The organism is Streptomyces sp. enrichment culture, from assembly GCF_964273255.1.
Taxonomy (GTDB): Bacteria; Actinomycetota; Actinomycetes; order Streptomycetales; family Streptomycetaceae; genus Streptomyces.
In genome coordinates this window covers 4328145-4785662 of the sequence record NZ_OZ186835.1, presented here as the reverse complement: position 1 = coordinate 4785662, position 457518 = coordinate 4328145, and the positions used below count along the sequence as shown (strand labels likewise).

Genomic DNA, 457518 nt, shown 5'->3' with positions numbered 1-457518 from the left:
AGAGGTTCATCCTCCGCCTGGCCCTGATCGGTTCCCGGGGTCCGGATCGGTCGGCCGTGTCCCCCGCGTGCCCCTCGGGCTCTCGATCCTTCTCGGTCCTGCCTTCCCCGGCCTCCTCCTTCTTCCGGCCCTCATCCGGCCCTGCCGACGAGGCCGGACGCGGCATCCGCGAAGGCCGGACGCGGCATCGACGACAGGGCCGTCACCGGCGACAGGGCCGTCACCGCCACGCTTCGGCCGGGCGGTTCGGTCACCGGGCAGGTCCCGGCCGGCCGGCCGTGGGGCTCGTGCTCGTGCTCGTGCTCCCGGTCGGACGGTAGCGGCCGCGGGCCCTGCGCTCAGCCGGTGGGGAGGGAGGCTGCTCAGCCGTTGGGGAGGGAGGCGCGCAGGGCGCGGGCGGTGGTGGCCGGGTCGTAGCCGTCGGGGACGCCCTCGACCAGGATGATGTCGCCGTCGATGTGGCGGGTGCGCAGGGGGGCGATGGCGCGGTAGACGGGCGAGTCCCACCAGGCGCGGGCCTCGGCGGGGCCGGGGAAGCCGATCATGACCACGTGACCGGGCCAGGCGCCCTCCTTCACCTCGTGCGCGGTGCCGTGCACCAGGAAGCGCCCGCCGTACGGTTCGAAGGTCGCCGGGATGCGCTCGATGTACTCGGCGATCTCCGGGTGCGGAGCGGCCTCCTGGAGACGGGCGATGACGTAGGCGGGCATGGGCCGGGTCCTTCCGGTCGGTCGGCTGCGTACGGCCGAGCGTGCCGGTCCGGCGCCTGCCGCGTCGATGACCCCGGAGGTAAGGACGGCGGCGGGGCCCGCGCCGCGGCGGGCCGCCGGTGACCGTCCGTGGGCCGTCGGGCCGTCCGTCACCGCGGGGCGGGGGTCCGCGCCACGGGCCGGGTCAGAAGCTGATGGAGTTGATCGTCTCGGCTATCGAGTTGAGGAACCGGTTGATGGACGGGGCCATGCCGGTGGAGGCGAGGAAGAAGCCGAAGAGGATCGCCACGATCGCCGGGCCCGCCTTGATGGAGCCGCCTCTCATCAGCACCACAAGGATGATTGCCAACAGCAGCACCACTGACAGTGAAATGGCCACAACTGATCACACCCTCGATCGGTCCGCACACTCCCGGCCCGGGGCACGCGACCCCGCGCACCCCGCCAGAACCATCGTGCCACCAACCAGGCCGCCCTATGCGGCAGGTGACGCATCATCCGCCCCGCGGGGGCCACGGACGCCCGGAGGGACCGCCCGCAGGGGCCGGACGACGGGGCGGGCGGCCACGTGAACGGCGCGGCGTCGCACGGTAATTCGAAGGCCCACCCGGACCGGGAATTCGGCAGCATCGTTTCACATTCCCCACACCTCGTTCGCAGTCAATTCGAATTGCGGTCACGCGTGTTCCCGCTCGTCCGCCGAAAGGTCGGGAAGTGGACCGAAGCGATCGTTCCGTTGGGGGCGGTCTGCCCCACCTGTGCCCCCTTCGACCCGGATGAATCCAGACAAGAGGGGCGCAGGTGGTGCACAGGTCCCGTACCGGAACGGCCCGTTGAGGATGTGTCGGCCGTCACGCGTCCGGGGGCGTCGGCATTACCGAATCCGGGGTACCCGGAGTGATTACCGGTAATGACGTCGGGCGTTTTACGAGTACGAGCGGACAACGCTAGGGTGCCTCAGATGTTTCACGCTGCCTCGTCCCCCGCAAGCGCAGCGAGCTTCCCGTTCCTGACCCCGAGTTCTCCCAGGGAGGGTCAGTGACGACCTCGCCGCGACCGAACGGCAACCATCGCGGTACGCCACTCCCCCCGGACCGGTCCCCGGCGTCCGGGGTGCCGAGCCCGCCCTCCGTGCCCGAGGCCGAGCGGACCGCGCACCGCACGGCCGCCCCCGCGGGCAAACGGCGTGACGCGTTCTTCGACAACGCCAAGTACCTGGCCATCGTGCTGGTGGCGGTCGGACACGCCTGGGAGCCCCTGAAGGGCGACAGCCGGTCCCTCGAGGCCGCCTACATGGTCGTGTACGCCTTCCACATGCCGGCGTTCATCCTCATCTCCGGCTTCTTCTCGCGCAGTTTCGACATGCGCCCCGACCGGCTGCGCCGGCTCATCACCGGTGTCGCCGTGCCGTACATCGTCTTCGAGACGGCGTACCCGCTGTTCAAGCGGTTCGTGGACAACGACCCGCAGCAGGAGATCAGCCTGCTCGACCCCTGGTACCTGACCTGGTTCCTGTGCGCCCTGTTCATCTGGCGGCTCACCACGCCGATCTGGAAGATGGTGCGGTACCCGCTGCCGCTGGCCCTGCTGGTGGCGGCGCTGGCGAGCGTCACCCCGGAGATCGGGGACGACCTGGACCTCCAGCGGGTGCTGCAGTTCCTGCCGTTCTTCGTGCTGGGGCTGTGCCTGAAGCCGGAGCACTTCCACCTGGTGCGCCGCCGGTCGGTGCGGATCGCCGCGGTGCCGGTGTTCGCGGCCGCGCTGGCCTTCGCCTGGTGGGCGGCTCCGCGGATGAACACCGGCTGGTTCTACCACCGTGACTCCGCGCAGGAGCTGGGTGCGCCCTGGTGGGCGGGCCCGGTGATGGTGCTCGCCCTCTTCGGGTGCTCGCTGGTGCTGACCGCCTGCTTCTTCGCCTGGGTGCCGGGCCGGCGCACCTGGTTCACCGCGCTCGGCGCGGGCACCCTGTGCGGCTACCTGCTGCACGGGTTCGTGGTGAAGGCCGGCGACTACCGCGGCTGGTTCGAGGTGTCCGTGCTGCAGGGGCCGACCGGTGCGATCCTCGTCACCGTGCTGGCCGCCGCGATGGTGACGCTGCTGTGCACCGCTCCGGTGCGGCGGGTCTTCCGGCCCGTGATGGAGCCCGCCATGGACTGGGCGTTCAAGCGGGACCGGGCCGAGCCGGCGCGCGAGCGGGGGCAGGACGCGCCCCGGGAGACGCGCGAGAAGGTCTCCGCCTGAGCCGGGCCGTCACCGGCCCACGCTTCGTCCGGCCCCTGCGCTCGGCCCGTCCGGCCGCCCGAGCGCGGGGGCCGCGTCACGCGGTGCCCCGTGTCACGGGCGGTTGCCCGCCAGGCCGAGGAGTGCGCGCATGCGCGCGTACTTCTCGGTCAGCCGTGTGCGGGTGGGCCCGTCCAGCACCGCCAGCCGGGCCGGGTCGGCGTTGTGGGCCAGGTCCGCCTCCTTGACCAGCAGCGCGCCGGGGGTGGCCAGGATGCGGGCCGCGTACGCCTCCGGGGGCTCCCCCGCGCGCTTGGTGACCGCGCGCACGATGTCCTTGGTCCGCTCGCTCAGGGCGGCCCAGGCCAGCCACTCCCGCGACAGCCGGTCGTCCTCGACCGCGTCGTGCAGCCAGGCCGCCGCGATCTGCGCGGTGTCGCCGCCGCGCGTGCGGACGCCGTCGGCGACGGCCGCCAGGTGCTCGGCGTAGGGGCGGCCCGCCTTGTCGGTCTGGCCGTCGTGCGCGGCGCGGGCGACGGCCTCGACCTCGGCCAGGGACAGGTACGGCGACGGGCTGCTGCGCGGTGTCTCGGTCACGCGATCAGTGTGCACCGCTCCCGGCGCCCCGCGGCGGGCGGCCGCCCGGCCGGCCCTGCGCGTCCGCGGGCGAACCGCCCGGCCCGGCGGGGCCGGCGGCCGCCGACCGGTGGGCGGCGGTGGCCGGCCGGTGGTCAGCGGTGGGCGGCCGTGGGGCCCTCGCGGCAGATCAGCAGCAGGGCGCGGTCGTCGTTGACGTCCTTGGCGACGGCCTCGATGAGGTGCCAGGCCGCGCCGTGGAAGCCGCCGGCGACGTAGCGGTCGGCCTCGCCGGTGAGGCGGTCGATGCCTTCGACGATGTCCCGGTCGGAGGTCTCCACCAGGCCGTCGGTGAACAGCATCAGCACGTCACCGGGGCGCAGGGAGCCCTTCACCGGGTCGAACTGGGCACCGTCGTACACGCCCAGCAGCGGGCCGTCGGCGGCCTTCTCCTCCCAGCGGCCGGTGCCCGCGCTGAGCTGGAGGCCCGGCGGGTGACCGGCGGTGTACAGCTCGTAGTCGCCGGAGTCCAGGTCCAGGACGAGGTGGATGGAGGTGGCGAAGCCCTCGTCCCACTCCTGGCGCAGGAGGTAGCCGTTGGCGGCCGGGAGGAAGGCGTGCGGGGGCAGGCTGCCCAGGAGGCCGCCGAAGGCGCCGGAGAGCAGCAGGGCGCGGGAGCCGGCGTCCATGCCCTTGCCGGAGACGTCGGTGAGGACGACCTCCAGGGTGCGGCCGCCGTTGGTGCGGGCCGCGACGACGAAGTCGCCGGAGAAGGACTGGCCGCCCGCGGGCCGCAGGGCCATCTCCTGGTGCCAGCCGCCGGGCAGGGCCGGGAGCTGGCTCTGCACCCTGATGCGCTCGCGCAGGTCGAACAGCATGGTGCCGCCGCGCCGCCAGGGCACGCCGACGCGGCTGCGGAACTGCGCGACGAGCAGGCCGAAGAACCCGCAGGCCGCGACGGTCAGGACGACGCCCGGGGTGACCCGGGCCGCGCCCTCGGTGTACGGGCCCAGCTGGACGGCCTCCACGATGAGCGCGGTGGCCGCGACGGCGTACAGGCCGAGCAGGCTGGCCGGGCGGAGCAGCAGCCCGCCCGCGACGATCGGCAGGACCAGGGCGGCCGGCGGGCACCAGACGGAGTTGGCGAGCGTGCCGGCCGTGAACAGCGGGATGGTCAGGAGCAGGCCCGCCAGGGCGACCCAGTCCGACCCGTTGCCGCGGAAGTAGTCCACGGCGGCCCGGCGCACGCCGACGCGGGCCCGGTGCCACTGCTTCTTGCACCGTGCCGTGAACGTCTCGGCGGCCGCGCGCCGTTCTCGTCCTGCTGCCATTGGTTCGGGACCCTATCGATCGGACCGGCCGCTTGGCACGGGAGGTCCTGGTTGTCCCCCGTAGCGGGGACCGCTTCACAGTGAACTTCACCGGACGGCGTCGCGGGGCCGCCGGGCGGAAATTGCCTCGCTCCGCCGTCGTCGCGGCTGGTAGGCATGGCGCATGCAAAGCGAACGGACGAGCACGGCGGACACGGCGGACACGGCGGGCGGACCGCGGGTGCTGCGGCAGGACGAGTGGGACCGGTGGTACGGCACCCTCGTCCTCGCCTTCGGCGGAGCGCCCGAGTCCGACGAGGAGACGGAGCTGTGGAAGGCGCTGACCGAGGTCGACCGGTCCATCGGCCTGTGGGACGGCGAGGCGTGCGTGGCCACGGCCGGCGCGTTCTCGTTCCGGATGACCGTGCCCGGTGGGACGGCCGTGCCGGCCGCGGGCGTCACCATGGTCGGCGTGGCACCCACGCACCGGCGGCGGGGACTGCTCACGCGGATGATGCGGCGGCAGCTGGACGACGTGCGGGCCTGGGGCGAGCCGCTGGCGGTGCTCACGGCCTCCGAGCCGCCGATCTACGGCCGGTTCGGCTACGCGGCGGCGACCCAGCAGCTGGGCGCCACGATCGACACCAGCAGGGTCAGGCTGTCCGTTCCGGACGGCACGGACGGCGTACGGCTGCGCTACGCGGATCCCGTCGGTGTCCTGGACGCCTGTGAGGCGCTCTACGCCCGGCTGGTGCCGCTGCGGCCGGGCATGCTGGCCCGCGGACCCGGCTGGGAGCGGTTGCCGGTGCTGGACCCGCCGGGCGACCGGGCGGGCGGTTCGCCCCTGCAGTGCGTCGTCGCCGAGCGGGACGGGGAGACGGTCGGCTACGCGCGCTTCCACGTGAAGCCGGAGTGGGCTCCGGCCGGGCCCGCCGGCACGGTGGTGCTGCGGGACGTGGCCGCCCTGGACCCGGCGGCCGACGCGGCGCTGTGGCGGTTCCTGTTCGACATCGACCTGACCTCGTCGCTGGTGGTGCGGAACCGGCCGGTCGACGACGCCTGGCAGTACCTGGTGTCCGACACCCGGCGCTGCCTGCCGACACTGCGCGACGGGCTGTACGTGCGGCTGGTGGAGGTGGGGGACGCGCTGGCGGCGCGGACCTACCAGGCGCCGGTGGACGTCGTGTTCGAGGTCGAGGACGACTTCTGCCCGTGGAACGCGGGGCGCTGGCGGCTCAGTGGGGACGCCAAGGGGGCGTCCTGCGAGCGGACCCAGGACGCCGCGGATCTCGCCCTGTCGGTACGGGAGTTGGGAGCGGCGTACCTGGGTGGCGTGAGCCTGGCGGCGTTGGCGCGTGCCGGCCGGGTGCGGGAGCTGCGGCAGGGCGCGCTGGCGGAGGCGTCCGTCGCGTTCGGCGCCACCACCCCCTGGCTGCCGCACGGCTTCTGAGCGGCGGCGGGGGCCGGACCGGGGCGCCGCACGGCTTCTGAGCGGCGCCCGTGTGGCGAGGTCCGGGGCGGGGCACGGCCCGGGCCCGCCCCCTTGCCGGGGAAGCCGGGCACACCGGGTCTTCCAGGGCCTCCCGGGCCGTCGGGGCCGCGTCGGGGCGGCCGGGCTGTCCGAGGGCGGGACGGGAGCCGGAGGGCGCCGTCAGGCCCGTTGGCAGCCCGGGCACCAGAAGAGGTTGCGGGCGGCCAGTCCGGCCGTGCGGATCTCCTCGCCGCAGACGTGGCAGGGCCGGGCGGCCCGGCGGTAGACGTAGACCTCGCCGCCGTGGTCGTCGACGCGCGGCGGGCGTCCCATGGCCTCCGGGGTGTGTTCCGGGCGCACGGTGTCGATGCGGTTGGTGCGCACGCCCTCCCGCATCAGCACGGCCAGGTCGGCCCAGAGCGCGTCCCACTCGGCCGGGGTGATGTCCCGGCCCGCGCGGTAGGGGTCGATGCCGTGCCGGAAGAGGACCTCGGCGCGGTAGACGTTGCCCACGCCCGCGATGACCTTCTGGTCCATCAGCAGCGCGGCGATCGTCGTACGGCTGCGGCTGATCCTGCGGTACGCGGCGGCCGGGTCGGCGTCCGGGCGGAGCGGGTCGGGCCCGAGGCGGTCGTGTATCGCGCGCTTCTCGGCGTCCGTGACGAGGGCGCAGGTGGTGGGGCCGCGCAGGTCCACGAAGCCGCGGTCGTCGGCGAGACGCAGGCGCACGGTGTCGGTGGGCGGCGGCGCGGGGGCCGGCCCGAAGGCGACCTTGCCGAACAGGCCGAGGTGGATGTGGACCCAGTCGGTGTGCTCCGGCGCTGGGTCGCGGAAGCCGAGGAAGAGGTGCTTGCCATGGGCGTCGGCCGAGTGCAGGGGGCTGCCGTCGAGCAGGGCGGCCGCGTCGCTGAACTTGCCCTGGGGACTGGTGACCCGGAGCGGGCCGCGGCCCGCGAAGGCGGCCGCGTAGTCCTCGGCCAGCCGGTGAATGGTGTGGCCCTCCGGCACGGCGTCCTCTCTCTCGGCCGGTTCCGTCTCGACCGGACGGCTGGTGGCCGGCCCGCCCGTCCGCCCCGCCGGAGCCTGCTGTCCCCGGCGGGCGGCACGCGGCCCGGCTGCTGCTCGGTTACTGCTGCGGGTGGTGGGCGGGGATCGGGGGGAGGTCGCCGGTGGTCTCGTAGGCGGAGAGCATGTCGATCCGGCGGATGTGGCGCTCGTCGCCCGAGAACGGCGTCCCCAGGAACACCTCGACGAACTTCACGGCCTCGTCGAGGCTGTGCATGCGCGCCCCGACCGCGACGACGTTGGCGTTGTTGTGCTGGCGGCCCAGAGCGGCCGTCTCCTCGCTCCACGCCAGGGCTGCCCGCACGCCCTTGACCTTGTTGGCGGCGATCTGCTCGCCGTTGCCCGAGCCGCCGATCACGATGCCGAGGGCGTCGGGGTCCGCGGCCGTGCGCTCGGCGGCGCGCAGGCAGAAGGGCGGGTAGTCGTCCTGGGCGTCGTGGATGTGGGGCCCGCAGTCGACGGGCTCGTGGCCGGCGCCCTTGAGCCACTCGACGAGGTGGTTCTTGAGTTCGTATCCGGCATGGTCGGAACCGAGGTACACGCGCATGGACAGAGTGTGACACGGCGACCGCCGAGGGGCGGCGCGGGGTGGATACGCCGGCCGCGCACGGAGGCGCGCAGGGGCCTCACGGGGAGCGGCATTCGCCGGCCTCGGCGGACCCGGCCGGCCCCCTTGCCCTCGCCGGCCCGCGCGGCCAGCACGGGCCGGGTGGCACGACGAAGGCCCGTCGGCCGTACCCGGCCCACCGGGTACGGCCGACGGGCCTTCACACCTCGCGGCGGTCGCCGCGGCGAGCGCACGGCCTGGCGGTCGTGGCCCTCGGCGGCGGTGGCGGGCGGCGCGGTGGACGGGCCGCCGTGGCCGTCGGTCAGCGCTTGTCGGCGAACTTCCAGGCGGTGGGCAGCAGGCCCATGGCCAGGGCGGCCTTCAGGGCGTCGCCGATGAGGAAGGGGGTGAGGCCGGCCGCGATGGCGGCGGAGGCGGACATGCCGGTGGCGAGGGCCAGGTAGGGCACGCCGACGGCGTAGATGACGGCGGAGCCGAGCAGCATCGAGCCGGCCGTGCGCCACACGGAGCGGTCGGCGCCGCGCCGGGCGAGGGCGCCGACCAGGGCGGCGGCGAGCACCATGCCGAGCACGTAGCCGAAGGACGGCATGCCGAAGCCGGAGGCGCCCTGGGCGAACCACGGCACGCCCGCGAGGCCGGCCAGCGCGTAGAAGGCGAGCGAGAGCACGCCGCGGCGGGCGCCGAGGGCGGTGCCGACGAGCAGCGCGGCGAAGGTCTGGCCGGTCACCGGAACCGGGGAGCCGGGGACGGGCACGGCGATCTGCGCGGCGACGCCGGTGAGGGCGGCACCGCCGAGGACCAGGGCGGCGTCCCGGACACGGGAGGCCGGGAGCAGGTCGGCGAGGACCAGTCCGGGGCGGGCGGGGGTGGCGGCGGCTGTGCTCATCGGGACTCCGCGGGGTGAGGGCAGTTGGGGACACCGTGACGCTATCCCGGCCCGCTCGCGCCGATCACCGTCAGCGGTCGACAAAGGCGGGACCACGGGGTTGGTGGGCTCCTGACAAAGTAGGCGGGTCACACCTCACGGGAGGTGACCCCGGTCACTGAGGCACCGAGGCTTCTCTCACCCCCGCGCGGGGCGCGGGCGTCTGTAGGGTTTCGCCAATCGGGCCGCCGGGGGCCGGACGGTACCGGGCGGGACCGGCCCGCGCCGCCGCCCGCGGTCCCCGCACGGCAGGTCATGGGGCGGGTACCGAGCGTGCGCCGGGTGTCCGTATCGTGGGCGGTCGCCGCCCGGCGGGTGTCCCGGCACCCAGACTGGCGGCGTTTTGCCGGGCGCCGTCCACGCGGGAAGCCGCACGTCCCGCCGCACACGCGGAGGGACCCCACGCCTCGCCGCGCACGCGGGAAGGCGGGGCAGTCCCGCCGCCCGCCGCGGAGGGGCCGTACCGTCCCGCCCGCGGCCGGCCGCCCGTTCCGCACGCCCCCCACGTCTACGCATTGGACGAACCACGTGTCCAACACCTCCCTGACCAAGCCGCCGCAGCCGGACGGCACCTCCCTGTCGCACGGCCTGAAGCAGCGTCATCTGTCGATGATCGCCCTCGGCGGAGTGATCGGCGCCGGGCTGTTCGTCGGCTCCGGCGCGGGCATCGCCGCCGCGGGGCCGTCGATCGTCCTCGCCTACACCCTCTCCGGCCTGCTGGTGATGCTGGTGATGCGGATGCTGGGCGAGATGTCGGCCGCGTATCCGTCGTCGGGTTCGTTCTCGGCGCACGCCGAGCGGGCGATCGGTCCGTGGGCGGGGTTCACGGCGGGCTGGTCGTTCTGGGTGCTGCTGTGCACGGCGGTCGGCCTGGAGGGCATCGGCGCGGCGAAGATCGTCACCGGCTGGCTGCCCGGGACGCCCGAGTGGGCGTGGGTGGCGCTGTTCATGGTGGTGTTCTGCGCGACGAACCTCGCGGCCGTGAAGAACTTCGGCGAGTTCGAGTTCTGGTTCGCGGCCCTGAAGGTCGGCGCCATCACGCTGTTCCTGGTGCTGGGCGTGCTGGCCGTGGCGGGCGTGCTGCCGGGCACTGACTCGCCGGGCGGCTCGAACCTCACCGAGCTGCTGCCGAACGGCGCCGAGGGGCTGGTGATCGGGCTGCTGGCGTCGGTGTTCGCATACGGCGGCCTGGAGACGGTGACGATCGCGGCGGCCGAGTCGGAGAACCCGGTGCGGGGCGTGGCGAGCGCCGTGCGGACGGCGATGTGGCGGATCGCGCTGTTCTACATCGGCTCCATGGCGGTCATCGTCACCCTGGTCCCCTGGGACTCCCCGGCGGTGGTCGAGCACGGCCCGTACGTCGCCGCCCTGGACCGGCTGGGCATTCCGGGCGCCGGTCAGCTGATGAACGTGGTGGTGCTGGTCGCGCTGCTGTCGGCGATGAACGCGAACATCTACGGCGCCTCCCGGATCGGCTACTCGCTGGTGGAGCGCGGGCAGGGCCCGAAGGTGCTCGGCCGGGTGTCGGGCGGAGTGCCGCGGGTGGCGGTGCTGGCGTCCTCGGTCTTCGGTTTCCTGTGCGTGCTGCTGAGCTACTGGCGGCCCGACGACGTGTTCTCCTGGCTGCTGAACATGATCGGCGCGGTGATCCTCATCGTCTGGATCTTCATCGCGGTGTCGCAGCTGCGGCTGCGGCGCCGGACGGAGCGGGAGGCTCCGGAGCGGCTGGTCGTGCGAATGTGGGCGTTCCCGCTGCTGACGTGGGTGGCGCTGGCCGGTATGGCGGCGGTGTTCGTGCTGATGGCCCGGGAGCCGGACACCCGCGTGCAGTTGTACTCGACGGGCGGCATGACGCTGTTCCTGTCGGCCGTGGGCTACGCCTGGCAACGGGCGCGCGCCCGCGCCTGAGCGCTCCCCCTCCGACCGAAGCCCTCGCGGACACGCGGGGCACGCCGCAGGCCCTCGCGACCCGACGGCCTGCCGAGGCCCTCGCACCCGGGGGCCCGGCGAAGGCCCTCGCGGACACGCGGGGGCCTTTTCCTGTGCCCGGGGACACACGCGGACCCTTCTGCTGTTAGCGTGCAGTTGCAAGCTCTTTGCAATAAGAGGTTCGGAGGGGAACCCCACATGCCCGTGTACACGCTGCCCGACCTGCCCTACGACTACGCCGCGCTGGCCCCCGTCATCAGCCCCGAGATCATCGAGCTGCACCACGACAAGCACCACGCCGGCTACGTCAAGGGCGCCAACGACACGCTGGAGCAGCTCGCCGAGGCCCGGGACAAGGAGTCCTGGGGCTCGGTCAACGGGCTGGAGAAGAACCTGGCGTTCCACCTCTCCGGGCACATCCTGCATTCGATCTACTGGCAGAACATGACCGGCCCGAAGGAGGGCGGCGGCGAGCCCCTGGCGCAGGACGGCGTGGGCGAGCTGGCCGACGCGATCACCGAGTCCTTCGGCTCCTTCGCCGGTTTCAAGGCGCAGCTGTCCAAGGCGGCGGCGACCACGCAGGGCTCCGGCTGGGGCGTGCTGGCGTACGAGCCGCTGAGCGGGCGCCTGATCGTGGAGCAGGTCTACGACCACCAGGGCAACGTCGGCCAGGGCGCCACCCCGATCCTGGTCTTCGACGCCTGGGAGCACGCCTTCTACCTCCAGTACCGGAACCAGAAGGTCGACTTCATCGAGGCCATGTGGCAGGTCGTCAACTGGCAGGACGTGGCCCGGCGCTACGAGGCCGCCAGGTCCCGCACCGACGTCCTGCTGCTCGCTCCCTGAACGGACGGCGCCGCCGCCCGTCCCCCGACGGGAGCCACGAGCGTCCTGCCTCGTGATCGTCTTCTCACCGTTCACCCGGCAGGCGGAAAAGAGGGAAGCCCCCGCGACGACGTGAGTCGCGGGGGCTTCCTGCTGCGGGCATCCCGGGGCAGAGTGGGGCGATGCCGACACCGAGAACCATGAAACTGCCCTGCTGGACGTGCGGAACGGAGCAGCGGCACCGTCAGCTGACCCGTACGGAGCAGGACTGGCTGAAGGAGCGGCTGGGCCGCGCGGGGGTCAACGAGTTCTGGCTCTGCGAGAACGTCCTCGACGCGGACACCGGCCGGCAGTGCCGCAACCTGCGCACCGGATTCGTCATGAAGCCGTTCCCCAAGGCCGTCCGCGCGCCCGTCCCGGAGTGACCGGAGCAGGGCGGGGCGGCCTCCGGGCGGCGCCGTCGCGCCGTGCGCGCCCCGCCCGGACGCCGGCCGCGCTCCGGGGCGACGGGGTCACAGGTTGCTGAAGTCGGGCCCCTTGGTGCGCGAGCGCTTGATCTCGTAGAAGCCGGGGACCGAGGCGACCGCGACGGTGCCGTCCCACAGGCGGCCGGCCTCCTCGCCCTGCGGCGCCGGGGTGACGACCGGGCCGAAGAAGGCGATCTGCTCGCCATCGGGGCCGGGCACCGCGATGACCGGGGTGCCGACGTCCTGGCCGACCTTCTCGATGCCCTCCTTGTGGGAGGCGCGCAGCTGCGCCTCGTACGGGGTGGCGTCCCAGTGCTCCATCAGCGACCCGGGCAGGCCGACGTCCTCCAGGGCGGCGGCGACGGTCTCCTTGCCGGGGCCCTCGTCACGGTTGTGGATGCGGGTGCCGAGCGCGGTGTACAGGTCGCCGAGGACGCCGGCCCCGTGCTCCTCCTGCGCGGCGATCACGATCCGGACCGGGCCCCACGCCTTGGTCTCGAGCAGCTCCCGGTACTCCTCCGGCAGCTCGTCCAGCCGGTCCTCGTTCAGCACGGCGAGGCTCATCAGGTGCCAGCGCACCTCGATGTTCCGTACCTTCTCCACCTCCAGCACCCAGCGCGAGGTCATCCAGGCCCAGGGGCACAGCGGGTCGAACCAGAAGTCGACGGGGGTGGGGGTGGACTGCTCGGACATGTCGCTCCTCACTGCGAAGGGGGTGCTTCCCCGGGGAACACCGGGGCGGCCCCCGGGCATTCCCGGCTGCCCGGCGACAGGGGCGCATGGCAGGATCGGTCCTGTTCAGCCATGTCGACGACGCATGAGGAGTGCCACCCGTGCCCGGTGAGAATCTGACCCGCGACGAGGCCCGGGAGCGGGCCGCCCTGCTCTCGGTCGACGGGTACGAGGTGTCCCTCGACCTGCGCTCGGCGACCGGGGACGCGGGCGGCGACGGCCCCCGGACCTTCCGCTCGGTCACCACCCTGCGGTTCCGCTGCGCCGAGCCGGGCGCGAGCAGCTTCGCGGACCTGATCGCCCCCCGGGTGACGGCCGTGTCGCTCAACGGGCGGGACCTGGACCCGGGCGAGGTCTTCGACGGCACCCGGATCCTGCTGGAGGACCTGGACGCCGACAACGAGCTGATCGTCGACGCGCAGTGCGCCTACTCCCGCACCGGCGAGGGCATGCACCGCTTCGTCGACCCCGAGGACGGCGAGGTGTACCTGTACACCCAGTACGAGCCGGCCGACGCCCGCCGGGTCTTCGCCAACTTCGAGCAGCCCGACCTGAAGGCCCCGTACCGCTTCGAGGTGCGCGCGCCGGAGGGCTGGACGGTGTGGAGCAACGGCGCCGGCGAACAGACCGACGGGGTGTGGCGGTTCGCCGAGACCAAGCCGATCCCGACGTACATCACCTGCGTCGTCGCCGGCCCGTACCACTACGTCACGGACTCCTACGAGCGGGTCTTCGACGACGGCACCCGCCTTCGGATCCCGCTCGGCGCGATGTGCCGCAAGGCGCTGGCACCGCACTTCGACGCCGACGACGTGTTCCTGGTGACCAAGCAGGGCCTGGACTTCTTCCACGACCACGTCGACTACCCGTACCCGTTCGGCAAGTACGACCAGGCGTTCGTGCCCGAGTACAACCTGGGCGCCATGGAGAACCCGGGGATGGTGACCTTCCGCGAGGAGTTCATCTTCCGCGGCAAGGTCACCCAGGCGTCGTACGAGGGCCGGGCCAACGTCGTCCTGCACGAGATGGCGCACATGTGGTTCGGCGACCTGGTCACCATGGAGTGGTGGGACGACCTGTGGCTGAAGGAGTCCTTCGCGGACTTCATGGGCGCGTTCGCGCTGGTCGGCGCCACCCGCTTCACGGACGGGTGGATCACCTTCGCCAACCGCCGCAAGGCGTGGGCCTACCGCGCCGACCAGCTGCCCTCCACCCATCCGGTCACCGCCGACATCCGCGACCTGCAGGACGCCAAGCTCAACTTCGACGGCATCACCTACGCCAAGGGCGCCTCCGTGCTGAAGCAGCTGGTGGCGTACGTCGGCCAGGACGCGTTCCTGGAGGGCGCCCGGCGCTACTTCAAGCGGCACGCGTACGGCAACACGCGCCTGAACGACCTGCTGTCGGTGCTGGAGGAGACCAGCGGCCGGGACATGGCGGCCTGGTCGCGCGGCTGGCTGCAGACGGCCGGCGTCAACTCCCTCACCCCGCAGGTGCTGCTGACCGCCGACGGCCGGATCGACGAGCTGGCCGTGGTGCAGGAGGCCGCCGAGTCCCACCCCGAACTGCGCCCGCACCGGGTGGCGATCGGCCTGTACCGGCGCACCGGCTCCGGCACGCTGGAGCGGTACGCCCGCGCCGAGGCGGACGTGGACGGCGCCCGCACGGTCGTCGGTGAACTCGCCGGGGCCGAGGCGCCGGAGCTGGTCCTGGTCAACGACGACGACCTCACCTACTGCAAGATCCGCTTCGACGCGACCTCGCTGGCCACCCTGCGCGAGCACCTCGGCGCGCTCACCGACCCGCTGGCCCGTGCCCTGTGCTGGTCGGCGCTGTGGAACATGACCCGCGACGCGCTGCTGCCCGCGCGGGACTTCATCGGCCTGATGCTGCGCTTCGCCGGGCGGGAGACCGACATCGGCGTGCTCCAGATGCTGCACGCCTGGGCCGAGTCGGCCCTCGTCCACTACACGGCGCCGGCCCGGCGGGAGGAGGCCGGTCTGCGCCTCGCCGAGGGGGCCCGGCGCGAGCTGCAGAGCGCGGGGGCGGGCAGTGAGCAGCAGCTGGCCTGGGCGCGCTTCTTCGCCTCGGTGGCCTCCTCGCCGGGTGACCTGCAGCTGCTCCAGGACCTGCTGTCCGGCACGGCCACGGTCGACGGGCTGGACGTCGACCAGGAGCTGCGCTGGGCGTTCCTGGAGCCGTTGGCCGCGCACGGCGTCGCGGACGAGAAGGCGCTGGCCGAGGAGCTGGCCCGGGACGACACCGCCTCCGGCAAGCGGCACCAGGTCCGCTGCCTGGCGGCCCGGCCGTCGGCGGAGGTCAAGGCGCGCTGCTGGGAGCAGGTCGTGGAGTCCGACGCGCTGTCCAACGCGCTGGTGGAGGCCACGATCGCGGGCTTCGCCCGGCCGTCCCAGCGCGACCTGCTCGCCCCGTACGCGTCGAAGTACTTCGCGGCGATCGAGCGGGTGTGGGCGGAGCGGTCGATCCAGATCGGCATGGACGTGGTGCGGGGGCTGTTCCCGTCGTACCAGGACTCGCCGGAGACGCTGGCCGCGACGGACGCCTGGCTCGCCGCCCACGAGGACGCCCCGCCCGCCCTGCGGCGCCTGGTCCTGGAGGCCCGGGACGACCTGGCACGGGGCCTGCGGGGCCAGCGGCGGGACGCGGAGGCCGGCTCCGGGTCCGACGGGGACGGTGCGGAGGTCTGACGAGGATCGCGTGGAGGCCTGACGAGGACCGGGCTATGGGCCGGACCTCGCTCTGCGCGACCGTTACGAACTTCAGGCAATCATGGCCGTAACCCCTGGTCCGCACCCGAATGGACCAGGGGTTTTCGGCATCCGAACACGCGTCCTTTAGTGCAGGCTTGTCCCTGTTTGTCGACGGACGTGTAACACGCGTTCGCAGGCCGCCGGGGCACGGGAAATTGCCGGGCATGACCCACAACACCCCGCTCTCCCCCCGCCCCCTGCACCACCTCGCTGACGTCCGCCGCCGGGTGCTGACCACCGCCCAGCTCCGCGCGCACGGCGTGTCCGCCGCCGAGACGAACGAGCAGTGCCGTCCCGGCGGTTCCTGGCAGCAGCTCCTCCCCGGTGTCGTCCTGCTCCACCCCGGGCCGCCGACCAGCGAGGAGCGGCTGCACGCGGTGCTGCTGTACACGGCGCGGGAGCGGTCCGTGAGTGTCCCCGTCCAGCCCGGCCGGGACACCGCGCCCGCCTCCCCCTACGGCGAGGCGATGATCACCGGACTGGCCGCGCTCACCCTGCACGGCTTCTGCAGCACCCCTCCGCTGCCCTCGCTGGACGCCTTCGACGTCCTGGTGCCCCGGTTGCGCCGCCTGCGCTCCACGGGCTTCGTCCGCATCGTCCGCACCTCCGTGCTGCCGGCCGCCGAGCAGGTCACGGGCCTGCCGGTGGCCCCGGTGGCGCGGGCGCTGGCCGACGCGGTGTCCCGGCTGGACGACGCCGTGGCGGTGCGCCGACTGCTGACCGAGGCGGTGCGCGGCGGCCACTGCGACGCTGCGTCGGTGGTGCGGGAGCTGACGCGGGCGCGGCTGCTGAACCGGCCCCACGTGGTCGACGCGGTGGACACCCTGGTGGCGGAGGGCCGGGCGGTCGCGGAGGACCGCCTGTACGCGATGGTGCGCGAGCAGAGCCTGCCCGACCCGCTGTGGAACGTCGACCTGCGGCTGCCCGGCGGCCCCCACCTCGGTGGTCTCGACGCCTACTGGCCGGACCAGGCGGTCGCGGTCGAACTGGACACCCGCACTCCCCGCCACGACGACGACGTCCTGTGGTCGGAGCACGCCCGCAAGCGCGAGGTCCTGGAACGCCTCGGCATCACGGTGGTGCACGTCACCCCGCGCAAGCTGCGCGACGCCCCGGACCAGCAGGCGGCCGTGGTCCGCACCGCCCTGATGGCGGCGCCGGACCGCGAGCCGGCCGCCTATGTCGTGGTGCTGCCCCGGTAGGGGGCCGGAGCAGCACCCGCGAGGAGGGGAGCGGAGGGGCCGCCGGACACACGGCGGCCCCTCCGCGCGTCCGGGGGCGCGAACCCCCGGCACGCGCAGGGCGCTCCGGCCTGACGCGCAGAGGGGCGCGGGCCTGGTCCGCGGAGGAGACGCGTGCCCGGCACGGATGGGCAACGGCCCCGGCGGAGGGAGGCGGGGCGCGGGGCCCGGGGCCCGGTCAGTCAGTCGAGGGCGGGGGTGACCCGTCCCGCCGCCGGGCGTTCCCGCCACAGGTCCAGGGCGATGTCGACCATGGGGACGTGGACCAGTCCGGGGACGGCGTCCAGGGGGTGCCAGGCGGCGAGTTCGGTGCTGCCGCCGACCTCGTTGCGCAGGTCACCGCCGGTGATCCGCCCCTCGTAGACCAGCTGGACGGCGTGGTGGTCGGCGGGGCGGCCGAGACGGCGGGCCGGGAGCGTGCGGCGGAAGGACTGCACGCCGAGCAGGCCGGTGACCTCGATGAGGTAGCCGGTCTCCTCCTCGACCTCCCGGCGCACGGTGTCGTAGGGGTCCTCGCCGTGCTCCATGCCGCCGCCCGGCATGACCCACTCGGAGGGCCCGCCGGGCACGGGAGAGCGGGCGAGCAGGAGCTGTCCGTCGCGTACCACCACGGCGTAGGCCGCCACCCTCAACGTCTTGCGCACTCAGGGACATTAGCGCCGGACCGGGCGATTCGGCAGGTGGATTTCCGGGCGGTCCGCGCGCCGGGGCGGTGCTGCGGAGGCGAGGGCGACTTGCCCGCTTGAGGGGACAACACCCCATAAGCGCATCGGGGGTTTTCCCCATACATCCATTTCGTTTTCGGTCAACCCTCCCCAAACACCAGCCCCTTGCGACAGGCTCTGCGATCGTCCGGGTTCCTGTTCCGGACGTTCGCGACCAGGGCGGATCGGCTCGGGTCGCTCCACGATCGTTCCTTTACTTACAAGGGATGCCGATGACCCATTCCCCTCAGCGCGACTCGATATCGGGCGCACGACGCGTCGCCCGCATCGCCGTGGCAGCCGGCCTGGTCGCCGCGCTGTCCGCGGCCGGGCCGATCCCCCTGGCCCTCGCCGCCGACGCGCCGCCCGCCGCCCCGGTCGACGGGGACGTCAAGTCCGCGCCCGACAAGCTGGGGTCGAAGGACGCCGACCTGCTCGCCGAGGCGAAGGCCGAGGGCGCCAAGCACGTCACGATGATGATCGCCACCGCCCCCGGCAAGACCCAGCAGGTCGCCGAGAAGCTGGACGCGGTCAAGGGCGGCTCGGTCGGCGTGACCCACGACAAGCTGGGCTACGTCCGGGCCACCGTCCCCACCGCCAAGGCGGACGCGGCCATCGCCGCCGCGGCCAAGCTCTCCACCGTGCACGGCATCGACCTGCGCGAGGAGATCCCGCTGGACGACCCGACCCCGAGCGCCGACACCACCAAGGGCGCCAAGGGCAAGGGCGGCAAGGGCACCTACCGGGCACCGGACAAGCGGACCCCGGCCAAGAACCCGTACAACCCGTCCTTCGAGACCGGTGCGGTCGACTTCGTCAAGGACAACCGCAAGGCGGACGGCCGCGGCGTCACCATCGGCATCCTGGACTCCGGCGTGGACCTCGGCCACCCGGCGCTGCAGAAGACCACCACCGGCGAGCGCAAGATCGTCGACTGGGTGACGGCGACCGACCCGATCGTGGACAACGACCGGACCTGGCGCCCGATGGTGTCGTCCGTGTCCGGGCCGAGCTTCAGCTACGACGGCAAGTCCTGGAAGGCCCCCGCCGGGGACTACCGGATCAGCACCTTCCTGGAGTCGTACACCATCGGCGGTGACGCGAACGGCGACACCAACCTCGACGGCGACACCACCGACTCCTGGGGCGTCCTCTACGACGCCGAGGCCGGCACGGTCCGCGTCGACCTGAACAACAACCAGGACTTCTCGGACGACACCCCGATGAAGCCCTACAAGGACAAGTTCCACGTCGGGTACTTCGGCACCGACGACCCGAAGACCGACGTCGCCGAGCGCCAGCCGTTCGTCGTGGAGATCCGCAAGGACGTCCCGATGGACCCCTACGGCGGCGACTGGGTCGGCAAGAAGGCCGACTTCGTCAACATCGGCCTCATCGAGGGCTCCCACGGCTCGCACGTGGCCGGCATCACCGCCGCCAACGGCCTGTTCGGCGGCAAGATGAACGGTGCCGCGCCCGGCGCGAAGCTGGTCTCCTCCCGCGCCTGCACCTGGTCCGGCGGCTGCACCAACGTGGCGCTCACCGAGGGCATGATCGACCTCGTCGCCAACCGCGGCGTCGACATCGTCAACATGTCCATCGGCGGCCTGCCGGCGCTCAACGACGGCAACAACGCCCGCGCCGAGCTGTACAGCCGGCTCATCGACACCTACGGCGTCCAGATCGTCATCTCCGCCGGCAACTCCGGCCCCGGCGCCAACACCATCGGCGACCCGGCCCTGGCCGACAAGGTCATCTCCGTCGGCGCCTCCGTCTCCCGCGAGACCTGGGCCGCCAACTACGGCTCCGTGGTGCGGAAGAAGTACGGCATGATGCCCTTCTCCTCGCGCGGTCCGCGTGAGGACGGCGGCTTCACGCCGACGCTGGTCGCCCCCGGCGCCGCGGTCAACACCATCCAGACGTGGTCCGCGGGCGCCCCGGTCGCCGAGGCGGGCTACGACCTCCCCGCCGGCTACGGCATGCTCCAGGGCACCTCGATGGCCTCCCCGCAGGCCGCCGGCGCCGCCGCGCTGCTGCTGTCCGCCGCGAAGCAGAAGCGCATCGACCTGACGCCCGCGAAGCTGCGCACCGCCCTCACCTCCACGGCCGAGCGCATCAAGGACGTACAGGCCTACGAGCAGGGCGCCGGCCTCATCGACATCGAGGAGGCCTGGGACGCCATCCGGGACGGTGCCACCGCGCACACGTACACGGTGAAGGCGCCGGTCGACACCGCGATCGACCAGTTCCTGAAGACCCCCGGCTTCGGCACCGGCCTCTACGACCGCGAGGGCGGCCTGAAGGTCCGCCAGAAGAAGACGTACGACATCACGATCACCCGTACGTCCGGCCCGGACCGTGCGATCAAGCACGAGCTCGACCTGGAGAACAACGCCGACCGCACCTTCCGCATCGTCGGTGACGACGAGGTGCGGCTGCCGCTGAACAAGCCGGTGACCGTCAAGGTCCAGGCGCACCCGAAGTCGGCCGGCCTGAAGAGCGCCATCCTCGAGGTCGACGACCCGCGCACCGAGGGCGTGGACCACCAGGTCCTCAACACCGTCGTCGTCTCGGCGCCGCTGAAGTACACCTTCGCGGCGTCCGGCAAGGCCCAGCGCAACGACACCACGTCGTACTTCGTCACCGTGCCCGAGGGCGCGAAGACGCTGGAGATCGCGATGAGCGGCCTGAAGGCCGACAGCCAGACCCGGTTCATCGCCATCCACCCGTACGGGGTCCCGGCCGACCCGACGTCGACGATCAACTGCTACCCGAACTACAGCAACCCGGCCAACACCTGCCGCCCCGACGTGCGCTCCTACGCGGACCCGCAGCCGGGTGTCTGGGAGATCGAGGTCGAGTCGCGCCGTACCTCGCCGCTGCTCGACAACCCGTACAAGCTGGACGTCGCCGTCCTCGGCGCGGCCTTCGACCCGGAGACCGTGACCCTGCCCGAGGCCAAGGCCGGCGAGCCGACCGACGCCTCCTGGAAGGTGACGAACCGCTTCGCCGCCCTGGACGGCAAGCTGGTCGGGGGCCCGCTCGGCTCCGCCAACACCGACCGGCCGTCCATCAAGACCGGTGACACGCACACCACCACGGTCGAGGTGCCCGCGGGCGCCGCGTCCCTGGACGTCGCCATCGGCAACGTCACCGACACCGCCGCCGACCTGGACCTGGCGGTCTACAAGGACGGCGTCCGCGTCGCCCAGTCCGCCGACGGCGACTCCGAGGAGTCGGTGTCCATCGCCGAGCCGGCCGCCGGCACGTACACCGTCGAGGTCGTGGGCTACTCCGTCCCGGCCGGCACCGCGGAGTACGACTACCGGGACGTGTTCTTCTCCGACACGCTCGGCACCGTCACGGTCGACGGCTCCGCGCCGGTGAAGCTGGGCACGGGCGGCACCGCCACCGTCTCCGGCACCGTCACGGCCGAGGCCGAGGCGCCGGAGGGCCGCGAGTTCTTCGGCCGCGTCCAGCTGGTCAACGCCCGCGGCACGGTCGCGGGTGCGGGCAGCGTGACGATCGAGAAGGTCATCCCGTAACGGCGGTACGCCGCCACGGGTGAGGGGCGGGTGTCCGGGACCACCGGGCACCCGCCCCTTCGTCGTGGGCGCCCTTGCTCCCGGGCCCGCCGTTCCCCGGTCCTCTGCTCGCCGTTTCCTGCCCGGCGCCGCCTACTCGCACGCCAGGCGGTTCGCCTCCGGCAGCGCGCTGGTGATCCAGGTCCGGGTGAGGGCGATGTTCTGGACGCCGGTGACGACGAGATCCGGCCGGTCGCCCTCCCGGGGCAGGCCGACGAGCAGCCGGTCGCCCACGGCGGGGGCCGACGACCCGGCCGTCCCGTGGAGGAACGTGACGGTCGTCGCCTCCTCCCCCGCGTGGACCCGGGTCACGGTGAGCGTGATCCGCTGCTCCTCCGATCCCGGCACCGGCCGGGTCGCCGTGACGACGCCCTCGGCCACGAGCCGGGCGCAGGCCAGCCACCGGGGATCGCCGATGGGGGCCCTCTCATCGGCCCTCTCGGACTTCGCACCGTCCTCACCGGCACCCGCGTCGTCCCGGCCCGCCGCGGGGGCCCCGGCGTCGGCACTCGACGTCTCCTGGCCCGCACCGGGCTGGACCACGAGCCACCCCAGCCCCGTCACGACGGTCGCCGCGGCGGCCACTGCCAGCGTTCCCAGGGCGACCCGGAGGGACCGCCGACGGCGCCCGGGGCCGTCGCCCCGGCCGGGTCCACGCGATCCGCGGGGCACGCGCGAGCGGCCCGGCCCGGTGCTTCCGCCGGGGCCGGCGGGGGTGGAGAGCCCGGCGGGTCTGGTGGGGGTGGGCGCTGGGCCGACCGGGACCGTGTCCTCGGCGACCGTGTTCTCCGCGTTCCCGGCCGCTGCCCCGTCGCCCGTTCCGGTGTCCGGTACCGCGTCGGACGGCTCGGCTACCGCGTCGGACGGCGCGGCGAGCGCCTCCCCGAGGAACGCCAGCTGCTCCCGGAGCACCGCCAGGTCGGCCACGGCCGCCTCGTGTTCCGCCATGAACGCCGGGTCCCGCCGGTCGTCCTCGGACGGCGCCTCGGCCAGGATCGCGGCCATGAGGGGGTCGGCGGAGCCGTGCCGGAGGGCGCCTCCGTGTCCAGCGGCGTCGCGGGCGGTCTGGTCGTGGCCCGCCTGAAAGCCGCCGTCGGCGTCCACCCGGTCCTCGGGGGGACGGTCCTCGTACGTCCGGTCGTCGCAGGGGCCCTGACCGTGAGTGCCGTCCGGGCGAACGGCGTCCCCGTGGATGTCATCCCCGCGCTTGCCGTCGTCGTGGGCGGTCATGTCACACCACCTCGTCCTCGTGCAGGCGGGCGCGCAGGGCCCGTACCGCCGTGTGCAGCCTGCTCTTGACCGTGCCCTCGGGGACGCCGAGCTGGTCGGCGATCGACCGCACCGGCAGGTCCGCGTAGAAGCGCAGCACGACGACCTGACGCTGGGCGTCGGTCAGCGCGTCCAGGCCGCGGGCGACGGCGAGGGAGAGCAGGCTGTTCTCCTCACCGGAGGGCGCTTCCGCCGGGCGCAGCGCGGCCAGGCGTTCGCCGAGGCGTTCCTGGCGCCGCTTGGCCCGGTGCCAGTCCATGGCGAGGTTGGAGGCGACCACGGCCGCCCACGCCGACACGTCCCGGGGGGCCTCCCGTCCGCTCGCGGCCCGTTCCAGCAGCCGCAGGCGGACCTGCTGCACCCCGTCCGGCAGGTCTGCCTGCGGCACCCCGCCCAGGGCGAGCACCGCCCGTACCCGGCGCTCCTGCGCGGCGTCCAGCGGATCGTCGCCCGCGGCGGGGTCCGTCCCCCGCCCGCGCCGGGCCCCTGTGCGCAGCACTGCCCCACCCCCCTCACGCTGTTTCCCCTACGACGCCGCTGCCGCCCGGAACGTTCGCCCGGACCCGCGGGAGCCGGCCGAGGCGTACGTCACACCGCACCGAGGCGTACGTCACACCTTCGTGTGGGCCGGGCCGGGTTGGGCAGGGGACCTTGCGGCCCATGCCCTCCGGCGGCTGAATTCCTGCAGTTCAGGAGGGTGGCGGCCGGAGGTCCGCAACCGGTCGCCGACCGGGTCCACCGCCGGAGCCGTCCCAAAGGGCGGGCAGAACGGCAAAGAATTGGACAGTCGGGCCGGGGTCGGCCGCATGATGGATGAGCCTCGGCCAGGCATTCAGGTACGCAACAGGACGCAGTAGGGAGTCGTCGTGAGGGTCGGAATCGTCGGAGCCACCGGACAGGTGGGCACGGTCATGCGCGGGATCCTCAAGGAGCGCGACTTCCCGGTCACCGAGCTGCGGCTGTTCGCGTCGGCCCGTTCGGCGGGCACCGAGCTGGACGGCGTCACGGTGGAGGACGCGTCCACCGCCGACTACTCCGGCCTCGACATCGTGCTGTTCTCCGCGGGCGGCGCGACCTCCAGGGCGCTGGCCGAAAAGGTCGCCTCGCAGGGCGCCGTGGTGATCGACAACTCCTCCGCCTGGCGCAAGGACCCCGAGGTCCCGCTGGTCGTCTCCGAGGTGAACCCGCAGGCGATCGCCGACCGTCCCAAGGGCATCATCGCCAACCCGAACTGCACCACCATGGCCGCCATGCCGGTCCTGCGTCCGCTGCACGCCGAGGCGGGCCTGGAAGCACTGGTCGTCGCCACGTACCAGGCCGTGTCCGGCTCCGGTGTCGCGGGCGTCGAGGAGCTGCACGGCCAGGCGCGGAAGGTGATCGACGAGGCCGACAAGCTCGCCCACGACGGCGCGGCGGTCGACTTCCCCGAACCGTCCGTCTACGCGCGCCCCATCGCCTTCAACGTGCTGCCCCTCGCCGGGAGCATCGTCGACGACGGCCTGAACGAGACCGACGAGGAGCAGAAGCTCCGCAACGAGTCCCGCAAGATCCTGGACATCCCGGAGCTGAAGGTCTCCGGCACCTGCGTCCGCGTCCCGGTCTTCTCCGGTCACTCCCTGCAGATCAACGCCCGCTTCGCCCGCCCGATCAGCCCGGAGCGCGCCACCGAGCTGCTGGGCGACGCACCCGGCGTCGTCCTCAGCGACATCCCGACGCCGCTCCAGGCCGCCGGCCAGGACCCGTCGTTCGTCGGCCGCATCCGCCGCGACGAGACGGTGGACAACGGCCTGTCGCTGTTCGTCTCCAACGACAACCTCCGCAAGGGCGCCGCGCTGAACGCCGTCCAGATCGCGGAGCTGGTGGCTGCCGAGCTGAAGGGCTGAGCACCGCACCGGCGTGAGCGGCGGGCGCGTCCCCTCGGGGGCGCGCCCGCCGCTGTCGTCCGGGGCTCCCGCCGCCCCACGGGCTGTCGTCCGGGGCTTCCGCCGCCCCACGGGCAGGGTCCCGTCCCGCCCCGCGGACCGGGCACGCACGCCTCCGTGGGCCGGGAACGCACGCCTCCGTGGGCCGGACACGCACGCCTCCTCCGACCGGGAAGGCAGGCGTCCTCCCGACCTGGAACGCAGGCGTCCGGGAACCGGTTCCGCCCTCCCCGGCACATCATCCGATCAGCAGACCCCCGTCCCGTCCGCCATGGCCGGACCCGGCCCCGCGCCGTACCCTCACGTCCGAGGAGTGCGTCCCGCCCGGCCGGCCGGTGAGACCGCCGGGCACCGCCCGACGGAGACGAGCACCGCCATGCCGACCGCCAAGAACCTCCAGGCCAACCGTGCCGCCCTCGCCCACCGCCTCTCCTACGCGCTGCGTCACCCGGACCGCATACCCCGGCACCTGCGCCGCGCCGCCCGCGACACCTGGCTGCGGTACCGCTCCCCCGACCACATCGCCTACTACCGGGCCGTGATGCGCTCCGACACGCGCCGCGACCCGGACGCCGCCGTGGGCAGCCACAGCCGCGAACGCTGGCACGCCCTGGGCGCCCTGCAATTCGACTACCTGCTGGACCACGGGCTGCGGCCCGAGCACCGGATGCTGGAGATCGGCTGCGGCAACCTGCGGGCCGGGCGCCACTTCATCGCCCACCTGCACCCCGGCCACTACTACGGCATCGACATCTCCCCGGACATCCTCTTCGCCGCCCAGGACACCCTGGTCGCCCACGGGCTCCAGGACCGGATGCCCACCCTCACCCCCGTCCGCGACCTCACGCTGCGCTTCCTGCCCCCGGCGCACTTCGACGTCGTCCACGCCCACAGCGTCTTCTCGCACTCCCCGCTGCCGGTCATCGAGCAGTGCCTGGCGAACGTCGGGCGGGTGCTCGCCCCGGGCGGCTGGTTCGACTTCACCTTCGACCGCACCGAGGGCGAGGAGCACCACGTCCTGCGGGAGGACTTCTACTACCGCACCGAGACCCTGACCGCGCTGGCCGCCCGCCACGGGCTGACGGCCCGCCTCATGGAGGACTGGGAACGCCTGCCGCACGGCCAGTCCAAGATCCGCGTCACTCACGGCGACGGCACGGCGCCGCCGGGACCGCCGGGACCACCGGGACCGCCGACGCCGCCGGGACGGCAGCCCTCCGGGACGTGACTCAGCCCCGGCCGCTGTCCGGGCCCGCCGCCGCGTGGTCCTCCCGCCGCACCTCGTACAGGAAGCAGCCGTGCTCCACGGCCCGTACGTGCACCAGGGCCACCCCCGGTTCGGCGAACGCCTCCGCCAGCGCGGCCGCCAGGTCCTCCGCCGCCCCCACCAGCCGCCCGCCCACGATGCGGCCCTCGGCCGAGTAGCGGCGCACGGTGCGGTGCGCTCCCGTGAAGGGCAGTCCCGCGCCGTCCGCGGGCCCCGCGCACTCCCGCGCGTGCACGAACACCGGGCCCTGCTCGTCGTAGGCCCCCGGGTCGGCGCCCGTGGCGGCCGCCCACCGCCGCAGCGGCGCGTACGAGACGAGGGCGATCGACTCACCGGGCCGGCTGCGCCGCAGACAGCACCGCAGCGGCGCGCCGCCCTCCTCGTCGGTGAACGGAACCGGCGGACGCCCCGCGTCGTCCACCCGTCGGAGTTCCTTCAGCACGAGGGCCGGTACCGGGCGTGCGACGAGGGCTGTCGTGGAGGGCCCCATGGAGGTCGTCGTGGAGGTCGTCATGCCCCCAGCGTCCCGCCCCCGCCCCACGCGCCACCGGCGGAATCCGGACATCGCGTTCCCGCAGGTCCCGTGGAAGGATGGCGCAACCCACACATCACGAGGAGATGACCGCGTGCCTGGCACAAACCTGACTCGCGAAGAGGCACGGCAGCGGGCGGAGCTGCTGACCGTTGACTCCTACGAGATCGACCTCGATCTCTCCGGCGCGCAAGAGGGCGGCACCTACAGGTCCGTGACCACGGTGCGCTTCGACGTCGCCGAGCACGGCGACGGCGCGCAGTCCTTCATCGACCTGGTGGCTCCCACTGTGCACGAGGTCACCCTGAACGGGGACGCCCTCGACCCCGCCGAGGTCTTCGCCGACTCCCGCATCGCCCTGCCCGGGCTGCTCAAGGGCCGCAACGTGCTGCGGGTGAGCGCCGACTGCGCGTACACCAACACCGGTGAGGGCCTGCACCGGTTCGTCGACCCCGTCGACGACCAGGCCTACCTGTACACCCAGTTCGAAGTGCCGGACGCCCGCCGCGTCTTCGCCAGCTTCGAACAGCCGGACCTCAAGGCGACCTTCCAGTTCACCGTGAAGGCGCCGGAGGGCTGGACCGTCATCTCGAACTCCCCGACGCCCGAACCCCGGGACAACGTCTGGACGTTCGAGCCGACGCCGCGCATCTCGACGTACATCACCGCGCTGATCGTCGGCCCGTACCACAGCGTCCACAGCGTCTACGAGAAGGACGGCCAGTCCGTCCCGCTCGGCATCTACTGCCGGCCCTCGCTCGCCGAGTACCTCGACGCCGACGCCATCTTCGAGGTCACCCGGCAGGGCTTCGACTGGTTCCAGGAGAAGTTCGACTACGCCTACCCGTTCGCCAAGTACGACCAGCTGTTCGTCCCGGAGTTCAACGCGGGCGCCATGGAGAACGCGGGCGCGGTCACCATCCGCGACCAGTACGTCTTCCGCTCCAAGGTGACGGACGCGGCGTACGAGGTGCGGGCCGAGACCATCCTGCACGAGCTGGCCCACATGTGGTTCGGCGACCTGGTCACCATGGAGTGGTGGAACGACCTCTGGCTGAACGAGTCGTTCGCCACCTACACCTCCATCGCCTGCATGGCCGCGGCGCCCGGCTCCCGCTGGCCCCACTCGTGGACCACCTTCGCCAACTCCATGAAGACCTGGGCGTACCGCCAGGACCAGCTGCCGTCGACCCACCCGATCATGGCCGACATCAGCGACCTGGACGACGTGCTCGTCAACTTCGACGGCATCACGTACGCCAAGGGCGCCTCCGTCCTCAAGCAGCTCGTGGCCTACGTCGGTGAGGACGCCTTCTTCCGCGGCGTCCAGGCGTACTTCAAGCGCCACGCCTACGGCAACACCCGCCTCTCCGACCTGCTCGGCGCCCTGGAGGAGACCTCCGGCCGCGACCTGAGGACCTGGTCGAAGAAGTGGCTGGAGACGGCCGGCATCAACATCCTGCGCCCCCGCATCGAGACGGACGCCGACGGCGTCATCACCTCCTTCGCCGTCCAGCAGGAGGCCCCCGCCCTCCCCGCCGGCGCCAAGGGCGAGCCCACCCTGCGCCCCCACCGCATCGCGGTCGGCCTGTACGACCTCGACGAGGGCAGCGGCAAGCTGGTGCGCACCGAGCGCGTCGAACTCGACGTCGACGGTGAGCTGACCCAGGTCCCGCAGCTCACCGGCAAGCGGCGCCCGGCCGTCGTCCTCCTCAACGACGACGACCTCTCCTACGCCAAGGTCCGCCTCGACGAGCAGTCCCTCGCCTTCGTCACCGAGCACCTCGGCGACTTCGAGGCGTCCCTGCCGCGCGCCCTGTGCTGGGCCTCCGCCTGGGACATGACCCGGGACGCGGAACTCGCCGCCCGCGACTACCTCTCCCTGGTCCTGTCGGGCATCGGCAAGGAGTCCGACATCGGCGTCGTGCAGTCCCTGCACCGCCAGGTCAAGCTGGCCATCGACCTGTACGCCGACCCGGCCGCCCGCGAGACCCTGCTCGGCCGCTGGACCGACGCCACCCTCGCCCAGCTGCGTGCCGCCGCCCCCGGCAGCGACCACCAGCTCGCCTGGGCCCGCGCCTTCGCCGCCACGGCCCGCACGCCCGAGCAGCTGGACCTCCTGGAGGCCCTGCTCACCGGCGAGAAGACCGTCGAGGGCCTCGCCGTCGACACCGAGCTGCGCTGGACCTTCGTCCAGCGGCTGGCCGCGGTGGGCCGCTACGACGAGACGGAGATCGCCGGCGAGTACGAGCGCGACCGCACGGCGGCCGGCGAACGCCACGCCGCCACCGCCCGCGCGGCCCGCCCCACGGAGGAGGCCAAGGCGGAGGCGTGGGCCTCGGTCGTCGACTCCGACAAGCTGCCGAACGCCGTCCAGGAAGCCGTCATCGCCGGCTTCGTCCAGACCGACCAGCGGGAACTGCTCGCGCCGTACACCGAGCGCTACTTCGAGGTCCTCGCGGACGTCTGGGACTCCCGCTCGCACGAGATGGCCCAGCAGATCGCCGTCGGCCTCTACCCGGCCGTCCAGGTCTCCCGCGACACCCTCGACCGCACGGACGCCTGGCTGGCCTCCGCCGACCCGAGCGCGGCCCTGCGCCGCCTGGTCTCGGAATCCCGCGCCGGCATCGAACGCGCCCTCCGCGCCCAGGCCGCGGACGCTGCGGCAGCGGGGGCGTAGCCTCCGGCGGTACGTGTTCTGGGGCGCCCGGTGCTATGCCGGGCGCCCTTCGCGTTGCCCCTTGAGCCCGTCGACGAACGCGGCGAAGGCGGGGGCGGGGACGGAGAGGGTGGCGCGGGCGGGGTACTTGGAATCGCGGATGGCTATGCGTGCGCCTGCTGCCTGGGCTATCTCCACGCACGCGTTGCCGTCACCACTGCCCGAGTGGGAAGACTTCCGCCAGGCGTCAGGATCGGTCGCCGGGTGCCTCCAGGTCCGTCGTCAGTCCGTGGATGAAGTCGCGTGAGCGCTCGGGCTCGAGTGCTACCGCCTCCACCCTACGGAAGAGCGTTCTGAACACTTCAAGCTGAGTTTCGGAATCCACCAGGAAGGTGCCGTGCGGGCCGTCTCGCACCACGGTGTCCAGCTTCGGTACGGGGCCACCGACGTACACCATGGCTGCCGACATGTCGGCGAAGTCCTCCAGCGAAGGGAATGACGCGCACCGTCACGTGCGGGAGGTCGGACAGCTTCAGGATGTGGTCGAGCTGCGCACGCCAAGTGTCTTTGCCACCCTCTCTGATGCGCAGGGCGGCTTCATGAATCACTGCCCCATAGGGCACCTCCTCGGCACCTTCGAGGATTCGGCGCCGCTGCATGCGATGGCGCACTCGCACGTCCAGCTCATCGCAGGGCAGTTGAGGGATCCGCCGGGAGAACAGAGCCGCGCATAGCTCTCGGTCTGCAGGAGTCCGGGGACGTGCAGGAAATCGACGTCCCACCGGAAGGTCGCGTGGTGCTCCAGCTCCGACAGGTCAAGGAACGCTGTGGGCAGGTCTCCACGGTACGTCTCTCACCAGCCACGGTGGCGATCGGTCGCCATCACCGCCAAAGCGTGCACCAATCTGGCGTCGGCGCAGGCGTAATGAGCCGCGAGGCTTCGGTGGTCATAGCATCAGGGAAACGCCCGGTTACATTCCGAACCCGGAAGCTAAGCCTGACTGCGCCGATGGTACTGCGAGGGGGACCTCGTGGGGGAGTAGGTCGCTGCCGGGAAGTTTTGGAAGGGGTGCTGCCTCAACGAGGCAGCACCCCTTTCTCGTTCATTTGTATCCTCAGTCCGCGAATCGCCTTTCTCAACTGGCAAGGCAGCCTAAGGCAGCCCGTCGTGGTGTGTTCGCGAGACCTTGGGGGAATGAAGCCAGACATGGCCAATCTGACCACGAAATGGGCGACGCAGGTAGCAGAATCCGAACTCGCTGCTGAGCTTCCGCGTAGGTGGGCGCATACACAAGGAGTGGCCGAGCGTGCCGCCGAAGTCCGGCGGCTTCTCCGGGAGAGCAGCGACCTTCTCGTCGCTGCCGCCACGCTCCACGACGTCGGATACGCACCTCGGCTGGCCCTGACCGGGTTCCATCCGCTGGACGGGGCAAGGTTCCTTCGCGACGAGCATGGGGCCGACGAGCGGCTGGTGCGGCTGGTCGCGAACCACTCTTACGCCCTGCTGGAGGCTGAGGAGCGCGGGCTGCGGAACGAGTTGGCGTCGGAGTTTCCGTTGCTGGAGGAGCCGTTGCTGGTGGACGCTCTCGTGTACTGCGACATGACGACGACGCCCGACGGCGCCCGGACCAGTGCGCGGGAGCGTATCGCGGAGATCATCAGCCGGTATGGCGCGGACAGTGTGGTCGGCCGGTTCATCCGCCGCGCGGCGCCGGAGATCCTCTCTTCTGTACAGAGGATCGAGGCGGCGTTGGCGGCTCAGCCGAGGTAGGGGTAGGTGCCGGCCAGGTAGTCCCCGATCTGCTGGCGCATGCTGGGGTGGATGTCGTACTGGTCGAGGTCGGCCGTCTGGACGAAGCGGACCCCGTCGGCCTCGTCGTTGATCGTGGGCGCGCCGCCGATGGGGCGGCCGATGTAGGTGTTCTCGTACTGCTGGCGGATCTCGCCGTCGGTGTAGGCGACGATGTGGTTCGGGTTGGTGTAGACGCCGAGGAAGCCAGTGATCTCGGCGATGACGCCGGTCTCCTCCAGGCACTCGCGTACAGCGCACTCGGCCGCAGTCTCGCCGATGTCCTGGGCGCCACCGGGGAGTGCCCACTGGCCCGTGTCGCGGCGGCGCTGGAGGAGGATGGCGCCGGTCTCGTCGACGACGAGCAGGTTGCTGGCCGGGATGAGGGTGTTCGCCTTCGGGGCGGCCGGGTCGTTGTAGTACTCAGTCCTGCCCATGGTCGGCGGTCCTCTCCTGGTCGGGTGTCCATGGCCGCGCGGCGGCCCAGACGGCGTCGAAGCTCTGAGCGTAGTTGTCGAACCACCCGGTGCCGTCCGTCCTCTTGAGGTGGAGCAGGGGGTTGGCGCTGGCCGGTTGTCCCCAGATGTGCGGGTTGACCAGCAAGTTGTCGTCGTAACGGAACATGGACGTGTAGAGCGTGGTGTCGTGGAGCCGTACGGCGCATCCGGCTTCATCCAGCAGGGGGCGGTAGTACGTCAGCGAAGCGCGGATCTTGGCGGCCAAGGTGTCGCCGATGCCCTCTTCGCGGCCCCGGACGGCCACTGCCTGACCGTCCGGGTCACCGAAGCACAGGCGCACCCGGACGCCCTGAGCAACGCGCTCGGAGAGCATCTTGGCGACATGCGGGTTGGACTGCGCGAAGAACGTGCCGGAGAAGACGAGGACACCGATCTCGTGCTGCGCCTCTCGCAGCAGCGAGAGCCAGACGTCCCGCGGCACGCTGGCCCGGTTCTGATAGGTGCCGACCAGCTCGGCGCCTAACCCCTCACGCGACCGGCCGGATCGTCGAGGCGGCGCCGGCCAGAGGAAGGTCTCTTCCACGCGCAGGTGGCGGGCGACGCGGAAGCGATGCCGTGCGTGTGGAACCCGCCCGCCCAGCCATCGGCTCACCGTCTTGGGGTCCACCTCGCAGAGTTCAGCAAGCAATTCGGGCGAGACACCGCGTTGTGCGAGCACGGAGTGCAGTCGGTCGTTCACAGAAATAATGGAAGCGGCGCACTGCGTGATCGCGCAAGGACGTTACGGGACGTTGTCACGGAAGCCCAGCGCCGCCGACTGCCTACGCTGGCGCCATGGAGCTCATCGTCCTGTGGGACATCGACCACACCCTCATCGAGAACGCGGGGGTGAGCAAGGAAATCTACGCCGCTGCTTTCTCGACCCTGTCGGGACGCGCGCCGACGGGGCCGGCGCGCACCGAGGGGCGTACGGATCGACTGATCATGCGCGACATGTTCCTTCGCGACGGGCTGCCCGTACCTGAATGGCCCTCCATCGAGGCCGCCCTTGCCCAGGCGGGGCAGGAGCGCTTGGGCGACCTGCGCTTGCGCGGGACGACCTTGCCAGGAGTCCATGAGGCGCTGAAGGCCGCTTCCGTGCAGAGCGGTTGGGTTTCCTCTGTCTTGACCGGCAACATCGCCGCCAACGCACGTGTGAAGCTGTCCGCCTTCGGCCTCGACCCCCTCTTGGACCTGTCGGTCGGCGCTTACGGAGCGGACGCCGAGCTCCGACCTGAGCTTGTCGCGGTCGCCCGCGAGCGCCTACAGCGGCTTCGTGGCGTTCCGGCCGACGTGCCCGCCGTCCTGGTGGGGGACACTCCCCGCGATGTGGAGGCCGCCCTGGCCACGAGTTCCGGGATCGTCGCGGTCGCCTCCGGCATCCACAGTCCTGAGGAACTGGCCGCCGCCGGCGCCCCCGAGGTCCTGCCCAGCCTGTCGGACACGAAGCGGGTTCTCAGCGTCCTGGAGTCGTTCGCAGGTCGCGGAAAACGTCCCAGGACGTCCTCGGATCGTCTCCGAACGCGGTGACGAGGTCCCGGGGAAGGCGGCCACCATCGGGTTCCCACCAGGCAACCGGCCGAAGGAGCCCATGTGATCGGGGAAGTCACCGGGATCAGGAAGATCCGAATGCTCTACCTGCAGTTGCTGTACCGCTGCAACTTCACGTGCCTGCATTGCTTCCACGGCAAGCGGCTTCAATACGCGGATGCCTTCACCGCCGACGAAGCCGCAAGCCTGCTCACCCTGATGCGAGACGAGTACGGCACGGAGGCCGTCACCCTGCTCGGCGGGGAGCCGTTCGTCCACCGGGATCTCCCTCAGGTCGTTCGCCACGCCAAGGAGGAACTGGGCCAGCGCGTCGAGATCTGCACCAACGGGTACCGGATCGAGCGCCGTCTGACCGAGATCGCTCCACACCTGGACCTGCTCCGGGTCTCCCTGGAGGGTGTCGGCTCGACCAACGACGGCATCCGCAAGCACGGCAGCTATCAGAGCGCCCTCAGCTCGCTCAGTCTGGCGCGGGACCTCGGGGTTCCGACAGGCGCGACCATGACCGTGACCTCACGGAACATCGGCGAGGTACTCCCCCTCTCCCGCATCCTGGCGCAGTTCGGCGTCCAGCAACTGAAGCTCCACCACCTGCGTCCGGTCGGCAACGCCGCCGAGCACCCCGAGCTGCTGGTCACCGACCCGGCCGCCTACGGCCGGCTCCGCGAAGAGCTCGCGGCGGCCGAGCTGCCCCTTGAGGTGATCGTCGACGAGGACCTCTCCGGGCACGGCGCCCCGGAGGTCTGCGCACCGTCCGGTGGGCCTCGCGAGATCGACCGGATCGAGGCCGACCCACGCGGTGCGCTGACCATGTCCTGCAAGGCCGTGGGCAAGGACTCCCACGCGTTCTGGTACGAGAAGACTGAGAACCGCATCGTCCACAGCCCCTCCGCCACGGACGAACTCACGCGCCCGGTACCGGACGTGGTGTACGTCCGTGCCTGACCACCCGCGCTTCGAGAGCCTGGAAGGCTTACGGGGCACCGGCAAGTCGACCATCGCACCGATGCTCGCCGCTGCCCGCGAAGCCGTCCTCGTCCCCACCGTGCCTGCCCTGTACCAGCCCCTCAGACACGAGGTGGACAAGCGGACCAACGTCGATGCACGGATGTGCCTGTACCTCTCCGCACTGTTCACCGCGGCCGACGAGATCCAGCACCACCTCGAAGACGGCGTCCCGGTCGTCGTGGAGAGCTACTTCGCTCGGTGCCTGGCCAGCCACCGCGCTCTGGGCGCCCGCCTCGGCGTCACTCTGCCGGCCTGGCTCCCCAAGCCCGTCGCCTACCACCTCGTCTGCGCCGACGACGAACGCCGGCGCCGCCTCGCCGCGCGGAACAAGCCGACATCGCGATGGGACGCGCTGGTCGAAACCGTCACGGACCACGTGATGGACGCCTACGCCGCGTTCCCGATGCATCGCATCGACACCACGGGGCTCAGCCCCGGAGAGGTCCTCCGCGTGATCACCGCCACCGATACGCAAGGAGCGCACTCCCATGCAGACACGGAGCCTGTGGGAGCACACCCTCACCTTCTTCCCTCAGTTCCTCGCCACCCTGCGGGAACGCGTCGCCCCTGACGCCACCGTCGCGGTCGTCGGCGCGAGCGACGGCAAGTTCGTCCTGCCTCTCGCCGCCGCCGGATACCGCGTCGTCGCCATCGAACGCGACGCGCTCGCCCTGCACGGAGGGGATGTCCGTCTCCCGGGTGACAGCGAGGCGCACGCGATGGGCCTGATTGATCGACTGAAGCTCGAAGAACTTCATGCCCGTGTCCAGGTGGTGGAGGTGGACTTCCTTGAGGGCGAGCCTCTGGACGTGCCGTGCGAGGCGGTCTGGACGAGCTGCTCATGGCATTACAGTGCCAACCACCACCGCCCGCTCGCCGAGTTCGTCGACCGCATGCAGCGCCTGGTCCGTCCGGGCGGTGTGTTCGGCGCGGAGTTCATGATGCCCGTCGAAAGACGCCACCACCTGGTGGAGCACTACACCTCCCCTGAGCGCCTGCGCCCTCACTTCCTCGGTGACTGGGATGTCCTGCTCACCCTGCGCACGAACGAGTTCACCGAACGGCCCCACGTCGGCCAGCTGCACGACCACACCCACCGCATGGGCCTGCTCTTGGCAGCCCGTTCGTCCACCCCCATCCACCGTTTCTGAGAGAAGGGCCCATGAAGCACGAGTACGAGGCGAAGTTCCTGGCCGTCGACGCCGCCGGCCTGCAGGCCAAGCTGACCGCCCTCGGCGCCGTCCAGGCGCTGCCCCGCACCCTTCTCACCCGCAAGATCTTCGAGAACGACGCCCTCGACGGAGGGACATGGCTCCGCCTGCGGAACGAGGGCAACCGCTCGACGATCACCCTCAAGCAGGTCACCGACGCCACCACGATCGACGGCACCAAGGAGATCGAGACCGAGGTCACCGACCTGCACGCCATGGCCGACATTCTGCGCCGGGTCGGCCTCACCGAGGTCCGCTACCAGGAGAACTACCGCGAGGAGTGGCGCCTGGGAGAAGTCGCCTTCGACTTCGACACCTGGCCCGACCTCCCCACCTTCCTGGAGATCGAGGGGCCCGACGAGGCGTCGGTCCGACAGGCCGCCGCCCTTCTGGACCTTGACTACTCCGAAGCCCGGTTCGGCAGCGTCGACGAGATCTACAAGAGCGAGACCGGCCGCAACATCCTCGCCGAGCCCACCCTCCTGTTCTCCGACGCCGAGAAGCAGGGGGACGCGTCCTCGGCGGCCCAGGGCCGTTGATCAGGAAGGCGGACAAGCCATGCTACGGAAGTCGCCTTACAGCACAGGGTGATCCCCGGGATCGCCGAGTTCGCCCGCGGAGGGCTGCCCGCACCAGCAGCCACGGACGACGGCAACGAATGGGTCGACGGGGTCTGCTGGCTCTACTGCGGGCAGCAGTGGACTCGCGTCCTGTGGATCGGCCCCGCGAGTGTCGCCGGCGCCCAGGCACCCATGTACGCGTGCGGGCCCTGTATCCGCGTGCTTCAGGAACGGGTCTGGCAGTCCCTCCTCAGCAAGGACGAACCGGCCCGCTCCGACCGGCCGAGCAAGGCCACCGCCGTGGGACCACCCCCGGCCCGGCGCACCGGCAGGCACCGCGGCCAGAGCAGATTCCTCCGCCGAGGTTGAGCCCCTGCCCTGGTCACGAAAGAGCCTGCCGTCCAAGGCCCTGGCCAGCCGAAGCTGGCCGGGGCCCTTCTTCGCAAGTCAGAGGCTTTTTGCCTCCCCCGCCACCGGTAGGCCCTGTGGGACTCGAACCCACAACCAATGGATTAAAAGTCCGCTGCTCCAGCACGTAGGCGCAGCATCGGCTACGGAAGGGAGCGCGCACACCAAAAAGGCGCCGCTCCCACCCTCAGGCAGGAGCGGCGCCCCGGAAGTCACAGGTCGTCCCCGGGGCGATGCCCCCGGGACGGCAGCCGTCGGTCGGGCCGTCAGGCCTTGGCTTCGGTCTGCGTCGCGGTGTCGATGTTGGAGCTCGTCACGTCCTTCTGCTTGTGCGACTTGTCCAGGACCATCACCAGGCCGGCGATGACGAGGAAGAGCACGATCGGAGCGGCGACGTAGAGGCCCAGCGTCTCGATGACGCTCAGGCCCGTGCCGGGGTCGTCACCGTCGTCGCGGGTGAGCGCGAGCGCGGGGGACGTCATGAGCAGCATCATCAGCGTCGTACCGGCTGCCAGGGCGCCGGCGCGCAGGGCGTTCGTCTTGTCCACGGTGCAAAAGGTAGCGAACGCGTTCCGGGGCCGCGCGCCCGGGGTGCCATACGGGGCTGCGGGGCTGGTGGGAGCGGTGGAGGCGGTGCGCGCCGGGGTCATGGGCGGGCCCCGCCGGTGTCGGTGCCGGACGCGACACCGGCACCGGCATCCGCAGCGGCACCGGAACCGGCATCCGCATCCGCAGCGGCACCCATGTCCGTGCGCACCACGTCGATCAGCGCCCGCAGGCGCGGGGAGGCCGTGAGGTCCTCCAGGGTGGCCGGGTGGCCGGTGGCGTCGGCGATGGGGAGGCGCCAGTTGGGGTACTGGTCCCAGGTGCCGGGGAGGTTCTGGGGGCGGCGGTCGCCGATGCCGTCCGGGAGCCAGACGCCGATCATGCGGGCCGGGGTGCGGACCAGGTAGCGGTGCAGGGCCTGGATGCGGGCTTCCTCGGAGGAGGGGTCGCCGCTGCCGGCCGCGCCCTGGAGGAGGCCGAGGCGGGCGAGGAGGTCGAGCCATTCGGAGACGTCGGCGGCGGCCTCGGAGCGCTCCACGGCGAGGGGGCGGGTGAGGAGGCCGAGTCGGTCGCGGAGTTCGACGTGGTCGCCGGTGAGGCGGGAGGCGGTGGGCGGGAGGTCGTGGGTGGTGGCGGTGGCGAGGCAGTCGGCGCGCCACTGTTCCGGGGGGAGGGGGCGGCCGTCGCCCTCCCAGTCCCGTTCGAACCAGAGGACGGAGGTGCCGAGGACGCCACGGCTGCGGAGTTCCTCGCGGACGCCGGGTTCCACGGTGCCGAGGTCCTCGCCGATGACGGGTGCGCCGGCGCGGGAGGCCTCCAGGACGAGGACGGCGAGCATGGCGTCGGCGTCGTAGTGGACGTAGGTGCCCTCGGTGGGCGGGTGGCCCTCGGGGACCCACCACAGGCGGAAGAGGCCCATGACGTGGTCGATGCGCAGGGCGCCGGCGTAGCGGAAGAGGGCGCGCAGCAGGTCGCGGAAGAGGGCGTAGCCGGAGGCGGCGAGGCGGTCGGGGCGCCAGGGGGGCAGGCCCCAGTCCTGGCCGCGGGCGTTGAAGGCGTCGGGGGGCGCTCCGGCGGACATGCCGGTGGCGAAGTGGTCCTGCTGGGCCCAGGCGTCGGCACCGCCCGGGTGCACACCGACGGCGAGGTCGTGGACGATGCCGAGGGGCATGCCGGCCTCGCGGGCGGTGCGCTGGGCGGTGGTGAGCTGTTCGTCGGTGAGCCAGGCGAGCCAGGTGTGGAAGTCGACGCGGTCCATGAGGTCGCGCCGGGCGCGGTCGGTCTCGGGTGAGCGGGGGTCGCGCAGGGCCGTGGGCCAGCGCTGCATGTCGGGGCCGTGCTGTTCGGCGAGGGCGCACCAGGTGGCGTGGTCCTCCAGGGGGCGGCCCTGGGCGGCGAGGAAGTCGCAGTAGGCGGCGCGGCGGCCGGGGCCGAGGGGGACGCGGCGGACGAGTTCGAGGGCTTCGCGCTTGGTGTCCCAGACGGCGTCGCGGTCGATGTGCGCGTCCTGGTGGAGGACGGCGTCGCGCAGGTGGGCGGCGCGGTCGAGGAGGGGGCGGAGCCGGTCCCGGTCCTGGTCGTCGAGGTGGGCGTACTCGGGGATGTCCTCGACGTGCAGGTGGACGGGGTCGGGGAAGCGGCGGGAGGAGGGGCGGTAGGGGGAAGGGTCGGTGGGGGTGCCGGGGACGGCCGCGTGGAGGGGGTTGACCTGGAGGAAGCCGGTGCCGAGGGTGCGGCCGGCCCAGCCGGCGAGTTCGCGGAGGTCGCCGAGGTCGCCCATGCCCCAGGACCGCCGGGAGAGAAGGGAGTAGACCTGAACCATGAGGCCGTGGGTGCGGCCGGGGGGTGTGGGCAGCCGGGGCGGGGCGACGATCAGGTGGGCGTGGGCGGTGCGGCCGTCGGGGGCGGTGGCGGTGACGTGGTGCACGCCGGGCGGGAGCCCGTCGGCGTCGGTGCGGGTGTCGCCCTGTTCGGTGGTGATGTGCAGGCGGGTGCCGTCGGGCAGGGCGGCGAGGGCGGGCGGGGTGGCGGTGCCGCGGCCGACGACGGTCGAGGGCAGGAGCCGGGTCCGCAGTTCCTCCTCGCGGGCGGTGAGCGCGGCGCGCACGGCGTCGGGGGTGCGGGCGTCGATGTCGAGGGCGGCCAGCGCGCGGACCACGGCGGTCGCCGAGGCGGTGACGGTGCGGTCCGGTGAGGGCCGGTAGGAGGTGGCGACGCCGTGCAGGGCGGCGAGCCGGGCGAGCTCCTCGGACGGGTGGTCGGCCGGTCCGGGCGCGCCCATCTACGCCTCCGGGCGGTACTGGGCCGGGAACGCGTCGAGTCCGGAGTCGAGTCCGGAGGGGTCCGTGCTGTCGAGACCGGAGGGGTCCGTGCTGTCGAGTCCGGACGGATCGGGGGCGTCGAGTCCGGAGGGGTCGGTGCTGTCGTCGGTCTCGTTGGAGAGGGGGCCGACGTCGGCGAGCGGGGGCTCGCTGGTGAAGGGTTCGGCGTCGGGGAGCGGGGGCTCGCTGGTCAGCGGGAGTTCGGTGCTGGTGGTCTCGGCGCTGAAGACGCAGGGTTCCTCGTCCCAGGGGTCGTCCCAGGAATCCCAGGGATCCATGAGGTCGGCGGATGCGGCGGGCCGGTCCGCCCCGGGTTTGGACAGGGCGGGGGAGGGAGCGGGGACATAGGCGGGTGCGGGCACGGAAAACCTCCTGGTCGGGCGTGGGCGTGCGGTCGTTCTTCCTGCCGGAGGACGCCGGCGCGGGGTGGTCGTCCCGCAGCCCCTACCCAGGGGCCGCGAAAGCAGACGCACCAATCCGTTCAACGTGGTCCTGCTCACATTTTGTTTCCGTACCCCGCCGCGAGCGGCGGACAAACTCGGCACATCGCCCCCCGTCGTTGACACCTTCACCACGGGAATGGTGGGCTCGGGCTGCTTCACAACGAATTGGTCACGGTCGCGGTGGCCGGGCAACGCGTGCGGTGGTGGGCGCGTGGACGGTCGCCGTGCGGTCGGGGTGTCGGAGCCGACGGGACGGCGGTGGGGTGGTGACCGGGCGGCCGGGTGCCGGGGTGCGCGTGGCGGCCGGTTCCCGTCGGCCGCCGGGGCGGGCCCGGCCCGGTCCGTGGGTCGGCCCCGGGTCCGTGGCCCGTCGGCCGGGTCCGTCGAGCACAACAGGAGGAGTCTGTGCAGCTGCGGCGTGGGAGGTCGGCGCTCGCCCTCGCGGTCGCCGTCGTGGCCGGATCCCTGGGGGGTGCGCTTCCCGCGGGGGCGGCTCCGCCGGTTCCCGTGACGACCTCGGTGCCGGATGCCGACGGGGACACGGAGGCCGCGGAGCCGTCGGTCTGGCCGCGCCCGCAGGAGCTGCGGGCGAACGGGGCTCCGGTGGCGGTCACCGAGGAGGTCGCCGTGATCGCCGGGGCGGGCACGGACGGCGCGACGCTCGACGCGGTGCGGGCGCTGTTGCGGCGCGCGGGCGCGAGCCGGTTCACCGCCCCCGGCGCACCGGTGCCCGAGGGGGCGCTCGTGGTGCGGCTGGGCGCGCACCGGCAGTCCGACGACCCGCTGCGCTCCCTCCCTTCGGGCGGCTACACCTTGACCGTCGGTGACGGCCGGGTGACGGCCACCGGGGCGGGGCCGGACGGGCTGTTCCACGCCGTGCAGACACTGCGCACGCTGCTCCGCCCCGACGGCCGGTTCCGTGCGGCCGTCGTGCGGGACTGGCCGGCGACCGCGGTGCGCGGGGTCACGGAGGGCTTCTACGGCACCCCGTGGACGCACGGGCAGCGGCTGGCCCAGCTCGACTTCATGGGCCGCACCAAGCTGAACCGGTACCTGTACGCGCCGGGCGAGGACCCCTACCGGCAGGCGCGCTGGCGGGAGCCGTACCCGGCCGAGCGGCGGGCGGAGTTCCGGGAGCTGACCGAGCGGGCCCGGCGCAATCACGTCACGCCCGCCTGGGCGGTGGCTCCGGGACAGGCGATGTGCTTCGCCTCGGACTCCGACCTGCGGGCGCTGACGCGCAAGCTGGACGCGATGTGGGCACTGGGCTTCAGGGCGTTCCAGCTCCAGTTCCAGGACGTGAGCTACACCGAGTGGCACTGCGGGGAGGACGCCGACCGGTTCGGTTCCGGCCCCGAGGCCGCGGCGCGGGCGCAGGCGCACGTGGCGAACGCGGTGGCCCGTCACCTGGCGGACCGCCACCCCGAGGCGGCCCCCCTGTCGTTGATGCCGACCGAGTTCTACGAGGACGGCTCGACCGCCTACCGCCGGGCGCTGGCCGACCGGCTGGCGTCGGGGGTGGAGGTGGCGTGGACCGGGGTCGGGGTGGTCCCGCGCACCATCACCGGGAGCGAACTGGCCGAGGCGAAGAGCGTGTTCGAGCGCCCGCTGGTGACGATGGACAACTACCCGGTCAACGACTACGCCCCGGGCCGGATCTTCCTCGGCCCCTACCAGGGCCGTGAACCGGCCGTCGCCTCCGGTTCGGCCGCGCTGCTGGCCAACGCGATGGAGCAGCCGCAGGCGTCCCGGATCCCGTTGTTCACCGCCGCCGACTTCGCCTGGAACCCGCGCGCCTACCGCCCGCAGGAGTCGTGGCGGGCCGCGATCGCCGATCTGGCGGGCGGTGACCCGGACCGCGAGGAGGCGGTGGCGGCGCTCGCGCGCAACGGCGCGTCGTCGGTGCTCGGCGCCGAGGAGTCGGCGTATCTGCGGCCGCTGCTGAAGGAGTTCTGGGACTCCCGGGCCGAGGGCGGTGAGCGGGGCGCCCGGGCGCAGCAGCGGCTGCGCGACGCCTTCGCGCTGCTGCGTGAGGTGCCGGAGCGGCTGGCCGGCACGCCGCTCGGGGCGGAGACCGGGCCGTGGACGGAGAAGCTGGCCCGCTACGGCGCGGCCGGCACGGCGGCGCTGGACATGCTGCGGGCGCAGGACGCCGGGGACACGGGGGCCGCCTGGGCCGCGTACCGGGAGCTGGGCCGGGAGCGGGCCCGCCTGGAGGCGGCGCGGGTGACGGTCGGCAAGGGGGTGCTCGACCCGTTCCTGAGCCGGGCGCAGAAGGCGTACGGGACGTGGGCGGGGATCGGCCACGAGCCGCCGGCCCAGCCCGGGGAGGCGTCCGGTGACCGCGTGCTGCGGCTGCCCCGCGCCCGCGCGGTGAGCACCGTGACGGTCCTGGCCGACCCCGGTACCGAGGGTTCGGTGGAGCTGCGCGTCCCCGGGGAGGGCTGGCGGCGGATCGGGCCGCTCGACCGGTCGGGCGCCACGGAGCTGCGCGCGGACCGGCGGGCCGACGCCGTGCGGGTCACCGGGGCGGACGGGAACCGCGTGCAGCATCTGGTGCCCTGGTACGCGGACGCGCCCGCCGTGTCCCTGGAGCTGCCCGGCGACCGGGCCGACGCCGACATCGGCGGCACCCAGCGGCTCACGGCCACCCTCGGTTCGCTGCGCCCGGCCGACGTGCGGGGGCGGGTGACGGTGGAGGCGCCGGAGGGCGTCCGGGTGACGGTTCCCGAGGGCACGCTGCGGGTGCCGCGCGGCGGGACCGTGGCGGTGCCGGTCGAGGTGCGGGTGCCGTCCGGCACGCCGTCCCGCTCGTTCGAGGTCCGGCTGGGCTTCGGCGGGGTCAGCCGCACGCTGACGGTGCGGGCGGTGCCGCCCACGTCGGGGCCGGACCTCGCGCGCACGGGCCGGGCGCGGTCCTCGGCCGACGAGACGCCCGACTTCCCGGCGTCGGCGGCGAACGACGGTGACCCCAGAACGCGCTGGTCCTCGCCGGTGGAGGACGGCGCGTGGTGGCAGGTCGACCTGGAGCGGCCGGTGCGGCTGGGCCGGGTCGAGCTGCACTGGCAGGACGCGTACCCGTCGGCGTACCGGATCCAGGTCTCCCCGGACGGCCGCCGGTGGCGCACGGCGGCCACGGAGCGCGACGGGCGCGGCGGCCGGGAGACGGTCCGGATGGACGAGCGGGACGTGCGTCACATCCGCGTCCAGGGCGACAAGCGGGCGACGCCGTACGGGTATTCGCTGTGGTCGGTGGAGGCGTACGCGGTCGCGGAGCAGGACGGCCGCGCGGACGGTGAGGACCGAGCGGACCGCTCGGGCCGGGCCGATCGCGGGGACCGCGAGGGCGGTGCCCCTCGCCGGGGCAGGGAGGACCGTCAGGTCCGCGAGGGGCCCGGGGCCGCGTCCGGGGCGGACCGCGCGGGCGGGGGCGACTGACGCTCCCGGGGGCCGGGCCGGGCCGGGGCCCGTGGCACCGGCGAGGCGCCGTGACCGGTGGTCACGGGGCCGGTGGACGCGCGGGGTTGGCGCGTGACGTCCGCTCCGTGGGCGGGCGGGCGGGCCGGATCGGGCCGACCGGGTCGGATGGGTCGGACAAGCCGGACGGGCCAGACGGGCCGCCGGGTCGGACGGGTGTGCGCCTGCGCGTCGGGGTGGCGAGCCTCCCCCGGCCTCGGCTGCTGACCTCGCATTCTCCCCGGCGTCGGCGCGGTGTCCCGCGGCTCCCCCGCGCGGTCCTTGGGCCTGGGCCGTGCTCACGCTGGGCATGGGCCCGGGCCGTGTAGGCGGTCCTCGCGCACCGCTCCGCCACGCGGCTCTCCTCCGTAGTCCCGGCTCCCCTCCGTAGTCCCGGCTCGCCCCGCGCGCTCGCGGCGGTCACCTCTTCCGCACGTACCGCTGCCCCGCGGGGCTTCCGTACGTCTCGGCCCGTGCTCGGCCCGTGCTCGGCCCGGCGGTGCGTCGTCCGCACAGTTTTTCCCCGCCACTATTCACTCAGTACATGTACGTCGTACATACTGGTCCGCATGAGCACCCGTCACATCCTGTTGGGGCTGCTCGCCTCAGGGCCGACCCACGGGTACGAGCTGAAGCGGCGGCACGACGAACGTTTCCCGCAGGCCCGGCAGTTGGCCTATGGGCAGGTCTACACGACCCTGCAGCGGCTGGTCCGCGACGGGCTGGCCGAGGTCGAGGGCACCGAGTCGGACGGCGGTCCGGAGCGGACCATGTACCGGGCGACGGAGCGCGGTGAGCGCGAACTGGCCCTCTGGGCAGGGCAGGTGGCCCCGCCCGCGCCGTTCGTGACGAACGAGATCTTCGCCAAGGTCGTGGTGTCGATCCTGTCGGGCGGCGACCCTGCCGCCTACCTGCGTGCCCAGCGGGCCGCGCACATGGAGCGCATGCGGCAGCTCACGGCCGTGAAGACGGCTCCGGGCGCGGACCTCTCGACCGTGCTTTCGGCGGACTTCGCCCTCAACCACCTGGATGCCGACCTCCGTTGGATGACCACCACGGCGGCCCGGCTCACCACCCTGACCGCGGAGGTCGACGCAGCATGAATCACGGGGACGACGACAGGACCGGCGCGGGCGGCGGCGGTCACGGCAGTCACGCGCCGGGGAGTGAACCGCTCCTCGCGGCCCGCGGCCTGGTCAGGACGTACGGCACCACCGAGGCCCTGCGCGGTGCCTCCGTCGAGCTGCGGGCCGGCGAGATCGTCGCGGTGACCGGGCCGAGCGGGAGCGGCAAGTCAACGCTGCTGCACTGCCTTTCGGGCATCATCCGCCCGGACGCGGGCTCGGTGACGTACGCCGGGGACCGCCTGGAGGAAGCACCGGAGGAGCGGCTGAGCGAGCTGCGGCGCACCCAGTTCGGTGTGGTGTTCCAGTTCGGGCAGCTCATCCCGGAACTGACCGCGCTGGACAACGTGGCCCTGCCGCTGATGCTCGGGGGCGCCACCCGCGCGGAGGCGCGCGAGACGGCCGGGGCGTGGCTGGAACGCTTCGGGGTGCGCGGGCAGGGTGACCTGCGGCCCGGTGGGATGAGCGGCGGTCAGGCCCAGCGGGCCGCGCTGGCCCGGGCCCTGGTGACCGGCCCGAAGGTGGTCTTCGCCGACGAGCCGACCGGTGCCCTGGACTCGCTCGCGGCCGAGCAGGTGATGACGTCCCTGGTCGGCACCGCGCGCGAGGCGGGCACGGCGGTGCTGCTGGTCACGCACGACGCCCGGGTGGCCGCGTACGCGGACCGCGAGGTGCAGCTGCGCGACGGCGCCGTGGTCCCGCTGGGGGTGACGGCGTGAGCGGCGGCTCCCTGCGCTCCGATCTGCGTCTGGCCTGGATGCTGACCAGCGGCTCCGACCGCGGGGAGGGCCGGCGGATCGCGCTCACCGCGGTCGGCGCCGCCCTGGCGGCCGGGTGCGCGCTGGCGGCGGGCGTCCTGGCGTCCCTGGGTGACGGCCGCTATGCAGTCCCCGTGGCCTCGGGGGTGCTGGACGAGCCGGGCACCCGCTCGGGGGTGGTCGTCGCCCTGCTGCTCCTGCTGGTGCCGGTGCTGGGCTTCCTGGGGCAGTGCGCGCGGATCGGGGCCGTGCACCGCGACCGGCGGCTGGCCGGGCTGCGGCTGGCGGGGGCGACGCCCGCCCAGGTGCGGCGGATCGCCGCGCTGGAGACGGGCCTGGCCTGTGCGGTGGGCTCGGTGGTGGCGACCGTGTGCGCCGTGGTGGTCCTGCTGCGCTTCGGGGAGCGGCCGACGGCCGGGGCCTGGGTCGCGGTCGTCGTGGTCGCGGTGGCGGTGCCGGTGCTGGGCGCGGTGGCCGGCGGGCTGGCGCTGCGCCGGGTGGTGGCCTCGCCGCTGGGCCAGGTGCGCCGGGTGACCACCCGTTCGGGCCGGGGCCCGGCCCGGCTGTTCCTGGTGTCGCTGCTGGCGACGGCGGCGGTGGCGCTGTTCGCGGCCGTCACGTCGCCGCCCGCACCCGGCCGCATGGTGTCGGCCTGGAAAGCACCCCTGGAGGTGGCCGTCGCCCTGTTGACGGTGGGTGCGGGGGCGGTGTGGCTGTCCGGGACCGTGGCCGCGGTCGTGGGCCGGACGCTGGCCCGGCGGGCCCGGTCGGCCGCCACGCTGATCGCCGCCGAGCGGCTGAGCGACGACCCGTGGGCACCGGCGCGTACTCACGCCGCGGTGCTGCTGGTGACGGTCGTCGGCACCGGGTTCGTCGGGGTGCGGCAGTCGATGCTGGAGCTGCTGCACCAGGAGGGCCGTGACGCGCAGGACATGGCGTTCTACCAGGCCGGCCTGGATCTGACGGCGGTGGCGATCGCGGTGGCTCTGGCGATCACCCTGAGCGGCCTCGCCGTGGGGACGGCCGAGTCGCTCTCCAGCCGCCGCAGGGCCCTGGCCGCGCAGGCCGCCGCCGGTGTGCCGCGGGCGGTGCTGAACCGGGCGCTGCTGCTGGAGACGGCGCTGCCCCTCGCGCCCGCCCTGCTGCTGGCCGGGATCGGCGGCCTGGTCATCGGCGTGGGCTACTCGGTGCTGACGGCGTCCGTCGTGCCGTGGGCGGCCCTGCTGGTGCCGATCGGGATCTACGCGGCGTGCCTGCTGGCCGCGGCCACCGCCCTCCCCCTGCACCACCGCAGTCTCGCACCGGGAGCGCTGCGCCACGGGTGACCCGGGGCGGACGGGTTCCGGCCATGTTCTCCGCCGTGTTCTCGGCCGGGTGACGGCCGAGGCGGGCGTCCGGTTGACGGCCGTGGTGGCCGGCCGGCGCCCGCCGTGTCCGTGCCGGGCGCCGGCCGGGTCGGGCCCCTCCCGGGGGTACGGGGGTGCCTCGGGGCCGGGTCCGGCCGGGCGTCGAGGCGGGCAGGGGGGCGCCCGCCCGGTGCGGGGCGGACGGGCCGTCGACCGGACGGCGGATGACCGGTCCCCTCCCCGGGGCCCGGTCATCCCTCACCGGAACCCTTACCGGAACCCGACACCTCGCCGGAACCACGCCCCTCGCCGGGTGCGTACCGGTGAACCGGGCCCGTACCGGTGAACCCGGGCCCGCCGGTACAGGTCCGGCTGCGTGGCGCCGCTCGGCACGGCAGCCGACCGCTCGGGAGCAACCTGTGGGCCGGGGCGGCAGGGGCCGCCTCGCCGCCTCACCCGCGTCCCCCGCACCCGGTCCAGTCGGTCCAGTCGGTCCAGTCGGTCCAGTCGGTCCGGTCAACCTCACCGGGCCGCGTCCGCGGGCCCGTCAGGCCGAGATGCCGTCGATGCGCGCCATCGCGTCGTCCGCGCCGTACGGCTGGAGGTACGGCAGCCAGCGCGGATCACGGTGACCGGTGCCGATGATGCGCCAGGCGAGGCCGGTCGGCGGAGCCGGCTTGTGGCGCAGCCGCCAGCCCAGCTCGAACAGGTGACGGTCCGCCTTCACGTGGTTGCAGCGGCGGCAGGACGCCACCACGTTGTCCCAGACGTGCTGTCCCCCGCGACTGCGCGGGATGACGTGGTCGACGCTGGTGGCGACCCCGCCGCAGTACATGCAGCGGCCGCCGTCGCGGGCGAACAGGGCGCGGCGGGTGAGTGGAACGGGCCCCCGGTAGGGGACCCGGACGAAACGCTTGAGCCGGACCACGCTGGGGGCGGGGACGGTGACGGTGGTGCTGTGCAGGTAGGCGCCGGACTCCTCGAGGCACACGGCCTTGTTCTCGAGGACGAGCACGAGCGCGCGGCGGAGCGGTACGACGCCGAGTGGCTCGTACGACGCGTTGAGAACCAGGACATGCGGCACGGATGCCTCCTTGTACGCCGGCGACGCGTGGCTCGCGCCGGGACGATCCGTAGTCAGTTTCCCCTCATGCCTGGTGAATGCGCCACCATGTCCCGGTAACGGGCTGAGAGTGTTTTCGACCACACTCCGGAGCATCCCCACGATCATGGCCGGTTCAAGCGCAGGTGAGGCCCGTCTCTCCTTCACGCAACCGCCGGATCCACCCACAATGCCCCGTTAGTGTGGTGCTTCTGCACCCGCCGGTGACCTTTCCGTGATCTCGGACCCCGCCCGGCAGCAGATCGTGCATCTGGAGGTACCTGCCGTGTCCGTGCCCGCCGTCCTCAAGGCCGACGGCCCGTCGCCGACTCCCACGGAGAGTCCGTCGCCGGCCGTGCCCTCGCTCAGGGACGCCCAGGAACAGGCGACGAACGCCGCCAGCTGGGTCGAGCAGAACTGGTCGACCTGGCTCGCGATCGGTCTGCGCGTGCTGCTCATCCTGGTGATCGCGGCGGTGCTGAGAGTGGTGGTGCGGCGGGCGATCACCAAGCTGATCGACCGCATGTCCCGCACGGGCGACCAGCCCGTGAGCGGCACCTCGCTGGGCGGCCTGCTGGTCAACGCCGAGCGGCGGCGCCAGCGGTCGCAGGCGATCGGCTCGGTGCTGCGCTCGGTGGCCTCGTTCCTGATCCTGGGGACGGCCGCGCTGATGATCCTCGGCACCTTCCAGATCAACCTGGCGCCGCTGCTCGCCTCGGCCGGTGTCGCCGGTGTGGCGATCGGCTTCGGGGCGCGCAACCTGGTGACGGACTTCCTCTCCGGCGTCTTCATGATCCTGGAGGACCAGTACGGCGTCGGCGACACCGTGGACGCGGGCGTGGCCTCCGGTGAGGTGATCGAGGTCGGGCTGCGGGTGACCAAGCTGCGCGGCGACAACGGCGAGATCTGGTACGTGCGCAACGGCGAGGTCAAGCGGATAGGGAACCTCTCCCAGGGCTGGGCGACCGCCAACGTCGACGTCACCGTCCGCTCCGACGAGGACCTGGACCGGGTGAAGGACGTCCTGAGCGACGTCGCCGGGAAGATGAGCAAGGAGGAGCCCTGGAACGAGCTCCTGTGGAGCCCGATCGAGGTGCTCGGCCTGGACTCCGTGCTGCTGGACTCGATGGTCGTGCGAATCTCGGCGAAGACGATGCCCGGCAAGTCCCTCACCGTGGAGCGCGAGGCGCGCTGGCGCATCAAGCGGGCCTTCGACGAGGCCGGCATCCGCATCGTGGGCGGTGCCACCACCCCGGTGGACGCGGCGCCGGGCCCCGATCCGGCCGCGGCCGTCGCGCCCCCGTCGGCGTACGCCAGCTCCGTCTCCCCGCAGTCGATAGCGGCCTCCCCGCTGACCCCGCCGAGCACCACCAAGTGACGCCGGGGGCGCCCGCACGGCGCGCCCCTCCCCCGCTCGCACATGACAGGGCGGCATCCGGGAACCTCGGGTGCCGCCCTGTCGCGTGCGGGGGTGCGCGCCCTTCGCACGCCCCCCTTGACGCCCCTGCGCCGGGGTCGTACGTTTCCCTCCGTCGACAGGAAAGTTTCCTAACAGTGGACGGGCGTCCGCCCGCCGGGCGGCTCGCCCTGGATGGACGTCCCGCCGCGACCGCTGAGAAGCTGGCGGCCCAGGAAGGGCAGGTGTGGCACCCCATGGCAGGAACCGCCGGTACGCCGGGCACCCCGCGTGTGCTGCGGGCCATGAACGACCGTGCGGCCCTGGACCTCCTGCTGGAGCACGGGCCGCTGTCCCGCACCCGGATCGGCAAGCTGACCGGGCTGTCCAAGCCCACGGCCTCCCAGTTGCTGGCGCGGCTGGAGGCGGCCGGGCTGGTGCTGGCCGGCGGCACCACCGAGGGGCGCCCGGGGCCCGGCGCCCAGCTGTACGAGGTGAACCCTGCCGCCGCGTACGCCGCCGGGCTCGACGTCACCCCCGAGCGGATCCGCGCCGCCGTCGCCGACCTGACCGGCCGTGTCGTCGGCGAGCACGACGTGCCCGCCCCGGGGCGCCGTTCCGGCGTCCCCGTCGTGCGGCAGGTCACCGACGCGCTGGACGGTGCGGCGAAGGCGGCGGGGCTGACCCGCGCCGACGTCCACCGGCTGGTCATCGGCACGCCCGGGGCTTTCGACCCCACGACCGGCCGGCTGCGCTACGCCTCCCACCTGCCGGGCTGGCACTCCCCCGCGCTGCTCGACGAACTGGCCGCGGCCCTGCCGATGCCCGTCGAGTACGAGAACGACGTCAACCTCGTCGCCCTGGCCGAGCAGCGGCTGGGCGCGGCGCGCGGCCACACGGACTTCGTCCTGCTCTGGAACGAGGCCGGGCTCGGCGCCGCCCTCGTGCTGGGCGGCCGGCTGCACCGGGGGTGGACCGGCGGTGCGGGCGAGGTCGGCTTCCTGCCCGTGCCGGGGACGCCCCTGGTCCGTCAGGTCACCCGGGCCAACAGCGGCGGCTTCCAGGAACTCGCCGGTTCCCAGGCGGTTCCCGCCCTGGCCCGCGAGGCCGGCCTGCAGGACGTACCGGACGGCTCGTACGCCGAGGTGGCCACCGCACTGCTGGCCCGGGCCGCCGCCGCCCCCGGCCACCCGGGCCACCAGCGCCTGCTGCGGGCCTACGCCACCCGGCTGGCCACCGGTCTGGCCTCGCTCGTCTCCGTCCTCGACCCCGAACTCGTCGTGCTGAGCGGCGGCTCCCTCACCGCCGGCGGTGAGGTGCTGCGCGCGCTCGTCCAGTCCGAACTGGAGGAACTGGCCGCCTCCCGGCCCCGCCTCGTGGTGGGAGACGTGCGGGAACAGCCCGTGCTGCGCGGCGCGTTGGAGAGCGCGCTGACCGCCACCCGCGACGAGGTCTTCGACACGTCCCGCTGACCCCCGCCCCGTCCGGGTTCCGCACCTCCTTGCCCTCTCCCCGTCCAGAGTCCGTGGCCTCCTGACCCTCTCCCGTCCGGGGCCCATGCCCTCCCCGCCCTCTCCCGTCCGAAGTCCATGCCCTCCCCGCCCTCTCCCGTCCGGGGTCCGTGCCCCCCGGCACTGCCCTCCGGGGTGGGCGGCCTCCGATCCCTGCCCCCTACCCCCTCCGGGCCCCGCGGCCTCCGCGGCCTTCCCCCCTCCCCGCCTTCTCGTCCCGTCGGCCGGAAGGCGTTCATCGGGGCGTCACCCGCGACGGCGTGAAGAGGGGAGCCGCACCGGCCGCACTCCCCCGGGACCGCCCGGACAGACCCCGGACCACGACGGCACCCCCGTGTGCCCGGCACCGAAAGCGAGGCAATCCGCTGTGAAACTCACCGTGGTCGGCGGAGGCTCGACCTACACCCCCGAACTCGTCGACGGCTTCGCCCGGTTGAGGGAGACCCTCCCCGTCACCGAGCTGGTCCTCGTCGACCCCGCCGCCGACCGCCTGGAGCCGGTCGGCGCCCTGTCGCGCCGCATCCTCGCCCGTCAGGGACACCCCGGCACCGTCACCACCACCGCCGACCTGGACGCCGCCGTGGACGGTGCCGACGCCGTGCTGCTGCAACTGCGGGTGGGCGGCCAGGCCGCCAGGATGCGGGACGAGACGTGGCCCCTGGAGTGCGGCTGCGTGGGCCAGGAGACCACCGGCGCGGGCGGTCTCGCCAAGGCGCTGCGCACCGTGCCGGTCGTCCTGGACATCGCCGACCGGGTCCGCCGGGCCAACCCGGCCGCCTGGATCATCGACTTCACCAACCCGGTGGGCATCGTCACCCGGGCCCTGCTGCGCGCCGGCCACAAGGCGGTCGGGCTGTGCAACGTGGCCATCGGGCTCCAGCGCAGGTTCGCCGCCCACCTGGGCACCGACCCCGGCCTGCTGCACCTGGAGCACGTGGGCCTGAACCACCTCACCTGGGAGTTCGGCGTGCGCCTCGGCGGCCCGGAGGGCGAGGACGTGCTGCCCCGCCTGCTGGCCGGGCACGGCGACGCCATCGCCGCCGACCTCCGGCTGCCCGCCGCCCTGCTGCACCGGCTGGGCGTGGTCCCCTCCTACTACCTGCGCTACTACTACGCCCACGACGAGGTGGTGCGGGAACAGCGCACCGGGCCCTCCCGCGCGGCCGAGGTCGCCGACATGGAGCGCCGCCTGCTCGCCCTCTACGCCGACCCGGCGCTCGACCGGAAACCGGAACTGCTGGCCCGGCGCGGGGGTGCCTATTACTCGGAGGCCGCCGTGGACCTGGCGGCCGCCCTGCTGGGCGGCGCGGGCAGCCGCTACCAGGCCGTCAACACGTTCAACGAGGGCACGCTCCCCTTCCTGCCCGACGACGCGGTGATCGAGGTGCAGGCGACGGTGGGCCCGAAGGGGCCGGTACCGCTGCCGGTGCCGCCCGTGGACCCGCTGTTCGCGGGCCTGATGGCCGGCGTCACCGCGTACGAGGAACTCGCCCTGGAGGCCGCCCTCGACGGCTCCCGGGAACGGGTCTTCCGCGCGCTCCTCGCCCACCCGCTGGTCGGGCAGTACGACCATGCCGAGCGGCTCACCGGCGACCTGATCGCCCACAACCGGGAGCACCTCGCGTGGGCCTGAACGCGGGCGCCCGGACCGGCACGGACGGGGGCGCCGTGGCCTGCCGCCCGGGTGCGGACGCCCGGGCCGGCGCGCTCGGCGACGTGCGGGCCGCCGTCCTCGCCGTCGACGCCGGCAACAGCAAGACGGACGTGGCCGTCGTGACCGGCCGCGGGGAGGTGCCGGCCACGGCCCGGGGAGGGGGGTTCCGCCCGGCGGCCGTGGGCGTGACCGCCGCCGTGGACGCGCTCGCCGAGACGGTCGGCCGGGCCCTCGCCGCGGCGGGCCTGCCCGCGGTGTCCCACGTGTCGGCCTGCCTGGCCAACGCCGATCTCCCGGCGGAGGAGGAGCAGTTGACCGCCGCGCTGAGCGCACGGGCGTGGGGCGGCTCCGTCGAGGTCCGCAACGACACCTTCGCGGTGCTGCGTGCCGGGGTCGCCGAGCCCCGGGGCGTGGCCGTGGTCTGCGGCGCGGGGATCAACTGCGTCGGCATGCTGCCCGACGGCCGCACCGCCCGCTTCCCGGCGCTGGGCCGCGTCTCCGGTGACTGGGGCGGCGGTTGGGGACTGGCGGAGGAGGCGCTGTGGCACGCGGCGCGGGCCCACGACGGCCGCGGCGCCCCCACCGTCCTGGCCGAGGCCCTGCCCGCCCGCTTCGGGCTGCCCGGCATGCCGGAGCTCATCGAGGCCCTGCACCTGGGGGACCTGCCGCCGTCACGACGGCACGAGATGACACCCGTGCTGTTCACCGCGGCGGCCGGCGGCGACGCCGTCGCGGGGGCGATCGTCGACCGGCAGGCCGACGAGGTGGTGACGATGGCGACCGTGGCGCTGGACCGGCTCGGCCTCCTCGGCGAGGAGGCGCCCGTGGTCCTCGGCGGCAGCGTGCTGGCCGCCCGGCACCCCCGGCTCGACGACCGGGTCCACGCCCTGCTCGCCGTCCGGGCCCCGAAGGCGGTCCCCCGGGTCGTCACCGCGCCCCCGGTGCTGGGCGCCGCCCTCCTGGCCCTGGACCGGCTCGGTGCCCCGCCCTCGGCCCGGCAGCGCCTGCGGAAGCACTACGGGGCGCGGGGGACCTCGGCGGCTCGGCGGACTCAGGGGGCGTAGTCGGCCCAGGGAGCGTAGTGGGGCGTAGTGGGGCGCAGAGGGCGTGCGGTGGTGCGCGGGGTGGTGTGGGGTGGGCCTCCGGGTCGGCCGTCGGCTGCATCACGGGCCTCCTGCCCGGCCTTGCCCCTGGGGCCCGGCCCCTGGCTCCACCCCCGGGCCCTCCCCCCGCCTCCGCCGGGCGTCCGCCGACGGTTTCTGTCTCCGTGCCGCGTGTCGCGGGAACCATGGCGCGTTCCCGGACGTGTTTCCGAGAAGGGGAGAAAAGGACCGCGACCGGGCCGGGGCGCCGGGGGAATATCCGGCAACAGTGCTGCAATCACATCAAGATCGCGTCACACCCGGTGCGAAGGACGGTCCCGGCAGCGATACTTGCCGCGACGGATGACCATGGGGGAGGTCAGCAGTGACACCGAGGCCGGACAGCGGCACGGCACCGCCGGGCACTTCGCTGCCCGCCGTACCCTCCCCGCCCACGCCCGGTCTCCCCGCCGTCCCCGGTCAGCCCGCGCCCCCGGGCGGTGTCCGGCCCCGCCCGGCGGCGCCCGCGCCGGACGTGCGGCGCTCCGCGTTCGCCGAGGGCGCCGAGCAGCTGCGCAGGGCCGCCACCACCGAGCCCGGACGGCTGCGCATCATCGGTGCCGTGCTGGCCGCGCTCGTCCTCGCCTTCGGCGCGGTCTCGGCCTGGCAGATGACCGACCGGGCGGCCGCCGCGGACGACGTCCTGCACCGCAGCCAGCCCCTCAGTTCGGACGCCGCCGACATCTACCGCTCGCTCGCCGACGCCAACACCGCCGCCTCCAGCGGCTTCCTGGCGGGCGGGCAGGAGACCGCCGGCACCCGCGAGCGCTACGAGCGGGACATCCGCACGGCGGCGGCCAAACTGGTCAACGCGGCGGCGAGCTCCGACCCCGACTCCCCGTCGGCCGCCACGATCACCGAACTCAACCGGCTGCTGCCCGAGTACAAGGGCCTGGTGGAGCGCGCCCGCACCTACAACCGCCAGGGCTATCCCGTGGGCGGCGCCTACCTGCGGTACGCGAACGAGAAGATGCAGAAGGAGATGCTCCCGGCCGCGGAGGACCTGTACCGGACGGAGAACCAGCGGCTGCGGGCCGACTACGCGGACGCGACGCCGTACCCCTGGGCGGCCATCGCGCTGGGCGTGGTCGCGCTGTCGGCGCTCGCCTGGGCCCAGCACCGCACGTACCGGCGCACCAACCGGCTGCTCAACCACGGGCTGGTCGCGGCGACGGCGGCCGCCTCGGTGATTCTGCTGTGGCTGGCCGTCGGCCACACCCTGGCCCGTTCCGGACTCCACGACTCCCGCGACCAGGGCGTCCGTTCGCTCGAAGTGCTGCACGACGCCCGGATCGCCTCCCTGAAGGCCCGCGGCAACGAGAACCTCACGCTGGTGGCCCGGGGCGCCGAGACCCGCAAGGTCGGCGACGACACCGTCGACGCCTACGACCACGACTTCGGGCGCGAGATGGACGCCCTCGGCAAGGGACTCGCCCACGCGCGGCGCCTCGCGGACGACGACGCCGGGGCCCGGCCGGTCACGGCGGCCCTCGCCAACATGCAGGAGTGGAAGAAGCGGCACGGGGCCGCCCGCGAGCAGGACGAGAACGGCAACTACCAGCAGGCCCTGGACATGGTCATCGGCGCCGAGGGCGCGACCGGCGAGTGCTTCGACGGCGTCGACGAGCAACTGGCCGCCGCGCTCGCGCACGAGGAGTCGGAGTTCCAACAGGCGGCCGGTGACGGCCGGGACGCGCTGACGGGGCTGCCCGCGGGCGCGGCGGTGCTCGCTGTGCTCGGGGCAGCCGGTGCGGTCCTGGGCATCGGGCGCAGGCTGTCGGAGTACCGGTGAGAGGGGGCGTGATGCGTACCGCACAGCGGGTGCGGGCCGGGCTGAGGGGCTGGGGCGGAGTCGGCGCGATGGCGACGGCCTGCGCCGTCGCACTGGTCTTCGCGTTCCTGCTGACCTGCACGGGTTCCGCCGCCCGTCAGCCGGCCCGGTCCGGGGCGACGGCGGGCCCGTCCGGCGGCGGGGTGGCCGAGGCCGGGCAGGCCGTGGCCGCCGACGACTGCACGGACCCGGAGAAGCAGACCCTGGCCCCCTCCGGCGACGACGGCCCGGCCATCGAGGCGATCAAGAACCGGCCGGGCGAGAAGCGCAAGCTCGTCGTCGGCATCGACCAGAGCAGCTACCGGTGGGGCTACCGGGACGTCAACGGCCCGGACACCGCCCGGCTGGAGGGCTTCGACATCGACCTGGTGCACCGGATAGCCGAGGACATCCTCGGCGACCCGGACGCCGTGCAGTTCAAGGCGATCCCCACCGACCAGCGCATACCGGCGATCCAGGACGGTCGCGTGGACATGGTGGTGCGGACGATGACCATCAACTGCGCGCGCATCCGGGACGTGGCCTTCTCCGCCCCGTACTTCAAGACCGGCCAGCAGGTCCTCGCCCCCAAGTCCTCGCCCGTGAAGGGGTATGCGACGCTCGCGGACCGCAAGATCTGCACGGCGGCCGGCTCCACGGCCCACGCGAAGCTCACGGCGGACCAGGAGGCGGGTCTGCTCCCGCGGTCCGCGGACATCGGCACCACGGTCCCCAATCAGCTCGACTGCCTGGTGCGGTTGCAGCTCGGCGAGGTCGACGCGGTGGTCACCGACGGGGCGCTCGCGGCGAGTCAGGCCGCGCAGGACCCGACGGTCGAGCTCAAGGGCGACGCCTTCACGACCGAGTATTACGGCGTGGCGATGAAGAAGGACGCGGACGATCTGGTGCGCCGGGTCAACAGGATCCTGGTGGACTTCCGCGAGGACACGGCCGGGGGATGGCAGAAGTCCTACGACACATGGTTGTCGGCGACACTGGGCGGGGATTCATCGAAGTCGGAGCCCCCGGCACCGGCGTACCTGCGCACGGACTGAGGCTCCCCGGGACCGGCAGCGGTCCCGGACGAAGCCGCGCCCCGGACCGCCCGGCCGCCCGGCCGCACCACGAGAACCGCCCGCACGACCGCACGAACGCACGACCGGAGGACCGACCCGACCGGAGGACGAGACCGACCGCAGGACGAGACCGACCGCACCGCATCCGGCCGACCCACCCCTCAGGCCACGACCGACCCACAGCGAAAGGTGATCGATGGGCGACTCGGAGTCCGCCGGACCGGTGCTGGACCGGGACGAGGTGGACCGTGCGCTGGCCCGGCTCGGCGCGGAGCACGAGGCGATCGAGACCTCGCTCCTCGCCCTGCAGGACCACGCGGGCAGACGGCTCCTGGAGGGCGCCCGGCTGACCGGTCTGACCGCGGAGCGCTGGGCGGCCACCGAGGCGGCGATCACGCTGCTGTGGACGTACTTCGACGCGTACACGGACGCCCTGCGCACCGCCCGCGACATCCGGGCCCGCCGCCGCTGGTCCAGCCGCGAGGACCTGGTGGACCTCAGCCACCTGCTGCGCGGCGAGTGCGTGACGCTCGCCGGGTCGGCGGCGGCCGTCGCGGGCGCCGCCGGGCCGTCCGGCGGGGGCGGAGTGCTGAGCGAGCGCTATTCGCTCGCCACGCTGGTGGACCGGATGAACGAGCTGTACGCGTCCTCCCTGGACATCGTGGTCACCGCGGACGCGGTCTGGTCGGCGCTGCCCGCCCGGATCGACCTGCTGGCCGCCGAACTGGGCCGCACCCGCAAGCTGGCGCACTCCGTGGGCGTGCGCCCCGGCGAGCATCCGGCGGGCGACGACCTGGAACGGATCACCCGCACCCTGACGCGCCTGCGCGAGCAGGTGGTGTCGGATCCGCTGGCGTTCTGGACGCCCGCCGAGGGCAGCTCCGCCCCGGGCGGCGGACGGCCGGACACCACGGTGTACGACCGGGAGGCGCGGGCCCTGGAGGACGTACGGCGCGAGATCGACGCGGTGCTGACGGTGCGGCAGGACGCGGAGCAGCGCATCGTGCGGCTGCGGGACGTGCTGTCCCGCGCCGACCGCACGCTGGCCGAGGCGCGCACCGCGCGCGGCGAGGTGCTGGCGAAGATCGCGGCGACGGAGGTGCCCGTGGTCAGCGGCCCGCCGACGGCCCTGCAGGAGCAGTTGGCGGCGGCCGCCGAGTACCGCCGGCACGCGCAGTGGCACCGCCTGTCCCCGCTGCTGGAGTCGCTGGAGCAGAAGGCCGAGGACGAACTGCTGCGCGCCCGTGAGTCGTTGACCGCGGTCACCGCGCCGCTCGCGGTCCGCGCCGAGCTGCGCGGCCGGCTGGACGCGTACCGGGCCAAGGTGGCCCGGCACGGCCTGGCGGAGGACCCGCTGCTGGTCGAACGGTACGAGAAGGCGCGCCGGATGCTGTGGAGCGCGCCCTGCGATCTGCGCGCCGCCGAACAGGCGGTGCTGCGCTACCAGCAGGCCGCGGCCGAACTGTTCGCCGCGGCTCCCCGGGTGCCGGGCCAGGCGGGCCCCGGGCGCGGGATGTCCGACGACCGGACGGGGCCGGGCGCGTGAGGGTCAACGGGGAGGCGGCGTCGTGAGCGAGGCGCGGAACGAGGAGGAAACCGGGGTGCAGGGCGCGGGGCCGGGCGCCTGCCAGCGGCCCGACTGCGGGGGCGCGTACGAGGACGTCGGCGGCGGCGAACTGTACTGCGACACCTGCGGTCTGGCCCCGGTGGTGTCACCGACCGGCTCGGTCGTCTCGCCGCCGACCGGGGTCACCGCCGGCGGCCGGGACCCGCACGGCACGTCGGGCAGCGGCACCTCCGGCAGCGGCACCGGCGGCGGTACGGGCGGCAGCGGCGCGGGGGCGGCGTCCCCGTCGTCCCGCCCGTCGCCCTCGTCGGCCGGCTCGCCGCACTCGCCGTACGCACCGCACTCGTCGCAGTCGTCCCGCTCGTCCCGCTCGTCCCGCTCGTCGCAGTCGTCGAAGTCCCGGCGTTCGGTGTCGGGGCGGCTGTCGCGGTCGCTGTCCGGGCGGTCCTCGGCCCGTTCGGTGTCGGTGCGCAGCTCGGGCTCCGGCGCGGGATCCTCCGGCCGGAGCCGGCTGGGCGCCGGCCTGGTGCAGGTGCCCCCGATCCCGCGCCCCGATCCGCGGGCGATGGTGCTGGACCGTGCCGAGGTGCCCGAGCGCAAGCGGTTCTGCTCGCGCGCGGACTGCGGCGCCCCGGTCGGCCGGGCGCGGGGTGACCGGCCGGGCCGGACCGAGGGGTTCTGCACCAAGTGCGGCCACCCGTACTCGTTCGTGCCGAAGCTGTCGGCCGGGGACGTGGTGCACGGCCAGTACGAGGTCGTCGGCTGCCTGGCGCACGGCGGTCTGGGCTGGATCTACCTCGCCGTCGACCGGGCCGTCTCCGACCGGTGGGTGGTCCTCAAGGGCCTGCTGGACACCGGTGACCAGGACGCGATGGCGGCGGCGATCTCCGAGCGGCGCTTCCTGGCGGAGATCGAGCACGCCAACATCGTGCGGATCTACAACTTCGTGGAGCACCTGGACCAGCGCACCGGCTCCCTCGACGGCTACATCGTCATGGAGTACGTGGGCGGCAAGTCGCTCAAGGAGATCGCCAACGCCCGCCGCACCCCGCAGGGCAGACGGGACCCGCTGCCGGTGGAACAGGCGTGCGCGTACGGCATCGAGGCGCTGGAGGCGCTCGGGCACCTGCACAGCCGCAACCTGCTGTACTGCGACTTCAAGGTCGACAACGCCATCCAGACCGAGGACGAGCTGAAGCTGATCGACATGGGCGCGGTGCGCCGCATGGACGACGACGAGTCGGCCATCTACGGCACCGTCGGCTACCAGGCCCCCGAAGTGGCCGAGGTGGGCCCGTCGGTGGCGTCCGACCTGTACACGGTCGCGCGGACCCTCGCCGTGCTCACCTTCGACTTCCAGGGCTACACCACCGTCTTCACCGACTCGCTGCCCGACCCCGACACCATCGAGGTGTTCCGGCGGTACGAGTCCTTCTACCGCTTCCTGGTGCGCGCCACCGACCCCGACCCGGACCGCAGGTTCGCCTCCGCCCAGGAGATGGGCGAGCAGCTGACGGGCGTCCTGCGCGAGGTGGTGTCGCTCCAGACGGGCCGTGCCCGCCCGGCGCTGTCCACGCTGTTCGGACCGGAACTGCGGGTGACCGACACCGAGTTGTTCCCGGCGCTCGACGGTGACGTGACCCGGCTCGGCGGACGCGTGCCCCGGCCGCGCAGACGGCCCGGCGCCCCGGCCCCGGCCGCGCCCCCTCGGGCCGCCCTCTCCCCGGCACTCGTCAGGCCCGTCGGCACGGCCGCCGCCGCTCTGGCCCTGCCGGTCCCGCTGGTCGACCCGGGCGACCCCAACGCCGGTTTCCTGGCCGGTCTGTCGGCCTCCGCGCCCGGAGACCTGCTGCACGCGCTCGCCGCCGCGCCCGCACCGTCCACCGAGACCCGGCTGCGTGAGGTCCGGGCACGGCTGGAGACCGGCGACGCGCCGGCCGCGCTGGCGGTGCTGGGCGCCCTGGAGGAACGGGACCCGGACGACTGGCGGGTGGTCTGGTACCGGGGCGTGACGTCCCTGGCGACCGGCGACCACGAGGGCGCGGCCCTCGCGTTCGACGCGATCTACGACGCCTTCCCGGGCGAGATCGCGCCGAAGCTGGCGCTCGGGCTGTGCGCGGAGGTGCTGGGGCAGCTCGACAACGCCGCCGAGTACTACCGCCTGGTGTGGTCCACCGACCCGAGCCACGTCAGCGCCGCGTTCGCCCTCGCCCGGGTCCGGCTCGCCTCCGGCGACCGGCGCGGTGCGGTGGGGGCGCTGGAGTCGGTGCCGGAGTCGTCGATCCACTACACGGCGGCCCGGGTGGCGGCGGTACGCGCCCGGCTGCGTGGGCGGACGGCGGCCGAGGGTGACGTACCGTTCCTCGACGACCTGTCGGCCGCGGCCGGGCAGGTGGAGGCCCTGGAGGCGTACGGTCTGGATCCGGCGCGCCGCGAGCAGTTGGCGGCCGAGGTCCTCGGCTCGGCGCTGGACTGGGTACTCTCCGGGGGCCGGGGTTCCGCTCCGGCTCCGGTGCCGGCCGCGGCCGGGACCGGAGCGGTGAACTCCGGTGCCGCCGGGGGACGGACACTGCTCGGCAGCGGGCTGGACGAGCGGGGGCTGCGTTTCGGTCTGGAGCGTGCGTACCGCACGCTGGCCCGGCTGGCCCGCAGTGGTGAGGAGAGGATCGACCTGGTGGAACGTGCCAACCGTTACCGCCCCCGGACGTGGGTGTAGTTCATGTCGCAGATGCCCCAGCAGGCCGCTTCGCCGAGGTGCCCGAGCTGCGAGGAGCCCCTCGAGTCGGGTGATCGTTTCTGCGGTGCGTGCGGACACGATCTGTCCGCGGTTCCCGCGCGCCCGGCCGACCATCCGACCATCGCCATGAACGGCGCCGCCGCGCGCCCGGCGCAGCACGGCCGTCCGCCGGCCCCGGCGGCACCGCCCGCCCCGGTGGCCCCTCCGGCCCGGCCCGGGGTTCCGCCGGCGTCCGGACCGGTTCCGCCGCCGGCCGCCGCTGCGAACGGCGTCCAGGGACCCGGCGGGGCCCAGCCGCCAGGAGCGGCCCAGGTGCCCCCGCCGCCCACGGCACCGCCCGCAGCACCAGCACCGGTGCCGGCACCGGCACCGGCACCCACGGTCCCGGCTCCCGCTCCGCCGGTCGCGCCCCCGCCGGTGGCATCCCCGCCGGCCGCGCCCCCGCCGGCTGCGGCTGCCGCACCTGCGCCGGCCGGTCCGGCTGCGGCGGCGGCTGCCCCGGCGGCGTCCGGCGTGCGTCTCGACCGGCGTGCGCAGGCGTCCGGGGACACCCCGGCGGCCGGCGACGACCGCACGCCCCGAGCGGCCGGAGCCGTGTGGGACGACCGCACGCCCCAAGGGGCCGGAGCCGCCTGGGAGGGCCGCACGCCCGAGGCGGCCGGAACCGGCTGGGAGGGCCCCCCGTCCGCAGACGCCCCCGCCGCCCGGGAGCCGCAGGCGTCCGGCGCGGCGCAGGCACCGGCCGGCACGGCCCCCGGCGGCGACGCGCACCGGCCCGCACAGCCCGACGAGTACCCCCTGCAGGCCCCGGACCCGCGGGTGGCGCCCGAGCCGGCCCCGGCCGCCGCAGCCGCGGTCTGCGTGGCCTGCCGCGCGGGCCGGGTGGACGACGACGGCTACTGCGAGAACTGCGGCCACGCCCAGCCGCGCGAACGGGACCACATGGAACAGGAATGCGGCCCGCTCGCCGCGGTCAGCGACCGCGGCCTGCGCCACCACCGCAACGAGGACGCCTTCGCCGTCGGCACCACCACGCTGCCCGACGGCTCCCCGGCGTCCGTCGCCCTCGTCTGCGACGGCGTCTCCTCGGCGACCCGTCCCGACGAGGCGTCGCTGGCCGCGTCCCGGACGGCCGGGGACGTGCTGCTCGCCGCCCTGCCGCGCGGGACGCACCCGCAGCAGGCGATGCACGAGGCGATCCTCGCCGCCGCCGACGCGGTCAACGCGCTGGCCGACGAGCCCGCCGCGGGCCAGGAACGCGGCCCGCACCAGAACGCCCCCGCCTGCACCCTCGTCGGCGCGGTGGTCACCGACGGTCTGCTGGTCGTCGGCTGGGTCGGCGACAGCCGCGTCTACTGGGTGCCGGTGGACCGCTCCGCGCCCCCGGCCCGGCTCACCGAGGACGACTCCTGGGCCGCGCAGATGGTCGCCGCCGGCCTGATGGGCGAGGCGGAGGCGTACGCCGACCAGCGGGCCCACGCGATCACCGGCTGGCTGGGCGCCGACGCCTACGAGGTGGAGCCGCACACCGCGTCCTTCAAACCGGACCGGCCCGGTGTGGTCGTGGTCTGCACGGACGGACTGTGGAACTACGCCGAGTCGGCCGACGAGATGGCACGTGTCGTCCCCCTCGACGCCGCCGCCCGCCCGCTGCACGCGGCCCGGGTGCTGGTCGGCCACGCCCTCGACGGCGGGGGCCACGACAACGTAACAGTGGCGCTCGTGCCGTTCCCGGCCGTCCCGCAGGGGGCAGGATCGGCCTGAGGCCGAGTACGGAAGAGGCGGGGGCGGCGACAGGAGCGCCGGCGGGAGGAGTACGGCCGGCGTCCGGCGGGGAAGCCTCAACGGGCCGGAGGGGACCGGCCCGTCAGCCGCGCCGTCCCGCGTCACCGGGGCATCGGAGGGGGATCGAAGCAGGCATGGCCAACTTCGCGAAATCGAACGTGCCGCAGTTCTCGCTGGACGTGTACCAGAACGAGTACCTGCCGGAGGGCGGCACCGAGGTCAACGCCATCGTCACGGTGACCGCGACCGGCGGCGGCACCATCGGCAGCGCGGTGACCGCCCCGCACCTGTACGCGCCCGGGGAGGGCCCGTCGGCGGCCGTCGTCCTGATGGTCGACTGCTCCGGCTCGATGGACTACCCGCCGACGAAGATGCGCCACGCGCGCGACGCCACGGCCGCCGCGATCGACGCGCTGCGCGACGGCGTGCACTTCGCGGTGGTCGGCGGCACGCACGTGGCCAAGGAGGTCTACCCGGGCGCCGGACGGCTCGCCGTTGCGGATGCCACCACCCGGGAGCAGGCGAAGCAGGCGCTGCGCGCGCTGAGCGCGGGGGGCGGCACGGCCATCGGCACCTGGCTGCGGCTGGCCGACCGGCTGCTGGCGTCGGCGGACGTGGCGATCCGGCACGGCATCCTGCTCACCGACGGGCGCAACGAGCACGAGTCGCCCGACGCGCTGCGGGCCGCCCTGGAGGCGTGCGCGGGCCGTTTCACCTGCGACGCCCGCGGGGTGGGCACCGACTGGGAAGTGAAAGAAGTCACAGCGGTCGCCTCCGCCCTGCTCGGCAGCGCCGACATCGTCGCCGATCCGGCCGGTCTCGCCGACGACTTCACGCGCATGATGGAGGCGGCGATGGGCAAGGAGGTCGCCGACGTCGCGCTGCGGCTGTGGACACCGGCCGGGGCGACTGTGAGATTCGTCAAGCAGGTCGCGCCGAGCGTCGAGGAACTCACCGGCCGCCGCACCGAGGCGGGCCCGCGCGCGGGCGACTACCCGCTGGGGTCCTGGGGCGACGAGTCCCGCGACTACCACCTGTGCGTCGAGGTCCCGCCCGCCGCCGTCGGCCGGGAGATGCTGGCGGCCCGGCTGTCCCTGGTGATTCCCGGGCCCGCGGGCCCCGGCGGGGAGGGCGCGGGCGCCGCCGAGAGCCTCGGCGCGCAGGGTCTGGTGCGCGCCGTGTGGACGGACGACATGGCCGCCTCGACGGCCATCGATCCCCAGGTCGCCCACTACACGGGACAGGCCGAACTGGCACAGGTCATCCGACAGGGGCTGGATCTGCGCAAAGCGGGAGACAACGACGGGGCGACGGCCAAACTGGGCCGGGCGGTCCAGCTCGCGAGTGCCTCGGGCAACGCCGATACTGCGAAACTGCTTGCGAAGGTGGTGGACGTGGTCGACGCCGCGACCGGTACTGTGCGACTGAAGACGAAGGTCGAGGAGGTCGACGAGATGACTCTCGAGACCCGGTCCACCAAGACCGTCCGCGTGAAGAAGTGACCACAGCCAGACGAGCCTGACCCCCCGGGGTCGGAGAAAACCGGCCGACCCGGCCGGACAAGGAGAGGGGGAAGCGCCGACATGCCGACCTGCCCGAACGGACACCAGTCGGGTTCCGACGACTGGTGCGAGGTGTGCGGTCACCGCATGGCCGGTGCCGTGCCCCCACCGCCTCCCCCGCCGCCCGCGCCCGGCGGCGGCTACGGCTTCCCGCCTCCCGGCCCCGCGGGCCGGCCCGGCCCGGGCGGACCCGGTGGTCCGGGCGGGTACGGCGGCGGGCCGGAGCTGTGCCCCCAGTGCCGCACGCCGCGGGAGGGCGCCGCGCCCTTCTGCGAGGAGTGCCGGTGGAACTTCCTGACCAACACGGCCACCTCCTACACCCCGGCCGCGCCCCCGCCGCCCCAGGGCCACGGCCAGGGGCACAACCCGGGTCAGGGCCAGGGGCACGGTCAGGGACACGGCCAGGGTCAGGGTCAGGGCGGGCCGTTCGGGCAGCAGCCCGGCCCGTCGTACGGCGGTGCCGACTCCTTCGACTACCAGGGCTCGCGTCCGTCCCAGGTGAACCGCCCCGCCGAGCCGATCCCGCCGGGCCCGCACGGCTTCGGCGGCGACCCCTCGCGGCAGGCCCCGCCGCCCCCCGGTCCGGGCGGGCACGGCGGCCCGGGCGGCCACGGTGGTCCGGGCGGCCACGGCGGACAGGGTGGTCCCGGTGCCCCGCAGGGGTTCCAGGGCGGACCCCCGGCGCCGCCCGCGTACCCGCAGGACACCGGCCGGCCCCAGCAGGGCGGCCCGTCCTTCGGCGGCGGTGACGACGACTGGGTCATCTCCCCGCCCTCCGGCGGCCCCGGCGGCGGTGGTCCCGGCGGCCCGAACGGCCCCGGCGGGCGCGGTGGTTACGGCTACCCGCAGCCCGGCGCGACCCAGGCCCCGCCCGGTCCCGGCTACCCGCAGCAGCCGCAGGGACCGACGACCTGGATCGCGACCATCGGCCCGGACCGCGAGTACTTCATGGCGATGATGCACCGCTCGGGTCCCGAGGCCGCGGGGCTGAACCTGCCCGCGTACTCGCCCGAGCAGCAGCGCACGCTGACCGGCAACCAGATCACGATCGGCCGCCGCCGGCACTCCACCGGCGACACCCCCGACATCGACCTGTCGACGCCTCCGGAGGACCCGGGCGTCTCGCACCAGCACGCGGTGCTGGTGCAGCAGCCGGACGGCAGCTGGGCGGTCGTGGACCAGAACTCGACCAACGGCACGACGGTCAACGGCGGCGAGGAGCCCATCCAGCCCTTCGTCCCCGTCCCGCTCCAGGACGGCGACCGGGTGCACGTGGGCGCCTGGACGACGATCACCATCCGCCGCGCCTGACGGATCCGCCGGGCCAGGGCCGCGGGGTCACGGGGCCGCTGAGCTGAGCCGGGGTCGCGCGGCCCGGGTCCACCGGTCCTGCCGGTCGCTCCGATCCCGCCGCGCTCGGCGTTTGAGGCCCTGCGCCCGGGCGACGTCGTGGGTCCACGGACTCCGTGGGCCCGCCGACACCGTGGGCCCACTGCGGCGGTGCGGGCGGCGCGGGGTGCCAACGGACTGCCGGGCCGCCCTGCGCGGCGGGCCCTCAGCAGGGCGGCAGGGTCCAGACGTGCGGCCCCGCGGGGTCGTCCAGCCACGCCCGGGTGCCGTCCTCGCCGACGGTGAGGCCGTAGCGCTCGCGGCCGGGGCCGCCCTCGCGCTCCCACAGCGCGTACGCCTCCCGGGGGTCGACGGCTCCGGCGGTCAGCGCCAGCAGGAACCGGAACAGTTCGCGCCGGGTGGCCCGGCGGGGCAGTCCGCTCGTGTCGGGCAGCACCGGCCGGGCCCGGCTCACACCGCGCAGCGGCACGAAGTAGGCGGGCGTGGACAGGAACCGGCCCTCGGCGTGGTCCGCGTCGCGCACCGTGAGGGCGATCAGTCCGGTGGCGTACGGCGCCAGGATGCGGGCTCCCGGCCGGCACTGGCCGAGCCACGGGAGCGGCACCCCGGGCAGGGCGCAGGTGGCGATGATCCGGTCGAAGGGAGCGCGCGCGGGCACTCCGCGCGCCCCGTCGGCGGTGACGACGGCCGGGCGGTACCCGGCGGCGGCGAGGTGCCGGCGGGCCGACTCGGTGATCTCCGGGTCGAGGTCGACGGTCGTGACCAGCTCGTGCGTGTCCGGGTCGTGGCCGCCGAGCCGGTGGGCGAGGAGGGCGGCGTTGTAGCCGCTGCCGGTGCCGATCTCCAGCACCCGCTGCCCGTCCCGCACGGCCAGCGCGGCGAGCATCAGGGCCATCAGGGAGGGCTGGCTGCTGGAGGAGAGCAGTTCCCCGTCGCGCAGCCGGGTCGCCAGCGGCATGTCCTCGTAGGCGCCGTGCAGCCACCGCTCCCGCTCCCGGGGGTCCGGGCTCTCGCCCCAGCGCCGTTCGTGGCCGCCGACGACGCCGACGTAGTAGTACGGCAGGAACAGGTGGCGCGGCACCGCCGCGAACACCTCCCGCCACACCGGGTCGGCGGCGAAGGCGCCGCTCGCGTCGATCACGCGCACCAGCGCCGCCCGCGCCGTGACGGCGGGATCGTCCCCGTCGGCCCGGCCGCCGGCGTCCTGCCGCCCCGCGTGCCCGCCCATCCCTCCACGGTACGGGCGGCGGGCCCAGGAGGGCGGTCGGCGGCACGTCCGGCGCCCGGCCGGGGCGGGGGCGGCAGGACCTAGGGCCGAAGTCCTATGCCGTGCCGTCTGAGAGCATGGACGGCGTGACAGAGATTCGGCGCGGCACGCTTCAGGAGCAGACGTTCTACGAGCAGGTCGGCGGGGAGGAGACCTTCCGCCGGCTGGTCCACCGTTTCTACCAGGGGGTGGCCGAGGACCCGCTGCTGCGGCCCATGTACCCGGAGGAGGACCTCGGCCCGGCGGAGGACCGGCTGCGGCTGTTCCTCATGCAGTACTGGGGCGGCCCCCGGACGTACAGCGAGAACCGCGGTCACCCGCGACTGCGGATGCGGCACGTCCCGTTCAAGGTCGACCGGGCGGCGCACGACGCGTGGCTGAAGCACATGCGGGACGCCGTCGACGAGCTGGACCTCTCCGAGGAGCACGAGCGCACCCTGTGGGACTACCTGACGTACGCCGCGGCCTCCATGATCAACTCGCCGGACTGACCGTCACGGGCCGGCCGGGCCCGGCCCGGTGAACCGACCGGCCCCGTGAGCCGGCCGGCCGCCTTCGGCCCCCGACCGGTCGCCGCCGACCGGTCGCCCTGGTCCGGTCACCGCCGACCGGTTGCCGCCGACCGGGTCCCGCTGAGCGCCGGCGGAAGCGGAGCCGCCCCGACCGTACGTTTTCAGCCACGGACGTACGCATTCCGGTCCCCCGGCACCGCATTCCGGTCACGATCCGGTCAAGGCCGGTCCGACAGCGCTTACTTCCGACCGGTCGCCTCTGACACCATCCCCCGGGGATCGGATGACACGGGGGGTACGGGTGGGAAGCGCCGGGGGGTTCGCGCGGTTCGTCCTCGCCCGGGCACGTGCCCGTCGTCCCCTGCTCGCCGCCGCCCTGCTGACCGTCCTGCTGACCACGGCGGTGCTGGCGACCCTCACCGCCTACTCCGGGGCGATCGGCGACGCCGCCCTGCGGCACGCCCTGCGCGACCCGCGCAACGCCGCCGACACCGCGCTCGTCGTCCGGTCCCAGGTGCCCGCGGGAGAGCGGGAGGCCGCCGAGCAGGCCGTGCGCGACCGGGCCCGCGCGTCCTTCGACGGCCTGCCGGTCACCCTCGGCACCCTGACCCGCTCCGGCGCGTACGCGCTGCCCTCCACCGCGGGCCGGACCGACGGGCGCGAGGCCCCGGCCGGGGAGGCGGACGCACCGGCCGACGGCGGCTCCCCGGACGCCGCGCAGCCCGACCTCACGCACTTCGCCGCGCTGGAACGCGACCGGGTCCGCATCACCGCCGGCCGGATGCCCGCCGCGCCGGCCGGCGGCACGGTCGAGGCGGCGCTGCCCGAGGCCGCCGCCGGCCGGCTCGGTCTGGAACCCGGCGCTCGGCTGCGCCTGACCGACCGCCTCGGCGGACCGGCGGTCGACGTGCGCATCACCGGCGTGTACCGGCCGGTGGACGCCACCGCCGCCTACTGGCAGCTCGACGACCTGCGCGGCCGCGGCGCCGTCGAGGTCGACTTCACGACGTACGGTCCGCTGCTCGCCGACCCCGCCGTCCTCACCGGGGGGCGGGTCAGCGACGGCGGGACGGCCTGGCTGGCGTCGGCGGACTTCTCGGCGGCCCGCACCGGCCGGATCGACGCCCTGCGCACCGCCGTACGGGACGGCGCCGCCGCCCTGCGCGAGGACCGGGCCCTCGGCGGCTCCGCCGAGGCCACCAGCGCGCTGCCCACCGTCCTGGACCGGATCGAACGGTCGCTGCTGGTGTCCCGCACCACGCTGCTCGTCGTCGGGCTACAGCTCGCCCTCCTCGCCACCTGCACCCTGTTCCTGGTGGCCCGGCTGCTCAGCGCCGAACGCGCCGGCGAGAACCGGCTGCTGCGGGCCCGCGGCGCGTCCCGCGCCCAGCTGGCCCGCTTCGCGGCCCTGGAGGCACTGCTGCTGGCGCTGCCGGCCGCGGCCGTGGCCCCCCTGCTGGCCGGCCCGCTCACCGGACTGCTGGCCGGGCGCGGCGCGCTGGCCCGGATCGGTCTGCACCTGGACACCACGGTCGGCGCGGTGGCCGGACGGGGCGCGGTGTGGCTGGTGGCGGCGGGCGTGGCCCTGGGCTGCGCGCTGGCCGTGACGGTGCCGGCGCTCACCTCGTCGTTCGCGGCCGGCCGGGCCCGGCCGCTGCCCGGGGCGGTGCGGGCGGGCGCGGACGTGGGGCTGCTGGCGGTGGCCGCCGTCGCGTTCTGGCAGCTGAGCCGGCAGCCGTCCGGGGCCGTCGGCCGCGACCTGGAGGTCGACCCGCTGCTCGTCACCGCGCCCGCCCTGGCCCTGCTGGCGGGTACGGTGCTGACCCTGCGGCTGCTGCCGCCGGTGGCGCGGCTCGCCGAGCGCCGGGCGGCCCGCGGACGCGGGCTGCCGGGGGCGCTGGCGGGCTGGCAGCTCAGCCGCCGCCCGATGCGCGGGGCGGGCCCGGTCCTGCTGCTGGTGCTGGCGGTGGCGCTGGGCATGCTGGCGATCGGCCAGGGGTCGTCGTGGGAACGCTCGCAGAGCGACCAGGCGGACTTCCGCGCGGGCGCCGAGGTGCGGGTGCTGGGCGCCGGGGAGAGCGAGCCGGGCCACACCCAGGCGTACGCGGCCGTGCCCGGCGTCGAGACCGTCGCGCCCGCCCACCGCGCGTCGGTCCCGCTGTCGGGCAACCGGTCCGCGACCGTGCTGGCCCTGGACACCGCGTCCGCGTCCGGCACCCTGCTGCTGCGCTCCGACCTCGCCGACCGCCCCGGAGCGCGCCTGCTGGACGCCCTGGCGCCGAAGGGCCCGACGGCGGGCGTGCCGGTGCCGGCGGACACCGCGCGGCTGGCGCTGACCGCGCGCATCCGGGGTGCGGGCACCGCGGCCGGGGACGGGGACGCCGCGGACGGCGGGGCGGGCACCCCGGCGGCCACCGTGCTGGCCACGCTGGTCGACTCCCACGGCACCCCCTACAAGCTCCCCCTGGGCCGCCTCGCCGCCGACGGCCGGCCCCACACCCTCGTGCTGGACCTCGCCGCGGCCTCCGCCGCCCCGCCCGGGGCGATGACGCTCACCGCGCTGCAGCTCGACCTCACCCAGCCGGCCGGGGCGTCCGAGGAGCACCGGTTCACGGTCTCCCGGCTGGTGACGACCGACACCGCCGGCCGGGACCACCGGGCGGACCTGCCCGCCACCTGGACGGCGACCGCGCGGGCGGGCACCGCGGAGCCGTCCGCCGGCCCCGGCACCGCCCCCACCCGGCCGCGCGTCACCGCCACCGGCCCGCTGACCCTCACCTACGGCACCGGCCACGCCCCCCGGGACTCCTCCGGGACGCCCTCGCCGCTCACCGTGCGGATGCAGGTCCCCCAGCCCGCCGTGCCCGAGGTCGCCGCCGTCGCCACGGACCGGTTCCTCGAGTCCGCGGGCGCCCGCCCCGGGCAGCGGGTGGACGTCACCGTCGACGGCTCCACCGTCCCGGTGCGCCTGGTCCGCTCGGTGCGGGAACTGCCGTCCACGGCGACCGGGGGCGCGGGCGACGGCGGGGCGCTGCTGCTGGACCTGCGGGCGGTCAACCGGTACCTCCAGACCCGTCACGGCGAGGGCGTGCCGCCCACCGAGTGGTGGCTGCGGACCGCGTCCGGCGCCACGGACCGGGTGGCCGCCGCGCTGCGGGACCGGCCCGACGTCGAACCGTCCCGGGTCGTGGTGCGCGACGAGATCGCCGAACAGTTGCGTGACGACCCGTTCGGCGCCGGACCCGAGGCGGCCTTCGGCGCGACGGCCCTGGCGGCGGCGGCACTGACCGCGGTCGGCTTCGCGGTGAGCGCGGCGGGCGCGCTGCGCGAGCGGACGGCGGAGTTCGCGGTGCTGCGCGCCCTGGGCACGTCCCGGCGCCGGCTGGCCCGGGTGGTGATCGTCGAGCACGGGGTGCTGGTGGGTCTGGCGCTCGCCGTGGGCGTCGTGCTCGGCGCGGTCCTCGCCCGGGCCGTGATCCCGCTGGTCATGCTGACCTCGGAGGCGGCCCGGCCGGTGCCGCAGGTGCTCGTGGAACTGCCCGCCGGCCGGGTGCTCGTCCTGCTGGCGGCGGTCGCGGCCGTCCCGCTGGCGGTGACGGCCGTACTGGCGCTGCGCCGCGCCGACCCGGTGACGTCGCTGCGGGAACGGGGAGGTGAGTGAGGTGACCGTCCGGTCCCCGCGGCCGAGGGTGGCCGCGCCCTGGGTGCGCACCCGCCTGCGGGCCGCGCCCGGCACCGCATTGGCGCTGGCGCTGCTGGTGGCGGTGACCGCGTTCCTGGCCGCCGCACTGCCCCGGGCGGTCGACCGCTCCGGCGACGGCGGCCTGCGCCGGGCCGTGACGTCGGCGGGGGCCGGACGCACCGTCCTGCAGTTCGCCGCCCCACCGGAGGCCGAAGGGGCCGGTCAGGAGGCCGCGGCGAGCCTGCGCGGGGCGGCGCTGGAGGAGTACCGCGCCGCCATCGTCGGCGCGGCCGACCCTTCCCTGCCCCTCGACCCGGGCCAGTCGGCGTCCGGGGTGCGCAGCACCGAGCCGCAGGAGATGCGGGAGCCCTGGCTGCCCCGCCCCGACGGGCTGCCCCCGCGGCTCGACCTGATCGCCCAGAGCGGGCTCGACGAGCACGCCCGGCTGGAGGCGGGGCGGTGGCCGCGCGCCGCAGGGGACGTCACCGCCGGCACCCCCCGGGTGGAGGCCGCCGTCAGCTCCGCGACCGCCCGGCGCCTGAACATCGAGGTCGGCTCCGTCCTGCGCTTCGCCGGGGAGCGGCGGGGCCCGCTCACCGTGCGGATCACCGGCATCGTCGCGCCCCGCGACCCCCAGGGGTCCTACTGGTCCGTCGAGCCCCTGATGCGCACCCCGGCGCTGACGGTCCTCCACGGCGACCCGGAACTGCGGCAGTACTGGAAGGCCGCGCTGCTGCTGCCGCCGGACGCCGCCCCCGCCCTGCTGGGCACCGCCACGGACCCGCACCGCTTCTGGAACCTCGCCCCCGCCGTCGACGGCTTCCACGCCCACGACGTGTCCCGGCTGCAGACCGCGGTGGCGGCCACGGAGTCCGGCCCGGTGCTCCAGCGGGTGCGCGAGGAGACCTCGTCCGCCGTGTCGGCGCGCACCGACCTGGACGAGGTGCTCATCCACTACGAACAGCTGCGCGCGGCCATCGGCCCGCTCGTCTCGGTCGCCGCGTTCGGCACCGGCACCGTCGCCACCGTCGTCCTGCTGATGGCGGGCGGGCTGGCCGCCGGCCGGAGGCGGGCCGAGCTGACGCTGCTGCGGGCCCGCGGCGGTTCACTGACCGGCCTCGGCGGCCGGCTGCTGGCCGAGACCGCGGTGGTGGCGCTGCCCTCGGCGGCCCTGGGCCTGGCCGCGGCCTGCCTCGCCGTCCCCGGGGCCCGGCTGCCGTACGCGGTCGCCGCCGCCGGTGCCGTCGCCCTCCTCGGCTGCCTGGCCCTGCCGCTGCGGGCCGTCGCCGCCCACCGCGCCGTGCGGGTCCACACCGGCCGGGAGGACCTCACCGCGGTCCGGCCGTCCCGACGGCGCACCGTCGCCGAGCTGACCCTGCTCGTCCTCGCCGTGGGCGCCGTCGTGGCACTGCGCACGCGCGGCGCCACGGACGGGTCCGGCGCGTCCGGCGACCACCTGGTGTCGCTCGCCCCGGTGCTGGTCGGCTTGATCGCCGCGCTGGTCCTGGTGCGCCTCCACCCGCTGCCGCTGCGCGCCCTGGCGCGGCCCGCCCGCAGGCTCCGGGGGGTCGTCGGCCCGCTGTCGCTGGCCCGGGCGGGCCGCGGCTCCGGCTCCGCCGTCCTGCCCCTGCTCGCCCTGCTGACCGCGCTGACCACCGCCGCGTTCGGCGGGTCCGTCCTCACCGGCGTGGCGGACGCCCGCGACCGCACGGCCCTGCTGGCCGTGGGCGCCGACGCCCGTGTGGAGTCCCTGCACGTCCTCCCGGCGGACCTGGCCGACCGGGTGCGCCGCACGGCGGGCGTCGAGGACGTCACCGTGGCGGGCGTCTCCCACTACGCCCGTCCGCAGGACGGCTGGGACGTGGTGCCGGTGGTCGCCGTCGACCCCGCCCCCTACGCCGCACACACCCGGCGCACGGACATGGGCGCCTTCGACGCGCGCGTGCTGCGCGCGCCCGGCGCACCGTCGGGGGCGAGCGCCTCCCCGGGAACCGGCGGCGGGAGCGGGACCGGCGCCGGTGACGGCGACGACGACCGCGCCGGCTCCGCGCCGCTGACGGACGCCCCGGCAGCGAGCGCGGCGGATCCGCTGCCCGCCGTGGCGTCGCCCAAGGTGGCCAAGCGGTTCGGCACCCGGCCCTTCCCGGTGCGCATGGAGGACCGGAGCATCGTCACCCTGCGGATCGTCGAGGTCCGGGACCGGACACCGGCGGTCGTCGGGGACCAGTTCCTGGTGGTGGACCGGTCCGGGCTCAGCGCCCGCGCCGCGCGTCCCACGACGCTGCTCGTCACCGGCGACGCCCTCGACCCGGCGGCGCTGCGCCGGACCGCGGGCGACGACACACTGGTGCAGATCCGGGCGGAGGAACGCGCCGGCTACGTCGACTCCCCGCTCCAGTCCGGCGCCGAGCGCGTCTACACCGCCGCCGTGACCGCGGGCGCCGGGTACGCCGTCCTCGCCCTGCTGCTGACCCTGGTGCGCGCGGCCCCCGAACGCGCCGCCCTGCTGGCCCGGCTGCGCACCATGGGCCTCACCCGCGCCCAGGGCCGCCGCCTGCTCGTGCTGGAGTCCCTCCCGCAGGCCCTGCTCGCGGCGGTCGGCGGCACCCTCACGGCGTGGGCCACCATCGTCCTGCTCTCCCCCGGCATCGACCTCACGACGATGGCCGTCCCGGACACCGTCACCTCCCCCGGCCGCGCCGTCCTGCGCACCGACCCGGTGGCCCTGCTGGTCCCGGCCGTGGTGGTGGTCGCCCTGACCGTCGGCGTCGCCGTCGCCCAGGCATGGTGGACGGGCCGGCGGGGCTCGGTGCGGGAACTACGGGCAGGAGACGCGAGATGACCCCTGACGGACAGCACCGCACCGGCACCTGCCCCGAGCCGCAGTCCGAGCCGCAGCCCGCCCCGCGCACCGCACCCGCGCGGCGGGCCCGCCCTGCGCACCGCCCTGCGCTCCACCCCCGTCCCGCATCCCGTCCGCCACGGACCGCACCCCGGCCGCGACCGGCCGGCTCCCGTCCAGGAGACCGCCGATGACGACCCAGCCCACGCTCGCCGACCTCGCCCGTCGCGTCTCGGCCGACCGCGACCGCCCGGCCTTCGGCCACGACGCGCTGATCACCTGCGACCGGCTGGTCCGGGTCTTCACCGCCGACGGCGTGGAGGTCCAGGCACTCCAGGGCCTCGACCTCCTCGTGCGGGACGGCGAGCTGATGGCCCTGGTGGGCGCCTCCGGCAGCGGCAAGTCCACGCTGATGAACATCCTCGCCGGACTCGACACCCCGACGGCGGGAGCGGCCCGGGTCGCCGGGCGGGACCTGCTCACGATGACCGCGAAGGACCGCCTCGCCTACCGCCGCGAGGTCGTCGGCTTCGTCTGGCAGCAGACCTCGCGCAACCTCCTGCCGTACCTGACGGCCGCCCAGAACGTCGCGCTGCCCATACGGCTGCGCGGCGGGCGAGGCCGGGCGGCACGCCGGGCGGGCACCGAACGCGCGCTGGAACTGCTGGAGTTGCTGGAGGTCGCCGACTGCCGCGACCGCCGCCCGCACGAGATGTCCGGCGGGCAGCAGCAACGCGTCGCCATCGCGGTGGCCCTGGCCAACGAGCCGTCGGTCCTGCTCGCCGACGAGCCCACCGGCGAACTCGACTCCCACACCGCGGAACAGATCTTCGCCGCGTTCCGCACCGCGAACGAACGCCTCGGCACGACCATCGTCATCGTCACCCACGACCAGGCCGTCGCGAGCGAGGTCCGCCGCACGGTCGCCATCCGCGACGGCCGCACCTCCACCGAGGTGCTGCGCCGCAGCGAGGTCGACGAGGCCACCGGTCACGAGACCCTGGTCGCCCGCGAGTACGCGATGCTCGACCGCGCGGGCCGCCTCCAGCTCCCCGCCGAGTACACGCAGGCCCTGGGCATGCGGGACCGGGTGGCCCTGGAACTGGAGCCCGACCACATCGCCGTCCGCCCGGACGACAGCGAACGGAACTGAGCGCACCGCTCAGGTGAGCGGGCGCACCTGAGCGACGTCGTACTCGGCCACCGCGGCGGCGAGGATCGCCCCGCCCTGCTCGCCGCCGGGACCAGCGCCCCGGAACGCCTCCACGGCCGCCTGCGTCTCCCACCGCTCGAAGACGTTGACGCGCCCGGCGTCCACCGGGTCCGCGGTGACGGCGAAGTCGAGGCAGCCCGGCGCGCGGCGGGCCTGTTCGACGACGGGCACACAGCCCGCCACATAGGACTCACGCTGCTGGGGGTCCACGACGATGTGCCCCGCGACGATCACCACGTGCTGCTCCCTGCTTCGGTCCGAACCGGCTGTCACCGACTACGACCGTCGGCCGGGTCCAAACTCATCGGCCGGGGCTGTAGTGGTAGTCGCCGGCCGGGTCCGGACTCATCGGCCAGGGGCGAGGCTCCTCGATCGAGGCGGGGCTCGTCGGTCGAAGTGAGGCTCGTCGGTCGAAGTGAGGCTCGTCGGTCGAAGTGAGGCTCGGAGGCCGAAGCCGGGCCCCGTCGACGCCGGGGGCCGGGAAAGGGGGACGGAGGCTGGCACCGGTCCGGGCTCCCGGCGGACGGGCCGACTCGGCGCGCTCTGAGAGCCCCTGGTGGACCGGACCGGCTCAGCGCACGCTGAGTCCCAGTCCCGCGCCGAGGCCCGCGCTCCGCACGGCGATCGACCCGTACGGGGTCCGCAGACGCAGCCAGGCCCCCGAGGCGAGGAGGGCGGCGGGTTCGGCGCCGCGGAGGAAGCCCAGCGACTGCGCGGCGTGCACGGCACGGACCGGCAGGCCGGTGTCGCCGACCGTACGGGACCAGATCTCCCGTCCGATCGTGTCGAGTTGGGCGCGGGTGCGCGCCTCGGGCGCCAACTCCCCCGCCCGCGTACGGAATTCCGCGACCGCGGCGGAGACGAGCGCGCGCAGGGCGTCCGGTTCCGGCAGCCCCGGTTCGGCGGCCCGCCAGCCCGTGCGCGGCGGCAGCACCCCGGCCCAGGGCGGGCCGGTCACCGCCGCCGGGACGTCCGCCGTGGCAGCCGCGAGGTCCAGCGACTCCAGCAGCTCACCGGCGGACACGGTCACGTCGAGGGTGACGTCGAGCCCGTTCTCGTACGGCTTGGCCAGCCGCACCGCGCGGATGGCCAGCACCTCGAAGGACGGCGGCCGCCCGAACACGGCGAGGGCGGTGCCGGCCGCCTGGAGCCGCACCGCCGCCGCACGGTCGTAGTGGAGCAGCCGCGAGAGGAAGGCCGCGAGGTCCGCCGCCTCCCTCTCGTCGGCGAGCTGGAGTGCCGTCATGCCGCGACGGCCTCCTCCTCGGCGTCGTCCGTGTACTCGCGCAGGAACTCCCGCTCCTCCTCGGTGAGGCGGCGCGGGCGCTGCGCCGCGAAGTCGAACGGCACGATCACCGTCGACGCTCGGACGTAGACGAGGTCGTCGTCCTTCACCTCGTAGGTGAGGGTGAAGGACGCCGCCCTTATCTCGGTGACCCACAGCTCGATGTCGACCGGCGTGTGCCGGTGGACAAGCTGGCGCTTGTAGTCGATCTCGTGGCGCGCCACCACGGACCCCTGCTGGAAATCCTTCTCCGGGCGGAACAGGAAGTCGATACGGGCCTCCTCCAGGTAGCGGAGGAACACCACGTTGTTGACGTGGCCGTACGCGTCCATGTCCGCCCAGCGCAGCGGGCAGCGGTAGATGTGCCGCAAGACCGATCAGCCCCGGGTCAGCTTCTTGTAGGTGGCGCGGTGCGGACGCGAGGCGTCCGGGCCGAGCCGCTCGATCTTGTTCTTCTCGTACGACTCGAAGTTGCCCTCGAACCAGAACCACTTCGACTCACCCTCGTAGGCGAGGATGTGCGTGGCGACGCGGTCCAGGAACCACCGGTCGTGGGAGATGACCACGGCGCAGCCGGGGAACTCCAGCAGGGCGTTCTCCAGGCTGCTGAGGGTCTCGACGTCCAGGTCGTTGGTCGGCTCGTCGAGGAGCAGCAGGTTGCCGCCCTGCTTGAGGGTGAGCGCCAGGTTCAGGCGGTTGCGCTCACCGCCGGACAGGACACCGGCCGGCTTCTGCTGGTCGGGGCCCTTGAAGCCGAACGCCGACACGTAGGCGCGCGACGGCATCTCGACCTGGCCCACGTTGATGTAGTCCAGCTCGTCGGAGACGACGGCCCACAGCGTCTTCTTGGGGTCGATGTTGGCGCGGTTCTGGTCGACGTAGGAGATCTTGACCGTGTCGCCGACCTTGATGGTCCCGGAGTCGGGCTCCTCGAGGCCCTGGATCATCTTGAACAGCGTCGTCTTGCCGGCGCCGTTGGGGCCGATGACACCGACGATGCCGTTGCGCGGCAGCGTGAAGCTGAGGTCGTCGATCAGCAGCTTGTCGCCGAAGCCCTTGCTGAGGTTGTTCACCTCGACGACGACGTTGCCCAGGCGCGGGCCCGGCGGGATCTGGATCTCCTCGAAGTCCAGCTTCCGCATCTTCTCGGCCTCGGCGGCCATCTCCTCGTAGCGCGCCAGACGCGCCTTGGACTTGGCCTGCCGCCCCTTGGCGTTCGACCGCACCCACTCCAGCTCGTCCTTCAGGCGCTTCTGCCGCTTGGCGTCCTTCGCGCCCTCGACCTTCAGGCGGGCCGCCTTGGTCTCCAGGTACTTCGAGTAGTTGCCCTCGTAGCCGTGCAGGCGGCCGCGGTCGACCTCGCAGATCCAGCCGGCCACGTTGTCCAGGAAGTACCGGTCGTGGGTGACGGCGACGACGGTGCCCTCGTACTTGGCGAGGTGCTGCTCCAGCCAGTTCACGGACTCGGCGTCCAGGTGGTTGGTGGGCTCGTCGAGGAGCAGCAGGTCGGGCGCCTCCAGCAGCAGCTTGCACAACGCGACGCGGCGCTTCTCACCACCGGAGAGGTTGCTGACGGGCCAGTCGCCGGGCGGGCAGCCCAGCGCGTCCATGGCCTGCTCCAGCTGCGCGTCGAGGTCCCAGGCGTTGGCGTGGTCGAGCTGCTCCTGCAGCTTGCCCATCTCGTCCATGAGCTCGTCGGTGTACTCGGTCGCCATCTGCTCGGCGATCTCGTTGAACCGGTCGAGCTTGCCCTTGACCTCGGCGACACCCTCCTGGACGTTCTCCAGGACGGTCTTGTCCTCGTTCAGCGGCGGTTCCTGCAGCAGGATGCCGACGGTGTAGCCGGGCGTGAGGAAGGCGTCACCGTTCGACGGCTGCTCCAGCCCGGCCATGATCTTGAGAACGGTCGACTTACCGGCACCGTTCGGGCCGACGACTCCGATCTTCGCTCCCGGCAGGAAGCTCAGGGTGACGTCGTCGAGGATCACCTTGTCGCCGTGCGCCTTACGCGCCTTGCGCATGGTGTAAATGAACTCAGCCAAGAGAAACCGTCCGGCAGCTTGAAACAGGCAGTGGGCAGATACACCCCATCTTGCCGCACCGCCACCCCTGGGAGGAAACGCGTTCGGCGCGACGCCTCTGACCTGGGACTTCGTCCGAGGCTACGGTGCGCGCCCCGTCACTGTCCGTCGCCGTCGAGTGCCCGGGGCCGTCTCCCACCGTCCGGGCCGCCACGGATGCCTCCCGGGCTCCGCGCCGTCTCCCACCGTCCGGACGGCCACGGGTGCCTCCCGGACTCCGCGCCCGGGCGCGGGCGGTGGTCACCCTCATGGGAGGTCGCGGCGGCTCTCGCCGACCGGCCCCGCGAGGCCCCGCCCGGGGCGGCCTTCCGGGCCCCGGTAGGCTGCGGCGACGCCCGGGAGCCGGGCCGGCACACGCCGGAGGGAAGTGTCCCGCCCGGCCGGCCCGACATCAGGAGTACCGTCCGTGAACGCAAGACGCCGCCGACTGCTGCTGGCCACCGTCGGCCCCCTGCTCGAGCCCGACGAGCGGGTCGAGGTCGCGACCATCGTGAACCTGACGTCCGTGTCGGTGGGCCGGACCGCTGCGTTCGCGGCAGCCTCGGTCGTCATGAGCGGCGGCATGGCGGTGATTCCCACGCCCGCTCCCATGTACCTCACCATGACCGACCGTCGCCTCCTCGTCTTCCGGGCCGATCCGATGTTCGCCCGGCCTCGGGAGCATGTGATGACGGTCGCGCGCGCGGGGCTCGTCCGCTCGGAGATCAGGGAGCGTCTGCTCAACTCGTTCTTCGTCGTCTCCGTGCCGGGCGCCGGACAGAGCCTGAAAATCATCTTCCCGCTGGCCGGCCGCCGTGACCGGAACGCGGTAGCGGCTGCCCTACCACTCGCCGGGTGACCCTCCCCGACCGGACGGGAACCTGACGGCCGCCCGGGACGAGCGGAACGGCCGTTCGCCGCCCCCCTCCGCCGAAAACGTCATGCGGGAAACCGAGGGCCGAACGCGCCCCCCACGGTCCGGGGGCCTGATCCGCCTGGGACGCCCCTCGTCGGGTCGGCGGGGAGAACCGCTGGCGAGGACGCCAACGACGCCATCGCTCCGCGCCTCGGGCTGCCTCGGCTGCCCGTCGTACCGTGGCCGGACGACTGGGCCGCCGCCGGGCCGAGCGGGCTCCACTGGAAGACGCGGCCGCTCGTGGAGTGGGCCGGCCGTCGGCCGTTCCTCTGGGTGGACGACGAGATCGGCCCGACGGACCGCCTCTGGGCCGAGGCCGGGCATCCCGGGCCCGCCCTGCTCCACCGCGTCGACCCGGCCCGGGGCCTCACCGACGCCGACTTCCGCGCCCTCACCGCCTGGCTCGGTGCCCTGGCCGTATGACGCCCCTCCCGCCGCAATCGCCTTGAGGAGGGATGGGGGCCTCGGGATCATGGTCGTATGCATCCCGCATTACGCCGCGCCGCCGGCATCACTGCCGTCCTTCTCGCCTTCGCCCTCGCCTTCTGGCTGGCGCTCGGTCCGTCGCGGGACTGGGAGGGCGGCACGAGATGGCTTCGGCACGGGCTCGCCCTCGGCTCCCTCGGACTCCTGAGCCTCGGCGCCCGCCTGTCCGTCCCTGCGCGCAGCCGCGCGACGACGGACACGGCACCTCGGTAGCCGTCCTGCTCGCGTGTCTCCGGAACCGCTGGAACCACATGAACCGCTTGGATTTCGGGGGTGACCGCACGCTTGCCGCCCCACCGGTGGTGTGATGGCCGCATGCGACCCGGGGCATGTGTGACCAGTAACCACATCGAGGCGTGGCACGGCGGCTCGCTCCCGGCCGGGGCCCGGATCGGGCTCTGGACGGTCCTGCGCTGCTCGCTGCTGCCGATCCTCGTCTGGACGGGCATCGCGTGCTTCACCTTCTTCGTCTACAGCCCCGTCGTGCCCGTGGTTCTCGGTGGGCTCTTCGTTCTGTCGTTCGCCGTGTCGTTCGGACGGCGCCGCAGGGCACGGCACACGCTTCGCTGCAGCGCCTACGGGGCGCTGGGCGGCGTGCTCGACGCATCCATGGCCGGGTTCTGAGGGGCGGGCCCGCCCCGGCCGGTGGCGGACCCGCGCCGTCAGACATCAGAAGGCGGGGCGGAACCTTCCCCGGTCAGTCGCCGGGCGGGGTTTCGCGACGGCGGGCGACGAGGAGTCCGGCGCCGCCGAGGACGACCAGGCCGATGGCCGTGCCGGCGATCCAGGGGGTGGCGCTGGAGGAGCCGGTCGCGGCGAGGTTGGTGTCGGACGGCGTGCCGCCCAGCGGGGTGGGGCTCGGAGCGCTGTAGGTGCGCGCGGCGTTGCCGGTCTCGGCGGCCCGGGTCAGACAGTCGAGCATGCCGGTGAAGCGCTGCTGGAAGCCGTCAGGCCCCTGGACGGTGAAGTCGTAGGGAGCGTCCTCGCTGAGCGCGACGGTCACCGTGCGGGACTCTCCCGGCGCCACCGTGTGCTTCTGGCCGACCACTTCGAAGGTGAAGGGTTCGTCCCCCTGGTTGGACGCGGTGACGTCCACACCGCCCTTCGCGCAGTTCTCGCGCGCGGACACGGCCGGGACGGCGCCCTCCTCCGCCCACGTGACGCTCGCCGACGCGGAGACGGTCGACTCGCTGGAGCCGGCCAGGATCTGGGTCTGGCTACGGCTCACGGAGGAGAAGGCCCGGCCGACCGGGACGGTGGTGGCAGCCTGCGCGGTGAGGCGAGCCGTGCCGGCCTCCGTGTCCTCGGGCACCTCGAAGAAGATCTGGCTGCCGTTGACGGCCTCGGTGACGGGCTCGCCGTTCTTGTCGACGAGGCGCACCTCGTCCCGGGCGGCGTTCGCCTGCGGCGCGACCGTCACGCTGCGGGCGTCCGTGCGGACCGTCACCGGACCCACCAGCTCTCCCGGGCGCCCGGACACGACCGGCGGGTCGAGGGTGAGTGACGCCCTGGGCTCCTTCAGGTTCCGGGCGTTCTTCTCCAGATAGTCGGCGAGCTGCTCGGCCTGCGGGTCGACGGCGTCCACGGTGACGTCGTCGGCGTACCGCCAGATGGCGACCTGGGTTCCGGCCGCCGCGTCCTCCTCGGTGAGCGGGCCGCGCACGCCGGCCTTCTTCGCGAGCGCCGCCAGGTCGTTGACCTGGGGGTAGGAGTTCTGCAGGATCCAACGGATCCGTCCCGCGTCGTCGTTGACGCCGAGGGACGTGCTGCTCCACGCGGCCTCGTGGTACTTGGCGTCCTTCTGCGTGGGCGTGTGGACGTCGACGCAGTAGGTCTGGAGCATGCCCCCGCCGTCGACGGACATCTCGAACAGGCCCGCCGACACCTGCTGGTCGCTGCCGTCCTCCATGCGTATGACGGCCGCCCCGAAGGTCTTCAGTCCGCCTATGGTCGCCGTTGCCCCTCCCTGTTGCGGCGCCGTCTCACCGGCGGCGGCCGGGCTCGCACCCACCGCCATCACGCCCGTGGCGGCGAGTCCGCACACCAGCGTCCCGGCGGCGAGACGCACCGGTCCACGCCCGCGCACGGACCACGCAGAGAACGAAGCAAACACCGAATTCCCTTCCGAGCAGGACCCGTTGACGTGGGGGGCACGGTCCCACCAGCAGAATCACCGGCCCCGAGAGTCCCGGTGGCCATGCCCGGCATCCTAAGGAGGCCACGGACCGCCCCTGCCGGTGATCGCTTCGGACGACTGATCCGATCCGCAATCGTTATCGCCAGGACTCCCGTGGGCAGGGATTGTCGACAAATCTCCTTGGGAGCCTTCGGTATGCAGCCTCCGATAAGCCGCACTTCGGTCGGCGCCGGGAGAGCAGCGGCAGCAGGGCAGCCGTCGGGTGGACGGGGTGAGGGCGGAGAGAGCGGTTACCTCAAGCATGGGCGCGCCCGCACCCGACGGCGCGTCACCTTGGCCTCCCACTTGATCAGTTGCCGGCTCCGATCGCTGCGGGCAGGGGACCAGGGGGTGTCGGTGCCGCAGTCGCCGGCGGGACCGTGGACGAGGCTGCGGAGCCGTTGGCAGGCGCCCAGCCGGCCATCGCGTCCGGACCGCCCCCGGCCGCGGCAGACGGAGCAGGCGCCACAGCCGATGCGACCGGATGAGAGGCCACAGGTTCGGCGGACGGAAGAGATGCCTCGGGTGCGGCGGGTGGCGCGGGTGTTCCGGCAGGCGCCGAGGGCGGAGCGGGATCGGCCGGCCGCGTCTCCCAGGTGGGTTCGGGGCGCTCGTCGGCGGTGGCGGCGGCCCCCGGCTGTTCCGGGCGCCCCGAGCGCCGGAACGCGGATGTCCCCCGCCCGAGGTCGTGGCCGATGGTCACGGCGTCGATGTCGGCGGAGACGCGATGGTGCTGTCCCTCCCGTTGCTCCGTGCGCACCTTCAGACGGCCCTGGACGACGACCGGGTCACCCACCGAGAGGGAGGCCACGGCGTTCGCGGCGAGCTGGCGCCTCGCCCACACCGTGAAGAAGTTGGTGTGCCCGTCCGTCCACATGCCCTTCTCACGGTCCCAGTACCGCGAGGTCACCGCGAGCCGGAACCGCGCCGACGGCCCCGACGCCAGGTCCCGGTACACCGGTGACGTCGCCACGTTGCCCACCGCGCAGATCATCGTCTCGTTCATCGCGTCTCCTCCCCGGCCCGGCGCCGCTCGCGGCTCGGGCGGATACGCGTACGGGCCCCTCCCGTACGGCTCTGTCCGGTGCGCCGGCCGGGCGTCGTGCCGCGGCCACCGCGAGAGCCAGACTGCCGTGAACGGGAAGAGCCCGCTGAACGCTGTGGACACCTCCGGAACTGTGGAAAACCCGGCCACCCGTGCGAGTGAACCGGGGTCTCAGCGGGTCGAGGCCGTCCCCACCACGCGTACGTACTGCTCCCGCACCTCCAGGTACCGCAGCAGTTCCGCCGCCACCGGGTCCAGCACCCGGGCCCGGCCGCACCCGGCCGCCGCCTCCCGCAGCCGTCTCTCCGCCTCCTGCCCGTAGCGCCGTGCCGGGCCGCGGGCCGCCATGCGGCAGCTCCATTCGATGAGCGGGCCGCCGATGATGCCGATCAGCATCAGCAGCACCGGCACCCCCAGGTTGGGCGACATGAACCCGATGATCTGGCCCAGCAGCCACAGTCCGCCCAGGAACTGCAGGATCGTCATGGACGCCTGTGCCAGGACGGCCGCCGGCCACCATCCGGGCCGCGGCGGCTTCCCCGGGGGGAGCCCCGCGCGCACCGTCAGCTCGTCCAGGGCCTCCGGCAGCCCCTGCGCTCCCCGCACCGCGGCCTCGCGCACCGCCTGCGCCCAGGGCACCGGCAGTCCGGCCGAGGCGCGCTCGGCCACCGTCCGGACCGCCTGCTCCACGCGCTGGCGGGCCGTGGCCTCCTCGTCGGGCTGCTGCAGGCGCAGCGAATGGCGTCCCGTGGGCGGTTCGCGCCGGTCGTTGTACCAGCGCCACAACCGCAGCCAGGGTGTGCCGCACGCGCGGTTGGCGTTGCGCAGCCACGCGCGTTCGGCCGCCTCGCCCGCCGCGGTGGCGCCCACGGCGTCCGCGAGCCGGGCGGAGAACTCGTCCCGCGCCTCCTCGCTCAACCCGCAGCGCCGGCGCGTCGCGTACACGGGCCACAGCCGGGCGGCGGCGATGTCCACGTCGGCACCGATCCGGCGGCCGGGCGCCCCACGCTCGGACACGAACTGGCCGAGCGCCTCCCGCAGTTCGCCCACACCGTCCCCGGTGAGCGCGGAGAGCGCCATCACCGTCGTGCCGGGTTCGCCGTACTCCCCCAGGGCGACGCCGTCCTCGTCGAGCAGCCGTCGCAGATCGTCCAGGACCTGCTCGGCGGCGTCACCGGGCAGCCGGTCGATCTGATTGAGGACCACGAACATGACCTCGGCGTGGGCCGCCATCGGCCGCAGATACCGCTCGTGCAGCATGGCGTCGGCGTACTTCTCGGGGTCGACGACCCAGATGACGGCGTCGACCAACGACAGGACGCGGTCCACCTGTTCACGGTGTCGCACGGCTGCGGAGTCGTGATCGGGCAGGTCCACCAGGACCAGCCCGCGCAGCTGGTCGTTCCCGTCGGCCATGGCCTGGGACGGGCGGCGGCGCAGCCGGGGCGGGATGCCGAGGCGTTCGATGAGGCCGGCCGCGCCGTCGCTCCAGCTGCACGCGATGGGCGCGGCCGTGGTCGGGCGTCGCACCCCGGTCTCCGAGATGGGCACCCCGGCCAGCGCGTTGAACAGTTGCGACTTGCCGCTGCCGGTCGCCCCCGCGATCGCGACGACGGTGTGCTGCCCCGACAGGCGGTGCCGGGCGGCGGCCTCCTCCAGGACCCGGCCCGCCTCGGCGAGGGTTCCGCTGTCGAGCCGCGTCCGGGACAGCCCCACCAGTTCGCGCAGCGCCTCCAGCCGTGACCTCAGCGGCGGGTCGTACGTCAGGGGGGTGACGGTCTGCGGTGCGGGTGCCCGCGTCTCCGGCGGCGGCACCGTCGCGTGCGGCTCGGCCGCGAGGGCCGCCCCGTTCACCCGCCGCGCGATGAGCCCGTCGTCCCACGGCCCCTGGGCGGAGTTGCGCTCCTCGGCGTCCGCGCGCGCGGGCCTGCCATCGCCCGCGACAGCCCGCCCGGCCCGTCCGGCCGCGCTCTTCCGCGCTCCCCTGCGTCCGCCGTCACCGCTGCCCCGGCCCTGGTGGCCGCTGCCGTGGCCGCCCTTGGCGCCACGCTCGTCATGGCGGCCATCGTCACGGCTGTCGCCACCGTTGCCGTCCCGTTCGTCGCCGCGGTTGTCGTCGTGACCGCCGCGGCCGTCCCGACGGTCACGCCGCCCGTCGGCTCCGGACCGGCCGAAGCGTCCGAACCGGGCCAGCCGGCCGGCCCGTTCGACGGGACGGGAGCCTTCGACACCGCCGGAGCCCGCGGCGCCCTCGCGTGCCTCAGCACTGCCGGATTCCGCCCCGTTCGAGCCGTCCTTCGAGATGCCGGAAGCGCTGCCGCGGCCGGCTTCCCCGGAAGCCCCGGGGCCGTCGGAGCCCGCGGAGCCGCGGGAACCGCTGGAGTCCTCGCCTGGGCCGGCATCTCCCGGTGACCCGCCCGGTTCCTCGGGACGCTCCTCACGCCCAGAAGCCCCAGAAAGCCCAGAAGACCCAGAAGGCCCAGCGTGCTCGGAACGCCCGGAGTCCTCAGGGTTCCCGAGGTGTCCGGCGCGCTCGGGGTTCTCCGAATACTCGGAGTTATCGGCGTTGTCGGCGTTCTCGGCGTTGACGGGGTTCTCGGAGTCTGCGAGGTTCTCGGGGTGCTCGGTGTGGTCGGGGTGCTCGGTGTGGTCCTGGTCAGTGACGGCGGTCACCGGTCACCTCTCCTTCTGCAGTACGGACAACGCGGCGATGAGCTCGGCCTGGGGTTCCGCGTGCACGTCGAGTCCGTCGAGCGGGGCGAGACGGCGCTCACGCTCGGCGTGCATGATCCGGTCCATGTGCTCCAGGAGCAGCCGCCCGCCCTTGTCGCGGAGCCGCAGCGCGCCGTGCGCGCCGATCCACTCGGCGAGCCGCTCCCCCGCGGTCCGGGTGCGCCGGCCACCCAGCAGAACCGTGGCCACCAGCGCGGCGACCGTCTCGGGCTCGGGGGCGAGATTGCGGTCGAGCTCGCGCACCTCCTCCTCCGCGTACTCCTCCAGCTCCCGCCGCCAGCGCCGGACGGCGAGGCCGATGCGGTGCTCGGCGCTCTCGGCGGGTTCGTCCTCGGCGGGGCCGTGGCGGTGGGCGCCGAGCTCCGGGGCCTCGGCCGCCGGTTCGCGCCGCCAGGCGTCGTCGACGCGCTCGTCGGCCGCAGTGACCGCGCAGAGCAGCAGGGCACCGAGGCTCTCCACGAGGGTGTCGAGCAGCTCGCCGGCCGTGCAGTCGAGGGGGAAGGCACGCCACCGTTTCAGGGCGTCCCCGGCGAGCACGGCCCCGGCCTGGAGCCGTCCGCGCACCCGCGTGTACTCACTGTCGTAGGCGCTCTCGACGGCCGCGGTGAGACGCAGCGCCGCGGCGTACTGCGCGGCGGCGGCGCCGGCCAGCTCGGGCATCCTGGAGTTGAGGGAGTCGAGGATCCCGTAGGCGGTGCGGGCCATGACCTGCTGGCGGGCGGCGGGGTCCTGCGTCTGGTGGACGAGCCAGGTGCGCAGGGACGCCACCGCGCTGGCGGGCAGCAGGCCGCCACCCCAGGCCGACTCGGGCAGCTCGGGCACCGTGAATCGGGGCACGTGGCCGAGTCCGGCCTTGGTGAGCAGGGCGCCGTACTGTCGCGAGACCTCGGCCACGACCTGGTGGGGTACCCGGTCCAGGACGGTGACGAGGGTGACGTCGTACTCCTTGGCGGTGCGCAGCATGTGCCAGGGCACGGCGTCGGCGTAGCGGGCGGCGGTGGTCACCATGATCCAGATGTCGGCCGCGCAGATGAGCTCGGCGGCGAGGACCCGGTTGTCGGTGACGAGGGAGTCGATGTCGGGCGCGTCCAGCAGCGCGAGGCCGGGCGGCAGGGACTCCGCCGTCTCGATGCGCAAGACGCGGGTGGGGTTCTCGCCCGGGAGGAGCAGGTCGTCCGTCGGCTCCTGCTGGGGCACCCACACGCGTGTGAGGTCGGGCAGCACCCGCATGCCGCTGAACCAGTGCTGATCCTCCGGATGGCAGACGAGCACCGGGGTGCGTGTCGTGGGCCGCAGCACCCCGGCCTCGCTGACCCGGCGCCCCACGAGCGAGTTCACCAGCGTGGACTTCCCGGCACCGGTGGAACCGCCGACGACGGCGAGCAGCGGGGCCTGCGGCTCTCTCAGCCGGGGCACCAGATAGTCGTCGAGCTGCGCGAGCAGTTCGTCGCGGTTGGCACGCGCGCGTGGCGCGCCCGTCAGGGGCAGCGGGAAGCGTGCGGCGGCGACACGCTCGCGCAGGGCGGAGAGTGCGTCGAGCAGCTGAGGCCGTACGTCCAAGGTCACCACATGGGAAGAATGCCCAATTTTAGGGGAATTCTGAAGCATATGAGCATGCCTGCGCGCCGATCGAACACATCGGGCGCAAGGGACGACTGGGACATGGGCACGCTGGAGGCATAACGAGTGCACAACACCCGATGCACAGGGCACCAAAAAGCGATGCACGATTCGCACCTGCCTGCGATTATCGTGACCGCTTCACTCAACCTCCACATCGAGCCACGGAGGCGAGGCGACAGGGACGAGGATGCGGGAGCCCTATCCTTGTCCCCGGCACCGTCGTGGACCGCTCCCGCCAGGGCACCACGACGCCAGGCCACCCACACCGGCCCCCGTAGCTCAGTGGATAGAGCAGGCGCCTTCTAAGCGCTTGGCCGCAGGTTCGAGTCCTGCCGGGGGCGCAAACACCCTCTCCCTGCGGGAACGCGTGGGGGGTTCTTCAGTGCCCGGACGCACATCACTGTGAGGCCAAGCGTTAGGCTTCCCCGCCGGGCGAAGCCGTAGCGCAGAGGTCGTCGCGCGCGGTCTCCAAAACCGCGAGGACGCCGGTTCGAATCCGGCCGGTTTCGTCCGTGCCCGCCTCACTCCTCGGACACGGTGCTCCCCCGACGCAGGAATCGACGCGGTGTCGGCAGCGGCCCCCGTGACCCGTCGGTCGGCAGGCTCCCCAGCCGCTGGGAGCGCCCCGTTTCTTCGTGGTGCCGGTGTGGGCGTCGCGTCCAGGACGCGCGCCACGGTCGGGGGGCCGCGTACTTCCTGACGTCCGGCGGCATGGCGTGCGGGCTCATCCGCGGCCGCCGGTGCAGGACACGGACCCGGGTGGCGGGTGGCTAGGCTCCGGATCATGTGGAGACAGGCAGCGGCAGAGATCTTCCCCGGCGTTGGTTTCCGAGAGCCCGTTCAGACATCCGATCTCGTCGGGGCGGAGAAGCGGCTCGGGCGGACGCTGCCCGCGGAGCTACGGGAATTGCTCCTCGAGAGCAACGGCGTCGTCGGGCAGGGTCATGTGGACACCGTCTGGTCGATGGATCAGATCGTCGAGACGAACCTGCTCTTCTGGTCGGATCCGTCGTTCGCGCAGCTCTACATGCCGTTCGACGCCCTGTTCTTCTTCGGGGACAACGGAGGCGGAGACCAGTTCGCCTTCGTTCAGCAGCCGGCGCGTCCCGACATCTTCGTCTGGGAGCACGAGAGCGACAGTCGTCGGTGGGTCGCCAACAACCTGCGGGACTACCTCGACCGTTCACTCCGAACCGGCGGTGACGACTGGTATCAGGGGTGACGCGGGACGGCTCCGTCCGTGAGCCGGGACGGGACACCCGCGCATCGTCCGTGGATCTCCTCCGCTCGCCGAGCCGCGGTCCCAGCCCAGAGCACCGGCGCAGACACAGACGCAGCCATAGGATTTCCCGCATGGTGGCTGCGACGGTCCGCGAGTGGCACGACGAGGAAGGGTGGGGCGTGCTCGACTCGCCCGAGACTCCTGGCGGCTGTTGGGCACACTCTCCGACGTCCAGGTGGAGGGTTTCCGGACGCTGTCGCCTGGGCAGCACGTGGACCTCGAGTGGGAAGCCCCCGGCTTCGAACAGGACGGGTACAGCTATCGAGCCGTGAGCATCGCGCCCCGACCCGCCTGACGGGCCGGTACCGCGCGTTGCCGGTTGCCACTCCCCTGCGGCGGCACCCCCGTGGGTACGGCGCCCCGCTCAGCGTCGACGCCGGACGTACCAGCCGACCAGCAGCACGATGAGGACGGCGACCACGAAGGCCCACACGGTCGTGGCGCCGTGGTACGACCGGTAGGACACTGCTGCGAGCATGCTCCGACGGATGCCCCCGGCGGACAGCTCCAAGCCGGCGAAGCCGGCGGCATCCGTCTCCGCTGCCTTCGTCCGTCCTTCGCGGAAGGCGGCTCCGGCCCGCCCACGGCTACGGCTACGGCAACGGCAACGGCAACGGCAACGGCAACGGCTTCAAAGGCTCGCCCACGCCCCGCCTCACAGCGCCGGCACCACCATCGGGGTTCCCTTGACCGGGTCCGGGACGACGATGTTGGGGAGGTCGAAGACCTTCTCGATCAGGTGGGAGTCGACGATCCCGGACGGGGGCCCCTCCGCGACGACGGTACCGGCGCGCATGGCGCTGAGGTGGTCGGCGTAGCGGCAGGCCTGGTTGATGTCGTGGAGGACGGCGACGACGGTGCGGCCCTCGTCTCGCAGGCGGGCGAGGAGGGCGAGCAGTAGGTACTGGTGGGTGATGTCCAGGAAGGTGGTGGGCTCGTCCAGGAGGAGGTACGCGGTCTCCTGGGCCAGGACCATCGCCACCCGGACGCGCTGCCGCTGCCCGCCGGAGAGGTCCCCGACCCGGCAGCGGACCACCATGTTCTCCGGGGCCTCGGCATGTCGTTCTCCCGGTGGCGCACCAGGCTGCGGCTGCGTCCCGCGCGGGTGCTGCCGGAGGAGTCCCACGGCGTCGTGGAGGTCGCCCACCGGGTGGACTACGCCAGTCCGTCGGCCTTCATCCAGGCGTTCAGGAAGGAGTGCGGCCGGACCCCCGGGCAGTGTCTGCGGCAGGGCGTGGGGTCAGCACCGCGGTGACCACCCCGGCCGACGAGGCCAGGACGTCGGAGACGAAACGGCGGCGGCCCGGGCCCAGTCGGCGCAGGGCCCGGCCGTGTCCCGCGGCGACCACGACGGCGGCGGCCAGCAGCAGCAGACGCCACAGGGCCATCACCGGGCGGCGCAGCGGCCGGGGGAGGCCGGCCAGGGAGGCGTGCAGCCGGTCGCAGTGGAAGGGCACGTGGCGTTCCTCGTCGGCGAGGATGCGGCCCGCGACCTCGGTGGTCAGGGGGTCGGTGGTGCCGTCGCGCAGGGCGCGGTAGTACCGCAGGGCGACCACTTCCGCGACCATCAGGACGAGCAGTTCCGTGCGCAGGCCCATCAGGCGCCGCAGCCGGACGAAGACCGCGTCGCTCCAGTGACCGCGCAGCGTCGGCGCGCCGGCGGCGGCCAGCAGCCGGGCCAGGAGGCGGGCGTGGTTCTGCTCCTCGGCGACGAAGAGGCGGACCGCCCGCGCGTAGTCGGCATCGCCCGCCCGGTCCGCCTTGCCGACGAGGTTGGCGCCGTCGCCGTCCTCGCCCACCTGGAACCGCTGGATGCCGGCCCGGACGGCGGGATGCAGCGTCGCACCGCGGCTCCAGTCGGGGTCGCCCAGGGCGTCCCGGCGTGCGCGTTCGTCCTCGAACCGTACGACCCACCGGGCGTAGTCCGCCGCAGGCACCTGGCCCCCTCTCCGCGGGCCCGACCCTCGCGCCCCCAGCCACAGAGGGGGACGCCCGGGAGGCGTTCGCCGTTCCCCGGGCACCCCGTCCGGAGCGGGGCGGTTCCGGCTGCGCCGGAGCCGGACGGGGCACGGCAGACACACAGGAGCACGACGGACAGGGGCACGACGGACAGGGGCACGACGGACAGGGGCACGGCGGGCCCAACCCGTTCAAAAAGGGTGATCCCCTCCGGAACCCCCGTGACCCACCGGGTCCCCCCGCGTTGAACGGGGCGTGCGGCAGCGTCCTGTGCCGCCGCGCTCAACGAACCAGAAGGAGAACGTGATGTCGCGCATCGCGAAGGTGGCCGGTGTCGCTCTCGGCACGGGTGCCGTGGTGCTGGCCGGTGCCGGTGGAGCCATGGCGGACGCGGGCGCCCAGGGCAAGGCGGTCGGCTCGCCCGGCGTCCTGTCGGGCAACGCCATCCAGGTTCCGGTCCACGTGCCGGTCAACCTGTGCGGGAACACCATCAACGTGGTCGGTCTGCTGAACCCGGCCTTCGGCAACACCTGCGCCAACGTCGACGGCGACAACCACCAGGGCAACCCCGGCCCCGGCCACGACGGCGGTTACGGCTACGGGAACTGACCCCCGTACCCGCACCACGAGCGGAGCCCCGGCACCTCGAGCGCCGGGGCTCCGCCCTTTGGTCCACGCGGCCGCCTGGTTCCCGCGAGCGTCCGGTCCACGCGCCCGTCTGCTCCACACGACCGCCTGGGCCACGCGGCCGCCTCGTCCACGCGGCCCTCGGGTCCGGGAGCGTGGGCTTCGGGTCCAGGACCGCGACCCTCGGGTCCAGGACCGCGACCCTCGGGTCCAGGACCGCGGCCCTCGGGTCCGGGAGCGCGGGCGTCGGGTCCGGGAGCGCGGGCGTCGGGGAGCCCGGTTCCCGCCGCTCTCCATCCGCGCGCGGCTGCCTCAGGCGTACCGGTAGATCCGCTCGTGGCTGTCCAGGGAGTCCGGGGTCACGTTCCACGGCGGCATCCGCTCGTGGCGGGCCACGACGCGACGGTACTGCGCGTCCTTCCGCCCCGGGGGCTCGGCCGGCAGGTAGCGGTGCGTGCGGTGGCGTTCCTGCCAGCGGGACCACTGCAGGTCGATGAAGGCGTGGTGCAGCCAGAAGACCGGGTCGTTGACGGAGGCGCCGCCGACCATGGCACCGCCGACCCAGCGGTGCACGCGGTTGTGGTTGCGCCAGGAGACGCTGCCGCGCCCGCTCCCCCAGCCCTCCAGCTTGTTGCGGAAACCCTTCGTGGCCGTCGAGTCCCAGGGCGGGGCGTCGTAGACCGGGTCCTTCAGGGCCGCTTCCAGATCGCTCCGGGTGGGCAGGTCGATCGGGTCGCGGGCCCGGCCCAGGTCCCGGGTGAGGTAGTTCTCGTCGGTGACGTTCTCCCGCAGCGTCCAGTTGCCCCCGGCGAACGCGAACGGGCCCGTCGTCACCATGCGGTCCGGGCGCCGGCCGTTGCCGCCGAGCAGGTCGTCGGTCCAGGGCGGCCCATCGGGGCTGCGGTCTCGGGTCCAGTCCCAGTACGGCACGGTCACCGAGTCGTCGACCCGGCGCAGCGCGTTCTCCAGGTCCAGCAGGAAGCGGCGGTGCCAGGGCAGGAAGGACGGCGTCATGTGCGCGGCGCGCAGCCCGCGTTCACCGTCGGCCGTGTAGTAGTCGATGTGCATCCGCACGAACTCGTCGTACTCGCCGCGTCGTTTGACCGCCAGCAGCGCGTCGACGAACCGCCGCTTCTCGGTGCGGGTCAGCGCGGTGACGTTCTTACGCGTGTACGCCACGGTCGCTGCCTCCTCCCGGTCCGTGGCCCGTGCCGGGGTCGCGCAGCCGCCGCCCGGGGCCCAGTTCGTCGACGGCCGCGCGGGCCGCGGCCAGCGGGGTGGGGTAGGACGCGTAGTGGTCGACCATCGTGAGCCAGGTGCCATCGGCCCGGCGCATCAGGTGCAGGGGGCGGTCGTCCACGGTGACCCGCCAGGTGCCCCCGCCCGCGTCCCCGTCGGCCGCGCGGTCGGTCGTCGACCGGATCCCGCGCAGCCGGCGGCCCCGGTAGACCTCGTCGAAGACGACCTGGCCGGAGGCGTCACCGGGCGGCGGGTCGCCGGGGCGCCCGTCGTCGGCGGGGTGGCGGCCGGCGTGGTCGGTGGTGGTTCCGGAGCCGCACGACGCGACGGCCGGGGCGAGCACCGCCGCGAGCCCGGCGCCCAGCAGCCCGCGCGCCATTTGCCGTCTGGTCCCGCCGGCACCAGGCTCCCCGTGTCTCGTCGGCGTGTCACCGCTGACCCGGCCACGACCGCTGCCCGTGACGACCATGTTCTGCTCCTCCCTCGAGTGGGTGCGTCCACAGCGGTAACCGCGCGGAGGCCCCCGTGGTCACCGCCGCGGGGCCGTACGAGTCACGGGGACCCGGACGTGCCGCCTGCGGTACGGGTCGTGGCCTCCGGGCGCCGGGCAGCCGGAACCCGCCCGTCGTGCGGGCCGCGACAGCCGTGCGCCGCCGGAACCCGCACGCCCCGCCACCGTGCGGCGCCCCCCGCTCCCCGCCCCGGTGCGACGCGCCCGCGCTACCGCTCCGTACCGAGCGCCAGGCCCAGCGCCGGCACGGTCCGCACCGTCGGAGTCAGGACGCCGGCCTCCGGCAGCTTCACCTGCGGCAGTCCGGGGCTCTCGGCTGCCGGCCGGGTGAGCGGCGCGTCCACGGCCAGGCCGGGGGTGAGGGTGCGCAGGTCGGCGGCGGGGGCGTCGACGCCGATCCGGTCGGAGCCGTCCCCGAGGAGGTGCGGCAGCGGGGACCGCACGTCCAGGCCGGGGAGGCCGCCGTCGAGCGGGAGCTGCGGAAGCGTCTCCTCCGGCATGATGCGGCCCTCGGTGAACCGCGGCCCCTCCGGCGTGCCCGCCGTGGGCACCGGGATCGCCCCGCCGACCTCGGGCAGTTCGACGCCCAGCGCCTGCTCGGCCCCGCCCAGCGGCACGGGCACGGGAACCGTGCCGACCGCGGCGGCGGGCGTCGCCGCGAGCGCGCCGGCCGCCGCCGCCATCGTCGTGAGCACGGCAGCGAGGGTTCCTCGGGTGGTCGACTTCATCTCCGACACGGTCCCTTTCCATGGTTCGGGGCTCGGCATGCGTACCGAGTAACGAGCCGGGAAACCCCGCGACGCACAATTCCCCCGGGTGCCGCAGTAGTACGAGCAGTACGACTGGTGCGGCCGGCACGACGTGCGCCGGGTGAACCCGCCCGGGCGCGCCTGCGAAGCCGGACGGGGCGACGGGACGGCTCAGCTCGGCAGCGGCAGGCCGCCGAGGAGGCCACCGGTGGAGTTCAGAGCGTCGGTCGCGTCGTTCACGGTGCTCAGCGGCGAGCTCTCGTTCTCGGTGTTGAGCGCGTCGGACTGGTGCTTGAGCGGCATGACGTCGATCGGCCCCTGGGTCAGGGTGTTGACGGCACCGTTGAGGCTGGTGGGGGTGAGGTCGGAGGTGCTGTCGTAGGCGAACGCGGGCGCCGCCGCTCCGGCGACGACGAGGGAACCGGCAACGACGGCGGCGGCCTTGAGGGACTTCATCACGGTCCTTTCTGCGGTGACCGCGACTCCGCCGATCCTTCGATCCTCGGGGTGCCGTCACCAGGGAAGCGGTCTGACGCCCTGCCCAACGACCCCCGGCCGCTGGGGAAACCCCGAACGGCGAAAACACCGCCGGAAGGAGGCTTTAGGTGTGGGCCGGAGGGAGGGAGAGCAGAGGCAGAAGGGCGCAGGACCGACGCCGAGGCGGGGGACGGCCGGCAGAGCCCGAAGGCGGAGGGCATCAGACGGCACGGCCGTCGCCCCGGTCACGGGGACCGGGGCGACGGCCAGGGGGCTGGCAACGGCCCTACGGGCACGGCCCCTTCGCGCGTGCGTGCCGCTGGTTCAGGCGGGCGGCTGTGCCACCGTCTCCGGGGCGGCCGGCACGGCAGCCGACGGGGCGGTGGCCGAGGGAGCCGTGGTGGAGGACTCCGAGGTGGAGGACTCCGGGGCGGCGGGCTGCGCCTGCAGGCCCTCCAGGGTCGGGGCGGGCAGGCCGCTGCCGACGAGGGTGGCGGCGATGACGTTGACGAGACCGTTCACCGCCTCGGTGACCGCGGGGGTGACCTGGGCGGCGTCGTCACCCGTGGCGGCGGCGACCACCGCGTCGACGGCCTTCTGGAGGGCGGCGAGCGCCTCGGTGGTGAGGTCGGCCGGGGCCTGCGCCCTGGCCGCCGCCGGGGCCTTGGCATCGCCGGCCGCGGTGCCGGCCGGTGTCACCGGGGCCGCGGGCACCGCCGGGGCGGGCAGCGTCGACGCCTCCGGCACCGTCACGCCGGGCGTGGCCGCACCGGGAGTCGCGGTGTCGGGGACAGCGGCACTCGGGGCCGTGGAGTCCGGGGTCGTGGTGCCCGGAGTGGCGGTGCCCGGAGTCGTCGTGGACGGGGTCGTGGCGCTCGGAGTCGTGGTGGAGGGCGTCGTCGTGGAGGGCGTCGTCGTGGAGGGCTGGGCGGCCGGGGCGTTGGCGGTCGCCTCGGCGATGGCCTCCTTGACCGCGGTGCTCAGTTCGGCCGCCTGCGCGTCCGGGAGCTGGCCGTTGTCCGACTTCAGCACGGTGTCGAGGAGTTGGGTGACGGGCGTGAGGACGCCGCCGAGTCCGGCCACGCTGCCGACCTGGCCGAGCAGCGCGTCGGCTTCCGGTACGGGCGCCTGGGCGGTCACGTGGGCGCGTTCCCGGTGCGCGTCGCCGTGGGCCGCGACGGCGGCCGGTCCGGTGACACCCAGGACGAGTGCGGCACCGAGAGCGGTGGTCGCGATACGGCGGGCGGGCAGACGCATGGGAGGTCCTTTCGATGGTGCGTCGGGTCTTCAGCCCACCGTGGGAGCACCGACCACGCTCCGCAACCGTTCGAATACTCCCCGCCTCCCCCGTCCGGCGGAGGCCGTCTCGTCACCGCTGGTCGGGGGCCTGCCGCACGTCCCCGGACGCACCGTCCACCCACCCCCGATCGGGGGCCACGCGAACCGGCCGCCCGCCCGCGGGAAGCCCACGGACGGACGGCCGGATGCGGATGAGCCGTGACGACGTCAGTCGTTCACGCACGTGTTGCCGAACGCCGGGTTCAGCAGGCCGATGACGTCGATGGTGTTGCCGCAGAGGTTGACCGGAACGTGGACCGGCACCTGGATGACGTTGCCCGACAGCACGCCCGGGGAGTGGGCGGCGGCGGCCTGCGCGCCACTGTCGGCGGCGGCGACACCGGCGGTGCCGGCGACGGCGGCGGCGGCAACGGAGGTCAGGGCCAGGCCCTTCGCAATACGCGACATGGAGAGGTGCTCCTTGGGAGTTGACACAAACATCCGGGCGGATACCCGGCGTTGTGTCAACGCGTGGCGCCCGCTCGGGTTGTGCCGCCAAAGGAGTGATCTCGCGCGGCGCGGCGCCCTCGCCGACCGCACGCCCCCTTCGGGCGCCCTCCGCCGACCGGCACTCCGACGCACGCCCGGCCCTCACCCGACCCTCACCCGCCCTCACCCGAGGGCCGCCCCGTCCCTGCCGGCCCCCCGCCGGACAGCCACACCCATCCGCACGTACGTCCGGTTTACGACACACTCCGCCCGATATGTGAGGGTCCATCCGCATTGGGGCTAGAGTTGCGGCGCTCCCGACGCCCTGCCGGCGCGGGCGCACCGCACTCATGACGGCCCCCTGACCCACCGCCGGACGCCGCTCGGGACATCGTCCGGTCGGCCGGACGGCCGGGGGGCGCTCTCCGAAAGGGTGACGCCGGTCGTGTGCATTCCCCCGGTTCCGCTGCCCCGCCGTGACCGCGCGGGGGCGGGCGGCGCGGTCCGCCGCCTCCGTCGCGCACCGGCCGCCGCAGCCGGCACCCGCTGCCCCGGCGCTCGGACGACCGGCCGCGGCCACCTCCGGTCGGGCGGTCGCGATGTGCCCCTCACCGGACCGGAGGGGGCGGCCGCCGGGCCCGTCCCGTCGGATGCGGACAACCCCGGCCACGACCCGAACGGGTTCGGTCGCGCCCGGGTGCCGGGGGTCACGGGTGACCAGGTGGCCGTCCTGATCGTTGCCCAGCCGGACGCGGCAGGGCACGGCGCGCTCCGTGCCGCCGCCGACACCCACGAGTGAGGCGCGTTCCCGCCCGTCCCGAGCACCGTCCGTGAGCGAGGAATCCGCGCATGCACCAGTCACCGACCGACCCCCGGCCGCGGGTCCTGCACCTGACCCAGCCCGTGGACGGCGGCGTCGCCCGGGTCGTGACGGACCTGACCCGGGCTCAGCTGGCCGCCGGATGGCGGGTGACGGTCGCCTGCCCGGGCGGGACCCCCCTCGCCGGCGCACTGGACGCGCTCGGGGCCGACGTGCGGCCATGGTCCGCCACCCGCTCGCCCGGGCCGTCCCTGGCCGGTGAGGTGCGGCGGCTGGCCCGGCTGGTGGCGGAGGTGGCACCGGACCTGGTGCACGCCCACAGTGCGAAGGCCGGGCTCGCCGGACGGCTCGCGATCAGGGGCCGGATCCCGACCGTGTTCCAGCCGCACGCCTGGTCGTTCGAGGCGGTCGGCGGGGTCACCGGCGCGCTGGCCGTGCGCTGGGAACGGTGGGCGGTGCGCTGGACGGCGCGGACCGTGTGCGTCAGCGAGGCGGAACGGCTGCGCGGCACGCGAGCCGGGATCCGCGGCCCGGCCGACGTCGTCCCCAACGGCGTCGACACCGCCCGCTTCCACCCGACGGCAGCCGTGCCCCCCGCCCCGGACACGGCCACCACCCCACCCCCGGCTTCCGCCCGTGCCACCCCGTCCGCGTCCTCAGCCCCCTCCGCTTGCTCCGTCTCCTCGGTCTCATCCGTCTCGTCCGCCCGGGCCAGCGTCCTGGCCGGCGTGCCCGGCGCCGACCCGGCGGCCCCGCTGGTGGTGTGCGTGGGCCGGCTGTGCCCCCAGAAGGGCCAGGATCTGCTCGTGCACGCCTGGGACACGGTGCTGCGGCGGGTGCCCGGCGCCCGGCTGGTGCTGGTCGGAGACGGCCCGGACCGCGACCGGCTGCGCGCCCTGGCACCGGAGTCCGTGCTGTTCGCGGGTGCCGTCGCCGACCCCGCGCCCTGGTACCGGGCGGCCGACCTGGTCGTCCTGCCGTCGCGCTGGGAGGGCATGGCGCTCGCGCCGCTGGAGGCGATGGCGTGCGGGCGTCCGGTGGTGCTGAGCGACGTGGACGGCGCCCGGGAGAGCCTGCCGCCGTCCCTCGCGCCGCACTGCCTGGTGCCGCCGCGGGACCCGGCCGCGCTGGCCGCCGCCGTCACCGCTCTGCTGCTCGACCCGCCGCTGCGCGCCTCGCTGGGCGAGCGGGGGCGCCGGCACGTCCTGTCCACGCACGACGTACGGCACACCACGCGGGCGGTCGCGGCCCTGTACCGCGACCTCCTCGGCGCGGTGCCCGTGACGTCCGTCGAGCCCACCGAGTGCAGGGAGCCGATCCCCTCGTGACCGCGGAAAGCACCGTCCCCACCCCCGCCACCCCTGCCGCCCGGCCCCGGGACGCCGGGGGGCACCCGGCCGTCTCGGTGATGCCGCCGCGCGGCCCGGCCGGCTTCCGCTTCCCCGCCCGGCGGCCACCGGCCCGGCCGGAGTCCCCGCTGCCGCTGCTGGCCGCGGACGGCTCCGCCGCGCTGCTGGGGGCGCTCACCCTCACCGGCGACCGGCGCGGACCGCTGGTCGTGGCGGGACTCCTGGCGGCGCTGGTCACCGCCTCCCTGCTGCTCGTCCCGCACCGGCGCCGCCGGGTGACCGGGGTGCTGGACGAACTGCCCGCCGTCTGCGGGCGGATCGCCGTGGTGTGGCTGGCGCTCGGGGCGCTGGTCGCCGCGTACGCACCGCAGCAGGCGCTGGCCGCGCCGACCCTGCTGCTGGGGTTCGCCGTCCAGTCCGCGGCGGGCTGCGCGGGCCGGGGGCTGGTCCACCGCCGGCGGCGGGTCCGGCTGCTGCGCCGGCCGCGCGCCGCACTCGTCGTGGGCCCGGCGCCCCTCGCACGCCGGGTGGCCGCGGCCCTGCTGCGCCATCCGGCGTGCGGGGTGCGGCCGGTGGGGATCGTCACGGAGGAACCGGACGGCGTCGACGGACTGCCCGTGCTCACCAGCGGCGAGGAGGTCGAGCGCGCCCTCATCCAGAACGGGGTGCGTGAGGTCGTCGTCGTGCACCCCTCGGTCCGGCTGCGGCAGGGGCCGCTGCTGCGGGCACTCGACGAGTCGGGGTGCGCGGTCCGCGAGGTCGACGCGGACAGTCCCTCGCCCGGCTCGCCCGAGCGGCTCGCCGGGTTCTCCTGCCGCCGCCTGTTCCCGGGCTCCGCGCACCCGGGCGGCGCGGGCAAGCGGGCCCTGGACGTGACGGTGTCGGCGGTACTGCTGCTGCTCGTCAGCCCGCTGCTGCTGGTGTGCGCGGCGGTGCTGCGAGCCACCGGCGGCCCCGGGGTGGTGTTCCGGCAGGAGCGGATCGGACGGGACGGGCGGCCGTTCACGCTGCTGAAGTTCCGCACCCACCGGCCGGCCGACGCGCACGAGGCGGCGACCCGGTGGAGCGTCGCGGACGAACGCCGGATGCCGTGGTTCTGCCGCTTCCTGCGCCGCACCTCCCTGGACGAACTGCTCCAGCTGTGGAACGTGCTGCGCGGCGACATGAGCCTGGTCGGGCCGCGTCCCGAACGGCCTTACTTCGTCGCCCAGTTCAGCCAGACCTATCCCGGCTACGCGGCCCGGCACCGCATGCGGACCGGCATCACCGGGCTCGCGCAGGTGCACGGGCTGCGCGGGGACACCTCGATCGAGGACCGGGCGCGGTTCGACAACGCCTACATCGACAACTGGTCGCTGTGGCAGGACGTCTGCATCCTGCTGCGCACCGCCGCCACGCTCGTCCGGCCGACGGGGAGCTGACCCCATGACCCACCCGGTGCCCGCGCCCGGCGGGCGGGGCGTCACGCCGGTGCTGCCCGTGGTGGCGGTGGTCGTCGTCCTCGCCCTGCCGTTCGGCCAGAGCGGCGGGGACGGCCCGGGTCCCGCCGACGCGGTGTCCGCGCTGGCGGTGCTCGTCTGCGCCGTCCGGCTGCTGCGGGACCGGCGCCGGCCCCTGCCGCGCACGGCCGCCGTGGTGTTCGGGCTGCCGGTGCTGGGCCTGGCGGTGGCCGCGGTCACCGCGGTGTCACCGGCGGCCGGGCTGTCGGGGATGGGCCGCTACCTCCAGGTGTTCGTGCTGGTGCCGCTGGCCGTGCTGCTGCTGATCCGCGACCGGCGCGACTTCCGGCTGCCCGCCTGGGCGATGGTGGGGCTCGCCGTGTGGCAGGGGGCCGTCGGGGTGCACCAGTACGTGACCCGCACCGGCGCCTCCTACCAGGGCCAGCCGGTGCGGGCGGTGGGCACGTTCGGCCCGCAGGACGTGATGGGCATGGCGACGGTGGTGTCGCTGGGCCTGGTGTGCGCCCTCGGTCTCGCGCTGGGCCGGTCGCCGCTGCGGGAGCGGCTGGTGGCCGCCGGGTTCGTACTGGTGCTGCTGCCGCCGCTGGCCCTGTCGTTCAGCCGGGGCGCGTGGATCGCGACGGCGGTGGCGTGCACGGCGCAGCTGGTGCTCGCCGGGCTGCGGCGGGCGGTGACGGCGGGGGCGGTGGCCGTGGCGGCGGCGGTCGTCCTGGCCGGCGGGTTCGGGGTGGGCACGTCGATGCTCCAGGAGCGCGTCGGCAGCATCACCCGGGTCACCGACGCGCCGGACCAGTCGGTGACCGACCGGTACACGATGTGGGCGGCGGCGACCGCGATGTGGCGCGAACAGCCGCTCACCGGCGTCGGCCTGAAGGGTTTCCCGGAGCACCGGGACACGCACGCCTCGCTCGCGCTGTCCTCGGGCAGCGACACGGAGGGCGCGGGCGCGGCGTTCCGCCGGCAGCCCCTGCTGTCCCCGCACAACATGTACCTGCTGGTGCTCGCCGAACAGGGGCTGCTCGGGCTGCTCGCCCTCGCGGGCGGCTGGCTGGCCCTGCTGGGCTGCGCGGTGCGCAGGGTGTGGCGGGTCCGCCGGAGCGGCGGGCCGGGTCTGGACTGCGGGCTGATCGCCTGCGGCCTGCTGGTCCGGCTGCTGACGGACTTCTCCTACGCGGACATCGGGGGTCCGTCCACCGTGCTGACGGCGGTGTGCCTGGGCCTGGCGGCCTGGTGGGCGCTGACCGGGAGCACCGTGCCGCGCCCTGTCGGGCCGGGTCCCGCCCCGGCGGCACGCGGCACGGCCGAGGGGGCGGGGGCGCGATGACGGCGACACCGCCGCGCTCCCTGGCGGCCGCCCCGCCCTCGCCCTGGGGCACCACCCGCGCGGCCTCGGGCACCGCCCGCTGGCACGCGACCGTCGGCGGGACGCCGCCCGCCGGTCCCCGGACCGGGACGGCGGGCCCGGCGGGCTCCGGTCCGGCCCCGGGAGGCCGGGTGACTCCGGGAGGCCGGGTGACTCCGGGGGGTCCGGTGGCCGCGGGCGGCCCGGTGACTCCGGGCGGCCCGGAGGGTGCGGGCGGCCCCGCGACCCCGCGAGTCCGCGTGATCCCGCGAGGTCCGATGGGCCGGGCAGCCTCGGCAGCCGCGGCAGTCGCGCCAGCCGCGGCGGAAGCGGCAGCCCCGGCCGTCGGCACGGGCCGCGCCGCCCGCCTGACCACGAGCCGGGCCACGGGCACCGCGCCGAGCGGGAGCATCGCCACCGGCGGCGGCACGCCCGCCTCCGCGCAGGCCACCACACCCCCCTCCGCGCCCGCCTCCCCGCAGTCCACGGTGACCGGCTGCGGCACGCCCGCCTCCGGGCGGGGCGGCCCTCCGTCGCCCCCGGCGGACCGTCCCCGGGGCACCGGCGGGCACCTCCCCCGGGGGTTCCTCGGCCGGGCGGCGCTGGTCACGGCCGTGCTGTCGGTGGCCGGGGCGCTGCTCGGGCTGCTGCGGGACCAGGCGCTGGCCCGGCTGTTCGGGGCCGGGAGCGAGACCGACGCGTTCCTGGTGGCGTGGACCGTGCCGGAGTTCGGGGCGACGCTGCTGATCGAGGACGGGCTGGCCATCGCGCTGATCCCGGCGTTCAGCCTGGCGCTCGCCCGGCAGGCACGGGGTGCCTCCGGTGACCCGGTCCGCGCCCTGGTGGCCACCACGCTGCCCCGGCTGTCGCTGGCGTTCGTGGCGGCCGGCGCGCTGCTGGTGGCCGCCGCCCCGCTGGTCGTCGCGGTGCTCGCGCCCGGACTGTCCGACCCCGGTCTCGCCGTGGACTGCACCCGGCTCACCGCGACCTGCGTGCTGAGCTTCGGACTCGCCGGGTACTGCAGCGCGGCCCTGCGCGCGCACCACCGCTACCTCGCCCCGGCGGCCGTCTACGTCGTCTACAACACCGGCATCATCGCGGTGATGCTCACCCTCGGTGAGCGTTGGGGGGTGCGGTCGGCGGCCGTCGGGGTGGCCGTCGGCGGCTGCCTGATGGCGGCGGTGCAACTGCCCGGCCTGGTGCGCCAGTTGCGGAAGGGGGCGGCGCGGGCGACGGCGGCGGTGGCCGGCGGGCCGGGGCCGTCGATGGGCCTGGGGCTGCTGCTCGCCGTCCTGCTGTTCGCGCTGTGCCGCCAGTCGCAGGTGCTGGTCGAGCGTTTCCTCGGCTCGTCGCTGCCCGCCGGTTCCATCTCGCACCTCAACTACGCCCAGAAGGTGGCCCAGGTGCCGATGACCTGGTCGCTGATGCTGGTCACCGTCACCTTCCCGGTGGTGGCCCGCGCGCTGGCCGACGGGGACACCGAGCGGGCGCGGGCGCGGGTGGAGCGCGACCTGGCGCTGGCCGCCGCGGTCGTCCTGCTGGGGACGGCCACCGTCGTCGCCTGCGCCCCGCAGGTCGTCGCACTCCTCTTCCAGCGTGGCGCGTTCACGGCCGCCGACACGGCGGCCACGGCCGGTGTGCTGCGGGTGTACGCGCTCGGGCTGCTCGCCCAGACGCTGGTCGGCGCGCTGATCCGCTCCTACTTCTCGGCCGGCCGCGTCACCTGGTACCCGCTCGCCGCGATGGCCGTGGGGCTGGCGGTCACCGCCGGGGCCGGCGCCTGGGCGGTGGGCCCCTGGGGGGTGGCGGGGATCGCCGCCGCCAACGCCGCCGGGATCACCGTCACCGCCGTGCTGCTGCTGCGCGGCCTGGGGCGGCGCGGCATCCCGGTGCACACCCGCCGGGTGGTGGCCGGGCTGCTGCGGCCGGTGGCCGCCGCGACGGCCGCCACGGCGGCCGGCCTGACCGTCGCCCAGCGGTTCGGCTCTCCCGTCCTCGCCCTGTCCGCCGGAGTCCTCACCGTGGCCGCCGTGTTCCTGCTGTGCGGCCGGGCCCTGGGCGACCAGGGCTGTGTCACCGCCTGCTCCGCCGCCCGCGCCGTCGCGCGCCGGGCGGCCCGGCCCCCTGCCCGCACGCTCACTCGAAGGTGACGCCATGCCCGCACCCGTGTCCGCATCCGCACCCGTGTCCGCAGACCGCCCGGCACCCGCCGACCGCCCGGCCGGGCCCGTGCCGTGGGTGGCGATGTACCACTCCGTCGGCGACTGCGCCGACGACCCGTACCGCGTCACCGTCACGCCCGAACGGCTGGACCGCCAGCTGGCGTGGCTGCGGCGGCGCGGGCTGCGGGGCGTGTCCATGGCCGAGCTGCTCGCCGCCCGCGCCCGGGGCGGGGGCGGCGGCCTGGTCGGCCTCACCTTCGACGACGGGTACGCCGACTTCCTCACCGGCGCCCTGCCGGTGCTCACGGAACACGGGTGCACGGCCACCCTGTTCGTCCTGCCGGGCCGGCTCGGCGGCGACAACGCCTGGGACCCGCTCGGTCCGCGCAAGCCGCTGCTCAGCGCCGACGGCGTCCGGCGTGCGGCCGCCGCGGGCGTGGAGATCGGCTCGCACGGGCTGACCCACGTCGACCTGACCCGCGCCGACGACCCCACGCTCACCGCCGAGGTCGCCGACAGCAGAGCACTGCTGACGAAGCTGACGGGTGCTCCGGTGGAGGGCTTCTGCTACCCGTACGGCACCCTGGACCGCCGCGCCGTGGACGCGGTGCGCGACGCCGGGTACGCCTACGCCTGCGCCATCGACCCCGGCGCGCTGACCGGCCCGCACGCCCTGCCCCGCGTCCACGTCGGCCAGCGGGACACCTCCGCGCGGCTGTACCTGAAGTACCGGCTGCACCGGTTGCGCCGCCGTCCGGCGGAGGGCGCGCGGTGAGGGCGCTGCACGTCATCACCGGCCTGGGGGTGGGCGGCGCCGAGCAGCAACTGCGGCTGCTGCTGCGGCACCTGCCCGCCGACTGCGACGTGGTGACCCTGACCAACCCGGGCGCGGTCGCCGACGGCCTGGCGGCCGACGGGGTGCGGGTCACCCACCTCGGGATGGCCGGCAACCGTGACGTGGGCGCGCTGCCCCGGCTGGTGCGGCTGATCCGCGCGGGCGGCTACGACCTGGTGCACACCCACCTCTACCGGGCCTGCCTGTACGGCAGGATCGCCGCGCGGCTCGCGGGCGTCCGCGCCGTCGTCGCCACCGAGCACTCCCTCGGGACGACGCAGATGGAGGGGCGCCCGCTCACGCCGGGCGTGCGGGCCCTGTACCTGGCCGGGGAGCGGCTGGGCCGGACGACCGTCGCCGTGTCCGCCACCGTCGCCGCCCGGCTGGAGGAGTGGGGGGTGCCCGCGTCGCGGATCGCGGTGGTCCCCAACGGCGTGGACGCGGACCGTTTCCGCTTCGACCCGGCCGGCCGGGAGCGCACCCGGCGCCGCCTCGGACTGCCCGACGGGGCGTTCGTCGTCGGCGGGGTCGGCCGGCTCGTGCCGGGCAAGCGCTTCGACGTCCTGATCCGCGCCCTGGCCCTGCTGCCCGCCGACACCTGGCTGCTGCTGGTCGGCGGCGGGGAGCAGGAGAGCGTGCTGCGGCGCACCGCGCGGGAGGCGGGGGTGGCCGGCCGGGTGCTGTTCGCCGGCGAGCGGCCGGGGGTGCCGGACGGTTCCCCGGGGCCCGGCCTGCCCTCGCTGACCGCCGCGATGGACGTGTTCGCCTCGCCGTCCCCGCAGGAGGCGTTCGGGCTGGCCGTCGTGGAGGCCCTGGCGTCCGGCCTGCCGGTGCTGTACGCCTCCTGCCCGGCGCTGGAGGACCTGCCCGCGTCCGCCGCGCCCCGGGCCCGCCGGATCGAGGGCGGACCGGAGGCGTTCGCGCGCGCCCTGTCGGACGTGCGCGCCCTGTCGGACGTACGGGCCCTGTCGGACGCGCGGGTCCGGCCGGACGGGAGCGCCCCGCCGGGCGCGCGGGGACGGGTCCCGCTCTCCCGGGAGGTGCCCGAGGCCGTCCGGCACTACTCCGTCACCCGCACCGCCGGCCTGCTCATGGACGTCTACACGGCCGCCCTGACCGGTGCGGCCGCACCGTCGTCGCCCTCACCGGCACCCCCGGTGCCGTCGCCGTCGTCCCCGTCACCCGAGGGAGTCAGTTCGACATGACCGAGAACCCCGCCGGGCGGCGCCGCCCGGCCGCCGCCCTGGTCCGGCTGCGGGCCCTGCCGCCCTGGTCGCTGCCCGCGGCCGGTGTCGTCGCCGGAGCGCTGCTCGGCACCGCCTACGGGCTGACCGCCACCCCCACGTACACGGCCACCAGTTACGTGGTGGCGGTGCCGAAGGAGAACTCCGACCCGGGCACCGCGCTCGGCTTCGCCCAGGCGTACGGCCGGGTGGCGGGCCAGCTTGCGGTGCTCGGCGACGCCCAGGTGTGGGCAGGCGTGCCGGTGAGCACGCTGCGGGACGGCGTGCGCACGGCGACCTCGCCGGACGCGCCGATGGTGTCGGTCACCGCGACCTCGTCCCGCCCGGACGTGGCCGCCGACATGGCCAACGCCGTCTCGCGCGCGCTGACCCGGCACGCGGCGGGCGCCGAGGACGCCACCCGCGTGGAGCTGCGCCAGTTCGCGCGGGCCACCGCGCCCGCCGAGCCGTCGTCGGCGCCGTGGACGGTGACCGGGGCGGTCGGGGCGAGCGCCGGGGGTCTGCTGGGCGGCCTGGCGCTGCTCGCGCGCCCCCGGCGTGCGGTGCCGGGGCCGGTGCCCGCGGCGTCGGTGCCGGGTCCGGCGCCCGCCGCCGACGTGCACGGGCAGCTGTGACGTACCGCGTCGAACGGGTCACCGACGACGACGCCTTCGCCTCCCTCGGTGACGCCTGGACCCGGCTGTACCGCCGGTGCCGGGAGGCCACCCCGTTCCAGAGCCATGCCTGGCTGTCGTCCTGGTGGCACGCCTACGGCCGCCCGGGGGACCTGCGGCTGCTGCTGGTGCGCGAGGGCGGTGCGCTCGTCGCCGCGGCCCCGCTGATGCGGGTGCGGCGGCCGTGGCCGGCGCTGGTGACGCTCGGCGGGGCGATCTCCGACTACGGCGACGTGCTGCTGGACGGCACGTGCGGGCAGGGGGCGGTGGACGCGCTCACGGACGCGCTGGCCGGGGCCGCCCGGACCGCGCTGGTCGACCTGCGGGAGGTGCGGCCCGGCGCCGCCGCCGAACGGGTCCTCGCCCGCTGGCCGGGCCCCCGGCAGCGGCTGGAGGACTCGCTGTGCCTGGAGCTGCCCGCCGTGCCGATGGACGAACTGGTCGCCCGGCTGCCGTCGGCGAAGTCACAGCAGCGGGTGCGGGCCAAGCTGCGCAAGCTGGACCGGCTGGGCGTGCAGCGGCACGTGGTCCCGCCCCACGGGGTGGACGCGGCGCTGGCCCGGCTGCTGGAGCTGCACCGGCTGCAGTGGGCGGGCCGCCGTGTCACCCCCGAGCACCTGCGGCCGCGCTTCCGCGCGCACCTGGTCGGCGCCGTCGGCCCGATGGTGCGGGCCGGGGACGCGGTGGTCACCGAGTTCCGGCTGGACGGGGAGGTGGTCGCCGTGGACGTGACGCTGATGTCGCCGCGGGTGGCGGGCGGTTACCTGTACGGGGCGCATCCGCGGCTGCGGGAACTCCGGGCGGACGTGGCGGTGATGCTGCTGGACGCGTGCACCACGCACACCAAGGACGGTGCCCACGCGACGCTGAGCCTGCTGCGCGGCGACGAGCCGTACAAGCACCACTGGCGGCCGGAACCGGTGCGCAACGGCCGGCTGCTGCTCGCCCGGCGGCGCACCGCACCGCTGCTCGCGGCGGCGCTCGGGGACGCGGCGGCCCGGCGGCGCGGCCGGGAGCTGCGGCGGCGCGGACCCGACGCGGGCGGCGGACCCTGACCGGGTCCGCCGCCGCGCCCGGGGCGGGGCTACCGGGCGGCCCGCGACCACCAGTCGAGGCGCAGGCAGAGCCGGCCGCCCATCCAGTACTCGACCCACTGCCCCAGGTCCAGCGGCGTGCAGCCGGCCGGTACGGCGGCCGCCGGCGGGACGGACGGCACCGGCTGCGGGGTGGCCGACGGGGCGGGGCCGGAGCCGCGGCCGGACAGCACGGACCGGTAGACGGCGGAGGACTCGGGGTTGTGGCCGCACTGCCACACGCCGTGCGGGCAGTAGTCGGTGAGCGTGTTGTAGAGGGGTTTGTGCTCGTCCATCCAGGCGAGCATGCCCTTCATGTACTCCGCGTTGTCGCCGTTGCGGAACAGTCCCCATTCGGGATAGGAGATGGGCTTGCCGCGGGCTTTCGCGAATTCGACGTGGTGCCGCAGGCCGTAGGGTTCCGTCACCTGTTCGTCGAACGGCATGCCGCGCGGCTGGTCGTAGGAGTCCATGCCGATGATGTCGACCGTGTCGTCGCCCGGGTAGCACTCGGTCCACGGGATCGCGTCCCGCCCCCGGCTCGGGGTGAAGTCGAACCGGAACTCCTGGCCGGGGACCGCGCGCATGGTGGTGACGATGCGGTTCCAGTACGTCTTCCAGGCCTCCGGGTCGGGCCCGCAGCGGTGGGTGTAGGTGATGCCGTTCATCTCCCAGCCGAGCACCAGGACCGTGTCCGGCACCCTCAGCTCCACCAGCCGCTCGGCGAGCGCGCGGAAGTGGTGGTCGTAGCGGCCGGCGGCGCCCTCCCGCAGCAGCCGACGCACCTCGTGGTCGTCCAGGCCCTCCTCGTTGCGCTCCAGCATGGGCACGTTGAGGACGAGCATCCGGTCGTCGGCGCCGCGCCGCCAGTTCGCCCAGACGTCGAGGAAGCCGGGGCGGCCCTCGATGTTGCTCCAGCGGTCACCGGGCAGGTACGTGTGGCCGACCCGCAGGCGGGCGCCGCCCAGCCACTGGCTGAGCTCGGCCATGCGGGTGACGCCGCGGGGGCCGTAGTCGAGGTAGGCGCCGAAGGCGGGCTCGGGCTGTCCGGATGCCGGGGGTGCCGGGGACGCCGAGGGTGCCGACGGGGCGGGCGACTCCGGGACCGTCGGGGACGGCGTGGCCGTTCCGGGGGCGGGGTCCGTGCTTCCGCCGGCGGCGAAACCGGGTCCGGCGGCCAGGGTGGCGGCCGCGGTGACCGCCGCGGCGACACATGCCAGCCGTCGCAGCCGGGGCCGTCGCTGCTGTGGGGCCATGCCTGCTCCTCAGATTCGTCGCCGCGGTGCCGCCGCGCCCGGTGTGCGCCGCTGTCCCCACGTCTCCTGGTCGTCCTGCCGTACTGACACCCAGTCATATGAAATGCCATCACGCCACCGCCGCTACGGCTTTCGAGTGCTGCCGTCGCCCGCACCGGTGACCGAATCGAAGGAAATGAACCCGTGTCCCTGCTCGACGCCCGTGTCCCCGCCGTGCTGCTGCGGATCGACCGGAACCCCTTTCACCACGGAACGCTGGGAGCCGTGCGGTCGCTCGGCCGGGCGGGCGTGGAGGTGCACGTGGTCGCCGACTGCGGGGGCAGCCCGGTCCGCGCCTCCCGCTTCGTGACGGCGCTGCACACCCCTCCCCCGCCCGGTGCGGACCCGGCCGAGGTGGCGGCGGTCCTGCTGCGGGTGGCGGCGCGCATCGCCCGGCCGGCCGTGCTGATCCCGATGGACGACGCGGGCGCGCTCGCGGTGAGCCGTGCCCGGCGGGAGCTGGCGCCGGCCTACCTGCTGCCGGACCGGTCCGGGGCCCTGCCCGAGCAGGTGGCCGACAAGGCCGGACTGTCCCGGCTGTGCGGGACGCTCGACGTCCCGCACCCGTCGACCGTCGCCCCGGACAGCGCCGGCGAGGCCGCCGCCGCGGCGTGGCGGCTGGGGCTGCCGGTGGTGGCGAAGTGGAGCAGGCCGTGGCTGCTGCCGCCGGGCAGCGGGCTGCGGAGCACCGTGCTGCTGCGCAGTGCCGGGGAGGCGCGGGAGCTGTACGGGCGGCGCGCGGAGGCGGGCAGCCCGCTGCTGTTGCAGGCGTTCCTGCCGCCGGGCCCGGACCGGGACTGGTTCTTCCACGGGTACGCCGACCGGTCCGGCGGCGTGCGGGCGGGCGGGGCCGGGCTCAAGCTGCGGTCCCGGCCGCGCGGGGCGGGGCTGACGGCGGTCGGCCGGTGGGAGCCGAACCCGAGGGTGCGGGCCCTGGCCGAGCGGCTCACCGTCGAGCTGGGCTACCGCGGCATCCTCGACCTGGACTTCCGCCGGTGCGCCGGCACCGGTGACTACCACCTGCTCGACTTCAACCCCCGCCCCGGGGCCCAGTTCCGGCTGTTCACGGACACGGCCGGACTGGACGTCGTGCGGGCACAGCACCTGGACCTGACGCACCGTCGGCTGCCGGAGGGGGAGCCGGTGCCGGGGCGGGCGTTCGTGGTGGAGAACTACGCCCCGCTCGGCGCGCTGCGGCGGGCGCCGGGCGGGCGGGAGCTGGCCTGGTGGGCGCCGGACGACCGGGCGCCGGGGCGGGCGATGTGGGGGCTGTGGGCCCGGCACGCGGCGGGGCGGCTGCCGGCGCGGCTGCGCCGGACGGGCGGCCGGGCGGTGCCGCAGCCCGCGGTCCGGGTGGTGCGGCAGGGGGCGGCACCGGAGGGCGCGGGACACGCCGACGAGCGGGCGGGCCGCCGCTGACACGCGCGGGCCCCCGCTCCGGGGCACGCGCGGCGGCGGGTGCCCGGCAACGGGGGCTGCGGGGGCGTCGGGGTCAGTGGCGGGAGGCCGTGCGGGACCGACGGTAGAGGACGGCACCGCCCGCGATGAGGGCGAGGCTCGCGGCCGCGGCACCGGCCATGTTCTCGCTGCCGGTCTCCGGCAGGCTGGGCGGGGTGGACGGCGGCGTGGTGGGCGGCGTCGTCGGCGGAGTGGTGGGAGGCGTGGTCGGCGGCGTCGTGGGAGGCGTCGTCGGCGGAGTGGTGGGGGGCGTGGTCGGCGGCGTCGTCGGCGGGGTGGTGGGCGGCGGGGTCTCGCCGTAGCCGGGAGGCTCCTCGTTGGCGCAGGAGTTGCCGAAGACCGGGTTGAGCAGGCCGATCACGTTCACCGAGTTGCCACAGGCGTTGACGGGCACGTCGACCGGGAGCTGGGCGTTGTTGCCGGAGCCGACGCCGGGCGAGCCCTCGGTGTACCCGTCGGCGGAGGCGCCGCCGCCGGGGCCGTACCCCTCGTCGCCGCCGGGGCCGTGACCGTGGTGGCCGGAGTCGCCGTTCCCGTGGTGACCGGAGCCGTGTCCGGAGTCGCCGTTCCCGTGGTGACCGGAGCCGTGTCCGGAGTCGCCTTCGGGGCCGCGGTGGCCGGAGTCGCCGCCGGGCCCGTGGCCGGAGTCGTGGTGGCTGCCGGAGTCGTGGTGGCCGCCGGGGGCACCGGGGGTGCCGTGGTCCGGTGAGCCGCTGTCCCGGTGCTGCTCCGACACGTTGGCGCACTCGTTGCCGAACGCCGGGTTCAGCGCGGCGGCCACGTCGACCGTGTTGCCGCAGACGTTGACCGGGACGTGCACCGGAACCTGGATGTCGTTGCCGGACACGACGCCCGGCGAGCCGTGCGCGGCGCCTTCCGCCTGCGAGTCGGCGAGGGCGGTGCCGCCGCACAGGGACAGAATGCCCGTCGCGGCGGCCGCCGCGACCATTCCCTTGCTCAGGGTCTGTCGCATTGTCGTTGTCTTCCTGCTTGAAGAATGGTGGAGAAGCGGTACGGCCGACCCGGGAACGATCACTGTTCGCCGGGCCGGCCGTGACGCCCGGCCGTGACGGCCGAGCGGGACATCGTCAGTCGTTCACGCACACGTTGCCGAAGGCCGGGTTCAGCAGGCCGATCACGTTGACGGTGTTGCCGCAGACGTTGACCGGGACGTGGACCGGGACCTGGATCACGTTGCCGGAGAGGACACCGGGGGAACCGATCGCGGCACCCTGGGCGCCCGAGTCGGCGACGGCCGGGGCGGCCATGCCCAGGGCCATGAGTGCGCCCGCGACGAGAGCAGCGCTCTTCTTCATGAAGTTTCCCTTCTCTGCGGTCATGCCCGTGTGACGGCCTAAACCGAGCGAGCGCAGCTGGACGGCTCGCACCATGACCTGCAGCCTGCAAACGAGGAATTGACGGTCGAAGAAACGACGGAACGGGCAGGACCCGGGAATTCACCCGGATGCTCCACGCCACGTCGGTGACATACCTCCGAGCGGGCGGTGTCCACCGCCCGGCCGGCCCCGCACAAGCCCGCGCGCGGCCGGGCGGCCCGTCCTCCGTCGACGGGAGCGGGCCGCCCGGGCCGCGTGCGGTGCGGCTCAGTCCTCGACGTTGGCCGACAGGACCGACAGGTCCTCCAGGATGTGCGACAGGGCGGCGTCGCCCTTCGCCTGGGTGGAGTTGTCGGCGCACTGCTGGTTCAGCTCGTCCGACAGGATCGGCACGTCCTGGACCGGGACCAGGTTGATGACGGCGACGTTGACGTCCTCGACGCCCAGGCACGGCTTGTTCAGCGTGCCGTCGACCAGCGAGAGCTGCGGGCTCATGTCGCCCTCGGTCGACGAGTTGCCGAACGCCGAGGAGGCGCCGTTGCCGTTGGCGACGTTGGGGCCGGAGTCGTCACCGATGGCCAGCGCCGTGGGAGCGGCCGCCACCGACATACCGATGACCGCCGCGGCGACCATAGCCTTCTTGAGCACTTCGCGTTCCTTTCCTCGTAGCGACGCATGTCGTAGCGACGCAAGTCCTACGGCTGCATCAACAGGCGTCGCGGGTTTTGGTTGCGGGCGTTCACCCGGTTGGCCCGCATGACTTTCCCCGGACCTGGGAAAAAGGGGCCTCCGCCGCCCATCGGTTCATTTCTCATATGGGCCGACAACACACTCCGGTGTCCGCCGACGGGGTGAAGGGGAGAAACCCTTGCGGGCACGGGCAGTTGACCAGGTCGCCTCGGTGGACGGGGTTTCGTCAGAAAGGACTTGGCCAATGATCAAGAAGGCTATTGCCGTTGCGGCGATCGCCGCTTCCGCCATGGGCACCGGTGTCGCCATGGCGCCGCAGGCGCTGGCGATCGGGGACGACTCCGGTCCGAGCGTGGCCAACGGCAACGGAGCGATGCAGAGCTTCGGCAACTCCTCCACGTACGGCAACATGAGCCCGCAGATGGCGCTGATCCAGGGCTCGTTCAACAAGCCCTGCATCGCGGTCGACGACATCCCGGTCTCGGTGCTCAACCTGGTTCCGCTGCAGGGTCTGAACATCCTGTCGGACGAGTCGAACCAGCAGTGCACCGAGAACTCCACGCAGGCCAAGCGCGACGGTGCCCTGTCGCACCTGCTGGAGGACGTGTCGATCCTGTCGGCCAACGGCGAGAGCTGAGCGGTTCACGACGCGCCGGGAGAAGGCGCGCGCGAGGGCGGGGTCACCGGTACGGCCGGTGGCCCCGCCCTCGTCATGGGTCCGGGCGGCCGGACCCCGCCGGTGCCCCGGCGGCGGGGCCCGGGACCGCTCAGGAGTAGAGCTTGTCGATGTCCGCCGCGAACGCCTGCTGCGCGGCCTGCCGCTTGACCTTCAGGGACGGGGTCAGCAGTCCGTTCTCCTCGGTGAACTCGCCTTCCACCAGCCGGAAGGCGCGGATCGACTCCGCCCGGGACACCGCCTCGTTGGCGTAGTCGACGGCCTTCTGCACATCGGCCCGCATCCGCGGGTCGTCGATCACCTCGGACATCGGCGTCCCGGCGGGCAGCCCCCGCACGGACAGCCAGTGGGCCACCGTCTCCGGGTCCAGGGTGATCAGCGCGCCGACGAAGGGCCGGTTGTCACCGACGACGAGGCACTGGCCGACGGGAGGGCGGCTGCGCAGCCGGTCCTCCAGGACGGCCGGGGAGACGTTCTTCCCCCCGGTGGTGACGAGGATGTCCTTCTTGCGCCCGGTGATGGTGAGGTAGCCGTCCGCGTCGAGGGAGCCGAGGTCGCCGGTGGCGAACCAGCCGTCGTCGAGCACCTGCCGGCTCGCCTCGGGGTTGTTCCAGTAGGAGCCGAAGACGATGCCGCCCTTGATGTGGACCTCCCCGTCGTCGGCGATGCGCACGGCGGTGCCGGGCACCGGGAGGCCGACGGTGCCGGGGCGCGGGCCGAGCGGCGGGACGACGGTGGCGGCGGCGGTCGTCTCGGTCAGGCCGTAGCCCTCGTAGATGAGGATGCCGGCGGCGTAGAAGAAGAGGTTGAGGTCGCGTTCCAGCGGGGAGCCGCCGCTGATGGCGTACCGCAGGCGGCCGCCGAGCTCCTTGCGGACGCGGCGGTAGACCAGCAGGTCGTAGAGGGCCCGCGCCGCGTGCAGGCCGGGTCCGGGCCCCTTGCCGCCGTGCAGGAGCTTGTCGAGGTGGGCCGCGCCGAAGCGGACGGCGATGCGGTGGGCGCGTTCGAAGGAGGAGCCGCGGCCGATCTTCTCGGCGGTGGCGCGGCCGGTGTCGTGGATCTTCTCGAAGAGGTAGGGCACGCCGACGAGGAAGGTCGGCCGGAACGCCTTGAGCGCCGGGCGCAGTTCGTCCGGTCTGATGCTCGGGAAGTGGCCCACCTCGATGCGCGCCGACAGGCAGGCGATCTGGATCGTGCGGCCGAGGATGTGGGCGAGCGGGAGGAACAGCAGGGTGGAGGCGGTCTGGTCGGTCACCTCCTTGAAGATGGGGTGCAGCAGCTCGACCGTGTTGGCGGCCTCGGCGTGCAGGTTGGCGTGGGTGAGGACGCAGCCCTTGGGTCGGCCGGTGGTGCCGGAGGTGTAGCACAGGGTCGCGACGGTGTCCGGGGTGAGGGCGGCGCGGCGGCCGGTGACCTCCTCGTCGGGGACGTCCCGGCCGAGGGAGGTCAGCTCGTCCAGGGCCCCGGCGTCGAGTTCCCGGACGCGCGGCCGTTCGGCGTGGTCCGCGGTGGCGGTGGTGACGGTGGCGGTGTTCTGCGGGGTCTCGGTGACGACGTGGCGGGCCCCGGAGTCCCGGACGATCCATTCCACCTGGTCGGCGGAGGACGTGGCGTACACGGGCACGGTGACGCCGCCCGCCGACCAGACGGCGAAGTCCAGGACCGCCCACTCGTAGCGGGTGCGGGACATCACCGCGACCCGGTCGCCGGGCTCCACGCCGTCCGCGATCAGGCCCTTGGCGACGGCGGTGACCTCCCGGGTGAACTCCGCCGCTGTGACGGGGTGCCAGACGCCGTCGCGCTCGCGGCGCAGCACGACGTCGTCCGGCGCCTCGGCGGCGTTGGTGTACGGGATGTCGGCGGTGCTGCCGGAGGCCGGCCGCGCCGCCAGGGGGGCCGCGCGGACCTCGCGGACGACGCCGTCGCCGTCCACGGTGGTCTCGACGCCGGCCCCTCCCGCCGGGCCGGTGCGTCGTGTGGCTCGTTTCAGGTCCCTGCGTACGCCCATGGCGGCTCCCGGTCGCGGCTGGCGGCTCTCGTGCTGGTGCTGGCGTGCTCTGCGAGTCCGTTACTTACTCCGGAGTAAACTTACCGGTGCGTAGCAGCCAGTCAATGGGCGGGGCGGACGGGGCGGACGCCAGGGGCCCGGCGGGGGACGGACGGGCGCGGGCCGGCGGGGGCGGCGGGCCGGGTGCCGCGTCCGCACACCTGGCGTACGCACGGCCGTACGCCGGATCGGGTCAGGGCGGGCCGATGCGGGTCGGGCCCGGGCGGATCGGGGCCGGTCAGGTCAGCCGGTCCGCCGTGCGGATCGCCTCGGCCAGGCCGCGGACGGCGTCGTCCTCGGTCCGGGCCGCCAGGTCCGCCGCGCGTTCGGCGAGCAGGCCCAGGGCGGGCGCGCCCGGCAGGGCGCCCGGGCGGCCGGGGTGGCGCGAGCGCAGGGCGTCGGCGAAGTAGGCCGCGGTCGCGGTGACGGCGAGGCCGTCACCGGAGCGCCACACGGAGGTGCCGAGGGCGTCGGTCTCCAGGTCGCCGGTCTCCTCGTGCGGGGCCCGGCTGTCGGGGTCGAGCCAGCGGACCGTGGCGGTGGCCAGGTGCCCCTCGGCGCCGGGCCGGGTGCGGACCGCGTACAGCGCGGTGACGGTGTGACCGGGGCCGACCTCGCCGCCGTCGACCCGGTCGTCGCGGAAGTCCTCGTCGGCGACCCGGCGGTTGTCGTAGCCGACGAGCCGGAACTCGGCGACCGTCTCCGGGTCGAAGGCGACCTGGGCCTTGGCGTCCCGCGCGGTCAGGTCGATGGAACGGGGGAGGTCCTCGCAGAACACCTCGCGGGCCTCCTCCTCGTCGGAGACGTACACCGTGTGGCCGTCGCCCCGGTCGGCGAGGCGTTCCATCAGCGCGTCGCCGTAGTCGCTGCCCACGCCGACGCCGAAGAGGGTGATGCCGTGTTCGCGGCGGGAGCCGGAGATGCGTTCCAGGATGGCGTCGGCGTCCGTCTCACCGGTGTTGGCGAGCGCGTCGGAGACCAGCACGACCCGGTTGGTGGCACCCTTGCGCAGGCCCTCGACGGCGGTCTCGTAGCCGGTCTCGACGCCCGCGCCCAGGTTGGTGGACTGCGCGGGCCGCAGGCTGTCGACGGCGTCGTGGACCCGGCCGCGGTGGCCGCCCAGACGGGTCATGGGCAGGACCGTCTCGGCCTCGTCGCTGAAGGTGACGAGGGCCACCGCGTCGTCGTCGCGCAGCCGGTCGGTCATGGTGGCCAGGGAACTCCTGGCGAGGTCCAGACGGCCGGGTTCGGCCATGGAGCCCGAGATGTCGACGACGAAGGTGAGGGAGGCGGGCGGCCGGTCGCCGGAGTCCTCGGCGGGCCGGGTGGCCAGGCCGACCCGGACCAGGGACCAGTCCTCCTCGGGGGTGCGGGCGCCGTCCACGGTGACCGTGAAGCCGTCCCCGCCGGGGCGTTCGTAGTCCTGCCGGAAGCTGTTGACGAACTCCTCGGGACGCACCGTCGACGGGTCGGGCAGCCGGCCGTCGGCCAGGGTGCGGCGGGCGTAGCCGTAGGAGGCGGTGTCGACGTCGAGGGCGAAGGTGGACAGGTGGTCGGGGTCCGGCTCGGGGGCGACGTCCCGGGAGTCCTGCTCGCCCTCGCGCTGCCGGTCGGTGGCCCGGGGGCCGTCGGGTGCGGGGTGCGGCGCCCGGTGGCCGCCGCCCCGGTCGTAGGACGAGTCCGCCGCCGACTTCCCGCCGGAGTCGTCCCCCGCGGAGCAGCCGGCGAGCAGGAGACTGCCCGCCGCCGTGAGGGCGAGGAGCGCACCGCCCCACCTCCGCCCGCCCCGGCCCCGCCTGCCGTGCCCGTGGTCCGTGTGTGCCCCGTGCCGCTCCATCGCCCGTGTCCCCTCCGCCGGTTGACGTCGACTTCCTTGACTGTGACGGCCGGGCGGGCCGGAACGTGCGGTACGGGGTGTTGCGGGTGCGTTGCGAAGAGGGCACGGAAACCGCCCGCCGAGACCGGTGGGTGACCTTCCGTTGACCGGGGAGGGGCGGGCGGCGGCCGGCCGGACGGGTCAGGAGACCACGTCCTTCCTGGTGAAGTGCCGGAAGGCCAGCGCGAACAGCACCAGGGCGTACGTGACCGAGACGGCGGAGCCCTGGATCATGCCGGACCACTCCGGGGTGGGCTGGACCGCGTCCGCCCAGGCGAACTGCCAGTGCGCGGGCAGGAAGTCGCGCCAGTCGCCGAGCGCGGTCACCGCGTCGAGGACGTTGCCGACGATGGTCAGGCCGACCGCGCCGCCGACCGCGCCCAGGGGTGCGTCGGTGCGGGTCGACAGCCAGAACGCGAGCCCGGCGGTCACCAGGTTGGAGACGAACAGGTACGCCACGACCACCACGAGCCGCTGGGCCGCCGTGCCGGGGTCGAGCGAGCCGCCGGTGGGGATCTGCAACGGCCCCCAGCCGTAGGCGGCGGTGCCGACGGCGAACGCGACCACCGGCAGCAGCACCATCGCGGCCAGGCTCAGCCCGAGTCCGACGGCCAGCTTCGACCACAGCAGCCGCATCCGGGGCACCGGCGCGGCGAGCAGGTAGCGCAGCGACGACCAGCCCGCCTCGGAGGCGACCGTGTCCCCGCAGAACAGGGCGACGGGGATGACGAGGAGGAACCCGGCCGACACGAACAGGTTCACGGCGACGAAGTTGGCGCCGGACGCGGTGGCCGTGTCCATCAGGGTCACGCGGCCGTCCCGGCCGTCCGGCTCGCCCCCGATGGCGAACGCGACGACCAGCACGAACGGCAGGGCGGCGAGGATCCCGCCCATGACCAGCGTGCGGCGGCGCTTGACCTGGCGGACCAGTTCGACGCGCAGCGGCAGGGTGCGGCCGGCGCGGTAGCCGTCGGCGACGGCGGTTGCGGTGGCGGGCCCGGGGCCCGCCTCCCCGTCGCGCTCGTCCCGCTCGGTGAGCGTGCTCATGCGGAACCTCCGATCAGGGTGAGGAAGGCGTCCTCCAGGCGGCCGTGCGGGCCCACCGACTCCACCGGCACGTCCAGCCGCACGAGGTCGGCGACCAGGCGGGCGGCGGTGCCGTCCGCGTCCAGCCGCACCAGCAGCCCGTCCTCGGCGCGCACGGCCGAGGCGACGCCGGGCAGCGCGGCCACCTTCTCGGCGAGCGGCTCGTCCACGGGGGCGGCGGTGCCGACCAGCAGGGTGTCGCCGGTGCCGACGATCTCGTGCACCGGGCCCGCCTGGACGAGCCGTCCGCGGTCCATGACGACGAGGTGCGTGCAGGACTGCTCGACCTCCGCGAGGAGGTGGCTGGAGACGATCACGGTGCGCCCGTCGGCCGCGTAACGGATCATCACCTCCCGCATCTCGCGGATCTGGGGCGGGTCCAGGCCGTTGGTGGGTTCGTCCAGGATGAGCAGGTCGGGCAGGCCGAGCATGGCCTGGGCGATGGCGAGGCGCTGGCGCATGCCCTGGGAGTAGGTGCGCACCGCACGGGAGAGGGCGTCGCCGAGGCCCGCGATGCGCAGGGCCTCGTCGAGGTGGGCGTCCTCGGCCGGACGGCCGGTGGCACGCCAGTACAGTTCCAGGTTCTCCCGGCCGGACAGGTGCGGCAGGAAGCCCGCGCCCTCGACGAAGGCCCCGACCCGGGACAGCACCGGCGCGCCGGGCCGCACGGCGTGGCCGAAGACCCGGATCTCGCCGGCGTCCGGCTTGATCAGGCCCATCAGCATCCGCAGGGTGGTGGTCTTGCCCGCGCCGTTCGGGCCGAGGAGCCCCAGGACCTGGCCCCGCTCGACGCGGAAGGAGAGGTCCCGCACGGCGTACCGATCGGCGGAGCGGGCGTAGCGCTTGCTCAGGCCGGTGATCTCCAGCGGCAGGCCGGCCCGTTCGGGGTCGGGGGCCGGGGCGGTGGTGCGGCGGCGGCCGGTGAGGACCAGGACCAGGGCGGCGACGGCTCCGGCGATCGGCAGCCACCACACCCAGGCGGGCAGCGGGGCCGCCGCGGTGGTCACGGCGGGCGCGGTCGGCACCGTCAGGTGGCCTTCGAGGTCGACGGTGTAGGTGGCGGGGGCGGCCGGGGAGGCGTAGCCGAGGTCGGTCGAGGCGATGACCAGGCGGAGGCGGTGGCCCTTGCGCACCTCGTGGTCGACGGCGGGCAGCGTGATCGTCACGTCCTGGCCCGCCTTGGCGTTCTCGACCCGCAGCGGGGTGACGAGCTGGGAGGGCAGCACCTGCTGCCGGCCGTCGGGGCCGACGTCGTAGAGCTTGCCGAACAGCACCGCGTCGTCGCTGGTCGAGGTGACGCGCGCGGTGATCTGCGGGGAGCCGGTGATGCGCAGGTCGCGGTTCAGGGGCTCCGACTGGAAGCGGGCGTGCTGGCCGGGGAAGTCCAGCGAGACGCCGACGCCGAGCGAGAACAGCTGGGAGAGCCCGCCGCCTGCTCCGGAGAGGCCCGGGAGGGCGGACACGGCGGGCGGGTTGGCTCCCGCCGGGTTGTCGAAGCGCTGCGCGAGACCGGTGAGGCGGACGGTCTGCGGCCCGCTGCTCAGCCCGGGGTACCGGTCGGCGCTCGCGCCGCGCAACTGGGCCTGCCCGTCGGTGGAGTCGACGCCGCCGGTGCGGCTGACGCGGAAGGCGGGGCCGGTGTCGGCGTTCTCGTCGCCCTTGAGGTGGCGGTCGAACCAGGCGCGGACGCGCCGCTCGACGCGGTCGGTCTCGGGGGCGCCGCCGTCGTGGCCACCCGCGATCCAGTCGACGCTCACGGGGGCGCCGTTGGCGCGGATCGTCCGCGCGGCGGCGTCGGCGTGGCCGAGCGGGAACAGTGAGTCGGACTGGCCCTGCACGAGGAGCGCGGGCACGTCGATGCGGTCGGCGACCGCCGCCGGCGAGCGTGCCTCCAGCAGCGTGCGGGCCTCGTCGTCCGGCACCCCGGACTCGGCGACCCGCTCGTACATCGCGCACAGGGCGGGCTCGAACCGGTCGCAGCCGCCGCCGGAGGTGACGAACATGCCGGCCCACAGCTTCTTGAACACGCCGTTCGGGAACAGCGCGTCGGCCAGGTCGAAGTAGGTGATGGAGGGGGCGATCGCGTCGACCCGGTCGTCGTGTCCGGCGGCGAGCAGGGCGATCGCCCCGCCGTAGGACCTGCCGGCCATGCCGACGCGCGGGTCGCCGTCCTCGTCGAGCCGGACCTCGGGCTGCTCGGCCAGCCAGTCGAGCAGCCGGGACACGTCGGCGACCTCGCCCTCGGGGTCGTTCAGCCCGATCTTCCCGGTGGACTTCCCGAAACCGCGGGCGGACCAGGTGAGGACCGCGTACCCGTCCCGGGCGAGGTCCTCGGCCTGCTGCCGCACGTCCTCCTTGCTCCCGCCGAAGCCGTGCCCGAGCAGGACGGCGGGCCGGCGGCCCTCCGGGCCGGACGTGAAGTACGAGGTGTCGATGCGTACTCCGTCGGCCGTGGTCAGGGCCCGGTCGGCGCGCTCGACGGGGGCGGCCCCGTCCTCCGAGGCGACGGCGGTCCACGTCCCGGCACCGGCGAGCACGACGACGGCGGCCGCCGCGGCGGCCCATCGCCGGCGGCTCCCGCCGCCTCGTGCGCGGGCCCGCGGACGGAACTTTCGGAGGTCCATCCTGGAACCCTAAGGGAGACCGCCGGGCCCGCCGGTTGCCCCCAGGGGGATACCGGTCCCCACCCCTGGTCGTACACCGGCCCGCCGCGTACACCGGACGCGGTACGGCGGGGGCGGGGAGGGGGCGGGGGCGGGGGCCCGGTGGGGCTTGGAGTTGGGGTGGGCCGTAGGCGGGGGCCCGGTGGGGCTTGAAGTTCAGGTGGGCCGGGGGAAGGCCGGAACCCCGGATCGGTGGTGGCCGGGCCGGGGCTCCTGCGTTCGGGGGCGGGCCGTGCAGGTCAGCCCACGCGACGCGCCCTGACTCCGTCGGCCTCGAAGTCGTAGACGCGGTTGTTGATGCGCAGACCGTCGACGGCGCCGATCCACATGTGGTCACGTCCCTTGCCGACCGCGGCCGTGAGAATCGTGGCCTCGTCGCCGCCGTCGTTGAGCGATGCCTTCAGCTGGTCGAACGTGCACTGGGCCGCCTGGTTGCACGAGGTCTCGTTGCCCGTCAGGTACCAGTAGCCGGTCTTCGTGGCGTCGAGGAACGGGCTCCAGCGGTTCGTCACCGGGGAGGCGTCCGGCACCCACACCATCGTGGAGTAGTTGTCCATCGGGTGGGCGCTCAGGTTCGGGTCGATCTCGAACCTGATGTTCGGCATGTTCTCCGGGCCGCCGTAGGTGACGTTCTCACCGGTCTGGAAGACGTGGAAGCCGAGCTTGTTCAGGTCGCGGACCCGGTCGCCGAAGAAGTCGACCTCATTGCCGAAGTCGACCTTCTCGCTGGGCGGGTTCAGCGTGGTGGAGTTGTCGGCCACCTCGATGCCCAGGCTGCCCTGGCCGTAGGGCGGGCGGGCGGACGGGCCCGTCACGCCGAACGAGCCGAACGGGCCGTCCCGGAGCGCGGCGACGGGCGAGCCGATCGTGTTGCGGGTGATCACGCCCCAGTGGTCCGCGCGGGTGGCGTTCCCGTTGCCGTTCTGGTTCCCGTTCGGGTCTCCGTCCGCGGTGGCGGGGGCCGCTCCCAGCAGGGTCGCGGCGGCGATCGCGGCCACGGCCGTGGCCACCGCCGTCCTGCCGCGTCTCATGCCAAAGCGCATGTTCACACTCACTCCTTGCCTGTGGTCGAGGGCCGGGCGACCGCCCGGCCGACGGATCGGTCACACGCCGACGTCCGGTCGAACGCGCGCCCGCCACAGCGTCCAGGTGAAGGAAGGGTGAAGATGCGGCGACATGCTTGCGTTTCGCCCAATTGCTCCGATCAACACATCGGATGGACGGACAGGCCGCCGGCGGAGTGCTCCCGGCTCGGTCCGGGGAACAACCCCGAGGGCCGGGGCCGCGGCGGTGAGCCCGGCCCCGGCCCTCGGGGTGTCGGTGGGGCGGGTGGGGGTGAGTTGGGTGGGGGGGTCGGGTGTGAGTGGGTCGGGTGTGAGTGGGTTGCCGGGCCGGCGGATGGGGTGCCGGTGGGCCGGGTGCCGGGCCGGAGTCGGTCGGGAGTCCGGATGTCGCGCGTCGGGTGCGGGACGGCGACGGGATGGGCGGGACTCCGGCCGGGCGGCGGGCGGTCAGTGGTTGCGCGGGAAGCCGAGGTCGACGCCCGCCGGCGCGTCGGCCGGGTCGGGCCAGCGGGTGGTGACGACCTTGCCCCGGGTGTAGAAGTGCGTGCCGTCGTTGCCGTAGATGTGGTGGTCGCCGAAGAGCGAGTCCTTCCAGCCGCCGAAGCTGTGGTAGCCGACGGGCACCGGGATCGGCACGTTGACGCCGACCATGCCCGCCTCCACCTCCAGCTGGAAGCGGCGGGCGGCGCCGCCGTCCCGGGTGAAGATCGCGGTGCCGTTGCCGTACGGGGAGGCGTTGATGAGGTCGACGGCCTCCTCGTAGGTCTCGGTGCGCAACACGCACAGGACCGGGCCGAAGATCTCGTCCTGGTAGGCCTTGGCGGACGTCGGCACCTTGTCCAGGAGCGAGATGCCGATCCAGTGGCCGTCCTCGTACCCGTCGACGGTGTGACCGGTGCCGTCCAGGACGACCTCGGCGCCCTCGGCGGCGGCGTTCTCCACGTAGGAGGCGACCTTGTCGCGGTGGGCCTTGGTGATGAGGGGGCCCATCTCGGACGTGGGGTCGTCGCCGGGACCGATCTTGATCTTCTCGGCACGCTCGCGGATCTTCTCCACCAGGGTGTCGCCGATCGCGCCGACGGCGACGACCGCGGAGATCGCCATGCAGCGCTCGCCGGCGGAGCCGTAGGCCGCCGAGACGACCGCGTCGGCCGCCGCGTCGAGGTCGGCGTCGGGCAGCACCAGCATGTGGTTCTTGGCGCCGCCGAGGGCCTGAACGCGCTTGCCGTTGGCCGAGGCCGTGGTGTGGATGTAGCGGGCGATCGGGGTGGAGCCGACGAAGGACACCGCCTTGACGTCGGGGTGGGTCAGGAGGCGGTCGACGGCCAGCTTGTCGCCGTGGACGACGTTGAAGACGCCGTCGGGGAGCCCGGCCTCGGCCATCAGCTCGGCGAGCCGGACCGCGGCCGACGGGTCCTTCTCCGACGGCTTCAGGACGAAGGTGTTGCCGCAGGCGATGGCCAGCGGGAACATCCACATCGGCACCATGGCCGGGAAGTTGAACGGGGTGATGCCGGCCACCACGCCCAGCGGCTGACGGATGGACGCCACGTCGACGCGGCTGGCGACCTGGGTGGACAGCTCGCCCTTGAGCTGGACGTTGATGCCGCAGGCCAGGTCGACGATCTCCATGCCCCGCGCGACCTCGCCGAGGGCGTCGGAGTGCACCTTGCCGTGCTCGGCGGTGATCAGCTCGGCGATCTCGTCGCGGTGGGCGTCCACCAGCGCGCGGAACCGGAACAGGATCGAGGTCCGGGTGGCCAGCGACGACTGGCTCCACGACCGGTAGGCGTCCTTGGCGGCGGCGACCGCCGCGTCGACCTCCTCGACGGAGGCGAAGGCGACCTTCGTGGTGACCTCGCCGGTCGCCGGATTCGTCACCGGCCCGTGCGTACCCGAGGCGCCTTCGGCGGTCTTCCCGCCGATCCAGTGGTTGACGATCTTCGTCATGACCGAGAACTCCTTCGCAAGGGACGGCGTCGGGTGGGACGTGCCGGGTGTACGGCTCGCGTGCCCCTGACCGGGGGCGGCCGCACCTCCGGCGGCGCCGCGGTTCCGGGCACGGTTCCATCCCAGCAGGTGCGGACGGGCGGCGCTCCCGACACAGTGTCGGCCGTTGCGGTCCCCTTGTAGACACATGTGCGGCGGCAGGTACGGCACGCGTGCGGCCATGCCTGCGCCGCCCTGCCCCGACCTGTGCGGGCCCGTGCGGGCCTGTGCGCGTGGGCGTACGGAGGTACGGACGTGCGGAGGTACGGAGGTACGGAGGTACGGAGGTACCCGGGCCCTGAAGTCGGGAGGTACGGGAGCGCGGGAGTTCGTGCATCCGGGAGTGCGGCCGCTTCGCAGGTGAGCAGGGGCGAGGGTGACGGCGGTGAGGGCCGGGGGCGCGGGCGGAAGCCGGGGACCTCCGGCGCGCGGCCTTGGCGGGCGGGGAGTCTTCGCACGCCTCTTCACTCCTGCCAAAGCGAAGGGGCCGTTCGCGCCGGAGGCGATCGGTGCCCGGGATGCGGGCGCTCTACCGCACGGCTCTCCGGGCTTTCTATCCGTGGCGCATCGCCCTGTCAATGTTTTGTCCGGACATACTGACGATTTCGCGTCGGCCGGACGCTCACCCCTCTTCCGCGGGGCACCCGGTGCACCCCCGACACCACGGCGCAGGGGACCGTCAGCCATGGGCGGCGTGGCCCGGCCCGTGTCCATGCGCCCCGCCGGGGTGACCGGCGTACGCCTTTGCGTCACGATCGTCACAGTTGCCCCGGTCGTGTCACGCCTGTCACGCCTACGCGGGCCTTCCGTCACATCCGCACCACAGCCCCCGTCCCAGCCCCGGTCGGCGTCGTTGACCGGGCACAACGCTTGGTGATCGCCAGCGCAGCACCCGGCTCCCCCTGACGGCCGCCCCTCGGCCGCCGCCGCGGTGCGCGCGGGGAGGTGCAATTCATGACCGACCGACGGCTGTGGTCGTACAAGGACATCGCGGCCCACATCAAGGTGCAGCCGGACACCGTGCGCTCCTACCGCAAGCACGGCCTGCTGCCCCCGCCGGACCACGTGGAGGCGGGCAAGCCCTACTGGTACGCGGACACCGTCCGCTCCTGGGTGGCGTCCCGCCCCGGCAACCGGGGTGGCCGCAGGTGAGCTCACCTGCGGCCACGGGTGACCTGACCGGGCTCCGGCACCCGTAAATCCGCTGTGCCCCACCCGGGTGGTGGGGCACAGTGCTGCCATGAGTTTCGCCGTCAAGCCCACGCTGACCGGGGAACGCACCGTACTGCGCCCCTTCACCGCCGACGACGCCGCCGGCATGTGGGAGATCCTGCAGGATCCCGAGGTGGTCCGCTTCACCTTCGACCCGTCCACCGAGCTGACGCCCGGGCAGGTGCGCTCCTGGTACGCCTCCCGGTCCGCGCAGGCCGACCGGCTGGATCTCGCCGTCACCGACCGGGCCACCGGCGAACTCGTCGGGGAGGTCGTGCTCAACACCTACGACCCGGACGCCCGGAGCTGTGTCTTCCGCACGCTGATCGGGCCGCGCGGCAGGGGCCGGGGGCTCGGCACGGAGGCCACGCGGCTGATCGTCGGGTACGGCTTCGAGCACCTGGGGCTGCACCGGGTCGAGCTGGAGGCGCACGGCGACAACCCCCGCGCCCTGCGCGCCTACGAGAAGGCCGGCTTCGTGGTGGAAGGGGTGCGGCGGGAGTCGCGGTGCCGGGACGGCGTGTGGGTGGACGAGGTGATCATGGCGCTGCTGGACCGGGAGTGGGCGGCGCTCACGTCGTCCACGGTGCGATGACCGTGACGCCCGCGCCCGGTGCCGTGTCCATGGCCGCGAGGGCGGCCGGGGCCGCGTCCAGGCCGATGGTCCGGGTGACCAGCAGGTCGGGACGGAGCCGCCCGGTGCGGACCAGGTCCAGCATCGGCGGGTAGGCGTGGGCGGCCATGCCGTGGCTGCCGAGGAGTTCCAGTTCCAGGGCGACGGCCCGGGCCATGGGTACCGGGGTGGTGCCGGTGGCCGAGGGAAGCAGGCCTACCTGCACGTGCCGGCCGCGTCGGCGCAGGCCGTTCACGGAGGCTGCGCAGGTGGCGGGCGAGCCGAGGGCGTCCAGGGAGAGGTGGGCGCCCCCGCCGGTGAGGTCGCGGACCGCTTCCGCCGGGTCGTCGACGGACGAGGCGTCCAGGCATGTCTCGGCGCCGAACCGCCGGGCCATCTCCAGGGCGCCCGGTGCCACGTCGACGGCGACGACGCGCGCACCGGAGGCCGCCGCGATCATCACGGCCGACAGCCCCACCCCTCCGCAGCCGTGCACGGCCACCCACTCCCCCGCCGCCAGGCGGCCCTGCTGCACGACCGCGCGATAGGCGGTGGCGAACCGGCAGCCGAGGGAGGCGGCCGTCGCGAAGGACATGTCCCCGGGGACGGCGACCAGGTTGACGTCGGCGTGGTCCAGGGCCACGTACTGGGCGAAGGAACCCCAGTGGGTGAAGCCGGGCTGGGTCTGCCGCTCGCACACCTGCTGGTCGCCCGCCGCACAGGCGTCGCAGGTGCCGCAGGCGCAGACGAACGGCACCGTGACCCGGTCCCCCGGCTGCCAGCGCGTGACCCGGTCGCCGGTCGCCTCGACCACGCCCGCGAGTTCGTGGCCCGGGACGTGCGGCAGGGCGATGCCGGGATCGTGACCCTGCCAGCCGTGCCAGTCGCTGCGGCACAGCCCCGTCGCCTCGACGCGCACCACGACCCCGTGCCCGGCCGGTTCCGGGTCGGGCACCTGCCGCACCTCGGCCGGTTCCCCGTACCGTTCGAACACCACCGCCCGCATGGCCGCCCGCCTTCCGTCGGCGCCGGCGGCGGGCCCGGGCCGCGGCGGGCGCGCCCGGGTTCCCCGCCTCTCCGGCGAACACCGCGTTTCGGCGGAACGCTATCCGCGGGCCCGGACCGTGCCGCGCCCGGCCCCGGCCGCGGTGCCGGTTCCGTCCTCGGCGCCGCCGCCGTCCTCGGTGCCGGTCCGGCCCTCCGTGCCGCTGCCGCCGGGCGGTTCCGGGGCGGCGGGGGCGGGTCCGGCGCCGTGCGGTGCGGAGGCGGCACCGGTGCCGGGAGGGGCAGCGCCGTCGGCGGCGGCTCCGGCAGGTGCGTCGGCAGCGGCGGCGGCACCGGTGCCGGGAGGGGCAGCGCCGTCGGCGGCGGCTCCGGCAGGTGCGTCGGCAGCGGCGGCGGCTCCGGTGGGCGTGCGCGGCGGCGCGGACTCGCCCTCGCTCAGGCCGAACCGGGTGTGGAACCGGCGCAGCGGTGCCGGCGCCCACCAGGTGGCCCAGCCGGTGAGGCGCATGACGGACGGGACGAGGAGGCTGCGGACGATCATCGCGTCCATCAGCACCGCCAGGGCGATGCCCAGGCCCAGCATCTTGGTGTTGGTGACCCGCGAGGTACCGATCGCGACCATGACCACCGCGAGGATGACCGCCGCCGCGGTGATCAGCCCGCCCGTGCGCTGCAGGCCGTGGCGGACGGAGCCCTCGTGGTCGCCGGTCCGGTCGTACTCCTCCTTGATGCGGGAGAGCAGGAAGACGCCGTAGTCCATGGAGAGCCCGAAGGCGACGCAGAACATCAGGACGGGCAGCGTCGTCTCGATGTTGCCCGGGGCGGTGAAGGCCAGCAGGCCGGAGAGGTGGCCGTCCTGGAAGACCCAGACCACGGCGCCGAACATGGCGGTCAGACTGAGCGCGTTGAGCACCACCGCCTGGACGGGTATCAGCACGCTGCCGGTGAGCAGGAACACCAGGAAGAGCGTGACGACGACGATGAAGACGGCCGCCGCGGGCAGTTGTTCCGCTATGGCGTCCTTGGAGTCGACCAGCACCGCCGCCGCGCCGGTGACCTTGGTGTCGAAGGAGGCGTCCAGCGCCCGCAGGTCACCCACCAGGGCCTGCGCCGCGTCGTCGACGGCCTCGCCCTTCGGCAGCACCGTGAAGTAGGCGGCGTCGCCCTCGACCAGCGGCCCGTCGACGCGCACCACCTCGGGCAGGGCGGCCACGCGCTCCTTGTAGGCGGCGTACTCGGCCTCGGTCGCGGGGCCCTCGGCGAGGACGTCCAGTCCGCCACCCGGGCTGCCCGGGAAACCGTCGCGGATGTGCTGCTGCACGACGTGGGACTCGGCGTCGGCGGGCAGTTGGCGGTCGTCGGCGGTGCCGAACTTCACGCCGAGGAAGGGCAGTCCGAGCAGCACCAGCACGGCCGTGGTGCCCAGGGCGAAGAACGGGGCGCGGCGCATGACCACCGTCGCCGCGCGGCCCCACGCGGCCCCCTCCTCCCGGCCCGCACCCACTGCCGGGCCGGGCTTCGCCGCACCGTCCGTCCGCGCACGCCCCGTCCGCGCACGGCCCGTCCGCTCCGCTCCGCCCGGTTGCTCCGCTCCCTCCGGCTGCTCCGCCTTGCGGCGCCGGCGGCGGCGGAAGAGGCGGCGCAGGTCGAGCGCGTCGACGCGGTGGCCGAGGAGGACCAGGGCGGCCGGCAGGAGGATCAGGGCCGCCGCCGCGGCCAGCAGCACCACCGCGATCCCGGCGTAGGCGAAGGACCGCAGGAAGTACTGCGGAAAGAGCAGCATGGCCGCCAGCGACACCGCGACCGTGAGGGCGGAGAAGAGCACCGTGCGTCCGGCGGTGCGCAGGGTGGTGCCGACGGCCGTCCGGGGGTCGGCGCCCGCGGACAGTTCCTCGCGGAAGCGGCGGACGATGAACAGGGCGTAGTCGATCGCCAGGCCGAGGCCGAGCGCGGTGGTGAGGTTCATCGCGAAGACGGAGACGTCGGTGATCTCGGTGAGGCCGCGCAGGACGGCATTGGTGCCGAGGATCGCGACGATGCCGATGCCCAGCGGGAGCAGGGCGGCGACGGCGCTGCCGAAGACCATCACCAGCAGCACGAGCGTGACCGGCAGGGCGATGAGCTCGGCCCGCAGCAGGTCCTCCTGGATGATCGTCTGCATCTCGTGCCGCACGGCGACCGGGCCGCCGATGCCGACCTCCACCACGCCCTGCTCGCCCCGGAAGGACGGCGCCATGCGTTCCAGCGTCTCGTTCATGGTCGTCTCGTCGCCGGTGATGCGGGCGGCGATCAGCGCCTCGTGTCCGTCCTCGGCGCGCAGGGCGGGCGAGCGGGTCTGCCAGTAGGAGCCGACGCCGGTGATGCCGGGCTCGCCGGCCAGGCGCTCGGTCAGCCGCGTGGCTTCGGCGACCACCGCGGGGTCGTCGACGGAGGCGTCCCCGGCGTCGACGAGCAGCAGGAGGTTGGGCTGCGAGGCGGGGAAGGCGTTCTCCAGGGCACGGGTGGCGTAGGTGGACTCGGCGTCCGGGTCCTCCCAGCCGCCGCTGCCCATGCGGTCGGCGACCCCGCTGCCGGCCAGCACCGCGAGCACGGTCAGGACGAGGCCGGCCAGCAGGGCCAGTCTCGGGCGGGCCGTGACGAAGCGGGTCCAGCCTCCGACGCGTGGTGGATCGTTGACTTCGGTCATCCTGCGGTGTCCCCTTCACCGTGAACCGCGCCCCGCACCCCCACGCGCCCCGGGCCCTGGCGGTCCACGCGGTGCAAACGGGCAGGCGGCATGGTTGTGCCGTTGCCATAGACTGGCAAACACGAGAGATCGCTCGCGTTTCACAAGAATGCGAGCGACCACTCGCGTTTGTCAATCGCGTGCCGAAAGCTGGGGATGACACGTGCCGGACCAGACCGGAAAGCCCGAGAGGGAGCTCGCGCCCGACAGGGACCGGGCGGACGCCGAGGCGAGGGAGGCGACCGCCGAGGCGAGGGAGGCGACCGCCGACCAGGCCCGCAGGCCCTCCGGCGGCACCGGCGCGGGCGCCGCACGGACGGGCGCCGGGAAAACCGGGGCGGCGGCGGAGGAGCGGCCCCGCCGCCGGCAGGCGCGCGGCGAGCGGCGCATCGCCCAGCTGCTGGAGGCGGCCGCCTCCGTCTTCAGCACGAACGGCTACACCGCCGCCAGCGCCAACTCCATCGCCCGGGAGGCGGGCGTCTCCCCCGGGACGCTGTACCAGTTCTTCCCGAACAAGGAAGCGATCGCGATCGAACTGGGCAGCCGCCTGATGCACGAGATGCGGCAGACCTACGGCGAGGCCCTGGCCCCGGTCGACCCGGCCACCCCGCTGGAGCAGGTGGTCGCCGCGGCCGTGGACCGCTTCATCGACTTCAACTGCCGCCACCCGGTCTTCTTCGCCCTGATGCACGGCCCGGACGTCCCCGGCCGGATCGCCGAGGAGCACGACGCCCTGCACGCCACGCTGGTCGCCCGGGTCGAGTCGATGCTCCTCCCGTACCTCCCGGACATGCCCGCGGACGAGGTGAGCCGCACCGCGCGGATGAGCGTGGGCATCTACATGTCCGGCCTGGAACTGGTGCTCGCCCACGAGGGCGCCGAGCGGGAGGCCTACGTCCGGGAACTGAAGAACGTCCTGTACCGCTATCTCGCCCCGCTGGTCGGCGATTAGTACCCCTGGGGGGTATAGAGTGAAGGGAGACGCGGGGCCCCGCGGGCCCCGGCGACCCCACCCACCCCGAGGAGCAACGACATGAGCACGCAGGCCGACACCGACACCCAGGGTTCCGTCACCACCACCTACAAGGTGAGCGGCATGAGCTGCGGGCACTGCGAGGGCGCCGTCTCCGGCGAGATCTCCAAGATCGAGGGCGTCGGCTCGGTGCGGGCGACCGCCTCCACCGGCGAGGTCGTCGTCACCTCCGCCGCCCCGCTCGACGAGGAAGCGGTGCGCGCGGCGGTCGACGAGGCGGGCTTCGAGCTGACCGGTTCCGCCTGAAACGGATTCCATTGAGATCTCAAGTGGGGATACTCGGCAGTACCCCTGGAGTCCGGTACGACCTTTCACATAAGCTCTACACAAGGCTCGCGCCTCATCCTTACGCGTGAGCCGCGCCAGCACCAAACGGTCTCTTGCGTACCTAACGGACATAAGCAAGAGACGCAGATCACAGTGATGTGAACGTAACCATCGAAGGGGTTCGAAGGTCTAAGTTGGCGATGTCAGGCAGCGTCTTGGGGGGCGCTTCCTGACATCTGGGGATGTCTTGGGGGACGTCTCCAGGTAGTAGGGATACCTCCCTGCTCGCACCTAGTGGAGAGCTCGGAGAGCGTTGCCGGGGCACGTACACGGGGAGCTTTGAGCGGCCCTCCCGACCGTGCGTTGTCCCGGCAGACCGCACACCGCACGAGTGCGGCGGGTCCGCTCGCCGCACTCGCACAGCGATTCAGGCGCTGTCCTCACAGACGCCCGGCCGGATCCCGTGGGGGGAATCCGTACCGGGACATGGGAAGGCGCCCTGGTTCGTCGGCCCGTGGGGGGACTGGCGCCAGGGCGCCTTCTCCCATGCTCGCGAACGTGCCCGGTGCGCCGCGGACTCGTCCGGACGGATCTCTGGACTCGTCCGGACGGATCTCTCCGGTGCGGCGGACGGGTTCGGTGCGGCGGACGGGTTCGGTGCGGCGCCTGCCCGGTGCGAGCGGCAGCCCGCCGGGGTCCTCCGACGCAGGTCCTCCCGACGCGGGCATCCTGCGGGGTCTCTCTCCCCACGCATCCGTCCGCGGGCCGCCGCGCGCTCCGCTCCTCTCGCGAAGCCCTGCGCACCCTTCTCTGCCCCGGCGAGCACCAGCACCCTTCTCTGCCCCGGCGAGCAGCAGGCCACCACACCGCGAGGCCGGCAGGCGCCGGGCGCCGGGCGCCGGCGTCGCCGGGCTCACGACCCCCGGCGTGTCCGGTCACGTGACCGTCGCCGTGCGGAGGGGTACGGAGACGTGCGGCGTGGTGCGGAGCGGTGCAGAGCCGTGCAGAGTCGTGCGGAAACGACCGGGCCCCGTCCACGGCCGGCGTGGACGGGGCCCGGCACGAACGGTGCCGTACGAGCGCCGCGGCTCGTACGGCGGTCCGGCTGTGCGGCGCCGCTCTCGGTGCCGCCGGTCAGCGCTCCTCGACGGGCACGAAGTCCCGCTCGACGACGCCGGTGTAGATCTGGCGCGGACGGCCGATGCGGGAGCCCGGCTCCTTGATCATCTCGTGCCACTGGGCGATCCAGCCCGGCAGGCGGCCGAGGGCGAACAGGACCGTGAACATCTCGGTGGGGAAGCCCATGGCCCGGTAGATCAGGCCGGTGTAGAAGTCCACGTTCGGGTAGAGGCTGCGCGAGACGAAGTAGTCGTCGGAGAGCGCGTGCTCCTCGAGCTTCAGCGCGATGTCGAGCAGCTCGTCGGACTTGCCGAGAGCGGACAGCACGTCGTGCGCGGCGGCCTTGATGATCTTGGCTCGCGGGTCGAAGTTCTTGTAGACCCGGTGGCCGAAGCCCATCAGGCGGACGCCGTCCTCCTTGTTCTTCACCTTGCGGATGAAGGAGTCGACGTCGCCGCCGGAGTCGCGGATGCCCTCGAGCATCTCCAGCACCGACTGGTTGGCACCGCCGTGCAGCGGGCCCCAGAGGGCGGAGATGCCCGCGGAGATCGAGGCGAACATGTTCGCCTGCGAGGAGCCCACCAGGCGGACGGTGGAGGTCGAACAGTTCTGCTCGTGGTCCGCGTGCAGGATGAGCAGCTTGTCCAGGGCGGCCACGACGACCGGGTCGAGCTCGTACTCCTGGGCGGGGACCGAGAAGGTCATGCGCAGGAAGTTCTCGACGTAGTTCAGGTCGTTGCGCGGGAAGACGAACGGGTGACCGACCGACTTCTTGTACGCGTACGCGGCGATCGTCGGCAGCTTGGCGAGCAGCCGGATGGTGGAGAGGTTGCGCTGTTCCTCGTCGAAGGGGTTGTGGCTGTCCTGGTAGAACGTGGACAGCGCGGAGACCACCGACGACAGCATGGCCATCGGGTGGGCGTCGCGCGGGAAGCCCTTGTAGAAGTTCTTGACGTCCTCGTGCAGCAGGGTGTGCTGCGTGATGTTGTGCTGGAACGTGCCGAGCTGGTCGACGGTCGGCAGCTCACCATTGATCAGCAGGTAGGCGACCTCCAGGAAGGTGGAGCGCTCCGCCAGCTGTTCGATGGGGTAGCCGCGGTACCGGAGGATGCCGGCCTCGCCGTCCAGGTAGGTGATCCCGGATTTGTAGGCGGCGGTGTTGCCGTAGCCGCTGTCCAGTGTCACCAGACCCGACTGGGCGCGGAGCTTCCCGATGTCGAAGCCCTTGTCACCGACAGTGCTGTCGATCACCGGGTAGGTGTACTCGCTGCCGTCGTACCGCAGTACTACAGAGTTGTCGCTCACGTCTTCCCTCACCGACGTTGTGCCTCATCTTCGAGGTGCCCTGACTGTCTCTACCATCCCCCACTTGGCCCAGGAGAGTGCACTCGGGGTCGACCATCGGGCCTATTGACGGCACTCAGTGCCGCCAACTTGCCCATCCTGCCCCCTGAGTACCCCATCCGGAAGTGCTCTGTGACCTTCACGACTCATTTGATCGATCATTTTTCTCGCAGAGCCCGTTTCGGCGGCTTTGCCGCCGCCCAGGAGGACCCCGGCGGCCATCTCGACGGCGGGCCATCGAAGACCATCGGCGGGCCACTCCGGCCCCTCGGCCCCATCGGCCCCATCGGCCCCATCGGCGCCCGGCCTCAGAGGGCGGCCGGGCCGCGAGGGCCCGAGAGGCGGAAGTCGAGTGCCGTGCAGCGGCGGCCGGCGGAGACGGTGCGCACCGCCTGCCCGATCGCCTTCCGGGAGCCGACGAGGACGACCAGCCGCTTGGCCCGGGTGACGGCGGTGTAGAGCAGGTTGCGCTGGAGCATCATCCACGCGCCGGTGGTCACCGGGATCACGACCGCCGGGTACTCGCTGCCCTGGGAGCGGTGGATGGTCACCGCGTAGGCGTGGGCCAGCTCGTCCAGTTCGTCGAAGTCGTACGGCACCTCCTCGTCCTCGTCGGTCAGGACCGTCAGCCGCTGCTCGACCGGGTCGAGCGAGGTGACCACGCCGACGGTGCCGTTGAAGACGCCGTTGGCGCCCTTGTCGTAGTTGTTGCGGATCTGGGTCACCTTGTCGCCGACGCGGAAGACCCGGCCGCCGAACCGCTTCTCCGGGACATCGGGCCGGCCGGGGGTGACCACCTGCTGGAGCAGGCCGTTCAGGGTGCCCGCACCGGCCGGGCCCCGGTGCATGGGGGCCAGCACCTGAACGTCCCGGCGCGGGTCCAGGCCGAAGCGTGCCGGGATGCGGCGGGCCGCCACGTCCACGGTGAGACGGCCGGCCTCCTCGGTGTCGTCCTCGACGAACAGGAAGAAGTCCTTCAGGTTGTCGGTGAGCGGATGCTGCCCGGCGTTGATCCGGTGCGCGTTGGTGACCACGCCCGACTGCTGGGCCTGCCGGAAGATCCGGGTCAGCCGCACGGCCGGGACGGGACTGCCGTCCGCGAGCAGGTCCCGCAGCACCTCCCCCGCGCCGACGCTGGGCAGCTGGTCGACGTCCCCGACGAGAAGCAGGTGCGCCCCCGGCGGCACGGCCTTGACCAGCTTGTTCGCCAGCAGCAGGTCCAGCATGGACGCCTCGTCGACCACCACCAGGTCGGCGTCCAGGGGCCGGTCCCGGTCGTAGGCGGCGTCACCGCCCGGCTTGAGCTCCAGCAGGCGGTGCACGGTGGACGCCTCGGCACCGGTGAGCTCGGCCAGGCGCTTGGCGGCCCGGCCGGTGGGCGCGGCCAGGACGACCTTCGCCTTCTTGGCCCGGGCCAGCTCCACGATCGAGCGGACCGTGAAGGACTTGCCGCAGCCGGGGCCGCCGGTGAGGACGGCCACCTTCCGGGTCAGGGCCAGCTTCACGGCGGCCTCCTGCTCCGGGGCGAGGTCGGCGCCGGTCCGGCCGCGCAGCCAGCCGAGCGCCTTGTCCCAGTCCACGTCGCCGAAGCCCGGCAGGCGGTCCTCGTCGGTGCGCAGCAGGCGCAGCAGCTGGGCGGAGAGGGAGAGTTCGGCGCGGTGGAAGGGGACGAGGTAGATCGCGGTCACCGGTTCGCCGCCGTCCGGCCCGGGCACCTTCTCGCGCACGACACCGGGGTCCTCGCCGTCCTCCGGTTCGGCGGCCAGTTCGGCGAGGCACTCGATGACCAGGCCGGTGTCCACCTGGAGCAGCTTCACCGCGTCGGCGATGAGCTTCTCCTCCGGCAGGTAGCAGTGGCCCTGGTCGGCCGACTGCGACAGGGCGTACTGCAGGCCCGCCTTCACCCGTTCCGGGCTGTCGTGCGGGATGCCGACGGACTGGGCGATCTTGTCGGCGGTGAGGAAACCGATGCCCCAGACATCGGCGGCCAGCCGGTAGGGCTGGTTCTTCACCACGGAGATCGAGGCGTCCCCGTACTTCTTGTAGATGCGCACGGCGATCGACGTCGACACCTCGACCGTCTGGAGGAAGAGCATGACCTCCTTGATCGCCTTCTGCTCCTCCCAGGCGTCGGCGATCTTCCTGGTCCGCTTGGGACCGAGGCCCGGTACCTCGATCAGCCGCTTCGGCTCCTCCTCGATGATCCTCAGCGTGTCCAGCCCGAAGTGCTGCGTGATCCGGTCGGCGAACGCCGGCCCGATGCCCTTGACCAGCCCGGAGCCGAGGTAGCGCCGGATGCCCTGCACGGTGGCCGGGAGCAGCGTCGTGTAGTTCTCCACGTGGAACTGCTTGCCGTACTGGCGGTGCGACCCCCAACGGCCCTCCATCCGCAGGGACTCCCCCACCTGGGCACCGAGCAGCGCCCCGACGACGGTGAGCAGATCCCCGGCCCCGCGGCCGGTGTCGACGCGGGCGACCGTGTAGCCGTTCTCCTCGTTGGCGTAGGTGATGCGCTCCAGGACGCCTTCGAGCACGGCGAGGCGCGGCCCCCCGGACGCCGCTGCGGACTGGTTGGACATGATCCGACGGTACCGGTGGGGTGTGACAGGGGGCAGGGCCCCGAGCTCACGGGAGGCGCTCGGCATCCGCCGCGCCGCGGGGAGCGGGCAGCCGGTGAATGATCGGAGGCGGGGCGTTGTTACCCACTTTCGGGTGACGTCGCTGCGAGGGCCGGGGTGGCGTGGTGTGGCGCAATCGGGTTGGGGGCCAGCGCCCCCAAGGCCTCAATGTCCCCTTGGTCGTCAATCTGATGCATTTGCCCGGTAAATGGACATTACAGGCGACATTCACGGCGATGTGGCCAGACCGTAACGACCCTTCACGCCTCCTCCATCAGCCGCACGCGGGTGGGCAAGGTGTGCGTGGGCAGCCGACCGGCCGCCCTTCGCACCAGGCACAGCCCCCTTCGCCGGCACGCCGGACCGGGAGGCTGCGCCCGCACCGAGCAGGGGGATCCTGTGTCCAAGTCCACGTCAGTCAACGCTCGCCGCCTCACCGCCGCCGCGCTGAGCGTCGGTGCCCTGACGGCAGTTCTGACGGCGCCGGCCTCGGCGGCCGAGCACCGGCCGCACCGGCCGGCCGTGCAGATCACCGACGTGCAGTACAACGCCCCGGGTCCCGACACCCGTAACAACCGCTCCGTGAACGGTGAGTGGGTGCGGATCACCAACACCACCCGCCACGCGGTCAACCTGAGGGGATGGACGCTGCGCAACGAGGACGGCCAGCGCTACCGCTTCAACAACGTCCGCCTCGCCGGCCGCAGCTCGATCCACGTCCACACCGGCATCGGCCGTGACACCCGCACCCGGGTGTTCCAGGACCGCCGCAACCACATCTGGGACAACCGCTCCGACACGGCCACCCTGCGCAACGACCGCGGGCGCGTCGTCGACACCGAGTCGTGGGGGCGCGGCCGCTTCGACCGTGACGACCGCCGCGACGACCGTCGTGACCGTGACGACCGCCGCGACAACCGCGACAACCGCAACCGCCGCTGACCCAGGGTGCTGAGGCCGCCGGAGGTCCACTTCACCGGCAGCCTCGGCACTCCTGGAGACGACCGCGTGTGCCGGGCAGCCCTGCGCTGCCCGGCACACGCGCGTGCACGCGGCCCGAAGCGACCACCGGACCCGGTCGGCCCCCGCGACAGGGCATGCTTCGCATCACCCCGGGCGCTTCACCGTGTCTGCGCCGGCTCCTTCAGCGCGTCGAGGAAAACGGCACAGACGGAGGCGGTGAAGGAGAGAGTGGCCCGGGCGGGGGCCTTGGAGTCCCGGACGGATATGCGGGTGGGCGCGTTCGCGATCTCTACGCATTCGTTGCCGTCGCCCGGGCCGGAGTAGGACGACTTCCGCCAGTTCTCCATGAGGTCCTACGGCTCCTCTTTCGTCAGGCTGTGGACGTCACCACGTCCGGCGCACCGTCGCCTTGCCACCGGTCCCAGGCTTGCCGACTCACCGGGCCGGGTTCGTGCTGTCGCGGACGGGTGTGTGGGCGGGGCAAGTCGCGCTCAGGACACAGCCGCTGCCATCCCGTCCGCGCGGCAGGACGGCTCACGTCAGTCGTCAGGTGAAGGAGCGGTGTGCGTCATGATCCGCTCGTAGGCCTCTTCAGCTCCTCGACGAACACCGCGAAGGCAGGGACGGAGAAGGTGAGGGTGGCCCGGGCGGGGGCCTTGGAGTCGCGGACGGCTATGCGGGTGGGGACGTTCGCGATCTCGACGCAGTTGTTGCCGTCGCCGCCACCGGAGTAGGACGACCTGCGCCAGTTGTCAGGGGTGGACACGGAGCCTCACAGTTCCTTGGCCAGTCTCTGGATGAAGTCACGCGATCGGCTGGGGTCGAGTGACACATCCTTCACTCTACGGAAGACCGCGCGGAAAACGCCGAGTTGGGCCTCGGAATCGATGAAACCAGTGCCATGCGGTGCATCGCGAACCGCCGTGTCCAGCTTGGGCACCCTCCCCTGGTGTCCAACGCCGTGCGCCACACCAAGGGCCCGGCCGCACTGCGCGTGCACTGGTTGGTCGCCGCCGGGCACGTTGCGCATCGGGGCCTTGGACGCGGCCCCCCGGCCGCCGGAGCCGCCCCAGCCGCTCGCGCCGGCGGCCGGGCGGGAGGACGGGCGAGGGCTGGCGCTGGTGCGGACCTGTGCCGACGTGTGGGGGTGGCAGCCGCTGGCCAGAGACGGCAGCCGAGGCAAATACGTGTGGTGTGAGCTGGCTGCCGCGTGAGCGCCGGGATCCGCTCACGGAGGGAGCCGGTGGCGTGGCGCGCCCACTGTCCTGCCCGGGGTCCGGCAGAGTGCGACACGATCACCCCCGCCACCCCTCCGGGAGGAGCACCCGTGCCCGCGAGACTGCGTGTGACGACCGTGGACGCCTCCCCCTTCACCATGCCGAAGGGGGATCTCCTGTACGGGGCACAGGGCATGGTCACCGTGCCGTCCACCGTGGCCGTCATCGAGCACGCACGGCACGGGCTGATCCTCTTCGACACCGGCATCAACCACCACGTGGCGGACCCGGATGCCGCAGAGGCGTAGTGGGGTCCGGGGCTGCGGGAGGCGTACGGCGCTCAGGGGTTCACCCGGGAGCACGCCATCGACGCGCAGCTCCGGCGGCTCGGTCACCGCCCCGAGGACGTCCGGTACGTCATCTACTCCCACCTGCACCTCGACCACGCCGGCGGCATGAGCTACTTCCCCGGCGCCGTGCACATCGCCCAGCACGAGGAGTTGCGCCACGCCTGGTGGCCGGACCGCTGGACCGCCCGGGGCTACGCGTTCAACGACTACCGGTCCTGCCGCGACTACGAGTTCCTCGAACTCACCGGTGACACCGACCTGTTCCTGGACGGCAGCGTGACCGTGCTGCGGACCACCGGTCACACGCCCGGCCACCAGGGCATGGTCCTCGACCTGGACCACCACGGCCGGGTCGGCTTCCTGGGCGACGCCGCCCATCTGCGGGAGGGGCTGGAGAAGGACGTGCCGATGCTCAGCGACTGGAACGTCCAGCGGAAGCTGCTCACCTACGGACAACTCCGCGCGCTGCAGCGGGCCGGGGTGCCGGTCTTCCTGTCCCACGACCCCGACGACTTCGCCGCCCTGCCGAAGGACGGGGAGTTCTGGGACTGAGCGGACGGGGACCGGGGCGAGTGCACAGGCCAGGAGCCCAGAGGCCCGGCCGGGAGCGGCGACGAAAGTGGTTCGCGGGACCGGCCCGCCGGTCCGTAGGCTCGGCGCGCATGAAACAGCGGCAGCAGAAAAAGCACTTCCGGCGTCTCTTCGCGACGGTCCTCATGGAGGACGTGCACGGAGCGCGGGCCGCTCTGCGGGCCGGTGCCGACCCTCAGGGCAGGGACGGTGACGGCACCACCCCGCTCTACGTGGCCGCCGTGAACGGGGACGCCGCGACGGTCCGCCTGCTCCTGGCAGCCGGGGCACGCCCCGACACCGAGAGCCGCGGGGCCGGGTCCGAGGGCACGCCGCTGTGCGCCGCCGCGTGCTGGGGGCACACCGAGGCGGTCCGGGAGCTGCTGGCGCACGGCGCCGACCCGAACCTGCGCGAGGACCACGGCACGGGACGGACCCCGCTGGAGTGGGCCGACGCCGGGCCCCACCCGGAGACGGCCGGCGTGCTCGTCGCGGCGGGCGCGGTCCCGCGGGCGGTCGGGTAGGACGCCGCCCCGCCCGCAGCCTGCGCGCAAAGGCGAGGCGGGGACCGACCTGGGCCCGCCCCGTCGGTCACGATTCAGTTTCGGCCACCGGCCACCCCCTTGTCCTTCTCTGTGTAATCGATTCCAATCCCTCGTGTAATCGATTCCACGAGGAGGTGGAACGGCGATGGCGAGCATCAAGGACGTCGCTGCCGAGGCAGGCGTGTCCGTGGCCACGGTGTCGCGGGTGCTGAACGGGCACCCCTCGGTCAGCGCGGAGGCCCGGACGCGGGTGACGGCAGCCGTCGAGCGGCTCGGCTACCGGCCGAACGCCGTCGCCCGGTCGCTGCGCACCGACCAGACCCGCACCCTCGGCCTGGTCATCAGCGACGTGATGAACCCGTACTTCACCGAGCTGGCCCGCTCCGTCGAGGAGGAGGCCCGCGCGCTCGGTTACAGCGTGATCATCGGCAACGCCGACGAGCGGCCGGACCTCCAGGACCACCACGTCACCACGCTCCTCGACCGGCGCATCGACGGGCTGCTCGTCTCCCCCACCGACGGCGGGTCGCCCGGCATGCTCGGTGCCGCCCGCGCCGGGACGCCCATGGTGTTCGTCGACCGCTGGATCCCCGGCGTCGACGTGCCCGTCGTCCGGTCGGACGGACGCGACGCCGTCCGCGACCTCGTCGCCCACCTGTACGGGCTCGGGCACCGGCGGCTGGCGATCATCGCCGGGCCCGCGGCCACCACCACCGGCCGGGAGCGCGTGGACGCCTTCCGGGAGGCGCTGGGCGCGTACGGGCTCGACCTCCCCGACGCGCACATCGGCCAGGGCGACTTCCAGGCCGAGAGCGGACGCCGGGTCACCGAGGGCTTCCTCGCGCTGGCCGAACCGCCCGACGTGCTGTTCGCCGCCGACAACCTGATGGCGCTCGGCGCGCTGGACGCGATCCGGGAGCGCGGACTGCGGGTGCCCGACGACATCGCGCTGGCCGCGTTCGACGACATCCCCTGGTTCGTGCACACCGATCCGCCGGTCACCGCCATCGCCCAGCCGACCCGCGAGCTGGGTCGCGCGGCCGTGCGGGCGCTGGTCGACCGGATCGAGGGGCGGCCCGGTGAGTCGGTCACCCTTCCCGCCCGGCTGGTCGTGCGCCGCTCGTGCGGCGAGCCTGCGCCGGCGACGGGCCAGCAGCCACCGACCCCGTCTCCGGCGCCGTCCGCGACCCCGCCCCCGGCACCGTCACGGTCGCCGTCGCCGTCGCCGTCGCCGTCGCCGGCCGAGTCCTCCCCCCAGTCCCCCTCCCCCGTACGAAGGAGTACGCCGTGAGCAGCCGCAGTCCGGACGAGTTGCTGCGCATCGAGGGCATCCGCAAGACCTTCCCCGGCGTGGTCGCGCTCGACAGCGTCGACTTCGACCTGCGCCGGGGCGAGGTGCACGTGCTCCTCGGTGAGAACGGTGCCGGCAAGAGCACGCTGATCAAAATGCTCTCCGGTGCCTACACGCCCGACGCCGGGCGGATCGTGGTCGACGGCGAGGAGGTGCGCATCCAAGGCGCGCAGGACTCCGAGCGGCTCGGGATCGCCACCATCTACCAGGAGTTCAACCTGGTGCCCGACCTGACCGTCGCCGAGAACATCTTCCTCGGCCGCCAGCCGCGCCGCTTCGGGATGATCGACCGGAAGACGATGGAGGCCGACGCCGAGGTGCTGCTGAAGCGGGTCGGCGTCGACGTGTCGCCCCGGGCGCGGGTGCGTGAACTCGGCATCGCCCGGCTCCAGATGGTCGAGATCGCCAAGGCGCTCAGCCTGGACGCGCGGGTGCTCATCATGGACGAGCCGACCGCCGTGCTGACCTCCGAGGAGGTCGACAGGCTGTTCGCGATCGTGCGGCGGCTGCGCGAGGACGGCGTCGGCATCGTCTTCATCACCCACCACCTGGAGGAGATCGCCGCCCTGGGCGACCGGGTCACCGTCATCCGGGACGGCCGCAGCGTCGGACAGGTGTCCGCCACGGCCGGCGAGGAGGAACTGGTCCGGCTCATGGTCGGGCGGTCCATCGAGCAGCAGTACCCGCGCGAGCGCACCGACGCCGGCGACGCCCTGCTCAAGGTCGAAGGGCTCACCCGGGACGGTGTGTTCCACGACGTGAGCTTCGAGGTGCGGGCCGGTGAGGTCGTCGGCATCGCAGGGCTGGTCGGCGCCGGGCGCACGGAGGTGGCCCGGGCGGTGTTCGGGGCGGACCCGTACGACACCGGGACGGTGCGCGTCGGCGGCGCGCCGCTGCGCGGACACGACGTGAACGCCGCGATGGCGGCCGGGGTCGGGCTGGTGCCCGAGGACCGCAAGGGGCAGGGCCTGGTGCTCGACGCGTCCGTCGAGGAGAACCTCGGTCTGGTCACCCTGCGGTCCACCTCCCGCGCCGGACTCGTCGACCTCAAGGGGCAGCACGAGGCGGCCGACCGCATCGCGCGGCAGCTCGGCGTGCGGATGGCGGGCCTCGGGCAGCACGTGCGGACGCTGTCCGGCGGCAACCAGCAGAAGGTCGTCATCGGCAAGTGGCTGCTGGCGAACACCAAGGTGCTGATCCTCGACGAGCCGACGCGCGGCATCGACGTCGGCGCGAAGGTCGAGATCTACCAGCTCATCAACGAACTGACGGCCGCCGGCGCCGCGGTGCTCATGATCTCCAGCGACCTTCCCGAGGTGCTGGGGATGAGCGACCGGGTCGTCGTCATGGCCCAGGGCCGCGTCGCCGGTGAACTGACCGCCGAGGACGCCACGCAGGACGCCGTGATGGCCCTGGCCGTCAGCACGTCCCCCGACACCGCCGGCACCCCCGGCGCGGCCGGTGCACCCGGCACGCCGGGCACGCCCGATGAGGCCGGCCCGCCCGGTGCTTCCGGCACCGCCGGCCCGCACGACAGCCCCCACAGCAACGGAACGGAGGCCACCGGTGGCCACTGACACGCTCAAGAGCAAGCCGGGCGCGCAGGGTGGCGCCCCGGGCGGCCTGCGCCGCCTGCTCCTCGACAACGGCGCGCTCACCGCGCTCATCGTCCTGGTCATCGCCATGTCGGCGCTGTCCGGCGACTTCCTGACCGCCGACAACCTGCTCAACATCGGCGTCCAGGCCGCGGTCGTCGCGATCCTCGCCTTCGGCGTCACCTTCGTCATCGTCTCCGCGGGCATCGACCTGTCGGTCGGCTCGGTCGCCGCCCTGTCGGCCACCGTGCTCGCCTGGAGCGCCACGTCCGCAGGCGTCCCGGTGGTGCTCGCGGTGCTGCTGGCCATCGCCACCGGCATCGCCTGCGGCCTGGTCAACGGCATCCTCGTGTCGTACGGGAAACTCCCGTCGTTCATCGCCACGCTGGCCATGCTGTCGGTGGCCCGCGGCCTGTCCCTGGTGATCTCCCAGGGCTCCCCGATCGCCTTCCCCGACTCCGTGTCGCACCTCGGCGACACCCTCGGCGGCTGGCTGCCCGTCCCGGTGCTCGTCATGGTCGGCATGGGCCTGATCACCGCGTTCATCCTCGGCCGCACCTACATCGGCCGCTCCATGTACGCGATCGGCGGCAACGAGGAGGCGGCCCGCCTGTCCGGGCTGCGGGTGAAGAAGCAGAAGCTGGCCATCTACGCGCTGTCCGGCCTGTTCGCCGCCGCCGCGGGCATCGTGCTCGCCTCCCGGCTGGCCTCCGCGCAGCCGCAGGCCGCGCAGGGCTACGAACTGGACGCGATCGCCGCGGTCGTCATCGGCGGCGCCTCGCTGGCCGGCGGCACGGGCAAGGCGTCCGGCACGCTGATCGGCGCGCTGATCCTGGCGGTGCTGCGCAACGGCCTCAACCTGCTGTCGGTGTCGGCGTTCTGGCAGCAGGTCGTGATCGGTGTCGTGATCGCACTGGCCGTGCTGCTGGACACGGTCCGGCGCAAGGCCGGGGCCACCCCGGTGACCGGGGCGTCCGGCGGCGGCAACCGGAAGAAGCAGGCGGCGACCTACCTCCTCGCCGCGGTCGTGGCGGCGGCGATCGTCGGCGCGATGTCCTTCCTGCACAACGGCTCCTCGGCGGCGAAGTCCGAGAAGGTCGGGCTGTCCCTGTCGACACTCAACAACCCGTTCTTCGTGCAGATCCAGGCCGGCGCGAAGGAGGAGGCGAAGAAGCAGGGCGTCGACCTGACCGTCACCGACGCCCAGAACGACGCCTCCCAGCAGGCCAACCAGCTGCAGAACTTCACCAGCGGCAGCCTCGGCGCGATCATCGTCAACCCGGTGGACTCCGACGCGGCCGGCCCGGCCGTGCGCTCCGCCAACCAGGCCGACATCCCCGTGATCGCCGTGGACCGGGGCGTCAACAAGGCCGAGACGGACGCACTGGTCGCCTCCGACAACGTGGCCGGCGGCCGCCAGGGCGCCAAGGCGCTCGCCGAGAAGCTGGGCGGCGAGGGCACCATCGTGATCCTCCAGGGCCAGGCCGGCACGTCCGCCAGCCGCGAGCGCGGCGCGGGCTTCGCCGAGGGCCTGAAGGACTACCCGGGCATCAAGGTCGTCGCCAAGCAGCCGGCCGACTTCGACCGCACCAAGGGCCTGGACGTGATGACCAACCTGCTCCAGGCGCACCCCGACATCGACGGCGTGTTCGCCGAGAACGACGAGATGGCGCTGGGCGCCATCAAGGCGCTCGGCTCGAAGGCCGGCACGTCCGTCCAGGTCGTCGGCTTCGACGGCACGCCGGACGGACTCAAGGCCGTCGAGGCGGGCACGCTGTACGCGTCCGTCGCGCAGCAGCCGAAGGAACTCGGCAGGATCGCGGTGACCAACGCGCTGCGCGCGGCCGACGGCAAGAAGCTCGACGACACGGTGAAGGTCCCGGTGAAGGTGGTCACGAAGGAGAACGTGGCCGACTTCGGCGGCTGACCACCGCCGGCCGGACCGGACCTGACCTGCACGAGCCGGACCGGACAGCGAACGAGCGACCGGACCGGACCTGACCTGCACGAGCCGGACCGGACAGGACCGAACAAGACCGACAGGATCTGCCGGGCCCGGCCCGAACGGGACGGGAGCCGGCAGGACCGGGGCGGGCGGCCACGACGGCCGTCCGCCCCGCACACGCACGTGGGGAGCACGACATGAACGACGACTACGACCTCCTGGTCGTGGGGTCGGCCAACGCCGACCTGGTGATCGGCGTCGAGCGCCGTCCGGCCGCCGGGGAGACGGTGCTCGGCTCCGACCTCGCCGTCCACCCGGGCGGCAAGGGCGCCAACCAGGCGGTCGCGGCCGCCCGGCTCGGGGCTCACACGGCCCTGCTGGCCCGGGTCGGTGACGACGCGCACGGGCGGCTGCTGGTGGACTCCCAGCGGTCCGCCGGCGTCGACACGGGGGGCGTGCTGGTCGGCGGGGCACCGACCGGGGTCGCCCTGATCACCGTGGACCCGTCCGGCGACAACAGCATCGTCGTCTCGCCGGGCGCCAACGGCCGGCTCACGCCGGAGGACGTACGGGCTGCCCGCAGCCTGTTCCGGAGCGCCCGGGTCGTGTCCACGCAGCTCGAGATCCCGCTGGAGACGGTGGCGGAGGTGGTGCGCTCCCTCGCACCCGGCAGCCGGTTCGTGCTCAACCCGTCGCCGCCCCAGCCGCTGCCCGCGGAGGTGCTGGCGGCCTGTGACCCGCTCATCGTCAACGAGCACGAGGCGAAGGTCATCCTGGACGGCACCAGCGGTGCGGGCGGCCTCGGCGACGAACCGGAGGACTGGGCACGGGAGTTGCTGGCCGCAGGCCCGCGCTCGGTGGTGGTGACCCTGGGCGGCGAGGGCGCGCTGGTGGCCTCCGCGGAGGGCACCGTCCGGGTGCCGTCGGTCGAGGTGCGTGCCGTCGACACCACCGGCGCGGGCGACGCGTTCACCGCCGCGCTGGCCTGGCGGCTCGGCACGGGCGAATCCCTCGCCGAGGCGGCGGCGTACGCGGCTCGCGTCGGCGCGGTGACGGTCACCCGGCAGGGGGCGCAGGTGTCCTTCCCGACCGCGGCGGAGGTCGCGGCCCTGTGAAGAGGCACGGAATCCTCAACCGGCACCTCTCCGGCGCCCTGGCCGAACTCGGGCACGGCGACGGGGTGCTGGTGTGCGACGTCGGCATGCCGATCCCCGACGGGCCGCGCGTCGTCGACCTCGCCTTCCGGGCCGGGGTGCCGTCGTTCGCGGAGGTCCTGGACGGGCTGCTGGCGGAGTTGGTCGTCGAGGGCGCGACGGCCGCCACCGAGGTCCACGAGGCCAACCCGGCCGCCGCCAAGCTGCTCACCGGCCACTTCCCCGGACTGCACCTGGTCCCGCACGAGCAGCTGAAGGTCCTGACGTCGGGCGCGCGTCTCGTCGTCCGCACGGGCGAAGCCCGGCCGTACGCGAACGTACTGCTGCGGTGCGGGGTGTTCTTCTGAGCCGACCGCGTGGGAGCAACCGCGGACGCACTTCGAAGGGGCCCGGTCCGTCGACCGGGCCCCTTCGGTTCCCTCCCCCGTCAGAACCTCTCGATCCCCCCCCCCCCCCCCGGGTCCCCTCCCAGAAGTCCTGACACCCACTACGACCCGTCGGACAGTAAGAGGGTTGTACGGGACGGGGGATTTTTCCGGGACCGTATCGAGGTGCACCGACCGCACACCGATCGGGTGATTCAATATGATCACCTGTCGGGTCAGGGGAAGTGGTTGTCTGACGCTCAGACGGGGAGACGCACCATGGGATTGCCCAACACACCAGCAGGGGCGGGTCTGAAGCCAGACCTGCGTGTCTCCGACCACGACCTGACCAAGCTCGCGGACGATCTCGACGACATGCAGGACCACCTGGACAAGCAAGTCAAGCGTATGGACGGAGTGGTGGACCGCATAGAGGCCGGGTGGCGTGGTCCGGCCGGGTCCGCCTATCGCAGACTTCACCGGGCAGCGGCCGAGGACGCCGTGCGTATACGCGAGGTGATACGGCACCTCGAGCAAGCGGTGCGCCTCAGCAAGGACGGCTTCACCGAGATCGAACTAGAGGTCCTCGCCCAACTTCAGCGCATCCAAGTAGATGTCGACAGCGAGGTCGACAGGTTGTCGACACCGCATGGAGAGCCCGTCAGGACCATTGCGCCAGCAAGCCCTCCACGCAGTTCCCTGGACTCCTTCTGAGGCCATGAGGAACACAACGCACGTCATCCTCAGCCACTCTCACTGAACTCACGGGGGAAGCCATGCCGACCGGAAGCCCTGCCGAGGACCACATATCCGTCTCCTTCGGCACGCTCCGCGAGCTCGCCGTCGAATTGGAGGACATCCTCAAGAAACTGAACGAGAAGCTCGACTCTCTGTACGACCGCGTAGTCCCGGTGGTGTTGTCCTGGGAGGGAGAGACGCGGGAGACCTTCGTCGACAAACTAGATGAATGGGACCGTTCAGCCCAAGACCTCCAGGCGGCACAGAAATGGCTGCATGAGATAGCGACAACGGGTCACGTCAACTACACAGCCGCCCATCAAGCGGTGCTGCGCGGCTGGGGAGCCGCTTGATGGGGACACCAGCGCACGGAGGAGCTGCTGAAGGAACACTGGATGTCACGCCCTCTCTTCTGTACAGCGTCTCGACAGGAATAGCAGACCAGCAGGATGTACTGCACCGAGGCGTTGCAGCATTCCTGACCGAGTTGGCTCGGTACCCTGACGGCGGAGGTAGAGGCACAGCCGTTCAAAGCTTCACCAGTGCGTACAAGGACGTCAGTGAACGCCTCCTGGAAGTGTGGGCCAAGTCCGTGGTCGCCGTCGGTGGTGCCGCGGTGGGTTTCACTGTCACCGGCAACAATTTTGCAGCGGCCGACGCCGCAACCAACCCCTCCCCATCGGCTCGGCCGCAACACCAACCACCGCCGGCCGTCCTTGACACAGCTCCCACGTATGGCCCCGTGACGGACTTCAAATGGGGGGACATCGACGACGGCCAGGACTTTGTGCAACGTGCCCTGGAGGGCGTTGAAGCCGTGGTCCTGACCGTCCTGCGCCCCCTCCTTGAAGATGCCTGCCGCTGGGGAAAAGCCGCCGAGATCCTGCCGCTGCCGAATCATCACCGCGTCAAGTCGATCTCGGAATCGTGGCGGATGCCGCAGAGAACTTTGTCGACCGTCGAAGGAACGCTGATCTCCCTCGTCCAGAGCATCACTCAGCAGTCCAACAGTGAGTGGTACGGTGCCATGCGCACCTTCTGCAGCACCCTCTGGGGCACCTCGGCCTGGGGAAAAGAGCGACACGGTTACCAATGGAAGAACGACACCTTCGGCAGCCCGGGGGCCAACCATCCGGTTTTCGCCGTCTTGTTCGATACGTGTGAAGTGATGGTAGATGCCGTCGACCACTTCGCCAAGGCCGCTGAAGACGTCCGCGAGGACCTTCATCGGATCTACCGCAAAGCGGTGATTGACACCTTGCCCCAGATCAATGTGAGTGACGGCGTAGACCTCAAGGACGTCAAAAATCTGGGCAAAGGGCTTCTGCGACTCGGCAAGGGATTGGTCACCGACCTGTCATCAGGGATAGTCCTGAACCTTGACGAACAGGAGATGAACAATGCGGTGACGGCGTACAACAACCGGATCGATCGACAGACGCGACGCATCAAGGACCTGCTTGATGCCTTGGACGAGGCATCAAGGAGTGCCCCCACCTTCAACGCAGAGGAAGCTCGAGCCGAGGCATACGGAGCACGTGCACTGACGGACTTCAAAGGCGATCCTCTATACACCGCCCCGGGGGACGACGAAGCAAAGCACAGATTCCCCGTGGACTTGGCCAACCAGGAAGGCCTGGCGGGCGCTCACGTCATCGATAAACATGTGGGAAAAACTGACGCCCAACTGGAGCAGCGACTTCGGGACCAGGCAAGGCTGTACCCGGACGGAACGACTAGACCTATCGCCGTCTCCACGTTCAACAACCTGGCCGACGCGCAACGCTACACCCAGGCCGTGCTCGACGATCCCGACAACCAGCGCAAAATTGACAGATGGCTGAGCAGAAACCCGACGCAGCCCAACCAAACCAGGAACATCGGCCTCGCGTTCGATCATCCTGTGGGCCGTTCATGGGGACGCGGCGATAACCAGGCGCACGAATCCACCAAGGTCCTGGTCACCCTTCGCCCTGTCCCCGGCGGCCACCCACCGTATGTTGTACTGACGGCAATGCCCAGCGACTCCCTTCCCTCCTCGTGAAACGGAACGATGTGACCGAGCAGGAACCTGTTACTGACGCCCACTCCTGGAGTTCTGCAGTACGCGATCTTTTCGATGGCGGATGGACCTTCGCCCAGGTGGGAGTCAGACGCCACGAGGACTGGCGTTATGACGTTACCGAGGTAATGGCTCTGAAGGCCACCGATCCACGGAATTGGGCGTCACTGAATCATGCGCCCGAAATCGACGAGAATCGCAGCGGCACGGGTTCACCATTCTTTCCTTGGAGCCCCGAAGAGACAGGCAAGTCCTTGCACGAGATTGGGGAAGAATCCGCAGTTCGACTCCTTGTCGCACTGAAGGGAGACTTCTATCAGGCCGCCAGCATCCCTGACTTCGAGAACCGGAAAGAATCATTGTTCGACAGCTCTCGAACTATCCTTGCACGGTTCGGCTCCGGAAGTCGCTTCTTCACGAATGCGACCGAAGCTCACAGAAACCCCGAGGCCGATCTCTTGAACCCTGACACCGAGTGGGATTGCCTTTCGGTCTACACCACCGACTGCGGGCTCGTAGCCGTATCCGACGCCGAGATCGGCGTATTCTGGGCATTCTGGGAGGACTGAGGGCCGGATCTTGCGCACGCGCTCAGCCACTTATACCGACCACGACACCGCTCAGTGGTCAACCCAGCAGGCGGTTGATTCCAACGAGCATGTCATCCACCGTTGGCTGACGCAGTCGACCCGCCCGCGTCTGGCCGTACCTGGCTGATGCTGGTGCCTGAGCAACTCAGTGCGCTCCGGCCCGATTACGGGCCCGGCCCCCAAGGCGGTGGAACGCCGTGAGGTCCGGTCCGTATCGGTTCGGGGTCGGCTGTCGCGGGGCTACCCGACGTACTCCGTGAACCTGCGGGCCGTCTCCGCCAGCACCGCCTGGCCGTCGCGGGACCACAGGGGCTCGTTGAACAGTTCGACCTCGATGGGGCCGGTGTAGCCGGCCGCGTCCACGTGCCGCTGCCATGCGCGCAGGTCGATCGCTCCGTCGCCGAGCTGGCCGCGGCCGTTGAGGACGCCCTCGGGGAGCGGGGTGGTCCAGTCGGCGAGCTGGAAGGAGTGGATGCGGCCCTGGGCGCCCGCGCGGGCGATCTGGGCGGGGGCGGTGTCGTCCCACCAGACGTGGTACGTGTCGACGGTGACGCCGACCTGGTGGGCGGGGAAACGTTCCGCGATGTCCAGGGCCTGGGCGAGCGTGGAGATCACGCAGCGGTCGGCGGCGTACATGGGGTGGAGCGGTTCGATGGCCAGGCGCACCCCGTGCTGCTCGGCGTGGGGGGCGAGTTCGGCGAGGGCGTCCGCGATGCGTCGGCGGGCGGCGTGCAGGTCCTTGGAGCCGGGTGGCAGGCCGCCGGAGACCAGGACGAGGGTGTCGGTGCCGAGGGTGGCCGCCTCCTCGACCGCGCGGCGGTTGTCGGCGAGGGCGGCGGCCCGGCCGACGGGGTCGGTCGCGGTGAGGAAGCCGCCCCGGCACAGGGTCGTGACCGCCAGGCCCGCGTCGCGGACCAGTTTCGCGGCCCCCTCCACGCCGTACTCCTGGACGGGCTCACGCCACAGGCCCACGCCCGGGACGCCCAGGTCCCGGCAGGCGTCGACGAGTTCCGGCAGGGAGAGCTGCTTGACCGTCATCTGGTTGATGCTGAAGCGGGTGAGGTCGTGTGCGGGCGTCGTGCCGTCACCCGCACGGCCACGCGTGCGGTCAGTGGTGCTGCCACGCGTGCGGTCAGCCGCGCGGCCACGCGTGCGGTCACTCGTGCGGTCACTCATGCGGTCACTCCGTACAGGTGCAGCAGGGTCCTCATCCGGTCCTCGGCTCGTTTCGGGTCGGGGAACAGGCCGAGGCGGTCGGCGAGTTCGTAGGCGCGGGCGAGGTGCGGCAGGGAGCGGGCCGACTGGAGGCCGCCGACCATCGTGAAGTGGTCCTGGTGGCCGGCCAGCCAGGCGAGGAGGACGACGCCCGTCTTGTAGTAGCGGGTGGGGGTCTGGAAGAGGTGCCGGGAGAGTTCGACGGTGGGGTCGAGGAGGGCGCGGAAGCCGTCGGTGTCGCCGGTGTCGAGGACACGGACCGCCTCCGCGGCCAGCGGGCCCAGGGGGTCGAAGACGCCGAGGAGGGCGTGGCTGAAGCCCTGGTCGTCGCCGGCGATCAGTCCGGGGTAGTGGAAGTCGTCGCCGGTGTAGCAGCGCACCCCCTGCGGGAGGCGGCGGCGCAGGCCGACCTCGCGTGCGGCGTCGAGGAGGGAGACCTTGACGCCGTCGACCTTGTCGGGGTGGGCGGCGATGATCTCCAGGAAGGTGGTGGTGGCCGCGTCGAGGTCGGACGAGCCCCAGTAGCCCTCCAGGGCCGGGTCGAACATGGGGCCCAGCCAGTGCAGGATCACCGGCTCGGCGGCCTGGCGCAGGAGGTGGCCGTAGACCTCCAGGTAGTCCTCGGGGCCGCGGGCCGCCGCGGCGAGGGCGCGGGACGCCATGAGGACGGCCCGCGCCCCGGACTCCTCGACGAGCGCGAGCTGTTCCTCGTAGGCGGCGCGCACCTCGGCGAGGGTGCCGCCGGTGATCTGGTCGGTCCCGGCGCCGCAGGCGATGCGGCCTCCGACGGCCTTCGCCTCGGCGGCGGAGCGGCGGATCAGTTCGGCCGCGCCCGCCCAGTCCAGGCCCATGCCGCGCTGGGCGGTGTCCATGGCCTCGGCGACGCCCAGGCCGTGCGACCACAGGTGGCGGCGGAAGGCGAGGGTGGCGTCCCAGTCGACGGCGGCGGGGCCGTCGGGGGTGGTGTCGGCGTACGGGTCGGCGACGACGTGCGCGGCGGAGAAGACCGTACGGGAGGTGAAGGGGGCGCCCGGGGAGAGGTCCAGGGGGTCGGTGCGGGGTTCGTAGGGGCGCAGGGTGCCGTCCGCGGCGGGCAGGTGGAGGGTCACAGCGCGATCTCCGGGACGTCGAGGCGGCGGCCCTCGGCGGAGGACCTCAGGCCCAGTTCGGCGAGCTGGACGCCGCGGGCCCCGGCGACGAGGTCCCAGTGGTAGGGGGCGTCGGTGTGGACGTGCTTGAGGAACAGTTCCCACTGGGCCTTGAAGCCGTTGTCGAACTCCCCGTTGTCCGGGACCTCCTGCCACTGGGCACGGAAGGTCTCGGTGGCGGGGATGTCCGGGTTCCACACCGGCTTGGGGGTGGCCGAGCGGTGCTGGACGCGGCAGGTGCGCAGGCCAGCGACGGCGGAGCCCTCGGTGCCGTCGACCTGGAACTCGACGAGCTCGTCGCGGTGGACGCGGACGGTCCAGGAGGAGTTGATCTGGGCGACGGTCCCGCCGTCGAGTTCGAAGATGCCGTAGGCGGCGTCGTCGGCGGTGGCGTCGTAGGGCTTGCCGTGTTCGTCCCAGCGCTGCGGGACGTGGGTGGCGGTGAGGGCCTGGACGGACCGCACGCGGCCGAACAGTTCGTGCAGCACGTACTCCCAGTGCGGGAACATGTCGACGACGATGCCACCGCCGTCCTCGGCGCGGTAGTTCCACGACGGGCGCTGGGCGTCCTGCCAGTCGCCCTCGAAGACCCAGTAGCCGAACTCGCCGCGCACGGACAGGATCCGTCCGAAGAAGCCGCCGTCGATGAGCCGCTTCAGCTTCAGCAGACCGGGCAGGAACAGCTTGTCCTGGACGACGCCGTGCTTGATGCCGGCCGCGTTCGCCAGGCGGGCGAGTTCCAGGGCGCCGTCGAGGCCGGTGGCGGTGGGCTTCTCGGTGTAGACGTGCTTGCCGGCGGCGATCGCCTTCTTCAGGGCGTCCTCGCGGGCGGAGGTCACCTGCGCGTCGAAGTAGATGTCGACGGTGTCGTCGGCGAGGACGGCGTCCAGGTCGGTGGAGACGTGGTCGAGGCCGTGGCGGTCTGCGAGGGCGCGCAGCGCGTGCTCGCGGCGGCCGACCAGGACCGGCTCCGGCCACAGCACGGTGCCGTCGCCGAGGTCGAGCCCGCCCTGCTCGCGCAGGGCCAGGATGGAGCGGACGAGGTGTTGCCGGTAGCCCATGCGGCCGGTCACACCGTTCATGGCGATACGCACCGTCTTGCGTGTCACGTCGTTCCCTTCGAACGCGGTCCGCGCGCCGCGTACGTCCCCCTCGTCCCGCGTGACTCACCGGGCGAACGTTGACTGGTGAACGTAATAGCAAGCGCTTTCTACGCAGAGAAGTTAGCCCCTGCCCGGCCCGCAGGACAAGACCGCCGCAACCCCGGCTTGTTCGAGGGGGCGAACAACGCGGCGCGTGGCCTTATCGTCTGGTCGGAACCGCGGCCCCCGGGCCGGGGGTCCACTACGGCGTACGACGGCGTACGGCTAGGCGCGCGAGGCGGAGGACGAACATGACGGTGACCCTGGCGGACGTGGCGGCCCGTGCGCAGGTCTCCCCGGCGACGGTGTCGCGCGTGCTGAACGGCAACTATCCGGTGGCGGCGTCCACCCGCGAACGCGTCCTCAAAGCCGTCGACGAACTCGACTACGTCCTCAACGGTCCGGCCAGCGCCCTGGCCGCCTCCACCTCCGACCTCGTCGGGATCCTCGTCAACGACATCGCCGACCCCTTCTTCGGCATCATGGCGAGCGCCATCCAGGGCGAGATCGGCGGGCCGGGCGGACGCGCCGGCGGGGAACGGCTCGCCGTCGTCTGCAACACCGGCGGCTCCCCCGAGCGGGAGCTGACCTACCTCACGCTGCTCCAGCGGCAGCGGGCGGCGGCGGTCGTCCTCACCGGCGGCGCGATCGAGGACCCGGCGCACACGGCCGCGATGAACGCGAAGCTGCGGAAACTGGTGGACGCCGGGACGCGGGTCGTGCTGTGCGGGCGCCCGCCCGCGCCGGAGACGGGAGCGGTGGCGCTCACCTTCGACAACCGCGAGGGCGCTCGGGAACTCACCGGGCACCTGCTCGGCCTCGGCCACCGCCGGCTCGGCTACATCGCCGGCCCGCCGGAACGCACCACCACCCGTGACCGGCTGGACGGCCACCGGGACGCGCTGGCCGCGCACGGCGTCGCGGACGACCCGCGCCGGACGGTGCACGGGCAGTACGACCGGCGGTCCGGGTACGAGGGGACGCTGGAGCTGCTGCGGGCGGATCCGTCGCTGACGGCGGTGGTGGCGGCGAACGACTCCGTCGCGCTGGGGGCGTGCGCGGCGCTGCGGGACTCCGGGCGGCGGATCCCGGAGGACGTGTCGGTGGCCGGGTTCGACGATCTGCCGTTCAGCGTGGACGCGGTGCCGGGGCTGACGACGGTGCGGGTGCCGCTGGCGGAGGCGGGGGGCCGGGCGGGGCGGATCGCCATGGGGCGGGAGGAGGCGCCGGGGGGCGGTGTGGCGTCTGTGCGGGTGGAGTTGGTGGTGCGGGGGTCTGTGGCGGGGCCTCGGGTGTGAGGGGCCGTGCCGGGCTTTGGGGGGGGGTTCGCGCAGTTCCTCGCGCCCCTGAGGGGCCCTGCGGGGTGCGTGGCGAGGGATCGCGCGGTTCCTCGCGCCCCTGAGAGACCCTGCGGGCTCGTCGTTGTCTGCAGGCCGTGGGGGGAGTTCGCGCAGTTCCCCGCGCCCCTGAAGAACCGCTGCCGGTGCATGGCGAGGGGTGCGCAATTCCTCGCGCCCCTGAGAGACCCTGCGGGCTCGTCGTTGTCTGCAGGCCGTGGGGGGAGTTCGCGCAGTTCCCCGCGCCCCTGAAGAACCGCTGCCGGTGCATGGCGAGGGGTGCGCGGTTCCTCGCGCCCCTGAGGGGCCCTGCGGGGTGCGTGGCGAGGGATCGCGCGGTTCCTCGCGCCCCTGAGAGACCCTGCGGGCTCGTCGTTGTCTGCAGGCCGTGGGGGGGTTCGCGCAGTTCCCCGCGCCCCTGAAGAACCGCTGCCGGTGCGTCGCGGGGGTCGCGTAGTATCCCGCGCCCCTGGCAGACCCCGAGGAGGCCCGGCGTTGGTGTTCGGGGGCGTGCGGGCTGCTCGCGTGCGGTGGGGTGGGGGTCGACGCGGGGCAGGGAATTGTGGGTGGCGATGAGTTTCTGGGCGGGGGGCGGTCTGTAGGTTCGTCAGTGGTTGTCGATCGTTGTGGGAGTGGGCGTCATGCGGATTGTCGTGACCGAGTTCATCAGCCTCGACGGTGTGTCGCAGGCCCCGGGAGGGCCGCAGGAAGACACCGACGGGGGGTTCGCGCACGGTGGGTGGTCGCACCCGTACTTCGACCCGGAGGTGCTCGGCGGGGCGTTCGCCGCGGGGCTGGGGAAGGCGGACGCGCTGCTGTTCGGGCGCCGGACGTGGCAGACGATGGCGGCGGCGTGGCCGGAGCGGGCCGGTGACGAGTTCGCCGACCGGATGAACAGCCTGCGCAAGTACGTCGTCTCGGGCACCCTCGGAGAGGCCGACCTGACCTGGAACAACTCCCGGCTGATCCCGGCCGGCGAGGCCCTGGACCGGATCCGGGAGCTGCGCGCCGCCGAGGGCGGCGACCTGGCGATGATGGGCAGCCCTTCGCTGGTGCGCACCCTGCTGGCCGAGGACCTGGTGGACGAACTCCAGCTGATCGTCATGCCGGTGATGCTCGGCGGCGGCAAGTCGATCTTCCCCGTCGACGGCGCGAAGCGGCCCTTCGAACTCGTGTCGACCACGGCCGCGAAGACCGGCGCCCAGGTGTGCGTGTACCGGCCGGCGCGGCCGTCGGCCGAGGGCTGACGGCCACAGGGCCGGCGGCTCGGTGCGACACCGGGGTGTCAGGGAGGAGTCGGCGTCGGGGTCCGCGGGTAGGGTCCGTGGGCATGAAGCTGGCGTTCTCCACCCTCGGCGTCCCCGGCCTGCCCGTCACCGACGTGCTGGAGCTGGCGACCGCGCACGGCTACCACGGCGTCGAACTGCGCGCCCACCCGGAGGAACCGGTGCACCCCGGCCTCGCTCCGGCCGAACGGGCCGATGTGGCCGCCGCGTTCAAGGCGGCCGGTGTCGAGATCCTGAGTGCCGCCGGATACGTCCGGGTGGCCGCTCCCGGTGACGACGAACCGGTGCTGGCCGAGATGCGGGCCCTGCTGGAACTGGCCCGCGACCTCGGCGCCCCCTACGTCCGGGTCTTCCCCGGCGGCACCCCGGGGCAGACCCCCGAGGAGGCCGACGCGACGGCCGCCCGCCGGCTCGGCACGGCCGCCGAGTACGCGGGCGACCTGGGGGTGCGGATCCTGCTGGAGACGCACGACTCGCACCGTACGGCGGCCGACGCGATGCGGATCCTGGGCCTGGTGGGGCACGGCCGGGTCGGGGCGCTCTGGGACGTGATGCACACCTGGCTCGGCGGGGAGCAGCCCGCGGACAGTTTCGCCGCCCTCTCCCCCCACCTGGGGTACGTCCAGGTCAAGGACATCGCCTCCGCCGACGACACGACCCCGCTGGCGCTGGGCGACGGCATCCTGCCGCTGGCGGACTGCGTGGAGATCCTGTCCCGGCACGGCTGGGACGGCTGGCTGTGCTGGGAGTACGAGAAGCGGTGGTACCCGGACGTGCCGGAGCTGAGCGGTCTGCTCGCTCCCGGGCGGGAGCATCTGGCCCGGCTGCTGAACGAGTCGGCGTGACCGTGCGGCGGACACCGGCCGCCGTCCGAAGCCGCCGGTGACAGGGGCGGCCGGAGCGGGCCCCCCGCCCGGACGTCGCGGTGCCGGTCCGGCCCCGGGGCGTCGCCGCGGGCGCGGGCCGGGGATCTCGGCCCGCTGCTTCGGCCCGTCACGCCGCCCTGTGACGCCGGCAGGCCAAGCTGCCCCGTCACGCCGGCCCCTCACGCCGCCCCGTCACTCCGGCCCCTCACGCCGACCGTCGCGGAACCCGCGGGCCGGGTCGTCCGTCCCATCCGCAGGCTGCCGGACGAGTCTGGCGTGGCACGGTGTCGGCCCTCGCTGCTGGCTGCGATCGCTGACCCACCCTCTCCGCCGTGCCACGGCCGGCAGCACGCCGCCATCGGCGCGCCCCCTCCCTTGCGCCGGTGGCGGCCCCCCGTTGGTTACTGTGCACTCCCTTGACTGGCAGAAACTTCCCGGATATTGCTGACCCCCTGGAAGTTTCCTTCAGCAGATCCCCGCGGATCACCTCCGGAAGGAGCGCACGTGCCCGACAGCAGCACGGCAAGCACGGGAAGCGACAGCGGCAGCACGGGAAGCGGCAGCGGCACGGGACGGGCCGCACGGCCGTCCAGACGCGCGGTCCTCGCCGCCACGGCGGGGGTCGGCACCGTCCTCGCCGCCGGGGGTTCCGTGCACGCCGCCCCCGGCCGCTCCGCCGCCGAGGAGCGCAGACTGCGCGGACTGATCTCCCGCATGACGCTGGAGGAGAAGGTCGGCCAGCTCTTCGTGATGCGGGTCTACGGCCACTCCGCAACCGAGCCCGACCAGGCCGACATCGACGCCAACCTGAAGGAAATCGGCGTCCGCACCGCCGCGGAACTGCTGGAGCGGTACCGGGTCGGCGGCATCATCTACTTCGCCTGGGCCCACAACACGCGGGACCCGCACCAGATCGCGGACCTGTCCAACGGCATCCAGAAGGCGTCCCTGGGCCTGCCGCGCGGGCTGCCGGTGCTCATCTCCACCGACCAGGAGCACGGCATCGTCGCCCGGGTCGGTGAGCCGGCCACCCTGTTCCCGGGGGCGATGGCCGTCGGGGCGGGCGGGTCCCGGTCCGACGCCCGCACCCTCGGCCGGATCGCCGGACGCGAACTGCGGGCCCTGGGCATCCGCCAGGACTACGCCCCGGTGGCCGACGTGAACGTCAACCCGGCCAACCCGGTCATCGGCGTGCGGTCCTTCGGCTCGGCGCCCGAGGCGGTGGCGCGGCTGGTGGCGGCCGAGGTGTCCGGGTTCCAGCACGCGGGGGTGGCGGCGACCGCCAAGCACTTCCCCGGGCACGGCGACACCGTCGACGACAGCCACGCCAAGCTGCCCTACATCCACCACACCCGGGAGCAGTGGGGGCAGCTCGACGCCCCGCCGTTCCGCGCCGCGATCGCCGCGGGCATCGACTCGATCATGACCGCCCACATCGTCGTCCCGGCCCTCGACCCCTCCGAGGACCCCGCCACCCTCTCCCGGCCCATCCTCACCGGCATCCTGCGCGAGGAACTGGGCTACGACGGGGTCGTGGTGACCGACTCCCTCGGCATGGAGGGCGTGCGCACCAAGTACGGCGACGACCGGGTGCCGGTGCTCGCGCTGCAGGCCGGTGTGGACCAGCTGCTCAACCCGCCCTCCCTGGACGTCGCCTGGAACGCCGTCCTGCAGGCGGTGCGGGACGGCGAACTCACCGAGGAACGCCTCGACGAATCGATCCTGCGCATTCTGAGGCTGAAGGCGAAGCTGGACCTGTTCGAGGACCCGTACGTCTCCCACGGCGGCGTGGACCGCACCGTCGGCACCCGCGCCCACCTGGCCGCCGCCGACCGGATCGCCGAGCGGACCACCACGCTGCTGGTCAACGAGGGCGGTCTGCTGCCGCTGTCGAGGCGCAGGCACCCGAGGGTGCTCGTCGTCGGCGCCGATCCCGCCTCCCCGTCGGGCACCACGGGCCCGCCGACGGGGGTGCTCGCGGACGCCCTGACCGGACTGGGCTTCACGGCCACCGCGCTGTCCACGGGCACGGCGCCCTCCGCGGCCGCCATCGACCGGGCGGTCGCCGCGGCCGGGGAGGCGGACGCGGTGGTCGTGGGCACGTACAACGTCTCGGCGGGCAGCAGCCAGCGGACGCTGGTCGAGCGGCTGCTGGCCACCGGGCGGCCGGTGGTGGCGGTGGCGATCCGCAACCCGTACGACGTGGCGCACCTGCCCGGCGTGCCGGCGTACCTGGCGGCCTACTCCTGGACGGACGTCGAACTGCGGGCGGCGGCCCGCGTGATCGCCGGCCGGGTGCGGCCCCGCGGGACGCTGCCGGTGCCCGTGCAGCGCGCCGACGACCCGGCGGCCGTGCTCTACCCGGTCGGGCACGGGCTGCGGTACTGACGCGCCGCCCGGCCCGCCGCGTCCGCCGCGCCGTACGGCGGGTGCCGGCGGGCCGGGTGCGTACGCGCGCGGGCGCGCCGGACGTAGATCCCGTACGCCTCGGACCCGGCACACTCCCCCCATTGTGCGCAAAGCATCCCAGATCCCTGGCATGGCCCGGCGCCGCCGGTCACGCTGGTCGGGGTGGTTCGGGGGGATGACGATGCACGTGAGCAGTTCTCCGGGTGCGGTCCGCGCACTCGTCACGCTCGGGGCGCTCGGCGCGCTGCTGCTGACCGGCTGCCAGAGCCCACCGGGCGGCGGCAGCGAGCCGGCGGACCCGGCGGGCGGGCGGGCTGCGGCGACGTCACCGGTGCCGGTCCGGACGTCCGGGTACGGGGCGGTGTTCCTCGCGGTCGACGAGTGCAGTTCGTTCGGCCGGACCAGTTTCACCGAGGTGCCGTGCACCGGTGAGCGGGCCGCGGCCCGGGTGGTCGCGCGGCACGACGGCACCGTGCGCGACGGGCCGCGCTGCCCGGCGACGACCGACTTCGTGCTGCACATCAGCGAGCAGCGCCCGTCCGCCGACGAGGACGGCGACGGCGCGGTGCCGCGGGGCTACGCCTGCATGCGCAACCTCCAGCCGCCGCACCCCGGCGATCCGGGCGGCGGGGGCGGGCCGCGCACCATCGTCGGCGACTGCGTCTACGACCTGGGCGACGGCAAGGTCCGCGAGACCCGGTGCGACGGCGAGGGCGAGCACGCACCGCAGTACCGGGTGACGAAGGCCGTGGACGCCCGGTCGCGGTGCCCGGCGTCCACGGCCCTCTACGTCCGGCTCGGCGGGACCTCACCGGTGGGCTGCGCCCGCCCGGTGTAGGTCCGCGCCCGCCCGGCTACGGACGCAGCGTCCGCTCCTGCTCGAGGTCGTACCGGTCCAGCCCGGCGTGGAACGCCGCCAGCGGCTTCGCCGCCGCCGGGTCCTCACGGACCGCGCTCGGGGCGACGCCCGCCCAGTCGAGGATGCGGGCCGTGGCGAGGGCCCGCTCCTTCTCCTTCAGCCCGGCCACGTTCGCGCCGTGGTTCATGCCGGGCGCGGTGAACACGTAGGAGTCCTTCGCGCCGCGTCCCAGGCGGAACGGCTCGGCGCCCCACGGGTCGTTCTCGCCGTAGACGAACAGCATGTTGCGGGCGTGGTGGCGCACCCAGGTGTCGACGTCCCGCATCGCCCACGGCTCGAACCGCATCGGGATCGAACGCGGCACGAAGTTGCGCGGCGCCTGGTAGCCGTAGCGGATGTACTTCTTCTCGATGTGCGGGAAGCGGATCGTCGGCGCCCCCAGCTGCGTACCGGCCTGGTAGTAGTACGGCGTGTACGGGCTGAGGCCCTGGTCGGTGTAGAACGAGAAGCCGGAGATCGTGTCGACGGACGTCCAGATCTCGTCGTCGGTGGCGTTCTCGGCGTCCGCGGGGATCTGCTCGCAGTCCTTCACGGTGCTGTACTGCCAGAAGCCCCACACGTAGTCGAGGACGACGGCCTCGTACGCGCGGTCCAGGCTGCCGATGGTGTCGAAGGTGTAGCCGTTCTCGGCGGCGAGGGCACGGTACTTCTCCTGCAGCGGCGCCCGGCGGACCAGCGCCTCGCGCTGCACCCCGTTCAGCCGGTCGCGGCACTCCTTGGTGCCCACCGTGCGGAAGAACCGGTCGTAGGCCGAATCCTCCTTGTTCACCACGTCGTTGGGGGCGACGTAGGCGACCACGCCGTCCATGTCGCGCGGGTAGAAGCGCTCGTAGTAGGTGGCGGTCATGCCGCCCTTGGAGCCGCCGGTGGAGATCCAGTTCTGGCGGTAGATCTTCTTCAGCGCCTTGAAGATGCGGTGCTGGTCGCTGGCGGCCTGCCAGATGTCCAGCTTGGACCAGTCGGCCGGTTCGGGCCGGGACGGGGTGAAGTAGCGGTACTCCATGGAGACCTGGTTGCCGTCCACGATCTGGGTCGGCTCACTGCGGCGCGGGGTGGTGGAGACGTGGTACCCGCCGGTGTGGAAGACGGTCGGCCGCGCGGTGTCCTTGTGCAGCACGGTGATCCGCTGCTGGAAGGTGCCCTTGCCGGGTCTGCGGTGGTCGACCGGCTGGGTGTAGTCGAGGACGAAGAAGCGGTACCCGGCGTACGGCTTCTCCTCGACCAGGCTCATGCCCGGGACGGCCAGCAGCCGTTCCTCGATGTCGGTGACGCCGTCGGCCCCCGGCTCGGCGGCGGTGGCCGCGCTCGCCGCGCCCACCGTGCCTATGAGCATCGTGAGCGTCAGAAGCCATCTGAGCGCTTTGCGCATGCGCACTCCCCTGTGTGACAGATGTGCGCCGGAAGCTAGCGGACCAACTCCCCGCAGCACCAGGGGACATAGGGAAAACCCTCCGCGCAGGGGCGCGGGCGCGGGCCCGGGGCACGGGGCGCGCGGACCGGTGGCGGGACCCCGGGACGGCGGGTCAGCACAGGATCCAGCCGGAGTCGGCCGAGCCGCCGCCGACCCGGCCCTTGACCCACACGCAGCGCTGCCCGGCGTGCACGGTCACCGGGCCGGCGTGGCGCCGGAAGCGGCCGGTGTCGGCGACCGCACGGCCCCCGCGGGCCCGGATGCTCACCGACATGGTCCGCTTCGTGCCGGGCTTCTTGGCGAGGGTGACCGCGCAGAGGTACCCGCCGCGCTTGTACACGACGACGGCGCCGGTGGAGAACGGCACGGTGCGGACCTTGCGCCCGGGGCAGTGCGCCGCCGCCGCCCGTGCCTCGCCGGGCGCCGTCACCACGAGCATCCCCGACGCGGCCAGCAGGGCCAGGCACAGCGCGAGCCGCCGGAATATCGGTCCACTGTCCACGGTCGTTCCTCCCCGCACCCGCGCCTCATCCGCCCCACGGCGTACGGGTGTACGGACGCCCGGCGCGGTCCGGTTGGTTGCCCCGGCCCCGCGGCGGCTGCCGGTGAGCGCCTGTCGACGGCGGCCGGTGAGCGCCTGTCGACGGCGGCCGGTGGGCGCCTGTCCGACGGCGGCTGGTGGGCGCCTGTCCGACGGCGGCCGGTTCGGGCCTGTCCGACAGCTGCCGGCTCCGGTCCGTCCGGCCTCCTCCCCCGTCCGCCGCCGCGTCCGTGCCTTCCCCCACGGGTCCGCCGTCGGCGCCCACGCCGGGTGCCCGCCGCCGTCGGTGCCTTCCCCACGGGGCCCGCCGTCAGCGCCCATGCCGCGCGCCCGCCGCACCACCGGGGCGTGCCCCCGCCTCGCCCGCCTGCGGGGCCGTCCCCGGGACCGTCTCCTGCTGCACGGGGGACGGCCCGGTCAGGCCACCGCCGGGAGGTCCTCGCCGACGAAGGTGCGCCACAGGGCCGCGTACGTGCCGTCGAGGCGGAGCAGTTCCTCGTGTGTGCCGTCCTCGGCGACCCGGCCCTGGTCCATCACGACCACCCGGTCGGCGCGCGCCGCCGTGGTCAGCCGGTGGGCGACGACCAGGGTGGTCCGCCGGCCCGCCAGGCGGTCCGTCGCCTGGTTGACCTGGGCCTCGGTGGCCAGGTCCAGCGCGGCCGTGGCCTCGTCGAGCAACAGCACGTCGGGGTCGACGAGTTCGGCGCGGGCCAGCGCGATCAGCTGCCGCTGCCCGGCGGAGAGGTTGCGGCCCCGTTCGGCGACCTCGTGCAGGTAGCCGCCCTCCAGGGTGGCGATCATCTCGTGCGCGCCGACCGCCCGGGCGGCCGCCTCGACCTCCGCGTCGGTGGCGTCCGGGCGGCCGTAGGCGATCGCGTCGCGGACGGTGCCCGGGAACAGGTACGCCTCCTGCGGTACGACACCGAGCCGGTGCCGGTACGCGGTGAGGTCGAGGTCCCTGAGGTCGGTGCCGTCGGCGGTGACCCGCCCGCTCGTCGGGTCGTAGAAGCGGGCGACGAGCTTGACCAGGGTGGACTTGCCCGCGCCGGTCTCGCCGACGAAGGCGACGGTCTGTCCGGCGGGGATGACGAGGTCGATGCCGCTCAGCGCCTCCTCGCCGTCCCCGTAGGAGAAGTGCACGTCCTCGAAGGCGATCTCGCCGCGCAGGGACGGCACGCCGAGCGGCTCGTCGGCCTGCTCGGTCGAGGTCGGCTCGCGCAGCAGTTCCTGGATGCGGCCCAGCGAGACGGACGCCTGCTGGTAGCCGTCGAAGACCTGGGACAGCTGCTGCACCGGCGCGAAGAACAGGTCGATGTACAGCAGGTACGCCACCAGGGAACCGATCGCGAGCGTGCCGGAATCGACCCGGGCGCCGCCCACCACCAGGACCGCCGCGGCCGCCGCCGAGGACAGGAACTGCACGAAGGGGAAGTACACCGAGATCAGCCACTGGCCCCGTATCCGGGCGCTGCGGTAGCTCGCGCTGCGTTCGGTGAACCGGCGCTCGCCGTCCCGCTCGCGGCGGAACGCCTGCACGATCCGCAGGCCGGACACCGACTCCTGGAGGTCGGCGTTGACCGCCGACACCCGCTCGCGGGCCAGTTCGTACGCCTTGACGCTGGCGCGGCGGAAGAAGAACGTGGCGATGATCAGCGGGGGCAGCGTGGCGAAGACGACCAGGGCGAGCCCGACGTCGATCACCAGCAGGGCGACCATGATGCCGAAGAAGGTGACCACCGAGACGAACGCCGTGACCAGGCCGGTCTGGAGGAACGTGGACAGGGCGTCCACGTCGGTCGTCATCCGGGTCATGATCCGGCCGGTCAGCTCGCGCTCGTAGTAGTCCAGGCCGAGCCGCTGGAGCTGGGCGAAGATCTTCAGGCGCAGCGAGTACAGGACGCGTTCGCCGGTGCGGCCGGTCATCCGGATCTCGCCGGTCTGCGCCGCCCACTGGGCGAGCACGGTGACCAGGCCCAGCAGCGCCGCCGCCCACACGGCGCCGAGGGCGGCCTGGGTGACGCCCTGGTCGATGCCGTGCCGGATCAGCACGGGCAGCAGCAGGCCCATCCCGGCGTCCACGGCGACCAGGCCGAGGCTGATGAGCAGGGGGGTGCGGAAGCCGCGCAGCAGCCGGCGCAGGCCGTAGGAGTCCTCGGGACGGACGGCGCGTTCCTCGTCGATGTCGGGGACGTCGTCGGCCGGGGGCAGGGCCGCCACCTGGGCGAGGAGCTCCGGGGTGGCCGGGGCCTCGGCCAGCGCGGTGTCGCGGGGCTCCCGGTCGCCCGTCCACAGCCTGGGGGTGACCCCGCGCTCGGCGTCGAACTCGGCGTCCAGCTCGGCGCGGACGGAGGTGTCCTCCTCCGGCTCCTGTTCCCGGGCGGGCGGGGTGTGGCCCGGGGAGACGCCGCCCAGTTCGTCGGGGTCGGTGAGGAGCCTGCGGTAGAGGGCGCAGCGCTGCTGGAGTTCGTCGTGGGTGCCGATGTCGGCGAGCCGGCCGCCGTCCAGGACGGCGATGCGGTCGGCGAGGTTGAGGGTGGAGCGGCGGTGGGCGATGAGCAGCGTCGTGCGGCCCTGCATGACGCTGCCCAGCGCCTCGTGGATCTCGTGCTCGACGCGGGCGTCCACGGCGGAGGTCGCGTCGTCCAGGACCAGCAGGCGCGGGTCGCTGAGGATCGCGCGGGCCAGGGCGACGCGCTGGCGCTGGCCCCCGGAGAGGGTCAGCCCGTGCTCGCCGACGGTGGTGTCGTAGCCGTCGGGCAGCTCGCTGATGAAGCCGTGGGCCTGGGCGGCGCGGGCGGCGGCGGTGATCTGCTCGTCGGTGGCGTCGGGACGGCCGTACGCGATGTTGTTGCGGACGGTGTCGGAGAAGAGGAAGGAGTCCTCGGGGACCAGTCCGATCGCGGCGCGCAGGGACGCGGTGGTCAGGTCCCGCACGTCGTGGCCGCCGACGAGGACGGCGCCCCGGCTCACGTCGTAGAAGCGCGGCAGGAGCAGGGAGACGGTGGACTTGCCGGAGCCGGAGGAGCCGACGACGGCGAGGGTCTCGCCGGGGCGGATCTCGAAGGACAGGCCGTCCAGGACCGGCCGGTCCGGGTCGTAGCCGAAGGAGACGTCGTCGAACTCGACGGTGGCGGGCGCGTCGGCGGGCAGGTCCTTGGTGCCGTCGGTGAGGGACGGCTCGGTGTCGATCAGTTCCAGGACGCGTTCGGTGCCGGCCCGGGCCTGCTGTCCGACGGTGAGCACCACGGCGAGCATCCGGACCGGGCCGACCAGCTGGGCGAGGTAGGTGGAGAACGCGACGAAGGTGCCCAGGGTGATGTTGCCGCGCACGGCCAGCCAGCCGCCCAGCGCCAGCATCGCCACCTGGCCGAGGGCGGGCACGGCCTGGAGGGCGGGGGTGTAGCGGGAGTTCAGCCGGACGGTGCGCAGCCGCCCCGCGTACAGCCGCCGGCCGACCTCGCGCAGCTTGCCGGTCTCCTGGTCCTCCTGCCCGAAGCCCTTGACGACGCGGACGCCGCTGACGGCGCCGTCGACCACCCCGGCGACCGCTCCGGCCTGCGCCTGCGCGTACCAGGTGGAGGGGTGCAGCCGGGTGCGGCTGCGCTTGGCGATCCACCACAGGGCGGGCGCCACGGCGAGGGCGACGGCGGTGAGCGGCAGGGACAGCCACGCCATGATCACCAGGGAGATCGCGAACAGCAGCAGGTTGCCGATGGTCATCGGCAGCATGAACAGCAGGCCCTGGATCAGCTGGAGGTCGCTGGTGGCGCGGCCGACGACCTGCCCGGTGGACAGCTCGTCCTGGCGTCTGCCGTCGAGCCGGGTGATCGTCGAGTACATGTCGGTGCGCAGGTCGTGCTGCACGTCCAGGGCGAGCCGGCCGCCGTAGTAGCGGCGGACGTAGGTCAGGACGTAGACGACGAGCGCGGCGACGACGAGCAGTCCCGCCCAGGTGGTCATGGACCGGGTCTTGTCGCCGATCACGTCGTCGATGATCACCTTGGTGATCAGCGGGACCAGCGCCATCACGGCCATCCCGCCGAGGGAGGCGCCGAGGGCGAGGACGACGTCCTTTCGGTGACGCCAGGCGTACCCGGTCAGTCGTCGTGCCCATCCCCGTTGCGGTGTCACGCGGGTGCCCTCCGGTCGTCCTGATCTTCCGCAAGCACCAACGCGGGCCGCCGCGGATTTCATCCCTCCGTCACGGCCGGCGGCGCGGGGACGCCGGTCCGTGGCCGCGCACCGCGGGCGGAGCGACGGTTTCCCGTCACGCAATCGCCACGTTCCCTCCACTCGTCGGCTCGCATGTGCATGTCACTGTCTCGGGTATCACCCCAGTGCAACCCGCGTAGATGGGACCCCCACATGCTCGCGATACGCAACCGCCGCCGGAAGGCGGTGGCCCTCGCCACGGCCGCCGTGCTGGCCGGTCTGACCGCCCCCGCCCTGACGGCCGGCACCGCCACGGCCACCACGACGACGGACGGCCCCCACGCCGCCGCCTACGACGACTCCTACTACGACGACGCCGCCGGCAAGACCGGCGAGGCCCTCAAGGACGCCCTGCACACCATCATCAGCGACCAGACCAAGCTGTCGTACTCGGCGGTCTGGGACGCCCTGAAGGTCACCGACCAGGACCCGGGCAACAGCAGCAACGTGATCCTGCTGTACTCGGGCATCTCCCGCAGCAAGTCCCTGAACGGCGGGGACACCGGCGACTGGAACCGGGAGCACGTATGGGCCAAGTCCCACGGCGGCTTCGGCACCTCCATCGGCCCCGGCACCGACATCCACCACCTGCGCCCGTCCGACGTCCGCGTCAACAGCGTGCGGGGCAACAAGGACTTCGACAACGGCGGCAGCGCCTTCACGGACAGCGGCGGCAGCCTCACCGACTCCGACTCCTTCGAGCCCCGCGACGCCGTCAAGGGCGACGTGGCCCGCATGATCTTCTACATGGCGGTCCGCTACGAGGGCACCGACGGCTGGCCCGACCTGGAGGTCAACGGCCAGGTGAACAACGGCAGCAGCCCCTACATGGGCAAGCTCTCCGTGCTCAAGACCTGGCACCAGGAGGACCCGCCGGACGCCTTCGAGAAGCGCCGCAACGACGTCATCCACGACTCCTTCCAGCACAACCGCAACCCGTTCATCGACCACCCGGAGTGGGTCGAGTCGATCTGGTAGCCGCCCGCCCGCCCCCCGCTCTCCGCGACCCGGCACACGCCGGTCAGCGCCCGGCGCATCCGGGCGGGCGGGAACCGCAGCTGCTCCGGGGTCGTGCGGCGGTCCGCCGGCAGGTCCGCCGCACGGCCGAGCAGGCCCGCCGCACGGCCGAGCAGGTCCGCGGCCATCGCGAGCGGGGTCTCCTCGACCGGGTCGGCGTGACGGGACACCCTCCCCGTACCGTCACGCCGACACGGGCCGGTGCTGGTGTTCCCGGGCACGGCGTGGGCGGCATTCGTCACCCGCCTCAAGAACCGAGACCCGCGCCCGGACGCCTGAGCGCCTCCACTCACGCCCTTCCCGCCCAGCCCATGCGCGGGCGATCTCGTAGGCGTCCTCGGCGCCCGGGTCTGCTCGTGGACCGGCCGCCTCAGGGGGCCGGGCGGTCGCCGCCGCCGGGGCCGCGGCTCAGGTCGACGACGCAGAAGATGTTGTCGTCCGGGTCCGCGAGGACGACGAAGTCGGGGTCCGGCGGGTAGAGGTCCCAGTCGACCAGGCGCGCGCCGAGCGCGGTCAGCCGCCGGACCTCGGCCTGCTGCTCCTCCGCGGTGTCGGTGAACAGGTCGAGGTGAAGGCGTGGGTGCGGCTCGGCGGGTGACGTGCTGCGCAGCAGCCCGAGCGCCTGGCCGGAGCCGTCGGCGTGGTGGAGCGTCCGCCACGTCTCGCTGGACCACTCCTCGGCGACCACCAGGTTCAGGGCCTGCGTCCAGAAGGCCTCCGCCCGGTGGAGGTCCGTGACACCGACGACGGGGATTCCGATCCTCAGCATGCGGGCAGCCTACGGTGAACCGCCGTTCCCTCCGTCCAGATGCGTCGGCGCGAACATGCGCAGGACCGCCGGGAGGACGACCACGGACGGGCCCGGGGCGGCCAGGGCCTTCGCGAGGTCCCGCTCCAGGGTCTCGGGCGTCGTCCGGGTGCCGGGGACGCCGAAGGACTCCGCGAGGGCGACGTAGTCGGGGCGGGTCAGCTCCGTCGCCGTGGGCTCGCCGAAGGCGTCGGTCATGTACTCGCGCAGGATGCCGTAGCCGCCGTCGTCGACGATCAGCCAGGTGACGTCCAGGTCGTACTGCCGTGCCGTGGCCAGCTCGGCGACGGAGTACAGGGCGCCGCCGTCGCCGGAGACCGCCAGCACCGGCTGGGTGGGGTCCGCGACGGCCGCGCCGAGGGCGGCGGGAAAGCCGTAGCCGAGTCCGCCGGCGCCCTGGGCGGAGTGCAGCCGGTTGGGGCCCCTGGCGTCGAAGGCGGACCAGGCCCAGTAGGCCAGGATCGTCATGTCCCAGAAGGACGGCGACTTGGTGGGCAGGGCGCGGCGGACGGCCGTGAGGACCTGCTGCTCCAGGGTGAGGTCCTGGGCGGCGATGCGGGCGCGGACCCGTTCCAGCAGGTCGCGGACCCGCTGCGGCGCGGTCGCGTCCTCGCGGGGTTCCACGGTCTCCAGCAGCGCCTGGAGGGCGAGCCGGGCGTCGGCGTGGATGCCGATGCCGGGGTGGTTGGACTCCAGTTTGCCGAGGTCCGCCTCGACCTGGATCACTCGGCCGCGGGGCTTGAACGTGTGGTAGTTCGAGGAGAGTTCGCCGAGCCCGGAGCCGATGACGAGGAGGACGTCGGCGTCCTCCAGGAAGTCCGTGGTGTGCCGGTCCTCGATCCAGGACTGGAGCGAGAGGGGGTGGGTCCACGGGAAGGCGCCCTTGCCGCCCGGGGTGGTGACGACGGGCGCCTGGAGGCGTTCGGCGAGCTGCCGCAGCTTGCCGGAGGCGTCGGAGCGGATCACCCCGCCGCCCGCGATGACCGCCGGGCGTTCCGCGGTGGCGAGCAGGTGCGCGGCGAGCGCGGTCAGCTCGGGGCGCGGGGGCAGCTCGTCGGGGGTGGCGTCCATCGCCGTCACCGGCGGGAGGAGGGTCTCGGCGAGCAGGACGTCCTGCGGGACCTCCACCCAGACGGGGCCGTGCGGGACGGTCAGCGCCGACTTCCACGCCTCGGTGATCGCCGACGGGATCTGGGAGGCCGTGCGCACGGTGTGGACGGACTTCACCACGCCGCGGAACGAGGCCGACTGGTCGGGGAGTTCGTGCAGGTAGCCGTGGCGGCCGCCGCCGAGTCCGGCCGTGGGGACCTGGCTGCTGATGGCCAGGACGGGGGCGGACGCGGCCGCCGCCTCCTGGAGCGCGGGCAGCGCGGTCAGCGCGCCGGGGCCGGTCGACAGCAGCAGCGGGGCCGCCTCGCCGGTGATCCGGCCGTACGCGTCGGCGGCGAAGCCGGCGTTGTTCTCCACCCGCAGGCCGACGTAGCGCAGGTCGGAGCGGCGCAGGGCGTCGAACATGCCGAGGGCGTGCTGGCCGGGCAGGCCGAAGACGGTGGTCGCGCCGAGCCCGGCCAGGGCCTCCACGACCAGGTCTCCGCCCGTGCGGCCGGGCGGGGGGTTCAGCGCCGCCTCCGTCTGCGCGGCGGTCGGGCGGAGCACCAGGTCGTGGTCGTGAGTCACTTCGCGCGGGCCTCTGCAATCTGGCGGGACATGATCGTGGTCAGCTCGTAGGCGGTGTGCGAGGCGGCGACCGAGGTGATCTCCGCGTGGTCGTAGGCGGGCGCCACCTCGACGACGTCCGCCGAGACCAGGTTGCAGGACGCCAGGCCGCGCAGGATCTCCAGCAGCTCGCGGGAGGTCATGCCGCCCGCCTCGGGCGTGCCGGTGCCGGGGGCGTGCGCCGGGTCGAGGCAGTCGATGTCGATGGAGATGTACAGCGGGCGGTCGCCGATGCGCTGGCGGAGCTGGTCGGCGACCTCGTCGGCGCCGCGCCGGTAGACGTCGGCGGAGGTGACGATGCCGAAGCCCATCTTCTCGTCGTCGGTGAGGTCCTGCTTGCCGTACAGCGGGCCGCGGATGCCGACGTGGGACAGGGCGGAGGTGTCGAGGATGCCCTCCTCGACGGCCCGGCGGAACGGGGTGCCGTGGGTGTACTCGGCGCCGAAGTAGGTGTCCCAGGTGTCCAGGTGCGCGTCGAAGTGGAGCAGCGCGACCGGGCCGTGCTTCTTGGCGACCGCGCGCAGCAGCGGCAGCGCGACGGTGTGGTCGCCGCCCAGGGTCATCAGGCGGGCGCCGGTGCCGAGCAGGTCGTCGGCGGCGGCCTCCATGGTCTCGACGGCCTCGTTGATGTTGAACGGGTTCACGGCGATGTCGCCGCCGTCCGCGACCTGGGCGAGGGCGAAGGGGGAGGCGTCCTGGGCCGGGTTGTAGGGGCGCAGCAGCCGGGACGCCTCGCGGATGGCGTTGCCGCCGAAGCGGGCGCCCGGCCGGTAGGAGACACCCGAGTCGAACGGTATGCCGACCACGGCGACGTCGGCGCGGCCGACCTCGTCGAGGCGGGGCAGCCGGGCGAAGGTCGCCGGCCCGGCGTACCGCGGTACGCGGGACGAGTCGACGGGCCCGCGGGGGGTCTCGTTGCTGCTCATGGAACTGCCTTCTTTCCTACGCTTCGTCGCGTATGTGATGTCTGCCCGCACGACTCTACTGGCCGGCGGGGACCCGTTCGGACACGGATTCGGTTTCGGGGGCGCGTCCGGCGACGCGTTCGCGCCAGGCGGCGAGCACGGCCGCGTCGGTGGGCGGGGTCGCCAGGGAGACGACGACGTAGACGGCGAGGGAGGACAGCAGGCCGTAGAGGATGGGCTCGTTGGCGAGGATGCCGAAGACGGCCATCAGGACGACGACGGTGAGCCCGCCGACGGCGACGGCGGAGAGGGCGCCCTGGGCGGTGCCGCGCCGCCACAGCAGTCCGCCGAGGATCGGCACCAGCAGCCCGCCGACGAGCAGGTTGTAGGCGACGGTCAGGGCCTGCACGACGTCGTTCAGCGCGATCGCGGTGAGGATCACGGCGACGCCCATGAGCAGGATGAACAGGCGGTTGCCGCGGACCTCGTCGTGGTCGTCGCCCTGCGGTGCGCGGGCGAGGCCGCGCAGCCGGGCCCAGATGTCGTTGTTGGCGACGGTGGCGCAGGCGATGAGCGCGCCGGAGGAGGTGGACATCACCGCCGCGAGGGCGGCGGCCAGCACCAGCCCGCGCACCCCGAGGGGGAGTTCGTCCTTGACGATGGTGGCGAAGGCGTCGTCGGCGCTGGCCAGGTCGGGGTAGAGCACCTTGGCCGCGGTGCCGATGACGGCGCCGGCGAGGGCGTAGGCGAGGCAGTAGGTGCCCGCGACGGTGCCTCCCCAGCGGGCGGTGCGGTCGCTGCGGGCGGTGAACACGCGCTGCCAGATGTCCTGGCCGATGAGCATGCCGAAGGTGTAGATCAGCACGTAGGTGAAGATCGTCTCGCCGCCGATGCCCAGCGGGTCGAAGTACTCGGTGGGCAGCTGCGCCTTCATCTCGGCGAAGCCGCCGGCCTTGACGACGGCGATGGGCAGCAGCAGGAGCAGCACGCCGATGGTCTTGACGACGAACTGCACCATGTCGGTGAGGGTGATCGACCACATGCCGCCGAGCGTGGAGTAGGCGACGACGATGGAGCCGCCGAGGACGATGGCGAGGGTGCGGTTCAGGTCGAAGAGGACGTCGAAGATCGTGGCGTAGGCGATCGTCGAGGTCACCGCGAGCATGAGGGTGTACGCCCACATGACGAGCCCGGAGATGACGCCCGCCCGGCCGCCGTAGCGCAGGTCGAGCATCTCGGAGACGGTGTAGACCTTCAGCCGGGCGATGCGGGCGGAGAAGAAGACCGACAGGGCGAGCAGGCCGAGGCCGATGGTGAAGACCATCCAGGCGCCGGACAGCCCGTACTGGTAGCCGAGGCCCACGCCGCCGATGGTGGAGGCGCCGCCGAGGACGATGGCGGCCATGGTGCCGGAGTACATGGCGGGGCCGAGCCGGCGGCCCGCGACCAGGAACTCGCTCTTGGACCGGGCGCGGCGCATGCCCCACCAGCCCATGGCCAGCATGCCGACCAGATAGACGACGATGACCAGGTAGTCCACGGCCATGCGGGGGCCTCCTTCACGCGGTACTCGGTGGCGTGTCGTGCACGGGGAGTGGCCCGGCCGCTCGTCGCGGGGACATCCGCCCGTACCCACGGGCCGCCGGTCTGACCTGACCCTAGGTGGCCGGAAAGCGACTGCGAAGTGTACGTTTCATCCATTCGCAGCGAACGGGATGGAGGAAACGTCCACCATGCCGGACCCGACGGTTCCGCCCACCCCGCCCGTCCCCCTGGAGGCGCTGCTGGCCCGCGCGGACCTGGGCCTGCGCCGGATCGCCGGGCCGGACGACCCGGGGCTGGTGGTGCACTGGGTGCACACCTCCGAGATGGCGGACCCGTATCCGTACCTGCTCGGCGGTGAGCTGCTGCTGTCGGCGGGCGTGCACGTCCCGGACGGGGCGGGCGCGGGCTACTTCGACGCGTACGTCTCCCGGATCGTCGCGGCGGGCGGCGCGGCGCTCGGTTTTGGTGTCGCGCCGGTGCACGACACGGTGCCGGACGCGCTGGTGGAGGCGTGCGCGCTGCACGGCCTGCCGCTGCTGGAGGTGCCGCCCCGGACCACCTTCTCCGGGGTGGCCCGCGCGGTGTGGCGGCTGATGGCGCAGGCGCGGCTGGCGGAGCTGCGCCGGGTGACCGAGGCGCAGCAGGGCCTGGCGGCCGCGGCGGGCCGCCCGGACCCGGTGCCGTCGGTGCTGCGGCGGCTCGCGGGCCGGCTGGACGGGTGGGCGGTGCTGTACGGCCCGGAGGACACCCGGCTCGCGGCGGCCGGCCGGGAACCGGGCGAGGAGGTCCGCCTCGCACTGGCCGGACTGGCGGAGGTGGTCCGGCCCGACGTCTCCCCCGCCGCCCCCGGACGCGACCGGCCGGGCACGGCCACCGGCGGGGCGGGCCGTCCTGCCTCGGCCGCCGACACGGTCGCCGGGACACGGCTGACCGCGTACGCGCTCGGGGCCGGCCGGGGTTTCGTGCTCGGGGTCGCCGCCCCGCGGCAGGAACCGGGCGACCACACCATCGCGTCCGTGGCCGCCGTGCTGCTGTCGCTGCTCACCGGCGAGCACCAGAGCGGGCGGGGCGCGGCCCGCTCGGCCGCGCTCGTGCGGCTGCTGCTGGGCAGCACGCCCGAGGACGTGGCCGGGCTGCTCGGCGGACAGCAGTGGCGGGTGGTGCACGCGCGGCCGGACGGGCCGGCCCCGGACCACGTGGCCGCCTCGGCGCTGGGCGCGGCGCTCGGCTCGGCGCTGGTGGACGCGGACGGGCGGACGGTCCGGGTGCTGGTGCCGGGCGACCGGGCCGTCGAGGCGCTGCCCGGCTGGACCCTCGGCGTCAGCGCCGCCGTCGGCCCGCGGGAGTGGCCCGCCGCCGACACCCAGGCGGCCCGCGCACTGGCCCGGGCCCGCGCCACCCGCGCGCCCCTGGTCCGGCACGGCGGGCGGCCCGCGCTGACCGACCTGGTCGCGGGCCCGGACGCGGAGGCCCACGCCCGCGCGCTGCTCGCGCCGCTCGCCGCCGTGCCCGCGCTCCCGGAGACCCTGCGCACCTGGCTGTCGCTGCACGGCAGTTGGGACCGCACGGCGGTGGCCCTGTCGGTGCACCGCAACACGGTCCGCCAGCGCATCGCCCGCTGCGCGGCCCTGCTGGACGCGGACCTGGACGACCCGGACGTGCGCATGGAGCTGTGGTTCGCGCTGCGCCAGGGCTGAGTACCGGCCTGAGTACCTGTACGCAGTCGTCCGAGTACGTGACGCACATCCCAGCGCGCGATACGGCCGAGACGCCCACCGGTGGCTGCTCCACAATGGGGGGCATGCCGATACCCGGGACCCCCAGCCGCGCCGAACTGCTCGGCCACCTCACCGCCACCCGCATCGCGGGCGAGGTCGCCACCCCGCGCGAGAACAACCTCTCCCACTACCGCAAGCTGGCGAACGGTGACCGCCACTACTGGCTCGGGCTGGAGCTCGGCGACCGCTGGAGCGACGAGCAGGACGTGCTCGCGGTGATGGCGGAACGGGTCGGTGTCAACGACGACCCCGAGTACCGGTACGGGCAGGACACCATCGACCCGGAGCTGACGGTGGCCGGCCTGGAGCGGATGGCGGCGCGGCTGCGCAAGGCGGCGGACGGGCGGCAGCGGGTGCTGCTGGCCACCGGCCACCCGGGCGGGCTGCTCGACGTGCACCGGGCGACCGCCGACGCGCTGCGGGCGGCCGGCTGCGAGATCGTCGTCATCCCGGACGGGCTGACCACGGAGGAGGGGTACGTGATGCAGTTCGCCGACGTGGCGATGCTGGAGCACGGCGCCACCCTGTGGCACACGCACTCCGGGGAGCCGATGAAGGCCATCCTGACGGCGCTGGAGCGCGAGGGCCGCCCGCTGCCCGATCTGGTCGTCGCCGACCACGGCTGGGCGGGCGCGGCGGGACAGTACGGCGTGGATTCCGTGGGCTACGCCGACTGCAACGACCCGGCGCTGTTCCTCGCGGAGGCGGAGGGCACCGTGCAGGTGACGGTCCCTCTCGACGACCACGTGGTGAGCCCGCGCCACTACGACCCGATGACGGCGTACCTGCTGGCCGAGGCGGGGCTGGGCCCCGAGGGGTCCACGACCGCGTCGAAGTAGGGCCGGCCGTCAGCCTCGACGTCCTGGGTGGCCGGCCGCAGGTCCAGGGCCGGCGCCGCGGCGTCCGGTGAGGCGGCGGGCCGCGTCCGTCTCACGGAGGTCGAGACCGGCGCGGTCCGGGAGGCGCCTCACGGTGCCGGCCTCGACGTAGGTGTTCGAGACGATGCGGTGCTCGCCCGGGGGCGAAGACCAGGGACAGCCTGCCCGGTCCCGGCGCGCCGCCCTTCGGCGGGGCAGCGTAGGCCGCCGAGCCGGTGAGGTCAGCGGGTTCCCGCCGCCGGGGCCGGTCCGTCCTCGCGCGGGACCCGGACCACGCCCTCCTGGATGACGGAGACCGCCAGCCGGCCGTCCTGGGTGTAGATGCGGCCCTGGCCGAGGCCCCGGCCGCCGTGGGCGGACGGGGACTGCTGGTCGTACAGCAGCCACTCGTCGGCGCGGAACGGGCGGTGGAACCACATCGCGTGGTCCAGGGACGCGCCGACGACGTCGCCGACGGCCCAGCCGCCGCGCCCGTGGGCGAGCAGGATGGAGTCCAGCAGCGTCATGTCGGAGACGTATGTGGCGAGCACGACGTGCAGCAGCGGGTCGTCGCCCTCGACCTTGCCGTTGGTCCGGAACCAGACCTGGCTGTGCGGGTCGCGCGGCTCGCCGAAGCGGCCGTAGGGCGGGTCGTCGACGTAGCGCAGGTCGACCGCCGCGCGGGCGCCCAGGTAGCGGTGCACGACGTCCGGGGAGAGGTGCGGGTAGCCGCTCAGCCGTTCCTCGGAGGTGGGCAGGGAGTCCGGGTCCGGTGCGGGCGGCATGGGCGCCTGGTGGTCCAGGCCCTCCTCGTGCGCCTGGAAGGACGCCGAGAGGTGGAAGATCGGCTTTCCGTGCTGGACCGCCACCACGCGACGCGTGGTGAAGGAACGGCCGTCCCGGATCCGGTCGACGGTGTAGACGATCGGCGCGCCCGGGTCGCCGATGCGCAGGAAGTACGCGTGCAGCGAGTGGGCGGGCCGGTCCGCGGGGACGGTGCGCCCCGCGGCGACCAGGGCCTGCGCCGCCACCTGTCCGCCGAAGACGCGGGGGACGGCGGAGGCCCGGGACCGGCCCCGGAAGATGTTCTCCTCGACCTGCTCGAGGTCGAGCAGGTCGAGGAGTTCCTGAAGTGCCTGACTCATGGAATCAGTTGTATACGGCAGGGATTTCCGGGACCTTACAGCCCCATGTCCTTGGCGATGATCGACTTCATGATCTCGCTGGTGCCGCCGTAGATGCGGTTGACGCGGTTGTCCGCGTACAGGCGGGCGATCGGGTACTCGTTCATGTATCCGTAGCCGCCGTGCAGCTGGAGGCAGCGGTCGATGACGCGGTGGGCGACCTCGGTGCAGAACAGCTTCGCGGAGGCGGCCTCGGCGGGGGTGAGCTCGCCGGCGTCCAGGGCCTCGGTCGCGCGGTCGGCGACGGCCTCGGCGGCGTCCACCTCGGCCTGGCAGGCGGCCAGTTCGAACTTGGTGTTCTGGAAGTGGGCGACCGGCTTGCCGAAGACGGTGCGCTCCTGCACGTACTGCTTGGCGAAGCGGACGGCGGCCTTGGCCTGGGCGTAGGCGCCGAAGGCGATGCCCCAGCGCTCGGAGGCCAGGTTGTGGCCGAGGTAGGAGAAGCCCTTGTTCTCCTCGCCGAGCAGGTCCTCGACGGGGACCTTGACGTCGACGAAGGCCAGCTCGGCCGTGTCGGAGGTGCGCAGGCCCAGCTTGTCCAGCTTGCGGCCCACCGAGTAGCCCTCGGACCTGGTGTCCACGGCGAACAGGGAGATGCCGTGGCGGCGGTCCTCGGCGGTCGGCGCGGCGGTGCGGGCGCAGACGATGACCTTGTCGGCGTGGACACCGCCGGTGATGAAGGTCTTGGCGCCGTTGAGGACGTAGTGGGAGCCGTCCTCGGACAGCTTGGCGGAGGTCTTCATGCCCGCGAGGTCGGAGCCGGTGCCCGGCTCGGTCATCGCGATGGCCCACATCTCCTCACCGGTGACGAACTTCGGGAGGTAACGCTTCTTCTGCTCGTCGGTGGCGAGCATCTTCAGGTAGGGCAGGGCCAGCAGGACGTGCACGCCGGAGCCGCCGAACTGGACGCCCGCGCGGGCGGTCTCCTCGTAGAGGACGGCCTCGAACTTGTGGGTGTCCATGCCCGCGCCGCCGAACTCCTCCGGCACGCTGATGCCGAAGATACCGAGCTCGCCCAGCTTGTAGTAGAAGTCGCGGGGGGCCTGGCCGGCCGCGAACCAGTCGTCGTAAACCGGGACGACCTCGGCCTCGATGAAGGCGCGGATGGTCTCCCGGAACGCCTCGTGGTCCTCGTTGAACAGCGTACGGCGCACGAACGCCCACCGCCCTTCCTCGCGCCCTGCCGGCGCCGCTCTCGCGTACGGGGTTGCTCGCCGCGGGTTCCCCTGCCGGGGTCCACCCGCATGGCTAAGCGCTTGCTCAGATTCCAAGATACCGGCGGGTATCCGCGATCGTCCAGTGCGCGGCGGGCGTAACGCTCGTCACGCGGCAGGCCCCGTCGGACGCGTGGGCCCTGTCGCCGCGTGGGCCCCGTCGGGCGCGTGGGCCCCAGGGCCCAGGGTGCGCGAGCGCTCACGCGGAGGGGCGCCTGCAGCACGGTCGCCTCACGCGGGCGGTCACCCTCACACGCGCGGCCGTCTCACACGCGCGGCCGTCTCACGCACGCGGCCGTCTCACGCACGCCCTTCCACCGCTCCCGCCGCCTCGAAGGCGCCGCGGGCCATGCGGTGCAGGAGCGCGGCGGTGGCCGCGCGGCCGGGCAGGGCGCCGGGGCGGCCGAGGTGCGGGGTGGAGTTGAGCAGCCCGAACACCGAGTGCACCGCGGACCGGGCGGCGGGCTCGCCGAGGTCCGGGTGGAGGGCGCGCACCACGCCCACCCACAGTTCCACGTACCGGCGCTGGAGCCGGCGCACCAGCTTGCGGTCGGTCTCGCGCAGCCGGTCCAGCTCGCGGTCGTGCAGGGTGATGAGGGGGCGGTCGTCGAGCGCGAAGTCGATGTGCCCCTCGATGAGGGAGTCGAGGACCTCCGAGGCGGGCACCCCGTCGGCCTCCGCGAGGCGCCGCTCGGCACCGGTGAGCAGCGAGCCGCTGATCCCCACCAGCAGCTCGGCGAGCATCGCGTCCTTGCCCGGGAAGTGGCGGTACAGCCCGGGTCCGCTGATGCCGACCGCGGCGCCTATCTCGTCGACCCCGACGCCGTGGAAACCGCGCTCGGCGAACAGCCGCGCGGCCTCCTTGAGGATCTGCTCGCGGCGGGTCGGGGCGTCGGTTCTGGTGGCCATGAGGACGATTCTAGACAGCGAGGTTAGCGGTCGTTAACCTGAGGGAAATGCGTTAACGCTCATTAACAAGGTGAGGGGACCCGCAGGATGCATGAGGCACCGGAGCTTCACAGCGCGGCCGATCCCGCGTCCGAGGCCTTTCGGGCCAACGAGGAGGCGCACCGCGCCCTCGTGGCGGAGCTGCGCGCCAAGCTGGCCGCCGCCGAGCTCGGCGGCGGCGAGCGGGCCCGCGCGCGGCACACCGCGCGCGGGAAGCTGCTGCCGCGCGAGCGCGTGGACACGCTCCTCGACCCCGGCTCGCCCTTCCTGGAGCTGGCCCCGCTGGCCGCCGACGGGATGTACGACGGGCAGGCCCCGGCGGCCGGGGTGATCGCCGGTGTCGGCCGGATCAGCGGCCGCGAGTGCGTGGTGGTGGCCAACGACGCCACCGTCAAGGGCGGCACCTACTACCCGATGACGGTGAAGAAGCACCTGCGGGCGCAGGAGGTGGCGCTCGACAACCGGCTGCCCTGCGTCTACCTGGTCGACTCCGGCGGCGCGTTCCTGCCGATGCAGGACGAGGTGTTCCCCGACCGGGACCACTTCGGGCGGATCTTCTACAACCAGGCCCGCATGTCCGGCGCCGGGATCCCGCAGATCGCGGCGGTCCTCGGCTCGTGCACGGCGGGCGGGGCGTACGTCCCGGCGATGAGCGACGAGGCGGTGATCGTGCGCAACCAGGGCACGATCTTCCTCGGCGGCCCGCCGCTGGTGAAGGCGGCCACCGGCGAGGTCGTCACGGCGGAGGAGCTGGGCGGCGGTGAGGTGCACTCCCGGGTGTCCGGCGTGACCGACCACCTCGCCGAGGACGACGCGCACGCGCTGCGCACGGTGCGCACCATCGTCTCCACGCTGCCCGCGCGCGGCCCGCTGCCCTGGAGCGTCGAGGCCCCGGTCGAGCCCAAGGTGGACCCGGCGGGCCTGTACGGCGCGGTGCCGGTGGACTCCCGCACCCCCTACGACGTGCGGGAGATCATCGCGCGGGTGGTGGACGGCTCCCGGTTCGCGGAGTTCAAGGCGGAGTTCGGGCAGACCCTGGTGACCGGCTTCGCCCGGATCCACGGCCACCCGGTGGGGATCGTCGCCAACAACGGCATCCTGTTCTCCGAGTCGGCCCAGAAGGGCGCCCACTTCATCGAGCTGTGCGACCAGCGCGGGATCCCGCTGGTGTTCCTGCAGAACATCTCGGGCTTCATGGTCGGCCGGGACTACGAGGCGGGCGGCATCGCCAAGCACGGCGCCAAGATGGTCACGGCGGTCGCGTGCACCCGCGTGCCGAAGCTGACGGTGGTGGTCGGCGGGTCGTACGGCGCGGGCAACTACTCGATGTGCGGCAGGGCGTACTCGCCCCGCTTCCTGTGGATGTGGCCCAACGCCAAGATCTCGGTCATGGGCGGCGAGCAGGCCGCCTCGGTGCTGGCCACCGTCAAGCGGGACCAGCTGGAGGGCCGCGGCGAGGAGTGGTCCGCCGAGGAGGAGGACGCCTTCAAGGCCCCGATCCGCGCCCAGTACGAGGAGCAGGGCAACGCCTACTACGCGACGGCCCGGCTGTGGGACGACGGGGTGATCGACCCGATGGAGACCCGGCAGGTCCTGGGCCTGGCCCTGACCGCGTGCGCCAACGCGCCACTGAGTGACCCTCAGTTCGGCGTCTTCCGGATGTGAGGGGACCGATGACGATGACAGCTCGGACGACAGACCCGGCCGCGGGCGGGACGGTGCCGCGGATGTTCGACACGGTCCTGGTGGCCAACCGGGGCGAGATCGCGGTCCGCGTGATCCGCACCCTGCGGTCGATGGGCGTGCGCGCGGTGGCGGTGTACTCCGACGCGGACGCCGACGCCCGGCACGTGCGGGAGGCCGACACGGCCGTGCGGATCGGACCGGCGCCGGCGGCGGAGAGCTACCTGTCGGTGGAGCGGCTGCTGGTGGCCGCCGCCCGCACCGGCGCGCAGGCGGTGCACCCGGGGTACGGCTTCCTCGCCGAGAACGCCGCCTTCGCGCGGGCCTGCGCCGAGGCCGGCCTGGTGTTCATCGGCCCGCCCGCCGAGGCGATCTCCCTGATGGGCGACAAGATCCGCGCCAAGGAGACGGTGCGGGCGGCCGGGGTGCCGGTCGTGCCCGGGTCCAGCGGCAGCGGCCTGACCGACGCCCAGCTCGTCGAGGCGGCCCGCGAGATCGGCATGCCGGTGCTGCTGAAGCCGTCGGCGGGCGGCGGCGGCAAGGGCATGCGGCTGGTGCGGGACGAGGAGCGGCTGGCCGAGGAGATCGCCGCCGCCCGCCGCGAGGCCCGCGCCTCCTTCGGTGACGACACGCTGCTGGTGGAGCGGTGGATCGACCGCCCCCGGCACATCGAGATCCAGGTCCTGGCCGACGGCCACGGGGGCGTGGTGCACCTGGGCGAGCGCGAGTGCTCCCTCCAGCGCCGCCACCAGAAGATCATCGAGGAGGCGCCCAGTGTGCTCCTCGACGAGGGGACCCGGGCCGCGATGGGCGAGGCGGCCGTCCAGGCGGCCCGCTCCTGCGGCTACCGCGGCGCGGGCACGGTGGAGTTCATCGTCCCGGGCGACGACCCCGCGTCCTACTACTTCATGGAGATGAACACCCGCCTCCAGGTGGAGCACCCGGTCACCGAGCTGATCACGGGCCTGGACCTGGTGGAGTGGCAGCTGCGGGTGGCGGCGGGCGAGCCGCTGGCGTTCCGCCAGGACGGCGTCCGGCTCACCGGCCACGCGGTGGAGGCGCGGATCTGCGCCGAGGACCCGGCCCGCGGCTTCCTGCCCTCCGGCGGCACCGTGCTGCGGCTGCACGAGCCGCAGGGGGACGGCGTGCGCACCGACTCCGGGCTCGGCGAGGGAACCGAGGTCGGCAGCCTGTACGACCCGATGCTGTCCAAGGTGATCGCGTACGGCCCGGACCGGGCGAGCGCGCTGCGCACCCTGCGGGCAGCCCTGGCCCGGACGGTCACCCTCGGCGTGCAGACCAACGCCGGGTTCCTGCGGCGGCTGCTCGCGCACCCCGCGGTGGTGGCCGGCGACCTGGACACCGGGCTGGTCGAGCGCGAGGCGGACGGCCTGACGACGGTCGAGGTGCCGGCCCCGGCGTACGCGGCGGCCGCCCTGCTGCGGCAGCGCGCTCTCGCGGCCCCGGCGGACGGCTCCGGCTGGGCCGACCCGTTCGCCGCCACGAGCGGCTGGCGGCTGGGCGGGCGGCGGGCGTGGACCACGCACCACCTGCGCGTCCCGGGCCACGACCCGGTGACCGTGCGGGTCCGCGAGACGGCCGACGGCGGCAGGGAACTGCTGCTGCCGGGCGCCGACGCCCCCGTGCGGGGCTCCGCGGGCGTCCTGGACGGCAGCGGGTTCACCTTCGCGCTGGACGGTGTCACCCACACCTTCGCCGCGCTGCCGGACGGCACCTGGCTGGGCCGGGACGGCGACGCGTGGCAGGTGCGGGACCACGACCCGGTCGAGGAGTCCCTCAGCCGGGCGGGCCGGGGCGGCGCCGACTCGCTGACCGCGCCGATGCCGGGCACGGTGACGGTGGTGAAGGTCGCCGTCGGCGACACCGTGGACGCCGGGCAGAGCCTGCTGGTGGTGGAGGCGATGAAGATGGAGCACGTCGTCTCCGCCCCGCACGCCGGCACGGTCACCGAACTGGACGTGGCCCCGGGCACCACGGTCGCCATGGACCAGGTGCTGGCGGTCATCGCCCCGGCGGAGGAGGAGACGGCATGAACGCGCACGACCTGGGGCTGCCGATGGCCGTACCGGCCGAAGGGCTGCCCGCCCGGGTCCGCATCCACGAGGTGGGCGCCCGCGACGGCCTGCAGAACGAGCAGGGCGTCGTCCCGGTGGAGGTGAAGGCGGAGTTCGTCCGCCGTCTCGCCGGGGCCGGGCTGACCACGATCGAGGCGACCAGCTTCGTGCACCCCAAGTGGGTGCCCCAACTGGCGGACGCCGAGGAGTTGTTCCCGCGGGTGAGCGACCTCCCCGTGGACCTGCCGGTGCTGGTGCCCAACGAGCGCGGACTGGACCGAGCGCTGGCGCTCGGCGCCCGCCGGGTGGCGGTGTTCGCCAGCGCCACGGAGTCCTTCGCCCGGGCCAACCTCAACCGCTCGCTGGACGAGGCGCTCGCCATGTTCGAGCCGGTGGTGCGGCGGGCCAAGGCGGACGACGTGCACGTGCGGGGCTATCTGTCGATGTGCTTCGGCGACCCGTGGGAGGGCGCCGTCCCCGTCGGGCAGGTGGTCCGGGTCTGCCGGGCCCTGCTGGACATGGGCTGCGACGAACTCAGCCTCGGCGACACCATCGGGGTGGCGACCCCGGGCCATGTGAGCGCGCTGCTCGACGCCCTGGCCGACGAGGGCGTGCCGGTGGGCGTGGTGGGCGTGCACTTCCACGACACCTACGGCCAGGCCCTGTCCAACACCCTGACCGCCCTGAGGCACGGCGTCACCACCGTGGACGCCTCGGCCGGCGGGCTCGGCGGCTGCCCGTACGCGAAGTCCGCCACCGGAAACCTCGCCACCGAAGACCTGGTGTGGATGCTGCGCGGTCTCGGCATCGACACCGGCGTCGACCTCGGCCGCCTCGTCGCCACCAGCGCGTGGATGGCCGGACACCTGGGCCGACCCAGCCCGTCCCGCACCGTACGAGCCCTCTCCCACCAGGAGCAGTGACGACCATGGACCACAAGCTCTCCCCCGAACTGGAAGAACTCCGCCGCACCGTCGAGGAGTTCGCGCACGACGTGGTGGCGCCGAAGATCGGCGACTTCTACGAGCGGCACGAGTTCCCCTACGAGATCGTGCGGGAGATGGGCCGCATGGGCCTGTTCGGCCTGCCGTTCCCGGAGGAGTACGGCGGCATGGGCGGCGACTACTTCGCGCTCGGGGTGGCCCTGGAGGAACTGGCCCGGGTGGACTCGTCGGTGGCCATCACGCTGGAGGCGGGGGTGTCGCTGGGCGCGATGCCGCTGCACCTGTTCGGCACCGAGGAGCAGAAGCGTGAGTGGCTGCCCCGGCTGTGCTCGGGCGAGATCCTGGGCGCGTTCGGGCTGACGGAGCCGGACGGCGGCAGCGACGCGGGCGCGACCCGCACCACGGCCCGGCTGGACGAGTCGACGGACGAGTGGGTGATCAACGGCACCAAGTGCTTCATCACCAACTCGGGCACGGACATCACGGGGTTGGTGACGGTCACCGCGGTCACCGGCCGCAAGCCGGACGGCAAGCCGCTGATCTCGGCGATCATCGTCCCGTCGGGCACTCCGGGGTTCACGGTGGCCGCCCCGTACTCGAAGGTCGGCTGGAACGCCTCGGACACCCGGGAGCTGTCGTTCCAGGACGTGCGGGTCCCGGCGGCGAACCTGCTGGGCGAGGAGGGGCGCGGCTACGCGCAGTTCCTGCGGATCCTCGACGAGGGCCGGATCGCCATCGCGGCGCTGGGCACGGGCCTGGCGCAGGGCTGTGTGGACGAGTCGGTGAAGTACGCCAAGGAGCGGCACGCCTTCGGCCGGCCGATCGGCGCCAACCAGGCGATCCAGTTCAAGATCGCGGACATGGAGATGAAGGCCCACACGGCCCGGCTGGCGTGGCGGGACGCGGCGAGCCGGCTGGTCGCGGGGGAGCCGTTCAAGAAGGAGGCGGCGCTGGCGAAGCTGTACTCCTCGACGGTCGCGGTGGACAACGCGCGCGAGGCCACGCAGATCCACGGCGGGTACGGCTTCATGAACGAGTACCCGGTGGCGCGGATGTGGCGCGACTCGAAGATCCTGGAGATCGGCGAGGGCACGAGCGAGGTGCAGCGGATGCTGATCGCACGGGAGTTGGGCCTGACGGGCTGATCCCGGGATTCCGCCGGTCCGGTGGGCGGGCCGCCACGGCCCGCCCACCGGACCCTCTGCGTTCAGCCCTCGACGACGTAGAACAGCGTCGTCAGGAACACCATGGGGGCGAGCACCAGGGCCGCGCCGACGGTCCAGTAGCGGGCTCGGGAGACCCCCGTGGCGGTCCGGCGGGCGAGGGAGCCGAGGGGCAGCCACAGGGCCAGGAAGACGGCCCACATCGGCACCAGGAGCACCAGCCAGGGCAACGCGCCGTCGTTGTCGGTGGGTTCGGGGGACGTGAGGCCCCATGCGGCGAGCGGGTGGCTCACCAGGAACATCATCGACAGCCAGAGCGGGACGAGCGCCACCACGCCGAGGATCAGGTGCACGGCCACGGGCGGGCCCCATCGGCGCATCGCGTCCATCGTCTCCCCCTCGGCGTGACCGGGATCACGGTACCGGGACGGCATTGTCCGGGCCCCCGCGGGGGATGCATCCGACGGCCCTCTGGACAAGCTCTGAGGTTAGGCTAACCTAAGGCTGTTTCCGGCCCGGGGGCCCGCGACCGCGCACCCTCCGGCTCCCGTACGCACGAAAGCAGACCGCCCCATGTCGAACGCCAGAACCGCCCGCCTCTCCCGTCGCGGACTGCTCGCCGCAGGCGGCGTCCTCGGACTCGGCGCCGCGCTCGCGGCCTGTGGGAGCGACGACGCGAAAAGCGGCGGCTCGGAGTCGAAGAAGGACACCGGGTCCGGTCCCTGGAGCTTCGAGGACGACCGCGGCACGACGGTGAAGCTGGACAGGACGCCCGCGAACATCGTGGCGTTCACCGGTGTCGCCGCCGCCCTGTACGACTACGGCATCCAGGTCAAGGGCGTGTTCGGCCCGACCGAGACCAAGGACGGCAAGGCGGACGTCCAGGCCGGCGACATGGACATCAGCAAGGTGACCATCCTCGGCAACGTCTGGGACCAGTTCAACGTCGAGAAGTACGCGACCCTCGCGCCCGACGTCCTCATCTCCACGATGTTCGACGACAGCGGCACCCTCTGGTACGTCCCCGAGGCGTCCAAGGACAAGATCGCCAAGCTGGCCCCGAGCGTCGGCATCTCCGTCTACGACCGTCAGCTGACCGGCCCGCTGCAGCGGATGTGGGAGCTCGCCGAGTCGCTGGGCGGCGACATGAAGGCCGCGAAGGCCACCGACGCCAAGAAGCGCTTCGAGGCGGCCTCCGAGCGGCTGCGCAAGGCCGTCAAGGCGAACCCCGGCATCAAGGTGATGGCGGGCTCCGCGAGCCAGGAGATCTTCTACGTCTCCGGCACCAACCTCTCCATCGACCTGGAGTACTTCAAGGCCCTCGGCGTGGACTTCGTCGAGCCGCCGGAGAAGGCCAAGGCCGAGGGCGGCGGCTGGTTCGAGTCCCTGAGCTGGGAGAACGTCGACAAGTACCCGGCCGACATCATCATGATGGACGACCGCACCTCGGCCATCCAGCCCGCCGACATCAGCGAGGCGACCTGGAAGAAGCTGCCCGCCGTCAAGGCCGGCCAGGTCATCCCGCGCGCCGCCGAGCCGATCCTCTCGTACGACAAGTGCGTGCCGATCGTCGAGCGTCTCGCCGAGGCCATCGAGAAGGCCAAGAAGGTCAGCTGACCCTGCGTCCGGCCCGTCCCCGCCCGCACCCGACCCGCGAGGCCGCATCCGTGACCACTGCCGCAGCCGCCCCGTTCCGCTTCTTCGCCCTCCGGGTGGTACGGACGAGGCGGCTCGGTCCGTCCCTGGTCCGGATCCGCTTCGCCGGGCCGGACCTGGCGGAGTTCCGCTCCGACGGGCTCGACCAGTCCCTGTCCCTGTTCCTGCCGCACCCGGGGCAGGAGGCCCCCGTCGTCCCGCTGGAACGCGGCGGCCAGTGGTGGCAGGGCTGGCGCGAACTCCCCGAGGACGTACGGGCGGTGATGCGCTCCTACACCCTGCGGGAGCTGCACCGGGACGCCCGCGGGGTCACCACCGGGATCGACATCGACTTCGTGCTGCACGGCGTCGGTGACCCGGCGCCCGAGGAGCCGGGCGGCCCCGGGGCGGAGCCTCGCGCCGCTTCCCGTCAGCAGGCCGGTCCCGCCTCCCGCTGGGCGGCCGCCGCCGCGCCCGGGGACCGGGTGCTGCTCCTCGGGCCCGCCGTCGCCGACAACCGCGCGATCCGTTTCCGGCTGCCCGAGGACACCGGCCTGGTGCTGCTGTGGGCCGACGAGACCGCGCTGCCCGCGGCGGCCGCCGTCCTGGAGGCGCTGCCGCCCGGGACCCGGGTCCGCGCCTGGCTGGAAGTGCCGTGCGCCGGCGACGTCGTGGACCTCGCGACCCGGGCCGAGGCCGACCTCACCTGGTACGTGCGGGAGAGCACCGCCCCGGACCGGGCCCCCTCCCCCGGCTCCCCCTTGGCGCTGGACGGCATCGGCGGGGCCGAACTCCCCCGCGCCGAACGGCCGTACGTGTGGCTCGCCGGTGAGTCCGGCTGTGTGAAGCGACTGCGGCGGCACTTCGTCCAGGAACGCGGCATCGACCGGCGCCGGGTGACGTTCGTGGGGTACTGGCGGCACGGGATGACCGAGGATCAGTTGCGCGAACTGGGCTGATTCCAGCCGCAGTTGGCGCGAGAACGACACTTCGGCCGTGATCGCGGTCACGATGGGCACCCGAGGGTCCCGATCACGATGAGGTTAGGCTAACCTAAGTCCCGCTTCGGCTTCGCGCCGTGCAGCGCCCCCGGCCCGCTCACCGACCCGCGCCGTACCGTGCCCGGCCCGCTCTCCCCCATCGCACCGGACCGTCCCCATCGGAGGACCCCCACATGCGCTCGCACCTGCTCAACGACACCACCGCGGAGCAGTACCGCCGGTCCGTCACCCAAGGAGTCGAGCGGGTGGCAGCCAGACTCGCCACCACAGAACGGCCGTTCACCGGCGTCACGGCCGACGACCTGTCCCCCCGCATCGACCGGATCGACCTCGACCGGCCCCTGCTGGACACCACGGCCGCCCTGGACGAACTGGAGGACGTCTACCTCCGGGACGCCGTCTACTTCCACCACCCCCGCTACCTCGCCCACCTCAACTGCCCGGTCGTCATCCCGGCCGTGCTCGGCGAGGCCGTGCTGTCCGCCGTCAACTCCTCGCTGGACACCTGGGACCAGTCCGCCGGCGGCACGCTGATCGAGCGGAAACTCATCGACTGGACGACCGGCCGCATCGGCCTCGGCCCCGCCGCCGACGGGGTGTTCACCTCCGGCGGCACCCAGTCCAACCTCCAGGCGCTGCTGCTGGCCCGCGAGGAGGCCAAGACCGACGACACGGCGAAGCTGCGCGTCTTCGCCTCCGAGGTCAGCCACTTCAGCGTGCAGAAGTCCGCGAAGCTGCTGGGGCTGGGACCGGACGCCGTGGTGCCGCTGCCCGTGGACCAGGACAAGCGCCTGCAGACCGTCGCCCTCGCCCGCGCACTGGAGCGCTGCGCCGACGAGGGCCTGGTCCCCATGGCGGTCGTCGCCACCGCGGGCACCACCGACTTCGGCTCCATCGACCCGCTGCCCGAGATCGCCGAACTGTGCGAACGGCACGGCGCCTGGATGCACGTGGACGCCGCCTACGGCTGCGGCCTGCTCACCTCGCTGAAGCACCGGGACCGCCTCGCGGGCATCGAGCGCGCCGACTCGGTGACCGTCGACTACCACAAGTCCTTCTTCCAGCCCGTGAGTTCGTCCGCCGTCCTGGTGCGCGACGCGGCCACCCTGCGACACGCCACCTACCACGCGGAGTACCTCAACCCGCGCCGCATGGTGACCGAGCGGATCCCCAACCAGGTCGACAAGTCCCTGCAGACCACCCGCCGCTTCGACGCGCTCAAGCTGTGGATGACGCTGCGGGTGATGGGCGCGGACGGCATCGGCGCCCTGTTCGACGAGGTGTGCGACCTGGCCGCCGAGGGCTGGCGGCTGCTGGCCGCCGACCCCCGCTTCGACGTGGTCGTCGAGCCCTCGCTGTCCACGCTCGTCTTCCGCTACATCCCGGCCGCCGTCACCGACCCGGCCGAGATCGACCGGGCCAATCTCTACGCCCGCAAAGCGCTGTTCGCCTCCGGGGACGCCGTCGTCGCGGGCACCAAGGTCGCCGGGCGGCACTACCTGAAGTTCACCCTGCTGAACCCCGAGACCACGACGGCCGACATCACCGCCGTCCTCGACCTGATCGCCGGCCACGCCGAGCAGTACCTGGGAGAGTCCCTTGACCGCGCTTCCTGACGCCGCCCCCGTCCACGACTTCGTGGGGATCGGGCTGGGCCCCTTCAACCTGGGTCTCGCCTGCCTCACCGAGCCGATCAGCGAACTGAACGGGGTGTTCCTGGAGTCCAAGCCGGACTTCGAGTGGCACGCCGGGATGTTCCTCGACGGCGCCCACCTGCAGACGCCGTTCATGTCGGACCTGGTCACGCTCGCCGACCCGACGTCCCCGTACTCCTTCCTCAACTACCTGAAGGAGAAGGGCCGGCTGTACTCGTTCTACATCCGGGAGAACTTCTACCCGCTGCGCGTGGAGTACGACGACTACTGCCGCTGGGCCGCCGCGCAGCTGAGCAGCATCCGCTTCGGCAGCACGGTCACCGAGGTGACGTACGACGAGGCCGGCGGGGTGTACGCGGTCCGCACCGGCGCCGGGGACACCTACCGCGCCCGGCACCTGGTGCTGGGCACCGGCACCGTCCCGTACGTGCCCGAGCCGTGCCGCGGGCTGGAGGGCGGCCTGTTCCACAACGCGCAGTACGTGCACCGCCGGGACGAGCTGTTCGGCAAGGAGTCGATCACGATCGTCGGCAGCGGACAGAGCGCCGCCGAGATCTACTACGAGCTGCTGTCCGGGATCGACGAGCACGGCTACCGGCTCAACTGGGTCACCCGCTCCCCGCGGTTCTTCCCGCTGGAGTACACCAAGCTGACCCTGGAGATGACCTCCCCGGACTACATCGACTACTTCCGCGCGCTGCCCGAGGAGACCCGGTACCGGCTGGAGAAGCAGCAGAAGGGCCTGTTCAAGGGCATCAACTCCGACCTCGTCGACGCGATCTTCGACCTGCTGTACCAGAAGAACGTCGAGAGCCGCGGCCGGGGGGTCGCCACCCGCCTGCTCACCAACTCCACGCTCACGAAAGCGCGTTGGGAGGGCGGTGGCTACACGCTGGGCTTCCACCAGGACGAGCAGGATAAGGACTTCGAGATCCGCACCGAGGGCCTGGTGCTGGCCACCGGCTACCACTACGAGCCGCCCGCCTTCCTCGAACCGGTCCGCGACCGGCTCCGGCTGGACGGCCACGGCCGCTTCGACGTGGCCCGCAACTACGCCATCGACGTGACCGGCCGCGGGGTCTTCCTGCAGAACGCCGGGGTGCACACGCACAGCGTCACCAGCCCCGACCTGGGGATGGGCCCGTACCGCAACAGCTCCATCATCCGCGAGCTGCTGGGCCGCGAGGTCTACCCGGTCGAGAAGTCCATCGCGTTCCAGGAGTTCTCCGTATGACCATCGGCACCTTCACCTTCCGCCCGCTGGACCCGCTGCGGGACGCGGAGCTGCTGCACCGCTGGGTCACCCACCCCAAGGCCGCGTTCTGGATGATGCAGGACGCCAAGCTGCAGGACGTCGAGCGCGAGTACCTGCGCATCGCCGCCCACGAGCACCACCACGCCCACCTGGGCCTGCACGACGGCGAACCGGCGTTCCTGATGGAGCGCTACGACCCCCGGTACGTCGAACTCACCGGCCTGTACGACCCCGAGCCGGGGGACGTCGGCATGCACTTCCTGGTCGCCCCCACCGACCGGCCGGTGCACGGGTTCACCCGGGCCGTGATCACCGCCGTGATGGAGGAACTGTTCGCCGACCCGGCCACCCGCAGGGTCGTGGTGGAGCCGGACGTCGGCAACAAGGCCGTGCACGCGCTGAACGAGGCCGTCGGCTTCGTCCCGGAGCGCGAGATCGACAAGCCGGAGAAGCGCGCACTGCTGAGCTTCTGCACGCGCGAGCAGTTCGAGGCCGCCCGAGGAGGAACCGTATGACCCTGTCCGACGCCGTGGCGCACCTGTCCCCCCACCGCTGGGCGCGGGCCAACCGTCTGCTGATCCGCAAGGCGCTCGCCGAGTTCGCGCACGAGCGGCTCATCACGCCGGAGGCCACCGGCGACGGCGGCTACGTCGTGCGGACCGACGACGGGCTGACGGAGTACCGCTTCACCGCCGTCCGCCGGGCCCTGGACCACTGGCAGGTGGACGCCGAGTCCATATCCCGGCACCGCGGTGACGCGGAACTGCCCCTGGAGGCACTGGACTTCGTCATCGAGCTGCAGAAGTCGCTGGGCCTGAGCGACGAGGTGCTGCCGGTGTACCTGGAGGAGATCTCCTCCACCCTCTCCGGCACCTGCTACAAGCTGACCAAGCCGCAGGTCACCGCGGCCGAGCTGGCCGGCGCCGGGTTCCAGGCCATCGAGACCGGCATGACCGAGGGCCACCCCTGCTTCGTCGCCAACAACGGGCGCCTCGGCTTCGGCGTCCACGAGTACGCCGCGTACGCCCCCGAGGCGGCGGCCCCGGTGAAGCTGGTGTGGCTGGCCGCGCACCGCTCGCGGGCCGCGTTCACGGCGGGCGTCGGCATCGACTACGAGTCGTTCGTCCGCCAGGAGCTGGGCGCGGAGACCGTCGCCCGCTTCGAGGGCGTGCTGCGCGGGCAGGGCCTGGACCCGGCCGACTACCTGCTCATCCCGGTGCACCCCTGGCAGTGGTGGAACAAGCTCACCGTCACCTTCGCCGCCGAGGTCGCCCGCCGCCACCTCGTGTGCCTCGGCGAGGGCGACGACGAGTACCTGGCCCAGCAGTCCATCCGGACCTTCTTCAACACCTCGCACCCCGAGAAGCACTATGTGAAGACGGCCCTGTCGGTGCTGAACATGGGCTTCATGCGGGGGCTGTCCGCCGCCTACATGGAGGCCACCCCGGCCATCAACGACTGGCTGGCCCGGCTGATCGAGGGCGACCCGGTGCTGCGGTCGACGGGCCTGTCGATCATCCGGGAGCGGGCCGCGGTCGGCTACCGGCACCTGGAGTACGAGCGGGCGACGGACCGCTTCTCCCCGTACCGCAAGATGCTGGCCGCGCTGTGGCGGGAGAGCCCGGTGCCCTCGCTGGGCGAGGGCGAGTCGCTGGCCACCATGGCGTCCCTGGTCCACGTGGACCACGAGGGGACGTCGTTCGCGGGCGCGCTGATCGAGCGGTCGGGGCTGGCCCCGGCCGAGTGGCTGCGGCGCTACCTGGACGCCTACTACGTCCCGCTGCTGCACTGCTTCTACGCCTATGACCTGGTGTTCATGCCGCACGGCGAGAACGTGATCCTGGTCCTGCGGGACGGGGTGGTGCAGCGGGCGGTCTACAAGGACATCGCCGAGGAGATCGCGGTGATGGACCCGGACGCGGTGCTGCCGCCGGAGGTGTCCCGCATCCGCGTGGAGGTGCCGGACGACCAGAAGCTGCTGTCGGTGTTCACCGACGTCTTCGACTGCTTCTTCCGGTTCCTGGCCTCCGACCTGGCCGCCGCGGGCATCCTGAGCGAGGACGGCTTCTGGCGGACGGTCGCCGAGGTCAGCCGCGCCTACCAGGCGTCGGTGCCCGAACTCGCCGACAAGTTCGCCCAGTACGACCTGTTCGCACCGGAGTTCGCGCTGTCCTGCCTCAACCGGCTGCAACTGCGCAACAACCGGCAGATGGTGGACCTCGCCGACCCCTCCGGCGCGCTCCAGCTGGTCGGCACCCTGGAGAACCCCCTCGCGGGACGCTGACCCCACCGGCCCGGCGGGCACCCGGAGTACGGTCCTCCGGGTGCCCGCCGCCGCTGCGGGGCCCCGTGGTCCGCCGCACCGGTGGAAGAATCGCCCCATGGCGGAAATCATCCAGAAGGACGGGACCTGGACCTTCGACGGGGAGACCCTGCGGCTGACCCCCGGCCGGGACAAGAACGTCGGCCTGCTGCGCCGTACGCTCGGTGAACTCGAGGTGCCGCTCCGCGCGTTGGCGGGAATATCGTTCGAGCAGGGCAAGAAGGCGGGCCGCCTCAGGCTGCGGCTGCGGGACGGCGCCGACCCGCTGCTGCAGGCCACCGGGGGGCGGCTGACCGAGCCGCACGACCCCTACCAGCTGGTCGTCGAATCCAGCCGGTACGGCGTCGCCGAGTACGTCACCGAGGAGGTCCGCAATGCCCTGCTGCTGGACCAGGTGCCCGCCGACCCGGTCGACTCCTACCTGCTGCCCGGGCCGTCCCTGCCGCTGTCGGTGTCCGCCGGCGACGGCACGGTGAGCTTCGACGGCGAGCGGGTGCGGCTGGAGTGGAACTGGAAGACCGAGGAGGCCAAGGCGGCCTCCGGTGCCCGCGAACTCGGCCTCGCGGAGATCACCGCCGTGGAGTGGCTGCCCGCGGCCGGCCTGGAGAACGGCCACCTGCGGTTCGTGGTGCGCCACGCCCCCACCAAGGCGCCGGCCAAGTACGACCCGAACGCGGTGGAGCTGTGGGGGTTCAAGAAGGACCCGCTGATGGCGCTGGTCGCCGCCGCCGTGCAGGCCCGGCTGCCGCATCCGGCGGCCCGGGACATTGAGGGCGCGCGGGCGGAGCGGGACGGCGTCCCGGTCCTGTCCGGCGCGGGCGCCGCGCCTGTCGTCCCGAGCCCCGCCGCACCGGCCGAGGACGGGCACGACGCCCTGCTGCGCCGGCTGCGCGAACTGGGTGAGCTGCACCGGTCCGGGGTGCTGACGGACGAGGAGTTCGCCCTGGCGAAGCAGGCCATCCTCAAGCGGATGTAAGCCCTCCGCACCCAATCGGACGGAACCCTGCCCGATATCGGGCAGATTTCTTGCGCAGGACCCCGTCATACTTCAGGATCGTCGGGTGCACGACGAACTTGTTGACCACCTGGCGCGGTCCACGCCCCTCAGCCGGGGCGAGGCGCTGCGTGTGGTCCAGGACGTGCTCGCCTACTTCGACGAGACGACCGAGCAGTTCGTCCGTCGCCGCCACCGGGAGCTCCAGGCCCAGGGCCTGGTCAACGCGGCGATCTTCGAACGGATCGCGGCGGACCTCGGACACCGGGCGGTGGCCCCGCCGGAGCTCTCGCTCCGGCAACTGCGCCGCATCGTCTACGGCTGACCCCTGCGACATCGTCCACGCCGACCTCTACGACTAGGAACAACCCATATGTGCGGAATTGTCGGATACATCGGGCGGCGCGAGGTCGCGCCCCTGCTGCTGGAGGGCCTCCAGCGCCTGGAGTACCGGGGCTACGACTCGGCGGGCATCGTCGTCACGTCCCCCAAGGCCTCCGGCCTGAAGATGGTCAAGGCCAAGGGCCGGGTCCGCGACCTGGAGGCGAAGGTACCGGCGCGCTTCAAGGGCACCACCGGCATCGCCCACACCCGCTGGGCCACCCACGGCGCCCCGTCCGACGTCAACGCCCACCCCCACCTGGACGCCGAGAACAAGGTCGCCGTCGTCCACAACGGCATCATCGACAACGCCGCCGACCTGCGGCGCAAGCTGGAGGCCGACGGGGTCGAGTTCCTCTCCGAGACGGACACCGAGGTCCTCACCCACCTCATCGCCCGCTCGCAGGCCGCGGAGCTGGAGGACAAGGTCCGCGACACGCTGCGCCTCGTCGAGGGCACGTACGGCATCGCCGTGCTGCACGCCGACTTCCCCGACCGCATCGTCGTGGCCCGCAACGGCTCGCCGGTCGTCCTCGGCATCGGCGAGAAGGAGATGTTCGTCGCCTCCGACATCGCCGCCCTGGTCGCCCACACCCGGCAGATCGTCACCCTCGACGACGGCGAGATGGCCACCCTCAAGGCGGACGACTTCCGCACGTACACCACCGAGGGCACCCGCACCACCGCCGAGCCGACCACCGTGGAGTGGGAGGCGGCCTCCTACGACATGGGCGGCCACGACACCTACATGCACAAGGAGATCCACGAGCAGGCCGAGGCCGTGGACCGGGTGCTGCGCGGCCGGATCGAGGACCGCTTCGCCACCGTGCGCCTGGGCGGCCTGAACCTGGACGCCCGCGAGGCCCGCCGGATCCGCCGGGTGAAGATCCTCGGCTGCGGCACCTCGTACCACGCCGGCATGATCGGCGCCCAGATGATCGAGGAGCTGGCGCGCATTCCCGCCGACGCCGAGCCGGCCTCCGAGTTCCGCTACCGCGACGCGGTCGTCGACCCGGACACCCTGTACATCGCCGTCTCCCAGTCCGGCGAGACCTACGACGTGCTGGCGGCGGTCCAGGAGCTCAAGCGCAAGGGCGCGCGGGTGCTCGGCGTGGTCAACGTCGTCGGTTCCGCGATCGCCCGGGAGGCCGACGGCGGCGTGTACGTGCACGCCGGCCCCGAGGTCTGCGTGGTGTCCACCAAGTGCTTCACCAACACCACCGTGGCGTTCGCCCTGCTGGCCCTGCACCTGGGCCGCACCCGTGACCTGTCGGTGCGCGACGGCAAGCGGATCATCGAGGGCCTGCGCCGGCTGCCGGAGCAGATCGCCGCGATCATGGAGCAGGAGGGCGAGATCGAGAAGCTGGCCCAGCAGTACGCCGAGGCCCGCTCGATGCTCTTCATCGGCCGGGTGCGCGGCTACCCGGTGGCGCGCGAGGCGTCCCTGAAGCTCAAGGAGGTCTCGTACATCCACGCCGAGGCCTACCCCGCCTCAGAGCTCAAGCACGGCCCGCTGGCCCTGATCGAGCCGGCGCTGCCCACGGTCGCGATCGTGCCGGACGACGACCTGCTGGAGAAGAACCGCGCGGCCATGGAGGAGATCAAGGCCCGCAGCGGCCAGATCCTGGCCGTCGCCCACCAGGAGCAGGAGAAGGCCGACCACACGATCGTGGTGCCGAAGAACGAGGACGAGCTGGACCCCATCCTCATGGGCATCCCGCTCCAACTCCTCGCCTACCACACGGCGTTGGCCCTGGGCCGGGACATCGACAAGCCGCGCAACCTCGCGAAGTCGGTCACGGTCGAGTAGGACGTCCGGCCCCCCCTCCCGCCCTCCCGCCCTCGCGGCGCGAGGGGGGCCGCTCCCCCGGGCCGGCCGCCTCGTCCCCTCCCGGGCTGCCGCCCCGCCCTGGGCCGCGCCCGTCCGGGCCGTCGGGCCCGGGTTTGCGCGGGCGGAGGCCGGGGACCCGACGGCCGCGGAGGACACGGGGTACGGCCCCGCCGGCGGGGACACCGGCGGGGCACCCGTGAGCAGGGCGGTCACCGGCGGACGGGACGGGCGGTGGAGACGCGGCGGCGGAAGTCGTGGCGGGCGTCGGCGGGAGTCGTGGCGGGCGTCCGCGGGAGACGCGGCGGGCGTCCGCGGGACGGGCGTCGCCGGGAGAAGGACGGCCGGCGAGGAAGGCCGGGCTCCGAGGCCCCGCGTCGGCGGTGTCTGAAAGTCGGCCGGGAGCAGGAGCCCGGCCGGGGACGTGCCGGGCGTCAGGGGATGACGACGACCGGGCGTCGTGCGCGCTTGGCGAGGCGGCCGGCGACGGAGCCGAACAGCCGCCCCACGAGACCGTGGGTGGACCCCACGACGATCGCGTCGGCCTCGTACTCCTGCCCCACTTCCTCCAGTTCGTGGCAGATGTCCCCGCCGCGCTCCACCAGGATCCAGGGCACCTCGGCCAGGTACTCCGCGCAGGCGAGTTCGAGCCCGAGCACCTCGGTGCGGTGGTCGGGGACGTCCACGAAGACCGGAGGTTCGCACCCCGCCCACACCGTGGTGGGCAGCCGGTTGGCGACGTGCACGATGATCAGGCCCGAGCTCAGGCGCCGTGCCATGCCGATCGCGTAGGCGAGCGCGCGCTCGCTGGAGGTGGAGCCGTCGAAGCCGACCACCACGCCGTGCCGGAAGGCGGGATCGCACGGACGGCGCGCCTCGTCGGCCGCCGGGGACTCGGCCGCCGTGGGATCGGCGACCGGTCGCTTGCGGTCCGCGGGTTCGAAGAATTCGTGACCGGCCATGGCTGTCTCGGCGTCGGGATCCTTTGACGGGGGACGACAGGGTGCGGCGGAGCTGTGTCCGGGAATCATCTTCCCAGGCCCATACCCCCAAGGGTACGGCGGCACTCCTCCCCGGCCCAGTCCTCGCCCCCGCCGGCGGGCGGGTTTCCCGGAGCATGCACGAGGGGGCGCCCGCGACGCAACGGTTGCTGCGTTGTACAGCTGGTTCGCACACGATTCAACCAGTGCCGTTCGGCCAGGGCGCCGGCCGTTGTCGCCGGGCGGGTACGGGACCGTGCGGTGACCGACCGGCGGCCGGCGCGTTGAACCCCGTGAACCATGCCCGAGGGAGCACGCCATGACCGGACCCGTCCCCGCCCGCACCACGGCCCGCCCGGCCGCGCCGGGCCCGGACGCGGCCGGGGAGCTGGCCGGCTGGTCGGCCTTCGGCTCCGTGCTGACCTGCACCGTCATGCTGTGGTGCGGCGTCCCCGCGGCGGACGCGGTGGGCACCGCGGCGGGCCTGGGGGCCGTGGCCGGCGCCGCCCACCTGCTGATCCGCCGCTCCGGGCGCGTGGCCGCGGCCGGTTCCGCGGGACGTCGTGGCCGGCGTCACCGGCACGGCGGCGGGGCCCACCGGGGCTGACGCCGGGGCGGCGTTAAATCACCGGTCGGCTGACCGGTTTCCATGCACGCGGCCGAAGCTTTTCAGCCAACTTCCGGGGTGGGGGCAACTGCGGCCCGAACCACCCCCCAACCCCCGTTCGACCTGCACGGACAGGGTCCCGCGGGGCACGCGCACCCCACAGGGATTGGCCACTGCGACGAGGCGCACTTCCCGACACCCTCCCCGAGTGCAACGCTTCGTGATCGAATGCTTCACGCCAAGTTGCCAAGTCGACAATGTGCCGGGTGCCGAACTGGCCACCGGTGCACGACGGGACACAGTAGATTCGATCTTGACTGTCTACGGCGGGGGACTCGTGCAGGACCGAGGGGAAACGTGCAGGAGCGACACAACCGAGGAGCCGCGACCACCGAGGGGGGCTTAGCAGTATGAGCCACGACTCCACTGCCACGCAGGACACCGCGGGCCGGAAGCTCGCCGGACGCCGCCGCAAGGAGATCGTCGCGGTGCTGCTGTTCAGCGGCGGCCCCATCTTCGAGAGTTCCATTCCGTTGTCGGTGTTCGGGGTTGACCGCCAGGACGCCGGCGTTCCGCGCTACCGCCTGTTGGTGTGCGGAGGCGAGGACGGCCCGCTGCGGACCACAGGGGGCATGGAACTCACCGCGCCACATGGCCTGGAGGCGATCTCCCGGGCGGGCACCGTCGTGGTGCCGGCCTGGCGTTCGATCACCTCACCACCGCCCGACGCCGCGCTCGACGCGCTGCGCCGGGCCCACGAGGAGGGCGCCCGCATCGTCGGGCTGTGCACCGGCGCCTTCGTCCTCGCGGCGGCCGGACTGCTGGACAGCAGGCCGGCGACCACGCACTGGATGTACGCGCCGACGCTCGCGAAGCGCTATCCGTCGGTGCACGTCGACCCGCGGGAACTCTTCGTGGACGACGGCGACGTGCTGACGTCGGCGGGCACCGCGGCCGGCATCGACCTGTGCCTGCACATCGTGCGCACGGACCACGGCAACGAGGCGGCCGGGGCCCTGGCCCGCCGCCTGGTGGTCCCGCCGCGCCGGACCGGCGGTCAGGAGCGCTACCTCGACAGGTCTTTACCGGAGGAGATCGGCGCCGACCCGCTCGCCGAGGTCGTCGCCTGGGCGCTGGAACACCTCCACGAGCAGTTCGACGTGGAGACGCTGGCGGCCCGCGCGTACATGAGCCGCCGTACGTTCGACCGCCGCTTCCGTTCGCTGACCGGGAGCGCGCCCCTGCAGTGGCTGATCACCCAGCGGGTGCTGCAGGCGCAGCGCCTGCTGGAGACGTCGGACTACTCGGTGGACGAGGTCGCGGGGCGCTGCGGCTTCCGTTCGCCGGTGGCCCTGCGCGGTCACTTCCGGCGCCAGCTGGGTTCCTCCCCGGCGGCCTACCGGGCGGCGTACCGGGCCCGGCGGCCGCAGGCCGAGCGGGACCGTGGCGCGGACACCGGCGCGCACGTCCCGGGCGGCGTGCCCCCGGGGCAGGCGAACCACCCCGGCCACCATCCGGGCCAGCCGGCATCCGTCGGCCTGCACCCGGAGGGGTCCGTCCCGCACCAGTCCCGGCGGACCGCGGCGGCCGGCGCCCTGGGACTGGCGGCCTCGGCGGAGGGCGGCCGGGAGGCGTTCGTGCCGACCCGGGCGAGCGTGCCCGGACAGCGGAGCGCGACGTGACCGGCAGGTACCGGACGCGGGGCGGCCGGGCGTGACGTGAGGCAGGGGCCCGGCGCCCCGGGGAGGGGCCGGAGGGATCGTCCTCCGGCCCCTTCCGCGTTTCCGGCCCGGGCTCCCGGTCCGCCGTGATCACCCCGGGTGAGGCGGCGGCACCGGTGCGCCACCTGGCGGTGCGGGCGCGGCCGGTTCCCCGGAACGGAGGCGGAACCGGCCGGTCCCCGGCGCCCCCGCTGCCCGTAGGGTTGGGGACATGAACGATCGCATGGTGTGGATCGACTGCGAGATGACCGGCCTCTCGCTGTCGGACGACGCGCTCATCGAGGTGGCCGCCCTCGTGACCGACTCCGAGCTGAACATCCTCGGCGAGGGCGTCGACATCGTCATCCGCCCGCCGGAACGGGCCCTGGAGACGATGCCGGAGGTGGTGCGCACCATGCACACCGCGTCGGGGCTGCTCGACGAACTGTCCGGGGGCACGACCCTCCAGGACGCCGAGGAGCAGGTCCTCGCCTACGTCCGGGAGCACGTCAAGGAACCCGGCAAGGCACCGCTGTGCGGCAACTCCGTCGGCACCGACCGCGGGTTCCTGCTGCGTGACATGCCGACGCTGGAGGACTACCTGCACTACCGGATCGTCGACGTGTCCAGCATCAAGGAGCTGGCCCGGCGCTGGTACCCGCGGGCGTACTTCAACAGCCCCGAGAAGAACGGCAACCACCGGGCCCTCGCCGACATCCGCGAGTCCATCGCGGAACTGCGCTACTACCGCGAGGCCGTGTTCGTCCCCCAGCCGGGCCCCGACTCGGAGACCGCGCGGAAGATCGCGGCGAAGCACGTCCTGCCTGCTCAGTAGCGTGTGAGGGGCGTTACCCGGCCCCGGCGCAAACCCTGGCGCGAGCACCCCTGAAGACCCTGTAGACTCTTTCTCGGCCGGTCGGGAAGTACACCACTTCCGACCGACAGCCGTGGTGGGTGTAGCTCAGCTGGTAGAGCACCTGGTTGTGGTCCAGGATGTCGCGGGTTCAAGTCCCGTCACTCACCCTGAGTCTTCAGCCGGTGACTTCGACGAAGTCACCGGCTGAAGCCGTTTCAGGAGCCGTGGGAGTACTTGCGGCACGGCTCGCCCGGAGCCGCCCTCGCGGAGCCGTCAGGTGGAGGCCCGCGGCACCAGTTCGGTGGCGAGCACCACATGGCGCCGGTCCGCACCGCGGACGACGGCGGGACGCCGGTCGGCGATCTCGGCCAGCAGCAGATCGATCATGGCGCGGCCCATCTCCTCGATGGGCTGGCGGACACTGGTGAGCGGCGGGTGCAGATGACGGGCGATGGCGGAGTCGTCGTAGCCGACCAGGGCCACGTCGTCCGGGATGCGGCGGCCTGCCTCGCGCAGGGCCTGGCGGGCGCCCGCCGCGGTCACGTCGGAGGCCGCGAACACCGCGTCGAGACCGGGGCGGCGCTCCAGCAGGGCCGCCATGGCGCGCCGGCCGCCCTCCTCGGAGAAGTCGCCGGGCTCCACCAGCAGCTCGTCCACCGGGTGGCCCGCCTCGCGCAGGGCGTCCCGGTAGCCGTCGATGCGGCGCTGGGCGCCGTACACGTCGAGGCGCCCGGTGATGTGGGCTATGGCGCGCCGGCCCCGGCCGATCAGGTGCTCGACGGCCTGCCGGGCGCCGCCGTAGTTGTCGGAGTCCACCGAGGTCAGCGTCTCGGCGGCGGAGCGCGGGCCGCTGATCACCGCCGGGATCTCCAGCTGGGCCAGCATGTCGGGCAGCGGGTCGTCGGCGTGCACCGAGACCAGCAGGACCCCGTCGACCCGGTGGGCGGCCAGGTACTGGGCGAGCCGCTGCCGCTCCCGGTCGCTGCCCGCGAAGATCAGCAGCAGTTGCAACTCGGTGTCCGCGAGGGCGGCGCCGACCCCGCGCAGCATGTCGGAGAAGTACGGCTCGGCGAAGAACCGCGTCTCCGGCTCCGGCACCACCAGCGCGATCGCGTCGGTGCGGTTGGCGGCCAGGGCGCGGGCCGCGGTGTTCGGCACGTAGCCCAGTTCCGCGACGGCGGCCTCGACGGCGGCGCGGGTGGCGTCGCTGACCCGGGGCGAGCCGTTGATCACCCGGGAGACCGTGCCCCGGCCGACACCGGCGCGCGCCGCCACCTCCTCGAGGGTGGGCCGGCCGCCGCTACGGCCCCGCGCTCCGTGGCTTGCCATCGGGCCCCGCCTTCCGTCATGTGTCTCCCCGGCCTGGAATGTAACAGCCCCGTAGGCGGGCGAAGCCGCTGCGTGACCGCCGTCGCCACCTGCCCCGCGGGCCCGCCGAGCCGCGAACGGGGTCCCGGGCGGCTCCAGTTAACAGCCCGATAACTGAACGCTTCTCCCCGTGTCCGCTCCCTTGACACCCCCGTCCCGAGCCGGGACTCTTCAACACATCACATGTGGGAGCGCTCCCACAGTACCTGACACATACACAACCCGCACGTTCCCCGCCCGAGCCGCAGCACGCAACAACGGGACCGACAACGCCGTTGGCCGGGGGGTCGGCACGTCAGGGCAACAGGAGGACGCAATGCGAGCACGTACCCTCCCTCACACTCGGCTGCGCTCGAGCGGGGGCAGGCCCGTGGTCCGACGGGCCGTGGCCGTCGCGGCCGTGGTGTCGCTCGGCACCGGGCTGCTGGCCGGCTGCGCCGACGACGGCGGAGACGGCGACTCCGGCTCCTCGTCGGGCAAGGGCAAGACCACGATCACCCTTGGTCTGTTCGGCACCATGGGCTTCAAGGAAGCCGGTCTGTACGCCGAGTACGAGAAGCAGAACCCCGGCATCAAGATCGCGGAGAACGTGATCGAGCGGAACGAGAACTACTACCCCGCGCTGCTCAACCACCTCACCACCAACAGCGGTCTGCAGGACGTCCAGGCCGTCGAGGTCGGCAACATCGCGGAGATCGTCGCCACCCAGGCGGACAAGCTGGAGGACCTCTCCAAGGCGCCGGGCGTGAAGAAGGCCGACTGGCTCGAGTGGAAGTGGGAGCAGGCCACCACCAAGGACGGCGCGACCATCGGCCTCGGCACCGACATCGGCCCGATGGCGATCTGCTACCGCAAGGACCTCTTCGAGAAGGCGGGCCTGCCCACCGACCGCGAGGAGGTCGGCAAGCTGTGGGCCGGCGACTGGGCGAAGCTGGTCGAGGTCGGCGAGGACTACCAGAAGAAGGCGCCCAAGGGCACCACCTTCATGGACTCCCCCGGCGGCCTGCTCAACGCCATCCTCAGCAGTGAGGAGGAGCGCTTCTACGACAAGTCCGGCGAGATCATCTACAAGACCAACCCGGCCGTGAAGAACGCCTTCGACCTGACCGCCAAGGCCGCCGAGGAGGGACTGGTCGGCGCCCAGACGCAGTTCCAGCCCGCCTGGGACCAGACGATCGCCAACAACAAGTTCGCCGCGATCTCCTGCCCGCCGTGGATGCTCGGCTACATCAAGGGCAAGTCGCAGCCCGACGCGGCCGGCAAGTGGGACGTCGCCGTGGCTCCCAAGTCCGGCAACTGGGGCGGCTCGTTCCTGACCGTGCCCAAGAGCGGCAAGAACGTCGACGAGGCCAAGAAGCTGGTCGCCTGGCTGACCGCGCCGGAGCAGCAGGCCAAGCTGTTCGAGGTGCAGGGCAGCTTCCCGAGCGCGCAGAGCGCCTACGACAGTCCGGCGGTCACCGGCGCCAAGAACGACATGACGGGTGACGCCCCCATCGGTGAGATCTTCGCCGAGGCCGCGAAGCAGATCCCGGTCCAGGTCATCGGCCCGAAGGACCAGATCATCGGTCAGGGCCTGGGTGACAACGGCGTGATCCTGGTGACCAAGGGCAAGTCCGCCGAGGAGGCCTGGGAGACGGCCACCAAGACCATCGACAACAACCTGGACAAGTGACCGGCATGGCCACCCGCTCCGACACCGCCGCGTCCCCCGTCAAGGGGGGCGCGGCCCCGGGCCGTCCGCGCAAGCTCAAGCGCTCCGCGCCGGTCGACAAGGAACAACGGCGCCGCAACCGGCTCTCCCGGCGCTGGCAGCGCGACCAGCGCTGGAGCCCGTACGCGTTCGTCGCCCCGTTCTTCCTGCTGTTCGCCGCCTTCGGCCTGTTCCCGCTGATCTACACCGGCTGGGCCTCGCTGCACCAGGTGGAGCTGACCGCGCCCACCGACATGAACTGGGTGGGCCTGCGCAACTACACCCGGATCTTCGACGACGACTTCTTCTGGAACGCGGCGCGCAACACGCTGACCATCGGCATCATCTCCACCGTCCCGCAGCTGATGATGGCCATGGGCATCGCCCACATCCTCAACTACAAGCTGCGCGCCTCGACCTTCTACCGGGTCGCGATGCTCGCCCCGTACGCCACCTCGATCGCCGCCGCCTCCCTGGTGTTCGTGCTCCTCTTCGGGCGTGACTACGGCATGATCAACTGGGGCCTGGACCTCGTCGGGATCAACCCCGTGGACTGGCAGGGCGACAAGTGGCCCTCGCAGTTCGCCGTCTCCACGATCATCATCTGGCGCTGGACCGGCTACAACGCGCTGATCTACCTGGCCGCGATGCAGGCCATCCCGCAGGACCTGTACGAGTCGGCGGCGCTGGACGGCGCCAACCGGTGGCAGCAGTTCTTCCACGTGACGCTGCCCTCGCTGCGCCCGACGATCCTGTTCACCGTGGTCGTCTCCACGATCGGCGCCAGCCAGGTCTTCGGCGAGCCGCTGCTGTTCGACGCCAACAAGGGCGCGTCCGGCGGCGCGGAGCACCAGTTCCAGACGCTCGGCCTGTACCTGTACGAGCAGGGCTGGGTGAACCAGCACCTGGGCCGGGCCTCGGCGATCGCCTGGACGATGTTCGCGATCCTGATCGTCGTCGGCATCATCAACTACGTCATCTCGCGCCGGCTGCGCGCCAGCAGTTAAGGAGGTGTGGCCGTGACGACGACTGTGACGCCCCCCGAGACCTCACCCGCCAAGGAGCAGAAGCGCTCGCGCCTGCCGAAGTCCGCCCGCGCGGGCGGCACGCTGCACGGCGGTCCGATCGCCTACGCGATCCTGGTCGTGTTCACCCTGGTGTCGCTGTTCCCGCTGGTGTGGACCGCGATCGCCGCCTCCCGGGACAACCAGCGGCTGGCGCAGACCCCGCCGCCGTTCTGGTTCGGCTCCAACCTCTTCAAGAACCTGGAGATCGCCTGGACCGAGGCCAACCTGGGTGAGGCGTTCCTCAACACCACGATCGTGGCGGGCATCTCGGCCGTGACCATCGTGGTGCTGTCGACGATCGCCGGGTTCGCCTTCGCCAAGCTGCGCTTCCGGGGACGGGGCGCGATGATGCTGATCGTCATCGGCACGATGATGGTGCCGCCGCAGCTCAGCATCATCCCGCTGTACATGATGGTCGCCAAGCTGGACTGGACCGACCAGTTGCAGGCGGTCATCTTCCCGTCGCTGGTCAGCGCGTTCGGTGTGTTCTTCATGCGGCAGTACCTGATCCAGGCGCTGCCCGACGAGATCATCGAGGCGGCCCGGGTGGACGGCGCGAGCAGCTGGCGCGTGGTGTGGCACGTGGTGTTCCCGGCGGCGCGGCCCGCGATGGCGGTCCTCGGCATGCTGATGTTCGTGCAGACGTGGAACGACTTCCTGTGGCCGTTCCTGGTGCTGACCCAGCACGGCAACCCGACCGTGCAGGTCGCCGTGGCGGCCCTCGGCCGCGGCTACACCCCGGACCAGTCCCTGATCATGGCGGGTGCGCTGCTGGGCACGCTGCCGCTGCTGATCGTCTTCGCCATCTTCGGCAAGCAGATCGTGGGCGGCATCATGCAGGGCGCCGTCAAGGGCTGACGGGCTCCGCCGAAGGCGGCCCGTCTCCCTTTCCCTCGCCCTTGCCCTTGCCCTTGCCGTTCACCCCCTTCGCCCCTCCCCTCCCCTCCCCTTCCCGTCCCCCTCCCGTCCTACTTCCTCGCCCGTCTTCCCCGTCCGCTGACTCGTCGGTCCTCCACGACCACCTATGGGAGCGCTTCCATGCCTGACTCCGCAACGCCGGTGACCCCGGCTGCCTTTCCTTCCGTCTTCCTCTGGGGCGCCGCGACCTCCGCGTACCAGATCGAGGGTGCGGTGCGGGAGGACGGACGGACCCCGTCCATCTGGGACACCTTCAGCCACACCCCGGGCCGGACGGCCGGCGGCGACACCGGTGACGTCGCCGTCGACCACTACCACCGCTACCGCGAGGACGTCGCGCTGATGGCGGAGCTGGGGCTGACGGCCTACCGCTTCTCCGTCTCCTGGCCCCGGGTGCAGCCGACCGGGCGCGGCCCCGCCGTGCAGCGCGGGCTGGACTTCTACCGCCGGCTCGTCGACGAGCTGCTGGAGCACGACATCGCGCCGGCCGTCACCCTCTACCACTGGGACCTCCCCCAGGAACTGGAGGACGCGGGCGGCTGGCCCGAGCGCGACACCGCGTACCGGTTCGCCGAGTACGCGCAGATCGTCGGCGAGGCGCTCGGCGACCGCGTGGAGCAGTGGATCACGCTCAACGAGCCCTGGTGCAGCGCCTTCCTCGGCTACGCCTCCGGCGTGCACGCGCCCGGCCGCACCGACGCCGCGGCCTCGCTGCGGGCCGCCCACCACCTGAACCTCGCGCACGGCCTGGGCACCAAGGCCCTGCGCGCGGTGATGCCGGCCCGCAACTCGGTCGCGATCAGCCTCAACAGCGCCGCCGTCCGGCCGCTGACCCAGCAGCCCGCGGACCTGGCGGCGGCCCGCAAGATCGACGACCTGGCCAGTGGGATCTTCCACGGCCCGATCCTGCACGGCGCCTACCCGGAGACGCTGCTCGAGGAGACCTCCTCGCTCACCGACTGGTCCTGCATCGAGGACGGCGACCTCGACACGATCCACCAGCCGCTGGACGCGCTCTGCCTCAACTACTACACGCCCACCCTGGTGTCGGCGGCCGACCCGTCCTCCCCCGCCCCGCGTGCCGACGGGCACGGCGCGAGCGAGCACTCGCCCTGGCCGGGCGCCGGGGACGTGACCTTCCACCAGCCCCCGGGCGAGCGCACGGAGATGGGCTGGACCGTCGACCCGACCGGCCTGCACGAGCTGATCATGCGCTACACCCGGGAGGCTCCCGGCCTGCCGCTCTACATCAGCGAGAACGGCGCCGCCTACGCCGACAAGCCCGGCGCGGACGGCACGGTCCACGACCCGGAGCGGGTGGCCTACCTGCACGGCCACCTCTCCGCCGTCCACCGCGCCCTCGCCGACGGCGCGGACGTGCGGGGCTACTACCTGTGGTCGCTGCTGGACAACTTCGAGTGGGCGTACGGCTACGAGAAGCGCTTCGGGGCGGTGTACGTCGACTACGCGACGCTTCAGCGCACCCCGAAGTCCAGCGCGCTCTGGTACGGCCGGGCGGCCCGCACGGGTGTCCTGCCGGCCCCGGAGCAGCTCTGACCACCCGGGAACGGGGGCGTGCGGTCGCGGTGTCCTAGGGGAGCGCCGCGCCCCGCGTGCGTGCCCGCGGTCCGTCTCCCTGCCGGGCGGACCGCGGGCACGCGTGACGTCACCGTCCCTTCGCGGCCGGTGTGCGCGAGCGGTTGAGGGCGGGGAGCAGCCGCCCGGGGCCCCGGCGGCGGACGCCTCCGCGGTGACCTCGCCGCCGCGGGGCCGCGTCCCGGCCGTCGAGCTGGATCCAGATGCGCACCTCCGTGCCGCCGAGCACCGAGGAGCCGATGCGCACGTCGCCGCCGGTGGACTCCGCGAGGCGGCGCACGATGTCCAGGCCGAGGCCGGTGGAGCCGTCGGTGCCCGATCCCCGGCCGCGGGCCATCGCCGCCTCGGGGTCGGGTATGCCGGGGCCCGCGTCGGAGACCAGCACGATCACGGCGTCCTCCCCGTTGTGCAGGTCGACGGCGAAGGCGGTGCCCTCCGCGGTGTGCCGGAAGACGTTGCCGAGCAGGGCGTCGAGGGCGGCGGCGAGGTCGGAGCGGGCGACGGGGATGCGCACCGGCCGGTCGGCCCCGGCGACGCGCCACTTGCGGCCCTCGTCCTCGGCGAGCGCGGACCAGAACCCCATCCGCTCCCGGACCACCTCGGCGGCGTCGCAGCCGGCGCCCGGGCCGGCCGCCGCGGTCTGCGGTTTGGCGTCGCGGGCGGTGCGGATGATGGTGTCCACCTCGCGTTCCAGCTGTTCGACCGCGGCGCGGGTCTGCTCGGCGGCCGGACCGTCGCCGAGGGAGGCCGCGTTGAGCCGCAGCACGGTCAGCGGGGTGCGCAGCCGGTGGGACAGGTCGGCGGCCAGTTCCCGCTCGTTGGCGAGGAGTTGGACGACCTGGTCGGCCATGGAGTTGAACGCGACGGCGGCCAGCCGCAGTTCGGTCGGTCCCTCCTCGGGGACGCGCGCGCCCAGCTTGCCCTCCCCCAGTTCGTGCGCGCCTTCGACCAGCCGCTGCGCGGGCCGCACCATCCGTACGCCGAGCCGGTCGGCCACGGCCACCGAGCCGAGGATCAGGGCGATGCCGACGGCCGCCAGCACCGCCCAGGCGGTGGCCACGCCGTTGGTCACCTCGGACTCCGGGACGTACACCTCGACCACGGCGATCTCGCCGGAGCTGAGGGCGACCGGCTGGAGCAGGGCGAATCCCCCGTCCACCGTGGTGGTGGAGGCCCGGCCCATCTCCCGTACCGCCGCGATGTCCGCCCCGGCGGCGCGCTGCCGTCCGATGTGGAGGGCCGTCCCCTCGCCGTCGCCGCCGCCGCGGCCCTCACCCGCGCCCCGGCTCCCTCCCCCGCCTTCGCCTTGGCCTTGGCCTTCGCCTTGGCCCTCGTCTCCGCCTTCGCCTTCGCCTTCGCCGAGGGGTACGTGCACGGCCATCGCGGCGTCCGAACCGGCGGAGGCGACGACGCGTTCGAGCTGTTCGCGGTCGGTCGTGATGGACAGGGCCGGGGCGACGGCGGCGGCCTCCCGCTCCGCCCGGGAGAAGGCCCGGTCGCCGGCGAGTTCCCGGATGACCAGGCCGAGCGGCACGGCGAAGGCGATGACGACCATCGCGGTCACCGCCAGCGACACCTTCACCAGGGCCCATCTCATCGCGGCGGCTCCGCCCCCGGGACCCCGCCCACCGGCCGTTCGACGGCGGGCGGTTCGAGCTTCACGCCGACGCCCCGCAGGGTGTGCAGGTAGCGCGGCCGGGCGGCGGTCTCCCCCAGTTTGCGGCGCAGCCACGACAGGTGGACGTCGATGGTCTGGTCGTCGCCGTAGGACTGCTGCCACACCTCGGCGAGCAGTTCCTTGCGCGGCACGACGACCCCCGGCCGCCCCGCGAGGAAGGCGAGCAGGTCGAACTCCCGGCGGGTCAGGTCCAGGCGCGCGCCGTCCAGTTCGGCCTGTCGGCGCAGCGGGTCGACGGTCAGGCCGCCGACCCGGATCACCGTGGACGACGGCGCCTCACCGGCGGCGGACCGGGCCCGGCGCAGCACGGCGGCCATCCGGGCGGAGAGGTGCTCCACGGAGAAGGGCTTGGTGAGGTAGTCGTCCGCGCCCGCGTTCAACAGCCGTACGATCTCCGACTCGTCGTCCCGGGCGGTGGCGACGATCACCGGCACGTCCGTGATCCCGCGCAGCATCTTCAGGGCCTCGGAGCCGTCCAGATCGGGCAGTCCTAGGTCCAGGATGACCACGTCGAACCGGAAGTGGGCGACCTCGCGCAGCGCCTCCAGCGCCGTCCCGACACTGCGCACGAGGTGTGCGGCGTCGGTCAGGTGCCGGATGAGCGCCGAGCGTACGAACTGGTCGTCCTCGACCACGAGAACACTTGCCATGGGCGGCACCGTACGCCATGCGAGCAGGCCCGGTCCGGGCCTGTGGACAACTCCGGATCCGCCCTCGGGCGGGACACCCGTGGGGCGGGTGGGGCAGTATGGGCCGACGATGCGCAGAGGACTCGTACACGTACTGGCCTGGCTGCTCGCCACGGGCGCGGCGGTCACGTTGTCGTGGTGGGGTGTCCACACGGTGATGGCGGGCACGGTCTACGACCCGCCGCGGGCCCTGCCCGTCGCGGCCGCGGACGCCGCGGCGCAGGAGTCGAAGCCGGTGTCGTCCTCCACCCGGCGCCCGTCCGGCCCGCCGGCTCCGCGGACGCCCGAGGCGGACGAACCGGACGGGGCGAAGCCGTCGGCGACACCGCGGGAGACCTCCCGTCCGTCCTCACCGCACCCCGACCGCACGACGCCGCCCCCGCCGGCCGGCGACCCCGCGCCGGCCACCTCCGGTGAGGTCAAGAGCTACGACACCGACGGCGGCCGGGCCGTGTTCGACCTGGGCCCCGCCTCGGCGTCCCTGGTGTCGGCGACGCCCGGGCCGGGCTGGTCGATGCAGGTGTGGAAGACGGAGTCGTGGATCCGGGTGGAGTTCAGCTCGGGTGCGGACCGGGTCTCGGTGTTCTGCACCTGGCACGACGGCCCGCCGCGCGTGGAGATCGGCACCTACTGACCGCCCACCGGGCGGGAGGACGGCATCCACGGCCGTTCGCAGGGCGGGAGGACGGCATCCACGGCCGTTCGCAGGGCGGGGAGATGGGCGCCCACCGGTCATCTCCCGCGCGGGAGACCGGCGCCCGCCGGCTCGCGGCACGCGTGGAGACCGGGGTTCGCCGACCGTACGGCGCCCGGTGACCGCCTGCCGGTGGTCCGGCCGCCGCCCGAGCCATGCGGGCCGTGCGGTCCGCGCAGGGCGTTCGGTCCGGGAAGGCCGTGCGGGCCGTCCGAGCCGCCCCGCCACTGTCCTGCAGGCCCCGCGGCCCGGCCCGGTCAGCGGAACACCGACGCGGGCGGGGCGGGCGAGGGGACGGCCGCGAGGTCGGTCACTGCGGGGGCACCGCCGGTGAAGTCGGTGAGCTCCCTGCCGTGCTGGACCCGGGCGGGGTGCGGGTCGGACGCGGCACGGCGGGTGAGTTCGGCGATCGGCAGCGGCGCGTCCGAGGCGACCAGGACGGCGTTGCCGAAGCGCTTGCCCCGCAGCACGGCCGGGTCCGCGATCAGGGCGAGTTCGGCGAACCGAGCGGCCGCGGTGGCGATCTGGCCGCGCAGGTGGGCCAGCGGCGGCCCGTCGGCGAGGTTGACGGCGTAGGTGCCACCGGGGGCGAGGGCGCGGCGGACCTCGTCGAGGAACTCGGTCGAGGTGAGGTGGGCGGGCGTGCGGGTGCCGTCGAACACGTCGGTGACGACGAGCCCGGCCCAGCCGTCGGGCACCTTGGCGAGCCCTTCCCGCGCGTCCACCGAGCGCACCCGGATGCGGGCCTTGGGGTCCAGGGGCAGCTCCCGGCGGACCAGCCGGACGAGGGCGGCGTCCCGTTCGACGACCTGCTGGGTGGACCGCGGCCGGGTGGCGGCGACATAGCGGGCCAGGGTGAAGGCGCCGCCCCCGAGGTGCACGGCGTGCAGGGGCTTGCCGGGCGGGGCGGCGAGGTCGACGACGTGCCCGAAGCGGCGCTGGTACTCGAAGGAGAGGTGCTGCGGGTCGTCCAGGTCGACGTGCGACTGCGGGGCCCCGTCGATCAGCAGCGTCCAGGCCCTCGGCCGCTCGCGGTCGGGGACGAGCCGGGCGAGCCCGCCGTCGACGCTCTCGGTGACGTCCTCGCTCGCGGTCTGCCGCCGCCCCGGGTTCCTGGACCTTCCCATGCCGGCATTGTCCCAAGCGCCCGTCGCGGACACCCGCCCCAGGTCTCCTCAGGTCGCCCCGGGCCGCCCGGGTCCATCGCGCCCGCACGCGCTCCGGGGCACCCCGGGACCCGAGGGTGACAGGCACGCGCCCCCGACAGCCGGGCGGCGCGAGGGCGGGCCCCCACACGGCGGCTCCCGGCATGGCTCCCGCGAGCGGCCCCGGGGGCCTAACGGCAGCTGTCCGCCGCCTCGATCAGACGCTGGGCCTCGTCCAGGGCGGCCCGCAGCAGCGCCGGGTCCGTCGCGGGGTCGGTCGTCGGGTCGTCACCGGGCGGCAGCAGCCAGTCGGAGCCCTCCACCGGGGGCTGCGGTGCGAGCCGCAGGCCGCGTCCGTCCGTCCGCGTGCAGGTGCTCCCGGGGACGTCCCACGCCGCGGCCGTGCCCGGGGGCACCAGGAAGCCCAGCGTGCCGCCGCCGTCGTCGTGCAGCACCGGCCCCACCGCGTCCCGGGCCCCGCGGCGCAGGATGTCCACCGCCTCCAGGCCCTGCCGGGCGGGCACCGTCACCACGTCGCACGACGGGTCCGGCGCACTCGCCGCACCCACCGCGCCGGGCCCCGTACCGAGCGGGTCCGGAACTCCTCGAGGATCGCTGCTCCGGATGGTCGCCATCCCACGCCTCCACCACACGAAATCCCTGTCGGACGAGCGGGTCGGGAGTCGGCGGGCTCCCGGTCCACAGGGTTCAACGCACCACGCCGTCAACGGCAACGGCGGAAGTTGGCCGCAAAGGATGGCAGTTCATGGCGGATCGCGGATGAGATATCCGGTTTGTAGCCAAACCCTGCGTACCGGCTCCGTCACAGCAGGTACGTTCTTGCCCGCCGGAAACAGGGCGGCACCCGAACATTCCGCCCCGCGTCCGGCATGGTTCGACGGTTCGCAGAGAGGACCCGGCCATGGCGTCGTCAACGGTGCCCTCGTCCAACTCCGACCGGCCGGCACGGCCGAACCTCGTCTTCCGGCAACTGCGCGGAGCGCGCTCGCCGGGCGAGTTCGCCGCGGCGGTACGGCGTGCCGCCCACGAGATCGGCGAACGCGTCAGCTGTGACGCGCGGTACGTGCACCGGGTCGAGACGGGCGAGATCCGCTGCCCCAACTACGCCTACGAACGGGTCTTCCTGCACATGTTCCCCGGCCGCACGCTGACCGATCTGGGCTTCGCGCCCCGCTCGTCGGTGCGCGGTCGCGGGGCCCGGCAGGGGGAGCACGGGGACCCGTCCCCGGTGGCGCACCCCGCGGGCCCGGCGGACGCCAGGAGTGACACCGGTGAGACCGGCGGGGCCCCGGATCCGTATACGGAGCCGCGGGACCCGTACGACACGCACGACAACTACGAGGAGAGCGACGTGCTGCGTCGCGCATTCATGACCGGCGGGGGCGCCACGGTGGCCGCCGCCTCGCTGGGCCCCCTCGGGTTCGCCCGGGACGCCTCGGCCGCACAGCGCTCGGTGCGCCGTGCCGAGGCCAGTGACGCGGGTGCCCTGGAGGAGGCCGTCCGCAGGATCCGCCTGCTCGACGACCGGCACGGGGCGGACGGCCTCTACCGGCGGGCCGCGGCACCCCTGCGCGCCGCCTACGCCCTGCTCGACGCCGGCACGGCCCGCCGGCGGACGGCCGACCGGCTGTACTCCGGCGCCGGCGAGCTGGCCATCTCGGTCGGCTGGCTGGCGCACGACTCCGGCCGGTTCGACGACGCGCGCTCGCACTACGCGGAGGCGCTGGCCACCGCCCGGGTCACCGGCGACGCGGGCCTGGAGGCCCACGCGTTCTGCAACACGGCGTTCCTCGCCCGGGACGCGGGCCGGCCCCGGGAGGCGGTCCGCGCGGCGCAGGCGGCGCAGCGGGCCGCGCGCCCGCTCGGCTCGCCGCGGCTGATGTCGCTGCTGGCGCTGCGCGAGGCCGGCGGCTGGGCCGGACTGGCCGACCGCGCGGGCTGCGAGCAGGCCCTGGCCCGCGCCCAGGCGTACTTCGAGCGCGGCCCCTCGGAGGCCGACCCGGAGTGGATGACCTTCTACGGCGAGGCGGAGCTGGAGGGTCTGGAGGCGCAGTGCTGGTCGATGCTGGGCGACTGGCCGCGCGCCGCCCGGCACGCCCGCCGGGCTGCGGAGCTGCAGGATCCGCACTTCACCCGCAACATCGCGCTCTACACGGCGGAGCTGGCGGACGACCTGGCCCGCGGCGGACGCCCCGACGAGGCGGCCACGGCCGGGATGCGCGTGCTGGACCTGCTGAACGAGGTGCAGTCGTCGCGGGTCCAGAGCATGCTGGCCGGCACCGCACGCGTCCTGCTCCCGCACCGCCGCGCCTCGGGCGTCTCGGCCTTCCTGGACCGTCACGCCTCCGTGCCGCGCGGGGTGTGACGGGGCCCGGCCCACCCGCGTCGGCGCCCGCGCCACGGTCCGCGCGGTGTTCCGCGCGCGTGTCCTGCGTCACGGGCGCCGACGCCGTGGCGGGGCACGCGCCGGGTTCCGGCTCCGCCGGGCAGCGGGTGCGAGGACGGCCGGGCGGGGAGCCGAGGCCCGCGCCCCCGCACCTCCGGCGCGGCGGGGCCGGCACGCGCGGACGCCGGTCAGGGCCCGCGCGGCCCCGCGAGGGCTTCCGGCGCCTCCGGGCGGGCTCCCGGCGTCAGGCCACCAGGTGCCCCTGGTCGTTCCAGCTCTCCACGGCCGGCTCCCCGTAGGCCCAGCCCAGGACGGACAGGGACGTCGGGTTGAGCCGGATGCGGGCCGCGAACTCCAGGGGCAGGCCCAGCCAGCGCGCGCCGATCGAGCGCAGGATGTGGCCGTGGGCGAAGATCATGACGTCCCGGTCCGCGGACCGGGCCCAGCCCACCACCTCGTCCGCGCGGGCGGTCACCTCCGCCAGGCTCTCCCCGCCCTCGGGGACGCCGTCGCGCCAGATCAGCCAGCCGGGGCGCAGCGCCTGTATCTCGCCCGGCGTGAGCCCCTCGTAGGCGCCGTAGTCCCACTCCATGAGCGTGTCCCAGGTCTGCGCGCGCTCCCCGAACCCGGCCAGCTCGCACGTCTCCCGCGCGCGGGAGAGCGGGCTGGTGCGCACCTCCACGCCGGGCAGCCCGTCGTACGGGGCGCGGCGCAGGCGTTCGCCGAGCAGCTCGGCGCCCCGCCGTCCCTCGTCCAGGAGCGGCACGTCGGTCCGCCCGGTGTGCTTTCCGGACAGCGACCAGGCGGTCTGTCCGTGCCGGGCCAGCAGAATGCGGGGTGCCATGGGGGAGACCTTCCGGTGAAACGCAGGTGGATCCCGCCCATCATCGCGCACCCTGGTCAGGCGCAACCCCGGGCCCGATCTCCGCGTCTATCAGGGCCGAGGGCGCCTCACGGGGGGCGTTGACCCACGCCGTAGAGTGGCTGACCGCCGTCGGGCGTGAGCGAGGACGAAGGGGGAGGGCGAGCGGATGCCGCACAGCGAGAAACCGGGCACCGAGGAGGTCCCGGTGACCCGGCTGCGCTGGTGGACCGAGCTGCCGCTGATCGTCCTGGTGTACGCCTGCTACTCGCTGGGGCGCCTGGTCGTCCGGGGCGACGTCTCGGACGCGGTGGACCACGGGCTGGCCATCCTGCGCATCGAGAAGGCGCTGTACCTGAACGCGGAGAGCCCGCTGAACCGCTGGTTCACGCACGAGCCCTGGCTGGGGATACCCGCCGACTTCTGGTACGCCTCGCTGCACTACCTGGTCACCCCCGCGGTCCTGGTCTGGCTGTTCCGGTCCCGCGCCGTGCACTACCGGGCGGCCCGCACCTGGCTGATGGTGTCCACCTTCATCGGCCTGATCGGCTTCACCCTGCTGCCCACCTGCCCGCCCCGGCTGCTCGACGCGAGCCACGGGTTCGTGGACACCATGGCCCACTACAGCTCCTGGGGCTGGTGGGGCGGCGAGGCCAGCGCCCCGCGCGGCCTGGGCGGCATGACGAACCAGTACGCGGCGATGCCGAGCCTGCACGTGGGCTGGGCCCTGTGGTGCGGCGTGATCCTGTGGCGGCACGGCCGGACGCGCACCGCGAAGACGTTCGCCGTCGTCTATCCGCTGGTCACCACCATCGTGGTGATGGGCACCGCCAACCACTACTTCCTGGACGCCGTCGCGGGCGCCGCCGTGATGGGCGCCGGGCTGCTGCTGGCCGCCCCCGCGATGCGGTACGCGGACCGGGTCAAGGCCCGGCTCCTGCCGCGCCCGGCGCTGCCCGCCGCGGTCGCCGCCCGCACCGGTTCCGCCGCCGGTTCCCCGAATGTCAGTGACGGATGCCAGACTTCCGCGGGTGAGCGAATTCCACGGCAGCGGCACCACGAGCCGCGGTACGGGCCAGGAGCCGAGCCGGGTGCCGCCCCCGCGGACACAGGGGAAGGCGCTCCGGCACCGGCTCGCTGAGCTGCGCGGCGGCCCGCAGGTGCCGCCCAAGGCGCTGGACGCGCGCGCCCTGGCCGCCCTGGCCGCCAACCCGGGCTGCGGCCGGCGCGCGCTCCTCGACGGCGCCGGGGTGGACAAGGCGGCGCTGGCCCGGGCCCTGGGCGCGCCGTCGGCCTTCGGTCAGTCCCAGTTCGCGCTCGTGCGGGGCAACGCCTTCGAGGCCAAGGTCAAGGGGGACGGCGGCACCGAACTGCTGCGCCTGGCGCACGAGAGACTGGACCGCGCCGCCGAACCGCCCACCGAGGCCCTGGTGCCCGACCTGACCGCCGCCGGCCCCGCGGGCCGCACGGCCCGTACGGAGCTGGCCCTGCGCGAGGCCGCCGAGAACCCGGGCGGCTGGACGCTGCTGGACCACCCGATGCTGGCGCTCGACGTCGCGGGGTCGGTCGCCTTCCTGGAGCCGGACGCGGTGATCGTGCACCCGGACGGCAGCTGGACCGTGGTGGAGATCAAGTCGTTCCCCCTGCTGGACGGCGCCGCCGATCCCGCGAAGGTCGGCGCGGCGGCCCGGCAGGCCGCGGTGTACGTGCTGGCGCTGGAGGAGGTGGCCGCGCGGCTCGACCCGGCCCCCCGGGTGCGGCACCGGATCCTGCTGGTCTGCCCCAAGGACTTCTCCAACCTGCCGACCGCCTCCGCGGTGGACGTGCGCAAGCAGCGCGCGGTGACCGCCCGCCAGCTGACCCGGCTCACCCGCGTCGAGGACATCGCCGCCGCCCTCCCGGACGGCGTCAGCTTCTCGCCGGAGCTGCCGGCCGAGGAGCTGACCGCGGCGGTGGAGGCGGTCCCGGCGACGTACGCGCCGGAGTGCCTGTCCTCCTGCGAGCTGGCGTTCCACTGCCGGGACCGGTCCCGCGAGGCCGGCGCGGTCACGGCCCTGGGCCGCCCGGTGCGGGCCGAGCTGGGCGGTCTGACGACCGTGGAGGACGTGCTCGCCGCGGCCCGCGGCGAGGCGGGTGACGCCGGCGACCCGGCGGTGGCCGCGCTGCGCAGGGCGGCCGCCCTGCGGGCCGAGGCCCTGGAAGCGGCCCGCGCCGCGGAGGTCGCCCCGTGTCCCTGATCACCACCCTGGCCCGTCTGGAGGCCGTGGGCACCGGCCGCGCCCAGCCCGCCGCGACCGTCCGGCACCGGCACCTGTCCGACCGCCCGCTGGTGTTCGTGCCGCTCACCACCGCCGGTGAGGCCGGGGCCCCGCTCGGCGCCCTCGTCGGCACCGACCGGGACGCGCCCCGGCTGCTGGTGGTGCCGCAGCCGCGCGACCGCGACCAGCGGTTCGCGTTCCTCGCCGACCTCGCCGACGTGGTGCTGCCCTACGTCGACACGTACGCGGACGTGGTGGAGGCCGCGGAGCGTTCCGAGACCGACCCGGAGACCGGCAAGCGGGTCAAGGTCGAGGTGGAGCTGTGCGCGGACGCGCCCCAGCTGATCGTGCCCAGCCGGGGCGGTGTCGATCTGGTGCGTCTCCTGGGCCGCTCCACACGGTTCCGGCGCACGGCCGAGCAGGACCCGGAGGCGCCGTTCCCGGCGCCGCCCCGGGTGCCGCTGCTCGGGCGCTGGCTGACCCACTTCGGGGAGCGGGCGCGGGTGCCCGGCTCGTCCCTGCTGCTCGCGCTGACCGACGTGCTGTCCCGGCACTGGGCCACCGGCCAGTCCACCCTGGAGGACCAGCACCTGGGCGCGCTGCTCGCCTGGATCGACCCGCCCGGGGGCCGCTCGGGCGCCGAGGCCGCCGAGGAGGCGGAGCTCGCCCGCGACGACCGGGGGCAACTGCTGCATCCGCCCGCCGGCCCGGCGACCGACCCGGCCTTCGACAACAAGCTGCTCGCCCCGGCCATCGAACGCTACGACCGCGCCCGCACCGCCCTGGCGGCGGCCCAGGACGGCCTGGAGGCCGACGGCCGCCTCGGCGACCTGACCGCGGCCGAGCAGCGCATCCGCGACCTGGTCGCCAGCCGCACGCGCCCCACCTGGGACGCGGTGTGGCGGGGCCTGGACCTGCTGCGGACGCTGCCCGAGGGCGCCCACGTCGAGGAGCGGTGGACGCGCGACCGGTGGTCCTTCACCGGGCACCGGGACCGCGTGGCGGCCGGCGAACCGCCCCAGCCCCGCCGCGACGACGCCGTCACCGCCGCCAACAAGCTGGCCACCCGCGAGCGCGAACAGGCCCGGCTCCAGGCGCAGGAGGCCCTGGACGACCCGCTGGAGATGGCGGCCCGCCGGCTGTCCGGGGAGGCGTTCGCCGGCGAGGTCACGGAGGTGGTGATGGCGTACAGCGAGAGCAAGCGCCCCAGCCCGCGGCCGCTGGTCACCGTCCGCACCGACGACCGCCCGCACCTCGCCGAGCGGGCCCGGGTGTACCGGTCGCTGGACGGCAAGCCGCAGGCGGCGGAGTTCGTGGCGGCCGAGGAGGACGGGGCGCTGCTGGTGCTGCGGATCATGGACCGGATGGGCCGGGGCAAGGAGCCCGCGCCGGGTTCCGTGCCGGAGAAGGGCGACCGGCTCTGCTTCACGCTGTTCGAGCACGAGCCGCGGGGCGGGGCCGCGCTGCCCGACCCGGAGGAGACCCCGTGGACGCACGGCGGGCCGCCCGGCCAGGAGCGGGCGCCGGAGCCCGCCGACCCGGTGACCGAGGAGGACGTGCTGTGACCGCCCCCGCCGAGAAGACGGTGTTCCGCCCCGGAGCGGAGGCCACCCGCGCCACCGACGCGATCCTCCACGACACCCTGCACGGCACCGCGCGCGGCGTCGTCGTGGACTCCCCGCCCGGCGCGGGCAAGTCCACCCTGGTGGTGCGGGCCGCGCTGGAGCTGGCCTCCGCCGGCCGCCCCCTGATGGTGGTCGCGCAGACGAACGCCCAGGTCGACGACCTCGTCCTCCGCCTCGCCGAGAAGGACCCGGACCTGCCGGTGGGCCGCCTGCACAGCAGCGACACCGACCCCTACGACAAGGCGCTCGACGCCCTGGACAACGTACGGACCTCAGCGAAGGCGGCCGACCTGGCCGGCCTGGACGTGGTGATCTCCACGGCCGCGAAGTGGGCGCACGTCAAGGGCGTCGAGCCGTGGGGGCACGCGATCGTCGACGAGGCGTACCAGATGCGCTCGGACGCCCTGCTCGCCGTGGCCAACCTGTTCGAGCGGGCGCTGTTCGTGGGCGACCCCGGCCAGCTGGACCCCTTCTCCATCGTGGGCGGCGACCAGTGGGCGGGCCTGTCGTACGACCCGTCGGCGTCGGCGGTCACCACGCTCCTCGCGCACAACCCGGACCTCCCCCAGCACCGCCTCCCGGTCTCCTGGCGCCTCCCCGCCTCCGCGGCCCCGCTGGTCTCCGACGCCTTCTACCCCTACACCCCGTTCCGCAGCGGCACCGGCCACGGCGACCGGACCCTCGCCTTCACTGTCCCGTCGGACGGCTCCGGCCCGGACCGGGTGATCGACGAGGCCGCCGCCTCCGGCTGGGGCCTGCTGGAACTCCCGGCCGCCCACACCCCGCGCACCGACCCGGAGGCGGTGCACGCCGTCGCTCAGGTGGTCCGCCGCCTCCTGGACCGCGAGGGCGCGGCCACCTCCGAACGCTCCCCGGACCCGGCCCCGTTGACGGCCGACCGCATCGCCGTCGGCACCGCCCACCGCGACCAGGCGGCCGCCGTCCGCTCCGCCCTCGCCGCCCGCGGCGTCACCGACGTCGTCGTCGACACCGCCAACCGCCTCCAGGGCCGCGAGTACGACGTCACCGTCGTCCTCCACCCGCTCTCCGGCCGCCCCGACGCCACCGCCTTCCACCTGGAGACCGGCCGCCTCTGCGTCCTGGCCTCCCGCCACCGGCACGCCTGCATCGTCGTCTGCCGCGAAGGCGTCGACGACCTCCTGGACGCCTACCCGTCCACGGAACCGGTCCAGCTCGGAACGCTGGTGAAGTTCCCCGACGGCTGGGAGGCCAACCACGCGGTCCTGGCGCATCTGCGGGAACACCGGGTGGGGTGGCGGGGGTGAACGCGGAGGCGGGCCGTTGGCCCCGACGCCCCCTTGCGGTGGCGCGGGACAATGGACGGTGGCCCGCTTGCCCAGGGGTGTCCCCGCTCGCGGGGAGAACGACTGCGACGACGTACGAGAAGGAGACGCACATGGCGGAGCCCAGGCCGCGTCAGGACCCACCGCGGCTACGCCCCGCGCCCCTGCTGTTCGAGCCGGCGGCGTCGGCCGCCGATCCGGAGCACTTCTTCGACCTGGAGTCGATCGACGACCCGCGCGCCCTGCTGGAGCGCGCGACGGAGCTGACGCTGGCCTTCCGGGCGGCGGCGGACCGGGCCGTGGAGTTCCAGGCGCTGGCGGCCGCCCAGCTGGCCGATCCCCGGCGCTTCGACCGGCTGACGACGGCCGACATCGCGGAGCGCGCCCAGTGGACCGAGGACTACGCGAAGAAGATGGTCGAGTTCGGCCGTGACCTGCTGCGTGCCGGGGAGGGCCCGGGGGCCGTAGACACCCTGTGACGCGTGCGGCCCGCCCGGCTGCCGCGGGAACGCGGGCCGGGACGCGGGTTCGAACAGGCGTGGCATATGCCAGGCGGGCAAGATACCCCGCCGCCCGGCACCCTGTCCCCGTTTCCGGAAACTCTGGAGAACCGTTCCCTCACGGCGGGTAGACCTGGTGTCCATGAGCAGGACACGCAAGGTCTCCGACGTCAGCGGCATCACCCCGGACGGTGCCGCCTGGCTCGCCTCGGCGGGGGCGTATCCGCGCAGCACGCTCGCCCTGTGGGAGGAGCGCCCGGAGGCCCCCCTGGTTCTGCCCTGCGGTGCCGTCTTCGACGTGGTGAGCGCGCCCGCCCTGTTCGGCCGCCGGATGCTGGACCGGATGTGGGACGAGGGGCCGGGGTCGGGGCCGGTCGCGCAGTACCGGGGCCGGATCCAGCTGTTCGCCGCGCCCGGCACCGCCCAGCGGCTGCCCGCGCTGCTGGAGTGGGAGGAGTGGGGCGCCCCCGGGACGGACCACGTCCTCGGCACCGACCGTGCGGACGCCGGCGCCACGCCGGTCCGCGACACGGCCCGGAGCTCCGGTGCGTCCCGGACACCCGGCACCTCCGCCCGAGGCGCCCGCCAGGCGGGCCGGGCGGGGGCGGTGCCGCCGCTGCTGTGCCACGGGACGGGGGACGCGGTGACCGTTCCGCCCGCCGTGGGGGCCGCCGCGCAGGGCGGTCACGGGGCGCGCTGGCTGGTGGCCCCCGACACGCGTCATCCCTGGTTACCGGGGCCGGAGGTGCTGCTCTGGGCGGCCGTCCGGGCGGCCCGTGCGGCCGTGCGGATATCGATTTTTCCTCCCGCCGATCAGGATGCTAATGTCTACGACGTCAGCAGGCGCCGCTAGCTCAGTTGGTTAGAGCAGCTGACTCTTAATCAGCGGGTCCGGGGTTCGAGTCCCTGGCGGCGCACGACATGGAAAGGCCCCCTGCGGAAGCAGGGGGCCTTTCCATGTGCCCGTGAGCGGCCTCCTCCGCCCGCCCGGCGCAGCACCCCTCCGCGGGTACCTCCGGTCAGGACTTCCGCGGGGGAACTCCCAGGGTGATGCGTACCGTCCAGGCCCCCGACGCGGTCCGCCCCTCGACCTCCACCCGCACGTTCTCCCCGGGCACGGTGAAGCTCTCGCCGACGGCGACCGGGGCGTCCGCGAGGGGCGGGTACACCGAGTCCGCCCCGCACGCCTCGGTGTGCGGGTGGGCGTCGATCACCTCGACGGGGCCGCCGCCCGAGCGGGTGCCGCCGCGCACCCGGTAGACCAGCACCCCCGCCCGGCAGGCCGCCGCGTCGTTGCCCAGCCGGTCGCGCACCTCGAAGGCGAGGACGCTGTCGGGCCCGGTGCGCACGACCGCCAGCTTGGTCCCGCGCCCCAGGCCGAACGCCGGGGCGCCGGCGGCCCCCGCCGCCTGCACCCCCGGGCCCGTGCCCAGCGGTTCCAGGGTCAGCCGCACCGGCTCCGTGCCCCGTACGCACCGCACCTGCCGGGGCTCCAGCCAGCCCAGCTTCCACTTGTGCCAGCCGAACAGATCCGGCGCCAGCGCGAACTGGCTGCCCATCAGGTCCCAGTCGCCCACGTAGGTGTCCCAGTCCCCCTTGCCGTCGACGGGGCGGTTGTAGAGGTCGGGCAGGTCGAAGACGTGACCGGTCTCGTGGGCGAGGACCAGCCGGTCCGGCGGATGGTTCTCGAACACGGTGACGACGCGGCGGATGTCGGTGCCGTCGGCGCGCAGCGGGGTGTCCAGGTTGACGACCTTGGTGGCGTCGGAGTCCACGCCCGGCGCGTCCGGGTCGGCGACGAAGTACACGATGTCGTACTGCGAGAAGTCGACCTCGGGGTCGGCCGCGGCGAGCGCGTCCCGCAGGTAGGCGGCCCGGTGGGCGAGGGTCCAGTCGCGTTGTACGGCGTAGGCGGTGGACGGGTTCGGCATCCGGATCCAGTGCTTCAGGGCGTGCGGCCGGAGGGTGAACCTGCCGTAGGAGGACCGTTCGAAGAACTCGGTGGTGGCCGGGAAGTGGTCGGCGGTCAGGTCGGCGGGGGTGGTCAGCGGGTGCGAGTCCGGGAAGGACAGGAACACCATCACCGCGTCCAGCCGGCGGGTGGGGCGGGGGTAGGCCGCGTTCCAGGTGTCCAGGCCCTCGGAGTGGTGGGCGTCGGTGCGGGTCAGCGCGCAGGGCGCCGGGGAGAAGGGCTCGGCCGCCGAGGGGGCGGAGAGGGTCGAGGTCGCGGCGAGGGCCGACATGGTGGTGAACACCGCGGCCGTGCTCCGCAGTCGGGGGCGTACCCCCGATCGGCCCAGCCCCCGCAGTGCCTGACGACCGAGTCCTCGCAGCGGCAGCCGACGCGGCACGGGAGACCTCCGGAAGACGGTTCACGGGACACCGCACCCAGACTGTGGGGGTTTGTCGTACTACGCCCTGTTCGGCTGCACCGGACGGGTGAGCGAGCGCCGCTTTTCGCGCCCGAGCGACACCCCCGGAGTGTTCACGGAACGTCACAACCGGTCGATGGGCTCCGGAACGCCGCCACCTGCGAGCAGAAACGATCTGGCAGAGATGCGGACCATGCCCGAGACTGAACACCGGCTGGAAGGGTCTGGCGCCGAGCTCTATGATCGGCACACTTTCTGAGACTTCCTGAGAGTTTCCTGCACGAACGGCAATCGAGTGCACGGCGGGAGCGAGCGGTGAGCGGAACCTCCGAAGGACCGGCGTCCGCAGTGGGTCTGGACCGTCCGAGCGTCACGGAGAGTGAGATCGTGGCGTCCACCCGTACCGGCCCCTCCCCGGCGACCGCGCCCGCGGCGGACCGGGCGCCCGCCCCGCCCGGCACGGCCCGCTCCACCCCGGAATCCCCCGCGGGCCGGCCGCCCTCCCCGCCGCCCCCGGCCCCGGTCCCGGCCACGTCATCGTCGTCATCGGCGTCGTCCCCGGCCTCCCCGGCCCCGTCCGTGCCGTCGTACCGCTCCGTCTTCACCGCCGCGCCGCTGGCGATGGCCGTGGTGGACCGCGAGGGCATGGTGGTCGGTGTCAACGCGACTCTCGCCGCCCTGCTGGACAGCACCCCGGACGCACTGGCCGGCGCCGTCGCCGCCGATCTGGTGGACCTCTCCTCCGACGCCCACACCTGGCACGCCTACCTCGAGGTCCTGCGCGGCCGCCGCCCCGAGCTGAGCTGCGCCCGCAGGCTCAAGCACCCGTCGGCCGGCGCCCTGTGGGTGCAGGTGACCGTGACCCAGCTGCCCCCCGGCGAGGACGGCGACGACGGCGTGCTGCTCGCCGTGGCCGACATCAGTGCCCGGCGCGAACTCCAGGAGCGGCTGCGGCACCTGGAAATGCACGACCCGGTGACCCGGCTGCCCAACCGCACCCTGTTCTTCGAACGGCTGACGGCCGCCCTGGAGGAGGACTCCTCCACGCGCGGCGGCAGCGGCCGCATCGGCCTGTGCTACCTCGACCTGGACGGCTTCAAGGCCATCAACGACACCCTGGGCCACCGCATCGGCGACCGGCTGCTGACCGCCGTCGCCGAACGCCTCACCCGCTGCGCCGAGGAGGCGGGCCGGCCGCGGACCGCCACCCCGCTGGTGGCACGGCTCGGCGGCGACGAGTTCGCCGTCCTGGTGGAGGACTCCACCGGCACCGAACAGCTCGCCGAACTGGCCGAGTCGGTGCTCGCCTCGGTCCAGGAGCCCTTCGACCTCTGCGGGCGGCGGCTGTCGGTCTCCGCCTCCATCGGGGTGGTCGAGCGGCACGCCGCCGGAACCACGCCCACCGCCCTGATGCAGGCCGCCGACACGACGCTGTACTGGGCGAAGGCCGACGGCAAGGCCCGCTGGACCCTCTTCGACCCGGAACGCAACGCCCACCGCATGACCCGGCAGGCCCTCGCCTCCACCCTCCGCCCGGCCATCGACCGGGGCGAGTTCGCGCTGGAGTACCAGCCGCTGGTCGGCATGGAGGACGACCGGGTGCACGGGGTGGAGGCCCTGCTGCGCTGGCACCACCCGCAGTTCGGCACGCTGACGCCGAATCGGTTCATCCAGCTGGCGGAGGAGGACGGCTCGATCGTGCCGCTCGGCCGTTGGGTGCTGCGCACCGCCTGCGAGCAGGCCCGCCGGTGGCAGGTGGAGCATCCCGACGATCCGCCGATCTTCGTCAGCGTCAACGTGGCGGTCCGCCAGGTCTGGGACTCGGACCTGGTGGCCGACGTCGCCGAGACCCTCGACGAGACGGGACTCGCCCCGCACCTGCTGCAACTGGAGCTGACCGAGTCGGCGGTGATGGGTTCCTCGGGCCGCCCGCTGCAGGCGCTGAAGGCGCTCAGCGACATGGGGGTGCGCATCGCCATCGACGACTTCGGCACCGGCTACTCCAACCTGGCCTACCTCAGCAGGCTGCCGGTGTCGGTGCTCAAGCTGGACGGCTCCTTCGTCCGGGGCTTCCAGTACGAGGAGCGGGCGGCCGCCCCGCCCAACCCGGCGGACGAGGTCATCGTCGAGGCGATGGTGCAGCTCGCCCACCGGCTGGGCCTGACCGTCACCGCCGAGTGCGTGGAGACCTCGGCGCAGGCGACCCGGCTGCGCCGGATCGGGTGCGACACCGGGCAGGGCTGGCTGTACTCGCGCCCGGTGTCCCCCGACCGCATCTCCGAACTGCTGGCCGCGCCCGGGGTCCAGGCGGACGTCGCGGTCAACCCGTAGGCGTCGGCGACGCGGTCAACCCGTAGGCGTCGGCGACGCGGTCACCCCGTAGGCGTCGGCGACGCGGTCACCCCGTAGGCGTCGGCGACGCGGTCACCCCGTGGACGTGGGCGACGTGGGCAACCCGTAGGCGTCGGCGAGGAGTTCGTAGGAACGCAGGCGCACGTCCATGCCGTGCGTGTTCGCGGTGATCATCAGCTCGTCGGCGCCGGTGCGCTTCTGCAGGTCGTCGAGACCGGCGCGGACCTCGTCCGGGGTGCCGAAGACGACGTTGGCGTTCCAGGAGTCGACGAAGTCCCGCTCCGTCGGGCTGAAGGGGTACGCCTCGGCCTCCTCCGGGGTGGGGACGAGTCCGGGGCGCCCGGTGCGCAGCCGCACCATGTTCAGCGCGGCGGCCAGCACCTGCCGGCGGGCCTCCTTCTCGTCCTCGGTCGCGAGCGCGGAGACGCCGATCAGCGCGTAGGGCGCGTCGAGCACCTCGCTCGGGCGGAAGGACTCGCGGTACAGGTCCAGCGCCGGGATGGTGTTCTGCGCGGAGAAGTGGTGGGCGAAGGCGAACGGCAGGCCCAGCATGCCGGCCAGCCGGGCGCTGAAGCCGGAGGAACCGAGCAGCCAGATCGGCGGCCGGTGCGGGGACTGCACCCCGCCGGGCGACGTGGCCTGCACCGGGCCGGGCACGGCATGGATGCGGCGGTAGGGGTGGCCGTCGGGGAAGTCGTCGTCCAGGAACCGGGTGAGCTCGGCGAGCTGCTGGGGGAACTCGTCGGCGCCCTCGTGGAGCCGGTCGGTGCGGCGCAGGGCGGCGGCGGTGGCGCCGTCCGTGCCGGGGGCACGGCCGAGCCCGAGGTCGATCCGCCCCGGGGCCATGGCCTCCAGCGTGCCGAACTGCTCGGCGATGACGAGCGGGGCGTGGTTGGGCAGCATCACGCCGCCCGACCCGAGCCGGATGCGGGTGGTGTGGGCGGCGAGGTGGGCCAGGATCACGGCCGGGGACGAGGACGCCACCCCCGGCATCGAGTGGTGCTCGGCGACCCAGTGGCGGTGGAAGCCGCGGGACTCCGCGAGCCGGGCCAGCTCGACACTGGTGCGCAGGGCGTCGGTGGCGGTGCTCCCGGCGCCCACGGTGACCAGGTCCAGGACGGAGAGGGGGACGGGGGCGCTCCCCCGCGCCGTGCCGCGGATCTCGTCGGCTGCGGTCTCGTCTGCGGCCACGGTGGGGTGCCTCCTGTGTGCTCGGCCGTTCGGTCTGCCCGGTCCCGGCACGTACCGCCGTGGTACTGCCGCGCCGCGGTCCCGCCGGGACACTGCGGCGCGGGTGCGCCGGGAGGGCGTGCGCGTGCTGCGCGGCGCCTTCCGCCCAGAACAGGGGACAGTCCCCGGTTATTCCCGGCGACCGGGAGCCGGCCTGCCCGGAGGCGGGTACGCCCGGTGGCCGGCCGCTCGGGGTGTGGGCTGTGCGCGCCGTGGTGCTTGACCTGAACCCGGCTTGAGCTTCTAGCGTCGTGCCCGGTTCCGCACCGAGGGCGCCGAGGACCCTCGCCCCGGCCGCCGTGACCGGTCCGGTCCTGTCCGGTCCGCTCCTGTTCGGTCCGGTCCGGTCCTGTTCGGTCCGGTCCGGTCCGGCCCTGTCCCATCCGGTTGTTACCGGCCGATTCGACCGGGCCCCACCCCGACCCCGCGCCACCCCTGCCCCTGCCCCTGCCCCTGCCCACGGAGGTTCCCATGACGACCGTCTACCGCGTGGACAAGTTCGCGGTGCCCGGCACCGCCCGCGAGGAGTTCTGGCGCCAGGTCCGCCGCACCCACGCGCTGCTGCGGGAGCAGCCGGGCTTCCTGGACGACGTCCTGCTGGAGCAGCGGTCCGGGCCCGGCCGGTTCAACGTGGTCACCCTGGTCCGGTGGCGTTCCGCCGACGACCTGGCGGCGGCCCGGCCGGTGGTCGAGGCGTCGCACCGGGCCGCCGGGTTCAGTCCGGCCGACTTCCTCGCGCGGGCCGGCGTCGAGGCGGACGTGGCCGACTACGTCGAGGCCGGAACGCCCACCACGGCGACCGGCGCGGCGGCGACGCCGAGCACCTGAGAACCGAAGCCCCGCTCCCTCCCGCTCCCCGCAGCCCCCGGCCGCCCGCCCCGCCCCCGCCCCGGCGGCATCGGCACCCCCGGCCGCGCTCACGCCTGGACGATCGGCTCCCGGGTGAACAGGGCACCCAGGGACGGGGCGTTGACCCGGCGGTCGGCCAGGCGCAGGCCCTCCCAGACGGTGACCTGGTTGGCGGTGAGGACCGGCTTGCCCAGCTCCTTCTCCAGGGCCGGGATGTGGGCGGCCGTGTGCAGGGCGGTGTCCGGGAGCAGCAGCAGCTCCGCGTCGGGGCGGTCGGCGGCGCGGGCCAGGGCGAACACCTCCGCCTCCTCCCAGGTGCCGACCTCCGCCGCCGTGACGATGCCGGAACTGCGCACGCCGGTGACCTCGATGCCGCCGGTGCGCAGGAACGCGGAGAACAGCCCGGCCACGTCGTCCGGGTAGGTCGCGCCGACGGCCACGCGGCGGGCGCCCATCTCCCGGACCGCGTGCACGAAGGCGAAGGAGGTGGAGGAGGCGGGCATGCCCGCCGCCAGGGCCAGGGACCGCACCTGCTGCTGGGCCCCGTCCCAGCCGTGCACGAAGCTGCCGCTGGTGCACGCCCACACCACGGCGTCCGCGCCCGTGAGCCGCAGTTGTTCCACCCCGGCCGCGAGCCGCTCCGGGGAACCCATCTCGCGCAGCGCGTCGACCCGGTGCGCGTCCTCACCGATGTCGGTGTGCACCAGGTCCACCCGTACGTCGCTGCCCAGCAACTGCTCCATGCGCGGGTAGTCGTCCTCGGCGGAGTGTCCCGGGTAGAGGAATCCCAGTGCGGTCATGTCCAGCCTTCCTGCTGTTTCTCTTCCGGCACGTCCGGCAGTACGGAGCCGGACGCCTGGTCCGGCAGTACGGGCCCGGAGCGCGCCGACACGTCGATCAGCGCCTGATACGGTCCCACCGCCCGGGTACCCAATCGGCGCAACGCCGCCCACATGGTCACCTGGTTGGCCGAGATGACCGGGATGCGCAGTTCGGCTTCGAGCTGCGGGATGACGTCGTAGGTCGGCAGGTTGGTGCAGGACAGGAACAGCGCGTCGGCCGGGCCGAGGGGTCCGCGCACCGCCGCCTGCCGGGCCATGTCGACCACCTCGCGGTAGGTGACCTGCCAGATGTGCCGGGTCAGGCCCATGAAGGCGCAGCCGGTGACCGCGACGCCCGCCTGGCCGACGTACCGTTCCAGCGCCCGGGTCACCGACACGGTGTAGGGCGTCACCAGGGCCACCCGGCGCACGTCGAGTTCCACCAGCGCCTCCAGCAGGGCGCCCGAGGTGGTGATCGCCGGGACCCGGCCGGTGCGGCTCATGGCCTCGCACATGGCGCGTTCGCCCATGACGCCGCCGACGAAGCTGCCGGAGGTGCAGGCGTAGGTGACGACCTCGGGGGCCACGGCGGTGAGGGTGCGGACCGCGTTGCCGAGGGTCTCGTGCTCGCTGATCAGGCGGGCGAGGTCCAGGCTCACCTCGACCGGCACGTAGGGCGTGCGGGTCAGGTGCAGGGACACCTCGTCGGGGACCCAGCGCCACAGCTCCCGGTCCAGGGCGAAGTCGAAGGGGGCCACGACACCGACCCCGCGCTGCGGACCCGGTCCACCGAGAAGGGAGACGTCCATGTCAGCACCGGCCTCACGCTGGGGGACGAGCCCACGACGGACCGTCGAACGGCCCGTGAGGAGCACGCAAGGAGCACGCAACGGATCGTCGGAACGCCCGTGTTGACGACGGTAGGTTCGGGTGCCAGCGTGGTCAATCCGCGCATCTCAGACTTTCGGCCACAGCGCAGAAACGGCGGTCATGACCACCCCCCGCACCCCTTCCGTCCCCCCTGTTCCGGCCGTCCCCACGGTCCTCGTACTGGACGCGGATCCGCCGCCCCGGCTCGGACGGCTGACCGGCCGGGCCCGGATCGAGCACGCGGACGCCGCGACGCTCGCCGAGCGGCTGCCGGACGCGGACGTGCTGCTGGTGTGGGACTTCACCTCGCACGCGGTGCGCGCCGCGTGGCCGGGCGAGGGGCCCCGGCCGCGCTGGGTGCACACGGCGAGCGCGGGCGTGGACCATCTGCTCGGGCCGGAACTGGCCGGCTCCGAGACGGTCGTCACCAATGCCCGGGGCATCTTCGACGGGGCGATCGCCGAGTACGTCGCCGCCCTGGTGCTGGCGCACGCGAAGGACCTGCCGCGGACGCTGGAGCTCCAGCGCGGGCGGACCTGGCGGCACCGGGAGACCCGCAGGGTGGCCGGGACCCGCGCCTGTGTGGTCGGTTCCGGGCCGATCGGCCGGGCGATCGCGGCGACGCTGCGCGCGCTCGGCGTGACGACGGCCCTGGTCGGGCGGACCGCGCGCCCGGGGGTGTACGGGCCCGGGGAGCTGGACCGGCTGTTGTCCCGCGCGGACTGGGTGGTCGCCGCGGCGCCGCTGACCGACGCCACGCGGAGCATGTTCGACGCGCGCCGCTTCGGCGTGATGCAGCCCTCCGCGTACTTCGTGAACGTCGGGCGGGGGCAGCTCGTCGTCGAGGACGACCTCGCCGAGGCGCTCCGGCGGCGCTGGATCGCGGGCGCGGCCCTGGACGTGTTCGAGGCCGAGCCGCTCGCCGCGGACAGCCCGCTGTGGGAGGTGCCGGGGCTGGTCGTTTCCCCCCACATGAGTGGTGACACGGTCGGCTGGCGGGACGAACTCGCCGCCCAGTTCGTGGAGTTCTTCGACCTGTGGGCAGCGGGCGAGCCGCTGCCGAACGTGGTCGACAAGCAGCGCGGGTATGTACCCGGCCACTGATGTCCCCGGGAGGGCGGATGACCGAGTCCATCGAGTCCGGCAGGTCCGGCGAACCGACCGGCCCCGGCACCCCCGGCGGCCACGCCGGCCCGGCCCGCCCGGCCGACGTCACCGGCCCGGCCGGCCCGACCGCCGTGCAGCTGCTGGCCGGCTACCGCGCGGGGGACGTCGGCCCGGTGGCGGCGACCCGGGCGGCGCTCGCGCGGGCCGAGGAGATCCAGCCGGAGCTGAACGCCTTCGTGCGGCTGATGCCCGAGGAGGCGCTGGAGCAGGCCGCCCGGTCGGAGGAGCGGTGGCGGCGCGGTGAGCCGTGCGGGCTGCTGGACGGGGTGCCGGTCACGGTGAAGGACATCCTGCTCCTGCGCGGCTCCCCGACGCTGAAGGGGTCGCTGACCGTCGGTCCGGCGGGCCCCTGGGAGGAGGACGCGCCGTCGGTGGCCCGGCTGCGGGAGCACGGGGCGGTGTTCCTGGGCAAGACGACGACCCCGGAGTTCGGCTGGAAGGGCGTGACCGACTCCCCGCTCAGCGGCGTCACCCGCAACCCGCACGACCCCTCGCGCACCGCGGGCGGCTCCAGCGGGGGCGCGGCGGTGGCCGTGGCGCGGGGCGCGGGCCCGCTGGCGCTGGGCACGGACGGCGGGGGCAGTGTCCGCATCCCGGCGTCGTTCTGCGGCATCTTCGCGCTGAAGCCGACGTACGGCAGGGTGCCGCTGTATCCGGCGAGCGCGTTCGGCACGCTGGCGCACGTCGGTCCGATGACCCGGGACGCGGCGGACGCGGCGCTGCTGATGGACGTGATCGGCGGCGCGGACTCGCGGGACTGGTCGGCGCTCGCCCCGCCCGCCGATTCCTTCTCGGCCCAGCTGGCGGGCGGGGTGCGCGGGCTGCGGGTGGCGTTCTCACCGGCGCTGGGCGGGCAGGTGGCGGTGCGGCCGGACGTGGCGTCGGCGGTACGGCGGGCGGTGGAGGCGCTGGCCGGACTCGGCGCGTACGTGGAGGAGACCGACCCGGACCTCGCCGACCCGGTGGACGCCTTCCACACGCTGTGGTTCGCCGGGGCGGCACGCGTGACCCAGCACCTCGGCCCGCAGCAGCGGGCCCGGCTGGACCCGGGACTGCGGGAGGTGTGCGCGGCGGGGGCGCGGCTGACGGCGCTGGACTACCTGGCCGCGGTGGACGTGCGCATGGACCTGGGCCGCCGGATGGGCCTGTTCCACGACACCTACGATCTGTTGGTCACGCCGACGATGCCGGTCACGGCGTTCGAGGCGGGGGCGGAGGTGCCCCGGGGCTCCGGGCTGCGCCGCTGGACGGGCTGGACCCCGTTCACCTACCCGTTCAACATGACCCAGCAGCCCGCGGCGACCGTACCGGTGGGCGCGGACGCGGACGGTCTGCCCATCGGGCTGCAACTGGTGGCCGCCCGCCACCGGGACGCGCTGGTGCTGCGGGCCGCGCACGCGCTGTACGAGGCGGGCGTGGCCCGCGGGGCCGGCGCGGGGACCGCGGTCACGCCCGGCGGAAGCTGAGCGTCTCGCCCGCCGCCCCGGTGCGCCACAGGTCGTTGCACGCCTCGGCCAGCCCGGCCAGCCCGTCCACCACCTGCCCCCAGACGATGCCGGGCACCCAGCCGACGTCGCCGTTGAGCAGCAGGTTGTTGCGCTCGTAGAACAGGGCGAGGTCCACCACGGTGGCGCCGGGGCGGACCTCGCGGTCGTAGCCGTACGCCTGGGTGCCCAGCTCGGCGCCCGCGAAGGAGAAGTAGCACAGGTCACCGGGGATGGGCGTGACCGTCGGGTTCTCCAGGGGCGGCTCGGCCCGCGCGAACGGCTCGAACAGCGCGTAGATCTCGTTCCGGGCGTATTTGGCGTGGTAGACGTCGCCGCTCAGGGGCAGCGCGTCCCAGACGGCCGCGCACGTGACCGGGGCCCGGTCGTCGAGCAGCCGGGCGGTCGCGGTGATGCCGCGTGTGACCAGCGAGACCTCGAGGTATCGGTCGACCATGTGTCCCATGGTCCCGTGCCGGTCAAGACCGCCCCACCGCCGAACGGGGCCGAAATTGGCCGGAATAAGTGTCATCGCTTCGGGTAGCTGCGCCGCCATGGCTCCACCACTGGGACAACCACTGAGACGATACGGAGTTGCCTCCGGGCCCTCGCGCCGGTCGCTGCTCGCGGGGGTCGCGGCGCTCGGCGCACTGGGCGCAGCGGGCTGCTCGCGGGTGCCGACGGAGTCGAGCGCGGACGGCGGTGACCTGCTGGAACGGCTCCGGGCGGCGGGCGTCGCCCGGCTCGGCATCGCCGGCGAGATACCGTTCGGCTACATCAACAAGGACGGCGAGCTGACCGGCGAGGCGCCGGAGCTCGCCGAGGTCATCTTCAAGCGGCTGGGTGTGGACCGGGTGCAGCCCGTCCCCACCGAGTTCGGCTCCCTGATCCCGGGACTGAACTCGCAGCAGTTCGACATCGTGGCCGCCGGGATGTACGTCAACCCCGAGCGCTGCGAGCAGGTCATCTTCTCCGATCCCGACTACCAGATGCTCGACTCCTTCATCGTCCGCAAGGGCAATCCGAAGGGACTGCACAACTACCAGGACGTCGTCGAGAAGAGGGCGAAGTTCGCCACCGGCACCGGGTACGCGGAGATCGCGTACGCGGTGGAGGCCGGGTACAAGGAGAGCGACATCCTGATCGTCCCCGACCAGGTGGCCGGCCTGAACGCCGTCGAGGCCGGACGGGTCGACGTGTTCGCGGGGACCGCGCTCACCACCCGTGAGGTGGTGAAGAAGTCGACGAAGGCGGAGGTCACCGAGCCGTTCAAGCCGATCGTCGGCGGGAAGCCGCACGTCGACGGGGGCGCCTTCGCCTTCCGGCCGACGGAGACGAAGCTGCGGGACGCCTTCAACGAGGAGCTGCACAAGCTGAAGAAGAGCGGTGAGCTGCTCCGCATCCTGAAGCCCTTCGGGTTCACCGAGGACGAGATGACGGATCTGACCGCGAAGGAGTTGTGCGGCGGATGACCTCAGGACTCTGGGAACGCGTACTCGAAGGCGTCTGGGTCACGATCCAGCTCCTCGTCCTCAGCGCGCTGCTCGCGGCGGCCGTGTCGTTCGTCGTCGGCATCGCGCGCACGCACCGGCTGAAGTTCGTCCGCTTCCTGGCGGGCTTCTACACCGAGGTGTTCCGTGGCACCTCGGCCCTGGTGATGATCTTCTGGGTGTTCTTCGTGCTGCCCCCGGCGTTCGGCTGGCAGCTGGTGCCGCTGTGGGCGGGCACGCTGGCACTCGGCCTGACCTACGGGGCGTACGGCTCGGAGATCGTGCGCGGCGCGCTCGCCGCGGTCGACCCGGCCCAGCGCGAGGGCGGCATCGCCCTCAGCTTCACGCCCGCCCAGCGGCTGCGGCTGATCCTGCTGCCGCAGGCGGTGCCGGAGATGATCCCGCCGTTCTCCAACCTGCTGATCGAGCTGCTCAAGGGCACCGCCCTGGTGTCGATCATGGGCATGGGCGACCTGGCGTTCAGCGCTAACCTGGTGCGTCTGGCGCTCCAGGAGAGCGCGGAGATCTACACCTACATCCTGCTGATCTACTTCGTGATCGCCTTCCTGCTCACCCGGCTCATGCGCGGGCTGGAGAAGAAGCTGAAGGCCGGGGTCGGCCGGACCCCGACGAAGAAGACCGCCGTGCGCGTGCCCGAGGGAAGTGGTGTCTCGTGAAGTGGGACTGGGGCGCGGTCGCCGATTTCATGCCGTACTTCTGGGACGGTCTGCTGGTCACCCTGCAGATCCTGGTCCTCGGCTCGCTGATCTCGTTCGGGCTGGGACTGGTGTGGGCGCTGCTGATGCGGGTGCCGACGCGCTGGGTGACCTGGCCGGTGGGGTCGGTGACGGAGTTCATCCGCAACACCCCGCTGCTGGTGCAGCTGTTCTTCCTCTACTACGTGATGCCGGAGTGGGGGGTCACGTTCTCGGCCCTGACCACCGGTGTCTTCGCCATCGGGCTGCACTACTCGACGTACACGATGCAGGTCTACCGGGCCGGCATCGAGGCCGTGCCGGTGGGCCAGTGGGAGGCGGCGACGGCGCTGAACCTGCCGCTGCGCCGGACGTGGACCGTGGTGATCCTGCCGCAGGCCGTGCGCCGGGTGGTGCCCGCCCTCGGCAACTACGTCATCTCGATGCTGAAGGACACGCCGCTGCTGATGGCCATCACCGTGCTGGAGATGCTCGGCCAGGCGCGGCTGTTCTCCCAGCAGAACTTCCAGTTCACCGAGCCCGTGACGGTGATCGGCGTCGCCTTCATCGTCATCTCCTACCTGGCATCCCTTGCCCTGCGAGCCCTGGAGCGACGCCTTGTCCACTGACACCCACGCACCGTTCGAGAAGAAGCCCGAGAGCCCGCGCAGCACCGGTGAGCTGATCCGGCTGGAGCAGGTCACCAAGCGGTTCGGCGACCACACGGTCCTGGACCACCTGGACTTCTCCGTCGACGCCGGCAAGCACGTGACGCTGATCGGCCCGTCGGGGTCCGGCAAGACCACGATCCTGCGGTTGCTGATGACCCTGCTGAAGCCGGACGAGGGCACCATCACCGTCGACGGGGACCGGCTCTTCCCCGCGCCGGAGAAGCAGGTCCGCGAGGTCCGCAAGAAGATCGGGATGGTGTTCCAGCAGTTCAACCTGTTCCCGAACATGACCGTGCTGCGGAACATCACCGAGGCCCCGGTCACCGTCCTCGGCCTGTCCAAGGACGAGGCGGAGGAGCGGGCGCGGGACCTGCTGGAGCTGGTCGGCCTGACCGACCAGACCGACAAGCACCCCGCGCAGCTGTCCGGCGGCCAGCAGCAGCGGGTGGCCATCGCCCGGGCGCTGGCCATGCGGCCGCAGGTGCTGCTGCTGGACGAGGTGACCTCGGCGCTGGACCCGGAGCTGGTCGCGGGCGTGCTGGACGTGCTGCGGGACATCGCCCGCTCCACGGACATCACGATGCTGTGCGTGACCCACGAGATGAACTTCGCGCGGGACATCTCCGACCAGGTCCTGATGTTCGACTCCGGCCGGGTCATCGAGTCCGGGGCGCCGGAGAAGATCTTCAGCGAACCGGAGCACGACCGGACCCGGGAATTCCTCAGCGCGGTCCTCTGACCACGGGGCGTGTGCGGGCGAAGAGCCGAGGTCCAGGCCTTGGCTCATGTCGTCGGCATATGCCAGAGGGTCTGCGCCGCAGTTCGGAGGGGCCGCAATCTTGTCAACACCCCCTCTGCGACGGCCGTTCGGCGGCTATCGTGGACGGGGTTCGCCGACCGGATCGCGGCCCACCGAGCGAGCGCAGGGGGAAACCGTGGCGCTGAAGCACGAGCCGACCGCGCCGTACCACTCGGCCCAGGACGCCCTGCGCGTCCTGGAGACGGTGGCGCGGCACACCACCGGAGTCACCGACGACGACCTGTCCCGCGAGAGCGGCCTCCACGGGCAGCGGCTGACCACCCTGCTGCGGATGCTGCGCCGCGAGGCGTACGTCGAGCAGATCGCCGACGGCGCCTACGTCACCGGGGAGGCGTTCGCCCGCCTCGGTGCCGCCGAGGGCCACGACGCGGCGGTGCGGGACACCCTCCAGCGCACCCTGGACCGGCTGCGCGACCGCGTCGGCGCCGCCGTCTACATGAGCCGGTACGTGGACGGCGAGGTCAAGGTCACCCAGTACGCCGACAGCCCGGCCACCCCGAAGGTCAACGAGTGGGTGGACTTCCGCAGCTCCGCGCACGCCACGGCGGTCGGCAAGAGCCTGCTCACCCAGCTGGACCACAGCGGACGGCGCGACCACCTCGCCCGGCACCGGATGGCCCGGCTCACCTCGCGCACCATCACCAGCGACAAGCTGCTGCTGTCCCAGCTGGCCACCCAGCCGCCCTCGGTCCCGGTGCTGGACCTCCAGGAGTACGCGGTCGGCACCGTGTGCGCGGCCGTCCCGATCACAGCGGGGTCCTCGGTGGGCTGCCTGGCCCTGTCGCTGCCGGTCGAGCACGCCCACCGGCTGCGCCGGGCCGCCGAGACCCTCAACCGCAGCGCCGCCCCGGTGCTGCTGTCGCTGACGATCTAGGTCTCCCCGGGGAGGTCCCCGCGCCCGGAGCGGTGGTCGGGAGCACCCCCGGGGAGCAGGTATTATTTTTCGCGTCGCCGGCCGCGGAAGCGGACGGCGGGAGTCATGCGCCGCTAGCTCAGTTGGTTAGAGCAGCTGACTCTTAATCAGCGGGTCCGGGGTTCGAGTCCCTGGCGGCGCACGGTGAAGGGCCTCTCGTGGGAGCGGGAGGCCCTTCGGTGTTTCTCCGGTGTTTCTCCGTGCTTCTCCGCGCTTCTCCGTGCCCGGCATCGGCGTCCGGGCGGTCCGGTTCCGGCGGGCCGGGCGGTGCGAGGTCCGGCCCGCCGGAACCGCTCAGAACGTGACGTCCGAGCAGGCGTAGAACGCGTTGTTCGTGTCGGCGACCGTCCAGACGGCCACGATCACGTGGTGCCCGCTCAGCCCCGAGGGCAGCCTCCCGGTGTGCGAGAGGGTCTGCGGGGGCCGCTGCCCGTTGTAGGGCACCGTGAAGAACGGGGTGAGGTTGAGGTCGGCCCGGGTCAGGGCGTGGTTCTGGTTCCAGCCCGGCTTGGTCACGTAGTACTTGAAGTCGGTCGTGGCGTGCATGGCCGTGAACTGCCACCGGAAGGTGTAGTTCTGGCCGCCACTGACCCGGGTCGTGGGCCACGCGCCGCCCGAGGGCGTGCGCGGGGCGTCGAGCTGGGAGAACCGGGTGTTGTTGCCCGAACAGATCCGTCCGTCGGCGGGCCCGGAGGAGGGGAAGCCCTTCGGTCCCTCGACGCTCTGCGGCTCCCACTGGATGGCGCCGCAGTTGGTGACCGTGCCGTTCTGGCACAGCTTCTGCCGGCTGACCGGCAGGTCGGTGTAGCCGTGGCCGCTGGCCCCGCCGGAGGAGAACGCGAGCGCTCCGGTCGTGGCCAGTCCCACCGCGGCTGCGTACAGCTTGGTCCGTGTGCGCATGCTGCCGCTCCTGGTGAACGTGGGGGTGTCAGTGAGCCGTGCAGGGTGGTGCGAGTAGGTCTAGACCAAGTCTGAGCGTAGGACTGCGGCATGGACATGTCCAGACCAGATGCACGGCGGTTTCCACCACCCTCGGGAGGACGCCCCTCGTGCGGGTCAGGGCATCGCCTCGCCCCGCCCCGCGCAGAACGCCACCGTCAGGTCCTTCACCAGCGCCTTGCGCTCGTAGTCGTCCAGCTCGACCAGCCCGCGCACGGTCAGCCGGGTCACCGTGTCCTCCACCGAGTCCACGACCGAGCTGAGCACGCTCGCCCGGTGCCGGGCGTCCAGCGCGGCCATCCGGCGCCGGTGCATCGCCGCGGCCACCTCCGGCGCGTACTCCACCCGGACCGGCCGCACCGCGAACACCTCCAGGCCGACCGGCGCGGTGTCCGCCGCCACCTGCCGGGTCAGCGCGTCACGCAGGGCGTCCATCACCGCCTGGCCCGCGCCCGGCGCCTCCGCCGGCAGCCGCAGCAGCGCCGCCTCGACGCACTCGCGCAGGTACGTCTCGTGGTCCTCCACGCCGAGCGTCGCCCGCGCGGTGTCCCGCACCCGCCACACCACCGTGACCACCACCCGCAGGGCGACCCCGCCCCGGTCCGCCGCCGGCATCGGCTCGCTGCGCCAGTGCCGCAGCCGCACGTCGACCCGCCGGCGCAGCAGCAGCGGGTTCACCCACAGCAGCCCGGTCCGGCGCACCGTCCCCCGGTAGCGGCCGAACAGGCCGAGCACCCAGGCCCGGCCGGTCCGCCCGCGGGCCAGCCCGCCGAAGCCGAACAGGCCGGCCGCCCCCGCCGCCGCGTACGCCGCCCACTGCGCGGGGCCGGCCCCGGCCCCGGGCGACGGCGGCAGACCCAGCGCACCGGCCGCGAGCGGCGGGAGCGCGCCGGTCCACCACGCGGTGGCCAGGCAGCCGGCCGCCCCGCACACGCCGGCCAGCACCCCCACGGCTCCCGGCAGCACGCGGGCGGGCCGCTCCACCAGGTCGGGGTCGACCCGGGGCAGCGCCTCGGGCCTCTCGGGGGCCGGGCGCCGCAGCCGGGGCTGCTCCCCGGTGCCCTGCCGGCGCGCCACCACGGCGGGCCGCAACGGCACCGGCGCCGGGTCGGGGTCGTCACGGAACAGCAGGTGGACGGGGATCTCGGTGGTGGACTCGGTGTGGATGAGCCGGGCCGGACGGGTCGCCGGCCCGCCCTCCGCGGGCTGCTCGGACTCCGGGGTGTGGGACGTGGTCGTGGTCATGCGTGCCTCCAGCCTCCGCGCCAGATGCGTCACGTCGGGATGGGCCCGGCCGGCCGGGCCGGGCGACCGGGTGCCGCCCGCGCCACCGGCGGGCGCGCGGACGGCCGGGTCTCGCCGGCCGGTCAGGAGAACAGCCGCCGCCAGGTCTCCGGGCCCGGATAGCCGTCGGCCGCTCCGCCCCGCCAGCCCTGGGCCCGCTGGAACGCCTCGACGTTGCGGCGGTCGGCCTCGCTCCAGCGGGGGCCGGGTCCGGTGGTGTAGTGCCGGCCGAACCCCTTCTTCACCAGCTGCCGGCCCAGCCGGGTGACGTGGTCGTTGTGCGCGCCGGGCCGGAAGAAGGCCCGCCCCGGGTAGCCGGGCACCCCGTGCGAGGAGGGCTCCCCGGCGCCGGGGGTCACGGCCCGCACGTCCTTGCCGCGACCGGTCACCAGCAGTTCCCAGGTCACCGGTCCCGGCAGCCCGTCCGCCTCGGCCCCCCGCCAGCCCTGGGCCTCCTGGAACGCCCGGGTCGCCCTGCGGTCCGCCTCCGTCCAGCGCGGCCCCGGGCCGACGGTGTAGAAGCGGGCGCCGCCGCGCTCGACCAGCATCCGGCCGAGCTGCGTGACGTGGGCGTTGTTCGCCCCCGGCCCGAAGTACGCCGCCCCCGGGAAGGGGGTGCCCGCCGGCGTGGCCGGTTTCGCGGTGTCCGGCTCGGAGCCGGCCGTGCCGCTCGTCACACCCTTGTACCGGTACGGGACGTAGCGCGCGGAGTCGCTCCAGTAGGCGTACGGGGTGTTCAGCCGGCGGGTGTGGGGCCGGGTCTGCTCGTACGCCACGTAGGCGGTGCGCGTGTGGTCCGTCCAGCCGCCGAACAGGACGACGTGGGATCCCGCGTGCGGGTCGGACTGATTGTGGAAGAGCAGCATGTCGCCGGGCTGCAATTCGTCCTTGGTGATTTTGTCGGCGTACTTTCCGAGACTTCCGGTCCATTCGTTTCCGGCGAGGTTCCAGGCCATCGAGACATAACCCGAACAGTCCTGCCGGTAACCGTCGGACCAGTACGCGGTCATGCTGTACGGGACCTTCGCGGCGACCCAGGTCTTCGCCCGGTTGATGATCTCCGCCCGGGTCGTCGCCGGGGTGCTCGTGGGGGCGGCGGGCAGGGCCGCCTGGCCGCTCGGGCCGTGCAGCGGGGCACGCTGCCCCTGCGGGGTGTCGGGCACATCACCTGCGGGAACGTCCGGGCCGCCGGGCCGCTGGGCGGCCTGCGGGGCGGCCAGGGCCGGTACCGCGGTCCCGCCCAGCACCGTCGAGGCGGCGGCCGCCACGACCACCGTCCGGTGGGCGGCCGGGCGGCCGGCGGCACCTGCGCCCGGAATCTGCGGCGGCATTCGACGCCCGTGAACACAGCCGGGGCACTCGCAATCGCTCGCGGGATCGAATTCCTCGAATACCGGGGACTCCATGCGATACCCCTCACACTTCCGGTGAAAATCTCCGCACCTGTGCACGGTGATCAGTTTCTCAACTGTCGTCGTCGTGCGCATGTTGACGGTCCGAATGATGTAAGCGGGGGGCCGGCCGGGTGCTCCGGGAGGGGTTCCGCGGCGGTCCGGACCACCCGGCGGGGTCCTGTAGAGTGTCTCCGTCAGCGCGCGCCGCTAGCTCAGTTGGTTAGAGCAGCTGACTCTTAATCAGCGGGTCCGGGGTTCGAGTCCCTGGCGGCGCACCGACTGGACGGGCTCCTCGTGACCGGGGGGCCCGTCCGCGTTTGGCCGGGTTCCGTCCCGCGGTGAGCAGCCGGTGCCCGTCGTCCGTACAGGACTGCGGGCCATCGTGCGCAACCGGCCTCCGCGGACCCGTTCCAGAGGTCACAATGGGCGCGTATGACCGGTGAACACCGTGTATCGCGCCTTGCGATCATGATGAACACCGTACAACCTGGGTTCTTCAACATTCTGCGGGTTCGCGGCTGTTGGGGGGCGGGAATCCGGTTGCCGCCGGACGGGTCCGGCGGACCGGTCCGGGGGCGATGCCAAGGGGGGCATCATGCAACCGGAAAGGCGCTGTGCCGTGTCTATAAGGTGTGCGGGACGTGGTGACAGCGGTCTACCACTGATACGTCCGTGAAGGTCGAGGGGGACCGGGCGCGGGCGGAAGAAAGCGACGAAACACGCGGGTGACCCGCGTGTGGGGGGATGACTCATGACGTCGACGCCGACGGGCGCCCAAAGGGACGACGACCCGTCCCAGACAACCCAGCTCAGGGTGCCTGCCCACCGGACAGGCAACACGGGCGCGTTCCGGCGGATCAAGAAGACGCTGCCCAAGTACGACTACGAGCACTACAGCCGGCTCGCGGGGCCCCTCACCCAGCCGGATCCGGGCAAGCCGTACAAGGTCCAGTACCGCTCGCTGATCGGCCAGGAGCCGCACCGCATCCGCATCGCGCTGATGCTGGCCGCGGCGCCGGTGCTGTCGCTGGTGCTGCTGGTGTGGCTGCTCCAGCCGTCGCACTGGACCGAGCGCGACTACCCGGCGTTCGAGTGGCTGCCGGCCCTGGACGTCGTGATGCTCGTCTCGATCGGTCTGATCGAGTTCTTCCGGTGCATGAACGTGCTGTCGAACGCGCACGCCACCCTCGTGGCCCGCGACCCGATCCCGGTGGTCCCGGAGACCGGCACCCGCGTGGCCTTCCTCACCTCCTTCGTGCCCGGCAAGGAGCCGCTGGAGATGGTGACGAAGACCCTGGAGGCGGCCGTCAAGATCCGCCACCGGGGCCTGATGCACGTCTGGCTGCTCGACGAGGGCGACGACCCCGAGGTCAAAGAGGTCTGCGCGCGCCTGGGGGTGCACCACTTCTCCCGCAAAGGGGTCGCGAAGTGGAACATGCCCAAAGGGCCGCACCGCGCCAAGACCAAGCACGGCAACTACAACGCCTGGCTCGAGGCGCACGGTGACGACTACGACTTCTTCGCCTCGGTCGACACCGACCACGTCCCGCTGCCGAACTACCTGGAGCGGATGCTCGGCTTCTTCCGGGACCCGGACGTCGGCTTCGTCATCGGCCCGCAGGTGTACGGCAACTACGACAACTTCGTCACCAAGGCGGCGGAGTCGCAGCAGTTCCTCTTCCACGCCCTGATCCAGCGGGCCGGCAACCGCTACGGCTCGCCGATGTTCGTCGGCACGTCCAACGCCGTGCGCATCAAGGCGCTGAAGCAGATCGGCGGTCTGTACGACTCGATCACCGAGGACATGGCGACCGGCTTCGAGATGCACCGCCACAAGAACCCGGAGACGGGCCGCAAGTGGCGCTCGGTCTACACCCCGGACGTGCTCGCCGTCGGTGAGGGCCCCAACGCCTGGACGGACTTCTTCACCCAGCAGATGCGCTGGTCGCGCGGTACCTACGAGACGATCATCGGGCAGTACTGGAAGGGCTTCTACTCGCTCCCGCCGAGCAAGCTCTTCAACTACACGATGATGATCATCTTCTACCCGATGGCGGCCATGAACTGGATCCTGGCGGCGCTGAGCTGTGCGCTGTTCCTGGGTCTGGGCGCCTCGGGTGTGAACATCGACCCGACGATCTGGCTGATGCTCTACGGCAACGCCTCCGCGCTGCAGATCGGCCTGTACATCTGGAACCGCCGCCACAACGTCTCGCCGCACGAGCCCGAGGGCTCCGGCGGTGTGGCCGGCATGGTGATGTCCGCGCTGTCCGCCCCGCTCTACGCCAAGGCCCTCATCGACTCGGTGCTGCGCCGCAAGAGCAAGTTCGTGGTCACCCCGAAGGGCGACTCGGCCAGCCCGGACACCTTGTTCGGCACGTTCCGCTACCACTGGTACTTCATCGCGATCTTCGGTGGCTCCATCGCCGCGGGCTTCGTCTACGGACACGCCCACCCGGCGATGGTCATCTGGGCCACGTTCGCCCTGCTGATCACGGCGGCGCCCATGTTCGCCTGGCGCCACGGCATGCGGCAGGACAGGAAGAAGCCCGGCGCGCACGCCGCGGGGCAGCCGGCGGCCGCCCATCCCGCGGCCCCGGCGCCGGCCATGCCGCAGCAGCAGCACGCACCGCACACGCCGCAGGCCGGCCCCAGCTGGGCCGGCTCGCACGGAGCACCGGGCGGATCAAGGGGCCCCGAAGGCCCGGGCGGGACCGGGGGCGGCAACCCCGGTAACGACCAGACCATGCAGATCGCCCTTGGTGGACTTGGGGGACGTAAGAAATGAAGGACCGTGCTGGCCGTCGTCGCGCACGTCGCATCGCGATAGGCACGACGGTGGTACTCGCGCTGGCCGGAATGAACGGGCCGTGGCTCTACCGCTTCGGTACGGAGAAGTATCACGCGTACAAGATCAACCAGCCGGAGTACAAGGCCGAGAACGGCCGCTGGGAGATCATCGAGTTCCCGGAGAAGTACCGGCAGAACACGATCCACGCGGCGCTGCTGCGCACCGGCAAGGTGCTGCTCGTCGCGGGGTCGGGCAACAACAAGGACAACTTCGACGCGAAGAAGTACGACACCCGGATCTGGGACCCGGTCAAGGGGACCATCAAGAAGGTGCCGACCCCGAGCGACCTGTTCTGCACGGGACACACCCAGCTCGCCAACGGCAACCTGCTGATCGCGGGCGGCACCAAGCGGTACGAGAAGCTCAAGGGTGACGTGAAGAAGGCGGGCGGCCTGATGGTCGTCCACAACGAGAACCCGGACAAGCCGATCACCCTCCCGGCGGGCACCAAGTTCGTCGGCAAGGAGAACGGCAAGACGTTCGTCTCCAAGGACCCGGTGCTCGTCCCGCGCGCGAAGAAGAACTTCGACAAGCAGACCGGCGAGTTCCTGGGCAACACCCCGGGCTACGGCCGGACCTACGTCGAGGCGCAGAAGGAGGGCGCCAAGTACGAGACCGGCACGCAGGACAACTACACCGTGCAGGGTCTCACCGGCGAGGACGCGCAGAACACGTACGGCATCGCCGAGAAGCTGGCGCTGGACAAGAAGGACTTCCAGGGCATCGACGACGCCTTCGAGTTCGACCCGATCGCCGAGAAGTACATCAAGGTCGACCCGATGAAGGAGGCGCGCTGGTACCCGACGCTCACCACCCTGAGCGACGGCAAGATCCTCAGCGTCTCCGGCCTCGACGACATCGGCCAGCTGGTCCCGGGCAAGAACGAGATCTACGACCCCGCGACCAAGAAGTGGACCTACACCGACAAGGTCCGCCAGTTCCCGACCTACCCGGCGCTGTTCCTCATGCAGAACGGCAAGGTCTTCTACTCGGGTTCGAACGCGGGCTACGGGCCGGCCGACGAGGGCCGCGACCCGGGCGTCTGGGACGTGGAGACCAACAAGTTCACCAAGATCCCCGGGCTCAGCGACCCCGACATGATGGAGACGTCCAACACGGTGCTGCTGCCGCCCGCCCAGGACGAGCGCTACATGGTGATCGGCGGCGGCGGCGTCGGCGAGTCCCGCAAGGCCAGCGAGAAGACCCGGATCGTGGACCTCAAGGCCGACGACCCGAAGTTCGTCGACGGCCCGTCGCTGGACAAGGGCACCCGCTACCCGCAGGCGTCCATCCTGCCCAACGACGACATCCTCGTCTCGGGCGGTTCGGAGGACTACCGCGGCCGGAGCGACTCCAACATCCTGGAGGCGCGGATCTACGACACCGAGAAGAACGAGTTCAGGCAGGTCGCCGACCCGCTGGTGGGCCGCAACTACCACGCCGGCTCGATCCTGCTGCCCGACGGCCGGGTGATGTTCTTCGGCTCCGACTCGCTCTACGCGGACAAGGCCAACACCAAGCCGGGCGAGTTCGAGCAGCGCATCGAGATCTACACCCCGCCGTACCTGTACGGCGAGCGTGAGCAGCCCCAGCTGTCCGACGGTCCGGAGACCATCGAGCGCGGCGGGTCCGGCACCTTCACCTCGAAGGACGCCTCGAAGATCAAGAACGTCCGGCTGATCCGCCCGAGCGCCTCGACCCACGTCACCGACGTGGACCAGCGCTCGATCGCGCTGGACTTCGAGGCCGACGGCGACAAGCTGACGGTCACCGTGCCGAAGAACCGCAACCTGGTCCAGGCGGGCTGGTACATGCTGTTCGCCACGGACTCCGACGGCACGCCGAGCAAGGCCCAGTGGGTCCAGGTGCCGTAGGCCCATACGGCATGCGGTGGCCCCGGAGCCGGGTGACGGTCCCGGGGCCTTCGCGACGGGAAAGGGGCGCCCTGGGGGCGCCCCTTTGTCGTGTCTCCGGTGGTTCATCGTCCACCGTGCTTCCGGTGGTCCCCCGGCAGGGCCGTCGGGTGACGGCCCGTCGCTCGCGTCCCGTCAGCCGGCGGACCGGGCGAGGCCGAGGGCGTAGTCCTCCCACCACTCGCCCGCCTTCGGGCCGCCCTTGCACTCGCCGTCCGACTCGCCGGGGCGCTTGATCCACAGGTACGCGTCGACCAGCGGATCGTCCGTCTTCACGGTCGGGGTCTCGCCGAGGGCACGGCCGGGCGGGTTGCACCAGCGTTCGTCCGCGGCGCCCTCGGTGTAGGGACCGTTGCCGTTGCGGCTGGTGTCGATGACGAACGGCTTGTTGCCGACCTTGGCGGACAGCTGCTTGCCGTAGGCGATGGAGTCCTCGGTGGAGTAGAAGTTGGAGACGTTCACCGAGAAGCCGTCGGCCTGGTCGATCCCGGCCCGCTTCAGCGGGTCGAAGATCTGGTCGGGGTTCCCCCAGCCCGCGTTGCCCGCGTCGATGTAGACCTTGGTGTTCTTCAGGCCCTTCAGCTGGGCGACGGCGCCCTTGAGGAGGTCGTAGCGCTCCTCGTGGAACTGCTGCGGGGTGCAGCCGTCGACCAGGTGGAGCACCGCGTCGGGTTCCAGGATGACGGTGGCCGGGCGGTCGCCGATGCCCTTGGCGACGCCGTCGACGAAGTCGCGGTAGGCGTCGCCGTCGGCGGCGCCGCCCTGCGAGTACTGCCCGCAGTCGCGGTGCGGGATGTTGTAGAGGACGAGCAGCGCGGTGCGGTCCGCCTTCTGGGAGGCCTCGGTGAAGCCGCGGGTCTGCTCCTCGGGGTTCTCCGGGCTGATCCACTCGGCCACGGGCTGCTCGGCGATCTTGCGGACCTGCGCCGCCTCGTCCTTCTTGCCGGCCTCGGTCAGCGCGGCCACCTCGCGGGCCGCGGTGCCGTTCGGGTTGACCCAGTAGGGGTCGGCCTCCTTCGGCTGCTGTGCGATCCCCGTGCCGGCCGACTCCGGGTCGTCCCCCTTGCCGTCGCCGCCGGAGGAACACCCTGTGATCAGCAGTGCCGCCCCCAGCACCGCTGCGGACGCCCGCCTCCCGGCGAACGCCCCGACCCCCCTGCTGCCGTACATCCAACCCCCCTTGGGTGCACTGATTCCCTGTGCTCAGGTGCCGTTCCGGAACCCTTCCGGCCCGCTTCGGGCCCGCGCCGGGCCCGCTTCGGGGACTGCTCCCCGACTGCTTTCCGGACCGCGTTTCCGGAGTGCTGTTTTCCGGACCGCTGTTTCCGGACTGCTGCTTGCGGTCTTCTGTTCCGATGTTCGGGTCCCAATCCTGACATACGGGCCCGGACACCCACGAGCGCCGATCGAAACGGACCGGTCTCCGGGCCGGGAGGAGGCTGAGGGGCGGGCTCGGGCCGCCGGGAGGGAAGGGGACGGGGAGTGAGGCGGCGGCGCCGGGCCGGGAGGGGCCGGGGACTGGGCGGCGGCGCCGCACGGGGAGGGGGCCGAAGGGACCGGACGGCCGCCCCGGGTGGGGAGGGGGCCGCGGGAGGCCGGGTGGCCGGCTCCGTGCGGGAGGGGTATCCGCTCAGGGCCCCCGGCCCGGCCGCCCCGGGCCGGGGGCCCCGCGGCCGGGCACCGCGCGGCCGGTGCGTCAGGCCGCGCCGCGGGCGTCGGTGCTCGTGCCCGGGCCGTCGTCCGTGCCGTCGTGCGTGCCACCGTCCGTTTCCGTGCCGGTGTCCGAACCGGTGCCGGGGTCGGTGCCGGTGTCGGTGGTCGTTCCGGTCAGGTAGGCGGAGACGACCACGTTGGCGGTGTAACTGTCGGTGGCCTCGTCGAAGGTGCCTCCGCAGGTGATCAGGCGCAGTTCGGCCCGGCCGTCCCGGCGGGGCCCGTACGCCTGCCGGGCGTCGAAGCCGTCCCGTTCCAGGACCTGGACGCCTTCGATGGTGAACTCGGCGACCTCGTCGTCCGCGCGGACCACCCGGATCTTCTGGCCCGCCTGCAGCGAGCTCACCCGGTAGAAGACGGCGGGCCGGGTCTCGGTGTCGACGTGACCGACCATCAGGGCGGTGCCGGGCGCACCCGGGGTCACGCCGTCCGCGTACCAGCCGACCGCCTCGGGGCGGTCGAAGGGCGGCGGGTCGAGCGCGCCCCGCTCGTCCAGGCCGCGGGAGACGACCGGGGCCCGGACGTCGAGGCCGGGGATGACCAGGCGCTCGGGCAGCGCCTCGTCCAACGGGCGGTGGGCCGGGGGCAGTTCCACCATGGGCGGGCGCCCGGCCGCGGCCATGTCACCGGTGGCGGGCCCGGTCGCTCCCGGGCGCGCGTCGGTCGCGTCGCGGCCCCACAGCCACAGGCCGAGCAGCAGCACCACCCAGGCCACCCCGGTGAGCAGCCGGCCCGAACCGGACCGGGCGGATTCCTGATCGGACATGGTCAGCCCGTCCCGCTGCTCCGGCGGACGCGGCCGCCGGCGACGGCCACCGCCGCGGCGCCCGCGAGCGCCAGGCCGGTCACCACCTGCGCCGTGCCGGGGCCGTCCTCCGCCTCGGCGGCCGCCAGCCGTGCGGTGCCGCCGCCGCCCGCGTCGACCGGTGCGACCGGCGAGGCGGGGGCCGTCGGACGGTCGGTGGCCGGTTCGTCGTGGCCGCCGGACGGGGTGCGGGCCGGGGAGACGGTGATGGTGCCCCGGCGGTCCGTGCCGCCGCAGTTCACCTTCACGTCGTACACACCCGCGGTGAGGGAGGAGCGGACGCGGCTCTCGCCGACGAGGACACCGTCCGACACGCTGAGCCGGACCTCGGAGACGAACGCCGCCGACACGGCCACCGCCGTCCGCTCGGCGCACTCGGGCACCCGCAGGGTGACGTCCGTGCCGGGTGCGGGGGCCGCGGGGGTCACCGCCACACCACCGCCGTCCGCGGCGTGCGCCGTCACCGGGGTGAGCGCGGCCACGGCCAGGGCGCCCGTACAGAGAGTGAGTCTCATGGAACTCATCGTGAACCTCCAGACACCCGGAGCCTCCCCCGCGAGGGGGGTGCACGCATCCTCGCGGGTGCCGCGATTACGCCGTCCGGGTGGCGGCCGTCTCGGGGGAGGTTTGAACGCCGCAGGTCGGCGGGGGTGTGACGGCGGTTGCCGACGCGGATGGTCGCGGCGGCCCGGAGGGTCGGAGGGCCCGGTCGGCGGCCGGGGCGGTCGGCCGGGCGGCCAGCTGGGCAACTTGGCCGGGCAACTCGGCTGGGCGGCTGGGCCGGGCCCTGGCGGTACGCGCTCCGGGGCCCGGCCTCGGCGAGGCGGACAGGGTCACGCCCGGCCGCCGGGCGGGCGGGGCCGCGACGGTCAGCCGTCGGACGCCAGGCCCGGCCGCGACCGGTCCGTGTCGGACACCGGTCGCGGCCGTCCGGTCGGATGCCGTCCGGTCGAATGCGTTCCCGTCGGATGACGACCGGTCGGATGCCGACCGGTCAGGTGCCGCCCGGTCGGATGCCGTCCGGTCAGATGAGGTCGACGAGGTCCGCGATGGAGTCCAGGACCTTCGACGGCCGGTAGGGGAAGTCCTCGACCTGGTCGGCCCGGGTCAGCCCGGTGAGCACCAGGAAGGTCCGCATCCCCGCCTCGATGCCGGCCAGCACGTCGGTGTCCATGCGGTCGCCGATCATGGCGCTGGTCTCCGAGTGCGCGCCGAGCACGTTGAGGCCGGTGCGCATCATCAGCGGGTTCGGCTTGCCCGCGAAGTACGGGTGCTTGCCGGTCGCCTTGGTGATCAGCGCGGCCACCGCGCCGGTCGCCGGGAGCGGGCCCTCGGTGGACGGCCCCGTCTCGTCCGGGTTGGTGCCGATGAACCGGGCGCCGTTGTTGATCAGCCGGACGGCCTTGGTCATGGCCTCGAAGGAGTAGGTGCGGGTCTCCCCGAGGACGACGTAGTCCGGCTCGTGGTCGGTGAGGACGTAGCCGATGTCGTGGAGCGCGGTGGTCAGCCCGGCCTCGCCGATGACGTAGGCGGAGCCGTTGGGCCGCTGGTCGTCCAGGAACTGCGCGGTGGCGAGGGCCGAGGTCCAGATGTTCTCGATCGGCACCTCCAGGCCCATGCGGCGCAGGCGGGCGTGCAGGTCGCGCGGGGTGTAGATCGAGTTGTTGGTGAGGACCAGGAACGGCTTCCCCGACTCGCGCAGCTTCTTGATGAAGGCGTCGGCGCCGGGGATCGGGACTCCCTCGTGGATGAGCACCCCGTCCATGTCGGTCAGCCAGGACTCGATGGGCTTGCGGTCTGCCATGTGCCGGATCTCCTGCCGTACGCGGTGCTGCGTGCGCCCCAGCCTAAACAGACCGGGATCTTGTGGGAATGGCGGCGGGGGCGGGGACGGCCGGCCGGGGTGCCCGGGAGCGGGCCGCCGGGTGCGCGGGGACGGGTCCCGCCGTCTCGCGCCCACCCGCCCGCCACGCCTGCCGGTCAGCCGCGCCGGCGGGCGAGCAGCACCGCGGCGCCGCCGGTGATCAGGGCCGCCGCCGCGCCGGCGAGGACACGGGCGCCGTCGCCGATGCCGCTGGCGGCCAGTTCCTCGGCGAGGGCGGTGTCGGACGTGGCGGGGGTGGGCGTGGAGGTGCCGGGCGGGCCGGTGGTCGCGCCGGGGTCCGGGGTCGTGACGGCGGGCGGGCCGGTGCTGTCGCCGGGGCGGGGGTGCGGGCCGGGGCTGGGGGCGCGGGTGGCGCCGGGGTCCCGCGACCCGTCCGGGGCGGGTTCGCGCGGGCCGGTGCCGGGGGCGGCGTCGATACGGAAGCGGTAGTCGTCGGACTGGCCCACCCAGTCGCCGTCGTCCTGGTGCCGCTGGACGACGGCGGCGTTGGCGACGACCTCGTTGGGGCCGGCGTCCGAGGTGAACTGGAGCCGCAGCTTCACGGTGAGCGTCCGGCCGGGCCCGACGGTGAAGCCGGGGAAGCCCGCCTCGTCGTCGGCGAGGGCCCCGACGAGTTCGTCCTGGTCGGTGCGTTCGAAGCGGACGGGATGCGGCAGGCCCTCCGCGCCGTCGACGTCCCCGGTTGCGTCGGCCCCCTCCGCTTCCCCGGCTGCGTCGGCTCCGTCCCGTCCCCCGGTCGGCTCGGCTGCCTGGGGGCCGTCGGTCGGTCCGGCCGCGTCGGTCACTCTCCCGCGGTCGTAGAACTCCAGGGTGGCCTGGCCGGGCTTCAGGGACCGTGCCTCGTCGACGAGGACGATCACGGGGTGGACGGCGGTGCAGGTGCGGTCGGTGGTGTTGGTGAGGTCGACGTACCAGACGCCGAAGCCGCCGCCGGCGGTGTAGGTGGCCGGGCCGCCGTGGAGGCGGGTGGTGAGGGGGAAGTCGCGGTCGCCGGCGGTGGCACAGGCGACCGCGGCGGGGAGGGCGTCCGCGGGCGCGGCGGCAGCCGACGTCCCGGCGACGGGGAGCACGGCGGCCGCCGCCACCAGGCAGAGAGCCGCGGGCAGGCAGGGGCGCATGCCACGACTCCTTGCCGCGGCGGCCCCACCGGTCCCCCGACACGCGGGAAGTCCACCCGGACGGGCCCCGCATTCCCCCCGCCCGGCCGAGGGGCGGCCGTCCCCTGCCGGGGGTGGCAGTGGGCGCTAGCCGTCGCCCCGGCCGAACACCGGAGCCAGGATCAACTGGGCCGCTCCCTCCGCGATCCCGGCGGCGCCGTCCCCCGTACCCGGACCGACGACGCTGCCGCTGCCTTCGCGGTCGCCACTGCCTTCGCGGTCGCCACTGCCTTCGCGGTCGCCGCCGTCGGCGCGGCCACCGCCGTGGTCGCCGGGCCCGGCGCCGCCGCCGCCCGGGGCGCCGCCCCCCGCACGGCCGCCGGAGGCGAGGCGCACCGGGACGGACGGGTCCCCCGTGCGCCGGGCGCGGGCGTCCAGCACGGCGCGCACACCGCGCACGAAGGTGTCCGGCGCGGCCTCGATCGTGCGCCCGCCGAGCAGGACGCGGTCGATGTCCAGCAGTCCCACGAGGTTCGCCGCGCCCGTGCCGAGCACCCGGGCCGCCTCCCGCGTGTCGCCCCGGGCCACCGCGTCCAGGCACAGCGCCTCGATGCAGCCCCGGTCGCCGCAGGGGCAGCGCGGTCCGTCGAGCTGCACGACCTGGTGACCGAACTCCCCCGCGCCGGTCCGCGGCCCCCGGTGCACGCTCCCGCCGATCACCAGTCCGGCCCCCAGTCCCGTCCCGAGGTGCAGGTAGGCGAAGGAGCCGCCCTCGCCGCCGACCGCCAGCCCGAGGGCCGCCGCGTTGGTGTCCTTGTCGACGACGACCGGCGCCCCCAGCCGCTCCGCCAGGGCGTCCCGCAGCGGGAACCCGTCCCAGTCCGGGTAGCCGGTGACCCGGTGCAGCACGCCCCGCGCGTGGTCGAGCGGTCCGGGCAGCGCGACGCCGACCCCGAGCAGGGTCCGTACCGGCCCGCCCCCGGTGCCCGCGCGGTCCGGCACTGGGTCACCGGGCACCGGATCACCGGTCGCCGGATCACCGGTCGCCTGGTCGCCGGTCGCCTGGTCGCGGGCCGCCGGATCACCGGCCACCGCGTCGGTGCGGCTCGTCACCGGGTCCCCGGCCGGCAGGCCGGATCGGCTCGCGACCTGTTCCTCGGTCACACCGCCGGAACGGCCCGCCACCAGCTCCCGGGCCACCGCAGCGACCCGGGCGAGCACCGCCTCCGCGCCGGCGCCCAGGTCCAACGGGGTGCGCCGCTCGGCCACCACCCTGCCGTCCAGGTCGGCGAGGACGGCGCGCAGTCCGTCCCGGTCCAGGTGCACGCCGACCGCGTGCCCGGCCTCCGGGACCAGGCGCAGCACCGTGCGCGGCTTGCCGCCGGTGGAGGCCCGCCGCCCCGCCTCGACCGCCAGGCCGTCCTCCCGGAGCCGTGCGGTGATCTTGCTGACGGCCTGCGGGGTGAGCCCGGTGCGTTCGGCGAGTTCCAGGCGGCTGATGCCCTCGGCGCCCGCGGTCCGCAGCAAGTCGAGCACCAGCGCGGAGTTGTGGCTGCGCAGGGCCAGGAGGTTGACGCCCCCGGCACCGCGCGCCGCCGCTCCGTCGGCCACAGTTCCGCCGACCGCCGCTCCGGCGATCGCCGCAGCGCCGGTCCCTGCACCGCCGATCGCCGCACCGCCGGCCACCGGCCGCAGGCCCGGTCCCGGCCCCGGCCCCGGTCCCCCGCGCGAGCCCGACCCCGACCCCGACCGCGCCCCCGCTCCCGACCCCTGCCCCGCTCCCGGTTCCCGTCCGCCGTTCGTCCTGTTCACGGGGCCATTGTCCCTCCTGCTTGCACTTTGGCAACAGCGTTGCGAAAGTAGGGGCATGACTGGCAACCCCCTCCGCGTCGGCCTCGTCGGCTACGGCCTCGCGGGCTCCGTGTTCCACGCCCCGCTGATCGGTGCCACCGAGGGCCTCGCGCTCGACACGGTGGTCACCTCCCACCCGGAGCGGCAGCAGCAGGCCCGCGCCGCGTACCCGGACGTCCGGATCGCCGCGACCCCCGACGAGCTGTTCGCCCGCGCCGCCGATCTGGATCTGATCGTGGTGGCGTCCCCGAACCGGACCCACGTCCCGCTCGCCACCACCGCCCTCGAGGCCGGCCTGCCGGTCGTCGTCGACAAGCCGCTGGCCGGTACGGCGGCCGAGGCGCGGGAGCTGGGGGCGCTCGCCGAGGAACGCGGGCTGCTGCTCTCCGTCTTCCAGAACCGCCGCTGGGACAACGACTTCCTCACCCTGCGCAAGCTCCTCGCCGACGGCGAACTCGGCGACGTCTACCGCTTCGAGTCCCGCTTCGAGCGCTGGCGGCCGCAACTCAAGGGCGGCTGGCGGGAGTCGGGCGACCCGGCGGAGATCGGCGGGCTGCTCTACGACCTCGGCAGCCATGTCGTCGACCAGGCGCTGGTCCTCTTCGGCCCGGTGACCGCGGTCTACGCCGAGTCGGACCTCCGGCGGGAGGGCGCGATGGCCGACGACGACACGTTCCTCGCGCTCACGCACGCGAACGGGGTCCGCTCCCACCTCTACGTCTCCGCGACGACGGCCCAGCTCGGCCCGCGCTTCCGGGTCCTCGGTTCGAAGGCCGGCTACGTCAAGCACGGCCTCGACCCGCAGGAGGCCGCCCTGCGCGACGGTGCGCGGCCGGGCCCGGACGCCACCGCCTGGGGCACGGAACCGGAGGAGCTGTGGGGCCGCGTCGGCGCCGGGGAGTCCCCGGTGACCGGCGGCGGACGTGCCGTGGAGACGCTGCCGGGCGACTACCCCGCCTACTACGCGGCCGTGGCGCGGGCCCTGCGCGACGGCGGCCCCAACCCGGTGACCGCCCTGGAGGCGGCCGACGCCCTCGACGTCCTGGAGGCGGCGCGCCGTTCGGCCGCCGAGAAGGTGACGGTGACGCTGTGAGCAAGCCCGAAGTGACCCCGACCGTCGAGGAGCTGGAGGCGCAGGAACAGCGCCTGGTCTTCCGCCGGTTCACCCACGACGACGCCTGGGCGCTGGGTTGCCTCCTGGTGGAGATGGCCCGGGAGCGGCAGGCCCCGGTCGCCATCGACATCCACCGCGCGGGTCAGCAGCTCTTCCACGCCGCGCTGCCCGGATCCACGCCGGACAACGACGCCTGGATCGCCCGCAAGCGCCGGGTCGTCGAGCGCTACGGCTCCGCCTCCTACCTCGTGGGCGCCCGGCACCGCGCCAAGGGGACGACGTTCGAGGCATCCTCCCGCCTGGACCCCGACACGTACGCGGCGCACGGCGGTTCGTTCCCGATCACCGTGACGGACGTGGGCGTGATCGGCGCGGTCACGGTGTCGGGGCTGCCCCAGCTCCAGGACCACCGCATGGTGGTGGAGGCGCTGGAGCGGTTCCTGGCCGCGCGGTGAGCCGTTGAGCGCCCCACGGTGAGCCAGTGAGCACAGCGGGCCCTCACCGCACCGAGAGCGGTGAGGGCCCGTGGCCGTCGGCGGTCCGCCTCCGGCCCGGAGCGACCTGCGCTCCGGGCCGGGCCCGGGATCGGGAGGCGGACCGGGAGGCGGACCGGGAGGCGGGACCGGCAGGCCGGTCAGACGCCCGCGACCGACTGGATCCAGGAGCGGTACGCCGTCACGTTGGTGTACGCCGTGGTCGTCTGGCGGTCGCTGGTGGAGGCGACGCCCACCTGGACGCCGTTGGCCATCATCGGGCCGCCGGAGTCGCCGCCGGCGGTGATGCCGTCACCGCGGCGGGCGCAGATCGCGGAGCCTCCGTAGGCGTCCGAACAGCCGCCGGTGACGGTGACGTTGGCAACCTTCAGGTACCGGGACTGGCAGTTGGCCTCGGAGCCGCACCGGGAGGTGGCGCCCCAGCCGTAGACCTGGACGTTCTGGCCGACGCGGACGGTGCCCGGCTGGCCGAGGCGCGCGTAGGTCGCGGACACGGAGCGGTCGAGGCGGACGAGCGCGAGGTCCGAGCCGTGGGTGTAGGTCTGGACGCCGTTGGCGACGGTGCCGCCGCTGTGCTGGTCCAGGCTGCCGATACGGAAGGACAGGCCGCCGCCGGTGACGCAGTGCTTGGCGGTGAGGATCCAGGTCGGCGCGATGATGGTGGCCGAGCAGGTCTCTCTGCCGTTGGAGAACAGCCGCGCGGCCCAGGGACCGCTGGAGGCGTGGCCGCCGCCGATGATGGGCTGCGGCGCCTTGGTGACCGGGGGCGCCGCCGCCGGTGCCTCGGCCGCGGCGGCGGTGGGGCTGAGGAGTGCGAGAACGGTCACCGCGGCGGCGGCGAGCGCGGGAACGAGCCGGGATATGCGCAAGGTTCCTCGATTCGACGGGCACGCAAGGGGGCGCGTGCTCTGCTGTGGGGGACGCGGCCCGGCGAGGAACACCGGACCGCACCCCATCCGAACTCCGGCCCGTGACACAGGAGTTCGGTGTGGGGTACGGCACAGGTTCCCGGATATTCGTCGAACGGGGTACTAACGGCTGGCGATAACACGGCGCTATACCCGCCCCGACCTGGGCGGGATCCCTCTGCCTACCCTGCAGGACCGGGCAACGGGCCCCTGCCCGGTCAGGCGGAGCGCAGCTCCTGCCGCTGCCGCCCCAGGCCGTCGATCTCCAGCTCCACCACGTCCCCCGCGCGCAGGTACGGTTTCGGCTCGGGACGGCCCATGGCGACGCCGGCCGGTGTGCCGGTGCTGATCACGTCGCCGGGGCGGAGCACCATGAAGTGGCTGACGTAGCGGACGACTTCGCTCACCGGGAAGATCTGCTCGGCGGTCGTGCCGTCCTGCCGCAGCGTGCCGTTGACCCACAGCCGCAGCCGCAGGTCCTGCGGGTCGGGGACCTCGTCGGCGGTCACCAGCCAGGGGCCGAGGGGGTTGAACGTCTCGCAGTTCTTCCCCTTGTCCCAGGTCCCGCCGCGCTCGATCTGGAACTCCCGCTCGGACACGTCGTGCCCGATCGTGTATCCGGCGACGTGGGCCAGCCCCTCCTCCGCCGACTCCAGGTAGCGCGCCGTACGGCCGATGACGACGGCGAGTTCGACCTCCCAGTCCGTCTTGCGCGCACCGCGCGGCACCAGGACCGGGTCGTCCGGCCCGACGACCGTGTCCGGCGCCTTGAGGAAGACGACGGGTTCCGCGGGCGGCTCGGCCCCCGTCTCCCGGGCGTGGTCGTGGTAGTTGAGGCCGATGCAGACGATCTTGCCGATCCGGGCCAACGGCGGGCCGGTCCGCAGCCCCGCCCCGTCCAGCCCCACCCCGTCCAGCACCGGCAGCTCACCGGCAGCGGCGGCCGTCCGGATCCGGGCGAGCGCCTCCGGGTCGGAGAGCAGCGTGCCGTCGATGTCCGTGACGAGGCCCGACAGGTCGCGCAGAATTCCGCTGTCGTCGAGCAGCGCGGGCCGCTCCCGTCCCGCCGTACCGACTCGCAGCAGCTTCATGGTCACGTCTCCCTCGATCGTGAGCCCGTCGGACGGGCTCGATCGTGAGCCCGCCCGACGGGAGCGACCGGTGCGGCGGGACGCGCCCCCCTCGGCGGACTCGGACGATCCTCCACAGTGCGGGTCCGCGCGGCAAGACCCCGTTCACGTACTGGACCCGCCCGGCCCGCGCGCCGGGCCCGTCGTCACCGGTACAGGACGGCCCGCTCCACCACGCTCCACGTCGTGCTCGTCACCACGTAGAGCGCGGCGGCCAGCGGCACGACGGCCACGGTGACCAGCGTGAAGAAGGACGTGAACGGCAGGAACCGGGTCACCGCGGCCACTCCGGGCGCCGGGACCGGTTCCGCCGCGCCGCCGCCCCCGGCCGGCGCGGGGTGGGCGGCCATCGACCGCCGGGTCAGCCGGTAGCCGAACGCGGCGACGACCGCCACCACGGCGAACAGCCCCACGTACACGAGCCCGGCCGCCCCGAACACCCCGCCGTCGCCCAGCGCATCGGTCCAGCGCCCGCCGAGCGGCGCCGCGAACAGCTCGTGCCCGAGCAGCGCGTTGGCCCGCCCGCCGACCGTCTCGCTGGAGAACAGGTGGTAGAGCAGGAAGAACGCCGGGAGCTGGAACAGGCTGGGCAGGCACCCCGACAGCGGAGACACCTTCTCCTCGGCGTGCAGGGCGAGCACGGCCCGCTGGAGCCGTTCCGGATCACGGTGGTGCCGGGCGCGCAGTTCGGCGATGCGCGGCTGGAGCGCGGCCCGCGCCTTCTGGCCGCGCGCGGCGGCCCGGGACAGGGGATGGACGAGGAGGCGTACGAGCGCGGTGAACAGGACGATCGCGGCGGCCGCCGAGGCGGCGCCGAACAGCGGCTGGAGCAGGTCGGCCAGATGCTCGACCAGGCTGGCGAAGACGGACATGGGTGAGCCCTCCGGGGGTCTCGTCGTGCCGGACGGCGTCCCGGGCCGCGGGGGCGGGACACCGAGGGAGGAAGGACGGCATGACGACACGACCCCGCACAGGGCCGGCCGGAGAGACGCGCACGGAACGCGCACCGCGGAACACGGAACACGGAACACGGAACGCGGAAGAACGTGGAGGTCGCCGGAAGGCCCTACGCGGCGGCGGTCGCCGGGAGGGCGGCTCCGGGAGCCCGTGGCCGGGTGCGGCCCCGGGCGTCGGGGTCGCGCTGCGGCAGGAAGGCGGTCCGCAGCTTCCGGTCCCGCATCGCCGTACGCACCCGCGTGGGCGGCACGGCGGGCGCGCAACGCGCGGAGACCAGCGCGCAGACGGTGAGCGCGGCCCCGGCGGCGGTGGTGGCGGCGAGCGCGACACCGGCGGACAGCCCGCCGGCGGCGTCGGGGAGGGCGAGCAGCAGCGCGAACGGGACGAGCGCGAGGAGCACGGCGAGCAGACGGCCACGGACGGCACGCGGGCACGCGTGCCGACGCGACATGACCGCCACCTCCGTCATCGTTCCCCCTCGCCCCCGGACGCGTGCGCGGGCCATGGGCCACGGCCCGCCGGATGCCGCAGACGCCCGCACTGCCGGGCTCGTCCGCCGCCCCGTTCTCCCGGACCGTTCTGCCGGCCGTCCTGCCGGCCCGCCTTGTCGGCCCGTTCCCACGGAGCCGGTGGTCCGGACGCCCGGTCTGGGCCCCGCCTCCGCGGGCCCCGGCTCCTGGCGTCCACCAGCTCCTCGCGGCCACCGGCTGTCCCGGCTTCTTCGTTATACAGCACGGACTCCGGGCGGACGCAACGCGCAGCGGGGCAGGAGAGGCCTCAGCAGGCCGGGAGAGGCCCACCGCTGCCTCACGCCCGTCACCCGTCGGCAGTACGGTGTCCCCCATGCGCCCCGACACGCCTGCCGAGAACGTCGACCACATCGCGGAAGCGGACCGCCTGGAACGGACCGCGGATCGGTACCCCGAGGACGCCGAAGCCCTGCTGCTGCGGGCCGCCGCCCACCGGGAACTGTCCGGCGACCGCCCCGCCGCCTCCGCCCTCTACGACCGCCTGCTGTCCTCCGGCGCCCCGTTGGAGAGCCCGTTCCTCGTCCGCGCCCTCAAGGCGGCCAACCTGTGGGAGTACGGCCACGAGGCGGAGGCCCGCGCCATCATCGACGGCATCCGCACGGCGTCCCCGCACGACCCGGCGGCCTGGGTGATCATCGCCGAGGCGCTGGAGGCGCACGACGAGCTGGAGGCCGCGCAGGAGACGTTCACCGAGGCCGTGCGCCTGCTCCTGCCCGCCGGCACGGAGCCGACCCGGGCCGCGCGCCCCCTCCTCTTCGGCCGCCACCGCGTGCGCCGGATGCTGGGCGTCTCGCACGACGAGTGGGACGCCGTCGCCGACTCGGTGCACTCCCTGCCGATCACCCTGGACGAACTGCACGACCCCAAGCGCGTGTGGTCCCTCGGCTCGGAGAACCCGGCGGAGCTGCAGGCCGAGATCACCCGCCTGCGAGCGGAACTGGGCGCCTTCCGCGAGGCCCTGTCCCGCCCCTTCCCGGTGGCCGTCCTGCACTGGCCGGCCGGCGAACTGACCGAACTGCTTGCGGCCTGCCCGTCGCTGGCCTCCGAGTACCCCTCCCCCGAACGCCACCTGGCGACCATAGAGGCGTCCCTGCGCGAACTCGCCGCCTCCGGCACCCCCAACCTGGGCATCGTCACCGGCACCGTCCCCTCCTACGAGGCCTTCGCCGCCTCGGAGGGCGCGTCCCCCGACGACCCGGCCCTCCTCCCCCAGTACGCGACCACCCTCGCCGCCCGCGGCCGGGCGGTGGCCTGGCCGCCGGAGCGGGGCGCGGCGTGCTGGTGCGGGTCGGGCCGGACGTACGGGGAGTGCCACGGCACCGCCTGACAGCCCGCGCGACCTGCGCGGGCTGCGCGGCCTGCGGGGGCGGCCCGTCCGCCGGGCCGGGACGGCAGCCGGGGGCGCACCGGCCGCCGGGGCGGAGGGCAGCCGGGGCGGGACGACAGCCGCGGCGCACCGCCTTCGCGTCCGCCGCGCCGCCCGGTCACGTGCCCGTCAGCAGGGCGCCCCCGGCTCCGCGGCGGTCGCCCGCAGCAGATCCCGCACCAGCTCGAAGTCGACGTCCGCCGGCTTGCGGAACCGCAGGCACCCCTTGCCCATGTCGTGGCCGGCCAGGCGCTCCTCGAACGCCTCCCGGACGTCGCCGCGCATGAGATAGAAGGAGATGTACTGCTTCTGACTCGCGAAGGCGATCTCCGCGGTCCCCCCACCGCCGCCCCGCACATAGGCGGGCATCCCGTAGGCCATGACCTCGTCGAACCCTCCGAGCTCGGCCCGGCACAGCTCGCGCACCCGCGCCAGGACGCCTCGGCGGTCTTCTGGGACCGCAGTGAGGTAGCTGTCGACGTCTGTCGCGTTGCTTTGCACCATAGGGGCAGCTTATGCGGGGCCGGGTTGGCGCGTCTCTCCGCACGATGACTGTTCTGTTGACATAGAGGCGCGGGCAACCGCGGGGAGCAAGATGCGAGACTCTTGGCACCGAGGGACAGCTTCCGATTACTGTTCCTCCTTGCACGATCATGACCTCAGGAGGAGCGGCATGCCCCGCAGCGGCCAGGAACGACCGCAGTTCGCCTCGCCATTGACCTCGATCGAGATCTGCGCGGGCGCCGGGGGGCAAGCCGTCGGACTGCACAACGCTGGCTTCGATCACCGCGCCCTCGTCGAGTGGGACGCTCACGCCGTGGCCACCTTGCGAGCCAATGTCGGCAGCTGGCCCGGCTGGGATGACGAGAAGGCCAATAGCATCCGCCCGATGGACGTCAAGGACTTTTTGGAATCCGAAGAATGCAGCAGCCTTGATTTGAAGCCGGGAGAACTCGACCTACTCGCCGGCGGAGTTCCGTGCCCGCCCTTCTCTCTCGCGGGACGCAGGCTCGGACCGGACGATGAACGAGATCTTTTCCCGGCCGCACTCGACATCATCGATGCACTCAGACCTAAAGCTGTGATGATTGAAAACGTTCGAGGCATTCTTGAGCCTCCGGAAGTCTTCATCAAATACAGGACCTCAATCCTCGACACTCTTAGACAGTACGGATATCTAGTACCCGTTGTAGACCCAGATTTGTCGGCGAACACCCAGGACCTAGCCATGCGAAAAGTATGGCGACGGCTTGATGCACGCCATTTCGGGGTTCCGCAGCTTCGTCCGCGCGCCATCCTGGTCGCCATCCACAGGGATGCAATCAGCCCAGGCGACCCAGAATTCCAGTGGCCCATCAGCCTCAAGGGAAACGAAGTAACAGTACTTGAGAAGCTCGAGGGCAGCATGCTCGCCCGCTGCAAGGAATTTTGGGACAAGAACCGGTACGGCGAACCAGCTGGCCCAGGCGAAGCAACTGGCGAGGCGGTCTATAACAAGTGGAGAGAACAGATCAGCAAGGCCTCGGCAGCCGGTAAGACCGTAGCTCCCACGCTGGTGGGTGGGTCACGGAAGCATGGTGGTGCCGACCTTGGCCCCACCAGGGCCAAGCGCGCCTGGGAAGAGCTGGGCGTAGACGGCATGGGAATCGCTAATGACCCTGAAAGCTGCGACCCTGAGCGTGATTTGTTCCGTCCGGCCGGCCCGATGCTCACTGTGACACAGGCTGCAGCCATCCAAGGATTTCCAGAGGACTGGAATTTTCAGGGGCGCAAAACAGCACGCTATCGTCAGGTGGGTAACGCCTTCCCGCCTCCCGTAGCGGAGGCCGTAGGACGGGCCATTGCTGCAGTTCTGCGTCCGGAATACCGTGAAACTCTCACGAAGATGTATACGATGGAGCCCGCCGGTGTTGTGCCGCTAGATGAAATTAATCAGCAGCTGGAGATTTCAGTTTCCACGGGCCAGGCGATGTCCGCGCCGCTCCAGCACCGTCAAGACGATTTTGTGAGCACAGGAGTCTGAGGGCTCGTGCTCCCAGAAACGGAGCACGAGCCAGCCCGTTTCTTTCAGGATCTGGTCGGTCTCGCGGTCCCGCTTAACGTTCCGGGTAACCTTGTCCGACCAGTATCCCGAATTTGTTTTCGGCGGCACATAGTGTTCTGGACAACCGTGCCAATAGCAGCCGTCTATGAACACCGCGACCTTCGCCGGACGAAACACCATGTCAGCCGTCCGGCGAAGGTCTGGCAGAGGACGTGCCGCGACCCGGTACCGCAGTCCTGCGGCGTGCACGAGGCGCCGGATCAGGATCTCCGGCCTCGTGTCGCGGCTTCGGATGGCCTGCATATTGCGGCGGCGGGCTGCGGAGGAAGCCCACGAACCTTCCGGAGCTTGCCATTCACCTTCGGGGGACACACCGCAGAGGGTAACCCCAAGCTGCTCGCCGCACGCCGGAGGCTCAGCGGCCTCCTATGTGGCTCAAGAGCGCCTCGACATCGCTCGGCGCCAGGCCGGCGGCGACGGCTGGTTCCTCTTCCAGGTCGGCGAGCTGCTGCACTGTGGGGTCGTCCAGGATGCGTCCCATGAACTCAAGTTTCCGTTCCAAGCTGGCAGCCACCACCTCATCGATGGAGTTCCGCACGGCCAGGACGGTCACCCGTGTCTCCGTGTCGGGGGCGAGCCCCAGACGGTGGATCCGGTCAAGGCTCTGAAGGAAGCGTCCAGCCATGAAGTCCCTGTCTACGTACACGGCGTCATGGCAGACATGGTGGAGGCTGATTCCCTCACCCAGTGTTGCCGGGTTCGAGATGAGCACCATGCACGCCGGGTCTTCCCGGAAGCGGCGCAGCTGCTCCTCCCGGTCCGGGGTGCCGCCGTAGACGACAGCCGGGCTGTACTTCTCCAGCATGCGCTCCAGCGTGGTCAGGCTCCTGACGAACGTTGTCCATACCAACGTCTTACGGCCCTGGACAGCGTTCTCGGCGATGATCGCCAGAGCTTCCTGATACTTGGGAGACAGCTCGTAGTCAGGGAGGTTCTGCATGAGTGAGTACAGCGAACTGCCCTCGGGGACCTCCAGCGGCGGAAGCTGGTACGCAAGCGGCTCGTACTTGCTCCCTCCTTCCAGGAGCAGGGCCGGGCTCGTCGCGGCCATGAGGAGCCGCAGCGCCGTCCTGCCCAGCGCACTCAGGTCCTCACGTGCGGATCCGCCATCCAGACCGCCCACAAGAGATGCGTAGATCTCGTCGTGCAGCGGCGGCATGTCTACGTAGCGCAACCCCAGCTGCATGGGCGGCAGGCCGAGTTCCTGCTTCGTCGTACGCGTGAACAGGGGCCGGAGGACGGAGCTTGCGTAAGCCAGGTCTCCTCCTGCCACCGCCTGAACCACCGCGCGCTGACCGTGACCCGGCCAGACGAAACCGAGGAGGTTTTCCAGGTCCCGGGATCCGTTCGGGGCCGGTGTACCGGTCAGGATGAGCCTGCGCGCCGCCAACGGCCCCAGCGCCATGCAGGCCGCTCCGTATGTGCCCCGGGCCCCGAGCTTCATCCGATGAGCCTCATCGAGGATGATCATGGACGGTCCGGCCTTGAGCCAGCTGGCCAGCATGGGCAGCGACCGGTCGAGGCGCTCGTAGTTCACCACGAGCACCTCAGCCCACTGGTCCATGGATCCGTCCAGCACGTTGGTCCGCAGAGGATGGATCAGGCACTCGGCGGTCTCATAACGCCACGACTCGTACGCGGACTTTGGGCAGACGACAAGCAGGCGGGTCACGCGGCCGGCCGCCTTCTGCGCCGCGTACACAGCGAGCGCGACACGAGTCTTCCCTGCGCCGGGGACGCTGAAGTTGGCACCGTGCTGTAGAGAGAGGAGCTTGGCGATATCCCGGCGTTGGAACGAGCTGAGTTCACCCTTCCAGGCATCGCCGAGGAGCGCAGGGACGTCGTCAGGCGAGACTTCGCTCGGCGTCTCACGCCCCACGAGCCGTTCCTGAACGGTCTGAGCGTCCCGGACCACCCCGGACACCAAGTCCCGCAGGTCATCCGCCCACTCGACACCGGCCGGGTCGGGCCAGGTGCTGAGCACTCCCAGATCCGCCAGCAGCTCGTCCAAGGAGACTGAGGCGCTCGCGGGGCCGAGCTGGCCGCCGGTGCGGAACCGGGCGGCCAGCTGGACCAGGTCCTGCTGATACGTTTCCGTCGTCCGCAGGACGACCCGGGTCCGCGTCTCGTCAAACCCCAGACGCAGTGACTTCTTGAGGTTGGTCAACGCGGGCCCTCCGCCGAGACGGCCTGCAGCAGCCAGGCAACTCCTTCGCCGGGCTGCGGCAGCCCACGGCCCGCCTGTTGCGCGAGCTTGAGCAGACTGGCCCGCAACTTGATCACGGCCTCATCGAACTGCTCCTCATCCAGGCTGCGGGACGTTCGCGCCTGCACCAAGTCACTTACGCACTGATCAATGCTGGCGCACGCGTCGGCCAGCCGGGCCGGCGCGAGCTGCTTACGCTTGCGCAGCCGAGCGCTGCGCCCAGCAGCTTCGATCGCCTTGTCGAAGGCGATCTGCGCGCGGTCCCACACTTCCTGTGCGGAGGCCTTTTGCGCATCGCCGATGGCCGGCGCATCACTCCGCACCACAGCGGCGGCTCGGAGAATCTCATCGTTCATGGCACGCGCCTCAGCCACAGCGGAGGAGGCCGCGGGGACCTCCAGGCCAAGACCGGGGACGGCCACCGACTGCGGCTGCGACGCGCTGCCGCTACCCCTGGGCAGCTGCTTGTCGAAACCTGCCTTGAGGAAGTCCTCGTCGATGTGACGGACGTCGGTCTTCGAGAAGTTGAGAAGGATGGCGGCCAGACGCATCTCCCTCAGGACGTCCGCCTGGTCACGGTCAACCGTTTCCAGCTTTACGTAGAGGCGGTGAAGTTCCTTGAGGCGCTCCTGGGCACCTTCCCAGTCCACCAGGCGCAGGGTGCTGCCACCGCCCGTGCGGCTGCGCTCGTTGAGCTCACGGATGGTGCTCAGGATCCAGCGCTCCTGGTGGTAGGTGCGGACCTGAATCCGGAAGTCCTTCGCGATCTGCTCCGGCGTGCGCCCCAGCGCGGCCTGTTCCTCCATGGCGAGGAGGCGGTTGATGTAGGAGTAGTCCCGTCGGTGGTCCTTGCGCAGCTGCAAGGCCAGCTCAACGGCGTTGATGTCGGCCCAGGTGAACGACTCTGGCAGCACGCCGACTCGCATCGACTGCTCGCCCAGTTCGCGCAGTGCGGCGGCCCGGGTGTTGCCGTTCACCAGCACCCCGTGACGGGTCACCAGCCCGGGGTCGTTCTGCCCGAACTCCCTGAGACTGTCCTTAAGAGTGTCAAAATCCTTGTCCCGCAGGTTCGGGTTCGCCGGCGACGCCTTGAGCAGGAACTGCAGGTAGTCCTGGCTTTCCGCACTCCACGGATCCTTGTCCAGCGACTCGTCGCGCACAGGGTCGTGGCTACGCTGAGCGCGGATTCGGTGGGTGCTCGGGTTGTAGTAGAGGCTACTGAGCGGCAGGTCGATCACTTCGACATGGGCCTGCTGCCCGTTCCAGTCGACAGTCACGGTCTCCCGGGTGCCGCGGGCGGAGCTGACTTCCTCCACCTTCTTGCTGATCAGCTCACTGAACTCGGCCGCACGGGGCGGGGCAGGAAGCTCGCGCGTCATCGTGTATCCGTCCTGATTTCAGTCGTCGGTGCTGGCGGATTCGAGGGCGTCGGCCACAGCCTTGCGGGACTCGCCTGGCAACGTCCGGTACAACGCCCACAGCAACTCCAGCGAGCTGTACGTCCGCTTGTCGTTCCTCACCCAGCCGCTCAGTACGCTGCGCTCCAAGGGCGCGAGCGCCTCGATCTTCGCGAGCAGCTCGGGCAGGTGCACGGACCGTTCCACAGTCCCACGTCCGCACCGCTGGCATTCGGTGACCAGCTGATGCGTGACGCCGCCGTCCACCAGGGTTACCGGCCGTCGGGCGACGTTCAGCACCGCAAGTGCGACACCGTCGTCATACGCCTCACCACCGGTGATGCCGCACGTACGGCACAGGTATCCGTCCTCCTGCAGTACCTTCGCGCGTTGGGCGCTGGTAATGCTGGACTTGTGACTCGGAGTCTTCGCCTGGCCCGGCACCCACACATCCTCGCCGCGCTTCACAAACCGGCGCTCCTGGGGCCGCAGCTCAGGGTCCTCGCGGGACGTCGCGATCTCCCACCCGTAGTCCCTGAGATCGCGCATACGCCGGTCGATCTGCGCGATGTCCGGGAAGTCCTCGCGCAGAGCGGCCACAGTGAAGATTCCGCCCACCCCTACTTCCTGGACCAGCCAGAGCGCGGCTCGCGCCTTGCTGCCGAGCTTGTGACCTCCGGCACTGGTCTCCTCCCATGACGGCATCGTCATGATGGGTCCCTCCCACTAAGAATGGCGCGCACAGCGCACGCGATTCGACCCGCTTGTCTCCGGTTGTGCGAATTGCGTGAGATGGACTAGTTGCAGCTGCCCCTAGGCACACCTCACACCACCCCCCGCACAATCGGGGGCTGCCATGTAAAGCGTGACACATCGAAACCCCGCCGAACCCTCTCAACCGAACTTGCGCACCAACTAGCAAGAAGAGAAACAGGAAACGCCGGACGGTACCCCGCTGACTCCCGGCACAATGAGGCTCGACAACGCCGACCAGCGGCAGGCGTTAAGGCCGGTCGGTAGGATTACGGAGGTATGCCGCCATGGCAGCGCGCAGTAGTAGTCGCCCCCCATTCGCGTGGACGGAGAAAGACCTCCACGACGACATCCCACCCGGCAGGCGACAACTGGCCATGGCGCTGCGGAAGGTCTGCCGCCACCTGGCCGTCAGGTCTCCGGACGGCAGCACAGTTCTCACCCACCCCACGCAGGCGCAGGCAGCGAAGCACCTCTACGTAGGGGAAAGCTCCCTGACCAGGTACCTCACGGGGCAGTACATCCCTTCCAATAAGGTGACTACTTCGATCTTTGAGACCGCATGCCGGGACGCCGGGGGCGATCAAGGCCTTGGTATCACCAAGGAGCACCTGCTGGAACTGCGGGCGCGAGCTGAGCAGGAACGATGCATCAATTGCGCCCGCCACAGAGAGGAAGCGCAAGCCGCCAGGCACGAGCTAGAGGCTTCACTCGACGAGCAGAAGAGACTCACGAAAGAAGCGGAGGACCAAGACGCGAGATTGCGCGCTCTGCGGAAGCGGTGCTCCGCCCTGGAGCACGAGACGCTGCGGATACACCTGGCTACTGAAGCCGGCCAGCAGAATCGTTGGCCAGAGGACGCGGGCGCAACTCCGCTGCCGGTCCCCCGCCGGAACGGGGACCGGCAGCGGAGTACAAAAGACGTGTCGGCGGCGCAGAGGATCAGACGCCGCGCGGAGGAGCTCGCCGGCGGCGGCCAGCCAGACCGTGTCCTCGCTCTATTGCGGCACACCGTGGACGCCTGCACCTCTCAAGAGATGGCCTTGCTGGTGGCTTTGCTGCGGTCGAACGGGCAAGAGGAGCTGGTTGGAAACTTCGTGCACATCTACGGCCGGGACAGGAGCGACCGAGATGTGCTGCACGCCGCGCTAGTACTGCACGAACATGATGTTGCCGCGGATGCGGAGGCGCTTCTGCGCGCGGCTGCGGCGCGTCCGTGAACGGCGCTCCCGATACTGCCCGGCGGGGCCAGGGTGGGAAGCCGCGCCAACTGGCTTGACCCGGTGCACCGGGAGGCTAAGCCGCGTCCGCCTCAGCCTCGTAGTGCATCTGTGCGCGGTCCAGCACATCGTCTGGGTCCAGGCCGCGTACGCTGCTCCAGTGCAGCAGGTCGGCGATCAACTCGACGGCTGACTCTGCCAGGACGGCGTCATGCTGGCCCTGCTGGAGCGTCCCACTGCGCGCCCGATAGGTCTCCAATGCGTCGGCGGCCCGCTCCATTCGGCGGCAGCCGGCGTCCTGTCCGATTTCGATCTCGCACCACACCGCCTTGCCGATGGCCGTGACCACCGTTCCCCAGTCCACGGCCATCGCAGCCAACATGTGCAGGCCACGGCCGCACTCCGAAGTGCAGTCGGCAGCACGCACCGAAGGCAGCGAGTCGGCCTTGTCATGCATCTCGACCCGCAGCCGCTCACGTTTCCGCTCAAGGATCAGCGTTGCCGCAGAGCCTTCACCGACGTGCTTGATGACGTTCGTCGCCAGCTCCGTCACGACGAGCCGCGCCGCGTCTCCAGCAGTCGGCACGCCCCATTGGCCCAGCTGGACGGTCACCGCCCGCCGCAGCAGGCGCACTTCGCAGGGCAGCGCTTCGAAAGGCAGCACGCAACGGCGCTGCACATCCTCCATGTAGGTCCCCGGCACAGCAGTTCTCCCTCCCGCGCCACTTCCTTTGCGCACACCGTGGCCGAACGGATGCGTTGCGTGGCGGTACGTTACCGAGGATGACACAGAGAATTCTCTCCATGTAACTTCTCACGAGCCTCGATCGGGTGAATTCGAAGATGGTGTAAGCCCGCCCTATCTAGCCTGTTCTCGCCCGAGCGGTCACCTGGCCTATACCTCCGAGGAGCCCCATGTCCGTGAGGACCACCACACGCCGTCGTCAACTGGGGGCGATGCTGCGCAAGTTGCGCACCCGTCAAGGGATGACCCTCGAAGAGGCCGGACGGCTCGTCGGTGTGTCAAAGGCAACGGTCAGCCGGTACGAGACGCAGGCGGGCCCGGTGAAGTGGATCGTCGTCGACGCACTGTGCCGGGAGTACGGGGCTGCGGAAGCGGAGCGGGAAGCAGTCGTCAAGCTGGCCAAGGACGCCAAGCAGCAGGGGTGGTGGAACTCGTTCGCCGACACCATCCCCGAGAGCATGAACCTCCTGCTCACACTGGAGGACGAGGCCGTACGCGAGGATCACTTCTCCTGCGTCTACGTCCCCGGGCTTCTGCAGACCCGTGCGTACAGCACCGCACTCCAGAAGGCGAACGAAGTACCGCTGGAAGCCAGTGAGATCGAGCGCCTGGTCGACATCCGCATGAAGCGCCAGGAGATCCTTACCCGGCCCAAGCCGCCTCGCCTGTGGGCGATTCTCGATGAGTCGGTGATCCGCAGGGTCGTCGGTTCACCAGCCATCATGAAGGAACAGCTCGGCCGGCTGCTCGACGCGAATGAGTCGCCGCACATCCGGCTTCAGGTGCTGCCCTTCTCCAAGGGCGCTCACGCAGCGGCACTCGGCAGCTTCGTCATCATCGGCGGTACAGAAGCGGCCCTAGACGTGGTCTACGTCGACTTTCACACAGGCTCCCTGTTCCTTGAGAAGGAAGACGAACTGGAGCGATACAGACTTGCGTTCGAGTACCTGCGGGCACAAGCGTTGGACATGGAGGCTTCCTCCGAACTGATCCATCGCGCCCGCAAGGAGCTGTAGATGCCAGCCGACCACCAGAACCACACTCCGTCCGCCTGGTTCAAGTCGTCGTACAGCGGCGGTAACGCTACCGAGTGTGTGGAGTGCGCGTGCGCCGGCAGCGGCATCCTGATACGTGATTCCAAGCGTCGGCGGGACAGTCCGGTGATCAACGTGGCGGCAGAGCCGTGGAAGGCGTTCTTGCAATACCTGGGTCGGGGACCGCTGGCGTAAGAGGCGACTGCTGAGTCACTCCGTGGACAATTGGACGAGTAGGCCCGCGTCCCCTGCTCGCGATCAACCGCCTCTGGCCGCACACGAGTTGCTGTCCTACGATGCCCCCGCCGCGAGGCGCGCGGGTGGTGACGTCGGGGGGAATGGATGCTGGCCGAGGAGTACGGGTACCAGGTGTCGCCGCGGCCCGCGGCGGACACGGTGGGGGTCCGGGCTCAGGTGGAGGAGTTCCGGAAGAGTGCGCAGCGCCGGGTGCTGTGGTTGGCCTTGGGCTCGCTCGTCTTCCTCGGTGTCTTCTACGCCATCTTCCGTGAAGATCCCGTGATCGTGCTCATACCCCTGACCGCGATGGTGCTGGGTCTGCTGGCGGGCTACCGCACGGCCTGTGTGAAGGCCCCCCGGAAGTTGCTGGCCCTCCTGGAGAACAGTCGCTGGCAGGTCTGGCCGTGCCGTCTGGAGGAGATCGAGGGGAAGGCGGTGCAGCGGCGCGTGGTGCTGCTGGCCCCGGACAAGAGCGTCGCCGCCTCGTTCGTGGCGGTGGTCCCGCACAGTGTGTGGCTCGGGATGACCGACGGGCGGGGGGTGCTGTGGATCGCCGGTGATCTGCGGTTCCAGGGGGTGGCGGCCGTGCCCGGCGGCCGCCCGTTGTGGGTCATCGAACCGGAGAAGCCCGCGCAGCGGTCGGCCGCGTCCTCGGCACGGGGTGCCGTCGGCGGGTCGGGCTTCGACGAGCTTGTCGCCGAGGCCCGGTCGGCGGTCGTGTGGAACCTGCTGAACTGAACCGGAGCTGCCGGGAGCGGATCCGTCCGGCGGACGGCGTGGGTACGGGCACCGGCACCGGCACCGGCACCGGCAGGAGTATGCGGCGCGCTACGCGGACCGAGGCGGCGCTCGTATGAGGCTTCCAAGGGCAGTGCAAGGCATGGTGCTCACGCCCGCCGAGGCACAGCCCGCGACAGCTTCGCGTCGGGGCGGGCGCCCCGGACGGGCGGCCGGTGCTACCGCAGGGTGATCCGGGCCGCGACCGGCAGGTGATCGCTCTCCGTCCTGGGCAGCGTGCGGATGCCGTGGACGGTGGCCGAGCGGGCCATCACCTGGTCGATGCGGGCGACGGGGAAGGCGGCCGGGAAGGAGAGGGCGAAGCCGCGGGGCGGGGTGGTGAGCCGGGAGGTGAGGGGCGTCAGGGCGCGGTCGTGGACCGTGGCGTTGAGGTCGCCCATGAGGATCACGTGCCGTACCGGCTCGGCGGCGACGGCGCTGCCCAGGCGGCGGGCGCTCTCGTCGCGCCGGGCGGAGGCGAGACCGGTCGGGCGGATGCGGACCGACGGCAGGTGGACGACGTAGGCGGCGAGGCGGCCGTGCGGGGTGTGGACCTCGGCGCGCAGGCCGCGGTTCCACGGCTCGGTGATGCCCCGGGGCTTGATGTCGAGGGCGCGGGCGCCGGTGAGGGGGTGCTTCGACCAGAGGCCGACGGTGCCGCGGACCTCGTGGTGCGGGTAGTCCGCCCGCAGGGCCTTCTCGTAGGCCGGGACGGCTTGCGGGAGCAGTTCCTGCAGGGCGATGAGGTCCGGCTCGGCGGCGGCCAGGGCGCGAGCCGTGGACGCCGGGTCGGGGTTCTCGTCGCTCACGTTGTGCTGGACGACGGTCAGGTCGCGGGGCCCCGGGTTCCCGGCGGGCAGGAGCCGGCCGCCGAAGAGGTGGGTCCAGGCGGCCACCGGCAGCAGGAGGGCGACCAGGGCGAGGGCCGAGCGGCGGATCAGGGCCAGGACGAGCAGCACCGGCACGGCCAGGCCGAGCCAGGGCAGGAAGCTCTCCAGCAGACTCCCCAGGCGGCCCACCGCGTTGGGCACCGCCCGGTGGAAGGTCAGGAGGCCGGCGGTGAGGACCGCGAGGGCCGCGAGGATGCGGCCGCGTGCCCGGAGGAGTCCCCCGGCCCGGGCCGGTCCGCGGCCCCACATCGCCCGCCGGGTCCGGCCCCGCCCGGGTGTTCCGTCCGTTCCCTGCACGATGCGCGGCCCCTTGTCCGATCCCGATCAACAGGACGCGCGGGCTCGCACGCGTGGTTCCCGGGGCGGCCGGGCCGGAGCGCGGGCGGTCAGCCCAGGTCGCCGCGTTCCACGCAGAATTCGTTGCCCTCCGGGTCGGCCATCGTGACCCAGCCCCTGCCGTCCGGGCGGGTGTGGTCGGCCAGTTGGCGGGCACCGAGGGACAGCGCCCGGGCCACTTCCTCGGCACGGGTACGGCCGGCCGGCTTCAGGTCGAAGTGGACGCGGTTCTTGACCGTCTTGCCCTCCCCGACCCGGACGAACAGCAGGCCGGGTCCGCCGGCGGGGTCCTCGATCAGTGCCTCCGGGTCACCGGGCTTGTCGTCGTCGGACACCGGCTTGCCCAGCAGGGCACTCCAGAACTGGGCGAGGTCGTAGGGGTCACCCGTGCAGTCGAAGGTGATGTGGCGGATGGTGGGGTGCAACGGTCCTCCGGTGGTCGGACGGCGCGGTGCGGGCTCCGGGACCGGAGCCCTCGGGGGGCCCGGGCGTTCCGGTCCCGGGCTCCTCGCACCGCAGCATGTCCCTTCACGGGGAGGGGCGTCGAACGGTTTTCGCGCGCGAGCACCGCTCGCTCGCCGGCCCGCCCCCCTCCGCACCGCCTCGCCCCCGGCCCGGGCCCCGCACTGCCTCGCCCCCGGCCCGGGTCCCGCGCTGCCTCGCCCCCCGGCCCGGGTCCTGCACGGGGCAGCGCGCCGGAGCCTGTCCCGCCGTCGCCGCCGTCGTCGCCGCCGTCCCGTTTCGGAGGGGTACACGGGGGACGAACGGGACGGCGGCGGGGGGAGGCGGGTCAGGCGGCCGGAGGGGGCGCGGGCGGACGCCCGGGGGTCACTGCGCCGGGGAGAGTTCCGCGCGGCCGAAGAGGAGGGCGTAGCCGGGCGGCAGCTGGTCCAGGATGCGGGTGATCAGGTCGTCACCGGCCAGCGCCGGGAGGACGCTGAGGACCGAGCTGACGTCCCAGCGGGCCGTCGCCGCCGTCGCGCCCTCGATGCGGGTGGCCACCGAGTCGACGAACTCCGCCGCCGTCAGCGGGCGGGTCGCCGGGATCTGGGAGGCGACCACGCGCGCGGCCTCCTCGGGCAGGGCGCGGGCCAGTTCGACCCGCTCGTCGCCGACGACGTGGCCGCCGAGGGCCGACAGGACGACACGGGTGACGCTCTCCGCCTCCGTCCTCGTCGCGTACTGGCCCGACTCGCGTACGGCCTCGACGAGTTCCAGCCAGCGTTCGTCGTCCCCGCGGCGCGGCGCACGGGCGGCGCGGTCGGGGTGCGGGGCCGGGATCACCCGGTCCCGGTGCGAGGGCGCGGGCTTGTTCGGGGTCATCGTCGTCATGCTGCTTCGGACTCCTCTCCTGCTGAAGGCCTGCGGCGCCCTCCGAGGACCGGCGGGCGCGGGGCCGCGTCCCGCGGCGGCCGTTCCCGCGGGACGCGCTCGGGCCGCGGTCAGCGGCCGATCTGCTTGCGTCCGCCGCCGGTGATCCGGATGCGGCGCGGCTTGGCCTGTTCGGCCACCGGGATGCGCAGGGTCAGGACGCCGGCGTCGTACGAGGCGTCGATGCGCTCGGTGTCCAGGGTGTCGCCGAGGAAGAGCTGGCGGGTGAAGGTGCCGCTGGGGCGCTCGGCGACGAGGGTCTGGGCGCCCTCCGGGGCCGGGGAGCGGCGCTCGGCGCGCACGTTCAGGACGTTGCGCTCGACGTCCAGCTCGATCGTCTCGGGGTCGATGCCGGGGAGGTCGAAGTGGACGAGGAACTCGTCACCCGACCGGTAGGCGTCCATCGGCATGGCGGCTGCACGGCCGGCCGTTCCGTTCCCGAAGAACTCCTGCGCGAGGCGGTCGAGGTCGCGGAAGGGGTCGGTGCGCATGAGCATCACGGTCACTCCTTTCCTCGGGTTCGATCTCTGCGATGCCCGTACTTCTTATATAGCCCGAAGGAGGAAACTTGACAAGTGCCGACTCAACTACGGGCGCCGGTAACCTCAGAGGCGGCCAGTGAGGTCAGTGAGAACGACCCCTGCGGGGGAACACCGGGAGGCGGGCAGCATGGCGAGGGTTCCCAGTTCAGTGGTGGCCGCGAGCGGGATCGTCGGCGGGTACGGAGTGGCCCGCTGGACGCGGCAGCGCCCGCTCGGCGGGGTCGTCCTGGCCGCCGCCGGGACGGCCGCCGCCCGGCAGTGGCAGCAGCGCGCCGGGGGTGCGGCCGCGAGCGCGCTGACCGCCGCCTACGTCGCCGCGTTCGCCGGGTCGCACCCGCTGGCCAAGAGGGTGGGCGCCTGGCCGGCCGTGTTCGGGGTGGCCGGTGCCGTGGCGCTGGCGTCCTGGGCGGTGGCCGACCGCCGCGGCTGACCCCGCCCCACGGGCGGGCGGGGTGGGCACGTCACGGCCGCCGGCCGCCCGGTGCGCGCGCCGCCCCCGGCCCCTCGCTTCGCGTCAGGTCGCCACCCGCTGCGCCGTCGGCCCCGAGTCCCCCGGGCCCCGGTCCGCCGGCTCCGCCGCGGTGAGCGGTGTGGCGATGTCCTCCAGCGAGCGGCGTTCCGCGTTCACCGCGAGGAAGACGGCCACCAGGCCCGCCGCGCACATCAGGCCGGCGCCGATCTGGAACGCCAGCACGGTGTCGGCCACCTTGCCGGTGTTGGTGAGTTCCGCGAACAGCAGCGGGCCGCTGATACCGCCGGCGGCGGTGCCGATGGCGTAGAAGAAGGCGATGGACATGGCGCGGGTCTCCATCGGGAAGATCTCGGAGACCGTGAGGTAGGCGCTGGAGGCGCCCGCCGAGGCGAAGAACAGCACCGCGCACCAGCAGGCCGTCATCGTGGTCGCGTCCAGGGACCCGCGGTCGAACAGCCAGGCCGTGCCGAACAGCAGGATGCCGGAGAGCAGATACGTGCCGGAGATCATCACCCGGCGGCCGACGGTGTCGAACAGCTTGCCCAGCAGCAGCGGGCCGAGGAAGTTGCCGAGCGCGATGACGGCGAAGTAGTAGCCGGTGTGGCCGCTCGCCACGTCGAAGAACTGGGTGAGGATGGCGCCGAAGCCGAAGGTGATGGCGTTGTAGAGGAACGCCTGGCCGATGAAGAGGGAGAAGCCGAGCGCCGCCCGCCTGCGGTACCGGGCGAGGATCGTGCGGGCGATCTCCGTGAAGGACACGCTGCGGCGCTGGTGGATGGTCAGCTCGCCCTCGGGCTCGGGCAGGGCTTCGCCCCGCTCCTCCTCCACCCGGCGTTCGATCTCGGAGACGATGCGTTCGGCCTCGTCGTCCCGGCCGTGGATCAGCAGCCAGCGCGGGCTCTCCGGGACGTGCCGGCGGACCAGGAGGATCACCAGGGCGAGGACCGCGCCGAGGGCGAAGGTGAGCCGCCAGCCGACGTCGGCCGGGAAGATCGACGTGTCGAGCGCGACGATCGACAGCAGGGCGCCGCCGACCGCGCCGAGCCAGTAGCTGCCGTTGATGAGCAGGCCGACGCGGCCCCGGTAGTGGGCGGGGATGAGTTCGTCGATGGCGGAGTTGATGGCCGCGTACTCGCCGCCGATGCCGAAGCCGGTCAGGAAGCGGAAGATGAAGAACCACCACGTGTCGAAGGCCAGCGCGGTCAGGGCGGTGGCCCCCAGGTAGACCGCGAGGGTGATCATGAAGAGTTTCTTGCGGCCCCACAGGTCGGTGAGGCGGCCCCAGAACAGGGCGCCGGTACAGGCTCCGGCCACGTAGAGGGCGGCGGAGATGCCGGTGACCTCGCCGGAGGTGATGGGCAGTCCGCTGCCGGGCTCGGACAGGCGGGCGGCGATGTTGCCGACGATGGTCACCTCGAAGCCGTCGAGGATCCACACCGTGCCGAGGCCGATCACGATCGACCAGTGCCAGCGGGACCAGGGCAGGCGGTCCAGGCGGGCGGGAATGCTGGTGGTGACGGTGCGTCCGGTCCCGGACCGCGCGGTGGTCATGGCCCCCTCCTCGGCTCCTCGACGGCTCGCCCGGACCGGGTCCTCGATGCCGTGACGGGCCGTCGTCGGATCCCGGGGAGCGAACCACCGTCAGGTGCCCGGAGGACGGCCCTTTACGCCCCCGCCCGGGACGACCCGCCTCGCACGCCCGGCACGCCCCGCCCCGTACGCCGGGCACGCCCCCGCCCCGTACGCCCGGCACGCCCGGACCCGCCCCGCACGGCACCGCTGCCGGGCACGGATGCGGTGCGGCCCGGACGCGGGGCAGTGCACGGACGCGGGGCAGTGCACGGACGCGGGGCAGCGGCCGGCCCGGACGTGGGCAGGACCCGGAGGTAAGCAGGGCCCGGACGTAGGCAGGACGACCTGGACGTAGGCAGGGCCCGGAAGCGGGCAGACCCGGAAGCGGAGAGGACCCGGAAGCGGTGAAAACCCGGGCGGGCGGCGTCGGCCGGGGCCGTCCGCGCCACGCGCGGGGGCGACCACCACCGCCCCGCCCCCGTGCGGGGCCGCGCCCTACGCCCCCAGCGCCCGCGACACCGTGTGGATGAGCAGCCCGACCAGCGACCCCACCACCGTGCCGTTGATCCGGATGAACTGCAGGTCCCGGCCGATGTTCGCCTCGATCTTCTTCGTGGTGTGCTCGGCGTCCCAGCTCGCCACCGTGTCCGTGATCAGGGACGTGATCTCCTTGCGGTAGGTGGTGACCACGTACACCGCGGCGCTCTCCAGCCAGCCGTCGACCTTGCCCTGCAGCTTGGGGTCGGCGGACATCCGGGATCCCAGGGAGAGCAGCGAGGCGCGCACCCGCAGCCGCAGCTCGCTGCGCTCGTCCTCGGCCGCCGCGACGATCATCGCGCGGACGGCGGTCCAGGCGGAGGCGATGAGGTCCTGGACCTCGCCGCGGCCGAGGATCTCGCCCTTGAGGCGTTCCACCCGGGCGCGGGTCTCGGTGTCGGACTGGAGGTCGGAGGCGAAGTCGGTGAGGAAGCGGTCCAGGGCACCCCGGGCGGGATGGCCCGGCATGTCCCGCATCTCGGTGACGAACCGCAGCAGTTCCTTGTAGACGCGCTCGCCGACCTTGCGGTCCACGAACCGCGGGGTCCAGCCGGGCGCGCCGACGTGGACGGCCTCCATGACCGTGTCGCCGTGCAGCACCAGCCAGTCGTGGGCCCGGTTCACCACCAGGTCGACGGCCCGCTTGTGGCCGCCGTCGGCGACGATCCGGTCCAGCATCTTGCCCATGCCGGGGGCGATCTCCTGGGCGTCGGCGCGGCGGGTGATGGCCTCGCCGACCACGGCCTGGACGTCGGAGTCGCGCAGCACGGCCAGCGCTCCGCGCAGGGCCGCCGCGAGTTCGGCGGTGACCCGGTCGGCGTGCTCGGGGACGGCGAGCCAGGCTCCCAGCCGGCTGCCGATGCCGACGGCGCGCAGCCGGCCCCGTACGACCTCCTCGGAGAGGAAGTTCTCACCGACGAACTCCCCCAAGGAGACGCCGAGCTGGTCCTTCTTCCGGGGAATGATGGCCGTGTGCGGGATGGGCAGGCCCAGCGGGTGCCGGAAGAGGGCGGTGACCGCGAACCAGTCGGCGATCGCGCCGACCATGCCCGCCTCCGCCGCGGCGGCGACGTAGCCCGCCCAGGCTCCGGCGCCCCGGTGCGAGGCCCACTCGGCGAGGACGTAGACCACGGCCACGAAGACCAGCAGACCGGTGGCGGTGAGCTTCATCCGGCGCACACCGCGCCGCTTCTCCTCGTCCGCCGGGCTGAACGCGGTCATCGCGCGGTTCGACACGGCGCCGGGACGGGCATGCTGCCCCTCGGCGCCGCTTCCTCCGGTCTCCGGTGCTTCGGTCCGTTCCATCCACTCCACCCGTTCGGTGATCCCTCACACATTGTCCCTTCCTGACCGACTCCCGGAACGGAACCGGAGTTCCCGGCGTCTGTTCCGAGGGGTGACCGCGAGGGTGTCGCGGGCCGCCTCCCGCCCGTGACGCATCATGGGTTCGTCGGACCGGAGCCTCGGGGCTCCCACCTCCCGAGGAGAACAGAACAGCATGACCCGGGGACGTGACGGGGGCGCGGGCGCGCCCCCAGCGAAGCAACGCGCCCTGCTGGCGGCCGTCCTCGCCGTGATCGTGGCCCTCTCCGCCGCCCTGTACGGGGTCGTCGCGGCGGACGACGGCACCGAGCGGCGCGACACCCTCGCCGGCGGCCGCACACCCCACAACCCGGCCGCACCCGCCTCCACCGGCACGTGGGTCGCCTCCTGGGCCACCGCGCCCGTCGGCGGCGAACCCGGCACGGAGACCACCGGGCTGGCGGGCCGCTCGGTGCGCAACGTCGTCCACACCAGCGCCGGCGGTACGAGTGCCCGCGTCACGCTGTCCAATCTCTACGGGCAGTCGCCGCTGACCGTCACGCACGCGTCGATCGCCGTCGCGGCCGGACCCGGCGGGGCCGCCGCCGTCACCGGCACCCTGCGGCCGCTCACCTTCACCGGCAGCCGCTCCGTCGTCGTCCCGGCGGGCGCCCAGGTGGCCAGCGACGCCGTGCGCATCACCGTCCCCCGGGACGGCGACGTCCTGATCACCACCTACTCCCCCACCCCGTCCGGGCCCGTCACGTACCACCCGCGCGCCCGCCAGATCTCCTACGTCGCCGAGGGGGAGCACACCGGGGACACCACCGGCGCCCCGTACACGACCACGAGCGGCTACTGGCGGTACGTGACCGCGCTGGACGTGCTCAGCAGCGAGGCGGACGGCACCCTCGTCGCGTTCGGCGACTCCCTGACCGACGGGGTCACCTCCACCACGGGGGCCAACAGCCGCTGGCCGGACGTCCTCTCCGACCGGCTGCGCGCCGCGCTCGACGAGGGGCGGGACGTGCCCCGGCTCAGCGTCGTCAACGAGGGCATCAGCGGCAACCGGGTGCTCACCGACGGCCTCGGCCGCCCGCCGGAGAACCCGAGCGGACTGAACCGCTTCGGCCGCGACGTGCTCGGCCGCCCCAACGTGCGTGCCGTCGTGGTCGATCTCGGCGTGAACGACATCCTGCGCCACCCGGGCGCGGGTGACCCGGACCTGATCCTCGACGGCCTGCGCACCCTGGTCGACCGGGCTCACGCCCGCGGCCTGAAGGTCGTCGGCGCCACCCTCATGCCGTTCGGCGGGCATCGCGGCCACACCGACGCGCGGGAGGCGGTGCGGCAGCAGATCAACGCCGAGATCCGCTCCGGGCGGGTCTTCGACGCCGTCGTCGACTTCGACCGGGCGCTCCGCGACCCCTACGACCCGCGCCGCCTGCGCCCCGTCTACGACTCCGGGGACCACCTCCACCCCAGCGACCGCGGCTATGCGCGGATGGCGCAGGTCCTCGACCTGGACGAGCTGAGCGGCGGCGCCCCGGCGCAGCTGTGACGGGGCACCGGCCCGTCCGGTGACGGGCCGGGGGTGCGGGGGTGCCGACGGGAGTGCCTGGGGTGGCGAGCGGTCCGGGGCGGTCGTCGCAAGCGCCGCCGTGTCCGCCGTGTCCGCCGCACCCTTCACGCCCCTTCACGGCGGTCGGCGCCCACCCTGTCCGCCCCCGTCACGGCCGTCACGGCCGTCATAGCCGTCACAGGGGTCTCAGCCGTCAGTGCCCGCCGTGTCCGCCGTGTCCGCCCCGCCCGTCACGGCGCTCGGGGTGCTCCTCCGCGCCCGATCCGTGCAGGCCGTGCAGGCCGCCGTCCCAGGACGCGGAGCGCGAGGAGGCGTCCAGCTCCCGGCGGTTCGCCTTGCGCTCCAGCTTCTGGCGGCGGCGTTCCTCGCGCAGGCGCTGCTTCTCCGCGCGGGGCAGCTTGCGCTGCACCCCGACCCCGCCCCAGAAGGCGAACCCGGTGACGATCACCCGGGGCGCGCCCGGCTCGGCCGGGACACCCTCCTCCCGGTGGTCGAAGCCGCCCATGATGCCGATGCCGCGCACGACGACCTCGACGCCCGGCGGGACGGTGATGTCCACCCCGCCCATGATCGCGATCGCGTTGATCACGATCTCGCGGTCCGCGAAGTTCGCCTCCCGCAGGTCGATGTCGCCGCCGCCCCAGAACGCGAAGCAGTTGAACTGCCGCGGCGCCGTCCAGCGGCCCTTGCGCTGGAACCCCGACATCACCGCGACCGCCCACGACGACCGGCCGGCGTCGTCGCCGCCCACGATCCGTCCCGCCCAGTCGTCGGACGGGGCCGGGTCCTTCGTCAGCGACACCGCCGGAGCGGTGACACCGGCGGCCGGCAGGTCGCGGGTGATCGGCGCCAGCTCGCCGTACGTGCGCGCCCGGTAGGTCGCGTCCAGCCGCTCCCCGAACTCCTCCATGTCCAGGCGCCCTTCGGCGAGTGCCTCGCGCAGGATGTCGGCGACCCGTTCGCGGTCGTTGTCGGAGGCTCGCAGGTCCGGGGCGGCGTCGTCGGTCATACGCGTCAGCCTACGATTTCCCTCCGTCCGTCGGCTACGACGACGGACGGGCCCGCCCCCGCCCCGGCCCCCGCCGCAGGCACACCCGGCACCCGACACCCGGCACCCGGCACCTCGGACCGCGACCGGCCCCCGTCCTCCCCTGCCCGCCCCGGCCCATGCGTGTGACAAGCCGCATCCGACGCGGACGCGCCGCCTCGGCACGGAACTGTTCCCCGGATGCGACAGTCTTCAATAGAAGGAGCGCACCAGGCGTACAGCGACGAACGAGGCGAAACAGGAGTCCGTGCACGACATGAGCGACGAGCCGCAGCCACAGCCCGGCCCGGGCTGGGCCCCGAGAGAGCCACAGGCGGCCGACGCCCCTCAGGGCACGGCGGAGGGCGGGCGCAGGCGCACCGGCTGGCGCCGTCTGATCCCCACCTGGCGGATGGTGCTCGGCACCTTCGTCGTCGGCACCCTGCTGCTGATCGGGGCCTTCTTCCTCGGCTACCACCTGGTGAAGATCCCGCCCGCCAACGCCCTCGCCACCAAGCAGGCCAACGTCTACCTGTACGCCGACGGCTCCGTCATCGCCCGGGACGGCGAGGTCAACCGGGAGAACGTCTCGCTCGACCGCGTCTCCAAGGCCGCCCGGCACGCCGTCCTCGCCGCCGAGGACCGGGACTTCTACACGCAGTCCGCCGTCGACCCCAAGGCCATGGTCCGGGCCGCCTGGAACACCGCCACCGGCAAGGGCAAGCAGTCCGGCTCGACCATCACCCAGCAGTACGTGAAGAACTACTACCTGCGGCAGGAGCAGACCGTCACCCGCAAGGTGAAGGAGTTCTTCATCGCGATCAAGCTGGACCGGGAGCAGAGCAAGGACCAGATCCTGGAGGGCTACCTCAACACCAGCTACTTCGGCCGCAACGCCTACGGCATCCAGGCCGCCGCCCAGGCCTACTACGGCATGGACGCCAAGGACCTCGACGCCGGCCGCGCCGCCTACCTGGCCGCGCTGGTCAACGCGCCCAGCCAGTACGACGTGATCGCGCACCCGGAGAACCGCGGGGCCGCCGAGTCCCGCTGGAACTACGTCCTGGACGGCATGGTCGAGAAGGACTGGCTCAGCGAGTCCGAGCGGGCCGGGATGAAGTTCCCGGTGCCGAAGGAGAGCACCACCTCCACCGGCATGTCGGGGCAGCGCGGCTACATCGTCCGCATCGTCAAGGACCACCTGGTCCAGAACCGGATCGTCGCCGAGCAGGAGCTCGACCGGGGCGGGTACCGGATCACCACCACGCTCCAGAAGGACAAGCAGGACGCCTTCGTCGATGCCGTCAACGACAAGCTGATGGACCGCCTCGACAAGAAGAACCGCAAGGTCGACACCTACGTCCGGGCCGGCGGCGCCTCCGTCGACCCGAAGACCGGCAAGGTCGTGGCGATGTACAACGGCATCGACTACGTCAAGCAGTACACCCCGAACGCGACCCGCCGGGACTACCAGGTCGGCTCGATCTTCAAGCCGATCGTCTTCACCTCCGCCGTCGAGAACAAGTCCAGCACCCAGGACGGCCGGCTCATCACGCCCAACACGGTCTACGACGGCACCAACAAGCGTCCCGTGCAGGGCTGGTCCGGGCACTATGCCCCGGAGAACGAGGACCACGTCTCCTACGGTGGCGTCACCGTGCGCGAGGCCACCGACAAGTCCGTCAACTCGGTGTACGCGCAGATGGCCGTGGACGTGGGCTCCGAGAAGGTGCTGCAGACCGCCGTCGACCTGGGCATCCCGCCCAAGACGCCGTCGCTGACGCCGACCCCGTCGATCGCGCTCGGGGTGGCCACCGCGAGCGTGCTGGACATGGCGGAGGCGTACGCGACGCTCGCCAACCACGGCCGGCACGGCACGTACACCATGGTGGAGAAGGTGACGAAGGACGGCCGGGAGACGGTGGAGCTGCCGAAGCGGCAGACCCGGCAGGCCGTCAGCCGCCAGGCCGCCGACACCACCACCGCCGTGCTGCGCGGCGTCGTGCAGAACGGCACCGGCACCGCCGCCCTCGACGCCGGACGGCCCGCCGCGGGCAAGACCGGGACGGCGGAGGAGGACAAGGCGGCCTGGTTCGCCGGCTACACCCCCGACCTCGCCACCGTCGTCGCCGTGATGGGGCAGGACCCCGAGACCGGGGCCCAGAAGAAGCTGTACGGCGCCATGGGCCTGCCGCGGGTCAACGGCGGCGGCGTCCCGGCCGAGATCTGGGCGCAGTTCACCCGGGAGGCCCTGGAGGGTGAGCCGGTGCAGGAGTTCGACCTCGACCTCCAGGTGGGGGCCGACCAGGTGCAGCCCCTGCCGAGCGACGCCACCACCGCCGACCCGGGCGCCGGCGAGGAGGACGAGGACCGCTCGCCCACGCCCGACGGGCCGGAGAGCGGCACCGCGTCCCCCGGGGACGAGCCCGGGCAGACCGAGGGCCAGACCGGCGGCCAGACGCAGGGCCAGACCGACGGCGGCACCGGCACCCCGGACGGCGGCACCACGGAGGGCGGCACCACCGACGGCGGCACCGGGACCGGCGGCACCACGGGGGACCCCACGGGCGGCACCGGGGACGGCGGCGCCGACGGCACCGGCGGCGTCGACCAGGGCGGCCTCACCGGCACGCTCACCGGCGGCCGCCGACAGTGAACCGCGGGCGGTGAACCCCGGGCCGCGCGCCCGGGGGCCGGGCACGGCGGAGGGGGCCGGTGACCGCCACGGTCACCGGCCCCCTTCGTCACACAGCCGGCCCGGCTACAGGTACAAGCCGGTCGAGTCCTCGGAGCCCTCGAACCGGTCCGCGGCCACCGCGTGCAGGTCGCGCTCCCGCATCAATACGTAGGGCACGCCCCGCACCTCCACCTCGGCGCGGTCCTCCGGGTCGAACAGCACCCGGTCCCCGGGCTCCACCGTCCGGACGTTCTGCCCCACGGCGACCACCTCCGCCCAGGCCAGGCGCCGGCCCACCGCGGCGGTCGCGGGAATCAGGATGCCGCCCCCGGAACGCCGCTCGCCCTCGGTGGTGTCCTGCCGGACGAGCACGCGGTCGTGCAGCATCCGGATGGGCAGCTTGTCGTGCTGGGAGCCGTGGTCGTTACTGTTGGCGCTCACGCTCTGAAACCTACCTGCCCTCACCGACCACGCACGCGGGCGGGGTCAGCTCCTGCGTCGGCGCGAGCCCAGCGCCAGCAGTCCCACGACGCCGACCAGCAGCACCGCGACCGGCACGACCCGCTCCAGACGGGGGGATCCCTCCTCGTCGACGAACTGGGCCTTCACCTCGCTCAGCGCGGCGTTGACCCCGACGTAGGCGCGGCCCAGCGTGTGGTCCACGTTGGAGACGACCCGGGCCTTCGCGTCGTCCACGATCGTCTTCGGGTGCACCCGCACGCCGATCTCGTCCAGGGTCTCGGCCAGCACCGCGCGACGGCGCCGGATGTCCGCCTCGATCTCCGCCGGGGTTCTGGTGTCCGCCGTGTCCGCCACCGTGTCGCCTCCGAAATCTGCTCAATCCGCTGAATTCGCTGATACCGCTGATACCTGTGCCGGACAGTCTGTCAGCTTCGCGCCGGGCCGCACCGTCAGCACCCCCGGTTACCCTCGATCCCGGCACCCGATCCACCCAGCGCGCACGTACGAGGAGACAGACCGATGAGTGAACGCCTCAAGCCCGGGGACGAGGCCCCCGCCTTCACCCTGCCGGACGCCGACGGCAACGAGGTGTCCCTCGCCGACCACCGGGGCCGCAAGGTCATCGTCTACTTCTACCCGGCCGCCCTCACCCCGGGCTGCACCAAGCAGGCCTGCGACTTCACCGACAACCTCGACCTGCTCGCCGGCGCGGGGTACGACGTGATCGGCGTCTCGCCGGACAAGCCCGAGAAGCTGGCCGCGTTCCGCGAGAAGGAGTCCCTGAAGGTCACCCTGCTCGCCGACCCCGACAAGAAGGCCCTGGAGGCGTACGGGGCCTTCCGGGAGAAGAAGAACTACGGCAGGACGTACCTGGGCGTCATCCGCTCCACGATCGTGGTGGACGAGGAGGGCAAGGTGGAGCACGCCTTCTACAACGTCCGGGCCACCGGCCACGTGGCCAAGATCATCAAGGATCTCGGCATCTGAGGGAGCTGCCCGGCCGCTAGCATGGCCGGGCAGCATCGAGCGGCCGTGGTGGAACTGGCAGTCACGCTGGGTTTAGGTCCCAGTGGGGTAACTCCCGTGAGGGTTCGAGTCCCTCCGGCCGCACCAGTGTTCAGCCCACCGGTGCGTTCGGCCCACCGGTTCGTCAGCCCACCAGTTCGCGGATCACCGGCACGAGCGCGCGGAACGCCTTGCCGCGGTGGCTGATCGCGTTCTTCTCGGCCGCCGTCAGCTCCGCGCAGGTCCGGCTCTCGCCGTCCGGCTGGAGGATCGGGTCGTAGCCGAAGCCGCCGGTGCCGGACGGGCTGTGGCGCAGGACGCCGGTCAGGCGCCCCTCGACGACCCGTTCCGTGCCGTCGGGCAGGGCCAGGGCCGCCGCGCAGGCGAAGTGGGCGGCGCGGTGCTCGTCGGCGATGTCGGAGAGCTGGGCGAGGAGCAGGTCCAGGTTGGCCCGGTCGTCGCCGTGGGTGCCGGCCCAGCGGGCGGAGAAGATGCCGGGGGCGCCGCCGAGGACGTCGACGCAGAGACCGGAGTCGTCGGCGACGGCGGGCAGGCCGGTGGCGCGGGCCAGGGCGTGGGCCTTCAGCAGGGCGTTCTCGGCGAAGGTGACGCCGGTCTCCTTGACGTCGGGGACCTCCGGGTGGGCGTCGGCGCCGACGAGTTCGTGGGGCAGGCCCGCGTCGGCGAGGATCGACCGCAGTTCGGTGATCTTTCCGGCGTTGCGGGTGGCGAGGATCAGGCGGTTCATGGCGTCCAGTATCCCGGCCGTCGCGGGCCGCCGGTCACGGTGTGCAGACCTTGGTGAGCTCCCCGGCCGCGTCGGTGACGGGGCTGATGTCGGGGGTCTTGTCACCGTTCTCGATGGAGGTGCGCACGTTGCCGACGGCCCGGTCGAGGTCGTCGACGGCCTTGCCGACGTCGGCGTTGTCGGTCTTGTCGGCGAGCTCGTCGAGGTTCTTGTCGATGGAGGTGAGGGACTCCTCGAGCTGGGTGACGTCGTTGGAGGCGTTGTCCACGGCCTGCTGCATCTCCGTCACGCTGTCGGCGATGGCGTCGGCGGTCTGGACGCAGTCCAGCGCCTTGTCGACGGCGGCACAGCCGGTGGTGAGTCCGGCGGTCAGCGCGACGGCCGCCAGGGTGGCGGCGACGGCTGTGGTGCGGCGTCGGCGGCTCGCGGCCATGGGGTTCCTCCCTCGTGCGGGCCGTGTGGGCCCGTGTGGCTGGGCGGGCGCGCGGAGTCGGCCGTGCGCCCGTTACCGGTTCAGACGCGGCGGTGACCGGCGCGGTTGCCCGCGCCGGTCACCGGAGTTGGGGTGCCCTTTACCTTTCGAGGACGGTGGCGAGCGCGGCGCGCTGAGCGTCGGCGAGGGTGGCGCAGCCGGCCACGGCGAGGTCGAGGAGCGCGTTGAGCTCGTCGCGGGCGAACGGTTCGGCCTCGGCGGTGCCCTGCACCTCGACGAAGCGGCCGTCGCCGGTGCAGACGACGTTCATGTCGGTGTCGGCCTTGACGTCCTCCTCGTAGCGGAGGTCGAGCAGGGGGGTGCCGTCGACGATGCCGACGGAGACGGCGCTGACGGTGCCGGTGAGGGGGCGGCGGTTGGCGCGGACCAGCTTGTTCGCCTGGGCCCAGGCGACCGCGTCGGCGAGGGCGACGTAGGCGCCGGTGATGGCGGCGGTGCGGGTGCCGCCGTCGGCCTGGAGGACGTCGCAGTCGAGGACGATGGTGTTCTCGCCCAGGGCCTTGTAGTCGATGACGGCGCGCAGCGAACGCCCGATGAGGCGGCTGATCTCGTGGGTGCGTCCGCCGATGCGGCCGCGGACGGACTCGCGGTCGCCCCGGGTGTTGGTGGCGCGCGGGAGCATGGAGTACTCGGCGGTGACCCAGCCCTCGCCGCTGCCCTTGCGCCAGCGGGGGACGCCCTCGGTGACGGAGGCGGTGCACAGCACCTTGGTGTCGCCGAAGGAGACGAGGACGGAGCCTTCGGCGTGCTTGCTCCAGCCGCGTTCGATGGTGACGGGGCGGAGCTGTTCGGGGGTGCGGCCGTCGATGCGTGACATGGCGCCAGAGCCTAGCCGTCCGCGGGGCGGCGCCCGTGCCCGAGGTGCGCCAGGGCCCCCGCCCGGCGTGGGGAGGGGGCCCTGGGACCTCTCGTGCGGCACCCCGGGCGCGGGGTGCGCGCCGCGGGTCTCACATGAGGTCTTCGATCTCCGCCGCGATGGGGTCGGCGTCGGTGCCGATGACGACCTGGATGGCGCTGCCCATCTTGACGACGCCGTGGGCTCCGGCGGCCTTCAGGGCGGCTTCGTCGACCTTGGCCGGGTCGACGACCTCGGTCCGCAGGCGGGTGATGCAGCCTTCGACTTCCTCGATGTTGTCGATGCCGCCGAGCCCGGCAACGATCTTCTCAGCCTTGGTGGCCATGTTCGTTCTCCCTGATCCGAACCGCTTTGTCGCAGTAACCCACAGTTGGCCCAACTTTGCGAGCGGTCATGTCGTGGGTGCCCAAGGATGGCGTCACGACAGCGGAACCGTCACCAACTGGTCTACACCACCCGGTGGACCGGCGACAAACCCGCGGCCGGCGGCGCTCGCGCCCGGGCACCGCCGGATCGGACGAACACCCGACGAGCGTCCAGCGAAGGGGACCGGATGAGTGCCGACAGTCCCGCGGGTGCGGCGAACGGGGTCAGCCCCGCCCGCGAGCGGTGGAACCGGTTCTTCCAGGGCCTGCAGAAGATGGGCCGCAGCCTGCAGCTCCCGATCGCCGTGCTGCCGGCGGCGGGCATCCTCAACCGGCTGGGACAGCCGGACGTGTTCGGCGACGACGGCCTGGGCTGGACGAATGTCTCCAAGGTGATGGTCGGCGCGGGCGGCGCGCTGCTGGACGGGTCGCTGGGCCTGCCGCTGCTGTTCTGCGTGGGCGTGGCCATCGGCATGGCGAAGAAGTCGGACGGCTCGACGGCGCTGGCGGCGGTGGCGGGGTTCCTCGTCTACTACAACGTGCTGCGCCAGTTCCCGGAGGACTGCCCGGCAGGCTCCACGGCGGTGCAGGGCATCGGCTGCCAGGTGACGGAGGACCCGGCGACGGTGACGGCGTTCACCTTCCAGAACCCGGGAGTGTTCGGCGGCATCGTGATCGGCCTGATGGCGGCGTACTTCTGGCAGCGCTTCCACCGCACCAAGCTGGTGGACTGGCTGGGCTTCTTCAACGGCCGCCGCCTGGTGCCGATCATCATGGCGTTCGCGGCGATCGTGTTCGCGGCGCTGGCCCTGTGGGTGTGGCCGCCGATCGGTGACGCGCTGGAGAGCTTCAGCGACTGGATGAGCGACCTGGGCGCGTGGGGCGCGGGCGTCTTCGGCGTCGCCAACCGGGCACTGCTGGTGGTGGGCCTGCACCAGTTCCTGAACGTGCCCATCTGGTTCCAGTTCGGCAGCTACACCAAGCCGGACGGGACGGTGGTCCACGGCGACATCAACATGTTCCTGGCGGGCGACCCGAACGCCGGGCAGTTCCTGTCGGGCTTCTTCCCGATCATGATGTTCGCGCTGCCGGCGGCGGCGCTGGCGATCACGCACTGCGCGCGCCCGGAGCGGCGCAAGGAGGTCGGCGGCCTGATGCTGTCGGTGGCGCTGACGTCGTTCGTCACCGGCATCACCGAACCGATCGAGTACTCCTTCCTGTTCGTGGCGCCGGCGCTGTACGTGATACACGCACTGCTGACGGGCGTGTCGATGGCCGTGACGTGGGGCCTCGGCGTGCACGACGGCTTCAGCTTCTCGGCGGGCCTGATCGACTACGTCATCAACTGGAACCTGGCGACCAAGCCGTGGCTGATCATCCCCATCGGCCTGTGCTTCGCCGCGCTGTACTACGTGATCTTCCGCTTCGCGATCACCAAGTTCGACCTGAAGACCCCGGGACGGGAGCGGGAGGAAGAGGTGGAGGACACCACCAAGGCGTGATCCGGCCCGTCACCCCTCCCCGCCCCACTGGCCTTCAGCGCATGATGCCGGTCGGTCGGAGTATCCGTGCCCCCCGCTGTACCCCCGCACGAGAGGTGCCCGGGTTCCGGGTGCGCCCGGAGGTGGCCAGGCGGCCCCCAGCCCCGGCTCACCAGGAAACGGGAGCAACGCCAGACGGGCGTGGACAAGACGGCACTGAGCTGTCCGCGATGAGGGTCACACGCGGGGAGATCTCCGCCCATCCCGGCCGCACCTGCCCATCGGGCAGAAAGGCAACCTCACCCAGATGTGGCCCTCACCCACACACCGACGGCTAGGGTAACCACTTACACATCAAGGAGGGCAAGTGGACAATAAGCCAGCCAAAGCAGACGAAGCAGATATCGCGATAACCGCACTCGTCACCATTGTCATCGCTGGCGCATTCCTCTTCGCCGGCCGGATCCTCTCGGAGGTTCTGCTGCCGAATTCCCCGACGGGCACTGCAGGTCAGTGGATTTTGACCGCAGGCGGGATGGCCATTGCAGCACTCTGGGCGGTGCGTCGCCTCAGGTGACTCAAGCATCCGATGCCTGATCCGGCATGGAGCATGGAGCCCGAATGCATCCAGGAGACTCGGCGCCGCTTTTCTTCACGCCAAGATGCTCTGAGATACCACATGCTATGTGGACTCTGCTGCCGTAACGAAGACTTTGCGGGCCATTCACTTTTCCCCCCGGCCGGGCGCAGGGATACACACCCCGAGGCCCTCTGGGTGACGAGGCCGGCGGCCCGCTACGCACGACGCCCCCGTGCCGTGGCGCTCGCCGCACGACCATGAACGGTGGCCCGAAGCTCGGCGTCCCACCACCACCCGGGCACGTGCCCGCGGACTGAAGGCAGCCCCGACAGACCCTCCGACCTCGTCGGTCCGAGGGTCTGTCACTGTGTCTGGAAGACGGTCCCGCAGACGGCGGCATCAGGTTCCGCTTCGCGCCCCTGCGGCCACGGTGCGTAGCCCCGCGGTTGCGATTCTGACGGGTTCCTTATATGGGCCACATCGTGTTAGAACAGGTCTACACCACTGAGTGGTGTAGACCACCACCGATGGAGGACGTATGAGCACCGCCACCGCATCGGCGGCCCCCGCGAAGAAGCGGGGATCCGGCCTTTTCCAGGGCCTGCAGAAGGTGGGCCGCAGCCTTCAGCTCCCGATCGCCGTGCTGCCGGCGGCGGGCATCCTGCTCCGCCTGGGCCAGCCGGACGTGTTCGGCGAGGACGGGTTCGGCTGGGACAGGGTAGCGGCCGTCTTCGCCACCGCGGGTGGCGCGATCTTCGACAACCTGCCGCTGCTGTTCTGCGTCGGTGTGGCCATCGGCTTCGCCAAGAAGTCCGACGGCTCCACGGCGCTCGCCGCACTGGTCGGCTTCCTCGTCTACAGCAACGTCCTGAAGGCCTTCCCCGTCACCGAGGCGAAGGTGCAGGCGGGCGAGGACATAGCCGCGACCTACAACAACCCGGGTGTCCTCGGCGGCATCATCATGGGTCTGCTGGCGGCGGTGCTGTGGCAGCGCTACCACCGCAAGAAGCTGGTGGACTGGCTCGGCTTCTTCAACGGACGCCGTCTCGTCCCGATCATCATGGCCTTCGTCGGCACCGCGATGGGTGTCTTCTTCGGCCTGGTCTGGGAGCCGATCGGTGAGGGCATCTCCAACGTCGGCGAGTGGATCACCTCCCTGGGTGCCGTGGGCGCCGGCCTGTTCGGTCTGATCAACCGCGCGCTGATCCCGGTCGGCATGCACCAGTTCGTGAACACCGTCTCCTGGTTCCAGATCGGTGACTTCACCAACGCCGCGGGCGAGGTCGTCCACGGTGACCTGAACCGGTTCTTCGCCGGTGACCCGGACGCCGGCCTGTTCATGTCGGGCTTCTTCCCGATCATGATGTTCGGTCTGCCGGCCGCCGCGATCGCCATCGCGCACGCCGCCCGCCCCGAGCGCCGCAAGGCCGTGATGGGCATGATGGTCTCCCTCGCGCTGACCTCCTTCGTGACCGGCGTGACCGAGCCGATCGAGTTCGCGTTCATGTTCATCGCCCCGGCGCTGTACGTGATCCACGCGGTGCTCACCGCCCTGTCCATGGCGATCACCTGGGCGCTCGGGGTGCACGCGGGCTTCACCTTCTCGGCGGGCGCCATCGACTACGGGCTCAACTGGAACCTGGCGACCAAGCCATGGCTGATCATCCCGATCGGCCTGGTGTTCGCGGCGATCTACTACGTGGTCTTCCGCTTCGCCATCGTCAAGTTCAACCTGCCGACTCCGGGCCGTGAGCCGGAGGAGGAGGTCGAGGACACCACCAAGGCGTAGGACCGCCCGCGCGGCGGGTCCGTGCGAAGGCCCCCGGCACCGTGACGGTGCCGGGGGCCTTCCCCGTGTGCGGGCGGCGGCCCGCCTCCGGGCGTCAGACCTGGTACACCGCCCCCGGCGCCGCCAGCTCCACCGGGCCGTCGTAGACCGCGCGGGCGTCGCGCAGGTTCACCTGCGGGTCGGTCCAAGGGGCGATGTGGGTGAGGACCAGGCGGCGGGCGCCGGCCCGGGCGGCCGTCTCCCCCGCCTCGCGCCCGTTCAGGTGCAGGTCGGGGATGTTCTCCTTGCCATGGGTGAAGGCGGCCTCGCACAGGAACAGGTCGGCGTCGCGCGCGAGTTCGTCCAGCACCGGGGTGACGCCCGTGTCGCCGGAGTACGTCAGCGTGCGCCCGCCGTGCTCGATGCGGATGCCGTACGCCTCCACCGGGTGCGCCACCCGGTCGGTGTGCACGGTGAACGGGCCGATCTCGAACGTGGACGGCTTGACCGTGTGGAAGTCGAACACCTCGCTCATGGAGGAGGCGGAGGGCGTGTCGGCGTAGGCGGTGGTGAGCCGGTGCTCGGTGCCCTCGGGGCCGTAGACCGGGAGGGGGTCGCAACGGCCGCCGTCGTGCCGGTAGTAGCGCGCGACGAAGTAACCGCACATGTCGATGCAGTGGTCCGCGTGCAGATGGCTGAGGAAGATCGCGTCGAGGTCGTAGAGACCGCAGTGGCGCTGCAGCTCGCCCAGGGCACCGTTGCCCATGTCGAGGAGCAGCCGGAAGCCGTCGGCCTCGAGGAGGTAGCTCGAACAGGCCGAATCCACGGACGGGAACGACCCCGAGCAGCCGACGACGGTGAGCTTCATGGAGCAGAAACCTCCGCTGCGGGGATGTGAGAACGGGGGTTGTGCGGTCCGTCGAGCGTAAGACGCAAAACGTGTGGTCGCTCCTTCGCCAGGGGCGGTTGTGGGGGAACTCACCTGCGCTGTCACCGGTTCGGCTGGAACCGGGGCGCATGGGGCGGGTGAGGGGGCGCGCGCCCGGAGCCCGCGCCGGTACGGTCGGGGTCATGGACACGTCCTGGTGGTGGCTCGCGCTCGCCGCGGTCGTCCTGCTCGCCCTGGTCGCCGCGCTCGTCGACGGCTGGGGCCGGGGTCACCGGCCCCCGGCGCGCGGAAGAAGGAGCCGGACCCGGGCGGGCGGGCCGCGGCCGGCGGAGATCTGGTGGGCGGGGGTGCCCTTCGAGGACCGGCCGGGGAGCAAGGACCGGCCCTGCCTGGTGCTGGCGGTGCGCCGGGACCGGGTCACGGTCGCCAAGATCACGACGAGGTCCGGCGGCGGGCGGCCCGGGGTGATCCCGCTGCCGCCGGGGTCCGTCGGCGACGCCCAGGGACGGACCAGTTACCTGGAGACGGACGAGTTGCGGGACGTGCCGCTGCGGGAGTTCCGCCGCCGGGCCGGCGTGATCGACCCGGCCCTGTGGGACCAGGTCCGCCACCTGGCGCAGTGAGCCCGGCCGGGGGCGGGCGGGCCGCCGGGGGCTGCCCGAGCCCTCGCCCGCGCAGACGCCCCCGGGCAGCGGTGAAGGGGCCGGAGCGTTGCTCGGGCCCCTTCGGGAAGGCTGTGCGGACGGGCGGGGATCAGGCCCAGAGCTGCCCCTGCAGTGCCTCGATGGCCTGCTCGGTCGTCGGGGCGGTGTAGACGCCGGTCGAGAGGTACTTCCAGCCGCCGTCGGCGACCACGAAGACCACGTCGGCGCTCTCCCCCGCCTTCAGCGCCTTCCGGGCCACGCCGATCGCGGCGTGCAGGGCGGCGCCGGTGGAGACGCCCGCGAAGATGCCCTCCTGCTGGAGGAGCTCACGGGTGCGGGTGACCGCGTCGGCGGAGCCGACCGAGAAGCGCGTGGTCAGCACGGAGGCGTCGTACAGCTCGGGGACGAAGCCCTCGTCGAGGTTGCGCAGGCCGTAGACGAGGTCGTCGTAGCGCGGCTCGGCGGCGACGATCTTCACGTCGGGCTTGTGCTCGCGCAGGTAGCGGCCGACGCCCATCAGGGTGCCTGTGGTGCCGAGCCCGGCCACGAAGTGGGTGATCGACGGCAGGTCGGCGAGGATCTCCGGGCCGGTGCCGGCGTAGTGCGCGCCGGCGTTGTCGGGGTTGCCGTACTGGTAGAGCATCACCCAGTCCGGGTGCTCGGCGGCGAGCTCCTTGGCGACCCGGACGGCGGTGTTGGAGCCGCCCGCGGCCGGGGAGGAGACGATCTCCGCGCCCCACATGGCGAGCAGGTCCCGGCGCTCCTGCGAGGTGTTCTCGGGCATCACGCACACGATGCGGTAGCCCTTGAGCTTCGCGGCCATGGCCAGGGAGATGCCGGTGTTGCCGGAGGTGGGTTCGAGGATGGTGCGGCCCGGGGTGAGGCGGCCGTCCTTCTCCGCCTGCTCGATCATGAACAGGGCCGGACGGTCCTTGATGGAACCGGTGGGGTTGCGGTCCTCCAGCTTGGCCCAGATCCGCACGTCCTCGGACGGCGACAGCCGCGGCAGGCGCACCAGGGGGGTGTTGCCCACCGCGGCCAGCGGGGAGTCGTAGCGCATCGGCGATCAGGCCGTTCGCGCCGGTCGCCCGGCCGCGGCGGCCGAGCCCCCGGCGACGGCCGGAAGGATCGTCACGCTGTCGCCGTCGGTCAGCTTGGTGTTGATGCCGTCGAGGAAGCGGACGTCCTCGTCGTTGAGGTACACGTTGACGAAGCGGCGCAGCTGCTCGCCGTCCACGATGCGGTCCTGGATGCCGGTGTGCCGGGTCTCGAGGTCGGCGAAGAGCTCGGCGAGGGTGTTCCCGGAGCCGTCCACCGCCTTCTGACCGTCGGTGTACTGGCGGAGGATGGTCGGGATGCGGACCTCGATGGCCATGGCGGAGGGCTCCTGTCGGAAGGTGTCGTCTGGTCGGTGGGCGCGCGGCGGCGCGGGGTGCGTGGTGACGCGGGTGGTGCTCGGTGCGGACGCCGGGGCTCACGGGCCGTACGGCGGCAGGGTCGTCAACAGATGGCGCTGGCGAGCCTGCACAGGTCGACGTGCAGCCGCGCCACGAGCATGCTGCCCGGCGTCTTGTCGCTCACGTCAGGGAGAACCATGCGGTCATCGTATCGATTCCCGATCGGGGGATCCGAGTGTGATCTCACTCTGCGGACGGCTGCCGACCGGACAGCGAGACGATGCAGGTGGGCGGGGCCGCCCGGGCCCGCCGGGCGGGCCTCATGGCGGTCAGTACGCCTCGACGACCTTGACCTCCTCCTCCGTGACCTCGCCGTCCACGATGCGGAACGAACGGAACTGGAACTCGCCGAGGCCGTCGGTGTCGGCGGTGGAGACCAGCACGTAGTGGGCGCCGGGCTCGCTGGCCAGCTCGATGTCGGTGCGCGAGGGGTGCGCCTCGGTGGCGGTGTGCGAGTGGTAGATGACCACGGGTTCTTCGTCGTTGTCGTCCATCTCGCGGTAGAGCCGCAGCAGGTCCTTGGAGTCGAACTCGTAGAACGTGGGCGAGCGGGCGGCGTTCAGCATGGGGATGAAGCGTTCGGGGCGGCCGGAGCCCACCGGGCCCGCCACCACTCCGCACGCCTCGTCCGGGTGGTCCTTGCGGGCGTGGGCGACGATCTGGTCGTAGAGCGCCTGGGTGATGGTCAGCATGAGGCTCAGCATAAGCAGACGGGCCGTTCCGTACCGAAGGGTGGTACGGAACGGCCCGGATGCCGGACGCCGTGAGCGGCCGGCCGCGGGGAGCCCCACGAGTGCTCCCCGCGGCCAGGGCGTCCTGGAGGGGACGGTCGGCGGTGCCGGAGGGTCAGAGCGACTTCGTCGCGGGGACCTCGGGCTCCTCGGGCCGGGCGTCGGCGGCCTCGCCGCTCTTGCGCCGGCTGACGAACTCCAGGAAGGAGTTGAGCTCCCGCTTGACCACGGGGGCCAGGAGGTAGAGGCCCACGATGTTCACGACCGCGAGGAGGAAGAGGGCCGAGTCGGCGAGGCTGATCAGGGAGTCGAGGGAGAGCAGGGCGCCCGCCACGACGAAGACGCTCCAGACGCTCTTGAAGATCGTCTCGCTGGTCCTGCTGCGGCCGAAGAGGTACGTCCACGCCTTCAGGCCGTAGTAGCCCCAGGTGAGGATCGTGGAGAAGGCGAACAACAGCACCGCGACGGTCAGCAGGTGCGGGAACCAGGGCATGACGGTGGCGAAGGCGTCGGAGGTGATGGTGACGCCGCCGATGCCCGCGCCCCCGCGGGCCTCGCCCCAGCTGGCCGGGTTGGCGATGACGATGGTCAGCGCGGTCATGGTGCAGACGATGACCGTGTCGATGAACGGCTCCAGCAGGGCGACCAGGCCCTCGCTCGCGGGGTGCTTGGTCTTGACCGCGGAGTGGGCGATCGGCGCGGAGCCGATGCCGGCCTCGTTGGAGAAGGCGGCGCGCTGGAAGCCGACGATCAGGGCGCCGAGGATGCCGCCCGCGACACCCTGGGGGTTGAAGGCGCCGGTGAAGATGTCGCCGATCGCGTGCGGCACGGAGGTGATGTTGACCAGGATGACGGTCAGGCAGGCCAGCACGTACATGACGCCCATGGCGGGGACCAGGCGGCTGGTGACGGAGGCGATGGAGCGGATGCCGCCGAGGAGCACCAGGCCGACCAGGACGGCGACCAGCACACCGAAGAGGACCGCGCCGGAGGAGGAGGCCATGAAGCCGTCCTCGCCGCCGAAGGTGGAGGCGATCTGGGCGTAGCTCTGGTTGGTCTGGAAGAGGTTGCCGCCGAAGAGGCCGAAGAAGAGGATCAGGATCGCGGCGAGGACGGCGAGCACCTTGCCGAGCTTGGCGCCGCCGCGGCCGAAGCGCTCGGCGAGGCCCTTGGGCAGGTAGTGCATGGGACCGCCGGAGACGGTGCCGTCCGCGTGCACGTCGCGGTACTTCACACCGAGGGTGACCTCGACGAACTTGCTCGCCATGCCGAGCAGACCGCAGACGATCATCCAGAACGTGGCGCCGGCGCCGCCGACGGAGACGGCGACGGCCACACCGGCGATGTTGCCGAGGCCGACGGTGCCGGAGACGGCCGCGGTGAGGGCCTGGAAGTGGCTGACCTCGCCGGGCGCGTCGGGCTCGTCGTACTTGCCGCGCACGACGTCGAGGGCCAGCTTGAAGCGGCGGGCCTGGACAAGACCGAACCAGCACGTGAAGACGAGACCCGCGATGGCGAGCCAGGCGACGATGAGGGGGAGTTCGGCGCCGAACACCTTGACGGTGTAGAAGACGATGTCGCCGACGGCGGTCGCGACGGGGTCGAAGAAATCACTGACGGAGTCGTCGATGTTTTGAGTGATGGAGTCGAGTGACATCGAGCTTCCTCAAGAACGGGGACGTGCTGGCGTAGCGCAGCAGAACGGGTGCGACGTGCGAACGCCGTGGTCCGTACGGCGGCGGTGGGGGGACGGTCACCAACGCGGGACCGCTTGCTTCCTGCCGTGCTGGTCCTGCAAGCCGGCCGGAGCCGGCTTCCCTCGCCCGCGACGTGGGTGGGCCGCAAACAAGTTGCCGATTTTTACCACGCCGTTCACCCGCCTCCGAGTGACACGCATCACAGAACACCGCCCATGCGGAATAAATCCACAGGGCGGTGACGGGATCGTTATGCGGACTTGAGGTTCCTCTGAGCGAACGATTCGACGGGATCTATATGGATGTATGGGACATCTTTACGGCATGAGGGTCGCGACGAGCGTCTCCTGCAGACCCCCGAGCCAGAGGTAGGCCATCACCATCGGCTTGCGGGCGTCCTCGTCCGGCAGACCGAAGAGCACGTCGGTGTCGTCCTCGTCGCCGATGTCCAGCCGGGCGCCGATCGCCAGACGCAGGTCGTTGAGGGCGCCGAGCCACTGCCGGGACTCCTCCGGCGACAGCTTCAGCACCGCCCCGCCCTCCCCGCCGGAGCTGAGGGCGTCCAGGGTGCGGATCACCGCGAGGGCGTTCTCCCGCTTGCCGGCGCGCAGGTCGTTCTCGGTGTAGCGGCGGAACTCCGCGGAGTGGGCCCGCTGCTCCTCGGCCTCGCCGGGCGAGGGCGGGCCCTCGGGGTCGCTGTAGGCGTCGGGGAAGAGGCGGCGCAGCACCGGATCGGAGGGCGGTTCGCTCGGCCCTTCGGCGAAGAGTTCGGCGAGCGGGTCGCCGGCGGCGTCCTCGGCGGGTCCGGGGCCGATCAGCTCCATCAGCTGCACGGCCAGCGACCGGATGATGGAGATCTCTACGTCGTCGAGGGCGACGGCGGCACCGCCGCCGGGGAGCGGTTCGAAGTGTCCGGGCATGGAGGCGATCGCTACTTCCGGTCCTCGCAGGGGGCGGGTGGGGTCCGGAAGGTCACTTCCGGTCGTGCTGGAGGGTGGCCCACAGGCCGTAGCCGTGCATGGCCTGGACGTCGCGTTCCATCTCCTCGCGGGTGCCGCTGGAGACGACCGCCCGGCCCTTGTGGTGGACGTCGAGCATGAGCTTGGTGGCCTTGTCCTTGGAGTAGCCGAAGTACGTCTGGAAGACGTACGTCACGTAGCTCATGAGGTTGACCGGGTCGTTGTGCACGATGGTGACCCAGGGGACGTCGGGCTCCGGCACGGCGAAGGTCTCCTCCGCCGACTCGGTGCGTTCGATCTCCAGGGGTGCGGGTGACGTCACACAGCCCATGCTGCCACCGGAGGGGGGTGGACGCACAAACCGGCCCGCCAGAGCGGCAGTCGACACGCCTCCGACGGGAAATCGTCAAACTGACGAAATGGGGGTAGCATCGTCGTATGAACACAGCGGATCCAGGGCTGTCGACGGCTGCCGGACGCGATGCGTCCGAGCGCTCGGGCGGCGGCGGACGGCGACTGGGCGTCCCCTCGACGGCGCTCTTCACGGACCAGTACGAGCTGACCATGCTGCAGGCCGCGCTCAGCGCCGGCACCGCCGGACGGCGCAGCGTGTTCGAGGTCTTCACCCGGCGGCTGCCCGGCGGCCGGCGCTACGGCGTGGTGGCGGGCACCGGACGCGTGCTGGACGCGGTGGAGAACTTCCGCTTCGACCCGGAGATCCTGGGCTTCCTGCGGGACAAGGCGATCGTCGACGCCGACACCCTCGACTGGCTGGCGGACTACCGCTTCACCGGCGACATCTGGGGCTACCCCGAGGGCGAGGTGTACTTCCCGGGCTCCCCGCTGCTGCGGGTGGAGGGCAGCTTCGCGGAGTGCGTGCTGCTGGAGACGGTGATCCTCTCCATCCTCAACCACGACTCCGCCATCGCCGCCGCGGCCTCCCGGATGGCCTCGGCCGCCGGGGACCGCCCGCTGATCGAGATGGGCGCCCGGCGCACCCACGAACTCGCCGCGGTGGCCGCCTCCCGCGCCGCCTACATCGGCGGCTTCGCCTCCACCTCCGACCTGGCGGCCGGCTTCCGCTACGACATCCCGACGGTGGGCACCTCCGCGCACGCCTTCACCCTGCTGCACGACAGCGAGCGGGACGCCTTCCGCGCCCAGGTGGACTCCCTCGGCGAGGGCACCACGCTGCTGGTGGACACCTACGACGTGGCCGAGGCCGTCCGTACCGCCGTCGAGGTGGCCGGTCCCGGGCTGGGCGCGGTGCGCATCGACTCCGGCGACCTGCTGCTGGTGGCGCACCGGGTCCGCCAGCAGCTCGACGCGCTCGGCGCCACCGGCACGAAGATCACCGTGACCTCGGACCTGGACGAGTACGCCATCGCCTCGCTCGCCGCCGCCCCGGTGGACGCCTACGGCGTGGGCACCCAGCTGGTGACCGGCTCCGGGCACCCCACGGCCTCCATGGTCTACAAGCTGGTCGCCCGGGCCGAGTCGGACGACCCGGCGGCGCCGCTGGTGCCGGTGGCGAAGAAGTCCACCGGCGGCAAGACCTCCGTCGGCGGCCGCAAGTGGGCCGCGCGGCGCCTGGACGAGCACGGCGTCGCCGAGGCGGAGGTGGTCGGCACCGGGCCGGTGCCCGACGACCTGGCCGACCGGCAGCTGCTGGTACAGCTGGTCAAGGGCGGCGAGGTGCTCGTCCGCGAGCCGCTCGACGTGATCCGCGAACGGCACATCGCCGCCCGCGCGGGTCTGCCGCTGTCCGCCACCCAGCTCTCCCGGGGGGAGGCCGTCCTGCCGACGGAGTACCACCACGGACCCTCGGGTCACTGAACCTCATCGCTTCACCGGGCGCACCGGACCGGGGCACGGCAGACCGTGCCGCGCCCCTGTCCGCCCCGCCCGCCGTTCCCTAGGCTCGGTGGTTCACCGGCCGGGCCGCTTCAGCCGACTTCCCACCGGGAGGAAACCCACCATGCGCCGCGCCTTGATCGTCGTCGACGTGCAGAACGACTTCTGCGAGGGGGGCAGCCTCGGCGTGACCGGCGGGGCCGACGTGGCCGCCGCCATCACCGAGCTGATCGGGCAGGCCCCGGCCGGCTACCGGCACGTCGTGACCACCCGTGACCACCACATCGCCCCCGGGGGCCACTTCGCCGACAACCCGGACTTCGTCGACACCTGGCCCGCCCACTGCGTGGCCGGCACCGAGGGCGCGGGCTTCCACCCGAACTTCGCCCCCGCGGTGCTCTCCGGCGCGGTCGACGCCGTCTTCGACAAGGGCTCGTACTCGGCCGCCTACAGCGGCTTCGAGGGCACCGACCAGGACGGCACCTCGCTGGCGGACTGGCTGCGCGCCCGCGACATCGACGAGGTCGACATCGTGGGCATAGCCACCGACCACTGCGTGCGCGCCACCGCGCTGGACGCGGTGAGCGAGGGCTTCCGCGCCCAGGTGCTGCTCGACCTCACCGCCGGGGTGGCCCCGGAGACCACCGAGCGGGCCCTGGAAGACATGCGCGCCGCGGGCGTGGAGCTGACCGGCAAGCCGGTCGTCGGTCACTGACCTGGGCTTTCGCCCGGTCGGCCGGACGCGCCGGCCCCCGCGGGCCGCGTCGGCCGGCGCCTCAGGCGGGGGCCGCGGGGCGCCTCAGCAGGGCCCGGATCGGCTGCCACAGCTCCACGGCCAGCTCCGCTCCGGTCAGCACGCCCGGGCAGGGCGCGGTGCGCCATATCAGGCCGTCGGGATGGTGCAGCACGGCGGTGATCTCGTCGGGGGTCGGCGGGGCGGCGTTGCCCCGCAGGTACACCGCCCGCAGCCCCAGGTTGCGCAGCCTGGTCAGGGCGCGCGCCCGGTTGCCGGCGTGCACGAGGACGCGGACCGCGCCGGCGCCGTCGGCGGCCGGGCGGGGCAGGTTCAGCGCCACCACCACGGTGCCGTTCGGCAGCTTGCAGAAGCCTCCTGCGGCCATGTGATCAGACCCCCGTGTCCGTCGGTGTCAATAAGAAAGCCACGGACGCACCTAAACACGGATCGGCGGCGACCCGCCAGGGGGTCACCGCCGATCATGCTCTGACCTGCGAGAACGCGGATTACTTCACCGCGGGACGCACCTCGAGCTCGATCGTGGAGCCGTCGCGGGCCTCCTTGGTGATCTTGATCTTGGTGTTGGTGTCAGTGATCTGGACACTGCCGCCCGGGTTCGCGGGGTCGTAGTAGGTGTGCTTGCGGTCGTTGAACTCCGACACACCCTTCGACGACTTGATCTTCGTGCGGACGCCGTCCTTGTGGAGCGTGATGCCGTCCGTGCGGAAGGTGCTGAAGGTGGAGTCGTAGGTCTGGATCCGGTTGCGCATCAGCGTGCCGTCGGACCACTTCATGGCCTTCGGGTGCGCGTCGACGGGCAGGATCAGACCGGTGCCCGGGTGCTGGCTGGTGTTGTTGTCGGCCTGGGAGGTGTCCCACTTCCAGATCAGCAGACCGTTCTGGTACGGGAAGTGCTCCACCCAGTCCGGACGGCTGTTGGCGAAGCCGAAGTTGTACGGGCCGACCTTCAGGGTCTTGTCGTACGAGACGTACTGACGGTTCTCGGCGAGGTAGTACTGCGCGTAGTCCTTGGTGAAGGACGCGCCGATGCGGGAGAAGCCGGTGGCCTTCCACGCGTCGTCCGCGGTCTCGGCGTTGTCGGTGAAGACGGCCTCGCCGTCCGCGGTCACCGAGATGCGGTCGGCCGCGAAGCCCTTGAGGGCCACACCACCGTCGGTCTGGTAGCGGAAGCGCAGGTCGATCTTCTGGCCGGCGTAGGCGTCCAGCGGGAAGACCATGGGCTTGTAGCCGTCGACCGTGCCGTGCAGGGCCGGCTTGTCGCTGCCGTCGCGCGGGAGCGGCTGACCGTCCACCGTGCCGTCCAGGGCGGTCCAGTTGGCGCCGCCGTCGGTGGAGACCTCGGTGTAGAGGTAGTCGTAGTTGGCCTCGATCTCGTACCAGCCGTCGAGGGTCAGCTCCGCCGACTCCTTGCCGGTGAGGTCCACCGAACGGGTCAGGGTGTTCTTGAGGTTGTCACCGCTGCCGCTCCACCACTGGGTCTGCCCCTCGGCGGGGGTGACGACCTCGGTGGTCACGGCCTTCTTCGGCAGCTCGACGACCAGCGCCTGCTTGTGCTTGGTGTTGTACTCGGCCAGGCCCAGCTTGTGCCAGGAGTTGACACCCGCCTTGGCCCGGTCGTAGTTCAGCCAGCCCAGCTGCAGCTTGTCCCAGGCGGTCATGTCGCCGGGCAGGTCACCGATCTCCTTCTTGCCGGTGCCCAGCCAGGAACCGGAGGACATCAGGGTCCAGAAGCCGGTGGAGTTCTCGCCGCCCGCGGTGTCGTAGAGGTCCGGCAGGCCGAGGTCGTGGCCGTACTCGTGGGCGAAGACGCCGAGTCCGCCGTTCTCCGGCTGGATGGTGTAGTCGCCGACCCAGATGCCGGTGTCGCCGATGGCCGCGCCGCCCAGCTTGTTCTGCTCGGGGCCGGTGGCGCCGGCGTCGGTGCCGAAGGCGTACCAGCGGTGCGCCCAGATGGCGTCCGTGCCCTGGGCGCCGCCGCCCGCGGACTCGTCCTCGCCGGCGTGCACGATCTGGAAGTGGTCGATGTAGCCGTCGGGCTCGTTGAAGTCGCCGTCGCCGTCGAAGTCGTAGCGGTCCCACTGGTCGTACTCGGCGACGTCCGCCTTGATCTCGGCGTCGGTCTTGCCGGCCGCCTTCTGCTGGGCGACCCAGGCGTTCAGGCCGTCGCTGACGACGTTCCACACGCTCGGGCAGTTGCTCTGGCCGCAGGCGTTGTTGCCGTAACGGGCCTCGTTGTACGGGACCTTGACCCAGTCGGAGACCTGGCCCTCGACGGAGTAGCGGCCGGAGGACTGCTTCTCGAAGTACGTCTTGACCGACTCGGTGTTCTTGCCCTCGCCGAAGTACAGGTCCTCGAAGTGCTTCCGGTTGTAGTCCGCCTGCCAGGCGGTGGAGTTGTCCTTCTTGCGGTCCGGCTCGGCGATCTGGTTGTGCAGCGGGCCGGGCGTGCCGCCGTAGCGGCTGTCGATCTGGTCGCCGAACTCGACGAGGATCGTGAAGATCTTGTCGGTCTTCTCGCGGCCGAGCTCGACGTACTTGGTGTCGCCCTTCTTGCTCTTCAGGCCGACGACCTTGGAACCGTGACGGTTCTTCACGGTGTTCTTGCCGGAGATGACCTGCTTCAGCGCCTCCTCGCGCTGCGCGGCCTGGGTCTTGGAGAGCGGGCCCTCGAGGTCGTGCTCGACGTGGGTCAGCTCCGCCGGGTCCTTCCGGTCCACGGTGGCGGGCCGGTCGGCCCGTTCGGCCGTGTCGGCCTGGGCCAGGGTGAACGCAGAGCCGGTGGCGGTGGCCGCCGCGACGGCCACGCCTATCGCGGCCGCTCTGAACGTCCATGGTCTCGTGGTCACTTGAGAGATCCCCTCCCGCGTGCGTGTGCGCGGCAGGGGGGTTCCGGTAATGGATGCAGTCCGCGCACACGTGATCAACGCGTGTAATCAAGTGACGACATTTGACTAGAGGTTCCGCCGAAAAAACAGACCTTGACTTGAACAGATCAAAGGCGTTATGCGGAACGGGGGTTCGCATTGCGGACACACCGTCGCGAACCGCACGGCGCGTACTGCCGTCCACAGGGTGGACGTCATGACTCCGTGCGCCCCCTGTGCACCGGTCCTGTCGGTCAGGTCACGCTTACTGTCCGTTCCCCTCGGGCACCCTCGGCGTTAGAGTCGGATGGCGGATCGCCCATGAGCCGGCGGTTGCCAGGCCGACAGCCCCCGACCTCCGAGGACACGATGGCCATGCCCCGTCCGACTGTCGCTCAGCTCGCCTGCGGTTCGTGCACCGTGGTCCTGTCCACCCTCGCCATGCTGCTGCTGTCCGGGGCGAGTTCGGGCCCCGGCGTCGCGGCCGTCGCCGTCGCGGCCCTCGCCCTCGGCCTGCTGGCCGCGGTGAAGCTCCCGCTCGCCCGTCCCCGCCCGGTGCCGGTACGGCCCGCGGCCGGGCGCACCGCCCGCCCGGCCCCCGTACGGGCCACGGTCGGCGCACCGGTCCGCGAACCCGTACGGGAGCGGGCGGCCTCCTGACCCGGAGCCGGCGTCAACCGGTGCTGACCACCACGGTCTTGGCCGCCTTGTCGTGCAGGCCCTGCTTGTACGGCCGGTCGAAGAAGCTCCAGCCGCCGGCGATCACGGTCCACACACAGGCGCAGCAGAACGCGAACGGCAGCCACAGCACGGCCGCGCGGGTCAGCGAGGTCTGCGTCGAGGGGGTCGCCCCGTTGTCCAGGTTGGCCACCCGGAGCCCCAGCCACTTCTTGCCCAGGGTCTGCCCCAGACGGGCCGTCAGCAAGGTGTCGTAGGCGATGTACAGCACCGCGGCGACCAGGGACTGCCAGAAGGAGTTGCCCACATTGATCTGATCGGTGTCGACGTTGTACTCGCTCACCCCGAACGGCCAGGTGAGCAGCCAGACGACGATCCCGACCAGGATCATGTCGATGATGCGGGCCAGGGTGCGCCGGCCGCTGTCCGCGAGCGGCGGCATCCCGGCGAGCGGGTCGCCCGGCCCGCCGGCGCCACCGGGACCGTAGGGGCCGCCCCCTCCGCCGTAGGGGCCGCCGCCCCCTCCCCCTCCGTAGGAACCGCCGCCGCCCCCGTAGGGGCCGCCGCCCTGGCCGCCTGAGCCGCCGTACGGGTCACCGGGATACGGCGGGGGCTGCTGCTGCCCGGGGGGCGGATCGTAGGGGGAACCCTGCCCCGGACCGGGCCCCTGCCCGGGGGCTCCCGGGCCGCCGGGGCCGCCGGGCGGGGGGTGCTTGCGCAACGGGTCGTCGTCCGGGGGCTGCTGCTCCGGACCGGGAGGCGGTGTGCTGCTCATGGCCCGAGTCGACCCCGAACCCCACGGCTCCGCATCCGGCGCGCCGCCGTCCGGAGTACCGGGGAGGCGGCCCGCTCCCAGGGGCCTCCGGGAGGGATCCGGGAGGGATCCGGGAGGTCAGCCGGCCACGAACGTGTGGGCCGCCTTGTCGTGCCAGCACTGGCGCCACGGCTTGTCGAACAGGCACCACAGGACGCCGGCGATCCCCACGACGAGCAGTCCCGGGACGCTGTAGACGAGCCAGCGGCGCAGCGCGGCGCCGAACTCCGGGCTCTCGTGTCCCTCGATGTCACGGACGTCCAGCCCCATCAGCCTCTTGCCCAGCGTGCGGCCCCACTTGACGGTGGGCAGCACCTCCAGGAGCAGCCCGGCGAGCAGCAGGACGGCCAGCACGATGCCGAGGTGGACCGCGGTGGTGCCGTCGAGCAGCCACACCGTGACGGTGCGTCCGGACAGCTTGGCGGCCTCGATCTTGGCCTCGATGTGGTCCAGCGCCCGGCTGCCCAGCGGCACGGCGGCCACCGCGGTGACGGCGCCGAGGACGACGGTGTCCACCAGCCGGGCGGCGAACCGCTTGCCCAGCGGGGCGGGCCGGGCCTCGGCCTGCCGCCGGGCGGCGGCCTGGAACGGGTCGTCCGACGGCGGCTTCCACGGCACGACCGGCGGCTCGTCCCCGCCCGCGAGCCGGTGCACCTGCTGCGCCCACGACGACTGGCCGCCGCCCGCGCCGCCCGCCAGCGGCCCGGAGGCGGCGGGGGGCGGCGAGGCGGGTGTTGCGGCGGGCGCCGGAGCCGGTGCGGGGGCAGGTGCGGGCGCGGGGGCCGCCGCCGCGGGCGGCGCGGTCGGCGAGGCGGCGGCCGGGGCGGCGGCCTGCGGGGCCGCTGCCTGCGGAGGGACGGTGGGGGCCGCCGCCTGCTGCGGGCCGGACGGCGGAACGGCGGCGGCCGGATCGGGCCCGGCCGCCGGAGCCGCCGGGCTCGTAGCGCTCCCGCCGGCCGCGGCGGCCCGGGCGGCCGCCGCCTTGCCGGCGCCGAACCCGGGACGCCCGCCCCCGGCCGGGGCGGTGGCGGCCCGGAACGTCATGGTGCCCTCGTCCTGGCGGGTGCTCCCGGACGGTGCGGCGGGCCCCCCGGCGGGGGCCGGCGCCCCGGCCGGGCCGCCGGTCCCCGCGCCGCCGTCCGCCTCCGGGCCGGACGCGAGCGGTGCCCTGGGGTCGGCGCCCCAGGAGATCCGGCGGTCGGGTCCCGCGCCGAAGCCCGACTGACGGGAGCGGTCGGCGCCCCAGGCCGAGGCGGGCTCGGGACGGCTGCCGTGCTGCGCCTCGGCCGGGGACGGCGCGGGCGCCGGGGCGGCGGCGGGCGGTACGGGGCCCGGGGCCGCGGGCGGTGCGGAGTCCGGGGCGGCGGGCGGTTCGACCGGGTCCTCGTCGAAGAAGTGCGGGCCCGTCTCCTCCACGGCGGGCGGCGCGGTGACCGCACCGGGCGGCGGTGCGAGGCGCTCACCGGCCGCGGGCGCGGGACGGCTCGTGCCGGGCACCCAGGCGGCGCCGTTCCAGTACCGGACGTATCCAGGAATGGACGGGTCCGGGTAATACCCTTCGCGGGGCCTGTCGTCGCCCGGGGCCGGGGTTGGGGCGCTCATGTCCGTCGTCCCGTATCTGCTCGTTGGGTGGGATGGGGGGATACACATCTATCAGACCGCCCGGCACCCCACCGCCCGTCCTGCCGGACCCGCCCCTTTCGGGGACCGATGTGGTACGCACGCAACGCCCGTGACGCCCCTGCCACCCGCGGTCCGCGGACCGTCCTCGACGCCGGCGGCCCCCACGGCACCCCGCGACGCCCGCGACGTTCTCGTCGCCGTCGCCGCCGCCTTGCCGTCGTCACCGACGAGGTGCGCGAGGTCGGCGCGTCCGGTGAGTCCGGTGAGTCCGGCGACGGGCGCGAGAAAGTTCCCGGAACCCGCGTAATGCTCCCGGCCCCGGCCGCTCTCTCCTCGTGCGGGCCCCCGACGGGCCCGGTCACGAGAGAGGACCAGATGCGATGAACACCGTGGTGGAGCGGGAACTGGAACTGCGGCTGATCCTGTCGCCGGAGCGGGCGCTGCCCGTGCCGGCCCGGATCACCTACCGCACCGACGACCCCTACGCCGTGCACGTCGCCTTCCACGTCACCTCCGAGCAGCCCGTGCACTGGACGTTCGCCCGCGAACTGCTGGTGGAGGGCGTGTTCCGGCCGTGCGGGCACGGGGACGTGCGGGTGTGGCCGTCGAAGGCGGACGGGCGCACGCACGTGCTGATGGCGCTGAGCTCGCCCGACGGAGACGCGCTGCTGGAGGCGCCGGCGGCGCAGGTGTCGGCCTGGCTGGAGCGCACACTGCGGCTGGTGCCGCCGGGCAGTGAGGGCGAGCAGTTGGACCTGGACGAGGAACTGGCCGGGCTGCTCGCCCCGTGACCGCCGGGCCGGCGCGGTGCCGGACGGGCGGGTCAGAACAGCTTGCCCGGGTTGAGGAGGTCCAGCGGGTCGAAGGCCCGTTTCACGGCCCGCTGCATCTCCAGTCCGACGGGTCCGATCTCGCGGGCCAGCCACTCCTTCTTCAGGAGGCCGACACCGTGCTCGCCGGTGATGGTGCCGCCGAGTTCCAGGCCGAGGGCCATGATCTCGTCGAAGGAGGCCCGGGCGCGCCGCGACTCGTCCGCGTCGGTGGCGTCGAAGCACACCGTCGGGTGGGTGTTGCCGTCCCCCGCGTGGGCGACCACGCCGATGGTGAGCCGGTGCCGGCCGGCGATCCGCTCGACGCCCTCGATGAGTTCGCCGAGCCGGGAGCGGGGCACGCACACGTCGTCGATCATCGTGGTGCCCCGGACGGCGTCGAGGGCGACCAGGGACGCCCGCCGGGCCTGGAGCAGCAGGTCGGACTCGGCCGGGTCCTCCGCCGGGACGACCTGGGTGGCGCCCGCGGCCTCGCACAGCGCGCCCACGGCGGCGAGGTCGGCGGCCGGGTCGGTGGTGTCGAAGGCGGCGAGCAGCAGGGCCTCGGTGGTCTCCGGCAGGCCCATGCGGGTCAGGTCGTTGACGGCGCGGACGGTGGTGCGGTCCATGAGTTCGAGGAGTGAGGGGACGTGACCGCCCTCCATGATCCGGCACACGGCGTCGCAGGCGGCGGCGCCGGAGGCGAACTCGGCGGCGAGCACGAGCTGCTGGGGCGGCTTGGGCCGCAGGGCGAGGACGGCGCGGACCACGACGCCGAGGGTGCCCTCGGAGCCGACGAAGAGGCGGGTCAGGTCGTACCCGGCGACGCCCTTGGCGGTGCGGCGGCCGGTGGACATCAGGCGGCCGTCGGCGAGGACGACGTCCAGGCCGAGCACGTACTCGGCCGTCACCCCGTACTTCACGCAGCACAGCCCGCCGGACGCGGTGCCGATGTTCCCGCCGATGGTGCAGGTCTCCCAGCTGGAGGGGTCCGGCGGGTAGGCGAGTCCGTGTTCGCCGACGGCACGGGAGAGCGCGGCGTTGACGACCCCGGGTTCGACGACGGCGATCCGGTCGACCGGGTTGATCTCCAGGATGCGGTTCATCCTCGTGAGGGAGAGCACGATGCAGCCGTCGGTGGCGTTGGCGGCGCCGGACAGGCCGGTGCGGGCGCCCTGCGGGACGACGGGCACGCGCAGCGCGGTGGCGGTGCGCAGGACGTGCTGGACCTGTTCGGCCGTCCAGGGCAGGACGACCACGGCGGGGCTGCCGGCCGGGCAGAAGCCGGCCATGTCGTGGGCGTAGGAGGCCGTGACGTCGGGGTCGGTGAGCACCGCCTCGGGCGGCAGGCCGCCCAGGAGGCGGTCGACGAGCGGCCCGGCCGCCGCCGTGTCCGGGTCTGCGTCGTGTCGCGCTTCGGTACGGCTCATGATCACAGCGTGACATCCGGGGCCATCGGTGTGAACCCCGCGTGCGGCGGTCGGCCGCCCCCGGAGTGTGATCGTCGTACGGCACGGGGCGTGGCGCACAGTGTGCGCCATGGACGACGCCACGGACGACACGCCACCACGGCCGGAGCAGCGGGGGGACGCGGGAACGGCGGGGGACGGACCGGATCCGGGCCCGGACGGCGGGCCCGCACGGCGGCGCCGCCGGGTGCTGATCGCGTCGGCCGCCGGGTGCGCCGTGCTCGGGGGCGTGCTGGCGCTGCTGCCCTGGGGGCGGGGGTCCGCCGGTCCGCCGGAGCCGGAGCCCTGGGCGCGGGCCCGGGCCGCCGTCATCGCCGGGGTGCCGGCCGCGCTGCCCGATCTGGAGGCGCTGCTGGAGGAGCACCGGCACCGGGTGCGGGACGACCCCCGGGACGCCGCGTCCTGGGCGGTGCTCGGGGCGGCCCGGGTGGAGCGGGGCCGGCGGCTGGCGGACCCGGCGTCCTACTCCCGGGCGGAGGAGGCCCTGCGCACCTCGCTGGAGGTGCGGCCGGAGGGCAACGCGCCGGCGCTGCGTGGCCTGGCGGCGCTGGCCAACGCCCGCGGGGACCACGGCAGGGCCCGCACCTGGGGCGAGGCGGCGCGGAAGCTGGAGCCGGAGCGCTGGATGTCGTACCCGCCGCTGATCGAGGCGTGCGCGGGGCTGGGTGACCACAAGGCGGTGGGCCCGCTGCTGGAGCGCCTGGTGAAACTGCGCAAGGGGCCGGACGTGAAGGCGCGCAAGGCGGCCGTGTACCGGGACCGGGGCTGGCGGGAGGACGCGGCGGCGCAGATCACCGACGCGGCGGCCGGGGCGTCCGGCCCGGCGGAGCGGGCGGCGTACCTGGAGCGGGCCGGGCAGCTGGCGTGGGAGCGCGGCGAGCGGGAGAACGCGCTGCGGCACTTCCGGGCGGCGGTGCGGACCGACCCGGACCAGCGGGCGGCCCTGGCGGGCGAGGCCAGGGCGCTGACGGCGCTGGGCCGCACGGCCGAGGCGGTGAGCGCCTACCGGATCGCCCTGGAGAAGCGGCCGCTGCCCGAGTACGCCCTGGAGCTGGGCGAGCTGTACGCGTCGCTGGGCAGGGAGCGGGCGGCCGGGGCGCAGTACGGCCTGGTGCGCGAGCTGGTCCGGAAGGCCGCCGCGCACGGGGTGGCCGGGGACCTGGTGCTGGGCCGGCTGGAGGCGGACCACGGGGACGCGGGGGCGGCCGTGCGGCGGCTGCGCGCGGAGTACCGGCTGCGGCCCTCGGCGGCGGTGGCGGACGCGCTGGGCTGGGCGCTGCACCGCGAGGGCCGGCACGAGGAGGCGTTGCGGTACGCGGTACGGGCGACGGAGGGCGAGCACGGCGGCGGGGCGCGCAGCGCGCTGCACGTGTTCCACCGGGGCATGATCGAGCAGGCCCTGGAGCGGCCCGGACCGGCCCGGCGGCACCTGCGGGAGGCGCTGCGCATCAACCCCTGGTTCTCGCCGCTGCGGGTGCCGGAGGCGAAGGCGGCGCTGGCCCGGCTGGGCGAGCCGTCGGTGGCGGCGGGACCGGAGCCGTCCTGAGCGGGCACGGCCTCGGGACCGGGACGGCCTCGGGGCGGGCACGGTCCCGGGGCCGGCACGGCGTCAAAGCGGGCACCGCGTCAGGGCGGGCACGGCCTGGGGCCGGCACAGCCACGGGGCGGGCACGACATCGTGCCGGCACGGCGTCAGGGCGGGCACCGGTCGCTTCCGGTGTCCGCCCCAGGGCCGTGGCCGCCCCGCCCGTGACGGGCGTCGGCCGCGCGTCACGGGCGGGGGGCGGTGCTCAGCGCCTCACAGGTTGCCGCGCTTGGCCTGCTCCCGCTCGATGGCCTCGAACAGGGCCTTGAAGTTGCCCTTGCCGAAGCCCATGGAGCCGTGCCGCTCGATGAGTTCGAAGAACACCGTCGGGCGGTCCTGGACCGGCTTGGTGAAGATCTGCAGCAGGTAGCCGTCCTCGTCCCGGTCGACGAGGATCTTCAGCTCGCGCAGGGTCTCGACCGGCACCCGGGTCTCCCCGGCCCACTCGCCGAGCGTGTCGTAGTAGGAGTCCGGGGTGTCCAGGAAGCGCACGCCGGCGGCGCGCATCTGGCGGACCGTCTGCACGATGTCGTTGGTGTTCAGCGCGATGTGCTGGACGCCGGCACCGCCGTAGAACTCCAGGTACTCGTCGATCTGGGACTTCTTCTTGGCGACGGCCGGCTCGTTGATCGGGAACTTGACCTTGAGCGTGCCGTCGGCGACCACCTTGGACATCAGGGCGCTGTACTCGGTGGCGATGTCGTCGCCCACGAACTCCTTCATGTTCGTGAAGCCCATGACCTTGTTGTAGAACCCGACCCACTCGTTCATCCGGCCGAGCTCGACGTTGCCGACGCAGTGGTCGATGGCCTGGAAGGTGCGCTGCGCGGGCGGCTCGACGATCGGGTCGGCGGCCACGTAGCCGGGCAGGTACGGGCCGTCGTAGCCGCGGCGCTCGACCAGGGTGTGGCGGGTCTTGCCGTAGGTGGCGATGGCGGCGAGGACGACGGTGCCGTGCTCGTCCTTCATCTCGTACGGCTCGGCGACCGAGCGGGCGCCGTGCTCGACGGCGTAGGCGTGGGCGGCGCGCGCGTCCGGGACCTCGATGGCGAGGTCGACGACGCCGTCGCCGTGGGCGGCGACGTGCTCGGCGAGGAAGGCGCCCCACTCGGTGGACTGCTTGATCACCGAGGTGAACACGAAGCGGGCGGAGCCGCTCTCCAGGACGTAGGAGGCGGTCTCGCGGCTGCCGTTCTCCGGGCCGGAGTAGGCGACCAGCTTCATGCCGAAGGCGGTGGAGTAGTAGTGCGCCGCCTGCTTGGCGTTGCCCACGGCGAAGACGACCGCGTCCATTCCCTTGACCGGGAAGGGGTCGGCCTGCCGGGCGGTGTCGGGAGTGTGGTGTGTGGTCTGCGTCATAGGTGCAGGGTGGTGCAGCCCTGCAAGGTGCGCAATAGTTCGCTGGGTCACTGGGCAATCTGTACAGCGCCGGACCGGCTTCGGCGGACTTCCTGTACAGGATGACCACCGGGGAGGCGGAGATGGCGATCGATCATCTGGACGGCCGGATCATCGTGCTGCTGGCGCGGGAGCCGCGGATCGGCGTGCTGGAGATGTCCCGGCGGCTGGGGGTCGCCCGGGGCACCGTGCAGGCGCGGCTGGACCGGCTTCAGTCGAACGGAGTCATCCGCGGCTTCGGTCCGCAGGTGGACCCGGCCGCCCTCGGCTACCCGGTCACGGCGTTCGCCACGCTGGAGATCCGGCAGGGCCAAGGCGCCGACGTCCGGGCCCACTTGGCGAGTGTGCCGGAGGTGCTGGAGCTGCACACCACCACCGGTACCGGGGACATGCTGTGCCGGCTGGTGGCCCGCTCCAACGCCGATCTCCAGCGGGTGATCGACCGCGTCGTCGGTTTTGATGGCATCGTCCGGGCCGCCACGGCGATCGTCATGGAGAACCCCGTTCCGCTGCGGATCATCCCGCTGGTGGAGCAGGCGGCGCTGGGCGGGACGTCCGGGCCGGAGCGGCACGGAGGGGACTGAAGCGGCGGAGCTGGGGTGAGCGGATGTGAACTTCCTCGAGTACCTGGGCAGCCGCCACCAGCAGTTGCTGGTCGACGCGTACCAGCACGCCAGTGTGGTGTTCCAGTGCATGGTCGTGGCGACCGTGCTCGGGGTGCTGATCGGTGTCGTCACCTACCGCAGCGAGTGGGCGGGCAACCTCGCCACGACCACCACCGCCACCCTGCTGACCATCCCCTCGCTGGCCCTGATCGGTCTGCTCATCCCGCTGGTGGGCCTGGGCGTGCCGCCGACGGTGATCGCGCTGACGCTGTACGGGCTGCTGCCGATCGTGCGGAACTCCATCGTCGGCCTGCGCGGGGTCGACCCGTCCCTGGTGGACGCGGCGACCGGGATCGGCATGTCCCGCCCGGCCCGGCTGGCCCGGATCGAGCTGCCGCTCGCCTGGCCGCCGATCCTGACCGGCATCCGGGTCTCCACCCAGATGCTGATGGGCATCGCGGCCATCGCCGCCTACGCCTCCGGGCCCGGCCTGGGCAACCTGATCTTCCGCGGGATCGCCTCCCTGGGCAGCAGCAACGCGCTCAACCAGGTCCTCGCCGGAACCCTGGGCATCATCGTCCTCGCGCTGCTGTTCGACGCCGCGTACGTGCTGATCGGGCGGCTGACCATCCCCAGGGGGATCCGTGCCTGAGCCGACCGCCACCACCGCAGCCGACGACGCCCCCGCGCCCTCCGGCGGCGGCGCCACGGGCGCCACCATCGAGCTGGACGGCCTGACCAAGCACTACCCGGGCAGCCCGCAGCCCGCCGTGGACGACGTGACCATGGACATCAGGGCCGGGGAGACCGTGATCTTCGTCGGCCCGTCCGGGTGCGGGAAGTCCACCACCCTGAAGATGATCAACCGGCTGATCGAGCCCACCGGCGGCCGGATCCGCATCGACGGCGAGGACGTCACCGACATGGACCCGGTGCGGCTGCGCCGCAAGATCGGGTACGCGATCCAGGCCAGCGGGCTGTTCCCGCACATGACGGTGGCCCAGAACATCGCGCTGGTGCCGAAGATGCTCCGCTGGCCGGCCGCCCGGGTACGGGCCCGGGTCGAGGAGATGCTGGACCTGGTCGGCCTGGACCCCGGCGAGTTCCACGGCCGCTACCCGCGCCAGCTGTCCGGCGGGCAGCAGCAGCGCGTCGGGGTGGCCCGGGCGCTGGCGGCCGACCCGCCCGTGCTGCTGATGGACGAGCCGTTCGGGGCGGTGGACCCGATCACCCGGGACCACCTCCAGGACGAGCTGATCCGGCTCCAGCACGAGCTGCACAAGACGATCGTGTTCGTCACCCACGACTTCGACGAGGCGATCAAGCTGGGCGACCGGATCGCGGTGCTGCGCGAGCGTTCGCACATCGCCCAGTTCGACACCCCGGAGGCGATCCTCACCAACCCGGCGGACGACTTCGTCTCCGGCTTCGTCGGGGCCGGCGCGGCGCTGAAGCGGCTCAACCTCACCCGGGTGCGGGACGTGCCGATCACCGACTACCCGACGGTGACGGTGGACGACCCGCTCCAGGAGATCTTCAACCGGCTGCGTTCCAGCGGCACCAACGAGATCCTGCTGCTCGACCGGCGGGGCCGCCCCTACAAGTGGCTGCGGCGCGGCGACCTGATGCGGGCCAAGGGGTCGCTGGCCCGGGCGGGCACCCTGGTGCACGACCACGTGACCCGGGCGGCGACGCTGCGCGACGCGCTGGAGGCGGTGCTCACCGACAGCTCGGGACGGGTGGTGGTGACCGGTGCGCGCGGGGTCTACGAGGGGGTCGTGGACGTGGAGACGCTGATGAACTCGGTGCACGAGCTGCTGGAGGCGGACCGGCTGGAGGCACTGGAGGCGCAGCACGACCTGGAGTCCCACCGCGCCGACCGCACCCACGCCGAGCAGGAGGGGTACGGCGGGGAGGAGAAGGCGTGAGGTCGGCCCCGGGGCGGCGGCCCGACGGCGAGCACGACGTCCGCGGGCTCGCCTTCCGCGACGAGGGCGGCGGCAGCGACGACGACGAGGGGGCCCCGCCGCGGTCCCCGCAGACGGCGCGGGCACCCCGGGTGACGTGGCGGAAGCTGACGTTCCTGCCGCTGGCGCTGGTGGCGCTGCTGCTCGGCACCTGGCTGTGGTTCCTCCAGGCCGACCTCGACCCGCTGGAGCAGAACGCGCTGTCCGACGGACAGGTCTCCAAGGCACTGTGGCAGCACATCGAACTCACCGTGATCTCCACGTTCTTCGTGCTGATCATCGCGATCCCGCTCGGCATCCTGCTCACCCGCGGGGCGATGCGCCGGGCCACCCCGGTGGCCATGGCGCTGGCCAACATCGGCCAGGCGACCCCGGCGATCGGTCTGCTCGCGCTGCTGGTGATCTGGCTGGGCATCGGCCGCAGGGCCGCGCTGATCGGCATCATCGCCTACGCGGTCCTCCCGGTGCTGGCCAACACCATCGCCGGCCTGCGGGCGAACGACCCGACCCTGCTGGAGGCGGCCCGCGGCATCGGCATGTCCCCGCTGGGCGTGCTGACCCGGGTCGAACTGCCGCTGGCCGTGCCGCTGATCCTGGCCGGGGTGCGCACCGCCCTGGTGCTGAACGTCGGCACGGCCACCCTGGCGACCTTCGGCGGGGGCGGCGGCCTGGGCGTGCTCATCACCACGGGCATCACCAGCCAGCGGATGCCGGTGCTGATGCTGGGATCGATCCTCACCGTCGCGCTGGCGCTGCTGGTGGACTGGCTGGCCTCGCTGGCCGAACTGCTGCTGCGCCCCCGGGGTCTGGAGGCCGGATCATGAGGCGGCACGCACCACGGCCGGCGCACGGCGCCCGGCCGCCGGGGCTGCGGCGGGGGACGCGGGCCCTGCTGGCCGGTGCGGTCCTGCTGTCGGCCGCCGCCTGCGGCCTGACCAGCGGCTCCCCCATGGTGGACGACGTGGAGCCGGGTTCCATCGGGCGGGGCAAGCCGCTGGAGGGCGCCGAACTCACCGTCACGTCGAAGGAGTTCACCGAGCAGCTCATCCTCGGCGCGATCATGGGCATCGCCTTCCAGGCGGCCGGCGCGGAGGTCATCGACCGCACCGGCATCCAGGGCAGCGTGGGCTCCCGGGAGGCGGTGGTCAACGGGGACGCGGACGCCGCCTTCGAGTACACCGGCACCGCCTGGATCACGTACCAGGGCAACAGCAAGCCGCTGCCCGACCCGCGCGAGCAGTGGGAGGCGGTGCGCGACGCGGACCGGAAGAACGGGGTGACCTGGCTGGAGCCCTCGGCCCTGAACAACACCTACGCCCTGGCGATGAACCGGGCCAACGCGAGGAAGTACGGCACGAGGACGCTGTCGGACGTGGCCGAGCTGGCGAAGTCCGACCCGGGCGCGGTGACGCTGTGCGTGGAGGGCGAGTTCGCCAACCGGGCCGACGGGCTGCCGGGCCTGGAGAAGGCGTACGGGATGGACATCCCGGCGGGCAACATCACGCAGATGGACACCGGGATCATCTACACCCAGACGGCCAAGGGCGCCTGCACCTACGGCGAGGTGTTCACCACCGACGGCCGCATCAAGTCCATGGACCTGGTGGTGATGGCGGACGACAGGAAGTTCTTCCCCAACTACAACGCGGCGCCCACGGTCAACACCGAGACCCTGAAGGAGTGGCCGGCCATCACCGAGGTCCTCGACCCGGTCACGGCGAAGCTGAACAACGACGTGGCGCGCACCCTGAACGCGAAGGTGGACGTGGACGGCGAGGACCCGCACCAGGTCGCGCTGGACTGGATGGTGGACGAGGGCTTCGTCAAGGAGGGGTAGGCCGTGCCGTCACGGCCCGGGCCGGGCACCGGGCGTCGGCCGGTCAGCAGGCGGGGACCTTGCCGCCCCTCTCCAGGGAGACCAGGGCGTCGACCGCGCCCTTCAGGGTGGTCACCGGGATCAGGCGCAGGCCCTCGGGCCGTTCGGCCTGCGCGTCGGCGCACTCGGCCTCGGGCACCAGGAAGACGGTGGCGCCGTCGCGCCGGGCGGCCTGGGTCTTCAGGGGCACGCCGCCCACCGGGCCGACCGTGCCGTCCGCGTCGATGGTGCCGGTGCCGGCGACGACCCGGCCGCCGGTGAGGTCGCCGCCGCTGCCGTCGCCGTTCAGCTTGTCGACGATGCCGAGGGAGAACAGCAGCCCGGCGCTCGGGCCGCCGACGTCGGCCAGCTTCAGCTCGACCTCGATCCCCTTGCCGTCCTCGCCGAGGTAGCCGAGGGCGGCCTGCGTGGCCTCGTCCTGGGACTCCTCCATCTGCTCGCGGTTGTAGCGCTCGATCTCCTTGACCGTGTCCCCGCTCGGGTAGACCGCGTCGCGCGGCATGACCGCCCGGTCGGTGCTGAACCAGCTGTCGACCACGTCGGGCAGGCTCACCCGGGTGTCCGGCGAGGTCGCCTCGATCGTCGTCATCCGCAGCTGGCCGCGCGTCTCGCGGACCGGGGCGCCGGAGATGGTGATCACCTGGGTGCCCTTGTTCTCGCCGAGCACGTCCGCCGTCAGCCCCGGCTGGGCGACCGAGAACGGCAGCGGCGCGAACACCGCCGTGGCCAGCAGGGCGACGACGGGGACGGCACAGACGGCGAGGGCCCGGGGGCGTGTGAGACGAGAGAGCACGGGTTCAATCTACGGGGTGGCCCGGGCGGGGTGTCCCCCATGGGGTCCCGGTCAGGGGCCCCGGTCAGGGACCCCTGACCGGGACCCCGGGGGCTGTCTCCGGGGCCCACGCGGCCCGCCGGGGACGGACCCGGCAGGGATGGGGCCGTTCGAAGCCGCGGGGACCTGGCCCGCGGCGGACCCCGTCAGGGTGCTGTGCTCCCGGCGGGGGCCGCCGGGAGCGGGTCAGCGCAGGGCCTCCGCGACCTCGCGAGCCGCGTCCACGACCCGGAGGCCGACCCGTTCGGGGACGACGTCGGCGAGCATGACCACGCCCACACTGCCCTCCACCCCGGTGACCCCCAGCAGCGGCGCCGCCGCCCCGCACGCCCCGGCCTCCAGTTCCCCCGCGGTGAGGGTGTAGCCGGGGTCGTCCAGGCGCTGCCGGGCCGACAGGATGGCCCGGCCGGCCGCGCCCCGGTCCAGCGGGTGCCGGAACCCGGCCCGGTAGGCCACGTGGTAGTCGGTCCAGGAGGGTTCCACCACGGCCACGGCGAGCGCCTCCGCGCCGTCGACCAGCGTGAGGTGGGCCGTCGCGCCGATGTCCTCGGCCAGGGACCGCAGCGCGGGCATCGCGGCCTCGCGCACCAGCGGGTGCACCTGCCGTCCCAGGCGCAGCACCCCGAGGCCGACCCGGGCGCGCCCGCCCAGGTCGCGGCGTATCAGCGCGTGCTGTTCGAGGGTGGCGAGCAACCGGTACACGACGGTCCGGTTCACGCCCAGTCGGTGGGAAAGCTCGGTGACGGTCAGCCCGTGGTCCGTGTCGGCGAGCAGCTTGAGGACACGCAGTCCCCTGTCGAGCGTCTGAGAGGTCTCCGCGGTCACGACGCCCACTCCTTAGTGGTGAGGTCGGCGGCCCCCTCGCGGCGTGTGCGTCACCGAGTCCCGTCGGAGACGCGCTTCAGAGGCCGCCGATCGGCCGGCGGCCCGGCAGTCGTCCCGGGCACAGTCGCTTCACGGCTGCGCTCCGCGGCAGCGCTGCCACGGGGCGTGTGCGTTGCGGGGACAGTAGCGAGCCGGTCCGGTCAGCGGAAGGCTCCGTCCAGAATCCGGTCACCTCTGCGCGTGAAGTGCCGCCCTTTGTCCGCAAAAGCCCGTGCGTGCTCCTGCGCACCCGGCCCTCGTAGCCCGCGTCACCGCATCCGGGTGGCCCACTCCTGCACCTTGGCGATGCGCGCCCGCAACTGTCCGGCGGTGGCCTCGGCGGCGGGCGGGCCGCCGCACACGCGGCGCAGTTCGGTGTGGATGACGCCGTGCGGCTTGCCGGACTGGTGGACGTAGGCGCCGACCATCGTGTTGAGCCGCTTGCGCAGCTCCATCATCTCCTTGTGGGAGACCACCGGGCGCCGCTCGGCCGGCAGTTCCAGCAGGTCGGCCTCGGCGTCCGGCTTCTTGCGGCTGTGCGCGATCTGCCGGGCCTGGCGCTTCTGCAGCAGCAGCTGCACCTGGTCGGGCTCCAGGAGCCCGGGGATGCCGAGGTAGTCCTGCTCCTCCTCGCTGCCCGGGTGGGCCTGCATGCCGAAGTCGGCGCCGTTGTAGGTGACGCGGTCGAAGACGGCGTCGGACTCCAGCGCCTCGAAGGGCAGCATGTCCTGCTCGCCGGTGTCCTCGTCCTGCTCCCGGTTCGCCTCGTCCATCTCCGCCTCGGACTCGGCGTAGGGGTCCTCCTCGCCGTCCTTCTTCGGCTTGTCCAGGACGTGGTCGCGTTCGCGCTCCATCTCATTGGCGAAGCCGAGCAGGTCGGGGATGGTCGGCAGGAACACGGACGCGGTCTCGCCGCGCCGCCGGGACCGCACGAAACGGCCCACGGCCTGGGCGAAGAACAGCGGGGTGGAGATGGTCGTGGCGTACACCCCGACCGCGAGGCGCGGCACGTCGACGCCCTCGGACACCATCCGCACCGCCACCATCCAGCGGTCGTCGCTGCCGCTGAACTCGTCGATGCGCTTCGACGCGCCCGTGTCGTCGGACAGCACCAGGGTGGCCTTGTGTCCGGTGATCTCCCGGATCAGCTTGGCGTAGGACCGGGCGGAGTCCTGGTCGGAGGCGATCACCAGGGCGCCCGCGTCCGGGACGGACTTGCGGACCTCGGTCAGGCGCTGGTCGGCGGCGCGCAGCACGGACGGCATCCAGTCGCCGCGCGGATCGAGGGCGGTGCGCCACGCCTGGCTGACGGCGTCCTTCGTCATGGGCTCGCCGAGCCGGGCGGCGATCTCGTCGCCGGCCTTGGTGCGCCAGCGCATGTTGCCGCTGTAGCTCATGAAGATGACCGGCCGCACGACGCCGTCGGCGAGCGCGGAGCCGTAGCCGTAGGTGTAGTCGGCGGACGAACGGCGGATCCCGTCGTCGCCCTCCTCGTACGTGACGAACGGGATCGGGTTGGTGTCCGACCGGAACGGTGTACCGGTCAGGGCGAGCCGCCGGGTGGCCGGTTCGAACGCCTCCAGGCACGCCTCGCCCCACGACTTGCTGTCACCGGCGTGGTGGATCTCGTCGAGGATGACGAGGGTCTTGCGCTGCTCGACGCGGTTGCGGTGCAGCATCGGGCGCACCCCGACGCCCGCGTAGGTGACGGCGACGCCGTGGTACTCCTTGCCGAGCGGGCCCGCGCTGTACTCCGGGTCCAGCTTGATCCCTATGCGCGCGGCGGCGTCGGCCCACTGCTTCTTCAGGTGCTCGGTCGGCGCGACGACGGTCACCTGCTGCACCACGTGGTGGTGCAGCAGCCAGGACGCGAGCGTCAGCGCGAACGTCGTCTTTCCGGCGCCGGGGGTCGCCACCGCCAGGAAGTCGCGCGGCTGCTCCTGGATGTACTTCTCCATCGCCCCCTGCTGCCAGGCCCGCAGCTTGCTGGCGGTGCCCCAGGGGGCGCGGCCGGGGAAGGCGGGCGACAGGTGGTGCGAGGCAGAGGCTGCGGTGGTAGTCACGGTCTCCGTCGGGGGTGGCTCGGCTGCGTCGGACGACCGAGCCACCCTACCGAGCGGCCGAGCGGACGGGGACGCGGACCGGGCCGGGCCGGCCGGGGGTGGGACCGACGTCACACCGACGGCCCGGAGAGCTCCCGCAAGCCCTTGGAAATGACCTCGACCTCGCTCACTGCACCGGTGGCCACCGCGATCACCAGGCGCTCGGCGGCATCGATGTCCGGGCGCAGCTGCACGTCGTTCATCGCCAGGAAGACCACACAGGAGGTCCACGCCGTGCGCTTGTTGCCGTCGACGAAAGAGGGGTTGATCGCCAAGGACTGCAGGAGAGCCGCGGCCTTGTCGAACAGATCCGTGTACGCCTCCTGACCGAACATGACGGCTGCCGGCCGATGGACCGCGGACACCAGGAGGCCCGCGTCCCGGACCGCAATCTCCTGGTCGTCGACAGCCAGCGCAGCGATGGCCAGAACGTCCTCCGCCGTCAGATGGACACGGCTCACCTGAGCCGCTCCAGCAGTTCGGCCCACTTGGCCGTCTGCTCCTTGGCGGCCTTGCGCACCAAAGCTTCGTGCGCCGTCCGGGCCAAGTAGTCGTCCACGGCTCGGAGCACTATGGCGTGCATACTCACGCCCTCCTCCTCGGCGCGCAGCCTCAGGGATTCCGTCTGGTCATCGCGAAGACGCAGGTTCATGGCCATACTGAAAACGGTACCCGAGTGGTACCAGACTGGTACCACTCCTTCAGGAGGCCGACCGCAGCCGCGTCGTCACCCACACCCCCGCCAGCGCCACCGCCGCCATCGGCAGGAACACCGCGGCGAAGGCAGCCGGGTGGGAGCCCGTCACCTCGGTGGCGACGTGGGTGACGGTGCCGCCGCCGAGGGCGACGAAGGCCGCGCCGCCGACGGCGAGCAGGAGCACGTTGGACAGGCCGTCGGAGATCTGGAGGGCGGCGGAGTTGGTGCCCGCCTCCTCCGGGGCGGAGAGCTGGAGCAGGAGCACGCTGGTCGAGGAGATCACCAGGCCCATGCCGAAGCAGCCGAACGCCCAGGCCACGGCCAGCGTCCAGGCGGGCACCGACGGGATCAGCACGCTCGGGGCCGCCGCGATGGCACCGGCCACCAGCAGCATGCCGAGGCTCATCAGCCGCTCCCGGTGCGGCTCCAGGCGCGGCCGGGACTGCACCCACGAGCCCAGCGCCCAGGTGCCGCCGCCGGCCGCCAGGGAGAACCCGGCGAGCGTCGGGCTGAGGCCCCGCTGGGTGACGAGCATCAGCGGGACGAAGGACTCAGCGGCGATGAACGACCCGGCGGCGATCCCGCGCAGCAGCACCACCGACGGCAGCCCGCGCGCCGCCCGCCAGGTGCCCGGCGGGAGCAGTCCGAGCACGGCCGGGACCAGCAGGGCCACGCCCGCGGCGGCCGGCAGCAGGGACACCCAGCGCAGGTCCTGCGCCGCGTACTGGAGCAGGCCCGCGCCGAACGAGATGGCGAGGGCGAGGCGGATCCGGCGCCGGTCGAACGACGGCCGCCGCTTGCCGGGCGGGCCCGCCGCCCCGTCCGGCTGGTCCACCGGGCCGGCCGCCCGGCGCCGTATCTGGGGCAGGGCCAGGGCCAGCGGGAACACCACGAGCACCGGGATCCCGAGGAACACCCACCGCCAGCCGATGTGCTCGGTCACCGCGCCCGAGGCGAGCGGGCCGACGATCGACGGCACCACCCAGCTCGCCGCGAACGCCGCCATGATCGCGGGCCGCAGCCGCTCGGGGTAGGCCCGGCCGACGACCACGTACAGGGCGACGATCACCAGCCCGCCGCCGAGCCCCTGCACGGCCCGCCCCAGGATGAACAGCCACATGGCGCCCGCCGTGCCGGCCAGCAGCAGCCCGGTCGCGAAGGCGGCGATGCCCGTGGTCAGGGGTGCGAGCGGCCCCCGCCGGTCGGACCACTGGCCGGAGAGCACCATGGCGAACAGGCTGGTGGTGAAGAACCCGGAGAAGGCGAACGCGTACAGCGACACCCCGTCCAGCTCCCGCGCCGCCACCGGCATCGCCGTGCCGACCGCCGTCGCCTCGAAGGCGATCAGCAGCACCACGGAGACGATGCCGATACTGAGCGCCCGGTAGGAACGGCTCAGCACGGTCTCGTCGCGTTCGACGGGTGGCAGGCCGGCGGGGGCGCCCGGGACGGCGTCGGGCACGGCGACAGACGTGTCGCGCGGGTCGGGGTGGGTCATGCTCGCCAGGGTAAGGGGCGCGAAGCGGTTACACGCCTGTCGGTGGTCGGTCCGGTTCCCGGACCATGGTCCTAGGACCGGCCGGCCCGCCCCTTCGTGAACGGCGCGTTGCGGTCATGTGGCAACGCCGCCCACCTCCTTGAGCCCGCCTCCCGCCCCGCCCTACGGTCGTCCCACCGGTCCACGACGGCGGGGCGCCGCAGCGCACTCCGCCTCCGGCCCGGCCGTGTGCCCGAGTGGTTCAGGGACTCGCCTGCAAAGCGAGTAACGCGGGTTCGATTCCCGCCACGGCCTCTGGGCGACCAGCCGTCCCATGCCATGCGACGAGCATGCGTGGCTGGTTGACGCCGCATCCGTGTCGATGCCACTCATGGCCATGTCCTGCGTACGCCGTCGCGGCCGATCGCAAAAGCGGCAGGCCCCTTCTTGGAAGCGGCTCGGTAGATTTCTGACTGGGCGCTGTGGATGCGGCGCACCATTTCAGAGATCGACAGTTGCTGATTGTCGAGATAGAAGAGAACCGCAGCGCTGTCCACAAGGGGCTGGCGCTCGTGCGCGCGGGCCTTGATCCGCCCATCCTTGCACAACGGGTGCCAACCGCGCGACAGTCCGTACGCGATCCACTCCTCGTCAGCAATGTCCTGAGCGTCATCAGGGAATTCGACGGCGATCAGATGAATGGACCAGCCGAGTTCCGCCAGCTTTTTCGGAACGCTCTTGCCCAGGTTTCGATCAACGAGGAATTCAGGCTGCCTGGGCTGCTCGGAGAATGGCTTCGACCTCGTCACGCGACAGGCCGTACTCGTCGCCCACTACTTCCAGTGGCTCGCCCGCTTGCCAGAGATCCATGATGGCATCCACTTGGACCTTGTTGGATGCGACCACCGGTGCACCCCAACCGAAACGTGGGTCGATGATCACTGGCGCCACATCTGGATACTGCTTCAATCTCAACCGCTGAGGGGTTTGCCCGTCCGCTTCCCAGGTGATGTAGCGCAGGTAGTCCCCGATGACTTCGCGAATGGGACGCTGCCCATCGCGCGCCCTGGCGAGGTCGCCGGCGTAGTCCACGAAGATCTCCACGCCGTCGGTGGCAATCCTGCGGGTAGCCAGCCCGTAGGGCTCGTCGAACTCTCGGCGAACGGCCGTTGCGGCCTCGCGGATCTTGCGGAAGCTCAGCCCGAGATCCCGTAGTGCGTGCAACACGTACGCTTCGACCACGGCGACGAACGGCACCGACGGCCAACCCTGTCTCTCGGCCTCGACAGCGTGCACCAGAGGCTCTCCCGCGGCCTTCTCGTGCAACCAGCGGTACATCGTTCGCTCGTTGATCCGAAGATGCCGCGCCGTCTCCAGAGGGGTCATGATCGGATCCCGGAACTTGTCCACCATCAGCGGCACCTCCCTTCGCCTCAGCGTTGCACATCGAGCGCCACTCACCCCCACACTTGCGCAGTGAGCGGCACCCTACTGTTGCACTGGTTCCCCTGGAACGCAGCATGCGTGAGATCACCGGAAAGAGCGGAGCATCCAGCGCACTGGAGGTGATCGCCCCGCAGAGCCGTCAGACTCGTGATGGGTTCTGCCCGCAGCCGTGCGTAGTGGGTTTTCGCGGGGGGGAGCAAGCGTCCACTCTGCGACGCCGGTGCGGACGGCAAGGCTCGACCCTGCCGGCGGCGGCCGACCCGGCGACGTGCAACCGCCGGTGCCCCGGGGCACCGCCCGGCTCAGAGCACCCCGTCCGCCTCGTCGCGGAGGAGACCGGGCCGGGCGTGCTCGTCGGTTGCGGCGGTCGCTTCGGCCGGGTCGAAGGCGGACAGGGCCTCGATCATCGTCATCACCAGCCGGTCGTACGCCCGTGCCGTCAGGGCGTCCTCCGCGTCGGCGTCCAGGGTGTGTTCGCGCTGGAGGAGCCAGAGGGTGGCGGCCAGGGTGGAGACGTCCGTGGTCAGGGGGCGCAGGGCGGACGCGCGTTCGTCCCAGAGCAGCACCTCGCCCGTGGCGCCGTCCACGACCAGGCTGTGCCGCGCGACCGGGGTCCCGAGGCGGACCAGCCGGTCGGCGTGGGCGGGGAGGCCGGCGTCGTCGTGGCCCTCGTCGGCGTGGAACTCGGCGAGGGTGCGCGGGGGCAGGTCGGTGTCCTGGCGGAAGAGGAAGCTCTCCTCGGGCAGGCCGGTGTCCCGCAGGAAGCGGCGGGTCGGCCCGTGGGTGAGGGTGGCGGGGAGGTCGACCTCCTCGAAGCGGACCAGGCGGCCCCGGCCGAACGTCTCGTGCAGCAGGCGCGGCGGGAGGTCGAGGGCGAGGCCGGAGGCCGTGTCCGGGCCGGCCGCCGGGGCCAGGGGGCGGATCAGGGCGGCCAGACGGCAGGGCGGAGACGGGCGGCCGTCGGGGCCGTCCTCGAAGGCGGCCAGGAGGCGGCGTGAGGCCTCGGCCGCGGCCTGCGGGCCCCGGCGGGCCGCCCGGGCGGCGAACCGGCTTCTGAGGCCCGCCAGTTCGTCGGTGGCCGCCGCGAACCGCACCAGGGTCGGCAGCGACGGGGCCAGCGGCCGGTGGTCCATCGGGTCGGGGCCGGTGCAGGCGAGACGCGCGCCGGCGAGCGCGGCGGGCGGGCCCGCGAGCGGCGCCGGGCCCCCGGCGCCCGCCGCACCGAGCAGTGCGCTGATGACGAGCCGGTCCCGCAGCGTGTCGGCGAGCCGGTCGCCGAGGACGGCGCGGTCGCGGCGCGTCCCGGAGCAGGCGGTGTCGGCCGCGCGGAGGCCGGTGAAGGTCAACAGGGCCGTGCCGCCGGGACGGTGAGGCTCGGCGGGCCGGTGACGGACGGGGGCGTGCAGGACGTGCGGGCCGAGGATGTCCTCGGTCAGGGCGATCGCCGTGACAACGGTGTCCCTCGTGCTCATGCTTCCCCCGCGATGACGTGTGCTCGGTCCCGGACCGCGAACGCTCCGCCCGGTCGGACGCCCGCCGCCGTGCCCGGCAGCCGTCCCCCACGACCCGGCACATTACGCGCCACCACTGACAACGCCCCCGGACCGGGAACGCGCACCCGCACGTTCCGTATCAGGAGACGCCCGGACGGGGCCGGGAGTTGCCTAGGGGGCCGGAATTCGCCCCCGGTTCACCGACGCGGCCCGGACCGGACCCGTCGGTGTCCGGCAAGGCGCCGGAGCCCGGCGCGGCCCCGCCCGCGGTCGGCACCGCGTCACAGCTCCCGGGGCCTCAGCCCGAGGTCACCACCGCCGCCTGCGGACGGATCGGCAGGCGGTTCACCGGGCGGCCGGTGGCGGCTCGGACGGCGGAGGCGACGGCCGCGGGGGACGTCACCACCGGCACCGCGCTGACCGCCTTCGCGCCGAACGGGGCGACGACGTCCCGCTCCTCGACCAGCTTGACGATCCGGATGTCCGGGGCGTCCAGCGCCGTCGGCAGGGCGTAGCCGGTGAGGTCGGGGTGGCGGATCAGGCCGCGCGGGGTGCGCAGGTTCTCGGTCAGGGCGGCGCCCACGCCCTGGGTGACGCCCGCCTCGATCCGGGCGGCGAGCTGGGCCGGGTTGAGCACGCGGCCCACGTCCTGGGCGACGGCCAGCTCCACGACCCGTACCGAGCCCAGCTCGATGTCGACGTCGACCACCGCGCGGATCGCGCAGAAGGCGAGGCCGACGAACGCGTCGCCCTGGCCGGACTCGTCCAGGGGTTCCGTGGGGTGCGGGCGGCACTGGGCGGTGGCCCACAGTTCCTTGCCCTCCAGGGCTTCGGCGACCGTGGTGGACAGGACGCCGTCGTAGGAGGTGATCTTGCCGTCGGTGATCTGCAGCAGTTCGGTGGACATGCCGAACTTGTGGGCCAGCGGCTGGAGGAGCTGGGTGCGGACCATCTTGGCCGCGCGTTCCACCGCGCCGCCCGACACCCAGGTGTGCCGGCCGCGGCAGCCCGCGCCGGCCGGGGGCTGGTCGGTGTCCACGGGTGCCACGTGCACCTCGTCGACGCCGAGGGTCTCCTGGACGATCTGCCGGGCCAGCGTGGTGAAGCCCTGCCCGGTCTCGACGGCCGCGCACAGCACGGTCGCCACGCCGTCGTGCACCTTCACGGTGGCGGTGGAGACCTCGTCGGCGCCCTCCGCGCCCAGCATGTGCACCATGCCCAGGCCGTAGCCCACGCCGCGGCGGACGGCGCCCGGTTCGCCCGCGCCCTCCGGGCCGCCGGGGAGCAGCCACTCGTCCTCGGGGGTGTCCTTGGGCAGCGGGGGCAGCGGGTGGTCCCGCACCGCCTGGAGGAGTTCGGCGACGGGAGCGGGGCAGGTGACGGTCTGGCCGGTCGGCAGCAGGTCGCCGGTCGCCAGGACGTTGCGCAGGCGCACCTCGGCCGGGTCGGTGCCGAGCTTCTTGGCGAGCTTGTCCATCTGCGCCTCGTAGGCGGCGCACACCTGCATCGCGCCCTCGCCGCGCACGTGGCCCGAGGGCGGGTTGTTGGTGCGCACGGCCCAGCCCTCGATGAAGGCGTTGGGGACGACGTACGGGCCGCAGGCGAAGGACACGGCGGCGGCCAGGGCGTCGGAGGAGGTGTCGGCGTAGGCGCCCGCGTCGAGCAGGATCTGCGCCTCGACCTTCACCAGCCGGCCCTTGGCGTCGGCGTGGTGCCGGTAGCGCAGCAGCGTGGGGTGGCGGTGGGCGTGGCCGAGGAAGGACTCCTCGCGCGTGGCGGTGAGCTTCACCGGGCAGCCGGTGCGGAGCGCGAGCAGTCCGAGCGGGAGCTGGAAGCCCTGGTCCTCGCGGTCGGCGGTGGCGCCGGGCACCCCGGTGACGACGATCTTGACGCGGTCGGCCTCCAGGCCGAGGACGGCGGCGGCCGTGTCGCGGTCGGCGTGCGGGTCGGTGGACGCCAGGTACAGCTCGACGCCGCCGTCGGGGCGGGGCACGGCGAGTCCGGCCTCCGCGCCGATGGGGGCGGGGTCCTGGCGCCCGATGCGGTACAGCCCCTCGACGACGACGTCGCCGGTCGCGTCGGGGTCGCCGTGGCGCAGCGGGATGTGCCGGATCAGGTTGCCGTCGGGGTGCAGCGGCTCGGCCTCGAACGCCTGCTCCGGGTCGGTGACCGGGTCCAGCGCCTCGTACTCGACGATGACCGCGGCGGCCGCCATCCGCGCGGTGTCGGGGTGGTCGGCGGCCACGGCGGCGATGGGCTCGCCGTGGTGCCGCACGACCTCGCTGGCGAAGACCGGGCGGTCGGAGGTGCCGCGGCCGTGCACCGGACGGCCGGGGACGTCCTCGTGGGTGACGACCGCGCGCACGCCGGGCATCGCGCGGGCGTGGCTGGTGTCGATGGAGACGATGCGCGCGTGCGGGTGCGGGGAGCGCAGTACGGCCGCCCACAGCAGGCCCTCGGCCCACAGGTCGGCGGCGTACGGGAAGGTGCCCTCGGTCTTGGCGCGCGTGTCGGCGGCGGGCAGGGAGGCCCCGAGCCCGTGCGGCAGCGGCTCCGGCTCGGGCAGGTCCCCGGTGGGCCGCGCGGCCTGCGCGGTGGCTGCTTCGTCGGTCACGCCTGGCCTCCGTCCTGGCCGTGGGGCTGGTCGTCCGGTCCGGCGGCCGGGTGGGCCGGCGGGTTCACGCCGCCGTCACCGGGGCCCGCCTGGTGCGGGATCCGGGCCTCGTCCGCCGAGGGGCCGGTGTCCTGGCCGGTGTCGTCGGGCGCCGCGTGCGCCTCGCGTTCGGCGACGACCTGCCGGACGGCGTCGACCACGCCCCGGTAGCCGGAGCAGCGGCACAGGTTGCCGCACAGGGCCTGGCGGGTCTCCAGCTCGGTGGGGGCGGGGTTGCCCTCCAGCAGGTCGTGCACGGTCATCGCCATGCCGGGCACGCAGAAGCCGCACTGCACGGCACCGCACCGGGCGAGCGCCCGCTGCACGTCCGAGGGCCGGCCGTCCTGGGCGAGGCCCTCCACGGTGCGGACCTCGCTGCCGGCCGCGGTCACGGCCGGGACCAGGCAGGAGGCGACGAGGCGGCCGTCGACCTGCACGTTGCAGGCGCCGCACTCGCCCTGCGAGCAGCCGTCCTTGGCACCGGCGAGGCCGAGCCGCTCGCGCAGCACGTACAGCAGGGACTCGCCGATCCAGGCGTCGGTGACGGGCCGGTCGGTGCCGTTGACCCGCAGCACGTACGAGGCGAGCGGGTGGTCGTCGTGCGGGCCGCCCGGCGGGGGTCCGCCGTCGGGGGCGGTGGCGTCGGGGGCGGTGGTGTCCGGGGCGGTGGCGTCCGGGGCGGTGGCGTCCGGGGCGGTGGCGTCCGGGGCGGTGGCGTCCGGGGCGGTGGCGTCCGGGGCGGTGGCGTCCGGGGCGGTGGCGTCCGGGGCGGTGGCGTCGGCGACGGCCTCCGGCTGCTCGCCGGAGGTGTCGCCGTCCGCGTCCGCGCGCGGGGCGTCGCCGTCCCGCGGGCCCGGCGCGTCCGTGCGGCCGGCGGGGTCCGGGTCCTGCGCGGGGGCGGGGTGGCCCGCGCCGTCCGCGGGGCCGCGGGGGTCCGTCCCGGCGTCCGCGGCGCCCTCGGGGGCGCCGTCGGCGCGCCGGTGGCCGTCCTCGGGCTCACCGGTTCCGTGGGCGGCCGGGCGGGTGTGCTCCGGGGACGGGCGCTCCGCGGCCGTGTCCGGGCGGCCGGGCTCCCCGGCGGGGGCCGTTCCGGCGCCGGGGGTGTACGCGTGCGGCGGGTGGCCGGAGCCGTCGTGGGCGGGGCGTCCGCCGGGCCCGTCGTCCGGGCCGTGGCCGTGCGGCGGGCCGTCCGGGCCGTCGTCCTGCGGCACGCCCGGCACGCCGGGGCCCCAGGGGCGGCCGATGGCCTCCGGCGGCGGGGCCCAGGGGGCGGGCGCGCCGCCCGGGAGGGTGGCAGGCGGGGTGCCGCCCCACTGCTCGACCAGCGAGGACGTGGTGAACTCGCCCGACTCGTCCGGGATGTCGCCGCGGGCGACCGGGATCGACCACTGTCCGGTCACGTCCTGGCCGGCCGCCGGGTCCGGTCCGCCGTCGCGGCCCTCCCCGGCGGAGGCCTCGTCGAAGGACCACTGTCCGGTGTCCCCGGGCCGGTACCCGTAGCGGTCGTGCCCGGCCTGCGGCGCGGTGTGCGGGTCCTGCTGCTCCTGCCCCGCCCCGGGGGCGTTCCACCCGGCCCCGTCCACGGGAGCGCCGGGCACGGCCCAGGTGCCGGTGGCGGCCGGGTCGGTGCCCGCGGTGGTGGCCGGGGCGACCGTTATCTGCGGCGGCACGTAGCCGTGGCCGCCGGGGGCGGCGAGCGGGGTGTCCGAGGAGGAGGGCAGGCCGTCGAGGCCGCCCTCGGGCAGCTGCACGAACGCGGTGGCGCCGTCGTCGTACTCGCCCTGCGGCAGCGGGTCCCAGCGGCCGCCCGCGCGCGGGGTGCCCTCTCCGTGCTGGTCGTCGGTCACGACAGCGCCCTCCCCAGTGCTCGTCGGGCCAGCGCGGCGACGGTGCGCCGCAGGTGCAGTACGGCGGGCGGCAGCGGGGCGAGGGAGCCGTCCTCGGCGGGGGCCGCGTCGGGGATGCAGGCCGCGGCGACGTACTCGCCGAACGCCGTCAGGGCCTCCGGCACGATCGCGCGGTTGTTGTCCCAGTCGATGAGCCCGGCGACCCACTGCTCGGCGTCCACGGGCCGTAGCGGCATCGGCGCGATGGCGCCCACCGCGCAGCGCACCCCGCGCCGGGCCGGGTCGAGCACCAGGGCGACGGACGCCGTCGCGCGGCCGGGTCCGGTGCGCCCGGTCGCCTTCAGGAAGACCTGCGGGGCGTGCAGCAGCGGCACGCGGACGTAGCCGATGAGTTCGCCGGGGCGCAGCATCTCCATGCCCGCCAGCAGGTGGGAGACGGGCAGCTCGCGGCGGGCGCCGCCCGGGCCGGCGACGATCAGGGTCGCCTCCAGGGCCGCCAGCACCGGCAGCGCGTCCCCGGTGGGGGCGGCGGAGGCGATGTTGCCGCCGAGGGTGCCGGCGTTGCGGATGTGCGGCGGTCCGGCCGCGCGCGCGGCGGCGGCGAGGGCCGGGATGAGGGCGGCGAAGTCGGGGCGGCCCATGCGTGCGTGGGTGAGCCCGGCGCCGAGCAGCGCGTGCCCGTCGAGGTACTGCCAGCCGCGGATCTCGCTGATCCGGCCCAGGCCGACCAGGGCGGCGGGCCGGAGCTGTCCGGAGTTGACGGCGGCCATGAGGTCGGTGCCGCCCGCGACGGGCACGGCGGCGGGCATGGCGGTGAGCGCCGCCACCGCCTCGTCCAGCGTCGTGGGCAGCGTGACGGTCTGCGCCGCCTGTGGTGCGTGCGTGGTCAAACCGGCTGCCCCTTCCCGCTGCCCCACCTGGTCCCACCTGTGTTGCCGTACGGTACGACCTGACAGGGCGGACGTGGCAACTCTGGCACATCTTCGCGGGTGCCGAGGACAGGGGTCCGCTAGGAGACGTTCGCCCACCTCACCCCGCACATGGTCCGATTTCGCACGGCATCACCAGTGTGCTCGGTTCGGCACTCTTCGGTGACCCTTGTTCCTTTTTTCGTGACCTGTTCGAGGTGGGGCGGACGCGGGCGCGTGACCCGCCGGGGGCGCGGCGGGCGTGCGGGCTACCGGTTCGGGGGCGTGCCGTCGATCGGGCGCCCCAGGACGCCCGGACGCTTCTGCCAGGGCAGCGGCCCGGCGGGCGGCCGGTAGGCGACCCCGAGGGCGTCCAGGCGCCGGTAGTGGGCCTCCATCCGCCGCTGGAAGCCGGCGAAGTCGCGCTCCGGCGGAGCCGGCAGGGCGCTCCAGGCGACCTCGGCGAGCGCGGACAGCCGGGGGAACGCCTGGTAGTCGACGCGGGCCCGGTCCTCCATCACCTCGCTCCACAGGTTGGCCTGGGTGCCGAGCACCCGGTCCGCCTCCTCGGGCGTCAGCTCCGCGGGAACGGGTTCGAAGCGGTAGACGTCCTCCAGGGTGCGCACGTACCCGATGGGCACCGGTTCGTCGGGGCCCGCGTCCTGACGGTGGTCCAGGTACACCTGCTGCTCGGGGCACATGACCACGTCGTGGCCGGCGCGCGCGGCGGCGATCCCGCCCGCGTAGCCGCGCCAGGACGACACCGCGGCGCCCGGGGCGAGGCCGCCCTCCAGGATCTCGTCCCAGCCGATGAGCCGGCGTCCGCGCGCGGTGAGCCAGCGGTCGAAATGGGCCATGAACCACGCCTGGAGCGCGTCCTCGTCCGCGAGTCCGAGCCGGCTCAGCTGCTGCTGCGCGGCGGGTGAGGCACGCCACTGGTCCTTGGGGCATTCGTCGCCGCCGAGGTGCACGAACGACGAGAACGGGCTGCCGGCGTCCGCCGGGAACAGGTCGAGGACCTCGTCGAGCACCTCCTCCAGGAAGCGCAGGGTGGCGTCGGTGGGGGCGAGGACGTTGGGGTTGATGCCCCAGGTGTCCCAGACGGTCAGGGCGGCGGTGTCCACGACGTCGGCGTTGCCGAGTTCCGGGTAGGCGGCGATGGCGGCCTGGGAGTGCCCGGGCACGTCGATCTCGGGGACGACGCCGATGTGCCGGTCGGCGGCGTAGGCGACGATCTCCCGGATGTCGTCCTGGGTGTAGAAACCGCCGTGCGGACGGTCGTCCCACAGCGGTGAGGCGCGGTGGCCGATTTTCGTCCGGGACCGCCAGGAGCCGACGGTGGTCAGCCGGGGGTGGCGGCGGATCTCGATGCGCCAGCCCTGGTCGTCCGTCAGGTGGAGGTGGAGGACGTTGAGTTTGTGGGCGGCCATCAGGTCGAGGTAGCGCAGCACGTCGTCCTTGGGCATGAAGTGCCGCGCGACGTCGAGCATCAGGCCGCGCCAGCGGAAGCGGGGGGCGTCCTCGATGGTCTGCTCCGCCAGGCGCGGGGGCCCGTCCGGCCGGACGGGGGCCCGGCGGAAGGCGTCGGGGCCGAGCAGCTGGCGCAGGGTCTGGGCGCCCCAGAAGACCCCGGCCGCGCTGCCGCCGGTGATCTCGGTGCCGGTGCCGGCCGCGACGGTGAGCCGGTACGCCTCGGGCGCGAGGCTGTCGTCGATGCGCAGCCGCAGGCCGTCGGGGGCGTGCTCGGGGCCGGGGCGCAGCGGCAGGCGCAGGGCCGAGCCGAGGGTGGCGCGCAGCCAGCGTTCGGCGGTGCCGGTGCCGGGCCCGGCCCACAGGGTGGTGTTCTGGGACAGTTCGACGGTGCCGTCCCGGGGCCGTTCGACGGCCAGCGGGGCGGGCAGGAGTTCGGTCGGAGAGGTCACGTCAGTCCTTTACCGCGCCGCCCAGTCCGGAGACCAGACGCCGCTGCACGAGTACGAAGAAGACCAGTACGGGAATCGTCATCACCGTGGACGCCGCCATGACGCCGCCCCAGTCGGGCTCGTCCGGTTTGTAGAAGACCAGCAGCGCCATCGGCAGGGTGGACTGGGAGATGTCGCTGATGATGAAGGACTTGGCGAACAGGAAGTCGTTCCAGGTGGAGATGAAGGAGAACACGCTCGTCGCGATCAGGCCCGGCAGCACGAGCGGGAAGAGGATCTGCCAGAGGAAGCGGGCCCGGCTCGCCCCGTCGATGTACGCGGCCTCCTCCAGGGCCTCGGGCACGGCTTTCACGAATCCCCGCAGCATCCAGATCGCGAACGGCAGGGAGAAGGCGATGTGGGGCAGGATCAGCGACCAGAGGGTGTTGAGCTGACCGAGGTCCCGCATCTGGAAGAACAGGGGGATCGTCAGCGCCTCGACGGGCACCATCTGGGCCACCAGGAACATGATGAGCAGGGTGGTCCGCAGCCGGAACCGGAAACGGGTCACGGCGGTGGCGGCGAGGAAGGCGATGAGGGCCGAGGCGACCACCACGGCGACCGCGACGACCACGCTGTTGACGAAGTAGCGGCCGAAGTCCTCCTGCCCGAAGACCCGCCGGAAGGAGTCCAGGGTGGGCGCGAGGGTCCAGGGCCGGGGCGTGGTGGACTCGATCTCCCCGGCCGGCTTGAAGGCGCCCAGCACCATCCAGTACAGGGGGAAGGCGACCACCGCGGCGGTCAGCAGGGCGGCGGTCTCGGCCGCCAGCCGTCCCGGGCGCCGGACGAACCCGCGCACGGGTTTCACCTCGCGCTCGCGGACCTGGCTCGGGTGCGTCACAGTTCCTCCCCCTGTCGGCGCAGCAGCCGCAGGTACACCAGCGTCACGGCGAGCAGGATCAGCAGCATCACGACGCCGATGGCGGCGCCGAGGCTGTACTGCGAGGAGGCGAACGCCTGCTGGTAGGCGTACACGTTGAGGACGAGGTTCTGCCCGGCGATGCCGCCGCCGCCCGTCATGACGTAGATCTGGGTGAAGACCTTGAAGTCCCAGATGACGGACTGGATGGTGACGACCACCAGGATCGGCCGCAGCATCGGGGCGAGCACCGAGCGCCAGATGCGCCACTGCGAGGCGCCGTCGAGGGAGGCGGCCTCCAGCACCTCGGCCGGGACGGCGCGGATCCCGGCGTAGACGGTGACCATCACGAACGGGAAGGAGCACCAGACCACTTCGAGCAGGACCAGGAGGAAGGCGCTGTAGCGCCCGTACGTCCAGGAGAAGTCGCCGAGGCCCAGGACCCGGTTGACGGGGCCGAAGTCGGCGTCGAAGAGGAACAGCCACACGGTGGAGCCGGTGATGGCGGGGGTCGCCCAGGCGCCGAGGGCGGCCAGCATCAGCGCCAGGCGGGGCACGGCCCGCACCCGGGTGAGGAGCACGGCGAGCGCGCAGCCGACGGCGAGCGTGGAGAGGACGCAGACCGCCGCGAACACCACGGTGGCCAGCAGCACCTGCCAGAACTGCTCGTCGGCGGCGAGCGCCCGGTAGTTGCCGAGCCCTTCGAAGGTGGTCGGTTCGCCGCCGCTGACCTGCGCCTGGGTGTAGTGGAACAGCGAGATCAGGCCGAGTTGGTAGATCGGGTAGGCGAGCAGTCCGCCGAGGACGACGAGGGCGGGGGCGAGGTAGAGCCAGGGGGTGCGGGAGGCCCCGGGGCGGCGGCGCGGCGCCGGGGGCCGGGGGCGGCCGCGGGGGCGGGTCTTCCCGGGGAGGGCCGCCGGCCGCGCCCGCACGGCCGGCGGAGTGGCGGGCGCCGTCATCCGGCCGACCCGAACGCCTCGTTCATCTTCTCGGCCGCGTCGCCGGCGGCGGTGGCGACGTCCTTCTTGCCGCTGACGATCTCCTGGAACATCGTCGGCAGGACCTGCGAGGCGTCGATCTGCGCCCAGGCCGGGGAGGCCGGCACGAACTCGGTGCCGGCGGCGAGGGTGCGGACGAACGGCTTCAGGAAGGGCTCGTCGTCGGCGGCCTGCTCGCGCACGTCCGTGAAGGTGGGCAGGAAGCCCATCGCCTCGAACATCTCGCCCTGCGCCTCCTTGGAGGCGAGCCGCTTCATCAGGTCGACGGCGAGGGTGCGGTGGGAGGTGGACTTCAGGACGCCGAGGTTGTTCCCGCCCGCGAAGGCGGGGGCGATGGATCCGGGCTCCACTCCGGGCAGCGGCACGACGGCGTACTTGCCCTTGACCTTGCCCGCCTCGATGGCCGCGTGGCTGAAGTCGCCGCCGATCGCCATGGCCGCCTTGCCCGAGGCGAAGGCGGTCACGGTGTCGTTGCCGCCCATGCCCGCGCACTTGGCGGCCGGGCAGTTGTCGTCGCCGAACAGGGAGGTGTACGCCTCGATGCCCTTGCGGGCCTCGGGGCGGTCGACGGCGGCGGCGTACGAACCCCCCTTGCCGGTGGCGAGTTCGCCGCCGTGGGCCCACAGGAAGGGCATCGCGCCGTAGGTGTAGGCGCCGCCGACGGCGATGCCGTAGAGGTCGGGGCGGGCGGCGCGGATCTCCTTGGCGGTGGAGATCAGTCCGGCCTGGTCGGTGGGGGGTTCGAGGCCGAGGTCGTCGAACACGTCGGTGCGGTAGTAGAGCGCGCGGACGCCGACGAAGTAGGGGGCGCCGTAGACCTTGCCGTCCACGGTGACCGAGGTCCGGGCGGTGGGGTCGGTGTCCTCGGCCTCGTCCCAGGCGGCGAACTCCTCGGTGACGTCGGCGAGTCCGCCGTCCTTCACGTAGCCGGCGGTGTCGGTGTTGCCGTACTCGATGAGGTCGGGGGCCGAGGCGGGGTCGTTGAAGGCGGCCTTGATGCGCTGGGCGCGGGTCTCGACGGGGATGTACTCGACGGTGACCTCGACGTCCTCGTGGGCCTTCTCGAACCCGGCGACGACGGAGTCGACGACCTGCTGCTTGGGCTTGTTGTTGACCTCCTGGAAGAGCCACACCCGCAGGGTGCCGGTCCGCTCGTCCGTGTCGGAGGCGGAGTCGCCGGAGGTCTGGGGGGCGCACGCGACGGCGGCGGCGAGGACGGCCGCGGCGGCGACCAGACGGACGGACAGCTTCATGGAGCTCCTCCGGGGTGTTGCAACATGCGCAATGGCGGTTTTGCTGTGCACAACACTCCGGAGGCTAGGGACAGGGTGAGCGGGGCCACAAGAGGTCTCAACCACTCTGTGACCGGCGGACGCACACCGCGCAACACACGGGCGCACAAAAGGCAGCACAAAGGCCCCCGGAGGCGTGCGCACACGCTCCGGGGGCCCGGGAAGTCCGTAAAAGGGGGCGACCGGCGGGGTCGGGCCTACTTGTCGCCCTTGCCCTTGCCCTTGTCGTCGCCGCCGGAGCCCATGGACTCGTAGATCTCCTTGCACATGGGACACACCGGGTACTTCTTCGGGTCGCGGCCGGGCACCCACACCTTGCCGCACAGCGCCACGACGGGGGTGCCGTCGAGGGCGCTCGCCATGATCTTGTCCTTCTGGACGTAGTGGGCGAAGCGCTCGTGGTCACCGTCGCCGTGGGAGGTCTGCGGCGTCGGCTCGACGAGGGTCCCCGTACCAGTCCCGCGCTCGGGCTCAAGAGTGCTCATGCAAGAAAGGGTACTGAAGGTCACACGCTTCAGTTGAGTGAAGGGTCGTCCGGATACGTCGCGACCATCGCCAGCTCGTTGCGCTGGCGGCGGAGCACTTCGCGCCAGAGCCGCTCCGGCGCCGGTGAGGACACGTCCCCCGGCTCCGACTCCACCACGTACCAGGCGCCCTCGGCCAGCTCGTCCTCCAGCTGGCCGGGACCCCAGCCCGCGTAGCCGGCGAAGATGCGCAGCGAGCCGAGGGCCGAGGCCAGCAGCTCGGGCGGGGCCTCCAGGTCCACCAGGCCGATCGCGCCGTGCACCCGGCGCCAGCCCAGCGGCGCGGCCCGGTCCGCCGGCTCCCCGGGGACGACGGCGACACCGAGGGCGGAGTCCAGGGAGACGGGGCCGCCCTGGAAGACGACGCCGGGCTCGCCGGCCAGGTCCGCCCAGCCCTCGAGGATGTCACCGACGTCCACCGGCGTCGGCCGGTTCAGGACCACGCCGAGCGACCCCTCCTCGTCGTGGTCGAGGAGGAGGACCACCGCACGGTCGAAATTCGGGTCCGCCAGGGCGGGGGTGGCCACGAGCAACCGCCCTGTGAGCGAGGACACCTCGGTCATGCCAGACATGATCCCGCATCCACCGGCCCGATGGGGAGGCAACGGGTGCACGGGAGTGGACGCAGCTCAGGGCGGCCCGGTGCACCCGGGGCGCACGGCCGCGCCGGTGACCGCCCGTGGCCGCCGCCGGACAGTTCGTGTTGTGACGGATTCATGACGTGGCCGGACCCCGTCCGGGCATACAGAAGCGGGCCCCGGGCCGACTACCCTGTGCCTTTCGGCCCTGCCCCACCACCCCACGGAACGCGAGATCCATGACCGTCAACGGCGCTGATGACGTACTGCTGGTCCACGGCGGAACCCCGCTGGAGGGCGAGATCCGGGTCCGCGGTGCGAAGAACCTCGTACCGAAGGCCATGGTCGCCGCCCTGCTGGGCAGCGCTCCGAGCCGGCTGCGCAATGTTCCGGACATCCGTGACGTCCGCGTCGTACGCGGCCTGCTGCAGCTGCACGGCGTGACGGTCCGTCCGGGGGACGAGCCCGGCGAGCTGGTGCTCGACCCCACGCACGTGGAGAGCGCCAACGTCGCCGACATCGATGCCCACGCGGGCTCCTCGCGGATCCCGATCCTGTTCTGCGGGCCGCTGCTGCACCGCCTCGGCCACGCCTTCATCCCCGGCCTCGGCGGCTGCGACATCGGCGGCCGGCCCATCGACTTCCACTTCGACGTGCTGCGCCAGTTCGGCGCGACCATCGAGAAGCGGGCGGACGGCCAGTACCTGGAGGCCCCGCAGCGGCTGCGCGGCACGAAGATCCGGCTGCCGTACCCGTCGGTGGGCACGACGGAGCAGGTGCTGCTGACGGCGGTCCTCGCCGAGGGCGTCACCGAACTGTCCAACGCCGCGGTGGAGCCCGAGATCGAGGACCTGATCTGCGTCCTGCAGAAGATGGGCGCCATCATCGCGATGGACACCGACCGCACCATCCGCATCACCGGTGTCGACAAGCTGGGCGGCTACACCCACCGGGCCCTCCCGGACCGCCTGGAGGCCGCCTCCTGGGCGTCGGCGGCGCTGGCGACCGAGGGCAACATCTACGTCCACGGCGCCCAGCAGCGCTCGATGATGACGTTCCTGAACACCTACCGGAAGGTGGGCGGCGCCTTCGAGATCGACGACGAGGGCATCCGCTTCTGGCACCCGGGCGGGCAGCTGAAGTCCATCGCGCTGGAGACGGACGTGCACCCCGGCTTCCAGACCGACTGGCAGCAGCCCCTGGTGGTGGCGCTGACCCAGGCCACCGGCCTGTCGATCATCCACGAGACGGTCTACGAGTCCCGGCTCGGCTTCACCTCCGCGCTCAACCAGATGGGCGCGCACATCCAGCTCTACCGCGAGTGCCTGGGCGGCTCCGACTGCCGCTTCGGCCAGCGCAACTTCCTGCACTCCGCGGTCGTCTCCGGCCCCACCCGGCTGCAGGGCGCCGACCTGGTCATCCCGGACCTGCGCGGCGGCTTCTCCTACCTCATCGCCGCCCTGGCGGCCCAGGGCACGTCCCGGGTCCACGGCATCGGGCTCATCAACCGGGGCTACGAGAACTTCATGGAGAAGCTGGTGGAGCTGGGCGCCAAGGTCGAGCTGCCGGGCAAGGCACTGGGCTGACGGCCCCGCGGGCCGGGCGCGGCGCACGGCTGACGGGGCACCGCGGGCGGGCCGCGGCGCACGGCTGACGGCGTCCGCCGTGCCGAGGAGGCGCCCGAGGGCTCGCGGCCGGCGTCCGGCGCCCGTCGGGCCCCCGGCCGACGGAACCGGCGGCGCCGGCGGAACGGCGGCGTAACGGCAGCAGAAGGGGCGGCCACCCGAACCGGGTGGCCGCCCCTTCCGGCGTCACGGTGCGCCGTACGCCGTCCCGGGACGTACGGACTGCCGGATCACTTGCCCTTGGCGGCTTCCTTCAGCTTGGAGCCCGCGGAGACCTTCACGCTGTAGCCGGCCGGAATCTGGATCGGCTCGCCGGTCTGCGGGTTGCGGGCGGTGCGGGCGGCACGGTGGGTGCGCTCGAAGGTGAGGAAACCGGGGATGGTGACCTTCTCGTCGCCCTTGGAGACGATGTCGCCGACGACGTCGGCGAACGCGGCCAGCACGGCGTCGGCGTCCTTGCGAGTCACCTCGGCGCGGTCGGCCAGCGCGGCCACCAGCTCACTGCGGTTCATGTTGTTACTCCCGTGTTCTTCTTGCTGTTGAGGCGAGCCACGCGGCGGGGCCGCATGGTGCGCACGGCCAGGCCGATGCTGCCAGGGCCCCGGAAAAGGCCCCGAACCCGGGTCCGTCATCCGGACCCACGCGCCACTGGGGGTGCCCCCGGACGTAGTCCTTGGTGAAGCATCCTGCCTCTACCTGCGGCGGGAATGCCAATCCGGCACCCGCATGCGCCGTGAGTACACCCGTGGGAGTCACACGACGGAGCGCCCCGCCCTTTCGGGCGGTGACGGCGCCACCGTCCGCCGGCGGCCGCGGTCGGCAGGAGACCGGTAGCTCGTACCGGCCGCCACCCTAGAGGGCACCGGCGCCGTGCGGGTTCCACGACGCGCCGCCCGGGGCCCGCGTGGCGATCCTCACAGCGCCCGTACCCCGGCCCCTACGCCCCCGGGTGCGCCTCGTCGGCGGCGGCCTTCGCGGCCTCGCGCACCGCCCCGGCGACCGCGCCCGCGACCTTGTCGTTGAAGACGCTGGGGATGATGTAGTTCGGGTTCAGCTCGTCCGGGGTGACCACGTCGGCCAGGGCCTGCGCGGCGGCCAGCATCATCTGGGTGGTCACCGAGCTGGACTGGGCGTCCAGCAGGCCGCGGAAGACGCCCGGGAAGACCAGCACGTTGTTGATCTGGTTCGGGAAGTCGGAGCGGCCGGTGGCCACCACGGCCGCGGTCTGGCGGGCGATCGCCGGGTCCACCTCCGGGTCCGGGTTCGCGAGCGCGAAGACGACCGCGCCCTCGGCCATCGCGGCCACGTCCTCGGCGCCGAGGACGTCCGGCGCCGAGACGCCGATGAAGACGTCGGCGCCGCGCACCGCCTCCTTGAGGGTGCCGGTGAGGTTCTCCGGGTTGGTGTGCTCGGCGATCCAGCACAGCGTGGAGTCGGGCGCGGCCTGCTTGAGGTCCTCGCGGCCCGCGTGCACCACGCCGTGGATGTCGGCCACCACGGCGTTCTTCACCCCGGCGGCGAGCAGCAGCTTCAGGATGGCCGTGCCGGCCGCGCCGGCGCCCGACATGACCACGCGGATGTTCTCGATCGACTTGCCGGTGACCCGCAGGGCGTTGGTCAGGGCGGCGAGGACGACGATCGCGGTGCCGTGCTGGTCGTCGTGGAAGACGGGGATGTCCAGGGCCTCGCGCAGCCGGGCCTCGATCTCGAAGCAGCGCGGCGCGGAGATGTCCTCCAGGTTGATGCCCGCGAAGCCCGGGGCGATGGCCTTGACGATCTCGACGATCGCGTCGGTGTCCTGGGTGTCCAGGCAGATCGGCCAGGCGTCGATGCCGGCGAACCGCTTGAACAGGGCCGCCTTGCCCTCCATCACCGGCAGCGCGGCCTGCGGGCCGATGTTGCCCAGGCCCAGCACGGCCGAGCCGTCCGTCACGACCGCAACGGAGTTGCGCTTGATGGTGAGGCGGCGGGCGTCCTCGGGGTTCTGGGCGATGGCCATGCAGACCCGGGCCACGCCCGGCGTGTAGACCATGGACAGGTCGTCACGGTTGCGGATGGGGTGCTTGGCCTGCATCTCGATCTTGCCGCCGAGGTGCATCAGGAACGTACGGTCGGAGACCTTGCCCAGGACGACGCCCTCGATGCCGCGCAGCTGCTGCACGATCTGGTCGGCGTGGGCGGTGGACGTGGCGGCGATGGTGACGTCGATGCGCAGCTTCTCGTGGCCGGAGGCGGTGACGTCGAGGCCGGTCACCGAACCGCCTGAGGACTCCACGGCGGTGGTGAGCTGGGACACGGCGGTTCCGCTCGCCGGCACCTCCAGCCGGATCGTCATCGAGTAGGAGACGCTGGGCGCCGTTGCCATGGCCGACTTCCTCTGCTTTTTCCGTTACTGCGTCGCCATGTCCCCACAGCGGCGCGTCGTGCTGTCCGATCGTCGCACCTACCAGCGAGTACGCGGTAGCCGCCTCGGATTGCGAACGTTGTGTTCGCACGTCCCCGACAGTACGGACCGTACGGGGCCACGAAAAAGAGGCCCCCTGCCATGTGGTGACAGGGGGCCTCTTTGACGGTTGGGCGACACCGACCCGCCATGCTCGCCTCGCGGCAAGTGGTCGCTCGAAGCGACGAAGGTTGGGCCCGGGGGCTTGGATCGGGCCGGTGTCACATCCAGGCTAACAAACGGATCGCCGTCGGCCATTCCCGCGCGGAGACGAATTTTCCGCGCGCCCCCTCAGTCCCGCAGCAGGTCCGGAACCCCGGACGCGTCCGGCTCGTCGCGCTCCCCGGAGACCACTGTGAGCTGCTGGGTGGCGCGGGTCAGGGCGACGTACAGCACGCGCAGTCCGGCGGGGGACTCGTCGGCGATCTCGGCCGGGGAGACGACGACCGTCGCGTCGTACTCCAGGCCCTTGGCCTCCAGGCTGCCCAGGGCCACCACCCGGTCGCCGAGTCCGTCGAGCCAGCGGCGGGCCTCCTCGCGGCGCTGCATGGCGACGACCACGCCGATCGTGCCGTCCACCCGGTCCAGCAGGCGCTCCGCCTCGGCGCGCACGGCCTCCCCGAGCGGACCGCCGGCGACGGCGAACCGCGGTTCCACGCCGGTGGAGCGCACCGCGCGCGGGGCCGCGGAGCCCGGCATGGCGAGGGCGAGCACCCGGGACGCCAGGTCGGCGATCTCGGCCGGGTTGCGGTAGTTCACGGTGAGTTCGAAGCGGCGGCGCGGCCGGGAGCCGAGGGCCTCGTCGCGGGCCTCGGCGGCCTCGTCGGGGTCGGACCAGGAGGACTGGGCCGGGTCGCCGACGACCGTCCAGGTGGCGTGCCGGCCGCGGCGGCCCACCATCCGCCACTGCATGGGGGTGAGGTCCTGCGCCTCGTCGACGATGACGTGCGCGTACTCGACGCGTTCCTGGGCGAGCCGCTCGGCCCGCTCGCGCTGGCTCTCCTCGCGCACCGGCATCAGCTCCTCCAGGCCGGTGAGCTGGTCCAGCGGGTCGAGTTCGCGCCGCTTGCGGGGGCGGGCGGGGGTGCCGAGGACGGCCTGGAGTTCGTCGAGCAGGGCGATGTCGTGCACGGAGCGGCCGTCGCGCCGCAGCGAGCGGGCGAGGCGGCGGACCTCGCCCTGGTTGAGGACGCGGCGGGCCCAGCGGCCGAGGCGCCGTTCGTCGGCCATGGCGTCGAGCACGGCGGACGGGGTCAGCTCGGGCCACCAGGCGTCGAGGAAGGCGATGAAGTCGTCCTCGGAGGTGATGTCGTCGTCGAAGGAGGAGCGCAGTTCGGCGGCGAGTTCCGGGTCGGTGTGCCGGGTGCCGGCGCCGGAGCGCTCCCACAGCGAGTCGAGCAGCAGCTTGCGGGCGCGCGGGCGCAGCAGGTTGACGGGGGCGGTGCCGCCGAGGGCGCTGCGGCGGATCTCCTTGAGGTCCTCGGCGTCCAGTTCCAGGCGGCGGCCGAAGGCGACGACCCGCAGCCGGGTGGGCGCGTCGTCCGTCTCCAGCGCCCCGCGGGCCGCCTTGCGCAGCACCTTGAGCATGCGGGCGGAGCCCTTGACGCGGGCCACGGCGGGCGTGTCGTAGACGGTGGCCTCGACGCCCTCCACCAGGGAGCCGAGGGCGCGGATGGCGACCTGGCCCTCCTCGCCGAGGGAGGGCAGCACGCCCTCGGTGTAGGCGACGAGCAGCGGGGTCGGCGAGACGATGAGGATGCCGCCCGCGTAGCGGCGCCGGTCCTGGTAGAGCAGGTAGGCCGCGCGGTGCAGGGCCACGGCGGTCTTGCCGGTGCCGGGGCCGCCCTCGACGTGGGTGACGGAGGCGGCGGGGGCGCGGATCACCAGGTCCTGCTCGGCCTGGATGGAGGCCACGATGTCCCGCATGCTGTGGGTCCGGGCCTGGCCGAGGGCCGCCATCAGGGCGCCGTCGCCGACCACGGGCAGTTCCTCGCCGTCGAGGTACGCGGTCAGCTCGGGGCGCATCAGGTCGTCCTCGACGCCGAGGACGCGGCGGCCCTTGGAGCGGATGACGCGGCGGCGCACCACGCGGCCCGGGTCGACGGGGGTGGAGCGGTAGAAGGGGGCGGCGGCCGGGGCCCGCCAGTCGATGACGAGCGGGCTGTAGTCCTGGTCGAGGACGCCGATACGGCCGATGTGCAGGGTCTCGGCGATGTCGGCGGTGCCGTCGGGGCGCACGGCGCCGTCGGCGGGCTCGACGGCGGTGTAGGCGCCGTCGGGGCCCCGCTTGCCGTCCTTGCCGAGGAGCAGGTCGATGCGGCCGAAGAGGAAGTCCTCGAACTCGTTGTTCAGCCGGTTGAGGTGGACGCCGGCCCGGAAGACCTGGGCGTCCCGCTCGGCGAGCGCGCCGGGCGTGCCGACCTGCCCGCGCCGGGCCGCGTCCCGCATGAGGAACTCGGCCTCGTCGATCTTCTCCTCAAGGCGCCGGTACACCCGGTCCAGGTGTTCCTGTTCGACACGGATCTCCCGGTCGCGGACGGAGTCGTGAACCGGTCCGACCGCGGATTCCTGTTGAGCCTGAGCGGCCACCGGGCCCCCTTCTGACGTGCTGGGCAGCCGTCAACCGTACGCGAAGGGGGCCGGGTGAGGCTACGCGTCCACTTCGACGAGCTGCTTGCCGTCGAAGTTCACCACGACGAAGTGGTCGATCTCGTTCATCTCGAAGGCCGCGCCGCCCTGGATGTAGAGCGGCTGCTTGGACTTGTCCGTCTTGCCGTCGGGCAGGCCGTAGCCCTCGGACGGGACGGACCACGAGGTGACCGTCTCGCGTTCGCCGTTCTTGCCGACGGCGATGAGCGAGCACTTCTCGGGACCCTTGACGTTCCGCAGCTCGGTGACCGTGCCGGTGCCCCACTCCTTCTCCTGGAGCGCGACGGTCACGGAGACCTTGGTGGTGGGGTCGGTGGCGGTGATCTTGTCGGGGATCTGGTCGAAGGCTTCCTTGGCGGGGTTCGCCGCGAGCGTCCGGTTGGTGTCGCCCCCGCCGTCGCCGCCCCCGCTGTTCGCCGCGACGGCGACGAACGGGCCGCTGACGATCAGCGCACCGGCGGCCGCCACCATGTAGAAGTTGCGGCGGCGCTTCTTGGCCCTGCGTTCGGCGACCTCGTCGACCAGCTTCTCCACCACGCGCGGGGAGGGCTTGGCGGACAGCGACTCGCCGATGGACGGCGTGCCGGAGCCGGGCAGGTCCGCGAGCGCGGCCAGCATCGGTTCCATCCCGGCGAGTTCGTCGAGCTGCTGGGCGCACCACTCGCAGGTCGCGAGGTGCATCTCGAACCGGCCCGCCTCGGCGTCGTCCAGGATGCCGAGGGCGTAGGCGCCGACGGTCTCGTGCTCGTTCGGCACCGGTGATCCCTCCATGGGAGCAGACATACCCGTACCACCCGCGCCGAATCCCTGGTTTCCCCCGTACACACTCATCACGCCGTCACCCCCCGCTCCTCCAGTGCCAGCTTCATCGACCGCAGGGCGTAGAACACCCTGGAGCGCACCGTACCGCTGGGTATCCCGAGCGTTTCGGCCGCCTCGTTGACCGTACGTCCCTTGAAGTACGTCTCGACGAGCACCTCCCGGTGGGCAGGGGTCAGGTCGTCGAGTGCGTCCGACAACGTCATCAGCCACAGCGCCTTGTCGATCTCGTCCTCCGCGGGGATGACCTCCAGCGGCGACGGATCGACCTCCTGCGGCCGGGCCTGCCGGCTGCGGTGGCCGTCGATGACGATGCGCCGGGCGACCGTCACCAGCCAGGGGCGTACCGAACCGGTCGCCCGATTGAGCTGACCGGCGTTCTTCCAGGCACGGATGAGCGTTTCCTGCACGACGTCCTCGGCGCGCTGCCGGTCTCCGGCGACCAGCCGCAGGACATAGGCCAGCAGGGGTCCGGCGTGCTCTCGATACAGAGCACGCATCAGCTCCTCGTCAGGTTCCGAGGGCTGTGACGCGCGATGTCGGGCCCTCGTTCCACGTTCATTGGCCACGACGGAATCCTTGCGCACGCCCACCTCCGGTGTCCGGGGGATCCCCCAGTCGGTCGCTCGACTACCGGTACGCAGGGCAAGTGGCGGGTGTTCAAAGCGGGGTGACAATTTCTGCGGGGTGACGTGACGACCGGGACATGGAGCCACATATTCCCCCCGCGCTCTTTACATTTCCGACACACCTGGCGGGAGGGGCATCGCTGCCCGCGCTCCCGGGACGGCAAACGGCGTGTAAGCAACGTCACTTCGCGATGCGGAGCACACAAGCGGCATACCGGACACGGGCGCCGCGGGCCGGCCCCGCGAGCGCACCTCGGCCGCGGCGCGCGGACCTCCCCGCACGCCGTTCCCGGGACCCCGCGGGGGTGGTCAGGCGCGGGTGAGGGCGGCGCGGCGGCGGTGGCGGGCCACCCGCTCGCGGTTGCCGCAGACCTCGCTGGAACACCAGCGCCTCCTGCGTCCCCGGGACGTGTCCACGTACACGATGGGGCAGTTGTCCCCCTCGCACTGGCGCAGGCTCGCCCGCGCCACCGGATCGGTCAGCAGGTCCACCGCGTCCCGGGCGATCGCGCCGAGCAGGGCGCCCCGCCGGGGCGGCCCGTCCAGGCGCCGCACCAGCGAGCCGTCCGCCCCCGCGACGGCCCGCGGGGCCGGCGGTGCGACGCGGGCGAGTTCGTTGACCCGGGCCAGCGCGAGGTCGTGCGCGGGACGTCCGGGGGCGGGCCGGCCCCGCAGCAGCGGCACCAGCAGTCCCCGCAGTTCACTGAACGCGGGCGGCCAGGAGGCGTCGGCGTGGGCGAGCGAGGTGCCCGGCGGCACCAGGCCGGAGCCGGTGATCCAGGCGCGCAGGACCGCGAGGGAGTCGAGCCGTTCGGCGGGATGCGTGGTGGCGAGCAGGTCCAGACACACCCGTCCGGTGTCGAACCGCAGCTCGTGGGACGCCGTGGCCGTGCCGAGTGCCATGAGCCTGTCACCGCCTGGGGTGCGCCCCGGCCGGAAGCCGGTGCGGCGCGAGCGAGGGGGCCGGGAAACCGTCCTTCTACAGTGCCCGTCCGCGTGCCCGCCCGGAAGCCCCCAGGGGCCCCCGCCGGCCGGCACCCCGTTCACGAACCGGCGTACTTCTCCTCCGCCCGCGGGTCCAGCGCGAGGCGGTAGCCGCGCTTGACGACGGTCTGGATCAGCTGCGGGGTGCCGAGGGCGGCACGGAGCCGGGCCATCGCCGTCTCCACCGCGTGCTCGTCCCGGCCCGCGCCGGGCAGCGCCCGCAGCAGGTCGCCGCGCGCGACGACCCAGCCGGGCCGGCGGGCCAGCGCCCGCAGCAGGGCCATCCCGGCCGGCGGCACCGGCCGCAGCGCGCCGTCGACGACGGCCGCGTGCCCGCGGATCTCCAGCCGGTGCCCGGCGACCGGCAGCGAGCAGGCGCGGGCGGGCAGGTCCCGGCAGAGCAGTTGGACCAGCGGGCCGAGCCGGAAGCGCTCGGGATGCACGGTGCCGATGCCGCGGGCCTGCAACGGCAGCGCGGTGACCGGGCCCACGCAGGCGGGCAGCACGTCCTGGCCGAGCGCGGCCAGCAGGTCGTCGAGCCGGCCGCGCTCCTCGGCGCGGGCCAGCAGCGAGGCCGCGGCGGGCGCGCTGGTGAAGGTCACCGCGTCCAGCGTCCGGGTGACGGCCGCGTCCAGCAGCCGGTCGACGGGGCCGAGGTCCTCCGGCGGCAGCCACCGGTAGACCGGCACCCCGATCACCTCCGCTCCCCCGGCGCGCAGCGACTCCACGAAGCCGGGCAGCGGTTCCCCGTGCAGCTGGATCGCGACGCGCAGCCCGTCGACGCCCTCCGCCAGCAGCCGGTCGAGCACCTCGGCCATCGACTCCGAGGCGGGCGACCACTCCTCGGTGAGCCCGGCGGCCCGCACGGCGCCCTTCACCTTGGGGCCGCGGGCCAGGATCCGCGCCCCGCGCAGGGTGGTCAGCAGGTCCTCGCCCAGGCCCCAGCCGTCGGCGGCCGACATCCAGCCGCGGAACCCGATCGCGGTGGTGGCGACCACCACGTCCGGGGCGCGGGCGATGATCTCCTCGGTGGCGGCGAGCAGTTCGCCGTCGTCGGCCAGCGGCACGATCCGCAGGGCGGGCGCGTGCAGCACGACGGCCCCCCGCCGCTCCAGCAGCGCGCCGAGCTCGTCGGCCCGGCGCGCCGCGGTCACGCCCACGGTGAAGCCCGCGAGGGGCCCGTGGGCGGGTGGCTGCTCTCGTGCGTCGTCGTCCATGTTCTCGTCCCGGGCTGGAGTCGGCGTACCGCGGGAAGGTGCGGCTCCACCTCCCCGCCGGGCCGAGCCTGCCAATGATCCATGACGGGCTCGGTTCGGCGTCGTGTCACCAGTGTTACGTCATACGCCGGCGTAGCTGGGCTGCGGGCCGGACCGCCGGGCGGTTTCCGGTCCGGCCGGCCCGGCCGGCGGGCGGCGCAGGTATACGGCCCAGGTGACCGCGCAGCAGACCGCGTAGCAGGCGAGGAAGGCCACGAACGCGCCGGTGCCGGAGCCGTGGGCGAGGAAGGACTGACGGAACGCCAGGTTGATGCCGACCCCGCCGAGCGCGCCCACCGCGCCGATCAGCCCCATGGCCGCCCCGGACAGCCGGCGCCCGTACACCGCCGCCTCCTCCCCCGTGAGCCCCCGGGCCAGCGCCTTCGCCCGGAAGATGCCCGGGATCATCTTGTACGTCGACCCGTTGCCGAGGCCGGTCAGCACGAACAGGACGACGAAGGCGGCGGTGAACAGCGTGAGCGACTGCCGGGTGGAGGCGGCGATCAGCACGGCGGCCGCCGCGCCCATGGCGACGAAGTTCCCCAGCGTGATGCGCGCGCCGCCGTACCGGTCGGCGAGCCACCCGCCCAGCGGCCGGATCAGCGACCCGAGCAGCGGGCCCAGGAAGGTCACGTACGCGGCCTGCAGCGGGGTGCGGCCGAACTGGCTCTGCAGCACCTGGCCGAAGGCGAAGCTGTAGCCGATGAACGAGCCGAAGGTGCCGATGTAGAGGAAGGACATGATCCAGGTCTGCGGGTCCCGCGCGGCCTCCCGGGCGGCGCCGGTGTCGTTGCGCACCGGGGCGAGGTTGTCCATGTACCGCGCGGCGAGCACGGCGGCGACGACGACCAGCGGGATGTAGAGGCCGAGCAGCACGCGCGGCCCGGCGCCCGCGCCGATGACGGCGAGCGCGGCGAGCTGGATCACCGGGACGCCGATGTTGCCGCCGCCGGCGTTCAGGCCCAGCGCCCAGCCCTTCTTCCGGATCGGGAAGAAGGCGTTGATGTTGGTCATGGAGGAGGCGAAGTTGCCGCCGCCGATCCCGGCCAGCAGGCCGACCGCCAGGAACGTGGAGAAGGAGGTGCCCGGCTCCATCACGGCGAAGGCGGCGACGGTCGGCACCAGCAGCAGCCCGGCGCTGATCACCGTCCAGTTCCGCCCGCCGAAGACGGCGACGGCGAAGGTGTACGGCACCCGGACCACGGCACCGACCAGGGTGACCACCGAGGTCAGCAGGAACTTGTCGGCCGGGGTGAGCCCGTACTCCGGGCCCATGAAGAGCACCAGCACGGACCACATCGTCCAGACCGAGAACCCGATGTGCTCGGACAGCACGGAGAAGAGGAGATTGCGGCGGGCGATACGCTCCCCGGCCCGCTTCCAGAAGGTCTCGTCCTCCGGATCCCACTGCTGGATCCAGCGGTTACTGCGGGCTGTCATGACGCCTCCACGGTGTTCCACAGCTCGGTCGTGCCGAACGTAGGGAGGGGGCGTTTCAGGCCGGGGGGCATGTGGATGACCGTGCGGGAACGTTGCCCTCACCCCCCGATGCGCCGGGGTGAGAGGCCGCCGTCATGCCCGCGGCCCGGCTCCCCTGGTGAGTGGGCCGGGCCGCGGCAGTGCTCCGGTCGTCCGTCGTCCGGACGGCGACCTACTCGTCGGACCGGACGCGCCGCACCTCGTAGCCGTACTCCTTGTCGGGGTCGACGGCGAAGTACAGCACCGGCCGGTCACCCGTTTCCTTGACTTCGAGCAGCGCGGACTGGCTGTCGTCCGGGAACGAGCCTCCCGCGCGGAACCCGAGCTCGACGGTGCCGCTCTTGTCGCCGTCGGCGAGCTCCCACTCGCCCCCGCCGGAGAGCTTGCCCTCACCCGGCGGGGGGTCGGCGAAGGCGAAGACGACGGCACTACGGGGAATGCCCGACATCTCGAACCGCCCGTCGGCCCGGAACTCCACCCTTCCGCCACCGCCGCCCGTCCATACGCCGACGACCTGCCGGGAACTGAGCTCGCCTCCCTCGTCAGCCCCGCACCGCACCAGTGCGAACAGACCGATCACGCAGAGCCCGAGGACGGCCACGACGGTGGTGCACCCACGAAGTACCTTCATGCCCGCCTACTGGTGGATCGTTTCCTGCCGTCTGACGTCGACGCGGAACCCGGCGAAGTAACCGCCCATGTACTGCGGTGCCTCATTGAACCCCTCTTGCCACGCCTGATGACCCGGGACGAATGATGCGTTGTTGATGTCGGTCCACGCCCTGTATTCGACAGTCAAAGTGTCTCCCTTTTGACGATCTCGTAGTCGAGAGCGTGAGAGCCCAGGAGGCCCTGAACCTTGCGGTCCCTTGCCGACGATCAGCCCGCCCAGGCGTTCCTGCCGGGTCCCGTCGGCGCCGGGGCGGTGACGGGTGTTTCCGGTGGCGGTGCCGTCGTAGGTCCCGCTCGGGGCGCCCAGCGGGCCAAGGTCCCCGGCCTCGAGCGGGTAGGGCGGGGCGCCGATCGGCACCAGGTAGTTGAACAGCTTGGCCAGGGCCCGGAGCCCGCCGCCCTGGCCAGGGTCCTCGCCCGGGAACGGGACAGTCGATCGACTATCTGTCGGGGCCCGTCCCGCAGCTCGACACCGTGCAGCTGGACACCCACCACGGGTGCGAATTCCTCGACGCAGAAGCCCAGTTGACGAAGTACCGTTCCGTACTCGACCGCATGGAGTCGAACGCCCTCAAGCCCGCCGCATCCCGCGACCTGATCCACCGCATCGCCCAGGAGACCTGAGAGAGGCACTATGTCCGATCACGCTTGGCGCAAGTCCTCCTACAGCCCGGATGCTTCCAACTGCGTCGAAGTGGCCACCGCTCCCGCCACCGTCCTCGTACGCGACTCGAAGACCGCGCCCGGCCCCCGCCTCGCCCTCTCCCCCGCCGCGTGGGCCGCCTTCCTCGCTCACCTCTCCAAGTGAACGGTGAGGCCACGGAGTTGCCCGCTGCGGCCGTCAGCGCAGGGCATGACGTGCGGCGCCTCCGTTCTCACCCCCGGTGCGCCCTCCGTGGCGGCGGCCCCCTCGGCGTCCGTCCGGCCACAGGCGGGGCCGGCGCTTGGCGGCGAGGTCCTCGGCCCAGCCGAAGGCCACCACGCAGCCGGCGATCAGGATCCAGGTCAGGAGCAGCACCGGCCAGATGCTCTCCAGCAGCCAGGGCACATGGCGTTCCAGCGTCTCGAAGCCCCACAGCCGGTCGTAGAGGGTGGCGGCGGTCAGGATGCACACGTTGTGCCAGAGGTAGACGGTCACCGCGCGGGAGTTGAGCAGGGTGACCGGCCGGTCCCAGCGGCGCAGCCGGCGCGGCCACTCGCTCCACGAGGGGCTCAGGTGGAGGAGCAGCAGGACGGTGCCGAAGGACCACAGGGCCTGCGCCGGGGGGATGGAGTCCAGGTCGTGGCCGGTGCCGAAGCCGTCGCGGAAGGCGTACCACAGGCCCGCGCAGGCGATGAGCGGGGCCAGCGACGGCACCACGTACTGCGGCAGGCGCCTGAGGACGCCCTGCTGGTGGGCCATGCCGAGGATCCAGCAGGCGCCGAAGGTGCTGAAGTCGGTGAGCGCCGAGTCGACGCGCTCGCCCGGCAGGGAGATCCAGCCGAGGTGGAGCACGCCGGACAGTGCGAGCGGGGCGAGGATCGCCGCCCAGGGCAGCGCGCGCAGCAGCTTCAGCAGGTACGGGGAGAGCAGCACGAACCACAGGTAGGCGCGGAGGTACCAGAGCGGGCCGGCGAGTTCCGCGGCCCAGTCCTCGCCGAGGACGCCGTGGACGCCGGGCAGGCCCTCGGCGTACGGCGGGTCGCTGAGCGGCAGGATCCAGAAGCCGAGGTGGAGGAACCACCAGCCGGGGTGGCCGTCGTCGTCCGGGCTCCAGCCCTGGGCCAGCATGCCGGTCACGCCGATCGCGCCGAGCAGCCACAGCGGGGGCAGCAGACGGCGCAGGCGCCCGCGGACGACCTGGACGGCGGGCCGCTTCAGCGAGCGGGCCATGAGGTGGCCGGCCAGGGCGAACATCACGCCCATGGACGGGAAGAGGACGGGCAGCCAGGCCCAGCCCGTCAGGTGGTAGAGGACGACGCGGAACAGGGCGACCGCGCGCAGCAGGTCGAAGTAGCGGTCGCGCGCGGGAGGCGGTGCGGCCGGTCGAGCCGGGTCAGCCGGACCGGTCGGGTCCGCCGGTTCGACGGTCGGGGGCCCGGGCGGTTCGTCCGGGCCGGTGGCGCCGTCCCGGGGGGACGGCAGGCCGGTGGTCGTCATGCGGTGCGGGACTTCCTGGTCGTGCCCCGGCCGGCGGGCGCCGGCCGGGGGCGGGAGGGGACGGCGCTCAGGCCACCGGGCGGCCGTCCCGTACCTGCTGGGAGGGGATCTCGGCGGCCCCCGGCGGTGCGGACACACCGCCCTTGCGGCGCAGCTTCTGCCAGCGCAGCCGGCCGCCGGTGAGCGCGGTGATCCAGGACTGCAGCAGCACGACGTACATCAGCTGCCGGTAGAGGATCTGCTGGAGCGGCAGGGAGAGCAGCGGGGTGAGCTTCTCCTTGTCGAGGACGAACGCGTAGGCCGCGCAGGCCGCCTGGATGGCGAGGACGCCGAACCAGGCCAGGACGGTCTTGCCGGTGGGGCCGAAGACCAGGCCGTAGATGAGGAACACGTCGATCAGCGGGGCCAGCAGCGGTGCCAGCACCATGAACAGCGACACCAGCGGCAGGCCGACCCGGCCGAAGCGGCCCGAGGGTCCCCGTTCGACCAGGGCCCTGCGGTGCTTCCAGATGGCCTGCATGGTGCCGTAGGACCAGCGGTAGCGCTGGGACCACAGCTGCTGCACCGACTCCGGGGCCTCGGTCCAGGCGCGGGCGTTCTCGGCGTAGACCACCTTCCAGCCGTCGCGGTGGATGGCCATCGTGATGTCGGTGTCCTCGGCGAGCGTGTCGTCGCTCATGCCGCCGACCCGCTCCAGCGCCGAGCGGCGGAACGCGCCGACGGCACCGGGGATGGTGGGCATGCACCGCAGGACGTCGTACATCCGGCGGTCGAGGTTGAAGCCCATCACGTACTCGATGTGCTGCCAGGCGCCGATCAGCTTGTCCTTGTTGCCGACCTTGGCGTTGCCGGCGACCGCGCCGACGCGCGGGTCGCCGAAGGGCTGCACGAGTTCGCGCACGGTGGTCGGTTCGAAGACGGTGTCGCCGTCCATCATCACGATGATGTCGTGGCGGGCGTTGGCCACCCCGCGGTTGAGCGCCGCGGGCTTGCCCGCGTTGAGCTGGCGCACCACCCGGACGTTCGGCAGGCCGAGGTTCTCCACGATGCGCGCGGTGCCGTCGCTGGAGCCGTCGTCGATGACGATCACCTCGATGGGGTGGTCGCTCGCCATCAGTGAACGCACCGTGTTCTCGATGCACTTGGCCTCGTTGTACGCCGGGACCAGCACCGACACCGGCTCGGTGACCGGCGGCCCCCAGGCGAAGCCCCTGCGGCGCACCTTGCGGGCGTGCAGGGCGGACAGCAGCAGCATCAGCAGGAACCGGGCGATGACCAGGAAGCCGACGACGGCCAGGCCGACCACCAGCACGCCGGTGATCGAGTCGCTGGCCTGGACGAGGAACACCCAGGCCTTGCCCTTCCACAGGTCCGGGCCGGTCACCGGGCTGTGCGCGCTGGGCGCGTCCAGGGCCTCGGTGAGGTTGTCGAAGGAGTAGCCCCGGTCCTTGAGGTCGGGGAGCATCCGGTCGAGCGCCCGCACCGTCTGCCCGCGGTCGCCGCCGGAGTCGTGCATCAGGACGATGCCGCCCTTGCCGTCCTCGGGGGTGGAACGCCGGATGATCTCCTCGACGCCGGGCTTGCGCCAGTCCTCGCTGTCGTGGGTGTTGACCACGGTGATGTAGCCGCGTTCCCCGATGTACTGCGTCACCGGCCAGGACTTGTTGTCCATGGCGCCGGCCTGCGAGGAGTAGGGCGGCCGGAACAGGGAGGTGCGGATGCCGGCCGCGCCCGTGATGGCGAGCTGGGTCTGGGACAGCTCGAAGTCGATGCGGCGGTCCGACTGGAGGGCGAGGTCGGGGTGGTTGAAGGTGTGCAGTCCCACCTCGTGGCCCTCGTCGACCATGCGCTCGACGAGGTCCGGGTAGCGGGAGGCCATGGTGCCGGTGACGAAGAAGACGGCGTGCGCGTCGTGCCGCTCGAGCACGTCGAGGACCCGCGGCGTCCACACCGGGTCGGGACCGTCGTCGAAGGTGAGCACGAGATGACGGTCGGGCACCTGGAGGGTCTCCGCGCGGCCGCCCCGGGTGTCGATGACCGGGCCGCCGCCGAGGACCTTGTCCGGCACCCGGTCGGAGGCGACCGGGGGCTGGACGCGGTGGTCGGCGAGGATCTCGCTGTGCACGAAGCCGCGCAGCAGCAGCATCGCCATCAGGGCGACGAGGAACAGCAGCGGCAGCAGCAGGCGCAGGGGCAGGCGGCGTCGCCGGGATCCGCCTCGGGCCGCGGCTGCGGTTCCCGGGCGGCGGGTGCGGATGGCCATCAGAGGACGTGCTCCGGGGACGGTGCGGCGGACGGGTCGGACGGGGCCTGCGGGGCGTCGGGGCTCTCCGCGGCCACGACGGGCGGGCCGGCGGGGGCGTCGGCGACGTCGTCGGTGTCCGCGCCGTCGTCCCCGCCACCGCCTGCCGGGTCGGTCGTCACGGGCGGGGGCTCCTCCGCCGGGGTGCTGGCGGGCGGAGGGGCGACCGTGGTCGCGGGCGGGGCCGACGGGGTGGGGTCGGCGGCGCCGTCGGGGGCCGGCTTCGTCGCGCGGCCGGAGGAGCCGGGGACCGGTGCCGTGGTGCGTGCGCCGCCGGCGTCCTGGCGGGCGGTCGCCCCGGGTGCGGGGAGGCTGGCGCCCGGCGTCGGCAGGGTGAGGTCGCCCGCGTCGGGCAGGCCGCCCGGGCCGAGGCTGGCGCCGGAGCCGGGGACACCGTCGGACTCCGCCGCGTCCGGCGAGGTCTCGACCTTCCCGGCGGGCGTGTCCTGCTGCTGGCCCGGGACGGGCAGCCAGGGGGCGTCGGAGTTGCCGGACAGCAGGGTGGCGACGATGACGACGGCGTACCCGGCGCAGGCGAGTCCGACGGTCAGGCCGATCCTGCGGTAGCGGCGCCCACGCCGGCCGGACTCGTCGACGAAGACGGGCCCGTCCGAGGGCTCCGCCACGCCGCCCCGGCCGCCGGGGGTCCGGCGCAGCACGCCGTCCGTGAACTGCACGGAGTCGAGCTGGACGGTCACCTCGTGCGGGTCGTGGGTGTGCTCCCCCGGCTCGGCGTCCGCCGCGTCGTCCTCCTGCCACGGGTCGCGCACCGGGCGGCCGGAGCCGGGCGGCGCGACGGTGGCGGTCCCCTCGGGGGCACCGCCGGGCGGCGGGACGGAGGCGGCCTCGCCGGGGAGACGGCCGGCCGCCGGGGTCTTCGGCAGCATCGTCGCCGGCGTCTTCCCCAGCGATGTCGCCGGGGTCTTCAGCAGTGACGTCGCCGGCCGAGCGGGGCGCGGGGCGGGGACGCGCAGGGCCGTGGTCCGGTGGTCCGCGGGGCCCCTGGGAACGGCGGGAGCGCCGGGCACGTCCGACACGTCGGAGCCGCCGGAGCCTTCGGAGAGTCCGGGAACGTGGCCGTCCGCACCGGAGTCCTCGGAACCGGAGTCGTCCGGAGTGCGGTCCTCGGTGTGGGAGTCGGCGGCCGCGGAGCCGGTGCCGGCTCGGGGGCCGGCTTCCGAGGCGCCGGGCCTCTCGGAGGTACCGGAGGTGGCGGAGGGGGCGTCACGGCCGGCCCTCCGCACTGTGTCGGACGCCGACGCACGGTCGGAACGCTCCGGTTGGGCGTCTTCTCGCCAAGCTTTCACGCGCACGCACTTCCCCCCAGGGACAGATCCGGGTGCGCGTTCGACCCGAGCACGCGTCGGCGGACCGGGCCCCCACCCGCTCCGAGCGCCCCGTTTATCACACTGTGCTCGGGCGTTGAATGTAGCGCACGCGAAGGTCCTGTGTTTGCCACGTGGCGATTCGTAGCGGTCGTGAGACAGACCGGGGACGACACCAGGACAGAACGGGTGGCCGGATTCTTTCGGTCCATGTCTCGCCCGATGCCGGACATGCCCGGAAGGGGCCCGTACGGCGGGACGAGGAGCGACACGGGGGTGACGTGCGGCTCCGGTGGCGGCGGGGACCGGCCCGCCCGGAGCGGCCGGCCCCGGCCGGATCCGGCCCCGCCCGCTGGGATCCGGCCATGATCGACCGCAGGACGAACACCGCCGTGCCGGTCGCACCGCGCCGCACGCCGCCGCCTGTCGGCTGCGGGCCGGCCAGGGGCCGGCCGCGTGCGCCCTCCGGTGGACGTCCCGGAGGAACGACGAAGGCCCCGCCGCTGACGCGACGGGGCCTTCGCCCACATGGGGCAAGTGGAGATGGCGGGAATCGAACCCGCGTCCAACGGTGCGGAACCAGGGCTTCTCCGTGTGCAGTCGGCTGTGCTTTTCTCGGCCCCGGAGATCACGCCGACAAGTCTCCGACGGGCCCAGTCACTGTGTGTTTTCCCTTTTCACCCCGTGACCGGGATCAAGGTTTAGTTCCCTCAATGATGCCAGGATCCGGGTCGGGAACACCCCCGGGCTGACACTCCCTTAGATAGGGGAGCCGCTACTCGCTACCTGGATCAGGCAGCGAGGGCGAGCTCGCCCTGGGAGATGGATCGCTTGGAATTGGCGATTATTTTTTTCGGCCTGTGGTTTACGAGATCATGGCCGCTTCCTCGACACGCTTCCCCTGCTTCGACAGCCGCTGTCGAAACCGATCATCCCCATGTTGTTTTTTCAAACCCTCCGAGGAGGGGCCTCGCGCCCTCTGCGGGGCGCTGGTGCCATCGTACGTGACCAACGCGGGTACGTGCCAGCGTATTCCCCCGCAGGCCGGGGCCCACCGGAGCGCCGGGCGGACGGGCACGGCGCCGGGGCCCAGGGCCCGCGCCGGGCACCGGCTACGCGCGCTGCTTGCGGCGGACCGCCGAGATCGCCCGCTCGGCCTCGCGGCGGTCCTGCTTCTCCCGCAGCGTCTGCCGCTTGTCGTACTCCTTCTTGCCCTTCGCCAGCGCGATCTCGATCTTCGCGCGGCCGTCCTTGAAGTACAGGGCCAGCGGCACGATGGTGTGCCCCGTCTCCTGGGATTTGGACTCCAGCTTGTCGATCTCCTCACGGTGCAGCAGCAGCTTCCGCTTGCGCCGCGCGCTGTGGTTGGTCCAGGTGCCCTGGCTGTACTCCGGTACGTGCACGTTGTGCAGCCACGCCTCGTGGTCGCTCAGCTGGACGAAGCCGTCCGCCAGCGACGCCCTGCCCTGACGCAGCGACTTCACCTCGGTACCGGTGAGGACCAGGCCGGCCTCGTAGGTGTCGATGATGTGGTAGTCGTGCCGCGCCTTCTTGTTCTGTGCGATCAGCTTGCGCCCTTTTTCCTTAGCCATAGTGCAGCCATCTTCGCACTGAGCGGGGGGTCGGGGGGAAGCCGTTTACGGGCGGGGCGGGTCCTGCCGGCCGAGCCCCCTCAGAACCGTCGTGGCCCGGTCCAGCGCCGCGGTCCCGGCCTCGACGTCGGGGGTGATGCCGCGGCCGTCCACGCCGCGGCCGGAGGGGGTGCGGTAGTGGCCGACGGTCAGCTCGGCGACCGAGCCGCCCGGCAGCCGGCTCGGCATCTGGACGGAGCCCTTGCCGAAGGTGCGGGAGCCCACCACGACCGCCCGGCCGCGGTCCTGCAGGGCACCGGTGAGCAGTTCGGCCGCGCTCATCGTCCCGCCGTCGACGAGGGCGACCAGCGGTCTGCCGGTGTCGCCCCCGGGCTCGGCGTGCAGGGCGCGCTCCTCGCCGTCGACGTCGTAGGTGGCGACCAGGCCGCCGTCGAGGAAGGCGGAGGCGGCGGTGACGGCCTCGGCGACCAGCCCGCCGGAGTTGCCGCGCAGGTCCAGGACGATCCCGGCGCCGGCCGGGGCCTCCCGGACGGCGGTGCGCACCTGCTCCCCGGAGCCCTTGGTGAAGGCGCCGACCGTGACGAGGGTGACCTCCGCCGCCAAGTCCCGCGTGGAGACGGAGTCCCGTGACAGCCGCACCCGGCGCACGGTCTCGCTCCAGGTCCGCCCGTCCCGTTCCAGGCCGAGGCGGACGGTCGTGCCGGCCTCGGCGTCCGTGCCGTCGCCGCGCAGTAAGGAGACGACCTCGGTGACGGGCCGTCCGTCGACCGGGGCACCGTCGACGCTGTGCAGCCGGTCGCCCGCCCGGATGCCGGCGCGGTCGGCGGGGGTGCCGCCGCCCACCCGGGTCACCTCGATGCGGCCGTCCCGGGCGCGGGCCCACAGGCCGACGCCGGTGTACTGCCCGTCCAGGGACTCCTCGAACTCCTCGTACTCGCCCGGCGAGTAGACGGCGGCCCAGCGGTCCCCGCTGCGGCTGACGGCCCGTCGCGCGGCCTCCACGGGAGAGGTGCCGTCGGCCACCGCCTCCGCGGCCGCCTCGCTCACCTCGGTGTGGTGCCCGGCGGGGAGCGCCGGGCGGGCGCCGTCCGCCGCGGCCTCCGGGTCGGCGCCGGGCAGGCTGCCGGTGGCGGCACCGGCGACCAGCACGCTCACGAACACCAAGGTCAGGGCGGCTCCGCGACGCGGGCGTCGGGGCCGACAGAACAGGTCACGACCTGACATGCCGGTGAGTCTAGGACAAGGGCAAGGGGCGCACGGCCCGTTGGCCGCGCGCCCTCGTTGGGAAGAGTCACACCTTCAGGTACTTGCGCAGCGCGAAGAACGCGGCCACCGCCGGCATCAGGAGACTCGTGGCGAGGATGAGCGGCAACTTCGTCAACACGGCGTCCCAGCCGATGAAGTTGATCAGGTTCAGCTTCTCCGACAGGGCGAGCCCGTTGTCGATGATGAAGTACCGGCCGACCACCAGGAAGGCGCAGGCGAGCGTGCCGCCGATGAGGCCGGCGACGGCGGCCTCCATGATGAACGGCGCCTGGATGTAGAAGCCCGAGGCGCCGACCAGGCGCATGATGCCGGTCTCGCGCCGCCGGCTGAACGCGGAGACGCGCACCGTGTTGACGATCAGCATCAGGGCGACGACCAGCATCAGCGCCATCACCATGCGGGCGGCCCAGTTCATGCCGTTCAGCAGCCCGAAGAGGTTGTCCAGGATGCCCTTCTGGTCCTGCACGGACTGCACGCCGTCCCGGCCGTCGAAGGCGGTCGCGATGACCTGGTACTTCTCCGGGTCCGTCAGCTTGATGCGGTAGGACTCCTGCATCTGGTCCGGGGTCAGCGAGCTGGCCAGCGGGGAGTCGCCGAACTGCTCCTTGTAGTGCTTGTAGGCCTCGTCCTGCGTCTCGTGGGCGACCGAGTCGACGACCGACATCTTCTCCAGGTCGGTCTTGATCTGCTTCTTCTGGTCCTCGGTCACCGCACCCTTGGCGCAGTTGGGGTCGGTCTCCGCGTCGCTCTTGTTGCACAGGAAGACCGAGACGTTGACCTTGTCGTACCAGTAGCCCTTCATCGTGCTGACCTGGTCGCTCATCAGGAGCGAGCCGCCGAACAGGGCGAGCGAGAGGGCGACGGAGACGACGACCGCGAAGGTCATGGTCAGGTTGCGGCGGAGACCGACGCCGATCTCCGACAGAACGAACTGGGCGCGCATGGCGGGTCCTTCAGGCCTTGTGTGGGGACGCGACGGGGGTGATCAGTGCTGGTACCCGTAGACACCGCGGGCCTGGTCGCGGACGAGGCGGCCCTTCTCCAGCTCGATCACGCGCTTGCGCATCTGGTCCACGATGTTCTGGTCGTGCGTCGCCATCACCACGGTGGTGCCCGTCCGGTTGATGCGGTCGAGCAGCTTCATGATGCCGACGGACGTCTGGGGGTCGAGGTTGCCGGTGGGCTCGTCGCAGATCAGCAGCTTGGGCCGGTTGACGAAGGCCCGGGCGATGGCCACGCGCTGCTGCTCACCGCCGGACAGCTCGCCCGGCATCCGGTCCTCCTTGCCGCCGAGTCCGACCAGGTCGAGGACCTGCGGCACGGACTTGCGGATCTCCCCGCGCGACTTGCCGATGACCTCCTGGGCGAAGGCCACGTTCTCGCCCACCGTCTTGTTGGGCAGCAGGCGGAAGTCCTGGAACACCGTCCCCAGCTGGCGCCGGATCTGCGGCACCTTCCAGTTGGAGACGCGGGCCAGGTCCTTGCCCAGGACGTGCACCTGGCCGTGGCTGGCCCGCTCCTCGCGGAGGATCAGCCGCAGGAAGGTGGACTTTCCGGAGCCGGAGGACCCCACCAGGAACACGAACTCGCCCTTCTCGACCTCCAGGGAGACGTCCCGGAGGGCTGGACGGTTCTGTTTGGGGTAGACCTTGGAGACGTTGTCGAATCGGATCACGGATGCACCACGGGTCGCCGGGGGTAGATGAGCGTGACCTTACGCGAAGCGGAAGGCCGCCCGCAGTCACCGCCCGGGGTTACGCCGCAGTTGCGCCGTATGTGAGGCATGTGCCGCCCCGCGCGGTCCCCGGGACGGCCCGTCTCCTCCAGCGGTGCTCCGGGGCGGCACCGGCGGGCGGACCCGGTACCACGGGGGTCCCGGGTCCGGGGGCGGGCCGCGCCGATCCCCGTCGGACCTGGCACAGTGGGAGAGGGAACGTTCGCGGCGCCGCGGACGTTGTACGAGTGGGACCGGTGCGAGGAGGCGAGCGCATGACGTACGACCGGCTGGTGTGCGCGAACTGCGCTGCGCCCGTGAACGAGGGCCGGTGCCCGGTGTGCCGCGCGAACCGTGAGCGGCTGCAGCAGGACAACTTCTTCGCGGGTCTCAACCCCATGATGCTGATCGCGCTGCTGGCGGTGCTGGTGGCGGCGGTGGCCCTGCTGGCCCACCGGGCCGCCTAGCCGCCACCGTCCCCTCGGCCGGGGACGCACGAGAACACGAGGAGGGGCCCGGAGCGCGCTGCGCTCCGGGCCCCTCCTTCACGTCCGCGCACGGTGCGTGCGGGTGCCGTCACCGTCAGGCGGCGGCGCCTCCGCGGCCGGTCATCAGACGCGGCAGCACCCGGAAGCCGATGCCGCCGGCGATCATCGTGGCGGCGCCGATCACCAGGAAGGTGGTCTCGGCGGCACCGGTCTCGGCGAGCTCGTCACCGCTGCCCTGGGCGGAGGTGGCGGGCGCGTCGCCGGTGTCGGTCAGGGCCGAGGAGCCCTGCTCCTGGGCGGAGGGGCCGTTGCCCCCGGCCGGGGTGGTGCCGGCGTCGTCGTCGCCCTTGTCGTCGGGGGTGGTCGGCTTCTCGGTGGGCTCCTCGACGGGGTCCTCGTCACCGCCGCCGGGGTTGCCCGGCTCCTCGCCGTCACCGCCGCCGGGAACACCCGGCTCCCCGTCACCGCCGCCGGGGTTGCCCGGCTCGCCGCCGCCGTCACCGCCGCCGGGGTTGCCCGGCTCGCCGCCGCCGTCACCGCCGCCGGGGTTGCCCGGCTCGCCGTCGCCGTCACCGCCGCCGGGGTTGCCCGGCTCCCCGCCGTCGTCCTCGCAGGCCGGGTCGGTGCCGACGATGCCGCAGCTCGGGTCGGGCACGATCGGGTCGGCCTGAGCGACACCCGCCACCATCAGCGACGCACCCGCGGCGACCACGGCGCCGGCGGCGATGCGTGCGACGCGGACCCGCGTCTTCTTCGTCATACGTGCTACCCCCAGTAGCTGAATCGTCGATGAGGCCGCGCCCGGGGCCGTGATCGACGGGGGTGCAACTGCGATGACGCGTCCCCCGGTTCACATGCGCCCCGGAGATGCGCATGCCACCCCGCAGCCTTCCGAGTTTCCAAAAGAACGTCAAGGTCGTTGCGTACGCGATGTCCCCGTACGTGCGCTTTGCCGAACAAGGAAAGGTCAAGTGTGACGCAAAAGGCGCTCGGTTCGGGTGCCGGAACGACAAATGCCGCCACGAGGGCGGCAGTTGCCATGTCGACAAAGCGCTCAGAGGCGCGGGTCCCTACTTCTCCCGCTGCTTGCGCCAGCGAATCCCGGCCTCCAGGAAGCCGTCGATCTCACCGTTGAACACGGAGTCCGGGTTGCCGACCTCGTGCTCGGTGCGCAGGTCCTTGACCATCTGGTAGGGGTGCAGCACGTACGAACGCATCTGGTTGCCCCAGGAGTTGCCGCCGTCGCCCTTGAGGGCGTCCATCTTGGCCTGCTCCTCCTGGCGGCGCCGCTCCAGCAGCTTGGCCTGGAGGACGTTCATGGCGGTGGCGCGGTTCTGGATCTGGGACCGCTCGTTCTGGCAGGAGACCACGATGCCGGTGGGGATGTGCGTGATGCGCACCGCGGAGTCGGTGGTGTTCACGCCCTGGCCGCCGGGGCCGGACGACCGGTAGACGTCCACGCGCAGCTCGGACTCGTCGATGTCGACGTGGTCGGACTGCTCGACGACCGGGAGCACCTCGACGCCGGCGAACGAGGTCTGGCGGCGGCCCTGGTTGTCGAAGGGCGAGATGCGCACCAGGCGGTGCGTGCCCTGCTCGACGGAGAGCGTGCCGTAGGCGTAGGGCGCCTGCACGGCGAAGGTGGTCGACTTGATGCCGGCCTCCTCGGCGTACGACGTCTCGTAGATCTCCGTCTTGTAGCCGTGCTGCTCGGCCCAGCGCAGGTACATGCGCTGGAGCTTCTCGGCGAAGTCGGCGGCGTCGACGCCGCCGGCCTCGGCGCGGATGTTGACCAGGGCCTCACGGGCGTCGTACTCGCCGGACAGGAGGGTGCGGACCTCCATCTCGTCCAGCGCCTTGCGGACGGCCTCCAGCTCGGACTCGGCCTCGGCGCGGGTGTCCGGGTCGTCCTCCTCCTCGGCCATCTCGAAGAGCACACCGAGATCGTCGATCCGGCTGCGCAGCGCCTCCGCCTTCCTGACCTCGGCCTGGAGGTGGGAGAGCTTGCTGGTGATCTTCTGCGCCTCGTCCGGGTCGTCCCACAGGGACGGCGCGGCCGCCTGCTCCTCGAGCACGGCGATATCTGCCCTCATCCTGTCGAGGTCCAGGACGGCCTCGATCGACTCCATGGTCGAGGAGAGGGACTTCAGCTCTTCGGATACATCGACGACTGCCACGCCCTCCAGCGTAACGGTTCCGCCGCCCGGCCCATGCCGGGCACGGCACCGCCCGGCCCGCGGCCCGGCCCGCAGGCGGCCGGGGCGGGCGGAACCCGGGCCGGGGCCGGGGCCGGACGGGCTGGGGACGGCTCGGGGACGCCTCGGGGGCGGCTCCGAGCGGGTCCGGGGACGGCCCCGGGAGGCTCGCGGGCAGCTCGGAGCGGTGCCGGGGGCGGTCCGGAGCAGGGCGGGGGCGGCCGCCGGATCGGCGAGGGTCCTGTACGGCCCCGCGGGGCGGCGCCGGGCCCGCCGCGGCGCTCCGCGGGGCAGCGAGGGCCGTCGGAGCGCCGGTCAGGGCGTCGAGGGGGCCGAGTTCCGGGTGTCCTCGGGGGTGGTGGTGTCGTCGTCCGCCACGGCCAGCCAGGCGCCGACCCCGAGGGCCGCGGCCAGCGCCACCGCCGCGGCGGCCAGGGTGAGGCGGCGGCGCCGGGCGACCGCGCGGTTGCGGGCCGAGCCGGGGCGCGGGGCACCGGCCGCCCGGGGCGCGCGGGCCGTGCCGTGGGCGCCGCCGGCCAGTTCGTCGGGGGCCGGGACGCGCATCGACGTGTGGGTGTCGCGGTTGGAGTCGGCGGGCTTGGCGCCCGGCACCAGCGGCACCGCGCCCCGGCGGCGCACCGGCTGCCCGGGGGCCGGGGCGGCGGGGGCGGCGGCGTCCTGCGGTGCTTCCTCGGCCGGTTCGGTGCCCGGCTCGTCCACGTCGAGCGGGGGCATGCCGGCCAGCAGCGGGAGCAGTTCGCGCAGCCGGGACCCGAGCTCGGAGGCGCGCAGCCGGGAGGCGGGGGCCTTCGCCAGGCACTGCACCAGCAGCTGCCACAGCTCGTCCGGGATCCCGGGCAGCGGGACGACCGTCTCGGTGACGTGCCGGCGCAGCACCGCGCCCGGGTGCCCGCCGCCGAACGGCGTGAAGCCCGCCAGCAGCTCGTACAGGACCGTGGCCAGGGCGTAGATGTCGACGGAGGCGCGCGGCGGCAGGCCCTCGACGATCTCCGGGGCCAGGTAGTCCGGCGTTCCGATGATCTTCGTGGCGCGGGTGCGGCGGGGAGTGTCGATCAGCTTGGCCACGCCGAAGTCGGTGAGCAGGGCGCGGTGCGAGCCGCCGGGGCCGAGCGGGCCCTGCATGTCCAGCAGGACGTTCTCCGGCTTGACGTCGCGGTGCACGACGCCGGCGGCGTGCGCGGCCGCCAGCCCGTCGGCGACGTCCGCGACGATCGCCACGGCCGCCTCGGGGGCGAGCCTGCGCTCCCGGTCGAGACGGGTGCGCAGGTCGGTGCCCCGGACCAGATCCATGACCAGCGCGAGGTCGTTGCCGTCGACCACCAGGTCGCGCACCGAGACCACGTGCGGGTGCTCCAGGCCGAGCAGCGCCGTCCGCTCCTGCACGAACCGTCCGACGAGTTCCTCGTCGGAGGAGAGGTCCTCGCGCAGCAGCTTGATGGCCACCGGCCCCTCGGGCCCCTCACCCAGCCACACCGTGCCGGCGCTGCCCCGCCCGAGGATCTGGTGGGCGGTGTACCGGCTGCCGATCTTCCGTGCCAAGACTGCTCCTACCGACGCGTGTTGTCGCCAAAGCTACGCGTCCGGGGAGGCAACCTTCACGGCGGAGCCGGAAATCACCCGCCGGGTGTCGACAAATCGGCAGGCTCGGTGCGCCTCGGACGCGATCGGGGGCGAGGACCGGGGGTCGGAATCCGGCCGCGGGGCCGGCCGGGGCGCGGCGGAGCGCCCCCTTCCGGCAGATCGTCCCGTCCCGGCGGACAGGCGGAACGCCTCCGCCCCGGCGGACCGGACGCCTCACGGGACCGGTGCCCTGGCACCCGGGCGCCAGGGCACCGGAGGCAGCGCGAGCGCGGCCCCCGGCGGGCCCACTGAACCCGGACACCCGACGGCCGGAAGGAAGCAGACGGTCGGAGGAAGCAGACGGCCGGAGACGGCAGACGGCCGGAGGAACCCGGCGGCCGGAGAAGGCAGACGGCCGCCGGAGCCCCACAGCCGGCGGAGCCCGCCGGCCGTGCCCTGCCGCCCCCGGCCGCCCTGGGACGCTTCAGCCGTGCTCCCGGCGCCCGGCCGTGCCCGCGTCCGCGCGTGCCCGCGTCCGCGCGTGCCCGCGTCCGCGCGCCCGGGACCCCCGGGCAGTCCGACCGCGCCCCGGTCACCCGTCCGTCAGGGGGTGCCCGTGCCCCCGTCCGACCCGCTGCCCAGGTCCTGGACCCAGTCCGCGGCCGTGCTGAACCAGTCGGTCAGCTGGGCCCAGTAGCCCTTGCCGGTGCCGATCCAGTCCTGCAGCGGGGTCAGCTCCCAGATCAGCCAGCCCGCGACGAACAGGATGACGAGCGTGAACAGGCAGCCCTTCAGGCAGCCGAGCCCGGGGATGCGCATCGGGTTGGCGCTGCGCTGCCGCTGCCGGGGCTCGCGCGGCGGCCGCTGCGGCTCCGGGGCCGGTGCGTAGCGCTGCGGCTGGGGCTGGGGCGGGGGCGGCGGCGGGGCGTACTGCTGCGGGCGGTGCTGCTGCGGGTGCCCGTAGCCGGGCCCCTGCTGGGGCTGCGGCCGGCGCTGGGGCGGCTGCTGGGGCGGCGGCTGCTGGGGCCGGGCGACCTGCCGCTGGGGGCGGCGGCGCAGCGGGTCCTCGCCCGGGTCCAGGTACTGGACCTGCGTCTGCTCGTTGCGGTCGCGGGCGGCGCGCAGCTGGTTCTGCCAGGGGTGGGGGTCCTCGGGGCCGCCGCCCTGGCCGTTCCCGCCGGGCGGGCCCTGGGGAACCGGGGGCATGACCGCCGTGGGGTCCGCCGCGCCCGGGGCGCCGGTGTGCGGCAGGACGCTGGTGGCGCCGTTGGGGTCGTAGTTCCCCGCGGTGTGCGGCAGCACCTGGGTGGGGTCGGAGGCGCCGGGGGTGCCGGGCGTGCCGGGTACCTGGGCGGGCGCCGGGTCCGGCATCAGCAGGACGCCGACGTTCTCCGCGGCGCCGATCTGCGCGGAGTTGGCGTGCACCCCGATGCCGTCGGCGACGACGCGCAGGCCGCGGGCCAGGTTCTCGGCGCTGGGCCGCTGCTCCGGGTCCTTGCGCAGGCAGCGCTCGATGACCGTCCACAGCGGGTCCGGGACGGTGGAGGGGCGGCGCGGTTCGGCGCTGAGGTGCTGGTGCAGCACCTCCAGGGCGGAGCCGCCGGAGAACGGCGGCCGGCCGGTGACCAGCTCGTACAGCAGGATGCCGGCGCCGTAGATGTCGACGGCGGAGGTCTGCGGACGGCCCTCGGCGGACTCGGGGGCGATGTAGGCGGGCGTGCCGACGAACTCGTGGGTGCGGGTCAGCCCCGGGGAGTCGGCGAGGCGGGCGATGCCGAAGTCGGTCAGCATCGGGTGCATCTCGCCGCCGTCCTGCTTGAGCAGCACGTTGGCGGGCTTCAGGTCGCGGTGCACCACGCCGTCGGCGTGGCTGGCGCCGAGCGCGTCGGCGATCTGGGCCGTCAGCAGCGCGGCGGCGACCGGGGTGAACGGGCCGTTCTCGCGGAGGTAGCGGTGCAGGTCGGGGCCCTCGACGAGGTCCATGACCAGGGCCAGCAGATCGCCCTCGACGACCAGGTCGCGGACCCGGACGATGTTCGGGTGGGTCAGCCGCAGCAGCACGTTGCGCTCCCGCAGGAAGCGCATCACGACGTCCGCGTCGTTCGCCAGCTCCTCCTTGAGGACCTTGATCGCGACGGTCTCGCCGGGCTGTCCGGGCACGGCCGCCTCGGCGCCCGCGGTCTCCCGCTGGCGCGCTCGCCAGACGGTGCCCGTGGCGCCGCGTCCCAGCGGCTCCTCGAGCAGGTACTTGCTGCCTACCGGCCGCACGTCATGCTCCCTGCTGCTTGCTTGGCGTACACCGTGGTCCACCGTGCTACGGAATGTTCCGACCCACTGTAGTGCCGCCACGCCGGGCACCGGCCTGCCGACTTTCTGCGTCGTCTCCTCGTGGGTCCTTACGCGCCGGTCCCCGCCGGCGTTCGAAGGTTCGGGGGAAAGACGTGCGACATGGTCCGTTGGTTGCCGCGGGGCGGACGTGACCGATCTCAAGTCGGCGCCGAACGATCATCCGCGCGTCACTGGTCAGGCATTTTTGGGGGCAGAGCCGACCAATCAAGATCATTCGCAGGCGGGGGGCGGGCGCGTTGTCGGTGGCAGGTGCGAGGATGCCGGGAGAACTGGCCGTACGTGCGCGTGTGGCGGTGGGGGAAGTCCGCGGTGGGGGACCGCGGGACCGGCTTTCGTCCTCCCGTGTCGCGAGCGCCCGCGCAGAAGGGACCGCTGACGGCGATGCAGATCCGGCTGACCGTCGTAGACCCGTCGGGATCCTCCTCCCCCGCGCGGGACCGGGCCGCGAGCTGCGACGTGCTGGTGACGGCGCCCGCGGGCACCGCCCTGGCCGCGGTCGCCTCCGCCCTCGCCTCGGCGGTGACGGGCCCCGAGGGCTCCGGATCCTCGGGCACCCCCGTGCTGTACGCGGGCGGACACCGGCTGGACGCCCAGCGCTGCACGCTCGGCGAGCCGCCGCTGATCGACGGCGCCGTGCTGGCCGTGGGCGCCCCCGGCGAGCCAGAGGCGCACCCGGAGCTGGACGAGGCCCCGACCCGGCTGCACGTCGTCGCCGGCCCCGACGCGGGCGGGGTGCACCTGCTGCACGGCGGCGAGATCCGCATCGGCCGCTCCGCCGACGCCGACGTACCGCTCGACGACCCGGACGTCTCCCGCCTGCACTGCGCGGTGACCGTGGGGCCCGACGGCCGGGTCCAGGTCGCCGACCTCGGCTCCACCAACGGCACCACGCTGGACGGCCGCCCGGTCGGCCCCCGTCCGGTCCGGCTGGCCCCGGGCGCGCTCCTGCGGGTCGGCGAGTCCGGTCTGAGGCTCACCCCGGCGGCCGGGCCCGGCGCCCGGACCGGGACCACCCCGGACGGCGAGGGCCACGTGCGCGTGCCCGGTCCCCGCACGCACGGGGACACCGACGGGACGGCCGCCCCCGCGTCCGTGCCCGCGCCGGCGGCGGCAGCGGCAGCGGCAGCGGCAGCAGCAGCGGACCCGGGCGGACCCGCCGGTTCCGCGACGGCGCCGGACGCGCCCACGGAGCACGGCCGGGGCACGGCCCGCTGGGGCGACGGCTCCGCGGACGGCGGCCGGGAACCGGCCGGGCCGCCGATGGTGCCGGAGCAGGCCGCGGCGCCCGGCATCGAACAGCGGGACACCCGGCGTCCCCCGGCTCCCGGCGGCCGCACGCTGCACGTGGCACCGCGCGGCGAGCTGCCGAGGGTGCCCAAGGGACGGCGGGTCTCCCGGCCCCGGCCGGCCGACGACGCCGCGGCCGCCATGCCGCCCGCGGAGGGCACGGGGGCCGGCCCGGCCCACCGCCCGGAGGACGGCGCCACGGACGGGACCGTCCCCTTCCCCGCCCCGCGGGAGCACGGCCCGGCAGGCCCCGGCCCGGCCCCCGTCCCGCCGCCGTACGCCACCGGGGACCCCGCCGACGGCCCGGACTCCCCCGCCGCCCACCGCAAGGCCACGCCGCTGCGCGGCACCGACCTCCCCCCGCCCCCCGACGGACGCCGGCGGGGCGGCCTCGGCGCCTGGGCGCGCCGGCTGGCCGGGAAGCGCCCCGAGCCGCCCGCGCCGGAGGCCGACGACCACGGCGACGCCCCGGACGCCCCCGCGCCGGACCCGGCCGCCGCTCCCGTCCCGCCCGACACCTGGCCCGACCCGGCGACCCTGCTGCTGACCGCGCTGGGCCCCGGCCCCCGGCTGTGGGAGCGCGGGCCGGACCATCCGGAGGCGCTGGCGGTGCGCCTCGGCACGGCCGACCGGCCGGCGCCCGACGGCTCGGTCCTGCTGCCCGCCGTTCCCGTGACGTCCGGTCTGCGCGAGGTGGGCGCCCTCGGCCTGGCCGGCCCGCGCGCGCGGCTCGCCGGGCTGGCCCGCGCGGTGCTCGCCCAGCTCGCCGCCCTGCACGCGCCGGACGTCCTGGAGATCGTCCTGATCGCCGCGGACCGCTCCCGTCCGCTGCCGGAGCGCACCGCCGAGTGGGCCTGGCTGGGCTGGCTGCCGCACGTCCGCCCCGGCCACGGGCAGGACTGCCGGCTGCTACTGGCCCACGACCGGGAACAGGCCACCGCCCGCACCGGGGAACTGCTGCGCCGGCTGGCCGACCACGACCAGGCGGCCGCGCCGCCCGCCGGGCAGCCGCCCGCCCCGGCGCCCGCCGACCCGGGGCAGGCCGGCCGCCGCCCGTCCTGGGCCCGCGGCACCGACGGCACGCAGGGCCCCGGCCCGTTCACGGTGGTCGTCGTGGACGGCGACCCCGGGGGCGCCGATGTGCGCGAGGCCGTCGCGCGGCTCGCCGTGGAGGGACCGCGGGCCGGGATCCACCTGGTGTGCCTGGCCGAGGCGCCCGCCGCCTCCCCCACCTCCCCGCTGGCCGAGACGTACGAGGCGGCCTGCGCGGTGGCGCCGGCGTTCCGCGCGTGCGGGGCGGTCGCCCTGCTCTGCGGGGACGTGGCGACCACGCTGCGGCTGCTGCGGGTGGCCGGGACGACGCCCGGCGCCGTGCCCGGCCCGGTCGGGCACGGCACGCTCGCCACGGTCGACGCGGTCTCCCCGGCCTGGGCGGAGCGCTTCGCCCGCGCCCTGGCCCCGCTGCGCCCGGACGGCGCGGCCGGTGAGCGGCACACCCGGGTGTCCGCGCCGCTGCCGCAGTCCGCGCGGCTGCTCGACGAGCTGGGGCTGGCCCGGGCCACCCCCGCCTCGCTGATGGCCCGTTGGGCGGACGCCGCCGACGACACGGAGGCGCTCGGGGGGCGGGCCAGGGCCGTGCTGGGCGCCGGGACCCGCGGCCCGGTCGTCGCCGACCTCGCCGCCGACGGCCCGCACCTGCTGGTCGAAGGACCCTCCGGCAGCGGCCGCACCGAGACGCTGCGCGCCGTCGTCGCGTCGCTGGCCGCCGCGGAACGCCCCGACCGGCTGGGCGTCGTGCTCGTCGACGGCCGGGGCACGGGCGGTGCGGGCGACGGCCCCGTGGACGGCCTGGGCGTGTGCACCGACGTCCCCCACGTCACCACCCACCTCGCCGCGCACGACCCCGTCCGGATGCGGGAGTTCGCGCAGTCGCTGACCGCCGAGCTGAAACGGCGGGCCGAACTGCTCGGCCGTTCCGACTTCACCGAGTGGCACACCGGGCGGGCCCTGGCGGACCGCATGGTCGCCCAGCGCACCCGCACCGCCTCCTCCCCCGGCGCCGACCACGGCGACCTGGACGCCCCGCCCAGCACCACCCTCCGGCTCCGGCCGGGCTCGGCCCGGCGCGCGGCGGACGCGGCGCCGCCCCTGCCCCGGCTGGTGGTGGTCGTCGACGACCTGGACGCGCTGGTGTCCCCCGCGCTCGGTTCCCCGGGCCGGCCCGCGGCCGGGTCGGTGCTGCGGGCGCTGGAGGCCGTCGCGCGGGACGGTCACCGCCTCGGCGTGCACCTGGTCGCGGCCACCGCGCCGTGCCCCCGTACGGCGGCGAGCGAGCCGGTGAAGCAGGCCACGCTGCGCGTCTCGCTCGACGCGCCCGCCGCGGGCCCGGACGAGCCGTCGCCCGGCCGGGGCCGGCTCACCCGGGCGGACGGCCGGGTGACCTCGCTCCAGGCCGGGCGGGTGACGGGCCGGATCCCGCGGACGGCGACCCTGCGTCCCACCGTGGTCCCGCTGGAGTGGCACCGCATGGGCGACCCCCCGGCCCGCCGCCCGGTCCGGGAGCTCGGCAACGGCCCCACCGATCTGGCGCTGCTCGCCAGCGCGTTGGAGCGGGCCGCCCGGGAGGTCGCCGCGTCCCACGTTCCGTCACTTCTGTAACTCCCGCACCAGGCCCCGGTGTTGGCCGTCACGACGCGGTCACGATCGTCCACTTGACACAGGACGCACTCTTGCCGCCCCCCGACCCCGGGGGTAGACCAGAGCGCACGGGACACGCTCGACGTTCGAGGTTGCGAAGAACGGGGCAGTGATGCGCAGGACGAGCAGGATCAGCGGCATACGCAAGTCGCCCGGAAACCCCACCACACCCTCCCGCGCCCGCCGTTCCACGAGGGCGGCGGCGGCCCTCGCGGCGGGGGTGCTCGCGGTCTCGCTCACCGCGTGCGGGGGCGGGGACGACGGCGACGACGAACAGGGCGGCGGCGCCGAGGAGACCGGCTCCACCGTCACCCTCCCCAAGCTGGACGGGCAGACCCTGGAAGTGGCCGCCGTGTGGACCGGCGCCGAGCAGGCCAACTTCAAGAAGGTCCTCGCCGAGTTCGAGAAGCGCACCGGAGCGAAGGTGACCTTCGTCCCCGCCCAGGACCCGATCATCAACTTCCTCGGCTCGAAGATCGCCGGCGGTGCCCCGCCGGACGTGGCGATGCTGCCGCAGCCCGGCGCCATCAAGCAGGCGGTGGAGAAGAAGTGGGCCAAGCCGCTGGGCGCCGAGGCGAAGGCGGAGCTGGCCAAGAACTACGCGCAGGGCTGGCAGGACATCGGCTCGGTCGGCGGCGAGCAGTACGGCGTCTACTACAAGGCCGCCAACAAGTCGCTGATCTGGTACAACGCCCAGGTCTTCGAGAACGCGGGCGCGAGCGAGCCCAAGACCTGGGACGAGCTGCTCACCACCGCGCAGACGGTGTACGACTCCGGGGTCACCCCGTTCTCGGTCGCCGGGGCGGACGGCTGGACGCTGACCGACTGGTTCGAGAACATCTACCTCTCGCAGGCCGGGCCGGAGAAGTACGACCAGCTCGCCGCGCACGAGATCAAGTGGACCGACCCGTCCGTGAAGGACGCGCTGACCACCCTGGCGGAGATCTGGGGCAAGAAGGACTACGTCGCGGGCGGCCCGTCGGGCGCGCTGCAGACCGAGTTCCCGGCCTCCGTGACGCAGACGTTCACCGGCGGCGACCAGCCCGAGGCGGGCATGGTCTACGAGGGCGACTTCGTGCAGGTCAACATCGCCGAGACCGAGGCCGAGATCGGCACCGACGCGAAGGTCTTCCCGTTCCCCGCGGTCGGTGACACCGCGCCCGTGGTGTCCGGCGGCGACGCGGCGGTGGTCCTGGAGGACTCCGAGGCGGCGCAGGCCCTGGTCACGTTCCTGGCCTCCCCGGACGCGGCGAGCATCCAGGCGAAGCTGGGCGGCTACCTCTCGCCGAACAAGAACGTGCCCAACTCGGCGTACCCCAACGACGTGCAGCGCAGGACGGCCCAGGCGCTGATCGACGCGGGCGACGACTTCCGCTTCGACATGTCCGACCAGGCGCCGCAGGCGTTCGGCGGCACGCCCGGCAAGGGCGAGTGGAAGGCGCTGCAGGACTTCCTGAAGGACCCCTCGGACATCGCCGGCACCCAACGGCAGTTGGAGGCCGACGCGGCCGCGGCGTACGGGAACTGATCCGGCATGACGTCGGTCAAGACGGCGGGGGCGCCCGGTGCGACCCCCGCCGCCGCCCCCAGGTCGCGCAGGAGCGTCACCGGCACCCGCGGGACCGTCGCGGCGCTGTTCCTGCTGCCCGCGCTGGTCCTGCTCGGTGCGCTCGTGGTCTACCCGATCGGGTACTCCGTCGTCCGCAGCTTCTACGACCAGTCCGGTGACGCCTTCGCCGGACTCGACAACTACCGGGCGCTGTTCACCGACGACGGCATCCGCACGGCGCTGAAGAACAACGTGATCTGGGTGGTGTTCGCCCCGACGGTCGCCACCGCGTTGGGCCTGGTCTTCGCGGTGCTGACCGAACGCATCCGCTGGGGCACGGCGTTCAAGCTGGTCGTCTTCATGCCGATGGCGATCTCGATGCTGGCCGCCGGGATCATCTTCCGGCTGGTGTACGACCAGGAGCCGGACAAGGGCGTCGCCAACGCGGTGTGGGTCGGGGTGCACGACACCTTCGCGCAGTCCTCCGCGTTCCCCAAGGCGCACCCGGGCCGTGAGTCGCCGCTGGAACCGGCCGGCGGGGGCGCGTTCATCACCACGGCGACGGTCAGCCCGGGAGACGTCGTCGCCCTGCCGCTGGTCGGCGTGGCCCCGGACATGATGCCGGACGACGCCGTCAGGGCGGTGGCGGCGACGCCGGAGCCGGACCGGATCACCGGGACGACCTGGCAGGACTTCACCCGGGGCAAGGGCGTCGGCACCCTCAACGAGGTGGACGCCTCGGAACTGGGCTATCCGGGGATGCGGATCGAGGCGGTCAGGGACGGCGAGGTGGTGGAGAGCACCACGGCCGCCGCCGACGGCACGTTCTCGCTGTCCGCGCAGGCCGACGGCGCGCACCTGCGGCTGCCCGCGAGCAACTTCGCGGCCCCCTACAACGGCCTGGACTGGCTCGGCCCGGCGCTGGTGACCCCGTCGATCATCGGCGCGTACATCTGGATGTGGGCCGGTTTCGCGATGGTGCTGATCGCCGCCGGGCTCGCCGGGATGCCGCGGGAGCTGCTGGAGGCCGCCCGGGTCGACGGGGCCAACGAGTGGCAGGTGTTCCGGCGGATCACGGTGCCGATGCTGGCGCCCGTGCTCGCGGTGGTGGTCGTCACCTTGATGATCAACGTGCTGAAGGTGTTCGACCTGGTCTTCATCATCGCCCCCGGCTCCTCCCAGGACGACGCCAACGTCCTCGCGCTGGAGCTCTACCGCCAGGGCTTCTCCGCCGACCAGCCGGGCATCGCCAGCGCCATCGCGGTGTTCCTGCTGCTGCTGGTGATCCCGGTGATGTGGTTCAACGTACGCAGACTGCGGCGGGAGGTCAGGCGATGACCGTGAAGGCCGACCCACCGGTGACGGCGTCCCCCGCACCGCAGCCCGCCCGCGCGGCCGGGGAGCCGCTGGGGTCCCGTCTCGCCCGGTGGGTGAGCGGCGGGGCGGTGCGGGTCTTCCTGATCGTGGTCGGGCTGTTCTGGCTGGTGCCCACCGTCGGACTGCTGCTGGCCAGTCTGCGCACCCCCCGGGACATGGCCTCCAGCGGCTGGTGGACGGTGTTCACCGAGCCCTCCCAGCTCACCTTCGGCGCCTACGAGACGCTGCTGAGCAACGACGACATCACCGACTCCCTGCTCAACACGGTGCTGATCACGGTGCCCGCGACCCTGCTGGTCGTGGTCATCGGCGCGCTGGCGGGCTACGCCTTCGCCTGGATGGAGTTCCCGGGCCGGGACTGGTGGTTCCTCGCCGTGGTGGGGCTGCTCGTCGTGCCGGTCCAGGTGGCGCTGATCCCGATCGCCGAACTCTTCGGCCGGATCGGCGTCTTCGGCTCGGTGATCGGCGTGGTCCTGTTCCACGTGGGCTTCGGCCTGCCGTTCGCGGTGTTCCTGCTGCGGAACTTCTTCGCGGAGATCCCCAGGGAACTGCTGGAGGCGGCCCGGCTGGACGGCGCCGGTGAACTGCGCCTGTTCGCCCGGGTGGTGATGCCGCTGGCCGGTCCGGCGGTCGCCTCGCTCGGCATCTTCCAGTTCCTGTGGGTGTGGAACGACCTGCTGGTCGCGCTGATCTTCTCCGACTCGGGGAGCCAGCCGATCACGGTCGCCCTGCAGACGCAGGTACGGCAGTTCGGCAACAACATCGACGTGCTGGCGCCGGGCGCGTTCATCTCGATGGCGATCCCGCTGGTGGTCTTCTTCGCCTTCCAGCGGCAGTTCGTCTCCGGGGTGATGGCGGGCGCGGTGAAGTAGCGCACGCGGCGACGCACCGGGGGGCGGACCGCCGAAGGTCCGCCCCTTCGGGTGAGCGGATTCCCCCGGATGCCGCAGCGGGCAGTAACCACATCGGCCCAACGGCCGTTCCCGGGCCGAACGTCCGCAGCGACCGTTGGATGGCCCGTGCCCAGGTTCAGTGTCATTGTCCCCGCGTACCGGGTCCAGGCGTACCTCTCCGAGTGCCTGGATTCGGTGCTGTCCCAGTCGTACCCGGATCTCGAACTGATCGCCGTCGACGACGCCTCTCCCGACGCGTGCGGCGCCCTGATCGACGCGTTCGCCGCCCGCGACCCGCGCGTGAGGGCCGTGCACCTGGCGCAGAACACCGGCCCCGGCCCGGCCCGCAACGCCGGGATCGAGCGCGCCACCGGTGACTACCTGCTGTTCCTCGACGGTGACGACACCCTCGCCCCGGAGGCTCTGCTCGCGCTCGCCGACCGGCTGAAGGAGACCGACGAGCCGGACGTCCTGGTCTACGGCCACGCGCGCACCCACTGGTCCGGCCAGGCCCCCGGCGCCCGGGCCGCCGCCGGGCCGCTCACCGAGTGCGGCCCGGCGCCGTTCCGGACGGCGGACCGGCCGGCGCTGCTGAACCTGCCGCCGGTGGCCTGGGACAAGGCGTACCGGCGGGAGTTCGTCGAGCGGGAGGGCTTCGCGTTCCCGCCCGGCCTCCACCAGGACGCGCCGTGGACGTACCCGGTGCTGATGACGGCGCGGACGGTCGCCACCCTGGACCGGGTGTGCGTGCGCCACCGGCAGCGGCGCGTCGGCGGCCTCATGCGTACCGCCGGGGCACGGCACTTCGACGTGTTCGACCAGTACGACCGGGTCTTCGCGTTCCTCGACGAGCGGCCGGAACTCGCGCGCTGGCGGCCGGTCCTGTTCCGCCGCATGGTCGACCACCTGACGGCCGTGTACGCGCACCGCGACCGGCTGCCGCGCGGCGCGCGGGGCGCGTTCCTGCGCCGGGCGCGCTCGCACTACCGCCGCCACCGCACGCCCGGCGCCTCCGTCCCCGCCGGGGCCCGTGTGCACCACGCCCTGATCCGTCTCGGCCTGCGCCGCACCTACGCGGCCCTGCGGCTGGCCTCGGCCCTGCGGCGGGGTGCGGTGCGGCGCGGCGGCCGGCTGCTGCGCGCGCTGCGCGGCGCCGGCCTGCGGCTGCACTACCGCACCCAGCGGCTGCTCCCGCTGCGCGACGACCTCGCGGTGTTCAGCTCCGGGGACGGGCACGGGCACGGCGGCGACCCGGGCGCGCTGGAGTCCGCGTTCCGCTCCCTCGCGCCCCACATCCGCACCGCCTGGGTCTCCCGGCCCGAGCACCTGCACACCGTCCCGCCGGGCGCGCGCCGCCTCGGACCGGGCACCGCCGCCTACTGGACGGCCCTGGCCCGCGCCGCCCACCTGGTGAGCGACACCGCCTTCGACCCGCGCCTGGTCAAGCGGAAGCGCCAGGTGCTGGTGCAGACACAGCAGGGGACCCCGTTCGCGCGCACCGGCCTGGACCTGGCGGAGCGCCCGGCGGCGGCCTCGGAGGCCGCCCTCGCGGCCCTGCTGCGGGACGCCGGCCGGTGGGACTACCTGGTGTCCGCCGACCTCCACTCCACGCTGACCTTCGAGCGGACGCTCCCGGGTGGCTACACCGTGCTGGAGTACGGCAGGCCGCGCGCCGACCGCCTCCACACGGCGACCGCGGCGGACGTGGCCCGGCTGCGGGACGCCCTCGGCGTCCCGGACGGCGCGGTGGCGATCCTGCACGCGCCGGCCGACCGCGACTACCGCCGCTCCCGGGCACCGCTGCTGGACCTGGAGCGCCTGGCCCGCCGGCTCGGTCCGCGCTTCGTGATCCTGGACCGCTCCCCCGCCGGCCACGACGCCCCGCCGCTCGCTGCCACCGGCCGGGTGCTGGACGTCTCCGGGCACCCGCACCTGGAGACGCTCTGCCTGGCCTCGGACGTGCTGGTGACCGACTACGCGCCGCTGATGGCCGACTACGCCGGGCTGGACCGCCCGATCGTGCTGCACGTGCCCGACCGGGAGGCGTTCGAGGCGGTCCGCGGCACCGTGGCCGACCCGTGCGCGTTCCCGCCGGGCGCGGTGGCCCGCAGTGCGGACGAGCTGGCCGACATCTTCGCCACCGGCCACTGGCGCGGCTCCCGCTCGGACGAGCTGCGCGCCGCGTTCCGGGCCCGGTTCTGCCCGCATGACGACGGCCACGCGGCGGAGCGGGTGGTGCGCCGGGTGCTGTTCGGGGAGGACGGCCTGCCGGTGGTCGTGCCGCCCGGGGAGCGCCGCCCGGTGCCGTCGGCCGCCGCCGCGCGCGCCGGCGCCCCGCTCACCACGGCGTCCGCCCCCGTCCCGGGCGCGGACGTGCCCGGGCCGCGGCCCGCCCTGCTGGTGGCCGCGGCCGACCACTGACCGCCCCTCGGGGGAAGCCGCCGTGCGCCCCGGTCCGTCCCGGCCGGCCCCGAGCCGCCCGCCCACCCGGCGGCCCCCGGGGCGGCCGGGCCGGGCCCCGGGCCTCCGCCGCCCGTCCTCGTGGCCCCGTCACGGCCGCTGCGGCGGGGGCGCTCCCCTCACCCTCACCCTCACCCGATGAGGTGAGCACGGGTCAGGCGGCCGGGCCGGACGGGAAGGTACGGCAGGTGCCCCCCGTCTCCCGACCCACCCGCCTCCGCCGGTGACCGCCGCGGTCCTGGTCCGGCGTGCCCTGACCGGGGCCACGGCGCTGCGCGGCGGCCGCTCGTGGCGGCCCACGCCGTACCAGCTCGCCGGCCTGCTGTGCTGGGCCGGACTGTCCTTGGCGTTCTGGGCGGTGCCGCTGTGCTGCGACGCCGGACTGCACGCGGCGGCCGTGGAACGCCTGCGGGACGACCTGCTGCACCCGCGGCACCCGACGGCGGACCTGCCGGGTGCGGGCAGCCCGGCCTACTCGCCCCTCTCCCTGGCCCAGGCTGTCGCCGCCCAGCTGACCGGGCTGGGCGGCCGGGAGGTGCTCCGGCCGGCGGGGCCGCTGCACCTGCTGGTGCTGATCGTGGGGCTGGGCCGCTTCGTGCGGATGCTGACGCCGCGCCGCTGGGCGCCGGTCCTGGCACTGGTGGCGGTGACGGCGCTGTGGGGCGCGGAGGGGGCGGGGTGGAGCGACGGCCCCGGGCTGCTGCCGCCGGCCGCGACCCTGGCGTACCCGTCGGTGCTCGCCGTCGGGCTGACGTTCTGGGCGTGGGCGCTGACCGGGGCACGGGCACGTGACGCGGATCCCGTGCGCCACGTCGGGCCGAGCGGGCTGCGCGGGCCGTCCGGGTGGGCGGCCCTGGGCCTGCTGTACGGGCTGATCCTGCTGGTCCATCCGGGGACCGCGGTGGCGGCGGGGCTGGGCGCGGTGGCACTGGTCGCCGCCGGGCAGCGCGGGTGGCGGCCCGCGGTCGCCGCGCGCTGGGCCCTCACGGTGGGGGTGGCGCTGTCGGCGGCGGCGGTGTGGCCGTACTTCGACGTGTTCGACCCGGCGGTCTGGCGGGGTGCGGGCGGGGAGCAGCGGCATCTGTACCGGGGGCTCGCCGGGGTGTTCTGGCCGGTGCTGCCGGCGCTGCCCGCGCTGTGGCTGCGGGTGCGGCGCGGCGGACCGCGCGATCCGCTGGTGCTGATGGCCGTCCTGGGCGCGGCGGTGGCGGCGTACGGCTGGACGGACGGCCGGCCCGCGTGCGCCAGGGCGCTGGGGCTCGCCGTGGTGGCGTCGCTGTGCGCGCTCGCGGTGGAGCTGGCGGCGCCGCGGCCGTGGCCGGCGGGACGGCGGGTGCTGGGCGGGGCGGCGGCGGCGGGGTTCTGCGTGGGGCTGCTGACCGTGCACGCCGGTGCGGTGGTGCCGCGGGCGCTGGATCCGGTGGGTGCCGTGCGGCCGCCGCGCTGGCCGGACTACACGTGGGCGGCGCGGTACATCGGGCGGGGCGAGGTGGTGGTCGCGGACGGCCCCCGGGCCGCGCTCACGCTCCCCGGCTACGGGGCGAACCTGGCCGCCCCGGCCGTGCCGGACCCGGCCCTGGACGAGCGGGAGCGGCAGCGGCGGCTGGCGGAGGTCCGGGTCGTGCTCGACCCCGGCTCGGCCCGCGAGGAGCGCGCCGCCGTGGTGCGCCGCCTGGGGGTGCGCTGGCTGCTGCTGTCGCCCGGCACACCGGCGCCCCCGGAGGCGGTGGTGGTGACGTGGAGCCACCGGACGGGGGAGGTGCTGGCCCGCGTCGGCGGCTGATCCGCGGCCCGGGGGCCGGCGTTCCGGGGCTCGGCGGTCCGCGATCCCCGGTCCGGGACCGCGGGTCACGGACCAGGGGTCACTGACCGCGGGCCACGGATTGGGGTCACGGACCGCGGGCCACGGATTGGGGGTCACGGACGTCCGGGCATGGCCCGCGGCTCGGGCCGGGGCGCCGGAGGGCGGGTGGCGCGGTCCCGGCGGCCCGCAGGGGGTCACTCGATGACGAGGTCCACCGGGATGTTGCCGCGGGTGGCGTTGGAGTAGGGGCAGACCTGGTGGGCCTGCTCGACCAGCTTGCGCCCGGTCGCCTCGTCGAGGCCGTCGGGCAGTTCGACGCGCAGGGTCACCGCGAGCGCGAAGCCCTCGCCCTGCTTGCCGAGATCCACCTCGGCGGTCACCGCGGCCTCGCTCACGTCGACCTTGGCGGCCCGGCCGACGACACCGAGGGCGCTGCCGAAGCAGGCCGCGTACCCGGCGGCGAACAGCTGCTCGGGGTTGGTGCCCGTGCCGCTGCCGCCCAGCTCGGTGGGGGCGGTGAGGGCGACGTCCAGCGTGCCGTCGGAGGTGACGGCACGGCCGTCCCGGCCGTGGGTGGCGGTGGCGACGGCGGTGTAGAGCGCGTCCATGAAGAAACCCTCCCTGGGTGGTGGTCCGGTCCGGTCCGGGCGGCCGTCCGTGCGTGCTTCCGGCCGCCTCACGGCCACAAGTAGAGCACACAATTGAGTTGCGCACAATTGAATGACGGCCGGAGCTACCCTGGAGACATGGCAGCGACCTCCCCACCGAGCACCCCGGCCCCGGACCCGCCGCACGGCGACTGGCTCCGCCTCGACCAGCAGATCTGCTTCTCCCTGCACGCCGCGTCCCGGGCGTTCAACGGCGTCTACCGGGTGGTGCTCAAGGACCTCGGGCTCACCTACCCGCAGTACCTGGTGATGCTGGTGCTCTGGGAGCACGGCGCGCTGCCCGTGAAGCAGCTCGGCGCCCACCTGCGCCTCGACTCGGGCACCCTGTCCCCGCTGCTCAAGCGGCTGGAGGCGGCCGGACTGGTGGTGCGCGAACGCAGCGCCCGCGACGAGCGCTCGGTGGAGGTGCGGCCGACCGAGGAGGGTGCCGCCCTGCGCGAACGGGCCCTGCGGGTGCCGCAGCGGGTCACCGCGGCGACCGGCTTCGACCTCGACGGGATCCGCGACCTGCGGGCCCGTCTCGACGACCTCACCGCGGCCCTGGACGCGGCGGCGGCCGAGGGCGCCTGACCGGTCCCCGAGGGGTACGAAACGGCCCGGGCCGGGAAAGAGCCGGGTAACCCGCCCACACCACCGGCCCCGAGCCCCTCAGGAACCCCATGGCTTCCGACCCGCGTCCCGCCTCGTCCGCTTCGCCCGCCTCGCCGGCCCCGCCCGCCTCGCCGGGTGCGCCCGCCACCGCCGCCGTCGTCGTCCTGGGACGCGACGGCACCCCCGTGCCCGACGCCGTGCGCTCCGCGCTGGCCCAGGGACCGGCCGTGCGCGAGGTGATCGTCGTCTCCGGGGCCGCCGGCGCCGGACTGCCCGACGACCCGCGCCTGCGGGTGGTCCGCCACCACGCCCCTCCCGCCACCCCGCGCGACACCGGCCTCGGCGCGGTGGGCGCGCCGTACGTGATGTTCCTCGACGGCGGTGACGTCCTGCCGCCGGGCGCGGTGGAGGCGCTGCTGCGCGCCGCGGCCACGACCGGCGCCCACGTCGTGAGCGGCCTGTGCGTCCGGCGGGACCTGCCCTCGGGCCGCGAGAGCCGGTGGCTGCCCTCCCTGTACGCGGCACCGGCCGTGCTCCCCGAACCCGCGCGGCAGCCGCGCCTGGTCCACGACACCCTGTACGTCAACAAGCTGTACGACACCGCCTTCCTCCGCGACCACGGCATCCGCTTCCCCGAGAGCCCCTTCACCCACGAGGACGCCGTCCTCACCGCGCGCGTGTGGGCGGCGCGCCCGCGGACGGCCCTGATTCCCGACCGGGTGTACACCTGGCAGCTGCCCGCCGCCCCGGCGGCCTCCCCCGCCGGCCCCGCGGACGGATCCGGCCCCGCCGGCCTGGACGCGTGGCGCGCCCGCACCGCCGCGTGCCGGACGGCCCACGCGACCCTGCTGGAGGCCGGGCAGCCCCGCCTGGCCCGGGCGGTGCGGGCCGGCTTCCTCGACCACGACCTGCGCAGGTCCGTGCGGGAGCTGCCGCAGTGGGACGACACCCACCGGCGCGCGTGGTGGGCGCACACCCGCGCCTTCCTGTCCGGGTTCGACGCGGCCGACTGGGACCGCGATCCGGCCGCCCCGGGCCGGCTGACCGGCCGCGTGCTGCTGGCCTCCGCCGAGCCCCGCGACCTCGCCCGCCTCCGGGAACTGGCCGCCCGCCCGGCCCGGCTGCTCCCGCCCTACGCGCGCACCGCGGACGGCACGCCCTGCTGGTCCGACGACCTGCCCGGCATCGCGCTGGACGCGCTGCTGACCCGGCCGGTCGCCCTGCTCCCGCTCGCCGTCGACGCGGAGCTGCACCTCGCCCCGCGGTCCGGCACGCTGCGGCTGCACCTGCACGACCTGTACGGCCGGGTGGAGCTGGTGGGCGCGCTGGCGGTGGACGTGGAGTGGCGGCACCGCGGGCCGGAGGGCGCGGCCGTCCGGCGCACCGTGCCGCTGCGGGCGTCCACCGGCGGCGGCTGGACCGCGGAGACGGCCGTCCGCCCGGGCCGGCTGGCCGCGCTCGGCCCCGGCGCCTGGGACCTGCGGCTGCGCCTGCGCTTCCGGGACGGCTCGGACCGGGAGGTCACCGCGCACGCGGTCGACGGCCCCGGCCTGCTGGACCGCCGGGTGCTGCCGAGCCGCCGGCACGGTGTGCTGCTGGTCCGGCCGTACGCCACGCACTCCGGGTCCCTGGCCGTGCGGGTGGCGGCCGGGGTGCAGGGACTCGCCGCGGTCACCCGCGCGCGGCTGCGGCGCCTGGTTCACTGAGGTCCGCGACCGGCGGCCGGACGCACGCCCGGACGGCCGGACGCGCACACGCACACGCAGACGCCGACGCAGACGCAGGGACACGCACCAGCACGGGCCAACGACGAGGGGACGGCCGCACATGACCTGGTTGATCACCGGTGGCGCCGGGTACATCGGGGCGCACATCGTGAGGGCGATGACCGAGGCGGGGGAACGGACGGTGGTCTACGACGACCTGTCCACCGGTCTCGCGGACCGCGTGCCGGACGGGGTGCCGCTCGTCGTCGGCTCCACCCTGGACGGCGAGCGGGTGGCGAGCACCCTCACCGGCCACCAGGTCACCGGCGTCGTCCACCTCGCGGCCAAGAAGCAGGTCGCCGAGTCGCTGGAGCGCCCCCTGCACTACTACCGGGAGAACGTCGAGGGCCTGCGCGTCCTGCTCGACGCGGTGACGGCGGCCCGGGTGCCGTCCTTCGTCCTGTCCTCCTCGGCGGCCGTCTACGGCGTGCCGGACGTGGACCTGGTGACGGAGGAGACGCCCTGCGTACCCGTGTCGCCCTACGGGGAGACCAAGCTGGCCGGCGAGTGGCTGGTCCGTGCGGCCGGCCGGGCCGCCGGACTGTCCACCGCCTGCCTGCGCTACTTCAACGTGGCCGGCACCGCCCGCCCGGACCTGGCCGACACCGGGGTGTCCAACCTCGTCCCCATGGTGTTCGAGCGGCTGACGGCGCACGAACCGCCGCGCGTCTTCGGCGACGACTACCCGACACCGGACGGCACCTGCGTCCGCGACTACGTCCACGTCGTCGACCTGGCCGAGGCGCACGTGGCCGCCGCCCGCGCCCTGCGCTCCTCCCCCGGCCGGGACCTCACCCTCAACATCGGCCGCGGCGAAGGCGTCTCGGTCCGGGAGATGATCCAGCGCGTCACGGCGCTCACCGGGCTCGGTCCCGCCCCCGTCGTCACCGCCCGCCGCCCCGGAGACCCGCCGCGCGTGGTCGCCTCGGCGGACCGGGCCGCCGCCGAACTCGGCTGGAAGGCCCGCCTCGGTGTCGACGACATGATCACGTCGGCCTGGGACGGCTGGCTCCTGCGCCATCCGGGGGCGGGGCGGGGCTGAGCCGGGGGCCGCCCCGGCCCGCGGCCGTGAGCCGGGCGGGCGGCCGGGGAGGGCCCGTGGTGCCGTGGCCGGGGTGGCCCGCCGTGCCGGGAGGGCCCGTGGTGCCGTGGCCGGGGCCCGCCGTGCCGGGGAGCGCCGTCCGCCGCTCTCCGCCCTCCGCGTCAGCGGGCTCTCGACGCCCGGGGCACAGGGCCTTCCGCCCGGGTCACAGGGCCTTCCGCCCGGGTCACAGGGCCTTCAGTGCCGCCGTCGTGGCCCGGGTCAGGGCCGTCAGGTACCCCTTGGGCGGCTTCGGGCCCCGGATGACGACGGAGCGCCAGTACAGCGGGCCGGAGATGAGGTCGAGGGCCAGGGCGTGGTCGAGGCCGGGGGCGAGTTCGCCGCGCTGCTGTGCCGCGGTGACGATGCCCCGGGCGACGCCGTCCTGACCCTCCCGGAGCGCCTTCTGCAGGGCCTCGGCGATCTCCGGGTTGCGGGCCGCCTCGGCCTGGAGGTCCGGGAGGATCTGCGAGGCGACGGGGTGGCGCAGGGCACGGGCGGTGACCTCGTACAGCAGGCGCAGGTCGCCCTCCAGCGAGCCGGTGTCCGGGGCGGGCAGCCCCTGGACGGCGAGCGCGGAGACGAGGTCGAGGACGAGGTGCAGTTTGGAGCGCCAGCGGCGGTAGACCGCGGTCTTGCCGACGCCCGCGCGGCGGGCGATGCCCTCGATGGACATCCGCGCGTAGCCGACGGCGGCCAGCTCCTCGAAGACGGCGGACCGGATCGCCTCCGTCACGTCCTCCCGCAGGACGGCGGCCCCGGCGGGGGCCCGGCGGCGCGGACGCGGCTGGGGCTCCTGGGCGTTCGTCGTCATGCGGACCAGCATAGGGCGTGACGACGATACGGTTGCGTTGCGACGTGACTTCGACTTACTCTCGCGTGGCGACGATACGGTGCCGTCCCGACGCGTCGCCCCTCGCGCCCCCGCCCCCTAGCGAAAGCAGCGGATGTGAGTCAGGCCCTCCACACACCGCCCCCCGCGTCCCCGGGCCGCCCGGCCGGCGAGGACGACCTCGCGGCCCTGGCCGCCCGGCACGGCCTCACGGTCAGCGGCGCCCGGCCGTCGCTGCCCGAGTACGTCCGGCAGCTGTGGGGACGGCGGCACTTCATCCTGGCGTTCTCCCAGGCGAAGGTGACGGCGCAGTACAGCCAGGCCAAGCTGGGCCAGCTGTGGCAGGTGGCGACGCCGCTGCTGAACGCGGCCGTGTACTTCTTCATCTTCGGCCTGCTGCTGGGCGCCCGGAAGGGCATACCCAGCGAGATCTACGTGCCGTTCCTGGTGACCGGCGTGTTCGTGTTCACGTTCACCCAGAGCTCGGTGCTGGCCGGGGTCCGGGCGATCTCCGGGAACCTGGGGCTGGTGCGGGCGCTGCACTTCCCGCGGGCCTCCCTGCCGGTGTCGTTCGCGCTCCAGCAGCTCCAGCAGCTGCTGTTCTCCATGATCGTGCTGGTCGTGGTGGTGATGGCGTTCGGCTCCCTGCCGTCCTGGTCCTGGCTGCTGGTGGCGCCGGTGCTGCTGCTGCAGTTCGTCTTCAACACCGGCCTGGCGCTGATCTTCGCCCGGCTGGGCAGCCGTACGCCGGACCTGGCGCAGCTGATGCCGTTCGTGCTGCGCACCTGGATGTACGCCTCGGGCGTGATGTTCAGCATCCCGGCCATGCTCGCCGACAAGAACGTGCCCACCTGGCTGGCCGACGTACTCCAGTGGAACCCGGCGGCCGTCTACATGGACCTGGTCCGCTTCGCCCTGATCGACGACTACGGTTCCTCCTACCTGCCCCCGCACGTGTGGGCCTTCGGGCTCGGCTGGGCCCTGCTCGTCGGCGGGACCGGGTTCATCTACTTCTGGAAGGCTGAGGAGACCTACGGCCGTGGCTGAGCACACCGACGAGAAGATCCCCACCGTGATCGCCGACGGCGTGGACATCGTCTACGAGGTCAACGGCACCGGCGCCGGACGCGGCTCCGCCACCGCCGCCCTGAACCGCATCCTGCGCCGCGAGAAGGCCCGCAAGGCGGCCGGCGTACGCCGGGTGCACGCCGTGCGCAACGTGTCGTTCGTGGCGTACCGGGGCGAGGCCATCGGCCTGATCGGCTCCAACGGCTCCGGCAAGTCGACCCTGCTCAAGGCCGTCGCCGGGCTCCTGCCGGTGGAGAACGGCCGCATCTACACCGACGGCCAGCCCTCCCTGCTCGGCGTCAACGCCGCGCTGATGAGCGACCTCACCGGGGAGCGCAACGTCCACCTGGGCGGCCTCGCGATGGGCATGTCCCGCGAGCAGATCCGGGCGCGCTACCAGGAGATCGTCGACTTCTCCGGCATCAACGAGAAGGGCGACTTCATCACCCTGCCGATGCGCACCTACTCCTCCGGCATGGCGGCCCGCCTGCGGTTCTCCATCGCCGCCGCCAAGGACCACGACGTGCTGCTCATCGACGAGGCGCTGGCCACCGGCGACCGGTCCTTCCGCAAGCGGTCGGAGGCCCGCATCCGGGAACTGCGCGAACAGGCCGGCACGGTCTTCCTGGTCAGCCACAACAACAAGACCATCCGCGACACCTGCGACCGCGCGCTCTGGCTGGAGCGCGGCGAACTGCGCATGGACGGGCCGACGGAGGAGGTCCTCGCGGAGTACGAGAAGTTCACGGGCGACACCGGCGAGCGCCCCCGCAAGGCCCGCCCCAAGGCGGCCAAGCCCGCCCGGAAGGCGGAGCCCGCCGACGCCTGACCGGACCGCCGGCTGGTGTACGGGGCGGGGCCGGACACCGGCCCCGCCCCGGCCCGTTCCGGCGCCCCCGCCGGCCGGGCCGACCTGGGCCGACCTGGCCGGGGCGAGACCGTCCCGTGCGGCGGGCGGCCCCGGCCCCCGGCATCGGGCACGCAGCGGCGCGCGCCGCGCACCCAGCACCGAGCACCGAGCACCGAGCACCGAGCACCGAGACGACCGTTCCCCGGCAGCCCGTCGCCGTCGCAACGGCTCACCGCCCGGCCGGCCCACAGCCGATCGGCTCACCGGCCCACCGACCGCCCGAACCGGCGGACGGTGAGCCGGTCGGCCGGTGCACCCGCCAGCCCCGCGGTCCCGCACCGCCCGGCCGGAACCCACCCCCGCCGAACGCCCCGGCCGAACACCACGGCCGAACACCCCGGCCGAACGCCACGGGGGCGCCCCCGGCCGTGTGGCCCGGAGCGCCCCCGTGGGCCGTCCCGTCAGGAGTGGGTGCGCAGCAGCGTCCGCATCGTCCGCATGGCCACCGACAGGTTGGCCAGGTCGAACGTGTCGGAGCCCTGGATCTCCTCCAGCGTGGTGCGGGCGCGGCCCAGCAGTGCCGCGTTCCGCTGCTCCCAGATCTCGAACCGCCGGCTCGGCGTCGACGTGCCGTCGCCCACCGCCAGGACCTCCGCGGTCAGCGCCGCGTGCGCCGCGTACAGGTCCTCACGGATCGCGGCGCGGGCCATGGACTGCCAGCGGTCGGTGCGCGGCAGCTCGCTGATGCGGTCCATCAGCCGGGTGATGCGCAGCCGGTCGGCGAGGTCGTAGTACACCTCGGCGACGTCCAGCGGCTCCTTGCCCATCCGGTCGGCCACCGACACGATGTCGAGGGTCGGGAAGGCGGAGGAGAAGCCGGCCACCCGGGTGGCCAGTTCGTCGCCGACGCCGACGCCCGTCAGCTCGTCGTGGATCTTCTGGTACCACTCCGCGTCCGCGCCGCGCAGCAGCTTGGGCAGCTGCGACCAGACCTGCTCCACCCGCTCGGAGAAGAACGACACCGTCTCCCCGAGCTCCAGCGGCTGCGGCCGGTTGTTGAGCAGCCAGCGGGTGCCGCGCTCGACCAGCCGCCGCGAGTGCAGCCGGATGCGGGTCTGGACGTCGGCGTCGACCTTGTTGTCCAGCGCCTCGACGCCGTCCCACACCATCGCGGCGCGGAAGATCGCGCGGGCCGCGGTCTGGGCCCGGACGATCTCCTCCAGCGAGGCCCCCGTCTCCTCCCGCATCCGGTGCAGGTACGTCGTACCGCCGGTGTTGACCGTGTCGTTGACCAGGACGGTCGTGGTGATCTCGCGGCGCAGCGGGTGGCCGTCGATCCGGTCCAGGAACCGCTCGCGCAGCGCCGACGGGAAGTAGGCGTGCAGCAGCACCTTCAGGTACGGGTCGTCGGGCAGCGAGGTGTGCAGCAGCTCCTCGGCGACCGTGATCTTCGTGTACGCCAGCAGGACGGCCGTCTCGGGGCCGGTCAGACCCTGCCCGTTGGCGAGCCGCTCGCGGATCTGGCGGTCGGTGGGCAGGAACTCCAGGGCCCGGTCGAGGTGCCCCTCGCGCACCAGGTGCTTCAGGAAGCGCTGCTGCGCGTGGAGCATGTCCTTGGACTGGGCCAGGGCGTTGGCGATGGCGGTGTTCTGCGCGTAGTTGCTGCGCAGCACCATCCGGCCGACCTCGTCGGTCATCTCGGCGAGCAGCTTGTTGCGCTGCTTGACGGTCATGTCGCCGTCGGCGACCAGGCCGTTGAGCAGGATCTTGATGTTCACCTCGTGGTCGGAGGTGTCCACGCCCGCGCTGTTGTCGATGGCGTCGGTGTTGTTCTTGATCCCGTGCAGCGCGGCCTCGATGCGGCCGAGCTGGGTCATGCCCAGGTTGCCGCCCTCGCCGATCACCCGGACCCGCAGGTCCTTGCCGTCGACGCGGATGGCGTCGTTGCCCTTGTCGCCGACGTCCGCGTGGGACTCGGTGGACGCCTTGACGTAGGTGCCGATGCCGCCGTTCCACAGCAGGTCCACCGGGGCCTTGAGGACCGCCCGGATCAGCTCGGGCGGGGTCATCTTGGTGACGCCCTCGTCGATGCCGAGGACCTCGCGCATCTGCGGGCTGACCGGGACCGACTTGGCGGTGCGGGGGAAGATCCCGCCGCCGGGCGACATCAGCTCGGTGTTGTAGTCCGCCCAGGAGCTGCGGGGCAGCTCGAACAGGCGGCGCCGCTCGGCGTAGGAGACGGCCGCGTCCGGGTCGGGGTCGACGAAGACGTGCCGGTGGTCGAAGGCGGCGACCAGGCGGATGTGCTCGCTCAGCAGCATGCCGTTGCCGAACACGTCACCGGACATGTCGCCGATGCCGACGACCGTGAAGTCCTCGCTCTGGGTGTCCACGCCCAGCTCGCGGAAGTGCCGCTTGACGGACTCCCAGGCGCCGCGGGCGGTGATGCCCATGCCCTTGTGGTCGTAGCCGGCCGAGCCTCCGGAGGCGAAGGCGTCGCCGAGCCAGAAGTCGTACGACGCGGCGACCTCGTTGGCGATGTCGGAGAACCGGGCGGTGCCCTTGTCGGCCGCGACGACGAGGTAGGTGTCGTCCTCGTCGTGCCGCACGACGTCGGTGGGGGGGACGACCTCGCCGGCCACCATGTTGTCGGTGATGTCCAGCAGCGCCGAGATGAAGGTCTTGTAGGCGGCGACGCCCTCGGCCATCCAGGCGTCCCGGTCCACGCTGGGGTCCGGGAGCTGCTTGGCGACGAACCCGCCCTTGGCGCCGACCGGCACGATGACGGTGTTCTTCACCATCTGCGCCTTGACCAGGCCGAGGATCTCCGTGCGGAAGTCCTCCCGGCGGTCCGACCAGCGCAGACCGCCGCGGGCGACCTTGCCGTAGCGCAGGTGCACGCCCTCGACCCGCGGCGAGTACACCCAGATCTCGAACGCCGGGCGCGGGGCCGGCAGGTCGGGGATGGCGGTGGGGTCGAACTTCATGGCGACGTAGTCGTGCGGACGGCCGTCGCCGGCCTCCTGGAAGAAGTTCGTGCGCAGCGTCGCCTTGATGACGTTGAGGAAGGACCGCAGGATGCGGTCCTCGTCCAGCGAGGCCACCTGGTCGAGCGCGGCGTCGACCTCCTCCAGCAGGGCGTCCACCAGCTCGTGCCCGGCGCGCTGCCGGTCCGGCGACATCCGCGCCTCGAACAGGGACACGAGGAGCCGGGTGGTGTGGACGTTGTTGCGGAGGGTGTCCTCCATGTAGTCCTGGCTGAACGTGGAGTTGGCCTGGCGCAGGTACTTGGCGTAGGCGCGCAGGACCACGGCCTGGCGCCAGGTGAGGCCGGCGCTCAGCACGAGGGCGTTGAAGCCGTCGTTCTCCGCCTTGCCGGTCCAGGTGGCGGCGAACGCCTCCTGGAACCGCTCGCGGGCGTCGTCGCCGAGGTAGTCGGCTCCCCCGGCGGGCGACTTGGGCAGGCGCAGACCGAAGTCGTAGATCCAGGCGATGTCGCGGTCGTCGCAGCGCAGTTCGTAGGGCCGCTCGTCGACGACCTCGACGCCGAGCCGCTGCAGCACGGGCAGCACCGCGGACAGGGAGACGGCCTCGCCCTTGCGGTAGATCTTGAAGCGGCGCTCCTCGGGGGCGGCGCCCACCGGCTCGTACAGGCTCAGCTCGAAGTCGTTGTCCTCGTCGAGCTGTTCCAGGCGGGCCAGGTCGGCGACGGCGCTGCGCGGGGTGTGGTCGGCCTTGTAGCCCTCGGTGAAGGCGCCCGCGTAGCGGCGGAGCAGCTCCGCGGCGCGCTCCTCGCCGAACTCGGCGTTCAGCGCCTCGCCGAAGCCGTCGTGCCAGGAGCGGGCGGCCTCGACCAGCCGGCCCTCGATGCGCTCCTTGTCGCCGTCGGACAGGTGCTTCAGTTCGGTGCCCTGCGGCACGCGGACGACGAAGTGCAGCCGGGAGAGGATCGACTCGGTGTTCCAGGCGGTGAAGTCGACGCTGACGCCGCCGAGTTCCTCCTTGAGAATGTCGATGATCCGCAGGCGGACGCCCGTGGTGTAGCGGTCGCGCGGCAGGTAGACGAGGGCGGAGTAGTAGCGCCCGTACTCGTCCTGGCGCAGGTAGAGGCGCAGCCGCCGCCGCTCCTGGAGGTAGAGCACGGAGGTGACGATGGCCTGCAGTTCCCCGACCGGGGTCTGGAACAGCTCGTCGCGCGGGTAGGTCTCCAGGATCTGCAGCAGGTCGCGTCCGTCGTGGCTGTGCGGCGAGAACCCGGCGCGCTCCAGGACCTCCTCGACCTTGCGGCGGATCACCGGCACCCGGCGGACGGACTCGGTGTAGGCGGCGGAGGAGAACAGGCCCAGGAAGCGCCGCTCCCCGACGACGTTGCCGTCCGCGTCGAACTTCTTGACGCCGATGTAGTCCAGGTACGACGGCCGGTGCACGGTGGCCCGGCTGTTGGCCTTGGTCAGCACCAGCAGCTTGTGCTCGCGCGCCTTGGCGCGGGCGTCCGCGGGCAGCCGCTCGAAGGACGGGCTGACCGGGTGGCCCTCGGCGGTGGCGTGGGCGGGGTCGGAGCGCAGGATGCCGAGCCCGGTGCCCGGGATGGCGCCGAGGGAGTCGTCGTCGCGCAGTTCGTACTCGCGGTAGCCGAGGAAGGTGAAGTGGTCGTCGGCCAGCCACCGCAGCAGCTCGCGGGCCTCGTCGACCTGCTGTTCGGCCACGTCCTTCGGCAGGGGCTCGTCGGGCAGCGCACCGGCGAGCCGGGTCGCCGCCTCGCGCATCTTGCCCCAGTCCTCGACGGCCTCGCGGACGTCGGAGAGCACGCGCAGCAGGTCGGCGGTGATCTGCTTGAGGTCGCCGCGGTCGGTCTCGCGGTCGATCTCGACGTGGATCCACGACTCGACGTGGGCGTCGTGCGGGAGGTCCCCGGCCGGCCGGACCGGGAGCGCCTCGATCAGCTTGCCGGTGACGTCCCGCCGCACCACCACCTGCGGGTGGATGACGACGTGGATGCCGCGGCCCTGGCGGGTCAGCTCGTTGGTGACGGAGTCGACGAGGAAGGGCATGTCGTCGGTGACGACCTCGACGACGGAGTGGCTGCACGTCCAGCCGTTCTCCTCGACCGTCGGGGTGTGCACCCGGACGTTGGCCGTGCCCTGCGGGCGGTTCTCGGCCAGCCGGTGGTGCGAGACAGCGGCTCCGAAGACGTCGACCGGGTCGCGGTCGGTGAGGTCCTCCGGGGCGGTGTGCAGGTAGTAGCGCTGGAGGAACGCGAGCACGGCTTCCCGGTCGGGCGTGCTCTGCTCCGTCGTCCCAGTCGGTAGTTTCCCCCCGGCCGGGCTGTTCTCAGCTACCCGGGCGGCCCTCTCGAGCAGCTCGGCCTTGGCTTCGTCCAGCTTGGTCTGCATTGTCCTCTGACTCCTGTCGCGCGCCGTTGCGTGACGTAGAAGGAAATACGGTGCCCGCGCTCGCGGTGTTCGACTGGTACGGCGCGGGATGTCCGGTCCGTACCGACGCTATGCCGCGAGATGGGTGGAGCGGGGGCTTCTCGGCCAATGTCGGCGCATCCGGCCGGTGTGACGCCGCTGAGGGCGTCCTCGGTGGGACGATCCGCGTCCCGGGTGCCCTCCGGGCCCCGTCCCGCTCGTGGGGATCGGCGACCGCCACCCGGTCACGGTTGTGGTCCGTGCTCACCGGGCGAACAGCGGGGACGGCCATGTCCCCGCGACGTATCGCGCTGATCACGCCACCAAGGCTATCGCTCTCCACAGGGGGCCCGTCATGAGCCGTATGTGTACAAAACCGGGGGTGGAAGTTTGACGTTTCGCACAGTGTGCCCGGGCACGGGGATCAGGCATCGCGGGCGGGCGCTGGGGCGGGGCGTCGGGCATCGCGGGCGGGCGCGGGGGCGGGGGTCGGGCATCGGGGATCGGGGATCAGGGCGAGGGCGGGACCGGGCCGCGCGGGCCGGGGCGGGCGCCTGTCGCTGCGGGGCGGGCCCCCGGGGGACGCTGCGGCCGGCACGGTCCCGGCGGGGACCGGCGGGCGGGACCGAGGCGGGCGGTTGTCGCTGCGGGGCCGGTCCCTGGGGGGCGCTGCGGCCGGCACGGTCCGGGCGGGCCCGCCGCGGGCGGGGCCGGGGCGGGCGGTTCGTCCGCACGGACGGCGGGAGACCGGCGGGCGGGGAGTGGCTCCTCGCCCTGGGGCGGGCTGCGGGCGCCGCGGCCGACACACCGCGCGTGCGGCGGGCGGGCCGTGTGCCGGACGGCGGCCGTTCCGGTCGTCGGACCGGGCCGCCCGGGCGTCAGGCGGCCAGGCGCTCCGCCTCGGCCACCGCCTCCGCCAGCGTGTCGACGACCGGCACCCCGACGGACTCCAGGCTGGCCCGGCTGTGCGAGCCCCCGGTGTAGAGGACGGCCCGCGCACCCACGTGCCGGGCGGCCAGCGCGTCGTCGGCGGCGTCCCCGATCACCACCGTGCGCTCCGGGACGATGTCCGTCAGCGCGTCGAGGTGCCGCACCATGTGCTCCGCCTTGCTGCCCCCGGAGGGCCCCGTCCGCCCGTCGACGCGCAGGAAGTGCGGCTCGATGCCGAAACCGCGGACCAGCGGCACCAGCTCCTCGTGCCCGTACATGCTGAGGATCGACTGGCTGCGCCCCGACGACGTCCAGCCCGCCAGCAGCTCCGCCACGCCGTCGGCGAGACCGCACGCCACCCGGTGCTCGGTGTAGTACCGGTGGAAGATCGTGTCCATCCGCTCCCACTCGGTCTCGGTCGGCAGCCGCCCCAGGAGCCGTTCGTAGAACTTCGGCACCGGTACGCAGTACAGCTCCCGGTACCGCTCCAGCGTCAGCGGCTCCAGGCCGAGTTCCGCGAAGGCGGCGTTGGTCGCCCCGATCACGGCGTCGACGTCGTGGAACAGCGTGCCGTTCCAGTCCCAGACGATGTGCGCGTCCCTGTGCGTCCCCATGCAGGAAAAATACCCGGCACCACCGACATCCGGCACGGAGCGCCCGTCCCGGGGCGTTCCCGGAGCCCGCCGGGGCCCGCCGGGAACCGCCGGGGCCCGCCGGGAACCGCCGGGAACCGCACACGGTCCGCTGAGGGTCCGCCTACGGGCGGCGCCCGCGGTCTCAGTCCCGCCGGTCCGCCCGGTCCGCCCGGTCCGCCCGGTCCGCGGCGTCCGCCCGGTCCACCAGGGCCGGGATCTCCTGCGTGGCGAACCAGAGCAGTTCGTGGTCCTCGGCGCCGTCCACCGTGAAGCGGGCGTCGTCGTCCCCCGCGTCGGCGGCGGGCAGCGCCTCCGCGGCGGCCGTCACGTCCGCCTCGGCGTCCTCCGCGTCCACGTGCACCGCCGCCGCCTTGGCCAGGGGCACCGGTCCGGCGACGCGCACCTCCCCGAGGGCGGCGGGGTCCAGGCCCCGGCCCGGGTCCACGGACGCCGACCGGTCGGGGACGTCCACCGCGACGACGACCCGGCGGCGCGGTGCGGCGGGGTCGCCCGCCAGCAGCCGCAGGGAGGCGTGCGCGGCACGGTTCAGCGCGGCGTACTCCAGCTCCTCGATGTCGTCGGAGAGGTACCACTCGCGCAGGGCCGGGGTGACGGCGTGGGCGACCAGCGGACCGTCGCCCAGCTGCCCCGCCGCGTGGGCCTCGGCGAGACCGGAAAGGGTCAGGGGGACGTAGACGCGCATGTCGGGCGTTTTCCTGTCTCGAAGCGTTGCCCGGAGCGGGCGGGTCCGGGGTGGGTGCGTGGTGCGGGGGCAGGCCGGCGAAGCCGTCCGGCAGGGCCTTCAGGATACGTGCGGGTGTCCCCCATCGAGTCCCTCCCCCGGCGTCACCGGTCGTCCACTTCCGTCCAGCGCTTCACCCGGTGGTCCCGCCCGGACACGGGCCCGGCGGCCGTCCGGTCACCCGGATAAGTGAATTCCGCCCGGCCCGGAACGCGCCCCGCGTCGTGTTGCCGCCGCCGCCCCGCGCCCCGTACAAGATCCCCAGCCAGGAAGTTACCGCCCGGTACCGCACCGATCCCCGAGCCGGGGCGGCCGCCGGGCCCGTCGAAACGGGGTCCCGTGAACAAGGTCATGACCAGGACGCAGCAGCGCGCCGGCTCCCGTCCTCCGCAGCGCCGCGACCCGCGCCGCCCGCACGGCACCACTCCGCCCCGCCCCCCCTCCGGAGGCCCCGCGCGCACCACGTCCCCCGGCGGCGGGCGGCCCTCCGCCACCGCACCCCCCACCCGGCCGGCGGACAACCGCCCCGCCACCGCCACGGCCGTCCGCCCCGGCGCCCCGGCCCCCGCCCGGGTTCCGGCCGCGCCGCCGTCCGACGCCCGGGCGGCCTCCGTACGGGCCGCCCGGGTCCTCGCCGGAGCGCCGGCCGCCGGGCCCCGGCCGGGGCGGGGCGGCGATGCGGGGCCCGGCGGACACACGGCCGGCGGGTACGGCGCCGGAAGCGCGGGGGCGGCGGCCCCGGCCGTGCCCGCCGCCCTGCCGAGGGTGCCCGCCCAGGTCCCGCGCAGGCCGCCGGCCGCCGTCCCGCAGCCCCGCCCCACCGACCGGTTCGCCGAGCTGCTGCTCGCCGTCCTCAGCGGGCAGCGCCCCGTCCACGCGATGCTGCGGCACACCGCCGGACGCGCCTACGACGACCTGGCCCGGCTCGCCGAGGACGGCCCTCTCCTCGCCTTCGGGCACCGCCCGGTGGTCCGGGACATCGGCTACGAAGTGACCTTCGAGGGGGCCCTGGAGGTGTTCGCCCGGATCGGCGCCGGCGACCGGCTGCGCGCCATGGCCTTCCGCCTGGAACGGGGCCGGGACCTGCGCTGGCGCTGCACCGCGGTGGAACTCGACGGCCCTCGCCGGCGCCGTTCCGGCCACGACGGCCCCTGAATCCCGCCGCACGGCCGGACGCTGTTCCCGGGGGCCCGGGGCCCGCACCCGCCGTTCCGCGCCCCCAGCGGCCGGCCGGCGTCACCGTTCACGGGTCACGGGCAGCACCGGCTGGCCCTCCGCACCCCGGCCGGCCCTCCCCACCCCGGTCGCCCCTCGGTGCCCGCCGGCACCCCCGCACGCCGAAGGGCCGGGCACCCCAGGAGCAGGATCCCCTGGAGTGCCCGGCCCTCGACCGGTCAGGTCACCGCGGCCCGCCGCCGAGGCGGGTGCCGGCGGTCACTTCTTGCGGCGGCGTCCGCCCCGCGCCTGCTTGCGGCGCTCGGCGCGGGTGAGGCCGTCGGCCTCGGAGCGCACCGGCTCGTCCTCGGCGAACTCGCCCTCGACCGTGCCGCCCTCGCCGTCCACGGTGGGCGCCGAGAAGTGCAGGTTGCGCCGCTGCGGGGCGTCGAGGCCCTTGGCACGGATCTCGGGGCGGGCGGCCCCGGCCTGCGCCGGCACGGCGTCCTGGGCGGCGGCCTGCGGGGCGTCCTCGACCGGGACCTCCTCGACCTGCTGCTCGACCTGGACCTCCAGGTTGAACAGGTAGCCGACGGACTCCTCCTTGATGCCGTCCATCATGGCCTGGAACATGTCGAAGCCCTCGCGCTGGTACTCGACCAGCGGGTCCTTCTGCGCCATGGCCCGCAGGCCGATGCCCTCCTGGAGGTAGTCCATCTCGTAGAGGTGCTCGCGCCACTTGCGGTCCAGGACCGACAGCACGACCCGGCGCTCCAGCTCACGCATGATCTCGGAGCCGAGCTGCGCCTCGCGCTCCTCGTACTGGCGCCGAATGTCCTCCTTGACGGAGTCGGCGATGAACTCGGCGGTCAGCCCGGCCCGGTCGCCGGCCTCCTCCTCCAGCTCCTCGACGGTGACCTTCACCGGGTAGAGCTGCTTGAAGGCGCCCCACAGCCGGTCCAGGTCCCAGTCCTCGGGGAAGCCCTCGGCGGTCTCCGCCTGGACGTAGGCGTCGATGGTGTCGTCCATGAAGTGGTGGATCTGCTCCTGCAGGTCCTCGCCCTCCAGGACGCGGCGCCGCTCGCCGTAGATGACCTCGCGCTGGCGGTTGAGGACCTCGTCGTACTTCAGGACGTTCTTGCGGGTCTCGAAGTTCTGCGTCTCGACCTGCGACTGGGCGGAGGCGATGGCCCGCGTGACCATCTTGTTCTCGATCGGCACGTCGTCCGGCACGTTCGCCATGGACATCACGCGCTCGACCATCTGGGCCTTGAACAGCCGCATCAGGTCGTCGCCCAGCGACAGGTAGAAGCGGGACTCGCCCGGGTCGCCCTGACGGCCGGAACGACCGCGCAGCTGGTTGTCGATGCGCCGCGACTCGTGCCGCTCGGTGCCCAGGACGTAGAGGCCGCCGATCCGCTCGACCTCCTCCTTCTCCGCCTTGACCGCCTGCTCGGCCCGCTCCAGCGCCTCGGGGAGGGCCTGCGCCCACTCCTCGATGTGCTGCTCCGGGTCGAGGCCGCGCTGGCGCAGCTCCGCCTCGGCGAGGTCCTCGGGGTTGCCGCCCAGCTTGATGTCCGTACCGCGGCCGGCCATGTTGGTGGCGACCGTGACGCTGCCCTTGCGGCCCGCCTGGGCGACGATCGACGCCTCCCGCTCGTGGTGCTTGGCGTTGAGCACCTCGTGCTGGATGCCGCGCTTGCTGAGCTGCTGGGAGAGGTACTCGGACTTCTCCACGGAGGTGGTGCCGACGAGGATCGGCTGCCCCTTGCGGTGCTTCTCCTCGATGTCGTCGACGACCGCCTCGAACTTGGCGACCTCGGTGCGGTAGATCAGGTCGGACTGGTCCTTGCGGACCATCGGCCGGTTGGTCGGGATGGGCACCACGCCGAGCTTGTAGATCTGGTGGAACTCGGCGGCCTCGGTCATCGCCGTACCGGTCATGCCGGACAGGCCCGGGATCTCCTTGCCGTCGTGGTCCCGGCGCTTGTAGAGGCGGAAGAAGTTCTGCAGCGTGATCGTGGCGAGCGTCTGGTTCTCGTCCTTGATCGGCACGCCTTCCTTGGCCTCGATGGCCTGGTGCATGCCCTCGTTGTAGCGGCGGCCGGCGAGGATACGTCCGGTGTGCTCGTCGACGATCATGACCTCGTCGTCGATGATGACGTAGTCCTTGTCGCGCTTGAAGAGCTCCTTGGCCTTGATGGCGTTGTTCAGGTAGCCCACCAGCGGGGTGTTCACCGACTCGTAGAGGTTGTCGATGCCCAGCCAGTCCTCGACCTTGGCGACACCGGACTCGTGGATCGCGACGGTGCGCTTCTTCTCGTCGACCTCGTAGTCGCCGGTCTCCTCGATGCCCTTGAGCGGGTTGCCGGGCTCGCCGCGCTTGAGGCGCTTCACCAGCTTGGCGAAGTCGCCGTACCACTTGGTGGCCTGGTCGGCCGGGCCGGAGATGATCAGCGGCGTACGGGCCTCGTCGATGAGGATGGAGTCCACCTCGTCGACGATGGCGAAGTTGTGGCCGCGCTGGACGAGTTCGTCCTTGGACCACGCCATGTTGTCGCGCAGGTAGTCGAAGCCGAACTCGTTGTTCGTGCCGTAGGTGATGTCGCAGCCGTACTGCTCGCGGCGCTGGGCCGGCGTCATGTTGGCCAGGATGCAGCCGACGCTCAGGCCCAGGAACTTGTGGACGCGGCCCATCATCTCGGAGTCGCGCTCGGCCAGGTAGTCGTTGACCGTGATGATGTGGACGCCCTTGCCGGCCAGCGCGTTCAGGTACGCGGGCAGGGTGCCGACGAGGGTCTTGCCCTCACCGGTCTTCATCTCGGCGACGTACCCCATGTGCAGGGCGGCGCCGCCCATGATCTGCACGTCGTAGTGCCGCTGGCCGAGGACGCGCTTGGCGGCCTCGCGCACGGTGGCGTAGGCCTCGGGGAGCAGGTCGTCCAGGCTCTCACCGTCCGCGTACCGCTGCTTGTACTCGTCGGTGAGGGCCCGCAGCTCGGCGTCGGAGAGGTCGACGAAGTCCTCTTCGATGGAGTTGACCTGGTCCGCGATGCGGTGCAGCTTGCGCAGGATCTTGCCTTCGCCTGCACGCATGATCTTCGAGAGGACGGACACGGGGGTTGGTCTCCTTGCCGGTCGGGCCTGGGACGGTCGGTTTCGTTCCACTGACGGGGCAACGGCCATCGTATGCGAGGACCCCACCACGCCGGGAGGCCTGCCGGGGCGGTGACCGTCGGCTGCTTCACATCTGTTGCACGACTGCTCCACAGAGGACAACGGGCGGGCCCCGCCGATGGTGCCGCATCGACCCGGCGAATTTGTGCGAAGGGTGATCGGCGCCTCACCCACGGCGCAGCCGATGGCGCCGCACGGGTCCCGCGCGCAGAATCGGCCGATGGACCCCGTCACCCTCACCACCGACCGTCTCGTCCTGCGCACCGTGGGCCCCGAGGACACCGACGCCGTGTACGCGGCCTGCCAGGACCCCGAGATCCAGCGCTGGACCACGATCCCCTCGCCCTACCTGCCCGAGCACGCGCGGGGCTTCACGGAGCAGATGGCCCCGGAGGGCTGGGCGAACGGTTCGATGTTCACCTTCGGCGTCTTCCTGCCGTCCGGGGAGCTGACCGGCATGCTCAGCATCACGATGCGGTCCCTGGGCGTCGGCGAGATCGGCTTCTGGGGCGCCAAGGAGCACCGCGGCAGGGGCCACATCACCGAGGCCGCCGTCGCGGCGTGCCGCTGGGCCTTCACCCGGCTGTCCGTCGACCGCGTGGAGTGGCGTGCCGAGGTGGGCAACCGGGCCTCCCGCGCGGTGGCCGAACGCGCGGGCTTCGTGGTGGAGGGCACGCTCCGCTCGGGGCTGAACAACAAGGGCGTGCTGCGGGACTGCTGGGTGGGATCGCTGCTCCCCTCCGACCTGGGCCTGCCGTCGTCCGCGCCGTATCTCCCGGCCTCCGGGTGAGGCCCGCGCGGGCGGGCGTTGTCGGTGGCGCGGTCTATCGTGCGGACGTATGACGACGACCCTCCCGCGTCCCACCACGGAACTGTCGGCGGACGAGGCCCGCCGCATCGCCCTGCGGGCCCAGGGCTTCCTCGGCGCGCCCGACCGCCGCTCGGGGGTGCGCGGGGTGCTCCGCCACCTGGGCGCCGTGCAGCTCGACACGATCTCCGTCCTCGCCCGCTCGCACGAGCTCATCGCCTACGCCCGGCTGGGCGCCGTGGGCCGCGCGGCCGTCGAGGAGGCGTACTGGAGGAGAGGACAGCAGCAGCCGCCGCACTCCTTCGAGTACTGGTCGCACGCCGCGTGCATCCTGCCGATCGAGGAGTGGCCGCACTTCGCCTTCCGCCGCCGCGCCTACCGCAACCGCCCGCACTGGCACCACGACCTGCCCGACGGCGCCTACGACCGGGTCGTCGAGCAGCTCCGCGCGCAGGGCCCGCTCACGGCGACGGAACTGGGCGGCGCCAAGCGCACCAGCGAGTGGTGGGACTGGTCCGGCGCCAAGGTCGCCGTCGAACGCGCCCTGATGTACGGGGAGGTGGTGTGCGTGGAACGGCGCGGCTGGAAGCGGGTGTACGACCTGGCCGAGCGCGCGGTGCCCGCCGCGCTGCTGCACGACGCACTGGACGACACCGAGTGCCTGCGCCGTCTGGTGGGCCTGGCGGGCCGCGCCCTGGGGGTGGGGACCCGTGCGGACATCGCCGACTACCACCGCCTCAAGGGCGAGCAGGTGGACGCGGTGATCGCCGACTCGGGTCTGGTGCCGGTGACCGTCGAGGGCTGGGCCAAGCCGGCCTGGGCGGATCCTGAGGCGCTGGCGGCCCCGCCGCGCGGGCGGCACCGCACGACGCTGCTGTCGCCGTTCGACTCCCTGGTGTGGGAACGGGCGCGCACGGAGCGGATCTTCGGCTTCACCCACCGGCTGGAGGCGTACGTCCCCCGGCCGAAGCGGGTGCACGGCTACTTCGCGATGCCGCTGCTGTCGGGAGGCCGGCTCGTGGGCCGGGTGGACCCGGCGCGCGAGGGGCGCACGCTGGTCGCGCGGCAGGTGTCGCTGGACGGGCCCGCCGCGGTCCCGGCGCTCGCGCGGGCGCTGGTGGAGGCGGCCGGCTGGGTGGGCTGCACGGACGTCCGGGTCGAGCGCCTGGACCCCGAGGAGCTGCGGGGCCCGCTGGCGGCGGAACTCGCCCGCGCCCTCGGCTGACCCGCTGCCGCGACGCGAGCGGTTCCGGCGACGCGAGCGGTTCCGGCGACGCGGGCGGTCGTGGCGCGGGCGGTGGCGGGCGCGGGCGGTGGTGGTGGCCTCAGCCGACGTGATCGCTCTCGCCGCCGCTTCCGCCGTCCGGTCAGCGGATTTCGAGGATCTTCTCCCGCATCGCGTAGACCACGGCCTCCATCCTGGAGTGCAGTTGCAGCTTCTCCAGGATGTTGCGGACGTGGTTCTTCACGGTGTTCTCGGAGATGAACAGTTCCTTGGCGATGTCCCGGTTGTTCATTCCGGTGGCGACGAGTTTCAGGACTTCCAGCTCACGGTCCGTCAGGCGGGGTGCGGGAACGAGTCGGCGTTCGTCGGTGCGCTGGATCATCGACTTGAACTCGGTCAGGAGTTTCGACGCCATGGACGGACTGATCTGGGACTGTCCGTCGGCGACCGCGCGGATGGCGGTGGCCACCTCGTCGGTGGAGATCTCCTTGAGCAGGTAACCGGTCGCGCCCGCCTTGATGGCGTCGTAGAGGTCGGCTTCCTCGTCGCTGATCGTCAGCATGATGATTTTGGCGCTCGGGGCGACCTCCTTGATGGAGGTGCACGCCTCGATTCCGCCCCGCTTGGGCATCCGCACGTCCATCAGGATGATGTCGGGCAGCAGGTCGGCGGCCTTCTCCACGGCTTCGGCGCCGTCCCCCGCCTCGCCCACGACCTGGATGTCCTCCTCGGCGGCGAGGACGATCTCCAGGCCACGGCGGAACAGCGCGTGGTCGTCCACCACCAGGACTCTGATCGGTTCCTTGCGGGGTGAGCCCGCAGCCGGGCCCATGCCGACGGCGCCGTCGTCGGCGCCCTCGTCACGCATCGGTCCAAAGCTGTCCGCCATCGTTCCTCCCCCTGAAGGCTGTGGCCTGTGGTTCTGAGCCATCGCCAACGCAAGGCAACGACCCACCGGTTGGGCCGCTGCCGCCATGATTCCATGCCGGACGCCACAGGGGTGACAGCGCGCGGCGCCCCTGGGGGGCGCACACCGGTGCCCCTGGGGGCGCACACGCGCACCAGGGGCACCGGCCCGGCTGTCACCCGGCGGTCATGAACCGCCGAGCGTCCCGCCCGCCTCGGGAGAGTGTGTCTGCGTGACCATGGTGTCGGTCTGAAGGTGGATCACGCCGTAGTCGTAGGCGTGGCGCCGGTAGACGACGCTGGGTTCCTTGGTCTCGGAGTCGACGAAGAGATAGAAGTCGTGCCCCACCAGTTCCATCTCGTACAGGGCCTGGTCGAGCGTCATGGGAGCGGCCACGTGCGTCTTCTCGCGGACGACGAGGGGGCCGTCCCCCTGTACTTCCAGCGAGCCGATCTTCTTGGTCGGGACGGCGTCGGACTCCTCCTGGGGGGCCTGTGCGCCGGTCCCGTTCAGTGTCGCCACTCCCGGGACGTGGTCGGGGACCTCGGCGGCCGAGATCCTGCGTGCGCCACGTCGCGAGAAGCGCTTGTCGTGCTGCTTGCGCAGCCGGGCGTCCAGCTTCTCCGCCGCGAGGTCGAGCGCCGCGTAGGGGTCGCTCGCCGCGGCTTCCGCCCGGATCACCGGACCGCGGGTGCGCAGGGTGATCTCCACCCGGTCGCAGCGGTCGGCCTGTCGGGGGTTGGGCTCCTTGGACACCTCGACGTCCAGGCTGATCACCTTGCCGTCGAGCTTCTGGATCTTCTCCAGCTTCAGCTTCTCGGCCACGTGCTTCCGGAACCGCTCGGGCACCTCTGTCTTGCGGCCCTTGACGACGATGTCCACGCAGAACTCCGTTCCCGGATCACTCCGCCTCGGTGCGGAGCGTCTCCCTTTTGCACCCGGTTCCGGTAACCCCCGGAACCTCGGACTCGGTGACTTCCACCTCCTCCCCCGCGGGCGAGATCCCCATTCCACCGGCGTGGGTGACAACGGGAAACCCACGCCTCGGCATTCGGATTCGTCAGGTGTGGCCTGCGGCTTTCCCTCACAACCGAACATATCTCGCCCGGACGGATGTCGTCACCCTCTACCGCGGCGTACCTCCGTTCAGGTGAATTCAGCCTCTCATTACCTGCAACGACGCAAGTTTCCTGTCAGTTCCGGTTTATTTCGAAGGAAGCCGGCGATGCCGCGACCACCGCCGCTGCCACCGCATCCGTGCCGATTCCCGTGTTCCCGTCGGCGTTCCCTCCGGCGCGGCTCCCGCCCGCCGTTGCCGCCGTGTGCGCCGGACGTCCCGTCGGACGTCCCGTCGGACGTCCCGTTCTCCCTCGTCGCGGTCGGTTCGGTCGTTGCCCTCTCCCTTCCCCTGTCTCACCCGTGTACACGAGCGCGAGCGCCGGATTGCTCGATCCGTACCCCGCTCCGGCCGCCGTATCCGGCCATCCGGCCCGCCGATGGTCCCCACCGGGACGGCCGGACCGTGCCGGTGGTCCCGTCCCGTCCCCCGCCGGCCCCGCCGCGGTCCGCGTCGCGGCGCGCACCGCACGCGCGGCCTCCGCCAGGGAGGCTCCCGTGGTCATCACGTCGTCGACGAGCACCACCCGCCCTTCACCGAGCAGCCGCCCCGCGCCGGGAGCGACCGCGAACGCACCGGCCACGTTGGCCAGCCGCTGCCGGGGGCCCAGCTCCGACTGGTCGGCCACGGCCCGCCGTTGCCGCAGCGCGGGAAGCACCTGGGCGGGTACCCCCGCGCGCCGCAGCTCACCCGCGGCGGCGAACGCGATCCGCCGGGCGGGGTCGTGGCCGCGGGCCCGCACCGCCCGCCGCGCCGACGGCACCGGCACGAGCAGCACACCGCTGCCGCCGGCCCCGGCTGCCCGCTCCCGTCCCTGCCCCTGCCGCTGCCCCTGCCGCTGCCGCTGCCCCCCGGACGCGGTCAGCGCCGCCCGCACCGCGCCCGCCAGGGCCTCGCCCAGCGGCGCGGCCAGGGCGAGGGCGCCGCGTTCCTTGTGCGCGAGCAGCGCCGCGCGCACCTCGTCGCCGTACCGGGCGGCCGCGTGCACCTCGGGCAGGCCGAGCGGCTCCGGCCGGGGCCGCACCCGGCGCGGCCCGGTCCGCTCCAGCGCCGCGCGGCACCGCGGGCACAGCACCGCGCGCGGTCTGCCGCACCCGCCGCACTCGGGCGGGAGCACCAGGTCGGTGAGGTCCAGCCACCAGGCGCGCATGAGGCCACTGTGCCCCCGCCCGCGGTGCCCGGCCAGCCCTGTGGACAACGCCCGGGCAGAACCGGGCGGGCTCCGGCAGGCCGGAACCACTCACCCGGGATAGACCGGCGCCGTCCCCTTCGTGATCTTCTGCCACTGGCCCGCCGACGGCAGCCGGACGATGCCGTCCACCGAATACGCCACCAGCGGCACCCGGTCGTCCGGGGAGGCGGTGACCGCCTTGACACCGGTCAGCGCCGCGGGCTGCGTCACGTCGGGCGTGGAGCCGTCGACCTCGACGTACCGCATCTGCTCCACGCCGCCCTGCTCGCGGCCGACCACGACGAGCCGGCTGTCCCCGGTCCACGACATGGCGGTGACCTGCTCCAGCTCGGGGGCCGCGGAGCGCAGTTCGAGCACCGTGACCGCGGAGCGTTCCGCCGTCCCGCCGTCGGGCCTGCTGCGCTCGATCCGCCCGATCAGCAGGGACCGCCGGTCGCCCTTCTCGACGACGAGGGCGATCCGCACCCCGTCGGCGGCGACCCGGACCGACCGGATCCGGCCGTCCAGCCCCGGCGTGCGCACCTCCAGCGGCTCGCCCGCGCCCTCCTCCAGGAACAGCAGCCGGGGCGCCGCCGGATCGCGGTCCGCGATCCACAGTCCGCCGCGGGCGTCCCAGCTGGGCGCCGTCAGCCGGTCGGTCTCGGTCTTGCCGGCGCTGCGCAGCACCGGCTCGCCGAGGGACCCGCCCGAGACCAGGGACCCCACGTACAGCGCCCTGCCGTCGACGGTGACCCCGGCGCCGGTGTGCTCGTCCCAGGCCACGCCCACCGAGCGCAGCTGGTTCTCCCCCTCGCCCAGCGCTCCGGGCACCGGCTCGGGTTCGGTGTCCTCGGCGCCGGCGGCGATCCGCACCGCCCGCTGCTCCTCGTCGAGGAAGTACAGGTACTCGGGGCTGTGCAGGGAACCGCGGGTGGCCACCGCCTCGGCGCTCTCCTGGGCCAGGGAGCAGAGCTCCTTGCCGCCGGAGCGCAGCTCGACCTCGTCCACCGCGGGCGTGGAGCTGCGCACCGTGAACAGCAACTGGGCCGCCATCTCCTCGCAGCGGCCGGTGCCCACCGCCGCGGCCCTGTCGTTCAGCGGCACGACCAGGCGGCCGCGGTCGTCCGGGGTCAGCGGGCCGGCGCCCTTCGCGAGCGCCGTGCCGGTGGGGAAGCTGGAGCGCACGACCGGGTCGAGCCAGGTCGTGGGACCGGTCAGGAGCGAACGCACCATCTGGGTCGTGGGGTCCACGTGGCTGCGCACGTAGACGGGGTCGGCGACGGCCATCGGCGGCTCGTCGCGGGACGTGCCCCCGGTGTTCGAGGCGAAGTAGAACTTGTTGACGGACATGTAGTTGCGCTCGAAGTCCGACTGCCCCATGACGACGCCCTGCGGCACGGCGTCGATCCGCCACTGCCGGGTCTCGGGGTCACGTATGAGGCGCAGGAGCTCGGAGTACTCCCCCGAGGACGGGGTGAACGCCTGCTGCGCGTCCACGGTGGCGACCTCGCGGCCGGTCAGGGTGAAGGCGACCTCCTGGTCGTCGTCCCGGACCGGGGTGCGGGCGGAGGCGTTGGGCCCGTCGGCCAGCACGGTGGTGGACCGTTCCGGCTGCCAGGTCTTCGCGGCCCGGGGCGTCAGGTACATCCGGGCGGTCTTGTACTGCGGGTCGTCACTGGTGAGGGCTTCGAGGAAGCCCTGCACCAGCTGGGTCGGGGTCGCGTCGTCGCTCGGCGGCATGGCGAACACCCGGACCTGGGCGTCCCGGCGCGGCGTGGACTCCACGCCCCGCAGGTCGCCGCTGTCCGGCATCGACGCGCACCCGGCCAGCAGGACGGCGCCGCCGGCGGTGAACACCGTCACCCGCCCCCGCGTCCACCGGCCGCGCCGCACGCGCTCACCGCCGCCCACGCGAAGCCTCCTCGTCCCCGGTCCTGTCCCTGGTCGTGCCGGTCCCGTCTGCGTCGCCGCTCCCGTCACCGGGGCGCGGGCCCGCGTCCCGGGCCGGGTCGCGGGCGCCGTCGTCGCCGGTGTCCCGCGGGTCCGCGCCCGGCTCCCACACCGGGCCGCGCGGCTCTGCGGCGCCGTGCTCGGGTCCGGGCGGGGCGGCCGACGGGGTGTCCGGCGCGTCCTCCGTCCGGCGGGGGGCCGCCGCGGGCCGGGCCACCACGCGCGCGCCGTTGCCGGGCAGCGCCGTGGGGTCGGCGGTGGGCGGCCCGGCGGGCGTGCGCGGGGCGAGCGGGTCCCGGGACGCGGGGGCCTGCCCGGCCGTGCCGGGCTGGTGGGCGGGCACCGTGGCCCGCTTCTCGTCGTCGCCCCGGGGCAGGCCGGCGTCGTCCAGGCCCCGGTTGCGCCGCGAGTCCTTGGGTTCCAGCGCGATCGGGGAGCCCCGCAAGGGCTCGTCGGCCGTCCTCGGCAGCGTGAGCCGGAACTGCGACCCGCCGCCGGGCTCGCCCCACGCCTGGAGCCAGCCGCCGTGCAGCCGGGCGTCCTCCAGGGCGATGGACAGCCCCAGGCCGGTGCCTCCGGTGGTGCGGGCGCGCGCCGGGTCGGCCCGCCAGAAGCGGCTGAAGACGCGCGTCGCCTCCCCCGGCTTGAGCCCGACACCGTAGTCGCGCACGGCCACCGCGACCGCGCCGCCGGCGGCCGCCAGCCGCACCACGACGTCCTTGCCCTCGCCGTGCTCCACCGCGTTGACGACGAGGTTGCGCAGCACGCGTTCCACGCGCCGCGCGTCCGCCTCGGCGACGACGGGCTGCTGGTCGCCGAGGACCCGGATGCGGGTGCCCTTGCGCTCGGCGAGCGGCTCGGCCCCGCCGACCACGCTGCGGACGACGTCGCGCAGGTCGATCGGCTCCGCCTCCAGCGCCGCCGCGCCCGCGTCGAAGCGGCTGATCTCCAGGAGGTCCGCGAGCAGCGACTCGAAGCGGTCCAGCTGGTCGGCGAGCAGCTCGGCCGACCGCGCGGTCACCGGGTCGAAGTCCTCCCGGGCCTCGTGGATGACGTCGGCGGCCATCCGCACCGTGGTCAACGGCGTCCGCAGCTCGTGCGAGACGTCGGAGACGAACCGGCGCTGCATGCGCGAGAGGTCCTCCAGCTGGTTGATCTTCAGCTGGAGGTTCTGGGCCATCTTGTTGAACGCCTCGCCGAGCCGGGCGATGTCGTCCTCGCCGGTGACCTTCATGCGTTCCTGCAGGCGCCCCGCGGAGAGCCGTTCGGCGATCCCGGCCGCCATCCGCACCGGGGTGACCACCTGCCGCACCACCAGCCAGGCGATGGCGCCGAGCAGCACGACGACGAACAGCCCGGCGGTCGCCAGGGTGGTCTTGACCAGGCTCAGCGACTTCTCCTCCTGCGTCAGCGGGAAGAGGTAGTACAGCTGGTACGGGTCGCCGTTGGGGTCGTTGACCTGCTTGCCGATGACCAGTCCGGGCTGGGACGGCTCACCGTTGAAGTAGACGATCCGGGTGTAGCTCTGGGACGCGGCGGTGCTGCCGTCGAGCCGCTCCCGCAGGGCCGCCGGGACGCTCTGCGCCGGGTCGACGTGCCCGGAGGCGCGGGGACCGCGCCCGCTGCCGCTCTCGGTGCCGGCGGGCAGGGTGACCACGTCGAAGGCGCCCTGGCCGCCGCTGGAGAGGGATTCCACGAGATCGCTCATCCACTGGATGACGCTGGTCGAGGAACGCGTCCCGTCGACCGCGCCGGCGTCGTCGATGACGCTGGCCGCCTCGTCGGACTTCTGCTTGGCCACGGCGAAACCGCCGGTGGCCTGGCTCTGCGAGGCCCTCACCTTGGCGTCGAGCAGGCCGTTGCGCACCTGTCCGATCACCACGAAGCCCAGCAGCAGCACCACGCCCATCGACATCAGCAGCGTGGTGGCGACGACCTTCAGCTGGATGTTGCGGCGCCACAGCCGCATGACGGGCAGCAGCGGCCTGCGCACCCAGCGCACGAACAGCCGGATGACCGGGCTGCCCTGGACCCCGCCCCGCAGCAGCCCGCCCTCCAGCAGGCGGCCCCAGCGGGAGCCCGTCGTACTGTCCCGGCCGACAGGCCGCCCCGGACGGCCCCCGGAGCGGCCGGACGCCGAAGCGGCGCTGTCACCGGACATGTCAGCTCGGTCCTGCCTTGTACCCGACGCCACGGACGGTCACCACGATCTCCGGCTTCTCCGGGTCCTTCTCGACCTTGGAGCGCAGCCGCTGCACGTGCACGTTCACCAGCCGGGTGTCGGCCGCGTGGCGGTAGCCCCAGACCTGCTCGAGCAGCACCTCGCGGGTGAACACCTGCCACGGCTTGCGGGCGAGCGCGACCAGCAGGTCGAACTCCAGGGGCGTCAGGGCGATCGACTGCCCGTCCCGCTTCACGGAGTGACCGGCCACGTCGATCACCAGGTCGCCGATGGCGAGCTGCTCCGGGGCCGGCTCCTCCGACCGGCGCAGGCGCGCCCGGATGCGGGCGACCAGTTCCTTCGGCTTGAACGGCTTCACGATGTAGTCGTCGGCGCCCGACTCCAGGCCCACGACGACGTCGACCGTGTCGCTCTTGGCCGTGAGCATCACGATCGGCACCCCGGACTCCGCCCTGATCAGGCGGCACACCTCGATGCCGTCCCGGCCGGGCAGCATCAGGTCCAGCAGCACGAGATCGGGTTTGGCCTCGCGGAAAGCGGCCAGCGCCTTGTCACCGTCGGCGACGAAAGACGGCTCAAAACCCTCACCACGCAGCACGATGCCGAGCATCTCGGCCAGTGCGGTGTCGTCGTCGACGACAAGGACTCGTCCCTTCATAAACGACATCATCCCATTAGCTCATCGTTACCTGGCGTGACCTGGCACACAGCTCGGCAAGGGCCTCGGTGGTCACGGGCGAGACCGCGCCCTCTTCGGTGACGATCGCCGTCACCAGTTCCGGTGGTGTCACGTCGAACGCCGGGTTGTACGCCTGGGTCCCCAGGGGTGCTACCGGAATCCCGCCTCCCGCCTCCATCCCCGCCACCGGCACCTGCGGCGCCGTGACCTCGGTCACCTCGTGGCCGGAACGCTGCTCGACCTCGATGGACGCCCCGTCCGGTGTCGCCGGATCGACCGTCGTCACCGGCGCCACCACGATGAACGGCACGTGGTGGTACCGCGCGAGCACCGCGAGCGGATAGCTCCCCACCTTGTTCGCCACCGAACCGTCGGCCGCGATGCGGTCCGCCCCGATCAGAACCGCGTCCACCTCGCCCGCCGCGAACAGCGATCCCGCCGCGTTGTCGGTGAGCAGGGTGTACGCCATGCCGCTGCGAGCCGCCTCGTATGCCGTCAGGCGAGCACCTTGCAGCAACGGACGCGTTTCGTCCACCCACAGCCGCCTCAAGCGTCCCGCACGGTGCGCCGCGAGGGCCACCGCGAACGCCGTCCCCTCCCCGCCCGACACCAGCGCACCGGTGTTGCAGTGGGTGAGGATCCGGTGCCCGCCGCCGGACAGCATCTCGTCCAGCAGCGCCAGCCCGTGCTCCGCCATCCGGGCACTGGCCTCGGCGTCCTCCCGGTGCAGCTGCCGCGCGGCGGCCAGCGCCGCCCCGGCCGCCTGCCGCGGATCGCCGGTGCGGGTCAGCGCCGCCCGGTACGCCTCCCGGGCCCGGCGCACCCCGACCGCGAGGTTCACCGCGGTGGGCCGGGCGCTCTCCAGCGCCTCCGCCGCGTCGTCCACGTCGTAGCCCCGCACGGCGGCGAGCGCGACGCCGTAGGCGCCCGCGATGCCCAGCAGGGGCGCCCCGCGCACCGCGAGCGAACGGATCGCCTCCACGAGGGCGGGCGCGTCCGTGCAGACGAGCTCGACCTCCTCGGCGGGCAGCCGCGTCTGGTCGAGCAGGACCAGGACGGGCCCTTCGGGCGGCTCGTCCCAGCGGATCGCGGGGATGCCGGTCGGCCGCCGGGGGTCTGCGCTGTGCGCGTACTGATCAGCCATGTCGTCAGTCTGCCCCCTGCGGCGCGGACAATTGAAGGTGTGCCGGTCCGACCTCGCCCGGACCGTGCACAACCACCCCATGGCACGATGGCTGCCACACTGCCGCCGCGCCCGCGGACGCGCACCGTGAAGGAGCGATGATGAACGACACTCCGGGCTGGGCCTCGCCCGGATCCACACCATCCGACGGACAGGAGCCGTCCGCGTCCGGCCCCGCCGGCCCGGCACCGCACCCCGGACAGCAGGGCCAGGCCCCCGGGGAACAGGGCGTGAAGTGGTCGAAGGAGCAGCCGCCCCCGAGCCAGTGGTCCACGCCCACCGGCTCCTCGGGCGCCCCGGGCCACGGCCAGGCTCCCCCGCCCCCGCAGGGACCGGGCTGGGGCGGCACCCCGCCCGGCGGACACGGCCCGGGCGGGTACGGCCCCGGTGGCTGGGGCGGCGGCTGGGGCGGTCCCCCGCCGGCCGCGAAGCCCGGCGTCATCCCGCTCCGCCCGCTGGGCGTGGGCGAGATCCTGGACGGCGCCGTCTCCACCATGCGCACCTACTGGCGCACGGTGCTCGGCATCTCGCTGACCGTCGCCGTCCTCACCGAGCTGGTCGCCGTCCTGCTCCAGGGCTTCGTCCTGGACAACTCCAGCGTCGAGGTCCTCGAGGACGAGAGCGCCACCCTCGAGGAACTGACCAGCGCCCTGAGCGACGCCCTCCTCAGCTCCGGCGTGCTCTTCGTGGTGACGCTCCTCGGCACCGTCGCCGCCACCGCCCTGCTCACCACCGTCACCAGCCGCGCGGTGCTCGGCCGGCCGGTCACCATCGGCGAGGCCTGGCGCGACGCCCGCCCGCAGGTCGTGAAGCTGCTGGGCCTGATGCTGCTGCTCATGCTGATCACCGCGGCCGTCGTCACCGTCGGCGCGCTGCCCGGCCTGCTGGTGGGCCTCGCGGGCGGCGGCGGAGGCGCCGTGGCGCTGACCGTTCTCGGCCTCCTCGGCGCCGCGGTCGTCGCCGCCTGGCTCATGGTCCGCTTCTCGCTCGCCTCGGCCGTGCTGATGCTCGAGAAGCAGGGCGTCCTCAAGGCCCTGGCCCGCTCCACGAAGCTGGTCCGCGGCGCCTGGTGGCGCGTGTTCGGCATCCAGCTCCTCGCGATGCTCATCGCCGGCATCGTGGCGTCGATCATCGTCATCCCCTTCACCGCGGTCGCCTCCGCCTTCGGCGAGGGCGGCGTCAACGGCTTCCTCGACGGCACCGCCGGCGGCTTCGGCTGGACGTTCCTCATCATCAGCGGCATCGGCTCGGTCATCGGCTCCACGATCACCTTCCCGATCACGGCCGGCGTCACCGTGCTGCTCTACGTCGACCAGCGCATCCGCCGCGAGGCGCTCGACCTCGAACTCGCCCGCGCCGCCGGCCTCCCCGGCCACGACGGCCCCGGCGCCACCCCGGGGGGCTGACGGGGTGATCACCGCGGGGGGAGTTCTCACACCGGTCCATGCGCTGCCGACGGCCGCCGGCAGCGCCCTGCGCACCGCCCTGGGCGCCGAGGAGCCGCCCGTCACCCTCCCGCGCGACCCCGCGCGGGAGGCGGCCGAGCGCGAACTGTCCAAGCGCATGTACCACGAGAACGATCCCAGCTGGTTCCACAAACTCCTCAACGCCTTCTGGGACTGGGTCGGCGAACTCTTCGAGACCGCGTCCACCGCCACCCCCGGCGGCACCCTGGGCCTGGTCGTGGTCATCGCCGCCGTGATCGCCGTCCTCGGCGCCCTGTGGTGGCGCCTGGGCACCCCGCGCCGGGAACCGGCCTCCGCACCCGCCCTCTTCGACGACCGCCCCCGCAGCGCCGCCGAACACCGCGCCGCCGCCGAGGCGCACGCCGCCCAGGGCCACTGGAACCGGGCCGTCCAGGAGCGCATGCGGGCCATCGTCCGCTCCCTGGAGGAACGCGCCCTGCTCGACCCCAGGCCCGGCCGCACCGCGGACGAGGCCGCCGCGGAGACCGCCCGCGCCCTGCCCGGACACACCGACCGGCTCCACGCCGCCGCCCGCGGCTTCGACGACGTCACGTACGGCGGCCGGAGCGCGACCGAGGCGGCGTACCACGACATCGCCGGCCTCGACGACGACCTGGAACGCAGCAGGCCCCGGCTCGCCGGCAGCACCGCAGGCACCCACGGCACGGACCACGACACCACCGGGGGAGCAGCCGGATGACGACCGAGGCCACACTCCCGTCCACCTCGGCCTCGCCCACCGCCCGCCAGGTGTGGACCCGCTCGCGCGGCATCGCCCTCGCCCTGGTGCTGCTGTTCGCGGCCGCCGTCGCGATCGCCGTGGTCCGCTCCGACACCCGGCACGGCGAACTCGACCCGCGCTCCGCCGACCCCTACGGCAGCCGCGCCGTCGCCGAACTCCTCGCCGACCGCGGCGTGGACACCCGCGTGGTCACCACCCTGGGCGAGGCGCGAGCCGCGGCCGGACCCGACACCACCCTCCTGGTCGCCGTCCCCGACCTGCTGACCCCCGGCCAGCAGTCCCGCCTGCACACGGCCACCGCCGACTCCGGCGGCCGGACCGTCCTGGTCGCCTCCGGCAGCGCCTCCGTGGAACGCCTGGCCCCCGGGGTCACCGCCGCCCCGGCCACCAGCCGCGCCTCCACCCTCTCCCCCGACTGCGCCCTGGCCGCCGCCCGCCGCGCGGGCAGCGCCGACCTCGGAGGCCTGCGCTACACCACCACCCACCCCGACGCCGACGAGTGCTACCCCAGCGAGCGCCTGGCCACCCTGCTGCGCATCCCGGACGGCACCGGTGACGGCGACACCGTCCTCCTCGGCTCCCCGGACATCCTCCTCAACAACCGGCTCGCCGAGCAGGGCAACGCCTCGCTCGCCCTGCAACTCCTCGGCTCCCGCCCCCATCTCGTCTGGTACCTCCCCACGCTCGCCGACGCCTCCGCCGCCTCCGAGGACGACCAGCGCGGCTTCTTCGACCTGGTCCCCTCCGGATGGCTCTGGGGCACCCTGCAGCTCTTCGTCGCGGCAGCACTGGCCGCCCTGTGGCGGGCACGCCGACTGGGCCCTCTGGTGCCGGAGAACCTCCCCGTCGCGATCCGCGCCTCCGAAACCGTCGAAGGCCGCGCCCGCCTCTACCGCAGGGCCGACGCCCGCGACCGCGCGGCGACCGCTCTGCGCTCCACCGTCCGCACCCGCCTCGCCCCCCTCGTCGGCGTCCCCGTCTCCCAGGCGCACGCGCCCGAGGCCCTGCTCCCCGCCCTGTCCACCCGCTTCCGCGGGGACGACGGGCAGTCCCTGCACACTCTCCTGTTCGGCCCGCCGCCCGGCGACGACGCGGCACTCATCCAGCTCGCCGACCAACTCGACGCCCTCGAAAGAGAGGTACGCCGTCCATGATGGACCCGACCACTGACAACGCCGCGCACACCGGGGACCCGGCCGCCGCCCGGGCCGCCCTGGAGGCCCTGCGCGCCGAGATCGCCAAAGCCGTGGTCGGCCAGGACCCCGCCGTGACCGGCCTCGTCGTCGCCCTCCTGTGCCGCGGCCACGTCCTCCTCGAAGGCGTTCCCGGCGTCGCCAAGACCCTCCTCGTGCGCGCGCTCGCCGCGACCCTGGAACTCGACACCAAACGGGTGCAGTTCACCCCCGACCTGATGCCGAGCGACGTCACCGGCTCCCTGGTCTACGACGCCCGCACCGCCGAGTTCTCCTTCCAGCCCGGCCCGGTGTTCACCAACCTCCTCCTCGCGGACGAGATCAACCGCACCCCGCCGAAGACCCAGTCCTCGCTGCTGGAGGCCATGGAGGAGCGCCAGGTCACCGTCGACGGCACCCCCCGCACCCTCCCCGACCCGTTCCTGGTGGCCGCCACCCAGAACCCCGTGGAGTACGAGGGCACCTACCCCCTGCCCGAGGCCCAGCTCGACCGCTTCCTCCTCAAGCTGACGATCCCCCTGCCGTCCCGGCAGGACGAGATCGACGTCCTCACCCGCCACGCACAGGGCTTCGACCCGCGCGACCTGAACGCCGCCGGCGTCCGCCCCGTGGCGAAGGCGGCCGACCTGGAAGCGGCCCGCGCCGCGGTCGCCCGCACCACCGTCTCCCCCGAGATCACCGCCTACGTGGTGGACATCTGCCGGGCCACCCGCGAGTCGCCGTCCCTCGCGCTCGGCGTCTCCCCCCGCGGCGCCACCGCCCTGCTGGCCACCGCCCGCGCCTGGGCCTGGCTGACCGGCCGCGACTACGTCATCCCGGACGACGTCAAGGCCCTCGCCCTGCCCACCCTCCGCCACCGCGTCCAGCTCCGCCCCGAGGCCGAGATGGAGGGCGTCACGGCCGACTCGGTCATCAACGCCATCCTGGCCCACGTCCCCGTCCCCCGCTGATGGCACTCACCGGACGCACCGCCCTCCTGGCGGCCCTCGGCTCCCTCCCGGTCGGCATCCTGGAACCCGGCTGGACGGGCCTGCTCGCGGTCAACGCCCCCCTCGCGGTGGCGTGCGCCTGCGACTACGCCCTGGCCGCCCCCGTACGCCGCCTCGGGCTGACCCGCTCCGGGGACACCTCGGTACGCCTGGGCGACACCGCCGACGTCACCCTGACGATCACCAACCCGTCCGGGCGGCCCCTGCGCGCCCGGGTCCGGGACGCCTGGCCGCCGAGCAGCTGGCAGCCCGGCACCGAGACCACCGCATCTCGGCACCGTCTGGTCGTCCCCCCGGGCGAACGGCGCCGTCTGACCACCCGTCTGCGCCCCACGCGCCGGGGCGACCGCACGGCCGACCGCGTCACCATCCGCTCCTACGGTCCGCTCGGCCTCTTCGCCCGCCAGGGTGCCCACCGGGTGCCCTGGGCGGTGCGGGTCCTGCCGCCGTTCACCAGCCGCAAGCACCTGCCGTCCAAGCTGGCCCGGCTGCGTGAACTCGACGGCCGCACCAGTGTGCTGACCCGGGGTGAGGGGACGGAGTTCGACAGCCTGCGCGAGTACGTTCCCGGTGACGACACCCGGTCCATCGACTGGCGTGCCACGGCCCGTCAGTCGGCCGTCGCGGTCCGCACCTGGCGTCCCGAGCGGGACCGCCACATCCTGCTGGTCCTCGACACCGGCCGCACGTCCGCGGGCCGGGTGGGCGACGTGCCCCGGCTGGACGCCTCCATGGACGCGGCGCTCCTCCTGGCCGCGCTCGCCTCCCGGGCGGGCGACCGGGTCGCGCTCCTCGCGCACGACCGCCGCACCCGTGCCCTCGTCCAGGGCCGCTCCGCCGGCGACGTCCTCCCGTCCCTGGTCAACGCGATGGCCACGCTGGAACCCGAGCTCGTCGAGACCGACGCCCGGGGCCTGGCGGCCACGGCACTGCGCACGACACCGCGCCGTTCCCTGATCGTGCTCCTGACGACCCTCGACCCGGCTCCCATCGAGGAAGGGCTCCTGCCCGTCCTGCCTCGGCTCACCCAGCGCCACACGGTTCTGCTGGCCTCGGTGGCCGACCCGCACATCGCGGAGATGGCCGAGGCCCGGGGTTCGACGGACGCGGTGTATGAGGCGGCGGCCGCCGCCCGGTCCCACGCCGAGCGCGAACGCACCGCGGAGCAACTCCGCCGGCACGGTGTCACCGTCGTCGACGCGACCCCGGACACCCTGGCACCCGCGCTGGCCGACGCCTACCTGGCCCTGAAGGCGGCGGGGCGTCTGTAACTCCCGTCCATACCTGCGAGGGCCCGCGTGACATGCACGGGCACTTTCAGGAACATAGCCCCGAGAACGCAGAAAGCCCCCGTGCCATACGGCACAGGGGCTTTCCCAACGTATTGTTCGGCGGCGTCCTACTCTCCCACAGGGTCCCCCCTGCAGTACCATCGGCGCTGTAAGGCTTAGCTTCCGGGTTCGGAATGTAACCGGGCGTTTCCCCTACGCTATGACCACCGAAACACTATGAAACACTCAACCGCACCACACCCAGAAACCCGGGTGTGGGGTTGTTCGTGGTTTCAGAACCAACACAGTGGACGCGAGCAACTGAGGACAAGCCCTCGGCCTATTAGTACCGGTCAACTCCACACGTTACCGTGCTTCCATATCCGGCCTATCAACCCAGTCGTCTACTGGGAGCCTTACCCCATCAAGTGGGTGGGAGCCCTCATCTCGAAGCAGGCTTCCCGCTTAGATGCTTTCAGCGGTTATCCCTCCCGAACGTAGCCAACCAGCCATGCCCTTGGCAGAACAACTGGCACACCAGAGGTTCGTCCGTCCCGGTCCTCTCGTACTAGGGACAGCCCTTCTCAAGACTCCTACGCGCACAGCGGATAGGGACCGAACTGTCTCACGACGTTCTAAACCCAGCTCGCGTACCGCTTTAATGGGCGAACAGCCCAACCCTTGGGACCGACTCCAGCCCCAGGATGCGACGAGCCGACATCGAGGTGCCAAACCATCCCGTCGATATGGACTCTTGGGGAAGATCAGCCTGTTATCCCCGGGGTACCTTTTATCCGTTGAGCGACGGCGCTTCCACAAGCCACCGCCGGATCACTAGTCCCGACTTTCGTCCCTGCTCGACCCGTCGGTCTCACAGTCAAGCTCCCTTGTGCACTTACACTCAACACCTGATTACCAACCAGGCTGAGGGAACCTTTGGGCGCCTCCGTTACCCTTTAGGAGGCAACCGCCCCAGTTAAACTACCCATCAGACACTGTCCCTGATCCGGATCACGGACCCAGGTTAGACATCCAGCACGACCAGACTGGTATTTCAACGACGACTCCCCCTGAACTGGCGTCCAGAGTTCACAGTCTCCCAGCTATCCTACACAAGCCGAACCGAACACCAATATCAAACTGTAGTAAAGGTCCCGGGGTCTTTCCGTCCTGCTGCGCGAAACGAGCATCTTTACTCGTAGTGCAATTTCACCGGGCCTATGGTTGAGACAGTCAAGAAGTCGTTACGCCATTCGTGCAGGTCGGAACTTACCCGACAAGGAATTTCGCTACCTTAGGATGGTTATAGTTACCACCGCCGTTTACTGGCGCTTAAGTTCTCAGCTTCGCCCCACCGAAATGGAGCTAACCGGTCCCCTTAACGTTCCAGCACCGGGCAGGCGTCAGTCCGTATACATCGCCTTACGGCTTCGCACGGACCTGTGTTTTTAGTAAACAGTCGCTTCTCGCTGGTCTCTGCGGCCACCCCCAGCTCACCGAGTAAATCGGATCACCAGGAATGGCCCCCCTTCTCCCGAAGTTACGGGGGCATTTTGCCGAGTTCCTTAACCATAGTTCACCCGAACGCCTCGGTATTCTCTACCTGACCACCTGAGTCGGTTTAGGGTACGGGCCGCCATGAAACTCGCTAGAGGCTTTTCTCGACAGCATAGGATCATCCACTTCACCACAATCGGCTCGGCATCAGGTCTCACCCTTGATGAGTGGCGGATTTGCCTACCACTCGGGCTACACCCTTACCCCGGGACAACCACCGCCCGGGATGGACTACCTTCCTGCGTCACCCCATCACTCACCTACTAACCGCTTGGTTCAGCGGCTCCACCACTCCGACCTCGTCCGAAGACTCAGCCGGCGGCTTCACGGCCTTAGCATCACGATGCTCGATGTTTGACGCTCCACAGCGGGTACCGGAATATCAACCGGTTATCCATCGACTACGCCTGTCGGCCTCGCCTTAGGTCCCGACTTACCCTGGGCAGATCAGCTTGACCCAGGAACCCTTAGTCAATCGGCGCACACGTTTCTCACGTGTGAATCGCTACTCATGCCTGCATTCTCACTCGTGAACCGTCCACAACTGCCTTCCGGCGCTGCTTCACCCGGCACACGACGCTCCCCTACCCATCACAGTCTCCGTTAGGAGTATGTACTGCAATGACACGACTTCGGCGGTACGCTTGAGCCCCGCTACATTGTCGGCGCGGAATCACTAGACCAGTGAGCTATTACGCACTCTTTCAAGGGTGGCTGCTTCTAAGCCAACCTCCTGGTTGTCTCTGCGACTCCACATCCTTTCCCACTTAGCGTACGCTTAGGGGCCTTAGTCGATGCTCTGGGCTGTTTCCCTCTCGACCATGGAGCTTATCCCCCACAGTCTCACTGCCGCGCTCTCACTTACCGGCATTCGGAGTTTGGCTAAGGTCAGTAACCCGGTAGGGCCCATCGCCTATCCAGTGCTCTACCTCCGGCAAGAAACACACGACGCTGCACCTAAATGCATTTCGGGGAGAACCAGCTATCACGGAGTTTGATTGGCCTTTCACCCCTAACCACAGGTCATCCCCCAGGTTTTCAACCCTGGTGGGTTCGGTCCTCCACGAAGTCTTACCTCCGCTTCAACCTGCCCATGGCTAGATCACTCCGCTTCGGGTCTTGAGCGTGCTACTCAAACGCCCTATTAGGACTCGCTTTCGCTACGGCTTCCCCACCCGGGTTAACCTCGCAACACACCGCAAACTCGCAGGCTCATTCTTCAAAAGGCACGCAGTCACGAGACACCAGCAAGCTGATGTCCGACGCTCCCACGGCTTGTAGGCACACGGTTTCAGGTACTATTTCACTCCCCTCCCGGGGTACTTTTCACCATTCCCTCACGGTACTATCCGCTATCGGTCACCAGGGAATATTTAGGCTTAGCGGGTGGTCCCGCCAGATTCACACGGGATTTCTCGGGCCCCGTGCTACTTGGGTGTCTCTCAAACGAGCCGCTGACGTTTCGACTACGGGGGTCTTACCCTCTACGCCGGACCTTTCGCATGTCCTTCGCCTACATCAACGGTTTCTGACTCGTCCTGTTGCCGGCAGACAACAGAAGAGAGATCCCACAACCCCGTATGCGCAACCCCTGCCGGGTCTCACACGCATACGGTTTGGCCTCATCCGGTTTCGCTCGCCACTACTCCCGGAATCACGGTTGTTTTCTCTTCCTGCGGGTACTGAGATGTTTCACTTCCCCGCGTTCCCTCCACACTGCCTATGTGTTCAGCAGCGGGTGACAGCCCATGACGACTGCCGGGTTTCCCCATTCGGACACCCCCGGATCAAAGCCTGGTTGACGACTCCCCGGGGCCTATCGTGGCCTCCCACGTCCTTCATCGGTTCCTGGTGCCAAGGCATCCACCGTGCGCCCTTAAAAACTTGGCCACAGATGCTCGCGTCCACTGTGCAGTTCTCAAACAACGACCAACCACCCACCACCCCGAGCAACAGCTCGAGTTCACTGGGGCCGGCACCGAAGACATCGACCATACGGCCGTGCCCTCAGACACCCAACAGCGTGCCCGACACCCTCACCACCCGTGATCCGCGTTCCACGCTCCGAAGAGCAGTACTGGCAGCCCGAGTCGACTGAGTGTGCCGAGTAGTCAACGTTCCACCCATGAGCAACCAGTGCGAGACGTTCGCTCGCATGCTGGCCTCTGACCGTGTCCCGAGGGACCCGGTGAGAAGTGCTCCTTAGAAAGGAGGTGATCCAGCCGCACCTTCCGGTACGGCTACCTTGTTACGACTTCGTCCCAATCGCCAGTCCCACCTTCGACAGCTCCCTCCCACAAGGGGTTGGGCCACCGGCTTCGGGTGTTACCGACTTTCGTGACGTGACGGGCGGTGTGTACAAGGCCCGGGAACGTATTCACCGCAGCAATGCTGATCTGCGATTACTAGCGACTCCGACTTCATGGGGTCGAGTTGCAGACCCCAATCCGAACTGAGACCGGCTTTTTGAGATTCGCTCCACCTCACGGTATCGCAGCTCATTGTACCGGCCATTGTAGCACGTGTGCAGCCCAAGACATAAGGGGCATGATGACTTGACGTCGTCCCCACCTTCCTCCGAGTTGACCCCGGCGGTCTCCCGTGAGTCCCCAACACCCCGAAGGGCTTGCTGGCAACACGGGACAAGGGTTGCGCTCGTTGCGGGACTTAACCCAACATCTCACGACACGAGCTGACGACAGCCATGCACCACCTGTACACCGACCACAAGGGGGGCACCATCTCTGATGCTTTCCGGTGTATGTCAAGCCTTGGTAAGGTTCTTCGCGTTGCGTCGAATTAAGCCACATGCTCCGCCGCTTGTGCGGGCCCCCGTCAATTCCTTTGAGTTTTAGCCTTGCGGCCGTACTCCCCAGGCGGGGCACTTAATGCGTTAGCTGCGGCACGGACGACGTGGAATGTCGCCCACACCTAGTGCCCACCGTTTACGGCGTGGACTACCAGGGTATCTAATCCTGTTCGCTCCCCACGCTTTCGCTCCTCAGCGTCAGTATCGGCCCAGAGATCCGCCTTCGCCACCGGTGTTCCTCCTGATATCTGCGCATTTCACCGCTACACCAGGAATTCCGATCTCCCCTACCGAACTCTAGCCTGCCCGTATCGACTGCAGACCCGGGGTTAAGCCCCGGGCTTTCACAACCGACGCGACAAGCCGCCTACGAGCTCTTTACGCCCAATAATTCCGGACAACGCTCGCGCCCTACGTATTACCGCGGCTGCTGGCACGTAGTTAGCCGGCGCTTCTTCTGCAGGTACCGTCACTTTCGCTTCTTCCCTGCTGAAAGAGGTTTACAACCCGAAGGCCGTCATCCCTCACGCGGCGTCGCTGCATCAGGCTTGCGCCCATTGTGCAATATTCCCCACTGCTGCCTCCCGTAGGAGTCTGGGCCGTGTCTCAGTCCCAGTGTGGCCGGTCGCCCTCTCAGGCCGGCTACCCGTCGTCGCCTTGGTGAGCCGTTACCTCACCAACAAGCTGATAGGCCGCGGGCTCATCCTGCACCGCCGGAGCTTTCGAACCACCAGGATGCCCAAGTGGTTCAGTATCCGGTATTAGACCCCGTTTCCAGGGCTTGTCCCAGAGTGCAGGGCAGATTGCCCACGTGTTACTCACCCGTTCGCCACTAATCCCCACCCGAAGGTGGTTCATCGTTCGACTTGCATGTGTTAAGCACGCCGCCAGCGTTCGTCCTGAGCCAGGATCAAACTCTCCGTGAATGTGTACCCGTGATCGGGTCGACACCACGAGAGCGGAACCACCGGAGGAATAGTCCGATGGTTCACAGCGTCCTCGCTGTGTTTTTTCAAAGGAACCTCGCCCCAGCTGACGCTGGAGACGGGGTATCAACATATCTGGCGTTGACTTTTGGCACGCTGTTGAGTTCTCAAGGAACGGACGCTTCCTTCGTACTCACCCTCTCGGGCTTTCCTCCGGGCGCTTCCCTTCAGTGTTTCCGACTCTATCAGATCTTTCCGATCCGATTTCCTCGGTGCTTTCCAGGTCGACGCTTTTCGCGCTTTCCTTTCCGGCGGACCCGACTTTATCAGAAGTTCCGGACCGGTCTGACCGGCTCACGTTTTCCGATTCATCGGGAGAGGCTTCTTCGAAAGTCTTCTGGAGAAGTGTTTTCGAGAAGCAGACAGATGCTCACTGTTGTGTCCCGGAGGGTCGCCGTACGGCTACCCGACTCCAGGCAACTGTTCGAATCTACCTCCCCACAGCTTCCGTGTCAACGGCTCCCGTGGGGCGATGAGGAGACTAGCAGCTCCCCCGTGCCGTATGCACATCAGGCGGCGGTCGGCACGGTGGCGCTCCGCTCCGAGGCGTCGAGGTCGCCGGTCTCGCCGGACCGGGCCGCACGTCCGCCCACGACGTAGACGTACGCCAGGAAGGCCACCTCGGCCACGACGCCGATGGTGATGCGGGCCCAGGTGGGCAGGCCGGACGGGGTGACGAAGCCTTCGATGGCGCCGGAGACGAACAGCACCGCGGCGAGGCCGATGGCCATCGCGAGCGCCGCCCTGCCCTCCTCGGCGAGGGCCTGCCGGCGGAGGCGTGGGCCGGGGTCGATGAGGGTCCAGCCGAGCCGGAGACCCGTGCCGGCGGCGACGAAGACCGCGGTCAGTTCGAGGAGGCCGTGGGGCAGGACCAGGCCGAGGAAGGTGTCGAGCCGCCCGGCCGAGCCCATCAGGCCGAAGCCGACCCCCAGGTTGAGCATGTTCAGGAAGAGGATCCAGATCACCGGCAGCCCGAGGAACACGCCCAGGATGAGACAGAGGGCCGCCGCCCAGGCGTTGTTCGTCCACACCTGGGCGGCGAACGACGTGGCGGGATTGCTGGAGTAGTACGACTCGTACTGGCCGCCGGGCCGGGTGAGCTCCCGCAGTTCGCTCGGCGCGGCGATGGACGCCTGCACCTCCGGGCTGGTGCCGATCCACCAGCCGAGGAGCGCGGCGACGGCCGTGGACAGGAGTGCGGTGGGCACCCACCAGTGACGGGACCGGTAGACGGCCGCCGGGAAGCTGTGGCCGAAGAAGTGGGTGACGTCCCGCCACGACGCGCGGCGGGCTCCGGTCACGGCGCTGCGCGCGCGGGCGACCAGCTGGCTGAGCCGTCCGGTCAGCTGGGGGTCGGGGGCGGCGGACTGGATCAGGGAAAGATGGGTGGCCGCCCGCTGGTAGAGGACGACGAGTTCGTCGGCCTCGGCACCGGTGAGCCGGCGCCTGCGCCGGAGCAGGGCGTCGAGGCGGTCCCACTCCGCGCGGTGGGCGGAGACGAAGACGTCCAGGTCCATCGGTGTGCCTGCTCCTCGACTGATCGACTGGTCGGCGTGGTGGGCTTGTCGTACTGCGATCGGCAACAGCTTGGCAGACTGGCGGGGTGAGGGGCATGCGAGGGAAGGGCGGCGGGCGTGAGTGAGCTGGTGACGGGCGAGGCAGTGGCGTTGGAGCTGCGCCCGGCGAGGTTGCCCAGCCGGGCCCTGGCGGTGCTGCTCGATCTGGTGGTCGCCATGACGGTCTACGTGATCCTGACCGTCGTGGTGGTGATGGCCACCGCCTCGCTGGACCAGGCGGCGCAGACGGCGATATCCCTCTCCCTGTTCCTGCTGACCCTGGTGGGCGGCCCGATCGTGGTCGAGACCCTGACCCACGGGAAGTCGCTGGGCAAGCTGGCGTGCGGCCTGCGGGTCGTGCGGGACGACGGGGGGCCGATCCGGTTCCGGCACGCCCTGGTGCGCGGGCTGATCGGCGTGATCGAGATCCTGATGACGCTCGGTGTGGTGGCCTGCATCGCCTCGCTGGTGTCGGCGCGGGGGCGGCGGCTCGGGGACGTGTTCGCGGGCACCCTCGTCGTCCGGGAGCGGGTGCCGGCCGGGCGGGCCGGGTTCGTGCCACCCCCGCCGCCGTGGCTGGCCGGACGGTTCCAGGCGCTCGATCTGTCGGCGGTCCCCGACGGGCTCTGGCTGGCGGTGCGGCAGTACCTGACGCGGATGCAGCAGCTGGACCCGCAGGTCGGCTGGGCCATGGCGGAGCGGCTGGCCTCGGACCTGGCGGATCGCACCGGCACCCCGGCGCCGCCCGGTGTGCCCCCGGCCGCCTACCTGGCGGCCGTGTTGCAGGAGCGGCAGGTCCGGGAGGCCCGGCGCGCCTTCGCGAACCGTCCGTCCGCCGATGGGCGGCCCGGGGGCGGGACGGGACCGGCGGGGCCCTACCGTCCGCCCGCGTCGCCCCGGAGCCCCTACGCGCCGCCCGCGTCGCCCCCGGGGCCGTACGGCCCGCCCGGGCATCCGGCGGCGCCGCACTCCGCGGCTTCCGCGGCTTCCGCGCCGGCCGTTCCCGGCGTGCCGTCCGCGCCCCCCGTGACGCCGCCGGAGTCGGCGGGGCCGTCTGACGCGCCGTCGGAGCCGTCGGAGACGCCCTCCACCGGCCGGCCCGGCGGAGGATTCGCACCGCCCGCCTAGCGGGGCCCGGAGCGCGGGGCCGTGAGACCGGTGCCCCTGCACCGCTGTTCTGCGGGGCCGGCGACCCCGCCCGTCAGGGGAAGACCGACGGCGGTGACTCCAGGTCCTCCAGCTCGACGCCCGGCGCCGCGAGGACGACGTCACCGGCGAGGTGCACGGTGTGCTGTTCACCGGTGTCCAGGGCGGTGACCTGGTACGCGTCCACGATCAGCGGGCCGTTGTCAGTGGCGTGTGCTTCTCTTCCCACCAAGGCCCAGGACTGGTCCACGGTGCGGGGGGCGAGGACCGGGTCGGTGAGGGCGACCAGGCGGACGCGGGTGGCCGACGCGGAGGGGGTGAGGCGCAGGAGACACGCGGTGGCGACGAGGAACGCGGGGGACGAGCCGGTGAAGGCGTGGGCGCGCACGTTGCCTTCGGTGGCGTGGGTTCCGGTGGGGTCGGTGCGGACCCAGGTGACCCCGTCGAGGGCGGCGCCGCGGACCTGCCAGTTGCCGGCGTGCAGTTCGAGGCGGATGGGACGGCCGAGTTCGTCGAGCGCGAGGTCGACCGAGCCGTGGTCGTCGCCGGACGGCGTGGTGAGCCGGGAGACGTAGCGCCAGCCGGAGGGGCCGGGGGCGCACTGGAAGTGTTCCTCGGCGAGGGGGGTGTGGTCGTGCGGATCGTGGAGCGCGTAGCGGCCGCGGGGCATGAGGGTGGGTCCTGGGTCGTGACGGGTCGGTCCCGCTGAGGACGGTGCCGGGGCGCCGGGCGCCGGTGGCCGGCGCGGGCGGGGCACGGGCAGGCCCCCCGGCACGGGGGTGCGGGGGGGCCTGTCGCGTGGACCTGCTGCCGGTGGGCGCGTGCGGGCGGGACGGCTCGGACGCGCTCCGCCCGGCGCTGGGCCGGGGTCGGATCAGTAGCGGTAGTGGTCCGACTTGTAGGGGCCTTCGACCTTCACGCCGATGTACTCGGCCTGCTCGGGGCGGAGCGTCGTGAGCTTCACGTCGAGCGCGTCGAGGTGGAGGCGGGCGACCTTCTCGTCGAGGTGCTTGGGCAGCACGTAGACGCCGGTCGGGTACGCGTCGGGCTTGGTGAACAGCTCGATCTGGGCCAGGGTCTGGTCCGCGAAGGAGTTGGACATCACGAACGACGGGTGGCCGGTGGCGTTGCCCAGGTTCAGCAGGCGGCCCTCGGACAGGACGATGATCTTCTTGCCGTCGGGGAAGGTCCAGGTGTGCACCTGGGGCTTGATCTCGTCCTTGACGATGCCGGGGACCTTGGCGAGGCCGGCCATGTCGATCTCGTTGTCGAAGTGGCCGATGTTGCCCACGATCGCCTGGTGCTTCATCTTGGCCATGTCCGAGGCCATGATGATGTCCTTGTTGCCGGTCGTGGTGATGAAGATGTCGGCCGTCTCGACGACCTCGTCGAGGGTCGTGACCTGGTAGCCGTCCATCGCGGCCTGCAGGGCGCAGATCGGGTCGATCTCGGTGATGATCACGCGGGCGCCCTGGCCGCGGAGGGACTCCGCGCAGCCCTTGCCGACGTCGCCGTAGCCGAACACCACGGCGGTCTTGCCGCCGATGAGGGTGTCGGTGGCGCGGTTGATGCCGTCGATCAGGGAGTGGCGGCAGCCGTACTTGTTGTCGAACTTCGACTTGGTGACGGCGTCGTTGACGTTGATCGCCGGGAACAGCAGGGTGCCGTCGCGCTGCATCTCGTACAGGCGGTGGACGCCGGTGGTGGTCTCCTCGGTGACCCCGCGGATCTCGGAGGAGAGCTGGGTCCACTTCTGCGGGTTCTCGCTCAGGGTGCGGTTGAGCAGTTCGAGGATGACGCGGTGCTCGTCGGACTCGGCGGTGTCGGGCGAGGGGGCCTTGCCGTCCTTCTCGTACTCGACGCCCTTGTGCACGAGGAGGGTGGCGTCACCACCGTCGTCGAGGATCATGTTGGGGCCGCCGGTGGGGGTGTCCGGCCAGGTCAGCGCCTGCTCCGTGCACCACCAGTACTCCTCGAGAGTCTCGCCCTTCCAGGCGAAGACCGGAACGCCCTGCGGGTTGTCGGGCGTGCCGTTCGGGCCGACGGCGATGGCGGCGGCCGCGTGGTCCTGGGTGGAGAAGATGTTGCAGGACGCCCAGCGGACCTCGGCGCCGAGGGCGACGAGGGTCTCGATGAGGACGGCGGTCTGCACGGTCATGTGCAGGGAGCCGGTGATGCGGGCGCCGGCCAGGGGGCGGGCCTCGGCGTACTCCTTGCGGATCGCCATCAGGCCCGGCATCTCGTGCTCGGCGAGGGTGATCTCCTTGCGGCCGAAGTCGGCCAGGGAGAGGTCGGCGACCTTGAAGTCCTGTCGGTTGTCGACAGTCGTCATTGCGAGCTGCTCCTCGGGATCGGGTCGAGGTGGGTACGGCTGGTCTGCGCGGCGGCGGACACCACGGTGCCCGGGGAGGACACTGGCATGCCCGCGTACGCGCAGCGCAGTCCGTCGGAGGCCCTCTCTCCCTCGGCCGGTCCGCAGGCGGACCGCCCGACCGCCATCAGCAGCGACGTCTGGCTCCGTCCCAAGCTACACCGCGGCCACCGGCGACCCCCAGTCCGTCACCGTACACATCAAGCCGAACACGGGATGTCATCGACAGGCGGGCCCGCGGCGGTCGCCCGCCCGGGCCCGGCACGGTGCCGGGCGGGCCGGGTGCTGCGGGGCCGGTGGGGCGAGCGCACCGTCGGCCGGGGCCGGCGGCGCGGAGACGGCGGCGGGGAGCCGCCCGTGCGGGCGGCTCCCCGTGCGTCGCGCCGTCGCGGGCGTCAGCGGGCGTCAGTGCGCGGAGGCGTCCGGGGCCGGACCGCCGGGGGTGGCCTCGGGGTCGGCGCCCTTGGCGGCCTCGGCCGCCTTGTAGACGTCGGGTTCCAGGTAGATCACGCGGGCGATCGGCACGGCCTCGCGGACGCGGGCCTCGGCGGCGTCGATGGCGCTGGCGATCTGCGTGGCCGTGTCGTCGTGGCGCACCGCGATCTTCGCGGCGACCAGCAGTTCCTCCGGGCCGAGGTGGAGGGTGCGCATGTGGATGATGCGGGTGACGGTGTCGCCGTCGACGAGGGCCGCCTCGATCCTGCGGGTCTCGTCGGGACCGGCCGACTCGCCGAGCAGCAGCGACTTGGTCTCCAGGGCGAGGACCAGGGCGATCACGATGAGCAGGACACCGATGCAGAGGGTGCCGATGCCGTCCCAGACGCTGTCGCCGGTGAGCAGGGCCATCCCCACGCCGCCGAGGGCGAGGATCAGGCCGACGAGGGCACCGAGGTCCTCCAGGAGGACCACCGGCAGCTCGGGCGCCTTCGAGTGGCGGACGAACTCCGTCCATGAGCGCTTGCCGCGCAGGACGTTGGACTCCTTGATGGCGGTGCGGAAGGAGAACGTCTCCGCGATGATCGCGAAGACCAGGACGCCGACGGGCCAGTACCAGTGGGTCAGTTCGTGCGGGTGCTTGATCTTCTCGTAGCCCTCGTAGAGGGCGAACATGCCGCCGACGGAGAACAGCACGATGGAGACGAGGAAGGCGTAGATGTAGCGCTCGCGGCCGTAGCCGAAGGGGTGCTCCGGGGTGGCCTTGCGCCGGGCCCGCTTGCCGCCGACCAGGAGCAGCGCCTGGTTGCCGGAGTCGGCGAGGGAGTGGACGGATTCGGCGAGCATCGACGAGGAGCCGCTGAAGAGGAACGCCACGAACTTCGCTACCGCGATCGCGAGGTTGGCGGCGAGTGCCGCCACGATCGCCTTGGTCCCGCCTGACGCGCTCATGTGTCGCGTGGTCCCTTCGTGTGCCGAGTGCCGAGTGCCGAGTGCCATGTGCCGGGTCCGGGCGGGCGCGGGTGCGCCCGCCCGGTGGGTGTCCCGTCCGGGACGGGGCGCCATTGTTGCAGCCCCGTCGGGTACGGCGTGTCAGGTCGCGGTCACCGGGAGGTCAGACGACGACGGTGGCCCGGAACAGGGTTCCCGCGCCGGTCACCTCGGCCTTCTCCCCCGCCGGGACGAACACCGAGGTGCCGGGGGTCAGGTCGTGCTCGCCGGCCCGGACCGTGCCGGCGGTGCAGAGCAGGATCTGCGCGGTGTGCAGGGTCAGGTCGTGGCCGGCGCCGCCCTCGGTCAGGACGTACCGGGAGAGCCGGAACTCGTCGGTGGGGGTCTCGTAGACCTCCTCACCGTCGGGTGCGGCCTCCGGGCGCAGGATGCCCGCGTCGCGGGCCTCGAAGCGGACGATGCGCAGGAGTTCGGGCACGTCGACGTGCTTGGGGGTGAGGCCGCAGCGGAGCACGTTGTCGGAGTTGGCCATGATCTCGACGGCGAGGCCGTCGAGGTAGGCGTGCGGCACTCCGGCGCCGAGGTAGAGGGCCTCGCCGGGCTGGAGCCGGACGTGGTTGAGGAGCATCGCGGCGATGACGCCGGGGTCGCCGGGGTAGTGGTGGGCGATGTCGGCGTAGGGGGCGTAGTCGCCGCCGAGGCGGTCGCAGGCGGCGGCGGTCTCGGCGACCGTGCGGGCCATCTCCTCGGGGTCGGCGGTCAGGACGGCGGTGAGCACCTCGCGCAGGGCGGCGTCCTCGGGGCTGGCGCGCAGCAGGTCGACGTAGGGCTTGAGGGAGTCCACGCCGAGGCCGTCGAGGAGTCCGGCGGCGCGCAGCGGTTCGCGGAAGCCGCACAGCCCGTCGAACTCGGTGAGGGCGCAGACCAGTTCGGGCTTGTGGTTGGCGTCCTTGTAGTTGCGGTGGGCGGCGGTGGCGGGGACGCCGCGCCGTTCCTCGTCGGCGTAGCCCTCCTTCGCCTGGTCCAGGTCGGGGTGGACCTGGAGGGAGAGGGGCGCGCCGGCGGCGAGCAGCTTCAGGAGGAAGGGCAGCCGGGGGCCGAACCGGGCGACCGCGGCGGCGCCGAGCTCCTGCTCGGGGGCGGCGTCGATGATCTCGGCGAGCGTGCCCCGCGCGGTGCGGGAGGGGGCGCCCGGGTGGGCTCCCATCCACATCTCCGCCTGCGGCTCGCCGGTCGGTTCGGTGCCGAGCAGCCGCGGGATGGCGGTGGTGGACCCCCAGGCGTAGGGGCGGATGGTGTTGTCGAGGCGGTCCATGGTGGTTCTGGGTTCCTTCTGCCGGTACTGGTGCGGACGCGGTGGAGGGCGGGCCGTCCCGGGCGAGCTCAGCGTGCCGAGGTGAGCGCCAGGTAGACGGCGGCGAAATCCGTGACGGCGATCAGTTCGGCGAGGGTCTCCAGCTCGCCGCCCGCTTCGGGTTCCAGCTCGCTGATCGGGGTGTCGTGGCCGAGGGCGAGTTCCCGGGCGGCGGGGGCCGCGGTGAGCCCGCCGATGGGGCGGTCGCGGAGCAGGACCACGCGGGCGTGCAGGGCGGGTGTCTCCTCGACGCGGTCGCGGAAGAAGTCGTCCGGGTCGGCGCTGGCGGCCAGCGGGCCGGCCAGCAGGGCGCTGTGCGCGGCGAGCGCCTCGGGCAGTTCGGCGACGACGGCGGGGCGGCCGGAGAGTTCGGCGAGGGCGGCGGCGAACCGGCGGCCGGCCGGGCCCGCCGAGACGCCCTCGGTCCACACCACGGGGAGCGCGTCGGCGAGTTCGGCGGCGAGGGTCTTGGCCGGGTTGCTGTAGGTGACGATGGCGGGGCCGCAGTGCTCGGCGACCCGGTCGAGGCGGTCGGCGACGGCGGTCAGGGCCTCGGGCGGGGCGGTGAGCAGGCCGGTGCGGTCCAGCAGGGCGATCAGCGGGGTGAGCAGGGCCCACAGGACGCCGGGCGCGGCGGCGGCGAGGGGTTCGTCCTGGTCGTAGGGGGCCGTCGCCATGGGGAGGAACAGGCCGTGCGAGCCGCTCACCGCGTCGGCAAGCGGGCTGCGGGCGGGGGCGACGGCGACGACGGTGCAGCCGCGGCGGTAGGCCTGCTCGCACAGCAGGGACAGGCCGGGCTCGGAGCCGTCGGGCGTGGCGATCAGCAGCAGGTCGACGGAGCCGGCCCAGCCGGGCAGTTCCCAGCGCAGGGCGCCCGCGGCGGGCGCCACGCCGGTCGGGGCGAGCCGGGTGACGGGGCTGCCCGCGCCGGCCAGGGTGCCGAGCAGGTCGGCGGCCTGGGTGGCGGCGGCGCCGGGGCCTGCGATGAGCACCGCGCGGGGCCGTCCGTCGGGTTTGAGCTCGGACACGCCGGCCTCGGCGGCGTGCCGGGCGGCGGTGCGCACGCGGGCGCCGGCCTCGGCGGCCCCGCGGAGCAGCCCGCGGTGGTCGGCCTCGGCGAGGCCCTCCGGTGAGTCGAGCAGCGATTCGTCGAACATGGGGGCGGCAGCCTCCGATCGGCGGGGCGTCGGTACGCGGGGGCGCCGGCCGCTGGTGCGCCGGGTCGCCGGAGCGCCGGTCAGGCGGGGCGGCGGGCCTCGTCGACGAGCAGGACGGGGATGCCGTCGCGGACCGGGTACACCAGGCCGCAGTCCTGACCGGTGCAGATCAGCTCGGTGTCCCGCTCCTCGAGGGCGGAGTGGCAGGCCGGGCAGGCGAGGATCTCCAGGAGGCCGGCTTCGAGCGGCATGGGGGTTCCCTTCGGGACGGGCGGCGCGCACGGGCGCACGTATGGGGATGTGCCTGGTCAGGGTACCGCCGGTGGCGGGGGCGCGGGCGGCGCCCGGGGACGGGTCGGCCCCCGGGCCCCGGCACGTCAGCCGCGGATGATGGCCAGCGCCTCGTCGCGGACGCGGACCATGGTGGCGGCGTCGCGGGCCTCGGCGTTCAGGCGGAGCAGCGGTTCGGTGTTGGAGGGCCGGACGTTGAACCACCAGTCGGCGGCGGTGACGGTGAGGCCGTCGAGCTCGTCCAGGGTGACGCCGTCCCGGCCCTCGTAGGCGGCCCGCAGGGCGGCGAGGCGGGCCGTCTGGTCGTCGACCGTGGAGTTGATCTCGCCGGAGCCGGCGTAGCGGTCGTACTGGGCGACCAGCTCGGAGAGCGTGCCGTCCTGGCCGCCGAGCGCGGCGAGGACGTGCAGGGCGGCCAGCATGCCCGTGTCGGCGTTCCAGAAGTCCCGGAAGTAGTAGTGGGCCGAGTGCTCGCCGCCGAAGATCGCGCCGGTGGCGGCCATCTCGGCCTTGATGAAGGAGTGGCCGACGCGGGTGCGGACGGGGGTGCCGCCGTGCTCGGCGACGACCTCCGGCACGGACCAGGACGTGATCAGGTTGTGGATGATCCGGCCGGTGCCGCCGTTGCGGGCCAGTTCGCGGGCGGCGACCAGGGCGGTGATGGCGGACGGGGAGACCGGTTCGCCCCGTTCGTCGACGACGAAGCAGCGGTCGGCGTCGCCGTCGAAGGCGAGCCCGAGGTCGGCGTCCTCCTCGCGCACCCGCTTCTGCAGGTCGACGAGGTTGGCCGGGTCGAGGGGGTTGGCCTCGTGGTTGGGGAAGGTGCCGTCGAGCTCGAAGTACATCGGGACGACGGTGAGCGGCAGCCCGGCGAGGACGGTGGGCACGGTGTGGCCGCCCATGCCGTTGCCCGCGTCGACGACGACCTTCAGGGGCCGCACGGAGGTCAGGTCGACCAGGGAGCGCAGGTGGGCGGCGTAGTCGTCCAGGGTGTCGCGCGAGCGGACGGTGCCGGGGCGGGCGGCCGGCTCGGGGGTGCCCTCCTCGCTCCACCGCTCGACGAGGGCGCGGATCTCGGCGAGGCCGGTGTCCTGGCCGACGGGGGCGGCTCCGGCGCGGCACAACTTGATGCCGTTGTAGCGGGCCGGGTTGTGCGAGGCGGTGAACATCGCGCCGGGCAGGTCCAGCGCGCCCGAGGCGTAGTACAGCTGGTCGGTGGAGCACAGGCCGATCTCGGTCACGTCGGCGCCGAGGGCCGCCGCGCCGCGGGCGAAGGCCCGGGACAGTCCGGGGGACGAGGGCCGCATGTCGTGTCCGGTGACGAGGGCGGTGGCACCGGTCACCCGGGCGAAGGCGGCGCCGAACAGTTCGGCGAGCGGCTCGTCCCACTGGTCGGGGACGACTCCGCGCACGTCGTACGCCTTCACGATCTGCGACAGGTCAGCAGCCACGGCCAGCCTTTCCGGAAGTCTCTGGGTCCGATCGGACCCCCCACAAACTACCGGCAGGGTTCGAACACCGACCCGGGGTGTTCGGAAATGACTGCGGGGCCACGGGCGACGGCCGGCGGCCACGGGCGGGCGACGACCGGCGGGGAGGGGCGGAACGGCGAACGGCGGGCGGCTGCCGAGCGGGAGGGGGAGGCCGTTTCCGGGAGCGTCGGCGGATCGTTCCGCCGGGGCCCGCTGAGCCCGGTGTCCGGTGTCCGGTGGTGAGGGCGGGCCCGGTGGGCCGCGGACGCGCGGGCGGGGCCGCGAGGGTGCGGGCGTCCCGCCCGCCGGGGCGGTGCGGTGCGGTGCGGTGCGGTGCCGTCAGTTGTCGGGTGAGCGGAGAACGCGCAGGTGACCGCGCCGGGCGACCTCCATGGGATCCGCGGCCCGTCCCCCGCCGCCGGCTCCGGCCGCCCGCTCCTGCGGACGCGCGGCCTCGCGCACGGCGTTCGCCAGGGCTTCCAGGTCGTCCCCGCTGGGCTGGGCCGGGGCCGAGCCGTCGAGGAGCCGGACGACCTCCCAGCCGCGGGGCGCGGTGAGGCGCTCGGAGTGCTCGGCGCACAGGTCGTAGCAGTGGGGTTCCGCGTAGGTGGCGAGCGGGCCGAGGACCGCGGTCGAGTCGGCGTAGACGTACGTCAGCGTCGCGACGGCGGGACGGCCGCAGGCGGTGCGCGAACAGCGACGTACAGGGCTCACGATGTTGGACGGTACCGCACTCTTGAGCGGGCCGCGACGACTCTCCACCAGGTCACTCCACCGTGTCGTGGCGTGAAACGCCCCACACGCCCCCCTGCTCCCGCCTCGCCGAGCTGCCGCGACGCGCCGTTCCGGGGCACGGGACGATTCTGATTGCTGTCACCAGCTGGCACAAACGTCATCAATTGTTGAGACCGAGATGGTCCCGTGGGGATACGTAATCGAGCCCAACCTTGGCTGAAATGGTCATCCGGTGACATGCCGCGCGGCACGGCGGGAAGCCGCGGGGGGCCGGGCGGCCGGGCCCGGTGACGACTACCCTGCACTGTGATGGACAACCCTGTGACGCCTCGTGCCGCCGGCCGCCCCGGGCCCCGCCGTCGTGATCGCCACGGACGGGGCATGCGCGGTCCGATCGCACCTCCCCAGGTGCCCCTCGCGGCGAGCCGGGCGGAGCTGTTCGCGGATCTGGTGCAGGACTCGGTGGAGCGGCTGGAGCGGCGGTGGCCGCAGCTCGCCGACGTCGACTTCCTGGTGCTGGAGGTGCCCCGGCTGGACGGGCGCACCGGCGGCGGCACGGGCTGGAGCGGCGACTCGGTGCCGCTGGGCGGCACGGCCCCGGCCCGTGACGGCCGTCCCGCCCGGGTGGTGGTCTACCGGCGGCCGGTGGAGATCCGCACCAAGGGCCGCGACGAGCGGGCCGCGCTGGTCCACGAGGTCGTGGTGGAGCAGGTCGCCGAGGTGCTCGGGCTCACCCCGGAGACGGTGGACCCCCGGTACGGCGAGGACTGACGGCCGCCACGGCGGAGGGAGGGCCGACGGGCCCGGCCCGTCCGCGCCCGTACCGCCCGGCCTCTGCCTGGCGCAGCCTCCGCGGCGTCACGTCCCCGGCGCCGCTCCCCGGGCGCCGCGCCCTCACCGCTGCAGGACCGACAGATCCTCCTCGGCCCGCGGCACGGCCACCAGGCCCCGGTCGTCCGGCAGCGGCTGCACGGTGAACGCCGGGAGGCCGTCGTCGGGGGCGGTGAGGGTGCGGGACGCGTAGACGGGCGCGGCGCCCGGTTCCGGCTCGACGGTCAGCGCGTACGTGCCCTTCAGCCCGCTCGGCACCGGCCCTTCGAGGTGCTGCGTGGTGCCGGACTTGATCGTGAACGTCCTGGTCTCCGGGCTGCCGCCCTCGCTGCCCGCCGACGCGGTCACCTTGACCTTGGCGGTGCCCTCGGGGGCGGTGACGGCCAGGACGGTGCCCTTCGCGGTGTTGCCGGCGGCCGTCGCGCGGGCGCCCACCGGGCGGGCGGCGGGGATGAACGCCGACTCCTGGTCGTCGCCCTTGCCGCGCAGGACGCGGACGGCCGCCACCACCGGCACGGAGCGGCCGACCGGGGTGAGCATCAGGGAGCCCGCCTCGCCGCGGGTGACCTCGCCGAGGTCGACGGCGGTCGTCATCCCGGCCTTCACCTGCACGGTCTCGTGGCCGGCCGGGGTGATCGGCCCGGAGGGCGAGGCCAGCCGCACCTTCAGGTCGGCGTCGGTGTCGCCGGGCGTGAAGAGGACCAGGCGGACGGCGGTGGCGTCCTCGGGAATGCCCGGCAGGACCAGGCTGCCGGCCGGGTCGGCGGACGCGGCCAGCCAGTCGCCGCCCAGCTTGTCGTCCAGCGCCTGCACGGACGCTCCCACCCGGCCGCTGCGGACGACGATGTGGACGGTCACGTCGGTCTGCTCCGCCTTGGTGAGCGTGGAGAGCAGGACCGGCTCGCTGGAGTGCGGCTGCACCGTGATGCCGTCGTCGACCACCGTCTCGAGGGCGCCGTCCTTGCCGTACAGCTCGATGTCCACGACGGCGGCGGAGTCGTCGGGGTTGGTGAGGTGGACGTAGTCGGTGCGGTCGGTGCCGGTGCTGGCGCCGGGGAACCAGAACTCGGTGTCCGGGGCGGTGCAGGCGACGCCGTGCAGGCCGCGGCCGGTGCCCGCGGCCACCTCGGTGGTCTGCTGGACCGTCCAGCCGGGCGCGAAGCGGCCCTCGGCGGTGCCGACCAGGGCGGGCGCCTCGCCGCCGGCGGCGTCGCCGGTGACCGGCTTGCCCGGCTCCTTCGGCTTCAGGACGGGCTCGGCGTCCTTGTCACCGGACTTCCCACCGCCCGTCCCGTCGCCGGACTTCCCGTCGTCCGCCGTCCCGTCGTCCCCGGTCGCGGACTCCTCGCCGTCGTCCGTCCCCTCCTGCTTCCCGTCCCCGTCCGCCGTGCCCTCGTCCGGGGCGTCCGCACCGGCGGGGCGCAGTGCGGCGGCGCCCTGGTCGTCGGTGCCGTCCGTGACGGGCGTGAAGGACGTGTACGTCGTCTCGGCCAGGTCGGAGGTGCTGGGCGCGGGGCACAGCAGGCTGGAGCGCTCCACCGGCAGCCGGCGGGCGGCCGTGGTCGGCGTGGTGTCCGCCGCCGGCTCCGGGGCCGTCAGCGCGGCGACACCGGTGACGGCGGCGAGCGCGGTCGCCACGGCGATCAGGGACAGGGTGGGGCGGTTCACTGCTGGCTCCCGTCGGGGCGCTCGGGGCCCGTGCCGTGCGGGTCGTTCTGCTGCTGCGGGTCGTAGGGCGTGCCGTAGTCGTGCGCCCCGGCCGGGCCGTAGCCCTGCGGCCCGTACGCCGACGGGTCGTACGGCGCCTGCTGCGGCGTGCCCCCGTAGGCGTACGGGTCGTACTGGCCCTGCTGGTGGGCGTCCTGGGGGTACGCGGCGTACTGGCCCTGCCGGTAGGGATCGGCCTGGTAGGCGTCCGGCGGATACCCGCCCTGCTGGTGGCCGTCGGACGGGTACGCGTCGTGCCGGTACGGCTGCCCGTACTCGTCCGTCGCGTACGCCTGCTGGTGGCCGTCGCCGCCCGGGGCGTCCGGGGTGGTCCGGCCGGCGGTGGCGTAGGCGGCGTCCTGGTACTCGTCCGCCTGCCAGGCGGCGTGGTCCGGCTGGGGCGGCACGGTCGCGGGCGGCTGGGGCGGCGGGGCGGGGGCGTCCCCGTCCGCGGGGGGTGCGGCGCCGGCCGCGGCCTCCGCCTCGGCCTGGGCGCGCAGGCGGCGGGCGCGGCGCCCGTCGCCGGCCAGGTCCTCGGCGGTGACGGCGGGCTCCTCGGGCAGGTCGTCGTCGATGTCGCGGCGCCGGCCGGGCAGGGCCATGACGACCAGGACGACGGCGAGCAGGCCCTGCGCCCAGAGCCAGGCGGTGTGGGTGAACGGCTCGTCGTAGGTCACGTCGAGGCGGCCGCCGGAGGCCGGCAGCCGGAAGCCCTGGGCCCAGCCGTCGACGGTGGTCCGGGGCAGCTGCTTGCCGTCGAGGGTGGCGCTCCAGCCCTCGTCGGCGGTGTCGGCGAGGCGCAGGATCCGGCCCTGGGGCCCGTCCGGGATCTCGGTGTGGATCTCGACGGGTCCGGCAGCGACGGGCCGTGCCCCGCCCCCGGTGTCCCCGGCGGAGAGGATGCCCGCGCGGGCGACCTCGCGGTCGACCCGCCACAGGGCGCCGCCCTCCTGCTGGCTGAGCCGGGTCAGGCCGGGCGTGGCGTCCAGGACGCGGGCGACCTCGCGGGGCGCGCCCCGGTGGACCAGGACGTAGCGCACGGCGAAGCCGCCGAGCTGGTCGGCCTGGTCGGCGCCGGACCCGGCGACGAGGTTGGCGACGACCTTGTCGAGCGTGCCGTTCCCGCCGGCCGCCGCGACGATCTCGGCGTCCCCCATGCGGGCGCCGGAGCCGCGGACCAGCATGTAGCGGACCCGGGCGGCGGAGTCGCTGTCCAGGACGAGGGTGCGGGCCTGGTCGCGGGTGCGGCTCTCCTCGGCGACGAACGCGGGGACCTGGACGGGGTCGCGGCGCTCCAGGGGTCCGTCGGCGCCGCGGACCATCCAGCCGGCGGCGAGCAGCACCGGGCCGACGGCGCAGGCGAGGGCGATCAGCGCGGCGACCGGCTGGCGCCAGCCGAAGCTCTGCTCGGCGACCCGCGCGCGGGCCCCGTCGGCGCCGAGCAGGGCGGCGGCGAGCAGGGCGAGGCCGTAGGCCAGGGTGGCGGGGCCGGACCAGGCGGAGCCCTGGGACAGGACCGCGAAGAGCAGGCCCGCCAGGGCCGCCGCCCAGGCCGTGAGGATGCCCAGCCGGCGGTCGGCCCGCAGCAGGGCCGCGAGCGCGGCGAGCACCACGCCGATCAGCACCGGGCCGCCGACGGTGCCGGGCCCGCCGGGGTCGGCGCTCAGCAGGTCGAGGGCGGAGGCGGTGGACGTCCCGGTGTCCAGGCCGGCCTCGCGGAAGAAGCCGAAGGGCAGCAGGGTCAGCGACCAGGGGGCGAGGACCAGCAGGGGCACGCCGAGCTGGGCCAGGAAGCGGGGCCCGTAGGCGGCGAGGTCGCGGCGGCGCAGGGCGAGGACGCCGAGGCCGAGGACCAGCGCGAGGGGCCAGACGACCGGGGTGAAGGCGGTGGTGAGGGTCAGCAGCAGCGCGTACGCCCAGGTGGCGCGCCAGCTGCCGCGGGTGTCCTCGGGCCGGGTGAGACCGGCGGCGGCGACACCCGCGCGGGCCAGCAGGGGCAGCAGGACGGCGAGCACGGCGGTGCCGATGCGGCCGTCGGCGAGCGCGCCGGTGACGGCGGGCAGGAAGGCGTAGGCGACGGCCGCCCAGGCGCGCAGCAGCCGGGACTCGACCAGCGAGCGGGAGGCGAAGTAGGCGGTGAGGCCGGCCAGCGGGACCGAGCCGACGAGCAGCAGGGTGACGGTCAGGCCGGTCGAGCCGAGCAGCAGGGTCGCGAACGCGGCGAGCACGGCGAGGTAGGGCGGGGCGGAGCCGGTGCCGCCGGTGCCCACCGCGTGCCAGGCGTCGGTGTGGCGCGCCCACAGGTCACCGGCGTCGGCGGGGACCGGGAGCAGGGCGCCGCCGGCGAGGGCTCCGCCGCCGAGGAGGTGGCGGCAGGCGGTGAGGGAGACGAGCAGCAGCACCAGGAAGAGCACCGGGGCCGGCTTGCGGGCGATGCGCTTGAGGCGGGCGAACTGCTCGACCTCGAGGAAGTCGGCGTCGTCGCCGCCGGGGCCGGACTCGACGGCACCGCCGTGCCGTCCGGCGCCGGAGGCGGTCTCCGGGTCGGAGCGTCCGACGAGGCTGCCGGCGACCTGCTCGACGGTGACCCGGACGGTCGCCCCGGGCGGGGGGAACAGCGGCCGCAGTTCGGCCTTGTCGACCTGCGGGGTGCCGCGGCGGCGCCGTCCGGCGAGGATGCGTTCGGGGCGCAGCAGGGTGCCCAGCAGGCCGCGGATCTCGTCGAGCGCCTGGCCGGGCACCTTGCCCACGAGGTAGGCGAGGGTGCGCAGCAGGGTGCCGAGGACGAGCCGCAGCAGGACCCAGGGCAGCGCGGCGGTACGGGTGTTGACGAGCAGGGTGTGGACCGCGCCCGCCTTGTCGACCTTGTGCGGGGAGGCGGCGGTGCGGCCCACGCAGTCGACGGTGCGCCGCTCGCGCGAGGCGGCCTCGGCGTGCCGGACGACCGCCTCGGGGGCGATGAGGACGCGGTAGCCGGCGGAGTGCGCCCGCCAGCACAGGTCGACGTCGTCGCGCATCAGGGGCAGGTGCTGGTCGAACCCGCCGAGTTCCTCGAAGACGTCGCGGCGGACCAGCATGCCCGCGGTGGACACCGAGAGCACGGTGCGGACGTGGTCGTGCTGGCCCTGGTCCTGTTCGCGGCGGTCCAGGCCGGTCCAGCGGCGGCCGGAGTTGGCGATGGAGACGCCGACCTCCAGCAGCTGCCGGCGGTCGTACCAGCCGCGCAGCTTGGGTCCGACGACGGCCACGTCGTCGCGGCCGAGTTCGTACTCGTTCTCCACCACGCGCAGCAGCTGGGCGAGGGCGTCGGGTTCGGGGGCGCAGTCGTCGTGGAGCAGCCACAGCCACTGCACCGGTTCCCCGTGGGGCAGTTCGGGCAGGTCGTAGGCGTCGTCGCGCCAGCTGCGGGTGACCGGGTCCCAGCCGCTGGGCCGCTTCAGGTAGGGCAGGTCCTCGGGGGTGAGGTGGGGGGCGGTGCGCTCGCACTCCTCGACGGCCTGGCCGAAGCCGGTGCGCCGGGCGAGGTGCAGGACGCGGTCGTCGCCGAGGGCGTCGCCGAGCAGCCGGGCGGAGTCGTCGGCGCTTCCGGTGTCGGCGCCCATGGCGTACTGGACGGGCCGCTCCTGGCCGAGCAGCCCGGAGAGCGCGTCGGGCAGCCAGCGGGTGCCGTCGTGGGAGACGAGGACCGCGGTCACCACATGACGCGGGAACTCGGGTGCGGCGGCGGCGTCTTGGGCGGCTGCCGGGTGGCTGTGCACGGACATCGAGGTACGGGCCCCGGTTCGGTGGACTGAGGTGGACGCCCCTGCCCGGTGGGGGCGGTGGGGCGTCTCGGACGAGCGACCACACTAGCGGCTGGCCAGCACGGCGGCCCGCCGCCTGTGGACAACCCACGGGCGACGGGCCGATCGTGACGTATGTACTGGTCTGGCGGGTCCGGGGCCGGGCCGGCACGGCGGTGCGGCGTCCGGACGCGGTGCTCCGCGGCCGGTGGGCGGCGGTGCGCTCCCGGCGCCCCGGCCTCTCGCGCGGAGGGTTCAGACGGCGGCCTTCTTCAGGCGGCGGCGTTCCCGCTCGGACAGGCCGCCCCAGATGCCGAAGCGCTCGTCGTTGGCGAGGGCGTACTCGAGGCACTCGGAACGGACTTCACAGGCGAGGCAGACCTTCTTGGCCTCCCGGGTGGATCCGCCCTTCTCGGGGAAGAAGGACTCGGGGTCGGTCTGGGCGCACAGCGCGCGCTCCTGCCAGCCGAGCTCCTCGTCCGCGTCGTCGACCAGCAGTTCCTGCACCAGCTCGGTCATGTGCGCCCCTCGTCCGTCTTCCACGTCCCCGTGATGCAGCCGTTACCGATTCCGGCTGAACGACACGAGTGAAATTACAAGTGTGCTGCTCCGGGCGAGTCAAGCCGAGATCTGCTATTGGGCCCCTTATTCACTCTGCGGAACCAAGGCCAAGCGGAAAGTGTTCAAATCGCCATAAACCTTGACACACAGACTGGGCCCGCGAAGCACCCCGCCCCGCGCGCAACCTCCACAGGGAAGGACGTCCGGCAGAAAGCACTCGTTCCGGCACGCACGGCGAAGCGAACCTGATCACAGTCGGATCACAGGATCACAACGACGTTCATGCTCCCGGTCGTGCGCACCATGTGTCCCGGGATCCGCATGAGCAAACCTTTCACCTGCGAGATGAACCGGATGAGGTGAACCACGTCCCACGGACGGGGCGTCGAGTTGACAGTGGGGGTGTGAACCGCTGTCCTTGTGGGCATGCTCGCGAACTCGGCACTCACCTCGACCCGCTCCGCCGGGTCCCCCGGTGCTGCCCGCGTCCGCTGTAGCTGTCGCTCCTGCGGCTGTTGAGCCTTCCCCCCGCTCCGGCCGCCGCCGCGTCGTACCCGACCCGGCCGCTGTGACCCCGCTCCCCTCCAGGGCACCCCGCGCCACCGTCCGCGATCCGGACGCCCGCGGCACCGTCCTTCACCCCCTGCACCGCCTGCCACCGCCTGCCCCCGCGTCTGAGCCGAGGAACCACCGCACCCATGAACAGCGACAGCGACCTGCAGATCGCCGGCGACATCCTCGAAGTGCCCCACCTGCTCCAGGCCCCGCGCGAGCACCCGGCCACCGTCGCCGACTTCGTCGGCCTGGCCCGCTCGCTGGCCGCCGACCGCTCCCAGTGGGAGCCCCTGGTCCGCTTCGACGCCACCACCCGCTGGTACCACCGCCTGCGTGCCGTCCCCGGTGCCCCGGATCCGGCCCCGCCGGCCGGCCGCGCTCCGCACGGCCCCGGCCGTCCCGCCGCCCACGCCGTCCCCGGCACCCCCGGGTACGAGGTGTGGCTGCTGTCCTGGGTGCCGGGCCAGGGCAGCGGACGGCACGACCACGGGCGCTCCTCCGGGGTGCTCACCGTCCTGGACGGCGCCCTCACCGAGCGCACCGCCCGCGGCACGCGGGTGCTGACCCCGGGCTCGCAGCGGGTGTTCGCGCCGGGCTACGTCCACGAGGTGGTCAACGACACCCTGGAGCCGGCGGTCAGCCTGCACGTGTACTTCCCCGGCCTGACGGAGATGCCGATGCACCCCGCGGCCGGGTCCGGGGCGGCCGGACGGCCCTCCGCCGCCGCCCGTTGCGCGTCCGGGTCGCTGCCCGGGTCCATGACTGCCTGACACGGCGACGGCGCCGCCTGCCAGACTTGCCCCATGCGCATTGTGGTTCTGGCAGGCGGCATCGGCGGTGCCCGTTTCCTGCGTGGTCTGAAGCAGGCCGCGCAGGACGCGGACATCACGGTCATCGGCAACACCGGCGACGACATCCACCTCTTCGGGCTCAAGATCTGTCCCGACCTCGACACGGTGATGTACACGCTCGGCGGCGGCATCAACGAGGAGCAGGGCTGGGGGCGGGCCGACGAGACCTTCCACCTCAAGGAGGAACTCGCCGCCTACGGCGTCGGCCCCGAGTGGTTCGGGCTGGGTGACCGGGACTTCGCCACCCACATCGTGCGGACCCAGATGCTCGGCGCGGGATACCCGCTGAGCGCGGTCACCGAGGCGCTGTGCGACCGGTGGCAGCCGGGGGTGCGGCTGATCCCGATGACCGACGACCGGGTGGAGACGCACGTCGCCGTGACCCTCCCCGACGACGACGGCGAGGGCGCGGGCGAGCGCCGGGCGGTCCACTTCCAGGAGTACTGGGTGCGGCTGCGGGCGTCGGTGCCCGCCGAGGCGATCGTGCCGGTCGGCGCCGAGCAGGCGAAGCCCGCGCCGGGTGTCCTGGAGGCGATCGGCGCGGCCGACGTGATCCTCTTCCCGCCGTCCAACCCGGTGGTGTCCATCGGCACGATCCTCGCCGTGCCCGGCATCCGGGAGGCGATCGCCGAGGCGGGCGTGCCCGTGGTGGGTCTGTCACCGATCGTCGGCGGCGCCCCGGTGCGCGGGATGGCCGACAAGGTGCTGGCCGCGGTCGGCGTGGAAAGCACGGCGGCGGCGGTCGCCGAGCACTACGGCTCCGGTCTGCTGGACGGCTGGCTCGTGGACACCGCCGACACGGCCTCGGTGGAGCGCGTGGAGGCGGCCGGCATCCGCTGCCGGGCCGTCCCGCTGATGATGACGGACGTCGACGCGACCGCGGCCATGGCCCGGGAGGCGCTGACGCTCGCCGGGGAGGTGCGCGCGCTGTGACCGGCACGCACCGGGAGCCCGGCTACCGGGTCTGGGCGGTCGCGGGCCTGCCCGAGGTCCGCAAGGGCGACGACCTGGCCCGGCTGATCGCGGACGCCGAGCCCGGCCTCACCGACGGGGACGTCCTCCTCGTCACCTCGAAGATCGTCTCCAAGGCGGAGGGCCGTGTCGCCGAGGCCGCCGACCGGGAGGCGGCGATCGACGCGGAGACCGTACGGGTGGTGGCCCGGCGCGGCCCCCTGCGCATCGTGGAGAACCGGCAGGGCCTGGTGATGGCCGCGGCCGGCGTCGACGCGTCCAACACCCCGGCCGGCACGGTGCTGTTGCTGCCGGAGGATCCCGACGCCTCGGCCCGTCTCCTCCGGGACGGCCTGCGCGACGCCCTCGGCGTGGAGGTCGGCGTGCTGGTCACCGACACCTTCGGGCGCCCCTGGCGGGCGGGGCTCACGGACGTCGCGATCGGCGCGGCGGGGGTCCGGGTGACCGACGACCTGCGCGGCGGCGAGGACACCCACGGCAATCCGCTGAGCGCCACGATCGTCGCCACCGCCGACGAACTGGCCGCCGCGGGCGACCTGGTGAAGGGCAAGACGGCCGGGCTGCCGGTGGCGGTCGTGCGCGGGCTGTCCCGCCTGGTGACCCCGGAGGACGGCCCCGGCGCGCGGGCCCTGGTCCGCGACGCCCGCGACGACATGTTCCGCCTCGGCACCTCGGAGGCGGTCCGCGAGGCGGTCACCGGTCGCCGCACGGTGCGCAGCTTCACGGACGAGCCCGTCGACCCGGGGGCGGTGCGCCGCGCCGTGGCCGCCGCGGTGACGGCACCCGCCCCGCACCACACCACCCCCTGGCGGTTCGTCCTGCTCCAGTCGCCGGAGTCCCGGACCCGTCTGCTGGACGCCATGCGGGACGCCTGGATCGCCGACCTGCGCCGGGACGGCAAGTCGGAGGAGTCCATCGCCAAGCGGATCCGCCGGGGGGACGTGCTGCGCAACGCCCCCTTCCTGGCGGTGCCGTGCATGGTGACGGACGGTTCGCACACCTACGGCGACGCCCGGCGGGACGGCGCCGAGCGCGAGATGTTCGTGGTCGCGACCGGCGCCGGGGTGCAGAACTTCCTGGTCGCCCTGGCCGGGGAGCGGCTGGGCTCGGCCTGGGTGTCGTCCACGATGTTCTGCCGCGACGTGGTCCGCGAGGTGCTGGACCTGCCGGCCCACTGGGATCCGATGGGCGCGGTGGCCATCGGTCACCCCGCCGGGGAGCCCCGGCCGCGGCCCGCGCGGGACGCGGACGCCTTCGTCGAGGTGCGGTGAGCCGGTCCCGCGAGCGCCTACCCTCGTAGGGTGCTTCCGCGGCCCCGGCCGCGCCCTTGCCCCCGTTCCCCTGGAAGTCCCCGTGGCAGGACGTTTCGCTCCCGGCCCCCCGCGCCCCGACGGCGCGGGGGCCGCAGCCGTGCCCGGGCGCGGCGGCCGGGTGGTGGCGCCCGCCGCCGGGATACCCCGGCAGGCACCGGCGCCGCCCCGGGTGCGCACCTGGATGCCGGACGGTCCGCTGGACCTCGCTCTCGTCCTCGGCCCGCTGCGGCGCGGCACCGGCGACCCGACGTTCCGGACCCTGCCGGACGGCTCGGCCTGGCGGGCCAGCCTCACCCCGGCCGGGCCCGGCACGCTGCGGGTCACGCGGCGCGGCGAGGAGGTGCGCGGCGAGGCGTGGGGGCCGGGCGCCGACTGGCTGCTGGACCGTCTGCCGGAACTGCTCGGCTCCGCCGACGACCCCGACGCCTTCGTGCCCCGGCACCGGCTGCTGGCGCACACCCGGCACCGGCGGCCCGGACTGCGGCTGACCCGGACGGGGCTGGTGCTGGAGTCGCTGATCCCGTCGGTCCTGGAACAGAAGGTCACCACCGGCGAGGCGTACCGGGCCTGGCGGCTCCTGGTGCGGAGGTTCGGCGAACCGGCGCCCGGACCGGCGCCGGAGCGGATGTACGTGATGCCGTCGCCGCGGACGTGGGCGCTGATCCCGTCCTGGGAGTGGCACCGGGCAGGCGTCGACGACAAGCGGGCGTCGACGATCCTGCGGGCGGTGCGGGTCGCGCCCCGGCTGGAGGAGGCGGTGCGGATGCCGCCGCCGGCGGCGCGGGAGCGCCTGGAGCGGGTGCCGGGCATCGGGCCGTGGACGTCGGCGGAGACCGTGCAGCGCAGTCACGGCGCACCCGACGAGGTGACCGTGGGGGACCTGCACCTGCCCGGCATCGTCGGCTGGGCCCTCGCCGGGGACCGCTACGCGGACGACGCGGTGATGCTGGACCTGCTGGATCCGTACGCGGGCCAGCGGCACCGGGCGGCGCGCCTGATCCTGCTCAGCGGCCGGGTCCCGGAACGCCGGGCGCCCCGCATGCCGCACGGGGACATCGGCCGCCTGTAGCCCGGACCGCGGCCGGGGCGGGGGCCGTCGCACCGGGCGGGGGCCGCCGGCCGGCCCGGCGGCCGGGGTCCGGGCGGGGCTCCCGCCCCGCCCGTCCGGCGTCCTCGCCCGTCCCGCCCGGCGTCGCTCTCACGCGCTCCCGGACCGCCGCCCGCACCGCGGCATCGGCCGCGGTGTCACGCGCCGGCGCGACCGGGGAGGGCGCCGGCGCACGACCGCCCCTGGTGCGTCACCGCCTGGCGGGTGTCACTGGTCCGACGAGAAGCGGACCGCGCCGGCCGGGATGCGGGCGTCGCACCAGACCCGGGCCCCGTCCAGGAACTCGTTGCGGGCGCCGACGACCGCGCCGTCCCCTATCACCGTCCCGGTCAGCACCGACCGCTCCCCCACCCGCGCCCGGGTGCCGATCAGGGAGTCGGTGACGACCGCGCCCGGTTCTATGACCGCGCCCGGCAGGATGGTGCTGCCGAAGACGCGCGCGCCCTCCGCCACGAACGCGCCCTCGCCGACCACCGTGCCGCCCGCCAGCTTCGCGTCGGGTGCCACCGTCGCCGTGGGCAGCACCAGCCGGTCGCCGCACCGCCCGGGGACGGCCGGCGACGGGGCCCGGCCGAGCACCAGGTCCGCCGAGCCGCGCACGAACGCCGCCGGGGTGCCGAGGTCGAGCCAGTAGGTGGAGTCGACCATGCCCTGCAGGTGCGCCCCCGCCTCCAGCAGCCCGGGGAAGGTCTCCCGCTCCACGGACACCGGCCGCCCCGCGGGGATGGTGTCGATGACCGAGCGGCGGAAGACGTACGCGCCCGCGTTGATCTGGTCGGTGACGATCTCCTCGGGTGTCTGGGGCTTCTCCAGGAACGCCAGGACCCGTCCGGTGTCGTCGGTGGGGACCAGCCCGTAAGCCCGGGGGTCGGTGACCTTGGTCAGGTGCAGGGAGACGTCCGCGCCGGTCGACTCGTGCGTCCGCACCAGCGCCCGGATGTCCAGGCCCGTCAGGATGTCCCCGTTGAAGATGAGCACCGGTTCGTCGGGGCCCGAGTGGAGCCGGGAGGCGACGTTGCGGATGGCGCCGCCCGTGCCGAGCGGTTCCTCCTCCGTCACGTACTCGATGTGCAGCCCGAGCGACGCGCCGTCGCCGAAGTGGGGTTCGAAGACCTCGGCCAGGTAGGACGTGGCCAGGACGATGTGCTCGACGCCCGCGGCTCTGGCTCTCGCCAGCTGGTGCGTCAGGAAGGGCACTCCGGCCGCGGGGACCATGGGCTTGGGCGTGTGCACCGTGAGCGGGCGCAGCCGCGTGCCCTTGCCGCCGACCAGGAGGATCGCTTCTGTCACCTGTCGTCTCTGCTTCCTGCCGGGACCGGCCGAAGGTGTGTTTCGGCCGGTCAGTGTATGCAGACCGTTCCACCGCGCATGCGACGGCCGTGGACTCCGGCAGGAAGGAACGTGCGGCCCGGCGCCTCCGCGTGCCTCAGCGGCCCTGGTAACGGGCCGCCGTGGAACGGGCGGTGCCGAGCTTCTTGTAGAGCTTCCCCCCTGGGCACGCCGTGTTGAACCCGTCCCGGTGACCGGAGATCACGTTCAGTCGCACCTTCTTGCCTTTTCGGTAGAGATTGCCACCCGCCGACGTGAGGTATGTCTTCCCCTTGGGATTCATGCCGTGCAGACCCAGCTTCCAGGCCGTCAGCCGGGACACCGCCTTCACCGCGGAGGCCGACGGCTTCTTGGCACCGTAGGACCCGATGACCGCGATGCCCATGCTGTTGCTGTTGAAGCCCAGCGTGTGCGCGCCCAGCACCGGCTTGGCCACTCCCCCGGCGCGGCCCTCGTAGATGCGTCCGCACTTGTCGACGAGGAAGTTGTAGCCGATGTCCCGCCAGCCGAGGCTCACCACGTGGTAGCGGTAGAAGCCGCGGATGAGGGAAGGCGCCTGCGCGCACGTGTAGTTGTTGCCGGAGGCGGTGTGGTGGACGAAGGCCGCCTTGACCTTCTTGGTGTAGGAGAAGCCCTTCTCCCGCAGGCTCTCGCTCGCCCCCCAGCCGCGCCGGGTGGTGATGGCGGGGCGCGGTCCGATGTACGGCTTCGCCTGCTGCCGGGTCTCCGCCTGCTGGGCGAGGAGTTCCCGCTCGGTCTGCTCGCGGCTCAGGGCGGGGATCTCGGCCGCGCCGAGCGGTGCCAGGCCGGCGTTGGCGGCGGAGGCCGCTGTCGCCTCGGCGGTCGTCGCGCCGGCCCGGGAGTCGTCCGGAGCACCGGCCGCGGGCCAGGTGCCCTCCCCGGGGTCGATGAGTTCGACCTGGAGTCCGGCGGGGAGCAGGGGGACCGCGGCGGTGCGCGCGCCCGGGGCGGCGCCGGCGGTCTCGCCGGCCGCGGGGGCGGCCTCCGCGCGGACGCGGATCTCGACGCCGTCCGACGCGCCCGTCCACAGCGGCGCGGTGGCGCCGCGCCGCGGACCGGAGGCGCGTTCCGGGGTGCCCGGGTCGGCCGCGTGGTCGGCGTTGTGGGTCTCGACGTCCTGCCAGTCGGACCAGGTTCCGGTGGTGACGGACCGGGTGCGGACCTGGACCCGGCCGTCGAGGTGGGCGGCGGGGTCGTCCCAGACGACCCCGAGGAGGGAGAACTGCCGTACGGTCCGCGGGCCGAGGCCCTGGACCGCGGTGCCCGCGGCGCGGTCGCCGCCGAGCGGACGGAGGGACAGGGACTGGGTGCTGCCGGGGACGCCCGGTTCGGCCGTACCCGACGCACGCGTGGCCGCTTCAGCCGTCGGCGCCGGTCCCGCGGCCGCCGCGGCGGGCGGGGCGAGGGGGAGGGCGAGGGCGGCGGCACACGTGACACCGATCGAGGAAGCAAGAATTCCACGCATGCCCCTGAGCTTGGACATAAGCGCATGAATCTGTCCATCGCGGATATGACGGGCCGTCGGGCCCCGTTCCGCCGAACCGGTGGACCGCCCGAGCGGTGCCCCGGGGCCCGCCCGCGTACGCTTGCCCGGGTGAACTCCCGTGACCGCACCCCTGCCGACCTGCTGAGTTCCGCGCTCGCCGCGGACCCGGGACGCCCCCTGGTGACGTTCTACGACGACGCCACGGGCGAACGCGTCGAATTGTCCGTGGCCACCTTCGCCAATTGGGTGGCCAAGACCGCCAATCTCCTCCAGGACGAACTGTCCGCCGAACCGGGCGACCGGGTGGCGCTGCTGCTGCCCGCGCACTGGCAGACGGCCGTGTGGCTGCTGGCCTGCTCGTCGGTCGGCGTGGTCGCCGACGTGGCGTCCGCCGATCCGGGCGCGGCCGACGTCGTGGTGAGCGGGCCGGACACGCTGGAGGCGGCCCGCGCGTGCACCGGCGCCCGGATCGCGCTGGCGCTGCGGCCGCTCGGCGGACGCTTCCCGCAGCCTCCCGAGGGCTTCGCCGACTACGCGGTGGAGGTGCCCAGCCAGGGCGACCGCTTCGTGCCGTACGCGCCGGTCTCCCCGGACGACCCGGCGCTGATCGTGGCGGGGCGGGAGTTCAGCGGCGCGGAGGTGGTGCAGCGCGCCGAGGCGGAGGCCGCCGGCCTGGGCCTGACCGGTCCGGGCACGCGCATCCTCTCGGGGCTGCCGTACGACACCTGGGACGGGCTCAACGCGGGGCTGTACGGGCCGCTGGCGACCGGCGGCTCGGTGGTGCTGTGCCGCAACCTGGACCGGCTGGACGCGGAGAGCCTGGACAAGCGGGTGGAGAGCGAACGGGTCTCGGTCATCGCGCACCGGACCTCCCGGCCGTAGGCCGTGGGCGGCGGCCGCGCCCCGGAGCCGCACAGGACGGTCCCGGGACGCGGCCGCCGGGCGGCCCGTGACCGCCCGTCCCCGCTCCCCGGCACCGCGCCGCCCACCGCGCCCCGCCCTCCCCGCCCGGGAAGCCGGCCGCCCTCCCCGGCCCGCCCGGCCCAAACCCCGTGGCCGCCCCCTTCACCCGCTCGCGCCGGCCGGTCCCCCGTTCGGCGCAGTTCCACCCGCGCACCGCCGCCCGGCCGGGTCATCGTCGTGGCGACGGCACGGCACGGCACGCGCCGGACGCACCGCACCCGGTGCGCCGCCGAGACGGTGGGCGGCGGCTGCGGCGCGGCGTCCGGTCCGTACGACGTTCCCGCGCGCCAGGGAGGGGTGGAGGCGGTCATGAGCGACACCGCAGACGCGTCCCCCGGCGGGCCGGGGCCCGCCGGGCGCGGTCTCGCCCCCGGCGCCGGGGCCTCGGCGACCGGCACCGGACGCACCCGGCGCAGGCGCCGGCGGTGGACCCGGATCACCGCGCTGTCGGCCGCCGGTGTGCTGGTGGCGGCGGCCGGTGCGGGCTGGGCGGTGTACGCCAAGCTGGAGGGCAACATCACGCCGGACGAGGCCGCCGCGGCCGAACTCGCCCGGTACGAGAAGGAGCGGCCGACCGCGTTGGTCAAGGACGCCCGCAACATCCTGCTCATCGGCTCGGACTCGCGCGCCGGCGACGGCAACGCCCGCTACGGCCGGGACTCCGGGACGGAGCGGTCGGACACCGCCATCCTGCTGCACCTGGCGGCCGGCCGGCGGGACGCGACCGCGGTGTCCCTGCCCCGCGACCTGATGGTGGACGTGCCGGGCTGCCTGCGCCCCGACGGCACCCGCACCCGGCCGATGTTCACGATGTTCAACCAGGCGTTCGCGATGGGCGGTTCCGCCTGCGCCATCCGCACCGTGGAGAAACTCACCGACATCCGCGTCGACCACCACGTCGTCGTCGACTTCCAGGGCTTCAAGAAGATGGTCGACGCCGTCGACGGCGTGGAGGTGTGCCTGCGGCGGCCCATCGACGACGAGGACGCCGGACTGAGCCTGCCCGCCGGGCGGGTGACCCTCGACGGCGAGCAGGCGCTCGGTTATGTGCGGGCCCGGAAGTCCCTCGGGAACGGAAGCGACACCGACCGGATGGAACGCCAGCAACGCTTCCTCGGAGCGCTCGTCAACAAGGTGCGCAGCAATGACGTTCTGCTGAATCCGGCGAAGCTCTATCCCGTTCTGGACGCGGCCACCTCCTCCCTCACCACCGATCCGGCGCTGGCAAGTCTGCGCGGTTTGTACGAACTCGTGCGCGGCCTGCGCGACATTCCCACGGAACGGGTGCAATTCCTCACCGTGCCACGGGAGTCCTACGTCCACGACGCGAATCGGGACCAGCTTGTGCAGCCCGCCGCGCGGGAACTCTTCGAGCGGTTGCGCACCGACGCGCCGCTGGTCGTGGCGCGGGGAGCGGCGCGCAGTCCGGCCGGGGAAAGCGGATCCGGCGCCTTGGTCGAGAACTCCGGCCGCACCGCCGTGCGGGGTGACGGAAAGGCCGCGGGAAAGACCTCCGGGGAAGCGTCCGACACCACCTCCCCCGCCCCCACGTTCTCCGGCAACACGGCCGCCGAGGACAGCTGCGTGTAGAGAACGGGCCCCGGCAACTCCCCGACGGGCGGGCACGGTCCAAGGAAATGGGCGGATTGCCCGCTTGTAGGCGCGTGGAATGTGTCACCGGCGTCGCTGCACACGGATCCGTGCCGTTAGTGTGAGCCGACCCGGTGCGCGGCACCTCGGGCTCGGTCCCGAGATCGCGCGCCGTGACACCGAGACCCGAGCGCCTTGGGAGGGGAGAGGCGCCGCGTGGCCCCGACGGAGGATTCAGGCGACCGTGGACGCGCAAGGCCGTGGGCGGGCGGACGACATCGACCCCGCAGACCAGTGGGTGCTCAACCCGACGACGGGTGAATACGAACTGCGACTGAGCCCTTCCGCGGCGCAGTCACCGGTGCCCGAGCCCCGCCGGGCGCGCAGCGCCGCACCGGCCGCGCCGCGCGGCCGGACGGAGGCACCGCCGAGGACGCCCGAGTCGCCCGGCCGCCGGTCGCCCGAGCGCGAGGTGCCGCCGCCGCGCCGGCGCAAGGGCGCGCCCGAGGAACCGCCGCCGGGACGGCGCGGACGCCGCCCGGTCAAGAAGAAGGCGAAGGCGAAGCGGGCCCTGCTGTGGACCGGCGGGGTCATGGCGTTCGTGGTGCTGGCCACCGGTGCCGCCGGGTACCTGTACCTGGAGCACCTCAACGACAACATCACCTCGGTCCCCGACGACGGTGCGGGCACGGGCGGCTTCAGCAAGGACAAGGCCATCAACATCCTGCTGATCGGCACCGACAAGCGCACCGGCAAGGGCAACAAGGGGTACGGCGACGCCGGGAGCCCCGGGCACGCCGACACCACGATCCTGCTGCACGTCTCCAAGGACCGTTCCAACGCGACCGCGTTGAGCATCCCGCGCGACCTGATCGTCGACATCCCCGACTGCCCGACCACGCAGGAGGACGGCAGCACGAAGGTCATCGCGGGCACCACCGGGGTCCGCTTCAACACCAGCCTCGGCCAGGACGGCCGGACGCCCAGCTGCACCATGCGCACGGTGACCGAGCTGACCGGCATCACGCCGGACAACTTCATGGTGGCGGACTTCAACGCGGTCAAGACGCTGACCTCGGCGGTGGGCGGGGTCGAGGTCTGCCTCGGCAAGGACATCGACGACCCGGACTCGCACCTGAAGCTGCCCAAGGGCACCCACACCATCGAGGGCGAGACGGCGCTGGCCTACGTGCGCACCCGTCACTCGGTCGGTTTCGGCGGGGACCTGAGCCGGATCGGGCTGCAACAGCAGTTCCTGAGCGCGCTGATGCGCAAGCTGAAGTCCAGCGACACGCTGACCAGCCCGTCGAAGATGGTCAAGCTGGCCGAGGCCGGGACCGAGGCGCTGACCGTCGACTCCCAGCTGGACAGCATCAACAAGCTGAAGGACCTCGGCCTGGAGCTGGGCAAGCTCAACACCGAGAACCTGACGTTCACCACGGTGCCGGTGAAGGACAACCCGACGGAGCAGGTGAAGGCCACCGTCGTCCTGGAGGAGGCCAAGGCCGAGCAGGTGTTCGACCTCATCCGCAACGACGTGTCGTTCACGGAGGTCAAGAAGCGGAAGAAGAAGGAGAAGGCCGCCGTCGCCGCCCGCCTCAAGGGCGAGAAGGCCCCGGCGTCCGAGGTGCGGGTGCGGGTCCTCAACGGCGGTGCGGCGCAGGGGAGCGCCCAGCAGACCCTGAGCTGGCTCCAGGTCGAGGAGGGCGTCACCAAGTCCGAGAACGGCGGCAACGCGCCCGAGGAACTGAAGAAGACCACCCTGGAGTACGACCCCGACCAGGCGGACCAGGCCCGCCGTCTCGCCGCGATCCTCGGCCTGTCGGGGTCGGCCATGAAGCCCGGCGAGAGCGTCACCAACGCGCAGGGCGTGCCGGCGATGACGCTGACGCTGGGCAAGGACTTCAAGGGGCCGGGCGTGTCCCTGACCCCGCCGGACAAGGCGCCGGACGACATCGAGAAGTCCACGGCGGACAAGGTCGAGTGCGCCGAGTGACCCGCCGGGTCCGCCCCGCGTCCCCCGGGCGCGGGGCGGACCCGTGTCCGGGGGACGGGGACGGACCCGCGTTCGGGCGATGCGGGACGGGCCCGCGTTCGGGCGATGCGGGACGGGCCCGCGTTCGGGGCGCAGGGGGCGTCCGGCGGCCCGGCGCGCTGCCGCCCCCGGCGCGGTCGCCCGCAGGGCGCTCCGCGGGGGACGGACGGGGCCGCCCGCGTGCTGCCCGCACCCTCCGGGGGCAGGACCCCTCCGGGCGGTGGACGCCCCCGCCGGCGCCCGGGCCGGGCGGTCCGCGGAGGTCCGTGAGCCCTGTCGCCGGTGGCCGCCCCCGTCGCCGGTAGTGGGAAAACCCTTTGATCCAGGGTCGGATGGCAGGGAATGTCCCGTTTCATGAGCGAGGAATTCGTCACTGCCTTCACTCCATCACCGGCGGGGCAGCTAATGTGAGCGCTCCAGTGCCCCCGGCCGCGAGGACTGCCGTCCTCGCGTCGTGCACTGAGGTGACCAGCACCGCGGGCGCCTTCCGGAGGGGGGAAGGCGCCACGTGGTCCCGACGAAGGATCCGGACACCATGGACGCGCAAGGCCGTGGGCGGGGGGACGACATCGATCCCGCAGACCAGTGGGTAATCAATCCGGCCACCGGGGAATACGAACTGCGACTGGGCCCTTCCGCTCCGCAACCGGCCGTGCCCCGGCCCCGGGCGGGGGCGCAGGACGGCGCGCCGGGCCGCACGCGGGCGCCCGGGCGGCGGGAGTCCGTGCCGCCGCAGCGGCGGCGCGAGCCCGCGGAGCCGTCCCCGGGGCGGCGCGCCGGCAGGGCCCCGCAGAAGAAGCCGAAGGGCAGGCGGATCCTGCTGTGGACCGGCGGCACCATGGCGTTCGTGGTGCTCGCCACCGGCACGGTCGGCTACTTCTACCTCAAGCACCTCGAGGGCAACGTCACCACGGCCGACGTCGGTGACGCCGCGAAGAGCAACTTCAGCAAGGACGAGGCGTTCAACATCCTCGTCCTCGGCACCGACAAGCGCACCGGCAAGGGCAACAAGGGGTACGGCGACGCCGGCAGCGTCGGGCACGCGGACACCACCGTGCTGCTGCACGTGTCCAAGGACCGTACGAACGCGACCGCGTTGAGCATCCCGCGCGACCTGATCGTCGACATCCCCGACTGCCCGACCACACTGGAGGACGGCACCGAGACCGTCGTCCCCGGGGTGCAGGGCGCCCGGTTCAACCGGAGCCTGGGCGAGGGCGGCCGGGACCCGGGCTGCACCATGCGCACCGTGGAGGCGGCCACCGGCATCAAGCCGGACCACTTCATGATGGCGGACTTCAACGCGGTGAAGACCCTGACCACGGCCGTCGAGGGGGTCGAGGTGTGCCTGGCGAAGGCGGTGGACGACAAGAAGTCCCACCTGAAGCTGCCCGCCGGGAAGTCGGTCGTCGAGGGCGAGCAGGCCCTCGCGTTCGTCCGCACCCGCTCCAGCTTCGGCAACCAGGGCGATCTCGACCGGATCAAGGTGCAGCAGCAGTTCCTGGGCTCGCTGATGCGCAAGATGTCCTCCGGCGACACCCTGACCAGCCCCACCAAGCTGCTGAAGCTCGCCGAGGCCGCCACCGAGGCGCTCACCGTCGACAAGGCCCTCGGCAACGTCAACACGCTCAAGGACGTCGCCCTGGAACTGAAGAAGGTGCCGCCGAAGAACATCTCCTTCCTCACCGTGCCGGTGAAGGACAACCCCGCCGAGCGGGTGAAGGCGACCGTCGTCCTCGACGAGGCGCGGGCGCCGCAGGTGCTGGACGCCATCCGCGACGACGTGTCGCTGACCGAGGTCAAGCAGAAGCGGAAGAAGGAGAAGGCCGCGGTCGCCGCCCGGTTGAAGGGGACGAAGGCGCCCGCCTCCGAAGTCCGGGTGCAGATCCTCAACGGCGGCGCCCCCTCGGGCAGCGCCCAGCGCACCCTGAGCTGGCTCCAGGTCGAGGAGGGCGTCACCAGGTCCGAGAACGGCGGCAACGCGCCCGAGGAACTGAAGAAGACCACCCTGGAGTACGCCCCCGACCAGGCGGACCAGGCCCGCCGTCTCGCCGCGATCCTCGGCCTGTCGGGGTCGGCCATGAAGCCCGGCGAGAGCGTCGTCAACTCCCAGGGCGTGCCCGCGATGACCCTCACCCTCGGCAAGGACTTCGAGCGTCCCGGCGTGAAGCTGGACGGCTCGGGCGCGACCCCGCCGAAGGTCGACAAGTCCACCGCCGACAAGGTCGAATGTGCGAGCTGACGCTCAGGTGAGAGCGTCGCGGCGGCCGGCTTCACCGTGTTGAAGTCGTTGTCGTTTCCTGTGCAACTGACGGGCCCGTCGTGCGTCTAACAGGACGCAGGACGGGCCTGTTTCACGACACGAGAGGTGCCAGGAGTGGCGAGAACGGGGGCTGTGACGAGGAACGCCGACCCGGACACACCCGGTGACGGCGATCCGGCCGCGGACCGGGAGGGGGGCCCGTCCGACGGGGACGGCGGCACGGCCCCGGCCGGCGACGACCGCCGCCGTGCGCGGCGCGGCCGGCGGGTGCTCAAGTGGTCCGCGGCGGTGCTCGCGCTGCTCATAACCGGCTCCGCCGGGGCGGGTTACCTCTACTACCGGCACCTCAACGACAACCTCAAGAAGGACACCCTGAACCTCGGCGACAACAAGATCGCCGCCCCCACGCCCAACGCCGCCGGGCAGACCCCGCTGAACATCCTGCTGATCGGTTCGGACGCCCGGGACACCGAGGAGAACCAGCAACTCGGCGGCGCCCGCGAGACGTTCGGCTCGACCCCGCTGGCCGACGTGCAGATGCTGGTGCACCTGTCGGCGGACCGCTCCAACATGTCGGTGGTCAGCATGCCGCGCGACACCCTGGTGCAGATCCCCAAGTGCACCGACCCCGAGGACGGGACGGTGTATCCGGCGAGCAACGGCCGGGTGATGACCAACCAGAGCCTCGGGCACGGCGGTCCGGGCTGCACGGTGGCCACCTGGCAGGAGCTCACCGGTATCCACATCGACCACTTCGTCATGGTGGACTTCGCCGGGGTGGTGTCCATGGCCGACGCGGTCGGCGGCGTCCCGGTGTGCGTGGACCGGAACATCCACTCCCGCGACAGCCGGGGTCACGGCTCCGGCCTGAAGCTGGAGAAGGGCACCACCCACATCAAGGGCGAGCAGGCCCTGCAATGGCTGCGCACCCGGTACGGCTTCGAGGACGGCAGCGACCTGGCCCGTGCCAAGGCCCAGCACATGTACATGAACGCGATGGTCCGTCAGCTGCGCGAGAACGCCACCCTGAGCAGCCCCAACAAGCTCCGCAGACTGGCCGAGAAGGCCACCACGGCGCTGACCGTCGACCCCGGCCTGGACACCGTCAAGAAGCTCTACGACCTCAGCAACGAGCTGCGCAAGGTGGAGCCGAAACGTATCACCATGACCACCATGCCCAACCGGTACGTCGGCGCCCGCGTGGAGCCCACCGAGGACGCCGAGCAGCTGTTCCGGCTGGTGCGCGAGGACATCGCCCTGGACGGCAGGGACTCCGGGACCACCGAGGACGAGCCGGCCGTGGAGGACGCCCCCGCCGAACCGGCCGCCCCCGACGACGAGATCGCCGTGCAGGTCCGCAACGGCACCCGGACCGACACCCTGGCGCCCGCGGCCGGACGGGCCGGCACCGTGGCCGCGCTGCTCAAGGAGGAGGGCTTCACCGGCGCCTCGGCCGACACCGTCGGCGCCACGCGGGCGAAGCGCACCGTGGTGCGCTACCCGAGCGCCGACCTGGAGGGCGACGCCCGGCGGGTCGCCGAGGTGCTGGGCATCCCGTCGGACGCGGTGCAGCGGTCCACCGAGGTGTCCGGCGTGACGCTCGTCGTGGGCGCCGACTGGCGCGAGGGCGACACCTACCGGGCTCCGGAGAAGGACGACAGCACCCCCGAGTCGGCCCAGCCGCTCAACGGCGCCGACGACTCGGCGTGCATGGAGGTCAACCCGGCCTTCAGCTGGTAGCCGGGGCGCCCGTCCCGGCGCGGGCCACGCCCGGCACGGCGCGGGGCCCTCCCCCACCGGGAAGGGCCCGCTGGCGGCCGGTCCGTCAGGCCGCCGGTCCGTCAGGCCGCCGGGGCGTCCGCCCGGACGGCCGGGCGGCGCGAGGCGATGACCTTCTTCGCCAGCGAGCGCGGGCTGGTCAGGAAGCCCCACCCCCACGACATGTGCATGGTGGCCAGGGCCACGGGTATCCGCAGCCGCGCCGTCAGCGGCAGGCCCTTGCCCGCCGGCACCGAGCCCAGCACGATCGCCGCCAGGTAGCCGCCGGGCACCACGAAGCCCCAGGGGGTCACCAGGACACCGGCCAGGGTGCCCGCCGCGATCGCGCACACCGCGGCCGGCGGGGCCAGGTAGCGCAGGTTGATGGACCCCGCGTGGTAGCGGGCCACCACGTGCCGCCAACGGCCGTAGTCCTTGTACTGCTTGGCCAGGGCCCGCACCGTGGGCCGCGGGCGGTAGGACACCTTGAGCTCCGGCGAGAACCAGATCAGCCCGCCGGCCTCCCGGATGCGGAAGTTCAGCTCCCAGTCCTGGGCGCGGATGAACTCCACGTTGTAGCCGCCCTGCTGCTCCAGCGCCTCCCGCCGGAACACCCCCAGGTACACCGTGTCGGCGGGACCGGCCTCGCCGCCGGTGTGGAAGGCGGCGTTGCCGACGCCGATCCGGGACGTCATCGCGGCGGCGACGGCGTGCTCCCAGTCGTTCTCCCCCTCGGCGTGCATGATGCCGCCCACGTTCTGCGCGCCGGTCTCCTCCAGGAGCCGCACGGCGGTGGCGATGTAGTTCGGGGAGAGCATCCCGTGCCCGTCGACGCGGACCACGACCGGATGGCGCGAGGCCTTGATCGCCGCGTTGAGGGCGGCCGGGGTGCGGCCGGTCGGGTTGGGCACGGTGTGCACCCGCGGGTCCTCGGCGACGAGCTCGGCGGCGATCTCGTCCGTGCGGTCCGTGGACGGACCGAGGGCGATCACGACCTCCATCTCGCCGTCGTACTCCTGGGCGAGGATCGCGCGGACGGCGCCGCGCAGATGCCGCTCCTCGTTGAGGACCGGCATGATCACGGAAACGGCGGGGTGCCGCACGTCGGGATTGGCGTTCATAGGAGGCTCACGTTACCGCGTACGGGGGACACCGATGCGCGCGCCGGGGGCGATGAGCCGGGCCGCAGATCGTATCGGCCTACGGTGCTCAAGATCCACGCACGGCCGTCGTCCGGAGGTGTCCCCTTTGCCCACGCCGCCGCGGTCCCCCCGGCCCCGTACCACGCCCCGGCGCCCGCACCGACCGTCCCGCGGCGCCCCGCGTCCCCCCGCCCGCCGCCGGGCGCGCTGGGCGATGCGGGCCGTCACCACCGTCTCGGTGGTGGTGCTCGCGTCGGCGGGCATCGGGCACGCGGTGCTCACCGGCCTGGAGTCGGGCATCGACCGGGTCGACCCGTTCCGGGACATGAAGAACCGTCCCGAGGCCGGCCACGGCATGAACATCCTGGTCGTCGGCACCGACGGACGCGACGGGATCAGCAAGGAGGAGCGGCGCAAGTACCGCCTCGGCGGGGCGCCCTGCCACTGCACCGACACGATGATGATCGTGCACATCTCCGAGGACCGGGACCGGGCCAGCGTGGTGAGCCTGCCGCGCGACTCCTACGCCATGACGCCCGCGCACACCGACCGGGTCAGCGGCGAGCAGCACGAGGGGCACCCCGTGAAGCTGAACGCCGCCTACGCCGAGGGCGGGCCGCAGCTGACCGTGCGCACGGTCGAGAAGATGACCCGGGTGAAGATCGACCACTACCTGGAACTGGACTTCACCAGCTTCATGAAGACCGTCGACGTCGTCGGCGGCGTCGAGATCTGCACCGACCGGCGGCTGAAGGACTCGCACACGGGCCTGGACCTGGCCCCCGGCCGGCACACCCTGGACGGCGGGCGGGCCCTGCAGTACGTGCGCGCCCGCCACCTCGACGCCGCGGCCGACCTGGGCCGGATGAAACGCCAGCAGCGCTTCATGGCCGCCCTGGTCGAACGGGCCACGTCCTCCGGGATCCTGCTCAACCCGATGAAGTTCCGGGACGTGACCCGGGCGGTGCTCGGCTCGGTCCGCGCCGACAAGGGCTTCGGCACCGACGAACTGCTCGACCTGGGACGGGCGATGCGGAACTTCTCCCCCTCCTCCTCGGAGTTCACCACGATCCCGATCGGGAAGATGGGCCACCGTGTCGAGGGGGTGGGGTCCACGCTGAAGTGGGATCCGGAGAAGTCGGAGCGCATCTTCGAGGCGCTGCGCCGGGACGACCCGCTGTCCCCGCCCCCGACGAAGGGCGGGGCGCTGCGGGTGGCCGTGGACCCCGCGCAGATCCGGGTCCAGGTGGAGAACGGCACCACGACCGCCGGGCTGGGCCGCCGCGTCGACGCGGCCCTGGCGGCGACCGGCTTCGCCACCACCCGGGCCCCGGCCAACGCCGCGGCCCGGGACGTGACGCGCACCGTCATCGCCTACGACCCGCGCTGGGACCGCTCCGCCAAGTCCCTGGCGGCGGCCCTGCCGGGCAGTGAACTGCGCGCGGTCAAGGGCCAGGGCGCCACGCTCAAGGTGATCGCTGGGACGGACTTCGAGAAGGTCCGCAAGGTGCGGCCCGCGGACCCCGGCCAGGACGAGTTCGGTGTGGTGCGCGGCGACGAGGTCGGCTGCACCTGACCGGACCGGGTGCGCCGGCCGCGGCCGCCCGGGGCCCGCGCGGCTCAGTCCTCGTACCCCTCGGCGGCCCGCCGCTCGCGCAGCTCCATGATCGCCCGGCGGCGGGCCAGCCGGTGCGTGCGGCGGATCTGCGCCTCCTGGTAGCGGCGCCGGTCCCGCTCGGTCTCCGGCAGGACCGGCGGCACGCGGCGCGGCTTGCCGTCCGCGTCGACGGCCGCGAACACCAGGTAGGCGGAGCCGACCTGGGTGGCGGGGGCGGACTCGTTCCAGCGCTCCGCCAGCACCCGCACGCCGACCTCCATCGAGGTCCGGCCGGTCCAGTTGACCTGGGCCTTGACATGGACGAGGTCGCCCACCCGGACCGGCTCCAGGAACGCCATCTCGTCCATCGACGCGGTGACCGCGGGCCCTCCGGAGTGCCGCCCGGCGACGGCGCCCGCCGCGTCGTCGACCAGTTTCATGATGACGCCGCCGTGCACCGTCCCCAGCAGGTTGGTGTCGCTGTGGGTCATGATGTGGCTGAGCGTCGTACGGGACGCGGACGTGGGCTTGCCCGGGATGTCCGGACTGTCCGTCTGAGGGGCGGGGGCCTGGTCTGTCATGGCCTCCACCTTATGCCGAGGGACATCCCGGGAATTTGTGTCAGCTTCGCAACAGCGGCGGCCCTATTTTCCGACGACCCTGTATGCCACGGCGTCCGGACCTGCACACTGTTGCGCATGACTGATTGGCCCGACGCACGGCCCGACGACCACCGCGGCAGCCGCTACGGCCGCGGCAGCGCGAGCGCACAGCCCGAAGGCGCCCGCGTGATGCGGCAGGTCCGCCGCGGCCCGACCGCCCCGCCCGCACACGGCGGTTACGGCGGCGTCCCGCAGCAGCCCTCCTACGTCGACGGCCAGGGCCACGGCGGCTACGACGGATACGGCGGCGGTCAGGGCGGTGACTACAACACCGGCCAGGTCTACGGCCGGCCCTCCGGTCCCGGCGGCCCGGGCGGCGTCGGCGAGTACCCGCGGCAGTCCGCGCCGGACTGGCGGCGCCGCATCAAGGTGACCGCGATCACCGTCGCCACTGTGCTGATCGTCACTCTGGTCGGCACCTATTTCTGGGCCGACTCCAAGCTGAACCGCGAGGTCGACCTGTCCAAGGTGATCGAGCGGCCGGAGAAGGGCGCGGGCACCAACTACCTGATCGTCGGATCGGACAGCCGCGCCGGGCTCAGCTCCGAGCAGAAGAAGGAGCTGCGCACCGGGTCCGCCGAGGGCAAGCGCACCGACTCGATGATGATCCTGCACACCGGCGACAACGGACCCACCCTGATCTCGCTCCCCCGCGACTCCAACGTGGAGATCCCGTCGTTCAAGGGCTCCGACTCCGGCAAGATGTACCCGGGCACCGGCCGTCAGGTGAAGCTCAACGCCGCCTACTCCGAGGACGGGCCCGAACTGCTGGTGCGCACCGTGGAGTTCAACACCGGCCTGCGCATCGACCACTACGTCGAGATCGGCTTCGCCGGCTTCGCGAACATCGTGGACGCGGTCGGCGGCGTGGAGATGGACATCCCGCAGGACATCAAGGACACCAAGTCCGGCGCCGACCTGAAGAAGGGCAAGCAGACGCTGGACGGCCAGCAGGCCCTCGCCTTCGTCCGCACCCGGTACGCGCTGAAGGGCTCGGACCTGGACCGCACCAAGAACCAGCAGAAGTTCCTCTCCGCCCTGGCCAACCAGGTGGCCACGCCCGGCACGGTGCTCAACCCGTTCAAGCTGTACCCGACCCTGGGCGCCGGCCTGGACTCGCTGATCGTCGACAAGGACATGGGCCTGTTCGACCTCGCGGGGATGTTCTGGGCGATGAAGGGCGTCAGCGGCGGCGACGGCACCTCGATGAACATGCCCGTCGCGGGTTCCACCGGCGGCAACCTGCTCTGGGACAAGGCAAAGGTCAAGCAGCTGGTGAACCAGCTCAACAACGACGAGAAGGTCACCGTCAAGGGCAACTGACGGCCACCGGAGGAGACTGACGGCACGTCGACGGCCGAGGGGCACCCCCGCCCGGGGGTGCCCCTCGGCCGTCTCGCCGCGGCGGCGGACGGTGTCACATCGAGGCGCCGGCCATCGTGCGGCAGGAGTCGGCGCAGCGGCGGCACGCCTCGGCGCAGCGCATCATCTGCTCGTCGTCCGGCATGCTCATACACGCCTCCGCGCACGTGTCGCACGCCGTGGCGCACATCGCGCACATGTCGTGCGCGAGCGGCGAGCGGCGCATCATCATGTCGGCGCACAGCCGGGTCGTCTCGGCGCAGTCCATCAGCGCGCGCATGATGCGGACGGGGGCCTCGCCGCCCATCTGCAGGCAGTGGCTCATGGTCTGTTCGCACATGCTGTGGCAGGTCATGCACGCGTCGATGCAGTCCTGCATCTCCTTGCTCATCGGGGCGGCGGCGGATTGCTGCGTCATGGTTCCTCCCGGGACTCCGGCGAGGGCCGGGGGTCGGTCCCCGCCCCTCCGTCCTACGCTCCTCGCCCCATGACCACCACAGGAGCGGCCCGGCCCCCGCCGCCCCGCGAAGCGGCCCGCGGGCGGGCGGCCTGCTTGGAAGCCGCCGCAACGGCAAGAAGAGGTGAGGCGCCCCGGCCGGACCGACGACGCCGGGAGGCCTCGACGAGCGGCACAGGAGACCATCCATGACCCAGGTGACACCGGAGACGGAGCGGAAGCGGCTGCGCAGACGGCTGGAGCGGCTGATCGGCATCGCGGCCACCGAGGGCAACGAGCTGGTGCCGTTGCGCAACGGCGACCGGATCTTCCCCGAGATGCTGGCGGCGGTCCGGGCCGCGGAGCACACCGTCGACATGATGACCTTCGTCTACTGGCGCGGCGACATCGCGCGGGAGTTCGCCGACGCGCTGGCCGAACGGGCCCGCGCGGGCGTGCGCGTGCGGCTGCTGCTGGACGGCTTCGGCGCCAAGGAGATCGAGCCGGACCTGCTGGACGCCATGCGGCGGGCCGGCGTCCAGGTGGCCTGGTTCCGCAAGCCGACGCGGCTGTCACCGATGCGGCAGAACCACCGCTGCCACCGCAAGGTCCTGGTCACCGACGAGCACACCGCGTTCACCGGCGGCGTCGGCATCGCCGAGGAGTGGTGCGGCGACGCCCGCGGCCCCGGCGAGTGGCGTGACACCCACGTACGGGTCAGGGGCCCCGCCGTGGACGGGATAGCCGCGGCCTTCGCCCAGAACTGGGCGGAGTGCCACGACGAGCTGTACGACGACCGCGACCGCTTCACCGACCAGGACCAGCCGGGCACCGCCACGGTCCAGGTGGTGCGCGGTTCGGCGAGTTTCGGCTGGCAGGACATGCAGACGCTGCTGCGGGTGATGATCACCTCGGCCCGCGAGCGCTTCCGCCTCTCCACCGCCTACTTCGCGCCCGACCCGTACTTCATCGGCCTGCTGTGCGCCGCTGCCCGCCGGGGCGTGCGGGTGGAGATCCTGCTGCCCGGCCCGCACACCGACCAGCGCGCCTGCCTGCTGGCCGGACGGCAGCACTACGCGGCCCTGGCCGACGCGGGCGTGGAGGTGCGGGAGTACCAGCCGACGATGCTCCACACGAAGATCATCACGGTGGACGGGGTGTGCTCCCTGATCGGCTCCACCAACTTCAACCGGCGCTCCCTGGAGCACGACGAGGAGGTCATGCTGGCCGTCCTCGACGAGGACTTCACGGCGGCCCTGGACGCCGACTTCGACGCCGACCGCAAGCTGAGCGAGCCGCTCGACCCGGGCCGCTGGCGGCACCGCCCCCTGCCCGCGCGGCTGGCCGAGGCCGCGGTCACCCCGATCCGGCGTTTTCTGTGAACCGGAGGCGATGAGTGTCCCCGCCCCGGGGAGTCCTCCCCCTGTCACCACTTTTTCCGGTCAGCGGGAGAGACAGTGCCGCAATTGCTGAGAGTGCAGAACTTCAACGTCTCGAGTGACGGGATCGGCGCGGGCGAGGACCAGAGCCTGGAGCGTCCCTTCGGCCATGTGGACCCCGGCCGGCTCTTCGCCTGGGCCGGCGCGACCGCGAGCTGGCCGAACCGCACCGAGCCCGGCGGGACCCGGGGCATCGACGACTACTTCACCCGGGACTTCGCGAACAACATCGGCGCGGAGATCATGGGGCGCAACAAGTTCGGCCCCCAGCGCGGGCCCTGGCAGGACCACACGTGGCAGGGCTGGTGGGGCGACGAGCCCCCGTTCCGCACCCCGGTGTTCGTCCTGACCCACCATCCGCGGCCGTCGATCAGGCTGTCCGACACGACGTTCCACTTCGTCGACGGCGACCCGGCGACGGTGCTGGAGCGGGCGCGGGAGGCGGCGGACGGCAAGGACGTCCGGCTCGGCGGCGGGGTCACCACCGTGCGGCAGTTCCTCGACGCCGGTCTCGTCGACACCCTGCACGTGGCGGTCTCCCCGATCGAGCTCGGCTCCGGGCTGCGGCTGTGGGACTCCCCCCGACGACCTGCTCGACCGGTATCACCTGGAGGTCGTGCCCAGCCCGAGCGGTGTGACGCACCACCTGTTCTGGCGCCGGTGACCCGCCCGCCGGCGGGCGGGTCACCGAACGGCAGTGGGGGGTGCCCCGGTCGCCCGGGCACCCCCCACCTGTCCGCCTCCGCCGCGGCTACGGCAGGTTGCGGGCCATCACGATCCGCTGGACCTGGTTCGTGCCCTCGTAGATCTGCGTGATCTTGGCGTCCCGCATCATCCGCTCGACCGGGTAGTCGCGGGTGTAGCCGTAGCCGCCGAGGAGCTGGACGGCGTCCGTGGTGACCTCCATGGCGACGTCGGAGGCGAAGCACTTGGCGGCGGCGCCCTGGAAGGTGAGGTCCCCTTCTCCACCTCCGGCGGCGACGCGCTCGGACTTGGCCGCGGCGGCGTAGGTGAGCTGGCGGGCGGCCTCGATCTTCATGGCCATGTCGGCGAGCATGAACTGGATGCCCTGGAAGTCGGCGATCGGCTTGCCGAACTGCTTGCGCTCCTGGACGTAGCCCTTGGCGTAGTCGAGGGCGCCCTGGGCGATGCCGAGGGCCTGGGCCGCGATGGTGATGCGGGTGTGGTCCAGGGTCTTCATCGCCGTGGCGAAGCCGGTGCCCTCCTCGCCGATCATGCGGTCGGCGGGGATGCGGACGTTGTCCAGGTAGACCTCGCGGGTGGGCGAGCCCTTGATGCCCAGCTTCTTCTCCGGCGCGCCGAAGGAGACGCCCTCGTCGGACTTCTCCACCACGAAGGCGGAGATGCCCTTGGAGCGCTTGGTGGGGTCGGTGACCGCCATGACGGTGTAGTACTCGGAGACGCCCGCGTTGGTGATCCAGCGCTTCACGCCGTTGAGGACGTAGTGGTCGCCGTCGCGGACCGCCTTGGTCTTCATGCCGGCCGCGTCGGAGCCGGCGTCCGGCTCGGAGAGGCAGTACGAGAACATCGCGTCGCCCTTGGCGAGCGGGGTCATGTACCGCTTCTTGAGGTCCTCGGAGCCGGAGAGCAGCACGGGCAGCGAGCCCAGCTTGTTGACGGCCGGGATGAGGGAGGAGGACGCGCAGGCGCGGGCCACCTCCTCGATGACGATGACGGTGGCGAGCGCGTCGGCACCGGCACCGCCGTACTGCTCGGGCACGTGGACGGCGTGCAGGTCGTTCGCGACCAGCGCGTCGAGGGCCTCCTGCGGGAAGCGTGCCTCCTCGTCCACCGCGGCGGCGTGCGGCGAGATCTTCGCCTCGGCCAGGGAGCGGACGGCGTCGCGGAGCATGTCGTGCTCTTCGGACGGGCGGTACAGGTCGAAGTCAGCCGATCCGGCCAAGGTCTCTCACGCTCCAAAACGCGGCGGTACTGGCGCTAACTACTGTTAAGTAACACCAATTTTAGAACTCCGCGCGCCCAGTGGATAGGTGAGCTTGACGACAGCGGCCCGCCTGCCCCGCGCGGCCCGTCCCCGCGGCCCGGATATGCTCGGGCGCGCACTGTGCCGTATACCCCTGGAGCACCCCATGGCCCTCAAGATCACCGTGATCGGGACCGGTTATCTCGGCGCGACGCACGCGGCGGCCATGGCGGAGCTCGGTTTCGAGGTGCTGGGCCTCGACGTGGTCCCCGAGAAGATCGACATGCTGCGCCGCGGCGAGGTCCCGATGTACGAGCCGGGGCTCGATGAACTGCTGCGCCGGCACGTCGCCGGGATCGAGGGCTCCACCGGGCGGCTGCGCTTCACCACGGACTGGGCCGAGGTCGGCGAGTTCGGTGACGTCCACTTCGTCTGCGTGAACACTCCGCAGCGGCACGGCGAGTACGCCTGCGACATGTCGTACGTGGACGCCGCCTTCGCCTCGCTCGCCCCGCACCTGAAGGGCCCGGCCCTGGTCGTCGGCAAGTCGACGGTGCCGGTGGGGTCGGCGGACCGGCTGGCGGCCTACCTGGCGGAGCACGCCCCGGCCGGCGGGGACGCGGAGCTGGCGTGGAACCCGGAGTTCCTGCGGGAGGGCTTCGCGGTGCAGGACACGCTGCACCCGGACCGGATCGTGGTGGGGGTGCGCGGCGAGCGGGGCGAGAAGCTGCTGCGCGAGGTGTACGCGACGCCGATCGAGGAGGGGTCGCCGTTCGTGGTGACGGACTTCCCGACCGCGGAGCTGGTCAAGACGTCCGCGAACTCCTTCCTGGCGACGAAGATCTCCTTCATCAACGCCATGGCGGAGGTGTGCGAGACCGCGGGCGGTGACGTCGCCAAGCTGGCGGAGGCGATCGGGTACGACGACCGGATCGGGGCGAAGTTCCTGCGGGCCGGGATCGGCTTCGGCGGGGGCTGCCTGCCGAAGGACATCCGGGCGTTCATGGCGCGCGCAGGTGAGCTGGGCGCGGACCAGGCGCTGACGTTCCTGCGGGAGATCGACTCCATCAACATGCGCCAGCGGGGCCGGATGGTGGAGCTGACCCGGCAGGAGCTGGGCGGCGGGCCCTTCCTGGGCAGGCGGGTGGCGGTGCTGGGCGCGACGTTC

At 73.1% G+C, this 457518-nt stretch carries 370 protein-coding genes, 8 tRNA genes, 4 rRNA genes, 1 other RNA gene and 11 pseudogenes (1 of these 394 cut by a window edge); 194 read left to right on the top strand and 200 right to left on the bottom strand.

What is annotated here, in order from left to right:
- Positions 1–362 precede the first annotated feature (362 nt).
- A complete protein-coding gene (locus ACSU53_RS20760) occupies positions 363–710 on the bottom strand; it encodes a DUF1330 domain-containing protein (RefSeq protein WP_437029852.1) in 348 nt (115 codons plus the stop codon).
- A gap of 184 nt (positions 711–894) precedes the next feature.
- Positions 895–1089, bottom strand: a complete 195-nt coding sequence (locus ACSU53_RS20755; protein WP_362089755.1) for a hypothetical protein — start codon at positions 1087–1089, stop codon at positions 895–897.
- A gap of 659 nt (positions 1090–1748) precedes the next feature.
- Between ACSU53_RS20755 and ACSU53_RS20750 the strand changes: the two genes are divergently transcribed.
- Positions 1749–2951, top strand: a complete 1203-nt coding sequence (locus tag ACSU53_RS20750; RefSeq protein WP_437029850.1) for an acyltransferase family protein — start codon at positions 1749–1751, stop codon at positions 2949–2951.
- Positions 2952–3044: 93 nt separating this feature from the next.
- Here ACSU53_RS20750 and ACSU53_RS20745 read toward each other — a convergent pair whose 3' ends face one another.
- Positions 3045–3527: an HD domain-containing protein gene (locus ACSU53_RS20745; protein ID WP_437029848.1), complete on the bottom strand. Its 483-nt coding sequence runs from the start codon at positions 3525–3527 to the stop codon at positions 3045–3047.
- Positions 3528–3661: 134 nt separating this feature from the next.
- The gene (locus tag ACSU53_RS20740; protein ID WP_437029846.1) at positions 3662–4837 is read right to left on the bottom strand and encodes a PP2C family protein-serine/threonine phosphatase; all 1176 of its coding nucleotides are present in this window, start codon (positions 4835–4837) and stop codon (positions 3662–3664) included.
- Between the two features lie 163 nt (positions 4838–5000).
- On the opposite strand from ACSU53_RS20740, the gene ACSU53_RS20735 reads away from it, so the two are divergent.
- Positions 5001–6266 (top strand): GNAT family N-acetyltransferase, encoded by a 1266-nt coding sequence (locus ACSU53_RS20735; RefSeq protein ID WP_437029844.1) that lies wholly within the window; start codon positions 5001–5003, stop codon positions 6264–6266.
- Between the two features lie 201 nt (positions 6267–6467).
- Here the strand turns inward: ACSU53_RS20735 and ACSU53_RS20730 are convergent, their stop codons facing one another.
- The 3 genes from ACSU53_RS20730 to ACSU53_RS20720 all read right to left on the bottom strand — a co-directional run bounded on the left by ACSU53_RS20730 (position 6468) and on the right by ACSU53_RS20720 (position 8806).
- Complete coding sequence (locus tag ACSU53_RS20730; RefSeq protein WP_437029842.1) at positions 6468–7295, bottom strand: Fpg/Nei family DNA glycosylase; 828 nt, start codon at positions 7293–7295, stop codon at positions 6468–6470.
- Between the two features lie 118 nt (positions 7296–7413).
- Positions 7414–7899: a ribose-5-phosphate isomerase gene (locus ACSU53_RS20725; protein WP_437029840.1), complete on the bottom strand. Its 486-nt coding sequence runs from the start codon at positions 7897–7899 to the stop codon at positions 7414–7416.
- A gap of 322 nt (positions 7900–8221) precedes the next feature.
- The gene (locus tag ACSU53_RS20720) at positions 8222–8806 is read right to left on the bottom strand and encodes a biotin transporter BioY (protein WP_437029838.1); all 585 of its coding nucleotides are present in this window, start codon (positions 8804–8806) and stop codon (positions 8222–8224) included.
- 567 nt (positions 8807–9373) lie between these two features.
- On the opposite strand from ACSU53_RS20720, the gene ACSU53_RS20715 reads away from it, so the two are divergent.
- The 3 genes from ACSU53_RS20715 to ACSU53_RS20705 all read left to right on the top strand — a co-directional run bounded on the left by ACSU53_RS20715 (position 9374) and on the right by ACSU53_RS20705 (position 12024).
- Positions 9374–10753, top strand: a complete 1380-nt coding sequence (locus ACSU53_RS20715) for an amino acid permease (protein ID WP_437029836.1) — start codon at positions 9374–9376, stop codon at positions 10751–10753.
- A gap of 219 nt (positions 10754–10972) precedes the next feature.
- The gene (locus tag ACSU53_RS20710; RefSeq protein ID WP_437029834.1) at positions 10973–11620 is read left to right on the top strand and encodes a superoxide dismutase; all 648 of its coding nucleotides are present in this window, start codon (positions 10973–10975) and stop codon (positions 11618–11620) included.
- A 161-nt stretch (positions 11621–11781) separates the two neighbouring features.
- A complete protein-coding gene (locus tag ACSU53_RS20705) occupies positions 11782–12024 on the top strand; it encodes a hypothetical protein (protein ID WP_362089777.1) in 243 nt (80 codons plus the stop codon).
- An 87-nt stretch (positions 12025–12111) separates the two neighbouring features.
- Here ACSU53_RS20705 and ACSU53_RS20700 read toward each other — a convergent pair whose 3' ends face one another.
- On the bottom strand, positions 12112–12759 hold the full coding sequence (locus ACSU53_RS20700; protein WP_437029833.1) for a mycothiol-dependent nitroreductase Rv2466c family protein: 648 nt from the start codon (positions 12757–12759) through the stop codon (positions 12112–12114).
- Positions 12760–12899: 140 nt separating this feature from the next.
- On the opposite strand from ACSU53_RS20700, the gene pepN (ACSU53_RS20695) reads away from it, so the two are divergent.
- Positions 12900–15506, top strand: coding sequence for an aminopeptidase N (gene pepN, locus ACSU53_RS20695; protein WP_437029831.1), 2607 nt, complete (start codon positions 12900–12902; stop codon positions 15504–15506).
- A 227-nt stretch (positions 15507–15733) separates the two neighbouring features.
- A complete protein-coding gene (locus ACSU53_RS20690) occupies positions 15734–16771 on the top strand; it encodes a hypothetical protein (protein ID WP_437029829.1) in 1038 nt (345 codons plus the stop codon).
- 221 nt (positions 16772–16992) lie between these two features.
- Here ACSU53_RS20690 and ACSU53_RS20685 read toward each other — a convergent pair whose 3' ends face one another.
- Positions 16993–17454, bottom strand: a complete 462-nt coding sequence (locus tag ACSU53_RS20685) for an NUDIX hydrolase (RefSeq protein WP_437029827.1) — start codon at positions 17452–17454, stop codon at positions 16993–16995.
- Positions 17455–17747: 293 nt separating this feature from the next.
- Here ACSU53_RS20685 and ACSU53_RS20680 point away from each other — a divergent pair, with 293 nt between their 5' ends.
- Positions 17748–21059 carry a S8 family serine peptidase gene (locus ACSU53_RS20680; protein WP_437029825.1) on the top strand — a complete coding sequence of 1104 codons (3312 nt, stop codon included), beginning with the start codon at positions 17748–17750 and terminating at the stop codon, positions 21057–21059.
- A gap of 132 nt (positions 21060–21191) precedes the next feature.
- On the opposite strand, the gene ACSU53_RS20675 is transcribed toward ACSU53_RS20680, so the two are convergent.
- Together ACSU53_RS20675 and ACSU53_RS20670 are read right to left on the bottom strand one after the other, a co-directional pair.
- On the bottom strand, positions 21192–22328 hold the full coding sequence (locus tag ACSU53_RS20675; protein WP_437029823.1) for a hypothetical protein: 1137 nt from the start codon (positions 22326–22328) through the stop codon (positions 21192–21194).
- 1 nt (position 22329) lies between these two features.
- Positions 22330–22866, bottom strand: a complete 537-nt coding sequence (locus tag ACSU53_RS20670; RefSeq protein ID WP_382965028.1) for an RNA polymerase sigma factor — start codon at positions 22864–22866, stop codon at positions 22330–22332.
- Positions 22867–23233: 367 nt separating this feature from the next.
- Between ACSU53_RS20670 and ACSU53_RS20665 the strand changes: the two genes are divergently transcribed.
- Positions 23234–24250: an aspartate-semialdehyde dehydrogenase gene (locus ACSU53_RS20665; protein ID WP_437029821.1), complete on the top strand. Its 1017-nt coding sequence runs from the start codon at positions 23234–23236 to the stop codon at positions 24248–24250.
- Positions 24251–24665: 415 nt separating this feature from the next.
- Entirely contained in the window at positions 24666–25517 is an 852-nt protein-coding gene (locus tag ACSU53_RS20660) for a class I SAM-dependent methyltransferase (RefSeq protein WP_437029819.1), read from the top strand.
- 1 nt (position 25518) lies between these two features.
- On the opposite strand, the gene ACSU53_RS20655 is transcribed toward ACSU53_RS20660, so the two are convergent.
- Positions 25519–26070, bottom strand: coding sequence for a DUF1203 domain-containing protein (locus ACSU53_RS20655; RefSeq protein WP_437029818.1), 552 nt, complete (start codon positions 26068–26070; stop codon positions 25519–25521).
- 112 nt (positions 26071–26182) lie between these two features.
- Between ACSU53_RS20655 and pepN (ACSU53_RS20650) the strand changes: the two genes are divergently transcribed.
- Positions 26183–28768: an aminopeptidase N gene (pepN, locus tag ACSU53_RS20650; protein WP_437029817.1), complete on the top strand. Its 2586-nt coding sequence runs from the start codon at positions 26183–26185 to the stop codon at positions 28766–28768.
- 33 nt (positions 28769–28801) lie between these two features.
- Here pepN (ACSU53_RS20650) and ACSU53_RS20645 read toward each other — a convergent pair.
- Positions 28802–28996, bottom strand: a pseudogene (locus tag ACSU53_RS20645) (DUF397 domain-containing protein); the annotation flags it as partial.
- A pseudogene (locus tag ACSU53_RS20640) lies at positions 28995–29690 on the bottom strand (DUF5753 domain-containing protein); the annotation flags it as partial. The pseudogenes ACSU53_RS20645 and ACSU53_RS20640, both read right to left, overlap by 2 nt.
- On the opposite strand from ACSU53_RS20640, the gene rrf (ACSU53_RS20635) reads away from it, so the two are divergent.
- Positions 29687–29803 (top strand): 5S ribosomal RNA (gene rrf, locus ACSU53_RS20635). The pseudogene ACSU53_RS20640 and the gene rrf (ACSU53_RS20635) sit on opposite strands and share 4 nt — an antisense overlap.
- A gap of 151 nt (positions 29804–29954) precedes the next feature.
- Positions 29955–30518, top strand: a complete 564-nt coding sequence (locus tag ACSU53_RS20630; RefSeq protein WP_437029816.1) for an HD domain-containing protein — start codon at positions 29955–29957, stop codon at positions 30516–30518.
- On the opposite strand, the gene ACSU53_RS20625 is transcribed toward ACSU53_RS20630, so the two are convergent.
- Positions 30506–30973: an NUDIX hydrolase gene (locus tag ACSU53_RS20625; protein ID WP_437029814.1), complete on the bottom strand. Its 468-nt coding sequence runs from the start codon at positions 30971–30973 to the stop codon at positions 30506–30508. The two genes, ACSU53_RS20630 and ACSU53_RS20625, sit on opposite strands and share 13 nt — an antisense overlap.
- Positions 30960–31733 (bottom strand): XRE family transcriptional regulator, encoded by a 774-nt coding sequence (locus ACSU53_RS20620; protein WP_437029812.1) that lies wholly within the window; start codon positions 31731–31733, stop codon positions 30960–30962. The genes ACSU53_RS20625 and ACSU53_RS20620 overlap by 14 nt, the downstream gene beginning before the upstream one ends.
- A 95-nt stretch (positions 31734–31828) precedes the next feature.
- Here ACSU53_RS20620 and ACSU53_RS20615 point away from each other — a divergent pair, with 95 nt between their 5' ends.
- The 5 genes from ACSU53_RS20615 (at position 31829) to ACSU53_RS20595 (ending at position 35342) form a co-directional block, all read left to right on the top strand.
- The gene (locus ACSU53_RS20615; protein WP_437029811.1) at positions 31829–32563 is read left to right on the top strand and encodes an HAD family hydrolase; all 735 of its coding nucleotides are present in this window, start codon (positions 31829–31831) and stop codon (positions 32561–32563) included.
- Between the two features lie 63 nt (positions 32564–32626).
- Entirely contained in the window at positions 32627–33529 is a 903-nt protein-coding gene (locus tag ACSU53_RS20610; RefSeq protein WP_437029809.1) for a radical SAM protein, read from the top strand.
- Positions 33522–34163 carry an AAA family ATPase gene (locus tag ACSU53_RS20605; protein ID WP_437029807.1) on the top strand — a complete coding sequence of 214 codons (642 nt, stop codon included), beginning with the start codon at positions 33522–33524 and terminating at the stop codon, positions 34161–34163. Before ACSU53_RS20610 ends, ACSU53_RS20605 begins: the two co-directional genes overlap by 8 nt.
- The gene (locus ACSU53_RS20600) at positions 34081–34743 is read left to right on the top strand and encodes a class I SAM-dependent methyltransferase (RefSeq protein WP_437029805.1); all 663 of its coding nucleotides are present in this window, start codon (positions 34081–34083) and stop codon (positions 34741–34743) included. The genes ACSU53_RS20605 and ACSU53_RS20600 overlap by 83 nt, the downstream gene beginning before the upstream one ends.
- Positions 34744–34754: 11 nt before the next feature.
- Positions 34755–35342: a class IV adenylate cyclase gene (locus tag ACSU53_RS20595; RefSeq protein ID WP_437029804.1), complete on the top strand. Its 588-nt coding sequence runs from the start codon at positions 34755–34757 to the stop codon at positions 35340–35342.
- Positions 35343–36037: 695 nt separating this feature from the next.
- On the opposite strand, the gene ACSU53_RS20590 is transcribed toward ACSU53_RS20595, so the two are convergent.
- From ACSU53_RS20590 to ACSU53_RS20580, 3 genes are all read right to left on the bottom strand, one after another.
- Entirely contained in the window at positions 36038–36319 is a 282-nt protein-coding gene (locus tag ACSU53_RS20590) for a hypothetical protein (RefSeq protein WP_362089814.1), read from the bottom strand.
- Positions 36320–36417: 98 nt separating this feature from the next.
- Positions 36418–38598 (bottom strand): 4-alpha-glucanotransferase, encoded by a 2181-nt coding sequence (gene malQ / locus ACSU53_RS20585; RefSeq protein ID WP_437029803.1) that lies wholly within the window; start codon positions 38596–38598, stop codon positions 36418–36420.
- Entirely contained in the window at positions 38599–39000 is a 402-nt protein-coding gene (locus ACSU53_RS20580) for a hypothetical protein (RefSeq protein WP_437029801.1), read from the bottom strand. It abuts the gene before it with no gap.
- 486 nt (positions 39001–39486) lie between these two features.
- Here ACSU53_RS20580 and ACSU53_RS20575 point away from each other — a divergent pair, with 486 nt between their 5' ends.
- From ACSU53_RS20575 to ACSU53_RS20560, 4 genes are all read left to right on the top strand, one after another.
- A complete protein-coding gene (locus tag ACSU53_RS20575) occupies positions 39487–42519 on the top strand; it encodes a beta-N-acetylglucosaminidase domain-containing protein (RefSeq protein ID WP_437029799.1) in 3033 nt (1010 codons plus the stop codon).
- Positions 42520–43106: 587 nt separating this feature from the next.
- Entirely contained in the window at positions 43107–43640 is a 534-nt protein-coding gene (locus tag ACSU53_RS20570; RefSeq protein WP_437029797.1) for a PadR family transcriptional regulator, read from the top strand.
- Positions 43637–44380 (top strand): ABC transporter ATP-binding protein, encoded by a 744-nt coding sequence (locus ACSU53_RS20565; protein WP_437029795.1) that lies wholly within the window; start codon positions 43637–43639, stop codon positions 44378–44380. The genes ACSU53_RS20570 and ACSU53_RS20565 overlap by 4 nt, the downstream gene beginning before the upstream one ends.
- A 38-nt stretch (positions 44381–44418) precedes the next feature.
- Positions 44419–45744: an ABC transporter permease gene (locus tag ACSU53_RS20560; protein WP_437033306.1), complete on the top strand. Its 1326-nt coding sequence runs from the start codon at positions 44419–44421 to the stop codon at positions 45742–45744.
- A 568-nt stretch (positions 45745–46312) separates the two neighbouring features.
- Here ACSU53_RS20560 and ACSU53_RS20555 read toward each other — a convergent pair.
- Positions 46313–46849, bottom strand: a complete 537-nt coding sequence (locus tag ACSU53_RS20555; RefSeq protein ID WP_437029793.1) for an HNH endonuclease — start codon at positions 46847–46849, stop codon at positions 46313–46315.
- 304 nt (positions 46850–47153) lie between these two features.
- Between ACSU53_RS20555 and ACSU53_RS20550 the strand changes: the two genes are divergently transcribed.
- The 11 genes from ACSU53_RS20550 (at position 47154) to ACSU53_RS20500 (ending at position 64418) form a co-directional block, all read left to right on the top strand.
- The gene (locus tag ACSU53_RS20550; protein WP_437033304.1) at positions 47154–48245 is read left to right on the top strand and encodes a mechanosensitive ion channel family protein; all 1092 of its coding nucleotides are present in this window, start codon (positions 47154–47156) and stop codon (positions 48243–48245) included.
- Between the two features lie 275 nt (positions 48246–48520).
- On the top strand, positions 48521–49735 hold the full coding sequence (locus tag ACSU53_RS20545; RefSeq protein WP_437029791.1) for an ROK family transcriptional regulator: 1215 nt from the start codon (positions 48521–48523) through the stop codon (positions 49733–49735).
- 406 nt (positions 49736–50141) lie between these two features.
- A complete protein-coding gene (locus tag ACSU53_RS20540; RefSeq protein WP_437029789.1) occupies positions 50142–51407 on the top strand; it encodes a 6-phospho-beta-glucosidase in 1266 nt (421 codons plus the stop codon).
- Between the two features lie 83 nt (positions 51408–51490).
- Complete coding sequence (locus ACSU53_RS20535) at positions 51491–52492, top strand: N-acetylglucosamine kinase (RefSeq protein ID WP_437033303.1); 1002 nt, start codon at positions 51491–51493, stop codon at positions 52490–52492.
- 403 nt (positions 52493–52895) lie between these two features.
- A complete protein-coding gene (locus ACSU53_RS20530) occupies positions 52896–54362 on the top strand; it encodes a hypothetical protein (RefSeq protein WP_437029787.1) in 1467 nt (488 codons plus the stop codon).
- Positions 54363–54373: 11 nt separating this feature from the next.
- Positions 54374–55435, top strand: a complete 1062-nt coding sequence (locus ACSU53_RS20525; RefSeq protein ID WP_437029785.1) for a glutamate ABC transporter substrate-binding protein — start codon at positions 54374–54376, stop codon at positions 55433–55435.
- 217 nt (positions 55436–55652) lie between these two features.
- Positions 55653–57002 carry a hypothetical protein gene (locus ACSU53_RS20520; protein ID WP_437029783.1) on the top strand — a complete coding sequence of 450 codons (1350 nt, stop codon included), beginning with the start codon at positions 55653–55655 and terminating at the stop codon, positions 57000–57002.
- A gap of 22 nt (positions 57003–57024) precedes the next feature.
- Entirely contained in the window at positions 57025–59739 is a 2715-nt protein-coding gene (locus tag ACSU53_RS20515; RefSeq protein ID WP_437029781.1) for a tetratricopeptide repeat protein, read from the top strand.
- Positions 59740–60072: 333 nt separating this feature from the next.
- Positions 60073–61524 carry a PP2C family protein-serine/threonine phosphatase gene (locus ACSU53_RS20510; protein ID WP_437029779.1) on the top strand — a complete coding sequence of 484 codons (1452 nt, stop codon included), beginning with the start codon at positions 60073–60075 and terminating at the stop codon, positions 61522–61524.
- Positions 61525–61679: 155 nt separating this feature from the next.
- A complete protein-coding gene (locus tag ACSU53_RS20505) occupies positions 61680–63047 on the top strand; it encodes a vWA domain-containing protein (RefSeq protein ID WP_437029777.1) in 1368 nt (455 codons plus the stop codon).
- An 81-nt stretch (positions 63048–63128) separates the two neighbouring features.
- Positions 63129–64418, top strand: coding sequence for an FHA domain-containing protein (locus tag ACSU53_RS20500; RefSeq protein WP_437029775.1), 1290 nt, complete (start codon positions 63129–63131; stop codon positions 64416–64418).
- A gap of 244 nt (positions 64419–64662) precedes the next feature.
- Here ACSU53_RS20500 and ACSU53_RS20495 read toward each other — a convergent pair whose 3' ends face one another.
- Positions 64663–65685 carry a methyltransferase domain-containing protein gene (locus ACSU53_RS20495; RefSeq protein ID WP_437029774.1) on the bottom strand — a complete coding sequence of 341 codons (1023 nt, stop codon included), beginning with the start codon at positions 65683–65685 and terminating at the stop codon, positions 64663–64665.
- A 116-nt stretch (positions 65686–65801) separates the two neighbouring features.
- On the opposite strand from ACSU53_RS20495, the gene ACSU53_RS20490 reads away from it, so the two are divergent.
- From ACSU53_RS20490 to ACSU53_RS20475, 4 genes are all read left to right on the top strand, one after another.
- Positions 65802–66215 carry a globin gene (locus ACSU53_RS20490; protein ID WP_437029772.1) on the top strand — a complete coding sequence of 138 codons (414 nt, stop codon included), beginning with the start codon at positions 65802–65804 and terminating at the stop codon, positions 66213–66215.
- A gap of 322 nt (positions 66216–66537) precedes the next feature.
- The gene (locus ACSU53_RS20485) at positions 66538–69897 is read left to right on the top strand and encodes an FtsX-like permease family protein (protein ID WP_437029770.1); all 3360 of its coding nucleotides are present in this window, start codon (positions 66538–66540) and stop codon (positions 69895–69897) included.
- Between the two features lies 1 nt (position 69898).
- Positions 69899–72760, top strand: a complete 2862-nt coding sequence (locus ACSU53_RS20480; protein WP_437033302.1) for an ABC transporter permease — start codon at positions 69899–69901, stop codon at positions 72758–72760.
- A gap of 190 nt (positions 72761–72950) precedes the next feature.
- Positions 72951–73913: an ABC transporter ATP-binding protein gene (locus tag ACSU53_RS20475; RefSeq protein ID WP_437029768.1), complete on the top strand. Its 963-nt coding sequence runs from the start codon at positions 72951–72953 to the stop codon at positions 73911–73913.
- Positions 73914–73922: 9 nt separating this feature from the next.
- Here ACSU53_RS20475 and ACSU53_RS20470 read toward each other — a convergent pair whose 3' ends face one another.
- The 4 genes from ACSU53_RS20470 to ettA form a co-directional block, all read right to left on the bottom strand.
- Complete coding sequence (locus ACSU53_RS20470; protein WP_437029767.1) at positions 73923–74210, bottom strand: putative quinol monooxygenase; 288 nt, start codon at positions 74208–74210, stop codon at positions 73923–73925.
- A 334-nt stretch (positions 74211–74544) separates the two neighbouring features.
- Complete coding sequence (locus tag ACSU53_RS20465) at positions 74545–75219, bottom strand: hypothetical protein (protein WP_437029766.1); 675 nt, start codon at positions 75217–75219, stop codon at positions 74545–74547.
- Positions 75216–75629 (bottom strand): acyl-CoA thioesterase, encoded by a 414-nt coding sequence (locus ACSU53_RS20460; RefSeq protein WP_164350470.1) that lies wholly within the window; start codon positions 75627–75629, stop codon positions 75216–75218. The genes ACSU53_RS20465 and ACSU53_RS20460 overlap by 4 nt, the downstream gene beginning before the upstream one ends.
- Positions 75630–75635: 6 nt before the next feature.
- Positions 75636–77300 (bottom strand): energy-dependent translational throttle protein EttA, encoded by a 1665-nt coding sequence (gene ettA, locus ACSU53_RS20455; protein ID WP_437029764.1) that lies wholly within the window; start codon positions 77298–77300, stop codon positions 75636–75638.
- Positions 77301–77745: 445 nt separating this feature from the next.
- On the opposite strand from ettA, the gene ACSU53_RS20450 reads away from it, so the two are divergent.
- The 4 genes and pseudogenes from ACSU53_RS20450 (at position 77746) to ACSU53_RS20435 (ending at position 79344) form a co-directional block, all read left to right on the top strand.
- Entirely contained in the window at positions 77746–78177 is a 432-nt protein-coding gene (locus ACSU53_RS20450) for a hypothetical protein (protein ID WP_437029763.1), read from the top strand.
- Between the two features lie 177 nt (positions 78178–78354).
- A pseudogene (locus tag ACSU53_RS20445) lies at positions 78355–78657 on the top strand (HAD domain-containing protein); the annotation flags it as partial.
- 57 nt (positions 78658–78714) lie between these two features.
- Positions 78715–78933, top strand: a complete 219-nt coding sequence (locus ACSU53_RS20440; RefSeq protein WP_437029761.1) for a hypothetical protein — start codon at positions 78715–78717, stop codon at positions 78931–78933.
- Positions 78934–79053: 120 nt separating this feature from the next.
- The gene (locus tag ACSU53_RS20435; protein ID WP_362089855.1) at positions 79054–79344 is read left to right on the top strand and encodes a hypothetical protein; all 291 of its coding nucleotides are present in this window, start codon (positions 79054–79056) and stop codon (positions 79342–79344) included.
- 73 nt (positions 79345–79417) lie between these two features.
- On the opposite strand, the gene ACSU53_RS20430 is transcribed toward ACSU53_RS20435, so the two are convergent.
- The 4 genes and pseudogenes from ACSU53_RS20430 to ACSU53_RS20415 form a co-directional block, all read right to left on the bottom strand.
- The gene (locus tag ACSU53_RS20430) at positions 79418–80833 is read right to left on the bottom strand and encodes a Cys-Gln thioester bond-forming surface protein (protein ID WP_437029758.1); all 1416 of its coding nucleotides are present in this window, start codon (positions 80831–80833) and stop codon (positions 79418–79420) included.
- Positions 80834–81428: 595 nt separating this feature from the next.
- A pseudogene (locus ACSU53_RS20425) lies at positions 81429–81902 on the bottom strand (single-stranded DNA-binding protein); the annotation flags it as partial.
- A 210-nt stretch (positions 81903–82112) separates the two neighbouring features.
- Positions 82113–84134: a GTP-binding protein gene (locus ACSU53_RS20420; protein WP_437033300.1), complete on the bottom strand. Its 2022-nt coding sequence runs from the start codon at positions 84132–84134 to the stop codon at positions 82113–82115.
- Between the two features lie 483 nt (positions 84135–84617).
- Positions 84618–86243: a dynamin family protein gene (locus tag ACSU53_RS20415; protein ID WP_437029756.1), complete on the bottom strand. Its 1626-nt coding sequence runs from the start codon at positions 86241–86243 to the stop codon at positions 84618–84620.
- Between the two features lie 322 nt (positions 86244–86565).
- Between ACSU53_RS20415 and ACSU53_RS20410 the strand changes: the two genes are divergently transcribed.
- The 4 genes and pseudogenes from ACSU53_RS20410 (at position 86566) to ACSU53_RS20395 (ending at position 87874) form a co-directional block, all read left to right on the top strand.
- A tRNA-Arg gene (locus tag ACSU53_RS20410) sits at positions 86566–86638 on the top strand.
- A 93-nt stretch (positions 86639–86731) separates the two neighbouring features.
- Positions 86732–86806: transfer RNA gene (locus ACSU53_RS20405), tRNA-Trp, on the top strand.
- Between the two features lie 275 nt (positions 86807–87081).
- On the top strand, positions 87082–87519 hold the full coding sequence (locus ACSU53_RS20400) for an SMI1/KNR4 family protein (RefSeq protein ID WP_437029755.1): 438 nt from the start codon (positions 87082–87084) through the stop codon (positions 87517–87519).
- A 131-nt stretch (positions 87520–87650) separates the two neighbouring features.
- Positions 87651–87874 (top strand): annotated as a pseudogene (locus ACSU53_RS20395) (cold-shock protein).
- Between the two features lie 69 nt (positions 87875–87943).
- Here the strand turns inward: ACSU53_RS20395 and ACSU53_RS20390 are convergent.
- Both ACSU53_RS20390 and ACSU53_RS20385 read right to left on the bottom strand, forming a co-directional pair.
- Positions 87944–88057: an LPXTG cell wall anchor domain-containing protein gene (locus ACSU53_RS20390; protein WP_437029752.1), complete on the bottom strand. Its 114-nt coding sequence runs from the start codon at positions 88055–88057 to the stop codon at positions 87944–87946.
- Between the two features lie 177 nt (positions 88058–88234).
- Positions 88235–88603 (bottom strand): annotated as a pseudogene (locus ACSU53_RS20385) (ATP-binding cassette domain-containing protein); the annotation flags it as partial.
- A 33-nt stretch (positions 88604–88636) separates the two neighbouring features.
- Between ACSU53_RS20385 and ACSU53_RS20380 the strand changes: the two are divergent.
- Positions 88637–88834 (top strand): helix-turn-helix domain-containing protein, encoded by a 198-nt coding sequence (locus ACSU53_RS20380; RefSeq protein ID WP_437029750.1) that lies wholly within the window; start codon positions 88637–88639, stop codon positions 88832–88834.
- On the opposite strand, the gene ACSU53_RS20375 is transcribed toward ACSU53_RS20380, so the two are convergent.
- On the bottom strand, positions 88767–89516 hold the full coding sequence (locus ACSU53_RS20375; protein WP_437029748.1) for a ferritin-like domain-containing protein: 750 nt from the start codon (positions 89514–89516) through the stop codon (positions 88767–88769). The two genes, ACSU53_RS20380 and ACSU53_RS20375, sit on opposite strands and share 68 nt — an antisense overlap.
- Before the next feature lie 328 nt (positions 89517–89844).
- Between ACSU53_RS20375 and ACSU53_RS20370 the strand changes: the two genes are divergently transcribed.
- Positions 89845–90147: a chaplin gene (locus ACSU53_RS20370; protein ID WP_437029746.1), complete on the top strand. Its 303-nt coding sequence runs from the start codon at positions 89845–89847 to the stop codon at positions 90145–90147.
- Between the two features lie 330 nt (positions 90148–90477).
- On the opposite strand, the gene ACSU53_RS20365 is transcribed toward ACSU53_RS20370, so the two are convergent.
- The 6 genes from ACSU53_RS20365 to chpG form a co-directional block, all read right to left on the bottom strand.
- Complete coding sequence (locus ACSU53_RS20365) at positions 90478–91344, bottom strand: tyrosinase family protein (protein ID WP_437029745.1); 867 nt, start codon at positions 91342–91344, stop codon at positions 90478–90480.
- The gene (locus ACSU53_RS20360) at positions 91328–91783 is read right to left on the bottom strand and encodes a tyrosinase cofactor (RefSeq protein WP_437029743.1); all 456 of its coding nucleotides are present in this window, start codon (positions 91781–91783) and stop codon (positions 91328–91330) included. The genes ACSU53_RS20365 and ACSU53_RS20360 overlap by 17 nt, the downstream gene beginning before the upstream one ends.
- A gap of 341 nt (positions 91784–92124) precedes the next feature.
- Positions 92125–92643, bottom strand: coding sequence for a hypothetical protein (locus tag ACSU53_RS20355; RefSeq protein WP_437029741.1), 519 nt, complete (start codon positions 92641–92643; stop codon positions 92125–92127).
- A gap of 192 nt (positions 92644–92835) precedes the next feature.
- Positions 92836–93120, bottom strand: coding sequence for a hypothetical protein (locus ACSU53_RS20350; RefSeq protein WP_437029740.1), 285 nt, complete (start codon positions 93118–93120; stop codon positions 92836–92838).
- Positions 93121–93465: 345 nt separating this feature from the next.
- Entirely contained in the window at positions 93466–94398 is a 933-nt protein-coding gene (locus ACSU53_RS20345; protein ID WP_437029738.1) for a hypothetical protein, read from the bottom strand.
- A 249-nt stretch (positions 94399–94647) separates the two neighbouring features.
- Positions 94648–94887 carry a chaplin ChpG gene (chpG, locus tag ACSU53_RS20340; RefSeq protein WP_362089875.1) on the bottom strand — a complete coding sequence of 80 codons (240 nt, stop codon included), beginning with the start codon at positions 94885–94887 and terminating at the stop codon, positions 94648–94650.
- 870 nt (positions 94888–95757) lie between these two features.
- On the opposite strand from chpG, the gene ACSU53_RS20335 reads away from it, so the two are divergent.
- From ACSU53_RS20335 to ACSU53_RS20300, 8 genes are all read left to right on the top strand, one after another.
- Positions 95758–97056, top strand: coding sequence for a glycosyltransferase (locus ACSU53_RS20335; RefSeq protein ID WP_437029736.1), 1299 nt, complete (start codon positions 95758–95760; stop codon positions 97054–97056).
- Positions 97053–98498, top strand: a complete 1446-nt coding sequence (locus ACSU53_RS20330; protein WP_437029734.1) for a sugar transferase — start codon at positions 97053–97055, stop codon at positions 98496–98498. The genes ACSU53_RS20335 and ACSU53_RS20330 overlap by 4 nt, the downstream gene beginning before the upstream one ends.
- Before the next feature lie 4 nt (positions 98499–98502).
- Entirely contained in the window at positions 98503–99861 is a 1359-nt protein-coding gene (locus ACSU53_RS20325) for an O-antigen ligase family protein (protein WP_437029732.1), read from the top strand.
- A 296-nt stretch (positions 99862–100157) separates the two neighbouring features.
- The gene (murJ, locus tag ACSU53_RS20320) at positions 100158–102029 is read left to right on the top strand and encodes a murein biosynthesis integral membrane protein MurJ (RefSeq protein ID WP_437029731.1); all 1872 of its coding nucleotides are present in this window, start codon (positions 100158–100160) and stop codon (positions 102027–102029) included.
- 4 nt (positions 102030–102033) lie between these two features.
- A complete protein-coding gene (locus ACSU53_RS20315) occupies positions 102034–102816 on the top strand; it encodes a polysaccharide deacetylase family protein (protein ID WP_437029728.1) in 783 nt (260 codons plus the stop codon).
- Positions 102813–104081 (top strand): glycosyltransferase, encoded by a 1269-nt coding sequence (locus ACSU53_RS20310; protein ID WP_437029726.1) that lies wholly within the window; start codon positions 102813–102815, stop codon positions 104079–104081. Before ACSU53_RS20315 ends, ACSU53_RS20310 begins: the two co-directional genes overlap by 4 nt.
- Positions 104078–104734, top strand: a complete 657-nt coding sequence (locus ACSU53_RS20305) for a lipopolysaccharide biosynthesis protein (protein WP_437029725.1) — start codon at positions 104078–104080, stop codon at positions 104732–104734. Before ACSU53_RS20310 ends, ACSU53_RS20305 begins: the two co-directional genes overlap by 4 nt.
- Complete coding sequence (locus ACSU53_RS20300) at positions 104731–105828, top strand: GNAT family N-acetyltransferase (protein WP_437029723.1); 1098 nt, start codon at positions 104731–104733, stop codon at positions 105826–105828. Before ACSU53_RS20305 ends, ACSU53_RS20300 begins: the two co-directional genes overlap by 4 nt.
- Positions 105829–105857: 29 nt before the next feature.
- On the opposite strand, the gene ACSU53_RS20295 is transcribed toward ACSU53_RS20300, so the two are convergent.
- Complete coding sequence (locus ACSU53_RS20295) at positions 105858–107102, bottom strand: glycoside hydrolase family 26 protein (protein WP_437029721.1); 1245 nt, start codon at positions 107100–107102, stop codon at positions 105858–105860.
- A gap of 183 nt (positions 107103–107285) precedes the next feature.
- Between ACSU53_RS20295 and ACSU53_RS20290 the strand changes: the two genes are divergently transcribed.
- Entirely contained in the window at positions 107286–108560 is a 1275-nt protein-coding gene (locus ACSU53_RS20290) for an ATP-grasp domain-containing protein (protein ID WP_437029719.1), read from the top strand.
- Between the two features lie 73 nt (positions 108561–108633).
- Here ACSU53_RS20290 and ACSU53_RS20285 read toward each other — a convergent pair whose 3' ends face one another.
- The 3 genes from ACSU53_RS20285 to ACSU53_RS20275 all read right to left on the bottom strand — a co-directional run bounded on the left by ACSU53_RS20285 (position 108634) and on the right by ACSU53_RS20275 (position 110584).
- A complete protein-coding gene (locus ACSU53_RS20285; protein ID WP_437029717.1) occupies positions 108634–109572 on the bottom strand; it encodes a chaplin in 939 nt (312 codons plus the stop codon).
- Between the two features lie 115 nt (positions 109573–109687).
- Entirely contained in the window at positions 109688–109915 is a 228-nt protein-coding gene (gene chpD, locus ACSU53_RS20280; protein ID WP_437029715.1) for a chaplin ChpD, read from the bottom strand.
- A gap of 288 nt (positions 109916–110203) precedes the next feature.
- Positions 110204–110584: a rodlin gene (locus ACSU53_RS20275; RefSeq protein WP_437029713.1), complete on the bottom strand. Its 381-nt coding sequence runs from the start codon at positions 110582–110584 to the stop codon at positions 110204–110206.
- Positions 110585–110870: 286 nt separating this feature from the next.
- Here ACSU53_RS20275 and ACSU53_RS20270 point away from each other — a divergent pair, with 286 nt between their 5' ends.
- Complete coding sequence (locus ACSU53_RS20270) at positions 110871–111263, top strand: rodlin (protein WP_437029711.1); 393 nt, start codon at positions 110871–110873, stop codon at positions 111261–111263.
- A 130-nt stretch (positions 111264–111393) separates the two neighbouring features.
- On the opposite strand, the gene ACSU53_RS20265 is transcribed toward ACSU53_RS20270, so the two are convergent.
- The 6 genes from ACSU53_RS20265 to mmsA all read right to left on the bottom strand — a co-directional run bounded on the left by ACSU53_RS20265 (position 111394) and on the right by mmsA (position 121988).
- Positions 111394–113310 carry an AMP-dependent synthetase/ligase gene (locus tag ACSU53_RS20265; RefSeq protein WP_437029710.1) on the bottom strand — a complete coding sequence of 639 codons (1917 nt, stop codon included), beginning with the start codon at positions 113308–113310 and terminating at the stop codon, positions 111394–111396.
- A 277-nt stretch (positions 113311–113587) separates the two neighbouring features.
- A complete protein-coding gene (locus tag ACSU53_RS20260; RefSeq protein ID WP_437029708.1) occupies positions 113588–115186 on the bottom strand; it encodes a YfbK domain-containing protein in 1599 nt (532 codons plus the stop codon).
- A 180-nt stretch (positions 115187–115366) separates the two neighbouring features.
- Positions 115367–116272, bottom strand: coding sequence for an ABC transporter permease (locus ACSU53_RS20255; protein WP_437029706.1), 906 nt, complete (start codon positions 116270–116272; stop codon positions 115367–115369).
- A complete protein-coding gene (locus ACSU53_RS20250; RefSeq protein ID WP_437029704.1) occupies positions 116269–118935 on the bottom strand; it encodes a CocE/NonD family hydrolase in 2667 nt (888 codons plus the stop codon). The genes ACSU53_RS20255 and ACSU53_RS20250 overlap by 4 nt, the downstream gene beginning before the upstream one ends.
- A 278-nt stretch (positions 118936–119213) precedes the next feature.
- Positions 119214–120017 carry a hypothetical protein gene (locus ACSU53_RS20245; RefSeq protein WP_437029702.1) on the bottom strand — a complete coding sequence of 268 codons (804 nt, stop codon included), beginning with the start codon at positions 120015–120017 and terminating at the stop codon, positions 119214–119216.
- Between the two features lie 468 nt (positions 120018–120485).
- Positions 120486–121988, bottom strand: a complete 1503-nt coding sequence (mmsA, locus tag ACSU53_RS20240) for a CoA-acylating methylmalonate-semialdehyde dehydrogenase (RefSeq protein ID WP_437029700.1) — start codon at positions 121986–121988, stop codon at positions 120486–120488.
- Positions 121989–122981: 993 nt separating this feature from the next.
- Between mmsA and ACSU53_RS20235 the strand changes: the two genes are divergently transcribed.
- Positions 122982–123179 (top strand): helix-turn-helix transcriptional regulator, encoded by a 198-nt coding sequence (locus ACSU53_RS20235; protein ID WP_362089942.1) that lies wholly within the window; start codon positions 122982–122984, stop codon positions 123177–123179.
- An 88-nt stretch (positions 123180–123267) separates the two neighbouring features.
- Complete coding sequence (locus ACSU53_RS20230) at positions 123268–123834, top strand: GNAT family N-acetyltransferase (protein ID WP_437029698.1); 567 nt, start codon at positions 123268–123270, stop codon at positions 123832–123834.
- On the opposite strand, the gene ACSU53_RS20225 is transcribed toward ACSU53_RS20230, so the two are convergent.
- Together ACSU53_RS20225 and ACSU53_RS20220 are read right to left on the bottom strand one after the other, a co-directional pair.
- On the bottom strand, positions 123812–124858 hold the full coding sequence (locus ACSU53_RS20225; RefSeq protein WP_437029696.1) for a zinc-dependent alcohol dehydrogenase family protein: 1047 nt from the start codon (positions 124856–124858) through the stop codon (positions 123812–123814). The genes ACSU53_RS20230 and ACSU53_RS20225 overlap by 23 nt on opposite strands.
- A 99-nt stretch (positions 124859–124957) precedes the next feature.
- Positions 124958–127543 carry an MMPL family transporter gene (locus ACSU53_RS20220; RefSeq protein WP_437029694.1) on the bottom strand — a complete coding sequence of 862 codons (2586 nt, stop codon included), beginning with the start codon at positions 127541–127543 and terminating at the stop codon, positions 124958–124960.
- Positions 127544–127970: 427 nt separating this feature from the next.
- Between ACSU53_RS20220 and ACSU53_RS20215 the strand changes: the two genes are divergently transcribed.
- Positions 127971–128534 (top strand): TetR family transcriptional regulator, encoded by a 564-nt coding sequence (locus tag ACSU53_RS20215; RefSeq protein WP_437033298.1) that lies wholly within the window; start codon positions 127971–127973, stop codon positions 128532–128534.
- Between the two features lie 81 nt (positions 128535–128615).
- Complete coding sequence (locus ACSU53_RS20210; RefSeq protein WP_437029692.1) at positions 128616–128861, top strand: heavy-metal-associated domain-containing protein; 246 nt, start codon at positions 128616–128618, stop codon at positions 128859–128861.
- Between the two features lie 1155 nt (positions 128862–130016).
- Here the strand turns inward: ACSU53_RS20210 and ACSU53_RS20205 are convergent.
- Both ACSU53_RS20205 and recD2 read right to left on the bottom strand, forming a co-directional pair.
- Positions 130017–131306, bottom strand: coding sequence for a citrate synthase (locus ACSU53_RS20205; RefSeq protein WP_437029690.1), 1290 nt, complete (start codon positions 131304–131306; stop codon positions 130017–130019).
- A 347-nt stretch (positions 131307–131653) separates the two neighbouring features.
- Entirely contained in the window at positions 131654–133924 is a 2271-nt protein-coding gene (gene recD2 / locus ACSU53_RS20200) for an SF1B family DNA helicase RecD2 (protein WP_437029688.1), read from the bottom strand.
- Positions 133925–134362: 438 nt separating this feature from the next.
- On the opposite strand from recD2, the gene ACSU53_RS20195 reads away from it, so the two are divergent.
- A complete protein-coding gene (locus ACSU53_RS20195) occupies positions 134363–134905 on the top strand; it encodes a lamin tail domain-containing protein (protein ID WP_437029686.1) in 543 nt (180 codons plus the stop codon).
- Positions 134906–135084: 179 nt separating this feature from the next.
- Here ACSU53_RS20195 and ACSU53_RS20190 read toward each other — a convergent pair whose 3' ends face one another.
- The 3 genes and pseudogenes from ACSU53_RS20190 to ACSU53_RS20180 form a co-directional block, all read right to left on the bottom strand.
- Complete coding sequence (locus tag ACSU53_RS20190; RefSeq protein ID WP_437029684.1) at positions 135085–135273, bottom strand: DUF397 domain-containing protein; 189 nt, start codon at positions 135271–135273, stop codon at positions 135085–135087.
- Positions 135274–135494: 221 nt separating this feature from the next.
- Entirely contained in the window at positions 135495–135692 is a 198-nt protein-coding gene (locus tag ACSU53_RS20185; RefSeq protein WP_437029683.1) for a DUF397 domain-containing protein, read from the bottom strand.
- 6 nt (positions 135693–135698) lie between these two features.
- Positions 135699–135872, bottom strand: a pseudogene (locus ACSU53_RS20180) (Scr1 family TA system antitoxin-like transcriptional regulator); the annotation flags it as partial.
- Between ACSU53_RS20180 and ACSU53_RS20175 the strand changes: the two are divergent.
- From ACSU53_RS20175 to ACSU53_RS20115, 13 genes and pseudogenes are all read left to right on the top strand, one after another.
- Positions 135873–136140, top strand: a pseudogene (locus tag ACSU53_RS20175) (ATP-binding protein); the annotation flags it as partial.
- 113 nt (positions 136141–136253) lie between these two features.
- Positions 136254–136451, top strand: a complete 198-nt coding sequence (locus ACSU53_RS20170; RefSeq protein ID WP_437029681.1) for a hypothetical protein — start codon at positions 136254–136256, stop codon at positions 136449–136451.
- A gap of 12 nt (positions 136452–136463) precedes the next feature.
- Positions 136464–137045: an N-acyl homoserine lactonase family protein gene (locus tag ACSU53_RS20165; protein ID WP_437033296.1), complete on the top strand. Its 582-nt coding sequence runs from the start codon at positions 136464–136466 to the stop codon at positions 137043–137045.
- Between the two features lie 110 nt (positions 137046–137155).
- Positions 137156–137587, top strand: coding sequence for an ankyrin repeat domain-containing protein (locus ACSU53_RS20160; protein WP_437029679.1), 432 nt, complete (start codon positions 137156–137158; stop codon positions 137585–137587).
- Between the two features lie 166 nt (positions 137588–137753).
- Entirely contained in the window at positions 137754–138899 is a 1146-nt protein-coding gene (locus tag ACSU53_RS20155; RefSeq protein ID WP_437029677.1) for a LacI family DNA-binding transcriptional regulator, read from the top strand.
- The gene (locus ACSU53_RS20150; protein ID WP_437029675.1) at positions 138896–140536 is read left to right on the top strand and encodes an ATP-binding cassette domain-containing protein; all 1641 of its coding nucleotides are present in this window, start codon (positions 138896–138898) and stop codon (positions 140534–140536) included. The genes ACSU53_RS20155 and ACSU53_RS20150 overlap by 4 nt, the downstream gene beginning before the upstream one ends.
- On the top strand, positions 140526–142481 hold the full coding sequence (locus tag ACSU53_RS20145) for an ABC transporter permease/substrate-binding protein (protein WP_437029673.1): 1956 nt from the start codon (positions 140526–140528) through the stop codon (positions 142479–142481). The genes ACSU53_RS20150 and ACSU53_RS20145 overlap by 11 nt, the downstream gene beginning before the upstream one ends.
- A gap of 215 nt (positions 142482–142696) precedes the next feature.
- A complete protein-coding gene (locus ACSU53_RS20140) occupies positions 142697–143614 on the top strand; it encodes a ribokinase (protein WP_437029671.1) in 918 nt (305 codons plus the stop codon).
- Positions 143611–144000 (top strand): D-ribose pyranase, encoded by a 390-nt coding sequence (rbsD, locus tag ACSU53_RS20135; protein WP_437029669.1) that lies wholly within the window; start codon positions 143611–143613, stop codon positions 143998–144000. The genes ACSU53_RS20140 and rbsD overlap by 4 nt, the downstream gene beginning before the upstream one ends.
- 297 nt (positions 144001–144297) lie before the next feature.
- Positions 144298–144732: a WXG100 family type VII secretion target gene (locus ACSU53_RS20130; protein WP_437029667.1), complete on the top strand. Its 435-nt coding sequence runs from the start codon at positions 144298–144300 to the stop codon at positions 144730–144732.
- A gap of 62 nt (positions 144733–144794) precedes the next feature.
- The gene (locus tag ACSU53_RS20125; protein ID WP_437029665.1) at positions 144795–145109 is read left to right on the top strand and encodes a WXG100 family type VII secretion target; all 315 of its coding nucleotides are present in this window, start codon (positions 144795–144797) and stop codon (positions 145107–145109) included.
- A gap of 389 nt (positions 145110–145498) precedes the next feature.
- Positions 145499–146800: an RNase A-like domain-containing protein gene (locus tag ACSU53_RS20120; protein WP_437029663.1), complete on the top strand. Its 1302-nt coding sequence runs from the start codon at positions 145499–145501 to the stop codon at positions 146798–146800.
- Positions 146801–146811: 11 nt separating this feature from the next.
- Positions 146812–147387 (top strand): hypothetical protein, encoded by a 576-nt coding sequence (locus ACSU53_RS20115; RefSeq protein WP_437029662.1) that lies wholly within the window; start codon positions 146812–146814, stop codon positions 147385–147387.
- A 261-nt stretch (positions 147388–147648) separates the two neighbouring features.
- Here the strand turns inward: ACSU53_RS20115 and ACSU53_RS20110 are convergent, their stop codons facing one another.
- The 3 genes from ACSU53_RS20110 to ACSU53_RS20100 all read right to left on the bottom strand — a co-directional run bounded on the left by ACSU53_RS20110 (position 147649) and on the right by ACSU53_RS20100 (position 150880).
- Positions 147649–148446, bottom strand: a complete 798-nt coding sequence (locus tag ACSU53_RS20110) for a sugar phosphate isomerase/epimerase family protein (protein WP_437029660.1) — start codon at positions 148444–148446, stop codon at positions 147649–147651.
- A 134-nt stretch (positions 148447–148580) separates the two neighbouring features.
- Positions 148581–149732: a dihydrodipicolinate synthase family protein gene (locus tag ACSU53_RS20105; RefSeq protein WP_437029659.1), complete on the bottom strand. Its 1152-nt coding sequence runs from the start codon at positions 149730–149732 to the stop codon at positions 148581–148583.
- Complete coding sequence (locus ACSU53_RS20100; RefSeq protein ID WP_437029657.1) at positions 149729–150880, bottom strand: Gfo/Idh/MocA family protein; 1152 nt, start codon at positions 150878–150880, stop codon at positions 149729–149731. The genes ACSU53_RS20105 and ACSU53_RS20100 overlap by 4 nt, the downstream gene beginning before the upstream one ends.
- A gap of 284 nt (positions 150881–151164) precedes the next feature.
- On the opposite strand from ACSU53_RS20100, the gene ACSU53_RS20095 reads away from it, so the two are divergent.
- From ACSU53_RS20095 to ACSU53_RS20075, 5 genes are all read left to right on the top strand, one after another.
- The gene (locus tag ACSU53_RS20095; RefSeq protein ID WP_437029655.1) at positions 151165–152211 is read left to right on the top strand and encodes a LacI family DNA-binding transcriptional regulator; all 1047 of its coding nucleotides are present in this window, start codon (positions 151165–151167) and stop codon (positions 152209–152211) included.
- Positions 152212–152891: 680 nt separating this feature from the next.
- Complete coding sequence (locus tag ACSU53_RS20090) at positions 152892–153497, top strand: dihydrofolate reductase family protein (RefSeq protein WP_437029653.1); 606 nt, start codon at positions 152892–152894, stop codon at positions 153495–153497.
- Positions 153498–153580: 83 nt separating this feature from the next.
- Positions 153581–154381 carry a sugar phosphate isomerase/epimerase family protein gene (locus ACSU53_RS20085; protein WP_437029651.1) on the top strand — a complete coding sequence of 267 codons (801 nt, stop codon included), beginning with the start codon at positions 153581–153583 and terminating at the stop codon, positions 154379–154381.
- Between the two features lie 525 nt (positions 154382–154906).
- Positions 154907–156790: a glycoside hydrolase family 3 protein gene (locus tag ACSU53_RS20080; protein ID WP_437029649.1), complete on the top strand. Its 1884-nt coding sequence runs from the start codon at positions 154907–154909 to the stop codon at positions 156788–156790.
- 202 nt (positions 156791–156992) lie between these two features.
- Entirely contained in the window at positions 156993–157649 is a 657-nt protein-coding gene (locus ACSU53_RS20075) for a hypothetical protein (protein WP_437033294.1), read from the top strand.
- A 16-nt stretch (positions 157650–157665) separates the two neighbouring features.
- Here the strand turns inward: ACSU53_RS20075 and ACSU53_RS20070 are convergent, their stop codons facing one another.
- The 3 genes from ACSU53_RS20070 to ACSU53_RS20060 all read right to left on the bottom strand — a co-directional run bounded on the left by ACSU53_RS20070 (position 157666) and on the right by ACSU53_RS20060 (position 163813).
- Positions 157666–159099 carry a S28 family serine protease gene (locus tag ACSU53_RS20070; protein WP_437029647.1) on the bottom strand — a complete coding sequence of 478 codons (1434 nt, stop codon included), beginning with the start codon at positions 159097–159099 and terminating at the stop codon, positions 157666–157668.
- A gap of 154 nt (positions 159100–159253) precedes the next feature.
- Positions 159254–159643, bottom strand: a complete 390-nt coding sequence (locus ACSU53_RS20065; RefSeq protein ID WP_437029645.1) for a hypothetical protein — start codon at positions 159641–159643, stop codon at positions 159254–159256.
- Between the two features lie 456 nt (positions 159644–160099).
- A complete protein-coding gene (locus tag ACSU53_RS20060) occupies positions 160100–163813 on the bottom strand; it encodes an ABC transporter ATP-binding protein (protein WP_437029643.1) in 3714 nt (1237 codons plus the stop codon).
- Between the two features lie 234 nt (positions 163814–164047).
- Here ACSU53_RS20060 and ACSU53_RS20055 point away from each other — a divergent pair, with 234 nt between their 5' ends.
- Positions 164048–164872: an endonuclease I family protein gene (locus tag ACSU53_RS20055; RefSeq protein ID WP_437029641.1), complete on the top strand. Its 825-nt coding sequence runs from the start codon at positions 164048–164050 to the stop codon at positions 164870–164872.
- A gap of 231 nt (positions 164873–165103) precedes the next feature.
- Positions 165104–165190: pseudogene (locus ACSU53_RS20050) on the top strand (DUF397 domain-containing protein); the annotation flags it as partial.
- A gap of 91 nt (positions 165191–165281) precedes the next feature.
- Here ACSU53_RS20050 and ACSU53_RS20045 read toward each other — a convergent pair.
- The 4 genes from ACSU53_RS20045 to ACSU53_RS20030 are packed head-to-tail and all read right to left on the bottom strand — an operon-like array spanning position 165282 to position 169886.
- Complete coding sequence (locus ACSU53_RS20045) at positions 165282–165680, bottom strand: VOC family protein (protein WP_437029639.1); 399 nt, start codon at positions 165678–165680, stop codon at positions 165282–165284.
- A 9-nt stretch (positions 165681–165689) separates the two neighbouring features.
- Positions 165690–167396 (bottom strand): thiamine pyrophosphate-binding protein, encoded by a 1707-nt coding sequence (locus ACSU53_RS20040; protein ID WP_437029637.1) that lies wholly within the window; start codon positions 167394–167396, stop codon positions 165690–165692.
- Positions 167393–168361 (bottom strand): agmatinase, encoded by a 969-nt coding sequence (speB, locus tag ACSU53_RS20035; protein WP_164334629.1) that lies wholly within the window; start codon positions 168359–168361, stop codon positions 167393–167395. The genes ACSU53_RS20040 and speB overlap by 4 nt, the downstream gene beginning before the upstream one ends.
- 55 nt (positions 168362–168416) lie before the next feature.
- Positions 168417–169886, bottom strand: coding sequence for a sodium:solute symporter (locus ACSU53_RS20030; RefSeq protein WP_437029635.1), 1470 nt, complete (start codon positions 169884–169886; stop codon positions 168417–168419).
- A 187-nt stretch (positions 169887–170073) separates the two neighbouring features.
- Between ACSU53_RS20030 and ACSU53_RS20025 the strand changes: the two genes are divergently transcribed.
- Together ACSU53_RS20025 and ACSU53_RS20020 are read left to right on the top strand one after the other, a co-directional pair.
- Positions 170074–171582 carry a PucR family transcriptional regulator ligand-binding domain-containing protein gene (locus tag ACSU53_RS20025; protein WP_437029633.1) on the top strand — a complete coding sequence of 503 codons (1509 nt, stop codon included), beginning with the start codon at positions 170074–170076 and terminating at the stop codon, positions 171580–171582.
- A gap of 104 nt (positions 171583–171686) precedes the next feature.
- Positions 171687–172502, top strand: coding sequence for a phosphatase (locus ACSU53_RS20020; RefSeq protein WP_437029631.1), 816 nt, complete (start codon positions 171687–171689; stop codon positions 172500–172502).
- A 260-nt stretch (positions 172503–172762) separates the two neighbouring features.
- Here ACSU53_RS20020 and tesB read toward each other — a convergent pair whose 3' ends face one another.
- From tesB to ACSU53_RS20005, 3 genes are all read right to left on the bottom strand, one after another.
- Positions 172763–173665, bottom strand: coding sequence for an acyl-CoA thioesterase II (tesB, locus tag ACSU53_RS20015; RefSeq protein WP_437029629.1), 903 nt, complete (start codon positions 173663–173665; stop codon positions 172763–172765).
- 35 nt (positions 173666–173700) lie between these two features.
- The gene (locus ACSU53_RS20010; RefSeq protein WP_437029628.1) at positions 173701–174858 is read right to left on the bottom strand and encodes an acyl-CoA dehydrogenase family protein; all 1158 of its coding nucleotides are present in this window, start codon (positions 174856–174858) and stop codon (positions 173701–173703) included.
- A 360-nt stretch (positions 174859–175218) separates the two neighbouring features.
- Positions 175219–175827, bottom strand: a complete 609-nt coding sequence (locus ACSU53_RS20005) for an SACE_7040 family transcriptional regulator (RefSeq protein WP_437029626.1) — start codon at positions 175825–175827, stop codon at positions 175219–175221.
- Between the two features lie 87 nt (positions 175828–175914).
- On the opposite strand from ACSU53_RS20005, the gene ACSU53_RS20000 reads away from it, so the two are divergent.
- From ACSU53_RS20000 to ACSU53_RS19985, 4 genes are all read left to right on the top strand, one after another.
- Positions 175915–177531 (top strand): carboxyl transferase domain-containing protein, encoded by a 1617-nt coding sequence (locus tag ACSU53_RS20000; RefSeq protein WP_437029625.1) that lies wholly within the window; start codon positions 175915–175917, stop codon positions 177529–177531.
- Between the two features lie 62 nt (positions 177532–177593).
- Positions 177594–179603, top strand: a complete 2010-nt coding sequence (locus ACSU53_RS19995; RefSeq protein WP_437029623.1) for an acetyl-CoA carboxylase biotin carboxylase subunit — start codon at positions 177594–177596, stop codon at positions 179601–179603.
- Positions 179600–180547, top strand: a complete 948-nt coding sequence (locus ACSU53_RS19990; RefSeq protein WP_437029621.1) for a hydroxymethylglutaryl-CoA lyase — start codon at positions 179600–179602, stop codon at positions 180545–180547. Before ACSU53_RS19995 ends, ACSU53_RS19990 begins: the two co-directional genes overlap by 4 nt.
- A gap of 5 nt (positions 180548–180552) precedes the next feature.
- Complete coding sequence (locus tag ACSU53_RS19985; RefSeq protein WP_164333251.1) at positions 180553–181713, top strand: acyl-CoA dehydrogenase family protein; 1161 nt, start codon at positions 180553–180555, stop codon at positions 181711–181713.
- A gap of 62 nt (positions 181714–181775) precedes the next feature.
- Here the strand turns inward: ACSU53_RS19985 and ACSU53_RS19980 are convergent, their stop codons facing one another.
- Complete coding sequence (locus ACSU53_RS19980) at positions 181776–182111, bottom strand: hypothetical protein (RefSeq protein WP_437029619.1); 336 nt, start codon at positions 182109–182111, stop codon at positions 181776–181778.
- A 193-nt stretch (positions 182112–182304) separates the two neighbouring features.
- Between ACSU53_RS19980 and ACSU53_RS19975 the strand changes: the two genes are divergently transcribed.
- The 9 genes from ACSU53_RS19975 (at position 182305) to glmS (ending at position 192785) form a co-directional block, all read left to right on the top strand.
- Positions 182305–183348, top strand: a complete 1044-nt coding sequence (locus tag ACSU53_RS19975) for an ABC transporter substrate-binding protein (protein WP_437029617.1) — start codon at positions 182305–182307, stop codon at positions 183346–183348.
- A gap of 50 nt (positions 183349–183398) precedes the next feature.
- On the top strand, positions 183399–184325 hold the full coding sequence (locus tag ACSU53_RS19970; protein ID WP_437029615.1) for a siderophore-interacting protein: 927 nt from the start codon (positions 183399–183401) through the stop codon (positions 184323–184325).
- Between the two features lie 215 nt (positions 184326–184540).
- Positions 184541–185983 carry a lysine decarboxylase DesA gene (gene desA, locus ACSU53_RS19965; RefSeq protein ID WP_437029613.1) on the top strand — a complete coding sequence of 481 codons (1443 nt, stop codon included), beginning with the start codon at positions 184541–184543 and terminating at the stop codon, positions 185981–185983.
- Positions 185967–187256: a lysine N(6)-hydroxylase/L-ornithine N(5)-oxygenase family protein gene (locus tag ACSU53_RS19960; RefSeq protein WP_437029611.1), complete on the top strand. Its 1290-nt coding sequence runs from the start codon at positions 185967–185969 to the stop codon at positions 187254–187256. The genes desA and ACSU53_RS19960 overlap by 17 nt, the downstream gene beginning before the upstream one ends.
- Positions 187253–187792, top strand: coding sequence for a GNAT family N-acetyltransferase (locus ACSU53_RS19955; protein WP_437029609.1), 540 nt, complete (start codon positions 187253–187255; stop codon positions 187790–187792). Before ACSU53_RS19960 ends, ACSU53_RS19955 begins: the two co-directional genes overlap by 4 nt.
- Positions 187789–189561, top strand: coding sequence for an IucA/IucC family protein (locus ACSU53_RS19950; protein ID WP_437029607.1), 1773 nt, complete (start codon positions 187789–187791; stop codon positions 189559–189561). Before ACSU53_RS19955 ends, ACSU53_RS19950 begins: the two co-directional genes overlap by 4 nt.
- Positions 189562–189658: 97 nt before the next feature.
- On the top strand, positions 189659–190576 hold the full coding sequence (locus ACSU53_RS19945; protein WP_437029605.1) for a DUF4429 domain-containing protein: 918 nt from the start codon (positions 189659–189661) through the stop codon (positions 190574–190576).
- A gap of 85 nt (positions 190577–190661) precedes the next feature.
- Positions 190662–190919 carry a hypothetical protein gene (locus ACSU53_RS19940; RefSeq protein WP_362090043.1) on the top strand — a complete coding sequence of 86 codons (258 nt, stop codon included), beginning with the start codon at positions 190662–190664 and terminating at the stop codon, positions 190917–190919.
- A 48-nt stretch (positions 190920–190967) separates the two neighbouring features.
- Positions 190968–192785, top strand: a complete 1818-nt coding sequence (gene glmS / locus ACSU53_RS19935; RefSeq protein WP_437029603.1) for a glutamine--fructose-6-phosphate transaminase (isomerizing) — start codon at positions 190968–190970, stop codon at positions 192783–192785.
- A gap of 452 nt (positions 192786–193237) precedes the next feature.
- Here glmS and ACSU53_RS19930 read toward each other — a convergent pair whose 3' ends face one another.
- On the bottom strand, positions 193238–193765 hold the full coding sequence (locus ACSU53_RS19930) for a universal stress protein (RefSeq protein ID WP_437029601.1): 528 nt from the start codon (positions 193763–193765) through the stop codon (positions 193238–193240).
- Positions 193766–194102: 337 nt separating this feature from the next.
- On the opposite strand from ACSU53_RS19930, the gene ACSU53_RS19925 reads away from it, so the two are divergent.
- The 4 genes from ACSU53_RS19925 (at position 194103) to ACSU53_RS19910 (ending at position 197113) form a co-directional block, all read left to right on the top strand.
- Positions 194103–194390 carry a hypothetical protein gene (locus tag ACSU53_RS19925; RefSeq protein WP_437029599.1) on the top strand — a complete coding sequence of 96 codons (288 nt, stop codon included), beginning with the start codon at positions 194103–194105 and terminating at the stop codon, positions 194388–194390.
- A 410-nt stretch (positions 194391–194800) separates the two neighbouring features.
- On the top strand, positions 194801–196072 hold the full coding sequence (locus ACSU53_RS19920) for a helix-turn-helix domain-containing protein (protein ID WP_437029597.1): 1272 nt from the start codon (positions 194801–194803) through the stop codon (positions 196070–196072).
- Positions 196073–196322: 250 nt separating this feature from the next.
- Positions 196323–196925 carry an oligoribonuclease gene (gene orn / locus ACSU53_RS19915; protein ID WP_437029595.1) on the top strand — a complete coding sequence of 201 codons (603 nt, stop codon included), beginning with the start codon at positions 196323–196325 and terminating at the stop codon, positions 196923–196925.
- 115 nt (positions 196926–197040) lie between these two features.
- A tRNA-His gene (locus ACSU53_RS19910) sits at positions 197041–197113 on the top strand.
- Positions 197114–197219: 106 nt separating this feature from the next.
- Here the strand turns inward: ACSU53_RS19910 and ACSU53_RS19905 are convergent.
- Complete coding sequence (locus ACSU53_RS19905; protein WP_437029593.1) at positions 197220–198275, bottom strand: LacI family DNA-binding transcriptional regulator; 1056 nt, start codon at positions 198273–198275, stop codon at positions 197220–197222.
- 355 nt (positions 198276–198630) lie between these two features.
- Between ACSU53_RS19905 and ACSU53_RS19900 the strand changes: the two genes are divergently transcribed.
- The 4 genes from ACSU53_RS19900 (at position 198631) to ACSU53_RS19885 (ending at position 203546) form a co-directional block, all read left to right on the top strand.
- Positions 198631–199986 (top strand): ABC transporter substrate-binding protein, encoded by a 1356-nt coding sequence (locus ACSU53_RS19900; RefSeq protein WP_437029591.1) that lies wholly within the window; start codon positions 198631–198633, stop codon positions 199984–199986.
- Positions 199987–199991: 5 nt separating this feature from the next.
- The gene (locus ACSU53_RS19895; RefSeq protein ID WP_437033292.1) at positions 199992–201011 is read left to right on the top strand and encodes a carbohydrate ABC transporter permease; all 1020 of its coding nucleotides are present in this window, start codon (positions 199992–199994) and stop codon (positions 201009–201011) included.
- Positions 201012–201023: 12 nt separating this feature from the next.
- Positions 201024–201929 (top strand): carbohydrate ABC transporter permease, encoded by a 906-nt coding sequence (locus tag ACSU53_RS19890; RefSeq protein WP_437029590.1) that lies wholly within the window; start codon positions 201024–201026, stop codon positions 201927–201929.
- A 180-nt stretch (positions 201930–202109) separates the two neighbouring features.
- Positions 202110–203546 (top strand): GH1 family beta-glucosidase, encoded by a 1437-nt coding sequence (locus ACSU53_RS19885; RefSeq protein ID WP_437029588.1) that lies wholly within the window; start codon positions 202110–202112, stop codon positions 203544–203546.
- Between the two features lie 109 nt (positions 203547–203655).
- Here ACSU53_RS19885 and ACSU53_RS19880 read toward each other — a convergent pair whose 3' ends face one another.
- Together ACSU53_RS19880 and ACSU53_RS19875 are read right to left on the bottom strand one after the other, a co-directional pair.
- Positions 203656–205182 (bottom strand): sensor histidine kinase, encoded by a 1527-nt coding sequence (locus ACSU53_RS19880; protein ID WP_437029586.1) that lies wholly within the window; start codon positions 205180–205182, stop codon positions 203656–203658.
- On the bottom strand, positions 205179–205913 hold the full coding sequence (locus ACSU53_RS19875) for a response regulator transcription factor (RefSeq protein ID WP_437029584.1): 735 nt from the start codon (positions 205911–205913) through the stop codon (positions 205179–205181). The genes ACSU53_RS19880 and ACSU53_RS19875 overlap by 4 nt, the downstream gene beginning before the upstream one ends.
- 109 nt (positions 205914–206022) lie before the next feature.
- Between ACSU53_RS19875 and ACSU53_RS19870 the strand changes: the two genes are divergently transcribed.
- Positions 206023–206586: a hypothetical protein gene (locus ACSU53_RS19870; RefSeq protein WP_437029582.1), complete on the top strand. Its 564-nt coding sequence runs from the start codon at positions 206023–206025 to the stop codon at positions 206584–206586.
- Between the two features lie 317 nt (positions 206587–206903).
- Here ACSU53_RS19870 and ACSU53_RS19865 read toward each other — a convergent pair whose 3' ends face one another.
- Together ACSU53_RS19865 and ACSU53_RS19860 are read right to left on the bottom strand one after the other, a co-directional pair.
- Entirely contained in the window at positions 206904–207773 is an 870-nt protein-coding gene (locus tag ACSU53_RS19865; protein WP_437029581.1) for a spermidine synthase, read from the bottom strand.
- 209 nt (positions 207774–207982) lie between these two features.
- Positions 207983–208426, bottom strand: coding sequence for a hypothetical protein (locus ACSU53_RS19860; protein WP_437029579.1), 444 nt, complete (start codon positions 208424–208426; stop codon positions 207983–207985).
- Between the two features lie 287 nt (positions 208427–208713).
- On the opposite strand from ACSU53_RS19860, the gene ACSU53_RS19855 reads away from it, so the two are divergent.
- Positions 208714–210177 carry a hypothetical protein gene (locus ACSU53_RS19855; protein WP_437029577.1) on the top strand — a complete coding sequence of 488 codons (1464 nt, stop codon included), beginning with the start codon at positions 208714–208716 and terminating at the stop codon, positions 210175–210177.
- A gap of 265 nt (positions 210178–210442) precedes the next feature.
- Here the strand turns inward: ACSU53_RS19855 and ACSU53_RS19850 are convergent, their stop codons facing one another.
- Positions 210443–211042, bottom strand: coding sequence for a histidine phosphatase family protein (locus ACSU53_RS19850; RefSeq protein WP_437029575.1), 600 nt, complete (start codon positions 211040–211042; stop codon positions 210443–210445).
- 187 nt (positions 211043–211229) lie between these two features.
- Between ACSU53_RS19850 and ACSU53_RS19845 the strand changes: the two genes are divergently transcribed.
- The 7 genes from ACSU53_RS19845 (at position 211230) to ACSU53_RS19815 (ending at position 217664) form a co-directional block, all read left to right on the top strand.
- Complete coding sequence (locus tag ACSU53_RS19845) at positions 211230–212201, top strand: phosphatase PAP2 family protein (RefSeq protein ID WP_437029573.1); 972 nt, start codon at positions 211230–211232, stop codon at positions 212199–212201.
- Positions 212152–213297, top strand: a complete 1146-nt coding sequence (locus tag ACSU53_RS19840; RefSeq protein WP_437033290.1) for a hypothetical protein — start codon at positions 212152–212154, stop codon at positions 213295–213297. Before ACSU53_RS19845 ends, ACSU53_RS19840 begins: the two co-directional genes overlap by 50 nt.
- Positions 213288–214883 carry a hypothetical protein gene (locus ACSU53_RS19835; protein ID WP_437029571.1) on the top strand — a complete coding sequence of 532 codons (1596 nt, stop codon included), beginning with the start codon at positions 213288–213290 and terminating at the stop codon, positions 214881–214883. Before ACSU53_RS19840 ends, ACSU53_RS19835 begins: the two co-directional genes overlap by 10 nt.
- Positions 214880–216229 (top strand): AAA domain-containing protein, encoded by a 1350-nt coding sequence (locus ACSU53_RS19830; RefSeq protein WP_437029569.1) that lies wholly within the window; start codon positions 214880–214882, stop codon positions 216227–216229. Before ACSU53_RS19835 ends, ACSU53_RS19830 begins: the two co-directional genes overlap by 4 nt.
- A 131-nt stretch (positions 216230–216360) precedes the next feature.
- On the top strand, positions 216361–216726 hold the full coding sequence (locus ACSU53_RS19825) for a hypothetical protein (protein ID WP_362090078.1): 366 nt from the start codon (positions 216361–216363) through the stop codon (positions 216724–216726).
- A 163-nt stretch (positions 216727–216889) separates the two neighbouring features.
- Entirely contained in the window at positions 216890–217600 is a 711-nt protein-coding gene (locus ACSU53_RS19820; RefSeq protein ID WP_437029567.1) for a hypothetical protein, read from the top strand.
- A tRNA-Lys gene (locus ACSU53_RS19815) sits at positions 217591–217664 on the top strand. The genes ACSU53_RS19820 and ACSU53_RS19815 overlap by 10 nt, the downstream gene beginning before the upstream one ends.
- A 102-nt stretch (positions 217665–217766) precedes the next feature.
- Here the strand turns inward: ACSU53_RS19815 and ACSU53_RS19810 are convergent.
- Positions 217767–219098 carry a M6 family metalloprotease domain-containing protein gene (locus tag ACSU53_RS19810; RefSeq protein WP_437029565.1) on the bottom strand — a complete coding sequence of 444 codons (1332 nt, stop codon included), beginning with the start codon at positions 219096–219098 and terminating at the stop codon, positions 217767–217769.
- 336 nt (positions 219099–219434) lie between these two features.
- On the opposite strand from ACSU53_RS19810, the gene ACSU53_RS19805 reads away from it, so the two are divergent.
- Positions 219435–221450, top strand: coding sequence for a putative bifunctional diguanylate cyclase/phosphodiesterase (locus ACSU53_RS19805; protein WP_437029563.1), 2016 nt, complete (start codon positions 219435–219437; stop codon positions 221448–221450).
- A gap of 93 nt (positions 221451–221543) precedes the next feature.
- On the opposite strand, the gene ACSU53_RS19800 is transcribed toward ACSU53_RS19805, so the two are convergent.
- Positions 221544–222662: an LLM class flavin-dependent oxidoreductase gene (locus tag ACSU53_RS19800; RefSeq protein ID WP_437029561.1), complete on the bottom strand. Its 1119-nt coding sequence runs from the start codon at positions 222660–222662 to the stop codon at positions 221544–221546.
- Positions 222663–223172: 510 nt separating this feature from the next.
- Here ACSU53_RS19800 and ACSU53_RS19795 point away from each other — a divergent pair.
- Positions 223173–223529, top strand: a complete 357-nt coding sequence (locus ACSU53_RS19795) for an antibiotic biosynthesis monooxygenase (RefSeq protein WP_437029559.1) — start codon at positions 223173–223175, stop codon at positions 223527–223529.
- 89 nt (positions 223530–223618) lie between these two features.
- Here the strand turns inward: ACSU53_RS19795 and ACSU53_RS19790 are convergent, their stop codons facing one another.
- Positions 223619–224350: a maleate cis-trans isomerase family protein gene (locus tag ACSU53_RS19790; protein ID WP_437029557.1), complete on the bottom strand. Its 732-nt coding sequence runs from the start codon at positions 224348–224350 to the stop codon at positions 223619–223621.
- A complete protein-coding gene (locus ACSU53_RS19785; RefSeq protein ID WP_437029555.1) occupies positions 224347–225180 on the bottom strand; it encodes a maleate cis-trans isomerase family protein in 834 nt (277 codons plus the stop codon). Before ACSU53_RS19785 ends, ACSU53_RS19790 begins: the two co-directional genes overlap by 4 nt.
- 181 nt (positions 225181–225361) lie before the next feature.
- Here ACSU53_RS19785 and ACSU53_RS19780 point away from each other — a divergent pair, with 181 nt between their 5' ends.
- The gene (locus ACSU53_RS19780; RefSeq protein ID WP_437029554.1) at positions 225362–226345 is read left to right on the top strand and encodes a D-2-hydroxyacid dehydrogenase; all 984 of its coding nucleotides are present in this window, start codon (positions 225362–225364) and stop codon (positions 226343–226345) included.
- Positions 226346–226362: 17 nt separating this feature from the next.
- Complete coding sequence (locus ACSU53_RS19775; protein ID WP_437029552.1) at positions 226363–227874, top strand: amidase; 1512 nt, start codon at positions 226363–226365, stop codon at positions 227872–227874.
- Here the strand turns inward: ACSU53_RS19775 and ACSU53_RS19770 are convergent.
- Positions 227855–228349 carry a DUF3830 family protein gene (locus ACSU53_RS19770; protein ID WP_437029550.1) on the bottom strand — a complete coding sequence of 165 codons (495 nt, stop codon included), beginning with the start codon at positions 228347–228349 and terminating at the stop codon, positions 227855–227857. The genes ACSU53_RS19775 and ACSU53_RS19770 overlap by 20 nt on opposite strands.
- Positions 228350–228446: 97 nt before the next feature.
- Here ACSU53_RS19770 and ehuB point away from each other — a divergent pair, with 97 nt between their 5' ends.
- From ehuB to ACSU53_RS19740, 6 genes are all read left to right on the top strand, one after another.
- Complete coding sequence (gene ehuB / locus ACSU53_RS19765; protein ID WP_437029549.1) at positions 228447–229364, top strand: ectoine/hydroxyectoine ABC transporter substrate-binding protein EhuB; 918 nt, start codon at positions 228447–228449, stop codon at positions 229362–229364.
- Entirely contained in the window at positions 229361–230059 is a 699-nt protein-coding gene (gene ehuC, locus ACSU53_RS19760) for an ectoine/hydroxyectoine ABC transporter permease subunit EhuC (RefSeq protein WP_437029548.1), read from the top strand. The genes ehuB and ehuC overlap by 4 nt, the downstream gene beginning before the upstream one ends.
- Complete coding sequence (ehuD, locus tag ACSU53_RS19755) at positions 230056–230706, top strand: ectoine/hydroxyectoine ABC transporter permease subunit EhuD (protein WP_437029545.1); 651 nt, start codon at positions 230056–230058, stop codon at positions 230704–230706. The genes ehuC and ehuD overlap by 4 nt, the downstream gene beginning before the upstream one ends.
- Positions 230696–231487, top strand: a complete 792-nt coding sequence (ehuA, locus tag ACSU53_RS19750; protein ID WP_437029543.1) for an ectoine/hydroxyectoine ABC transporter ATP-binding protein EhuA — start codon at positions 230696–230698, stop codon at positions 231485–231487. The genes ehuD and ehuA overlap by 11 nt, the downstream gene beginning before the upstream one ends.
- Before the next feature lie 196 nt (positions 231488–231683).
- Positions 231684–232442 (top strand): IclR family transcriptional regulator, encoded by a 759-nt coding sequence (locus ACSU53_RS19745; RefSeq protein WP_437029542.1) that lies wholly within the window; start codon positions 231684–231686, stop codon positions 232440–232442.
- Positions 232443–232549: 107 nt separating this feature from the next.
- Positions 232550–232623, top strand: a tRNA-Lys gene (locus tag ACSU53_RS19740).
- Between the two features lie 152 nt (positions 232624–232775).
- Here the strand turns inward: ACSU53_RS19740 and ACSU53_RS19735 are convergent.
- The 3 genes from ACSU53_RS19735 to ACSU53_RS19725 all read right to left on the bottom strand — a co-directional run bounded on the left by ACSU53_RS19735 (position 232776) and on the right by ACSU53_RS19725 (position 236110).
- A complete protein-coding gene (locus ACSU53_RS19735; RefSeq protein WP_437029540.1) occupies positions 232776–233381 on the bottom strand; it encodes a lytic polysaccharide monooxygenase auxiliary activity family 9 protein in 606 nt (201 codons plus the stop codon).
- Positions 233382–233537: 156 nt separating this feature from the next.
- Complete coding sequence (locus ACSU53_RS19730; RefSeq protein WP_437029538.1) at positions 233538–234665, bottom strand: SPFH domain-containing protein; 1128 nt, start codon at positions 234663–234665, stop codon at positions 233538–233540.
- Positions 234666–234787: 122 nt separating this feature from the next.
- Positions 234788–236110: a peptidoglycan-binding protein gene (locus tag ACSU53_RS19725; protein WP_437029536.1), complete on the bottom strand. Its 1323-nt coding sequence runs from the start codon at positions 236108–236110 to the stop codon at positions 234788–234790.
- Between the two features lie 189 nt (positions 236111–236299).
- On the opposite strand from ACSU53_RS19725, the gene ACSU53_RS19720 reads away from it, so the two are divergent.
- The 3 genes from ACSU53_RS19720 (at position 236300) to ACSU53_RS19710 (ending at position 240823) form a co-directional block, all read left to right on the top strand.
- A tRNA-Lys gene (locus ACSU53_RS19720) sits at positions 236300–236373 on the top strand.
- A gap of 476 nt (positions 236374–236849) precedes the next feature.
- Positions 236850–238886: a glycosyltransferase family 2 protein gene (locus ACSU53_RS19715; protein ID WP_437029535.1), complete on the top strand. Its 2037-nt coding sequence runs from the start codon at positions 236850–236852 to the stop codon at positions 238884–238886.
- The gene (locus ACSU53_RS19710; protein ID WP_437029533.1) at positions 238883–240823 is read left to right on the top strand and encodes a galactose oxidase-like domain-containing protein; all 1941 of its coding nucleotides are present in this window, start codon (positions 238883–238885) and stop codon (positions 240821–240823) included. Before ACSU53_RS19715 ends, ACSU53_RS19710 begins: the two co-directional genes overlap by 4 nt.
- Positions 240824–240997: 174 nt before the next feature.
- Here the strand turns inward: ACSU53_RS19710 and ACSU53_RS19705 are convergent, their stop codons facing one another.
- From ACSU53_RS19705 to ACSU53_RS19680, 6 genes are all read right to left on the bottom strand, one after another.
- Positions 240998–242032 carry a glycoside hydrolase family 6 protein gene (locus tag ACSU53_RS19705; protein WP_437029531.1) on the bottom strand — a complete coding sequence of 345 codons (1035 nt, stop codon included), beginning with the start codon at positions 242030–242032 and terminating at the stop codon, positions 240998–241000.
- 526 nt (positions 242033–242558) lie between these two features.
- Positions 242559–243341: a class F sortase gene (locus ACSU53_RS19700; protein ID WP_437029530.1), complete on the bottom strand. Its 783-nt coding sequence runs from the start codon at positions 243339–243341 to the stop codon at positions 242559–242561.
- 2 nt (positions 243342–243343) lie between these two features.
- Positions 243344–243904: a hypothetical protein gene (locus ACSU53_RS19695; protein ID WP_437029528.1), complete on the bottom strand. Its 561-nt coding sequence runs from the start codon at positions 243902–243904 to the stop codon at positions 243344–243346.
- Positions 243905–244404: 500 nt separating this feature from the next.
- On the bottom strand, positions 244405–245184 hold the full coding sequence (locus ACSU53_RS19690; protein WP_437029526.1) for an HAD-IIA family hydrolase: 780 nt from the start codon (positions 245182–245184) through the stop codon (positions 244405–244407).
- A 176-nt stretch (positions 245185–245360) separates the two neighbouring features.
- Positions 245361–246383 (bottom strand): hypothetical protein, encoded by a 1023-nt coding sequence (locus tag ACSU53_RS19685; RefSeq protein ID WP_437029525.1) that lies wholly within the window; start codon positions 246381–246383, stop codon positions 245361–245363.
- A 126-nt stretch (positions 246384–246509) separates the two neighbouring features.
- Positions 246510–247973, bottom strand: coding sequence for an ROK family transcriptional regulator (locus ACSU53_RS19680; protein WP_437029523.1), 1464 nt, complete (start codon positions 247971–247973; stop codon positions 246510–246512).
- Positions 247974–248229: 256 nt separating this feature from the next.
- Between ACSU53_RS19680 and ACSU53_RS19675 the strand changes: the two genes are divergently transcribed.
- Positions 248230–249306: a Gfo/Idh/MocA family oxidoreductase gene (locus tag ACSU53_RS19675; protein ID WP_437029521.1), complete on the top strand. Its 1077-nt coding sequence runs from the start codon at positions 248230–248232 to the stop codon at positions 249304–249306.
- Positions 249303–249782 (top strand): heme-degrading domain-containing protein, encoded by a 480-nt coding sequence (locus ACSU53_RS19670; protein ID WP_437029519.1) that lies wholly within the window; start codon positions 249303–249305, stop codon positions 249780–249782. Before ACSU53_RS19675 ends, ACSU53_RS19670 begins: the two co-directional genes overlap by 4 nt.
- A 179-nt stretch (positions 249783–249961) precedes the next feature.
- Here ACSU53_RS19670 and ACSU53_RS19665 read toward each other — a convergent pair whose 3' ends face one another.
- From ACSU53_RS19665 to ACSU53_RS19650, 4 genes are all read right to left on the bottom strand, one after another.
- A complete protein-coding gene (locus ACSU53_RS19665; protein ID WP_437029517.1) occupies positions 249962–250690 on the bottom strand; it encodes a S1 family peptidase in 729 nt (242 codons plus the stop codon).
- 257 nt (positions 250691–250947) lie between these two features.
- Positions 250948–251820: a fumarylacetoacetate hydrolase family protein gene (locus ACSU53_RS19660; protein WP_437029515.1), complete on the bottom strand. Its 873-nt coding sequence runs from the start codon at positions 251818–251820 to the stop codon at positions 250948–250950.
- 185 nt (positions 251821–252005) lie between these two features.
- Complete coding sequence (locus ACSU53_RS19655) at positions 252006–252731, bottom strand: YidC/Oxa1 family membrane protein insertase (RefSeq protein ID WP_437029513.1); 726 nt, start codon at positions 252729–252731, stop codon at positions 252006–252008.
- 194 nt (positions 252732–252925) lie between these two features.
- Entirely contained in the window at positions 252926–253267 is a 342-nt protein-coding gene (locus tag ACSU53_RS19650; RefSeq protein WP_437029512.1) for a DUF6412 domain-containing protein, read from the bottom strand.
- Positions 253268–253659: 392 nt separating this feature from the next.
- Here ACSU53_RS19650 and ACSU53_RS19645 point away from each other — a divergent pair, with 392 nt between their 5' ends.
- On the top strand, positions 253660–254673 hold the full coding sequence (locus ACSU53_RS19645; RefSeq protein WP_437029510.1) for an SEC-C metal-binding domain-containing protein: 1014 nt from the start codon (positions 253660–253662) through the stop codon (positions 254671–254673).
- Positions 254674–254841: 168 nt separating this feature from the next.
- Here ACSU53_RS19645 and ACSU53_RS19640 read toward each other — a convergent pair whose 3' ends face one another.
- Positions 254842–255216, bottom strand: coding sequence for an iron chaperone (locus ACSU53_RS19640; RefSeq protein WP_437029508.1), 375 nt, complete (start codon positions 255214–255216; stop codon positions 254842–254844).
- A 169-nt stretch (positions 255217–255385) separates the two neighbouring features.
- Here ACSU53_RS19640 and ACSU53_RS19635 point away from each other — a divergent pair, with 169 nt between their 5' ends.
- Positions 255386–256735, top strand: a complete 1350-nt coding sequence (locus ACSU53_RS19635; protein ID WP_437029506.1) for a DNA cytosine methyltransferase — start codon at positions 255386–255388, stop codon at positions 256733–256735.
- Here ACSU53_RS19635 and ACSU53_RS19630 read toward each other — a convergent pair.
- From ACSU53_RS19630 to ACSU53_RS19615, 4 genes are read right to left on the bottom strand one after another with little or no spacing between them, the layout of a single operon-like run.
- Positions 256661–257128 carry a very short patch repair endonuclease gene (locus tag ACSU53_RS19630; protein ID WP_437029504.1) on the bottom strand — a complete coding sequence of 156 codons (468 nt, stop codon included), beginning with the start codon at positions 257126–257128 and terminating at the stop codon, positions 256661–256663. The genes ACSU53_RS19635 and ACSU53_RS19630 overlap by 75 nt on opposite strands.
- 43 nt (positions 257129–257171) lie before the next feature.
- A complete protein-coding gene (locus ACSU53_RS19625; protein WP_437029502.1) occupies positions 257172–258983 on the bottom strand; it encodes a DEAD/DEAH box helicase in 1812 nt (603 codons plus the stop codon).
- Positions 258980–260401: a hypothetical protein gene (locus ACSU53_RS19620; RefSeq protein ID WP_437029500.1), complete on the bottom strand. Its 1422-nt coding sequence runs from the start codon at positions 260399–260401 to the stop codon at positions 258980–258982. Before ACSU53_RS19620 ends, ACSU53_RS19625 begins: the two co-directional genes overlap by 4 nt.
- Before the next feature lie 18 nt (positions 260402–260419).
- Positions 260420–261130, bottom strand: a complete 711-nt coding sequence (locus ACSU53_RS19615) for a hypothetical protein (protein WP_437029499.1) — start codon at positions 261128–261130, stop codon at positions 260420–260422.
- 329 nt (positions 261131–261459) lie between these two features.
- Here ACSU53_RS19615 and ACSU53_RS19610 point away from each other — a divergent pair, with 329 nt between their 5' ends.
- Positions 261460–262392, top strand: a complete 933-nt coding sequence (locus tag ACSU53_RS19610) for a hypothetical protein (RefSeq protein ID WP_437029497.1) — start codon at positions 261460–261462, stop codon at positions 262390–262392.
- Positions 262393–262468: 76 nt separating this feature from the next.
- Here the strand turns inward: ACSU53_RS19610 and ACSU53_RS19605 are convergent, their stop codons facing one another.
- Positions 262469–263080, bottom strand: coding sequence for an ATP-binding protein (locus tag ACSU53_RS19605; RefSeq protein WP_437029495.1), 612 nt, complete (start codon positions 263078–263080; stop codon positions 262469–262471).
- 227 nt (positions 263081–263307) lie between these two features.
- On the opposite strand from ACSU53_RS19605, the gene ACSU53_RS19600 reads away from it, so the two are divergent.
- The 3 genes from ACSU53_RS19600 (at position 263308) to ACSU53_RS19590 (ending at position 265146) form a co-directional block, all read left to right on the top strand.
- Positions 263308–264153: a helix-turn-helix domain-containing protein gene (locus tag ACSU53_RS19600; protein ID WP_437029493.1), complete on the top strand. Its 846-nt coding sequence runs from the start codon at positions 263308–263310 to the stop codon at positions 264151–264153.
- Complete coding sequence (locus ACSU53_RS19595; protein WP_437029491.1) at positions 264154–264366, top strand: DUF397 domain-containing protein; 213 nt, start codon at positions 264154–264156, stop codon at positions 264364–264366.
- A 147-nt stretch (positions 264367–264513) separates the two neighbouring features.
- The gene (locus ACSU53_RS19590) at positions 264514–265146 is read left to right on the top strand and encodes a hypothetical protein (RefSeq protein ID WP_437029489.1); all 633 of its coding nucleotides are present in this window, start codon (positions 264514–264516) and stop codon (positions 265144–265146) included.
- Between the two features lie 218 nt (positions 265147–265364).
- On the opposite strand, the gene ACSU53_RS19585 is transcribed toward ACSU53_RS19590, so the two are convergent.
- From ACSU53_RS19585 to ACSU53_RS19570, 4 genes are all read right to left on the bottom strand, one after another.
- The gene (locus ACSU53_RS19585) at positions 265365–266324 is read right to left on the bottom strand and encodes an endonuclease/exonuclease/phosphatase family protein (protein ID WP_437033288.1); all 960 of its coding nucleotides are present in this window, start codon (positions 266322–266324) and stop codon (positions 265365–265367) included.
- A gap of 137 nt (positions 266325–266461) precedes the next feature.
- Positions 266462–266836 carry a VOC family protein gene (locus tag ACSU53_RS19580; RefSeq protein WP_437029487.1) on the bottom strand — a complete coding sequence of 125 codons (375 nt, stop codon included), beginning with the start codon at positions 266834–266836 and terminating at the stop codon, positions 266462–266464.
- A 403-nt stretch (positions 266837–267239) separates the two neighbouring features.
- Positions 267240–267743: a DUF2267 domain-containing protein gene (locus ACSU53_RS19575; protein ID WP_437029485.1), complete on the bottom strand. Its 504-nt coding sequence runs from the start codon at positions 267741–267743 to the stop codon at positions 267240–267242.
- A gap of 110 nt (positions 267744–267853) precedes the next feature.
- The gene (locus ACSU53_RS19570; RefSeq protein WP_437029483.1) at positions 267854–268279 is read right to left on the bottom strand and encodes an Hsp20/alpha crystallin family protein; all 426 of its coding nucleotides are present in this window, start codon (positions 268277–268279) and stop codon (positions 267854–267856) included.
- Between the two features lie 172 nt (positions 268280–268451).
- Here ACSU53_RS19570 and ACSU53_RS19565 point away from each other — a divergent pair, with 172 nt between their 5' ends.
- Positions 268452–268754 (top strand): hypothetical protein, encoded by a 303-nt coding sequence (locus ACSU53_RS19565; protein ID WP_437029481.1) that lies wholly within the window; start codon positions 268452–268454, stop codon positions 268752–268754.
- Between the two features lie 84 nt (positions 268755–268838).
- Here ACSU53_RS19565 and ACSU53_RS19560 read toward each other — a convergent pair whose 3' ends face one another.
- Both ACSU53_RS19560 and ACSU53_RS19555 read right to left on the bottom strand, forming a co-directional pair.
- A complete protein-coding gene (locus ACSU53_RS19560; RefSeq protein WP_437029479.1) occupies positions 268839–270347 on the bottom strand; it encodes an MFS transporter in 1509 nt (502 codons plus the stop codon).
- A 516-nt stretch (positions 270348–270863) separates the two neighbouring features.
- Complete coding sequence (locus ACSU53_RS19555) at positions 270864–272210, bottom strand: DUF445 domain-containing protein (RefSeq protein ID WP_437029477.1); 1347 nt, start codon at positions 272208–272210, stop codon at positions 270864–270866.
- A gap of 193 nt (positions 272211–272403) precedes the next feature.
- Between ACSU53_RS19555 and ACSU53_RS19550 the strand changes: the two genes are divergently transcribed.
- A complete protein-coding gene (locus tag ACSU53_RS19550) occupies positions 272404–273768 on the top strand; it encodes an SGNH/GDSL hydrolase family protein (protein WP_437029475.1) in 1365 nt (454 codons plus the stop codon).
- A gap of 214 nt (positions 273769–273982) precedes the next feature.
- Here the strand turns inward: ACSU53_RS19550 and ACSU53_RS19545 are convergent, their stop codons facing one another.
- Entirely contained in the window at positions 273983–274798 is an 816-nt protein-coding gene (locus tag ACSU53_RS19545) for a DUF1707 SHOCT-like domain-containing protein (RefSeq protein ID WP_437029473.1), read from the bottom strand.
- Between the two features lie 295 nt (positions 274799–275093).
- Here ACSU53_RS19545 and ACSU53_RS19540 point away from each other — a divergent pair, with 295 nt between their 5' ends.
- Positions 275094–277472, top strand: coding sequence for a transglycosylase domain-containing protein (locus ACSU53_RS19540; protein WP_437029471.1), 2379 nt, complete (start codon positions 275094–275096; stop codon positions 277470–277472).
- A gap of 105 nt (positions 277473–277577) precedes the next feature.
- Here ACSU53_RS19540 and ACSU53_RS19535 read toward each other — a convergent pair whose 3' ends face one another.
- On the bottom strand, positions 277578–277880 hold the full coding sequence (locus ACSU53_RS19535; protein ID WP_203591459.1) for a GroES family chaperonin: 303 nt from the start codon (positions 277878–277880) through the stop codon (positions 277578–277580).
- 99 nt (positions 277881–277979) lie between these two features.
- Positions 277980–278309, bottom strand: a complete 330-nt coding sequence (locus ACSU53_RS19530) for a DUF3618 domain-containing protein (protein ID WP_437029469.1) — start codon at positions 278307–278309, stop codon at positions 277980–277982.
- 165 nt (positions 278310–278474) lie between these two features.
- On the opposite strand from ACSU53_RS19530, the gene bcp reads away from it, so the two are divergent.
- Positions 278475–278942: a thioredoxin-dependent thiol peroxidase gene (gene bcp, locus ACSU53_RS19525; protein WP_437029468.1), complete on the top strand. Its 468-nt coding sequence runs from the start codon at positions 278475–278477 to the stop codon at positions 278940–278942.
- A gap of 39 nt (positions 278943–278981) precedes the next feature.
- Positions 278982–279068 (top strand) — tRNA-Leu (locus ACSU53_RS19520).
- A 37-nt stretch (positions 279069–279105) separates the two neighbouring features.
- Here the strand turns inward: ACSU53_RS19520 and rdgB are convergent.
- The 4 genes from rdgB to ACSU53_RS19500 all read right to left on the bottom strand — a co-directional run bounded on the left by rdgB (position 279106) and on the right by ACSU53_RS19500 (position 281382).
- A complete protein-coding gene (gene rdgB / locus ACSU53_RS19515) occupies positions 279106–279708 on the bottom strand; it encodes an RdgB/HAM1 family non-canonical purine NTP pyrophosphatase (protein ID WP_437029466.1) in 603 nt (200 codons plus the stop codon).
- A 34-nt stretch (positions 279709–279742) separates the two neighbouring features.
- Positions 279743–280141, bottom strand: a complete 399-nt coding sequence (locus ACSU53_RS19510; protein WP_437029464.1) for a hypothetical protein — start codon at positions 280139–280141, stop codon at positions 279743–279745.
- A 139-nt stretch (positions 280142–280280) separates the two neighbouring features.
- Entirely contained in the window at positions 280281–281018 is a 738-nt protein-coding gene (gene rph / locus ACSU53_RS19505; RefSeq protein WP_437029462.1) for a ribonuclease PH, read from the bottom strand.
- Positions 281019–281148: 130 nt separating this feature from the next.
- The gene (locus ACSU53_RS19500) at positions 281149–281382 is read right to left on the bottom strand and encodes a glucose PTS transporter subunit EIIB (protein WP_217127552.1); all 234 of its coding nucleotides are present in this window, start codon (positions 281380–281382) and stop codon (positions 281149–281151) included.
- Between the two features lie 228 nt (positions 281383–281610).
- On the opposite strand from ACSU53_RS19500, the gene ACSU53_RS19495 reads away from it, so the two are divergent.
- From ACSU53_RS19495 to ACSU53_RS19485, 3 genes are all read left to right on the top strand, one after another.
- Positions 281611–282924, top strand: coding sequence for a PTS transporter subunit EIIC (locus ACSU53_RS19495; RefSeq protein ID WP_437029460.1), 1314 nt, complete (start codon positions 281611–281613; stop codon positions 282922–282924).
- Positions 282925–283270: 346 nt separating this feature from the next.
- Positions 283271–283480 (top strand): hypothetical protein, encoded by a 210-nt coding sequence (locus ACSU53_RS19490; RefSeq protein ID WP_437029458.1) that lies wholly within the window; start codon positions 283271–283273, stop codon positions 283478–283480.
- Positions 283481–284021: 541 nt separating this feature from the next.
- Positions 284022–285272 carry a PTS transporter subunit EIIC gene (locus ACSU53_RS19485; protein WP_362098735.1) on the top strand — a complete coding sequence of 417 codons (1251 nt, stop codon included), beginning with the start codon at positions 284022–284024 and terminating at the stop codon, positions 285270–285272.
- A 94-nt stretch (positions 285273–285366) separates the two neighbouring features.
- Here the strand turns inward: ACSU53_RS19485 and ACSU53_RS19480 are convergent, their stop codons facing one another.
- Entirely contained in the window at positions 285367–286119 is a 753-nt protein-coding gene (locus ACSU53_RS19480; protein WP_437029455.1) for an MBL fold metallo-hydrolase, read from the bottom strand.
- 203 nt (positions 286120–286322) lie between these two features.
- Between ACSU53_RS19480 and ACSU53_RS19475 the strand changes: the two genes are divergently transcribed.
- Positions 286323–286763 carry a type II toxin-antitoxin system PemK/MazF family toxin gene (locus tag ACSU53_RS19475; protein ID WP_437029453.1) on the top strand — a complete coding sequence of 147 codons (441 nt, stop codon included), beginning with the start codon at positions 286323–286325 and terminating at the stop codon, positions 286761–286763.
- A 130-nt stretch (positions 286764–286893) separates the two neighbouring features.
- Here the strand turns inward: ACSU53_RS19475 and ACSU53_RS19470 are convergent, their stop codons facing one another.
- The 7 genes from ACSU53_RS19470 to clpS form a co-directional block, all read right to left on the bottom strand.
- Positions 286894–287844 (bottom strand): PLP-dependent cysteine synthase family protein, encoded by a 951-nt coding sequence (locus tag ACSU53_RS19470; RefSeq protein ID WP_437029451.1) that lies wholly within the window; start codon positions 287842–287844, stop codon positions 286894–286896.
- A gap of 6 nt (positions 287845–287850) precedes the next feature.
- Positions 287851–288159 carry a MoaD/ThiS family protein gene (locus ACSU53_RS19465; RefSeq protein ID WP_437029449.1) on the bottom strand — a complete coding sequence of 103 codons (309 nt, stop codon included), beginning with the start codon at positions 288157–288159 and terminating at the stop codon, positions 287851–287853.
- Between the two features lie 125 nt (positions 288160–288284).
- Positions 288285–288380, bottom strand: a complete 96-nt coding sequence (locus ACSU53_RS19460) for a putative leader peptide (protein WP_318653187.1) — start codon at positions 288378–288380, stop codon at positions 288285–288287.
- A gap of 130 nt (positions 288381–288510) precedes the next feature.
- Positions 288511–288933 (bottom strand): M67 family metallopeptidase, encoded by a 423-nt coding sequence (locus ACSU53_RS19455; protein WP_362098750.1) that lies wholly within the window; start codon positions 288931–288933, stop codon positions 288511–288513.
- Between the two features lie 154 nt (positions 288934–289087).
- Positions 289088–290629 (bottom strand): alanine/glycine:cation symporter family protein, encoded by a 1542-nt coding sequence (locus ACSU53_RS19450; protein WP_437029447.1) that lies wholly within the window; start codon positions 290627–290629, stop codon positions 289088–289090.
- Between the two features lie 357 nt (positions 290630–290986).
- Positions 290987–291589, bottom strand: a complete 603-nt coding sequence (locus tag ACSU53_RS19445; protein WP_437029445.1) for a DUF2017 domain-containing protein — start codon at positions 291587–291589, stop codon at positions 290987–290989.
- Positions 291590–291641: 52 nt separating this feature from the next.
- Positions 291642–291959, bottom strand: a complete 318-nt coding sequence (gene clpS, locus ACSU53_RS19440; protein WP_192231433.1) for an ATP-dependent Clp protease adapter ClpS — start codon at positions 291957–291959, stop codon at positions 291642–291644.
- A 107-nt stretch (positions 291960–292066) separates the two neighbouring features.
- Here clpS and ACSU53_RS19435 point away from each other — a divergent pair, with 107 nt between their 5' ends.
- Positions 292067–293464, top strand: a complete 1398-nt coding sequence (locus tag ACSU53_RS19435; RefSeq protein ID WP_437029443.1) for a nicotinate phosphoribosyltransferase — start codon at positions 292067–292069, stop codon at positions 293462–293464.
- A gap of 142 nt (positions 293465–293606) precedes the next feature.
- The gene (locus ACSU53_RS19430) at positions 293607–294197 is read left to right on the top strand and encodes a nicotinamidase (RefSeq protein WP_437029441.1); all 591 of its coding nucleotides are present in this window, start codon (positions 293607–293609) and stop codon (positions 294195–294197) included.
- 61 nt (positions 294198–294258) lie between these two features.
- Here the strand turns inward: ACSU53_RS19430 and ACSU53_RS19425 are convergent, their stop codons facing one another.
- Both ACSU53_RS19425 and ACSU53_RS19420 read right to left on the bottom strand, forming a co-directional pair.
- Positions 294259–294603 (bottom strand): hypothetical protein, encoded by a 345-nt coding sequence (locus tag ACSU53_RS19425; protein WP_437029439.1) that lies wholly within the window; start codon positions 294601–294603, stop codon positions 294259–294261.
- A gap of 121 nt (positions 294604–294724) precedes the next feature.
- Positions 294725–297085: an immune inhibitor A domain-containing protein gene (locus ACSU53_RS19420; protein ID WP_437029437.1), complete on the bottom strand. Its 2361-nt coding sequence runs from the start codon at positions 297083–297085 to the stop codon at positions 294725–294727.
- Positions 297086–297472: 387 nt separating this feature from the next.
- Between ACSU53_RS19420 and ACSU53_RS19415 the strand changes: the two genes are divergently transcribed.
- Positions 297473–297763 (top strand): hypothetical protein, encoded by a 291-nt coding sequence (locus ACSU53_RS19415; protein ID WP_437029435.1) that lies wholly within the window; start codon positions 297473–297475, stop codon positions 297761–297763.
- Positions 297764–297776: 13 nt separating this feature from the next.
- Here ACSU53_RS19415 and ACSU53_RS19410 read toward each other — a convergent pair whose 3' ends face one another.
- Together ACSU53_RS19410 and ACSU53_RS19405 are read right to left on the bottom strand one after the other, a co-directional pair.
- A complete protein-coding gene (locus ACSU53_RS19410) occupies positions 297777–298556 on the bottom strand; it encodes an RDD family protein (RefSeq protein WP_437029433.1) in 780 nt (259 codons plus the stop codon).
- Positions 298557–298673: 117 nt separating this feature from the next.
- A complete protein-coding gene (locus tag ACSU53_RS19405; RefSeq protein ID WP_437029431.1) occupies positions 298674–300197 on the bottom strand; it encodes an RDD family protein in 1524 nt (507 codons plus the stop codon).
- Positions 300198–300598: 401 nt separating this feature from the next.
- Between ACSU53_RS19405 and ACSU53_RS19400 the strand changes: the two genes are divergently transcribed.
- Positions 300599–301009, top strand: a complete 411-nt coding sequence (locus tag ACSU53_RS19400) for an SsgA family sporulation/cell division regulator (RefSeq protein WP_437029429.1) — start codon at positions 300599–300601, stop codon at positions 301007–301009.
- 32 nt (positions 301010–301041) lie between these two features.
- Here the strand turns inward: ACSU53_RS19400 and ACSU53_RS19395 are convergent, their stop codons facing one another.
- Positions 301042–302463, bottom strand: a complete 1422-nt coding sequence (locus ACSU53_RS19395; RefSeq protein ID WP_437029427.1) for an FAD-binding oxidoreductase — start codon at positions 302461–302463, stop codon at positions 301042–301044.
- Positions 302464–302566: 103 nt separating this feature from the next.
- Here ACSU53_RS19395 and ACSU53_RS19390 point away from each other — a divergent pair, with 103 nt between their 5' ends.
- On the top strand, positions 302567–304042 hold the full coding sequence (locus ACSU53_RS19390) for a tetratricopeptide repeat protein (protein WP_437029425.1): 1476 nt from the start codon (positions 302567–302569) through the stop codon (positions 304040–304042).
- Positions 304043–304294: 252 nt separating this feature from the next.
- Here the strand turns inward: ACSU53_RS19390 and hppD are convergent, their stop codons facing one another.
- Positions 304295–305440 carry a 4-hydroxyphenylpyruvate dioxygenase gene (gene hppD, locus ACSU53_RS19385; RefSeq protein ID WP_437029423.1) on the bottom strand — a complete coding sequence of 382 codons (1146 nt, stop codon included), beginning with the start codon at positions 305438–305440 and terminating at the stop codon, positions 304295–304297.
- 122 nt (positions 305441–305562) lie between these two features.
- Between hppD and ACSU53_RS19380 the strand changes: the two genes are divergently transcribed.
- Genes ACSU53_RS19380 through ACSU53_RS19360 form a run of 5 tightly spaced genes read left to right on the top strand, consistent with a single transcriptional unit; the run spans position 305563 to position 309888 of the window.
- The gene (locus ACSU53_RS19380; protein WP_437029421.1) at positions 305563–306063 is read left to right on the top strand and encodes an Lrp/AsnC family transcriptional regulator; all 501 of its coding nucleotides are present in this window, start codon (positions 305563–305565) and stop codon (positions 306061–306063) included.
- Between the two features lie 25 nt (positions 306064–306088).
- Complete coding sequence (locus ACSU53_RS19375; protein WP_437029419.1) at positions 306089–306736, top strand: ABC transporter permease; 648 nt, start codon at positions 306089–306091, stop codon at positions 306734–306736.
- A complete protein-coding gene (locus tag ACSU53_RS19370) occupies positions 306729–308012 on the top strand; it encodes a betaine/proline/choline family ABC transporter ATP-binding protein (protein WP_437029417.1) in 1284 nt (427 codons plus the stop codon). The genes ACSU53_RS19375 and ACSU53_RS19370 overlap by 8 nt, the downstream gene beginning before the upstream one ends.
- The gene (locus ACSU53_RS19365) at positions 308009–308875 is read left to right on the top strand and encodes an ABC transporter permease (protein ID WP_437029415.1); all 867 of its coding nucleotides are present in this window, start codon (positions 308009–308011) and stop codon (positions 308873–308875) included. The genes ACSU53_RS19370 and ACSU53_RS19365 overlap by 4 nt, the downstream gene beginning before the upstream one ends.
- A complete protein-coding gene (locus ACSU53_RS19360) occupies positions 308872–309888 on the top strand; it encodes a glycine betaine ABC transporter substrate-binding protein (protein ID WP_437029413.1) in 1017 nt (338 codons plus the stop codon). The genes ACSU53_RS19365 and ACSU53_RS19360 overlap by 4 nt, the downstream gene beginning before the upstream one ends.
- A gap of 43 nt (positions 309889–309931) precedes the next feature.
- Here ACSU53_RS19360 and ACSU53_RS19355 read toward each other — a convergent pair whose 3' ends face one another.
- From ACSU53_RS19355 to ACSU53_RS19330, 6 genes are all read right to left on the bottom strand, one after another.
- Positions 309932–310720 (bottom strand): YlbL family protein, encoded by a 789-nt coding sequence (locus ACSU53_RS19355; RefSeq protein WP_437029411.1) that lies wholly within the window; start codon positions 310718–310720, stop codon positions 309932–309934.
- Positions 310721–310945: 225 nt separating this feature from the next.
- A complete protein-coding gene (locus ACSU53_RS19350; RefSeq protein ID WP_437029408.1) occupies positions 310946–311584 on the bottom strand; it encodes an IclR family transcriptional regulator in 639 nt (212 codons plus the stop codon).
- Positions 311585–311892: 308 nt separating this feature from the next.
- A complete protein-coding gene (locus tag ACSU53_RS19345) occupies positions 311893–313686 on the bottom strand; it encodes a DEAD/DEAH box helicase (RefSeq protein WP_437029407.1) in 1794 nt (597 codons plus the stop codon).
- A gap of 110 nt (positions 313687–313796) precedes the next feature.
- Entirely contained in the window at positions 313797–314186 is a 390-nt protein-coding gene (locus ACSU53_RS19340) for a type II toxin-antitoxin system death-on-curing family toxin (RefSeq protein ID WP_437029405.1), read from the bottom strand.
- Positions 314183–314383, bottom strand: coding sequence for a CopG family transcriptional regulator (locus tag ACSU53_RS19335; RefSeq protein ID WP_437029404.1), 201 nt, complete (start codon positions 314381–314383; stop codon positions 314183–314185). The genes ACSU53_RS19340 and ACSU53_RS19335 overlap by 4 nt, the downstream gene beginning before the upstream one ends.
- A gap of 43 nt (positions 314384–314426) precedes the next feature.
- Positions 314427–315920: an MFS transporter gene (locus ACSU53_RS19330; RefSeq protein ID WP_437029403.1), complete on the bottom strand. Its 1494-nt coding sequence runs from the start codon at positions 315918–315920 to the stop codon at positions 314427–314429.
- A gap of 222 nt (positions 315921–316142) precedes the next feature.
- Here ACSU53_RS19330 and ACSU53_RS19325 point away from each other — a divergent pair.
- Positions 316143–316214: transfer RNA gene (locus tag ACSU53_RS19325), tRNA-Cys, on the top strand.
- Positions 316215–316288: 74 nt separating this feature from the next.
- Here the strand turns inward: ACSU53_RS19325 and ACSU53_RS19320 are convergent.
- The 12 genes from ACSU53_RS19320 to ACSU53_RS19265 all read right to left on the bottom strand — a co-directional run bounded on the left by ACSU53_RS19320 (position 316289) and on the right by ACSU53_RS19265 (position 330443).
- Positions 316289–316708: a toxin-antitoxin system, toxin component, PIN family protein gene (locus tag ACSU53_RS19320; protein ID WP_437029401.1), complete on the bottom strand. Its 420-nt coding sequence runs from the start codon at positions 316706–316708 to the stop codon at positions 316289–316291.
- Entirely contained in the window at positions 316665–317312 is a 648-nt protein-coding gene (locus ACSU53_RS19315; protein WP_437029399.1) for a DUF433 domain-containing protein, read from the bottom strand. Before ACSU53_RS19315 ends, ACSU53_RS19320 begins: the two co-directional genes overlap by 44 nt.
- Positions 317313–317647: 335 nt before the next feature.
- Positions 317648–318817, bottom strand: coding sequence for an SUKH-4 family immunity protein (locus ACSU53_RS19310; RefSeq protein ID WP_437029397.1), 1170 nt, complete (start codon positions 318815–318817; stop codon positions 317648–317650).
- Positions 318818–319136: 319 nt separating this feature from the next.
- Positions 319137–321452 (bottom strand): xanthine dehydrogenase family protein molybdopterin-binding subunit, encoded by a 2316-nt coding sequence (locus ACSU53_RS19305; protein ID WP_437029395.1) that lies wholly within the window; start codon positions 321450–321452, stop codon positions 319137–319139.
- On the bottom strand, positions 321449–323338 hold the full coding sequence (locus ACSU53_RS19300) for a 2Fe-2S iron-sulfur cluster-binding protein (protein WP_437029393.1): 1890 nt from the start codon (positions 323336–323338) through the stop codon (positions 321449–321451). The genes ACSU53_RS19305 and ACSU53_RS19300 overlap by 4 nt, the downstream gene beginning before the upstream one ends.
- Positions 323335–324228 (bottom strand): FAD binding domain-containing protein, encoded by an 894-nt coding sequence (locus ACSU53_RS19295; protein WP_437029391.1) that lies wholly within the window; start codon positions 324226–324228, stop codon positions 323335–323337. Before ACSU53_RS19295 ends, ACSU53_RS19300 begins: the two co-directional genes overlap by 4 nt.
- Before the next feature lie 287 nt (positions 324229–324515).
- Positions 324516–326168 carry a beta-N-acetylhexosaminidase gene (locus tag ACSU53_RS19290; protein WP_437029390.1) on the bottom strand — a complete coding sequence of 551 codons (1653 nt, stop codon included), beginning with the start codon at positions 326166–326168 and terminating at the stop codon, positions 324516–324518.
- A 1-nt stretch (position 326169) separates the two neighbouring features.
- Complete coding sequence (locus tag ACSU53_RS19285) at positions 326170–327015, bottom strand: carbohydrate ABC transporter permease (RefSeq protein ID WP_437033286.1); 846 nt, start codon at positions 327013–327015, stop codon at positions 326170–326172.
- 29 nt (positions 327016–327044) lie between these two features.
- On the bottom strand, positions 327045–328025 hold the full coding sequence (locus ACSU53_RS19280) for a carbohydrate ABC transporter permease (protein ID WP_437029388.1): 981 nt from the start codon (positions 328023–328025) through the stop codon (positions 327045–327047).
- A complete protein-coding gene (locus ACSU53_RS19275) occupies positions 328022–329317 on the bottom strand; it encodes an extracellular solute-binding protein (RefSeq protein ID WP_437029386.1) in 1296 nt (431 codons plus the stop codon). Before ACSU53_RS19275 ends, ACSU53_RS19280 begins: the two co-directional genes overlap by 4 nt.
- A gap of 236 nt (positions 329318–329553) precedes the next feature.
- Positions 329554–329841 (bottom strand): DUF3039 domain-containing protein, encoded by a 288-nt coding sequence (locus ACSU53_RS19270; protein WP_081239264.1) that lies wholly within the window; start codon positions 329839–329841, stop codon positions 329554–329556.
- Between the two features lie 29 nt (positions 329842–329870).
- A complete protein-coding gene (locus ACSU53_RS19265) occupies positions 329871–330443 on the bottom strand; it encodes a YqgE/AlgH family protein (RefSeq protein WP_437029384.1) in 573 nt (190 codons plus the stop codon).
- A gap of 254 nt (positions 330444–330697) precedes the next feature.
- Here ACSU53_RS19265 and murA point away from each other — a divergent pair, with 254 nt between their 5' ends.
- Positions 330698–332044, top strand: a complete 1347-nt coding sequence (murA, locus tag ACSU53_RS19260) for a UDP-N-acetylglucosamine 1-carboxyvinyltransferase (RefSeq protein ID WP_437029382.1) — start codon at positions 330698–330700, stop codon at positions 332042–332044.
- A 269-nt stretch (positions 332045–332313) separates the two neighbouring features.
- Here the strand turns inward: murA and ACSU53_RS19255 are convergent, their stop codons facing one another.
- The 9 genes from ACSU53_RS19255 to ACSU53_RS19215 all read right to left on the bottom strand — a co-directional run bounded on the left by ACSU53_RS19255 (position 332314) and on the right by ACSU53_RS19215 (position 342973).
- A complete protein-coding gene (locus ACSU53_RS19255; protein WP_003990598.1) occupies positions 332314–332595 on the bottom strand; it encodes an HU family DNA-binding protein in 282 nt (93 codons plus the stop codon).
- A 425-nt stretch (positions 332596–333020) separates the two neighbouring features.
- Positions 333021–334448, bottom strand: coding sequence for an NAD-dependent malic enzyme (locus ACSU53_RS19250; protein WP_437029380.1), 1428 nt, complete (start codon positions 334446–334448; stop codon positions 333021–333023).
- Positions 334449–334817: 369 nt separating this feature from the next.
- On the bottom strand, positions 334818–337115 hold the full coding sequence (locus ACSU53_RS19245; protein WP_437029378.1) for a HelD family protein: 2298 nt from the start codon (positions 337113–337115) through the stop codon (positions 334818–334820).
- Between the two features lie 60 nt (positions 337116–337175).
- A complete protein-coding gene (locus ACSU53_RS19240; protein ID WP_343240622.1) occupies positions 337176–337931 on the bottom strand; it encodes a zf-HC2 domain-containing protein in 756 nt (251 codons plus the stop codon).
- A 74-nt stretch (positions 337932–338005) separates the two neighbouring features.
- Positions 338006–338587: a sigma-70 family RNA polymerase sigma factor gene (locus ACSU53_RS19235; protein WP_164338096.1), complete on the bottom strand. Its 582-nt coding sequence runs from the start codon at positions 338585–338587 to the stop codon at positions 338006–338008.
- Positions 338588–338932: 345 nt separating this feature from the next.
- Positions 338933–339526, bottom strand: a complete 594-nt coding sequence (locus ACSU53_RS19230; RefSeq protein WP_437029376.1) for a CGNR zinc finger domain-containing protein — start codon at positions 339524–339526, stop codon at positions 338933–338935.
- A 140-nt stretch (positions 339527–339666) separates the two neighbouring features.
- Entirely contained in the window at positions 339667–340824 is a 1158-nt protein-coding gene (locus ACSU53_RS19225) for a uroporphyrinogen-III synthase (protein WP_437029374.1), read from the bottom strand.
- A gap of 120 nt (positions 340825–340944) precedes the next feature.
- On the bottom strand, positions 340945–342303 hold the full coding sequence (locus ACSU53_RS19220; RefSeq protein ID WP_437029372.1) for a nitrate/nitrite transporter: 1359 nt from the start codon (positions 342301–342303) through the stop codon (positions 340945–340947).
- A gap of 211 nt (positions 342304–342514) precedes the next feature.
- Positions 342515–342973, bottom strand: a complete 459-nt coding sequence (locus ACSU53_RS19215; protein ID WP_437029371.1) for a hypothetical protein — start codon at positions 342971–342973, stop codon at positions 342515–342517.
- A 443-nt stretch (positions 342974–343416) separates the two neighbouring features.
- Between ACSU53_RS19215 and ACSU53_RS19210 the strand changes: the two are divergent.
- Positions 343417–343638 (top strand): annotated as a pseudogene (locus ACSU53_RS19210) (Scr1 family TA system antitoxin-like transcriptional regulator); the annotation flags it as partial.
- Between the two features lie 10 nt (positions 343639–343648).
- Positions 343649–343822, top strand: a complete 174-nt coding sequence (locus ACSU53_RS19205; protein ID WP_437029369.1) for a DUF397 domain-containing protein — start codon at positions 343649–343651, stop codon at positions 343820–343822.
- A 33-nt stretch (positions 343823–343855) separates the two neighbouring features.
- Here ACSU53_RS19205 and ACSU53_RS19200 read toward each other — a convergent pair whose 3' ends face one another.
- The 8 genes from ACSU53_RS19200 to ftsE all read right to left on the bottom strand — a co-directional run bounded on the left by ACSU53_RS19200 (position 343856) and on the right by ftsE (position 353314).
- On the bottom strand, positions 343856–345154 hold the full coding sequence (locus tag ACSU53_RS19200; protein ID WP_437029367.1) for an acyltransferase family protein: 1299 nt from the start codon (positions 345152–345154) through the stop codon (positions 343856–343858).
- Between the two features lie 67 nt (positions 345155–345221).
- A complete protein-coding gene (locus tag ACSU53_RS19195) occupies positions 345222–347417 on the bottom strand; it encodes a glycosyltransferase (RefSeq protein ID WP_437029365.1) in 2196 nt (731 codons plus the stop codon).
- On the bottom strand, positions 347417–348343 hold the full coding sequence (locus tag ACSU53_RS19190) for a hypothetical protein (protein ID WP_437029363.1): 927 nt from the start codon (positions 348341–348343) through the stop codon (positions 347417–347419). Before ACSU53_RS19190 ends, ACSU53_RS19195 begins: the two co-directional genes overlap by 1 nt.
- A gap of 973 nt (positions 348344–349316) precedes the next feature.
- Positions 349317–349718, bottom strand: a transfer-messenger RNA (tmRNA) gene (gene ssrA / locus ACSU53_RS19185).
- Positions 349719–349893: 175 nt separating this feature from the next.
- The gene (gene smpB, locus ACSU53_RS19180; RefSeq protein WP_437029361.1) at positions 349894–350373 is read right to left on the bottom strand and encodes an SsrA-binding protein SmpB; all 480 of its coding nucleotides are present in this window, start codon (positions 350371–350373) and stop codon (positions 349894–349896) included.
- 45 nt (positions 350374–350418) lie between these two features.
- The gene (locus tag ACSU53_RS19175) at positions 350419–351597 is read right to left on the bottom strand and encodes a S41 family peptidase (protein ID WP_437029359.1); all 1179 of its coding nucleotides are present in this window, start codon (positions 351595–351597) and stop codon (positions 350419–350421) included.
- A 67-nt stretch (positions 351598–351664) separates the two neighbouring features.
- Positions 351665–352582: a permease-like cell division protein FtsX gene (gene ftsX, locus ACSU53_RS19170; RefSeq protein WP_437029357.1), complete on the bottom strand. Its 918-nt coding sequence runs from the start codon at positions 352580–352582 to the stop codon at positions 351665–351667.
- A 42-nt stretch (positions 352583–352624) separates the two neighbouring features.
- Positions 352625–353314 carry a cell division ATP-binding protein FtsE gene (gene ftsE / locus ACSU53_RS19165; protein WP_164333262.1) on the bottom strand — a complete coding sequence of 230 codons (690 nt, stop codon included), beginning with the start codon at positions 353312–353314 and terminating at the stop codon, positions 352625–352627.
- 314 nt (positions 353315–353628) lie between these two features.
- Between ftsE and ACSU53_RS19160 the strand changes: the two genes are divergently transcribed.
- Positions 353629–353820, top strand: coding sequence for a hypothetical protein (locus ACSU53_RS19160; protein WP_437029355.1), 192 nt, complete (start codon positions 353629–353631; stop codon positions 353818–353820).
- A gap of 115 nt (positions 353821–353935) precedes the next feature.
- Here ACSU53_RS19160 and ACSU53_RS19155 read toward each other — a convergent pair whose 3' ends face one another.
- From ACSU53_RS19155 to ACSU53_RS19140, 4 genes are all read right to left on the bottom strand, one after another.
- The gene (locus tag ACSU53_RS19155) at positions 353936–354601 is read right to left on the bottom strand and encodes an LPXTG cell wall anchor domain-containing protein (RefSeq protein ID WP_437029353.1); all 666 of its coding nucleotides are present in this window, start codon (positions 354599–354601) and stop codon (positions 353936–353938) included.
- A 310-nt stretch (positions 354602–354911) separates the two neighbouring features.
- Positions 354912–356018: a peptide chain release factor 2 gene (prfB, locus tag ACSU53_RS19150; protein ID WP_437029351.1), complete on the bottom strand. Its 1107-nt coding sequence runs from the start codon at positions 356016–356018 to the stop codon at positions 354912–354914.
- A 333-nt stretch (positions 356019–356351) separates the two neighbouring features.
- Positions 356352–357596: a serine/threonine-protein kinase gene (locus tag ACSU53_RS19145; RefSeq protein ID WP_437029349.1), complete on the bottom strand. Its 1245-nt coding sequence runs from the start codon at positions 357594–357596 to the stop codon at positions 356352–356354.
- Between the two features lie 624 nt (positions 357597–358220).
- Positions 358221–359885 carry a serine/threonine-protein kinase gene (locus tag ACSU53_RS19140; protein WP_437029348.1) on the bottom strand — a complete coding sequence of 555 codons (1665 nt, stop codon included), beginning with the start codon at positions 359883–359885 and terminating at the stop codon, positions 358221–358223.
- A gap of 462 nt (positions 359886–360347) precedes the next feature.
- On the opposite strand from ACSU53_RS19140, the gene ACSU53_RS19135 reads away from it, so the two are divergent.
- The 6 genes from ACSU53_RS19135 (at position 360348) to ACSU53_RS19110 (ending at position 372012) form a co-directional block, all read left to right on the top strand.
- Complete coding sequence (locus ACSU53_RS19135; protein WP_437033284.1) at positions 360348–363911, top strand: FHA domain-containing protein; 3564 nt, start codon at positions 360348–360350, stop codon at positions 363909–363911.
- A 151-nt stretch (positions 363912–364062) separates the two neighbouring features.
- Complete coding sequence (locus tag ACSU53_RS19130; RefSeq protein ID WP_437029346.1) at positions 364063–365478, top strand: ABC transporter substrate-binding protein; 1416 nt, start codon at positions 364063–364065, stop codon at positions 365476–365478.
- Between the two features lie 6 nt (positions 365479–365484).
- Complete coding sequence (locus ACSU53_RS19125) at positions 365485–366837, top strand: carbohydrate ABC transporter permease (protein ID WP_437029344.1); 1353 nt, start codon at positions 365485–365487, stop codon at positions 366835–366837.
- Entirely contained in the window at positions 366834–367748 is a 915-nt protein-coding gene (locus ACSU53_RS19120; RefSeq protein WP_437029342.1) for a carbohydrate ABC transporter permease, read from the top strand. The genes ACSU53_RS19125 and ACSU53_RS19120 overlap by 4 nt, the downstream gene beginning before the upstream one ends.
- Positions 367749–367895: 147 nt before the next feature.
- Positions 367896–370190, top strand: coding sequence for a bifunctional glycosyltransferase/CDP-glycerol:glycerophosphate glycerophosphotransferase (locus tag ACSU53_RS19115; protein ID WP_437029340.1), 2295 nt, complete (start codon positions 367896–367898; stop codon positions 370188–370190).
- 262 nt (positions 370191–370452) lie between these two features.
- Positions 370453–372012: a hypothetical protein gene (locus ACSU53_RS19110; protein ID WP_437029338.1), complete on the top strand. Its 1560-nt coding sequence runs from the start codon at positions 370453–370455 to the stop codon at positions 372010–372012.
- Positions 372013–372227: 215 nt separating this feature from the next.
- On the opposite strand, the gene ACSU53_RS19105 is transcribed toward ACSU53_RS19110, so the two are convergent.
- Complete coding sequence (locus ACSU53_RS19105) at positions 372228–372641, bottom strand: organic hydroperoxide resistance protein (RefSeq protein WP_437029336.1); 414 nt, start codon at positions 372639–372641, stop codon at positions 372228–372230.
- A gap of 138 nt (positions 372642–372779) precedes the next feature.
- Here ACSU53_RS19105 and ACSU53_RS19100 point away from each other — a divergent pair, with 138 nt between their 5' ends.
- The 3 genes from ACSU53_RS19100 to galE all read left to right on the top strand — a co-directional run bounded on the left by ACSU53_RS19100 (position 372780) and on the right by galE (position 376100).
- The gene (locus ACSU53_RS19100; RefSeq protein WP_437029334.1) at positions 372780–373271 is read left to right on the top strand and encodes a MarR family winged helix-turn-helix transcriptional regulator; all 492 of its coding nucleotides are present in this window, start codon (positions 372780–372782) and stop codon (positions 373269–373271) included.
- 89 nt (positions 373272–373360) lie between these two features.
- Positions 373361–374998 carry a glycosyltransferase family 2 protein gene (locus ACSU53_RS19095; RefSeq protein WP_437029332.1) on the top strand — a complete coding sequence of 546 codons (1638 nt, stop codon included), beginning with the start codon at positions 373361–373363 and terminating at the stop codon, positions 374996–374998.
- Between the two features lie 121 nt (positions 374999–375119).
- On the top strand, positions 375120–376100 hold the full coding sequence (gene galE, locus ACSU53_RS19090; protein WP_437029330.1) for a UDP-glucose 4-epimerase GalE: 981 nt from the start codon (positions 375120–375122) through the stop codon (positions 376098–376100).
- 226 nt (positions 376101–376326) lie between these two features.
- Here the strand turns inward: galE and ACSU53_RS19085 are convergent, their stop codons facing one another.
- A complete protein-coding gene (locus ACSU53_RS19085) occupies positions 376327–376965 on the bottom strand; it encodes a TetR/AcrR family transcriptional regulator (protein WP_437029328.1) in 639 nt (212 codons plus the stop codon).
- Positions 376966–377088: 123 nt separating this feature from the next.
- Between ACSU53_RS19085 and ACSU53_RS19080 the strand changes: the two genes are divergently transcribed.
- Together ACSU53_RS19080 and ACSU53_RS19075 are read left to right on the top strand one after the other, a co-directional pair.
- Positions 377089–378018: an ABC transporter permease gene (locus ACSU53_RS19080; RefSeq protein WP_437029327.1), complete on the top strand. Its 930-nt coding sequence runs from the start codon at positions 377089–377091 to the stop codon at positions 378016–378018.
- A complete protein-coding gene (locus ACSU53_RS19075; RefSeq protein WP_437029324.1) occupies positions 378011–378868 on the top strand; it encodes an ABC transporter ATP-binding protein in 858 nt (285 codons plus the stop codon). The genes ACSU53_RS19080 and ACSU53_RS19075 overlap by 8 nt, the downstream gene beginning before the upstream one ends.
- A 482-nt stretch (positions 378869–379350) precedes the next feature.
- On the opposite strand, the gene ACSU53_RS19070 is transcribed toward ACSU53_RS19075, so the two are convergent.
- From ACSU53_RS19070 to ACSU53_RS19060, 3 genes are all read right to left on the bottom strand, one after another.
- Positions 379351–384282 (bottom strand): NAD-glutamate dehydrogenase, encoded by a 4932-nt coding sequence (locus ACSU53_RS19070; protein WP_437029322.1) that lies wholly within the window; start codon positions 384280–384282, stop codon positions 379351–379353.
- A gap of 896 nt (positions 384283–385178) precedes the next feature.
- Positions 385179–385844 carry an HAD family hydrolase gene (locus tag ACSU53_RS19065; RefSeq protein WP_437029320.1) on the bottom strand — a complete coding sequence of 222 codons (666 nt, stop codon included), beginning with the start codon at positions 385842–385844 and terminating at the stop codon, positions 385179–385181.
- 163 nt (positions 385845–386007) lie between these two features.
- Positions 386008–386568 carry a DUF6912 family protein gene (locus ACSU53_RS19060; RefSeq protein WP_437029318.1) on the bottom strand — a complete coding sequence of 187 codons (561 nt, stop codon included), beginning with the start codon at positions 386566–386568 and terminating at the stop codon, positions 386008–386010.
- 390 nt (positions 386569–386958) lie between these two features.
- Between ACSU53_RS19060 and ACSU53_RS19055 the strand changes: the two genes are divergently transcribed.
- On the top strand, positions 386959–387762 hold the full coding sequence (locus ACSU53_RS19055) for an Rv3235 family protein (RefSeq protein ID WP_437029316.1): 804 nt from the start codon (positions 386959–386961) through the stop codon (positions 387760–387762).
- 279 nt (positions 387763–388041) lie between these two features.
- Here the strand turns inward: ACSU53_RS19055 and secA are convergent, their stop codons facing one another.
- On the bottom strand, positions 388042–390879 hold the full coding sequence (secA, locus tag ACSU53_RS19050) for a preprotein translocase subunit SecA (protein ID WP_437029314.1): 2838 nt from the start codon (positions 390877–390879) through the stop codon (positions 388042–388044).
- 280 nt (positions 390880–391159) lie between these two features.
- On the opposite strand from secA, the gene ACSU53_RS19045 reads away from it, so the two are divergent.
- Positions 391160–391729 carry a GNAT family N-acetyltransferase gene (locus ACSU53_RS19045; protein ID WP_437029312.1) on the top strand — a complete coding sequence of 190 codons (570 nt, stop codon included), beginning with the start codon at positions 391160–391162 and terminating at the stop codon, positions 391727–391729.
- A gap of 49 nt (positions 391730–391778) precedes the next feature.
- Positions 391779–392972 (top strand): winged helix-turn-helix domain-containing protein, encoded by a 1194-nt coding sequence (locus ACSU53_RS19040; RefSeq protein WP_437029310.1) that lies wholly within the window; start codon positions 391779–391781, stop codon positions 392970–392972.
- A gap of 142 nt (positions 392973–393114) precedes the next feature.
- On the opposite strand, the gene ACSU53_RS19035 is transcribed toward ACSU53_RS19040, so the two are convergent.
- The 7 genes from ACSU53_RS19035 to mtnA all read right to left on the bottom strand — a co-directional run bounded on the left by ACSU53_RS19035 (position 393115) and on the right by mtnA (position 402122).
- Positions 393115–393861: a response regulator gene (locus tag ACSU53_RS19035; RefSeq protein WP_437029308.1), complete on the bottom strand. Its 747-nt coding sequence runs from the start codon at positions 393859–393861 to the stop codon at positions 393115–393117.
- 204 nt (positions 393862–394065) lie between these two features.
- A complete protein-coding gene (gene hpf / locus ACSU53_RS19030) occupies positions 394066–394761 on the bottom strand; it encodes a ribosome hibernation-promoting factor, HPF/YfiA family (protein ID WP_437029306.1) in 696 nt (231 codons plus the stop codon).
- Between the two features lie 311 nt (positions 394762–395072).
- Positions 395073–396146: a ComF family protein gene (locus ACSU53_RS19025; RefSeq protein WP_437029304.1), complete on the bottom strand. Its 1074-nt coding sequence runs from the start codon at positions 396144–396146 to the stop codon at positions 395073–395075.
- Between the two features lie 90 nt (positions 396147–396236).
- Positions 396237–397979 carry an LpqB family beta-propeller domain-containing protein gene (locus ACSU53_RS19020; protein ID WP_437033282.1) on the bottom strand — a complete coding sequence of 581 codons (1743 nt, stop codon included), beginning with the start codon at positions 397977–397979 and terminating at the stop codon, positions 396237–396239.
- A gap of 85 nt (positions 397980–398064) precedes the next feature.
- On the bottom strand, positions 398065–400278 hold the full coding sequence (mtrB, locus tag ACSU53_RS19015) for an MtrAB system histidine kinase MtrB (protein WP_437029302.1): 2214 nt from the start codon (positions 400276–400278) through the stop codon (positions 398065–398067).
- A 1-nt stretch (position 400279) separates the two neighbouring features.
- Complete coding sequence (gene mtrA, locus ACSU53_RS19010) at positions 400280–400969, bottom strand: two-component system response regulator MtrA (RefSeq protein ID WP_009188938.1); 690 nt, start codon at positions 400967–400969, stop codon at positions 400280–400282.
- A 4-nt stretch (positions 400970–400973) separates the two neighbouring features.
- The gene (gene mtnA / locus ACSU53_RS19005) at positions 400974–402122 is read right to left on the bottom strand and encodes an S-methyl-5-thioribose-1-phosphate isomerase (protein ID WP_437029301.1); all 1149 of its coding nucleotides are present in this window, start codon (positions 402120–402122) and stop codon (positions 400974–400976) included.
- 140 nt (positions 402123–402262) lie between these two features.
- Here mtnA and ACSU53_RS19000 point away from each other — a divergent pair, with 140 nt between their 5' ends.
- Genes ACSU53_RS19000 through ACSU53_RS18980 form a run of 5 tightly spaced genes read left to right on the top strand, consistent with a single transcriptional unit; the run spans position 402263 to position 407822 of the window.
- Complete coding sequence (locus tag ACSU53_RS19000) at positions 402263–403567, top strand: hypothetical protein (RefSeq protein WP_437029299.1); 1305 nt, start codon at positions 402263–402265, stop codon at positions 403565–403567.
- A 4-nt stretch (positions 403568–403571) separates the two neighbouring features.
- A complete protein-coding gene (locus ACSU53_RS18995; protein ID WP_437029297.1) occupies positions 403572–404327 on the top strand; it encodes a DUF4129 domain-containing protein in 756 nt (251 codons plus the stop codon).
- Positions 404324–405523 (top strand): DUF4350 domain-containing protein, encoded by a 1200-nt coding sequence (locus ACSU53_RS18990; RefSeq protein WP_437029295.1) that lies wholly within the window; start codon positions 404324–404326, stop codon positions 405521–405523. The genes ACSU53_RS18995 and ACSU53_RS18990 overlap by 4 nt, the downstream gene beginning before the upstream one ends.
- Positions 405523–406512, top strand: a complete 990-nt coding sequence (locus ACSU53_RS18985) for an AAA family ATPase (protein ID WP_437029293.1) — start codon at positions 405523–405525, stop codon at positions 406510–406512. The genes ACSU53_RS18990 and ACSU53_RS18985 overlap by 1 nt, the downstream gene beginning before the upstream one ends.
- On the top strand, positions 406512–407822 hold the full coding sequence (locus tag ACSU53_RS18980) for a DUF58 domain-containing protein (RefSeq protein ID WP_437029291.1): 1311 nt from the start codon (positions 406512–406514) through the stop codon (positions 407820–407822). Before ACSU53_RS18985 ends, ACSU53_RS18980 begins: the two co-directional genes overlap by 1 nt.
- 115 nt (positions 407823–407937) lie before the next feature.
- On the opposite strand, the gene rrf (ACSU53_RS18975) is transcribed toward ACSU53_RS18980, so the two are convergent.
- From rrf (ACSU53_RS18975) to ACSU53_RS18960, 4 genes are all read right to left on the bottom strand, one after another.
- Positions 407938–408054: ribosomal RNA gene (gene rrf / locus ACSU53_RS18975) — 5S ribosomal RNA — on the bottom strand.
- Between the two features lie 91 nt (positions 408055–408145).
- Positions 408146–411269, bottom strand: a 23S ribosomal RNA gene (locus ACSU53_RS18970).
- 316 nt (positions 411270–411585) lie between these two features.
- A 16S ribosomal RNA gene (locus tag ACSU53_RS18965) occupies positions 411586–413114 on the bottom strand.
- Positions 413115–413683: 569 nt separating this feature from the next.
- On the bottom strand, positions 413684–414691 hold the full coding sequence (locus tag ACSU53_RS18960; protein ID WP_437029290.1) for a stage II sporulation protein M: 1008 nt from the start codon (positions 414689–414691) through the stop codon (positions 413684–413686).
- 117 nt (positions 414692–414808) lie between these two features.
- On the opposite strand from ACSU53_RS18960, the gene ACSU53_RS18955 reads away from it, so the two are divergent.
- Positions 414809–415858 (top strand): RDD family protein, encoded by a 1050-nt coding sequence (locus ACSU53_RS18955; RefSeq protein ID WP_437029288.1) that lies wholly within the window; start codon positions 414809–414811, stop codon positions 415856–415858.
- A 73-nt stretch (positions 415859–415931) separates the two neighbouring features.
- On the opposite strand, the gene ACSU53_RS18950 is transcribed toward ACSU53_RS18955, so the two are convergent.
- The 8 genes from ACSU53_RS18950 to ACSU53_RS18915 all read right to left on the bottom strand — a co-directional run bounded on the left by ACSU53_RS18950 (position 415932) and on the right by ACSU53_RS18915 (position 424669).
- On the bottom strand, positions 415932–416546 hold the full coding sequence (locus ACSU53_RS18950; RefSeq protein ID WP_437029286.1) for a hypothetical protein: 615 nt from the start codon (positions 416544–416546) through the stop codon (positions 415932–415934).
- Positions 416547–416750: 204 nt separating this feature from the next.
- Positions 416751–418208, bottom strand: coding sequence for an adenosylhomocysteinase (gene ahcY / locus ACSU53_RS18945; protein WP_437029285.1), 1458 nt, complete (start codon positions 418206–418208; stop codon positions 416751–416753).
- Between the two features lie 444 nt (positions 418209–418652).
- Positions 418653–419633 carry a cation diffusion facilitator family transporter gene (locus ACSU53_RS18940; protein ID WP_437029283.1) on the bottom strand — a complete coding sequence of 327 codons (981 nt, stop codon included), beginning with the start codon at positions 419631–419633 and terminating at the stop codon, positions 418653–418655.
- A 163-nt stretch (positions 419634–419796) separates the two neighbouring features.
- The gene (gene manA / locus ACSU53_RS18935; protein WP_437029281.1) at positions 419797–420948 is read right to left on the bottom strand and encodes a mannose-6-phosphate isomerase, class I; all 1152 of its coding nucleotides are present in this window, start codon (positions 420946–420948) and stop codon (positions 419797–419799) included.
- Between the two features lie 68 nt (positions 420949–421016).
- On the bottom strand, positions 421017–422144 hold the full coding sequence (locus ACSU53_RS18930; RefSeq protein WP_437029279.1) for an SIS domain-containing protein: 1128 nt from the start codon (positions 422142–422144) through the stop codon (positions 421017–421019).
- An 80-nt stretch (positions 422145–422224) separates the two neighbouring features.
- Positions 422225–422395 carry a Trm112 family protein gene (locus tag ACSU53_RS18925; protein ID WP_437029277.1) on the bottom strand — a complete coding sequence of 57 codons (171 nt, stop codon included), beginning with the start codon at positions 422393–422395 and terminating at the stop codon, positions 422225–422227.
- 126 nt (positions 422396–422521) lie between these two features.
- Positions 422522–423886, bottom strand: a complete 1365-nt coding sequence (locus tag ACSU53_RS18920) for a phosphomannomutase/phosphoglucomutase (protein WP_437029275.1) — start codon at positions 423884–423886, stop codon at positions 422522–422524.
- 360 nt (positions 423887–424246) lie between these two features.
- Entirely contained in the window at positions 424247–424669 is a 423-nt protein-coding gene (locus ACSU53_RS18915; protein WP_362101877.1) for a DUF3499 domain-containing protein, read from the bottom strand.
- 282 nt (positions 424670–424951) lie between these two features.
- Between ACSU53_RS18915 and ACSU53_RS18910 the strand changes: the two genes are divergently transcribed.
- Positions 424952–425413, top strand: coding sequence for a metallopeptidase family protein (locus ACSU53_RS18910; protein WP_437029273.1), 462 nt, complete (start codon positions 424952–424954; stop codon positions 425411–425413).
- 123 nt (positions 425414–425536) lie between these two features.
- On the opposite strand, the gene ACSU53_RS18905 is transcribed toward ACSU53_RS18910, so the two are convergent.
- The 3 genes from ACSU53_RS18905 to ACSU53_RS18895 all read right to left on the bottom strand — a co-directional run bounded on the left by ACSU53_RS18905 (position 425537) and on the right by ACSU53_RS18895 (position 431481).
- A complete protein-coding gene (locus ACSU53_RS18905) occupies positions 425537–427141 on the bottom strand; it encodes a DUF5719 family protein (protein WP_437029271.1) in 1605 nt (534 codons plus the stop codon).
- Positions 427138–430944 (bottom strand): glycosyltransferase, encoded by a 3807-nt coding sequence (locus ACSU53_RS18900; RefSeq protein ID WP_437029269.1) that lies wholly within the window; start codon positions 430942–430944, stop codon positions 427138–427140. The genes ACSU53_RS18905 and ACSU53_RS18900 overlap by 4 nt, the downstream gene beginning before the upstream one ends.
- Before the next feature lie 273 nt (positions 430945–431217).
- A complete protein-coding gene (locus tag ACSU53_RS18895) occupies positions 431218–431481 on the bottom strand; it encodes a WhiB family transcriptional regulator (RefSeq protein ID WP_164338682.1) in 264 nt (87 codons plus the stop codon).
- Positions 431482–432221: 740 nt separating this feature from the next.
- On the opposite strand from ACSU53_RS18895, the gene ACSU53_RS18890 reads away from it, so the two are divergent.
- From ACSU53_RS18890 to ACSU53_RS18875, 4 genes are all read left to right on the top strand, one after another.
- Positions 432222–432848: a cysteine dioxygenase gene (locus ACSU53_RS18890; RefSeq protein ID WP_437029268.1), complete on the top strand. Its 627-nt coding sequence runs from the start codon at positions 432222–432224 to the stop codon at positions 432846–432848.
- Positions 432849–432881: 33 nt separating this feature from the next.
- The gene (gene cofD, locus ACSU53_RS18885) at positions 432882–433862 is read left to right on the top strand and encodes a 2-phospho-L-lactate transferase (protein WP_437029266.1); all 981 of its coding nucleotides are present in this window, start codon (positions 432882–432884) and stop codon (positions 433860–433862) included.
- Entirely contained in the window at positions 433859–435172 is a 1314-nt protein-coding gene (locus tag ACSU53_RS18880) for a coenzyme F420-0:L-glutamate ligase (protein WP_437029264.1), read from the top strand. The genes cofD and ACSU53_RS18880 overlap by 4 nt, the downstream gene beginning before the upstream one ends.
- An 82-nt stretch (positions 435173–435254) precedes the next feature.
- Positions 435255–436283, top strand: a complete 1029-nt coding sequence (locus tag ACSU53_RS18875) for a DNA-3-methyladenine glycosylase family protein (RefSeq protein ID WP_437029262.1) — start codon at positions 435255–435257, stop codon at positions 436281–436283.
- A gap of 246 nt (positions 436284–436529) precedes the next feature.
- Here the strand turns inward: ACSU53_RS18875 and ACSU53_RS18870 are convergent, their stop codons facing one another.
- Positions 436530–437612, bottom strand: a complete 1083-nt coding sequence (locus ACSU53_RS18870) for a sugar phosphate nucleotidyltransferase (RefSeq protein WP_437029260.1) — start codon at positions 437610–437612, stop codon at positions 436530–436532.
- Positions 437613–437748: 136 nt separating this feature from the next.
- Positions 437749–439137 carry a peptidoglycan recognition protein family protein gene (locus ACSU53_RS18865; RefSeq protein ID WP_437029258.1) on the bottom strand — a complete coding sequence of 463 codons (1389 nt, stop codon included), beginning with the start codon at positions 439135–439137 and terminating at the stop codon, positions 437749–437751.
- A gap of 129 nt (positions 439138–439266) precedes the next feature.
- Between ACSU53_RS18865 and ACSU53_RS18860 the strand changes: the two genes are divergently transcribed.
- The 5 genes from ACSU53_RS18860 (at position 439267) to ACSU53_RS18840 (ending at position 447749) form a co-directional block, all read left to right on the top strand.
- The gene (locus tag ACSU53_RS18860) at positions 439267–440040 is read left to right on the top strand and encodes a TIGR03089 family protein (protein WP_437029256.1); all 774 of its coding nucleotides are present in this window, start codon (positions 439267–439269) and stop codon (positions 440038–440040) included.
- Between the two features lie 390 nt (positions 440041–440430).
- Positions 440431–441711, top strand: a complete 1281-nt coding sequence (locus ACSU53_RS18855) for an LCP family protein (RefSeq protein WP_437029254.1) — start codon at positions 440431–440433, stop codon at positions 441709–441711.
- 244 nt (positions 441712–441955) lie between these two features.
- On the top strand, positions 441956–443707 hold the full coding sequence (locus tag ACSU53_RS18850) for an LCP family protein (RefSeq protein ID WP_437029252.1): 1752 nt from the start codon (positions 441956–441958) through the stop codon (positions 443705–443707).
- Between the two features lie 574 nt (positions 443708–444281).
- Positions 444282–445988, top strand: coding sequence for an LCP family protein (locus tag ACSU53_RS18845; protein WP_437029250.1), 1707 nt, complete (start codon positions 444282–444284; stop codon positions 445986–445988).
- Between the two features lie 153 nt (positions 445989–446141).
- Positions 446142–447749 carry an LCP family protein gene (locus ACSU53_RS18840; RefSeq protein ID WP_437029249.1) on the top strand — a complete coding sequence of 536 codons (1608 nt, stop codon included), beginning with the start codon at positions 446142–446144 and terminating at the stop codon, positions 447747–447749.
- A gap of 101 nt (positions 447750–447850) precedes the next feature.
- Here the strand turns inward: ACSU53_RS18840 and ACSU53_RS18835 are convergent, their stop codons facing one another.
- Positions 447851–448888 (bottom strand): glycosyltransferase family 2 protein, encoded by a 1038-nt coding sequence (locus ACSU53_RS18835; RefSeq protein ID WP_437029247.1) that lies wholly within the window; start codon positions 448886–448888, stop codon positions 447851–447853.
- Positions 448889–449015: 127 nt separating this feature from the next.
- Between ACSU53_RS18835 and ACSU53_RS18830 the strand changes: the two genes are divergently transcribed.
- The gene (locus tag ACSU53_RS18830) at positions 449016–450485 is read left to right on the top strand and encodes an LCP family protein (RefSeq protein WP_437029245.1); all 1470 of its coding nucleotides are present in this window, start codon (positions 449016–449018) and stop codon (positions 450483–450485) included.
- Between the two features lie 44 nt (positions 450486–450529).
- Here ACSU53_RS18830 and ACSU53_RS18825 read toward each other — a convergent pair whose 3' ends face one another.
- Positions 450530–451087, bottom strand: a complete 558-nt coding sequence (locus tag ACSU53_RS18825) for an acyl-CoA thioesterase (RefSeq protein ID WP_437029243.1) — start codon at positions 451085–451087, stop codon at positions 450530–450532.
- 117 nt (positions 451088–451204) lie between these two features.
- On the opposite strand from ACSU53_RS18825, the gene ACSU53_RS18820 reads away from it, so the two are divergent.
- Positions 451205–452491, top strand: a complete 1287-nt coding sequence (locus ACSU53_RS18820; protein WP_437029241.1) for an LCP family protein — start codon at positions 451205–451207, stop codon at positions 452489–452491.
- Between the two features lie 94 nt (positions 452492–452585).
- Here ACSU53_RS18820 and ACSU53_RS18815 read toward each other — a convergent pair whose 3' ends face one another.
- Positions 452586–452948, bottom strand: a complete 363-nt coding sequence (locus ACSU53_RS18815) for a four-helix bundle copper-binding protein (RefSeq protein WP_437029239.1) — start codon at positions 452946–452948, stop codon at positions 452586–452588.
- Between the two features lie 227 nt (positions 452949–453175).
- On the opposite strand from ACSU53_RS18815, the gene ACSU53_RS18810 reads away from it, so the two are divergent.
- Together ACSU53_RS18810 and ACSU53_RS18805 are read left to right on the top strand one after the other, a co-directional pair.
- Positions 453176–454348, top strand: a complete 1173-nt coding sequence (locus ACSU53_RS18810; RefSeq protein WP_437029237.1) for a phospholipase D-like domain-containing protein — start codon at positions 453176–453178, stop codon at positions 454346–454348.
- Positions 454349–454423: 75 nt separating this feature from the next.
- Positions 454424–455069: pseudogene (locus ACSU53_RS18805) on the top strand (dihydrofolate reductase family protein).
- A gap of 87 nt (positions 455070–455156) precedes the next feature.
- Here ACSU53_RS18805 and ACSU53_RS18800 read toward each other — a convergent pair.
- Entirely contained in the window at positions 455157–456329 is a 1173-nt protein-coding gene (locus ACSU53_RS18800; protein WP_437029235.1) for an acyl-CoA dehydrogenase, read from the bottom strand.
- Between the two features lie 187 nt (positions 456330–456516).
- Between ACSU53_RS18800 and ACSU53_RS18795 the strand changes: the two genes are divergently transcribed.
- Positions 456517–457518, top strand: partial view of a UDP-glucose dehydrogenase family protein gene (locus tag ACSU53_RS18795; RefSeq protein WP_437029233.1) — the 5' portion only. The gene runs 342 nt beyond the window's last position; 1002 of the gene's 1344 nt are visible here — the first part of the coding sequence; it begins with the start codon at positions 456517–456519; the stop codon falls past the right edge of the window.

Excerpts from the sequence above, each read along its gene's own strand:
- ACSU53_RS19575 (WP_437029485.1), bottom strand. The coding sequence starts at position 267,743 with ATGACGACGATGACCCCGAACAAGCCCGCGCCCTCGCACCGGGACCGG.
- hppD (WP_437029423.1), bottom strand. The coding sequence starts at position 305,440 with ATGACGCAGACCACACACCACACTCCCGACACCGCCCGGCAGGCCGAC.
- ACSU53_RS19360 (WP_437029413.1), top strand. The coding sequence starts at position 308,872 with ATGAGGCGGCACGCACCACGGCCGGCGCACGGCGCCCGGCCGCCGGGG.
- ACSU53_RS19190 (WP_437029363.1), bottom strand. The coding sequence starts at position 348,343 with ATGCTGCCGAAGACCCCGGCGGCCGGCCGTCTCCCCGGCGAGGCCGCC.
- ACSU53_RS20130 (WP_437029667.1), top strand. The coding sequence starts at position 144,298 with ATGGGATTGCCCAACACACCAGCAGGGGCGGGTCTGAAGCCAGACCTG.
- ACSU53_RS19020 (WP_437033282.1), bottom strand. The coding sequence starts at position 397,979 with ATGCCGGACAGCGGCGACCTGCGGGGCGTGGAGTCCACGCCGCGCCGG.
- ACSU53_RS19265 (WP_437029384.1), bottom strand. The coding sequence starts at position 330,443 with ATGACCGAGGTGTCCTCGCTCACAGGGCGGTTGCTCGTGGCCACCCCC.
- ACSU53_RS20525 (WP_437029785.1), top strand. The coding sequence starts at position 54,374 with ATGCGTACCGCACAGCGGGTGCGGGCCGGGCTGAGGGGCTGGGGCGGA.
- ACSU53_RS18820 (WP_437029241.1), top strand. The coding sequence starts at position 451,205 with ATGACTGATTGGCCCGACGCACGGCCCGACGACCACCGCGGCAGCCGC.
- ACSU53_RS19175 (WP_437029359.1), bottom strand. The coding sequence starts at position 351,597 with ATGTCAGGTCGTGACCTGTTCTGTCGGCCCCGACGCCCGCGTCGCGGA.
- ACSU53_RS19925 (WP_437029599.1), top strand. The coding sequence starts at position 194,103 with ATGACCGGACCCGTCCCCGCCCGCACCACGGCCCGCCCGGCCGCGCCG.
- ACSU53_RS20140 (WP_437029671.1), top strand. The coding sequence starts at position 142,697 with ATGAACGACGACTACGACCTCCTGGTCGTGGGGTCGGCCAACGCCGAC.
- ACSU53_RS19105 (WP_437029336.1), bottom strand. The coding sequence starts at position 372,641 with ATGGACGCGCTCTACACCGCCGTCGCCACCGCCACCCACGGCCGGGAC.
- ACSU53_RS20055 (WP_437029641.1), top strand. The coding sequence starts at position 164,048 with ATGCTCGCGATACGCAACCGCCGCCGGAAGGCGGTGGCCCTCGCCACG.
- ACSU53_RS20355 (WP_437029741.1), bottom strand. The coding sequence starts at position 92,643 with ATGAAGTCGACCACCCGAGGAACCCTCGCTGCCGTGCTCACGACGATG.
- ACSU53_RS20690 (WP_437029829.1), top strand. The coding sequence starts at position 15,734 with ATGACCCACAACACCCCGCTCTCCCCCCGCCCCCTGCACCACCTCGCT.
- ACSU53_RS19315 (WP_437029399.1), bottom strand. The coding sequence starts at position 317,312 with ATGGTGGACAAGTTCCGGGATCCGATCATGACCCCTCTGGAGACGGCG.
- ACSU53_RS20700 (WP_437029833.1), bottom strand. The coding sequence starts at position 12,759 with ATGTCCGAGCAGTCCACCCCCACCCCCGTCGACTTCTGGTTCGACCCG.
- rph (WP_437029462.1), bottom strand. The coding sequence starts at position 281,018 with ATGTCACGCATCGACGGCCGCACCCCCGAACAGCTCCGCCCCGTCACC.
- ACSU53_RS20630 (WP_437029816.1), top strand. The coding sequence starts at position 29,955 with ATGGCCAATCTGACCACGAAATGGGCGACGCAGGTAGCAGAATCCGAA.
- ACSU53_RS18910 (WP_437029273.1), top strand. The coding sequence starts at position 424,952 with ATGGACAACCCTGTGACGCCTCGTGCCGCCGGCCGCCCCGGGCCCCGC.
- ACSU53_RS19465 (WP_437029449.1), bottom strand. The coding sequence starts at position 288,159 with ATGGCCATCGAGGTCCGCATCCCGACCATCCTCCGCCAGTACACCGAC.
- ACSU53_RS19100 (WP_437029334.1), top strand. The coding sequence starts at position 372,780 with ATGGCAGCGACCTCCCCACCGAGCACCCCGGCCCCGGACCCGCCGCAC.
- ACSU53_RS20245 (WP_437029702.1), bottom strand. The coding sequence starts at position 120,017 with ATGCGCTTTGGCATGAGACGCGGCAGGACGGCGGTGGCCACGGCCGTG.
- ACSU53_RS19675 (WP_437029521.1), top strand. The coding sequence starts at position 248,230 with ATGACTGGCAACCCCCTCCGCGTCGGCCTCGTCGGCTACGGCCTCGCG.
- ACSU53_RS20560 (WP_437033306.1), top strand. The coding sequence starts at position 44,419 with ATGCTGACCAGCGGCTCCGACCGCGGGGAGGGCCGGCGGATCGCGCTC.
- ACSU53_RS19650 (WP_437029512.1), bottom strand. The coding sequence starts at position 253,267 with ATGTCGCGTCGGCACGCGTGCCCGCGTGCCGTCCGTGGCCGTCTGCTC.
- ACSU53_RS19990 (WP_437029621.1), top strand. The coding sequence starts at position 179,600 with ATGAACGCGCACGACCTGGGGCTGCCGATGGCCGTACCGGCCGAAGGG.
- ACSU53_RS19450 (WP_437029447.1), bottom strand. The coding sequence starts at position 290,629 with ATGTCACTCGACTCCATCACTCAAAACATCGACGACTCCGTCAGTGAT.
- ACSU53_RS19230 (WP_437029376.1), bottom strand. The coding sequence starts at position 339,526 with ATGGCACTCGGCACGGCCACGGCGTCCCACGAGCTGCGGTTCGACACC.
- ACSU53_RS20350 (WP_437029740.1), bottom strand. The coding sequence starts at position 93,120 with ATGAAGTCCCTCAAGGCCGCCGCCGTCGTTGCCGGTTCCCTCGTCGTC.
- ACSU53_RS19225 (WP_437029374.1), bottom strand. The coding sequence starts at position 340,824 with ATGGACGACGACGCACGAGAGCAGCCACCCGCCCACGGGCCCCTCGCG.
- ACSU53_RS19160 (WP_437029355.1), top strand. The coding sequence starts at position 353,629 with ATGACGTACGACCGGCTGGTGTGCGCGAACTGCGCTGCGCCCGTGAAC.
- ACSU53_RS19550 (WP_437029475.1), top strand. The coding sequence starts at position 272,404 with ATGACCCGGGGACGTGACGGGGGCGCGGGCGCGCCCCCAGCGAAGCAA.
- ACSU53_RS19945 (WP_437029605.1), top strand. The coding sequence starts at position 189,659 with ATGGCGGAAATCATCCAGAAGGACGGGACCTGGACCTTCGACGGGGAG.
- ACSU53_RS20030 (WP_437029635.1), bottom strand. The coding sequence starts at position 169,886 with ATGGCCGTGGACTACCTGGTCATCGTCGTCTATCTGGTCGGCATGCTG.
- ACSU53_RS19085 (WP_437029328.1), bottom strand. The coding sequence starts at position 376,965 with ATGCTGGTCCGCATGACGACGAACGCCCAGGAGCCCCAGCCGCGTCCG.
- ACSU53_RS19545 (WP_437029473.1), bottom strand. The coding sequence starts at position 274,798 with ATGACCGACGACGCCGCCCCGGACCTGCGAGCCTCCGACAACGACCGC.
- ACSU53_RS19025 (WP_437029304.1), bottom strand. The coding sequence starts at position 396,146 with ATGCGCGCCTGGTGGCTGGACCTCACCGACCTGGTGCTCCCGCCCGAG.
- ACSU53_RS19330 (WP_437029403.1), bottom strand. The coding sequence starts at position 315,920 with ATGACCCACCCCGACCCGCGCGACACGTCTGTCGCCGTGCCCGACGCC.
- ACSU53_RS19485 (WP_362098735.1), top strand. The coding sequence starts at position 284,022 with ATGAGCACCGCCACCGCATCGGCGGCCCCCGCGAAGAAGCGGGGATCC.
- ACSU53_RS20680 (WP_437029825.1), top strand. The coding sequence starts at position 17,748 with ATGACCCATTCCCCTCAGCGCGACTCGATATCGGGCGCACGACGCGTC.
- ACSU53_RS20400 (WP_437029755.1), top strand. The coding sequence starts at position 87,082 with ATGTGGAGACAGGCAGCGGCAGAGATCTTCCCCGGCGTTGGTTTCCGA.
- ACSU53_RS18845 (WP_437029250.1), top strand. The coding sequence starts at position 444,282 with ATGGACGCGCAAGGCCGTGGGCGGGGGGACGACATCGATCCCGCAGAC.
- ACSU53_RS20760 (WP_437029852.1), bottom strand. The coding sequence starts at position 710 with ATGCCCGCCTACGTCATCGCCCGTCTCCAGGAGGCCGCTCCGCACCCG.
- ACSU53_RS19220 (WP_437029372.1), bottom strand. The coding sequence starts at position 342,303 with ATGACAGCCCGCAGTAACCGCTGGATCCAGCAGTGGGATCCGGAGGAC.
- ACSU53_RS18930 (WP_437029279.1), bottom strand. The coding sequence starts at position 422,144 with ATGTTCGACGAATCGCTGCTCGACTCACCGGAGGGCCTCGCCGAGGCC.
- ACSU53_RS20720 (WP_437029838.1), bottom strand. The coding sequence starts at position 8,806 with ATGAGCACAGCCGCCGCCACCCCCGCCCGCCCCGGACTGGTCCTCGCC.
- ACSU53_RS19380 (WP_437029421.1), top strand. The coding sequence starts at position 305,563 with ATGGCGATCGATCATCTGGACGGCCGGATCATCGTGCTGCTGGCGCGG.
- ACSU53_RS20675 (WP_437029823.1), bottom strand. The coding sequence starts at position 22,328 with ATGACCGCCCACGACGACGGCAAGCGCGGGGATGACATCCACGGGGAC.
- ACSU53_RS20335 (WP_437029736.1), top strand. The coding sequence starts at position 95,758 with ATGCACCAGTCACCGACCGACCCCCGGCCGCGGGTCCTGCACCTGACC.
- ACSU53_RS20250 (WP_437029704.1), bottom strand. The coding sequence starts at position 118,935 with ATGGACCTCCGAAAGTTCCGTCCGCGGGCCCGCGCACGAGGCGGCGGG.
- ACSU53_RS20075 (WP_437033294.1), top strand. The coding sequence starts at position 156,993 with ATGCACGTGAGCAGTTCTCCGGGTGCGGTCCGCGCACTCGTCACGCTC.
- ACSU53_RS20500 (WP_437029775.1), top strand. The coding sequence starts at position 63,129 with ATGCCGACCTGCCCGAACGGACACCAGTCGGGTTCCGACGACTGGTGC.
- ACSU53_RS19590 (WP_437029489.1), top strand. The coding sequence starts at position 264,514 with ATGCTGGCCGAGGAGTACGGGTACCAGGTGTCGCCGCGGCCCGCGGCG.
- ACSU53_RS19725 (WP_437029536.1), bottom strand. The coding sequence starts at position 236,110 with ATGGAGTCCCCGGTATTCGAGGAATTCGATCCCGCGAGCGATTGCGAG.
- ACSU53_RS20125 (WP_437029665.1), top strand. The coding sequence starts at position 144,795 with ATGCCGACCGGAAGCCCTGCCGAGGACCACATATCCGTCTCCTTCGGC.
- ACSU53_RS19780 (WP_437029554.1), top strand. The coding sequence starts at position 225,362 with ATGACCACCCCCCGCACCCCTTCCGTCCCCCCTGTTCCGGCCGTCCCC.
- ACSU53_RS19120 (WP_437029342.1), top strand. The coding sequence starts at position 366,834 with ATGACCGTGAAGGCCGACCCACCGGTGACGGCGTCCCCCGCACCGCAG.
- ACSU53_RS19205 (WP_437029369.1), top strand. The coding sequence starts at position 343,649 with ATGTCCGATCACGCTTGGCGCAAGTCCTCCTACAGCCCGGATGCTTCC.
- ACSU53_RS18895 (WP_164338682.1), bottom strand. The coding sequence starts at position 431,481 with ATGACCGAGCTGGTGCAGGAACTGCTGGTCGACGACGCGGACGAGGAG.
- ACSU53_RS20495 (WP_437029774.1), bottom strand. The coding sequence starts at position 65,685 with ATGGGCGGGCACGCGGGGCGGCAGGACGCCGGCGGCCGGGCCGACGGG.
- ACSU53_RS18950 (WP_437029286.1), bottom strand. The coding sequence starts at position 416,546 with ATGCCCCGCGGCCGCTACGCGCTCCACGATCCGCACGACCACACCCCC.
- ACSU53_RS19600 (WP_437029493.1), top strand. The coding sequence starts at position 263,308 with ATGTCCGTGAGGACCACCACACGCCGTCGTCAACTGGGGGCGATGCTG.
- ACSU53_RS19620 (WP_437029500.1), bottom strand. The coding sequence starts at position 260,401 with ATGACGCGCGAGCTTCCTGCCCCGCCCCGTGCGGCCGAGTTCAGTGAG.
- ACSU53_RS19985 (WP_164333251.1), top strand. The coding sequence starts at position 180,553 with ATGGACCACAAGCTCTCCCCCGAACTGGAAGAACTCCGCCGCACCGTC.
- ACSU53_RS19555 (WP_437029477.1), bottom strand. The coding sequence starts at position 272,210 with ATGGAACGGACCGAAGCACCGGAGACCGGAGGAAGCGGCGCCGAGGGG.
- ACSU53_RS19950 (WP_437029607.1), top strand. The coding sequence starts at position 187,789 with ATGACCCTGTCCGACGCCGTGGCGCACCTGTCCCCCCACCGCTGGGCG.
- ACSU53_RS19705 (WP_437029531.1), bottom strand. The coding sequence starts at position 242,032 with ATGTACGGCAGCAGGGGGGTCGGGGCGTTCGCCGGGAGGCGGGCGTCC.
- ACSU53_RS18900 (WP_437029269.1), bottom strand. The coding sequence starts at position 430,944 with ATGTCCGTGCACAGCCACCCGGCAGCCGCCCAAGACGCCGCCGCCGCA.
- ACSU53_RS20265 (WP_437029710.1), bottom strand. The coding sequence starts at position 113,310 with ATGGGCGTACGCAGGGACCTGAAACGAGCCACACGACGCACCGGCCCG.
- ACSU53_RS19400 (WP_437029429.1), top strand. The coding sequence starts at position 300,599 with ATGAACACCGTGGTGGAGCGGGAACTGGAACTGCGGCTGATCCTGTCG.
- ACSU53_RS20595 (WP_437029804.1), top strand. The coding sequence starts at position 34,755 with ATGAAGCACGAGTACGAGGCGAAGTTCCTGGCCGTCGACGCCGCCGGC.
- ACSU53_RS20505 (WP_437029777.1), top strand. The coding sequence starts at position 61,680 with ATGGCCAACTTCGCGAAATCGAACGTGCCGCAGTTCTCGCTGGACGTG.
- ACSU53_RS19565 (WP_437029481.1), top strand. The coding sequence starts at position 268,452 with ATGGCGAGGGTTCCCAGTTCAGTGGTGGCCGCGAGCGGGATCGTCGGC.
- ACSU53_RS19640 (WP_437029508.1), bottom strand. The coding sequence starts at position 255,216 with ATGGTGCAAAGCAACGCGACAGACGTCGACAGCTACCTCACTGCGGTC.
- ACSU53_RS19595 (WP_437029491.1), top strand. The coding sequence starts at position 264,154 with ATGCCAGCCGACCACCAGAACCACACTCCGTCCGCCTGGTTCAAGTCG.
- ACSU53_RS19510 (WP_437029464.1), bottom strand. The coding sequence starts at position 280,141 with ATGGCCGCGAGCCGCCGACGCCGCACCACAGCCGTCGCCGCCACCCTG.
- ACSU53_RS19690 (WP_437029526.1), bottom strand. The coding sequence starts at position 245,184 with ATGGCAGACCGCAAGCCCATCGAGTCCTGGCTGACCGACATGGACGGG.
- ACSU53_RS19195 (WP_437029365.1), bottom strand. The coding sequence starts at position 347,417 with ATGGCCATCCGCACCCGCCGCCCGGGAACCGCAGCCGCGGCCCGAGGC.
- ACSU53_RS20210 (WP_437029692.1), top strand. The coding sequence starts at position 128,616 with ATGAGCACGCAGGCCGACACCGACACCCAGGGTTCCGTCACCACCACC.
- ftsX (WP_437029357.1), bottom strand. The coding sequence starts at position 352,582 with ATGCGCGCCCAGTTCGTTCTGTCGGAGATCGGCGTCGGTCTCCGCCGC.
- ACSU53_RS19055 (WP_437029316.1), top strand. The coding sequence starts at position 386,959 with ATGACCAGGACGCAGCAGCGCGCCGGCTCCCGTCCTCCGCAGCGCCGC.
- ACSU53_RS20045 (WP_437029639.1), bottom strand. The coding sequence starts at position 165,680 with ATGCTGAGGATCGGAATCCCCGTCGTCGGTGTCACGGACCTCCACCGG.
- chpG (WP_362089875.1), bottom strand. The coding sequence starts at position 94,887 with ATGTCGCGTATTGCGAAGGGCCTGGCCCTGACCTCCGTTGCCGCCGCC.
- ACSU53_RS19865 (WP_437029581.1), bottom strand. The coding sequence starts at position 207,773 with ATGGGAAGGTCCAGGAACCCGGGGCGGCGGCAGACCGCGAGCGAGGAC.
- ACSU53_RS19065 (WP_437029320.1), bottom strand. The coding sequence starts at position 385,844 with ATGGGGACGCACAGGGACGCGCACATCGTCTGGGACTGGAACGGCACG.
- ACSU53_RS19660 (WP_437029515.1), bottom strand. The coding sequence starts at position 251,820 with ATGAAGCTGCTGCGAGTCGGTACGGCGGGACGGGAGCGGCCCGCGCTG.
- ACSU53_RS19155 (WP_437029353.1), bottom strand. The coding sequence starts at position 354,601 with ATGACGAAGAAGACGCGGGTCCGCGTCGCACGCATCGCCGCCGGCGCC.
- murA (WP_437029382.1), top strand. The coding sequence starts at position 330,698 with ATGACCGTCAACGGCGCTGATGACGTACTGCTGGTCCACGGCGGAACC.
- ACSU53_RS18890 (WP_437029268.1), top strand. The coding sequence starts at position 432,222 with ATGAACAGCGACAGCGACCTGCAGATCGCCGGCGACATCCTCGAAGTG.
- ACSU53_RS20740 (WP_437029846.1), bottom strand. The coding sequence starts at position 4,837 with ATGGCAGCAGGACGAGAACGGCGCGCGGCCGCCGAGACGTTCACGGCA.
- ACSU53_RS19645 (WP_437029510.1), top strand. The coding sequence starts at position 253,660 with ATGCGCCCCGACACGCCTGCCGAGAACGTCGACCACATCGCGGAAGCG.
- murJ (WP_437029731.1), top strand. The coding sequence starts at position 100,158 with ATGGGCCGGGCAGCCTCGGCAGCCGCGGCAGTCGCGCCAGCCGCGGCG.
- ACSU53_RS19975 (WP_437029617.1), top strand. The coding sequence starts at position 182,305 with ATGTCGAACGCCAGAACCGCCCGCCTCTCCCGTCGCGGACTGCTCGCC.
- ACSU53_RS18985 (WP_437029293.1), top strand. The coding sequence starts at position 405,523 with ATGGACCCGACCACTGACAACGCCGCGCACACCGGGGACCCGGCCGCC.
- ehuB (WP_437029549.1), top strand. The coding sequence starts at position 228,447 with ATGGCTCCACCACTGGGACAACCACTGAGACGATACGGAGTTGCCTCC.
- ACSU53_RS20655 (WP_437029818.1), bottom strand. The coding sequence starts at position 26,070 with ATGACGACCTCCACGACGACCTCCATGGGGCCCTCCACGACAGCCCTC.
- ACSU53_RS19500 (WP_217127552.1), bottom strand. The coding sequence starts at position 281,382 with ATGGCCACCAAGGCTGAGAAGATCGTTGCCGGGCTCGGCGGCATCGAC.
- ACSU53_RS19430 (WP_437029441.1), top strand. The coding sequence starts at position 293,607 with ATGCGCCGCGCCTTGATCGTCGTCGACGTGCAGAACGACTTCTGCGAG.
- ACSU53_RS20110 (WP_437029660.1), bottom strand. The coding sequence starts at position 148,446 with ATGACGGTCAAGCAGCTCTCCCTGCCGGAACTCGTCGACGCCTGCCGG.
- ACSU53_RS19445 (WP_437029445.1), bottom strand. The coding sequence starts at position 291,589 with ATGCCCGGACACTTCGAACCGCTCCCCGGCGGCGGTGCCGCCGTCGCC.
- ACSU53_RS20220 (WP_437029694.1), bottom strand. The coding sequence starts at position 127,543 with ATGACCGAAGTCAACGATCCACCACGCGTCGGAGGCTGGACCCGCTTC.
- ACSU53_RS19540 (WP_437029471.1), top strand. The coding sequence starts at position 275,094 with ATGAGCGACGAGCCGCAGCCACAGCCCGGCCCGGGCTGGGCCCCGAGA.
- ACSU53_RS18925 (WP_437029277.1), bottom strand. The coding sequence starts at position 422,395 with ATGCCGCTCGAAGCCGGCCTCCTGGAGATCCTCGCCTGCCCGGCCTGC.
- ACSU53_RS20085 (WP_437029651.1), top strand. The coding sequence starts at position 153,581 with ATGAAGCTGGCGTTCTCCACCCTCGGCGTCCCCGGCCTGCCCGTCACC.
- ACSU53_RS20705 (WP_362089777.1), top strand. The coding sequence starts at position 11,782 with ATGCCGACACCGAGAACCATGAAACTGCCCTGCTGGACGTGCGGAACG.
- ACSU53_RS19885 (WP_437029588.1), top strand. The coding sequence starts at position 202,110 with ATGCCTGACTCCGCAACGCCGGTGACCCCGGCTGCCTTTCCTTCCGTC.
- ACSU53_RS20020 (WP_437029631.1), top strand. The coding sequence starts at position 171,687 with ATGCCGATACCCGGGACCCCCAGCCGCGCCGAACTGCTCGGCCACCTC.
- ACSU53_RS19980 (WP_437029619.1), bottom strand. The coding sequence starts at position 182,111 with ATGCGCCGATGGGGCCCGCCCGTGGCCGTGCACCTGATCCTCGGCGTG.
- ACSU53_RS19095 (WP_437029332.1), top strand. The coding sequence starts at position 373,361 with ATGGCTTCCGACCCGCGTCCCGCCTCGTCCGCTTCGCCCGCCTCGCCG.
- ACSU53_RS19000 (WP_437029299.1), top strand. The coding sequence starts at position 402,263 with ATGAACGACACTCCGGGCTGGGCCTCGCCCGGATCCACACCATCCGAC.
- ACSU53_RS19310 (WP_437029397.1), bottom strand. The coding sequence starts at position 318,817 with ATGAGCACGAGGGACACCGTTGTCACGGCGATCGCCCTGACCGAGGAC.
- ACSU53_RS20345 (WP_437029738.1), bottom strand. The coding sequence starts at position 94,398 with ATGCGTCTGCCCGCCCGCCGTATCGCGACCACCGCTCTCGGTGCCGCA.
- mtnA (WP_437029301.1), bottom strand. The coding sequence starts at position 402,122 with ATGGCTGATCAGTACGCGCACAGCGCAGACCCCCGGCGGCCGACCGGC.
- ACSU53_RS20615 (WP_437029811.1), top strand. The coding sequence starts at position 31,829 with ATGGAGCTCATCGTCCTGTGGGACATCGACCACACCCTCATCGAGAAC.
- ACSU53_RS18825 (WP_437029243.1), bottom strand. The coding sequence starts at position 451,087 with ATGACAGACCAGGCCCCCGCCCCTCAGACGGACAGTCCGGACATCCCG.
- ACSU53_RS20660 (WP_437029819.1), top strand. The coding sequence starts at position 24,666 with ATGCCGACCGCCAAGAACCTCCAGGCCAACCGTGCCGCCCTCGCCCAC.
- ACSU53_RS19070 (WP_437029322.1), bottom strand. The coding sequence starts at position 384,282 with ATGCAGACCAAGCTGGACGAAGCCAAGGCCGAGCTGCTCGAGAGGGCC.
- ACSU53_RS19200 (WP_437029367.1), bottom strand. The coding sequence starts at position 345,154 with ATGACGACCACCGGCCTGCCGTCCCCCCGGGACGGCGCCACCGGCCCG.
- chpD (WP_437029715.1), bottom strand. The coding sequence starts at position 109,915 with ATGAAGAAGAGCGCTGCTCTCGTCGCGGGCGCACTCATGGCCCTGGGC.
- ACSU53_RS20710 (WP_437029834.1), top strand. The coding sequence starts at position 10,973 with ATGCCCGTGTACACGCTGCCCGACCTGCCCTACGACTACGCCGCGCTG.
- bcp (WP_437029468.1), top strand. The coding sequence starts at position 278,475 with ATGAGTGAACGCCTCAAGCCCGGGGACGAGGCCCCCGCCTTCACCCTG.
- desA (WP_437029613.1), top strand. The coding sequence starts at position 184,541 with ATGCGCTCGCACCTGCTCAACGACACCACCGCGGAGCAGTACCGCCGG.
- ACSU53_RS19905 (WP_437029593.1), bottom strand. The coding sequence starts at position 198,275 with ATGGCAAGCCACGGAGCGCGGGGCCGTAGCGGCGGCCGGCCCACCCTC.
- ACSU53_RS19995 (WP_437029623.1), top strand. The coding sequence starts at position 177,594 with ATGTTCGACACGGTCCTGGTGGCCAACCGGGGCGAGATCGCGGTCCGC.
- ACSU53_RS19855 (WP_437029577.1), top strand. The coding sequence starts at position 208,714 with ATGGCGTCGTCAACGGTGCCCTCGTCCAACTCCGACCGGCCGGCACGG.
- manA (WP_437029281.1), bottom strand. The coding sequence starts at position 420,948 with ATGGACCGCCTCGACAACACCATCCGCCCCTACGCCTGGGGGTCCACC.
- ACSU53_RS19045 (WP_437029312.1), top strand. The coding sequence starts at position 391,160 with ATGGACCCCGTCACCCTCACCACCGACCGTCTCGTCCTGCGCACCGTG.
- ACSU53_RS20325 (WP_437029732.1), top strand. The coding sequence starts at position 98,503 with ATGACCCACCCGGTGCCCGCGCCCGGCGGGCGGGGCGTCACGCCGGTG.
- ACSU53_RS19845 (WP_437029573.1), top strand. The coding sequence starts at position 211,230 with ATGCCGCACAGCGAGAAACCGGGCACCGAGGAGGTCCCGGTGACCCGG.
- orn (WP_437029595.1), top strand. The coding sequence starts at position 196,323 with ATGAACGATCGCATGGTGTGGATCGACTGCGAGATGACCGGCCTCTCG.
- ACSU53_RS20260 (WP_437029708.1), bottom strand. The coding sequence starts at position 115,186 with ATGGAGCGGCACGGGGCACACACGGACCACGGGCACGGCAGGCGGGGC.
- ACSU53_RS20005 (WP_437029626.1), bottom strand. The coding sequence starts at position 175,827 with ATGGCCACCAGAACCGACGCCCCGACCCGCCGCGAGCAGATCCTCAAG.
- ACSU53_RS20190 (WP_437029684.1), bottom strand. The coding sequence starts at position 135,273 with ATGGAGAACTGGCGGAAGTCGTCCTACTCCGGCCCGGGCGACGGCAAC.
- ACSU53_RS19270 (WP_081239264.1), bottom strand. The coding sequence starts at position 329,841 with ATGAGCACTCTTGAGCCCGAGCGCGGGACTGGTACGGGGACCCTCGTC.
- ACSU53_RS20160 (WP_437029679.1), top strand. The coding sequence starts at position 137,156 with ATGAAACAGCGGCAGCAGAAAAAGCACTTCCGGCGTCTCTTCGCGACG.
- ACSU53_RS19770 (WP_437029550.1), bottom strand. The coding sequence starts at position 228,349 with ATGGTCGACCGATACCTCGAGGTCTCGCTGGTCACACGCGGCATCACC.
- ACSU53_RS19870 (WP_437029582.1), top strand. The coding sequence starts at position 206,023 with ATGCGCAGAGGACTCGTACACGTACTGGCCTGGCTGCTCGCCACGGGC.
- ACSU53_RS20725 (WP_437029840.1), bottom strand. The coding sequence starts at position 7,899 with ATGCGCGTGTACCTCGGTTCCGACCATGCCGGATACGAACTCAAGAAC.
- ACSU53_RS19060 (WP_437029318.1), bottom strand. The coding sequence starts at position 386,568 with ATGCGCGTCTACGTCCCCCTGACCCTTTCCGGTCTCGCCGAGGCCCAC.
- ACSU53_RS19435 (WP_437029443.1), top strand. The coding sequence starts at position 292,067 with ATGAACACAGCGGATCCAGGGCTGTCGACGGCTGCCGGACGCGATGCG.
- ACSU53_RS19790 (WP_437029557.1), bottom strand. The coding sequence starts at position 224,350 with ATGACCGCACTGGGATTCCTCTACCCGGGACACTCCGCCGAGGACGAC.
- ACSU53_RS18815 (WP_437029239.1), bottom strand. The coding sequence starts at position 452,948 with ATGACGCAGCAATCCGCCGCCGCCCCGATGAGCAAGGAGATGCAGGAC.
- smpB (WP_437029361.1), bottom strand. The coding sequence starts at position 350,373 with ATGGCTAAGGAAAAAGGGCGCAAGCTGATCGCACAGAACAAGAAGGCG.
- ACSU53_RS19585 (WP_437033288.1), bottom strand. The coding sequence starts at position 266,324 with ATGTGGGGCCGCGGACCGGCCCGGGCCGGGGGACTCCTCCGGGCACGC.
- ACSU53_RS20305 (WP_437029725.1), top strand. The coding sequence starts at position 104,078 with ATGACCGAGAACCCCGCCGGGCGGCGCCGCCCGGCCGCCGCCCTGGTC.
- ACSU53_RS19130 (WP_437029346.1), top strand. The coding sequence starts at position 364,063 with ATGCGCAGGACGAGCAGGATCAGCGGCATACGCAAGTCGCCCGGAAAC.
- ACSU53_RS19930 (WP_437029601.1), bottom strand. The coding sequence starts at position 193,765 with ATGGCCGGTCACGAATTCTTCGAACCCGCGGACCGCAAGCGACCGGTC.
- mmsA (WP_437029700.1), bottom strand. The coding sequence starts at position 121,988 with ATGACGAAGATCGTCAACCACTGGATCGGCGGGAAGACCGCCGAAGGC.
- ACSU53_RS20370 (WP_437029746.1), top strand. The coding sequence starts at position 89,845 with ATGTCGCGCATCGCGAAGGTGGCCGGTGTCGCTCTCGGCACGGGTGCC.
- ACSU53_RS20095 (WP_437029655.1), top strand. The coding sequence starts at position 151,165 with ATGACGGTGACCCTGGCGGACGTGGCGGCCCGTGCGCAGGTCTCCCCG.
- ACSU53_RS19710 (WP_437029533.1), top strand. The coding sequence starts at position 238,883 with ATGAAGGACCGTGCTGGCCGTCGTCGCGCACGTCGCATCGCGATAGGC.
- ahcY (WP_437029285.1), bottom strand. The coding sequence starts at position 418,208 with ATGACGACTGTCGACAACCGACAGGACTTCAAGGTCGCCGACCTCTCC.
- ACSU53_RS19040 (WP_437029310.1), top strand. The coding sequence starts at position 391,779 with ATGACGACGACCCTCCCGCGTCCCACCACGGAACTGTCGGCGGACGAG.
- ACSU53_RS19570 (WP_437029483.1), bottom strand. The coding sequence starts at position 268,279 with ATGCTCATGCGCACCGACCCCTTCCGCGACCTCGACCGCCTCGCGCAG.
- ACSU53_RS19470 (WP_437029451.1), bottom strand. The coding sequence starts at position 287,844 with ATGCGCTACGACTCCCCGCTGGCCGCGGTGGGCAACACCCCCCTGGTG.
- ACSU53_RS20295 (WP_437029721.1), bottom strand. The coding sequence starts at position 107,102 with ATGGCCCCACAGCAGCGACGGCCCCGGCTGCGACGGCTGGCATGTGTC.
- ACSU53_RS19495 (WP_437029460.1), top strand. The coding sequence starts at position 281,611 with ATGAGTGCCGACAGTCCCGCGGGTGCGGCGAACGGGGTCAGCCCCGCC.
- ACSU53_RS18990 (WP_437029295.1), top strand. The coding sequence starts at position 404,324 with ATGACGACCGAGGCCACACTCCCGTCCACCTCGGCCTCGCCCACCGCC.
- ACSU53_RS19825 (WP_362090078.1), top strand. The coding sequence starts at position 216,361 with ATGGCGGAGCCCAGGCCGCGTCAGGACCCACCGCGGCTACGCCCCGCG.
- ACSU53_RS20520 (WP_437029783.1), top strand. The coding sequence starts at position 55,653 with ATGGGCGACTCGGAGTCCGCCGGACCGGTGCTGGACCGGGACGAGGTG.
- ACSU53_RS19730 (WP_437029538.1), bottom strand. The coding sequence starts at position 234,665 with ATGACCACGACCACGTCCCACACCCCGGAGTCCGAGCAGCCCGCGGAG.
- ACSU53_RS19605 (WP_437029495.1), bottom strand. The coding sequence starts at position 263,080 with ATGGAGGATGTGCAGCGCCGTTGCGTGCTGCCTTTCGAAGCGCTGCCC.
- ACSU53_RS20255 (WP_437029706.1), bottom strand. The coding sequence starts at position 116,272 with ATGAGCACGCTCACCGAGCGGGACGAGCGCGACGGGGAGGCGGGCCCC.
- galE (WP_437029330.1), top strand. The coding sequence starts at position 375,120 with ATGACCTGGTTGATCACCGGTGGCGCCGGGTACATCGGGGCGCACATC.
- mtrA (WP_009188938.1), bottom strand. The coding sequence starts at position 400,969 with ATGATGTCGTTTATGAAGGGACGAGTCCTTGTCGTCGACGACGACACC.
- ACSU53_RS20090 (WP_437029653.1), top strand. The coding sequence starts at position 152,892 with ATGCGGATTGTCGTGACCGAGTTCATCAGCCTCGACGGTGTGTCGCAG.
- ACSU53_RS18865 (WP_437029258.1), bottom strand. The coding sequence starts at position 439,137 with ATGCGTGGAATTCTTGCTTCCTCGATCGGTGTCACGTGTGCCGCCGCC.
- ACSU53_RS20230 (WP_437029698.1), top strand. The coding sequence starts at position 123,268 with ATGAGTTTCGCCGTCAAGCCCACGCTGACCGGGGAACGCACCGTACTG.
- ACSU53_RS20380 (WP_437029750.1), top strand. The coding sequence starts at position 88,637 with ATGTCGTTCTCCCGGTGGCGCACCAGGCTGCGGCTGCGTCCCGCGCGG.
- rdgB (WP_437029466.1), bottom strand. The coding sequence starts at position 279,708 with ATGAACCGCCTGATCCTCGCCACCCGCAACGCCGGAAAGATCACCGAA.
- ehuC (WP_437029548.1), top strand. The coding sequence starts at position 229,361 with ATGACCTCAGGACTCTGGGAACGCGTACTCGAAGGCGTCTGGGTCACG.
- ACSU53_RS19475 (WP_437029453.1), top strand. The coding sequence starts at position 286,323 with ATGGACACGTCCTGGTGGTGGCTCGCGCTCGCCGCGGTCGTCCTGCTC.
- ACSU53_RS20235 (WP_362089942.1), top strand. The coding sequence starts at position 122,982 with ATGACCGACCGACGGCTGTGGTCGTACAAGGACATCGCGGCCCACATC.
- ACSU53_RS20475 (WP_437029768.1), top strand. The coding sequence starts at position 72,951 with ATGACGACCCAGCCCACGCTCGCCGACCTCGCCCGTCGCGTCTCGGCC.
- ACSU53_RS18855 (WP_437029254.1), top strand. The coding sequence starts at position 440,431 with ATGAGCGACACCGCAGACGCGTCCCCCGGCGGGCCGGGGCCCGCCGGG.
- ACSU53_RS19880 (WP_437029586.1), bottom strand. The coding sequence starts at position 205,182 with ATGAGATGGGCCCTGGTGAAGGTGTCGCTGGCGGTGACCGCGATGGTC.
- ACSU53_RS20440 (WP_437029761.1), top strand. The coding sequence starts at position 78,715 with ATGCATCCCGCATTACGCCGCGCCGCCGGCATCACTGCCGTCCTTCTC.
- ACSU53_RS20490 (WP_437029772.1), top strand. The coding sequence starts at position 65,802 with ATGGACGGCGTGACAGAGATTCGGCGCGGCACGCTTCAGGAGCAGACG.
- ACSU53_RS18810 (WP_437029237.1), top strand. The coding sequence starts at position 453,176 with ATGACCCAGGTGACACCGGAGACGGAGCGGAAGCGGCTGCGCAGACGG.
- ACSU53_RS19405 (WP_437029431.1), bottom strand. The coding sequence starts at position 300,197 with ATGAGCGCCCCAACCCCGGCCCCGGGCGACGACAGGCCCCGCGAAGGG.
- ACSU53_RS20070 (WP_437029647.1), bottom strand. The coding sequence starts at position 159,099 with ATGCGCAAAGCGCTCAGATGGCTTCTGACGCTCACGATGCTCATAGGC.
- ACSU53_RS19860 (WP_437029579.1), bottom strand. The coding sequence starts at position 208,426 with ATGGCGACCATCCGGAGCAGCGATCCTCGAGGAGTTCCGGACCCGCTC.
- recD2 (WP_437029688.1), bottom strand. The coding sequence starts at position 133,924 with ATGTCCAACCAGTCCGCAGCGGCGTCCGGGGGGCCGCGCCTCGCCGTG.
- ACSU53_RS20565 (WP_437029795.1), top strand. The coding sequence starts at position 43,637 with ATGAATCACGGGGACGACGACAGGACCGGCGCGGGCGGCGGCGGTCAC.
- ACSU53_RS19615 (WP_437029499.1), bottom strand. The coding sequence starts at position 261,130 with ATGACGATGCCGTCATGGGAGGAGACCAGTGCCGGAGGTCACAAGCTC.
- ACSU53_RS19895 (WP_437033292.1), top strand. The coding sequence starts at position 199,992 with ATGGCCACCCGCTCCGACACCGCCGCGTCCCCCGTCAAGGGGGGCGCG.
- ACSU53_RS18980 (WP_437029291.1), top strand. The coding sequence starts at position 406,512 with ATGGCACTCACCGGACGCACCGCCCTCCTGGCGGCCCTCGGCTCCCTC.
- ACSU53_RS19280 (WP_437029388.1), bottom strand. The coding sequence starts at position 328,025 with ATGACGGCGCCCGCCACTCCGCCGGCCGTGCGGGCGCGGCCGGCGGCC.
- ACSU53_RS19635 (WP_437029506.1), top strand. The coding sequence starts at position 255,386 with ATGCCCCGCAGCGGCCAGGAACGACCGCAGTTCGCCTCGCCATTGACC.
- ACSU53_RS19715 (WP_437029535.1), top strand. The coding sequence starts at position 236,850 with ATGACGTCGACGCCGACGGGCGCCCAAAGGGACGACGACCCGTCCCAG.
- ACSU53_RS18960 (WP_437029290.1), bottom strand. The coding sequence starts at position 414,691 with ATGGACCTGGACGTCTTCGTCTCCGCCCACCGCGCGGAGTGGGACCGC.
- ACSU53_RS20025 (WP_437029633.1), top strand. The coding sequence starts at position 170,074 with ATGCCGGACCCGACGGTTCCGCCCACCCCGCCCGTCCCCCTGGAGGCG.
- ACSU53_RS19775 (WP_437029552.1), top strand. The coding sequence starts at position 226,363 with ATGACCGAGTCCATCGAGTCCGGCAGGTCCGGCGAACCGACCGGCCCC.
- ACSU53_RS19685 (WP_437029525.1), bottom strand. The coding sequence starts at position 246,383 with ATGCGCCCCTGCCTGCCCGCGGCTCTCTGCCTGGTGGCGGCGGCCGCC.
- ACSU53_RS20270 (WP_437029711.1), top strand. The coding sequence starts at position 110,871 with ATGATCAAGAAGGCTATTGCCGTTGCGGCGATCGCCGCTTCCGCCATG.
- ACSU53_RS19820 (WP_437029567.1), top strand. The coding sequence starts at position 216,890 with ATGAGCAGGACACGCAAGGTCTCCGACGTCAGCGGCATCACCCCGGAC.
- ACSU53_RS19035 (WP_437029308.1), bottom strand. The coding sequence starts at position 393,861 with ATGGCGGACAGCTTTGGACCGATGCGTGACGAGGGCGCCGACGACGGC.
- ACSU53_RS20735 (WP_437029844.1), top strand. The coding sequence starts at position 5,001 with ATGCAAAGCGAACGGACGAGCACGGCGGACACGGCGGACACGGCGGGC.
- ACSU53_RS19735 (WP_437029540.1), bottom strand. The coding sequence starts at position 233,381 with ATGCGCACACGGACCAAGCTGTACGCAGCCGCGGTGGGACTGGCCACG.
- ACSU53_RS20545 (WP_437029791.1), top strand. The coding sequence starts at position 48,521 with ATGGCAGGAACCGCCGGTACGCCGGGCACCCCGCGTGTGCTGCGGGCC.
- ACSU53_RS19275 (WP_437029386.1), bottom strand. The coding sequence starts at position 329,317 with ATGAAGCTGTCCGTCCGTCTGGTCGCCGCCGCGGCCGTCCTCGCCGCC.
- ACSU53_RS19415 (WP_437029435.1), top strand. The coding sequence starts at position 297,473 with ATGGCCATGCCCCGTCCGACTGTCGCTCAGCTCGCCTGCGGTTCGTGC.
- ACSU53_RS20465 (WP_437029766.1), bottom strand. The coding sequence starts at position 75,219 with ATGACGGCACTCCAGCTCGCCGACGAGAGGGAGGCGGCGGACCTCGCG.
- ACSU53_RS19250 (WP_437029380.1), bottom strand. The coding sequence starts at position 334,448 with ATGGCAACGGCGCCCAGCGTCTCCTACTCGATGACGATCCGGCTGGAG.
- ACSU53_RS20225 (WP_437029696.1), bottom strand. The coding sequence starts at position 124,858 with ATGCGGGCGGTGGTGTTCGAACGGTACGGGGAACCGGCCGAGGTGCGG.
- ACSU53_RS19390 (WP_437029425.1), top strand. The coding sequence starts at position 302,567 with ATGGACGACGCCACGGACGACACGCCACCACGGCCGGAGCAGCGGGGG.
- ACSU53_RS19850 (WP_437029575.1), bottom strand. The coding sequence starts at position 211,042 with ATGGCACCCCGCATTCTGCTGGCCCGGCACGGACAGACCGCCTGGTCG.
- ACSU53_RS19125 (WP_437029344.1), top strand. The coding sequence starts at position 365,485 with ATGACGTCGGTCAAGACGGCGGGGGCGCCCGGTGCGACCCCCGCCGCC.
- ACSU53_RS19695 (WP_437029528.1), bottom strand. The coding sequence starts at position 243,904 with ATGAGTTCCATGAGACTCACTCTCTGTACGGGCGCCCTGGCCGTGGCC.
- ACSU53_RS20315 (WP_437029728.1), top strand. The coding sequence starts at position 102,034 with ATGCCCGCACCCGTGTCCGCATCCGCACCCGTGTCCGCAGACCGCCCG.
- ACSU53_RS20285 (WP_437029717.1), bottom strand. The coding sequence starts at position 109,572 with ATGCGACAGACCCTGAGCAAGGGAATGGTCGCGGCGGCCGCCGCGACG.
- ACSU53_RS20000 (WP_437029625.1), top strand. The coding sequence starts at position 175,915 with ATGCATGAGGCACCGGAGCTTCACAGCGCGGCCGATCCCGCGTCCGAG.
- ACSU53_RS19900 (WP_437029591.1), top strand. The coding sequence starts at position 198,631 with ATGCGAGCACGTACCCTCCCTCACACTCGGCTGCGCTCGAGCGGGGGC.
- clpS (WP_192231433.1), bottom strand. The coding sequence starts at position 291,959 with ATGGGCTGTGTGACGTCACCCGCACCCCTGGAGATCGAACGCACCGAG.
- ACSU53_RS19655 (WP_437029513.1), bottom strand. The coding sequence starts at position 252,731 with ATGTCCGTCTTCGCCAGCCTGGTCGAGCATCTGGCCGACCTGCTCCAG.
- ACSU53_RS20570 (WP_437029797.1), top strand. The coding sequence starts at position 43,107 with ATGAGCACCCGTCACATCCTGTTGGGGCTGCTCGCCTCAGGGCCGACC.
- malQ (WP_437029803.1), bottom strand. The coding sequence starts at position 38,598 with ATGGGCGCGCCCGGACCGGCCGACCACCCGTCCGAGGAGCTCGCCCGG.
- ACSU53_RS19215 (WP_437029371.1), bottom strand. The coding sequence starts at position 342,973 with ATGAAGGTACTTCGTGGGTGCACCACCGTCGTGGCCGTCCTCGGGCTC.
- ACSU53_RS18940 (WP_437029283.1), bottom strand. The coding sequence starts at position 419,633 with ATGAGCGCGTCAGGCGGGACCAAGGCGATCGTGGCGGCACTCGCCGCC.
- ACSU53_RS19255 (WP_003990598.1), bottom strand. The coding sequence starts at position 332,595 with ATGAACCGCAGTGAGCTGGTGGCCGCGCTGGCCGACCGCGCCGAGGTG.
- ACSU53_RS18835 (WP_437029247.1), bottom strand. The coding sequence starts at position 448,888 with ATGAACGCCAATCCCGACGTGCGGCACCCCGCCGTTTCCGTGATCATG.
- ACSU53_RS19455 (WP_362098750.1), bottom strand. The coding sequence starts at position 288,933 with ATGCTGACCATCACCCAGGCGCTCTACGACCAGATCGTCGCCCACGCC.
- mtrB (WP_437029302.1), bottom strand. The coding sequence starts at position 400,278 with ATGTCCGGTGACAGCGCCGCTTCGGCGTCCGGCCGCTCCGGGGGCCGT.
- ACSU53_RS19425 (WP_437029439.1), bottom strand. The coding sequence starts at position 294,603 with ATGGCCGCAGGAGGCTTCTGCAAGCTGCCGAACGGCACCGTGGTGGTG.
- ACSU53_RS19920 (WP_437029597.1), top strand. The coding sequence starts at position 194,801 with ATGAGCCACGACTCCACTGCCACGCAGGACACCGCGGGCCGGAAGCTC.
- ACSU53_RS19135 (WP_437033284.1), top strand. The coding sequence starts at position 360,348 with ATGCAGATCCGGCTGACCGTCGTAGACCCGTCGGGATCCTCCTCCCCC.
- ACSU53_RS20155 (WP_437029677.1), top strand. The coding sequence starts at position 137,754 with ATGGCGAGCATCAAGGACGTCGCTGCCGAGGCAGGCGTGTCCGTGGCC.
- ACSU53_RS20625 (WP_437029814.1), bottom strand. The coding sequence starts at position 30,973 with ATGGGCAGGACTGAGTACTACAACGACCCGGCCGCCCCGAAGGCGAAC.
- tesB (WP_437029629.1), bottom strand. The coding sequence starts at position 173,665 with ATGAGTCAGGCACTTCAGGAACTCCTCGACCTGCTCGACCTCGAGCAG.
- ACSU53_RS19795 (WP_437029559.1), top strand. The coding sequence starts at position 223,173 with ATGACGACCGTCTACCGCGTGGACAAGTTCGCGGTGCCCGGCACCGCC.
- ACSU53_RS19480 (WP_437029455.1), bottom strand. The coding sequence starts at position 286,119 with ATGAAGCTCACCGTCGTCGGCTGCTCGGGGTCGTTCCCGTCCGTGGAT.
- ACSU53_RS20360 (WP_437029743.1), bottom strand. The coding sequence starts at position 91,783 with ATGGCGCGCGGGCTGCTGGGCGCCGGGCTCGCGGCGGTGCTCGCCCCG.
- ACSU53_RS19410 (WP_437029433.1), bottom strand. The coding sequence starts at position 298,556 with ATGAGCAGCACACCGCCTCCCGGTCCGGAGCAGCAGCCCCCGGACGAC.
- ACSU53_RS19535 (WP_203591459.1), bottom strand. The coding sequence starts at position 277,880 with ATGCTGCACGACCGCGTGCTCGTCCGGCAGGACACCACCGAGGGCGAG.
- ACSU53_RS19610 (WP_437029497.1), top strand. The coding sequence starts at position 261,460 with ATGGCAGCGCGCAGTAGTAGTCGCCCCCCATTCGCGTGGACGGAGAAA.
- ACSU53_RS19700 (WP_437029530.1), bottom strand. The coding sequence starts at position 243,341 with ATGTCCGATCAGGAATCCGCCCGGTCCGGTTCGGGCCGGCTGCTCACC.
- ACSU53_RS19785 (WP_437029555.1), bottom strand. The coding sequence starts at position 225,180 with ATGGACGTCTCCCTTCTCGGTGGACCGGGTCCGCAGCGCGGGGTCGGT.
- speB (WP_164334629.1), bottom strand. The coding sequence starts at position 168,361 with ATGAGCAGCAACGAGACCCCCCGCGGGCCCGTCGACTCGTCCCGCGTA.
- cofD (WP_437029266.1), top strand. The coding sequence starts at position 432,882 with ATGCGCATTGTGGTTCTGGCAGGCGGCATCGGCGGTGCCCGTTTCCTG.
- ACSU53_RS19335 (WP_437029404.1), bottom strand. The coding sequence starts at position 314,383 with ATGGCCATGAACCTGCGTCTTCGCGATGACCAGACGGAATCCCTGAGG.
- glmS (WP_437029603.1), top strand. The coding sequence starts at position 190,968 with ATGTGCGGAATTGTCGGATACATCGGGCGGCGCGAGGTCGCGCCCCTG.
- ACSU53_RS20600 (WP_437029805.1), top strand. The coding sequence starts at position 34,081 with ATGCAGACACGGAGCCTGTGGGAGCACACCCTCACCTTCTTCCCTCAG.
- ACSU53_RS19955 (WP_437029609.1), top strand. The coding sequence starts at position 187,253 with ATGACCATCGGCACCTTCACCTTCCGCCCGCTGGACCCGCTGCGGGAC.
- ACSU53_RS19560 (WP_437029479.1), bottom strand. The coding sequence starts at position 270,347 with ATGACCACCGCGCGGTCCGGGACCGGACGCACCGTCACCACCAGCATT.
- ACSU53_RS20390 (WP_437029752.1), bottom strand. The coding sequence starts at position 88,057 with ATGCTCGCAGCAGTGTCCTACCGGTCGTACCACGGCGCCACGACCGTG.
- ACSU53_RS19875 (WP_437029584.1), bottom strand. The coding sequence starts at position 205,913 with ATGGCAAGTGTTCTCGTGGTCGAGGACGACCAGTTCGTACGCTCGGCG.
- ACSU53_RS19460 (WP_318653187.1), bottom strand. The coding sequence starts at position 288,380 with ATGGTTCTCCCTGACGTGAGCGACAAGACGCCGGGCAGCATGCTCGTG.